This window comes from Pseudomonas sp. m6p (genome assembly GCF_055760375.1).
In genome coordinates, this window is record NZ_CM147084.1 from 4,083,874 (window position 1) to 4,545,246 (window position 461,373).

At 59.1% G+C, this 461,373-nt stretch carries 393 protein-coding genes, 7 tRNA genes, 10 pseudogenes and 1 riboswitch (1 of these 411 only partly in view); of the genes and pseudogenes, 190 read left to right on the forward strand and 220 right to left on the reverse strand.

The window, feature by feature from the left end; translation table 11 throughout:
* Window positions 1–63 precede the first annotated feature (63 nt).
* A tRNA-Arg gene (locus tag ACYZUM_RS18550) sits at window positions 64–140 on the reverse strand.
* Between the two features lie 294 nt (window positions 141–434).
* Here ACYZUM_RS18550 and ACYZUM_RS18555 point away from each other — a divergent pair.
* Both ACYZUM_RS18555 and ACYZUM_RS18560 read left to right on the forward strand, forming a co-directional pair.
* A complete protein-coding gene (locus tag ACYZUM_RS18555; protein ID WP_145594389.1) occupies window positions 435–665 on the forward strand; it encodes a hypothetical protein in 231 nt (76 codons plus the stop codon).
* Between the two features lie 20 nt (window positions 666–685).
* On the forward strand, window positions 686–865 hold the full coding sequence (locus ACYZUM_RS18560) for a PA3371 family protein (RefSeq protein WP_222018608.1): 180 nt from the start codon (window positions 686–688) through the stop codon (window positions 863–865).
* Here the strand turns inward: ACYZUM_RS18560 and phnN are convergent.
* Entirely contained in the window at window positions 840–1,409 is a 570-nt protein-coding gene (gene phnN / locus ACYZUM_RS18565; protein ID WP_473060984.1) for a phosphonate metabolism protein/1,5-bisphosphokinase (PRPP-forming) PhnN, read from the reverse strand. The two genes, ACYZUM_RS18560 and phnN, sit on opposite strands and share 26 nt — an antisense overlap.
* A 120-nt stretch (window positions 1,410–1,529) precedes the next feature.
* On the reverse strand, window positions 1,530–1,685 hold the full coding sequence (locus ACYZUM_RS18570; RefSeq protein ID WP_174377054.1) for a hypothetical protein: 156 nt from the start codon (window positions 1,683–1,685) through the stop codon (window positions 1,530–1,532).
* A gap of 112 nt (window positions 1,686–1,797) precedes the next feature.
* Here ACYZUM_RS18570 and ACYZUM_RS18575 point away from each other — a divergent pair, with 112 nt between their 5' ends.
* Entirely contained in the window at window positions 1,798–2,124 is a 327-nt protein-coding gene (locus tag ACYZUM_RS18575) for an Arc family DNA-binding protein (protein ID WP_003178899.1), read from the forward strand.
* A 241-nt stretch (window positions 2,125–2,365) separates the two neighbouring features.
* Here the strand turns inward: ACYZUM_RS18575 and mgtE are convergent, their stop codons facing one another.
* Window positions 2,366–3,808: a magnesium transporter gene (mgtE, locus tag ACYZUM_RS18580; RefSeq protein ID WP_007963078.1), complete on the reverse strand. Its 1,443-nt coding sequence runs from the start codon at window positions 3,806–3,808 to the stop codon at window positions 2,366–2,368.
* A gap of 321 nt (window positions 3,809–4,129) precedes the next feature.
* Between mgtE and ACYZUM_RS18585 the strand changes: the two genes are divergently transcribed.
* On the forward strand, window positions 4,130–4,648 hold the full coding sequence (locus ACYZUM_RS18585) for a cell envelope protein SmpA (protein WP_473060985.1): 519 nt from the start codon (window positions 4,130–4,132) through the stop codon (window positions 4,646–4,648).
* An 18-nt stretch (window positions 4,649–4,666) separates the two neighbouring features.
* Here ACYZUM_RS18585 and ACYZUM_RS18590 read toward each other — a convergent pair.
* From ACYZUM_RS18590 to ltaE, 8 genes are all read right to left on the reverse strand, one after another.
* Window positions 4,667–4,743, reverse strand: a tRNA-Arg gene (locus ACYZUM_RS18590).
* 72 nt (window positions 4,744–4,815) lie between these two features.
* Window positions 4,816–4,892: transfer RNA gene (locus tag ACYZUM_RS18595), tRNA-Arg, on the reverse strand.
* Between the two features lie 71 nt (window positions 4,893–4,963).
* Window positions 4,964–5,040 (reverse strand) — tRNA-Arg (locus tag ACYZUM_RS18600).
* Window positions 5,041–5,147: 107 nt separating this feature from the next.
* A tRNA-Ser gene (locus ACYZUM_RS18605) sits at window positions 5,148–5,238 on the reverse strand.
* Between the two features lie 62 nt (window positions 5,239–5,300).
* The gene (gene csrA, locus ACYZUM_RS18610) at window positions 5,301–5,489 is read right to left on the reverse strand and encodes a carbon storage regulator CsrA (RefSeq protein ID WP_002554426.1); all 189 of its coding nucleotides are present in this window, start codon (window positions 5,487–5,489) and stop codon (window positions 5,301–5,303) included.
* A 188-nt stretch (window positions 5,490–5,677) separates the two neighbouring features.
* Window positions 5,678–6,919: an aspartate kinase gene (locus ACYZUM_RS18615; protein ID WP_025112914.1), complete on the reverse strand. Its 1,242-nt coding sequence runs from the start codon at window positions 6,917–6,919 to the stop codon at window positions 5,678–5,680.
* Between the two features lie 90 nt (window positions 6,920–7,009).
* Window positions 7,010–9,628, reverse strand: coding sequence for an alanine--tRNA ligase (gene alaS, locus ACYZUM_RS18620; protein ID WP_473060986.1), 2,619 nt, complete (start codon window positions 9,626–9,628; stop codon window positions 7,010–7,012).
* Between the two features lie 146 nt (window positions 9,629–9,774).
* Window positions 9,775–10,779: a low-specificity L-threonine aldolase gene (gene ltaE / locus ACYZUM_RS18625; RefSeq protein ID WP_473060987.1), complete on the reverse strand. Its 1,005-nt coding sequence runs from the start codon at window positions 10,777–10,779 to the stop codon at window positions 9,775–9,777.
* Between the two features lie 188 nt (window positions 10,780–10,967).
* Window positions 10,968–11,139, forward strand: a riboswitch (FMN riboswitch).
* A gap of 101 nt (window positions 11,140–11,240) precedes the next feature.
* Here ltaE and ACYZUM_RS18630 point away from each other — a divergent pair.
* Complete coding sequence (locus tag ACYZUM_RS18630; RefSeq protein WP_041066540.1) at window positions 11,241–11,750, forward strand: 6,7-dimethyl-8-ribityllumazine synthase; 510 nt, start codon at window positions 11,241–11,243, stop codon at window positions 11,748–11,750.
* A gap of 129 nt (window positions 11,751–11,879) precedes the next feature.
* Here the strand turns inward: ACYZUM_RS18630 and astE are convergent, their stop codons facing one another.
* The 14 genes from astE to acs all read right to left on the reverse strand — a co-directional run bounded on the left by astE (window position 11,880) and on the right by acs (window position 28,206).
* Window positions 11,880–12,890, reverse strand: coding sequence for a succinylglutamate desuccinylase (astE, locus tag ACYZUM_RS18635; RefSeq protein ID WP_473060988.1), 1,011 nt, complete (start codon window positions 12,888–12,890; stop codon window positions 11,880–11,882).
* A gap of 12 nt (window positions 12,891–12,902) precedes the next feature.
* Entirely contained in the window at window positions 12,903–13,190 is a 288-nt protein-coding gene (locus tag ACYZUM_RS18640) for a hypothetical protein (protein ID WP_041066534.1), read from the reverse strand.
* A 57-nt stretch (window positions 13,191–13,247) separates the two neighbouring features.
* Window positions 13,248–14,594: an N-succinylarginine dihydrolase gene (gene astB / locus ACYZUM_RS18645; RefSeq protein ID WP_473060989.1), complete on the reverse strand. Its 1,347-nt coding sequence runs from the start codon at window positions 14,592–14,594 to the stop codon at window positions 13,248–13,250.
* Between the two features lie 142 nt (window positions 14,595–14,736).
* A complete protein-coding gene (gene astD / locus ACYZUM_RS18650; protein ID WP_222019370.1) occupies window positions 14,737–16,206 on the reverse strand; it encodes a succinylglutamate-semialdehyde dehydrogenase in 1,470 nt (489 codons plus the stop codon).
* The gene (gene astA / locus ACYZUM_RS18655; protein ID WP_027612638.1) at window positions 16,203–17,228 is read right to left on the reverse strand and encodes an arginine N-succinyltransferase; all 1,026 of its coding nucleotides are present in this window, start codon (window positions 17,226–17,228) and stop codon (window positions 16,203–16,205) included. Before astA ends, astD begins: the two co-directional genes overlap by 4 nt.
* A gap of 51 nt (window positions 17,229–17,279) precedes the next feature.
* Window positions 17,280–18,299 carry an arginine/ornithine succinyltransferase subunit alpha gene (gene aruF, locus ACYZUM_RS18660; RefSeq protein ID WP_025112905.1) on the reverse strand — a complete coding sequence of 340 codons (1,020 nt, stop codon included), beginning with the start codon at window positions 18,297–18,299 and terminating at the stop codon, window positions 17,280–17,282.
* 203 nt (window positions 18,300–18,502) lie between these two features.
* Window positions 18,503–19,723: an aspartate aminotransferase family protein gene (locus ACYZUM_RS18665; RefSeq protein WP_047295848.1), complete on the reverse strand. Its 1,221-nt coding sequence runs from the start codon at window positions 19,721–19,723 to the stop codon at window positions 18,503–18,505.
* A 409-nt stretch (window positions 19,724–20,132) separates the two neighbouring features.
* A complete protein-coding gene (argR, locus tag ACYZUM_RS18670; RefSeq protein ID WP_047295850.1) occupies window positions 20,133–21,125 on the reverse strand; it encodes a transcriptional regulator ArgR in 993 nt (330 codons plus the stop codon).
* Between the two features lie 246 nt (window positions 21,126–21,371).
* Window positions 21,372–22,136 carry an ABC transporter ATP-binding protein gene (locus ACYZUM_RS18675; protein ID WP_003227281.1) on the reverse strand — a complete coding sequence of 255 codons (765 nt, stop codon included), beginning with the start codon at window positions 22,134–22,136 and terminating at the stop codon, window positions 21,372–21,374.
* Window positions 22,137–22,159: 23 nt separating this feature from the next.
* The gene (locus ACYZUM_RS18680) at window positions 22,160–23,272 is read right to left on the reverse strand and encodes a M14 family metallopeptidase (RefSeq protein WP_473060990.1); all 1,113 of its coding nucleotides are present in this window, start codon (window positions 23,270–23,272) and stop codon (window positions 22,160–22,162) included.
* Between the two features lies 1 nt (window position 23,273).
* Window positions 23,274–23,972, reverse strand: coding sequence for an ABC transporter permease (locus ACYZUM_RS18685; RefSeq protein WP_041066510.1), 699 nt, complete (start codon window positions 23,970–23,972; stop codon window positions 23,274–23,276).
* Complete coding sequence (locus ACYZUM_RS18690) at window positions 23,969–24,658, reverse strand: ABC transporter permease (RefSeq protein ID WP_003227287.1); 690 nt, start codon at window positions 24,656–24,658, stop codon at window positions 23,969–23,971. Before ACYZUM_RS18690 ends, ACYZUM_RS18685 begins: the two co-directional genes overlap by 4 nt.
* A gap of 91 nt (window positions 24,659–24,749) precedes the next feature.
* Complete coding sequence (locus ACYZUM_RS18695; protein WP_027612633.1) at window positions 24,750–25,523, reverse strand: ABC transporter substrate-binding protein; 774 nt, start codon at window positions 25,521–25,523, stop codon at window positions 24,750–24,752.
* Between the two features lie 727 nt (window positions 25,524–26,250).
* Window positions 26,251–28,206 carry an acetate--CoA ligase gene (gene acs / locus ACYZUM_RS18700; protein ID WP_047295856.1) on the reverse strand — a complete coding sequence of 652 codons (1,956 nt, stop codon included), beginning with the start codon at window positions 28,204–28,206 and terminating at the stop codon, window positions 26,251–26,253.
* A gap of 417 nt (window positions 28,207–28,623) precedes the next feature.
* On the opposite strand from acs, the gene ACYZUM_RS18705 reads away from it, so the two are divergent.
* From ACYZUM_RS18705 to ACYZUM_RS18725, 5 genes are all read left to right on the forward strand, one after another.
* Entirely contained in the window at window positions 28,624–28,884 is a 261-nt protein-coding gene (locus tag ACYZUM_RS18705; protein ID WP_003227290.1) for a DUF2790 domain-containing protein, read from the forward strand.
* A 553-nt stretch (window positions 28,885–29,437) separates the two neighbouring features.
* On the forward strand, window positions 29,438–30,688 hold the full coding sequence (locus ACYZUM_RS18710) for a ribonucleotide-diphosphate reductase subunit beta (RefSeq protein WP_003227292.1): 1,251 nt from the start codon (window positions 29,438–29,440) through the stop codon (window positions 30,686–30,688).
* A 349-nt stretch (window positions 30,689–31,037) separates the two neighbouring features.
* Complete coding sequence (locus ACYZUM_RS18715) at window positions 31,038–31,571, forward strand: BRO-N domain-containing protein (protein WP_473060991.1); 534 nt, start codon at window positions 31,038–31,040, stop codon at window positions 31,569–31,571.
* A 113-nt stretch (window positions 31,572–31,684) separates the two neighbouring features.
* Window positions 31,685–32,398 (forward strand): HNH endonuclease, encoded by a 714-nt coding sequence (locus tag ACYZUM_RS18720; protein WP_473060992.1) that lies wholly within the window; start codon window positions 31,685–31,687, stop codon window positions 32,396–32,398.
* A gap of 318 nt (window positions 32,399–32,716) precedes the next feature.
* The gene (locus tag ACYZUM_RS18725) at window positions 32,717–33,700 is read left to right on the forward strand and encodes a hypothetical protein (protein WP_473060993.1); all 984 of its coding nucleotides are present in this window, start codon (window positions 32,717–32,719) and stop codon (window positions 33,698–33,700) included.
* A 4-nt stretch (window positions 33,701–33,704) separates the two neighbouring features.
* On the opposite strand, the gene ACYZUM_RS18730 is transcribed toward ACYZUM_RS18725, so the two are convergent.
* Window positions 33,705–34,520, reverse strand: a complete 816-nt coding sequence (locus tag ACYZUM_RS18730; RefSeq protein WP_473060994.1) for a sulfite exporter TauE/SafE family protein — start codon at window positions 34,518–34,520, stop codon at window positions 33,705–33,707.
* Window positions 34,521–34,632: 112 nt separating this feature from the next.
* On the opposite strand from ACYZUM_RS18730, the gene ACYZUM_RS18735 reads away from it, so the two are divergent.
* The 4 genes from ACYZUM_RS18735 to ACYZUM_RS18750 all read left to right on the forward strand — a co-directional run bounded on the left by ACYZUM_RS18735 (window position 34,633) and on the right by ACYZUM_RS18750 (window position 36,526).
* Window positions 34,633–35,400, forward strand: a complete 768-nt coding sequence (locus tag ACYZUM_RS18735) for an AraC family transcriptional regulator (RefSeq protein WP_473060995.1) — start codon at window positions 34,633–34,635, stop codon at window positions 35,398–35,400.
* A gap of 93 nt (window positions 35,401–35,493) precedes the next feature.
* Window positions 35,494–35,808, forward strand: a complete 315-nt coding sequence (locus ACYZUM_RS18740; protein WP_473060996.1) for a helix-turn-helix domain-containing protein — start codon at window positions 35,494–35,496, stop codon at window positions 35,806–35,808.
* Between the two features lie 42 nt (window positions 35,809–35,850).
* The gene (locus ACYZUM_RS18745) at window positions 35,851–36,219 is read left to right on the forward strand and encodes a type II toxin-antitoxin system RelE/ParE family toxin (protein ID WP_473060997.1); all 369 of its coding nucleotides are present in this window, start codon (window positions 35,851–35,853) and stop codon (window positions 36,217–36,219) included.
* The gene (locus tag ACYZUM_RS18750) at window positions 36,206–36,526 is read left to right on the forward strand and encodes a helix-turn-helix domain-containing protein (protein WP_047295878.1); all 321 of its coding nucleotides are present in this window, start codon (window positions 36,206–36,208) and stop codon (window positions 36,524–36,526) included. The genes ACYZUM_RS18745 and ACYZUM_RS18750 overlap by 14 nt, the downstream gene beginning before the upstream one ends.
* A gap of 11 nt (window positions 36,527–36,537) precedes the next feature.
* On the opposite strand, the gene ACYZUM_RS18755 is transcribed toward ACYZUM_RS18750, so the two are convergent.
* Window positions 36,538–37,593 (reverse strand): MBL fold metallo-hydrolase, encoded by a 1,056-nt coding sequence (locus tag ACYZUM_RS18755; RefSeq protein ID WP_086794664.1) that lies wholly within the window; start codon window positions 37,591–37,593, stop codon window positions 36,538–36,540.
* Window positions 37,594–37,809: 216 nt separating this feature from the next.
* On the opposite strand from ACYZUM_RS18755, the gene ACYZUM_RS18760 reads away from it, so the two are divergent.
* The 5 genes and pseudogenes from ACYZUM_RS18760 to ACYZUM_RS18780 all read left to right on the forward strand — a co-directional run bounded on the left by ACYZUM_RS18760 (window position 37,810) and on the right by ACYZUM_RS18780 (window position 41,846).
* A complete protein-coding gene (locus ACYZUM_RS18760; protein WP_027612615.1) occupies window positions 37,810–38,418 on the forward strand; it encodes a TetR/AcrR family transcriptional regulator in 609 nt (202 codons plus the stop codon).
* 156 nt (window positions 38,419–38,574) lie between these two features.
* Window positions 38,575–39,624 carry a diguanylate cyclase gene (locus tag ACYZUM_RS18765; RefSeq protein ID WP_473060998.1) on the forward strand — a complete coding sequence of 350 codons (1,050 nt, stop codon included), beginning with the start codon at window positions 38,575–38,577 and terminating at the stop codon, window positions 39,622–39,624.
* A 289-nt stretch (window positions 39,625–39,913) separates the two neighbouring features.
* A pseudogene (locus tag ACYZUM_RS18770) lies at window positions 39,914–40,597 on the forward strand (PAS domain-containing protein); the annotation flags it as partial.
* A gap of 108 nt (window positions 40,598–40,705) precedes the next feature.
* Window positions 40,706–41,143, forward strand: a pseudogene (locus ACYZUM_RS18775) (methyl-accepting chemotaxis protein); the annotation flags it as partial.
* Window positions 41,144–41,312: 169 nt separating this feature from the next.
* Window positions 41,313–41,846 (forward strand): DUF1003 domain-containing protein, encoded by a 534-nt coding sequence (locus tag ACYZUM_RS18780; RefSeq protein ID WP_041066470.1) that lies wholly within the window; start codon window positions 41,313–41,315, stop codon window positions 41,844–41,846.
* On the opposite strand, the gene ACYZUM_RS18785 is transcribed toward ACYZUM_RS18780, so the two are convergent.
* Complete coding sequence (locus tag ACYZUM_RS18785; protein WP_041066609.1) at window positions 41,847–42,788, reverse strand: LysR family transcriptional regulator; 942 nt, start codon at window positions 42,786–42,788, stop codon at window positions 41,847–41,849. It lies immediately after the preceding gene.
* Window positions 42,789–42,837: 49 nt separating this feature from the next.
* Here ACYZUM_RS18785 and ACYZUM_RS18790 point away from each other — a divergent pair, with 49 nt between their 5' ends.
* Both ACYZUM_RS18790 and ACYZUM_RS18795 read left to right on the forward strand, forming a co-directional pair.
* Complete coding sequence (locus ACYZUM_RS18790) at window positions 42,838–43,539, forward strand: CTP synthase C-terminal region-related (seleno)protein (RefSeq protein ID WP_473060999.1); 702 nt, start codon at window positions 42,838–42,840, stop codon at window positions 43,537–43,539.
* The gene (locus ACYZUM_RS18795) at window positions 43,536–43,847 is read left to right on the forward strand and encodes an antibiotic biosynthesis monooxygenase family protein (protein WP_473061000.1); all 312 of its coding nucleotides are present in this window, start codon (window positions 43,536–43,538) and stop codon (window positions 43,845–43,847) included. Before ACYZUM_RS18790 ends, ACYZUM_RS18795 begins: the two co-directional genes overlap by 4 nt.
* A gap of 137 nt (window positions 43,848–43,984) precedes the next feature.
* Here ACYZUM_RS18795 and ACYZUM_RS18800 read toward each other — a convergent pair whose 3' ends face one another.
* Window positions 43,985–44,311: a DUF2025 family protein gene (locus tag ACYZUM_RS18800; protein ID WP_473061001.1), complete on the reverse strand. Its 327-nt coding sequence runs from the start codon at window positions 44,309–44,311 to the stop codon at window positions 43,985–43,987.
* A gap of 222 nt (window positions 44,312–44,533) precedes the next feature.
* Here ACYZUM_RS18800 and ACYZUM_RS18805 point away from each other — a divergent pair, with 222 nt between their 5' ends.
* The 3 genes from ACYZUM_RS18805 (at window position 44,534) to ACYZUM_RS18815 (ending at window position 47,459) form a co-directional block, all read left to right on the forward strand.
* Complete coding sequence (locus tag ACYZUM_RS18805; protein WP_473061002.1) at window positions 44,534–45,658, forward strand: glycerophosphodiester phosphodiesterase; 1,125 nt, start codon at window positions 44,534–44,536, stop codon at window positions 45,656–45,658.
* A 159-nt stretch (window positions 45,659–45,817) separates the two neighbouring features.
* Window positions 45,818–46,123: a PepSY domain-containing protein gene (locus ACYZUM_RS18810; protein ID WP_041066459.1), complete on the forward strand. Its 306-nt coding sequence runs from the start codon at window positions 45,818–45,820 to the stop codon at window positions 46,121–46,123.
* A gap of 160 nt (window positions 46,124–46,283) precedes the next feature.
* On the forward strand, window positions 46,284–47,459 hold the full coding sequence (locus ACYZUM_RS18815) for a GAF domain-containing sensor histidine kinase (RefSeq protein WP_473061003.1): 1,176 nt from the start codon (window positions 46,284–46,286) through the stop codon (window positions 47,457–47,459).
* 133 nt (window positions 47,460–47,592) lie between these two features.
* Here the strand turns inward: ACYZUM_RS18815 and ACYZUM_RS18820 are convergent, their stop codons facing one another.
* Window positions 47,593–48,039, reverse strand: coding sequence for a hypothetical protein (locus tag ACYZUM_RS18820; RefSeq protein ID WP_108183559.1), 447 nt, complete (start codon window positions 48,037–48,039; stop codon window positions 47,593–47,595).
* A gap of 110 nt (window positions 48,040–48,149) precedes the next feature.
* The gene (locus ACYZUM_RS18825) at window positions 48,150–49,772 is read right to left on the reverse strand and encodes a methyl-accepting chemotaxis protein (protein ID WP_473061004.1); all 1,623 of its coding nucleotides are present in this window, start codon (window positions 49,770–49,772) and stop codon (window positions 48,150–48,152) included.
* Window positions 49,773–50,048: 276 nt separating this feature from the next.
* Here ACYZUM_RS18825 and ACYZUM_RS18830 point away from each other — a divergent pair, with 276 nt between their 5' ends.
* Window positions 50,049–51,071 (forward strand): transporter, encoded by a 1,023-nt coding sequence (locus ACYZUM_RS18830; protein WP_473061005.1) that lies wholly within the window; start codon window positions 50,049–50,051, stop codon window positions 51,069–51,071.
* Window positions 51,072–51,320: 249 nt separating this feature from the next.
* Window positions 51,321–52,937 (forward strand): inorganic phosphate transporter, encoded by a 1,617-nt coding sequence (locus ACYZUM_RS18835; RefSeq protein WP_047295902.1) that lies wholly within the window; start codon window positions 51,321–51,323, stop codon window positions 52,935–52,937.
* A gap of 143 nt (window positions 52,938–53,080) precedes the next feature.
* On the opposite strand, the gene ACYZUM_RS18840 is transcribed toward ACYZUM_RS18835, so the two are convergent.
* Window positions 53,081–53,983 (reverse strand): LysR family transcriptional regulator, encoded by a 903-nt coding sequence (locus tag ACYZUM_RS18840; RefSeq protein ID WP_473061006.1) that lies wholly within the window; start codon window positions 53,981–53,983, stop codon window positions 53,081–53,083.
* 120 nt (window positions 53,984–54,103) lie between these two features.
* Here ACYZUM_RS18840 and ACYZUM_RS18845 point away from each other — a divergent pair, with 120 nt between their 5' ends.
* Entirely contained in the window at window positions 54,104–54,859 is a 756-nt protein-coding gene (locus ACYZUM_RS18845; RefSeq protein ID WP_473061007.1) for an SDR family NAD(P)-dependent oxidoreductase, read from the forward strand.
* A gap of 109 nt (window positions 54,860–54,968) precedes the next feature.
* Here ACYZUM_RS18845 and ACYZUM_RS18850 read toward each other — a convergent pair whose 3' ends face one another.
* Entirely contained in the window at window positions 54,969–55,406 is a 438-nt protein-coding gene (locus tag ACYZUM_RS18850) for a multidrug/biocide efflux PACE transporter (RefSeq protein ID WP_473061008.1), read from the reverse strand.
* 89 nt (window positions 55,407–55,495) lie between these two features.
* Here ACYZUM_RS18850 and ACYZUM_RS18855 point away from each other — a divergent pair, with 89 nt between their 5' ends.
* The gene (locus tag ACYZUM_RS18855) at window positions 55,496–56,350 is read left to right on the forward strand and encodes a LysR family transcriptional regulator (RefSeq protein WP_473061009.1); all 855 of its coding nucleotides are present in this window, start codon (window positions 55,496–55,498) and stop codon (window positions 56,348–56,350) included.
* Window positions 56,351–56,518: 168 nt separating this feature from the next.
* Here the strand turns inward: ACYZUM_RS18855 and ACYZUM_RS18860 are convergent, their stop codons facing one another.
* Genes ACYZUM_RS18860 through ACYZUM_RS18870 form a run of 3 tightly spaced genes read right to left on the reverse strand, consistent with a single transcriptional unit; the run spans window position 56,519 to window position 58,551 of the window.
* Window positions 56,519–57,748, reverse strand: a complete 1,230-nt coding sequence (locus ACYZUM_RS18860) for an RNA polymerase sigma factor (RefSeq protein ID WP_473061010.1) — start codon at window positions 57,746–57,748, stop codon at window positions 56,519–56,521.
* On the reverse strand, window positions 57,741–58,085 hold the full coding sequence (locus ACYZUM_RS18865; RefSeq protein WP_003227360.1) for a YciI family protein: 345 nt from the start codon (window positions 58,083–58,085) through the stop codon (window positions 57,741–57,743). The genes ACYZUM_RS18860 and ACYZUM_RS18865 overlap by 8 nt, the downstream gene beginning before the upstream one ends.
* 40 nt (window positions 58,086–58,125) lie before the next feature.
* Window positions 58,126–58,551 carry a YybH family protein gene (locus ACYZUM_RS18870; RefSeq protein WP_041066426.1) on the reverse strand — a complete coding sequence of 142 codons (426 nt, stop codon included), beginning with the start codon at window positions 58,549–58,551 and terminating at the stop codon, window positions 58,126–58,128.
* 141 nt (window positions 58,552–58,692) lie between these two features.
* Between ACYZUM_RS18870 and ACYZUM_RS18875 the strand changes: the two genes are divergently transcribed.
* The 8 genes from ACYZUM_RS18875 to ACYZUM_RS18910 all read left to right on the forward strand — a co-directional run bounded on the left by ACYZUM_RS18875 (window position 58,693) and on the right by ACYZUM_RS18910 (window position 66,276).
* A complete protein-coding gene (locus tag ACYZUM_RS18875; RefSeq protein ID WP_473061011.1) occupies window positions 58,693–59,178 on the forward strand; it encodes a GNAT family N-acetyltransferase in 486 nt (161 codons plus the stop codon).
* 18 nt (window positions 59,179–59,196) lie between these two features.
* The gene (locus ACYZUM_RS18880) at window positions 59,197–59,802 is read left to right on the forward strand and encodes a pyridoxamine 5'-phosphate oxidase family protein (protein ID WP_473061012.1); all 606 of its coding nucleotides are present in this window, start codon (window positions 59,197–59,199) and stop codon (window positions 59,800–59,802) included.
* A 271-nt stretch (window positions 59,803–60,073) separates the two neighbouring features.
* Complete coding sequence (locus ACYZUM_RS18885) at window positions 60,074–61,135, forward strand: hypothetical protein (RefSeq protein WP_473061013.1); 1,062 nt, start codon at window positions 60,074–60,076, stop codon at window positions 61,133–61,135.
* A 96-nt stretch (window positions 61,136–61,231) separates the two neighbouring features.
* Window positions 61,232–62,509, forward strand: a complete 1,278-nt coding sequence (locus ACYZUM_RS18890; protein ID WP_473061014.1) for an MATE family efflux transporter — start codon at window positions 61,232–61,234, stop codon at window positions 62,507–62,509.
* A gap of 33 nt (window positions 62,510–62,542) precedes the next feature.
* The gene (locus tag ACYZUM_RS18895; RefSeq protein ID WP_473061015.1) at window positions 62,543–63,601 is read left to right on the forward strand and encodes a hypothetical protein; all 1,059 of its coding nucleotides are present in this window, start codon (window positions 62,543–62,545) and stop codon (window positions 63,599–63,601) included.
* Window positions 63,598–64,434 carry an inositol monophosphatase family protein gene (locus ACYZUM_RS18900; RefSeq protein ID WP_473061016.1) on the forward strand — a complete coding sequence of 279 codons (837 nt, stop codon included), beginning with the start codon at window positions 63,598–63,600 and terminating at the stop codon, window positions 64,432–64,434. The genes ACYZUM_RS18895 and ACYZUM_RS18900 overlap by 4 nt, the downstream gene beginning before the upstream one ends.
* Before the next feature lie 22 nt (window positions 64,435–64,456).
* On the forward strand, window positions 64,457–65,593 hold the full coding sequence (locus ACYZUM_RS18905; RefSeq protein WP_473061017.1) for a radical SAM protein: 1,137 nt from the start codon (window positions 64,457–64,459) through the stop codon (window positions 65,591–65,593).
* Window positions 65,590–66,276, forward strand: coding sequence for a dTMP kinase (locus ACYZUM_RS18910; RefSeq protein WP_473061018.1), 687 nt, complete (start codon window positions 65,590–65,592; stop codon window positions 66,274–66,276). The genes ACYZUM_RS18905 and ACYZUM_RS18910 overlap by 4 nt, the downstream gene beginning before the upstream one ends.
* A 168-nt stretch (window positions 66,277–66,444) precedes the next feature.
* Here ACYZUM_RS18910 and ACYZUM_RS18915 read toward each other — a convergent pair whose 3' ends face one another.
* From ACYZUM_RS18915 to ACYZUM_RS18925, 3 genes are all read right to left on the reverse strand, one after another.
* Window positions 66,445–66,933, reverse strand: coding sequence for a GNAT family N-acetyltransferase (locus ACYZUM_RS18915; protein WP_414904941.1), 489 nt, complete (start codon window positions 66,931–66,933; stop codon window positions 66,445–66,447).
* Between the two features lie 323 nt (window positions 66,934–67,256).
* Window positions 67,257–67,751: a GyrI-like domain-containing protein gene (locus tag ACYZUM_RS18920; RefSeq protein WP_041066414.1), complete on the reverse strand. Its 495-nt coding sequence runs from the start codon at window positions 67,749–67,751 to the stop codon at window positions 67,257–67,259.
* Window positions 67,752–67,819: 68 nt separating this feature from the next.
* On the reverse strand, window positions 67,820–68,482 hold the full coding sequence (locus ACYZUM_RS18925) for a LysE family translocator (RefSeq protein WP_095137081.1): 663 nt from the start codon (window positions 68,480–68,482) through the stop codon (window positions 67,820–67,822).
* A gap of 139 nt (window positions 68,483–68,621) precedes the next feature.
* Between ACYZUM_RS18925 and alaC the strand changes: the two genes are divergently transcribed.
* A complete protein-coding gene (alaC, locus tag ACYZUM_RS18930) occupies window positions 68,622–69,839 on the forward strand; it encodes an alanine transaminase (RefSeq protein WP_202368817.1) in 1,218 nt (405 codons plus the stop codon).
* 159 nt (window positions 69,840–69,998) lie between these two features.
* Here the strand turns inward: alaC and ACYZUM_RS18935 are convergent, their stop codons facing one another.
* Window positions 69,999–71,351 carry a GntP family permease gene (locus tag ACYZUM_RS18935; protein WP_047295923.1) on the reverse strand — a complete coding sequence of 451 codons (1,353 nt, stop codon included), beginning with the start codon at window positions 71,349–71,351 and terminating at the stop codon, window positions 69,999–70,001.
* Window positions 71,352–71,433: 82 nt separating this feature from the next.
* Window positions 71,434–71,967 carry a gluconokinase gene (locus ACYZUM_RS18940; protein WP_041066400.1) on the reverse strand — a complete coding sequence of 178 codons (534 nt, stop codon included), beginning with the start codon at window positions 71,965–71,967 and terminating at the stop codon, window positions 71,434–71,436.
* 216 nt (window positions 71,968–72,183) lie between these two features.
* Between ACYZUM_RS18940 and gntR the strand changes: the two genes are divergently transcribed.
* Window positions 72,184–73,215: an HTH-type transcriptional regulator GntR gene (gntR, locus tag ACYZUM_RS18945; RefSeq protein WP_473061019.1), complete on the forward strand. Its 1,032-nt coding sequence runs from the start codon at window positions 72,184–72,186 to the stop codon at window positions 73,213–73,215.
* 114 nt (window positions 73,216–73,329) lie between these two features.
* Here the strand turns inward: gntR and ACYZUM_RS18950 are convergent, their stop codons facing one another.
* Window positions 73,330–74,202 (reverse strand): LysR family transcriptional regulator, encoded by an 873-nt coding sequence (locus ACYZUM_RS18950; protein WP_086791911.1) that lies wholly within the window; start codon window positions 74,200–74,202, stop codon window positions 73,330–73,332.
* A 121-nt stretch (window positions 74,203–74,323) separates the two neighbouring features.
* Between ACYZUM_RS18950 and ACYZUM_RS18955 the strand changes: the two genes are divergently transcribed.
* The 3 genes from ACYZUM_RS18955 (at window position 74,324) to ACYZUM_RS18965 (ending at window position 77,032) form a co-directional block, all read left to right on the forward strand.
* On the forward strand, window positions 74,324–74,764 hold the full coding sequence (locus ACYZUM_RS18955; protein ID WP_182402131.1) for a PACE efflux transporter: 441 nt from the start codon (window positions 74,324–74,326) through the stop codon (window positions 74,762–74,764).
* A gap of 126 nt (window positions 74,765–74,890) precedes the next feature.
* The gene (locus tag ACYZUM_RS18960) at window positions 74,891–76,315 is read left to right on the forward strand and encodes an MFS transporter (protein WP_047295934.1); all 1,425 of its coding nucleotides are present in this window, start codon (window positions 74,891–74,893) and stop codon (window positions 76,313–76,315) included.
* Window positions 76,316–76,471: 156 nt separating this feature from the next.
* Window positions 76,472–77,032, forward strand: coding sequence for a hypothetical protein (locus tag ACYZUM_RS18965; protein WP_473061363.1), 561 nt, complete (start codon window positions 76,472–76,474; stop codon window positions 77,030–77,032).
* 107 nt (window positions 77,033–77,139) lie between these two features.
* Here ACYZUM_RS18965 and ACYZUM_RS18970 read toward each other — a convergent pair whose 3' ends face one another.
* The 3 genes and pseudogenes from ACYZUM_RS18970 to ACYZUM_RS18980 all read right to left on the reverse strand — a co-directional run bounded on the left by ACYZUM_RS18970 (window position 77,140) and on the right by ACYZUM_RS18980 (window position 79,757).
* Window positions 77,140–77,679: a methyl-accepting chemotaxis protein gene (locus tag ACYZUM_RS18970; RefSeq protein WP_236170321.1), complete on the reverse strand. Its 540-nt coding sequence runs from the start codon at window positions 77,677–77,679 to the stop codon at window positions 77,140–77,142.
* A 3-nt stretch (window positions 77,680–77,682) separates the two neighbouring features.
* Window positions 77,683–78,459: pseudogene (locus ACYZUM_RS18975) on the reverse strand (PAS domain-containing protein); the annotation flags it as partial.
* Between the two features lie 407 nt (window positions 78,460–78,866).
* Window positions 78,867–79,757 (reverse strand): LysR family transcriptional regulator, encoded by an 891-nt coding sequence (locus ACYZUM_RS18980; protein ID WP_473061020.1) that lies wholly within the window; start codon window positions 79,755–79,757, stop codon window positions 78,867–78,869.
* 99 nt (window positions 79,758–79,856) lie between these two features.
* Here ACYZUM_RS18980 and gstA point away from each other — a divergent pair, with 99 nt between their 5' ends.
* Window positions 79,857–80,450 (forward strand): glutathione transferase GstA, encoded by a 594-nt coding sequence (gene gstA / locus ACYZUM_RS18985; protein WP_473061021.1) that lies wholly within the window; start codon window positions 79,857–79,859, stop codon window positions 80,448–80,450.
* A gap of 125 nt (window positions 80,451–80,575) precedes the next feature.
* Here gstA and ACYZUM_RS18990 read toward each other — a convergent pair whose 3' ends face one another.
* The 4 genes from ACYZUM_RS18990 to ACYZUM_RS19005 form a co-directional block, all read right to left on the reverse strand.
* Entirely contained in the window at window positions 80,576–81,589 is a 1,014-nt protein-coding gene (locus ACYZUM_RS18990) for an ABC transporter substrate-binding protein (RefSeq protein ID WP_041066375.1), read from the reverse strand.
* Window positions 81,586–82,113: a sigma-70 family RNA polymerase sigma factor gene (locus ACYZUM_RS18995; protein ID WP_430292479.1), complete on the reverse strand. Its 528-nt coding sequence runs from the start codon at window positions 82,111–82,113 to the stop codon at window positions 81,586–81,588. Before ACYZUM_RS18995 ends, ACYZUM_RS18990 begins: the two co-directional genes overlap by 4 nt.
* A gap of 199 nt (window positions 82,114–82,312) precedes the next feature.
* A complete protein-coding gene (locus ACYZUM_RS19000; protein WP_473061022.1) occupies window positions 82,313–83,104 on the reverse strand; it encodes a phosphate/phosphite/phosphonate ABC transporter substrate-binding protein in 792 nt (263 codons plus the stop codon).
* 44 nt (window positions 83,105–83,148) lie between these two features.
* On the reverse strand, window positions 83,149–84,090 hold the full coding sequence (locus ACYZUM_RS19005) for a fatty acid desaturase (protein WP_473061023.1): 942 nt from the start codon (window positions 84,088–84,090) through the stop codon (window positions 83,149–83,151).
* A gap of 324 nt (window positions 84,091–84,414) precedes the next feature.
* Here ACYZUM_RS19005 and ACYZUM_RS19010 point away from each other — a divergent pair, with 324 nt between their 5' ends.
* Window positions 84,415–84,822, forward strand: coding sequence for a GNAT family N-acetyltransferase (locus tag ACYZUM_RS19010; RefSeq protein ID WP_473061024.1), 408 nt, complete (start codon window positions 84,415–84,417; stop codon window positions 84,820–84,822).
* 82 nt (window positions 84,823–84,904) lie between these two features.
* Here the strand turns inward: ACYZUM_RS19010 and def are convergent, their stop codons facing one another.
* The 3 genes from def to ACYZUM_RS19025 form a co-directional block, all read right to left on the reverse strand.
* Window positions 84,905–85,444, reverse strand: a complete 540-nt coding sequence (gene def, locus ACYZUM_RS19015; RefSeq protein ID WP_047295954.1) for a peptide deformylase — start codon at window positions 85,442–85,444, stop codon at window positions 84,905–84,907.
* 2 nt (window positions 85,445–85,446) lie between these two features.
* Window positions 85,447–86,397, reverse strand: coding sequence for a YihY/virulence factor BrkB family protein (locus ACYZUM_RS19020; protein WP_041068694.1), 951 nt, complete (start codon window positions 86,395–86,397; stop codon window positions 85,447–85,449).
* Window positions 86,398–86,561: 164 nt separating this feature from the next.
* On the reverse strand, window positions 86,562–86,753 hold the full coding sequence (locus ACYZUM_RS19025; protein WP_027612573.1) for a CsbD family protein: 192 nt from the start codon (window positions 86,751–86,753) through the stop codon (window positions 86,562–86,564).
* A gap of 196 nt (window positions 86,754–86,949) precedes the next feature.
* Between ACYZUM_RS19025 and ACYZUM_RS19030 the strand changes: the two genes are divergently transcribed.
* Window positions 86,950–87,327: a hypothetical protein gene (locus tag ACYZUM_RS19030; protein ID WP_007969330.1), complete on the forward strand. Its 378-nt coding sequence runs from the start codon at window positions 86,950–86,952 to the stop codon at window positions 87,325–87,327.
* A 210-nt stretch (window positions 87,328–87,537) separates the two neighbouring features.
* On the opposite strand, the gene fadD1 is transcribed toward ACYZUM_RS19030, so the two are convergent.
* Window positions 87,538–89,235: a long-chain-fatty-acid--CoA ligase FadD1 gene (fadD1, locus tag ACYZUM_RS19035; protein WP_047295961.1), complete on the reverse strand. Its 1,698-nt coding sequence runs from the start codon at window positions 89,233–89,235 to the stop codon at window positions 87,538–87,540.
* 349 nt (window positions 89,236–89,584) lie between these two features.
* Window positions 89,585–91,273: a long-chain-fatty-acid--CoA ligase FadD2 gene (gene fadD2 / locus ACYZUM_RS19040; protein WP_473061025.1), complete on the reverse strand. Its 1,689-nt coding sequence runs from the start codon at window positions 91,271–91,273 to the stop codon at window positions 89,585–89,587.
* A 242-nt stretch (window positions 91,274–91,515) separates the two neighbouring features.
* On the opposite strand from fadD2, the gene ACYZUM_RS19045 reads away from it, so the two are divergent.
* Together ACYZUM_RS19045 and ACYZUM_RS19050 are read left to right on the forward strand one after the other, a co-directional pair.
* Window positions 91,516–92,460 carry a lysophospholipase gene (locus ACYZUM_RS19045; protein ID WP_473061026.1) on the forward strand — a complete coding sequence of 315 codons (945 nt, stop codon included), beginning with the start codon at window positions 91,516–91,518 and terminating at the stop codon, window positions 92,458–92,460.
* A gap of 43 nt (window positions 92,461–92,503) precedes the next feature.
* The gene (locus tag ACYZUM_RS19050) at window positions 92,504–92,974 is read left to right on the forward strand and encodes a MaoC family dehydratase (RefSeq protein ID WP_003227420.1); all 471 of its coding nucleotides are present in this window, start codon (window positions 92,504–92,506) and stop codon (window positions 92,972–92,974) included.
* A 141-nt stretch (window positions 92,975–93,115) separates the two neighbouring features.
* On the opposite strand, the gene ACYZUM_RS19055 is transcribed toward ACYZUM_RS19050, so the two are convergent.
* Window positions 93,116–93,583 carry a ferritin-like domain-containing protein gene (locus tag ACYZUM_RS19055; protein ID WP_473061027.1) on the reverse strand — a complete coding sequence of 156 codons (468 nt, stop codon included), beginning with the start codon at window positions 93,581–93,583 and terminating at the stop codon, window positions 93,116–93,118.
* 206 nt (window positions 93,584–93,789) lie between these two features.
* Between ACYZUM_RS19055 and ACYZUM_RS19060 the strand changes: the two genes are divergently transcribed.
* The gene (locus ACYZUM_RS19060; RefSeq protein WP_003213031.1) at window positions 93,790–94,026 is read left to right on the forward strand and encodes a DUF3820 family protein; all 237 of its coding nucleotides are present in this window, start codon (window positions 93,790–93,792) and stop codon (window positions 94,024–94,026) included.
* Window positions 94,027–94,057: 31 nt separating this feature from the next.
* A complete protein-coding gene (locus ACYZUM_RS19065; protein ID WP_473061028.1) occupies window positions 94,058–95,239 on the forward strand; it encodes an aminotransferase class V-fold PLP-dependent enzyme in 1,182 nt (393 codons plus the stop codon).
* A 5-nt stretch (window positions 95,240–95,244) separates the two neighbouring features.
* Here ACYZUM_RS19065 and ACYZUM_RS19070 read toward each other — a convergent pair whose 3' ends face one another.
* From ACYZUM_RS19070 to zwf, 4 genes are all read right to left on the reverse strand, one after another.
* Window positions 95,245–95,970 carry an intradiol ring-cleavage dioxygenase gene (locus tag ACYZUM_RS19070; protein ID WP_473061029.1) on the reverse strand — a complete coding sequence of 242 codons (726 nt, stop codon included), beginning with the start codon at window positions 95,968–95,970 and terminating at the stop codon, window positions 95,245–95,247.
* 280 nt (window positions 95,971–96,250) lie between these two features.
* Window positions 96,251–96,916 carry a bifunctional 4-hydroxy-2-oxoglutarate aldolase/2-dehydro-3-deoxy-phosphogluconate aldolase gene (locus ACYZUM_RS19075; RefSeq protein WP_007969324.1) on the reverse strand — a complete coding sequence of 222 codons (666 nt, stop codon included), beginning with the start codon at window positions 96,914–96,916 and terminating at the stop codon, window positions 96,251–96,253.
* A 17-nt stretch (window positions 96,917–96,933) separates the two neighbouring features.
* Entirely contained in the window at window positions 96,934–97,647 is a 714-nt protein-coding gene (pgl, locus tag ACYZUM_RS19080) for a 6-phosphogluconolactonase (RefSeq protein ID WP_473061030.1), read from the reverse strand.
* A complete protein-coding gene (gene zwf, locus ACYZUM_RS19085) occupies window positions 97,634–99,100 on the reverse strand; it encodes a glucose-6-phosphate dehydrogenase (protein WP_047295976.1) in 1,467 nt (488 codons plus the stop codon). The genes pgl and zwf overlap by 14 nt, the downstream gene beginning before the upstream one ends.
* 226 nt (window positions 99,101–99,326) lie before the next feature.
* Here zwf and ACYZUM_RS19090 point away from each other — a divergent pair, with 226 nt between their 5' ends.
* Window positions 99,327–100,187, forward strand: coding sequence for a MurR/RpiR family transcriptional regulator (locus ACYZUM_RS19090; protein ID WP_169842436.1), 861 nt, complete (start codon window positions 99,327–99,329; stop codon window positions 100,185–100,187).
* Window positions 100,188–100,283: 96 nt separating this feature from the next.
* On the opposite strand, the gene ACYZUM_RS19095 is transcribed toward ACYZUM_RS19090, so the two are convergent.
* The 11 genes from ACYZUM_RS19095 to edd form a co-directional block, all read right to left on the reverse strand.
* Entirely contained in the window at window positions 100,284–101,138 is an 855-nt protein-coding gene (locus ACYZUM_RS19095; protein ID WP_473061031.1) for a D-hexose-6-phosphate mutarotase, read from the reverse strand.
* A 287-nt stretch (window positions 101,139–101,425) separates the two neighbouring features.
* The gene (locus tag ACYZUM_RS19100) at window positions 101,426–102,775 is read right to left on the reverse strand and encodes a carbohydrate porin (RefSeq protein WP_086791890.1); all 1,350 of its coding nucleotides are present in this window, start codon (window positions 102,773–102,775) and stop codon (window positions 101,426–101,428) included.
* Between the two features lie 225 nt (window positions 102,776–103,000).
* Window positions 103,001–104,161 carry an ABC transporter ATP-binding protein gene (locus tag ACYZUM_RS19105; protein WP_027612564.1) on the reverse strand — a complete coding sequence of 387 codons (1,161 nt, stop codon included), beginning with the start codon at window positions 104,159–104,161 and terminating at the stop codon, window positions 103,001–103,003.
* 2 nt (window positions 104,162–104,163) lie between these two features.
* On the reverse strand, window positions 104,164–105,009 hold the full coding sequence (locus ACYZUM_RS19110; RefSeq protein ID WP_007969317.1) for a carbohydrate ABC transporter permease: 846 nt from the start codon (window positions 105,007–105,009) through the stop codon (window positions 104,164–104,166).
* Window positions 105,002–105,910, reverse strand: coding sequence for a carbohydrate ABC transporter permease (locus ACYZUM_RS19115; RefSeq protein WP_003227452.1), 909 nt, complete (start codon window positions 105,908–105,910; stop codon window positions 105,002–105,004). The genes ACYZUM_RS19110 and ACYZUM_RS19115 overlap by 8 nt, the downstream gene beginning before the upstream one ends.
* Before the next feature lie 153 nt (window positions 105,911–106,063).
* Window positions 106,064–107,365, reverse strand: coding sequence for an ABC transporter substrate-binding protein (locus tag ACYZUM_RS19120; protein ID WP_007969316.1), 1,302 nt, complete (start codon window positions 107,363–107,365; stop codon window positions 106,064–106,066).
* A gap of 118 nt (window positions 107,366–107,483) precedes the next feature.
* Window positions 107,484–108,743: a D-mannose isomerase gene (locus ACYZUM_RS19125; protein WP_473061032.1), complete on the reverse strand. Its 1,260-nt coding sequence runs from the start codon at window positions 108,741–108,743 to the stop codon at window positions 107,484–107,486.
* Window positions 108,744–108,931: 188 nt separating this feature from the next.
* Complete coding sequence (locus ACYZUM_RS19130) at window positions 108,932–110,401, reverse strand: ATP-binding protein (RefSeq protein WP_473061033.1); 1,470 nt, start codon at window positions 110,399–110,401, stop codon at window positions 108,932–108,934.
* Window positions 110,391–111,122, reverse strand: coding sequence for a response regulator (locus tag ACYZUM_RS19135; RefSeq protein WP_003227460.1), 732 nt, complete (start codon window positions 111,120–111,122; stop codon window positions 110,391–110,393). Before ACYZUM_RS19135 ends, ACYZUM_RS19130 begins: the two co-directional genes overlap by 11 nt.
* Before the next feature lie 177 nt (window positions 111,123–111,299).
* Window positions 111,300–112,250: a glucokinase gene (locus tag ACYZUM_RS19140; RefSeq protein ID WP_473061034.1), complete on the reverse strand. Its 951-nt coding sequence runs from the start codon at window positions 112,248–112,250 to the stop codon at window positions 111,300–111,302.
* Entirely contained in the window at window positions 112,247–114,073 is a 1,827-nt protein-coding gene (edd, locus tag ACYZUM_RS19145) for a phosphogluconate dehydratase (protein WP_041068637.1), read from the reverse strand. The genes ACYZUM_RS19140 and edd overlap by 4 nt, the downstream gene beginning before the upstream one ends.
* A gap of 220 nt (window positions 114,074–114,293) precedes the next feature.
* Here edd and gap point away from each other — a divergent pair, with 220 nt between their 5' ends.
* From gap to ACYZUM_RS19190, 9 genes and pseudogenes are all read left to right on the forward strand, one after another.
* The gene (gap, locus tag ACYZUM_RS19150; protein WP_145594494.1) at window positions 114,294–115,295 is read left to right on the forward strand and encodes a type I glyceraldehyde-3-phosphate dehydrogenase; all 1,002 of its coding nucleotides are present in this window, start codon (window positions 114,294–114,296) and stop codon (window positions 115,293–115,295) included.
* A gap of 181 nt (window positions 115,296–115,476) precedes the next feature.
* Complete coding sequence (locus ACYZUM_RS19155) at window positions 115,477–115,995, forward strand: RNA polymerase sigma factor (protein ID WP_041068631.1); 519 nt, start codon at window positions 115,477–115,479, stop codon at window positions 115,993–115,995.
* A gap of 124 nt (window positions 115,996–116,119) precedes the next feature.
* Entirely contained in the window at window positions 116,120–117,085 is a 966-nt protein-coding gene (locus ACYZUM_RS19160; RefSeq protein ID WP_473061035.1) for a FecR family protein, read from the forward strand.
* Between the two features lie 122 nt (window positions 117,086–117,207).
* Window positions 117,208–119,793 (forward strand): TonB-dependent receptor, encoded by a 2,586-nt coding sequence (locus tag ACYZUM_RS19165; protein ID WP_473061036.1) that lies wholly within the window; start codon window positions 117,208–117,210, stop codon window positions 119,791–119,793.
* A 109-nt stretch (window positions 119,794–119,902) separates the two neighbouring features.
* Window positions 119,903–120,499 (forward strand): biliverdin-producing heme oxygenase, encoded by a 597-nt coding sequence (locus tag ACYZUM_RS19170; protein WP_473061037.1) that lies wholly within the window; start codon window positions 119,903–119,905, stop codon window positions 120,497–120,499.
* A 168-nt stretch (window positions 120,500–120,667) separates the two neighbouring features.
* Window positions 120,668–121,060 (forward strand): YbaN family protein, encoded by a 393-nt coding sequence (locus tag ACYZUM_RS19175; RefSeq protein ID WP_041068620.1) that lies wholly within the window; start codon window positions 120,668–120,670, stop codon window positions 121,058–121,060.
* Between the two features lie 629 nt (window positions 121,061–121,689).
* Window positions 121,690–122,706: pseudogene (locus tag ACYZUM_RS19180) on the forward strand (methyl-accepting chemotaxis protein); the annotation flags it as partial.
* Window positions 122,707–123,039: 333 nt separating this feature from the next.
* Window positions 123,040–123,564, forward strand: a pseudogene (locus ACYZUM_RS19185) (methyl-accepting chemotaxis protein); the annotation flags it as partial.
* Between the two features lie 188 nt (window positions 123,565–123,752).
* The gene (locus ACYZUM_RS19190; protein WP_473061038.1) at window positions 123,753–125,099 is read left to right on the forward strand and encodes a CoA transferase; all 1,347 of its coding nucleotides are present in this window, start codon (window positions 123,753–123,755) and stop codon (window positions 125,097–125,099) included.
* 102 nt (window positions 125,100–125,201) lie between these two features.
* Here the strand turns inward: ACYZUM_RS19190 and arcD (ACYZUM_RS19195) are convergent, their stop codons facing one another.
* A complete protein-coding gene (gene arcD, locus ACYZUM_RS19195; protein ID WP_473061039.1) occupies window positions 125,202–126,629 on the reverse strand; it encodes an arginine-ornithine antiporter in 1,428 nt (475 codons plus the stop codon).
* Between the two features lie 425 nt (window positions 126,630–127,054).
* Between arcD (ACYZUM_RS19195) and arcD (ACYZUM_RS19200) the strand changes: the two genes are divergently transcribed.
* The 12 genes from arcD (ACYZUM_RS19200) (at window position 127,055) to ACYZUM_RS19255 (ending at window position 141,721) form a co-directional block, all read left to right on the forward strand.
* Window positions 127,055–128,482, forward strand: a complete 1,428-nt coding sequence (arcD, locus tag ACYZUM_RS19200) for an arginine-ornithine antiporter (protein ID WP_041068609.1) — start codon at window positions 127,055–127,057, stop codon at window positions 128,480–128,482.
* A 34-nt stretch (window positions 128,483–128,516) separates the two neighbouring features.
* Entirely contained in the window at window positions 128,517–129,773 is a 1,257-nt protein-coding gene (gene arcA, locus ACYZUM_RS19205) for an arginine deiminase (protein ID WP_047296012.1), read from the forward strand.
* Between the two features lie 69 nt (window positions 129,774–129,842).
* The gene (locus ACYZUM_RS19210; RefSeq protein ID WP_003227481.1) at window positions 129,843–130,853 is read left to right on the forward strand and encodes an ornithine carbamoyltransferase; all 1,011 of its coding nucleotides are present in this window, start codon (window positions 129,843–129,845) and stop codon (window positions 130,851–130,853) included.
* Window positions 130,854–131,030: 177 nt separating this feature from the next.
* The gene (gene arcC / locus ACYZUM_RS19215) at window positions 131,031–131,960 is read left to right on the forward strand and encodes a carbamate kinase (RefSeq protein ID WP_115984261.1); all 930 of its coding nucleotides are present in this window, start codon (window positions 131,031–131,033) and stop codon (window positions 131,958–131,960) included.
* 63 nt (window positions 131,961–132,023) lie between these two features.
* Window positions 132,024–132,386, forward strand: coding sequence for a DUF5064 family protein (locus ACYZUM_RS19220; RefSeq protein WP_041068604.1), 363 nt, complete (start codon window positions 132,024–132,026; stop codon window positions 132,384–132,386).
* 197 nt (window positions 132,387–132,583) lie between these two features.
* A complete protein-coding gene (locus tag ACYZUM_RS19225; protein ID WP_041068602.1) occupies window positions 132,584–134,092 on the forward strand; it encodes a sigma-54-dependent transcriptional regulator in 1,509 nt (502 codons plus the stop codon).
* A gap of 436 nt (window positions 134,093–134,528) precedes the next feature.
* Window positions 134,529–134,912, forward strand: coding sequence for a glycine cleavage system protein GcvH (gene gcvH, locus ACYZUM_RS19230; RefSeq protein ID WP_430292444.1), 384 nt, complete (start codon window positions 134,529–134,531; stop codon window positions 134,910–134,912).
* Window positions 134,913–134,923: 11 nt separating this feature from the next.
* Complete coding sequence (gene gcvP / locus ACYZUM_RS19235) at window positions 134,924–137,776, forward strand: aminomethyl-transferring glycine dehydrogenase (RefSeq protein ID WP_222018558.1); 2,853 nt, start codon at window positions 134,924–134,926, stop codon at window positions 137,774–137,776.
* A 189-nt stretch (window positions 137,777–137,965) separates the two neighbouring features.
* On the forward strand, window positions 137,966–139,342 hold the full coding sequence (locus ACYZUM_RS19240; protein WP_473061040.1) for an L-serine ammonia-lyase: 1,377 nt from the start codon (window positions 137,966–137,968) through the stop codon (window positions 139,340–139,342).
* A gap of 51 nt (window positions 139,343–139,393) precedes the next feature.
* A complete protein-coding gene (gene gcvT, locus ACYZUM_RS19245) occupies window positions 139,394–140,518 on the forward strand; it encodes a glycine cleavage system aminomethyltransferase GcvT (protein ID WP_473061041.1) in 1,125 nt (374 codons plus the stop codon).
* Between the two features lie 404 nt (window positions 140,519–140,922).
* Window positions 140,923–141,135: a cold-shock protein gene (locus tag ACYZUM_RS19250; protein ID WP_007951194.1), complete on the forward strand. Its 213-nt coding sequence runs from the start codon at window positions 140,923–140,925 to the stop codon at window positions 141,133–141,135.
* Between the two features lie 97 nt (window positions 141,136–141,232).
* Window positions 141,233–141,721: an RDD family protein gene (locus ACYZUM_RS19255; protein WP_041068583.1), complete on the forward strand. Its 489-nt coding sequence runs from the start codon at window positions 141,233–141,235 to the stop codon at window positions 141,719–141,721.
* A 136-nt stretch (window positions 141,722–141,857) separates the two neighbouring features.
* Here ACYZUM_RS19255 and nadA read toward each other — a convergent pair whose 3' ends face one another.
* The 19 genes from nadA to ACYZUM_RS19350 form a co-directional block, all read right to left on the reverse strand.
* A complete protein-coding gene (gene nadA, locus ACYZUM_RS19260) occupies window positions 141,858–142,916 on the reverse strand; it encodes a quinolinate synthase NadA (protein ID WP_108183609.1) in 1,059 nt (352 codons plus the stop codon).
* Between the two features lie 271 nt (window positions 142,917–143,187).
* Window positions 143,188–143,263: transfer RNA gene (locus ACYZUM_RS19265), tRNA-Lys, on the reverse strand.
* 62 nt (window positions 143,264–143,325) lie between these two features.
* Window positions 143,326–144,018 carry a 7-cyano-7-deazaguanine synthase QueC gene (gene queC, locus ACYZUM_RS19270; protein ID WP_222018557.1) on the reverse strand — a complete coding sequence of 231 codons (693 nt, stop codon included), beginning with the start codon at window positions 144,016–144,018 and terminating at the stop codon, window positions 143,326–143,328.
* Window position 144,019: 1 nt separating this feature from the next.
* Complete coding sequence (gene queE / locus ACYZUM_RS19275; RefSeq protein ID WP_198759685.1) at window positions 144,020–144,667, reverse strand: 7-carboxy-7-deazaguanine synthase QueE; 648 nt, start codon at window positions 144,665–144,667, stop codon at window positions 144,020–144,022.
* A gap of 166 nt (window positions 144,668–144,833) precedes the next feature.
* Window positions 144,834–145,670: a tol-pal system protein YbgF gene (gene ybgF / locus ACYZUM_RS19280; protein WP_145594531.1), complete on the reverse strand. Its 837-nt coding sequence runs from the start codon at window positions 145,668–145,670 to the stop codon at window positions 144,834–144,836.
* A 6-nt stretch (window positions 145,671–145,676) separates the two neighbouring features.
* Window positions 145,677–146,174 carry a peptidoglycan-associated lipoprotein Pal gene (gene pal / locus ACYZUM_RS19285; protein WP_003178634.1) on the reverse strand — a complete coding sequence of 166 codons (498 nt, stop codon included), beginning with the start codon at window positions 146,172–146,174 and terminating at the stop codon, window positions 145,677–145,679.
* Between the two features lie 52 nt (window positions 146,175–146,226).
* Window positions 146,227–147,507 (reverse strand): Tol-Pal system beta propeller repeat protein TolB, encoded by a 1,281-nt coding sequence (gene tolB / locus ACYZUM_RS19290; protein WP_164747834.1) that lies wholly within the window; start codon window positions 147,505–147,507, stop codon window positions 146,227–146,229.
* A gap of 17 nt (window positions 147,508–147,524) precedes the next feature.
* On the reverse strand, window positions 147,525–148,601 hold the full coding sequence (gene tolA / locus ACYZUM_RS19295; RefSeq protein ID WP_041068568.1) for a cell envelope integrity protein TolA: 1,077 nt from the start codon (window positions 148,599–148,601) through the stop codon (window positions 147,525–147,527).
* Complete coding sequence (gene tolR, locus ACYZUM_RS19300) at window positions 148,601–149,053, reverse strand: protein TolR (protein WP_161794900.1); 453 nt, start codon at window positions 149,051–149,053, stop codon at window positions 148,601–148,603. The genes tolA and tolR overlap by 1 nt, the downstream gene beginning before the upstream one ends.
* Window positions 149,054–149,076: 23 nt before the next feature.
* Window positions 149,077–149,772 carry a protein TolQ gene (gene tolQ / locus ACYZUM_RS19305; RefSeq protein WP_007912733.1) on the reverse strand — a complete coding sequence of 232 codons (696 nt, stop codon included), beginning with the start codon at window positions 149,770–149,772 and terminating at the stop codon, window positions 149,077–149,079.
* Window positions 149,762–150,229 carry a tol-pal system-associated acyl-CoA thioesterase gene (ybgC, locus tag ACYZUM_RS19310; RefSeq protein ID WP_027612533.1) on the reverse strand — a complete coding sequence of 156 codons (468 nt, stop codon included), beginning with the start codon at window positions 150,227–150,229 and terminating at the stop codon, window positions 149,762–149,764. Before ybgC ends, tolQ begins: the two co-directional genes overlap by 11 nt.
* 126 nt (window positions 150,230–150,355) lie before the next feature.
* Complete coding sequence (gene ruvB, locus ACYZUM_RS19315; protein ID WP_041068559.1) at window positions 150,356–151,417, reverse strand: Holliday junction branch migration DNA helicase RuvB; 1,062 nt, start codon at window positions 151,415–151,417, stop codon at window positions 150,356–150,358.
* Window positions 151,418–152,026 carry a Holliday junction branch migration protein RuvA gene (gene ruvA / locus ACYZUM_RS19320; RefSeq protein ID WP_003227522.1) on the reverse strand — a complete coding sequence of 203 codons (609 nt, stop codon included), beginning with the start codon at window positions 152,024–152,026 and terminating at the stop codon, window positions 151,418–151,420.
* 114 nt (window positions 152,027–152,140) lie between these two features.
* Entirely contained in the window at window positions 152,141–152,668 is a 528-nt protein-coding gene (ruvC, locus tag ACYZUM_RS19325; protein WP_007951206.1) for a crossover junction endodeoxyribonuclease RuvC, read from the reverse strand.
* Window positions 152,669–152,825: 157 nt separating this feature from the next.
* Window positions 152,826–153,572, reverse strand: a complete 747-nt coding sequence (locus tag ACYZUM_RS19330; protein ID WP_003227527.1) for a YebC/PmpR family DNA-binding transcriptional regulator — start codon at window positions 153,570–153,572, stop codon at window positions 152,826–152,828.
* A 127-nt stretch (window positions 153,573–153,699) separates the two neighbouring features.
* The gene (gene aspS / locus ACYZUM_RS19335; RefSeq protein ID WP_473061042.1) at window positions 153,700–155,475 is read right to left on the reverse strand and encodes an aspartate--tRNA ligase; all 1,776 of its coding nucleotides are present in this window, start codon (window positions 155,473–155,475) and stop codon (window positions 153,700–153,702) included.
* Between the two features lie 100 nt (window positions 155,476–155,575).
* A complete protein-coding gene (locus ACYZUM_RS19340) occupies window positions 155,576–155,797 on the reverse strand; it encodes an FmdB family zinc ribbon protein (RefSeq protein WP_003227532.1) in 222 nt (73 codons plus the stop codon).
* 118 nt (window positions 155,798–155,915) lie between these two features.
* Window positions 155,916–156,266 carry a ribbon-helix-helix domain-containing protein gene (locus tag ACYZUM_RS19345; protein ID WP_041068547.1) on the reverse strand — a complete coding sequence of 117 codons (351 nt, stop codon included), beginning with the start codon at window positions 156,264–156,266 and terminating at the stop codon, window positions 155,916–155,918.
* A gap of 183 nt (window positions 156,267–156,449) precedes the next feature.
* Window positions 156,450–156,920 carry a Dps family protein gene (locus ACYZUM_RS19350; RefSeq protein ID WP_003227537.1) on the reverse strand — a complete coding sequence of 157 codons (471 nt, stop codon included), beginning with the start codon at window positions 156,918–156,920 and terminating at the stop codon, window positions 156,450–156,452.
* 310 nt (window positions 156,921–157,230) lie between these two features.
* On the opposite strand from ACYZUM_RS19350, the gene ACYZUM_RS19355 reads away from it, so the two are divergent.
* Window positions 157,231–157,833, forward strand: a complete 603-nt coding sequence (locus ACYZUM_RS19355; RefSeq protein WP_041068544.1) for a cold-shock protein — start codon at window positions 157,231–157,233, stop codon at window positions 157,831–157,833.
* A gap of 73 nt (window positions 157,834–157,906) precedes the next feature.
* On the opposite strand, the gene ACYZUM_RS19360 is transcribed toward ACYZUM_RS19355, so the two are convergent.
* The gene (locus ACYZUM_RS19360) at window positions 157,907–158,113 is read right to left on the reverse strand and encodes a SlyX family protein (protein WP_007962092.1); all 207 of its coding nucleotides are present in this window, start codon (window positions 158,111–158,113) and stop codon (window positions 157,907–157,909) included.
* Window positions 158,114–158,116: 3 nt separating this feature from the next.
* Window positions 158,117–158,542, reverse strand: a complete 426-nt coding sequence (locus ACYZUM_RS19365; RefSeq protein WP_041068712.1) for an HIT family protein — start codon at window positions 158,540–158,542, stop codon at window positions 158,117–158,119.
* Between the two features lie 894 nt (window positions 158,543–159,436).
* Here ACYZUM_RS19365 and ACYZUM_RS19370 point away from each other — a divergent pair.
* A complete protein-coding gene (locus ACYZUM_RS19370; protein WP_041068541.1) occupies window positions 159,437–160,786 on the forward strand; it encodes an OprD family porin in 1,350 nt (449 codons plus the stop codon).
* 118 nt (window positions 160,787–160,904) lie between these two features.
* Here the strand turns inward: ACYZUM_RS19370 and ACYZUM_RS19375 are convergent, their stop codons facing one another.
* A complete protein-coding gene (locus ACYZUM_RS19375) occupies window positions 160,905–161,747 on the reverse strand; it encodes a mechanosensitive ion channel family protein (protein ID WP_473061043.1) in 843 nt (280 codons plus the stop codon).
* Between the two features lie 180 nt (window positions 161,748–161,927).
* The gene (locus tag ACYZUM_RS19380) at window positions 161,928–162,413 is read right to left on the reverse strand and encodes a YajQ family cyclic di-GMP-binding protein (RefSeq protein WP_003227548.1); all 486 of its coding nucleotides are present in this window, start codon (window positions 162,411–162,413) and stop codon (window positions 161,928–161,930) included.
* A gap of 140 nt (window positions 162,414–162,553) precedes the next feature.
* On the opposite strand from ACYZUM_RS19380, the gene ACYZUM_RS19385 reads away from it, so the two are divergent.
* The 3 genes from ACYZUM_RS19385 to ACYZUM_RS19395 are packed head-to-tail and all read left to right on the forward strand — an operon-like array spanning window position 162,554 to window position 166,141.
* On the forward strand, window positions 162,554–163,471 hold the full coding sequence (locus tag ACYZUM_RS19385; protein ID WP_473061044.1) for a putative 2-dehydropantoate 2-reductase: 918 nt from the start codon (window positions 162,554–162,556) through the stop codon (window positions 163,469–163,471).
* A gap of 45 nt (window positions 163,472–163,516) precedes the next feature.
* Window positions 163,517–165,553: a sensor histidine kinase gene (locus tag ACYZUM_RS19390; protein WP_473061045.1), complete on the forward strand. Its 2,037-nt coding sequence runs from the start codon at window positions 163,517–163,519 to the stop codon at window positions 165,551–165,553.
* Between the two features lie 3 nt (window positions 165,554–165,556).
* Window positions 165,557–166,141 carry a cob(I)yrinic acid a,c-diamide adenosyltransferase gene (locus tag ACYZUM_RS19395; protein ID WP_473061046.1) on the forward strand — a complete coding sequence of 195 codons (585 nt, stop codon included), beginning with the start codon at window positions 165,557–165,559 and terminating at the stop codon, window positions 166,139–166,141.
* 100 nt (window positions 166,142–166,241) lie between these two features.
* Here ACYZUM_RS19395 and ACYZUM_RS19400 read toward each other — a convergent pair whose 3' ends face one another.
* The 4 genes from ACYZUM_RS19400 to secA form a co-directional block, all read right to left on the reverse strand.
* The gene (locus ACYZUM_RS19400) at window positions 166,242–167,189 is read right to left on the reverse strand and encodes a Nudix family hydrolase (RefSeq protein WP_473061047.1); all 948 of its coding nucleotides are present in this window, start codon (window positions 167,187–167,189) and stop codon (window positions 166,242–166,244) included.
* Complete coding sequence (locus ACYZUM_RS19405) at window positions 167,186–167,818, reverse strand: glutathione S-transferase family protein (protein WP_414904910.1); 633 nt, start codon at window positions 167,816–167,818, stop codon at window positions 167,186–167,188. The genes ACYZUM_RS19400 and ACYZUM_RS19405 overlap by 4 nt, the downstream gene beginning before the upstream one ends.
* Window positions 167,819–167,970: 152 nt before the next feature.
* Window positions 167,971–169,188, reverse strand: a complete 1,218-nt coding sequence (gene argJ, locus ACYZUM_RS19410) for a bifunctional glutamate N-acetyltransferase/amino-acid acetyltransferase ArgJ (RefSeq protein WP_108183615.1) — start codon at window positions 169,186–169,188, stop codon at window positions 167,971–167,973.
* A 122-nt stretch (window positions 169,189–169,310) separates the two neighbouring features.
* Entirely contained in the window at window positions 169,311–172,046 is a 2,736-nt protein-coding gene (gene secA / locus ACYZUM_RS19415) for a preprotein translocase subunit SecA (RefSeq protein ID WP_041068523.1), read from the reverse strand.
* Window positions 172,047–172,353: 307 nt separating this feature from the next.
* On the opposite strand from secA, the gene ACYZUM_RS19420 reads away from it, so the two are divergent.
* A complete protein-coding gene (locus tag ACYZUM_RS19420) occupies window positions 172,354–172,809 on the forward strand; it encodes a DUF721 domain-containing protein (RefSeq protein WP_473061048.1) in 456 nt (151 codons plus the stop codon).
* Window positions 172,810–172,899: 90 nt separating this feature from the next.
* Here the strand turns inward: ACYZUM_RS19420 and ACYZUM_RS19425 are convergent, their stop codons facing one another.
* Entirely contained in the window at window positions 172,900–174,387 is a 1,488-nt protein-coding gene (locus ACYZUM_RS19425) for a helicase HerA-like domain-containing protein (protein WP_473061049.1), read from the reverse strand.
* Window positions 174,388–174,573: 186 nt separating this feature from the next.
* On the opposite strand from ACYZUM_RS19425, the pseudogene ACYZUM_RS19430 reads away from it, so the two are divergent.
* The 5 genes and pseudogenes from ACYZUM_RS19430 to ACYZUM_RS19450 all read left to right on the forward strand — a co-directional run.
* Window positions 174,574–175,605: pseudogene (locus ACYZUM_RS19430) on the forward strand (HAMP domain-containing protein); the annotation flags it as partial.
* A gap of 93 nt (window positions 175,606–175,698) precedes the next feature.
* Window positions 175,699–176,463 (forward strand): methyl-accepting chemotaxis protein, encoded by a 765-nt coding sequence (locus ACYZUM_RS19435; RefSeq protein ID WP_371260380.1) that lies wholly within the window; start codon window positions 175,699–175,701, stop codon window positions 176,461–176,463.
* A 195-nt stretch (window positions 176,464–176,658) separates the two neighbouring features.
* Complete coding sequence (locus tag ACYZUM_RS19440) at window positions 176,659–177,750, forward strand: glycosyltransferase family 4 protein (RefSeq protein ID WP_473061364.1); 1,092 nt, start codon at window positions 176,659–176,661, stop codon at window positions 177,748–177,750.
* Complete coding sequence (locus ACYZUM_RS19445; RefSeq protein WP_473061050.1) at window positions 177,743–178,519, forward strand: DUF2334 domain-containing protein; 777 nt, start codon at window positions 177,743–177,745, stop codon at window positions 178,517–178,519. Before ACYZUM_RS19440 ends, ACYZUM_RS19445 begins: the two co-directional genes overlap by 8 nt.
* Complete coding sequence (locus ACYZUM_RS19450) at window positions 178,516–179,514, forward strand: lysylphosphatidylglycerol synthase transmembrane domain-containing protein (protein WP_473061051.1); 999 nt, start codon at window positions 178,516–178,518, stop codon at window positions 179,512–179,514. The genes ACYZUM_RS19445 and ACYZUM_RS19450 overlap by 4 nt, the downstream gene beginning before the upstream one ends.
* Here the strand turns inward: ACYZUM_RS19450 and ACYZUM_RS19455 are convergent.
* Complete coding sequence (locus ACYZUM_RS19455) at window positions 179,498–179,671, reverse strand: hypothetical protein (RefSeq protein WP_430292418.1); 174 nt, start codon at window positions 179,669–179,671, stop codon at window positions 179,498–179,500. The two genes, ACYZUM_RS19450 and ACYZUM_RS19455, sit on opposite strands and share 17 nt — an antisense overlap.
* Window positions 179,672–179,759: 88 nt before the next feature.
* Window positions 179,760–180,608, reverse strand: coding sequence for a formyltetrahydrofolate deformylase (gene purU, locus ACYZUM_RS19460; protein WP_003227580.1), 849 nt, complete (start codon window positions 180,606–180,608; stop codon window positions 179,760–179,762).
* Between the two features lie 338 nt (window positions 180,609–180,946).
* On the opposite strand from purU, the gene mvaT reads away from it, so the two are divergent.
* Window positions 180,947–181,324 carry a histone-like nucleoid-structuring protein MvaT gene (mvaT, locus tag ACYZUM_RS19465; protein WP_041068510.1) on the forward strand — a complete coding sequence of 126 codons (378 nt, stop codon included), beginning with the start codon at window positions 180,947–180,949 and terminating at the stop codon, window positions 181,322–181,324.
* Between the two features lie 103 nt (window positions 181,325–181,427).
* Here the strand turns inward: mvaT and sbcB are convergent, their stop codons facing one another.
* Complete coding sequence (gene sbcB, locus ACYZUM_RS19470; protein ID WP_473061052.1) at window positions 181,428–182,858, reverse strand: exodeoxyribonuclease I; 1,431 nt, start codon at window positions 182,856–182,858, stop codon at window positions 181,428–181,430.
* A 181-nt stretch (window positions 182,859–183,039) separates the two neighbouring features.
* Between sbcB and ACYZUM_RS19475 the strand changes: the two genes are divergently transcribed.
* From ACYZUM_RS19475 to ACYZUM_RS19500, 6 genes are all read left to right on the forward strand, one after another.
* Window positions 183,040–183,765 carry an RDD family protein gene (locus tag ACYZUM_RS19475; RefSeq protein ID WP_473061053.1) on the forward strand — a complete coding sequence of 242 codons (726 nt, stop codon included), beginning with the start codon at window positions 183,040–183,042 and terminating at the stop codon, window positions 183,763–183,765.
* A complete protein-coding gene (locus ACYZUM_RS19480) occupies window positions 183,762–184,739 on the forward strand; it encodes a stage II sporulation protein M (RefSeq protein ID WP_473061054.1) in 978 nt (325 codons plus the stop codon). Before ACYZUM_RS19475 ends, ACYZUM_RS19480 begins: the two co-directional genes overlap by 4 nt.
* Window positions 184,726–186,270, forward strand: a complete 1,545-nt coding sequence (locus ACYZUM_RS19485; protein ID WP_473061055.1) for a DUF4129 domain-containing protein — start codon at window positions 184,726–184,728, stop codon at window positions 186,268–186,270. Before ACYZUM_RS19480 ends, ACYZUM_RS19485 begins: the two co-directional genes overlap by 14 nt.
* The gene (locus ACYZUM_RS19490; protein ID WP_473061056.1) at window positions 186,267–187,430 is read left to right on the forward strand and encodes a DUF4350 domain-containing protein; all 1,164 of its coding nucleotides are present in this window, start codon (window positions 186,267–186,269) and stop codon (window positions 187,428–187,430) included. Before ACYZUM_RS19485 ends, ACYZUM_RS19490 begins: the two co-directional genes overlap by 4 nt.
* Window positions 187,427–188,428, forward strand: coding sequence for an AAA family ATPase (locus tag ACYZUM_RS19495; protein WP_095668456.1), 1,002 nt, complete (start codon window positions 187,427–187,429; stop codon window positions 188,426–188,428). Before ACYZUM_RS19490 ends, ACYZUM_RS19495 begins: the two co-directional genes overlap by 4 nt.
* Before the next feature lie 65 nt (window positions 188,429–188,493).
* On the forward strand, window positions 188,494–189,825 hold the full coding sequence (locus tag ACYZUM_RS19500) for a DUF58 domain-containing protein (protein ID WP_473061057.1): 1,332 nt from the start codon (window positions 188,494–188,496) through the stop codon (window positions 189,823–189,825).
* Between the two features lie 26 nt (window positions 189,826–189,851).
* On the opposite strand, the gene ACYZUM_RS19505 is transcribed toward ACYZUM_RS19500, so the two are convergent.
* The 6 genes from ACYZUM_RS19505 to ACYZUM_RS19530 form a co-directional block, all read right to left on the reverse strand.
* Window positions 189,852–194,138 (reverse strand): MSCRAMM family protein, encoded by a 4,287-nt coding sequence (locus ACYZUM_RS19505; RefSeq protein ID WP_473061058.1) that lies wholly within the window; start codon window positions 194,136–194,138, stop codon window positions 189,852–189,854.
* Entirely contained in the window at window positions 194,131–198,189 is a 4,059-nt protein-coding gene (locus ACYZUM_RS19510) for a Tc toxin subunit A-related protein (RefSeq protein ID WP_473061059.1), read from the reverse strand. The genes ACYZUM_RS19505 and ACYZUM_RS19510 overlap by 8 nt, the downstream gene beginning before the upstream one ends.
* Before the next feature lie 46 nt (window positions 198,190–198,235).
* Window positions 198,236–201,859: a Tc toxin subunit A gene (locus ACYZUM_RS19515; protein WP_473061060.1), complete on the reverse strand. Its 3,624-nt coding sequence runs from the start codon at window positions 201,857–201,859 to the stop codon at window positions 198,236–198,238.
* Window positions 201,856–204,660: an Ig-like domain-containing protein gene (locus tag ACYZUM_RS19520; RefSeq protein ID WP_473061061.1), complete on the reverse strand. Its 2,805-nt coding sequence runs from the start codon at window positions 204,658–204,660 to the stop codon at window positions 201,856–201,858. Before ACYZUM_RS19520 ends, ACYZUM_RS19515 begins: the two co-directional genes overlap by 4 nt.
* Window positions 204,661–205,304: 644 nt before the next feature.
* The gene (locus ACYZUM_RS19525) at window positions 205,305–205,664 is read right to left on the reverse strand and encodes a PilZ domain-containing protein (RefSeq protein ID WP_430292399.1); all 360 of its coding nucleotides are present in this window, start codon (window positions 205,662–205,664) and stop codon (window positions 205,305–205,307) included.
* Window positions 205,665–205,893: 229 nt separating this feature from the next.
* Window positions 205,894–206,280, reverse strand: coding sequence for a tetratricopeptide repeat protein (locus ACYZUM_RS19530; RefSeq protein ID WP_414904890.1), 387 nt, complete (start codon window positions 206,278–206,280; stop codon window positions 205,894–205,896).
* 172 nt (window positions 206,281–206,452) lie between these two features.
* On the opposite strand from ACYZUM_RS19530, the gene pyk reads away from it, so the two are divergent.
* Window positions 206,453–207,904 (forward strand): pyruvate kinase, encoded by a 1,452-nt coding sequence (gene pyk, locus ACYZUM_RS19535; protein WP_041068487.1) that lies wholly within the window; start codon window positions 206,453–206,455, stop codon window positions 207,902–207,904.
* Between the two features lie 203 nt (window positions 207,905–208,107).
* Here the strand turns inward: pyk and ACYZUM_RS19540 are convergent, their stop codons facing one another.
* The 3 genes from ACYZUM_RS19540 to ACYZUM_RS19550 all read right to left on the reverse strand — a co-directional run bounded on the left by ACYZUM_RS19540 (window position 208,108) and on the right by ACYZUM_RS19550 (window position 211,074).
* On the reverse strand, window positions 208,108–208,857 hold the full coding sequence (locus ACYZUM_RS19540) for an enoyl-CoA hydratase-related protein (RefSeq protein WP_198758904.1): 750 nt from the start codon (window positions 208,855–208,857) through the stop codon (window positions 208,108–208,110).
* Window positions 208,858–209,039: 182 nt separating this feature from the next.
* Window positions 209,040–209,975 (reverse strand): iron-sulfur-binding ferredoxin reductase, encoded by a 936-nt coding sequence (locus tag ACYZUM_RS19545; protein ID WP_473061062.1) that lies wholly within the window; start codon window positions 209,973–209,975, stop codon window positions 209,040–209,042.
* Window positions 209,968–211,074, reverse strand: coding sequence for a GGDEF domain-containing protein (locus tag ACYZUM_RS19550; RefSeq protein WP_473061063.1), 1,107 nt, complete (start codon window positions 211,072–211,074; stop codon window positions 209,968–209,970). The genes ACYZUM_RS19545 and ACYZUM_RS19550 overlap by 8 nt, the downstream gene beginning before the upstream one ends.
* A 484-nt stretch (window positions 211,075–211,558) precedes the next feature.
* Here ACYZUM_RS19550 and ACYZUM_RS19555 point away from each other — a divergent pair, with 484 nt between their 5' ends.
* From ACYZUM_RS19555 to ACYZUM_RS19585, 7 genes are all read left to right on the forward strand, one after another.
* Window positions 211,559–213,082, forward strand: coding sequence for a fumarate hydratase (locus ACYZUM_RS19555; protein ID WP_027612504.1), 1,524 nt, complete (start codon window positions 211,559–211,561; stop codon window positions 213,080–213,082).
* A 170-nt stretch (window positions 213,083–213,252) separates the two neighbouring features.
* Window positions 213,253–217,791: a SpvB/TcaC N-terminal domain-containing protein gene (locus ACYZUM_RS19560; protein WP_473061064.1), complete on the forward strand. Its 4,539-nt coding sequence runs from the start codon at window positions 213,253–213,255 to the stop codon at window positions 217,789–217,791.
* On the forward strand, window positions 217,791–220,568 hold the full coding sequence (locus ACYZUM_RS19565; RefSeq protein WP_473061065.1) for an RHS repeat domain-containing protein: 2,778 nt from the start codon (window positions 217,791–217,793) through the stop codon (window positions 220,566–220,568). Before ACYZUM_RS19560 ends, ACYZUM_RS19565 begins: the two co-directional genes overlap by 1 nt.
* 1,699 nt (window positions 220,569–222,267) lie before the next feature.
* The gene (locus ACYZUM_RS19570; protein WP_473061365.1) at window positions 222,268–223,410 is read left to right on the forward strand and encodes an RHS repeat-associated core domain-containing protein; all 1,143 of its coding nucleotides are present in this window, start codon (window positions 222,268–222,270) and stop codon (window positions 223,408–223,410) included.
* A gap of 78 nt (window positions 223,411–223,488) precedes the next feature.
* Window positions 223,489–225,249: an ATP-binding protein gene (locus ACYZUM_RS19575; protein WP_473061066.1), complete on the forward strand. Its 1,761-nt coding sequence runs from the start codon at window positions 223,489–223,491 to the stop codon at window positions 225,247–225,249.
* A complete protein-coding gene (locus tag ACYZUM_RS19580; RefSeq protein ID WP_473061067.1) occupies window positions 225,249–226,580 on the forward strand; it encodes a sigma-54-dependent transcriptional regulator in 1,332 nt (443 codons plus the stop codon). The genes ACYZUM_RS19575 and ACYZUM_RS19580 overlap by 1 nt, the downstream gene beginning before the upstream one ends.
* Window positions 226,581–226,876: 296 nt before the next feature.
* Window positions 226,877–228,196, forward strand: a complete 1,320-nt coding sequence (locus tag ACYZUM_RS19585) for an MFS transporter (RefSeq protein ID WP_473061068.1) — start codon at window positions 226,877–226,879, stop codon at window positions 228,194–228,196.
* 148 nt (window positions 228,197–228,344) lie between these two features.
* On the opposite strand, the gene ACYZUM_RS19590 is transcribed toward ACYZUM_RS19585, so the two are convergent.
* Window positions 228,345–229,100: a COG4705 family protein gene (locus tag ACYZUM_RS19590; RefSeq protein ID WP_041068467.1), complete on the reverse strand. Its 756-nt coding sequence runs from the start codon at window positions 229,098–229,100 to the stop codon at window positions 228,345–228,347.
* A 342-nt stretch (window positions 229,101–229,442) separates the two neighbouring features.
* On the opposite strand from ACYZUM_RS19590, the gene ACYZUM_RS19595 reads away from it, so the two are divergent.
* A complete protein-coding gene (locus ACYZUM_RS19595; protein WP_086791830.1) occupies window positions 229,443–229,718 on the forward strand; it encodes a hypothetical protein in 276 nt (91 codons plus the stop codon).
* Between the two features lie 252 nt (window positions 229,719–229,970).
* Window positions 229,971–230,600 (forward strand): flavin reductase family protein, encoded by a 630-nt coding sequence (locus ACYZUM_RS19600; RefSeq protein WP_041068463.1) that lies wholly within the window; start codon window positions 229,971–229,973, stop codon window positions 230,598–230,600.
* Here the strand turns inward: ACYZUM_RS19600 and ACYZUM_RS19605 are convergent, their stop codons facing one another.
* Window positions 230,601–230,843 carry a hypothetical protein gene (locus tag ACYZUM_RS19605; protein ID WP_007965872.1) on the reverse strand — a complete coding sequence of 81 codons (243 nt, stop codon included), beginning with the start codon at window positions 230,841–230,843 and terminating at the stop codon, window positions 230,601–230,603. It lies immediately after the preceding gene.
* 43 nt (window positions 230,844–230,886) lie between these two features.
* Complete coding sequence (locus tag ACYZUM_RS19610) at window positions 230,887–231,240, reverse strand: antibiotic biosynthesis monooxygenase family protein (RefSeq protein WP_473061069.1); 354 nt, start codon at window positions 231,238–231,240, stop codon at window positions 230,887–230,889.
* 430 nt (window positions 231,241–231,670) lie between these two features.
* Here ACYZUM_RS19610 and ACYZUM_RS19615 point away from each other — a divergent pair, with 430 nt between their 5' ends.
* The gene (locus ACYZUM_RS19615; RefSeq protein ID WP_007965868.1) at window positions 231,671–232,600 is read left to right on the forward strand and encodes an AraC family transcriptional regulator; all 930 of its coding nucleotides are present in this window, start codon (window positions 231,671–231,673) and stop codon (window positions 232,598–232,600) included.
* A 151-nt stretch (window positions 232,601–232,751) separates the two neighbouring features.
* On the opposite strand, the gene ACYZUM_RS19620 is transcribed toward ACYZUM_RS19615, so the two are convergent.
* From ACYZUM_RS19620 to ACYZUM_RS19645, 6 genes are all read right to left on the reverse strand, one after another.
* Window positions 232,752–233,807: an ABC transporter ATP-binding protein gene (locus ACYZUM_RS19620; RefSeq protein WP_473061070.1), complete on the reverse strand. Its 1,056-nt coding sequence runs from the start codon at window positions 233,805–233,807 to the stop codon at window positions 232,752–232,754.
* Window positions 233,808–233,820: 13 nt separating this feature from the next.
* Window positions 233,821–234,669, reverse strand: coding sequence for an ABC transporter permease (locus tag ACYZUM_RS19625; RefSeq protein ID WP_473061071.1), 849 nt, complete (start codon window positions 234,667–234,669; stop codon window positions 233,821–233,823).
* Entirely contained in the window at window positions 234,666–235,574 is a 909-nt protein-coding gene (locus ACYZUM_RS19630) for an ABC transporter permease (protein WP_473061072.1), read from the reverse strand. Before ACYZUM_RS19630 ends, ACYZUM_RS19625 begins: the two co-directional genes overlap by 4 nt.
* 156 nt (window positions 235,575–235,730) lie before the next feature.
* Entirely contained in the window at window positions 235,731–236,834 is a 1,104-nt protein-coding gene (locus tag ACYZUM_RS19635) for an ABC transporter substrate-binding protein (protein ID WP_027612490.1), read from the reverse strand.
* 217 nt (window positions 236,835–237,051) lie between these two features.
* Window positions 237,052–238,503, reverse strand: a complete 1,452-nt coding sequence (locus tag ACYZUM_RS19640; RefSeq protein WP_473061073.1) for an aldehyde dehydrogenase family protein — start codon at window positions 238,501–238,503, stop codon at window positions 237,052–237,054.
* The gene (locus ACYZUM_RS19645) at window positions 238,500–240,137 is read right to left on the reverse strand and encodes a 5-guanidino-2-oxopentanoate decarboxylase (protein ID WP_473061074.1); all 1,638 of its coding nucleotides are present in this window, start codon (window positions 240,135–240,137) and stop codon (window positions 238,500–238,502) included. The genes ACYZUM_RS19640 and ACYZUM_RS19645 overlap by 4 nt, the downstream gene beginning before the upstream one ends.
* A 228-nt stretch (window positions 240,138–240,365) precedes the next feature.
* Between ACYZUM_RS19645 and ACYZUM_RS19650 the strand changes: the two genes are divergently transcribed.
* Complete coding sequence (locus ACYZUM_RS19650; protein WP_473061075.1) at window positions 240,366–241,247, forward strand: LysR substrate-binding domain-containing protein; 882 nt, start codon at window positions 240,366–240,368, stop codon at window positions 241,245–241,247.
* Between the two features lie 113 nt (window positions 241,248–241,360).
* Here the strand turns inward: ACYZUM_RS19650 and ACYZUM_RS19655 are convergent, their stop codons facing one another.
* Both ACYZUM_RS19655 and ACYZUM_RS19660 read right to left on the reverse strand, forming a co-directional pair.
* Window positions 241,361–241,975 carry an NAD(P)-dependent oxidoreductase gene (locus ACYZUM_RS19655; RefSeq protein WP_473061076.1) on the reverse strand — a complete coding sequence of 205 codons (615 nt, stop codon included), beginning with the start codon at window positions 241,973–241,975 and terminating at the stop codon, window positions 241,361–241,363.
* A 45-nt stretch (window positions 241,976–242,020) separates the two neighbouring features.
* On the reverse strand, window positions 242,021–242,899 hold the full coding sequence (locus ACYZUM_RS19660; RefSeq protein ID WP_473061077.1) for an MBL fold metallo-hydrolase: 879 nt from the start codon (window positions 242,897–242,899) through the stop codon (window positions 242,021–242,023).
* 114 nt (window positions 242,900–243,013) lie between these two features.
* Here ACYZUM_RS19660 and ACYZUM_RS19665 point away from each other — a divergent pair, with 114 nt between their 5' ends.
* Both ACYZUM_RS19665 and ACYZUM_RS19670 read left to right on the forward strand, forming a co-directional pair.
* Window positions 243,014–243,919, forward strand: coding sequence for a LysR family transcriptional regulator (locus ACYZUM_RS19665; protein ID WP_473061078.1), 906 nt, complete (start codon window positions 243,014–243,016; stop codon window positions 243,917–243,919).
* Between the two features lie 140 nt (window positions 243,920–244,059).
* The gene (locus ACYZUM_RS19670) at window positions 244,060–244,236 is read left to right on the forward strand and encodes a hypothetical protein (protein WP_174376820.1); all 177 of its coding nucleotides are present in this window, start codon (window positions 244,060–244,062) and stop codon (window positions 244,234–244,236) included.
* A gap of 136 nt (window positions 244,237–244,372) precedes the next feature.
* Here the strand turns inward: ACYZUM_RS19670 and ACYZUM_RS19675 are convergent, their stop codons facing one another.
* Window positions 244,373–245,257: a helix-turn-helix domain-containing protein gene (locus ACYZUM_RS19675; protein WP_095668431.1), complete on the reverse strand. Its 885-nt coding sequence runs from the start codon at window positions 245,255–245,257 to the stop codon at window positions 244,373–244,375.
* A gap of 178 nt (window positions 245,258–245,435) precedes the next feature.
* On the opposite strand from ACYZUM_RS19675, the gene pobA reads away from it, so the two are divergent.
* A complete protein-coding gene (pobA, locus tag ACYZUM_RS19680; RefSeq protein ID WP_473061079.1) occupies window positions 245,436–246,629 on the forward strand; it encodes a 4-hydroxybenzoate 3-monooxygenase in 1,194 nt (397 codons plus the stop codon).
* Window positions 246,630–246,708: 79 nt separating this feature from the next.
* Window positions 246,709–248,226: an MDR family MFS transporter gene (locus ACYZUM_RS19685; protein ID WP_473061080.1), complete on the forward strand. Its 1,518-nt coding sequence runs from the start codon at window positions 246,709–246,711 to the stop codon at window positions 248,224–248,226.
* 83 nt (window positions 248,227–248,309) lie between these two features.
* Here the strand turns inward: ACYZUM_RS19685 and ACYZUM_RS19690 are convergent, their stop codons facing one another.
* From ACYZUM_RS19690 to ACYZUM_RS19705, 4 genes are all read right to left on the reverse strand, one after another.
* Window positions 248,310–249,158, reverse strand: a complete 849-nt coding sequence (locus ACYZUM_RS19690) for a cache domain-containing protein (protein ID WP_041068432.1) — start codon at window positions 249,156–249,158, stop codon at window positions 248,310–248,312.
* 233 nt (window positions 249,159–249,391) lie between these two features.
* Window positions 249,392–250,246 carry an ATPase gene (locus ACYZUM_RS19695; protein WP_473061081.1) on the reverse strand — a complete coding sequence of 285 codons (855 nt, stop codon included), beginning with the start codon at window positions 250,244–250,246 and terminating at the stop codon, window positions 249,392–249,394.
* 116 nt (window positions 250,247–250,362) lie between these two features.
* Window positions 250,363–251,355 (reverse strand): NAD-dependent epimerase/dehydratase family protein, encoded by a 993-nt coding sequence (locus ACYZUM_RS19700; RefSeq protein WP_473061082.1) that lies wholly within the window; start codon window positions 251,353–251,355, stop codon window positions 250,363–250,365.
* Window positions 251,356–251,408: 53 nt separating this feature from the next.
* On the reverse strand, window positions 251,409–252,302 hold the full coding sequence (locus ACYZUM_RS19705; protein WP_473061083.1) for a LysR family transcriptional regulator ArgP: 894 nt from the start codon (window positions 252,300–252,302) through the stop codon (window positions 251,409–251,411).
* Between the two features lie 96 nt (window positions 252,303–252,398).
* Here ACYZUM_RS19705 and ACYZUM_RS19710 point away from each other — a divergent pair, with 96 nt between their 5' ends.
* From ACYZUM_RS19710 to ACYZUM_RS19755, 10 genes are all read left to right on the forward strand, one after another.
* Window positions 252,399–252,800: an ACT domain-containing protein gene (locus ACYZUM_RS19710; RefSeq protein ID WP_473061084.1), complete on the forward strand. Its 402-nt coding sequence runs from the start codon at window positions 252,399–252,401 to the stop codon at window positions 252,798–252,800.
* A gap of 6 nt (window positions 252,801–252,806) precedes the next feature.
* Window positions 252,807–253,409 carry a LysE/ArgO family amino acid transporter gene (locus ACYZUM_RS19715; RefSeq protein WP_086791803.1) on the forward strand — a complete coding sequence of 201 codons (603 nt, stop codon included), beginning with the start codon at window positions 252,807–252,809 and terminating at the stop codon, window positions 253,407–253,409.
* A gap of 176 nt (window positions 253,410–253,585) precedes the next feature.
* Window positions 253,586–254,182, forward strand: a complete 597-nt coding sequence (locus tag ACYZUM_RS19720; RefSeq protein WP_003227660.1) for a superoxide dismutase — start codon at window positions 253,586–253,588, stop codon at window positions 254,180–254,182.
* Window positions 254,183–254,651: 469 nt separating this feature from the next.
* Entirely contained in the window at window positions 254,652–256,703 is a 2,052-nt protein-coding gene (locus ACYZUM_RS19725; RefSeq protein WP_041068421.1) for a putative bifunctional diguanylate cyclase/phosphodiesterase, read from the forward strand.
* Window positions 256,704–256,931: 228 nt separating this feature from the next.
* The gene (locus tag ACYZUM_RS19730) at window positions 256,932–258,275 is read left to right on the forward strand and encodes an imelysin family protein (protein WP_473061085.1); all 1,344 of its coding nucleotides are present in this window, start codon (window positions 256,932–256,934) and stop codon (window positions 258,273–258,275) included.
* A 290-nt stretch (window positions 258,276–258,565) separates the two neighbouring features.
* On the forward strand, window positions 258,566–259,993 hold the full coding sequence (locus ACYZUM_RS19735) for a di-heme oxidoreductase family protein (RefSeq protein ID WP_473061086.1): 1,428 nt from the start codon (window positions 258,566–258,568) through the stop codon (window positions 259,991–259,993).
* Between the two features lie 26 nt (window positions 259,994–260,019).
* A complete protein-coding gene (locus tag ACYZUM_RS19740; protein WP_108183658.1) occupies window positions 260,020–261,084 on the forward strand; it encodes an imelysin family protein in 1,065 nt (354 codons plus the stop codon).
* Between the two features lie 14 nt (window positions 261,085–261,098).
* Window positions 261,099–262,199, forward strand: a complete 1,101-nt coding sequence (locus tag ACYZUM_RS19745; RefSeq protein WP_473061087.1) for a DUF1513 domain-containing protein — start codon at window positions 261,099–261,101, stop codon at window positions 262,197–262,199.
* A gap of 227 nt (window positions 262,200–262,426) precedes the next feature.
* The gene (locus tag ACYZUM_RS19750; protein WP_145594662.1) at window positions 262,427–263,575 is read left to right on the forward strand and encodes an efflux RND transporter periplasmic adaptor subunit; all 1,149 of its coding nucleotides are present in this window, start codon (window positions 262,427–262,429) and stop codon (window positions 263,573–263,575) included.
* Window positions 263,576–263,588: 13 nt separating this feature from the next.
* Window positions 263,589–266,618, forward strand: a complete 3,030-nt coding sequence (locus tag ACYZUM_RS19755; protein ID WP_473061088.1) for a multidrug efflux RND transporter permease subunit — start codon at window positions 263,589–263,591, stop codon at window positions 266,616–266,618.
* 184 nt (window positions 266,619–266,802) lie between these two features.
* Here the strand turns inward: ACYZUM_RS19755 and ACYZUM_RS19760 are convergent, their stop codons facing one another.
* The 5 genes from ACYZUM_RS19760 to colR form a co-directional block, all read right to left on the reverse strand.
* The gene (locus tag ACYZUM_RS19760; RefSeq protein WP_041068407.1) at window positions 266,803–267,030 is read right to left on the reverse strand and encodes a hypothetical protein; all 228 of its coding nucleotides are present in this window, start codon (window positions 267,028–267,030) and stop codon (window positions 266,803–266,805) included.
* 2 nt (window positions 267,031–267,032) lie between these two features.
* A complete protein-coding gene (locus tag ACYZUM_RS19765) occupies window positions 267,033–267,746 on the reverse strand; it encodes a lipopolysaccharide kinase InaA family protein (protein ID WP_041068405.1) in 714 nt (237 codons plus the stop codon).
* 4 nt (window positions 267,747–267,750) lie between these two features.
* Window positions 267,751–268,419 (reverse strand): class I SAM-dependent methyltransferase, encoded by a 669-nt coding sequence (locus ACYZUM_RS19770; RefSeq protein WP_041068703.1) that lies wholly within the window; start codon window positions 268,417–268,419, stop codon window positions 267,751–267,753.
* Between the two features lie 151 nt (window positions 268,420–268,570).
* Window positions 268,571–269,845, reverse strand: a complete 1,275-nt coding sequence (locus ACYZUM_RS19775; protein ID WP_041068403.1) for a sensor histidine kinase — start codon at window positions 269,843–269,845, stop codon at window positions 268,571–268,573.
* Entirely contained in the window at window positions 269,835–270,518 is a 684-nt protein-coding gene (gene colR / locus ACYZUM_RS19780; protein WP_041068401.1) for a two-component system response regulator ColR, read from the reverse strand. Before colR ends, ACYZUM_RS19775 begins: the two co-directional genes overlap by 11 nt.
* 201 nt (window positions 270,519–270,719) lie before the next feature.
* On the opposite strand from colR, the gene ACYZUM_RS19785 reads away from it, so the two are divergent.
* The gene (locus ACYZUM_RS19785) at window positions 270,720–272,669 is read left to right on the forward strand and encodes an LTA synthase family protein (RefSeq protein ID WP_473061089.1); all 1,950 of its coding nucleotides are present in this window, start codon (window positions 270,720–270,722) and stop codon (window positions 272,667–272,669) included.
* Between the two features lie 258 nt (window positions 272,670–272,927).
* Here the strand turns inward: ACYZUM_RS19785 and groL are convergent, their stop codons facing one another.
* From groL to ACYZUM_RS19805, 4 genes are all read right to left on the reverse strand, one after another.
* A complete protein-coding gene (gene groL / locus ACYZUM_RS19790; protein WP_041068396.1) occupies window positions 272,928–274,574 on the reverse strand; it encodes a chaperonin GroEL in 1,647 nt (548 codons plus the stop codon).
* Window positions 274,575–274,624: 50 nt separating this feature from the next.
* Window positions 274,625–274,918 carry a co-chaperone GroES gene (locus ACYZUM_RS19795; RefSeq protein ID WP_003227685.1) on the reverse strand — a complete coding sequence of 98 codons (294 nt, stop codon included), beginning with the start codon at window positions 274,916–274,918 and terminating at the stop codon, window positions 274,625–274,627.
* Window positions 274,919–275,176: 258 nt separating this feature from the next.
* The gene (locus ACYZUM_RS19800) at window positions 275,177–275,653 is read right to left on the reverse strand and encodes an FxsA family protein (protein WP_086791786.1); all 477 of its coding nucleotides are present in this window, start codon (window positions 275,651–275,653) and stop codon (window positions 275,177–275,179) included.
* Between the two features lie 65 nt (window positions 275,654–275,718).
* Window positions 275,719–276,450 carry a HugZ family pyridoxamine 5'-phosphate oxidase gene (locus ACYZUM_RS19805; RefSeq protein WP_473061090.1) on the reverse strand — a complete coding sequence of 244 codons (732 nt, stop codon included), beginning with the start codon at window positions 276,448–276,450 and terminating at the stop codon, window positions 275,719–275,721.
* 163 nt (window positions 276,451–276,613) lie between these two features.
* On the opposite strand from ACYZUM_RS19805, the gene ACYZUM_RS19810 reads away from it, so the two are divergent.
* The gene (locus ACYZUM_RS19810) at window positions 276,614–277,372 is read left to right on the forward strand and encodes an SDR family oxidoreductase (RefSeq protein WP_473061091.1); all 759 of its coding nucleotides are present in this window, start codon (window positions 276,614–276,616) and stop codon (window positions 277,370–277,372) included.
* Window positions 277,369–277,479 (forward strand): annotated as a pseudogene (locus ACYZUM_RS19815) (metal ABC transporter ATP-binding protein); the annotation flags it as partial. The gene ACYZUM_RS19810 and the pseudogene ACYZUM_RS19815, both read left to right, overlap by 4 nt.
* A gap of 22 nt (window positions 277,480–277,501) precedes the next feature.
* Here the strand turns inward: ACYZUM_RS19815 and apbC are convergent.
* Window positions 277,502–278,596, reverse strand: coding sequence for an iron-sulfur cluster carrier protein ApbC (apbC, locus tag ACYZUM_RS19820; protein ID WP_086791782.1), 1,095 nt, complete (start codon window positions 278,594–278,596; stop codon window positions 277,502–277,504).
* Window positions 278,597–278,938: 342 nt separating this feature from the next.
* On the opposite strand from apbC, the gene metG reads away from it, so the two are divergent.
* The 8 genes from metG (at window position 278,939) to ACYZUM_RS19860 (ending at window position 285,972) form a co-directional block, all read left to right on the forward strand.
* Window positions 278,939–280,990 carry a methionine--tRNA ligase gene (gene metG, locus ACYZUM_RS19825; protein WP_473061092.1) on the forward strand — a complete coding sequence of 684 codons (2,052 nt, stop codon included), beginning with the start codon at window positions 278,939–278,941 and terminating at the stop codon, window positions 280,988–280,990.
* Window positions 280,991–281,122: 132 nt separating this feature from the next.
* The gene (locus tag ACYZUM_RS19830; RefSeq protein WP_473061093.1) at window positions 281,123–281,692 is read left to right on the forward strand and encodes an electron transport complex protein RnfA; all 570 of its coding nucleotides are present in this window, start codon (window positions 281,123–281,125) and stop codon (window positions 281,690–281,692) included.
* Window positions 281,689–282,900 (forward strand): electron transport complex subunit RsxB, encoded by a 1,212-nt coding sequence (gene rsxB, locus ACYZUM_RS19835; RefSeq protein WP_473061094.1) that lies wholly within the window; start codon window positions 281,689–281,691, stop codon window positions 282,898–282,900. The genes ACYZUM_RS19830 and rsxB overlap by 4 nt, the downstream gene beginning before the upstream one ends.
* Window positions 282,887–283,870 (forward strand): RnfABCDGE type electron transport complex subunit D, encoded by a 984-nt coding sequence (locus ACYZUM_RS19840; RefSeq protein WP_473061095.1) that lies wholly within the window; start codon window positions 282,887–282,889, stop codon window positions 283,868–283,870. The genes rsxB and ACYZUM_RS19840 overlap by 14 nt, the downstream gene beginning before the upstream one ends.
* Window positions 283,867–284,472: an RnfABCDGE type electron transport complex subunit G gene (locus ACYZUM_RS19845; RefSeq protein ID WP_473061096.1), complete on the forward strand. Its 606-nt coding sequence runs from the start codon at window positions 283,867–283,869 to the stop codon at window positions 284,470–284,472. Before ACYZUM_RS19840 ends, ACYZUM_RS19845 begins: the two co-directional genes overlap by 4 nt.
* The gene (locus ACYZUM_RS19850; protein ID WP_473061097.1) at window positions 284,469–285,050 is read left to right on the forward strand and encodes an Rnf-Nqr domain containing protein; all 582 of its coding nucleotides are present in this window, start codon (window positions 284,469–284,471) and stop codon (window positions 285,048–285,050) included. Before ACYZUM_RS19845 ends, ACYZUM_RS19850 begins: the two co-directional genes overlap by 4 nt.
* Window positions 285,047–285,685, forward strand: coding sequence for an endonuclease III (gene nth, locus ACYZUM_RS19855; RefSeq protein ID WP_003227707.1), 639 nt, complete (start codon window positions 285,047–285,049; stop codon window positions 285,683–285,685). Before ACYZUM_RS19850 ends, nth begins: the two co-directional genes overlap by 4 nt.
* 107 nt (window positions 285,686–285,792) lie before the next feature.
* Window positions 285,793–285,972: a PA3496 family putative envelope integrity protein gene (locus ACYZUM_RS19860; protein WP_041068377.1), complete on the forward strand. Its 180-nt coding sequence runs from the start codon at window positions 285,793–285,795 to the stop codon at window positions 285,970–285,972.
* 87 nt (window positions 285,973–286,059) lie between these two features.
* Here the strand turns inward: ACYZUM_RS19860 and ACYZUM_RS19865 are convergent, their stop codons facing one another.
* On the reverse strand, window positions 286,060–286,686 hold the full coding sequence (locus ACYZUM_RS19865) for a response regulator transcription factor (protein ID WP_003227711.1): 627 nt from the start codon (window positions 286,684–286,686) through the stop codon (window positions 286,060–286,062).
* Window positions 286,687–287,182: 496 nt separating this feature from the next.
* On the opposite strand from ACYZUM_RS19865, the pseudogene ACYZUM_RS19870 reads away from it, so the two are divergent.
* Window positions 287,183–287,886 (forward strand): annotated as a pseudogene (locus tag ACYZUM_RS19870) (hypothetical protein).
* Between the two features lie 149 nt (window positions 287,887–288,035).
* Here the strand turns inward: ACYZUM_RS19870 and ACYZUM_RS19875 are convergent.
* Both ACYZUM_RS19875 and ACYZUM_RS19880 read right to left on the reverse strand, forming a co-directional pair.
* Entirely contained in the window at window positions 288,036–289,253 is a 1,218-nt protein-coding gene (locus ACYZUM_RS19875) for an argininosuccinate synthase (RefSeq protein WP_027612065.1), read from the reverse strand.
* A 129-nt stretch (window positions 289,254–289,382) separates the two neighbouring features.
* Window positions 289,383–290,291, reverse strand: a complete 909-nt coding sequence (locus ACYZUM_RS19880; RefSeq protein ID WP_086791774.1) for a flagellar protein MotY — start codon at window positions 290,289–290,291, stop codon at window positions 289,383–289,385.
* A 160-nt stretch (window positions 290,292–290,451) separates the two neighbouring features.
* On the opposite strand from ACYZUM_RS19880, the gene pyrC reads away from it, so the two are divergent.
* On the forward strand, window positions 290,452–291,498 hold the full coding sequence (pyrC, locus tag ACYZUM_RS19885) for a dihydroorotase (protein WP_047296199.1): 1,047 nt from the start codon (window positions 290,452–290,454) through the stop codon (window positions 291,496–291,498).
* Window positions 291,495–292,172 (forward strand): ribonuclease T, encoded by a 678-nt coding sequence (gene rnt, locus ACYZUM_RS19890; RefSeq protein ID WP_003227721.1) that lies wholly within the window; start codon window positions 291,495–291,497, stop codon window positions 292,170–292,172. The genes pyrC and rnt overlap by 4 nt, the downstream gene beginning before the upstream one ends.
* A gap of 74 nt (window positions 292,173–292,246) precedes the next feature.
* Here the strand turns inward: rnt and ACYZUM_RS19895 are convergent, their stop codons facing one another.
* On the reverse strand, window positions 292,247–292,849 hold the full coding sequence (locus ACYZUM_RS19895) for a peroxiredoxin (protein ID WP_007963972.1): 603 nt from the start codon (window positions 292,847–292,849) through the stop codon (window positions 292,247–292,249).
* Window positions 292,850–293,163: 314 nt separating this feature from the next.
* Between ACYZUM_RS19895 and ACYZUM_RS19900 the strand changes: the two genes are divergently transcribed.
* Both ACYZUM_RS19900 and bfr read left to right on the forward strand, forming a co-directional pair.
* Window positions 293,164–293,382, forward strand: coding sequence for a bacterioferritin-associated ferredoxin (locus tag ACYZUM_RS19900; protein WP_003227725.1), 219 nt, complete (start codon window positions 293,164–293,166; stop codon window positions 293,380–293,382).
* Window positions 293,383–293,582: 200 nt separating this feature from the next.
* Window positions 293,583–294,056, forward strand: a complete 474-nt coding sequence (gene bfr / locus ACYZUM_RS19905; RefSeq protein WP_007963971.1) for a bacterioferritin — start codon at window positions 293,583–293,585, stop codon at window positions 294,054–294,056.
* A 184-nt stretch (window positions 294,057–294,240) separates the two neighbouring features.
* On the opposite strand, the gene grxD is transcribed toward bfr, so the two are convergent.
* From grxD to ACYZUM_RS19920, 3 genes are all read right to left on the reverse strand, one after another.
* Window positions 294,241–294,582, reverse strand: coding sequence for a Grx4 family monothiol glutaredoxin (gene grxD, locus ACYZUM_RS19910; RefSeq protein WP_003227729.1), 342 nt, complete (start codon window positions 294,580–294,582; stop codon window positions 294,241–294,243).
* Between the two features lie 97 nt (window positions 294,583–294,679).
* Window positions 294,680–296,785, reverse strand: a complete 2,106-nt coding sequence (locus tag ACYZUM_RS19915) for a molybdopterin oxidoreductase family protein (protein WP_473061098.1) — start codon at window positions 296,783–296,785, stop codon at window positions 294,680–294,682.
* A 137-nt stretch (window positions 296,786–296,922) separates the two neighbouring features.
* Window positions 296,923–297,213 (reverse strand): hypothetical protein, encoded by a 291-nt coding sequence (locus ACYZUM_RS19920; protein ID WP_473061099.1) that lies wholly within the window; start codon window positions 297,211–297,213, stop codon window positions 296,923–296,925.
* Between the two features lie 404 nt (window positions 297,214–297,617).
* On the opposite strand from ACYZUM_RS19920, the gene argF reads away from it, so the two are divergent.
* Both argF and ACYZUM_RS19930 read left to right on the forward strand, forming a co-directional pair.
* Complete coding sequence (gene argF / locus ACYZUM_RS19925; protein ID WP_047296204.1) at window positions 297,618–298,538, forward strand: ornithine carbamoyltransferase; 921 nt, start codon at window positions 297,618–297,620, stop codon at window positions 298,536–298,538.
* Window positions 298,535–299,644: an ABC transporter ATP-binding protein gene (locus ACYZUM_RS19930; protein WP_473061100.1), complete on the forward strand. Its 1,110-nt coding sequence runs from the start codon at window positions 298,535–298,537 to the stop codon at window positions 299,642–299,644. The genes argF and ACYZUM_RS19930 overlap by 4 nt, the downstream gene beginning before the upstream one ends.
* Window positions 299,645–299,832: 188 nt before the next feature.
* On the opposite strand, the gene ACYZUM_RS19935 is transcribed toward ACYZUM_RS19930, so the two are convergent.
* Window positions 299,833–300,615: a PhzF family phenazine biosynthesis protein gene (locus ACYZUM_RS19935; RefSeq protein WP_473061101.1), complete on the reverse strand. Its 783-nt coding sequence runs from the start codon at window positions 300,613–300,615 to the stop codon at window positions 299,833–299,835.
* A gap of 95 nt (window positions 300,616–300,710) precedes the next feature.
* Complete coding sequence (ybaK, locus tag ACYZUM_RS19940; RefSeq protein ID WP_041068352.1) at window positions 300,711–301,181, reverse strand: Cys-tRNA(Pro) deacylase; 471 nt, start codon at window positions 301,179–301,181, stop codon at window positions 300,711–300,713.
* Window positions 301,182–301,543: 362 nt separating this feature from the next.
* Here ybaK and ACYZUM_RS19945 point away from each other — a divergent pair, with 362 nt between their 5' ends.
* The 11 genes from ACYZUM_RS19945 (at window position 301,544) to ACYZUM_RS19995 (ending at window position 314,266) form a co-directional block, all read left to right on the forward strand.
* The gene (locus ACYZUM_RS19945; protein ID WP_027612073.1) at window positions 301,544–302,395 is read left to right on the forward strand and encodes an MIP/aquaporin family protein; all 852 of its coding nucleotides are present in this window, start codon (window positions 301,544–301,546) and stop codon (window positions 302,393–302,395) included.
* A gap of 78 nt (window positions 302,396–302,473) precedes the next feature.
* On the forward strand, window positions 302,474–303,976 hold the full coding sequence (gene glpK, locus ACYZUM_RS19950) for a glycerol kinase GlpK (protein WP_041068348.1): 1,503 nt from the start codon (window positions 302,474–302,476) through the stop codon (window positions 303,974–303,976).
* 238 nt (window positions 303,977–304,214) lie between these two features.
* Entirely contained in the window at window positions 304,215–304,970 is a 756-nt protein-coding gene (locus ACYZUM_RS19955) for a DeoR/GlpR family transcriptional regulator (RefSeq protein ID WP_007916700.1), read from the forward strand.
* A 246-nt stretch (window positions 304,971–305,216) separates the two neighbouring features.
* The gene (gene glpD, locus ACYZUM_RS19960) at window positions 305,217–306,752 is read left to right on the forward strand and encodes a glycerol-3-phosphate dehydrogenase (RefSeq protein ID WP_473061102.1); all 1,536 of its coding nucleotides are present in this window, start codon (window positions 305,217–305,219) and stop codon (window positions 306,750–306,752) included.
* Window positions 306,753–307,216: 464 nt separating this feature from the next.
* On the forward strand, window positions 307,217–308,143 hold the full coding sequence (locus ACYZUM_RS19965; RefSeq protein ID WP_108183679.1) for a glutamate/aspartate ABC transporter substrate-binding protein: 927 nt from the start codon (window positions 307,217–307,219) through the stop codon (window positions 308,141–308,143).
* 191 nt (window positions 308,144–308,334) lie between these two features.
* Window positions 308,335–309,081, forward strand: coding sequence for an amino acid ABC transporter permease (locus ACYZUM_RS19970; protein ID WP_041068336.1), 747 nt, complete (start codon window positions 308,335–308,337; stop codon window positions 309,079–309,081).
* The gene (locus ACYZUM_RS19975; protein ID WP_003227756.1) at window positions 309,081–309,752 is read left to right on the forward strand and encodes an amino acid ABC transporter permease; all 672 of its coding nucleotides are present in this window, start codon (window positions 309,081–309,083) and stop codon (window positions 309,750–309,752) included. The genes ACYZUM_RS19970 and ACYZUM_RS19975 overlap by 1 nt, the downstream gene beginning before the upstream one ends.
* Window positions 309,749–310,483: an amino acid ABC transporter ATP-binding protein gene (locus tag ACYZUM_RS19980; protein ID WP_041068333.1), complete on the forward strand. Its 735-nt coding sequence runs from the start codon at window positions 309,749–309,751 to the stop codon at window positions 310,481–310,483. The genes ACYZUM_RS19975 and ACYZUM_RS19980 overlap by 4 nt, the downstream gene beginning before the upstream one ends.
* A 218-nt stretch (window positions 310,484–310,701) precedes the next feature.
* Window positions 310,702–312,603, forward strand: a complete 1,902-nt coding sequence (aauS, locus tag ACYZUM_RS19985; RefSeq protein WP_047296219.1) for a two-component sensor histidine kinase AauS — start codon at window positions 310,702–310,704, stop codon at window positions 312,601–312,603.
* Window positions 312,600–313,928: a two-component response regulator AauR gene (gene aauR / locus ACYZUM_RS19990; protein ID WP_473061103.1), complete on the forward strand. Its 1,329-nt coding sequence runs from the start codon at window positions 312,600–312,602 to the stop codon at window positions 313,926–313,928. Before aauS ends, aauR begins: the two co-directional genes overlap by 4 nt.
* An 8-nt stretch (window positions 313,929–313,936) precedes the next feature.
* On the forward strand, window positions 313,937–314,266 hold the full coding sequence (locus ACYZUM_RS19995; RefSeq protein WP_198758263.1) for a GlpM family protein: 330 nt from the start codon (window positions 313,937–313,939) through the stop codon (window positions 314,264–314,266).
* A gap of 91 nt (window positions 314,267–314,357) precedes the next feature.
* On the opposite strand, the gene ACYZUM_RS20000 is transcribed toward ACYZUM_RS19995, so the two are convergent.
* Complete coding sequence (locus ACYZUM_RS20000) at window positions 314,358–315,377, reverse strand: alpha/beta fold hydrolase (protein ID WP_222018498.1); 1,020 nt, start codon at window positions 315,375–315,377, stop codon at window positions 314,358–314,360.
* Between the two features lie 268 nt (window positions 315,378–315,645).
* Here ACYZUM_RS20000 and ACYZUM_RS20005 point away from each other — a divergent pair, with 268 nt between their 5' ends.
* Together ACYZUM_RS20005 and metR are read left to right on the forward strand one after the other, a co-directional pair.
* Complete coding sequence (locus ACYZUM_RS20005; protein ID WP_473061104.1) at window positions 315,646–320,811, forward strand: dermonecrotic toxin domain-containing protein; 5,166 nt, start codon at window positions 315,646–315,648, stop codon at window positions 320,809–320,811.
* A 119-nt stretch (window positions 320,812–320,930) separates the two neighbouring features.
* On the forward strand, window positions 320,931–321,848 hold the full coding sequence (gene metR / locus ACYZUM_RS20010; protein ID WP_047296309.1) for a transcriptional regulator MetR: 918 nt from the start codon (window positions 320,931–320,933) through the stop codon (window positions 321,846–321,848).
* Window positions 321,849–321,893: 45 nt separating this feature from the next.
* On the opposite strand, the gene ACYZUM_RS20015 is transcribed toward metR, so the two are convergent.
* The 6 genes from ACYZUM_RS20015 to nosR all read right to left on the reverse strand — a co-directional run bounded on the left by ACYZUM_RS20015 (window position 321,894) and on the right by nosR (window position 327,465).
* Window positions 321,894–322,688, reverse strand: coding sequence for a hypothetical protein (locus ACYZUM_RS20015; protein ID WP_473061105.1), 795 nt, complete (start codon window positions 322,686–322,688; stop codon window positions 321,894–321,896).
* A 109-nt stretch (window positions 322,689–322,797) separates the two neighbouring features.
* Window positions 322,798–324,129 carry a hypothetical protein gene (locus ACYZUM_RS20020; RefSeq protein ID WP_473061106.1) on the reverse strand — a complete coding sequence of 444 codons (1,332 nt, stop codon included), beginning with the start codon at window positions 324,127–324,129 and terminating at the stop codon, window positions 322,798–322,800.
* Window positions 324,130–324,438: 309 nt separating this feature from the next.
* On the reverse strand, window positions 324,439–324,936 hold the full coding sequence (locus ACYZUM_RS20025; protein ID WP_473061107.1) for a GNAT family N-acetyltransferase: 498 nt from the start codon (window positions 324,934–324,936) through the stop codon (window positions 324,439–324,441).
* Window positions 324,937–324,938: 2 nt separating this feature from the next.
* Window positions 324,939–325,577 carry a LysE family translocator gene (locus tag ACYZUM_RS20030; RefSeq protein WP_041068320.1) on the reverse strand — a complete coding sequence of 213 codons (639 nt, stop codon included), beginning with the start codon at window positions 325,575–325,577 and terminating at the stop codon, window positions 324,939–324,941.
* A gap of 24 nt (window positions 325,578–325,601) precedes the next feature.
* The gene (locus ACYZUM_RS20035; protein ID WP_473061108.1) at window positions 325,602–326,036 is read right to left on the reverse strand and encodes an NUDIX hydrolase; all 435 of its coding nucleotides are present in this window, start codon (window positions 326,034–326,036) and stop codon (window positions 325,602–325,604) included.
* 67 nt (window positions 326,037–326,103) lie between these two features.
* Window positions 326,104–327,465, reverse strand: coding sequence for a response regulator c-di-GMP phosphodiesterase, NosR family (nosR, locus tag ACYZUM_RS20040; protein WP_473061109.1), 1,362 nt, complete (start codon window positions 327,463–327,465; stop codon window positions 326,104–326,106).
* Window positions 327,466–327,714: 249 nt separating this feature from the next.
* On the opposite strand from nosR, the gene ACYZUM_RS20045 reads away from it, so the two are divergent.
* The 5 genes from ACYZUM_RS20045 to ACYZUM_RS20065 are packed head-to-tail and all read left to right on the forward strand — an operon-like array spanning window position 327,715 to window position 336,049.
* Window positions 327,715–329,970, forward strand: coding sequence for an EAL domain-containing protein (locus ACYZUM_RS20045; RefSeq protein ID WP_473061110.1), 2,256 nt, complete (start codon window positions 327,715–327,717; stop codon window positions 329,968–329,970).
* On the forward strand, window positions 329,970–331,841 hold the full coding sequence (locus ACYZUM_RS20050) for a putative bifunctional diguanylate cyclase/phosphodiesterase (RefSeq protein ID WP_473061111.1): 1,872 nt from the start codon (window positions 329,970–329,972) through the stop codon (window positions 331,839–331,841). The genes ACYZUM_RS20045 and ACYZUM_RS20050 overlap by 1 nt, the downstream gene beginning before the upstream one ends.
* A gap of 43 nt (window positions 331,842–331,884) precedes the next feature.
* Entirely contained in the window at window positions 331,885–332,838 is a 954-nt protein-coding gene (locus ACYZUM_RS20055; RefSeq protein ID WP_041068310.1) for a cytochrome-c peroxidase, read from the forward strand.
* Entirely contained in the window at window positions 332,835–334,649 is a 1,815-nt protein-coding gene (locus ACYZUM_RS20060; protein ID WP_473061112.1) for a DAHL domain-containing protein, read from the forward strand. Before ACYZUM_RS20055 ends, ACYZUM_RS20060 begins: the two co-directional genes overlap by 4 nt.
* Window positions 334,646–336,049, forward strand: coding sequence for an ATP-binding protein (locus tag ACYZUM_RS20065; RefSeq protein WP_108183688.1), 1,404 nt, complete (start codon window positions 334,646–334,648; stop codon window positions 336,047–336,049). Before ACYZUM_RS20060 ends, ACYZUM_RS20065 begins: the two co-directional genes overlap by 4 nt.
* 6 nt (window positions 336,050–336,055) lie before the next feature.
* Here ACYZUM_RS20065 and ACYZUM_RS20070 read toward each other — a convergent pair whose 3' ends face one another.
* Together ACYZUM_RS20070 and ACYZUM_RS20075 are read right to left on the reverse strand one after the other, a co-directional pair.
* Window positions 336,056–337,381 (reverse strand): APC family permease, encoded by a 1,326-nt coding sequence (locus tag ACYZUM_RS20070; RefSeq protein ID WP_473061113.1) that lies wholly within the window; start codon window positions 337,379–337,381, stop codon window positions 336,056–336,058.
* A 184-nt stretch (window positions 337,382–337,565) separates the two neighbouring features.
* Window positions 337,566–338,387 carry a carbon-nitrogen hydrolase family protein gene (locus ACYZUM_RS20075; RefSeq protein ID WP_473061114.1) on the reverse strand — a complete coding sequence of 274 codons (822 nt, stop codon included), beginning with the start codon at window positions 338,385–338,387 and terminating at the stop codon, window positions 337,566–337,568.
* 124 nt (window positions 338,388–338,511) lie between these two features.
* On the opposite strand from ACYZUM_RS20075, the gene ACYZUM_RS20080 reads away from it, so the two are divergent.
* Together ACYZUM_RS20080 and ACYZUM_RS20085 are read left to right on the forward strand one after the other, a co-directional pair.
* Entirely contained in the window at window positions 338,512–339,312 is an 801-nt protein-coding gene (locus ACYZUM_RS20080; protein WP_473061115.1) for a helix-turn-helix transcriptional regulator, read from the forward strand.
* A 232-nt stretch (window positions 339,313–339,544) separates the two neighbouring features.
* The gene (locus ACYZUM_RS20085; RefSeq protein ID WP_473061116.1) at window positions 339,545–341,164 is read left to right on the forward strand and encodes an FMN-binding glutamate synthase family protein; all 1,620 of its coding nucleotides are present in this window, start codon (window positions 339,545–339,547) and stop codon (window positions 341,162–341,164) included.
* On the opposite strand, the gene ACYZUM_RS20090 is transcribed toward ACYZUM_RS20085, so the two are convergent.
* The 4 genes from ACYZUM_RS20090 to ACYZUM_RS20105 form a co-directional block, all read right to left on the reverse strand.
* On the reverse strand, window positions 341,085–342,722 hold the full coding sequence (locus tag ACYZUM_RS20090; protein WP_473061117.1) for a glycosyltransferase family 39 protein: 1,638 nt from the start codon (window positions 342,720–342,722) through the stop codon (window positions 341,085–341,087). The two genes, ACYZUM_RS20085 and ACYZUM_RS20090, sit on opposite strands and share 80 nt — an antisense overlap.
* Window positions 342,719–343,081 (reverse strand): GtrA family protein, encoded by a 363-nt coding sequence (locus tag ACYZUM_RS20095; RefSeq protein ID WP_145594729.1) that lies wholly within the window; start codon window positions 343,079–343,081, stop codon window positions 342,719–342,721. Before ACYZUM_RS20095 ends, ACYZUM_RS20090 begins: the two co-directional genes overlap by 4 nt.
* 114 nt (window positions 343,082–343,195) lie before the next feature.
* The gene (locus tag ACYZUM_RS20100; RefSeq protein WP_473061118.1) at window positions 343,196–344,683 is read right to left on the reverse strand and encodes a glucosyltransferase domain-containing protein; all 1,488 of its coding nucleotides are present in this window, start codon (window positions 344,681–344,683) and stop codon (window positions 343,196–343,198) included.
* A gap of 197 nt (window positions 344,684–344,880) precedes the next feature.
* Entirely contained in the window at window positions 344,881–346,299 is a 1,419-nt protein-coding gene (locus ACYZUM_RS20105; RefSeq protein WP_095668395.1) for an amino acid permease, read from the reverse strand.
* 626 nt (window positions 346,300–346,925) lie between these two features.
* Here ACYZUM_RS20105 and ACYZUM_RS20110 point away from each other — a divergent pair.
* The 3 genes from ACYZUM_RS20110 to ACYZUM_RS20120 all read left to right on the forward strand — a co-directional run bounded on the left by ACYZUM_RS20110 (window position 346,926) and on the right by ACYZUM_RS20120 (window position 355,609).
* Window positions 346,926–347,384, forward strand: a complete 459-nt coding sequence (locus tag ACYZUM_RS20110) for an REP-associated tyrosine transposase (protein ID WP_473061119.1) — start codon at window positions 346,926–346,928, stop codon at window positions 347,382–347,384.
* A 266-nt stretch (window positions 347,385–347,650) separates the two neighbouring features.
* Window positions 347,651–350,764 carry a transglycosylase domain-containing protein gene (locus ACYZUM_RS20115; RefSeq protein WP_473061120.1) on the forward strand — a complete coding sequence of 1,038 codons (3,114 nt, stop codon included), beginning with the start codon at window positions 347,651–347,653 and terminating at the stop codon, window positions 350,762–350,764.
* 156 nt (window positions 350,765–350,920) lie between these two features.
* Window positions 350,921–355,609, forward strand: coding sequence for a dermonecrotic toxin domain-containing protein (locus ACYZUM_RS20120; protein WP_473061121.1), 4,689 nt, complete (start codon window positions 350,921–350,923; stop codon window positions 355,607–355,609).
* Window positions 355,610–355,727: 118 nt separating this feature from the next.
* On the opposite strand, the gene ACYZUM_RS20125 is transcribed toward ACYZUM_RS20120, so the two are convergent.
* From ACYZUM_RS20125 to ACYZUM_RS20145, 5 genes are all read right to left on the reverse strand, one after another.
* Window positions 355,728–356,222, reverse strand: a complete 495-nt coding sequence (locus ACYZUM_RS20125) for a CS1 type fimbrial major subunit (protein WP_198758254.1) — start codon at window positions 356,220–356,222, stop codon at window positions 355,728–355,730.
* Window positions 356,223–356,281: 59 nt separating this feature from the next.
* Window positions 356,282–357,025, reverse strand: coding sequence for a pilus assembly protein (locus tag ACYZUM_RS20130; RefSeq protein ID WP_108183699.1), 744 nt, complete (start codon window positions 357,023–357,025; stop codon window positions 356,282–356,284).
* A 59-nt stretch (window positions 357,026–357,084) separates the two neighbouring features.
* Entirely contained in the window at window positions 357,085–358,350 is a 1,266-nt protein-coding gene (locus ACYZUM_RS20135; RefSeq protein ID WP_473061122.1) for a hypothetical protein, read from the reverse strand.
* Complete coding sequence (locus ACYZUM_RS20140) at window positions 358,351–360,873, reverse strand: CS1-pili formation C-terminal domain-containing protein (protein WP_473061123.1); 2,523 nt, start codon at window positions 360,871–360,873, stop codon at window positions 358,351–358,353.
* 113 nt (window positions 360,874–360,986) lie between these two features.
* Window positions 360,987–361,463, reverse strand: a complete 477-nt coding sequence (locus tag ACYZUM_RS20145; RefSeq protein ID WP_174376817.1) for a CS1 type fimbrial major subunit — start codon at window positions 361,461–361,463, stop codon at window positions 360,987–360,989.
* Between the two features lie 516 nt (window positions 361,464–361,979).
* Here ACYZUM_RS20145 and ACYZUM_RS20150 point away from each other — a divergent pair.
* Both ACYZUM_RS20150 and ACYZUM_RS20155 read left to right on the forward strand, forming a co-directional pair.
* Window positions 361,980–362,561 (forward strand): PadR family transcriptional regulator, encoded by a 582-nt coding sequence (locus tag ACYZUM_RS20150; protein WP_041068268.1) that lies wholly within the window; start codon window positions 361,980–361,982, stop codon window positions 362,559–362,561.
* Window positions 362,558–363,346, forward strand: coding sequence for a siderophore-interacting protein (locus tag ACYZUM_RS20155; RefSeq protein ID WP_473061124.1), 789 nt, complete (start codon window positions 362,558–362,560; stop codon window positions 363,344–363,346). Before ACYZUM_RS20150 ends, ACYZUM_RS20155 begins: the two co-directional genes overlap by 4 nt.
* 173 nt (window positions 363,347–363,519) lie before the next feature.
* Here ACYZUM_RS20155 and ACYZUM_RS20160 read toward each other — a convergent pair whose 3' ends face one another.
* Together ACYZUM_RS20160 and ACYZUM_RS20165 are read right to left on the reverse strand one after the other, a co-directional pair.
* Window positions 363,520–364,158 (reverse strand): Pr6Pr family membrane protein, encoded by a 639-nt coding sequence (locus tag ACYZUM_RS20160; RefSeq protein ID WP_145594750.1) that lies wholly within the window; start codon window positions 364,156–364,158, stop codon window positions 363,520–363,522.
* A gap of 1 nt (window position 364,159) precedes the next feature.
* Window positions 364,160–364,390, reverse strand: coding sequence for a VF530 family protein (locus ACYZUM_RS20165; RefSeq protein WP_041068262.1), 231 nt, complete (start codon window positions 364,388–364,390; stop codon window positions 364,160–364,162).
* Window positions 364,391–364,690: 300 nt separating this feature from the next.
* On the opposite strand from ACYZUM_RS20165, the gene ACYZUM_RS20170 reads away from it, so the two are divergent.
* From ACYZUM_RS20170 to cmoB, 8 genes are all read left to right on the forward strand, one after another.
* Complete coding sequence (locus ACYZUM_RS20170) at window positions 364,691–366,052, forward strand: carbohydrate porin (protein ID WP_473061125.1); 1,362 nt, start codon at window positions 364,691–364,693, stop codon at window positions 366,050–366,052.
* A gap of 216 nt (window positions 366,053–366,268) precedes the next feature.
* Window positions 366,269–368,680 (forward strand): glucose/quinate/shikimate family membrane-bound PQQ-dependent dehydrogenase, encoded by a 2,412-nt coding sequence (locus ACYZUM_RS20175; RefSeq protein ID WP_473061126.1) that lies wholly within the window; start codon window positions 366,269–366,271, stop codon window positions 368,678–368,680.
* Between the two features lie 506 nt (window positions 368,681–369,186).
* On the forward strand, window positions 369,187–369,552 hold the full coding sequence (locus tag ACYZUM_RS20180) for a DUF6124 family protein (RefSeq protein ID WP_047296289.1): 366 nt from the start codon (window positions 369,187–369,189) through the stop codon (window positions 369,550–369,552).
* 832 nt (window positions 369,553–370,384) lie between these two features.
* Window positions 370,385–372,802: an endopeptidase La gene (gene lon / locus ACYZUM_RS20185; protein WP_041071865.1), complete on the forward strand. Its 2,418-nt coding sequence runs from the start codon at window positions 370,385–370,387 to the stop codon at window positions 372,800–372,802.
* A gap of 215 nt (window positions 372,803–373,017) precedes the next feature.
* Window positions 373,018–373,410, forward strand: coding sequence for a protease inhibitor I42 family protein (locus ACYZUM_RS20190; protein ID WP_041071863.1), 393 nt, complete (start codon window positions 373,018–373,020; stop codon window positions 373,408–373,410).
* 2 nt (window positions 373,411–373,412) lie between these two features.
* Window positions 373,413–374,048: a lysoplasmalogenase gene (locus ACYZUM_RS20195; protein ID WP_473061127.1), complete on the forward strand. Its 636-nt coding sequence runs from the start codon at window positions 373,413–373,415 to the stop codon at window positions 374,046–374,048.
* Window positions 374,049–374,256: 208 nt separating this feature from the next.
* Entirely contained in the window at window positions 374,257–375,036 is a 780-nt protein-coding gene (cmoA, locus tag ACYZUM_RS20200) for a carboxy-S-adenosyl-L-methionine synthase CmoA (RefSeq protein WP_473061128.1), read from the forward strand.
* Window positions 375,033–375,989 carry a tRNA 5-methoxyuridine(34)/uridine 5-oxyacetic acid(34) synthase CmoB gene (cmoB, locus tag ACYZUM_RS20205; protein ID WP_473061129.1) on the forward strand — a complete coding sequence of 319 codons (957 nt, stop codon included), beginning with the start codon at window positions 375,033–375,035 and terminating at the stop codon, window positions 375,987–375,989. The genes cmoA and cmoB overlap by 4 nt, the downstream gene beginning before the upstream one ends.
* A gap of 81 nt (window positions 375,990–376,070) precedes the next feature.
* Here the strand turns inward: cmoB and tadA are convergent, their stop codons facing one another.
* Both tadA and ACYZUM_RS20215 read right to left on the reverse strand, forming a co-directional pair.
* On the reverse strand, window positions 376,071–376,565 hold the full coding sequence (tadA, locus tag ACYZUM_RS20210) for a tRNA adenosine(34) deaminase TadA (protein ID WP_473061130.1): 495 nt from the start codon (window positions 376,563–376,565) through the stop codon (window positions 376,071–376,073).
* The gene (locus ACYZUM_RS20215; protein WP_473061131.1) at window positions 376,565–377,941 is read right to left on the reverse strand and encodes a multicopper oxidase family protein; all 1,377 of its coding nucleotides are present in this window, start codon (window positions 377,939–377,941) and stop codon (window positions 376,565–376,567) included. The genes tadA and ACYZUM_RS20215 overlap by 1 nt, the downstream gene beginning before the upstream one ends.
* A gap of 287 nt (window positions 377,942–378,228) precedes the next feature.
* Here ACYZUM_RS20215 and ACYZUM_RS20220 point away from each other — a divergent pair, with 287 nt between their 5' ends.
* Entirely contained in the window at window positions 378,229–379,617 is a 1,389-nt protein-coding gene (locus ACYZUM_RS20220; protein ID WP_473061132.1) for a hypothetical protein, read from the forward strand.
* A gap of 398 nt (window positions 379,618–380,015) precedes the next feature.
* Here the strand turns inward: ACYZUM_RS20220 and ACYZUM_RS20225 are convergent, their stop codons facing one another.
* Entirely contained in the window at window positions 380,016–384,872 is a 4,857-nt protein-coding gene (locus tag ACYZUM_RS20225) for a DEAD/DEAH box helicase (RefSeq protein ID WP_169922022.1), read from the reverse strand.
* A 103-nt stretch (window positions 384,873–384,975) separates the two neighbouring features.
* Entirely contained in the window at window positions 384,976–385,350 is a 375-nt protein-coding gene (locus ACYZUM_RS20230) for a plasmid mobilization protein (protein ID WP_169922023.1), read from the reverse strand.
* Window positions 385,351–385,635: 285 nt separating this feature from the next.
* Between ACYZUM_RS20230 and ACYZUM_RS20235 the strand changes: the two genes are divergently transcribed.
* From ACYZUM_RS20235 to ACYZUM_RS20255, 5 genes are all read left to right on the forward strand, one after another.
* Window positions 385,636–386,001 carry a TraK family protein gene (locus ACYZUM_RS20235; RefSeq protein ID WP_169922024.1) on the forward strand — a complete coding sequence of 122 codons (366 nt, stop codon included), beginning with the start codon at window positions 385,636–385,638 and terminating at the stop codon, window positions 385,999–386,001.
* A gap of 375 nt (window positions 386,002–386,376) precedes the next feature.
* Window positions 386,377–387,114: a P-type conjugative transfer protein TrbJ gene (gene trbJ, locus ACYZUM_RS20240; RefSeq protein ID WP_473061366.1), complete on the forward strand. Its 738-nt coding sequence runs from the start codon at window positions 386,377–386,379 to the stop codon at window positions 387,112–387,114.
* A gap of 2 nt (window positions 387,115–387,116) precedes the next feature.
* Window positions 387,117–387,302: a hypothetical protein gene (locus ACYZUM_RS20245; protein ID WP_053932020.1), complete on the forward strand. Its 186-nt coding sequence runs from the start codon at window positions 387,117–387,119 to the stop codon at window positions 387,300–387,302.
* A gap of 2 nt (window positions 387,303–387,304) precedes the next feature.
* Complete coding sequence (gene trbL, locus ACYZUM_RS20250) at window positions 387,305–388,921, forward strand: P-type conjugative transfer protein TrbL (RefSeq protein ID WP_169922025.1); 1,617 nt, start codon at window positions 387,305–387,307, stop codon at window positions 388,919–388,921.
* A gap of 2 nt (window positions 388,922–388,923) precedes the next feature.
* A complete protein-coding gene (locus tag ACYZUM_RS20255) occupies window positions 388,924–389,244 on the forward strand; it encodes a hypothetical protein (RefSeq protein WP_169922026.1) in 321 nt (106 codons plus the stop codon).
* A 283-nt stretch (window positions 389,245–389,527) separates the two neighbouring features.
* Here the strand turns inward: ACYZUM_RS20255 and ACYZUM_RS20260 are convergent, their stop codons facing one another.
* Together ACYZUM_RS20260 and ACYZUM_RS20265 are read right to left on the reverse strand one after the other, a co-directional pair.
* Window positions 389,528–390,883 carry a replication protein gene (locus tag ACYZUM_RS20260; RefSeq protein WP_169922027.1) on the reverse strand — a complete coding sequence of 452 codons (1,356 nt, stop codon included), beginning with the start codon at window positions 390,881–390,883 and terminating at the stop codon, window positions 389,528–389,530.
* Window positions 390,884–391,009: 126 nt separating this feature from the next.
* Window positions 391,010–391,228, reverse strand: a complete 219-nt coding sequence (locus tag ACYZUM_RS20265) for a helix-turn-helix transcriptional regulator (RefSeq protein WP_169922028.1) — start codon at window positions 391,226–391,228, stop codon at window positions 391,010–391,012.
* Window positions 391,229–391,310: 82 nt separating this feature from the next.
* Here ACYZUM_RS20265 and ACYZUM_RS20270 point away from each other — a divergent pair, with 82 nt between their 5' ends.
* Window positions 391,311–392,261 carry a LuxR family transcriptional regulator gene (locus tag ACYZUM_RS20270; protein WP_169922029.1) on the forward strand — a complete coding sequence of 317 codons (951 nt, stop codon included), beginning with the start codon at window positions 391,311–391,313 and terminating at the stop codon, window positions 392,259–392,261.
* Window positions 392,262–392,382: 121 nt separating this feature from the next.
* Here the strand turns inward: ACYZUM_RS20270 and ACYZUM_RS20275 are convergent, their stop codons facing one another.
* From ACYZUM_RS20275 to ACYZUM_RS20300, 6 genes are all read right to left on the reverse strand, one after another.
* A complete protein-coding gene (locus ACYZUM_RS20275) occupies window positions 392,383–394,521 on the reverse strand; it encodes a hypothetical protein (RefSeq protein WP_473061133.1) in 2,139 nt (712 codons plus the stop codon).
* Window positions 394,522–394,839: 318 nt separating this feature from the next.
* Window positions 394,840–396,051, reverse strand: coding sequence for a tyrosine-type recombinase/integrase (locus ACYZUM_RS20280; protein WP_169922031.1), 1,212 nt, complete (start codon window positions 396,049–396,051; stop codon window positions 394,840–394,842).
* 307 nt (window positions 396,052–396,358) lie between these two features.
* The gene (gene guaA / locus ACYZUM_RS20285; RefSeq protein WP_041071851.1) at window positions 396,359–397,936 is read right to left on the reverse strand and encodes a glutamine-hydrolyzing GMP synthase; all 1,578 of its coding nucleotides are present in this window, start codon (window positions 397,934–397,936) and stop codon (window positions 396,359–396,361) included.
* Between the two features lie 100 nt (window positions 397,937–398,036).
* Window positions 398,037–399,506, reverse strand: a complete 1,470-nt coding sequence (gene guaB, locus ACYZUM_RS20290) for an IMP dehydrogenase (RefSeq protein WP_041071849.1) — start codon at window positions 399,504–399,506, stop codon at window positions 398,037–398,039.
* A 195-nt stretch (window positions 399,507–399,701) separates the two neighbouring features.
* Complete coding sequence (locus ACYZUM_RS20295; RefSeq protein ID WP_041071848.1) at window positions 399,702–400,250, reverse strand: hypothetical protein; 549 nt, start codon at window positions 400,248–400,250, stop codon at window positions 399,702–399,704.
* A 144-nt stretch (window positions 400,251–400,394) separates the two neighbouring features.
* Window positions 400,395–401,168, reverse strand: coding sequence for a sulfite exporter TauE/SafE family protein (locus tag ACYZUM_RS20300; RefSeq protein ID WP_473061134.1), 774 nt, complete (start codon window positions 401,166–401,168; stop codon window positions 400,395–400,397).
* Between the two features lie 100 nt (window positions 401,169–401,268).
* Here ACYZUM_RS20300 and ACYZUM_RS20305 point away from each other — a divergent pair, with 100 nt between their 5' ends.
* From ACYZUM_RS20305 to leuA, 4 genes are all read left to right on the forward strand, one after another.
* Entirely contained in the window at window positions 401,269–402,156 is an 888-nt protein-coding gene (locus ACYZUM_RS20305; RefSeq protein WP_041071844.1) for a LysR family transcriptional regulator, read from the forward strand.
* Window positions 402,157–402,287: 131 nt separating this feature from the next.
* A complete protein-coding gene (gene xseA, locus ACYZUM_RS20310; RefSeq protein WP_108183714.1) occupies window positions 402,288–403,667 on the forward strand; it encodes an exodeoxyribonuclease VII large subunit in 1,380 nt (459 codons plus the stop codon).
* Between the two features lie 3 nt (window positions 403,668–403,670).
* Entirely contained in the window at window positions 403,671–404,495 is an 825-nt protein-coding gene (locus ACYZUM_RS20315) for a peptidoglycan DD-metalloendopeptidase family protein (RefSeq protein WP_007964447.1), read from the forward strand.
* 478 nt (window positions 404,496–404,973) lie between these two features.
* Window positions 404,974–406,653, forward strand: a complete 1,680-nt coding sequence (gene leuA / locus ACYZUM_RS20320) for a 2-isopropylmalate synthase (protein ID WP_027612129.1) — start codon at window positions 404,974–404,976, stop codon at window positions 406,651–406,653.
* A 144-nt stretch (window positions 406,654–406,797) separates the two neighbouring features.
* Here the strand turns inward: leuA and ACYZUM_RS20325 are convergent, their stop codons facing one another.
* The 21 genes from ACYZUM_RS20325 to trmJ form a co-directional block, all read right to left on the reverse strand.
* Window positions 406,798–407,589 (reverse strand): amidohydrolase, encoded by a 792-nt coding sequence (locus tag ACYZUM_RS20325; protein ID WP_041071873.1) that lies wholly within the window; start codon window positions 407,587–407,589, stop codon window positions 406,798–406,800.
* Window positions 407,577–408,725 carry a pyridoxal phosphate-dependent aminotransferase gene (locus tag ACYZUM_RS20330; RefSeq protein ID WP_473061135.1) on the reverse strand — a complete coding sequence of 383 codons (1,149 nt, stop codon included), beginning with the start codon at window positions 408,723–408,725 and terminating at the stop codon, window positions 407,577–407,579. Before ACYZUM_RS20330 ends, ACYZUM_RS20325 begins: the two co-directional genes overlap by 13 nt.
* A 248-nt stretch (window positions 408,726–408,973) precedes the next feature.
* A complete protein-coding gene (gene der, locus ACYZUM_RS20335) occupies window positions 408,974–410,446 on the reverse strand; it encodes a ribosome biogenesis GTPase Der (RefSeq protein ID WP_041071834.1) in 1,473 nt (490 codons plus the stop codon).
* A 135-nt stretch (window positions 410,447–410,581) separates the two neighbouring features.
* Entirely contained in the window at window positions 410,582–411,733 is a 1,152-nt protein-coding gene (gene bamB, locus ACYZUM_RS20340) for an outer membrane protein assembly factor BamB (RefSeq protein ID WP_247842103.1), read from the reverse strand.
* Window positions 411,726–412,367, reverse strand: a complete 642-nt coding sequence (locus tag ACYZUM_RS20345) for a tetratricopeptide repeat protein (RefSeq protein ID WP_007964436.1) — start codon at window positions 412,365–412,367, stop codon at window positions 411,726–411,728. Before ACYZUM_RS20345 ends, bamB begins: the two co-directional genes overlap by 8 nt.
* A gap of 41 nt (window positions 412,368–412,408) precedes the next feature.
* Entirely contained in the window at window positions 412,409–413,698 is a 1,290-nt protein-coding gene (gene hisS / locus ACYZUM_RS20350; RefSeq protein WP_027612134.1) for a histidine--tRNA ligase, read from the reverse strand.
* A gap of 36 nt (window positions 413,699–413,734) precedes the next feature.
* A complete protein-coding gene (gene ispG, locus ACYZUM_RS20355; protein WP_473061136.1) occupies window positions 413,735–414,844 on the reverse strand; it encodes a flavodoxin-dependent (E)-4-hydroxy-3-methylbut-2-enyl-diphosphate synthase in 1,110 nt (369 codons plus the stop codon).
* Between the two features lie 3 nt (window positions 414,845–414,847).
* Window positions 414,848–415,882, reverse strand: a complete 1,035-nt coding sequence (locus ACYZUM_RS20360; protein WP_473061137.1) for a RodZ domain-containing protein — start codon at window positions 415,880–415,882, stop codon at window positions 414,848–414,850.
* On the reverse strand, window positions 415,882–416,640 hold the full coding sequence (gene pilW / locus ACYZUM_RS20365; RefSeq protein WP_086791709.1) for a type IV pilus biogenesis/stability protein PilW: 759 nt from the start codon (window positions 416,638–416,640) through the stop codon (window positions 415,882–415,884). Before pilW ends, ACYZUM_RS20360 begins: the two co-directional genes overlap by 1 nt.
* 12 nt (window positions 416,641–416,652) lie before the next feature.
* Window positions 416,653–417,801, reverse strand: a complete 1,149-nt coding sequence (rlmN, locus tag ACYZUM_RS20370; RefSeq protein ID WP_007964428.1) for a dual-specificity RNA methyltransferase RlmN — start codon at window positions 417,799–417,801, stop codon at window positions 416,653–416,655.
* Between the two features lie 28 nt (window positions 417,802–417,829).
* Complete coding sequence (ndk, locus tag ACYZUM_RS20375; RefSeq protein ID WP_473061138.1) at window positions 417,830–418,255, reverse strand: nucleoside-diphosphate kinase; 426 nt, start codon at window positions 418,253–418,255, stop codon at window positions 417,830–417,832.
* 88 nt (window positions 418,256–418,343) lie between these two features.
* The gene (gene iscX / locus ACYZUM_RS20380; RefSeq protein ID WP_008084655.1) at window positions 418,344–418,544 is read right to left on the reverse strand and encodes a Fe-S cluster assembly protein IscX; all 201 of its coding nucleotides are present in this window, start codon (window positions 418,542–418,544) and stop codon (window positions 418,344–418,346) included.
* 14 nt (window positions 418,545–418,558) lie between these two features.
* On the reverse strand, window positions 418,559–418,900 hold the full coding sequence (gene fdx, locus ACYZUM_RS20385) for an ISC system 2Fe-2S type ferredoxin (protein ID WP_041071821.1): 342 nt from the start codon (window positions 418,898–418,900) through the stop codon (window positions 418,559–418,561).
* Window positions 418,900–420,765, reverse strand: a complete 1,866-nt coding sequence (gene hscA / locus ACYZUM_RS20390) for a Fe-S protein assembly chaperone HscA (protein WP_041071819.1) — start codon at window positions 420,763–420,765, stop codon at window positions 418,900–418,902. Before hscA ends, fdx begins: the two co-directional genes overlap by 1 nt.
* A gap of 51 nt (window positions 420,766–420,816) precedes the next feature.
* Window positions 420,817–421,338 carry a co-chaperone HscB gene (gene hscB / locus ACYZUM_RS20395; protein WP_003227901.1) on the reverse strand — a complete coding sequence of 174 codons (522 nt, stop codon included), beginning with the start codon at window positions 421,336–421,338 and terminating at the stop codon, window positions 420,817–420,819.
* Window positions 421,339–421,346: 8 nt separating this feature from the next.
* A complete protein-coding gene (gene iscA / locus ACYZUM_RS20400) occupies window positions 421,347–421,670 on the reverse strand; it encodes an iron-sulfur cluster assembly protein IscA (RefSeq protein ID WP_003227904.1) in 324 nt (107 codons plus the stop codon).
* A 28-nt stretch (window positions 421,671–421,698) separates the two neighbouring features.
* A complete protein-coding gene (iscU, locus tag ACYZUM_RS20405; RefSeq protein ID WP_003227907.1) occupies window positions 421,699–422,085 on the reverse strand; it encodes a Fe-S cluster assembly scaffold IscU in 387 nt (128 codons plus the stop codon).
* An 83-nt stretch (window positions 422,086–422,168) separates the two neighbouring features.
* Window positions 422,169–423,383 (reverse strand): IscS subfamily cysteine desulfurase, encoded by a 1,215-nt coding sequence (locus ACYZUM_RS20410; protein WP_041071812.1) that lies wholly within the window; start codon window positions 423,381–423,383, stop codon window positions 422,169–422,171.
* Window positions 423,384–423,430: 47 nt separating this feature from the next.
* Window positions 423,431–423,922, reverse strand: a complete 492-nt coding sequence (gene iscR / locus ACYZUM_RS20415) for a Fe-S cluster assembly transcriptional regulator IscR (protein ID WP_003227911.1) — start codon at window positions 423,920–423,922, stop codon at window positions 423,431–423,433.
* A gap of 250 nt (window positions 423,923–424,172) precedes the next feature.
* On the reverse strand, window positions 424,173–424,949 hold the full coding sequence (cysE, locus tag ACYZUM_RS20420) for a serine O-acetyltransferase (RefSeq protein WP_041071871.1): 777 nt from the start codon (window positions 424,947–424,949) through the stop codon (window positions 424,173–424,175).
* A gap of 3 nt (window positions 424,950–424,952) precedes the next feature.
* Window positions 424,953–425,723: a tRNA (cytosine(32)/uridine(32)-2'-O)-methyltransferase TrmJ gene (gene trmJ / locus ACYZUM_RS20425; protein WP_041071810.1), complete on the reverse strand. Its 771-nt coding sequence runs from the start codon at window positions 425,721–425,723 to the stop codon at window positions 424,953–424,955.
* Between the two features lie 145 nt (window positions 425,724–425,868).
* On the opposite strand from trmJ, the gene suhB reads away from it, so the two are divergent.
* Window positions 425,869–426,687, forward strand: a complete 819-nt coding sequence (gene suhB / locus ACYZUM_RS20430) for a type III secretion system regulator SuhB (RefSeq protein WP_007964419.1) — start codon at window positions 425,869–425,871, stop codon at window positions 426,685–426,687.
* A gap of 243 nt (window positions 426,688–426,930) precedes the next feature.
* Here the strand turns inward: suhB and ACYZUM_RS20435 are convergent, their stop codons facing one another.
* From ACYZUM_RS20435 to queA, 6 genes are all read right to left on the reverse strand, one after another.
* Window positions 426,931–427,479, reverse strand: a complete 549-nt coding sequence (locus ACYZUM_RS20435) for a glycine zipper 2TM domain-containing protein (protein ID WP_041071808.1) — start codon at window positions 427,477–427,479, stop codon at window positions 426,931–426,933.
* Window positions 427,480–427,600: 121 nt separating this feature from the next.
* Window positions 427,601–428,515 carry a protein translocase subunit SecF gene (secF, locus tag ACYZUM_RS20440; protein WP_108183718.1) on the reverse strand — a complete coding sequence of 305 codons (915 nt, stop codon included), beginning with the start codon at window positions 428,513–428,515 and terminating at the stop codon, window positions 427,601–427,603.
* Window positions 428,516–428,524: 9 nt separating this feature from the next.
* Entirely contained in the window at window positions 428,525–430,393 is a 1,869-nt protein-coding gene (gene secD, locus ACYZUM_RS20445; RefSeq protein WP_041071804.1) for a protein translocase subunit SecD, read from the reverse strand.
* A 64-nt stretch (window positions 430,394–430,457) separates the two neighbouring features.
* Window positions 430,458–430,793 (reverse strand): preprotein translocase subunit YajC, encoded by a 336-nt coding sequence (gene yajC / locus ACYZUM_RS20450; RefSeq protein ID WP_041071802.1) that lies wholly within the window; start codon window positions 430,791–430,793, stop codon window positions 430,458–430,460.
* Window positions 430,794–430,836: 43 nt separating this feature from the next.
* Window positions 430,837–431,952, reverse strand: a complete 1,116-nt coding sequence (gene tgt, locus ACYZUM_RS20455; RefSeq protein WP_473061367.1) for a tRNA guanosine(34) transglycosylase Tgt — start codon at window positions 431,950–431,952, stop codon at window positions 430,837–430,839.
* Between the two features lie 14 nt (window positions 431,953–431,966).
* Window positions 431,967–433,031, reverse strand: a complete 1,065-nt coding sequence (gene queA, locus ACYZUM_RS20460) for a tRNA preQ1(34) S-adenosylmethionine ribosyltransferase-isomerase QueA (RefSeq protein ID WP_007964414.1) — start codon at window positions 433,029–433,031, stop codon at window positions 431,967–431,969.
* A gap of 108 nt (window positions 433,032–433,139) precedes the next feature.
* Between queA and ACYZUM_RS20465 the strand changes: the two genes are divergently transcribed.
* The 4 genes from ACYZUM_RS20465 (at window position 433,140) to ACYZUM_RS20480 (ending at window position 436,899) form a co-directional block, all read left to right on the forward strand.
* A tRNA-Leu gene (locus ACYZUM_RS20465) sits at window positions 433,140–433,224 on the forward strand.
* Between the two features lie 424 nt (window positions 433,225–433,648).
* Window positions 433,649–434,005, forward strand: a complete 357-nt coding sequence (locus ACYZUM_RS20470; protein ID WP_473061139.1) for a hypothetical protein — start codon at window positions 433,649–433,651, stop codon at window positions 434,003–434,005.
* Between the two features lie 685 nt (window positions 434,006–434,690).
* Window positions 434,691–436,274 carry a replication endonuclease gene (locus ACYZUM_RS20475; protein ID WP_473061140.1) on the forward strand — a complete coding sequence of 528 codons (1,584 nt, stop codon included), beginning with the start codon at window positions 434,691–434,693 and terminating at the stop codon, window positions 436,272–436,274.
* A 400-nt stretch (window positions 436,275–436,674) separates the two neighbouring features.
* Entirely contained in the window at window positions 436,675–436,899 is a 225-nt protein-coding gene (locus tag ACYZUM_RS20480; RefSeq protein ID WP_143129380.1) for a hypothetical protein, read from the forward strand.
* Window positions 436,900–436,914: 15 nt separating this feature from the next.
* On the opposite strand, the gene ACYZUM_RS20485 is transcribed toward ACYZUM_RS20480, so the two are convergent.
* The 3 genes from ACYZUM_RS20485 to ACYZUM_RS20495 all read right to left on the reverse strand — a co-directional run bounded on the left by ACYZUM_RS20485 (window position 436,915) and on the right by ACYZUM_RS20495 (window position 440,858).
* Entirely contained in the window at window positions 436,915–438,861 is a 1,947-nt protein-coding gene (locus ACYZUM_RS20485) for a relaxase/mobilization nuclease domain-containing protein (RefSeq protein WP_161781308.1), read from the reverse strand.
* An 11-nt stretch (window positions 438,862–438,872) separates the two neighbouring features.
* Complete coding sequence (gene mobC / locus ACYZUM_RS20490; RefSeq protein ID WP_033050921.1) at window positions 438,873–439,247, reverse strand: plasmid mobilization relaxosome protein MobC; 375 nt, start codon at window positions 439,245–439,247, stop codon at window positions 438,873–438,875.
* Window positions 439,248–439,538: 291 nt separating this feature from the next.
* Window positions 439,539–440,858 carry a DUF6538 domain-containing protein gene (locus tag ACYZUM_RS20495; protein ID WP_473061141.1) on the reverse strand — a complete coding sequence of 440 codons (1,320 nt, stop codon included), beginning with the start codon at window positions 440,856–440,858 and terminating at the stop codon, window positions 439,539–439,541.
* A 302-nt stretch (window positions 440,859–441,160) separates the two neighbouring features.
* On the opposite strand from ACYZUM_RS20495, the gene ACYZUM_RS20500 reads away from it, so the two are divergent.
* The 3 genes from ACYZUM_RS20500 to ACYZUM_RS20510 all read left to right on the forward strand — a co-directional run bounded on the left by ACYZUM_RS20500 (window position 441,161) and on the right by ACYZUM_RS20510 (window position 444,823).
* Window positions 441,161–442,489: a tyrosine-type recombinase/integrase gene (locus ACYZUM_RS20500; protein WP_142580087.1), complete on the forward strand. Its 1,329-nt coding sequence runs from the start codon at window positions 441,161–441,163 to the stop codon at window positions 442,487–442,489.
* A 988-nt stretch (window positions 442,490–443,477) separates the two neighbouring features.
* On the forward strand, window positions 443,478–444,458 hold the full coding sequence (locus tag ACYZUM_RS20505) for an integrase domain-containing protein (protein ID WP_142580089.1): 981 nt from the start codon (window positions 443,478–443,480) through the stop codon (window positions 444,456–444,458).
* Window positions 444,455–444,823: a hypothetical protein gene (locus ACYZUM_RS20510; RefSeq protein ID WP_473061142.1), complete on the forward strand. Its 369-nt coding sequence runs from the start codon at window positions 444,455–444,457 to the stop codon at window positions 444,821–444,823. The genes ACYZUM_RS20505 and ACYZUM_RS20510 overlap by 4 nt, the downstream gene beginning before the upstream one ends.
* A 92-nt stretch (window positions 444,824–444,915) precedes the next feature.
* On the opposite strand, the gene ACYZUM_RS20515 is transcribed toward ACYZUM_RS20510, so the two are convergent.
* From ACYZUM_RS20515 to ACYZUM_RS20530, 4 genes are all read right to left on the reverse strand, one after another.
* Window positions 444,916–446,337 (reverse strand): IS1182 family transposase, encoded by a 1,422-nt coding sequence (locus tag ACYZUM_RS20515; RefSeq protein ID WP_142580091.1) that lies wholly within the window; start codon window positions 446,335–446,337, stop codon window positions 444,916–444,918.
* 577 nt (window positions 446,338–446,914) lie between these two features.
* The gene (locus ACYZUM_RS20520; RefSeq protein ID WP_448672657.1) at window positions 446,915–447,067 is read right to left on the reverse strand and encodes a YHYH domain-containing protein; all 153 of its coding nucleotides are present in this window, start codon (window positions 447,065–447,067) and stop codon (window positions 446,915–446,917) included.
* A 715-nt stretch (window positions 447,068–447,782) separates the two neighbouring features.
* Window positions 447,783–448,376 (reverse strand): NADPH-dependent FMN reductase, encoded by a 594-nt coding sequence (locus tag ACYZUM_RS20525; protein WP_142580006.1) that lies wholly within the window; start codon window positions 448,374–448,376, stop codon window positions 447,783–447,785.
* Window positions 448,373–449,230, reverse strand: coding sequence for a sterol desaturase family protein (locus ACYZUM_RS20530; RefSeq protein ID WP_142580007.1), 858 nt, complete (start codon window positions 449,228–449,230; stop codon window positions 448,373–448,375). The genes ACYZUM_RS20525 and ACYZUM_RS20530 overlap by 4 nt, the downstream gene beginning before the upstream one ends.
* A gap of 67 nt (window positions 449,231–449,297) precedes the next feature.
* On the opposite strand from ACYZUM_RS20530, the gene ACYZUM_RS20535 reads away from it, so the two are divergent.
* Entirely contained in the window at window positions 449,298–450,260 is a 963-nt protein-coding gene (locus ACYZUM_RS20535; protein ID WP_142580008.1) for an AraC family transcriptional regulator ligand-binding domain-containing protein, read from the forward strand.
* Window positions 450,261–450,841: 581 nt separating this feature from the next.
* Here ACYZUM_RS20535 and ACYZUM_RS20540 read toward each other — a convergent pair.
* Window positions 450,842–451,747 (reverse strand): annotated as a pseudogene (locus ACYZUM_RS20540) (tyrosine/phenylalanine carboxypeptidase domain-containing protein); the annotation flags it as partial.
* A 194-nt stretch (window positions 451,748–451,941) separates the two neighbouring features.
* On the opposite strand from ACYZUM_RS20540, the gene ACYZUM_RS20545 reads away from it, so the two are divergent.
* The 4 genes and pseudogenes from ACYZUM_RS20545 to ACYZUM_RS20560 all read left to right on the forward strand — a co-directional run bounded on the left by ACYZUM_RS20545 (window position 451,942) and on the right by ACYZUM_RS20560 (window position 456,982).
* Window positions 451,942–453,504: an MltF family protein gene (locus tag ACYZUM_RS20545; RefSeq protein WP_142580010.1), complete on the forward strand. Its 1,563-nt coding sequence runs from the start codon at window positions 451,942–451,944 to the stop codon at window positions 453,502–453,504.
* A 144-nt stretch (window positions 453,505–453,648) separates the two neighbouring features.
* Window positions 453,649–454,309 (forward strand): annotated as a pseudogene (locus ACYZUM_RS20550) (hypothetical protein).
* A gap of 41 nt (window positions 454,310–454,350) precedes the next feature.
* Window positions 454,351–455,172, forward strand: a complete 822-nt coding sequence (gene ppk2, locus ACYZUM_RS20555) for a polyphosphate kinase 2 (RefSeq protein WP_142580016.1) — start codon at window positions 454,351–454,353, stop codon at window positions 455,170–455,172.
* 49 nt (window positions 455,173–455,221) lie between these two features.
* Entirely contained in the window at window positions 455,222–456,982 is a 1,761-nt protein-coding gene (locus ACYZUM_RS20560) for a SulP family inorganic anion transporter (RefSeq protein ID WP_142580011.1), read from the forward strand.
* A gap of 43 nt (window positions 456,983–457,025) precedes the next feature.
* Here the strand turns inward: ACYZUM_RS20560 and ACYZUM_RS20565 are convergent, their stop codons facing one another.
* From ACYZUM_RS20565 to ACYZUM_RS20575, 3 genes are all read right to left on the reverse strand, one after another.
* On the reverse strand, window positions 457,026–457,394 hold the full coding sequence (locus tag ACYZUM_RS20565) for a DUF5064 family protein (protein ID WP_142580012.1): 369 nt from the start codon (window positions 457,392–457,394) through the stop codon (window positions 457,026–457,028).
* 111 nt (window positions 457,395–457,505) lie between these two features.
* Window positions 457,506–457,691 carry a hypothetical protein gene (locus ACYZUM_RS20570; protein ID WP_142580013.1) on the reverse strand — a complete coding sequence of 62 codons (186 nt, stop codon included), beginning with the start codon at window positions 457,689–457,691 and terminating at the stop codon, window positions 457,506–457,508.
* 1,260 nt (window positions 457,692–458,951) lie between these two features.
* Window positions 458,952–459,617, reverse strand: coding sequence for a DUF2076 domain-containing protein (locus ACYZUM_RS20575; RefSeq protein ID WP_142580015.1), 666 nt, complete (start codon window positions 459,615–459,617; stop codon window positions 458,952–458,954).
* Window positions 459,618–459,921: 304 nt separating this feature from the next.
* Here ACYZUM_RS20575 and ACYZUM_RS20580 point away from each other — a divergent pair, with 304 nt between their 5' ends.
* The gene (locus tag ACYZUM_RS20580) at window positions 459,922–460,452 is read left to right on the forward strand and encodes a hypothetical protein (protein WP_473061143.1); all 531 of its coding nucleotides are present in this window, start codon (window positions 459,922–459,924) and stop codon (window positions 460,450–460,452) included.
* 171 nt (window positions 460,453–460,623) lie between these two features.
* On the opposite strand, the gene ACYZUM_RS20585 is transcribed toward ACYZUM_RS20580, so the two are convergent.
* From ACYZUM_RS20585 to ACYZUM_RS20595, 3 genes are all read right to left on the reverse strand, one after another.
* Window positions 460,624–460,911: a hypothetical protein gene (locus tag ACYZUM_RS20585; RefSeq protein WP_222018450.1), complete on the reverse strand. Its 288-nt coding sequence runs from the start codon at window positions 460,909–460,911 to the stop codon at window positions 460,624–460,626.
* 28 nt (window positions 460,912–460,939) lie between these two features.
* The gene (locus tag ACYZUM_RS20590; RefSeq protein WP_108183719.1) at window positions 460,940–461,296 is read right to left on the reverse strand and encodes a DUF7079 family protein; all 357 of its coding nucleotides are present in this window, start codon (window positions 461,294–461,296) and stop codon (window positions 460,940–460,942) included.
* 67 nt (window positions 461,297–461,363) lie between these two features.
* Window positions 461,364–461,373, reverse strand: the 3' end of a protein-coding gene (locus tag ACYZUM_RS20595) for a DUF6429 family protein (protein WP_222018449.1). Its footprint extends 251 nt past the window's final position; the window shows 10 of its 261 coding nt (coding positions 252–261); its start codon lies off the right edge, out of view; the stop codon is at window positions 461,364–461,366.

Below are 461,373 nucleotides of genomic sequence, written 5' to 3' on the forward strand. Positions count from 1 at the left end.
GGGACCAATCAGAAACAAAAATCAGGGAGCCAGAAAAAAAATGCGCCAACCCTTTGATTATAGTGGTGTCCCAGGGCAGGTTCGAACTGCCAACCTTCCCCTTAGGAGGGGGATGCTCTATCCAATTGAGCTACTGAGACACTGAGTTGTCGCGGCCGGACACGGCGCGACGGACGGCGAGCATGTTAACGGCCAGCCCTTGGTTTGTCATGTCGTCCATGGGTTTTTTAAGTGTAGGCAGGCGCCTTGCAATGCTGCGGGAACATTTACCGTGCAATTTGCACTACCGCAAAAAGCCATCATTGCAGATTGCAACCCGACACTTGCTAAAAACCCTTCCAAATGCTTGTTTTTAAAGGACTTCACAGCGGTTAGACTGTTGGCACGCCGGGTGCTTTGTCTGTTCGTATAACAGAACAAACGGAGTCCGCCCCATGAACAGCACTCTCCTGCTCGCAAATGCAATCGCCCTCGCGGTTTTGGTGGGTTTTCATTTTGTTCCAGAGCGTGCTGAGCCGGTGGCTCAGCGTATGCCGCATTACTTGCAGGTGCAGAGAGCGCCGCAGTTGGCGGTGCTGAGCGATCAGGGGGACTTCGCGGCGCAGGCAGTCAATGAGCCTGAGCAAGCACTGCCGGCGCGCGACACCGAACGTCTGGTTTTTTGAAATATCTTCAGGAGTACAGCATGTCCAAATCAGCCGCAGGATTTCTGATCCTCGCCTTATTGAGTGGCGTTGTGCATTTTTCGCTGTTCGAGGAAACCGAAGTCACCCTGCCGCTGATTGGCTGCGGCGTGTTTGTAGTGTTGTTTGTGCTGGCCCTGGTGGCTGGGCGCAAGATCAAGTTTGATCCGGTGCTGCGTTAAGCCGCATCAAGTCCAGCAGTTGCTTGACGGCGGCTGTCAGGTCGCCCGAGTTGTCGATCAGATGCACGGGCAAGTCAGTGGCCCTTCTATCCTTGAACTGCGCATTGCGCGCCAGCCTCGCATCAATCTGCTCAGGTGTTTCCCGGCCGCGCCTGAGCAGGCGTTCACGCAAAACCTCATCCTTGACCGTCAGCAGCACCGGCAGCAATGTCGGATACCGCTCATGCGCCTGACGCAAATTCGCCCGTGAGCCATTTACCAGCACGGATCGCCCTGCACGCAACCGTTCATCCATTTCTGCCGGGATGCCATAAGCCAGCCCATTGGCGTGCCAGAAAAGCGAGAAATCCCCGACCTGCTGGCGTCGTTCGAATTCTTCGGGCGTTACGCCGATGGCATCCTCACCCACCGATTCCGCTGATCGGGTAATCACCCTGCGGATGATTTCGCAGTTCAACTGGCGCAATGGCTCACGCGCGGCCTCGATCAGGCTGTCCTTGCCTGAACCGGAAGGTCCCATCAAATAAATAAGCCTGCCATCCATCCTGAAAACGCCCTCCAATGGGGGTTTGCCCTAGTAAATCGGCAAATTGCCACTATCCTGTACAAGTAGGGATCAAGGAGTGAAAGCCGCATAGCATGCACGTTCTGACGTCTTCGGACATCAATAGATGTGCAACAGGAAGCGGCCAGTGATGCGGGCCAAGGCAAAGTTTTCAAACCAGTCCGCATTTCTGATAATTGGTGCTGGCATTACGCCTTTACCCAGCTCAATATTTGTCACAGAATTGACGCCAATGATCTGGCAATTTTGAGGCATGATGCGGGCCTCTTAACAATTCAGGTTGAACCATTTGGCGCGGATGCTTGTCCTATCACACATCCTGCGGCCAATCCCGAGAACCGCTCCCCTGAACTAACCGGTTAAATATATGCGCCCATTGAAACAGGCAATTTATTCCAGCCGTACGGCTGACAAGTTTGTCGTACGTCTGCCAGACGGAATGCGTGAACGCATTGCCGAGGTGGCTCGCAATCATCATCGCAGCATGAACTCCGAAATCATTGCGCGCCTTGAGCAGAGTCTTATTCAGGAAGGCGCACTGGGCGAAGAACTGAGCATGCGCCTGGACAGTCCGGAGCTGTCGCTGCACGAGCGTGAGCTGCTGCAACGCTTCCGTCAGCTGTCGCACCGTCAACAGAACGCTCTGGTGTCGCTGATTGCTCACGACGCCGAGATGGCCGCAGACGCGTCCTGAGTAACACCGAACATCTCAAGCCAGCTTAAGTGCTGGCTTTTTTTTGCCTGAAATCTGCCCCCGAGTAAACCTTGTGGCGAGGGGATTTATCCCCGATGGACTGCGCAGCAGGCCCTCTTCCGGGGTCGCTGCGCAACCCATCGGGGATAAATCCCCTCGCCACAGATCAATACACAAGCACAGATAACTACACAGGCACAAAAAAGCCCGCCATTTCGGCGGGCTTTTGCATGGTGGCGAATCAGAGCAGAAAGATCGTCGCCAACCCCAGGAAGATGAAGAAGCCACCGCTGTCGGTCATGGCCGTGATCATCACGCTGGCGCCCATCGCCGGGTCGCGGCCCATCTTGGCCAGTGTCATTGGGATCAACACCCCCATCAGCGCCGCGAGCAGCAGGTTGAGGGTCATCGCTGCCGTCATCACCACGCCCAGCGACCAACTGCCATAAAGCAGGTAGGCGACCACACCGATCACCCCGCCCCAGACCAGACCGTTGATCAACGCGACCGCCAGCTCCTTGCGCATCAGACGCGAGGTGTTGCCGGTGCTGACCTGGTCCAGCGCCATGGCGCGCACGATCATGGTAATCGTCTGGTTACCGGAGTTACCCCCGATACCCGCCACGATCGGCATCAGCGCCGCCAGCGCCACCAGCTTCTCGATCGAGCCTTCGAAAAGACCAATCACCCGCGACGCAACAAAGGCGGTGATCAGGTTGATCGCCAGCCACGCCCAACGGTTGCGCAGGGATTTCCAGACGGAGGCGAAGATGTCTTCCTCTTCGCGCAGACCCGCCATGTTGAGGACTTCGCTTTCGCTCTCCTCACGAATCAGGTCGACCATTTCGTCGATGGTCAGACGGCCGATCAGCTTGCCGTTCTTGTCGACCACCGGGGCCGAGATCAAGTCGTAACGCTCAAACGCCTGAGCAGCGTCATAGGCGTCCTCGTCCGGGTGAAAACTCACCGGATCGCTGGCCATGACTTCAGCCACCTGCTTCTCGGGGTCGTTGACCAGCAGACGCTTGATCGGCAGTACGCCCTTGAGCACGCCGTCGTAATCGACCACGAACAATTTGTCGGTGTGGCCCGGCAGCTCCTTGAGACGACGCAGGTAACGCAAAACCACTTCGAGGCTGACGTCCTCACGGATGGTCACCATCTCGAAGTCCATCAGCGCACCGACCTGCTCCTCGTCATAGGACAAGGCCGAACGCACACGCTCGCGTTGCTGCTGGTCGAGCGTTTCCATCAGCTCATGGACGACGTCTCGCGGCAGCTCGGAGGCCAGGTCAGCAAGTTCGTCGGCGTCCATGTCCTTGGCCGCAGCCAGGAGCTCGTGATCGTCCATGTCGGCGATCAGCGTTTCACGAACGGAATCGGATACTTCGAGAAGAATGTCGCCGTCGCGATCAGCCTTGACCAGTTGCCAGAGCGTCAGACGGTCGTCCAGCGGCAGGGCTTCAAGGATGTAGGCAACGTCAGCGGAGTGCAGATCATCGAGTTTGCGTTGCAGTTCGACGAGGTTCTGCCGGTGAACCAGGTTCTCGACCCGGTCGTGGTGCGCGCCTTCCTGGCGATGAGTCAGGTCTTCGACGACCTTTTGGCGCTGCAACAGCTCAACCACCTGAGCCAGGCGATCCTGCAGGCTTTCCTGTGTTTTCTTTACTTCGATTTCGGACATAGGCGAACTCCACTCCCAGCAGCGGGGCACGCCGGAAGGATCAATCAGTCAATTCATGATTGGTGAAACGGGCTACTGAGTAACTACTGGGTAAGTCCATGGAGGTTTTCCATAAGCCCCGGCGGGGCTGACGGGCGCAATGATACACCGCCTGACGGTTTTAAACGTTAAAAAATCGCGGTCGAAACAAGCGCTTGCGCAACAAAGCTGAGTGCTGTCCTGACCCGTGCAGATGCGACGACTCATCTTGAAAAGAAAACACACCGGCGTTGAAAAATGTAGCGACTACCCTTGAGCGTAGACCGTCATGGAGGACGTCGAATGCTATCCAGAACATCCCGTTTTGTAGTCGCCAGCCTGCTCTGCCTGCCACCCGCCGGGGCCGCTACCACCCTTCACCGATGCGAAGCGCCCGACGGCGGCATCACCTTCACCAGCCTGAGTTGTGCCAACGATGAGCAGCTCTCGGTGCAGCAGGTTCACCCTTACATGCCCGGCTCCGTCGTGCCGATCATGCCGGAACACAATCACGAAGAAATATCCGGTATGACAATCAAGGGACGTGAACCGGGCATCGTTGGCCGTCTGGAGGACAAATGCGGCAACCTGATCAATGCCAGGCAGCGCCGCGAAGCGATCATCAATCGTCGCGTTATCGCCGGAATGAGCCAGCGGGATGTCGAGAGCGCCCTCGGCAAACCGGACAAGGTGAGTATTCGAACGTCGACAACGAGCTATCGCTATGACCTGAAACGAGGCCGTAGTGCTCAAGTCGATTTTGATGAGAGGGGATGCGTGAAAGGAAAAACCAAATCGCAGACAACAAAAAGCCCGCGTTAAACGCGGGCTTCTTGAATATGGTGCACTCGACAGGATTCGAACCTGTGACCGCTCGGTTCGTAGCCGAGTACTCTATCCAGCTGAGCTACGAGTGCATTTTGTGTTTTTAAACCAGACCACAACTGGCTGAAGCCAAGTTACCTGCATCACTGCAACTAACTCTTAAATGGTGCACTCGACAGGATTCGAACCTGTGACCGCTCGGTTCGTAGCCGAGTACTCTATCCAGCTGAGCTACGAGTGCATTTGTGTTTTTTGACCAGACCACAACTGGCTGAAGCCGAGTTCTTTATATCGCTATAAACAACTCTTAAATGGTGCACTCGACAGGATTCGAACCTGTGACCGCTCGGTTCGTAGCCGAGTACTCTATCCAGCTGAGCTACGAGTGCATTTGTTGCGCCGCATTATAGCCCGTCTAATCTCTATTCCAACCACTTTTTCTAATAAATTCAACAACTTACAGAAAAAGCCAGATTACAACGTACTAAGCAAATAATGGCGGAGAACGGGGGATTCGAACCCCCGACACCCTTTTGAGGTGTACTCCCTTAGCAGGGGAGCGCCTTCGGCCACTCGGCCAGCTCTCCGCAACACGGGGCGTATATTAACCACCTTCTTCCCCGTTTGCAAACATAAAAATCGATAAAAATTAATGGCTTGGTTCTTCGTCCTTCTCTTTCTTTATACGCAGGTAAATTTCCTCACGGTGCACGGCAACCTCTTTCGGGGCGTTGACGCCGATGCGCACTTGATTTCCTTTGACGCCGAGCACGGTCACGGTGATTTCGCCATCACCGATAATCAGGCTTTCTGCGCACCGACGAGTCAGAATCAGCATACCTTTCTCCTCACGCATTTCATTTCAGGGACAACAGTCTGCAAAAAAAAGGCACCCGACCTACAACCGGAGCGATCGTAGCCCTATATGCCTGAGTATTGACCAGCGCGAGCAAAAGAACAGTTCAGGGGCTCGCGCCATTCAAAAAATAAAGGGCGCGGTCAGACCGCGCCCTTCAGGTGACCGGATTACTCGCCCTGACGGGCCGGAGCGTCCAGTTCGAAAGCCGTGTGCAGGGCGCGCACAGCCAGTTCCAGGTATTTCTCTTCGATCACCACGGAAACCTTGATTTCCGACGTCGAGATCATCTGGATGTTGATGCTTTCCTTGGCCAGGGATTCGAACATGCGGCTGGCCACGCCTGCGTGGGAACGCATGCCGACGCCGACGATCGATACCTTGGCAATCTTGGTATCGCCTACGACTTCACGGGCACCGATCTCGCGAGCGGTGTTTTCCAGCACGGTCTGTGCGGCCTGGTAGTCGTTGCGGTGCACGGTGAAGGTGAAGTCGGTGGTGTTATCGTGCGCGACGTTCTGCACGATCATGTCGACTTCGATGTTCGCGGCACTGATCGGGCCGAGAATCTTGAACGCCACGCCCGGGGTGTCTGGCACGCCACGGATGGTCAGCTTGGCTTCATCGCGGTTGAAAGCGATGCCGGAAATGATCGGCTGTTCCATGGTTTCCTCTTCATCAATAGTAATGAGGGTGCCCGGACCCTCCTTGAAGCTGTGCAGTACGCGCAGCGGAACGTTGTACTTGCCGGCGAATTCCACCGCACGGATCTGCAGCACCTTGGAACCGAGGCTGGCCATTTCCAGCATCTCTTCGAAGGTGATCTTGTCCAGACGCTGAGCGACTGGCACCACGCGCGGGTCAGTGGTGTAGACACCATCGACGTCGGTGTAGATCTGGCACTCGTCAGCCTTCAATGCAGCCGCGAGTGCCACGCCCGTGGTGTCGGAACCGCCACGACCGAGGGTGGTGATGTTGCCGTGCTCGTCGACGCCCTGGAAACCGGCGACAACCACCACGCGACCTGCTTTCAGATCACCGCGAATCTTCTGGTCATCAATCTGCAAGATACGCGCTTTATTGTGCGCACTGTCCGTCAGGATCCGCACCTGATTACCGGTGTACGACACCGCCGGCACACCGCGCTTGATCAGCGCCATGGCCAACAGGGCAATCGTCACCTGCTCACCGGTGGAAACGATCACGTCCAGCTCACGTGGAACCGGTTGCACGTCGCCACTGATTTGCTTGGCCAGATCGATCAGACGGTTGGTTTCGCCGCTCATTGCAGACAGCACAACCACCAGGTCATCGCCGGCATCGCGGAATTTCTTAACCTTGTCGGCGACCTGCTCGATTCTCTCGACAGTGCCGACCGAGGTGCCTCCAAATTTCTGTACGATCAAAGCCATTTCAAAGCCGCCTCTGCCCATGAAGGGCGCCCAATAATCACTCGAACAGCCGCTGGGCCCGCCACTAGACTGCGGGCCCGACGGGCCGTCTTATAAACCCTGCTCGACGAATGGAACGGTCAGCGCCAGTGCGCCATCCAGTGCGCCGGCGTCAACACCGCCGCCCTGCGCCATGTCCGGACGACCACCGCCCTTCCCGCCCACTGCCGCAGCAGCCTGTTTCATCAAATCACCGGCTTTGAGTTGGCCAGTCAGGTCCTTGGTTACGCCTGCAACCAGTACGACCTTTTCCTCATGGACACTGCCGAGCAGGATCACTGCGCGGCCGAGTTTGTTTTTCAGCTGATCGACCAGCGCCAGCAGCGCCTTGCCGTCCTGACCATCCAGACGTGCGGCCAGCACCTTCACGCCTTTGACGTCGACTGCCGAGTTCGACAGATCGTCGCCTGCAGCGCTGGCGGCCTTGGCCTGCAACTGCTCGAGTTGCTTTTCCAGCGCGCGGTTACGCTCCAGCACGGCCGACAGCTTGTCGATCAGATTGTCGCGGCTGCCCTTGACCAGGTTGGCCGCTTCCTTGAGTTGTTCTTCTGCAGCGTTCAAGTAGGCCAGTGCCGCAGCACCGGTGACTGCCTCGATACGACGCACACCCGATGCCACACCGCCTTCGCTGATGATCTTCAGCAGGCCGATGTCGCCGGTACGGTTGGCGTGGATACCGCCACACAGCTCGACGGAGAAATCGCCGCCCATGCTCAGCACGCGCACGTTGTCGCCGTACTTCTCGCCGAACAGCGCCATCGCGCCCTTCTGCTTGGCGGTTTCGATGTCGGTTTCTTCAGTTTCAACTGCGGAGTTCTTGCGGATCTCGGCGTTGACGATGTCTTCCAGCGCTTTGATCTGCTCCGGCTTGATCGCTTCAAAGTGGCTGAAGTCGAAGCGCAGACGCTGGCTATCCACCAACGAACCCTTTTGCTGAACGTGCTCGCCCAACACCTGACGCAGCGCAGCGTGCAGCAAGTGAGTCGCGGAGTGGTTCAGCGAGGTCGCGTGACGCACTTCGGCATCGACGTGGGTTTCCACTGGCGCGCCGATGGTCAGGCTGCCGGAATCCAGCACGCCGTGGTGCAGGAACGCGCCGCCGGTCTTGGTGGTGTCACGGACGTCGAAACGTGCGTTACCGGCCTGCAGGAAACCGCAGTCGCCGATCTGGCCGCCGGATTCAGCGTAGAACGGCGTCTGGTTCAGGACGATCACCGCCTCTTCGCCTTCACTCAAAACGTCGACCGACTGGCCATCTTTATAGATAGCGACGATTTTTGCCGAGCCGCTGGTGTCGGTGTAGCCGGTGAACTCGGTAGCCACATCAACCTTGACCAGGGTGTTGTAATCCAGACCGAACGAGCTGGCCGAACGCGCACGCACGCGCTGGGCTTCCATTTCACGCTCGAAGCCGACTTCGTCGACGGTCAGGCCACGCTCGCGAGCGATGTCAGCGGTCAGGTCCATCGGGAAACCGTAGGTGTCGTAGAGTTTGAACACCACGTCGCCCGGCACTACGGTGCCTTTGAGTTCCAGCAGATCCTGTTCGAGGATCTTCAGACCGTGCTCAAGCGTCTTGGAGAACTGCTCTTCTTCGGCCTTGAGTACGCGCTCGATGTTGCTCTGCTGCGACTTCAGTTCCGGGAAGGCTTCGCCCATCTCGGCGACCAGCGCCGCGACGATCTTGTAGAAGAAGCTGCCAGTGGCGCCCAGCTTGTTGCCGTGACGGCAGGCGCGACGAATGATCCGGCGCAGCACGTAACCGCGACCCTCGTTGGACGGCAGTACGCCGTCGGCGATCAGGAAACCGCACGAGCGGATGTGGTCGGACACCACTTTCAGCGACGACTGATCGCCGTTTTCGCAGCCGATCGCTTCAGCCGAGGCTTTGAGCAGGTTCTTGAACAGGTCGATGTCGTAGTTGGAATTGACGTGCTGCATCACCGCACTGATCCGCTCCAGGCCCATGCCGGTGTCGACCGACGGCGCTGGCAACGGATGCAACACGCCATCGGCGGTGCGGTTGAACTGCATGAACACGTTGTTCCAGATCTCGATGTAACGGTCGCCGTCTTCTTCCGGCGAACCCGGTGGGCCGCCCCAGATGTGGTCGCCGTGATCGTAGAAAATCTCGGTGCACGGGCCGCACGGGCCGGTATCGCCCATGGTCCAGAAGTTGTCGGACGCGTACGGCGCACCTTTGTTGTCGCCAATGCGGATCATGCGCTCGACCGGCACACCGATTTCTTTGGTCCAGATGTCATACGCTTCGTCGTCGGAGGCGTAGACGGTGACCCAGAGTTTTTCCTTCGGCAGTTTCAGAACGCCGGTCAGGAAGGTCCAGGCAAAGGTAATCGCGTCGTGCTTGAAATAGTCACCGAAGCTGAAGTTACCGAGCATTTCGAAGAAGGTGTGGTGCCGAGCGGTATAACCGACGTTTTCCAGGTCGCTGTTCTTGCCACCGGCACGCACGCACTTCTGGCTGCTGGTTGCGCGGGTGTACGCGCGCTTTTCCTGGCCCAGGAAGCAGTCCTTGAACTGGTTCATCCCCGCGTTGGTGAACAGCAGGGTTGGGTCGTTGCCCGGAATCAAAGAGCTGGAGGCTACACGGGTGTGGCCTTGCTCTTCGAAGAAGCGAAGGAAGGCTTCACGGATTTCTGCGCTTTTCATTAGGTTCTTCCACGGAGGCTGCGGCCAAAGGCCTGTACGAAACGTCAACAGACGAAACGACGGCAAAGGGCCGCATTATATCGGCCCTTCGCGCGGGGTACAGCGTGTTTATACGATAGTAACGGTCAATTGGACGGCTAACGCTGTCACTTGCGCGAAAACTCGACGAATGTCGCGATCACTTGCTCGATTTGCGAGCGATTGACGTCCATGTGCGTGACCATGCGCAAGCGCGCAGCGGCGCTCAACTTGATCCCGCGCTCGGCGGCAAACGCCTTGAGCGCTTCGGCACGGTCGCCCATTTGCACGTAGACCATGTTGGTCTGCACCGGCTCGACGCTGAACCCGGCCTCGCGCAGGCCTTCGGCCAGATAGTGCGCGTTGGCATGGTCATCCGCCAGACGCTCGACGTGGTGATCCAGCGCATACAGCCCCGCCGCCGCGAGCAAACCGGCCTGACGCATGCCGCCGCCGACCATTTTGCGCAGGCGGCGGGCCTTGCCGATCAACTCGGCTGAACCACACAGCACCGAACCCACCGGCGCGCCAAGGCCTTTGGACAGGCACACCGACACCGAATCAAAGTACTGAGTGATTTCCCGTGCATCGACGCCCAGCTTGACCGCCGCGTTGTAAAGGCGCGCGCCGTCGAGGTGCAGTTGCAAGCCTTTATCCTGAGTGAAGCGCCGGGCGCGGGCCAGATACTCCAGCGGCAGCACTTTGCCTTGCATGGTGTTTTCCAGCGCCAGCAAACGGGTCCGGGCGAAATGGAAGTCGTCCGGCTTGATCGCTGCCGCGACCTGTTCCAGATCCAGCGAACCGTCGGCCTGCACTTCCAGCGGCTGCGGCTGGATCGAGCCGAGTACCGCCGCGCCGCCACCCTCGTACTTATAAGTGTGCGCCTGCTGGCCGACGATGTATTCGTCGCCACGTTCGCAGTGCGCCATCAGGCCCAGCAGATTGCTCATGGTGCCGGTCGGCACGAACAGCGCAGCGGCGAACCCCAGGCGCTTCGCCAGCTCCGCCTCCAGACGATTGACCGTCGGATCTTCGCCGTACACATCGTCACCGGTGGCCGCCGCCGTCATCGCGTCGAGCATGGCAGGAGTCGGTTGGGTAACGGTGTCGCTGCGAAGATCGATAATGCTCATGAACCTGGCCTCAGAGTCAGCAGGGGAAATCCCTTTTCGAAGGTGAATTACTGCCGTCATGGCGCCGTTTTATCAACCCTTGAATGAGAAAAGGTCAGATTACTTCTTGAGAACACACTCCCACAGGTTCTGTGCAAGGCCGGAAAATATGTGATAAAAACGCTGCGCCGCCCGAGAACGGGCGGCAAAAACGTTCTCAGGGCGGGGTGTAATTCCCCACCGGCGGTAATTGCGCGCAACGCGCATAGCCCGCGAGCGCTTGACGACGGACACTGCATTGGCGGCGCACGACGACAAGGTCAGCAGACCCGGTGTGATTCCGGGGCCGACGGTCATAGTCCGGATGAAGAGAGAACGGGATTGACGCCAAAGGGCCGCCCGCGCGCTTGTCTGCTCGTGCGTACCCTTGAATCCCTTTCGATTCATAACGCCCTGTTTTTCACACAAACAGGAGTCAGAACATGCAACCCACCGCTATCGACAGCAAAAGCAAACACCCCCACGGCGAACGCGTTGCGTTCATCCAGGCCTGCTGGCACAAGGAAATCGTCGACCAGAGCCGTAAGGGCTTCGTCGCCGAAATGCTGGTTCAGGGTTATCAGGAATCGGACATCGATTTCTTTGAAGTCGGCGGCGCCTTTGAAATGCCTCTGCACGCCAAGTTGCTGGCCAAGACCGGCCGTTATGCCGGCATCGTCGCGGCTGCTCTGGTCGTGGACGGCGGCATCTACCGTCACGAGTTTGTTGCCCAGTCAGTGGTCAGCGGCCTGATGCAGGTGCAGCTGGAAACCGAAGTGCCGGTGTTCTCGGTATCGCTGACCCCGCATCACTTCCATGCCGGTGAAGAGCACCAGAAATTCTTCTTCGAGCACTTCGTGCACAAGGGTCAGGAAGCGGCGCGGACTTGCGCGGATACGCTGCAGAAGGTTCGCGCACTGCGTCGCAGTGAGCCGCGCGCAGTCGCCGTCTGACCACAACGCTCCCCTGTAGGAGCTGTCGAGTGAAACGAGGCTGCGATCTTTTGATCGTCTAAAAACAAGATCTAAAGATCGCAGCCTTCGGCAGCTCCTACAGGACTTTCTGTCAGCTCAGAGACGGCATCAGGCGAGATGTTCGTCAGTGGCCGGCACGATCAGGATGCCCGCGCGCAAGCCGTTCTTGACCTTGGGATTAGGGAAGATGATCCGCGCGCCCTCTTCCTCGATGATCCAGCGGGTATTGGCCAGATCTTCGGCCAGCACATAACCCACATCCAGTTCGGAAAAGTTTTCGATGTCCACCGGCAGGTTCAGGCGGAATGCATCGCTGTGCTTGATGATTTCCCGGGCGACGCTGAACAGCTGCAAACCCTCCAGTCCCTGTGCAGCCAGGTCCGGCTCATTGCCTTCGATGATCTGCTTCAGGCGGGTTTCCAGGCGTGAGACATCCACCCCTTGGTTCTGCCCGAATGGCCGTGCCTTGCCCAGCTCAAGAGTGAAAGCCTCGGCGCCGAGCTTGTCGTAGGTGTAGGAACTGAACACGATCGACGGTTTGTTCTGCAGCAGCACCGCCTCCATCCCGGCGGCGCGCAGACGCGCCAGTTCGCGACGCGAATGCTGACGTCCTTCTTTCCACGGGTACAGGGCGAACTGCTCGATCTTCGAACCACGAATCGCAGTGTGCAGGTCGTAGTGCAGACGCTGACGGTCCGGCAGGCTGAAGAAACTCGCCGCCAGGCGTTCCAGCTCGCAGGCGCGGATGGCTTCGGAACCGCTGGTTTGTTCATGCCGGCCGTTGAACAGCCGATTGACGTCCTGCTCGACGAAGCGCTCGCCCTTGCGAATCGCTTCCGGGTTGCCGAACAGGAACAGAATGCGTGCGCGCGGTTTCAGATCGCCGCGAGCGATGTCATGCAGCAGCCGGTCGAGCAATTCGATCGGCGCTGTTTCATTGCCGTGGATACCTGCCGACAGCAGCAGGTCCAGGCCATTGTCGCGCGCTTCGGGTGGCCGGACTTCCAGCGCACCCTCGCTCAGCCAGCGCATGCGCACGCCTTCGACAGTCAGTTGAGTCTTCTCCGCCGGTTCGCGGCCGGCGAGGGTCAGTTCAAGCAGTTTGCCGAGGGCGAGCATAGAGCGGTTTCCTTAGTGATCGTGGTTGCAATCCGGGCCGTGCACGTGGTCTTCGTCGCCGACGTCAGCCGGTTCCATCTCCAGTTGCAGACTGACCAGATTAGTTGCCAGTGGGCGCAGCAGCAGGTTGGCGTACTCTTCGTCACCTTCCTCGACGTCCACGCCGATCAGCAGCTGGCCACGGCCGTCCTGCTGGATCCACAGCTCTTTGCCTTGCCACATGACCGCGACGCGGGTGCACGAGGTTTGCAGTTGCGTGCCGTCGGTGTCTTCAAGGATCAGCTGCAGGGAATCGCTCATGTTTTTACTCTCTTGGGGAGACAAGCCGCGCGTCGCGTTCAGACGACGCGCCGGCCATCAATTGATCTGGAATGGATAAACCGCGCCCAGTTTAAGGATTTGCGTCAGTTCATCCAGTGCCGTCCGGCATTCAAGCAGCAATTGCGGGTCCGCCAGATCGGTTTCGCTCAGGCGGTCGCGGTAGTGCTTTTCAACCCATGCGGTCAACGAACCGTACAACGGTGCGGTCATGATAACCCCTGGGTTGACTGCTGCCAGCTCGGTTTCGTTGAGCGCGACGCGCAGTCGCAGGCACGCCGGGCCACCGCCGTTCTGCATGCTTTGCTTGAGGTCGAAGACTTTGACTTCGCGGATCAGGCCGCCGGAGCTGGTCAGACCTTGCAGGTAGTTCCACACGCGCTCGTTGCCACGGCATTCCTCCGGCACGATCAGCAGCATCGAGCCATCCGGACGCGACAGCAGCTGGCTGTTGAACAGATAGGAACGCACCGCATCATCCACGGTGACCGCCGAACGCGGCACGCAGATCGACTGGAACTGGCCGCCGACCTTGGCCAGTTTGCCCTGCAACTCGGCCAGCATCTGTTCGGTGTCGAGGAACGCGTCCTCGTGATAGAACAGCACCTCGCCGTTACCCACCGCGATCACGTCGTTGTGGAATACGCCCTGGTCGATCACCGCCGGGTTCTGCTGGGCGTAAACCACGCCTTCGTCACGCAGACCGTGCAGACGCGCCACCGCTTGCGACGCTTCCAGAGTCTGGCGCGCCGGGTACTTTTGCGGCGCCGGGTAGCGAGTGTCGAACGCACTGCGACCGAACACGAAGAACTCGACACCGGCCTCGCCGTACTCACGGCAGAAGCGCGTGTGGTTGGCCGCGCCTTCGTCACCGAATTGCGCCACCGCCGGCAACGCGGCGTGATGGGCGAAGTGCTGCTGATCGGCGAACATCGCGCCGAGCACGCGGCTGGTGGTCGGGTGTTCGATACTGCGGTGGTATTTGCAGTTGAGGTTGGCGGCGGTGAAGTGCACGCGACCGTCAGCGGTGTCGGCACTCGGGCTGACGGTGGCGGCATTCGCCACCCACATGCTCGACGCCGAGCAACTGGCAACCAGCAACGGCATGGCTTCTTTTGCGGCGCGCTCGATCACTTGCGCGTCGCTGCCGCTGAAACCCAGGCGGCGCAATGCGGCCACGTCCGGACGCTCCTGCGGCGCCAGCACGCCTTGCTGAAAGCCCATTTCCATCAGCGCTTTCATTTTCGCCAGGCCTTGCAGCGCCGCTTCCTTCGGGTTCGAGGACTGCTGGCTGTTGCTCTGGGACGCGACGTTGCCGTAGGACAGACCGCCGTAGTTATGGGTCGGCCCCACTAGACCGTCAAAATTGACTTCATAGGATTTCATCAGCGAGGCTCCACGAGAATCTGTTGTTATAGGCTTCAGTAACTAACTGTTCAGTGCGACCGCGTCGCGGCTTTCGCGAGCAGGCTCGCTCCCACAGGGAAATGCATTCCAATGTGGGAGCGAGCCTGCTCGCGAATAGGCATCACACCATTTTCACGCCAGGCGTCAGGGCCGCAGGCAACACCAGGCTCGGGGTTTCCAGCGAGGCCACCGGGTACGCGCAATAATCCGCCGCGTAATAGGCACTGGCGCGATGGTTGCCCGAAGCGCCGACACCACCGAACGGCGCGCTGCTCGCGGCACCGGTCAGTTGTTTGTTCCAGTTGACGATACCGGCGCGGCTTTCCAGCCAGAACTGCTGATAACGATCTTCGGAATCCGACAGCAAGCCAGCCGCCAGGCCATAAGCGGTATCGTTGGCCTCAGCGATCGCCGCAGCGAAATCGGCGTAGCGGATCACTTGCAGCAACGGGCCGAACAATTCTTCGTCCGGACGCTCGGCCACGGCGGTCACATCAAGAATGCCCGGGGTCAGCAAGGCCGATTGCGCTTGCGGCTGAGTCATCGCCAGCAGCGATACCGCGCCATTGGCCAGCAGATGTTGCTGGGCATCCATCAGCGCTTTCGCCGCGCCAAGGGAAATCACCGAGCCCATGAACGGCGCCGGCTGTTGATCGAACGCACCGACTTCGAGGGTCGCGCTGACGTCCACCAGACGCTTGAGCAGGCTGTCGCCCCACGCGCCTTGCGGCACCAGCAGACGACGCGCGCACGTGCAGCGCTGGCCGGCAGAGATGAAGGCCGACTGAATGATCGTGTAAACGGCTGCGTCCAGATCAGCGACCTGATCGACCACCAGCGGATTGTTGCCGCCCATTTCCAGCGCGAGGATCTTGTCCGGACGCCCGGCGAACTGCTGGTGCAGGTGATTGCCGGTGCGGCTCGAGCCGGTGAAGAACAGACCGTCGATGCCCGGGTTCGCCGCCAGGGCGATACCGGTTTCGCGAGCGCCTTGCAGCAGGTTCAACACGCCGGCCGGCAAACCGGCTTCGATCCAGCACTTGACCGTCAGCTCGGCGACTTTCGGCGTCAGCTCGCTTGGCTTGAACAGCACGCTGTTACCGGCCAGCAGCGCCGGCACGATGTGGCCGTTCGGCAAGTGGCCCGGGAAGTTGTAAGGGCCGAATACCGCCACCACACCGTGCGGCTTGTGGCGCAACACGGCGGTGGCGTCGCCCAGCGGGCCGCTCTTCTCGCCGGTACGTTCGCGGTAGCTCTGCACCGAGATCGCAATCTTGTTGACCATGCTGGTGACTTCGGTCGCGGCTTCCCACAGGGGCTTGCCGGTTTCCTCACCGATGGTGCGGGCCAGTTCGTCGCTGTGGTTTTTCAGGGCGGCGGCAAAGGCTTCGAGGACGCTGATGCGCTCATCCAGCGAACGCCGTGCCCAACCCGGAAAGGCCTGACGCGCCGCCTGCACGGCGGACTCGACCTGAGCGGCGGTGGCGCCCTCCCCCGACCACAGCACTTGCTGGGTCACCGGATTCAGCGACTGGAACGCTTCGCCCTGACCGGCCAGCCATTCACCTGCGATGTATAGCGAATTCATTATTTCGACTCCCGAGCAGCAGACAACGCCACGGCGCGCACTTGATCGCCGGCGTTGAGTTGAAGACGTTTGGCGGTCAGCGGATCGACCACCAGCGTGCCGGCGGCCAGGCGGGCCGGGGCAGCCGTAATGCGGCAGTCTTCGCGCTTGCGGTTATGGATGATGAACGGCGTGGCGTCATCGCCCGGTGTACCGATCGCCAGCACCAGCGCTTCGCTGTCGCGCACCGCGCGGATCTTGCTGGTTTCGCACTCGATGGCCGGGCCGGCATCGAAGATGTCGACGTAGCCCTGATAGCTGAAACCTTCGCTCTTGAGCATCGCCAGCGCCGGCTCGGTGTCCGGGTGCACCTGACCGATGACGTTGCGCGCATCCGGCGACAGGAAGCAGGTGTACAGCGGGAATTTCGGCATCAGTTCGGCGATGAACGCCTTGTTGCCGACGCCGGTCAGGTAGTCGGCCTGGCTGAATTCCATCTTGAAAAAGTGCCGACCGAGGCTTTCCCAGAACGGCGAACGACCGGCCTCATCGGAGACGCCGCGCATCTCGGCGATGATCTTGTTGCCGAACAGTTCCGGAAACTCGGCGATGAACAGCATGCGTGCCTTGGACAGCATGCGGCCGTTCAGGCCGGTGCGGTAATCGGCGTGCAGGAACAGCGAGCACAGCTCGGAGTTGCCGGTCAGGTCGTTGGCGAGGAACAGCGTCGGAATCTCGCGATAAATGTTCAGTTCTTGCGAGGCGCTGACGGTCAGGCCGACGCGGAAGTTGTACCACGGCTCACGCAGACCGACCGCGCCGGCAATGGCGGAAATCCCCACCACGCGACCGTTGTCGTCTTCGAGCACGAACAGGTAGTCCGCATCGCCACGGCCGGCTTCGCCGCGAAAGGTCTTCTCGGCCCAGCCGACCCGGTGAGTCAGGCGTTCTTCGTTGGCCGGCAACGTGGTCAGGCCGGTGCCGGTGCTGCGGGCCAGGTCGATCAGCGCGGATAAATCGCTGCTGCGTACGGGACGAACAATCATGCTATCTCCTCAAACGGGCCGCCTTCGCCACCCGTGAAACTCGCTAAGGCGTTAAACCGCCACCAGGCGCACGCTGGCACCTTCACCGACGCCCAGGGCTTCGGCTGCTTCCAGATCCAGGGTCACCGGTTTGCCCGGCGCGTAATCGAGTTCCAGCAGCACCGCGCGGTAATCCTGCAACTGCGCGTTGGCCACCAGATACTGGCGCCCGGCACCTTTGACCGGTTCGCCGATCTTCACCGGCACCACACGGCTCTGGGCGATCGAACGGATCCCCGAAACACGCGCATGCAGGGTCGGGCCACCGTCGAAAATGTCGATGTAGTGATCGGTCTCGAAGCCTTCGCGCATCAGGATGTCGAAGGTGATCTGCGCACGCGGGTGCACTTGGCCCATCGCTTCCTGAGCGGAATCCGGCAACAGCGGCACGTAGATCGGGTAATGCGGCATCAGCTCGGCGAGGAACGTGCGGCTCTTCAGGCCACACAGGCGCTCGGCTTCGGCGTAGTTGAGGTCGAAGAAGTTGCGGCCGATTGCATCCCAGAATGGCGAGTCGCCGTTCTCGTCGCTGTAGCCGACAATCTCGGTCACCACCGAATCGGCGAAACGCTCCGGGTGACTGGCAACGAACAGCAGGCGACCACGGGAGTTGAGCTCGGCCCACGGCGACCCCACCAGTTCACGCTGCACGTAGAAACTGGTCAGCAAGCTGTTGCCGGTCAGGTCGTGGCATTGCGAAAGCACGTGGATCTTGTTGTGGATCTTCAGCTCACGGGAGGCGTGAACGAAGGTCTCGTTGCGGAAGCTGTAGAACGGCTCCGAGTAGCCGGCCGAGGCGACAATGGCCGAGCAGCCGACCAGTTTGCCGGTGGCGGTGTCTTCAAGAACGAAGAAGTAACTCTCCTCGCCGTTGAAACTCACTTCGGCAGCGAACGAGGCTTCGCTCGCGGCGATCTTGTCGCTCAGACGTTCCACGTCATCCGGCAAGGAAGTGACACCAATCGGACTGTCCGCAGCCAGACGCTGTACCTCGCCCAGATCAGCCATTTGCGCAGGGCGCATCACCAGCATGGTGTCACTCCTTTCTCTTATAAAAATCACAGAAAAAAACACCGGATACTGTGGGAGCGAGCCTGCTCGCGAAAGCGGTCTATCTGTCAGCAAAAATGTTGACTGACACGCCCTCTTCGCGAGCAGGCTCGCTCCCACAATGGAACTCGCCCGGTATCAAAATTGGGTTCGACGCCCGATATCCCCGGGCGCCGAAGGGTCTATCAGGCTTGCGTCAGTGCGGCGGCGGCGCGTTCGAAGCGGTCGAGACCGGCGTCGATATCGGCGTCTTCCACCACCAGGCTCGGGGCAAAACGAATCACGTCCGGCCCGGCCTGCAGAATCATCAGGCCTTCTTTTTCAGCGGCGTTGAAGATGTCCTTGGCTTTGCCTTTCCAGGCATCGCTCAGCACGCAACCGATCAACAGACCGAGGCCACGCACCTGAGTGAACAGGCCGTATTTCTCGCCAATCTGCTGCAGGCGGGTCTTGAATTTGTCGTGCTTGGCGTTGACGCCGTTCAGCACCTCGGGGGTGTTGATCACGTCGATCACCGCTTCGGCTACCGAACACGCCAGCGGGTTGCCGCCGTAAGTGGTGCCGTGGGTACCGACCACCAGATGCTTGGCCAGCGCTTCGGTGGTCAGCATCGCGGCGATCGGGAAACCACCGCCCAGGCTCTTGGCGCTGGTCAGAATGTCCGGGGTCACGCCGTAGTGCTGGTAAGCGAACAGATGGCCGGTACGGCCCATGCCGGTCTGCACTTCGTCGAACACCAGCAGCGCGTTGTGCGCGTCGCACAGTTCACGGGCACCTTGCAGGTAAGCCAGTTCGGCCGGCAGTACACCGCCCTCGCCCTGGATCGGTTCGAGCACGACCGCACAGGTCTTGTCGGACACCGCCGCTTTCAGCGCGGCCAGGTCATTGTAAGGAACGTGGGTGATGCCGGTGATTTTCGGACCGAAACCGTCGGAGTACTTCGACTGGCCACCGACGTTGACGGTGAACAGGGTACGGCCGTGGAAGCTGTTGAGCGCAGCGATGATCTCGTACTTCTCGCTGCCGAAACGGTCGAACGCCACGCGACGGGCCAGCTTGAAGGCAGCCTCGTTGGCTTCGGCGCCGGAGTTGCAGAAGAACACGCGCTCGGCGAACGTGGCGTCGATCAGCTTGTGCGCCAGGCGCAGGGCCGGCTCGTTGGTGAACACGTTGGACACGTGCCACAGCTTGTTCGCCTGTTCGGTCAGCGCACCGACCAGCGCCGGATGCGCATGGCCCAATACGTTAACGGCAATCCCGCCGGCGAAGTCGATCAGCTCGCGGCCGCTCTGGTCCCAGACGCGGGAACCGGCGCCACGCACCGGAATAAAAGCGGCAGGCGCGTAGTTGGGAACCATTACCTGGTCGAAATCAGCGCGTTCTACCGCAGCGTGCTCAACGGACATCGGAGTCTCCTGAAGAGGAACACCCGCCTGAAACTGGCGAGCGATGGGGGGATTGTAAGGACAGTTTTCAGCCCGGCCTTGTCGCCAAGCGACAACTTCTTATAGCGCAAACCCCGGATTTTCCCGGGTTTACGGCAATGCGACATATAGCGTCGCAAAGGCGCAGTTTAACTGGCCGCAGCCGTTTGCGGCAGCTTGCTGATTTGTACCCGAGAACGAATTGGCGAGTGCGGTATATATGTACCGCACATCACCCTGAAGAGCCGTTTTTACCGGGCGGACTTTTCCAGCGCAGGCAACCGCCCACGCGCCGAAACAACCGGGCAACCCGATACACCCACGAAGAGAGATGAAAGAGGCCGGGGTCGACGCAGCGAAACACTCGGCCCACCCCTGAAATGGACGCGGATCAACCGCGCTCTGGCGGCACCGACGACAGTTCGAAAGGACTGCTGCTGCGTCGCTGATTGCGATCTTCCCGCGGCGTCGCGCCGAAGAAGTTGCGGTAGGCACTGGAGAAATGCGGCCCGGAAGAGAAACCGCAGGACAGGCCGATCTGGATGATCGACTTGCTGGTCTGCATCAACATCTGCCGGGCCTTGTTCAGGCGCAATTCCAGGTAGTACTGGCTCGGCACGCGGTTGAGGTATTGCTTGAAGATCCGCTCCAACTGGCGACGGGACACGCACACGTGCTGGGCGATTTCGTCAGTGGTCAGCGGTTCTTCGATGTTGGCTTCCATCAGCAACACCGCTTGCGTGAGCTTCGGATGGCTGGAACCGAGGCGGTTCTGCAGCGGAATGCGCTGGCGTTCGCCGCCCTCGCGGATGCGCTCGACCACCAGTTCTTCGGACACCGCACCGGCCAGCTCGGCCCCATGATCACGGGCCAGCACCGCCAGCAGCAGATCCAGCACCGACATGCCGCCACACGCGGTCAGGCGATCGCGGTCCCAGTCGAACAGGTGACTGGTGGCGATGACTTTCGGGAAGCGTTCAGCGAAATCGTCCTGCCAGCGCCAGTGTACGGCTGCACGATAACCGTCGAGCAGACCGAGTTGCGCCAGCGGATACACACCCGCCGACAGACCACCGATCACGCAGCCGGCACGCACCAGTTGCTTGAGCGCGCTGCTGAGGGCCGGGGCCAGGGTGGTCGGCGGCTCGTCGGCGAGCAGGAACAGTTTCTGGAAGTTTTCCAGCTTGCCGGTCCAGGCTTCGCCGGGCAGTTGCCAGGCTCCGTCGGCCGCCGCTTCAGGATTGGCTTCGGCCTGCAGGAACGACAGTTCGTAAACCACCTCCGGATGCACCCGCTGAGCAACACGCAAGGCCTCCTCCGCCAGCGCCAGCGTCAGAGCTTTAGTGCTGGGCCAAATCAGGAAACCAATTCGATGGGCAGTCATGGGCGGGCAATCCGAAACGAAGAACGGTGATGAAGGCATGGGCCAATGCTAGCCCGTAAATGAACGCAAATCTCGAAACCTGCACAGCGCCCACTGTAGGAGCTGTCGAGTGAAACGAGGCTGCGATCTTTTGAATTTCAAAAGCAAGGGCAAAAGATCGCAGCCTTCGGCAGCTCCTACAGGGGATTGGAGCCAGCCTTCAGGCTGCGAAGCATGCACTATTCCGGTGCATATCGGCAGCTCTGATTACTTCAAGCTGCCCGACAGGAACTGCTGCAGACGCTCCGATTGCGGATTGACCAGCACTTCGCGCGGGTTGCCGCTCTCTTCCACCACACCTTTGTGCAGGAACACCAACTGGTTCGACACTTCACGGGCGAAGCCCATCTCGTGCGTGACCACGACCATGGTGCGACCTTCCTGAGCCAGCGCTTGCATCACCTTCAGAACGTCGCCCACCAGTTCCGGATCGAGCGCCGACGTCGGTTCGTCGAACAGCATCACTTCCGGCTCCATCGCCAGCGCACGGGCAATCGCCACACGCTGCTGCTCGCCACCGGACATGTGCCCCGGGAACGCGTCTTTACGATGGGCCACGCCAACCTTGTTCAGGTAGTGCTCGGCCTTCTCGCGCGCTTCAGCCTTGGACACGCCCAGCACGTGGACCGGCGCTTCCATGATGTTTTCCAGCGCGGTCATATGCGACCACAGATTGAAGTGCTGGAACACCATCGACAGGCGCGAACGCATGCGCTGCAGCTGTTTCGGGTCAGCGGCTTTCAGCGCGCCGTCTTTGTTGGCCACCAGCTTCAGCTCTTCGTTGTTGAGCAGGATCTTGCCCGCGTGCGGCTGCTCAAGCAGGTTGATGCAGCGCAGGAAAGTACTTTTGCCGGAGCCACTGGAGCCGATGATGCTGATCACATCGCCGGCTGCCGCTTTCAGGGACACGCCCTTGAGCACTTCGTGACTGCCATAGCGTTTATGCAGGTCTTGGACTTCAAGTTTGTACATGCGGTCGGTTCTCACAAAAACAGTCAGTCGTTGAGCAAGCGCCCGTGACGCAGCGCTTCGCGCCCCGCCACCTTGGCCAGCCAGAAACCGGGTTGGGCATAGCGCAGCCGTTCAATGGCAAACAGCACCCCGGAGGTACCAGCACACACCGTGCTGACCCGATCGGACACAGGATCGATCACTTCGAAAATCTCATCCCCGGCTTCAACCCACTCGCCGGGTTTACGCAGAAAACTCACCACACCGGGGTGCGGCGCCAACAGTAATTCAGTGCCTTCGAACGGCATGCCTTCACACGGTTCATTGGCCGGTTTTGGCCACTCGCCAGTGATCAGGCCTTGCTCGGCGAGGAACGCCAGAATGCCTTCGGCCCAGGCCAGCGCATCGACGCGGTCGGTATTGGCCTGACCGCCCAGCTCGACAGTCGTCGCCAGGCACGCCAGCGGAATCTGCGCGTCCGGGAACTGCCGCGACAGGCGCAGCCACGGCAACGAGCACGCTTCATCGAAGGAGCTGCCGCCGGAATCTTCCGCCAGCAGACCGACCTTCACATTCAGGTGCGCAGCCAGCGAACGCCACTGCGGCCAATGTTGCGGCAGTGCATACATGTGCAGCGCGGCTTCGGCATCGCAGTGCAAGTCCAGCACCACGTCAGCGGTGCAGGCATGGCTGAGCAACACGCGCTGCATGCCTTGCAACTGGCTGCTCGCCTCGGGCAATGCCGCCAGATGATCAGCCATGGCCTGACGGATCAGGCGAATGTTGGCGTGCGGATCGTCACCGAGACGCTCGGCCAGCGCCGCTGCAACCGGCGCGCTCAGCTCGACGAAATCGCGGTTGAAATTCTTGCCGCTGCCCGCCTCGAAACGCCCCTGATGATTGCCTTGCAGCAATTGGCCGAGGCCCAGAGGGTTGGCGACCGGCACCAGCTCGATCACGCCGTTGAGCAGGCCTTGGGCTTCGAGTTCGCCAAGGCGCTTTTTCAGCTCCCAGGCGGTGCGCATGCCCGGCAGTTCATCAGCGTGCAGGCTGGCCTGAATGTAGGCCTTGCGCTCGCCCTGACCGAAACGGAAGACCGAAATCTTGCGCTCGCTGCCCAGATGGCTCCACGGCAATACGTGGTCGATGCGTTCCATATCAGTGCTTCCGCGGGGCCAGGTAGCTCAGCCAGCGACGCTCGGCCAGCTTGAACAGCTTCACCAGAATGAAGGTCAGGCACAGGTAGAACAGGCCAGCGGTGATGTACGCCTCGAACGGCAGGTAGTACTGCGCGTTGACGGTACGGGCCGCGCCGGTGATGTCGATCAGGGTCACGATGGACGCCAGACTGGTGGTCTGCAGCATCATGATCACTTCGTTGCTGTATTGCGGCAGCGCCCGACGCAAGGCCGATGGCAACAGGATGCGCTTGTACATCTTGAAGCGCGACATGCCCATCGCCTTGGCGGCTTCGATCTCGCCGTTCGGCGTGGCCTTGAGGCTGCCGGCGATGATTTCGGCGGTGTAGGCGCTGGTGTTGATCGCGAAGGCCAGGCACGCACAGAACGTCGCGCTGGACAGCCACGGCCACATGAAGCTTTCACGTACCGCTTCGAATTGCGCCAGACCGTAGTAGATCAAGAACAGCTGCACCAGCATCGGTGTGCCGCGGATCACGTAGGTGTAGAGCCACGCGGCGCCGTTGACGATCGGGTTCTTGGAGACGCGCATCAGGCCCAGCGGCAGTGCCGCCAACAGACCGAACAACAGCGACAACGCGAGCAGTTTGAGGGTGGTCAGCAGGCCGCCGAGGTACAGCGGCATGGCCTCCCAAATGACGTTGTAGTCGAAGATCATAGATCAGCCGCCCTTACGCCTACCGAGTAGCGCTTCTCAAGGTGACGCAGCGCCAGCAACGAGACGCTGGTGATCACCAGGTACATCGCCGCCACTGCGAGGAAGAAGGTGAAAGGCTCGCGGGTGGCGTCTGCCGCCTGCTTGGCCTTGAACATCATGTCTTGCAGACCGACCACCGAAATCAGCGCGGTGGCCTTGGTCAGCACCAGCCAGTTGTTGGTGAAGCCAGGAATCGCCAGGCGAATCATCTGCGGCACCATCACCCGGAAGAACACCTGAAAACTGCTCATGCCGTACGCCATGCCCGCTTCGGCCTGGCCCTTGGGGATCGCCATGAACGCGCCACGGAAGGTTTCCGACAGGTAGGCGCCGAAGATGAAACCGAGCGTGCCGATACCGGCGGCCAGCGGGTTCAGGTCGATGTAGTCGTCATAGCCAAGCATCGGCGCGACGCGGTTGAGCAAGTCCTGACCGCCATAGAAGATCAGCAGGATCAGCACCAGGTCGGGAATCCCGCGGATCACCGTGGAATACAGATCGCCCAGCCACGCCAGCCAGCGAATCGGCGACAGGCGCAACGCGACTCCGATCAGCCCGAGAACGATGGCCAGGGCCATGGACGACAAGGCGAGCTGAAGCGTCAGCCATGCGCCATCGAGGATGACAGCCCCGTAGCCTTTCAACATGATTCAGGTCCTCGAAAGTTGGGATGAAAAAATGGCGCAAACCGCAGAGATCCTGTTGCTTGCGCCATTTCTGACTTGTCGCAGAGACGTGTTACTTGCCGTAGATATCGAAGGCGAAGTACTTGTCCTGGATAGCTTTGTATTTACCGTTTTCACGGATAGCCGCGATCGCAGCGTTGATCTTGTCTTTCAGCGCGTCGCCCTTGCGTACCGCGATACCTACGCCGTCGCCGAAGTATTTGACGTCGGTGAACTGCGGACCCACGAAGGCGAAGCCTTTGCCGGAGTCAGTGTTCAGGAAGCCGTCCTGCAGCAGGGTGGCGTCCGCCACGGTACCGTCGAGGCGACCGGCGGCCACGTCGAGGTAGATTTCGTTCTGCGAACCGTATGGCTTGATCTCAGCACCCAGCGGAGCCAGGACTTCACGGGCGAAACGCTCATGGATCGAACCACGTTGCACGCCGATGTTCTTGCCCTTGAGCTCAGACAGGTTGTCGCTGACAACGGTGCCTTGCTTCATGACCAGACGGGCCGGGGTGTTGTAGTACTTGTTGGTGAAGTCCACGGATTTCTTGCGGTCTTCGGTGATCGACATCGACGACAGGATCGCGTCGATCTTGCGCACTTTGAGTGCCGGAATCAGACCGTCGAACTCTTGCTCGACCCACTGGCACTTGACCTTCATTTCTTCACACAGGGCGTTGCCGATGTCGTAGTCGAAACCGACGATGCTGCCATCCGGCGCTTTGGAAGCGAACGGAGGGTAAGCCGCTTCGATACCGATCTTCAGAGGTTTTTCATCAGCGAAGGAATTCAGCGACAGCACGGACAGTGCCAGGGCGCCAAGCAGCACAAGTTTCTTCATCTTGGGACTCCATCGGTAAAGGGCAAAAACGGCAGAGTGAGCGACAGCCCAATATGCGAATGGGTGAATCGGGAAAGCGGTGCAGCATCGGTGGGAAATTTCCCGGTGAAACCACCAGGGGTTTCAACGTCAGCCACGATGAGCGAGTGATCGGCATTCTAACGACAGGCCCGAAGCCGATATTTCTTCAATGCGACAACTAATTACAGATGCACAGAGAAACCCGCTTGAGCGCATTGACAGCTTTGCAAATTCATGCAAGAGCGAAAGACAGTGAACCGATCTATGCTGCAAATTGCGGGCCTATTATTCGCAAACCCTTCTAATCCGGCAAGCGCAGCGTTGGGTCTTATTTTTCACCGGGGATTTTGAGGCTCTAAAACGGGGCGATGCGTTTCCCTTTGCCCCGGTTTGACGCGGGCGGTTACACATTCGGTTACGTGGAAGGCAGGCGGTAACAGCGGGAAATGTCTTACGGGGGAGATCGATAATTATTGGTGGGTGGGACCTGCGTTCCGACAGCGGGCTACACGGGCGTCAGCCAAGTTGCCTTCGCGAGCAGGCTCGCTCCCACAGGGTTCTGCATTTTGTCTGAAGGTACTCAGTCAAACTGTGGGAGCGAGCCTGCTCGCGAAGAGGCCAGCCCAGCCCCCACAAAAACTCCAGATACAAAAAAGCCCCACCCGGCATACACCGGACGGGGCTTTGTTCTTTTCAGACGTTCTACTTAAGCCACATTCATCGTCTTGTGCGTATCAATCAAATGCTGCACCACACTCGGATCCGCCAGGGTCGAGATATCGCCCAGCCCTTCGTACTCCGCCGTGGCGATCTTGCGCAGAATCCGCCGCATGATCTTGCCCGAACGGGTCTTCGGCAGCCCCGGCGCCCACTGGATCACATCCGGCGAAGCAATCGGGCCGATCTCTTTGCGCACCCAGTTCTTCAGTTCCAGGCGCAGTTGCTCGCTCGGCTCTTCGCCATTCTTCAGGGTGACGTAGACATAAATACCCTGCCCCTTGATGTCGTGCGGCACACCGACCACCGCCGCCTCGGCGACTTTCGGGTGGGCGACCATTGCGCTTTCGATCTCGGCGGTACCCATGCGGTGGCCGGAGACGTTGAGCACGTCGTCCACGCGCCCGGTGATCCAGTAGTAACCATCGGCGTCACGCCGCGCACCGTCACCGGTGAAGTACATGCCGCGGAACGTCTTGAAGTAGGTGTCGACGAAGCGGTCATGGTCGCCATACAGCGTGCGCGCCTGACCCGGCCACGAATCGAGAATCACCAGATTGCCCTCGGCCTCGCCCTCGATAATGTTGCCGAGGTTGTCGACCAGCGCCGGCACCACACCGAAGAACGGACGTGCCGCCGACCCCGGCTTCAGTGCATGCGCCCCCGGCAGCGGGCTCATCATGTTGCCGCCGGTCTCGGTCTGCCACCAGGTATCAACGATCGGGCAACGCGACTTGCCGACATTCTTGTAGTACCAGTCCCAGGCTTCCGGGTTGATCGGCTCGCCCACCGAACCGAGCAGACGCAGGCTGCTGCCATCCGCGCCCTCAACAGCAGCGGTACCCGAAGCCATCATTGCGCGGATCGCGGTCGGTGCGGTGTAGAGGATGTTGACCTTGTGCTTGTCGACGATCTTCGCCACCCGGGTGATGTCCGGGTAGTTCGGCACGCCTTCGAACAGCACGGTGGTCGCGCCATTGGCCAGCGGGCCGTAGACGATGTAACTGTGACCGGTGACCCAGCCGACGTCGGCGGTGCACCAGTAGATTTCGCCCGGACGGTAGTCGAACACGCGCTCGTGGGTCATTGCCGCGTATAGCAGATAACCGCCAGTGGTGTGCTGCACGCCCTTCGGCTTGCCGGTCGAACCCGAGGTGTAAAGGATGAACAGCGCTTCTTCAGCGCCCATCTCTTTCGGCGCGCAGACGGTGCCCGCCACTTTCATCAGATCTTCGTACCAGATGTCGCGATGCTGGTTCCACTTGATGTCGCCACCGGTGCGCTTGCACACGATGACTTTCTGGATGCTGCTGGTTTCCGGGTTGGTCAGCGCGTCGTCGACATTGGCCTTCAGCGAGATCTTCTTGCCGGCACGAATGCCTTCGTCAGCGGTGATCACCACTTTCGATTTGCAGTCGATGATCCGCCCCGCCAGCGCTTCCGGCGAGAAGCCACCGAACACCACCGAGTGAATCGCACCGATCCGGGTACAGGCCAGCATGGCGACCACGGCTTCGGGGATCATCGGCATATAAATAGTCACCACGTCGCCACGGTGCACGTCCTGACCACGCAGGGCGTTGGCCAGTTTGCACACTTGCTCGTGCAATTCGCGGTAGGTGATGTTGCGGCTTTCGGAAGGATCGTCGCCTTCCCAGATGATTGCGACTTGGTCGCCGCGCTCGGCCAGATGACGGTCGAGGCAGTTGTAGGAAACGTTCAGGGTGCCGTCGGCGAACCATTTGATGTCGACATGGTGATCGTCGAAGGAAGTCTGCTTCACCGTGGTGAAAGGCTTGATCCAGTCGAGGCGCTTGGCTTGCTCGCGCCAGAAACCGTCAGGGTTGACGACCGACTGCTGGTACATGGCTTTGTAGGTCGCCTCGTCAGTCAGCGTATTGGCCAGAACCTCGGGACGAACGGGATACAGAGAAGCCGCACTCATCTTTCTTACCTCGGTGGAATAGTTGTTTTTGTATGACCCCGTTGTAGCCGGGCCGGCCCCATAGAACCATTCGACGATGGTTGTAGGAGCTGCCGCAGCTGCGATCTTTTGATCTTGCTTTGCAAAAATCAAAGGCGAAAGATCGCAGCCTTCGGCAGCGCCTACAAGGGTTGGGCGGTGTTTTGTCGGGATTGTTACCAAAACCACCAAAAGTGTTTATCAAAACCCCACCTGTTTACCCCCACCCCACCTGCCTAAAATCCACTCCGCCGACAAGGCAAACGCGATTAACAACGTTACAGCCCCCACGAAGGCCGTTAATCCAGCTCTCAAGTAATAACTGCAAATGATGAAGTTCCACACGCAACCCTAAAAAGGTTGCGTGACCCCACTCGACCTCAAAAAGGTAAATCTGAAATGAAAGCTTTATTGGTTCTGGCCCTCAGCAGTCTGTGCGCAACCGCCATGGCAGACGAGGTCCCGACTGATGTCGCACAGCAACAACCGGCTATCGAGGAATACACTTACTCGACCCACCTGGACATCGCCAACGTAGTGTCCATGAGCGAAGTTCCAAACGTCTGCGAAGTTGTTCCGATGAAAATGGAGTACGACGACTCCAAGGGTCAGCGTCACATCCTGCGCTACAGCGTGATGGGTAACGGCTGCACCAATTGATGATCGAGACTGCACCGAATCGGACCGCTCAGCGCCTCATTTGAGGGTCGATTCCAGCCCGGCTTCGGTCGGGCTCAGTTGTGTCTGGAGTCGTCAAAAATGCTTGCAAAACACTAGATGTAGTGAAAACCCGGTTTTTTTGTTCGTTTTTTGAGCAATTCCACAGTCGCGAGATTTTTACGAAAAAAAATCTATCCCCGGCAAAGCCCTGTAAACCCGCACTCTCATCGAAAAACCAGCCTCCTCGACCGCGCCATGCGCGGATTCGCCTCAGCACAGCCGTGTTTTTTTCCCTATAATGCCGCCCTAATCGGGTCAGCAATATTCCCTTACAGGGAGCAAAAGCCATTCTGAAGCCCCGCAGCAGCGTCAACGCTGATCTGCGCCCGTCAGAGGCTCTCGGAAACCCGTACAAAATTCTGTTTTATTGCCTGCCTTGGCTGCCGCAAAAAACGATTCCTTAAGATCCAACGCGGTCTGTACGACCGTGTGAAAAACCCACCAATCAGGTTTCACACGGGGCGACAGGCCCTCACGCAGGAGACGACACGTCATGCTGAGCTGGGACGAATTCGACAAAGAAGACAGTGAAGTAGCAACCGTGAAAGGCGCCAACGCCGGCCACGCTACTGAAGCCAACATGGACCGCCTCGACAGCGCCGGCGGTGCCGCAGCGCTGGAAGCTCGCGCCGTGACCGCCGACGACTCGGCCGCCGTGGCCCGCGCCAAGGCTGCACTGGATTCCCTCGACGTCGCCGAAGGCCTCGCCGAACTCGAAGGCGCCTCCGCCCGCGTCGCCGTTGACGAAAAGCGCATGATCAACTGCCGCGCCGACCTCAACCAACTCGTGCCATTCAAGTACGACTGGGCCTGGCAGAAGTACCTGGACGGCTGCGCAAACCACTGGATGCCGCAAGAAGTCAACATGACCGCCGACATCGCCCTCTGGAAAAACCCGGAAGGCCTGACCGACGACGAGCGCCGCATCGTGATGCGCAACCTCGGCTTCTTCTCCACCGCCGACTCCCTGGTTGCCAACAACCTGGTGCTGGCCGTGTACCGCCTGATCACCAACCCGGAATGCCGCCAGTACATCCTGCGCCAGGCCTTCGAAGAGGCGATCCACACCCACGCCTACCAGTACTGCATCGAATCACTGGCCATGGATGAAGGCGAGATCTTCAACATGTACCACGAGATCCCGTCGGTCGCGAAAAAGGCAGCTTGGGGCCTGAAATACACCCGTTCGATCTCCGATCCGAAGTTCGAAACCGGCACCCCGGACACCGACAAAGAACTGCTGCGCAACCTGATCGCCTACTACTGCGTACTGGAAGGCATCTTCTTCTACTGCGGCTTCACCCAGATCCTCTCCATGGGCCGCCGCAACAAAATGACCGGCGTCGCCGAGCAGTTCCAGTACATCCTGCGCGACGAATCCATGCACCTGAACTTCGGCATCGACGTGATCAACCAGATCAAAATCGAAAACCCACACCTGTGGGATGCCGAAATGAAGGAAGAAGCGACCCAGATGATCCTGCAGGGTACGCAGCTGGAAATCGAATACGCCCGCGACACCATGCCTCGCGGCGTACTGGGCATGAACGCGGCGATGATGGAGGACTACCTGAAGTTCATCGCTAACCGTCGTTTGTCGCAGATTGGTTTGAAAGAGGAATATCCAGGGACCACCAACCCGTTCCCTTGGATGAGCGAGATTATGGACTTGAAGAAAGAGAAGAATTTCTTTGAGACTCGTGTGATCGAATACCAAACTGGTGGTGCGTTGAGCTGGGACTAATGGTCTCGCTTGGCACGATTTGACGATTGCTGCTTGAGTCGCCAAGTCGAGAATGCGAAAAGCCCCGATCTGATCGGGGCTTTTTTATGGACGGTTGGTAATCGTTTTTTACGCCTACGTCACAGCGCTCAATCTCCTACAGCACTTACAGCCGCGTCCCATTGAAGCCCGCTACAAGCACTACTAAGCTCTATCGCAGGTGCCGAAGAAACGCCCAACGTAGAAAGCTTGGTCAGTGACACAGACGTGTGATTCGTCGGTGACAACTGCTCTGCTCGTTGGGATTTCTTAAGTCCGCTCTACGTTGGGGTCAGGTCCTCCCAAAATCCAAAACGTAGAGGTCATAGATATGTCTGATCCATGCTCGGTAACAGTATTCTCTCGCCACAACCTTTCTCTGCATGCCCTTCTACTCGAAAACCAGCCATGGTTCTCCGCCCGGGATGTTGGCCGTTTGATGGGCTTCCACCTGAATGATCGGGTGGTCAACAAGCTAGATAGCGATCAACGCCGCGTCATGTGGATTGAGTACTTTCGAGAACCTGAACAGCATCTGATGCCCAGTGAATCTGGGGTGTACGCGCTGTTGGTTTATCACTACGTTCCGGGGAATCGGTTGTTTCGCGAGTGGCTGACCAACGAGGTAGTGCCGACATTGCGGGATGCTGCGGATTCAGGAGATTCAAATCGGCCAATGTTGAGTTTGTTGGATTGGCCGGAGATGTCTTTGAGTTTGCTGCATTGGCAGGATGAGGGCTGGATTCGGCTTCGGGATATGCCTTCTCTGTTGAACGATGAAAATCCACGACGAGCTTCTCTAGAGAAACCCTGGTGGCGGAGGATTACGCAGGTGTTTCAGTCCTCGAAGCACTCGATGGGCTAAGCATGGGTTTGTAGGATCACACGGGATCCGTCGCTGTTTTCTGTAGGAATTTTCGTAGACAGCTGTGATGGCCACTCAGTATCGTCCGAGGGTTTTCAACCCTCGGCGATTTTATGAGCGACAAGAAAAAAGATACTGATTGGACTGCTGTTGAGATTGAGGCGGCGGTTGATGCTTATCTGAAAATGTTTGAGCTTGAGCGAACCGGCCAAAAACTCAACAAAGCACATGAGAATCGCCTACTGCGTGCAACTGCCTTGCACAACCGCACCGAAGGCTCAGTTGAATTCCGTATGCAGAACATCTCTGCTGTTCTCTTGAGGATGCATAGGGAATACATCAAAGGGTACAAGCCAGCCAGAAATGTTGGGGCGAACGTCGAGCCAGCCATCCGAGCAGTATTGATTGCAAAGGGGGTCACGCTTGGGGATCCAACTGGTCCGACTGCGGATGAAGAAGCACTAGAGCAGAGAGCTCTGGCGCTAGAGAAACTGCCTCTTGAAGACGAACCTGAGGGGATTGTGAAGCCGAAGCGCGCTCCCGCTCAAAGCACTGCATTTATACGTGATCCAAAGGTTAGAGCCTGGGTTCGTAAGAAAGCCAAAGGGATGTGTGAAGGGTGCGGTGAACCGGCGCCGTTCACTAAAAATGACTCGCCCTACCTTGAAGTTCATCACGTGAAGCATTTGGCGAATAAGGGCTCTGATCGAATCAGCAACGCTGTGGCGCTTTGCCCGAACTGTCATCGACGCTGCCATCACTCGAATGACAGCAAAGAGTTCACCGAGTCGCTGTATGCGAGGGTTAAACGATTGAAGCGTGAATAACTGAGCCAAAACTCTGTGGCGAGGGAGCTTGCTCCCGCTCGACTGCGGAGCAGTCGCCAGGCTCATGATTCTATCTGTCTAACCCATTGCATTTGCCAGTTTTAGGGCTGCTTCGCAGCCCAGCGGGAGCAAGCTCCCTCGCCACAGGGGTGATGTGCTGCCCGCAGTGGCGGGGTGAGGATTGAAATCTAGTTGATGCCTGGAATTGTCAGCAGGCTGGCTCCCACAGGTTTTGCATCATCCTGAAAACAATCAGTGCAACCCGCCGCGCCTCCCGCTATTAATACCTCTCCCCCACTCAAGGATCCGAGCCCTGCCATGAAATTCGATCTCGCCTACTGCCTCAGCCTCGACGACAAGTTGTCGATCTATGACGTTCGCGATCTCAATTTCGATGAGACGGTGGCCTTCGACTCTGCGAAGGAACAATTCCAGTGCCCCAACGATGCCTGTCGTTTGGCGTTTGATGCCTCCAACGAGTTGGGCACGTTCAACGCCAAGAATGTGAATTACGTTCGCACGCCGCACTTCAAGAACCTGCCCGGTACGCAGCATGTAGCGGGTTGTCCGTATGTGAGTTTGAAGGCGTCGGCGTCCGGGGTTGAGGCGGCGGACGGCGAAGTGGATGACGGGCGGGAGGAGCATTTTCCGTCGGAGTTGTTGCTGACGCGGCGTGAGTATTTGCGCAAGCCGGCTGCGCCTGCGGGGGCGGCGGATGTGTTGCGGGATGATCCGGTGCGGGTGGCGCAGGTGAGTTCCAGGGAGTCGCCGGGGCGTGAGACGGCGCCGGACAAGACCAGTGTGTTTGCGCATCCGGTGGAGTGTTTTGTGTCGAACTTCGCCGACAAGGAGTTGCTCAAGCGCATGTCGTTGAAGATTGGCGAGCACACGGCGCCTTATGGCTCGTTCTTCAAGAAGATCGAGTATCTGACGGACAACAAGGGGCTGATTTACTGGGGCAAGATCAAGGAGATCAAGGATTACACCCAGAGTTTTCGCATCGATTTCGAGCAGAAGGTCTGGTTCAAGCCGGCGGGTGAGGCGAAGAAGAAGCCGTATTCGGTGAACGTTTACTTGAGCAAGAAGTTGATCGACAACTACCGCAAGCGCAAGGCGTTTCTGGAGGAGATCAAGCACGCGATCGACAGTGATAAGGAGTTGTTCTGTTTCTTCTATGGCGTGACGCCGGAGTTGAAGCAGGTGCCGAGCAAGAAGAACCCCGAACAGACGTTCGGGGTGTTCAGTGCCAACATCGAGAACCTGGATCACTTTATCGTGCGGGAGGCGCCGGGGTTGGTGTGATGGATCAACTCACACACATGCTGATCATCACCATCATGAGCAAAGCGATGTACACCCAAGCATGCACCCGATCCGGTATCCGCCCGATCCACGGCGTGGCCAGCCGAATCCCGACCAACGACCCGAGCGTCAGCACCGTAAACGCCAGCAAATCCACGTACCCGATAAACCACGCGCCCAGATCCGTCTCGCTGTAACCGGCCAGCGCCATGTACGTCAGCGTTCCGGCCACGGCTACCGGCACGCTTAACGGATTCGCCATGGACGTTGATTGAGACATGCTCAACCCGCAGCGGCGCAGAAGCGGCACGGTCATGACGCTTCCTCCTACGCCGAGGAACGTGGCAATGGCGCCGATGCCTACACCGCCGGCGGATATTTCCTTGCGATTCAATCGGCGTGGGATGACGCCTTCGCTGCGGGTGAGAAAGCCGCGTCTGAGCAGGCAGTCGATGATGGTCACGCCGAGGTAGGCGATGAAGGCGTAGCGGATGACCTCGCCGCTGACCCACACCGCCGCGATCGCGCCGATGATCGCGCCCAGGGCGATGAAGCCGCCGAGCGGCCACAGGTAATGGCGGATCAGGTTGCCGGCGCGGCGGTGTTTGTCGGTGGCGATCAGGGCGTTGACGATCATCACGCAGGTCGAGGTGGCGACGGCGATGTGCATGGCCGATTGGCCGATGGGGTCGTCAGCGCCGTGGCTGGCGCTGAGCATGCGGTACAGCAACGGGACGACGACGAAGCCGCCGCCGAACCCGAAGAGCACAGCGGTGATGCCGCTCATACAGCCGAAGAGGGTCAGCAGGAGGTAGAACACGGCGCGTCTTCCGGTGATGGGGAGCGGTCGACGATAGAGCGACGCGGCTTGGCCTGCTTCAGCAACTCAGCCAATAATGTTTGCGTTTACGCCAACTGCCTGGAAACGCTCGATGCGCAATGTTTCGATCAATCTACTGGATGACACGCCGCGCCCGGTGGTGGCGATCGGTACGGATTATTCCCACGGCCATCTGTTGCCGTTTCATACGCATCGACGGGCGCAATTGTTGTACGGCGCGACCGGGGTGATGCAGGTTCGTACTCATGACGGCAACTGGGTGGTGCCGCCACAACGGGCGGTGTGGATTCCGCCGGGAGTGGCACATGAGGTGCTGATGCTGGGCGTGAGCACGCGCAGTCTGTACATCGAGCCGGGGTCGGTGGAGTTGGGGCAGCGCTGCCAGGTGATCAGCGTTTCGCCGTTGATGCGGCACTTGTTGATGGAGGCGGTGGAAGTGCCGCTGGTCTATGACCTCGAAGGACGCGATGGTGTACTGATCGACTTGCTGCTGCATGAACTGGCGCGCAGTGCCCCTCTGCCCTTGCACATTCCGCTGCCGACCGACGGAAAGCTCTTGGCTTTGTGTCAGAACTTTCTGCATCAGCCGAACGCCCATCAGTCGCCACAACACTGGGCCGAGCAGTTGCACATAAGCTTGCGCACCTTCAACAGACTGTTTCGGCAGCAGACCGGGTTGAGCTTCAGTCAATGGCGGCAACAGGCCTGCGTGGTGCTGGCGCTGGCGCGGTTGTCCGCCGGTGAAGCGGTGACGCGGATCGCCCTGGATTTCGGTTATGAGAGCCCGGCGGCGTTCTCGACGATGTTCCGGCGCATCCTCGGCCAGGCACCGTCCGTCTGGTTGGAGGCGGCGAACTAGGGCAAATCAAAAAATGCGTTTGATCCCGGCCAAAAACAACTGTACAAAAACCCAGTACATTTTCAATCAGCACTCTTGAGCCCGGAGCACACCATGGCCTCTCTTGCGATGAACCACATCCTCGAACGCATTGCCCTTTTCCAGTTCACCCCGACGCACTGCGTCCAGGCCCGAGCGATGCTGGGCTGGAGCGTGGAACAACTGTCGCGCGAGGCGGAGGTTGCGGTGGACGACATTCAGCGGTTTGAAGCGCAGCAGGACGTGGCGGAAGCAGCGCGGCTGGCGTTGGCTTATCGATTTGAGGCGCAGGGGTTGGTGTTTTTTCCGGGGTTTGCGCCGGGGCGCAGTGCGAGTATGGGCGCACCTTCGGAAGCCGTGGGGCGTGGGGATTATGCGATAGCTGAATGAACAGGCAAGTTGATATTTATCCCTAAATAGGTATATTTTCGCATGAGTGCAAGGAAGCCGCTCTTGTGGGTCTGCAGTAGTAAGAAAGATCTCAAGCAGATGCCCACAGACGTACAGGATGTTTTTGGTTACGCATTGGATTTGGCCCAGAGTGGCTTGAAGCATCCGGATGCAAAACCCCTGAAAGGTTTCGGAGGCGCGGGTGTGTTGGAGTTGATCGAAGACTTCGACACCAACACCTACCGGGCCATTTATACGGTTCGTTTCGGCAGTGCCATTTATGTATTGCACTGCTTTCAGAAGAAGTCGAATAGCGGAATCAAAACCGCCCAGTCCGACATTGATCTGATCCGAAACCGACTTCGAGCCGCTCAGAATCACGCGAAAGGATCAGAAAATGATAGAAATTGAAGAAGGTAGCGGGAACGTCTACCAAGACCTCGAATTACCCAATGCCAGTGAAATGCAGGTTAAGTCTCAGCTCGCGGCGAAGATCGGCGAGATCATCAAGGCACGCCATCTCACTCAAATTCAGGCATCTGAAATTCTTGGATTATCTCAGCCCAAGCTATCCGAAATGCTGCGGGGGAAATTTCGCGGCATCAGTGAAGCCAAGATGATGGAGTGCCTCTCGCATCTTGGACGAGACGTTCAGATCGTAGTGAAATCGGCCCCCCGGTCACGGAAAGAGGGCCGAATTGAAGTGGTATTTGCTTAACCTGAAACTCATCAGGCGTTCTGCACCACCCCTTCACTCTCCCCTTCAACCGCCAACCACCACGCACTCCCGCGCTGTGGTTGCATCAGGTTGAACGCCTCGCCCATTTGCGGCGTGGTGATCGCCACACTGCGCTCCCAGGCCAGTGACAGGATGCGATCAAACGGTTCGTGCCAGGCGTGCATGGCCAGGTCGAAGGTGCCGTTGTGGATCGGAAACAGCCAGCGGCCCTTGAGGTCGATGTGCGCTTGCAGGGTTTCTTCGGGTTGCATGTGCACGTGCGGCCATTCGACGTTGTAGGCGCCGGTTTCCATCAGGGTCAGGTCGAATGGGCCGTATTGTTCACCAATACGTTTGAAGCCGTCGAAGTAGCCGCTGTCTCCGCTGAAGAAGATGCGGGTGTCGCCATTGATCATCACCCACGAGGCCCACAGCGTGCTGTTGCTGTCGAACAGGCCGCGGCCGGAAAAGTGCTGCGACGGCGTGGCGACGAAGCGGATGCCGGCGATTTCGGTGCCCTGCCACCAGTCGTACTGGCGGACTTTGCTGGCATCGATGCCCCATTTGACCAAGGTATCGCCGACGCCCAGCGGGGTCAGGAAGTAGTTGGTCTTGGCCGCCAGTTTCAGCACTGCCTGGTAATCGAGGTGGTCGTAGTGGTTGTGCGAGAGGATCACCGCTTCGATCGGCGGCAACTGGTCGATACTGATAGGCGGCTGGTGAAAGCGTTTCGGGCCGGCCCATTGCACGGGCGAAGCGCGCTCGGCGAAGACCGGGTCGGTGATCCAGAATTTGCCGCGCATTTTCAGCAGCAGGGTCGAGTGGCCGAGGCGATAGACGCTGTGGTCAGGCGCGGCCAGCAGGTCTTCAGTTGTCAGCGACTGCACCGGGATCGCAGCGGCGGGACGGGTATTGCGCGGCTTGTTGAAAATCATGTTCCACATGATCCGCAGCATCTTGCGCCCACCTTCACGTTGCACCGGCGCATGGTTACGGAATAGCCCTTGATCCTGGCGAGAGGCTTCAGGCGTGGAAATTTGATCCGCAGAAATATCTGAATTGGCCATGACTGAGAGACTCCAGAAAAACCGCGCAATTCACGGTTTTTCACGGTGGGACGATAAATGGCCAAGGCACGCACGCATCAGCCGAACTGTCTGTTTTTAGGTTGCGCGGATTAACGCAACATTACACTGGGCGGTGTAGTTTCTAGGTTGCATGAAACGTGATGACAAGTAAACTGCCAAGTGTAATTCCACCCCCTTCTCTGCCGAAGCGTACTTATGACAGCTCCACAACGCCTCACCGACCGCAAACGCGAAGCCATCATCCAGGCGGCAATTGCCGAATTCCGTGCCAACGGGTTCGAGGTCACCAGCATGGACAAAATCGCGGCCACCGCCGGGGTGTCGAAGCGCACGGTGTACAACCACTTTCCCAGCAAGGAAGAGCTGTTCGCCGAAATTCTCAACCAACTCTGGGCACGGATTACCGACGAGCAAGCCGTGACCTATCGCGCGGATCAGCCGCTGCGCGAGCAACTGCTGCCCATGTTGCTGGCTAAACTGCAGATGATGGCCGATGACAACTTTCTCGGGCTGGCACGGGTGGCGATTGCCGCCACCATCCATTCCCCGGAGCGCGCGCAGGACATGGTGGCGCGCATGGGCGAGCGCGAAGAAGGCCTGACGGTGTGGATTCGCGCTGCACTGGCGGATGGTCGGCTGAAAACCGTGAACGCAGAATTCGCCGCGCAGCAGGTGCAAGGGCTGTTGAAGTCGTTCGGTTTCTGGCCGCAGATTTCCATGGGCCTGCCGCCGCTGGATGCAGACACGCAAAAAGCCGTGGCCGAGTCGGCCATGGAGATGTTTCTGGCCAGATACCAGCTCTAAACCGGCCCTCTCCTGCGCCCCGCCACGATTAAATGGCTCGGAAGGACACTGATTATTCCCGTTGGAATAAATGACAATGTCCGACAATTGACCGACGAACGGTCAACCTGAAAAAACACTTCAAAGTATTTCAGGATGAATCTGGCGCAGGACATCATGGAAAATCAACGCGGCAAAGGCTTGTCATTCGCCAGACGCATTTATCTGCCCAGGATCATCGGTCTGGGTGTCGGCTTTTTCAGCGTCGCGGCCGCGCTGTATCCGTTGCACATGCCGAACTGGCTCTGGGCGCTGCTGGTGTTTAACGGTTTTATCTGGCCGCATCTGGCCTACCAGATTTCGACCCGCTCGACCTTCCCCTACCATGCCGAACGCCGCAACCTGTTGTACGACTCGTTGTGCGGGGGCTTCTGGACCGCGTGCTTTCAGTTCAATCCGCTGACCACCGTGACCATCCTGTCGATGATGACCATGAACAATGTCGCCGCCGGTGGACGACGTCTGTTCCTGCTGGGCGCTCTCGCCCAAATCGCCGGCGTGACGCTGGGCTGGTTAATGTTCGGCTTCAAGTTCAGCCTGACGATGACGCAAGTCGAGGTTTGGGCCTGCCTGCCGATGCTCACCTTGTACCCTTTGGCCCTGGGCATGGTCTGTTACCAACTGGCGATCAAACTCGCGCAGCACAAGCGTGCCCTCCGAGACCTGAGCCGCACCGACAGCCTCACCGGGCTGCTCAATCACGGCGCCTGGAAGGATCTGCTGCACACGCATTTCACGCTATGTCAGCAAAACCACACCCAGGATATTCTGGCGCTGATCGACATTGATCACTTCAAGAGCATCAACGACAACTATGGGCACATCGTTGGCGACGCCGTGCTGCGTGAGCTGAGCCAGGCACTCAAAGGATTGCTGGCCGAAGGTGAACGGGCCGGCCGTTATGGCGGCGACGAGTTTTGCCTGATCCTGCCCGACCAGCCACTCAATAAAGCCGAGGCGCAAATGGAACGATTGCGTCAGGCGCTGGACCAATATCGGCACCCGGATGTGCCAGAGCTGCGCGTCAGCCTGAGTATTGGTCTGGCCCGGTTTCAGCCGTCGTACAGCGACGCGGTTGCCTGGCTGGATGACGCCGACAAAGCGCTGTACACCGCCAAACACACGGGACGCAACACCATCAGCGTGGCGCTGAGCAGTCCGGGCTAAGAAGACGCCCCCGCCCTCAGCCTTGAAAAAACTGATTCGCAATTTCTTGTACAACTTAATGCAGTTTGTATAAGATCTGCTCGTCAGCCTGGATGCTGGCACTTTGCAGTCAATGACAAATGCTGACCCGGCATTTGCTCTGCCAGCGCGGAAACAGGGACACAAACCTCGTCTTTCCCTACTTCCAGGTACTGCCTCTATGTTTTTCAAACGCCACCAGGCCGAACTCAACGATCTTCAACACACCATCACCGAACAAAACGGCCTGCTTGAAGCGATCAATCGCTCCATGGCGGTGATCGAGTTCGACCTTGACGGTGTGGTGTTAAAGGCCAATGACAACTTCCTCAAAACCATGGGCTACCGCGCCGAACAGGTGATCGGCCAGCCTCATCGCTTGTTCTGCACTCCGGAGTTTGGCCGCAGCGCGCAATACACCGAACTGTGGTCGCGCCTGAAAAACGGCCAGTTCCAGTCCGGCACCTTCGAGCGGATCAACAGCCAGGGCCAGCCGATCTGGCTGGAAGCCAATTACAACCCGATCAAGGATGCGTCGGGACGCGTGGTCAAAGTGGTCAAGTTCGCCATGAACGTGACGACCAAGGTGCAGCAGGAAAGCGAGGCCAACGCCAAACTGCAGGCAATCGACCGGGCGATGGCAGTGATTGAATTCGACCTCAACGGCGGCATTCTCACCGCCAACCAGAATTTTCTGACGCGCATGGGTTACACGCTCGCTGAACTGAAGGGTAAACATCACCGCTTGTTCTGCCGCGCGGAGCTGGTCAACAGCAGCGCCTACGAGGATTTCTGGCGGCGGTTGAATCAGGGTGAGCTGTTTCAGGGTCAGTTCGAACGCGTCGACAAGCGCGGCCAGAGTATTTGGCTGGAGGCCAACTACAACCCGGTGTACGACGCCGCCGGGCGTTTGTGCAAAGTGGTGAAATTCGCCACGGACGTCACCGCCCGCGTCGAGCAGCACGAGCACGATGCCCGTAGCGCCAGCGCCGCTTATCACATCTCCGTGGAAACCCGGAAAGTCGCCGAGCAAGGGACTCAGGTGATCCAGCAGGCGGCCAGCGAAATGCGTGAAATTGCTGACGACATCGCGCAGTCATCAACGCTGATTGCGCAACTTGGCGAGCGCTCGGAGCAGATCACCGCGATCGTCAATACCATCCGCGCGATTGCCGACCAGACCAATCTGCTAGCGCTCAACGCGGCGATTGAAGCGGCGCGCGCCGGGGATCAGGGTCGCGGTTTTGCCGTGGTGGCGGACGAAGTGCGGCAACTGGCGGCGCGCACCAGCGGCTCGACGGCGGAGATTTCCAGCATGATCGGCCTGATCCAGAGCGAGACACGGCAGGCGATCAAGAGCATGGAAGGCACCCGCGGGCGGGCGGCGCAAGGCGTTGAACTGGCGGATCAGGCCGGCAGTGTGATTCTGCAGATACGCGATGGCGCCAGTGAAGCGGTGCAGGCGGTGAGCATGTTTGCCAATGAGCGGGCGCCGGGCTAAGAGACCGCGTCGCGGCTTTCGCGAGCAGGCTCGCTCCCACTGGGATTGAGTCGATCACTTGACTTGTGATCAACCCGGAACCTGTGGGAGCGAGCCTGCTCGCGAAAAGGCCATCAGCCTCGATGCAGGGCTATAGTGACCTCCAGTCCCAAGTCCTGCCGAGCCCACCATGACCACAGAAAAACCCGATGTCCCCGCGCCCGCCCCGGTCGATCACCTGCGCTTCCACCGCCCCCACGCCCACCTCAACACCACCTTCGGCAACGACGCGTTCGCCCTGCGTGCCGAGGCCTTCGCGCGGTTCTTTGGCACGCCGCTGTTTCTCGGCGCGCAAACGCTGATCGTCGCAGTGTGGATCGGCCTCAACGTCTCGGGCGTGACGCAGTTCGACGTCTACCCGTTCATCCTGCTCAACCTCGCGTTCAGCCTGCAAGCCGCCTACGCCGCGCCGTTGATTCTGCTGGCACAGACCCGACAGGCCGCGCGGGACAAGGCGCAGTCGGACGCCGACGCGCAACACCGTGAAGCGCTGGCGGTGGCCAACAGCGAGCGCCAGGCGCAGGCCGCACAGACCACCGCGCAACTGCTCGAATTGCTGGAACAGAACACCCGACTCACCGAGATGACCAAGAGCCTGACTGAACGCATCGAAGGCCTGACCCGCGAACTGCATGCGCACATCTGCCAGGATCCGCAACGCTGATCATGGCAAACGCAGCGCCCGCCCCAATTCATCGAACAGCGTGACCACCGCGCGCAATGCGCGGCAGTCCGCGCGGGTCAGCAGCCACAGCGCGGTGTCATAGCCGTGCAGCGGTGCGCTGAGGGGCTGCAAACCTTCCGTGATCAGAAAGTCCGGCAACGCCGCCACGCCGAGACCGCCGCGCACCAGTTCCGTCACCGAGAGCATGCTGTTGCAGCGATAACTCGGGATCACGCCGGGCAACTGTTGGCGGCGCCAGGCGACGGTCGGGTGATCCGGCAGAAACTCGTCCGGGGCGATCCAGGTCAGCGCTGCCAGATCCGTCGCATCCACATTCTGCAGATAACGCGCACTGGCGCAGACCCGGTAGGAAACCTTCGCCAGTTGCCGTCCGACCAGATGCTCCGGCGGTGTACGCGTCAGGCGCAGGGCGATGTCGGCATCACGCCGGCTGAGGTTGGCGAAATCGTTGGAGGTGCTCAGCTCGAGAGTCAACGCCGGGTAGTTCGGCATGAACTGCGCCAGCGCCGGCAACAGCAGGCCTTGCAGCACCGAATCAGTACAGGTCAGGCGCACCGTACCGCTGACCACTTCCCCGCCCTGCTCGACACCGATTCGCGCCGCTTCCAGCGCCTGCTCGGCGCGCTCGGCCTGCTCGGCCAGCGTCTGCGCGAGGGTGGTGGGCAAATAACCGGCGCGGCTCTTTTCGAACAACTGCTGGCCCAGCGCCGACTCCAGACGACGCACTGCGCGAAACACCGTCGACACGTCGACCCTGAGCAACTGCGACGCCCGGGCCAGAGAGCCGCCGCGCACCAACGCAAGGATCAGCGCCAGATCCGGGTAGTCGAGTCGATAGTGCGTCGCTGCATTGATCACTTGGGAAAACGCCAATATTGAGTGCGTGAACGCCAATCTATAGTGAGCCCCGGTGATCGACAACTGCACACCCTCACCACAGAGGTTTACTCACTCAAATCAAGGAAATCCCATGGACGCCATTTCCATCGCCCTGATCGGCGATCACGACCCGCAAGTCACCGCCCACCAGGCGATCCCCGTTGCCCTCGGCATGATCGCCGAGCAGTCCGGCCACAATGTGCAATTCGACTGGCTGGCCACGGATCAAATCCACGTCGATACACCATTGGCACACTACGACGGCTTCTGGTGCGTCCCGGCCAGCCCCTACAAAAGTGAGGCCGGTGCACTCAGGGCGATTCGTTTTGCCCGCGAACAACAGCGCCCGTTCCTTGGTACCTGCGGCGGTTTTCAGCATGCGCTGCTGGAATTTTCCCGCAATGTGCTGGGCTGGGTCGATGCCGAGCATGGCGAAACGTCACCGGATTCGCCGCGAGCGGTACTGACGCCGCTGACCTGTTCGTTGGTGGAGGCGGTAGACAGCATTCATCTGGTCGCCGGTTCGTTGATCGCCAAGGCGTACGAAACGTCTGAAATTCATGAAGGTTATCGCTGCCGATTCGGTGTGAATCCGCAGTTCGAACAAGAATTGCTGACCCATCAGCTACGCGCCGTAGGGCACGATTCGGCGGGCGATTTGCGCGCGATCGAATTGACTGACCATGTGTTTTTTGTCGCCACGCTGTTCCAGCCGGAACGCGCAGCGCTCAAGGGCCAGATCCCGCCACTGGTGCGGGCGTTCGTCGAAGCGTGCGTGGAGCAACGGCAATGAAACCGGCCCCAACCTGCTTCGCGGTGATTTTCACCTCGACCCGCACCGAGGGTGACAACGGTTACGCGGCGGCCTCCGAGCGCATGATGGAGCTGGTCAGCCAGCAACCGGGGTTTCTCGGGATTGATTCGATTCGCGGGGAAGATGGCGTCGGGATCACCATTTCCTACTGGGAGAGCGAGGCGGCGATTCTGGCCTGGCGCGAGCATCCCGAGCACCGGGAGATTCAGGCGCGCGGGCGGGCGCAGTGGTATTCGAAGTTTCAGACGCGGGTGTGTCGGGTGGAGCGCGAGTATCGGTTTGGGTAGGGAGTTGGGTGGTGTTCTCACTGGCCTCATCGCTGGCAAGCCAGCTCCCACAGGTACTGCGTGATCTTCAGAACAACGAATAACCTGTGGGAGCGTGGCTTGCCCGCGATGCGGCCAGTAGCGTCAATACAAAAACCTCAGCCCTGCACCAGACTGCGCACCGCCACAATCTCCGGCACCTCAACCTTGCTCATGTACACCCGCAACGGCTCGGTGATGTTGATCCGCTCATCGATGTTCTGGTCCAGCAGCAACTGAATCAGCTCGCGTTTAAGCGTCATGGTCTGCGGCGTCACTGGCGCCCAGACAAATTCATTCACAGGAATAATGCCGTCATCGGCCACGTCCATGCCGAACGAATCCTCGCTGAAACGCACGATGTACTTACCGGTCTTGCGGTTGAGGCCGACAAAACCCTTGAGGTCATCGGCGGCCTGACAGATGAGTTGGGAAGTGATGCGCATGGTAAACCTCACGAAAAATCATCGATGGTTTACACGCAGGGCAACAGACTCGGCGCGCCCTCTGCCGGAGCGTCTGCCGAGGCCAAGCGTACTGCAAACCGCGCCACAAAAGTGCAGGAAAAATCGCTTTTAATACGTTTATGTCGGTCTGGCGATAGCACGCAACCGATTCAGTTGTTAAAAGGTACGTCTTTGAAAATGCCCTGCGAAAGGAACTCGAACATGCCCGCCACTTTCACCAAAAGCGCCCTCATGCTGAGCCTGATGCTCGGTCTCGGCCAGGCCCACGCCGCCGCGACTGACGTCAACGCGCTGGCCGCCGCCCATGGCATCCCGCATCCAGCCGTGATCGCACACCGTGGCGCGTCCTTCGATGCGCCGGAGTCCACCGCCGCCTCCTACAAACTGGCCCGCGACCTCGGCGCCGACTACCTGGAAATGGACTTGCAGCGCAGCAAGGACGGCGTGCTGTTCGCCCTGCACGACAACAACCTGCAACGCACCACCGACGTCGCCACCAAGTTCCCCGAACGCAAGGACAGCCCGGCCACCGCCTTCACCATGGCCGAACTGAAAACCCTCGACGCCGGCAGCTGGTACAACAAGGCTTACCCGGATCGCGCGCGTCCGACCTATGCCGGGCTGAAAATCCTCACCCTCGACGAAATCATCGACATCGCTCAGGCCAACCCGAAACACAAGCCGGGCCTGTATATCGAAACCAAGGAACCGCAACTGTTTCCGGGGATCGAGCATGACCTCAAAGAGAAGCTGCAGGATCGCGGCTGGCTGAGCCCGGCCGGTTCGAAACTGGCCAAGAGCGAACTGGGCGTCGGCCAGGGCAAAGGCAAAGTGATCCTGCAGACTTTCGAGAAGAACAGCCTCGAACTGCTGCAAAAGGAAATGCCGCAAGTACCGAAGATCCTGCTTCTGTGGGTCGGCGAAGGCAGCATCGAGCCAAAATCCAAGGTGACCTTTGCCGAGTCCGGCGAGAAGGACAAGAACGTGTTCTACGGCAAACAGGAGCCGAAGTCCGAAGCCGAATTCAAGCAATGGGTGGATTTCGCCAAGGCTCACGGCGCCATCGGCACCGGTCCCTCTGCCAAACTGACCAAGAGTGGCGATCAGAGCTACTCGGATCTGGTGCAACCGTGGATGAACCAGTACACCCACGATCAGGGCATGCTGGTGCACGTGTACACCGTCGATGAGCCGGTGGACTTCGAGAAAGTCATGGCGGCCGGGGTTGATGGCATCTTCACCAACCGCGCCAGCGAACTGTTGAAGTTCTACAAGCGTCCAGCCAGCGCCAGTGTCGATCAGGTGTTGAAGAACAACGGGTTCTGATCTGAAAAAACCGAGGCGCCTTGATCGCGGGCAAGCCACGCTCCCACAGGTTTTGTGTCGGGCATGGCTTGCCCGTTTTGTATTCGGGGTTTTAAGGGTGAATTAAGTTGTGGTGGTTAACCTGAGCCCACTTCAACGAACAACCCAAGGAATGACCCGATGAAAACTTTGACTGCCCTGTTTACCGCCGCTGCCCTGACCCTCACCGCTGGTCTGGCCCAGGCCGACGTACGCGTCGACCAGATCCCTGAGCTGGTCAAATCCGGCAAGATCAAGTCGCTGGAATCGATGAATGCCGAGGCGCTGAAACTGCATCCGGGTGCGACCATCACCGACACCGATCTGGATAACCACTTCAACGGTTACGAGTACGAAGTCGAGCTGAAAACCGCCGACGGCAAAGAGTATGACGTCGACTTCGATGCCACCACCGGCAAGGTGCTGAGCAACAAGCAAGACACCTGATACACCGCCAACGCAAAGCCGCACGATCAGCGATCGTGCGGCTTTTTTGCGTCCGTTGCCCGGCGAATCACGCGGATGCCGCCTGAAGGGATGCCAAAACCGCCATCAGACCGCTAGTATGGCGACCATCAGATAACGATTGCAGCCGAGAACGATGGGCATGAGGCAGACAGCGGCAGCAGACATCGCGACAATCGGACGGATCAGCGCGGTTCCGGCGATCCTTCAGGTGATCCGCGAACTGACCGGCCTGCGCTTTGCCGCCGTAGCGCGGGTTACCGAAGATTCGTGGACAGCCTGCGCCGTCCTCGATCAGCTGGATTTTGGCCTGCAGGTCGGTGGCGAACTGGATGTGGTCACCACGCTGTGCCACGAAATCCGCGCTGCGCACACGTCGGTGGTGATCGACAAGGCCAGCGAAGACCCGCTCTACCGCGATCATCACACCCCGCGTCTGTACAAATTCGAGAGCTATATCTCGGTGCCGGTGTTCCGCACCGACGGGCGCTTTTTCGGCACGATCTGCGCCCTCGATCCGAACCCGGCACAGCTCAAGTCCAGCAGCATCCAGAGCACCATGGAGTCGTTCGCGCGGATGCTTGCGTTGCAGATCGAAGCCGAGGAAAACGCGCAGCTCACCGAAACCGCGTTGTTGCAGGAGCGCGAAACCGCCGAGTTGCGCGAACAGTTCATTGCCGTGCTCGGCCACGACTTGCGTAACCCGTTGTTCGCGATCAGCGCCGGCGCCGAAATGCTCCTGCGCAAGCATCCGGATCCGGCCATCGACGTTCGGGTACGCAATATCCTCGGCAGTGCGCAACGGGCAACCCGGCTGGTGGATGACGTACTCGACTTTGCTCGCGGACGCTTGGGCAAGGGCATTCCGGTGGATATCCAGCCCTGCGCCGATTTGACCGAAGCCGTGCAGCAAGTGGTGACGGAGATTCGCAACGTGCATCCGCAACGCACCATTCACGCGTCCATCGGCGACTTGCAGGGCTTGCCCTGTGACCGCGCGCGGATCGCTCAACTGCTGTCGAACCTGCTGGCCAATGCGGTGGCCCATGGCGACCCGGCGGGTGACATTGAGGTCATTGCGCAAGTCGAGCACGACGTGTTGATGCTGGCGGTGAAGAATCAGGGGCATATTCCCGAGGCGGTTTTGCCGCATCTGTTCCAGCCTTACTCGCGCCCAAGCGCCAGCACGCCACAGGCCGGGCTCGGTCTGGGGCTGTATATCGCCAGCCAGATCGCCCAGTCCCATGGCGGGCATTTGCATGTGGCATCCACCGCACAGAGCGGCACGCTGTTCACCTTCAGCCTGCCCACTGCCTGAAAAGCACACCTTGGATCCCTGTGGGAGCGAGCCTGCTCGCGAAAGCGGTCTGTCTGCCACATCTGAGGCGACTGGCACTGCGCCTTCGCGAGCAGGCTCGCTCCCACATTGGACCTTCAGTGCTCTTGAGAAATCAGGCCGACGTGCTGACCAGCGAGCCCGAGCTGCTCGACCCGGAATCCTGCAACGCCTGCAACAACGCCGCCGTCGCCGTCTGCAACGAAGCCGAGGTGCTGGAGATTTGCGACTCGGCGGAGGCCACGTCAGCCGCTTTGGCATCAGCGTCTTCCTGCTTGGCCTGAGCCGCTTGCAGCGCTTGCTGTTGCTCCTGCAATTGCTTTTGCAGCTCGGCGATCTGCTTGCGCAGTGCTTTCACCGAATCCGATTCACCGCTGCTGTCGGAACTGCTGTCGCCTGCCGGAGCCGCGCCCCCGCCGGCCGCCACTTTGCTGGTATCGGCGCTGACGCTTGCGCTGCTGGTTGCAGTGGCCGAGGTGTCTTCACTGGCGTCGCTGATTTTGGTTTTGCTGGTGGCGGTGGTGACGGTCTGATTGATTGAAACAGAGGTGATGCTGACCATGGGCTGGCTCCAATGCCGGTTATAGATAACCGGCCATCGGCGGTAGTCGCACGGATTTGAGATCGACTGTGTACCGACTCGGTAACCGAACCGGTACACGTCGGCGGACGTCAGGCGCTCAGGCGCGCGGTGACCTCATTGAGTTGCCCGGACAGGCCATGCAGATTCTGGCTGGCACTTTCGGTGCGCTGCACGCTGTTGAGGTTGGTGCTGGCGATGGACGTGATCTCGGTCAGGTTGCGCGAGATGTCTTCGGCCACCGAGGTTTGCTCTTCGGCGGCGGTGGCGATCTGGCGGTTCATGTCGCGGATCGCTTCCACCGCATGGGTGATGCGCTCCAGCATCGCACCGGCCTGAGTCACTTGTTCGACGCTTTCGTCGCTGCGCGCCTGACCGCTTTCGATCGCTTGCGCGGCATCCACGGCACCGGTCTGCACGTTCTGAATGATCTGGTTGATCTCGATGATCGACTCGGCGGTACGCTGCGCAAGGTTGCGCACCTCATCGGCGACCACCGCGAAACCACGCCCGGCTTCACCGGCCCGTGCCGCTTCAATCGCTGCGTTGAGCGCCAGCAGGTTGGTCTGTTCGGCGATGCCGCGAATCACTTCCAGCACCTTGCCGATGCGCCCGCTGTCGCTTTCCAGGCGACGAATCACTTCAGCGGTGTTGGCGATTTCGCCACGCATCCGGGTGATGGTGTGGATGGTGCCCTGCATGACCTTTTCACCCTGCTGGGCGGATTGATCGGCATCGTCCGCAGCGCGCGCCGCATCCGCCGCATGCCGAGCGACTTCCTGGGCGGTGGCAGACATTTCGTTCATCGCCGTGGCCACCTGATCAGTGCGGTTGAACTGCTCGTTGGTACCGCCGGCCATGGTCGTGGCGATCGCATTCAACTCGCCGCTGGCGCTGTCCAGATCACTGGCACTGCGTTGCAGGTGAGTGAAGGTTTCAGCGAGGAAATCGCGCAGGGTATTGGCGGCGGCCGCAAGGTTGCCCAACTCGTCCTGGCGGGCGTTGGCAACGCGTTCGGCGAGGCGCCCACGGCTCAACTGGGTGACGTAATCGATCAGTTTGCGGATCGGTTCGATCAGGTTGCGGTTGACCAGCCACAGGCTGAGCATGCCGATCAGCAGGCCAGAACCGAGCATCACCACAATCCCCAGCAGCACGGTGCTGTCGGCACTGGCGCTGATTTGCGCCGACTGTTCGGTGCCCTGCTTGCGCAGCTCGGCGACCAGTTCGCTCATCTGATCGCTGGTGGCGCGGTCCACGCCTTTGACCGCACTGTCGCCAGCCGTTGGATCGGCACCGGCCGCGACGTAGGCATCGCGACCTTTCTGGTAGGCGCTGCCGAGTTGGCGGTGCTCTTCACGCAGGCGTTCGATGCGGGTTATCAGCGCCGGCTCAAGGCCTTTCTGGCCGGCCAGTTCACCGAGAATGTTCTGCACATCGCGCTGACGATCTTCGAACTGGCTCCAGTATTTGGCCAGGTCCGCCGGTTGCTTGCCGCGCAGCAAGACGTTTTTCCACTCCTGCACCTGCACCTTGAATTGAAGGTTGGCCTCGTCGATCAATTGTGAGGTGTGCAAGGGGCCGGCGATCAACTGGCTGTAGTTCTGCACGCCATTGGACAGGAAATGAAAGCAGGCCAGTGCGATCAACAGCATCGCCAGCAGGCTGCCGCTCAGCAGGGCGAGAATTTGTGCTCTCAGGGATTTTTGCAGCATCGCGAGATACTCAGGACAGGGATGAGGCACGCCCGATAAGGCGTGGAATTTTGCCGGACATCCGTGTCGGCGAGCCTTGGCTCATGGCCAAGCGCGCGCAACGTAACCCAAGCGTGATCGGCGCACCAGAGCGCTTCTTGAAGAGAATCCGACCGCCGGTAAGACATTGATCTGGCGTCATTTTTTCGTCACACAAGTGTCATATCCGGTTGCGATGATGCGGCTCAGGTGAATCTGAAAATTCCACGCCAGACGCCCTCCTCGCAGCGAGCCTCCATGAACCACAGCCTCGACCTCAGTCATCGCGATCCTGATTTGTTCGGTCTGCTTTACGGCTTCCGTTTTCGTCCCGGTGAGCGTGGCCGCGAAGTCGATTCGGCGACCGCCCTGCGTTGCTTGCAAGACGACAGCGACCGTGATGAATTCCTCTGGCTGCACCTGAACCTGGCGCACGCCGCGTGTGAGCGCTGGATGAAAAGCCATCTGCAATTGCCCGAAGAGTTTTTCGAGGCGCTGCACGAAGGTTCGCGCTCGACGCGCATCGAACACGTGGACTCGGCCTTGCTGGCGGTAGTCAACGACGTGGTGTTCAACCTCAGCAGCATGGTGTCCTCGGACGTGTCGACGCTGTGGGTCTGTGTGCGCAGCAAACTGATCGTCAGCGCACGCCTGCAACCGCTGCACTCGGTGGACAAACTGCGTTCGTCGGTGAAGGCCGGCGAATGCTTTCGCTCACCGTCGGAACTGCTGGTGCACCTGCTGCGCGATCAGGGCGAAGTGCTGACGCAGATCGTGCGCAAGACCAGCATGAGCGTCGATCTGGTCGAGGACGAATTGCTCTCCTCACGGCTGTCGACCAACCGCGCCGAACTCGGTGCCAACCGTCGGGTGCTGGTGCGCCTGCAACGCCTGTTGGCGCTGGAGCCGGGCTCCTTGCTGCGCCTGCTCAACCGGCCGCCGCCGTGGCTGCAGAAGGAGGACGTCAAGGAGCTGCGCAAGTCCACCGAGGAATTTGCGCTGATCATCAACGACCTCACCGCCCTCGGCGAGCGGATCAAACTGCTCCAGGAAGAAATCGCCGCCAACCTCAACGAACAGAGCAACCGCACGCTGTTCACCCTGACCGTGGTCACGGTGCTGGCGCTGCCGATCAACATCATCGCCGGCTTCTTCGGCATGAATGTCGGCGGCGTGCCGCTGGCGACGGATCCCGAGGGGTTCTGGATTCTGGTGGCGCTGGTCGCGACGTTTACCGTGATTGCCGGGCGCTGGGCGTTTCGCAAGCGTGGGGATTACTGACCACCGCACCTGATGTTCAGCACAGATCCCCTGTGGGAGCGAGCCTGCTCGCGAAAGCGATCTGTCATTCAACAATGATGGTGACTGACACGCCGTCTTCGCGAGCAGGCTCGCTCCCACAGGGGACCTCATTGAACTTCAGATCGGTGATCTGGTTATTCAGCCAAACACTGATCTATCGCAGTCTCTCTGTAATATTTAGCAACGATCATGACGAACAAACCTTCCCTCGCTCAGGATTGTCCGCTCATGGCTACTCCCTCCCTGACCGCCGCCCGCCCCACGTCCGCCCACGGCGGCCGGCCGGCACTTGATAAGAAACCCGGTCCGTTCACTTACGTGGTGTTCTTCGCGGTTCTGGCCATGGGCATGTTGTTCACCGCTTACAGCCTGATGCACGACATGCATGAGCTGGGCACCACCGTCACCACCTGGACCCCGTTCCTGCTGCTCGGCGTGGCGTTGCTGATTGCGCTGGGCTTCGAGTTCGTCAACGGCTTCCACGACACCGCCAACGCCGTCGCGACGGTGATCTACACCCACTCGCTGCCGCCGAATGTGGCGGTGGTCTGGTCAGGCTTCTTCAATTTCCTCGGGGTGCTGCTGTCCAGCGGCGCGGTGGCGTTCGGCATCATCGCCCTGCTGCCGGTGGAGCTGATTCTGCAGGTCGGTTCGTCCGCCGGTTTCGCGATGATCTTTGCCCTGCTGATCGCGGCAATTCTGTGGAACCTCGGCACCTGGTGGCTGGGCCTGCCGGCCTCCTCTTCCCACACGCTGATTGGCTCAATCATCGGCGTCGGCGTCGCCAATGCCCTGATGCACGGACGCGACGGCACCAGCGGCGTGGACTGGGCGCAGGCAACCAAAATTGGTTACGCGCTGTTGCTGTCGCCGCTGGTGGGCTTCGGCTGCGCGGCGCTGTTGCTGCTGGCCATGCGCGCCTTCATCAAGAACCGCGCGCTGTACAAGGCGCCGCAAGGCAACAACCCGCCACCGTGGTGGATTCGCGGTTTGCTCATCGCCACCTGCACCGGTGTGTCTTTCGCCCACGGCTCCAACGACGGGCAAAAAGGCATGGGCCTGATCATGCTGATTCTGGTCGGCACCCTGCCCATGGCTTACGCGTTGAACCGCACCATGCCCGCCGATCAGGCGCTGCAGTTTGCCGCTGTCGCCGAAGTCACCCAGCAAGCGCTGGTGAAAAACACCCCGCTGCCAGCCCCGGTCGATCCGCGTCCGGTGCTGTCGGATTACGTGCGCAGCAAGCAAGCCACGCCGCAACTGATCCCCGCCCTCGCCGCCCTGACCGGGCACATTGGCGAAGAGGTCAAAGGCTATGGTTCGCTGTCGAAAGTCCCGGCCGAAGCCATGGGCAACGTGCGCAACGACATGTACCTGGCCAGCGAAAGCATTCGCTTGATGGAGAAGAACAAGGTCGGCAACTTCGACGCCGACACCACGGACAAACTGCAGCTGTTCAAGCAGCAGATCGACAACGCCACACGCTTCATTCCACTGTGGGTGAAGATCGCCGTGGCCATCGCCCTGGGCCTCGGCACCATGGTTGGCTGGAAACGGATTGTGGTGACGGTCGGCGAAAAGATCGGCAAGACTCACCTGACCTACGCCCAGGGCGCCTCGGCGGAAACCGTGGCGATGCTGACCATTGGCGCGGCGGACATGTTCGGTTTACCGGTCTCGACCACCCATGTGCTGTCATCGGGCGTGGCCGGGACCATGGTCGCCAATGGCGGTGGCTTGCAGATGAAGACCATCCGCAATCTGCTGATGGCGTGGGTGCTGACCTTGCCGGCGGCGATTCTGCTGTCGGGCAGCCTGTACTGGCTGTTCACCCAGATCTTCTGATCCCCACAAATCCTCTGTAGGAGCTGGGGGGGGGGGGGGGGGGGGGGGGGGGGGGGGGGGGCACGCTGCGATCTTTTGATCTTGTTTTTTACAAGCAAAATCAAAAGATCGCAGCGTGCCGCAGCTCCTACAGGTGAAGTCGGTCAGAGCGTCGAGCGGATGACCTCCCCCAACCACTCCATGAACACCCGCACCCGCACCCGCAGCGGCAAATGCCGTTGCCGTGCGTACAGGATCGAAATGCCCATCGCCGGTGCCGTGAACTGCGGCAGCACCGTCACCAGCTCTCCGGTGTCCAGGTGCGGCTGCATGCCGGTGCGCGGTACCTGAATCAGGCCGAACCCGCCCAGACAGGCCGACTCATAGGCATCGGTGCTGTTGACCGTGACACTGCCGGCCATCGGCAGGCGCCGCACCTGACCGTCCTGTTCATACACAAACCCTTCCGAGCGCGAACCGAGCACGCCGACGTAATGCACCAGTCGATGCTGCGCCAGATCTTCCAGGGTCTGCGGCACACCATAGCGTTCAAGGTACGCGGGGCTGGCGCAGTTGATCATCGGGAAGTCGCCCAAGTGCCGCGCCACCACCGACTGATCCGGCTGCGCACCGATGCGCACCACGCAATCGAAGCCCTCGCTGAGCAGATCGACACGGCGGTCGGTGCTGCTGATCTCCAGCTCCAGATTCGGATGGCGCGCCATGAACTCCGGCAGCAGCGGCATGATCAGGCGCCGCGCGAGGATGTTCGGCATGTCGACACGAATCCGCCCGCTCAGCGACGCTGGATCCTGGCGAAACAGCCCCTCGATCTCGTCCATGTGCGACAGCAGATCCTTGCTGCGTTCGTACAACACAAGACCGTCCTGCGTCGCCTGCACTTTGCGCGTGGTGCGTTGCAACAGGCGCGTGCCAAGCAGGCTTTCCAGAGCCTGCACATGCTCGGACACCGTCGAGCGCGGCAGCCCGAGACTCTCGCCGGCCAGGGTAAAACTCGACAGTTCGCTGACTCGGACGAAGGTGCGCAGCAATTCCAGTTTGTTCATGAGGACACCCGTTGATTGTTCGGCCAAGCCGATCAGTGATTCCGGTTTCAGCCTGTTTATCACCCCACGGCGGATAAATAAACTTTGCTCATCACCACTCACCGCAATCGAGGATTTCACATGAGCCGCAAAATCGCATTGATCACCGGCGCCAGTCGTGGCCTGGGAAAGAACGCCGCCCTGCACCTCGCCGCCGAAGGCGTGGACATCATTGGCACCTACAACAGCCGCGCCGATGAAGCCCAGGCGCTGGTGGCTGAACTGGAACAACGCGGCGCCAAAGCCGTGATGCTGCAACTGGATGTGGGCCGCAGCGACAGCTTTGCCGATTTCGCCACGCGGGTTGAGCAGGCGTTGCAGCACTTTGATCGTCCGCGCTTCGACTTCCTGATCAACAACGCCGGGATTGGCGTGCATGCGGCGTTCGCCGAAACCACTCCGGAACAGTTCGACCTGCTGATGAACATCCAGCTCAAAGGGCCGTTCTTCCTGACTCAGCAACTGCTGCCGCTGATCAATGACGGCGGGCGTATCATCAACATTTCCAGTGGGCTGACCCGCTTCAGCCTGCCGGGCTACGCTGCCTACGCGGCGATGAAAGGCGCGATGGAAGTGCTGACCCGCTATCAGGCCAAGGAGCTGGGGGCGCGGCAGATCGGCGTGAATATTCTGGCGCCGGGTGCTATCGAGACTGATTTTGGTGGCGGCGCGGTGCGCGACAACGCAGCGTTGAACGCGATGGTCGCCAGCAACACCGCACTGGGACGCGCCGGGCAACCGGATGACATCGGTGGCGCACTGTCGATGCTACTGGCGCCGGGTGCGCAGTGGATCAACGGGCAGCGGGTCGAAGCATCGGGCGGCATGTTCCTTTAAACCCAACACGCCCCTGTAGGAGCTGCCGCAGGCTGCGATCTTTTGATCTTGTTTTTAAAAAATCAAAGTCAAAAGATCGCAGCCTGCGGCAGCTCCTACAGGGTTCGGGTTAGCTGTGACAGGCGCTGCGCTGCACAAACCGCTCGCGCAGCACGTCATAACCCCAGTGATACACATAGGTGTACGGCAGGAAAAACAGCAGAACGCCGATGTCGAGCAAGAACGCCTGCCACAGGCTGACCGACAACCACCAGGCAATCAGCGGCACGCCCATCACGATCAATCCGCCCTCAAACAGCAGCGCATGGACCACCCGCGTCCAGGCGTCGTGCGCGATGTTCAGGCGCTTGAGCATGCGGTCGAAAAAGCCGTTGAACAGCACGTTCCACGCCAGCGCCAGCAGGGCAATCAGCACGGTCACCGCGCCCATGTCGAGCAGTGGTTTGTCCATGATCCACGCCAGCAACGGCGTGCAGATCAGGATCGCCAGACACTCGAAACCGATGGCCTGGAAGATACGTTCAGTGATGGATTTGTTGGCAGTCATGGCCTGACTCCTTGAGTGAAGAGGGTTGCCATGATCCGCCCTCACGCCGATACTTCATAACCAATAACCATCGATCAAGGCGATAGTTCATGGCTTCGCAGGAAGTGCTGTTGGCCTTTGTGCAAGCGGCCACTCAGGGTTCGTTTTCGGCGGCGGCGCGCAAACTGGGGCGCAGTCAGTCGACCATCAGCGCCGCTGTGGCCAGCCTGGAAATCGATCTGGATCTGCTGCTGTTCGACCGCAGCAGCCGCAAACCGACCCTGACCCCGGCCGGCCATGTGATGCTGCAACGGGCCGAGGCGATTCTGGCGGCCACCCATCGTATGGCAATGAGCGCCAGGCAACTGGCCCAAGGTGTCGAGCCGAAGCTGACCGTGGCGATTTCCGACACCTATCAATCGGCGCGCTTCGAAGCGGCGCTGGTCGACTTCGAGCAGCGTTATCCGGACCTGGAACTGGAATGCCTGATCGCCGAGTGCGACGACCTGATCGAACTGGTCCAGCGTGGCCGCGCGCACTTGGCATTTGCCGAAATGCGCGACAGCTACCCGCCGGACCTGGTGACCTCGACCGTGGCCGAGCACACCGACATCGCACTGTTCGTGAAACGTGATCATGTGCTGACCGGCATCCAAGCTGTCGATCAGCAGGTGCTGGAGCAGCATCGCGAGTTGCGCCTGGCGACCATCGTCAATCCCTACGACAGCCGGGCCAAAGGTCGGGTGTGGTCGGCGCCCAGTTACCTGATGCTGATGGAGATGGCGGAAATGGGCTTCGGCTGGGCGGCGTTGCCACGCTGGCTGGTGGCGCGTTTCGGCAATGGCTCGCTGATGGAGCTGACGGTGCGTGGCTGGCCACGGCCGGTGTATGTCGATGCGTTGTGGTCGCGGGTCTATCCGCCGGGGCCGGCGGGGAGCTGGTTGCTGAGCAAGATGCTGGAATAGCGGCGCCGCCAATCGCTGGCAAGCCAGCTCCCACAGGTACCGAGGTGTTCATTAACTTTGTGCACGGCGCACAAATACTGATGTGTTCATTAACTTTGTGTACGGCGCAGACACTGTGGGAGCTGGCTTGCCAGCGATGAGGCCGGCACTGCCAATAAATTCCCCGGATCAATCCAGTTCGCTCAGCCGCCCCTCGATAAACCGCCGCTCCGGCTCTTGCCGGGTCAGTTCCAGTGCTCGCCGATACGCCGCCCGCGCCTGCTCCACCCGACCCAACTGCCGACAAAATTCCGCCCGCGCCGAATGCGCCAGGTGGTAATCCTGCAACTCGCCGCGATCCAGAATCCCCTCGATCAACGTCAGCCCCGCCAACGCACCATCACGCTTGGCCACCGCCACGGCGCGGTTCAATTCGATCACCGGCGACGGCACTGCGCGCAACAGCACGTCGTAGAGGCCAACGATCTGCTGCCAATCCGTTTCAGCCGCTGACGGCGCTTCGGCATGCACCGCGGCAATCGCCGCTTGCAGGCAATACGGCCCAAATCGCCGCGTAGTCAGCGCCCGCTCCACCAGCGCACAACCTTCGGCGATCAACCCGGCATCCCAGCGCGAGCGGTCCTGGTCGTCCAGCAGAATCAGCTCCCCGCTCGGCGAGCTGCGTGCAGACCGTCGCGACTCGTGCAGCAGCATCAATGCCAACAACCCCATAACCTCCGGTTCCGGCAGCAATTCCATCAGCAACCGTCCCAGCCGGATCGCCTCACGGGTCAGATCCTCGCGGGTCAATTCCGCGCCCATCGATGCCGAATAGCCTTCGTTGAACACCAGATAAATCACCCGCAACACACTGTCGAGGCGCTCCGGCAACTCGTTCAGGCTCGGCACTTGATAAGGGATTCTGGCGTCGCGAATCTTCGCCTTCGCGCGCACGATGCGCTGAGCAATCGCCGCCGGGGCCGAAAGAAACGCGCGGGCGATTTCCTCGGTGGTCAGGTCGCAGACTTCACGCAAGGTCAGCGGCACTTGCGCATCCGCCGCCAAGGCCGGGTGACAGCAGGTGAAGATCAGCCGCAAGCGGTCGTCTTCCACGTCTTCGCCACTCCAGTCGGCCTGTTCCAGTTCTTCGAGCTGCGCCAGCAACAGCGGCTGCGAGGCCTTGAAGCGGGCGCGGCGGCGCAACACATCGATGGCCTTGAAACGCCCGGTGGACACCAGCCAGGTGCGCGGATTGTCCGGCACACCGTCGCGCTGCCAGCGCTCGACCGCGACGAAGAACGCCTCGTGCAAGGCTTCTTCGGCGAGGTCGAAATCGCCGAGCAGGCGAATCAGGGTCGCCAGAATCCGCCGCGAGTCTTCGCGATAGACCTGCTCGACCCGCGCCCGGACTTCAGACATTCAACTGCCGCACCGGACGCACTTCAACGCTACCGACCCGGGCCGCCGGAATGTGGCCGGCGACCTGAATCGCTTCGTTCAGATCCTTGGCATCGATCAGGTAAAACCCGGCCAGTTGCTCCTTGGTTTCAGCGAACGGGCCATCGGTAATCGACAGCTTGCCGTTGCGCATGCGCACCGTGGTCGCGGTCTGCACCGACTCCAGCGCTTCGGCGGCAACCATCCGCCCGCTGCCCTGAATCGACTCGGCATAGGCCCAGCACTCGGCGTCTTCCGGGCTGTCGGGCGAGGTGTGCAGCAGGCGCTCATCGCTGTAGACCAGGCATAGATACTTCATGGCTTTCTCCTGAATCGAACGGATCAACTATGGCTGAAGATCAGGGCTGCACATCGAACAGCGTGCTGCCGCTCATCGGATCGAACGGCGCCGACCAGTGCTCGTGGACAATCTTCCACGTTCCGCCCACTGGCCGATAACACGCGGTAGCGCGCATCCAGCAGCTCTGGGTTTCGCCCTTGTCGTTGGTACCCCCGCAATGCGTGACCCAATGGGCGAAAGCGAGGTTGTCGGCAGTCTCGATGGCGATCTCGTGAAACTCGAAAACGTGCGGGCCGGAACACATTTCCATGCAGGCTTCCCAGTGCGCGCGGTAGGCCGCCTTGCCTTTGAATTGCAGGGCCTTGATCGCATCGAACGAGACGATGTCGTCGGCGTACAACGCCATGACTTTGTCAACGTTCTTGGTCATCACCGCTTCGCGGTAAGTGTTGATCAGGGCCTGGATTTCAGTGTGTGCGCTCATGGTGTTCTCCGTGTTTTTTGTAGTGAAGACACCCTTAGTCGTTCGGCCATCGGGCAGATCGACAGTCGAAACAAAAAATTTCCGCCAAAGACAAAATCGCTAGAATCCAAGGCTTACCTTTGTAGGAAAAAGGAAATTCCCGTGTCAGCCCAACTCGTGCCGTACGACAGCCTGAACGCCTTGCAGCGTCAGCAGCTCGAGGCGATTGAAATCCATCCCGAGCAGATCAAGTTTTCCGGCGACATTCACGGTGCGCTGCATGCGCTGCTGTCCAAACCCGGCCCCGGCGTGAAAGGCTTTGCCCTGCTGGCCGATCAAGTGCCGGTGGCGTTCCTGCTGCTCAAGCGCCCGCCGGTGTTGCCAGCCTGGGCCGATGAACACAGCGCCACCCTGCACGCCTTGCAGGTCGATCACCGCGTGCAAGGCAAGGGGTATGGCAAGGCCTGCCTGCAAGCGTTAGCCGACGTCGCGCGTGAAGCATGGCCGGAGATCAAAGGGCTGGAACTGTCGGTGGATGCCGATAACGACGCGGCGATCGCGCTGTACGCCAAACACGGTTTCGTCGACAGCGGCGAAGCGTACAAGGGCCGGATCGGTTACGAGCGGCGCATGGGGCTGTTTTTCTAAATCATCGAGGGATGCACGATGATCGATTCAATCGAAGCACTGGAAGCTGTTTACGGCCTGCCCCACGAGCGTGCGGTGCGCAAGCAGATCGGTTTTCTCAACGAAGATTATCAGGCGATGGTGCGGGTTTCGCCGCTGGTGATCGTCAGCTCGGTGGGCGCCGACGGCCTCGATAATTCGCCGCGGGGTGATGCGCCGGGATTTGTCCGGATCATCGACCAGAACACCCTGGCCCTGCCGGATCGCCCGGGCAACAACCGCATCGATACCTTGCGCAATGTGCTGCAGGATCCACGGGTGTCGCTGCTGTTCATCATTCCGGGGATCGGCGAGACCTTGCGGGTCAACGGCACCGCGACCATCAGCGCCGATCCCGAACTGCTGGAAAGCTTTGCGGTGAACGGCAAACCGGCAAAAACGGTGCTGCTGGTGACGGTGGAGGCGGCGTTTTTCCATTGTTCGAAAGCGTTTGTGCGTTCAGATGCGTGGAACCCCGAGACTCACCTGCCGCGCTCGGCACTGCCCTCGGCGGGCGCGTTTCACAAGCGTTTGAATGATGGGCAGTTCGATGCCGAGACGTACGATCGCGAAGCACCGAAGCGGGTAATCGACACCCTTTACTGAAAAAATATCTCATATTCTCTTACAGGACTAAATAATCATCCTGTAAGAGTTATCCCACGAGCAATCCCAAATCATTTAAAACCAATAAAACCCTGTAAGTAAATTCTGATTTTCACCTTGGATATTGACGTCTTACTGTCAAACACTCTAGGTTCTAGCCATGAGTCAATTTATTAATTACTCAATAGATTTGCCATTGTTGAAAACGGACTCTGACATGAAGGCTGACACTTAAAGCACAGCAGCACTCGACACCCCCGGGGAGCATCGCGTGACAAACATTCTAATTAAGACGTCAAAATCAAAAATCACCAGCAATGAAATAATTATATTGGATGGAAGAATTTCCATACCAAAAAATTATCTTTTAGAGAAAGCTTTTTTAGAACCAACAAGCATTCTGATTATTTCTGGCTCTCTAATAGATGGCATAGGAACAATTCACTCCGACATCGACTGCATCATTCTATGCGAACAACGCCCTACAGCAAAAAGCATTAAGGATATCGAACACGCGTTTGTCACAAATGAAAATTATCGCCACATCACGAAAAACGAAGAAGTCCACAACACAACCGACTTCTATGGAGACTCCAGCATCCACATTGACGCTGACTACATCACCTTCTCGGAAATTCAAGACATATATAAAAAAATCGACAAAGCGTTTACTGAGGTAATTTCTGACCAGCGCTTCCTATATGAACCAATACTAACAAACACAGAAAACAACATCATTCATCGTTCTATTATCGGACATGCCATTACAAACGAAGAAAGATTCAAATCTATAAAATCAAGAATTCCTTTGGACAAGCACATCTACATTGCACATCGTGAGAAACTTCCCGTCTTTTATGCGTTTCAGGATATTCAAGGGTGTTGGCAGTCAGGAAATCTCTGGATGGGCTGTGAGATAGCCAGAGACATGATGCTAAAAACATCCATGAGTTTCACATACCTCACTGGCACTTCGAACAAGCACTATAAGTGGGTATACTCAAACATGTATCGAGTTGAAGGATACGAAACCATCAAAAACAAATTCTTTGCTTTGGCTAGGCAAGGAGCAACTACAGAAACGGAATGCAGATCTTATATTCAAGAGATACTGGACTACATAGACTTGGTATTCCTAGCAATTGAGGACCTGCTAAAAACAAAAGACATCTACCCAACGACAAAAACTTCTCTTGCCGCACTAAATAATGAGTTCAAAGAGCGCAAACAAACCAAACATAAAATTTCAATGTGCGAGTACTATTTCAGAAAAAAATACTTTGCTGCTTCCCAAACCCCACGCCTAACAACCTTACTTAAAGAATGGGATTGAACCTTTACAGTTAGCCCTCTTGGAATGACACAAACGGTCCATTGTATGGAAATCCTAAGACTATCTGTACCGCTAATATTTTCCAGATTGGGAGATATGATTGGATCACTGATTTTCTTCTCCTTTATCGGCCATTACATTGTCGACTCGCTGAGTGCCGCATCATTCGCCTTAGCGTCATTATCTTTTATGACAGTTGTCGGCATCGGATTTTTTTCCAACATGCTAATAACCATAGCAGGAGCGACCGATTTAAACACAGACAAAATCAAGTCAGAAATAGCCGCATCCTTCAATCTCGCAATTTTTCTTGGATTGATAATTTTATGCATAATATTTCTAATAGGTAAACTCTCATCAAAAATAGAAACAAAACCCGGCAGCCCTGACGACTTTAAAGCCCTTTTAACACTTTCAATCTCAATACCTGCCGTATACCTCCAGATTACCATTTTCAACTTCTATAACGGCATTAGAAAAACGCAATACGAACTCACTTTCACATGGCTACTGAACAGTGCTCTCGCATTAACATGTATCGCATACACAAATATAGACACAGATATAAATTTATCCGATTTCATTATCACGTACGTTTGCCTGCGTTATTTATTCTCATTCGCGGCGCTAGCATTTTTCAGAATCACAATACAAAAACACTTAAATAATTTTTCAGCACGCAAAAAATTATCAAAAGATGACTATATAAAGTACATGATTTGTGGACTTCCTATGGCACTGTGCTTTGGTAGTGAAAGCCTCCTATTCCTTTTGCTCTCCCTGTTATCAAAACATATAAATGACATTAGCCTTTCTGCATACCAAGCTTCTATTCATGCAGCCAGTATCATCTATATGATTTCTATCGGAATAGGAAATGCGGCAGGAATAATGACAGCGCGCCACTACAAAACAAAGGACTTCGAAGCAATTTCAAAAACTCACAGCCAGGCAATCCGGCTTGGACTATTCATACTAACTCCAATCCTAACCGCGTGTTTTTTGTTAAATGAAAATATTTCTCTAATCTACACATCCGATACAGCAACAAGGATACTTATAGAAAAAAACATTATCATCTCAATACCTTTCTTGATATTTGAGTTCATTTATGTTGTCACAAGATTGACTTTGAGAGGCATGAATGATCTTTGGACCCCCACTGTAATGACAATACTGACACTAAACGTTTTTGGTGTGCTTTCTTCAGCAACCCTATTATCGCTGTACGAACATACCGTTCACTCCGTATTTATAGCTTTAGTAGCATGTTCATTTACTCTGATGTTGCTTCTATCCTGGAGATTAAGGCATACCCTACATCATGCAAAAACCAGCACTAAAGAAAACCTATGTCGCCCAAAATTGCCATGACCTTTACTAACTTAGTTTTTCGAGGTTCCAACAATGATACAGACCTCCTTACTAACCGATACGAAAAATCAAAACTTAACATTAACGACGATAATTAGCGAATATCATGCCTGGCGAACATTGAGCGGATTACAAACGAACGACTATTACGTTTACCGTAATGCGATACACAGTGGCTGCCATCTTCAACGAACCTTGTTCGAACTACGCCACCCTGAAGTGATGATTTGCGACCTAAGCAATCTTGAACCTGCCTTTAATTGCATGTCTGATTTACAGATAGTTAAAACCTGGCACCAAATAAACTCTGCCATTGATCAATCAAAACTTAAAGGCATACGAAAAATACTAGGCGATGGCCTGACGCCGGAAATAGCCATTTCTGGCCCATGCAAGCAGAAGCTGTTTGAGTTTAAAACTCAGTTAATTAATAAAATCCTGCCTACATCAGCCAAACAAAAACAACCAGCAACCACACACCCAACAATACGTGGCATCTCGAAAAACAGATTACTCATAAACACTAACGACAACACCATTAACTTTCACAACCGATTCTGCGCATTCTACAGCGCTTACATATCGCATGAGCACTGGGACAATTGCCTTACCTTGAATACCAGATACATTTACGAAGACCACCCAATTTGGCATAAAATAAAAACACTATCAAAGAACAAACTTTTTTTGTTATCAGCCGGCCTACCTCTTGCTCTTGGCTATCTCGCGGCAACTGGAGACAAAAAAATATTCTTTTCTGAAATTCATCGACAAAACGATGCAAGCCTATTGACTCGCGATAGTGAGTTTCTGGATATATTCCCTCATAGTGAAATTACGAATGAGCCATGGTTGATTATAGATAAGTCATATACAGGAGGAAGCCTTAGACAAGCGGCTAACATGATTAGAAAAAAACTAGGTTATGACGCTGACATTAAAACCCTCGCGCTTTTCCCAAAAACCTTTAGCGCATTCATGAGCGCGGACTATGCAGTTTATGGAGGAAAATTATTTGAAGTAAGACTCTACGCATCACGTCTCAATAGAGAAACCTGGCATACACAACTTATAGCTGAGAATTCGATATGAGACCTTTATTCAAGGACGAACACGTTTCCGAACTGGAAGAATGCCTCTACGAAGCCAGAAAGCAACTACGTCGCTATTGGGCCGGGACGCTCGCATGCTTACCTGACTACGATACATCACAAAATCAATGGAACAACGCTCAAACACAATCAGATTTAGATTGCCAAAACATATTATCTAAGTGCCTATCAACTATCAGTTTTAAAATCGCAATATACTCGGAGGAAAGCGCCAGCTTTAACGCCCTCGAAAAAATAGAGGAATACTCACTTCTTATAGACCCATTAGACGGTACGCACAATGCAACTCTAGGCTTCCTTGGCTACACATCGAGTGTGGCGCTTTATTACAATGGTGCATATATATTTGGCTGGGTGTATGACATATCAAGAGACCTGGTGTACACGGCAGCATTAAACGAGGGAGCGTATCTGCAATCCTCAATAATCGTGAAAAGGCTTAGGACACGCACCACCCACTCTTTAGAAGAAATGAGGGTTTCTTTCCATCGCCCCCGAGACGTTCAGGAAAGATCCAGAATTGAAAACATCATATGGTCAGCGGCAAAAGTCCGAATTTATTCCTGTTCTTCATTGGAAATCTGTCTTATTGCTGCCGGGGTTCTTGATGCTTTTATTGATGTAGGCCCACCTGGACACGAACGAAGTTGTGATATTGCCGCAGCAGAGTTGGTACTCAGAGAAGCGGGTGGTGCGTTATTCGACGACAAAGGCGGTATCAGAACTAGCTCCCCACCTTCAGCAACATCCGTATCAGACAATGGAACATTAATAGCCTTATCCACAAAAGAACTTATACGATTACTCCTATAACTCATGGAACTGGAGGCAAATCATGTTATTCGAAACAGTCAACCTAAAACTTAAACTATTATCCAATGGCATTAATTTCTCCAAAGAATTCCTGGAGTATTTTCAGAACCAAACGAAGCATATTGAGAAAAGACGAGCATATGGCACAGGTGACAGTGCAATACTTGAATCAAGCATCCACACGCCTCAGGAAATGATTCTCGACGGACAAATTATCACGGCCGCTAATTACAACCCTAGCTCACCATATCAAATCGTTTTAGCACAAGGACATCCAGCATTAAAGCATGGAAGCAAAACCATAAAAATTACATTTCCTTCCAGACCGATATCCTATGGAACCCAATTAAGCAACGGTGAATTATTCGAAACGCATTTAACCGTATATGGAAACTCCACCCTTGGGATATTTTCACCAGGTCATTGCTATTACTTCAACAATGGTCGCGAATGTAAATTTTGCTCTCTTGGTGCAGCCAGAGAAAATTTTTCCGACCACAAAATGCGTATCAAAGGTGATTTAGCAGGAGAAGCCGTAGAGATAGCTACCAAGGTGGAGAGTGGACGTTACAAGAGAGTTTTGTTTAACGGCGGCACGATCCCAAACTATGATAAAGGTTACTTAATGCATTTAGACCTAATGAAACGAGTAAAAGAAAGAAACACTGCGAGCAATCTGGATTACCACTTAATTTCGATGCCACCCAAGGATTTCCGGCTTTTTGAGCGCTTCAAAGGACTGGGCCACAAACTATCCATGAGCTTGGAAGTATTCAACGCAGATCTGTTTTCTGAAGTTTGCCCTGGAAAGTCACAGGATTATACAAGACCACGCTTCCTTTCTGCGTTTGAAGCTGCTGTCGAGGTTTTAGGTCATGGAAACGTCTACGCGGGCTTTGTTGCTGGCATGGAACCTTTAGAGTCAATCATTGAAGGCATCGAGTATTTCGGAAATATGGGAGTGGTGCCTGCGGTTGCAGTATTCCACCCCGACGCCGGCTCACACTACTCGACGAAAGCGCGTCCTTCCGTCGACTTTCTAAATACACTCGGAAAAAAAATGTCAGAAATTTATCAACGAGAGGGCTTTAGACCGTTAATAGAAGGAAGTGGAAGAAACTCTTTGGATACTGAAGCTTACCTAGGAGGTTTTGCATGAATTATTCTTTGGATAAAGGAGCATTTATCGCATTCGAAGGTACCGATGGCGCAGGAAAATCAACGGTTGCGCGAGCAACATATGACAGAATTCTTGAGTCCCATTCTGCATTACACTTTATAGACAAAAATCGTCCTCCAGTGCCTACAGGCTATACAGAGTTTCATATGTCTCGGCTACGTGAAGTTTTATGGGATTATCCGGACAACGCTCCACTTGAACAATTAGGTGACAAACACTGGATGAGTTTGATAACTGCATGGTTTCAAGCCACGGATCATGCAGCTGTAACACCCTTGACTAACTCTGGCATAAGTTGTATCGCTGACGGTTGGCACCACAAATATTTAGCGCGCTTCTTGCTTAAAAATGATGATTTGGCGGACCAGGCATTGGCGCTATTCTCAACGATTAGAAAGCCCGATCACGTGATTTTTTTAGATGTTGATCCGATTCTGGCAGCAAAGAGAAAGGTAACGTTTCGGCTGAGTGAAAGCGGTGCCTATGACGGCGCTAATGAAGATCGCCGGAAGGGCTTTATTGAGTACCAGAATCGAGTTCGATCCAGTTATGAGCGATGTGGTCTGGTGAACTGGACAAGGATCGATACAACCGACCTGAGTGAGGAGGCCGTACTCGATAAGGCAGTCACTGCAGTCCAGAGAATTCTTTGTAAGAAATAGAAATTAACGAATCTAAGATGACCAGTTTTATACCGACACGACTGACCCACCCCCGAACCCTTTGTAGGAGCTGCCGCAGGCTGCGATCTTTTGATCTTGCCGTTGAGAAGATCAAGATCAAAAGATCGCAGCCTGCGGCAGCTCCTACAGGTTTTGATTGGTGATGACTTAGAGCGTAAGGATCATCTCGTGCCACGCCATCCCGCCATGTTCGGACTCCGACGGCTTGATGTAGGCAAAGCCGAACCCGGCATACAGCGCAATATGCTTCTCCTTGCACATCAGATGAATCGTCGCCTTGTCCATACCGCGCATGCGCTCGATGAATTCGGCCATCAATCGCTTGGCCAGGCCCTGCCCTTGATAGTCCGGGTGTACCACCACCGACATGATCACCACGTTCGGCCCTTTCGGGTCGTGGCCGATCAGTTCCTTGAACGCCTCGTCGGACATCTGCACGTCAAACGCCGCGCCCGAATTGATGAACCCGGCGACCACGCCCTCCACTTCGGCGACGATAAAACCCTCCGGCCAGGTGGCGATGCGCGTGGCGATCTTTTCGCGCGTGGCGGCTTCATCGCCTTCGTAGGCAACGGTTTCGATGGCGTAGCAGCGGTCCAGGTCGGCGGCGGTGACGTTGCGGATGACGGTGTTCATGGCAGCTCGAAAATCAGCGGAGAAAAGTGCGCAAAGCATAAAGGAATAAGGTGTGCATATCGATCCGCGCGGGGGCCGTAAAGCTTGCGTATAAGCGCTTTTCTTCGTGCGGGCGGCGGGCTATTTCTGCGGTGTGTCTCTGATCACCCTTGGGGGTAACCGCTTATGAGCAGCGTTGAAATCGGCCTGTTGATGGTGTTGGGCATCAGTACGTTCGGCTTTATCACCTTGGGCATCGACCTGTTGCGGGCGCGACGGCTGGGCAAAGGCAAGCGCGGTTGAACAACATGAGGCGGATCAGTGATCCGCCTCATCGTTATGGTTCAGGCTTTGGTATCGACCGGCACGCAGATTTCCAGTTTGCCGGTGTGCAGTCGCGGATTGAAATCGGCGCTGTAGCGTTCCAGCTCCGGGGCGTTGAGCTCCACATAGTGGGAAGTCGGCAGCCAGGTTTTGTAGATGTATTGCAGAGTCTGAGGTAACTGATCGAGCGGTCCCTTGTGCTCGAATACGGCGTACTGACGAGGCAGCACTTCGACCCACTGATAGACCTTCTGGTCGAGGTCGTCGAGCTTGCTGATTTCCACCCCGGCGATGTAATCGAAGCCACCCTGGCCGTCGAAATTGCTGCAGACGCCGTAGGTCACTTCGTTTTTTTGTCCCTGTATCTTTCCCAAGTGCGGCAAGAACCTTTCCCACAGCGCGGGGATGTCCTTGGCGGTGTCCTGGGTAAATCGACCACGAAATCCTGCGATCAGCAGGAAGTGTCCATGTTCGAAGCGAGGTTCAGCCACTTCGACGCGTTTTTGCTCATCCATGACTCGACTCCTGGAACAAAAGAAGGGGTTCGGCTGCTGAGTATAGAAGCCAAACCCGATTCGCAATGCTACAGGGCGTGCAACTGGTCGGCGGCCCCGGAACCGACGAACTCGTTATAACCGGATACGATCACGTACACCGCGAAATAGCAGAAGATCGCTGCCGATGCCATATACGAGTAGCGCAACAGCTTGTCGCCGAGCAACTTGCCGCCGTGGCTCGCGGCGAAGCACAGCCCGGCCGACCACAGCAGCCCGGCGCACAGGAAGCCGCCGAGGAACAGCGCCGAACTTACAGGGCCACCGCCACCGGAGCGGGCGATCAGGGTGCCGCCCACCGCGGCGAACCAGAGAATCGCGCTCGGTGAAGACATGGCGAGGAAAATCCCGCGAAAGAACTCCTTGCGATGCGAGTTCTGCCCCACCTCGGCGGTCGCCGCCAACTGCGCTTCGTGGTGAATCGCCGAATAGATCATCTTCGCCGCAAAGTAGATCAGCAGCGCCGACCCGCCGATCCACAGCACCCAGCGCACGCTTTCGTACTGCAGCAGCACGGTCATGCCGGCCAGCGCCAGCACCGCGTAGATCAGGTCACCGACGCAGGTGCCGAGGCCCAGCGCGAAGCCCTGAAAGTACCCGCGCTGCATCGCCAGGGTGATCATTGCGATGTTGGCTACGCCGATGTCCAGGCACAGCGAGAGGCTCAGCAAGAAGCCGCTGGTGAATTCCATCTACCGATTTCCTTGGGAAAAATTTGTTTACACGCAGGCTGGACAGCCTGCCATCACAGCCCTTATCTTCCGCCACAGGTCACCGCAGTGACCAGCGTCGCTCGGACGGTTCCGGGCGCTTACGTTATCCGAGGCAACAATGGCTGAACAAGGTTCGCCGCGCCGCTTTGCGCGCATAGATCGACTCCCCCCTTACGTTTTCAACATCACCGCCGAGCTGAAGATGGCCGCGCGGCGCCGTGGTGAAGACATCATCGACTTGAGCATGGGCAACCCCGACGGGGCCACGCCGCCGCACATCGTCGAAAAACTGGTACAAGTTGCCCAACGTGAAGACACCCACGGTTACTCCACGTCCAAGGGCATTCCACGTCTGCGCCGGGCGATTTCCAACTGGTACAAGGAGCGTTACGCGGTCGATATCGACCCGGAAAGCGAAGCCATCGTCACCATCGGTTCCAAGGAAGGCCTGGCGCATTTGATGCTGGCGACCCTGGATCAGGGCGACACGGTGCTGGTGCCGAACCCGAGTTACCCGATTCACATCTACGGCGCGGTGATTGCCGGTGCCCAGGTGCGTTCGGTGCCACTGGTGCCGGGCGTGGACTTCTTCGCCGAGCTGGAACGGGCCATTCGCGGTTCGATCCCGAAGCCGAAGATGATGATCCTCGGTTTCCCGTCCAACCCCACCGCGCAGTGCGTGGAGCTGGACTTCTTCGAACGGGTAATCGCCCTCGCCAAACAATACGACGTACTGGTGGTGCACGACCTGGCCTACGCCGACATCGTCTATGACGGCTGGAAAGCCCCGTCGATCATGCAGGTGCCCGGGGCCAAGGACATTGCGGTGGAGTTTTTTACCCTGTCCAAGAGCTACAACATGGCCGGCTGGCGCATCGGTTTCATGGTCGGCAACCCGGAACTGGTTAACGCCCTGGCGCGGATCAAGAGCTACCACGACTACGGCACCTTCACTCCGCTGCAAGTGGCGGCGATTGCTGCGCTGGAAGGCGATCAGCAATGTGTGCGTGACATCGCCGAACAGTATCGCCAGCGCCGTAACGTGCTGGTCAAAGGCCTGCACGAGCTGGGCTGGATGGTCGAGAATCCGAAGGCGTCGATGTACGTCTGGGCGAAGATTCCCGAGGCTTACGCGCATCTGGGCTCGCTGGAGTTTGCCAAGAAACTGCTGGCCGAGGCCAAGGTCTGTGTCTCGCCGGGGGTGGGTTTTGGTGAGTATGGCGATGATCATGTGCGCTTCGCGCTGATCGAAAACCAGGACCGGATTCGGCAGGCGGTGCGCGGGATTCGCGGGATGTTCCGGGCGGATGGCCTGGCCCCGAAAACCGCCGGCTAACACATCCCCCTGTAGGAGCTGCCGCAGGCTGCGATCTTTTGATCTTGATCTTTAAAATCAAAAGATCGCAGCCTTCGGCAGCTCCTACAGGGTTAGCCCTTTCGCCTCATCCACAAAAAAACCGCATCGCTGCGGTTTTTTTGTGTCTTGCGTTCGAGGTTAAACGAACAGCGACAGCAACAGAATGAAGCCCAGGCCCACCACCGACAGGATGGTTTCCATCGCCGTCCAGGTCTTGAACGTCTCGGCCACGGTCATGTTGAAGTACTGCTTCACCAGCCAGAAACCGGCGTCGTTCACATGGGACAGGATCAACGACCCGGCACCGGTGGCCAGCACCAGCAGTTCACGGTTGACGCCCGGAATCATCCCCACCACCGGCACCACGATGCCGGCGCCCGTGATGGTCGCCACGGTGGCCGAACCGGTGGCGATACGAATCACCGCCGCCACCAGCCATGCCAGCAGGATCGGCGAGATCTGCGCGCTGACCGCCATGTGGCCGATCACGTCGCCCACGCCGCTGGTCACCAGCATCTGCTTGAAGCCACCACCGGCACCGATGATCAGGATGATCGCGGCGGTCGGCGCCAGGCTTGCGTCGAGCCACTTGAGCATCTGCTGTGAACCGATGCCCTGCTTGTGACCGAAGGTGTACAGCGACAGCAGCAAGGCCAGCAGCAGTGCCGAGATCGGATGGCCGATCATGTCCATCCAGGTGCGGAAGAAATGACCGTCCGGCAGCGCGACGTCAGCGAAGGTTTTCAGCAGCATCAGGAACACCGGCAGCAGCACAGTGACCAGGGTGATGCTGAAGCTCGGCAGGTTCTGCGAATCGGTTTCGCGGGCCAGTTGATCGACCAGTTCCTGATTCGGCGTGCCGGGAATGTGCTTGGCAATGAACGTACCGAAGATCGGGCCGGCGATGATGGCGGTCGGCAGCGCAACGATCAGACCGTAGAGGATGGTCTTGCCGATGTCGGCACCAAACACGCCGATTGCCAGCAGCGGGCCCGGGTGCGGCGGCACCAGACCGTGTACCGCAGACAGACCGGCGAGCAGCGGAATACCGATCTTGATGATCGACACCCCGGTGCGTCGGGCAACGATGAACACCAGCGGAATCAGCAGCACGAAGCCGATTTCGAAGAACAGCGGAATACCGACCAGGAACGCGGCGAACATCATGGCCCACTGCACTTTGTCCTTGCCGAACGCGCGGATCAGGGTCTGCGCGATCTGATCGGCGCCACCGGATTCGGCCATCATTTTGCCGAGCATGGTGCCCAGCGCGAGGATGATGCCGACGAAACCGAGTACACCACCGAAGCCGTCCTGGAACGCCTTGATGATGGTGCCGATCGGCATGCCGGACGTCAGGCCGAGGAACGCGGCCGCGATGGTCAGGGCGATGAAGGGGTGAATCTTGAATTTGGTGATCAGGATAATCAGACCGATTACCGTGACCACTGCATCGAGCAGCAGGTAGGCGTCGTGGGACATGCCAAACATTGGGGGTGTCTCCTGGCTTGTTGTTGTTATTAAAGCGGGTTAAACAGAATTCGTGAGGACAGCGCTAGCTCTTTCAACACACTCATACCGCCTGTTTCAGACCATGAGCCTGCCACCAGACGTGCGCCTGGGCCGCCAGCTCTTCAACGCTGTGGATCGAAGCATTCAGCGCCAGGGTCAACGGCTCGCCGACCGGCGATTCGAGGGTGGCGAACTGGCTTTCGATCAACGTCGCCGGCATGAAATGGCCCGGGCGATGGGACACGCGGTCGGCAGCCACTTCAGGGGTCAGTTCGAGAAACACGAAGCCCAGGCCCGGCAAGGCACTGCGCAGCACTTCGCGGTAACTGTGTTTAAGCGCCGAGCAGGTCAGCACCGGACGCTCGCCGAGTGCATCGACACGACGCAACTCAACGCACAGGCTGTCGAGCCAGCCGGCACGGTCGTCGTCGTTCAAGGGGATCCCCGCGCTCATCTTTTCGATGTTGGCGGCCGGATGAAAAGTATCGCCTTCAATGGCAGTGGCGCCGCTCAATTGGCACAGGGCCTCGCTGACGCACGTCTTGCCGCAACCGGCAACGCCCATGATGACCAGGGCGGTGATGGGATGACTCATATAACACCTCAGCGCGCAGACAGCGCTACCTTTGCTAGCTATGACTCTAGTGCACAGGCAGAAGTTGCCGACGCCTTCTTGTCGTTTTTTTGGGTTGCAGCAGGTTGTCGCCCAACGCCAAAAAGCGAGGATCAGGCAGGACCTCGCTTACGCATTTGCAGCTGCATCAGGACAGCGCTACCTTAGTGCCTTGATTTTTGTTTGGCAAGCCGCCCGATGACCACCCCTAAAAACGATAAAAACACTCGCACCACCGGCCGTCCCACCCTTAATGAAGTTGCCCGCCTTGCCGGCGTGAGCCCGATTACCGCGTCCCGCGCCTTGCGCGGGGTCAGCACCGTGGCCACCGAACTGGTGGAAAAAGTGCAGAAAGCCGCGCTCGAACTCAATTACGTGGTCAACCCTGCCGCCCGCGCCTTGGCCTCGGCGCAGAGCCATTCGGTGGTGGTGCTGGTGCCGTCGCTGTCCAACCTGCTGTTCATCGACACGCTGGAAGCCATTCATCGGGTGCTGACGCCCAAGGGCTTCGAAGTGCTGATCGGCAACTTCCACTATTCACGCGATGAAGAAGAAAACCTGCTGCGCAACTACATGGCTGATCAGCCGCGTGGTTTGCTGTTGACCGGGTTTGATCGCACGGAAAGTTCGCGCCGGATGATCGAGGCCAGCAACATTCCCTGCGTGTACATGATGGAACTGGACAGCGCGGCCGGCGTGAATTGCGTGGGTTTCTCGCAGCTCAGCGCCGGCGAAACCGCGGCCGAGCATTTGCTCTCGCGCGGTCGCAAGCGTCTGGCCTACATCGGCGCACAGCTCGATCAACGCACCTTGTTGCGCGGCGAGGGTTTTCGCAAAGCCCTGCAGAAGGCCGGGCGCTATGACCCGGACCTGGAAGTGCTGACCCCGCGCTCCTCGTCGGTGGGATTAGGCGGAGAGCTGTTCCTGCAACTGCTGGCGGCTCATCCGGACGTCGATGCGATCTTCTTTGGTAACGACGACCTGGCGCAGGGTGCCCTGCTCGAAGCGCTGCGCAACGGGATCAAGATCCCCGAGCAGGTGGCGATCCTCGGCTTCAACGACTTGCCGATGTCCGAGCACATGGTGCCGCGCCTGAGCAGCATCAACACCCCGCGCGAGGCGATTGGCCGGCGTGCGGCGGAGCAGATGCTGACGCTGATGGCCGGCAACAGCGTGGCGCGGCCGGTGGAAGACATGGGTTTTGAACTGAAGATTCGCGAGAGTACCTGAAGCCCCTTCCCATGTAGGAGCTGCCGAAGGCTGCGATCTTTTGATTTTGCTTTTCAAGATCAAGATCAAAAGATCGCAGCCTTCGGCAGCTCCTACAGGGGGAATGTGTTGCGGTCAGTGGCTGAGCAGTTCGACGAGGGCCGACGCGCCCTTCTGCAGCGGCTGGCTCTTGAGCCACACCGCGTGCACCGGCAGTACCAGGCCGTTTTCGATGTTGCGAAAATTCAGGCGCTTCAAACGCCCACTGTCCAGCCACGGCTGCACCACCGACAACGGGAAATTGCCCCAGCCCAGTCCCGCCTCGACCATCTCCAGCGCCGCCTCCAGGGTGTCGGTGCGCCAGTGCGATTCGGCCACCAGCGGCCGGGTTTCGCTGATTGGCAAATCACGGCTGGCGACGAAGATCTGCCGCACATGCACCAGGTCTTCGAGAAACAGATCCTGCCCCTGCAACAACGGACTGTCTGCCGCCAGCGTGGCGATCATCCGTTCGCTGCCGACAAACTGAAAACGCTCCAGCACGTTCATGCTCAACCCGGCGAACGCCAGACAGACGCTGACGCGGCCACGGTGCAGCATCGCCAGCACATCGTCCTGCGGTGCGGTCAGCACTTCGATGTCGAGCAGCGGATGACGCTCGGCAATCACCTTGATCGCGGCGAGCAAGCGGCGGCGATCGATGTCGGCGACCACACCAATCGACAGCTTGCTCTCCAGCCCCAACGACAACTCCACCGCGTGCACCTGCAGCTGCTTGAGCTGCTCGGCAATCAACCGCGCATGGGGCACCAGTGACAGCGCCATCGCGGTTGGCTGCGGTTCGCGATGGCTGCGGTCGAACAAGGCATAGCCAAGCTCCGCCTCAAGATTGCCGATGCCCATGCTGACCGCCGAAGGCACCCTGCCCAAAGCGCGGGCGGCGGCGGAGAACGAGCCACGATCAATCACCGCAAGAAACAGCTCGATGCTGTCGCTGTTGAAATTCAAAACACCACCTATCACCAAAACTGAAAGCTACTGACTTTTTCTGTCACCACTATTGAAGCTATCTTTCGCCGCCTCCGCCAGCCCCGCTGGCCAACACATTGCAAGAAAGAGGCAAATCCCCATGCAAGGCGTCAAACGCAAACTGGTCTATGTGTCGCTTTACGAAGTGATCGGCATGACCTTCTCCGCCCTCGGCCTGGCGCTGTTGTCCGGCACTTCACCGGGCAGCACCGGCCCGCTGGCGGTGATCATCACCACCATCGCCGTGACCTGGAATTTCATCTACACCACACTGTTCGAGCATTGGGAAAGCCGCCAGAAATCACGCACCCGCACAGTCAAGCGGCGCATCGCCCACGCCGTGGGTTTTCAGCTGACACTGATCGTGTTCCTGATCCCGCTGATCGCCTGGTGGATGAACATCAGTCTGGTGCAGGCGTTCCTGCTGGATCTGGCGCTGATTATCTTCATCCCGTGCTACACGTTCACCTTCAACTGGCTGTTCGATCGCATTTTCGGCCTGCCGGCCTCAGCGCTGCCCGACTCGGCCGCAGCGGCATAAATCGTTAATTCGTAAGCAGTTATTGCGAAAAATCGGCGGTATCTGCGGGAGAACCGCCGATATTCACAATCCATCCACTCCGATAGCAGGCTAAGCTTTTCCATCAATAAAAAATGGACCAGCCCCATGACTGCTCACGCCCCCGCCGCCGCGCAATGCGACGGCATCGATCCGATACGCGCCGCCGAGATTTCCGCTCGCATCGACCGCCTGCCCGCCGTCGCCACCATCTGGCGACTGGTGGCTCTGTTGTCGATTGGTGGTTTCTTCGAACTCTACGATTTGTTCCAGACCGCCTACATCAGTCCGGGGCTGATCCGTGACGGGATCTTCGCCACCGGCAATCAGGGTGTGTTCGGTTTCTCCGATCAGGCGGCGTTCGCGTCGGCGACCTTCCTGGGTCTGTTTCTCGGCGCCAGCCTGCTCAGTCCGTTGGCCGATCGTTTCGGCCGCCGCGCGATCTTCACCTTTGCGCTGGTCTGGTACACGGTGGCCACGGTGCTGATGGGCATTCAAAGCTCGGCGCTGGGTATCATCTGCATGCGTTTTCTGGTGGGGATTGGCCTCGGTATCGAGCTGGTGACCATCGACGCCTACCTCTCGGAACTGGTGCCCAAGCGCATGCGCAGTTCGGCGTTTGCCTTCGCCTTTTTCGTGCAGTTTCTCTCGGTGCCAGCGGTGGCGTTGATGTCGTGGTGGCTGGTGCCGCAGGCGCCGTTCGGTGTGTCGGGCTGGCGTTGGGTGGTGCTGGCGAGCGCGGTGTTTGCGCTGTTCATCTGGTGGCTGCGCAAGCGCCTGCCGGAGTCGCCGCGCTGGCTGGCGCAGCATGGGCGTTTCGATGAAGCGAACAGGATTCTCGACGCCATCGAAGCCCGCTGCGAGAAGGATCACCGGCAACCGCTGGATGCGCCTGAAGCCGTTCCGGTGGATGTCGAGGGCAAGGGCCGCTTCGCCGATATCTGGCAACCACCGTATCGGCGTCGGGCATTGATGCTGATCGTGTTTCACGTGTTCCAGGCGATCGGTTTCTTCGGTTTCGGCAACTGGCTGCCGGCGCTGCTTTCCGGCCAGGGCGTGAGCGTCACTCACAGCCTGATGTACGCCTTCATCATCACCCTGGCCTACCCGCTCGGGCCATTGCTGTTCGTGAAGTTCGCCAACCGTTTCGAGAACAAATGGCAGATCGTCGGTTCGGCCCTCGGCGCCATGACCTTCGGCACCCTGTTCGCGTTGCAGACCAGCGCCTTCGGCCTGATCTTCTGCGGGGTGATGATCACCTTCTGCAATGCCTGGCTGAGCTTCAGTTATCACTCGTACCAGAGCGAACTGTTCCCGACCAACATCCGTGCCCGAGCGGTGGGTTTCTGTTATTCGTTCAGTCGTTTGTCGACGGTGTTCAGCAGCCTGTTGATCGGGCTGTTCCTCGATCACTTCGGCACGCCCGGGGTGCTCGCGTTCATCGTCAGCAGCATGCTGATCGTGATGCTGACCATCGGCGGGTTCGGCCCGCGCACGCGCAATCTGGCGCTGGAAAACATTGCCCATCGCTGACGGCCACACGGTCATCCTCTGCCGCCCGGCGGCAACGGATGACCGCCTGATTGCGCATGCACCAACAGTAAAGCCTTGAAATAGCGGGATTTGCTGCAGAGGCACGCTAATTGCTCGGATATGCCCGTCAGCAATTATCCAAAGGTCTCCATCATGATGTTGGTCAGTGCCAAACAGCAGCAACTCATCCACCTGCCCAAGCGGTTGGCGGATGACGCGACCACGACCGCCGCTGCCGGTCTGCAAAGCGGCCTGCACGGCGCCATGTTGCAATCGCTGCAGAACCAGACTCAGTCGCAAGCCACCGATGCGACCTCCAAGGTCCAGGATTCGGCCACGCAGATCGCCACCCAGCAAGTGGCCGCCGCCACGCGCATCAGCGATAACGTCGACGAAGCCTTCGCCAAGACCCGTGTCGGCCTGCAAACCACCGACGCCACGACTGCCGACAGCACCAGCGGCACCTCGGCCACCGACGCGTTCAAGGACTACATGAGCAAGTCGCCGGAACAGCGTCTGCGCGACAGTATCCTTCAAAGCATGGGCATCACCGAAGACGACATCAAAGCCATGCCGCCGGAGAAACAACTGGCCATCGGCAAAGAGATCGCCGAGCGTCTGCAGGACAAGATGAAACTGGCGCAGGCGGAAAAAGACAACGCCAATGACGTCAAGGACAGCGACAAACTGGCGGACAAGTTTCTCGCGGCGCTTTGACTGCAAACCCATGTAGGAGCTGCGGCACGCTGCGATCTTTTGATCTAAAAAAACAAAATCAAAAGATCGCAGCGTGCCGCAGCTCCTACAGGTTTTTGGCGTAGATGCTAGTTCAGTTGCAACGTCGCATTGAACTGTCCGATCGCATCCACCACATGCCGCGAACCCTGCTGAATCTCCAGAATCACCTCTCCCGCCTCGTTCGCCAATTCCACACCCAGCCCGGTGCGGCTCAGGCTCGACTGCATGCTCGACACCGCGCTCAGCGACAGGTCATGGTTTTTGCGCACCACTTCGACAATCTCCAGGGTCGCCTGACTGGTGCGCGCCGCGAGACTGCGCACCTCGTCCGCGACCACGGCAAACCCGCGTCCGTGCTCACCGGCCCGGGCCGCTTCGATGGCGGCGTTGAGCGCCAGCAGGTTGGTCTGGTCGGCGATCCCGCGAATGGTCTGGACGATGGTGCCGATGATGTCCGACTGCTTGTTCACCGCATCGATGCTCCGCGCCGCTTCGTTGAGGTCGCGGGAAATGTCCTGGATGATCTGCACCGTCTGCTGCACGACCTGTGAGCCTTTTTGCGCGCAGGCGTCGTTCTGTACCGAGGTGCTGTGGGCCGATTCTGCGGCGTTCTGCAGCGTGGTCATCTGCTGGGTGATGTCGCTGGCGAACTTCACCACCTTGTACAAGCGACCCTTGGTGTCGAACAGCGGGTTGTACGAGGCTTCGAGATAAACCATCTGTCCGGACTTGTTCTTGCGCTCGAAACGGTGCGAGTGATATTCGCCGCGATTGAGCGATGCCCAGAACGCTTTGTACTGCGCCGATTCGGATTCGGAACGGTGACAGAACATACTGTGGTGATGGCCGACGATTTCCGGCAGCGTGTATTGCATGGTGCGCAGAAAGTTGTCGTTGGCGGTAATCACATTGCCTTCCGGGGTGAACTCGATCACCGCCATCGAACGGCTGATTGCCGCCAGCATGCTTTCTTCTTCGTGCTCTTTGTTGACCCGGGCGGTGATGTCGGCGGCAACTTTTATGACGCTTTTGACTTGTTTGTCCGGGCCATACACCGGCATGTAACTGGCTTCAAGCCAGATCTCCCTGCCGGACTTGTTCAAGCGCAGAAACGTGCCGCTGATCGGCTCGCCCCGGGCCAGGTCGCGCCACAATCTGGCGTATTCCTCGCTGCGGTAAAACGCTTCTTCGCAGAACACCCGGTGATGTTTGCCACGCACTTCCTCGGCGCTGTAACCCATGGTCTTGCAGAAGTTTTCGTTGGCATCCAGAACAATGCCTTCGGGGGTAAATTCGATCATCGCCATCGAGCGGCTGATCGCTTCGAGCTTGGCGTTGGCTTCGGTCAAGGCGCAGCTGAAACGCTCGATTTCCTGCAGGTCAGCCTTGTGATGTAGGTTGAACATGGTTGTATCACCTTCCGCGCGGTCTTTTGATTTGATGAAAGTTCAGGTCTTTCAGAATCCACCACTACGTTCCACAGAACAGGCACACGCATTCCTCCACGGGAGGAAGTTGTCAGGTGATAAATGATGTTTAATCCGAGCGCGCATGCCGCGACGCTCTCATCAAGACATCCTTCTCTTGATAGCCCGCGAGCGGGCCAGCCCTAACGTGCAGAAGAACTTCCATGTACAACTGGCTCCTTGTTGGTTCAGTGTCCGGTGCCTTTGATTGCGCACTCTGGCAGCGTTGAAATCACGGCTAACCGATGACGGTCGACATAGTTAGTTACAGCTAGCATAGCCAGCGCCCTGCCACGCGCAAGGCCACTAGTCGGCCAGTATCTGGCACTTTTTGCACAAGAAACGGTTCAGCGAACGGAGGCAAGCGAAGTCTCCGCCAGCAAATCCAGCAGCGCCTGCACCGCTGCCGACGCCGTCTGCCCCGCAGGCAACACCAGCGAAAACACCCGCTCGACAGGTGGTTGCAGAGCAATCACGCGCAAGCCCTGACGGTCGACCGGCAAGGTCATTTCCGGCACCAGCGTCACGCCGAGGTTTTCCCGCACCAGCGTGAAGGCGCTGCTCCACTCGCGCACCTCGACCCGCACATCCTGCAACTGCAAACAGGCTTCGGCGGCGAGGCTGCGGGCGTTGGTCGAGCAACCGCCGGTAGCCAGCACAAAGGGCAGCGCGGTCAGTTCTTGCAGGGTGACGCCCTGCTCGGTTCCTCGCAGCGCCAGCGGATGGCCCGTCGGCACGACCGCCACCCATTCATCACGGCCCAATGGTCCGGCATTGCGCTCGGGGGCCGGGTTGAGCACCACACCGACATCCACCAGACCGGCCGCGAGCAAGGTTTCCACCTCGTTATCGCTGACCTCCAACGCCACCACTTCGATCCCGGGGTACAGGCGATTGAATTGACGCAGCAGCGGCGGCAGAAAACTCGCCAAGACCATGGGAAAACTTGCCAGGCGAATCGTCCCGCGCAGCATCGGGCGCACGCTGTCGACGGTCTGGCGAATGGTTTGCAGCGCACCGAGCATTACGCGCGCCTGCTCAATCACCGGCAACCCAATGGCGGTGGGCAAGGTTTGCCGGCTTTCGCGACTGAACAGTTGCACACCGAGGGTTTGTTCCATCAGCGCCAGGGCCTGGCTCGCGCCAGACTGCGTCATGCCGACCCGTTCGGCCGCGCGGGTGATGTTGCCGTGATCGGCCACAGCGACCACCAGCCGCCAATGCATCAGGTTCATCATGGCAGTAGCTGTCCTTATGGCTGCTTTCTGAAAGATTAATTTTACCGAAGGTGCGGCGCACTATGACACTGGCGCCAAATCCTCACCAGAGAGCTGCCGATGAAGCTGTATTACGCCCCGCAAGCCTGTTCGCTGGCGCCGCACATTGTGTTGCGCGAACTGAAGCTGCCCTTCGTGCTGATTCGCGTCGACAACCGCAGCAAGCGCACCGCCAGCGGCGAAGACTTCCTGGCGATCAATCCCAAAGGCTATGTCGCCGCCCTGCAACTGGACAACGGCGCGGTGCTGACCGAAGGCCCGGTGATCCTGCAATATCTGGCGGATCTGCAACCACAGTCAGGGCTGGCGCCGGCGCCCGGCAGTTTCGAACGGCTGCGTTTGCAGGAGTGGCTGAATTTCATTTCGAGCGAGATCCACGGCGGCCTCGGCGCGCTGTTTGATGAGCGGCTGCCGGCCGAGGTGATCAAGGAGAAGTTGTTCAAGCGTTTTGCGGTGTTGGTGGCGACGCTGGAGCAGCAGGATTATTTGCTGCCGAGTGGTTTCAGCGTGGCGGATGCGTTGTTGTTTGTGGTGCTGCGCTGGGCCGGGTCGTTCGGGATCGAACTGGCAAAGTGGCCGGCGCTGGCGCGGTTTCAGGCGCGGATTGAGCAACGGCCGACCGTGATGGCGGCGTTGGCGGCGGAGGCGGTGTAAGGCTGCAGATCATTCGCGAGCAGGCTCGCTCCCACAGGGGTTTTGTGCACGTCAAAAATCCAGTGTGGGAGCGAGTCTGCTCGCGAAGGCGTCCGTTCAAACAACGCAGATCAACCGGCAGAAACTCAAAGCCCCGCCGTCACCTTGCTCGCCACCTCCCCCGGCACCCACGCCTGCCACACCTGCGGCTGATCACGCAAAAACGCTTCGGCGACCTGCCGCGGTGGCTGGCGCTTTTCGCTCATTCCGGCCAGCGTCTGGTTCAGCAGATCAATCGGCAAGTCGACTTTCTCGAAGAACGCCACCAGTTCCGGGTATTGCGCCTTGAACGGCGCCGACACGCCAATCGCCAGGCTGGCCGGCATCGAGCGGGTGCCCTTGGGATTCGGATTATTGGCATCGGCCAGGGTTTTCCAGGCCTCGGCATCGAACGGCGGTTCTTCGAGTTTTACCAGTTTGAAGCGACCGAGCAGCGGCGTCGGCGACCAGTAGTAGAACAGCACCGGTTTGCCGCGTTTGATCGACGACGCCACTTCGGCATCCAGCGCCGCGCCGGAGCCGGTGCGGAAGTTGACGTAGCTGTCGGTCAGCGCATAGGCCTTGAGCTTCTGGCTGTTGACGATCTCCGAGGTCCAGCCGGTCGGGCTGTTGAGAAAGCGTCCACGGCGCGGGTCTTCCGGGTCGCGGAACACGTCCTTGTAGCGCGGCAGGTCAGCCACCGATTTCAGCTCCGGGGCCAACGCTTTGATGCCGCGTTCCGGATCGCCCTTGATCACGTATTCCGGCACCCACCAGCCCTCGGTCGCGCCCTTCACCGTATCGCCCAGGCCAAACACCTTGCCTTCATTGGCAGCCTTGACCCACGCCGGACTGCGCCCGGCCCATTCCTCGCCGATCACTTGAATGTCGTTTTTCGCCAGCGCCGCTTCCAGGCTGACGGTGCTCCCAGGCAGCGTATCGGTCGGGTAGCCGTAGCCTTTCTCGACGATCAGCCGCAGCACTTCGGTGATGAAACTGCCGCTTTCCCAAGTGATGTCACCGAAGTGGATCGGCGCGGATTTTTCGCTGGCGGCAACGGCGCCAATGCTCAGGCTCAGTGCCAGCAACGAACGGCCGAGCAGGGTTTTGATCGATCTCATGCGGACCTCTTGTCTGTCAGGATTTGGTTGGCGCTGTGGCGGTCGCACAGGGCCTGGGAACGGCTCATGTAAACGCTGACCGAACGCTGCGAGATGCCCAGTTCAGCGGCGATTTGCGGATAGGTCAGGCCATCGATGCGCGCCAGCAGGAAGGTCGAGCGGACCTTGCCGGGCAGGCGTTGCAAGCTATGGTCGAGGCGCTTGAGGGTCTGGCTCAGGTGTGCGAGTTCTTCAGGCGAAGTGGCGACCTCGACCTCGAACTGCTGCACATGCCGGCGCTCCAGATCCGCGCGGCGCCAACGCTGATAAAGCAGGCGCTGGGCAATCGTGGTGAGCATGGCGCGGGGTTCACGTATCGCCGTGACACTGGGTGACTGAAGCAATTGCGCGAAGGTTTCGGCAGCGATGTCTTTCGCGCTTTCGGCGTCGTGCAGCTGCCGGTGCAGGTAAGTGCATAGCCAGCGATAGTGGGCGCGGAACAGCACGTCGAGATGATTGCGGTGGACGGTATCGGCGCCGGACATAAGGGCTCCTGGGCAAGGGGTCGCTGGATGTCCGGTGATCCGGTGGCGCGATCCTATCAAGGCGCCTTATGCATTAATAATATTTATATTTCATCTTTATATTCTTTTTGGCGATATAAGAGCAAAAGATCGCAGCCTTCGGCAGCTCCTACATTTGAAATGCGTTCAACCTGTAGGAGCTGCCGAAGGCTGCGATCTTTCAACGCAAGCGGCCATAGCCCAACTCTTCAGCCTCACGCTGATAGTCGAGCACAACCTGATAATCGCTTTCACTGGCTGCCAGAACCTCAGGCAATCCAAGGATCTGCGCCACATCCGGCAACTCAAGCAGCGTCTGATTCATCACCTCGCGCAAGCGCTCGATCTGTTTATCCGTAGTCGATACGGCGGTGATAAACGGCAACGTCGGACTGAACGCACTACGCGCCACAATCCGCAATCCGTTGACCTCCTCGGGTGCGTATTGCGCAAGGCAGGCATAGGTCACGCTGTCGATGGCCGCCAGATCGGCGCGTTCTTCACGCAGCCAGCGCAGACTCTCGCGGTGCGCCCCACTGATGCCGACCGTGACGAAGAACTGCCCGTCACGGTGTAGCGGCGCCAAGCGCTGGCGCAACAGATTCATGCCACTGTTGGAGTCTTCACTGTTGATCACCCCGCGACTGCCACGAAAATCCGCCAGGGTTTTGCGCACATCATCGGCACGGCTGAGGATCAGGCTGCAGTGATTGCCGGCGCTGGCGTCGGGCAATTCGTAGCGCGGGCGACCGACGATGCGCACCTGATCGCGCAGCAAGGTCATCAAGGGGTAGCCGCAGGTTTGCGTCAGTAGCAGATCGGGCGACAACCACAGTTCGGGCAGCGACAGGCTGGCGGCGTTCAGGCGGGAATGCCCGAGGTGTTCGAGGATGCGTGAAACCCAGCGCTCGTTGGCCGCGCGAATGGGCTCGGGGGCGGTGTACATCAGCAGTTCGACGTGGTGTTGGGTCATACACATTATTTCCCTGCAAAGACTTACCTGTGGTGTTCCTGGGGTCAGTGGAAGGGATGCTCGGGACTGTCAACCGGCTTGAGCCCGTGGCGCCACCACAACTGCCCATAACCCTGCACCAGAAATCCGCCGCTACGCGCGACCCATTGCGCGCGGCGCATACGGTAAGCCTGGGGCAAGTCGTACCACGCCAGCCCCGGCAGGTCGTGATGCACCAGATGAAAATTCAGATTCAGAAACAGCCAGCGCCATGGCCAGCCGGCCTCGTTGAGCACGGTGCGTTGCTCCGGCTGTGCGTGCGGGCGGTGTTCATAGTAGGAGCGGATCATCGCAATCGACAGCGCCGGTACGCTGATCAGCAACAGATAATGCCAGACCGGCAACACGCTGAAGCGCGCGACAAAGCACAGCATCAGCACGGTGAACGCACCGTGGGTCAGCCACATTAGCCAGGCTTGCCGCTCGCGGTTTTTCAAGCGTTGCAGTTCTTCCGCGGCCAATGCCAGCAATGCCAGCGGCGCGCCAATCGCGAACCGCCCGAGCACGGTTTTGTTCAGCCAGTGCAGGCCGCGTTCGAACAAGGAACTGCCCTGCCAACGCACGGCCGTCAGATAACGGCTTTCCGGATCGACACCGGGCACTGTCAGGTCTTCATCGCGGTGATGCAACAGATGGCTGTCACGGTACAAGGTGTACGGGTACCACACCGCAAAGGGTGCATAACCGAGGATTTTATTGAAAAGCACCGAGCGGGTCGGATGCCCATGCAGCAACTCATGCTGTACTGACAGCCACAGCACCAGCAGCGGAATCAGCAGCAATGTGCTCAGGCCGCGCCCCAGCCATGCGCTGTTGAGGATGATCGCAAACCAGCCGCCATACACGCCGATCAGCAACAGCCATGTCGGCCATTCGGTGCGGGCGGTGAAGCGCTGGCGCAGGGTTTCGATTTGCTGGCGATGGTCGGCGTCGAAGTAATTCGGCATGGCGTGGCTCGGAACGGGAATCTTCCCCTTCTGTGCAACGAAGCCGGGCAATCTTGCAGATTATTTTTGCGCTGAGGTGGGAGCCCGGAGGACGGGCTCCCGAGGGACGTGATCAATGACCGAAAATATCGACCTTCTTGGCTTTTTTCTCTGCACGCTTTTCAATCGCCGTCTTGGCCGGTTTCTTCTTCGCGGCTTTCTTTGAATCCATACCTTTGGACATGATGCGTACTCCACTCACAGGAATGTAGGCTCAGGTATACACCTATCGCGCGTCGCGCGTTCTTTTATAATCGGCGCTTTGCCCGCCGTCAGTCCGATCCCATGTCCGATACCCAGTACAGCCTGCTCGATGAGCCTTTTTGGCCGTTGATGAACAAGTTTTACCGCCGCCACCAATCGTCGATGAAAGCGGTGCGCGATGCGCAACTGTGGGTGGCCCGACGCGAGGACATCGTTGCCGCGCTGTGCTTGCGACCGGTGGCGGGCGGGTATTGGTTGACCGGGCTGTTTGTCGACCCGGGTTGCCGTGAGCAAGGGATTGCCGGGCAGTTGATCGCGGCGGCGGTGAAGGATGTGCAGGAACCGGTGTGGCTGTTCTGCCATCCGGATTTGCGCGGGTTTTATGAGCGGCGTGGCTTCAGCTTCGACCCTGCCCTGCCCTATGCGTTGGCCGAACGGTTGAGCCGGTATGCGCGAAGCAAGCCGATGATTGCGATGGGGCTTGTTTGAAGATCAAAAGATCGCAGCCTGCGGCAGCTCCTACAAGGATCGGTGTAGGAGCTGCCGAAGGCTGCGATCTTTTGATTTTTGCTTAATCGTCTGCGCTCGGATCAAGATCCGGGAACATCACTTCGGTAAAACCGAATTTGCTGAAATCGGTAATCCGCGAAGGATACAAGCGGCCGATCAGGTGATCGCATTCGTGCTGCACCACCCGCGCATGAAAACCTGAGGCCACGCGCACGATCGGTTCGCCCTTGGGATCGAAACCTTCGTAGCGAATCTGCTGATAACGATCCACCGCGCCACGCAGGCCTGGCACCGACAGGCAGCCTTCGAAACCCTCCTCGGTCAGCGGACTCAACGGCGTGATCAGCGGATTGATCAGGATCGTCTGCGGCACCGCTTCGGCGTCCGGGTAGCGTTCGCTGTGCTCGAAACCGAAGATCACCAATTGCAGATCGACGCCGATCTGCGGCGCGGCCAGGCCAACTCCGCCGACGCTTTCCATGGTCTGGAACATGTCATCGATCAGTTGCCACAGCTCGGGGCTGTCGAACATCTCCGGCGGCACTGGCGGGGCGATGCGCAGCAGACGTTCGTCGCCCATTTTGAGGATTTCACGGATCATGGTCAGGCTTCGTCAGTGTCCGGCTTGAGCGAATGATCGCGCCCCAGGCCCGAGACGTGTTGTTTGGGATGTACATCGAGTTCGCCGGGGACTTTCTCGCCCGCGTCCTTGCCCTCGCTGGACATGTGTTCGATCACCGCATTCATCTCGGCGCCGAGCAGCAGCACCGCCGAGGAAATGTAGAAATACAGCAACAGCACGATGATCGCCCCGATGCTGCCATACATCGCGTTGTAGTTGGCGAAGGTTTTGACGTAGAACGCAAAGCCCAGCGAGGCGATGATCCACACCACCACGGCCAATACCGAACCGGGGGTGATGAAACGGAACTCCTGTTTGACGTCGGGCATCACGTAGTAGATCAGCGCCACCGCGACCATCATCAGAATCACGATCACCGGCCAGCGCGCGATCGTCCACACGGTGACGATGAAGTCTTCCAGCCCAACCTGCGCGGCAATCCAGCCCATCACTTGCGGCCCGAGCACCATCAGCGCGGCGGCTACCAGCAGCATGCCGGCAATGCCTACGGTGTAGAAAATCGACAGCGGAAAGCGTTTCCAGATCGGCCGTCCCTCGACCACGTCATACGCGGCATTCATCGCGCTCATCATCAGGCGCACACCGGCAGACGCGGTGTACAGGGCGATGACGATACCCACCGAGAGCAAGCCGCCCTTGGACTGCTGCAACTGATCGATCACCGGGTTGACCTGCTCCAGAGCCTGCGGCGGCAATACCAGTTCCGACTGCAGACGCAGCCAGGTGAAGAAGTCCGGCAGGTGCAGGAAACCGATCAGGGCAATCAGGAACAGAATGAACGGGAACAGCGAGAACAGCATCTGGTAGGCCAGTGCCGAGGCGTAGGTCGACATCTCGTCGTCGACGAATTCAGTGACCGTGCGCACCATCACTCGATGCAGGGGCAGACCTTTCATGTCCGGAAAAATCATTCGCGTCTCCTTTCGCCGCATTACAGGTTGAAGTCGTGGCGACTCAGGGGCCGTTTTTTACATCACGGTAGCCTACTTGGCGACCTTCGTTGATGACCGTCGGGTTTTGACACAAAAACGGCCATCCTTGGATGGCCGTTCGTGTGTTTCGTTCAAGGCGGGAATTACGCCTTGTCGACACCTTTCTTGATGGCGTCTTTGGCTTTGCCGACAGCTTGCTGGGCTTCGCCTTTTTTCTCTTGCAGCTTGCCTTCGGCTTGCAGCTTGGTGTTGTCGGTGGCTTTACCGACACCTTGCTTGACGTTGCCGACGGCTTCGTTGGCCATGCCTTTTACTTTATCGCCAGTGCTACTCATGGTGTTTCTCCTTGGTGCATTGAAGGGGAAAAGTCAGTACGTAATGATTGACTGGCCGGGTTTGCCACGAGTTTCATTTATTTTTGCCCTTCATTTCGTCGTGCAATGCAGGTTGGGCTTTATGTTTGCCCCCCAAGCCCCGAGAATGCGCAGCTATGGGCGCACTGCGCCAACGATCAGACCCCGCAGGAATGTTATGAAACTCGATAAAAAGCAGGCCATTGCCCGTCGCAACCAGGAACTGGGCGGCGCTGTGCTCGGCACCAACAACTGCCACTTCGCCGAACTCAACCGCAACCGCAACATCTGGTGGTTCGACCTGCCGGTGACGCGCCTGGCCGTCGGCCAGTACGAGTGGATTCACCTGCTGATGCACACCCCGGCCACCGACGAACTGCTGCACCTGAAAGTGCCAACCGTGTTCCTGCGGGAAAAGCTCGAAGGCCTGGTGATTCGCAACGAAGGCAAGCGCAAGGCGGCGTTGAGCCTGGAATTGAGTGCAGACAAGGATTCGTACCTGCAGGACATGCGTCCGGCGGGCACCAACGTGAATTTCGCGCCGTTCCGGCAGTAACCGTTCCTCGTGGCAACTGGACTCCGTGGCGAGGGAGCTTGCTCCCGCTGGGCTGCGAAGCAGCCCCATAACCCCGTGTCAGTTGAGTCCTGACACACCACATTCACCGTACTTACGACTGCTGCGCAGCCGAGCGGGAGCAAGCTCCCTCGCCACAGGGTCGAAGAACGCCGCCCAACAAAAAGCCCCGCACTTGCGGGGCTTTCTGTTTTACGCGGCGTTCTTCGCCTTGATCTTCTTCAGCTCTTCGTCACGCAGCTCGCGGCGCAGGATCTTGCCGACGTTGGTGGTCGGCAGTGCATCGCGGAATTCCACCGAACGCGGCACCTTGTAACCGGTGACGTTGGCGCGCATGTGTTCCATCACGGTTTCCTTGGTCAGGGTCACGCCCGGTTTGGCCACGATGAAGATCTTGATCGCTTCGCCCGACTTCTCGTCCGGCACGCCGATGGCCGCGCACTGCAACACGCCCGGCAAGGTTGCCAGCACGTCTTCCAGTTCGTTCGGGTAAACGTTGAAACCGGACACCAGGATCATGTCTTTCTTGCGATCGACAATGCGCATGTAGCCATCGGGCTGGATCAGCGCGATGTCACCGGTCTTCAGCCAGCCTTCGCTGTCGAGGATCTCGTCGGTGGCTTCCTGACGCTGCCAGTAGCCCTTCATCACTTGCGGGCCCTTGACGCACAGCTCGCCGATTTCGCCCATGGGCTGCTCGACACCGGCATCGTCGATGACTTTGCACAGGGTCGACGGCACCGGAATACCGATGGTGCCGATCTGGATGTTCTGGATCGGGTTGACCGTGGCCACCGGGCTGGTTTCGGTCATGCCGTAACCTTCGCAGATCGAGCAGCCGGTCACGGCTTTCCAACGCTCGGCCGCGGCCAGTTGCAGGGCCATACCGCCGGACAGGGTGACTTTCAGGTTGGAGAAATCCAGCTTGCGGAAACCTTCGTTGTTGCACAGCGCCACGAAGAGTGTGTTCAGGCCAACGAAACCGCTGAACTTCCACTTCGACAGTTCCTTGACCATCGCCGGCAGGTCGCGCGGGTTGCTGATCAGGATGTTGTGGTTGCCGATCAGCATCATCGCCATGCAATGAAAGGTGAACGCATAGATGTGGTACAGCGGCAACGGGGTGATCAGGATCTCGCAGCCTTCGTTGAGGTTGGAGCCCATCAGCGCCTTGCACTGCAGCATGTTGGCGACGAGGTTGCGATGGGTGAGCATCGCGCCCTTGGCCACGCCGGTGGTGCCGCCGGTGTATTGCAGTACCGCGACGTCGCTGCTGTGCGGGTTGGCTTCGGTCACTGGCTGGCCCTGGCCCTTGCTCAGCACGTCATTGAACTTGACGGCTTTAGGCAGGTGATAGGCCGGCACCATCTTCTTCACGTACTTGATCACGCTGTTGATCAGCAGGCGCTTGACCGGCGGCAGCAGGTCGGCGACTTCGGTGACGATGACGTGTTTGACGCCGGTTTTCGGCACCACGGCTTCCGCCAGGTGCGCCATATTGGCCAGACACACCAGGGCTTTGGCGCCGGAGTCGTTGAATTGGTGTTCCATTTCCCGCGCGGTGTACAGCGGGTTGGTGTTGACCACGATCAGCCCGGCGCGGATCGCACCGAAGACGGCGACCGGGTACTGCAGAACGTTGGGCAGTTGCACGGCGATTCGATCACCGGGCTGCAAGTCGGTATGCTGTTGCAGATACGCGGCAAACGCACCGGACAATTCGTACAGTTCACCGTAGGTGATTGTCTTGCCCAGGTTGCTGAAAGCCGGTTTGTTGGCGAAGCGTTGGCAGGACTGCTTCAACACTGCCTGAATATTCGGGTACTCGTCTGGATTGATGTCGGCAGCAATTCCAGCCGGGTATTTATCCTTCCAAAAGTCTTCGATCATGGAAGCCCACTCCTCAGCAACGCGAATTCTTCACCGCATTTGATGCGATTATTATTGGTGTGTGTTTTGTATTGGTGAATCTGGCTTTTCTACAGGCCGAGAAGTCACAAAGCGCGCCGAGAGTAGCAGCTTTGCCAAGGGCCGACTAGAGCCAAAAGCGGCCTCCATGGTCACTTTAATGACTCAAGACTTTCTAACAGTCATTTTAGAGCAAAAATCCTATATCACCCTGAAAGCCCCGGTTTTCCGGGCCTTGAAAGCAAAAGATCGCAGCCTGCGGCAGCTCCAACAGGGAATACATTTCCCATGTAGGAGCTGCCGCAGGCTGCGATCTTTTCGCTTCTGCTCTTTAAGCGATATCGCGCAACTCCCGCCGCAGAATCTTGCCGACCGGCGTCATCGGCAACGACTCACGCAGCACGATGTGTTTCGGCACCTTGTAGGCCGTGAAATTCTCTTTGCAGAACGCCTTGAGCTCTTCGAGGCTGACCCCGGTTTCCCGCGCCACCACAAACAGCTTCACCGCCTCGCCCGAACGCTCGTCCGGAACACCGATCACCGCGCAGTTGGCGACTTTCGGGTGAGCCATCACCACGTCCTCGATCTCGTTGGGGTACACGTTGAAACCCGAGACGATGATCATGTCCTTCTTGCGGTCGACGATGCGCACGAAGCCGTCCGGGTCGATCACCGCAATATCACCGGACTTGAACCAGCCCTCGGCGTCCAGCACTTCGGCGGTGGCCTCGGGTTTGTGCCAGTAGCCTTTCATGATCTGCGGGCCTTTGATACACAGCTCGCCACGCTCGCCCATCGGCTGCTCGACGCCCTCGTCATCGATGACTTTCAGCAGCGTACCCGGCACCGGCAGGCCGACCGTGCCCAGGCGCGACTTTTCGCCATAAGGGTTGGTGCAGGCCACCGGCGAGGTTTCGGTCAGACCGTAACCTTCGGTAATGCGGCAACCGGTGATCTGCTCCCAGCGCTCGGCGGTGGCCTTGACCAGTGCGGTACCGCCGGAGTTGGTCAGCTTGAGGCTGGAGAAATCCAGGGTCTTGAAGTCCGGGTGATCCATCAGCGCGACGAACAACGTATTCAGCCCGAGCAACGCCGAGAAGCGCCAGTTCTTCAGCTCCTTGATGAAGCCTGCGATGTCGCGCGGATTGGTGATCAGCACGTTGTGGTTGCCGGAAACCATCATGCACATGCAGTTCGCGGTGAAGGCATAGATGTGATACAGCGGCAGCGGCGCCACCATCACCTCCTGCCCTTCGCGCAGCAGTGGCTGACCGTCAGGCCCCAGTTGGGCGAGACAGGCGCGCACTTGTTGCATGTTCGCCACGAGGTTGCCGTGGGTCAGCATCGCGCCCTTGGCCAGCCCGGTGGTGCCACCGGTGTATTGCAACACGGCGATGTCGTCGAGGCTGACTTTCAGCGGTTTGATTCCCAAACCACGGCCCAGGCGCAGCGCACTCTTGAACGAGATGGCCTGCGGCAGCGAATAGTCCGGGACCATTTTCTTCACTTTGCTGACCACAGTGTTGATCAGCCAGCCCTTGGCGGTGGGCATCAGATCGCCCATTTTCGCTTCGATCAGGTATTGCAGGTCGGTGTCCGGCAGCACTTCCTGGACCTTCTGCCCGAACATGTTCAGGTACACCAGCGCCCGGGCACCGGAGTCCTTGAACTGGTGGCGCATCTCGCGCGCGGTGTACAGCGGGTTGGTGTTGACCACGATCAGCCCGGCGCGCAAGGCACCGAACACGGCAATCGGATATTGCAGCACGTTGGGCATCTGCACCGCGATGCGATCCCCCGGCACCAGATCGGTGTGGGCCTGCAGGTAACCGGCGAACGCCGCGCTGTAGCGCTCGAGTTCCGCGTAGGTCAGGGTCACGCCCATATTGCTGAAGGCCGGACGGTCCGCGAATTTCTTGCAGGAACGCTCAAACACCTCGATCACCGACTTGAACTCGCCCATGTCGATGTCCAGGGGTACGCCGGCGGGGCGTTTGTCATTCCAGAAATCAGGTTGCATTGTTCTTGTCCTCTTTACCTGAATCGATCCGGGAGCCGCTTTTCTGTGGTTTCGCGCTTACCCCTGAGGGCACAAAGCAAAAAGCGGAGCTTCACGGACACTAGCAGTTATGGCCATTGAGGCAAATAAGGGCAATGGCGACATTGATCGTATGAATCTTCCTGCCGTGGCGTGAGCTGATCGGACGCGCTATACAATGCAACGACTGCGGGCCGTAACCGCTCGATCAAAAAGGAATTGCCATGATCCACCGTGCCTTCTGGCTGGACGCGAGTGACCGCAGCCGCCTGTTCGTCAACCAGTGGCTGCCCGCCGCGCCATTGAAAGCAGTGATCCTGCTGGCCCACGGCATGGCCGAACACAGCGCTCGCTATGAAAGGCTGGCGAATGCGTTCTGCGAACAAGGCTATGGTGTGTATGCCCCGGATTTGCGTGGACATGGCAAAACCGCCGAACACGGGACGCTCGGGCATTTCGCCGATGACGACGGCTGGTGCAAAGTGATCGGCGATCTGGCCAGCCTCAATCAGCACATCGGCCAGCAGCATCCCGAGGTACCGATCATCCTGTTCGGGCACAGCATGGGCAGCTACCTCGCCCAGGGTTACCTGCTGCATCACAGCGCCAGCCTGCACGGGGCGATTCTCAGCGGTTCGAATTTTCAGCCTGTCGCGCTTTACGGCGCGGCGCGGCAAATCGCCCGTTTCGAAAAACTGCGTCAGGGTGGCAAGGGCCGCAGCGCGTTGATCGAGTGGTTGTCGTTCGGCTCGTTCAACAAAAAATTCAAACCGGCGCGTACCCCGTTCGACTGGCTGAGCCGCGATCCGGTGGAGGTCGATCGCTATGCCAGCGACCCGCTTTGCGGCTTTCGCTGCACCAACCAACTGTGGATCGACTTGCTCGGCGGCTTGCAGCAGATCAGCAAAGCGTCCAATCTCGCCCAGATCGACCCGGGCCTGCCGCTGCTGGTGATCGGCGGTGAATGTGATCCGGTGAGCGAAGGCAAACGTCTGACAGATCTGGCCGAAGCGTTGCGCTCGGCCGGCAGCCAGAACCTGCAACTGAAGATCTACCCGCAGGCGCGGCACGAATTGTTCAATGAAACCAATCGCGACGAAGTGATCGCCGATGTGCTGGCCTGGATCGACCAGGCGCTGAGCCATCGCCGCCCTCATCGCAGCGAATAATTTTTTGTGGATTCACTTTAATCCGTCACAGGAATCAAGACCGATGACCCAGGTTACCAACATCCCTTACGAAGCCCTCGAAGTCGGCCAGACCGCCAGCTACAGCAAGACGGTGGAAGAGCGCGACATTCAGCTGTTCGCCGCGATGTCCGGCGACCACAACCCGGTGCACCTGGACGCCGAGTTCGCCGCCGCCAGCATGTTCAAGGAACGCATCGCCCACGGCATGTTCAGTGGTGCGTTGATCAGCGCGGCCGTGGCGTGCGAGCTGCCTGGGCCGGGCACCATCTACATCGGTCAGCAAATGAGCTTTCAGAAGCCGGTGAAGATTGGCGACACCCTGACCGTGCGTCTGGAAATTCTCGAGAAATTGCCGAAGTTTCGCGTGCGCATCGCCACGCGCGTGTTCAATCAGCGTGATGAATTGGTGGTGGATGGCGAGGCCGAGATTCTCGCGCCGCGCAAGCAACAGACCGTGACCCTGCCGACGTTGCCGGCGATCAGCATCGGCTGATGGAAAAGATCGCAGCCTTCGGCAGCTCCTGCCCTGGAATGCGATCCCCTGTAGGAGCTGCCGCAGGCTGCGATCTTTGGCTTTTCCCTCACGCATAAAAAAACGCCAGACTAGCTGGCGTTTTTTATAACCTGCAAACGCTTACGAACGCGCGCGAGCCTGGTTACGCAGGGCTTTCACCTGGTCGTGATTGCGTTGCACGCCGTGGTACTGACGCTCAACCAGGTCACGGATGCCGACCAGGTTGTGCTTGTTGATTTTCTCGATGGCTTCACGATAAGCCTTGAGTGCATGATCTTCACCGCGCTCGGCTTCGTTCAGTACAGCCTCTTCGTCCTTGCCGGTGAACATGGCTTTGACGTCGACCCAGCGACGGTGCAGGTCACCGCTGACGCTGGTAGAGGTTTCCGGATCACCGCCCATCGAGCGCACGGTAGCCTGCAGTTCGGCAGCGGCAGTGGCGCAATCGGCAGAACGCTTGGCGAACAGCGCTTTGAGTTCTGGATGCTTGATGTCTTCGGCGCAAGTCTTGAACCCTTCCTGACCGTCCTTGCTGGTTTCGATCAGGTCGTTGAGTACAGAGATGGCTTCTTTGTTCATGTTAGTCATTTTTCAATTCCTTGCGGTTGGTTGAAGATGCAAGGGTTATTGCAGTGTGCGTGCCAGCTTTTTGATAAAAAATAAATCCTTATTTTTCAACAACTTAAAGATATTTGAACTATCTGTATCACGGTTATTTGCATGATCTGTCATTTGGCCTGCATGCAGAATGCCTGTATTTTCCAGAGTGTTCCGAAGCCAGATGATTGCCCCTGATGAATCCTGAAAAACTCGAACTGCTGATCACCCGTGAAATGCCCTTTGGCAAGTACAAGGGCCGGATCATTGCCGACCTGCCGGGCCCTTATTTGAACTGGTTCGCTCGCGAAGGCTTCCCTCACGGCGAGCTCGGCGGACTGTTGGCGCTGATGCAGGAAATCGACCATAACGGTCTGTCGGAGCTGCTTGAACCGCTACGCGCCAAACACGGCAAACCCGCCCCGCGCCACTGAAGCGCCCTCCCCTTCCTGAGCCGAGTCGACCATGCCTGACAACACCCGCCGCGCCCGTGACGAAGCATTCTGGCAAACCTTCGCCGATCGTTACGAAGCGCAAACCGGCCCGCTGAACCTGGAGAACGGTTACTTCGGGCGCATGTCGCGCACAGTGATCGAGGACTATCAGCGCAATATCGAGATGATCAACACCAGCAACTCGGTGTACGTGCGCCAGCGTTTCGAACAACACGACAGCCTGGAGATCCGCGCGCAACTGGCCGAGACCATCGGTGTGCGCGCGCAGAGCATCGCCTTCACCCGCAACGCCAGCGATGCGCTGCAGTCGCTGATCCGCAATTACAATCGCCTGCAGCCGGGCGATCAGGTGCTGATCTGCGACCTGGAATACGACACGGTCAAAGGCGCCATGCGCTGGCTGGCGCGCCATCGCGGTGTGGAGGTGATCGAGATCAGCCACACCCATCCGGCCACTTTCGACAGCCTGCTGGATACCTATCGCGAAGCCTTCGTCCGCTATCCAAAACTCAAGCTGATGGCCCTGACCCACGTGACTCATCGCACGGGGCTGGTGATGCCGGTACAGGCCATCGCTGCGCTGGCGAAACAACATGACATAGACATTATCCTCGACGGCGCCCACGCCCTCGGCCAGATAGAGTTCAACCTTGAAGCCTTGGGCATCTCGTTCGCTGGCTTCAATCTGCACAAATGGATTGGCGCACCGTTGACTCTGGGTTTTCTGTACATCGCCCCACAGCGCCTGGCCGACATTGATCCGGACATGGGCGAAATGCATTTTCCGGCCAGCGACATCCGCGCGCGCACGCCGTACAGCACACCAAACATTCCGGCGTTGATGTCCCTGCCGCTGGCGCTCGAGGAGCATCGTTCGCTCGGCGGCGCAGCAGCCAAGGGCGCGCGACTGAATTACCTGCGCAACCTGTGGGTCAGCGCCGTGCGCCACTTGCCGGGGATCGAAGTGATGACCCCGGACGATCCGCGCTTGTATGGCGGCATCACCTCGATGCGCTTCACTCGCCACACCGATCAACAGGCGATGGTCGAACGCCTGCTCGATGAGTACCACTTGTTCACCGTGGTGCGTAACGGTGCGGCGAGCGGGCCGAGCATCCGTATCACTCCGGGATTGACCACCACGGCGGCTGACATGCAGTTGCTGACCCGTGCACTCAACGAGCTGCGCTGATCCGTTCACACAGTGTACTTGTCGAAGTCCTCGGGCTTGATCTGCGACGAGGCGGCAAAGGTGTCGATGCCGATGGTCAGGTGGCCGAAATAACCGTCCTCGTGCGATTCACGCCCGATCGGCCACACCGTCAAGGTTGAGCCCTCGCCACCCATGTTGGCGTAGTAGCTGTCCTCGGCGTTGTTCAACGGTGCAGAGGCCCGCCCGCGATAGTCCCGGGCATTGAGCACGGCGCGGGACACCACCTCGGGAAAATACAGCTGACCGACCCAGGCCACGTTGCGCTCATCCAGATATTCACGGCCGGTAACCATGCGCACGGCCACATGAATGTGCAGCGCCCGACCGGCATAGAACCCCGGATAGATGGTGGTGAAGCGCGCCCGTCCCTGCTGATCACAGAACTGGCTGCCGCGCAGGTAGGTGTCATCATCGGTACGCGGGATCGAGCCGATGGCATCGGTGTCGACCTCCCGATCCGGATTGATCCGGCTCCACCCCGAATAGGCGCCCCGCGCATTGCAGTGCCAGATATCCACCAGCGCGCCGCTCACCGGCTCGCCGGTCATCGCGTCGACGATCGTCAGGCGCAGCAGCAGTGGCAGGCCCTCGGCGCCCTCGCTGATATTGCGTCGCAGTAATTTGGGATTGCGGAAATACGGCCCGGCGATCTGCTCGGGCGCCAGTTGATACACCGGTTGGGGTGTTGCGGCTGAAATATCTCGTTCCATGACACGTTCTCTCTTCCATAAGATGAACGCAGATTAACGGCGCACGCCGCTCTCGGTGCGGTAACTATGTATCGCAGCGTAACGGTGACACCGCGCGCCCCCACTGTAGGAGCTGCCGCAGGCTGCGATCTTTTGATGTTGTTTTTTAAATCAAGATCAAAAGATCGCAGCCTGCGGCAGCTCCTACAGGGGTTGGATTTTCTTCGGGCAAAAAAAACGGTGCACCGACCAAGCGCACCGTAAAGCCGTAGAACACACAACGAAGTGTCAGGTAAAACGTTTAGTCCAGCAGTGCCAGGGCCTCGGCAGTGCATTCCTGAATGCGCGCCCAGTCGCCGTTCTTGATCCACTCCGGATCGAGCATCCAGCTGCCGCCCACGCACATGACGTTTTTCAGCGCCATGTAGCTCTTGATATTGGCCGGGCCGACGCCACCGGTCGGGCAGAATTTCACTTCACCGAACGGGCCGCCGAGGGCCTTGATCGCCGCCACGCCACCGCTGACTTCCGCCGGGAACAGCTTGAAGCGGCGATAGCCCAGGCCATAGCCCTCCATGATGCCGGAGGCATTGCTGATGCCTGGCAGCAGCGGAATCGGGCTGTCGACGCTGGCTTCGAGCAGGTCACGGGTGATACCCGGGGTGACGATGAACTGCGAACCCGCCGCTTCAGCCGCCGCAAGCATGTTGCGATCAAGCACGGTGCCTGCGCCGGTCACCAGTTCCGGACGCTGCTCACGCAGGATCTGGATCGCCTTGAGGCCGAACTGCGATCGCAGGGTCACTTCCAGCGCCGTCAGACCACCCGCGGCCAGGGCGTCGGCCAGCGGTAGCACGTCCTGTTCACGGGCGATGGTGATCACCGGCAGGATCCGCGCCTTGGCGCAGAGGCTGTCGATCAGGGCAACTTTGTCCGCCATGGAAACGGTCGGGGATGGGGTTGTCATAGCGGCTGTTCCTTGGCTCATGGGCACCAGTAGATCTCTAACGTAGGTTGCAGAAACGCGCGCACCGGCATGGCCGCGACGTCGTCGGATGCCAGTGCGGCATTCAGTGTGGTCAGTTTCGATTGACCGGAAATCGACAGAATCTTGCACTTCGCCGAAGCCAGCAGCGCTAGGCTCATGGTCAGGCGTTGACGCGGTACGCTCGGCGCCAGCATCGGCCAGCAGCGACGGCTGCCGTCAGCCTGCAACGCTTGCGTCAGGTTCGGGCTGTCGGGGAACAGCGACGCGGTGTGACCGTCATCGCCCATGCCCAGCACCAGCACGTCGATCGGCGGCAATTCTGCAAGCAAGCGGTCGGCCTGCTCCGCAGCCTGCTCGACGTTGGCCGCCGCGCTGTAGAGGCTGAGGAACTGCGCCTTGGCGGCCGGGCCCTTGAGCAGGTACTGCTTGAGCAGACCAGCGTTGCTGTCGGCGTGTTCAACCGGTACCCAGCGCTCGTCGGCGAGGGTCACGACGACCTTCGACCAATCCAGCTCCTGCTTGGCCAGGTGCTGAAAAAACGCCACCGGGCTGCGACCGCCTGAGACCACCAGCACCGCGTTGCCGCGTGCAGCGATGGCATCGCTCAACTGCTTGGCAACGTTCAGCGCCAGACCTTCGGCCAACAGCACCGGGCTCTTGAATTCGTGGGCATTCACGCCCGCGGGCAGTTTCACATCAGATATCGCCATACCACGACCTCCCGTCCCGCGTGATCAGTGCAATCGAGCTCATCGGCCCCCACGACCCGGCCGCATACGGCTTGGGCGCGTCACCGGATTTTTTCCAGCCGGCGATCAACTGATCACACCATTTCCACGCGGCTTCGATTTCATCTTTACGGACAAACAGGTTCTGATTGCCGTTCATCACTTCCAGCAACAACCGCTCGTAGGCGTCGGGGATCCGCGCACTGCGCCAGGTGTCGGAGAAATTCAGTTGCAGCGGGCCGCTGCGCAGTTGCATGCCCTTGTCCAGGCCTTGCTCCTTGGTCATCACACGCAAGGAAATGCCTTCGTCCGGTTGTAGACGGATGATCAGTTTGTTGCTGATCTGCAGGCGCTGTTCCGGCGCAAAGATGTAGTGCGACGGTTCCTTGAAGTGAATGACGATCTGCGACAGCTTCTGCGGCATGCGCTTGCCGGTCCGCAGGTAGAACGGCACGCCGGCCCAGCGCCAGTTGCGGATGTCGGCACGCAGGGCGACGAAGGTTTCGGTGTCGCTCTGGGTGTTGGAATTCGGCTCTTCGAGGTAGCCCGGCACGGACTTGCCTTCGCTGTGCCCGGCGATGTACTGACCGCGCACCACTTGCGTGGTCAGGCCTTCCGGGCTGATCGGCGCCAGGGCCTTGAGCACCTTTACCTTTTCATCACGAATGCTGTCGGCGGACAGGTCGGCCGGCGGGTCCATGGCGATCAGGCACAGCAGCTGCAACAGGTGATTCTGGATCATGTCGCGCAGCTGGCCGGCCTTGTCGAAGTAGCCCCAACGGCCTTCGATACCGACCTTCTCGGCCACGGTGATTTCCACGTGGGAGATGTAATTCTGGTTCCACTGGGTTTCGAACAGGCTGTTGGCGAAACGCAGGGCGATCAGGTTCTGGACGGTCTCTTTGCCCAGGTAGTGGTCGATGCGATAGGTGCGGTTCTCCGGGAAGAACTGCGCCACGGCGTCGTTCACCTTGCGCGAGGATTCCAGATCGGAGCCGATCGGCTTTTCCAGGACCACGCGGGTGTTTTCTGCCAGACCGACTTTCGCCAGGTTCTCGCAGATCGCGCCGTACACCGCTGCCGGTGTGGCGAAGTAGGCGATCATGCGTTGCGCGCTGCCGGCCGCTTCGGCCAGCGCCACATAGTCTTCAGCCTTGAGGAAGTCGACGTGCAGATAGCTCAGGCGCGCGAGAAAGCGCTCGGCCACCGCCTCGTCCAGCTCTTTGCCGACGTAACGGCGCAATTCGGCGGCGATAAATGCCAGGTGCTGCTGCTCGGAACCGGGTTCACGGGCCAGCGCAATAATGCGCGTGTTCTCGTGCAACAGGTCGGCGCCATCGAGGTGATAAAGGGCAGGAAACAGCTTGCGCAGGGCCAGATCGCCCAGAGCGCCGAACAAGGCAAAGGTGCACGGTTCAACCGTAATCGAAGGCATGATGTTTGTTCTTTTATCAAGTTAAGCTACAAATACCTTTTTTCAAGGCATCACTCAAGGGAAAATGTAGTAATAACCACAACATTTTCGCAAAATACAGATTCCGAGTGGTGGTCGGTCGGAGCCATCAGTAGGATAGGCCACCGTCACGGGCCACATCAAAGGCCCAATTTGCATAGCCCGGCGCACCTTTGCGCAGGTGAATTAGGAATTCCATATGGACCGCGTGCGAAATTTACTGGAACAGATCCAGAGTCGCCTTGAAGAGCTGAACAAGGCCGAACGCAAAGTCGCCGAGGTGATCCTGCTCAACCCGCAGCAGGCCACCCGCTTCAGCATCGCCGCCCTCGCCCAGGCCGCGTCGGTGAGCGAGCCGACGGTCAACCGTTTCTGCCGTTCGTTCGGTGTCAGCGGCTACCCTGAACTCAAGCTGCAACTGGCGCAGAGCCTGGCCAGTGGCGCGGCGTATGTCAGCCGCGCGGTGGAGGCCGATGACAATCCCGAGGCGTACACGCAGAAGATTTTCGGCAGTGCCATCGCTTCGCTGGACAGCGCTTGCCAGGCGCTCGATCCGAACCTGATCAGCCGCGCCGTCGACCTGTTGATCCAGGCGCGGCAGATCCACTTTTTCGGCCTGGGTGCTTCGGCTCCGGTGGCGCTGGATGCGCAGCACAAATTCTTCCGTTTCAATCTCGCCGTCACCGCGCATGCCGATGTGCTGATGCAGCGGATGATTGCGTCAGTGGCACACACCGGCGAGCTGTTCGTGATCATTTCCTACACCGGGCGTACCCGCGAACTGGTGGAAGTGGCGCGCATCGCCCGGGAGAACGGCGCTTCGGTGTTGGGCCTGACGGCGGAAAATTCGCCGCTGGCCAAGGCCAGTACCCTGAGCCTGAATATTCCGCTGCCGGAAGACACTGACATCTATATGCCGATGACCTCACGGATCATTCAGTTGACGGTGCTGGATGTGCTGGCGACCGGCATGACCCTGCGTCGCGGGGTGGATTTCCAGCCGCATCTGCGCAAGATCAAGGAGAGCTTGAATGCCAGCCGGTATCCGGTGGGTGACGAGTTCAATTAGGACGCTTCGCGTAAAAGATCGCAGCCTTCGGCAGCTCCTACAGATGTATACGCCACCTAAATGTAGGAGCTGCCGGAGGCTGCGATCTTTTGATTTTCAGGCAGCTGCCCACGCCTGCAAACTCAAATGCGCCTTCTCCCCCGGCGCCAGATGCAGGCTGTCGGTACCGCCCGCCGCCGCTTCGACACAGACAAACTCCGTTACTTCATCCCAGCTCACCCCCAGCAATGGTCGCGAGCCAGGATGCCAGACCACGGTGTCGCCGCTGCCACCGGTATCGATGCACAATTCGCGCTGCCAGGCATGATCCTTGAGCTGCAATTCGCCGTCGTGCTGGAACACCCGCTGACAACCGCCCTCCACGCGCAACTCACCTTCCTGCTGGCAGGACTGGCGACTCAACTGGTCATAACCCTGCGCCCCTTCGAGCCCAGACAGCGCTATCTCACCGACATCGCCAATACGCCAGTAAGCATGCAAAGCCTGGCTCAACTGGCACGGCATGTCGTCCTGATGCTCGGTGCTCAGGCGTAATTCCATGCGTTCGCCCAGATGCGCATGCAGGTCGACCTGCCAGTCGCACAGCTGCAATTGCCAGTGCAGGCGCACGCCATCCTCGGCGCTGCTGCTGTCGAGCAATTTCCAGTCGAGCAGTCGCGCCCAGCCATGGGACGGCCACGCGTTTTCGCTCGGATGGCGGCCATACCACGGCCAGCACACCGGCACGCCACCACGGATGGCGCCCACGTGCGGCCACTTCGCCGCGCACCACAACCACGGTTTCTGCCCGCGCGGCTGAAAGTGCAGCAACTGCGCGCCCTGCCGACTGAACACCGCCTGACACAGCGGATGGTCGATCACCAGCACATCGCGCATCTGATAGCGCTCCCAGGCAAACACCGGTCGTTCGCGCAGGGATTTGAAGAAGCGTTGCAGCGGATGCTCATGCATTGGCCACGGTCCTGAAAATCATGGGGGTACTCAACAATCCACATTGCTCTTGTGGCAAGGGAGCTTGCTCCCGCTGGGCTGCGAAGCGGCCCCAAAACCATTCACTGCGGTGTGTCATTTAAACCTCATCATCAGGATTTACGACTGCTGCGCAGCCGAGCGGGAGCGAGCTCCCTCGCCACAAATGGGTACGACACAAACCTTGTATACGAGTGTCGCAAAAAAAAGCGGACAGCCTGGGCTGTCCGCAAATATGCGCACATGGAGAGGAGCTTATCGCAGACGCGTCAGAACGTAGACTGAATTTTCAGGCCAGCGACCAAAGCGTTGTCCACGGCATCAACACCGCCCGGGTGAGTGATGTACTGCAGGTTAGGACGCACGGTCAGCCAGTTGGTGACGTGGAAGCCGTAGTTGATCTCGTAGTTGTATTCGGTTTCACGAATCGGCGAGAACACCGGATTGTCGTAATCCGAGACACCGTTGGAGGCATTCAGCAGTTCGGCGTTTTTCTTCACGTCATCGTTGACGTGAATACGCGCCGCGCCAATGCCGACGTCATCCTTCGGACGGGCGTCGAACGGGCCTTTGTAGACAAACATCACCGACTGGTAGTTATCGATGAAGTTGGTGTCCTTGTCGTGGAAGGTCGCGTTGGCGGCAATGTTCAGACCGCGGCTGGCATCACCGTTGTGGCTGGTGAGTTGCTGCTGCGCGACGAACCAGTAGCCGTGTTTGCTGCTGTGGGTCTTGTAGGCGTCGCCAGTGGTCGCCGCGTCGAAACCGTTGACGTCTTCACGCACGTCGCTGGCGTCAGCGGTGCTCTTGTAGTAACCGACGCGGTATTCGCCCGGCAGGCTGTTGACCTTCGGCGACCAGACCAGTTCGACTGGCAGAACAGTCCCTTTGGTGCCACTGCCGCTAAGCTTGAAGCCGTTGCCGTGTTCCAGTTGCGACGGGTTCTGGTTGTACGCACCGATCTGCGCGTAGAGCTCGTCGTTGATGTTGTACTTCACGCGGATCGCGGCCTGGCTGACCGGCCAGTTGTACCAGATGTTGGTCGCCCAGTTACCCACTTGCGAGCCGCAGAACGCCAGGTTCTGGAAGTCGCACGGGAAGGTGTTGAAGTCTTCGCCCTCACCGAAGTAACCGGCCTTGACGTCGAGTTTGTTGTCGAAGAACTGGTGCTGAATCCACAACTGGGTCAGACGCACCATGTGGCCACGGCCGTAGACTTCCTGCGAAGACGACAGAGTGCCGGCACGCGGATCGCCAATACGATCGTTGGAGATGTTCTGACCGTTACGGTTGGTCAACTGGATCTTGGCCTGAGTGTTGTCCCAGCCCCAGAGTTTTTGCAGGTCCAGCGCCACGCCCAGACCGAACTGATCGCTGTAGCGACCGGTCTTGTCGTCGTTGTAGCCGCCATGCAGGTTGGCACCCATTTCCCCAACGTAGTCGGCCTTGATGTCGATACCCTGCTCGATCAGCTTGGTCCGCTCGCCACCCCAGTCGCCGGTCATCCATTTCGAATCGGAGCTGAATGCATCGGCAGCCATTGCGTTGCCGGCCAGCACCAATGCCGCCGCAGCTGACACTTGGCAGATCAACCGGGCATTGACGTGTTTCTTTTTCATCCCTACATCCTCGTCTTTATTGTTATTAACTGTTTTTTTTCCAACGCGGTTTACATAAATTGCGATGGATTACAGGCAATCCAGCGCGTGCTCCTGTTTGGAATCCGATCCCTGTGGGAGCTGGCTTGCCAGCGATGGCGGTGATTCAGGCGACATCCATGTTGGATGTGCCGGCCCCATCGCTGGCAAGCCAGCTCCCACATGACCGCATTCCAGCATTGATCTTCAGCGACCTTTGAACTGGGCGACATTTGCCGACCGCGCTTCGGTCTGCGCCTGGCCCGCAACGCCCAGACGCTCGCCAGTCTTGGCATCGAACAACAACACTTTCGACGGATCGAATTGCAGGGTCAGGGTTTCGCCCACCTGCGGCGCCACGTCCGGTGCCAGGCGGCAGCAGACCTTGGTTTCGTTCAGGTTGACGAACACCAGGGTGTCCGGACCGGTCGGCTCGGTAACCTGCACTTCGGCCTTGATGCTCGGCAGGCCATTGCCCTCGCCGTTCGCCAGGACAATCTGTTCCGGGCGCAGGCCGAGGATCACTTCGCGATCTTCCAGCCCAGCGTCCTGCATGCTCATCGGCAGTTCGCAACGGGCCTGGCCGCTGTCGAGCAGCGCCAGCAGGCGACCGTCCTTGCGTTGCAGACGCAGCGGGATGAAGTTCATCGGCGGCGAACCGATGAAGCTCGCCACAAACAGGTTGGCCGGGTCGTTGTAGATCTCTTTCGGCGTGCCGAACTGCTGAATGATGCCGTCCTTCATCACCGCCACCTTGTCGCCCAGGGTCATCGCTTCGATCTGGTCGTGGGTCACGTAAACGGTGGTGGTTTTCAGACGCTGGTGCATCAGTTTCATTTCGGTGCGCATCTCGACGCGCAGCTTGGCGTCGAGGTTCGACAACGGTTCGTCGAACAGATAGATCTTCGGCCGCCGCGCCAACGCACGACCCATTGCCACGCGCTGTTGCTGGCCACCGGAGAGCTGACCCGGCTTGCGGTTGAGCAGGTGTTCGATCTGCAGCAGCTTGGCCACGCGCGCGACTTCTTCGTCGATCGCCGACTGGCTCATCTTGCGAATTTTCAGACCGAACTCGATGTTCTCGCGCACGCTCATGGTCGGGTACAGCGCGTAGGACTGGAACACCATGGCGATGTCGCGATCCTTCGGGCTCATGCCACTGACGTCCTGGTCGCCGATCATGATCGCGCCACCGGTGATGGTCTCCAGGCCCGCGATGCAGTTCATCAGGGTCGACTTGCCACAGCCCGACGGGCCGACCAGGATCAGGAACTCACCGTCCTTGATCGACAGTTCGATGTTCTTCAGGGTGTCCGGCAGGCCGGCACCGTAGGTCTTGTTGACGTTGCGAAGTTCGAGCGTTGCCATGATTACCCCTTGACTGCGCCGGCCGTCAGCCCGCGCACGAAATACTTGCCTGCGACCACATAGACCAGCAGGGTCGGCAGCCCGGCGATCATCGCCGCTGCCATATCAACGTTGTATTCCTTGGCCCCGGTGCTGGTGTTGACCAGGTTGTTCAGCGCCACCGTGATCGGTTGCGAATCACCGCTGGAGAACACCACACCGAACAGGAAGTCGTTCCAGATCTGGGTGAACTGCCAGATCAGGCAAACCATGATGATCGGGGTCGACATCGGCAGAATGATCTGCCGGAAAATCGTGAAGAACCCCGCGCCATCCAGCCGTGCAGCCTTGATAAGCGCATCGGGAATGCTCACGTAGTAGTTACGGAAAAACAGCGTGGTAAACGCCAGACCATAGACCACGTGCACGAAGACCAGGCCGGTGGTGGTGCTCGCCAGGCCCATCTTGCCGAGGGTGAACGAGGCCGGCAGCAGCACGGTCTGGAACGGCAGGAAGCAGCCGAACAGCAGCAGACCGAAGAACAGCTGCGAACCACGGAAGCGCCAGAACGACAGCACGTAACCGTTCAACGCGCCAATGGCAGTGGAGATGACCACGGCCGGCACGGTGATCTTGATCGAGTTCCAGAAGTAACCGTCAACCGTGGCCCAGGCCTTGACCCAGCCGATGCCGCTGACCACGGTCGGCCAGCTCAGCAGGTTGCCGGTGCTGATGTCTTCCGGCGTCTTGAAGCTGGTCAGCAACATCACCACCAGCGGAATCAGATACAGCAATACCGCGAGGATCAGCACCGCGTAGATCGCGACGCGACTGAGGCTGAACGCGGGTTTGGCAGCGAGACTAGTCATGACGCTTGGTCCTCAGCTCGGAGTACAGGTAAGGCACGATGATCGCGAGAATCGCACCGAGCATCAGAATCGCACTGGCCGAGCCCATGCCCATCTGGCCGCGACTGAAAGTGAAGGAGTACATGAACATCGCCGGCAGGTCGGAGGAATAACCCGGGCCACCCGCCGTCATCGCCGCGACCAGGTCGAAGCTCTTGATGGCGATGTGGGCGAGGATCATTACCGCACTGAAGAACACCGGACGCAGGCTTGGCAGCACGACTTTCCAGTAGATGGTCGGCATGCTCGCACCGTCGATCTGTGCGGCACGGATGATCGACTGATCAACTCCGCGCAGGCCGGCGAGGAACATCGCCATGATGAAGCCCGAGGCTTGCCACACAGCGGCGATCACCAGGCAATACACCACACGATCCGGGTCGATCAGCCAGTCCAGACGGAAGCCTTCCCAGCCCCAGTCACGCAACAATTTGTCCAGGCCCATGCCCGGGTTGAGCAGCCATTTCCACGCGGTACCGGTGACGATCATCGAGAGCGCCATCGGGTACAGGTAAATGGTGCGGATAAAGCCTTCGCGACGGATGCGCTGGTCGAGGAACACCGCCAGCAGCACACCGATCACCAGCGTGATGCCGATGAACATGCCACCGAACACCGCGAGGTTCTTGCTCGCCACCCACCAGCGATCGTTGTCGAACAGCCGGGCGTATTGCGCCAGACCGGCCCACTTGTAGTTGGGCAGGAACGTCGAGGTGGTGAACGACAGCACGAACGTCCACAGGATGTAGCCATAGAAGCCTACCAGCACGATGAACATGCTCGGCGCCAGCACCAGTTTCGGTAGCCAGCGCTGCAGTGCATCGAACGGCGAGGCTTTGCTGAACACAGCAACAGAACTCATGGGGAAATCCAGTACAGGGAATAAAAACTACAGTGAGGTCCCTTGTGGGAGCGAGCCTGCTCGCGAAAGCGGTGTATCAGTCGACGGATGTAGCAACTGACATGACGCCTTCGCGAGCAAGCTCGCTCCCACAGGGTTCGAGCCTGCTTTTAGTTATTTGGCCGACTGAACCGCCGCGCCCAGTTTCTTGGCCGCATCGGCCGGGTCGGCTTTCGGGTCGTTGATGTAGTTGGTCACGACATCAAAGAACGCGCCCTGCACCGCCAGCGTGGTCGCCATGTTGTGCGCCATGCTCGGTTGCAGGCCGCCGGACTTGGCGTCAGCCAGGAAGTCCTTGGCAGCGGTCTGCGCGCAGGAGTCGAAACCGAGCTTGTCCATGTTGTTCAACATGTCGTTACGTACCGGGATCGAGCCTTTGTTGATGCTGAAGACTTTCTGGAAGTTTTCCCCCAGCACGACTTTGGCGATGTCCTGCTGACCGGCCGCAGTGCCTTTGTCTTTCTGCTTGAACACCGCCAGGGAGTCGATGTTGTAGGTGAACGCCTTGTCGGTGCCCGGGAAGGCTACGCACTCGTAGTCCTTGCCGGCGACTTTCTTGGCAGCGGTCCATTCGGACTTGGCCCAGTCACCCATGATCTGCATGCCGGCCTTGCCGTTGATGACCTTGGCCGCTTCCAGGTTCCAGTCCTGACCCTTGCCGTCGGCGTCCATGTAGGTCGCGACTTTTTTCAGCTCGGTCAGCGCCTTGACCATTTCCGGGCCGGTCAGCGCTTTGTTGTCCAGGTCGACCAGGGCTTTCTTGTAACCATCAACGCCCATGACCGAGAGCACCACGGCTTCGAACACGGTGCTGTCCTGCCAAGGCTGACCGCCGTGAGCCAGCGGGATGAAGCCCGCAGCCTTGAGCTTGTCGCCAGCGGCGTAGAATTCTTCGAGGGTGGTCGGGTTCTTGGTGATGCCGGCTTTCTTGAACACTTCCGGGTTGATCCACAGCCAGTTCACGCGGTGAATGTTCACCGGTACGGCCACGTAATCACCGTCGTACTTCACGGTATCGGAGACTTTCTTGTCGAGCAGGCTGTCCCACTTCTCTTCTTTGGCCACGTCCTTCAGGACGTCGGTGTCGAGCAGACCGGTGGAGGCCCATTCCTGAATATCCGGGCCTTTGATCTGGGCCACGCCCGGCGGGTTGCCGGCCACGGCGCGGCTCTTCAGCACGGTCATGGCCGTGGCACCGCCACCGCCGGCGACAGCGCCGTCTTTCCAGGTGAAACCGTCTTTTTCAACTTGCGCCTTGAGCACATCGACAGCGGCTTTTTCGCCACCGGACGTCCACCAGTGCACGACTTCGACCGAACCTTTGGATTCGGCAGCGGACACACTGAGAGGCAGAATTGCGAGCGGGAACAGGGAGGCGACAGAAATGACAGTAGCGAGGCGAGAAATCGCATTCATCTGAGATGTACCTTTCTTGTTGTTATGCATGCAAGTCTGGTGCTTGCGCTGCACAGGAGTTTAAACAGGACGATTCCCTTCGCAGGTAACGAAGGGACGCGCGAATGTCACCACATGGTTACACAGGAACAGCCTGGGATATTTGCGCCAGAGCGGTTGCCATACTCGGTGACAAGGGTAGACGAGGGATCAACACCGCTTGCCACGCGTGGTAGAGATCGGGTTTGCCCGGCCAGATATCGGCGCTCGGACGGTTTTGCGGATCGAGTTCGTGGTGCCAGCTGCCATCGCAGCGATCGATGAAATGGCCTTCACAGAACTCCCAGAACAGCCGGTACCAGGTCTCGTATTGCGCGTCACCGGTGCGTTTGAGCAAAGCGCTGGCCGCCGCGCTGGCTTCGGCATGGGTCCAGTGCAAGCGATGACGCACCACGGCTTTGTTGTCCCAGTCGAGGGTGTAGACGATACCCGGCGCGCCATCGACGTCCCAGCCGTTTCGGCAATTCTGCTCGAAGAGTTTTTGCGCATCGGTCGCCAGCCAACCGGGCGTGAGCATCCCGGCCTGGACCCGCGCCGCTTCGAGGTGCAGCAGCAGCCGCGCCCACTCGAAACCGTGGCCCGGGGTGGTGCCGTAAGGGCGGAAGCCGTCAGCGGGATTGTCGCGGTTGTACTCGCGCAGCGGTTGCCAGTCGCGGTCGAAGTGCTCGATGACCATGTAGCCGTTGGCGGCGGCGTGACCGTGAATCACCCGCTCGACGATGCGCTGCGCACGTACCAGCCAGCGCGGGTCTTCAGTGACATCGGCCAGCGCGAGGAACGCTTCAGTGGCGTGCATGTTGCTGTTGGCGCCGCGGTACGCCTCTTCTTCGCGCCAGTCGCGATTGAAGAATTCGCGCATGGCGCCCTCTTCTTCGCTCCAGAAATACGTGTCGATGATGTCGATCGCGTCATCCAGCAATGCCTGGGCGCCGGGACGTTGCGCGACCACCGCCGAGCTGGCCGCGAGCGCGACAAAGGCATGCAGATAGGCATTCTTGCCGGTGTTGCCATCGCGATGTTCGGCGACCGCAAACCAGCCGCCGTGCAGCGCATCCCGCAACGGGCCGCGCAGGGCTGCAATGCCGTGATCGACCAGTCCGGCAAACCCCGGCAAGCCCTGAATGTGGGCCATGGCGAAGCTGTGGGTCATGCGCGCGGTGTTCATGGTTTCGGCTTGCGCGTGCGCCGGCAGATGGCCGCGCTCGTCGAGATTGCCGAAACCCTCGGGCAGTCTGGAAGCCTTGGCGAATGCCAGCAGGCGCAGACCTTCGTCGGCGAGCCATTGCTGGTGGGCAGGGGCATTCAGCCAACTGCTGAAGTCTGGGTGAAAGGTGTCCATGAGTGGCCCTTTTTTGTTGTTATGACTGCGGGCAGTCTAAACAACGGGCCGGGGTGGTCTTGTAACGAAGGGGGCGGGTTTTGTCACCAAGCAGTGACATTAGAAAAGCAAAGTCAAAAGATCGCAGCCTTCGGCAGCTCCTACAGAGTACGGTGTAGGAGCTGCCGAAGGCTGCGATCTTTTGATCTTCAGTCTACTGAACGCGGCAATTGCAACGTCACCCGCAACCCGCCCTCACGCAGGTTCTGCAACGTCACCTCACCACCATGGCTGTGGGCAATGTTGCGCGCGATGCCCAGCCCCAAGCCATAACCCTGCTGCTGCCCGGCCAGTCGGAAGTGCGGCTCGAACACCTGCTCCAGCCGCTGCTCCGGTACGCCCGGGCCTTCGTCGTCGACGTGCAGGACAAACGCGCGCTCATCGTCATCGATGTGCAGGTGCGCGTTCTGCCCGTACTTCAGCGCATTGTCGATGAGGTTGCCGATGCAGCGTTTCAACGCCAGAGGCTTGCCCGGATACGCCGCCAGCGCCTTGCCTTGCAGGGTCACGCGACCATTACCGTTGGGCGCCAGGTACGGTTCTACGAGGCAGTCGAGTACATGATTGAGATCCACCGGCTCGATGTTCTCGTGGATGTCGGTGTCTTTCACGCATTGCAGCGCGCCTTTGACCAGCAGCTCCAACTCATCCAGATCGCGACCGAACTTGGCTTGCAGCTTCTCGTCTTCGAGCAGTTCGACGCGCAAACGCAGGCGAGTGATCGGCGTGCGCAGGTCATGGGAAATCGCGCTGAACAATTGGCTGCGCTCGGTCAGGTAACGGCTGATGCGTTCGCGCATGGTGTTGAACGCACGGCCCACTTCCACCACTTCACTGCCGCCGCCCTCGGCCACCGGCTCGACATCGGCGCCCAGCGACAGATCCCGCGCCGCCCGCGCCAGACGCTTGAGCGGCCGGCTCTGCCAGTGCACCAGCAAGCCGATAAACAGCAGCAAAAAGCCGCTGGTGAGGACGATGAACCACACCTGCTGCGCCGGCAGGCCTTGCTCTTCAAGACTGGTGTAGGGCTCCGGCAGCAACGAGGCGATGTACAGCCACTCGCCCGGGGCCATTTGAATCTGCGTCACCAGCACGGGCGGATTCACCGGTTCCAGGGTCAACGCGTAATGCGCCCACGAGCGCGGTAGCTCATCGAGTTTCAGCCCGGCATTGAAGATCCGCAGATCCTCGGGGCTGACGAAGGTCACCGAAATATCCGTGTCATGGCCCAGCGACTGACGCAGCACTTCATCCACCGCTTGAATCACCGCAGCCTTGCGCGGGGTGATCGGCAGCACGTCCATGCCCAGCGGCTTGTCGTTGAGCGTCACCACGAAACGGGTGCCGCCCATGCTGCGCAACTGGTCGAGCACCAATGGCCGATACGCCACCGGTAACGAGCGGAAATAACTGACGCTGGCGGTCATCGAATGGGCGAGGCTGCGGGCGCTGGTGACCAAGCCTTCGAGCTGGGTGGCGCGCAGTTGCGAGACCCAGATCACGCTCGACAACGTCTGCGCAAACAACACCGCGAGCAACGTCAGCAGCAGCATCCGCCCGAGCAGCGAACGCGGCACCGGTACTGTGTTGGCGAGCCTGCGCAGCGACTCAGTGACCATTGCCGGCAACCACATTGGCTGCCAGTTGGTAGCCGCTGCCGCGCACGGTGCGGATCAGCCGTGGCGGTTTTTCCGTGTCACGCAGGCGCTGGCGCAAGCGGCTGACGGCCATGTCGACAATCCGGTCGAGCGGCATCAGGTCACGGCCACGGGTGGCGTTGCCGATGGTGTCGCGGTCGAGAATTTCCTGCGGATGATCGAGAAACAACTTCAGCAACGCGAAGTCGGCGCCGGAGAGAATCACTTCTTCGCCGTCGGTGTGGAACAGTCGATGGCTGACCATGTCCAGCCGCCACTCGTCGAAGGCCAGCACGTCGCTGCCGCTGCGTTCCTGACCGAACTGCGCTCGTCGCAGCAGCGCCTTGATCCGCGCTTGCAGCTCGCGGGGGCTGAAAGGTTTGCCGAGGTAGTCGTCAGCGCCAAGCTCCAGACCGATCACGCGGTCGGCTTCGTCGGAACTGGCGGTGAGCATGATGATTGGCACCTGCGCCTGACGCGGATGCTGACGCACCCAGCGGCAGAGGCTGAAACCGTCCTCGTCGGGCAGCATCACATCGAGGATCACCAGATCGCTCGGCGCCTCGTTGAGTGCCTGGCGGAAACTGGCGCCATCGGCGGTGGCCCGCACCTGAAACCCGGCGCGGGTCAGGTAGGTTTCCAGCAACTCGCGTATTTCCTGGTCGTCATCGACCAACAATATCGACTTGTTGACTGAGCTCACTTCGAAGGCATCCTTGTTGTTGGAATTGGGGCGGATTATGCCTGATGAACCTTGGAAATTTGTTGTCTGTTCTGGCCCCATCGCTGGCAAGCCAGCTCCCACAAGGTCTTGTACACATCCTGAGGATGTCTTCGATCCTGTGGGAGCTGGCTTGCCAGCGATGCAGGCGACTCAGTCTCAAAACTGTTCGAGTGCCACACCAGCGCCAACAAGACCGGAATACGGCGCCGTCACCAGCCACACTGGAATGCCCTTGAAGTAGTCGCTCATGCAGCCCTTGTCGGCGAAGCTGCGGGCGAAACCGCTTTCGACGAAGAAATCGGCAAAGCGCGGAATCACCCCGCCAACGATGTACACGCCGCCACGCCCACCGGTGGTCAGCACGTTGTTGCCGGCCACACGGCCGAGCCAGCAGCAGAACTGTTCCAGCACTTCCAGGGCGATCGGATCGCCAGCCAGACCGGCCGCGGTAATCGCTTCCGGCGTATCAAGCTTTGGTTCATGCCCATCCACCGCACAGATCGCCCGGTAGACGCGCGGCAAGCCACCACCGCTCAGCGCCGTTTCTGCGCTGACGTGTCCGATTTCGTCGTGGATGTGCTGCCAGAGCTGGGTTTCACGCGGACTGCTCAGCGGCAGATCGACGTGCCCGCCCTCCCCCGGCAACGCGGCAAACCGCCCTTCGCCGAGATCAAGCAAGGTGCCGACACCCAGCCCCGTGCCCGGACCGATCACCACCGCCGGGCGCAACGGCTCCGGCGTGCCTTCGCAGACCACACGGAATTCCCCGGGCTGCAAACGGGTCATGCCCAGCGCCATCGCCGAGAAATCGTTGATCAACAGCAGTTGTTCGACCTGCAAGGTCTTGCAGAACGCCGTGCGACTCAAGCGCCAGTGATTGTTGGTGAATTTGAATTCATCCCCACTCACCGGCCCCGCCACCGACAGGCACACCGAACCGATCGAACCCGGCGCCAGACCGAGGCCACTCAGGTACAGGCTGATCGCCTCTTCCGGACTGGCGTGGTCGGCTGTGGCCAGCACCTGAACCGATTCCAGTTGCTGGTTTTTCCACAACGCGAATCGCGCGTTGGTGCCTCCGATATCACCGACCAAAGCCAGTTTCAATTAAGCGTCTCCAGGGCAGAAGTGAAGGCGCTGGCGCCCTGCTCCGCCGAGCTGAAGGCCAAACGCATGAAGCCAAACAGTTCGCGACCGCTGCCGATGTTGTTGCCCAACAGGCCTTTGGCGGGTTCGCGCGCTGCAAATTCGGCGGCGTCGACCTTGAGTTCCAAAGTGCCTTTGACGCCATCGACGCGGATGATATCGCCCTCTTGCACCCGCGCCAAAGCACCACCTACATAAGCTTCAGGGCTGACGTGAATCGCCGCCGGGATTTTCCCCGACGCGCCGGACATGCGCCCGTCGGTGACCAGCGCGACTTTGAAGCCACGATCCTGCAGCACGCCGAGGAACGGCGTCATCTTGTGCAGCTCGGGCATGCCGTTGGAGCGCGGGCCCTGGAAGCGCATCACCGCGACAAAATCCTTCTCCAGCAAACCGGCCTTGAACGCATCGGCCAGATCCTGCTGATCCTGGAACACCATGGCTGGCGCTTCGACGATCTGGTTTTCCAGCGCCACGGCGGAGACTTTCATCACGCCGCGACCGAGGTTGCCTTCCATCACCCGCAGACCGCCCTCGGCGGAAAATGCACGGGCGACCGGACGCAGGATGTTTTCGTCGAGGCTTTCGGTCGGGCCTTCGCGCCACACCAACTCTCCGTTATCGAGGAATGGCTCCTTGGTGTACTGGCTCAAGCCGTGGCCGAGCACGGTGTTGACGTCTTCGTGCAGCAGGCCGGCCTCGAGCAGTTCGCGGATCAGGAAAGACATGCCGCCAGCGGCCTGGAAGTGGTTGATGTCGGCTTTGCCGTTCGGGTAAACGTGGCTCAGGGTCGGCACGACTTCGGAAAGGTCGGCCATGTCCTGCCAGGTCAGCTGGATGCCCGCAGCCATCGCGATGGCCGGCATGTGCAGGGTGTGGTTGGTCGAGCCGCCGGTGGCGTGTAGCGCGACGATCGAGTTGACCAGCGCCTTCTCGTCGACGATTTCGCCGATCGGCATGAAGTTGCCGTTCTGCTTGGTCAGACGCGTGACCTGATGCGCGGCTTCGCGGGTCAGGGCATCACGCAGCGGCGTGTTCGGGTTGACGAAAGACGCGCCCGGCAAGTGCAGGCCCATGACTTCCATCAGCAACTGGTTGGTGTTGGCGGTGCCGTAGAAGGTGCAGGTGCCCGGGCTGTGGTAGGACTTCATCTCCGATTCCAGCAGTTCTTCGCGGGTCGCCTTGCCTTCGGCGTACTTCTGCCGCACGTCGGCTTTTTCCTTGTTGGAAATCCCCGAGACCATCGGCCCGCCCGGGACGAAGATCGTCGGCAGATGGCCGAAGCGCAGCGAACCCATCATCAGGCCCGGGACGATCTTGTCGCAGATGCCGAGCATCAGCGCGCCGTCGAACATGTTGTGCGACAGCGCCACCGCCGTGGACATCGCGATCACTTCGCGGCTCGGCAGGCTCAGCTCCATGCCCGGCTCGCCCTGGGTCACGCCATCGCACATCGCCGGCGTACCACCGGCGAACTGGCCGACCGAGCCGATTTCGCGCAAGGCGTTTTTGATCTGCTGGGGAAAGACTTCGTACGGCTGGTGCGCCGAGAGCATGTCGTTATACGAAGAAACAATGGCGATGTTCGCCGAGTTCATCATCCGCAGGCTGTGCTTGTCTTCGCTGCCACATCCGGCCACGCCGTGGGCGAAGTTGGCGCATTGCAGCTTGCCGCGCATCGGCCCGTCAGTGGCGGCGCCGCGAATCAGTGCAAGGTAAGCCTGACGCGTGGCGCGGCTGCGGGCGATAAGCCGTTCGGTGACCTCAAGAACGCGGGGATGCATGTGTAGAACTCCAGGCTAACGGATGTGGCGACCTGATTGTCTATGCTGATCAAACGCCGTTGTTGTTGGAATGACAGACGGCTTTTTTGACCATTCGGACCAGTTGATTCAGGTCACTCGTTGTAGATAAAACAAAATATTGCCACTAAAAAGGCTTGTTTTCTATTTTTATGCGAATAATCTTGTAATTCCAACAACAAAACGACGGCGGCGCTGTTCAATGACTCTTCGAATCGCAATCAATGGTTTTGGCCGCATCGGCCGTAATGTCCTGCGCGCACTGTATACTCAAGGCTATCGACAGGATTTGCAGATCGTCGCCATCAACGATCTGGGCGACAGCGCCATCAATGCCCATCTGCTCAAATACGACACCGTTCACGGCACATTCGACGCCGAAGTGGCCCATGACAATGAGAGCCTGACGGTCAATGGCGACCGCATTGCGGTCAGCGCCATTCGCAACCCGGCCGAGCTGCCATGGGCCGCGGAAAAGATCGATGTGGTGTTCGAATGCACCGGTCTGTTCACCGACCGCGCCAAAGCGGCCGCGCATCTTACTGCCGGCGCGCGCAAAGTCATCATCTCGGCCCCGGCCAAAGGCGCCGACGCTACCGTCGTTTACGGCGTGAACCACGACATTTTGCGCCAGTCGCACCAGATCATCTCCAACGCTTCGTGCACCACCAACTGCCTGGCGCCCGTGGCGCAGGTGCTGCACCGCGAGCTGGGCATTGAAAGCGGTCTGATGACCACGATTCATGCCTACACCAACGACCAGAACCTCACCGACGTCTATCACACCGACCCGTACCGCGCGCGTTCGGCCACGCAGAACATGATCCCGAGCAAGACCGGCGCCGCCGAAGCGGTAGGCCTGGTGTTGCCGGAACTGGCGGGCAAACTGACCGGCATGGCCGTGCGGGTGCCGGTGATCAATGTGTCGCTGGTGGACCTGACTGTGCAGTTGAAGAAGGAAGCCACGGCCGACGAGGTCAACGCGCTGATGAAAGCCGCCAGCCAACACTCGAAAATTTTGGGTTACAACACGTTGCCGCTGGTTTCCAGCGACTTCAACCACAACCCGCTGTCGTCGATCTTCGACGCCAATCACACCAAATCCAGCGGCAAACTGCTGAAGGTGCTGGCCTGGTACGACAACGAATGGGGCTTCTCCAACCGCATGCTGGATAACTGCCTGGCGCTCTGCAACGCGGAGTAACCGACAACTCCTTGTAGGAGCTGCCGAAGGCTGCGATCTTTTGATCTTGTTTTAAAAGCAACATCAAAAGATCGCAGCCTTCGGCAGCTCCTACATTTGTCTGCTTCGTTCAAAAACAACACTTGACCACTCGACTAGATGATAAGCATTATCATTCGCTCGAAATGGATCAGGTTCCCCCGTGAGTCAATCGCGCTTCAATCACGTCTTCCTCTCTCAGCGCACATCCCTGCTGCGTACGATCGAGCGGATGGTCAACAATCACAGCACCGCCGAAGACCTGTTGCAGGAAACCTACCTGCGCGTCACGCGGGCGCTGAGCGAGCGCGCCATCGATCACCTTGAACCCTTCGTGTTCCAGACCGCGCGCAACCTGGCGCTGGATCACCTGCGTGCGCGCAAGATCCATTCGCGAACCATGGTCGATGACGTGCCGCAGGACGTGGTGCACAGCGTCGCCGCCCCCGCCAGCAGCGCCGAAGACGCCGCCCACGCCGAACAACTGCTGGAGCGCCTGAACGTGAGCCTCAGTCAACTCAGCCCGCGTCAGCAGCAGATTTTCATCCTCAGCCGCCTGCACGGGCACAGCTATCAGGAAATCGCCGACGAATTGAACGTGTCGCTCAGCACCGTGCAGAAGGAACTCAAGCTGATCATGTCGATCTGCATCGGTGTCGCCGAGCGCTTGAATGGCGCCTGAGGTCACAGGCGATTTCTGTCAGCATCAGCATCGACTGCACTGATCAGCGGGCTTTGCTACCCTTGCCCGACTTTTACGCTTCACTAAAAAAACAGCCGTGCACAGACACTGCCGAGGACACACCGTGACGGACACCCACCGCCCGCCTTCGCCCGACACGGCGCAGGACGCTGCCCGTGCAATGGACCAGGCTCTGGACTGGCTCATCGTGCTCGGCAGTGCGGAAGAAGAGCAGACCCGGCAATTTCACGCGTGGTTGGCGGCCGATCCGTTGAATGCCGCGGCGTTCGCCAGGGCCCAGGCGATCTGGGACGGGCCGCAAGTGGTGCAATGCGCACAGAGTCTCGCTGCGAAACCCGCGAAAGTGACGCTCATCAAACGTCTGCGTCCGCACTGGAAACCGTTGGCCACCGCTGCGGTGCTGATTCTGGGCCTGTTCAGTTTCAGCAATCTGCCGATGCGCCTGCAGGCCGATCACCTGACCGTGGTCGGCGAGCGCCAGCGCCTGCAACTGGAGGATGGCTCCAAGGTGCTGCTCAACACCAATTCGGCCTTCTCCAGCAGCATCAATGACCGGCAGCGCGTGGCGCGGCTGTATCAGGGCGAAGCGTTTTTCGAGGTGGCCGCCAACCGTGGCCAACCGCTGGAAATCAATGCGGGCCCGGTACAGGCCAGCGTGCGCGACACCGATTTCGCCGTGCGTTATCTGGACGGTGTGGCACAGGTCAACGTACAGCGCGGCGATGTCGATCTGCGTGCCACCCACAATGACGCGCGCGTGCGTTTGAGCGCCGGCGAAAGCATCCGTATCGGCCCCAACGGTTTCGATCGTCCGGCCAAACTCGATGCCGCCACCGACCTGGCCTGGGTCCAGGGCCGGTTGATCTTTGAAAACTGTCCGCTCGACAAGGTGCTGGCCGAACTGCGCCGCTACTACCCGGGCTGGATCATCAACACCAACGAGCAGTTGGCCGACGTCAACGTCACCGGCAATTACCGTCTCGACCAACCGCTGGACGTCGTGCGTTCCCTCGCCCACATCACCTCGGCGCGCCTGCAGGAATTCCCGGCGCTGGTGATCCTGAACTAAATGAGAATTATTTTTACTCGATAGCGAAACCCCGTTCGTCTCGTTATAGCCAATGCAATTGATTCGCATCTTCGGAGGCGGATCAGCACCTATAAAGATTCGTGCGACACGGAGCGCTATCGATGTCCTCTCGCCTTACCCGCCAGACTGCTTCCCCTTCCCGCGTATTGTCGCTGCTGACAGCTGCCATCCTCATGGCCGGCACCGCACCGCTGATGGCTGCCACCGAGCAACCGGCACGCAACATGGGTGATTACTCGTTCTCGATCGGCCAGCAACCGCTGGTGTCGGCGCTCAATGCCTTCACCAGCGTCACCGGTTGGCAGGTCGGCTTGCCGGCGGAACTGGGTCAGGGCGTGTCGTCGCCGGGCGTGCGCGGTTCGCTGCCGCCGGAGAAAGCCCTGGAACGCCTGTTGGTGGGGACCAACCTGAGCTTCCGCAAGCTGAGCAACAACAACGTGGTGCTGGAAAAACGCAGCACCAGCGGCACCTTGAATCTGGATCAGGTGACCATCAGCGCCACCCGCCAGGAACAGTCGGTCAACAGCGTGCCGGCCACTGTCACCGTGCAGACCCGGCAGGATCTGGACCGCAACAACGTCAACACCCTCAAGGATCTGGTGCGCTACGAGCCGGGCGTGTCCGTCGGCGGCGCCGGTCAGCGCGGCGGTATCAGTGGCTACAACATTCGCGGCATCGACGGCGACCGCATCCTCACTCAGGTTGACGGCGTCGAAGTGCCGGATGGTTTCTTCAACGGCCCGTACGCCAAGACCCAGCGCAATTACGTCGACCCGGAAATCATCAAACGCGTGGAAATCCTCCGGGGCCCGGCCTCGGTGCTGTACGGCAGCAACGCCATCGGCGGCGCCGTCAGCTACTACACCCTCGCCCCGGACGACATCATCAAGCCCGGCAACGATATCGGTGCCCGGTTGAAGACCGGCTACAGCTCCGCCGATGAGAGCTGGCTGAAATCCGCCACCGTCGCCGGGCGTGCCGAGCAGTTCGACGGCTTGCTGCACTTCAGCCAGCGCGACGGTCACGAAACCGATTCCTACGGCAGCAACAACGGCACCGGCCTCGCCCGCACCGCCGCCAACCCGGAAGACGTCAAAGCCACCAACGTGCTGGCGAAGATCGGCTGGAACTACAACGACGATTCGCGTCTGGGCCTGACCTACGAAAAGTACAAGGACGACCGCGACACCGATCAGAAAAGTGCCTACGGCGGCCCGTACTTCAACGGTGCCCCGACCATCCCCAACAGCGTGCTGCCCGGCGGCATGTATCAGTGGCGCACCGGCAACGACACCATCACCCGCGAGCGTTTCGGCCTCGAGCACAGCTTCGCCCTCGACAGCCTGCTGGCCGATAACGTGAAGTGGAGCCTCAACCACCAGATCGCCAAGACCGACCAGAGCACCGAAGAGTTCTACTACCCGATGACCCGTAAAGTGCTGCGCACCCGCGACACGGTCTACGAGGAAAAACAGTGGGTATTCGACGCGCAACTGGACAAGGCCTTCGCCATCGGTGACACCGATCACGTGTTGACCTACGGCACCACGATCAAACAGCAGAAGGTCACCGGTTCGCGCAGTGGCGACGGCAAATGCCTCGCGGTCGGCCGTGGCTGCACCGCCATCGGCGCCACCAGCGCGGCGGATGTGCTGAAAAAATCCAGCGACTTCCCGGACCCGACCATCAACACCTACAGCTTGTTCGCTCAGGATCAGATCAGTTGGAACAAGTGGACCTTCCTGCCTGGCCTGCGCTACGACTACACCCAGCTCAAGCCGCACATCACTGAAGAATTCCTCAACACCGTGGCCGCCGACGGCAACGGCACCGTCAGCGACGAGAACAAGACCTGGCACAAAGTCTCGCCCAAATTCGGCCTGACCTACGCCCTGACCGACAACTACACCTGGTACGGCCAGTACGCCGAAGGCTTCCGCACGCCGACCGCGAAAGCGCTGTACGGGCGCTTTGAAAACAGCACCACCGGCTACAACGTGGCGCCGAACCCGAACCTGGAACCGGAAAAAAGCAAAAGCTATGAAACCGGTCTGCGCGGCAACTTCGAGCAAGGCTCGTTCGACGTGGCGGTGTTCTATAACAAGTACCGCGACTTCATCAACGAAGACGCGGTCACGCCTGGCTACGACGAGCTGACCTTCCAGTCGAGCAACATCAAGCACGCGACCATCAAGGGCGCCGAAGTCAAAGGTCGCCTGAACCTCGATGCGTTCGGCGCGCCGCAGGGCCTCTACACCCAAGGCTCGATCGCTTATGCCTATGGTCGTAACAACGACAACGGCGAGCCGCTCAACAGCGTCAATCCGCTGACCGGCGTATTCGGTCTGGGTTACGACCAGGACCACTACGGCGGCCTGCTGAGCTGGACCGTGGTGAAGAAAAAGGACCGAGTCGACGACAGCAACTTCAAATCGCCGGATGGCGTCAGCAGCCAGTTCAAGACCCCGGGCTTCGGCATTCTCGATCTGGCGGGCTATTACAAAGTCACCGACGACGTCACCGTCAGCGGCGGCATCTACAACCTGACCGACAAGAAGTACTGGCTGTGGGATGACGTGCGCGGCTACGACAGCGTTGGCGAAGCCTCTGTAACGCAGCCGGCCAACCTCGATCGCCTGACCCAGCCGGGCCGCAACTTCGCGATTAATCTGGTCTGGGACATCTGATCCGGCCGACCTCACTGCGCGTGTTTATCGCCGCGCAGTGAGCTTTTTTACGCTCAGGCGCCTTCTTGTTCGTCTCGTTATCAAGCGCCTCTTTTATCAAGGACACCCCATGACCACTTCGGAAAAAGCCCTGCGTTCACAACGCCTGAACCAGATCACCCACGAGCCGCACAGCAAGCTCGACGCCCTGGTCAAGGCCCACGCGCCGTTCGAAACCCGCGCCAACTTCGCGCGTTTCGTGATCGCGCAGTACCTGTTCCAGTCGGAACTGGTCGATCTCTATAACAACGCCGAACTGGCTGCCATCGTCCCGGATCTGCCGGCCCGTTGCCGGGCCGAAGCGGCCAAGGCTGACCTGGCGGATCTCGATACCGATATCCCGGCACCGGTGGCCGGCGCGCTGAAAAAACCGAGCAAGGCCCGCGCCCTCGGCTGGATCTTCGTCTCCGAAGGCTCGAAGCTAGGCGCTGCGTTCCTGATCAAACGCGCGGTGGCGCTGGAGCTGAGCGAAACCTTCGGCGCCCGCCACCTCGGTGAACCGGAAGGTGGCCGCGCCGAGGGTTGGAAAAGCTTCGTGCGTACTCTCGACTCCCTGCCGTTCACCGCCGAAGAGGAAGCCGAAGTCGAGCAAGGCGCAATCGACGCGTTCAACCGCTTCACCGTGCTGCTGGAACAGGCTTACGCCACCGAAGCCGAACCGGCCTGATTTACCGGCACAACACAAAACCCTGTGGGAGCTGGCTTGCCAGCGATGGCGGCGGGTCAGACAGGATCTATTTCGACTGATACATCGCTATCGCTGGCAAGCCAGCTCCCACAGGGGTCTCCACAAGTCTGTAAGATTCCCGTTTCGCCTCACTGCAACCCCGAGCCCATGCCGCAACCCGCCACCTCAAAACTCGCCCGCCTGTTGTTCGGCCTGTTGGCCTATGTCAGTCTCGGCATTGGCCTGATCGCCATTGTCGTGCCCGGCCTGCCGACCACCGAGTTCATCCTGCTCGCCGCCTGGGCGGCGACCCGCAGCTCGCCGCGCCTGAGTGCCTGGCTGGAAAACCATCGGCTGTTCGGGCCGATCCTGAGCAACTGGCGCAACGGCAAGATCATCGCGCGCAAGGCCAAGGTCAGCGCCACCGTCAGCATGCTGCTGTGCGCGACACTGATGCTGGTGATGCTCGACCACGGCTGGCCGGTGTATCTGGCGATTGCCGGGATGAGCCTGGGCAATCTGTGGATTTGGTCGCGCCCGGAAACCATCGCCTCCTCCTGACTCACAGATTCCCTGTGGCGAGGGAGCTTGCTCCCGCTCGGCGGCGAAGCCGTCGCACAACCTCCGCATGCGGTGAATCGGCAAGCATGCTGGGGAGCGCTGCGCACTCCAGCGGGAGCAAGCTCCCTCGCCACAACAGCCTCATCACCAACAGCTCCTCAGTGTTCACCCGGCTGAAACTTCCCTGTAATTAATCGCCTTTTCAGCACAATCCCCTGCGCAAACGTTTAGCGCTGACCGTTCGTCGGCAAGCGGCTCATGCCCTCTCGCTGCGCGCCGATGAGCAATGCATGGCGCTGAATGGATTTGGCGAACCGGGTAGTTCATCCCGTGGCCACCTGCTCATTCATTCACGAGATCGCCCCATGTTCGACTCTCTCTCCATTCGCCTGAAAATCGTCCTGCTCTCCGGCCTGTGCCTGCTGGGTGTGGTTGCGCTGATCGTCGGCATGAACATCTACCAGACCAACCAGAACGACGAACTGGTCAGCAACTCCAGCAACCAGTTGCTCACTGCCAGTGTGCAGAACCTGTTGCAGGCCAAAGCCGCCGAGCAAGCAGTGCGGGTGCAGAAGACCTTTGGCGAAAGCCTGACGGTGATCACCGCGCTGGCCGATCAGATCAAGGACATGCGCGCACTGGCCGCCAAGCGTTCGCTGGACGCCGGGGCCCTGCGTGAAGAATTGAACCAGAGCCTGAAAACCGCGTTCGAGCGCAACGACAAGGTGCTCGGCATCTGGCTCGCCTTCGAACCCAACGGCCTCGACGGCAAGGACAGCGAGTTCGTCAACGACGCCGCGCGCCAGTCCAACGAAGCCGGGCGTTTTGCGAGCTACTGGAGCCGCGCTGCCGGCTCGGCGCTGAACACGATCATGGTCGAAGAAGACATGACCAAGACCACCCTCAGCGTCAGCGGCACGCCGTACAACAGCTGGTACACCTGCCCTCGTGACAACAAGCGTACTTGCCTGCTCGACCCGTATGCCGACACCGTGGGCGGGAAGGAAATGTTGATGACCACCATTTCCGTGCCGTTGATCGTCGACGGCAAGGCCATCGGCGTGGTCGGTGTCGACATCGCCCTCGATGCCCTGCAAGCAGCGGCGGTGGATTCCCAGCGCAACCTGTTCAACAACGCCGGGCACATGCTGATCGTCTCCGGCAGCGGCGTGCTCGCTGCCGACAGTTCCGATGCGACCAAGGTCGGTAAAAAGATCAGCGATACCCTCGGCGCCGACGGTAAGGACCTGCTGCAACTGGTCAGCAGCGGCACGCCGAAGATTCTTGAACAGGGCGAGCTGATTCGCGCGGTGTACCCGGTGGATCCGATTGGCAACTCGCGGGCCTGGGGCGTGGTCATCGACCTGCCGAAACAGGTGCTGCTGGCCGACTCGGTGAAGCTGCAAGCGGTCCTCGACGACGCGCAGGAAACCGGCGTGATCACGGCGCTGGCGGTGGCTGTCGTCGCCGGGCTGATTGGCTTGTTGCTGATCTGGCTGACGGCTTCCGGCGTCACACGCCCGATCAACAGCGTCGCCGAGATGCTGAAGAACATCGCCAGCGGTGAAGGCGATCTGACCCAGCGCCTGAACTACAGCAAGAAAGATGAACTGGGCGAACTGGTGAACTGGTTCAACCGCTTCCTCGACAAGCTGCAACCGACCATCGCCCAGATCAAACAGAGCATCACTGAAGCGCGTGGCACTGCTGATCAGTCATCGGAAATCGCCCGCCAGACCAGCGAAGGCATGCAGGTGCAGTTCCGCGAAATCGATCAGGTCGCCACCGCGTCCAACGAAATGAGCGCCACCGCCCACGACGTCGCCAACAGCGCGTCGAACGCGGCCAACGCCGCCAAGGGCGCCGATCAGTCGGCCAGGGACGGCCTGTCGATCATCGAGCGCAGCACCCGCGACATCAATCAACTGGCCGATGAAGTCAGCAAAGCGGTGACCGAAGTCGAAGCGCTGGCGGTCAACAGCGAGCAGATCGGTTCGGTGCTGGAAGTGATCCGCAGCATCGCCGAACAGACCAACCTGCTGGCGCTCAACGCCGCCATCGAAGCGGCCCGCGCCGGGGAAAGCGGTCGTGGTTTCGCGGTGGTGGCCGACGAGGTGCGCAACCTCGCCAAGCGCACTCAGGATTCGGTGGAAGAAATCCGCATCGTCATCGAACGCATCCAGACCGGCACCCGTGGCGTGGTCGCGACCATGCATTCGAGCCAGACCCAGGCGCACAACAACGCCGGGCAGATCCGTCAGGCGGTGGATGCGCTGGGCAAGATCAGCGATGCGGTGACGGTGATCAGCGACATGAACCTGCAGATCGCCAGCGCCGCCGAACAACAGAGCGCCGTGGCCGAAGAGGTCAACCGCAACGTCTCGGCGATTCGCACCGTGACTGAAACGCTGACCGAGCAGGCGACTGAATCAGCGGCGATCAGCAGTCAGTTGAATGCCCTGGCGAGCCAGCAGATGAAGCTGATGGACCAGTTCCGCGTCTGATAATCACCACCGTCCCTGTGGGAGCTGGCTTGCCAGCGATTGCGGTGTGTCAGTCACTCATGTACTGACTGATCCACCGTCATCGCTGGCAAGCCAGCTCCCACAGGGGGCAGCGTGGGTTGTCCGGAATTTCATCTGGCCCGAGATTTTTTTGCACTATCATCGCCCTCTCTCCCGGAGGGCCTTCGATGACTGATTTACTCACGTCCATTCAAGCCGCACTCGGCTTGCCCCACACGCCGATTCCGTTCACGGGCCATGGCGCCCTGCCCTCGGCATTCGCCGTGACCGACCTGGCCTGCGCCAGCATCGGCGCTGCCGGGCAGGCCGTCAGCGAACTGCTCCGGCAACAGACCGGGCACTTGCCCGCGGTGGAAGTCGATCGACGTCTGGCCTCGTTCTGGTTCGCCACTTCGCTGCGTCCGATGGGCTGGAACGTTCCGCCGCTGTGGGATCCGGTGGCCGGTGACTACGCAACCGAGGACGGCTGGATCCGCCTGCACACCAACGCCCCGCATCACCGCGCCGCCGCCGAACGCGTACTGGGCACCTGCGCCGACCGTGCCGCCATGGCAGCGAACGTCGCGCAATGGCGCAGTGCCGATCTGGAACAAGCAGTCGTCGACGCCAACGGCTGCGCCGCCGAAATGCGCAGTTGGGCGCAGTGGCAGCAGCATCCGCAGGGGCTGGCAGTGAATGCCGAACCGCTGGTGCATTTCCTCGATGCGCAGGATGAACACACCAACGCCTGGCAAGGCTCGGCAGCGCAGCCGCTGGCCGGCCTCAAGGTGCTGGACCTGACCCGCGTGCTTGCCGGCCCCACCGCCAGCCGTTTCCTTGCCGGTCTCGGCGCCAATGTGCTGCGCATCGATCCGCCGACCTGGAACGAACCGGGCGTTATCCCGGACATGACCCTTGGCAAACGCTGCGCGCGGCTGGATCTGCAGCAACCGGCAGATCGCGTGGTGTTTGAACACTTGTTGCAGGACACCGACATCCTCGTGCACGGCTACCGTGCCGACGCGCTGGAACATCTCGGCTTCGGCTCCGAGCGCCGGCGGCTACTGGCGCCGGGGCTGATCGACGTCTGCCTCAACGCCTACGGCTGGAGCGGCCCGTGGCAGAACCGCCGTGGCTTCGACAGCCTGGTGCAGATGAGCAGCGGCATCGCCGAGGCCGGGCAACGCTGGAAGCACGCGGACCAACCGACGCCGTTGCCGGTGCAGGCGCTGGACCATGCAACAGGGTATTTGATGGCGGCGAGTGCGATCCGGCTGTTGACGCAACGTTTGAAGACGGGTCGAGGTGGCTCGGCACGCTTGTCGCTGGCGCGCACCGCCAAGCTGTTGATCGAACAGGGGCCGGGGTCGAGCGAAGCGTTGCGGGCTGAAGATGCGCAGGATCAAAACCCGCTTCTGGAACAAACACCTTGGGGGCCGGCGCATCGCTTGCTGGTACCGCTGAAGATCAGCGGGACGCCGCTGCAATGGCAGTTGCCGGCCACAGAATTGGGTTCACATCGCCCGCTGTGGTGATGACCATTCGGGCCCCTTCGCGAGCAAGCTCGCTCCCACAGGGGGAACGCATTTCAAATGTGGGAGCGAGCCTGCTCGCGAAGAGGCCCGCACTGACATCACCTACAACGACAACACCCCGCTGTACAACCCATATGCCGCCAACCCCGCACCAATGACCACGCCGGTGAAAATCACCTTCTCGACATGAGTGAACAACGGCTCGCCCTGCTCATGCTTGGCCTTGGCGAACAGCACCACACCTGGCGCATACAGCAGCGCCGACAGCAGCAGGTATTTCACCCCGCCGGCATACAACAGCCACACCGCGTAGCACAGCGCTATGCCGCCGATCAGCAGGTCCTTGGTGCGCTCGGCCGAGGCATGTTCATAGGTTTCGCCACGCCCGCTGAGCAACACCGCGTACGCCGCCGACCACAGGTACGGCACCAGAATCATCGACGAGGCGAGGTAGATCAGGCTGGTGTAGGTGCCGGCGGAAAACAGCGTGATCAGCAGGAAAATCTGAATCATCACGTTGGTCAGCCACAGCGCATTGACCGGCACGTGGTTGGCGTTTTCCTTTTTCAGAAACGCGGGCATGGTCTTGTCCCGCGCCGTGGCAAACAGGATTTCGGCGCACAACAACGCCCACGATAGCAACGCGCCGAGCAGCGACACCGCCAGCCCAAGGCTGATCAACAACGCGCCCCATGGCCCGACGATGTGTTCCAGCACCGCCGCCAGCGACGGGTTTTGCAGGGTCGCCAATTCTGGCTGGCTCATGATCCCCAGCGACAGCACGTTGACCAGCACCAGCAGCGCCAGCACGCCGAGAAAACCGATTACCGTGGCGCGGCCGACATCGGTGCGTTTCTCCGCCCGTGCCGAGTACACGCTGGCGCCCTCGATGCCGATGAACACGAACACCGTCACCAGCATCATGTTGCGCACCTGATCCATCACCCCGCCGAAGCTTGGGTTGCTGCGGCCCCAGATGTCGCGGGTAAAGATATCGGCCTTGAACGCCACCGCCGCAATCACGATGAACAGGATCAGCGGCACGATCTTGGCGACCGTGGTCACCTGATTGATGAAGGCCGCCTCCTTGATCCCGCGCATCACCAGAAAATGCACGGCCCACAACAGCACCGACGCACAGCCGATGGCGACCGGCGTGTTGCCCTGGCCAAACACCGGGAAGAAGTAACCGAGCGTGCTGAACAGCAACACGAAATAACCGACGTTGCCCAGCCAGGCGCTGATCCAGTAACCCCAGGCGGACGAGAAACCCATGTAGTCGCCAAACCCGGCCTTGGCGTAGGCGTAGACGCCAGAGTCCAGCTCAGGCTTGCGGTTGGCGAGGGTCTGGAACACGAACGCCAGGGTCAGCATGCCGATGGCGGTGATTCCCCAGCCAATCAGGATCGCCCCGGCATCGGCGCGCGCCGCCATGTTCTGCGGCAGGGAAAAAATCCCCCCGCCAATCATCGAACCTACAACCAGGGCGATCAACGCACCAAGGCGCAGCTTTTGCGTCGGTTGCGACATTCTTGTCTCCCTTAATTCATTTTGTAACAACTATTAACTAAATGTCTGATACCGAATGACGCTTATCAGGTAATGCCGAGCAATACCCACTTATATATAGCGACTGACGCTAACGCATAGCACGTCGAGACAGTTTTGTGCGCTGATCCTGATAAATCAATTCTGTACTGAAAACAGATGTGAAAAATTTGCCAAAAGCTGAAAACCAACTAGCGTGATAATTCCAAAGTAATAGGAGAAATTCCCAACCACATCTGCCGCAAGCCTCTGGAATGGGCCTCTTCGGGCAGCAGCTTTATGCCATCAGCCTTTTCATAAGTCATTCATTAACAATGGAATGTGGCCATGAACTGATCTAAGTCAGCTGTTTGAACAGACAACGGCACTACGCTGTGAACTCTTCTCTCCTGCAATGGAGTCATGCAATGTCTGAAGCTCCCGGAAAACTACGACTCGGTGCACTGGTTGCATTGGTAGTCGGTTCAATGATCGGTGGCGGGATATTCTCTTTGCCACAAAACATGGCCGCCAGCGCCGACGTCGGTGCAGTGCTGATCGGTTGGGCCATCACCGCTGTCGGCATGCTCACCCTCGCTTTTGTCTTTCAAACCCTCGCCAATCGCAAGCCCGACCTGGACGGCGGCGTCTACGCCTACGCCAAGGCCGGATTCGGCGATTACATGGGTTTCTCGTCCGCCTGGGGCTACTGGATCAGCGCCTGGCTGGGTAACGTCGGTTACTTTGTTCTGTTGTTCAGCACCCTCGGGTATTTCTTTCCGGTTTTCGGCGAAGGCAACACGGTGGCCGCCGTGATCGGCGCCTCGGTGCTGCTGTGGGCCGTGCATTTCCTGGTGCTGCGCGGAATCAAGGAAGCGGCGTTCATCAACCTCGTGACCACCGTCGCCAAGGTCGTACCGCTGCTGCTGTTCGTCCTGATCGCGGTCTTCGCCTTCAAACTGGACATCTTCACCGCTGACATCTGGGGCGTGAAAAACCCGGATCTGGGCAGCGTGATGAACCAGGTGCGCAACATGATGCTGGTCACCGTGTGGGTGTTCATCGGCATTGAAGGCGCGAGCATCTTCTCGGCCCGGGCGGAAAAACGCTCCGACGTCGGCAAGGCCACCGTCATCGGTTTCATCACCGTGCTGCTGTTCCTGGTGCTGGTCAACGTGCTGTCGCTGGGCATCATGACTCAGCCGGAACTGGCCAAACTGCAGAACCCGTCGATGGCCGCCGTGCTTGAGCACGTGGTCGGTCATTGGGGCGCGGTGCTGATCAGCGTCGGCCTGATCATCTCGCTGCTGGGCGCGCTGCTGTCGTGGGTGCTGCTGTGTGCGGAGATCATGTTCGCCGCCGCCAAAGACCACACCATGCCCGAGTTTCTGCGCAAGGAAAACGCCAATCACGTACCGGTCAACGCGTTGTGGCTGACCAACGCGATGGTTCAGTTGTTCCTGATCATCACCCTGTTTTCGGCCAGCACTTACCTGTCGCTGATCTACCTCGCCACTTCGATGATTCTGGTGCCGTACCTGTGGTCGGCGGCCTACGCCCTGCTGCTCGCCGTACGCGGCGAAACCTACGAAGGCTTCGCCGCCGAGCGCCGCAAGGACCTGATCATCGGTGGTATCGCCCTGATCTACGCGGTCTGGCTGCTGTATGCCGGTGGGGTGAAGTACCTGCTGCTCTCGGCTCTGCTGTATGCCCCCGGCGCGATCCTGTTCGCCAAGGCCAAGCTCGAACTCAAACAAGCGGTTTTCACCAACGTCGAGAAGCTGATTTTCGCCGCGGTGGTCGTCGGTGCACTGGTGGCAGCCTACGGTCTCTACGACGGCTTCCTGACCCTGTAATTGCCCAAGTTTTTACCTCTGGAGGATCACTGCAATGACCACGGAAAAAGTTAAGTACGGCGTCCATTCCGAAGCCGGCAAACTGCGCAAAGTCATGGTTTGCTCCCCAGGTCTGGCCCACCAGCGGCTGACCCCGAACAACTGCGACGAACTGCTGTTTGACGACGTGCTGTGGGTCGCCCAGGCCAAGCGCGACCACTTCGACTTCGTGACCAAAATGCGTGAACGCGGGATCGACGTGCTGGAAATGCACAACCTGCTGACCGACATCGTCGCCATCCCGGAAGCACTGGACTGGATCCTCGAGCGCAAGGTCACTGCCGATTCGGTGGGCCTGGGCCTGATCAGCGAAGTCAAATCCTGGCTGAAAAGCCTTGAGCCACGGCACATCGCCGAATTCCTGATCGGTGGCGTGTCCGCCGACGATCTGCCGGACAGCTTTGGTGGCAAGACCATCCAGATGTTCCGCGACTTCCTCGGCCACTCCAGCTTCATCCTGCCGCCGCTGCCCAACACCCAGTTCACCCGCGACACCACTTGCTGGATCTACGGTGGCGTGACACTGAACCCGATGTACTGGCCGGCGCGCCGTCAGGAAACCCTGCTGACCACCGCCATCTACAAATTCCACCCGCAGTTCACCAATGCCGATTTCGAGATCTGGTACGGCGATCCGGACAAGGATCACGGCAGCTCGACGCTGGAAGGCGGCGACGTGATGCCGATCGGTAACGGCGTGGTGTTGATCGGCATGGGCGAACGCTCATCCCGACAGGCCATCGGCCAACTGGCGCTGAACCTGTTCAAGAACAAAGCGGTGGAGAAAGTCATCGTCGCCGGCCTGCCGAAGTCCCGCGCCGCGATGCATCTGGACACCGTCTTCAGCTTCTGCGACCGAGACCTGGTGACGATTTTCCCGGAAGTGGTGAACCAGATCGTCGCGTTCACCCTGCGCCCTGACGAAAGCAAACAGGGCGGCATCGACATCCGCCGCGAAGAAGGCAGCTTCCTCGACACCGTGGCCAAAGCCCTCAACCTGCCGAAGCTGCGCGTGGTGGAAACCGGCGGCAACAGCTTCGCTGCCGAACGCGAGCAATGGGACGACGGCAACAACGTGGTCGCGGTAGAACCGGGCGTGGTCATCGGCTACGACCGCAACACCTACACCAACACCCTGCTGCGCAAGGCAGGCGTCGAAGTCATCACCATCAGCGCCGGCGAACTCGGCCGTGGTCGCGGCGGCGGCCACTGCATGACCTGCCCGATCATCCGCGACCCAATCGATTACTAAACGACCATCTCCCCGGCCGCACTCACCCTGTAGCGGCCGGGCCGATTACCGAATCCAAGGAGAATCATCATGGCGTTCAACATCCACAACCGTAACCTGCTCAGCCTGGAACACCACACCCCGCGCGAGCTGCGTTATCTGCTCGACCTGTCCCGCGATCTGAAACGCGCGAAATACACCGGCACCGAGCAGCAACACCTCAAGGGCAACAACATCGCCCTGATCTTCGAAAAAACCTCGACCCGCACCCGTTGCGCGTTCGAAGTGGCGGCCTATGACCAAGGCGCCAATGTCACCTACATTGACCCGAACTCATCGCAGATCGGCCACAAGGAAAGCATGAAAGACACGGCCCGCGTGCTGGGTCGCATGTACGACGCCATCGAGTACCGTGGCTTCAAACAGGAAATTGTCGAAGAGCTGGCGAAGTTCGCCGGGGTGCCGGTGTTCAACGGCCTGACCGACGAATATCACCCAACGCAGATGATCGCCGACGTGTTGACCATGCGTGAACACGCCGACAAGCCGATCCACGAAATCAGCTACGCCTACCTCGGCGATGCGCGCAACAACATGGGCAATTCGCTGCTGCTGGTCGGTGCCAAACTCGGCATGGACGTGCGCATCTGCGCGCCAAAAGCCCTGTGGCCGCATGACGATCTGGTGGATCGCTGCAAGAAATACGCGGAAGAATCCGGTGCACGCATCACCCTCACCGAAGACCCGAAAGCCGCGGTCAAAGGCGTCGATTTCATCCACACCGATGTCTGGGTGTCGATGGGCGAGCCGGTGGAAGCCTGGGCCGAGCGTATCCAGCAACTGCTGCCGTACCAGGTCAATAAAGAGCTGATGAAAGCCACCGGCAATCCACGCACCAAGTTCATGCACTGCCTGCCGGCGTTCCACAACAGCGATACCAAAGTCGGCAAACAGATCGCCGAACAGTACCCGCACCTGGCCAACGGCATCGAAGTGACCGACGACGTGTTCGAGTCGCCCGCCTGCATCGCCTTCGAGCAAGCGGAAAACCGCATGCACACGATCAAGGCGATTCTGGTCTCGACCCTGGCTGATCTGTAAACCAATACAGCTCTCACTGACACGACACGGTCACTGTGGGAGCTGGCTTGCCAGCGATAGCGGTGTGTCAGCCAGCGACAATGTTGCCTGATCCACCGCCATCGCGGGCAAGCCCGGCTCCCACAGGGACCGCATTCGTCCTGCGAGCTTTCACTGTTTTCCAGAAGGACATGCACCATGCGTATCGTCGTAGCTCTGGGCGGTAACGCCCTGCTCCGCCGTGGCGAGCCGATGACCGCTGACAACCAGCGCGCCAACATCCGCATCGCCACCGAGCAAATCGCCAAGATCCATCCCGGCAACCAACTGGTCATCGCCCATGGCAATGGCCCGCAAGTCGGCCTGCTGTCGCTGCAAGCGGCGGCGTACACCTCCGTCACCCCTTACCCGCTGGACGTGCTCGGTGCCGAAACCGAAGGCATGATCGGCTACATCATCGAACAGGAACTAGGCAACCTGCTGGACTTCGAGGTGCCGTTCGCCACCCTGTTGACCCAGGTCGAGGTCGACGCCAAGGACCCGGCCTTCCAGAACCCGAGCAAACCGATCGGCCCGGTCTACGAGAAAGCCGAAGCAGAAAAGCTCGCCGCTGAAAAAGGCTGGGCCATCGCCCCGGACGGTGACAAATTCCGCCGCGTGGTGGCCAGCCCTCGGCCAAAACGCATCTTCGAAATCCGTCCAATCAAGTGGCTGCTGGACAAGGGCAGCATCGTGATTTGCGCCGGTGGCGGCGGCATTCCGACGATGTACGACGAGCACCGTAACCTCAAGGGCATCGAGGCGGTGATCGACAAGGATCTGTGCTCGTCACTGCTGGCCGAGCAACTGGAGGCCGATTTGCTGGTGATCGCCACGGACGTCAACGCGGCATTCATCGATTACGGCAAGCCAACCCAGAAAGCCATCGCCGAAGCGCACCCGGACGAACTGGAACGCCTGGGTTTTGCCGCCGGTTCCATGGGGCCGAAGGTACAGGCAGCTTGCGAGTTCGCGCGCCATACTGGCAAGGTCGCGGTGATCGGTTCGCTGGCGGACATCGAAGCCATCGTTCAAGGCACCGCCGGAACCCGTGTCAGCACCGCGAAGCCGGGCATCAGCTATCGATAATCAGAAACTCCGGGGGCAGGCCCAGGGTCTGCCCTTCTCCCATGCCTTGAGAAGGAGAAACCCATGGCCATATTCAACCCCGGTCATTTGCACATCGAGCGACATGCGTTGACGCCAGATGACGTCAGTTACGACTTGTGCCTCGACTATGAAGTGTTCACCGATCCGCAAAAAGGCAAAGGGATACAGTTCACCCTGCACGGCAATATGCAGGGCAAGGACATGAAGGAGGCGTTTTTCCTGCCCAAGGAAGAGGCTTACAACTTCGCCCGCGACGTGACCCGGATTGCCGAGAAGTACGGGATTCCAAAGGCTCACAGCCAGATCGGCTCGGTGCACAAGCACTACGACCTGATGTTTGAGGACATTCGGCAGAAGTTGAATATGCAATCCGGAGATCCGGTCAATCCCGAGCACTTCGAATAACCATTCCCCTGTGGGAGCGAGCCTGCTCGCGAATGCCATCTGTCAGTCAATATTTTCACTTCTGACACACCGCTTTCGCGAGCAGGCTCGCTCCCACCGGGGATTTGAGTTGCCCGGAAAATCGTTGTCCATTTCACCAATCCCCCGCCCCAAGGCATACTTGCCCCCCTCCGCATTCCAGAACACTGAACCGCCCCATGCGTATCCACGTCAGCTTCATCGACCGCGTCGGCATCACCCAGGAAGTCCTGGCGATCCTCGGTGGGCGCAATCTCAATCTGGATGCGGTGGAGATGATTCCGCCCAATGTCTACATCGACGCCCCGACCTTGAGCCCGCAAGTGCTCGAAGAACTCAAAGATGCGCTGTTTCGGGTGCGCGGTGTCGAAGCGGTCACGGTGGTCGACATCCTCCCCGGCCAGCGTCGGCACCTGCAACTCGATGCATTGCTCGCAGCGATGACCGATCCGGTGCTCGCCCTCGACAGCGCCGGGAAAGTGCTGCTGGCCAACCCGGCACTGATCGCGCTGTACGGACGCGAACCGGCGGGTGAAAGCGTCTCTGAACTGTTCAACGATCCCGGCCTGCTGGAAACCCTGCTCGAACAAGGCTTCCGTCTGCCGCTGCGCGAGATCACCGTCAACGGCCAGACCCTGTTGCTCGACGCCACGCCGATCACCGACGCCGGCGCGCTACTGACCCTGTATCAACCGAACCGTATCGGCGAACAACTCTCGGCGCTGCACCACGACCATGCCGAAGGTTTCGATGCGCTGCTCGGCGAATCCCCGGCAATCCGCACCCTCAAGGCCCGCGCGCAACGCGTCGCCGCACTCGATGCGCCACTGCTGATTCAAGGCGAAACCGGCACCGGCAAAGAGCTGGTGGCCCGCGCCTGCCATGCGATCAGTGCGCGACACAGTGCGCCGTTCCTCGCCCTGAACTGCGCGGCCCTGCCGGAGAACCTCGCCGAGAGCGAGCTGTTCGGCTATGCCCCCGGCGCCTTCACCGGCGCGCAACGTGGCGGCAAACCGGGGCTGATGGAACTGGCGAACCAGGGCACAGTGTTTCTCGACGAAATCGGCGAGATGTCGCCGTACTTGCAGGCCAAACTGCTGCGCTTTCTCAACGACGGCAGCTTCCGCCGGGTGGGTGGCGATCGCGAGGTGAAGGTCAACGTGCGGATCCTCAGCGCGACCCACCGCGACCTGGAAAAAATGGTCAGCGAAGGCCTGTTCCGCGAAGACCTGTTCTACCGCCTCAACGTGCTCAATGTCGAAGTACCGCCGCTGCGCGAGCGCGGTCAGGACATCCTGTTGCTGGCGCGCTATTTCATGCAGCAGGCCTGTGCGCAGATTCAGCGTCCAGTCTGTCGCCTTGCGCCCGGTACCTATCCGGCACTGCTCGGTAATCGTTGGCCGGGTAACGTGCGGCAGTTGCAGAACGTGATCTTCCGCGCCGCGGCGATCTGCGAAAGCAGCCTGGTCGACATCGGCGACCTCGACATCGCCGGCACCTCGGTGGCGCGGCAGACCGACAGCGACGTCGAGAGCCTTGAACAAGCCGTCGAGTCCTTCGAAAAATCGCTGCTGGAAAAACTCTACGCCAGCTACCCCTCGACCCGCCAACTGGCCAGCCGCCTGCAGACCTCGCACACGGCGATTGCCCATCGCCTGCGCAAGTACGGCATTCCGGGCAAGTCTTAAATTCACCCTAACCCCCTGTAGGAGCTGCCGAAGGCTGCGATCTTTTGATCTTGATCTTAAAAAACAAAATCAAAAGATCGCAGCCTTCGGCAGCTCCTACAGTCCGGGTTTCCAGTTCAAAATTTGTATTTTTCTACTTGAAAACGACCTCCATCTGTACTGAAAGCGCTACAGCGGAACGATATCGCTACACCCTTCGCCAGCGACCGCTGTGCAAGGCTTTGATCCGCTTCAGCTTTTCTCCCCGCCCTGAACTGTAGCGATTTCGCTACAGTCATCCCTTCATCAGGCTTGCCGACAATCAATAAGCCATTGTTTTATATAGATAAATCCAAGATGGCCGCGTTCTTGCTAAGTAACCGCTCATAAAATCAGGGCTTTCATGCCCCGCCTTCCACCGCGTCCACCAGACGAGTCTGGCCCCTTAGGAGTTTCCATGAGCGAGTTGCGTTTTACTGAAGATCACGAATGGCTGCGCACCGAAGCTGACGGCAGCGTCACTGTCGGCATCACCGCTTTCGCGCAGCACGCCTTGGGCGACGTGGTGTTCGTGCAACTGCCTGAGCTGCAGGCTTACGAAAAAGGCGCCGAAGCCGCCACCGTGGAATCGGTGAAAGCCGCCAGCGGTGTGTACATGCCCCTCGATGGCGACGTCCTGGAAGTTAATCCGGCGCTGGAAGACGCTCCGGAACTGGTCAACGAAGATCCGCTGGGCGAAGGCTGGTTCTTCCGCTTCCAGCCAAGCGACACCTCGGCGGTGGCGAAATTGCTGGATCAGGACGCCTACGACCGTTTGATCAAAGCCCAAGACGAAGCCTGAGGAGTAGCGAAATGACTCAAGTAAACCTCGGCACTGCCAACGAATTCATCGCCCGTCACATCGGCCCGCGCGCCGGTGACGAGCAAGCCATGCTCAACAGCCTCGGTTTCGACTCGCTCGAAGCGCTGAGCGCCAGCGTCATTCCTGAAAGCATCAAGGGCACCAGCGTGCTCGGCATGGACGACGGCCTGAGCGAAGCCGACGCCCTGGCGATGATCAAATCCATCGCCGGCAAGAACCAGCTGTTCAAGACCTACATCGGCCAGGGCTACTACAACTGCCACACGCCGTCGCCGATCCTGCGCAACCTGCTGGAAAACCCGGCCTGGTACACCGCTTACACCCCGTACCAGCCGGAAATTTCCCAGGGCCGTCTCGAAGCGCTGCTGAACTTCCAGACCCTGATCAGCGACCTCACCGGCCTGCCGATCGCCAACGCCTCGTTGCTCGACGAAGCCACCGCCGCTGCCGAAGCCATGACCTTCTGCAAACGCCTGAGCAAGAACAAGGGCAGCCACCAATTCTTCGCCTCGATCCACAGCCACCCGCAAACCCTCGACGTGCTGCGCACCCGTGCCGAGCCGCTGGGCATCGACGTGGTGGTTGGCGATGAGCGTGAACTGACGGACGTCACGCCGTTCTTCGGCGCGCTGCTGCAATACCCGGCAAGCAACGGTGACCTGTTCGACTACCGCGAACTGACCGAGCGTTTCCACGCCGCCAACGCGCTGGTTGCGGTGGCTGCCGATCTGCTGGCCCTGACTTTGCTGACCGCTCCGGGCGAGTTCGGCGCGGACGTCGCCATCGGTTCGGCGCAACGCTTCGGTGTACCGCTGGGCTTCGGTGGGCCGCACGCCGCCTACTTCTCCACCAAGGATGCATTCAAGCGTGACATGCCGGGCCGTCTGGTCGGTGTGTCGGTTGACCGTTTCGGCAAGCCGGCCCTGCGCCTGGCGATGCAGACTCGCGAGCAACACATCCGCCGTGAGAAAGCCACCTCGAACATCTGCACCGCGCAAGTGCTGCTGGCCAACATCGCCAGCATGTACGCGGTCTACCACGGCCCGAAAGGCCTGACCCAGATCGCCAACCGCGTGCATCACCTGACCGCGATTCTCGCCAAGGGCCTGAGCGCACTGGGCCAGACCGTCGAACAGGCAAGCTTCTTCGATACCCTGACCCTCGCCACCGGCGCGCACACTGCCGCGCTGCACGACAAGGCGCACGCTGCACAGATCAACCTGCGCGTAATCGACACTCAGCGTCTGGGCCTGTCGGTCGACGAAACCACCACTCAGGCTGACATCGAAACCCTGTGGGGCCTGTTCGCCGACGGCAAAACCCTGCCGGACTTCGCTGCGCTGGCCGCTTCGGTGCATAGCACCATCCCGGCGGCGCTGGTACGTCAGTCGCCAATCCTCAGCCACCCGGTGTTCAACCGTTATCACTCGGAAACCGAGCTGATGCGCTACCTGCGCAAACTGGCGGACAAGGATCTGGCACTGGATCGCACCATGATCCCGCTGGGCTCGTGCACCATGAAACTCAACGCCGCCAGCGAAATGATTCCGGTGACCTGGGCCGAGTTCGGCGCGCTGCACCCGTTCGCTCCGGCCGAGCAAAGCGCCGGCTACCAGCAACTGACCGATGAACTGGAAGCGATGCTCTGCGCCGCCACCGGTTACGACGCGATCTCGCTGCAACCGAACGCCGGTTCGCAAGGCGAATACGCAGGCCTGCTGGCGATTCGCGCTTACCACCAGAGCCGTGGCGATGAGCGCCGCGACATCTGCCTGATCCCGTCGTCGGCCCACGGCACCAACCCTGCCACCGCCAACATGGCCGGCATGCGCGTGGTCGTGACCGCGTGCGATGCCCGTGGCAACGTCGACATCGAAGACCTGCGCGCCAAAGCCATCGAGCACCGCGAACACCTCGCAGCGCTGATGATCACCTACCCGTCGACCCACGGCGTGTTCGAAGAAGGCATCCGCGAAATCTGCGGGATCATTCACGACAACGGCGGCCAGGTGTACATCGACGGCGCCAACATGAACGCGATGGTCGGCCTCTGCGCACCGGGCAAGTTCGGCGGCGACGTCTCGCACCTGAACCTGCACAAAACCTTCTGCATTCCGCACGGCGGTGGCGGCCCGGGCGTCGGCCCGATCGGCGTCAAGTCGCACCTGACCCCGTTCCTGCCGGGTCACGGTCAGATGCAACGCAAGGAAGGCGCGGTCTGCGCAGCGCCGTTCGGCAGCGCGAGCATTCTGCCGATCACCTGGATGTACATTCGCATGATGGGTGGCGCCGGTCTGAAGCGGGCTTCGCAACTGGCAATCCTCAACGCCAACTACATTTCCCGTCGTCTGGAAGAGCACTATCCAGTGCTGTACACCGGCAGCAACGGTCTGGTGGCGCACGAATGCATCCTCGATCTGCGCCCGCTGAAAGACAGCAGCGGCATCAGCGTCGATGACGTCGCCAAGCGCCTGATCGACTTCGGCTTCCACGCCCCGACCATGTCGTTCCCGGTGGCCGGCACGCTGATGATCGAGCCGACCGAAAGCGAATCCAAGGAAGAACTGGACCGCTTCTGCGACGCCATGATCCGCATCCGCGAAGAAATCCGCGCAGTGGAAAACGGCACGCTGGACAAGGACGACAACCCGCTGAAGAACGCCCCGCACACGGCGGCGGAGCTGGTCGGCGAGTGGACCCACCCGTACAGCCGCGAGCAAGCGGTATATCCAGTGGCGTCGTTGATCGAAGGCAAGTACTGGCCGCCGGTCGGTCGCGTCGACAACGTGTTCGGCGACCGCAACCTGGTCTGCGCCTGCCCGTCGATCGAAAGCTACGCTTAAACGAAGGAGGGGCGGGTCACCTGCCCCACCGCTTTATCGCTTTATCTGTAGGAGCTGCCGAAGGCTGCGATCTTTTGATCTTGATCTTAAAACAGGATCAAAAGATCGCAGCCTTCGGCAGCTCCTACAGGGGATGTACTCAGCCTGATATTCCGCCAATTCCTATAACAAGAAACCGGAGAACCACTCATGTCGTTAAGCGTGTTCGACCTGTTCAAGATTGGCATCGGCCCTTCCAGCTCCCACACCGTCGGCCCGATGCGTGCCGCTGCGCGCTTCGCCGAAGGCCTGCGCCGGGAAAACCTGTTGGCCGCCACCGCCAGTGTCCGGGTCGAGTTGTACGGCTCGCTCGGCGCCACCGGCAAGGGTCACGGCAGCGACAAAGCCGTGCTGCTCGGCCTTGAGGGTGAACACCCGGACACCGTCGACACCGAAACTGTCGCCGCGCGCCTCCAGGACATTCGCGGCAATGGCCGGCTGAATCTGCTCGGCGAACACGGCATTGCCTTCAATGAGAAAGAACACCTGGCGATGATCCGCAAACCGTTGGCCTATCATCCCAACGGCATGATCTTTCGCGCATTCGATGCAGCCGGTATTCAGATCCGCAGCCGCGAGTACTACTCGGTCGGCGGCGGTTTCGTCGTCGATGAGGATGCCGCCGGTGCCGACCGCATTGTCGAAGACGCCACACCGCTGACCTTCCCGTTCAAAAGCGCCAAGGACTTGCTCGGCCATTGCGCCACCTACGGCCTATCGATCAGCCAGGTGATGCTGACCAACGAAAGCGCCTGGCGCCCGGAGGCCGAGACCCGCGCCGGTCTGCTGAAAATCTGGCAAGTGATGCAGGACTGCGTCGCCGCTGGCTGTCGTAACGAAGGCATTCTGCCGGGCGGGCTGAAGGTCAAGCGCCGGGCGGCGGCGCTGCATCGACAGCTGTGCAAGAACCCGGAATCGGCGCTACGCGATCCGCTGTCGGTGCTCGACTGGGTCAACCTCTACGCCCTCGCCGTCAACGAAGAAAACGCCAACGGCGGGCGCGTGGTTACCGCGCCGACCAACGGTGCGGCCGGGATTATTCCGGCGGTGCTGCATTACTACATGCGGTTTATCCCGGGTGCGAACGATGACGGCGTGGTGCGTTTTCTGCTGACCGCCGCCGCGATCGGCATTCTGTACAAGGAAAACGCCTCGATCTCCGGCGCTGAAGTCGGCTGTCAGGGCGAAGTCGGCGTGGCCTGCTCAATGGCCGCCGGCGCGTTGTGCGAAGTGCTCGGCGGCAGCGTGCAGCAAGTGGAGAACGCCGCGGAAATCGGCATGGAACACAACCTCGGCCTGACCTGCGACCCGATTGGCGGGCTGGTGCAGGTGCCGTGCATCGAGCGCAATGCCATGGGCTCGGTGAAAGCGATCAACGCAGTGCGCATGGCAATGCGCGGCGACGGGCAACACTTCGTCTCGCTCGACAAGGTCATCCGCACCATGCGCCAGACCGGCGCCGACATGAAAAGCAAATACAAGGAGACCGCCCGTGGCGGTCTGGCAGTCAACATTATCGAATGCTAATTAGCCCCCTCTTCCTCCGGGAGAGAGCTGGTATGAATCAAGGAGTCACGCATGTCCACCGAACAACTGTCGAAAACCCCGCTGCACGCTCTGCACCTCGAACTCGGCGCCCGCATGGTGCCGTTCGCCGGCTACGACATGCCGGTGCAATACCCGCTCGGCGTGATGAAAGAGCACCAACACACCCGTGAGCAGGCCGGGCTGTTCGATGTCTCGCACATGGGCCAGATTCGCCTGACCGGCGCCAATGCCGCCAAGGCCCTGGAAACCCTGGTGCCGGTGGACATCATCGACCTGCCGGTGGGCATGCAGCGCTACGCGATGTTCACCAACGACAACGGCGGCATCCTCGACGACCTGATGGTCGCCAACCTCGGTAACGACGAGCTGTTCCTGGTAGTCAACGCCGCGTGCAAGGATCAGGACCTGGCGCATCTGCAAAAACACATCGGTGATCAGTGCACCATTACGGAGCTGTTCGAAGCGCGCGCGTTGCTGGCGTTGCAAGGTCCGGCTGCAGTCACCGTACTGGCGCGTCTTGCACCAGAGGTGGCGAAGATGACGTTCATGCAGTTCAAGCGCGTGCAGCTGCTGGGCATCGATTGCTTCGTCAGCCGTTCGGGTTACACCGGTGAAGACGGTTTTGAGATTTCCGTACCGGCAGCCGATGCAGAAAAACTCGCCCGTGCCCTGTTGGCCGAACCGGAAGTCCAGGCCATTGGCCTCGGCGCCCGCGACTCGCTGCGTCTGGAAGCTGGCCTGTGCCTGTACGGCCACGACATGAACACCGACACCACCCCCATCGAAGCCAGCCTGCTGTGGGCGATCTCCAAGCCACGCCGCGCCGAAGGCGCGCGGGCCGGTGGTTTCCCGGGTGCAGAGCAAGTATTTGCTCAGCAGCAGAACGGCGTCGCGCGCAAACGCGTCGGTCTGCTGCCACAGGAACGTACGCCGGTGCGTGAAGGCGCTGAAATCGTCAACGAAGCGGGCGAAATCATCGGCAGCGTGTGCAGCGGTGGCTTTGGTCCGACCCTGGGCGGGCCGTTGGCGATGGGTTATCTCGACAGCGCTCATGTGGCACTGGACACGCCAGTCTGGGCCATCGTTCGTGGGAAAAAGGTGCAAATGCTTGTAAGCAAAATGCCATTTGTTCCACAACGCTACTATCGTGGTTGATTGACTGTTTCTATAAGTAACGCGATTGCGTTATGCGTGCACTAATGTGTAACGCAATCGCCACAAAAAAGTGCATTTTCTAACATCTGATTCGAATATGAACTTTGCTTATAACGATCGAAAACAATTGAACCCGTTCATCGTCTAAGCCGACACTAGTGGATTGACTAACTGCCAGCAAGTGCAGGAAAACCGGGCCTTCGCGGGGCTTGTTTTTTCTCCCGTAGTTGGCGTAGAGTTTGTCCACTGTGTTTGCATGGGTCAGCTTGGAATCGTGACCTGGGCAGTAGCCTACAAAGTTAGCTACATCCCGCTCGACGTCTTCTTACTCTCCTGCAACCAGCCCCAGTACTCTTTCATGAGAAAGAGACTGTCATCAATTTATGCGTCAAAGGAAATAAGAAATGTCGACACGTCAGAGCGGTACCGTCAAGTGGTTTAACGACGAGAAAGGTTTTGGTTTTATCACTCCAGAAAGCGGTCCGGATCTGTTCGTGCATTTCCGCGCCATTCAGGGCAACGGCTTCAAGAGCCTGAAAGAAGGCCAGAAAGTGACCTTCGTTGCTGTGCAAGGTCAGAAAGGCATGCAGGCTGACGAAGTCATCGCCGAAGCCTGATTTTCTGTCACAAAAAAGCCCCTGATTTTGATATCAGGGGCTTTTTTGTGCGCGCGAATCCGTAAAATGGCGCTTCATTTTGCGCCCAGAGGCTGCCATGTCGAAAAACCTGCTCACTCCCCAGGGCGACTTTCCTGCTGTTGGCCTTGGCCGGCGTCTGGCAGCAATGTTCTATGACTTCCTGCTGTGCACCGCCCTGCTGATCGTCACCGGCTTCGTCTACAAGTTGATCCAGGCAGCGATCATCGGTGAAGAACGCCTGCGCGCACTGACCGATGCCGGCAAGATGGATGGCGATCCGCTGTATTCCACGGTGCTGTTGCTGGTGCTGTTTGCGTTCTTCGCCAAGTTCTGGACTCACGGCGGGCAGACACTGGGCATGCAGGTGTGGGGGATTCGAGTGCAGAACGCCGATGGCAGCGCGATCAGCCTGTGGCAGGCGCTGCTGCGATTCATGGTGTCGATCGCGTCGTGGCTGTGCGCAGGGCTTGGATTTCTCTGGTCGCTGTACGACAAGCAGAAGCGCACCTGGCATGACATCTATTCCGATACCCGCGTGGTGCGGATTCCGAAGAAGAGCAAATAATTTCCTGACACCGAATACCACTGTGGCAGCGAGCCTGCTCGCAAAAGCGTAGCATCAGCCGACATTTATGTTTGCTGATTCACCGCCTTCGCGAGCAAGCTCGCTCCCACAGGTTTTGGGGTGTTTCTGAAGGACCTCAGGCGTTACCCGCCAGCTTCATCCGCGCTGCCTGGGTGAAATCCAGCATGCGCTTCAACGGGCGGATCGCCTGCGGAACCAACGCCGGATCGACAAAGATCTCGTTCGTCCCTTCCTTCAGGCTCTTGAGCGTGCGCTCAAGGGTGTTCATGGCCATCCACGGGCAATGTGCGCAACTGCGGCACGCGGCGCCGTTACCGGCGGTTGGCGCCTCGATGAAGACCTTGTCCGGGCACAACTGCTGCATCTTGTAGAAAATGCCGCGGTCGGTGGCGACGATCAGGGTCTTGTTCGGCAGGCTTTGCGCGGCAGCGATCAACTGACTGGTGGAACCGACGGCGTCGGCCAGCTCGATCACCGAGGTCGGCGACTCCGGGTGCACCAGAATCGCGGCGTCCGGGTACAACGCCTTCATGTCTTCAAGCTGCTTGGACTTGAACTCTTCGTGGACGATGCAGGCACCGTCCCACAGCAGCATGTCGGCGCCGGTCTTGCGCTGAATGTAAGTGCCCAGATGCTTGTCCGGGCCCCAGATGATGGTCTCGCCGTTGTCCATCAGGCTTTCGACGATCTCCAGTGCGCAGCTCGACGTCACCACCCAGTCAGCACGGGCTTTGACTGCGGCCGAAGTGTTGGCGTACACCACCACCGTGCGCTCCGGGTGCTGATCGCAGAACGCCGAGAACTCGTCCACCGGGCAACCCAGGTCCAGCGAGCAGGTCGCGTCCAGGGTCGGCATCAGCACACGTTTTTCCGGGTTGAGGATCTTCGCGGTCTCGCCCATGAACTTCACACCGGCGACCACCACGGTCTTGGCCGGGTGAGCGTTGCCGAAGCGCGCCATTTCGAGGGAGTCGGACACACAGCCGCCGGTTTCTTCGGCCAGGGCCTGAATCACCGGATCGCAATAGAAGTGGGCCACCAGCACCGCGTCCTGAGCCTTGAGCTCGGCGGCGATGGCAGAACGGTAGTAGGCCTCTTCCTCGGCAGTCAGCGGTTTGGGCTGTTTGGCATCGAGGTGGGCTTGAACCAGAAGGCGTTCGGAAATCTGCGTCATGTTCGCAAGACCTGCAGGCGCTTTCGCGCGAAAGTCGAGTATACACCCGGCTCCGGACCACTTGAGGGTACCGCCGGGAGAGTGAGTATTATCAGGCACGGACAGCATTGAAGCTGCGCAAGGCTACAGAATATCCCGTTGATACAAAAGATGATTCTGACCTGTGTCAGCGCAGGCAATGATGAAAGGAGCGGTGCCTGATTCGCAGGCAAAAAAAAACCCGGAAATCCTCACTTTCGTGGGCCTTCCGGATTTTCTAAACCGCCAAATATGGTGGGTCGTGTGGGATTCGAACCTACGACCAATTGGTTAAAAGCCAACTGCTCTACCAACTGAGCTAACGACCCGCTGTGTGGTGGCGCGTATAATACTGATTTTTAAGGACTATTCAACACCTTTTTGAAAAAAATCAAAAATAAGGTGTTGGATCGCTTACACCGGCCGCCGCAAAGCCCTCTGCACGCAGGCGGCAGCTGTCGCATTTACCGCACGCACGGCCTTCATCGTCCGCCTGATAGCAGGAAACGGTCAGGCCATAATCGACGCCCAGCTTCACGCCCGCCTGGACGATCTGCGCCTTGCTCAGGTTCTGCAGCGGCGCCTGGATACGGAAACCGTTGCCTTCCACGCCCGCCTTGGTTGCCAGGTTGGCCATGCGCTCGAACGATTCAATGAACTCGGGACGGCAATCCGGGTAACCGGAATAGTCCACGGCGTTGACGCCGATAAAGATGTCACGCGCGCCGATTACTTCGGCCCAGCCCAGTGCCAGTGATAGAAACACCGTGTTGCGCGCCGGCACGTAGGTCACCGGGATGCCCTCGCCCAGCTCTTCCGGGATGTCGATGCTGGTGTCGGTCAGCGCCGAGCCGCCCATGCCGTTGAGGTTCAGGCCAATCACTTTGTGCTCGACCACACCCAGATCGCGGGCGACGCGCGCTGCAGCATGCAGCTCCGCATGAGAGCGCTGGCCGTAATCGAAACTCATGGTGTAGCAGGCGTAGCCTTCAGCCCGGGCCATCGCGACCACAGTGGCCGAATCGAGGCCACCCGATAGCAGGATTACCGCACGTTTTTCGTGAGTGTTCAGTTGTTCAGTCATATCAGCGCCCCGGCTCGTCATTCCATAGATATTTATGCAGCTGCAACTGCAACCGCACCGGCAGGTTGTCTGCCACCACCCAGTCCGCCAGATCCCTGGCATTGAGGTCATGATGACTTGGGGAAAACAGCACTTCACCCGCACGTCGATCAAGACCGTACTGGATCAGCTTCGAGACCGCCCAGTCATAGTCGTCCCGCGAACAGATGACAAACTTCACCTGATCGTTGGGCGTCAACAGTTCGATGTTTTCGTAGCGGTTGCGGTGCGCCTCTTTGGAGTCCGGCGTCTTCAAGTCGACCACGCGACTGACGCGCGAATCTACCGCCGAGATATCGAGCGCACCACTGGTTTCCAGTGACACTTCGTAACCGGCATCGCATAACTGCTTGAGTAAAGGGATGGCATTGGGCTGCGCCAGCGGTTCACCGCCGGTCACACAGACGTAGCGCGGGCGAAACCCGGCCACTTGCTCGAGGATGTCGTCGAGGGTGCGGACCGTACCGCCGCTGAACGCATAGGCACTGTCGCAGTATTGGCAACGCAATGGGCAACCGGTCAGGCGCACAAAAACCGTGGGCAGCCCGGCAGTCCGCGTTTCCCCCTGCAACGAGTAGAAAACTTCGGTGATTCTCAATGTGTCTTGCATAGTCGCCACGGGCGTAACAGCTAAACAGGCTGTCCGCCTCCGTCAGGCACTTCAGGCAACCCCGCCAACGAGTAGATCACCAGAAGCGTGTTTCAGAAAAAGGGCGTGAATTCTAACGAAAAAACCCGCGACAAGCGCGGGTTTCTTCCAAACGGGTCAAACACACTTACATGCGTTGCAGATCGCGTTGGGCCAACTGAGCAGCGGAGGTCCCCGGGTATTGGGAAACCACCTGTTGCAGAATGCCTTTGACCTTGTCGGTATGACCGAGGCGGCGCTCTACATCAGCCAGCTTGTACAGCGAATCCGGCACTTTGGCGTGCTTGGGATAGAGCTGTGAAACCTTGGCAAAAGCCTGACCCGCACCTTGCAGGTCGCCCTTGGCCAGGTTCACTTCGCCCAACCAGTACTGGGCATTGCCCGCGTATTGGCTGTTCGGGTATTTGCGCAGGAATGCCGAGAAAGCCTGGCTGGCCTTGTCGAAATCCTTGGCTTTGATCAGGTCGAAAGCCGCATCGTAATACAGCTTTTCCTTGGCCGGATCACCCGGTTCGCTACTGGCAGCAGGTGCCTGGGCGGCAGCAGCCCCGGCGCCAGCGGCAGCACCGGCAGCAGCACTTGCATCGCCGCCGGTAGAAGAATTCTCAGGAGTCGCGGCAGGTGCAACACCGGATCCTATGCGCCGATCAAGATCCTGGTATCGCTCCAGGGATTCCTGTTTCATGCGCGCAACCTGATTCTGCAGTTCTTCGATCACACCTTGCTGGCGCGATATCTGATCCTGCATCTGTTGCAGTTGGTTGAACAGCATGCCCTGTGCCGAGGCAGGGGCCGAAGCCGCTCCCCCGGCATAGGCGCCGTTCGTACCGTAACCCGCAGGCGGATAACTGCTCCCGCTATTGTTATAACCGGAGTTGTCATCGACCACAGGAACCGCAGCCCACGCCGCAAGCGGCGCGAGGCTGAGAGCCAGAACAGTTACAGCACGACGGCACGTTCGCATATCGAATTACTTACGCAGTTCGACGCGACGGTTTTGAGCCCAGGACTGCTCGTCGTTGCCGGTAGCAACTGGACGCTCTTCGCCGTAGGAAACCAGTTCCAGCTGAGCTGGGGAAACACCTTGCAGTACCAGGTAGCGCTGAACGGCTTTCGCACGACGCTCGCCCAGTGCCATGTTGTACTCACGAGTACCACGTTCGTCGGTGTTGCCTTCCAGAACAACGCGAGCGCCGTTTGCTTTCAGGTCTTTGGCGTGAACGTCCAGAGCGCGCATGGCTTCTGGCTTCAGGTCCGAGCTGTCGTATTCGAAGTAGAAGGTGGTGATTGCGCGCAGAGCAGCTTCTTCGCTCAGGGAACCGTCAACGGCACCAGTGTTAGCGCCGTAACCAGCGTTTGGATCAACAGCGCCTTCACCGGCGTTGTCGCCGCCTTTGGACGAGCAACCTACAGCTACAGCCATGGCCAGAGCCAGCGCAGCAAATTTACCAAACTTCAGCATTTCCATCGTGAAACTCCTAATGAACCCCAGTGTGTTAAGTAAAACGTAAAGCGCCGCGTCAGTTCAGGTAAGGGGACCAGGACGGTTCTCTGACTTCGCCTTGTGCGGTAGGAAGCGGGAGCCTCACGCGTCCATTAATGGACACGAGCATCAAGACTCCCCGGCCCTGCTGGCGGGTGGCGTAGATTACCATGGTGCCGTTGGGCGCAACAGTGGGTGACTCGTCCAGAGTGCTATCAGTGAGGATCTTTACACTGCCTCGCTGCAAATCCTGGGCCGCCACCTTGAAATTGGTGAAACCGTCCTGGCGATGGATCATCACCAGGGTCTTTTCATCAGCCGAAAGCTTCGGGTTGGCGTTGTAGTTGCCAATGAAGGTCACACGCTCGGCACCACCGCCGCTGGCGCTGGTCTTGTAGATCTGCGGCTTGCCGCCACGGTCCGAGGTGAAGTAGATGGTCGAACCATCCTTGCCCCAGTACGGTTCGGTGTTGATGCCAGGGCCTGCCGTCACACGAGTGATCTGACGCGAACCCAGGTTCATCACATAGATGTCCGGGTTGCCGTCTTTCGACAGTACGAACGCCAGGCGATTGCCATCTGGCGACCAGGCTGGCGCGCCGTTCAGGCCTTCGAAGTTGGTGATCTGCTCACGGCGACCGGTGTCGATGTTCTGCATGAAGATCCGAGGACGCTTCTGCTCGAACGACACGTAGGCGATGCGCTTGCCATCCGGTGCGAAACGCGGCGACAGGATCGGCTCGCGCGATTGCAGCAGAGTCACGGCACGGGCACCGTCGTAGTCCGAACGCTGCAGGGTGTAGCGAGTGTTCTTCTCGGAGAAACGCTCGGCTGTCACGTACAGCAGACGGGTCGAAAACGCACCTTTGATACCGGTGAGTTTTTCGAACGACTGGTCCGAGATGAAGTGCGCCATGTCACGCAGTTGCTCGGTGGTACCGGAAACACTGCCGTCAGCCACTTTCTGCTCGGTAGCCACGTTGAACAGTGCCCACTGCACCTGCAGACGACCGCCGGCTGGCGCAATGCTGCCGACCATCATGTATTGAGCACCCACCGCCTTCCAGTCACGGAAGATGATTTCGCTTGGCTGGCTTGGCTGGCTGATCATGTTCTGCTTTGGAATCGGCGAGTAATAGCCCGAGTTCCGCAAATCGTTACCAATGATTTCAGCCATGTCGTCCGGCAACACGGCACCGCCCTGCATACCGAACGGTACGACAGCAATCGGAGTCGCCCGATCGCTGCCGCTGGTGACCAGAATGTTCTTTTCATCAGCCATCGCGATCCCTGCCATGCAGCAGATCACGACCAGCATTCCTCGAAGAAGGTTTCTCACAAGGCTAGATCCTCAGGTGTGAATGTCATCTTGAATGAACGATACGGAGCGAAATCGCTCGGCTTCATTCCCTGCATTTCCGTCAAACGTCCAATATTTTTGACCGCCGCGACCGCCGAAGCATCGAACGGACCGTCGCCACTGGATTTGGCCACGCTGACCGAAGTCACCGTACCGTCCGGCAACATGCCGATTTGCAGCACGACCGTCATGCCTTTGCGTGCCGAAGGAGGACGAGCCCAGCCCTCCGCTGCCCGCGCACGAATCAGGTCATCGAAACTGCCCGCGACTTCGTCACCCTGCTCATCGGCCAAGGCCTGCTGACGCTGTGGCGTATCGGAAAGCAAATCTGCCAGGGCCTGAGCCTTTTTCTCTTCGGCGGACTTACGTGCCGCTTCCTGCGATTTTTTCTTCGCAGCATCGGCAGCAGCTTTCTTCTTCGCTTCGTCGGCGACTTTCTTCTTCGCCTCTTCAGCTTCAGCTTTTTTCTTGGCGTCTTCGGCGGCTTTCTTCTTCGCGTCTTCGACGATCTTCTTCTTGGCTTCTTCAGCGGCCGCTTTCTTGGCCTCTTCTTCAGCCGCCTTCTTGGCTTCTTCTTCGGCTTTCTTCTTGGCTATATCAGCCAATTGTTTCTCTTCTGCCTTCTTGGCCTCGGCTTTTTTCGCATCGTCGGCTTTCTTGGCTTCATCAGCCTTTTTCGCCTCGTCCGCTTTCTTCGCCTCGTCGGCCTTCTTGGCTTCCTCGGCCTTTTGAGCCGCTTCTTCTTTCTTTTGTTCCGCAGCCTTCACCGCTTCCTGCTCGACCTTTTTCTGCTCCATCTGCTCGACTTCGGTCTGGCGCGCGGCGGATTTCTTCGCCTCACCCGCAATCTTCTGATTGGTCTGAGTGGTTGCCTGACTTTTCGATTTCAGCTGGTACAGGGTCGCCTGGACAATCGGCTTGGCCGGCGGCAACTCGGGTGTGAAGGCGAAACTGACGAACAGCATGCCGAACACCAGCACGTGCAGGACAATCGCCAGAACACTGGGCCAGAAGTAGCTTTCCGAGGCGGACGGCTCTCGCTGTTGCTGCATCAGGGGGCCTCGGTAATCAAACCAACATTACCGACCCCGGCTTTCTGCAACCCGCCCATGGCACCCATGACGGCGCCGTAGTCGACCGACTTGTCGCCACGGATAAAGACCTGGGTACGCTTGCCGCCTTCGGTGCCGGCGCGAATGATCTTGGTCACTGCGTCAGTCATCTGTGGCAACGTCATTGCCCTGTCCTGCTGCTTTTCAGTATCGACTTCGCTGCCAAGGTTCCAGTAGTAGGTCTTGTCAGCCTTGATCGAAATGGTCAGCACCTGAGTGTTGTTGTCCTGCGGCAAGGCTTCGCTGGAAACCTTGGGCAGATCCACTTTCACGCCCTGATTGAGCATCGGCGCGGTCACCATGAAGATAACCAGCAGCACCAGCATCACGTCGATGTATGGCACCACGTTCATCTCGGCGACCGGCTTGCGCTTGTTTCGGGCTCGAGCGATTAAAGCCATCGGGAAATACCTGCTTATTCTTCGCTGGTGTGCACTTTGCGGTGCAGGATCGCCTGGAACTCATCGGCGAAGGTGTAGTAGCGGCTCAGCAAGGTTTCGCTGCGGGCAGAGAAACGGTTGTAAGCGATAACGGCCGGGATCGCGGCAAACAGGCCGATCGCAGTGGCGATCAGGGCTTCGGCGATGCCCGGGGCCACGGTGGCCAGGGTCGCCTGCTGGGCGCTGGCCAGACCGCGGAAGGAGTTCATGATGCCCCACACGGTACCGAACAGACCGATGTACGGGCTGACCGAACCCACGGTGGCGAGAAACGGCAGGCTCTGCTCCAGCTTTTCTTCTTCGCGGGAGATGGCAACGCGCATGGCCCGCGCCACACCTTCCATCACCGCTTCCGGGTCAACACCTGGCTGCTGACGCAGACGGGAGAATTCCTTGAAGCCGGCACGGAAGATCTGCTCCACGCCGGAATCCGGATCCGGGTTGCTGCCGGCCTGACGGTACAGCTTGGACAGGTCGATACCCGACCAGAAGCGCTCTTCAAAGCTCTCCAGGGCGCGTCGACCGGCGCGCAGCAGATTGCTGCGCTGAAAGATCATGATCCATGAGGTCACCGATGCGGCCACCAGGGTCAACATTACCAACTGCACCACGATGCTGGCATTGCTGACCAGGCTCCACATGGAGGAATGGTCGACGACGTTAGCTTCCACGCTTTATCTCCTGCTTTGAGTGTGTACCCGTGCCGCCCGCGTCGGCAAAGGCCGCACGCAAGGATTCGGGCATGGCCCGGGGTTTCAAACTGTCGGTGCGCACGCAGGCCACCAGAAACTGCCCTTCACAGAGCAGCACATTATCCGTGGCCCGCCTGACCTGCTGTTTGAAGCGCAGGCTGGCACGGTTCAATTCGATTACATCAGCGCTTACCAGCAGTTCGTCGTCCAGTCGCGCCGGCGCGTGGTAGCGCGCTTCGCTGGAATGCACGACAAACAACAGGTCCTCTCCGGCCAGTTCCGACTGGGCAAAGCCCAGCGTCCGGAGCCGCTCGGTTCGAGCCCGTTCCATAAACTTGAGGTAATTAACGTAATACACGATGCCGCCCGCATCGGTGTCCTCGTAATAAACGCGACAACGATGTGCGAACGGCTCAAGCCCGTTTTGCGCGCGCATACTCTAGTGCTTACTCCTCGGGTTGCCAATCCGGCCAGGCAACTGTTTTTTCAGTGTTTAAGGCTTTACCGCAAAAGTACCGTCCTGTGACAGTACAAACGCTGAATAAATCGCCAAAAATGTGTATCAATCGTCCACGGCATCGAGAAACTCGTCTGCCACGGGCATCTCGCCCATTCGTGACGGAATGTTTAAACCGAAATGCAGGTACGCATGCCGCGTCACCACCCTGCCCCGCGGTGTACGCATGATGTAGCCCTGTTGAATCAGGTACGGCTCCAGCACGTCTTCGATGGTGTGGCGCTCCTCGCTGATCGCCGCCGCCAGACTGTCGATGCCCACCGGGCCGCCATCGAACTTCTCGATCATGGTCAGCAGCAAGCGCCGGTCCTGGTGATCGAAGCCGTGTTCGTCGACGTCCAGCAGGTTCAACGCCAGATCGGCCACCGACTTGGTGATGTGGCCCTTGGCCCGCACTTCGGCAAAATCGCGTACCCGCCGCAGCAGACGGTTGGCGATCCGCGGCGTACCGCGGGCACGACGAGCAATTTCAAAAGAGCCCTCCGGGTCCAGCGGCAGTCCGAGAATTGACGCCGAACGACTGACAATCGTCGCCAGATCCGCCGTGCTGTAGAACTCAAGACGCTGGACGATACCGAAGCGGTCACGCAACGGATTGGTCAGCATGCCGGCACGGGTTGTGGCGCCCACGAGAGTGAACGGTGGCAGATCCAGCTTGATCGAGCGTGCCGCCGGCCCTTCACCGATCATGATGTCGAGTTGAAAGTCCTCCATCGCCGGGTACAGCACTTCTTCAACGATGGGTGACAGACGATGGATTTCGTCGATGAACAACACGTCGTGCGGCTCAAGGTTGGTCAGCAGAGCCGCCAGATCGCCCGGACGTTCAAGTACCGGACCGGACGTGCTCTTGATCGACACGCCCATTTCCTCGGCGATGATGTTGGCCAGCGTGGTTTTGCCCAGACCCGGCGGGCCGAAGATCAGCGTGTGGTCGAGGGATTCACTACGGCCACGCGCCGCCTGGATGAACAGTTCCATCTGCTCGCGCACGGTCGGCTGGCCAATATAGTCGGCCAGACTGACCGGGCGAATGGCCCGATCCTGGACTTCTTCGCGCTCGCGCGGACTGTGCGCGGCGGCGATCAGACGATCAGCTTCAATCACTTAAATCATTCCCTTCAGGGCGCGGCGGATCAGGTCTTCACTGCTCAAATTCTTGTCCTTGATGGCGGTAATCGCCTTGCTCGCTTCCTGCGGCTTGTAGCCCAGGGAAATCAGCGCACTGACGGCATCGTTCTCGGCAGTGTTGACCGGCGCCGGGCCGTCCGGCTGGTTCGGCACCAGAGCGAACATGGCTGGCGAGGTTTCCCAGGCCTTGAAACGATCCTTGAGTTCGACCAACAGGCGCTCAGCGGTTTTCTTGCCGACACCCGGGACCTTGGTCAACGCCGAGGTGTCCTGCGATTGCACGCAGCGGATCAGCTCATCGACTTCCAGACTCGACATCAGCGCCAAGGCCAGTTTCGGCCCGACACCATTGAGACGGATCAACTCACGAAAAAAGTCTCGCTCACGCTTGCCAGCGAAACCATAGAGTAACTGCGCGTCTTCGCGTACGACCAAATGGGTGTGCAGCGTCAGCGGTTCACCGACCGACGGCAGACGATAAAGGGTGGTCATGGGCACTTCCAACTCATACCCGAGGCCGTTTACATCCAGAATCAGGTGCGGCGGCTGTTTCTCAGCCAGGGTGCCGCGCAAGCGTCCAATCACGTTTCAGATCCTTGAGCGTTGGCCAGCCGTGGGCTGGCGACAGATGGAAGGCGGGAATCGGGCCGACGACCCAGGCGCAAAATCCGCATTCCGCAAAAATGATTGCTGATGCTATCAGAGACGCAGGCGCCCGCCACGACTGCGTGCGGTTCCCAAACCATGCGGCAGCAGGCTGGAACGGGTATGCGCGTGACAAATGGCAATGGCCAGAGCATCCGAGGCATCGATCTGCGGCTTGCTGGTCAGCTTGAGCATGTGCATGACCATCATCTGCACCTGTTCTTTATTGGCCGCGCCGGTGCCGACCACGGCTTGCTTGACCTGAGTCGCGGTGTACTCGGCAATCTCCAGGCTCTCCTCGGCGCCAGCCACAATGGCGGCGCCGCGAGCCTGCCCGAGTTTGAGGGCGGAATCGGCGTTTTTCGCCATGAACACTTTTTCGATGCCCATGGTCACCGGGCCATAGGTCTGAATGATTTCACGCACGCCGCGATAAACGATTTGCAGCCGCTCATGCAGCTCGCCGGCGCCGGTACGGATGCAGCCCGAGGCCACATAGATGCAGCCGCCACGTCCGGTATCGCGAACAATCCCGTAACCGGTGATGCGCGAGCCGGGGTCGATACCCAGAATTAATGTCATAACGCCTGCAGAAATTAATGCGAAAGCTGAGGGTACATGTAGGAGCTGCCGAAGGCTGCGATCTTTTGATCTTTTAAAAGCAGAAAGATCACAGCCTTCGGCAGCTCCTACAGGTGAATTGTAGAGCCATCAAAAACTGCGACCTTTCTATTTTGCGTTAACCGAGCTGAGCGGCCACGTCTTCCGGAATGTCGGCGTTGGAATAGACGTTCTGCACGTCATCCAGATCCTCAAGCATGTCGATCAGCTTGAGCACCTTCTCCGCACCTTCCAGATCCAGTTCGGCGCTGGTGGTCGGCTGCATGACGATTTCCGCGTCGTCGCCCTTGAACCCCGCCGCTTCCAGCGCGTTACGCACCGCGTAGAAGCTGGTGAACGAGGTGAACACGTCGATCGAGCCGTCTTCATGGCTGACCACGTCGTCGGCATCGGCTTCCAGCGCCGCTTCGGTCAGGGCGTCTTCATCGACGCCCGGGGCGAAGCTGATCTGCCCTTTGCGCTCGAACAGGTACGCGACCGAACCGTCGGTGCCGAGGTTGCCGCCGCATTTGCTGAATGCATGGCGGACGGCTGCAGCGGTACGGTTGCGGTTGTCGGTCATGCATTCGACCATCACCGCCACGCCGCCCGGGCCGTAACCTTCATAGGTCAGCTCTTCAACGTTGTCCGCTTCGGTCGCACCGGCGCCACGCGCCACGGCGCGGTCGATGATGTCGCGGCTCATGTTCGCACCAAGGGCCTTGTCCAGGGCCAGGCGCAAGCGCGGGTTGGAACCCGGATCGCCGCCGCCCTGACGGGCCGCAACGGTCAGTTCACGGATCCACTTGGTGAAGATCTTGCCTCTCTTGGCATCCTGACGTTCTTTGCGGTGCTTGATGTTCGCCCACTTGGAATGACCTGCCATAACTCGCTCCGAATTCTCTTGAAACGTTGCCCGCCCTGCTCACGCAGCGGCCGGCCAACAAAAAATCTCGACCTGCTATCTATAGAAAGAAAAAAGGCGCATCCGAAGATGCGCCTTCAGGCCCGTCTTACTCAGACTTTGGCGTTTCGCGCAAACGAATGTGCAGCTCGCGCAGTGCCTTGGCATCCACAACACCCGGCGCTTGCGTCATGACGTCCGCAGCACTCTGGGTTTTCGGGAAGGCGATCACTTCACGGATCGACTGGGCGCCGGTCATCAGCATCACCAGACGGTCCAGACCGAAGGCCAGACCACCGTGCGGCGGTGCACCGTACTTCAGCGCGTCGAGCAGGAAGCCGAACTTCTCTTCCTGTTCCGCTTCGTTGATGCCCAGCAGGCGGAACACCGCTTGCTGCATTTCCTTGCGGTGGATACGGATCGAACCGCCGCCCAGCTCGGTGCCGTTCAGTACCATGTCGTAGGCACGGGACAGAGCGCCGGCCGGGTTGGCTTCCAGCTCTTCAGGCGAGCACTTCGGTGCGGTGAACGGGTGGTGCAACGCGGAGAAGCTGCCGTCGTCGTTTTCTTCGAACATCGGGAAGTCGACGACCCACATTGGCGCCCATTTGCAGGTCAGCAGGTCGAGGTCGTGGCCGAGTTTGATACGCAGCGCGCCGAGGGCTTCGCTGACGATCTTGGCCTTGTCGGCGCCGAAGAACACGATGTCGCCGTCAACTGCACCAACGCGATCAAGGATCACGTTGAGGTTGGCTTCAGGGATGTTTTTCACGATCGGCGATTGCAGACCGTCAACACCGGCAGCGCGCTCGTTGACCTTGATGTACGCCAGGCCCTTGGCACCGTAGATGCCGACGAACTTGGTGTAGTCGTCGATCTGCTTGCGCGGCATGCTCGCTCCGCCTGGAACGCGCAGTGCAGCGATACGGCATTTCGGATCGTTGGCCGGGCCGCTGAAGACCTTGAATTCGACTTCTTTGAGTTGATCGGCAACGTCGACCAGTTCCAGCGGGTTACGCAGGTCTGGCTTGTCGGAGCCGTAACGACGCATGGCTTCTTCGAAGGTCATGTGCGGGAATTCGCCGAACTCCAGATCCAGCACTTCCTTGAACAGGTTGCGGATCATGCCTTCGGTCAGGCCCATGATGTCTTTTTCGTCGAGGAAGCTGGTCTCGATGTCGATCTGAGTGAACTCAGGCTGACGGTCGGCACGCAGGTCTTCGTCACGGAAGCACTTGGCGATCTGGTAGTAGCGGTCGAAACCGGCAACCATCAGCAGTTGCTTGAACAGCTGAGGCGATTGCGGCAAGGCGAAGAAAGAACCGGCGTGAGTACGGCTCGGCACCAGGTAGTCGCGAGCACCTTCCGGGGTCGCGCGGGTCAGGATCGGCGTTTCCACGTCAAGGAAGCCGTTCTCGTCGAGGAAGCGACGGATACTGGTGGTCATGCGCGAACGCAGACGCAGCTTCTCGGCCATTTCCGGACGACGCAGATCGAGGAAGCGGTAGCGCAGACGGGTTTCTTCGCCGACGTCGGAGTATTCGTTGAGCGGGAACGGCGGGGTTTCCGCTTCGTTCAGCACTTCCAGCTCGTAGCCCAGCACTTCGATCATGCCCGACGCCATGTTGGCGTTGGTTGCACCGGCCGGACGCAAACGCACCTTGCCGGTGATTTTCACCACGTACTCGCTGCGCACGCGATCGGCGGCGGCGAAGCTTTCGGCGCGATCCGGATCGAACACCACCTGCGCCAGACCATCACGATCACGGATATCGAGGAAAATCACCCCGCCGTGGTCGCGACGACGGTGAACCCATCCGCAAAGGGTAATTTCCTGGCCTTCCAGGCTTTCGTTCAGTTGGCCGCAATAATGGCTGCGCATCATGGTAGTGGTTTCGCTTCTCGTAATTCGAAATTCGGTGGAGATACCGTCGCACTCAAGCACTGCGGAATCTCACGCGTGTCGTTCGACCTGGGCCTGAACCCTAGTCAGATTTGTCGCCACCGGCCAGATTCTTCTTGGCTCCGGTCTTGAAATCGGTTTCGTACCAACCGCTGCCGCTGAGGCGAAAACCCGGCATGGACAGCTGTTTTTTGAGCTCTGGCGCCTGACAGGCAGGGCAGTCGACCAGCGGTGCCTCGCTGATCTTTTGAATGGCTTCCAACTGATGACCACAGGAAGCACATTGGTAATCGTACATCGGCATGGGGGTGTCTCGGCGATCAGATTGCCACCGCGCGCAGGGCTTTGCGGCGAAAGAGCGGGATTATATCCATTAAATGCGGGCTGTGCAGCCGTAAGACTGCACAGCCCGCCACGTCATTTCAAGTATTGGTCGTTCCGGGCATGACGGTCGCCGGGGTATCCCGCAGACCATTCATCACACACACCACCCGCACCAGACCGCTGAAGTTTTTCACCCCGCCGTGGCGCAGGTGCACTTCACGGTCCACATGTGACAGCAGCGTGCTGACCGAACAGCCGTTGTGCCCGGCCATGTCACCAAGAATGTTCCAGTAAACCTGCTCGAGCCTCAAGCAAGTGGCAAACCCGTTCAAACGCACCGACCTTGCCAGCGGCCGGATCAGCTCAAAATCAAAATCGCTGACAAACGGATCGACCTTCATTTCCCGTTGCGAACCGACATGCTCGCATCGCCTGTCTCCACCTACCATATCGCTGACACTCCTTTGCCATCGCTGCTTGTAATAAAGACAACATCCTGTGCCTTCATAAAAACGCAGACGCAAAGTCAGCGCCAGATGACTAGTTGCCCAGCGACGTAGGATAAGCCGACATGTTCAGTAAGATTTGAAACAGTACGCGGACATCCCCCCGGACATCCGCGCAAACGCTTGTCAGGTCTCGAGCAACGCGCGCAGCATCCACGCAGTCTTCTCATGCACCTGCATGCGCTGGGTCAGCAGGTCGGCTGTCGGCTCGTCACTGACCTTGTCCAACAGCGGGAAGATCCCGCGAGCGGTACGAGTTACAGCCTCTTGGCCCTCGACCAACTGCTTGATCATGTCCTCGGCGCTTGGCACGCCGACTTCCTCTTTAATGGAGGAGAGTCGCGCGTAAGTCGCGTAGGCACCCGGCGCCGGAAAGCCCAGGGCGCGGATACGCTCGGCGATCAGATCCACCGCCAGCGCCAGCTCGTTGTATTGCTCTTCGAACATCAGATGCAGGGTCCTGAACATGGGACCTGTGACGTTCCAGTGGAAGTTATGAGTTTTCAGATACAGCACGTAGGTGTCCGACAACAACCGCGACAGCCCCTCGACGATGGACTTGCGGTCTTCTTCACTGATACCGATATCGATTGCCATGCTTACCCCCTAAGGCGATTGAATTCATCCAACAGGTGCAGACCCACTCTAGCAAGGCAGCCGCGACCTCGCAGCCGGCAATTTTCGCTCGCCGTGCGACAAATCGACCGGGCAGGTGCCGCTGGCCGGGGTGATTTGAGTCGTTGCAGGCTTTGCTGTTAAATAGGCAGTGTGTCGCTATGCCCCATTTTTCGGGGCCTCGCGCATAGGCTGATGCCGGGCACGTGTCCAACGCCTCTTTATTGTTTCCGAAGCGAACCGTGCGCCTTCAGCTCTTCCTTGTGAGCCGTCATAACGTGAGCCAATCAAAATGTTGAAAATCGTCCACCTGCTAATGGGCGCAGCGGCCTTGCTGCTGTCGTTCATACCCAGCTTGAAAGCCGAAGCTGTTCCTTACCTGCAACAACCCGATGCACTTTACCTGGCCTTTTTCGGCCTGCTGAACCTGGTCATCGCTCCAGTGATTCCTTACTGGAACAAAGGCCCGCGCCAGCATCTGCAAAATCTGGTCAGCGCTCTTCTCGTGCTGACTGTCGTCCTGCAAACCCTGACCCTGATCGCACCGATGCCTGTCATCGCCGGTCAACCGGCGGTGTTGTTCAGCCTGGTGATCGCCCTGGTTGCCGTGGTCCTGCATCTGGCCATCAGCTTCTACAAGTCTTCACCGGCCGCCGCACCGACTACCTATGACATGAGCAACCGCGATACCGGTACCGTCAAGTGGTTCAACACGTCCAAAGGCTTCGGCTTTATCTCCCGGGATTCCGGCGATGATATTTTCGTGCACTTTCGTGCAATCCGTGGCGAAGGTCACCGCGTCCTGGTCGAAGGCCAACGCGTGGAGTTCTCGGTGATGAACCGGGACAAAGGCCTGCAAGCCGAGGACGTGATCGCCGCCCTGCCGCGTCGCTGATTCGAGGCAACAAAAAACCGCGAGCAGCCAGGCTGCTCGCGGTTTTTTTTACGCCTGCACAAACGTGTTGGCATCAGTAATGCGGCGGTGGTGCTTCTTCCTCGAAAGAATCGAACTGCCCGACCATCTCCTCCTGACGCTTGAGCAACGCCGCCATTTGCAACTGCAGGCGCTCGATCACGCGCTGCTGCGCCACCAGCTCATCGTTCAACGCCTGAATGGTGTCATCCTGAAACGCCAGGCGGCTTTCCAGATCGGTAACGCGCTCTTCAAGGTTCATGGTTCAACCCTCCAGAAACGTGAAGTGTTCGGTCAGCACCAGACTCAGCCGCTCACGAATGCCCGCCACCTCCTCGGCACTGTAGGGTCTGGCCGGGTGTTTACCCCAGACCGGCGCCGGCCAGGCCGCGTCATCACGCTTGCGCACGATCACATGCATGTGCAACTGGCTGACAACGTTGCCCAGCGTCGCAACGTTCAACTTGTCGGCGTCGAACAGATCCTTCAGCAGCTCTGCCAGCGCCGTGGTTTCCTGCCACAACTGCTGCTGGTCGGCGACATCCAACTGAAACAACTCGCTGATATCGTCGCGACGAGGCACCAGGATGAACCACGGGTAATTGGCATCGTTGGACAGCAGCAGCCGGCAGAGCGGGAAATCGCCGATGGTCAGGGTGTCCTGTTGAAGTCGTGAATCTAAAGCAAACACTGCATGCACTCCCGGCTGATCGACATAATTCAGCTTAGCGGCCGTGAACGACAGGCGACACACCAAGCGACAGGCAGGCAGCATACCTGCGAATCCATCAGGCTTCACGAGCGCCGTGCCCGCCCAGGCCATCACAGCCCAGGCAAGGGACATTTGCAGAGACCGCGCACCATTACAGCGCCAGGACGGTGCCCGGACACGGGCAAACACCCGAAATGGGCAGGTTCATTGACAGCAGGCTCGTCACAAGCTGTATGAATCCGGTACAGCCTGTAAATTTTTTGCACCAAAACCGCACAGTGCGTCTACGCTCAGTGCGTCGGGCATCCGCCAAATACTCACTGACGGGGTGAACCGGTAACGTTTTTGGTTGTCATGGCCCCACTCGAACCTGACAACACGATGCAAAGGTATGCGTCAAGCCCCTGATACAAAAGGGCTTGAACCCCCGTTTTTATGCGGTTTTTACAGCGAAAGGCGGGTGTGCAGAAAAATAAACGTGGCAACCCTGCACTTTGTGCACGCTTGTTGCATTGAGACACACATGGTCTATAGCGCACCACGGGAAGTGGCAGCTTGAGACCAAACAAATACGGTGGCAGGGTTGCCCCAATGGAGATTCAAGTGTTTTGCCAGGGACTCTTTTTTACCGATGCAAAAAGGCCCAGAAACAGCGATAAAGTTGTCAGCCCGGCTGCATGGGTAACGTGAATTTGCGACATCAACCCAGCTGTTTGCGACGTCGTCGTAAAGATCATGAAAGGTTGTATGAGCAAGTATCGCCAACATTGTCGGCGTGATATAAGTTTGCGCCGACACAAAAAGAAAGAGCCGCCCAGATAATAAAACAGGTGGGACGGCAGTACTCTTCTAAAACCAAAGGAGCAAATCACGATGCGCGTGATGAAGTGGAGCACAATCGCACTGGCAGTTGCAGCAGCAGCCAGCACTCAGTTGGCTACGGCCGCCCCGTTTGTTAGTGACCAGGCAGAAGCCAAAGGTTTCGTTGAAGATGCAAAACTCACCGAAACGTTGAAGAACTACTACTTCAACCGCGACAACAAGAACGGCGGTCACGACCAGAAAGACTGGACTCAGGGCTTTCTCGGTAACTTCACTTCCGGTTACACCCAAGGCACCGTAGGCGTCGGTATCGATGCATTCGGTTACCTGGCGGTCAAACTGGATGGCGGTGATGGTACTTCCGGCACCGGTAACATGAGCCGTAGCGACACCGTCAAAGCCAACGGTTATGCACACGACGTTAACGACAGCCAAGGCAAAGCCGGCGCAGCCGTTAAATTCCGCATCTCCAAAACCGAGCTGAAATTTGGCGACATGCAGCCAAGCACCGCTCCGGTATTCGCTGTTGGCGGCTCCCGTATCCTTCCGCAAACGGCCACTGGCTTCCAGTTGCAGAGCAGCGAAGTCAAAGACCTTGACCTCGAAGCCGGTCACTTCTACTCGGCCACCAGCCAGGACAAAAACGCTCGTGAAGGCGGCCTTTACGCCACTTACGCGGGTGTTGAAGCCAAAAACATCGACTACTTCGGTGGCAAATACGGCATCACTGACAACCTGACTGCCTCGCTGTACGGCGCCAAGCTGGAAGACATCTGGAACCAGTACTACGCCAACGTGAACCTCACCACCCCATTCGGTGGCGACACTTCGCTGAACACTGACTTCAACATCTACCGCACCACCGACACCGGCAGCGCCAAAGCGGGCGACATCAGCAACACCGCCTTCTCGCTGGCAACCGCCCTGTCGTTCCTGAAGGCACACACCTTCACCCTGGCCTTCCAGAAGGTCAACGGCGACACTCCGTTCGACTACATCGGCGTAGGCAAGAACAACCGTGGTGGCGACTCGATCTTCCTCGCCAACTCCATCCAGTACTCCGACTTCAACGGTGCAGGCGAGAAATCCCTGCAAGCCCGTTACGACCTGAAAATGGCCGAGTACGGCGTTCCTGGCCTGAGCTTCATGGTTCGTTACGTTAAAGGTTGGGATATCGACGGTACCCACACTCCAGCGGGTAGCGCTTACGCCGGCCTGTACGGTGAAGACGGTAAACACCACGAAACCAACTTCGAAGCCAAGTACGTTGTTCAGTCTGGCCCAGCAAAAGACCTGTCCTTCCGCATCCGTCAAGCCTGGCACGTTGCTAACGCTGACGAAGGCGAAGGCGACGTTAAAGAGTTCCGCCTGATCACCGAATACCCACTGAACATCCTGTAATTATCAGTGGTTAGTTTGGAAGCATAAAAAAAGGCCCATCTTCGGATGGGCCTTTTTTATTGCCTGTCACTTGTCATAAATGCCTGACCAACAAGTCAGGCATTTAATTAGCAACCTATCATTGTGTAGCTGTTTCCTGAACCACACGAATCACCCGCTGTGGAAACGGAATATCAATACCGGCCGTCTTCAAACGATCACGCGACTGTTCGTTAAACATGAACATCACGTCCCAGTAGTCTGCAGTTTTAACCCATACACGCAGGGAAACAGTGATCGAACTGTCACCCAGCGTCGAAATGACCGCTTGTGGCGCAGGGTCCTGCAATACGCGCTCATCCTTGGCCAGATCCAGCAGTACCTGACGGGCTTTCTGCAGATCCGCTTCGTAATCCACACCCACGTCGAACACCACTTTGCGGGTTGGCTGACGGTTGGTGTTGGTGATGATGCCGTTCGACAGATTGCCGTTCGGGACGATGATGGTCTTATTGTCACCGGTACGCAGCACGGTGTGGAAAATCTGGATGCTGTCGACAGTACCCGCCACGCCTTGCGCTTCGATCCAGTCGCCGATACGGAACGGACGGAACAGCAGAATCAGCACGCCGCCAGCGAAATTCGCCAGGCTGCCCTGCAACGCCAGACCGATGGCCAGGCCAGCAGCACCGATCGCGGCCACGAACGAGGTGGTTTCCACGCCGATCATCGAGGCCACGCTGACGATCAGCAACACCTTGAGGATGATGTTCGCCAGGCTGCTGATAAAGCCTTGCAGCGCCAGGTCGGCAATGCGCAGGGCAAGCAGACCGCCAAGCTTTTGCGTGACCTTGTTGATCAGCCACCAGCCGATCGCCAGGGTAATCACCGCCAGCAGCACACGGCTGCCGTATTCCATGATCATCGGAATCCACGCCTGGGACGCCTTGACCAGGTTGTCTACCTCAGCATTCAAATCCATCTTCCATCTCCTGATTTCCGGCTACCCGGGCTGTAAAAAATCAGCGGCAGAAACCGCCAGGTATACATAAAACAATGTGGGAGCGAGCTTGCTCGCGAAGGCGATGTGTCAGTCAACTCATGGCTGAATGACATACAGCTTTCGCGAGCAAGCTCGCTCCCACAGATCATCTGACCGAGCTTAGTCGCGGAAGTTGTTGAACTGCAGCGGCATGCCGAATTCCTTGGCACGCAGGGCCGCGATGGCTTCCTGCAGGTCATCGCGCTTCTTGCCGGTCACACGCACCTGTTCGCCCTGAATGGCGGCCTGCACCTTGAGCTTGGCGTCCTTGATGTGAGCGACGATTTTCTTCGCCAGCTCCTTGTCGATGCCTTCCTTGAGAATCGCGTCCTGCTTCATCAGTTTGCCCGAGGCATAAGCGTCTTTGACTTCAAGGCACTGCACATCGATCTTGCGCTTGGTCAGGGCCAGCTTCAGGATCTCGATCATCGCTTCCAGCTGGAACCCGGCTTCAGCGGTGAGGTTGACGGTCAGGTCCTTTTCCTTGAACTCGAAGCTGCCTTTGCCTTTCAGGTCATAACGACGATCGAGTTCCTTCACGGCGTTCTCGACCGCGTTGGTCAGCTCGTGTTTGTCCAGTTCGGATACCACGTCGAACGACGGCATGTAGTCTCTCCAATAAAAAGGCGCGCTCGATCAGGAGGGAGCGCGCTTGGCTTGCGGTTAAAATCCGGCTCATTATAACGGGTCTTTTCCCACCAACACGGCGAGCCTTGCATGCCAGTACCTTACCGAGTGAAAAACTGATGTCCACCCCCTGGCACGTTCTCGGCGCCGGGAGCCTCGGCACCCTCTGGGCCACGCGTCTGGCCCGCGCGGGTCTGCCGGTACGGCTGATCGTGCGTGATGCCGAGCGTTTGCGCAGCTATCAGGCGGCCGGCGGGCTGACCCTGGTCGAGCACGGCGCAGCCACCACCTACGCCGTCCCCGCGCAAACGGCGGATGACCCGGAGCCGATCCGCCGCCTGCTCGTCGCCTGCAAAGCCTATGATGCCGAAAGCGCGGTCGCCCGCCTCGCCCCGCGCCTGAGCGCAGATGCCGAGCTGATCCTGCTGCAGAACGGCCTCGGCAGTCAGGACGCGGTCGCAGCGGTGGTTCCGCAGGCACGCTGCATCAGCGCCTCCAGCACCGAAGGCGCGTTCCGCGACGGCGACTGGCGCGTGGTGTTTGCCGGGCACGGTTTCACCTGGCTGGGCGATGCCGGTCATCCGGTGGCGCCGATCTGGCTGGACGACTTGCAAGCGGCGAACATCCCCCACGAATGGAGCACCGACATCCTCACCCGGCTGTGGCGCAAACTGGCGCTCAATTGCGCGATCAATCCTTTGACCGTGCTCCACAATTGCCGTAACGGCGGACTGGAGCAGCATCAATGCGAAGTCGCCACGCTGTGCGCGGAACTGGCCGAGTTGCTGGAGCGTTGCGGTCAACCGGATGCGGCGCTCAATCTGCAACAGGAAGTCGAACGAGTGATCCACGCCACTGCGGCCAACTACTCGTCGATGTATCAGGACGTGGCGAACCAGCGCCGCACCGAAATCAGCTACCTGCTGGGCCACGCCTGCAAAGTCGCCACCCGTCATCAACTGAACCTGCCGCACCTCAAGCAATTGCAGCAGCGTCTGGTCGAGCATCTGCGCAGCCTTGGATTGCCCAGCGACTGAGCAGCGGCTACGCTGGCCACTTGTTCCTTTGCTGCGATAAACCTGATGCCATTGCGCCAGCGCCTCGAAAACCTGCCGGTCGGCCAGAAACTGCTGGCCGCCCTGCTGGTGTTGTTGACCACCGTTCTTCTGGTCGCCAACCTGACCTTTATCAGCGCCGCCTATTACATCTCCCAGGAAAGCATGGCGCCACAGGCGTTGCAGACCATCGGCCGGTTGATCTCCAACCCGAGCCTGGTCGCGCAAGCCCTGGAATCGCCACAAAGCGCCGAACGCCTGCTCAAGGAACTCGACAGTTACTCGCCGCTGCGCGCGGCAGCGCTGTATGACGGCAAAGGTGACCGTCTCGCTCAGGTGCAGCGTGGCGACAAGCTCAATCTGCCGGAACGCTATCGACACATCGAAGCCTGGCAACTCACCGAGTTTCGCAGCAACCAATTGATCACCCTGCCTCGCCCGGGCACTGCACCGGGTCATCTGCTGCTGGTGGCCAGCAGTGAACTGCCGATGGCGTTTTACACCGGCACCCTGACGGCCAGCCTCGGCATTCTGATTTTCAGTGTGCTGCTGTGGTTGGTGATTGCGCGGCAGATCAAACGCCTGATCACCCGCCCGATCCATGAGCTGGAGGAGCTCTCGCGCCAAGTCACTCGCGAAGAGAACTACGCCCTGCGCGCCTCGCGCGGCAATCACGACGAAATCGGCAGCCTCGCCGAGGCGTTCAACACCATGCTCTCGCGCATCGAAGCCCGCGAGCAGCAGCTCAAGCGCGCCCGCGATGACTCGCAGGCCGCCTACGATCAAGCTCAGGGGCTGGCCGAAGAAACCCGTCACACCAACCGCAAGCTGGAACTGGAAGTCCAGGTTCGCAGCAAGATCGAGAAGAAGCTCACCGGCTTCCAGAACTACCTCAACAGCATCATCGACTCCATGCCCTCGGCGCTGATCGCCCTCGACGAGCAGCTCTACGTGACCCAGTGGAACCAGGAGGCCAGCGCCCTCTCCGGCACGCGCCTGGATGAAGCGCTGAACCAGCCGATCTTCCTCGCCTTCGAACCGCTCAAGCCGTTTCTGCCGCAACTCAAGCAGACCGTGGAAGAACACACGGTGGCGAAGATCGAGCGGGTGACCTGGTTCAAGGACGACGAGCCCAAGCATTACGCCCTGACCTTCTACCCACTGATGGGCGGTGCCGGGCGCGGCGTGGTGATCCGCATCGACGACATCACCCAACGCCTGTCGCTGGAAGAAATGATGGTGCAGTCGGAAAAAATGCTCTCGGTCGGTGGCCTCGCCGCCGGCATGGCCCATGAGATCAACAATCCGCTCGGTGCAATCCTGCACAACGTGCAGAACATTCGCCGGCGGCTGTCGGCGGATCTGCCGAAGAACCTCGAAACCGCTGAACAGCTCGGCATCGAACTGGACACGGTCAACCGCTACCTGCAAAGCCGTGAAGTGCCGAAACTGCTCGACGGCATCCAGCAGGCCGGCGCCCGCGCGGCAAAAATCGTCACCCACATGCTCAGCTTCAGCCGGCGCAGCACCCGGCAAATGGCCCCGTGCGATCTGCCCGCGTTGATCGATCAAGCGGTGGAAATTGCCGGCAACGACTTCGATCTGGCGATCGGTTTCGACTTCAAGGGTCAGGCGATTATCCGCCAGTTCGACCCGGCGCTCGGCCCGGTGCCTGGCACCGCCAACGAACTGGAGCAGGTGCTGCTCAACCTGCTGAAAAACGCTGCGCAAGCCATTCATCAGCGCGACGATGACAGCGAGCCGGGACGGATCATTCTGCGCACCCGACTCAATCCGCCATGGGCCGAGATTCAGGTCGAAGACAACGGCATCGGCATGAGCGAGAGCGTGCGCAAACGCACCTTCGAGCCCTTTTTCACCACCAAGGAAATCGGCCAGGGCACGGGGCTGGGGCTGTCGGTGTCGTACTTCATCATCACCAACAACCACAAAGGCCAGATGGAAGTGCAATCGGCGCCGGGTCAGGGCACCTGTTTCACCCTGCGTCTGCCGCTGACACAACCGGCAGCCATCCCCGCCGAAACCAATCAACTAACGAGGTAACCCATGGGCTTTCGTTTGTCGAAGATCTACACCCGCACCGGCGACAAAGGCGAAACCGGCCTGGGCGATGGCCGCCGCGTGCCCAAGGATCACCCGCGCATCGAAGCCATTGGCGAAGTCGACACACTGAACAGTCAGGTCAGTGTGCTGCTGGCCGGGCTGCTCGCCGAGCGCGAGGCGTTCCCCGATCTGAATGAACTGATCGAGGTGCTCGCGCCTTGCCAGCATCGTTTGTTCGATCTGGGCGGTGAGCTGGCGATGCCGGCCTATCAGGCGTTGAACACGGCGGAAATCGAACGCCTGGAAGCAGCGATTGATGCATGGAATGAAGAATTGGGGCCGCTGGAGAATTTCATTCTGCCCGGCGGTTCGATGCTGATCGCCCAGGCTCATGTATGCCGCAGCCTGGCGCGCAGTGCCGAGCGGCGCTGTCAGCATTTGAATGCGATCGAGCCGTTGGCCGGGGTGGGGTTGGCGTACATCAATCGGTTGTCGGATTTGCTGTTTGTGGCCGCAAGGCTGATTGCGCGGCGGCAGGGAATTGCGGAGATTCTGTGGCAGCCGGCGGCCAAACCTTCAGATATCTAGCGCCTGTAAGGACGCCTTCGCGAGCAAGCTCGCTCCCACAGGTATGTGAACAACATAGAACCTGTGGGAGCGAGCCTGCTCGCGAAGAGGCCAGCTGCCTCTACAGAGAATCCGGCCAGAATGCGCGAATCCCCGCCACACCCTGAGCCCCGACACCCCAAGCCTTCTCGCGCTCCACCGGACCAACACCGCCGAGCAAGAACACCGGTTTACTGAAGCCCTCGATCAACGTCGACGCCTGCTCCCAACCCAACGGCTGCGCATTCGGATGGGTCAAGGTCGGCTGAACCGGCGACAGGGTGACGAAATCCACGCCCATCTGCTCGGCCAGCGCCAGCTCTTCAGCGTTATGGCACGAAGCCGCGAGCCAGCGCTCCGCCGGCAACGGGCGCCCCGCTTCGGCGTATTTGCGCAGTTGCGCGGCGGTGATGTGCCAGCCGGCAGCCGGGAAATCGCCAAGCCATTCGAACGGCCCCTTGATCATCAACTGCGCCTTGCCAGCACACAGGCCGACTGCATCCACCGCCAGGTCTCGATACTTGGGGTCATAGCCGTTCGGTGCGCGCAGCTGGATCAGTTTGATCCCGCCGGCAATCGCCTTCTGAATGCCGCGCAGCAGGGCCGGGGCTTCCAGATCTTCCGGGGTGATCAAGTATTCGCCGGGCAAACGCGCGGCGGCGACAATCGGCTGGTTGGCGGCTGGGAACTCGTAGTTCAGCAGGTCCTTGGCGTTGACCCAGGCCAGTGGCTGACCTTCAGCACCGTGCGGTTCGCCGCTGAACTGCGACACTTCCCAGACATCCAGCAACACCTGCTTGTCCGGGTAATCGTGGCGAACCTTGATCAGCGGACGAGCGGCGCCAACGACAATGCCCAGCTCTTCGTGCAGCTCCCGCGCCAAGGCGCTTTCGACGGATTCATCAGCCTCGACCTTGCCACCGGGAAATTCCCACAGACCTCCCTGATGCTGGGTATCGGCACGGCGGGCGATCAGGATTTTGCCACGGTCGTCACGAATGACGGCAGCGGCGACGTGTACGCGTTTCACGGATTCAACTCCTCCAGTCCAGCCTTTTGCCACGCCTTGAAGGCGGGCCATTGGTAGACGGTTTCAACATAGGCTTGATCAACCGCCGGTAACGGCACCTGGTAAGTTCGCAGACGCACGGCGATCGGCGCGAAGAACGCGTCAGCCAGGCTCACTCGGCCAAACAGATACGGCCCGGGCTCCGTGGCGGCAGCACGGCATTCAGCCCACAACGCGAGCATGCGTTCGATATCGACTTTCACCTCCGGCGGTACCGGGTTGAGCGGAGCATCGTGGCTCAGGTTGAACGGCATGTGATTGCGCATGGCGAAAAAGCCACTGTGCATCTGCGCGCACGCAGAACGGGCCTGAGCGCGAGCGTAAACATCGCTCGGCCAGAGCTGTTCGGCCGGGAACTGTTCGGCCAGGTATTCGGCAATCGCCAGGGAGTCGGCGATGGTGCCGCGAGAGGTTTGCAGCAACGGCACCTTGGCGGTCGGCGAATGCTTGAGCAGGCGCTCGCGGGTGTCGGGCTTGCCGAGCTTGATCAGCTCTTCGCTGTAAGGGGCGCCGGTCAGTTCCAATGCCAGGGCGGCGCGCAAGGACCAGGAAGAAAGCAGTTTGTCGCCGATGATCAGGTGCAGGGACATGGTGTGGCGCCTTTTCGTCAGTGGATAAACCTGGAAACTTGTACTCTTGAGCTGCCGTCTTCGCGAGCAGGCTCGCTCCCACATTGGATCGTGTTGTCACAAATCCCCTGTGGGAGCGAGCCTGCTCGCGAAACAAGCGACCCGGTCCTGGATCAGGTGCGGTATTCGGCGTTGATCTTCACGTACTCATGCGACAGGTCGGTGGTCCAGATGGTTTCGCTGCAATCGCCGCGACCCAGCTCGATACGGATGGTGATCTCTTCCTGCTGCATCACCGCCGAACCCTGTGCCTCAGTGTAGGTCGCTGCGCGTGCGCCACGGCTGGCGATGCACACGTCGCCGAGGAACACGTCGATCTTGCTCACATCCAGGTTCGGCACGCCGGCACGGCCGACAGCCGCCAGAATACGGCCCCAGTTCGGATCGGAAGCAAACAGTGCGGTCTTGATCAGCGGCGAGTGGGCCACGGTGTAGCCGACGTCCAGGCATTCCTGATGATTGCCGCCACCGTTGACTTCAACGGTGACGAACTTGGTCGCGCCTTCGCCGTCACGCACGATGGCCTGGGCCACGTCCATGCACACTTCGAATACCGCTTGCTTGAGCTTGGCGAACAGCTCGCCTTCGGCACGGGTGATTTCCGGCAGGGCAGCCTTGCCGGTGGCAATCAGCATGCAGCAGTCGTTGGTCGAGGTGTCGCCGTCGATGGTGATGCGGTTGAACGACTTGTTCGCACCGTCGAGCATCAGGTTGTGCAGCACATCGCGGGAAACTTTGGCGTCGGTGGCGATGTAGCCGAGCATGGTCGCCATGTTCGGGCGAATCATGCCGGCGCCTTTGCTGATGCCGGTAACGGTGATGGTCACGCCGTCATGCTGGAACTGGCGGCTGGCGCCCTTGGGCAGGGTATCGGTGGTCATGATGCCGGTGGCGGCGGCTTCCCAGTTGTTTTCCGACAGATCATCCAGCGCCGCTTGCAGCGCGCCTTCGATCTTCTCGACCGGCAGCGGTTCACCGATCACACCGGTGGAATACGGCAGGATCTGGCTGGCATCGACACCGGTCAGTTCGGCCAGTTTCGCCGTGGTGCGCTCGGCAGCCGCCAGGCCCGGCTCACCGGTGCCGGCGTTGGCGTTGCCGGTGTTGGTCAGCAGATAACGCACGTCGTTCTGCACGCGCTTTTTCGCCAGGATCACCGGCGCGGCGCAAAAGGCGTTCAAGGTGAACACACCGGCCACGGTCGAACCTTCGGCGCAGCGCATCACTACCACATCCTTGCGCCCGGGGCGCTTGATGCCGGCCGAGGCAATACCGAGTTCAAAACCGGCAACCGGGTGCAACGTTGGCAAAGGACCAAGACCAACAGCCATGAATGCGCTCCTTACTCAATGATGTCAGCACCGCTCAGAGTGATGGCGGTGGTGTAAATGGCAAAACGCCGCGACGGCAGGAGCCGGTCGCGGCGCGGGTATTTCAGCGATTGAAACGGGAGTTACTGGATCTGCCCGTGGCAATGCTTGAATTTCTTGCCCGAACCGCAGTAGCACAGTTCGTTGCGACCCAGCTTCTGCTCGTTGCGCACCGGCGCGGTGGCGAGGGCTACATCGACCTCTTCACCCAATACTTCCGGCTGCTCCAGACCAGGGGCCTCGGCGTGTTCGAACTGCATGCGCGCGGCCAGTGCTTCGGCTTCCTCACGCAGGCGTTGTTCTTCGGCTTCCGGATCTTCGCGGCGCACCTGAACGTGCGACAGCACACGGATCGAGTCGCGCTTGATCGAATCCAGCAGCTCGGAGAACAGCGTGAACGACTCGCGCTTGTATTCCTGCTTCGGATTTTTCTGGGCGTAGCCACGCAGGTGGATGCCGTGACGCAGGTGATCCATGGTCGACAGATGGTCTTTCCACAGGTCGTCCAGCACGCGCAGAACGATCTGCTTCTCGAACGAGCGCAGTGCTTCGGCACCGGCCTGATCTTCTTTCTCGTTGTACGCCGCCATCAGCTCGACCATCAGCTTCTCGCGCAGGGTCTCTTCGTACAGGTGATCGTCTTCGTCGAGCCATTGCTGGATCGGCAGTTTCACCCCGAAGTCGCTGGCAATCGACGCTTCCAGACCGGCCACGTCCCACTGCTCTGGCAGCGATTGCGGCGGAATGTGCGCGCTGACGGTGGCGTTGAGCACGTCCTGACGGAAGTCGGCGATGGTTTCACCGATGTTGTCGGCGGCCAGCAACGTGTTACGCATGTGATAGATCACTTTACGCTGTTCGTTGTTGACGTCGTCGAACTCGAGCAGTTGCTTGCGGATGTCGAAGTTGCGGCCCTCAACCTTGCGCTGCGCCTTCTCGATCGCGTTGGTCACCATGCGGTGCTCAATCGCTTCGCCCGGCTGCATGCCCAGGGCTTTCATGAAGTTCTTCACCCGGTCAGAGGCGAAAATGCGCATCAGGCTGTCTTCCAGCGACAGGTAGAAGCGGCTGGAACCGGCATCACCCTGACGGCCGGCACGGCCACGCAACTGGTTGTCGATACGACGGGATTCGTGACGCTCGGAGGCGATCACCTGCAGACCGCCGGACTCCAGCACTTGCTGGTGACGTTTCTGCCAGTCGGCCTTGATCTGGGCGATCTGCTCGGGGCTCGGGTTTTCCAGCGCCGCGACTTCCACTTCCCAGTTGCCGCCCAACAGGATGTCGGTACCACGACCGGCCATGTTGGTGGCGATGGTCAGGGCGCCCGGACGACCGGCTTGCGCGATGATCTCGGCTTCTTTTTCGTGGAACTTGGCGTTCAGTACCTTGTGCTCGATACCTTCCTTGTTGAGCAGGCTGGACACGTGCTCGGAGGTTTCGATGGTCGCGGTACCCACCAGGATCGGACGGCCCTGGGCCATGCCTTCCTTGATGTCGTTGATGATCGCCGCGTATTTCTCTTCGGCGGTCAGGAACACCAGGTCGTTGTAGTCTTTACGCGCCAACGGCTTGTTCGGCGGAATGACCATGACCTGCAGGCCGTAGATCTGGTGGAATTCGAACGCTTCGGTGTCAGCGGTACCGGTCATGCCGGACAGCTTGGTGTACAGACGGAAGTAGTTCTGGAACGTAGTCGAGGCCAGGGTCTGGCTCTCGGCCTGGATGTTCAGACCTTCCTTGGCTTCGATGGCCTGGTGCAGGCCTTCGGACAGACGACGACCCGGCATGGTACGACCGGTGTGTTCATCGACCAGTACGACCTGACCGTCCTGCACGATGTATTCGACGTTGCGGTGGAACAGCTTGTGCGCACGCAGACCCGAATAAACGTGGGTCAGCAGGCCCAGGTTATGCGCCGAATACAGGCTCTCGCCTTCGGCCAGCAGGCCGACGCCGGTGAGCATTTCTTCGATGTACTGGTGACCGGCTTCGTTGAGTTCGACCTGACGGGTCTTCTCGTCGATGGTGTAGTGACCGGCCTTGGTGACCTGGCCTTCGACTTCTTCGACATGCAGTTCAAGCTGCGGGATCAGTTTGTTGATCTCCATGTACAGCTTGGAACTGTCCTCGGCCTGACCGGAAATGATCAGCGGGGTACGGGCTTCGTCGATGAGGATGGAGTCGACTTCGTCGATCACGGCAAAATTGAGTTCGCGCTGGAATTTCTCTTCCATGCTGAACGCCATGTTGTCGCGCAGGTAGTCGAAACCGAATTCGTTATTGGTGCCGTAGGTGATGTCGGCAGCGTAGGCGGCGCGCTTCTCTTCCGGCGGCTGGAACGGCGTTACGACGCCGACGGTCAGGCCGAGGAACTCATACAGCGGACGCATCCAGTTGGCGTCGCGGCGGGCCAGGTAGTCGTTCACGGTCACAACGTGCACGCCCTTGCCGGACAGCGCGTTGAGGTAAACGCCCAGGGTGGCCACGAGGGTTTTACCCTCGCCGGTACGCATCTCGGCAATCATGCCTTCATGCAAGGTCATGCCGCCGATCAACTGGACGTCGAAGTGGCGCATGCCCATGACGCGCTTGCCGGCTTCACGGGCGACCGCGAAGGCTTCAGGCAATAGCTTGTCGAGGGATTCCCCTTTGGCGATACGGGCCTTGAACTCGTTGGTCTTGGCACGCAATTGATCGTCCGAAAGGGCCACCATTTGCTCTTCGAAGGCATTGACGAGCTGCACCGTCTTGAGCATGCGTTTGACTTCACGCTCGTTCTTGCTTCCAAAAAGTTTCTTTAACAAAGGCGCAAACATATCGGCAGGATCTTCCACACTAAAGGGATGGAGGGCGGCCCCGTGAGTCGCCCGTGCAGCCCTCATGGCCGCATGCGAACGAGCATTCTACCCGGAAACGGTGGTGAGGAAAGTGGCGATATTCCACGATGCTGGCACTGCGCTTTGACGGGGCTCACTTAAAATAAGGGCGTTTTGCTCAACTTCAACCCATCAAGGCAAGAAGTTAGTTGTTGATTTAATGGGTAAAGCAGGGACAAAAGCAATGGGCGAGTGGTTCCGTTGCTTTCTGCTACCATGGCGCTTCTGTTACTTCAGGTGTTCGATCATGGCATTTCGCCCCCTCACAGCCAGAGCGCCCGCCGTTCTGCTACGCGAAGCCAAGCCGCTCAAAGCCATTCTCGGCCATGCCCAACGCCTCGCTCATCTGCAACGCCTGCTTGAAAGCCAGCTGCAACCGGCCGCCCGCACGCATTGCCATGTGGCCAAGTGGCGTGAAGGCCAATTGACGCTGGTGGTGACCGACGGGCACTGGGCGACGCGTCTGCGTTACCAGCAAAAACGCCTGCAACGCCAACTGCAGCTGTTCGAAGAATTCGCCAACCTGACGCGCATCCTGTTCCGCGTGCAACCGCCACTGGTCCAGCATCGGCCAGGCGGACACTCGATGGATTTGTCACCGGATGCAGCGCAGACGATTCAGTCAACGGCCGACGGGATCAGCGATCCTGGCCTGCGTGCAGCGCTTGAGCGTCTGGCGGCGCACGCCAAAGACAAAAGCTGAAGGCAAGATCAAAGGATCGCAGCCTGCGGCAGCTCCTACATTGGGAATGCGTTCCCCTGCAGGATCTGCCGCAGGCTGCGATCTTTGCTTTTAGCGGCGTTTGCTGCCGCCGAGCAACGATCCCATCAGCCCGCGCACCAGTTGTTTGCCGAGATTGTTCGCCGCCTGACGCATCGCTGACTTCAGCGCCTGCCCCGCCGCAGTCCCCAGGAATTCCCCGGCCCGATCGGCCAGGCTCGGTTCTTCGGCTGCCGGCTTACCCGCTGGCGCATCCGCCTCCGGCGCCAGATCCTTGCGGCCCATCAGGATTTCATACGCCGATTCACGATCGATCGGTTTGTCATAACGGCCCTTGAACGGCGACCCGGCGATCAGTACGGTGCGTTCGGTTTCGCTCAGCGGCCCGATCCGCGACTGCGGCGGCGCCACCAGCACCCGCTGGACCATTTCCGGCGTGCCTTTTTCCTGCAGCGTCCCGACCAGCGCTTCGCCGATGCCCAGCTCCGTCAATACCGATAACGTATCGAACGCCGGATTCGGCCGGAAGCCATCGGCCACCGCGCGCAGGGATTTCTGTTCCTTGGCGGTAAACGCGCGCAAACCGTGCTGGATGCGCAGGCCAAGTTGCGCCAGCACGTCATCCGGCAAATCCCCCGGCGACTGGGTGACGAAATAAACACCCACGCCTTTCGAGCGGATCAGCCGCACCACCTGCTCCAGACGCTCCTGCAACGCCTTGGGCGTATCACCGAACAACAAATGCGCTTCATCGAAGAACAGCGCCAGCAGCGGTTTGTCGGCATCGCCGCGCTCCGGCAACTGTTCGAACAGCTCGGCCAGCAGCCACAGCAGGAACGTCGCGTAGACCTTTGGCGCCTCATGTACCAGACGACTGGCATCGAGCAAGTGAATCCGCCCACGACCATCGGCGGCCGGTTGCAGAATGTCTTCGAGTTGCAGCGCCGGTTCGCCGAACAACGCCTCAGCGCCCTGCTGCTCCAGGGTCGCCAGCCGGCGCAACAGCGCCTGGCTGGAACCGGTGGTCATCAGCGCCGCGTCTTCGCCCAACAGTTGCGGGTTGTCCTTGAGGTGATTGAGCAGCGCCTTGAGGTCTTTCAGATCCAGCAGCAACAGGCCCTCGCGGTCTGCCACTTTAAACGCCGCGTACAGCGCCGACTGCTGGCTGTCGGTCAGTTCCAGCAGGCTGCCGATCAGCAGCGGGCCCATTTCACTCAAGGTAGTGCGCAACGGATGACCGGATTCGCCGTGAATGTCCCACAGCGTTACCGGATAGGCCTGCGGCTTGTGGTCGAGCCACGGCATCCCGGCGATGCGCTCGGCGACCTTGCCCTGCGGATTGCCGGCAGCGCCCAGGCCGCACAGGTCGCCCTTGATGTCGGCGGCGAACACCGCGACCCCGGCGTCACTGAACGCTTCGGCAAGACGTTGCAAAGTCACGGTCTTGCCGGTCCCGGTCGCACCGGCGATCAGCCCGTGGCGGTTGGCCAGGCGCATGGCCTGAGCAATCGGTTGCCCCGCCAGATCGGCGCCGATAACGAGTTGCGATGTGTCAGGCATTTTGTCACCTATGGTTAATCTTTAATCCGCTGTGGCCGATAGCTAAGGGCGAGAACCTGACTGAAAAGTCGGTCGGACATTTCCCTAAGGAGAGCCGGAAATATCAGTTTTTTTCACCCTTGCCCATATTGCGCGTCTTTATAAAAGCACGCCCAGGACATTAAGACCTTAGCGGAACCCCAAGCCATGAACAAAAACCTGCGCTTCAGCCATAAAATTTTGCTTGCCGCCGCCCTCATCGTCATCGCCGCTTTCGCCTCGTTCACGCTGTACAACGACTGGCTGCAACGCAACGCGATCCGCGATGACCTGAACAACTATCTCAACGAGATGGGCGAAGTCACCGCCGACAACATTCAGACCTGGCTCAACGGGCGCATTCTGCTGGTCGAGAACGCCGCGCAGAACATCGCCATCAACCCGGAACCGGCCAACGTCGCCAGCCTGCTGGAGCAGAAATCCCTGACCTCGACGTTCATGGCCACGTACCTGGGCGATGCCACCGGTCACTTCACCATCCGCCCGGACGTAAAGATGCCGGACGGCTTCGATCCACGGGTGCGCCCTTGGTATAAAGGTGCCGAGAGCAGCAGCGCCTCGACCCTGACCGAACCGTACATCGACGCCGCCACCGGACAGTTGATCATCTCCATCGCCACCGCCTCGAAAAAAGCCGGTCAAAGCGTCGGCGTGGTGGGCGGCGACCTGAGCCTGCAAACCCTGGTCGACACCCTCACCGCCCGCGACTTCTCCGGCATGGGCTACGCGTTCCTGGTCAGCGCCGACGGCAAGATCCTCGTGCACCCGGACAAGGCGCTGGTGATGAAGTCACTGAAAGAAGCCTATCCGCAGGACACCCCGCGCATCAGCAGCGACTTCAGTGAAATCACCGTCGACGGCAAGACGCGCATCGTCAGCTTCACCCCGATCAAAGGCCTGCCGTCGGTGAACTGGTACATCGGTCTGTCGGTGGACAAGGACAAAGCCTTCTCGATGCTCAGCGAGTTCCGCACCTCGGCGGTGATTGCCACCGTGATTGCGGTGGTGATCATCATTGCGCTGCTGGGCATGCTGATTCGCCTGCTGATTCAGCCGCTGCACGTCATGACCCGCGCCATGGAAGGCATCGCCGATGGCGAGGGCGACCTGACCAAGCGCCTGACTATCGTCAACAACGATGAATTCGGCGTGCTGGGTACCGCATTCAACCGCTTCGTCGAGCGTATCCACGGCTCGATCCGCGAAGTGTCGTCGGCCACCGGCCAGGTCAACGAGGTCGCGCTGCGCGTGGTCGCCGCGTCCAACTCGTCGATGTACAACTCCGACCAGCAAGCCTCGCGCACCAGCAGCGTCGCCGCCGCGATCAATCAACTGGGCGCTGCCGCCCAGGAAATCGCGCGCAACGCCGCACAAGCCTCGAACCAGGCCAGCGACGCCCGCGGCCTCGCCGAAGACGGCCAGCAAGTGGTGGATCGCAGCATCAAGGCGATGAACCAACTGTCGAGCATGCTCAGCGCCTCCAGCACCAATATCGAGTCGCTGAACAGCAAAACCGTGAACATCGGGCAGATTCTGGAAGTGATCACCAGCATCTCCCAGCAGACCAATCTGCTGGCGCTCAATGCCGCGATCGAAGCGGCACGTGCCGGTGAAGCCGGACGCGGTTTTGCCGTGGTCGCCGACGAAGTCCGCAACCTGGCGCACCGCACTCAGGAATCGGCGCAGCAGGTGCAAACCATGATCGAGGAGCTGCAAGTCGGCGCCCGTGAATCGGTGAGTACCATGAGCGACAGCCAGCGCCACAGCCAGGACAGCGTGGAAATCGCCAATCTTGCCGGCGAACGCCTGAACAGCGTGACCCAGCGCATCGGCGAGATCGACGGGATGAACCAGTCGGTGGCCACCGCGACCGAGGAGCAGACAGCGGTGGTCGAGTCGATCAACGTCGACATCACCGAAATCAACACATTGAACCAGGAAGGCGTCGAAAACCTGCAGGCGACCTTGCGCGCCTGTTCGGATCTGGAGCAGCAGGCTTCGCGGCTGCAGCAGTTGGTCGGAAGTTTCCGCATCTAAGATCAAAAGATCGCAGCCTGCGGCAGCTCCTACAGGGTGAACACACATCCTGTGTAGGAGCTGCCGCAGGCTGCGATCTTATTACCCTTGAGACCCACCGCCAATTCCCGACCGAACATCTATTCTGGATAAAGGTCAACCAAGGGAGAGCAGCACAGCGGAGGGCTCGTCATTGTGCACATCGCCGATATCACCATGTTCTACGCCCCGGCCAGCGGCGGCGTACGCACGTACCTGGACGCCAAGCATCGACGATTGGGCGTCAAACCGGGCATTCGCCACAGCCTGTTGATCCCCGGTGCGCACTTCGGTGAACACGACGGCGTCTACACAGTGCCCGCACCTGCCCTGCCCTTCGGCAAAGGTTATCGCTTCCCCGTGCGTCTTGCGCCGTGGCGCAATGTCCTGCAGGACTTGCAACCGGATCTGATCGAAGTCGGCGACCCGTACCTGACTGCCTGGGCGGCGCTCGACGCGCGGCGTCAACTGGATGTACCGGTGATCGGCTTTTATCACTCGGACCTGCCGTTGCTGGTGAGTAACCGAATGGGCCATTGGGTCACGCCGAATGTCGAGGCTTACGTCAGCAAACTGTACGGCAACTTCGACCGGGTGCTGGCGCCGAGTCAGGTGATGGCCGACAAGCTCCAGGGCCTGGGGGTGCGCAACGTGTTCGTGCAGCCGCTGGGGGTGGATCTGCAAACCTTCCATCCAGGCGCCCGCGACGGGGGCTTGCGCGCCGAACTGGGAATTGCCGAAGACACCCGTCTGCTGATTTTTGCCGGACGCGGCTCCAAAGAAAAGAACCTGCCGGTGCTGCTCAAATGCATGCAACGCCTCGGCCCGCGCTATCACCTGTTGCTGGTCGGTTCATCGATGCCCGCCGTGGTGCCGGACAATGTCAGCGTGATCGACGGGTTCTGTCCTGCCGCCACCGTGGCCCGGTTGATGGCCAGCGCCGATGCCCTGATCCATGCCGGTGACCAGGAAACCTTCGGTCTGGTGATCCTTGAAGCCATGGCCTGCGGGATTCCGGTAGTCGCCGTGGCGGCCGGGGCGTTTGAAGAAATCGTCGCCGAAGACTGCGGCTTGCTTTGTGCACCGAACAACCCGCAAGCCATGGCCAATGCCGTGCGCGAGCTGTTCAGTCGCGGCTGCGTGAAACTCGGCCAACAGGCGCGGCAACACGTCGAACGGCGTTATTCCTGGGACAGCGTGGTCGACAGCCTGCTCGGCCATTACCACGCGGTGCTCGGTCACTCTCTGCCCAGGGTGGCCAATGGCTGATTCCTTGAATGACCGCGCAGTGCTGCTGGTGCTGCACGACGTGGCACCGTCGACGTGGGCGGATTATCGGCCATTTGTCGAGGCGGTCGACGCAATGGGCGGCGTGCCGATGACCTGGCTGGTCGTTCCGGATTTCCATGGCCACGATGCGCTTGAGGATCATCCCGCGTTTTGCCGAATGCTCGGCGAGCGCGTGGCCCGTGGCGATGAACTGGCCTTGCACGGTTTTTTCCATGACGACCGCGAGCCGGCTCCGACCACGCCGCGCGACTGGTTCATGCGCCGAATCTACACCCACGAAGGGGAGTTTTATCGCCTGTCCCGCGAAGCCGCCCTGGCGCGACTGCGCGACGGCATCGAACTGTTCCGGCGCAATGGCTGGCCGTTGCACGGTTTCGTCGCCCCGGCCTGGCTGATGAGCGAGGGCACCCGCCAGGCCCTTCGTGAAACGTCATTGAGCTACACCAGCGACCCGCAACATCTTTATCAATTGCCGGATTTCACCGCCATCAACGCCCCGGGTCTGGTCTGGAGCGCGCGCAGTGCCTGGCGCCGGGGTTTGTCAAAAATCGTCAGCGAACAGCGCCAACAGCACTGGCGCGACGCCGCGGTGATTCGTCTAGGCTTGCACCCGGTAGACATGCGCCACCCATTCGCGCGGTCTTACTGGCTGCAAACCCTTGAACGGCTGCTGGCAGAAGGACGCACGCCCATGAGCAAAATCGACTGGCTCACCGAGCACCGCGAGCGAATGGAGCGCGCTGCATGAGTCGCGGCATCGTGTTGTTGATCGGCCTGCTCGCCGCTGTACTGATCCCGGTGCTGCTCGGCGGCGGCGAGATCGGCGCGCGGTTGCAGAACTTTCCGCTGCACTGGCTGCTGATCATGTTCGGCATGATTCTGCTTTGCTGGGGCATCAACACCCTGCGCCTGCGCCTGCTGCTGGGCGATCAGCGCGATCGGGTCACGCCGCTGAAAAGCCTCGGTGTGGTGATGGCCGCGGAGTTCGCCTACTGCGCCACGCCCGGCGGCAGTGGCGGGCCGCTGACGATCATGGCCTTGCTGGCGCGCAGCGGCGTGCGCCCGGCCCGAGGCAGTGCGGTGTTTGCCATGGATCAGTTGAGCGATCTGCTGTTCTTTCTCTGCGCCCTGAGCGGGATTCTGATTTACGCGTTGTTCCAGCACCTCAGTGATCGTCTGGAGTGGCTGCTGATGGTCAGCGCCGTGTCACTGTTCGGTGGTCTGTTCAGTTGCGTGCTGCTGGCGCGCTACCACCGTCGCCTGATTCTTCTGAGCGGACGCCTGCTCGCCCGCCTCAACGTGCAACCGGCCACGCGCCGGCGCTGGGCACGCAAGCTGCTGCATTTTCTCGATGCGTTTATCGACACACTCAAGTTGCCGTGGCAGACGCTGACCAAGGTTTTCGCCCTGACCTGCATGCACTGGCTGCTGCGTTACAGCGTGCTGTATCTGGCCCTGCGCGGACTCGGCGCGGACCTGCAGTGGGCCTGGAGTTTTCTGGTGCAGATGCTGTCGCTGGGGGCTGGTCAAATGAGCCTGTTGCCCGGTGGCGCGGGGGCGGCGGAACTGACTTCGGCGGCGCTGCTGGCACCGATGATCGGCAAATCCACCGCGGCGGCAGCGATCCTGATCTGGCGGGTGGTGACGTTCTATTTCTATCTGGTGGTGGGCGGCCCGGTGTTTCTGTTGATGCTGGGGCGGCCATTGCTCAAGAAGCTGCTGAAGATCAGGCAGGCTTCTTAGGTTCGTCCGCCTCCTTCATCTGCTCCCACAACTCGGCGGCGCCGGGAAACTCGGTGCCGTCTTCCGGGCTCAGGTCATCCGGGTCATAACGGCTCAGACAACCTTCGCCCAATGTGGCCGGCGCTTTCGAAGTGGCTTTGTCCAGTGGATCGCTCACGGGCAGTTCCTCAAGGGCTGAAACGAAAAAAGGGCCTGGGACGATTGAACGCCCAGGCCCTTCTTTATTCAAGCACGCGTGGGGTAGATCAGAACACCACGGTCTTGTTGCCATGCACCAGCACGCGGTCTTCGAGGTGATAACGCAGGCCACGGGCCAACACCATCTTCTCGACGTCACGGCCGAAACGCACCATGTCTTCAATGCTGTCGCTGTGGCTGACGCGCACCACGTCCTGCTCGATGATCGGACCGGCGTCCAGCTCTTCGGTCACATAGTGGCAAGTCGCGCCGATCAGCTTCACGCCGCGCAGCGACGCCTGATGGTACGGCTTGGCACCGACGAACGACGGCAGGAAACTGTGGTGAATGTTGATCACCTTGTGCGCGTATTCGCGGCACAGCGCCGGCGGCAGGATCTGCATGTAGCGCGCCAGCACCACCACTTCGGCGTCGTGCTGTTTGACCAGACGCGAGACTTCGGCGAACGCTGGCTCCTTGTCCTGCGGATTGACCGGGACATGGTAATAAGGAATGCCGTGCCACTCGACCATGCTGCGCAGGTCATTGTGGTTGGAAATCACGCAGGAGATTTCGCAATCGAGTTCGTCGCTGTGCCAGCGGTGCAGCAAGTCGGCCAGGCAGTGGGATTCGCGGCTGGCCATCAGTACCACGCGTTTCTTCTGCTCGGTGTCAGTGATGCGCCAGTCCATCGAGAACTCTTCGGCGATTGGCGCAAACTTCTCGCGCAGCACTTCAATACCGAACGGCAGCGAATCGGCGCGGATCTCGTGACGCATGAAGAACCAGCCGTTCTGATTATCCGAATGGTGGCTCGCTTCGGTGATCCAGCCGTTGTGGGATGCCAGAAAGTTACTGACTTTGGCAACGATGCCAACGCGGTCAGGGCAGGAAATCACCAACCGAAAGGTGCGCATGAGGGGGAAACTCCAGAACTTCGCAAAGGCGGCCATTCTAGCGACTGTGCGCGGAAACTGCAGTATTGATCAGCACTCGCCCCGAGAAGGCGCGGCTCATGGCGCCTGAGCGCACTGTACGACAAAGCGATGATGTGCTCGTGAAGCTGTTCGGCCAGATAATTGTGAATATTCGTGATGACTGCATCACATTATTTAGATGACCATTCAATTTACCGGTTATTTCACGTAACTAATTCAAATAAAAAAACCGCTTAAATGTTTACTTGATGAAACAGCCTGACTATTATTGCGGCACTGTCCCCTGCCATTCAACACATCCGCATAAGGTAGTTACCATGTCCTTGATCAACGAATATCGCGCCACCGAAGAAGCTATCAAAGAGCTGCAAGCCCGTTTGAAGAATCTGTCGCAAGACGACAAATTGCAAGCCGAGCTGGAATTCGAAGGCAAACTGCGCACCCTGATGGGCGAATACTCCAAGTCCCTGCGCGACATCATCGCCCTGCTGGATCCGGAATCGAAAACCAAAGGCACCCGTGGCGTCGCAGTCAAAACTACTGGCACCAAGCGCGCACGCAAAGTTAAACAATACAAAAACCCGCACAACGGCGAAGTCATCGAAACCAAAGGTGGCAACCACAAGACCCTGAAAGAGTGGAAAGCCAAGTGGGGCGGTGACGTGGTTGAAGGCTGGGCTACCCTGCTGGGCTAAGCCGCAACGCCGGTCGCCGATAGCCTCTGCGACCCATGAAAAACGCCAGCATACGCTGGCGTTTTTTTATGCGTGATGTTTCATCGACGCACTATGTTCGATTTCAAAGATTCAAACGTTTGCGCAATGCCTGGACATAATTCTGCCACTCATTGAGCACTTGATTCTGCATCGGCGTAGCACTAAGCGCCCATTGCTGCACGGCTTCGGCAAAAGATTGCAGGGTATTAGGTGCGCCCATGTGCGGCTCGGACAAACGCTGCCGGCAGAATATTCTCCAGCGCTCTTGCTCGGCAAAACTCAACGTATCGGGAAAGTTGCGTGCGCGATATCGAAAGAGTAATTCCGGCAGACGTTCATCATCGAACGGCCAGTGCTCTTGCGCTAATTGCGCCGGATCCGCTGTCCTCACTTGCTCGCACAGGCGCCGATCGCGATCACCGATAAATCCATCGTACAACTGCTGCTCCGGATCTTCATTCGGGGTGAAATCTTCGCTGGCATAAATTGCCGTTACTTTATCTTTCCAAACTTGTTGTGCGTCACTTAGCCGCAGCGCACGCGTCTGGTAGAGCGCCATGTCCAGATCCAGGCGCTGCTGATCTGCGGCACGCAATACCGACAACGGCGCCACCACCGGACAACGGTTGATGTGAATCAGTTTGAGCGGCACCGGCAGTTCCCCCTCGGCGAGGTCGTCGCGACGGGTGTACAGGCGCTGACGCAGCGTTTCGGCGTCCAGATCGAGCAGACCTTGCGGGTCAAGGTGCAAGTCACAGACGATCAGGGCATTGCGATTGCGCGGATGCCAGGCCAATGGCAATACCACACCAACATAGTGGCGCGCCGCCGAAAAGCGCCCGGAGATGTGCACCAGCGGCTGCAACAGGCGAATCTGATCCATGACTTTCTGTTTGCTGCGCAGTTGGAACAGCCACTCATACAACTTCGGCTGTTTCTCGCGGATCAACCGCGCCAGGGCGATGGTGGCACGTACGTCCGAGAGCGCTTCGTGAGCATGCCCATGGTCGATGTTGTTGGCGACCGTCAGGCGTTCGAGCTTGAGGGTGACCTTGCCTTCGTCATCGGTCGGCCAGACCAGACCGTCGGGGCGCAACGCATACGCGGCGCGCACCACATCGATCAGGTCCCAACGACTGTTGCCGCCCTGCCATTCACGGGCATACGGGTCGAAGAAATTGCGATAGAGGCTGTAGCGGGTCATCTCGTCGTCGAAACGCAGGGTGTTGTAACCCGCACCGCAAGTTCCGGGTGCCGCCAGTTGCGCATGCACCCGAGTCATGAAGTCGGCTTCGCTCAAACCCTGTTCGGCGAGACGGCTCGGGGTGATACCGGTAATGGCGCACGCCGCCGGGTGCGGCAGGATGTCTTCGCTGGGCTGGCAGTAGAGGTTGACCGGTTCGTCGATTTCATTGAGATCGTGGTCGGTGCGAATCCCGGCGACCTGCAGCGGACGGTCATTGCGCGGATTGATGCCGGTGGTTTCGTAGTCGTACCAGAAGATTGAAGTCACGGGCGGTTCCTGAACTTGAGATCAGCAAAGTCTAGGCGTTCAACCGCCATTGCGGCCAGCGCCGTGTCATTCGGCCAGCCTGCGCCACACGCGGTGCAATACATAGTTATGTCGTTTTCCCCCAAGAGGCTGCTAGCATCGGACAAATCTCGTATCCCGATCCGGCCCCATCAGGTAGCCCATGCTCGAGAACACAGCACTGCCACGGAAAGCACCGCTGAACCCGCCACTCGATACCCGCTATCCGGTGGAAACCCCGGAGGGCATTGACCTGCCGTTGCGCCCGGCCGGTCTGTTGGTGCGCAGCCTCGCCTTCGGCATCGACCTGGGCATTCGCGGCGCCATCCTCGGCGTGCTGTTCCTGGTGCTGGCGTTTCTTGGCCAGCTCGGCATGGGCCTGGGTTCGTTGCTGCTGTTTGCCGTCAGCTGGTGGTACATGGTGCTGTTCGAAGTGCTGCGTCAGGGCCGTTCGCCAGGCAAGCAATGGATGGGCCTGCGAGTGATCCACGACAACGGCACACCGGTTGGCTGGTCGGCGTCGCTGCTGCGCAACCTGCTGCGTTTTGTCGATCTGCTGCCCTTCGGTTACGCCTTTGGCGCCATCAGTTGCCTGCAACATCCCACCTTCAAACGCCTGGGCGACATCGCCGCCGGCACTCTGGTGGTCTACAGCGAACCCGCCCTGCTTCGCCCGCAATTACCCGACGTCCAGCCGCGCCGCTCGCCCGTGCCGCTCAACCTCAGCGAACAACGGGCCCTGCTCGCCTTCGCCGAACGCCAGGCCGAACTGTCGCCGGCGCGGGTCAATGAGCTGGCCGCCCTGCTCGCCCAGCCGCTGCACATCCCGGCACCCAAAGCGCTCAGCGAGCTCAATGGCATCGCACGCGGCTTGCTGGGTCCGACATGAAGCAAAGTCTTTTCGAAGCTCGCCACAAGGCCGAATGGGAGCGTTTCACGCTGGCTCTGGAACGCCTCGAACGTGGCAAGGACACTTCGCAGGTGGCCGGATTCCCCAAGGCTTATCGACGCCTCTGCCAGCATCTGGCATTGGCGCAGGAGCGCGGCTACAGCAGTTTTCTGATCGACTCGCTGCAACAACTGGTGTTGCGCGGCCACCAGCAGCTGTATCGGCACCGCAGTCGCTTCGCCGCCAACCTGCTCGGTTTCATCCTCGCTGACTTCCCCCGGCTGGTGCGCGCCGAATGGCCATTCGTGCTGGCCGCTGGCCTGGTGTTTTTCGGCAGCCTGATCGGCTTCGCCTTGCTGGTGTATGCCTTTCCCGAACTGATCTACCACCTGATCCCCGCCGAACAGGTGCGCGAGATGCAGAGCATGTACGACCCGGTGGCCGGGCACCTCGGGCGCTCGGCCGAACGGGCGGCCAGTGAGGACTGGGTGATGTTCGGTTATTACGTGATGAACAACATCGGCATCGCCTTCCAGACCTTCGCCAGCGGTTTGCTGCTGGGCGTGGGCAGCGCATTTTTCCTGTTCTACAACGGGCTGGTCATCGGTGCGGTGGCCGGGCACCTGACCGAAATCGGTTTTGGCCAGACGTTCTGGTCATTCGTGATTGGCCACGGCGCCTTCGAGCTGACGGCCATTGCCCTGGCGGGGGCGGCGGGGCTGAAACTGGGCTGGAGCGTGATTGCGCCCGGGCGGCTGACGCGCGGCGAAGCGCTGGTGGAGGCCGCGCGCAAAAGCGTGCTGCTGGTGTGCGGGGTCATGCTGTTCCTGTTGATCGCGGCGTTCATCGAAGCGTACTGGTCGTCGAAGACCGGGGTCACGCCGCAGATCAAATACGCGGTCGGTGCTGCGTTGTGGATCGCCGTCGCGGCTTATCTGCTGCTCGCCGGAAGGACACGCCATGCGCCTGAGTGATGCCACCGTGGCGATCCGCCCGCGCAGCAGCTGGGAAGCCATGGACCTGGGCGTGCTCATGAGCCAACAGCATCGACGCCTGTTGATGACCAGTTGGGCCATCGTCACCCTGCCGCTGTTCGCCGTGCTGACCTTGTTGCTGTGGGATTCGCCGTCGCTGGCGGTATTGATTTTCTGGTGGCTGAAACCGGCGTACGAGCGCCTGCCGCTGTACATCCTGTCCAAGGCCCTGTTCGGCGAAACGCCCACGCTGAAACAGGCCCTGCACGAATTTCCGCGGCTGTTGAAACCACAGCTGCTGGCCAGCCTGACCTGGCGCCGCCTGAGCCTGAGTCGCAGCTTCCTGCTGCCGGTGGTGCAACTCGAAGGCCTCGACGGCACGGCGCGTCAGCAGCGCTTGCAGGTGTTGCTGCAACGCAATGCCGGCGCCGCGCAATGGCTGACGATCATCGGCATGCACCTGGAGACCGCGCTGTGGATCGGCCTGATGGTGCTGTTCTACATGCTCCTGCCGCAGCAGATCGAAACCGACTGGGACTGGCAATCGCTGATCCTCGACAGCGATCACCACTGGCGTTGGCTGGAGCACCTGACCAACGCTTTCTACGCGCTGGTACTGGTGGTCTGGGAACCTGTGTATGTCGCCTGCGGTTTCAGTCTGTATCTGAACCGACGCACTGTACTGGAGGCGTGGGACATCGAACTGGTATTCCGCCGTTTGCGCCAGCGCCTGAGCGGCAGCGCTCTGGGCCTGCTGCTGGCCGTCTGTCTATGGTTGCCGACAGTGCCGCCGGCGTGGGCGGATGCGCCGACCAACGCTCCGGAGGCACCCCGCCTGCTGAATCAACCGCTGACCAGTCAGGCTGCGCACGACAGCATCAAGGCAATGCTCGAACAACCACCGTTCAAGAACAAGGAAAGCGTGACGCGCTATCGCTTGGGTGACGACCCGGCAGCCCCGGCCGAGGGCAAACCCGGCGAGGCCCCGCAATGGCTGAAAACCCTGCTCGGCTGGCTCGACGGTCAACGCTTCAATGCTGTGGCGGTTTTGATCGAGGTGCTGCTGTGGGGCGCGTTGCTCGCGGCTATCGGCTGGCTGATCTGGCGCTACCGCGAATTCCTGCGCACCTTCGTCAGCCTTCGGCCGAAGCCGCCCGCCCGCGTCCGGCCTCCTGCCCCACAGCAAGCATTCGGCCTTGACCTGAACCCGCAATCCCTGCCCGACGACATCGCCGCCAGCGCCGAACAACTCTGGCAAACCCAGCCGCGCGCCGCGCTGGGCCTGCTCTATCGCGGATTGCTCAGCCGTCTGCTGCACGATTTTGCCCTGACCTTGAAACCCGCCGACACCGAGCATCAGGTACTGCTGCGGGTTGAGCAACTGCAGCGCCCTGAACTGCTGGCGTTCAGTCGCAGCCTGACGCTGCACTGGCAGAACATGGCCTATGGGCACCGCGAGCCAGCGGCCCATCTGCGACAAGAACTGTGTGACGGCTGGCGCGCCTTGTTCGACCATGGAGCGCACGCTTGAGCCGGCGCGGCGCGTGGTTGCTCGGTGGGCTGATCGTCGCCCTGCTCGCCGCGTTGAGCGTTTATCTGTACCTCAAGGCCCGGCCCTATCAGGAAGTGATCGATCACGGCCCCTCGCCCCAGGCGCAAGCCAATCCTTATCTGGCGGCAGAAATGTTTTTGCGCGAGCACGGCCTCAACGTCAGCCATGCCGAAACGCTGGCGGTGCTGCCCGATATTGATCCGCGCCGGCACACCCTGCTGTTGTTTGGCGAGCGTTCGCGCATGACCCCGCGTCAGGTTGATCAAGTGTTGAACTGGGCTCGCGCCGGCGGGCGAATCGTGTTCGTGGCCGAAGCGTTGTGGGACAAGCAGGCCAAACAGAGCGATGACCTGTTGCTGGACCGGGTGCAGTTGCACCAGTCGCTGAGCAAGGATCTCAAGGAACCGCCGGCGGACCTGGCCGATGACCCGTACCCGAACCTGACCAAACTCTACCTCGAAGACGAGGACGCGCCGGCCTACGCCGGTTTCGACACCGCGTTCCATCTGGACGACCCGAAGAATCTCGCCCAGGCCTGGGCCAACAGCGCCAAGGCCACGCACATGATGCAATTACCCTACGGCGTCGGCTCGATCACGGTGGTCACCGATGCCGAACTGTGGAAAACCCCGGCTATCGGCAAGCACGACAACGCCTGGCTGCTCTGGTACCTGAGCGCCGACACCGACGTCACGCTGATTTACAGCACGACGCACGATGGTCTGCTGACCTTGCTCTGGCGTTACTTCCCGCAAGCCATCGTCGCCCTGCTGGCGCTGATCGTCCTCGGCCTGTGGCACGTTGCTGTGCGCCACGGGCCATTGCAGGCGCCCGCCCCGAGCGGCCGGCGCCAGTTGCAGGAGCACTTGCGCGCCAGTGCCGATTTCATCCTTCGCCACAACGGTCAGCACACGCTGTTGCAAGCCCTGCAGCAGGACGTACTGCGCCGTGCCCGCCGCCGTCATCCCGGCTTCGACCAATTGAACGTGGCCGAGCAATGGCTGGTGCTGTCGCGCCTGACCCGACAGCCGACCCGCGCCATCAGCCAAGCCCTGAGCCCGGTGCCGAAACAGCGCATGAGCAGCGCTGATTTCAGTCGCCAGGTGGCCCACCTGCAAACCTTGAGGAACACGCTATGAGTGAACAGATCGAGCCCGGCAGCGCCACTCACGCCGCCCAGCAACGCCAGCGTGCCAGCCAGTTGGCGCAAGCGGTGCGCGGCGAATTGCAGAAGGCCTTGATCGGCCAGAACAGCGTGATTGACGACGTGCTGACCGCGTTGATCGCCGGCGGCCACGTGCTGCTCGAAGGCGTCCCCGGACTTGGCAAGACGCTGCTGGTTCGCGCCCTGGCGAAATGCTTCGGCGGCGAGTTCGCGCGCATCCAGTTCACCCCGGACTTGATGCCCAGCGACGTCACCGGCCACGCGGTCTACGACCTGCAGAGCGAACAATTCAAGCTGCGCAAAGGGCCGTTGTTCACCCACCTGCTGCTGGCCGACGAGATCAACCGCGCCCCGGCCAAGACTCAAGCCGCATTGCTCGAAGCGATGCAGGAACGCCAGGTCACCCTCGAAGGCCGGGCGCTGCCGATCGCCCAGCCGTTCATGGTGCTCGCCACGCAAAACCCGATCGAACAGGAAGGCACTTATCCGCTGCCGGAAGCCGAGCTCGACCGTTTCATGCTCAAGGTGCGCATGGATTACCCGGAGGCCGAGCAGGAGTTGAACATGGTGCGTCAGGTCAGCCGCTCGACCCGCGCCGACATGCTTGATGTACAGCCGTTGCGCACGGTCTTGCAGGCCAAGGACGTGCAGGCCTTGCAACGCATCGCCAGCGACCTGCCGATTGACGACCAAGTGCTGGATTACGCGGTGCGACTGGCACGCAGCACCCGCTCCTGGCCCGGCCTGACCCTCGGCGCCGGCCCGCGAGCCTCGATTGCACTGGTGCGATGCGCCCGCGCCCGTGCGTTGCTGCGCGGCGGCGAGTTTGTGCTTCCCGATGACATCAAGGGCTGCGCGCTCTCGGTGCTGCGCCATCGGGTGCGAGTAGCGCCAGAGCTGGACATCGAAGGTCTGCAGGTCGATCAGGTGCTGCAGCAGTTGCTCGACCAAGTGCCGGCACCGCGCTTGTGAGAGTTCAGGAAAGATCAAAAGATCGCAGCCTGCGATCTTTTCAGCAGACAACCCGGTACAGCGCCATGAAACCTTCGCGCCTGTTATTGATCTGGCTCGCCGCCCTGTGCCTCATCGGTATCCTCACGGGCACCCTGCAAGCCCTCGACATCGACGTGCCCGCCCCGCTGTCGGCGATCAACTGGGGCTTGCTCCTGGCGCTGCTGGTACTGGCGATCATCGATGCGCTGCGCCTCAGCCACCGGCCCTCGCCACGCATTCAGCGCCAGACCCCAGGCAGCCTGGCGCTCGGACGCTGGAGCGAGGTACGGCTACAGCTCAGCCATGACTTCAACGAGCCGGTCGCGGTGGAGATTTTCGACCACGTGCCACAGGGCCTGAGCTTCGAAAACCTGCCGCTGGCGGTCGAACTGCAACCCGGGCAATACAGCGAGGTCGGCTATCGCCTGCGCCCGCTCAAACGTGGTCACTTCAGCTTCGAGCATTGCGAAATCAATCTGCCCAGCCCGTTGGGTCTGTGGACAGGCAAACGTCTGCTCGACGTGCGCGGCGAGATCCGCGTCTATCCGGACTTCGCCCGGCTGTACGGCGGCGAACTGCTCGCAGTGGACAATTGGCTCAGTCAGCTCGGCGTACGTCAGCGCCAGCGTCGTGGCCAGGGGATGGAATTTCATCAACTGCGCGAATTTCGCGAGGGCGACAGCCTGCGCCAGATCGACTGGAAAGCCACCGCCCGTCAGCGCACGCCGATTGCCCGCGAGTATCAGGACGAGCGTGATCAACAGCTCATGTTCATGCTTGATTGCGGCCGGCAAATGCGCAGCCAGGATGGTGAGCTGTCGCATTTCGACCATGCGCTGAATGCGTGTCTGCTGCTGAGCCACGTGGCCCTGCGTCAGGGTGATGCCGTGGGGCTGAGCACCTTCGCCGTCGCGCAACCGCGTTTTCTCGCGCCGATCAAGGGTGCCAGTCAGCTCAAGGTCCTGCTCAACGCCGTTTATGATCTGGACAGCAGTCAGCGTCCTGCCGACTATTCAACCGCGACCCATCAGCTGTTGGCGCGGCAGAAGCGCCGGGCGCTGATCGTGCTGCTGACCAACCTGCGTGACGAGGACACCGAAGACCTGCTCGCCAGCGTCAAACGTCTGAGCCAGCAGCATCAAGTGCTGGTGGTCAGCCTGCGCGAGGAAACCCTCGATCGCGTGCGCAATGCCCCGGTACAAACGCTGCCCGAAGCACTGGCTTATTGCGGCACGGTGGATTACCTCAATGCCCGGGCCGAGTTGCATGAGCAGTTGAATGCTCATGCCGTTCAGGTGCTGGATGTGCGCCCCAGCGGGCTAAGCACGGAGCTGCTGAGCCGTTACATGAGCTGGAAGCGATCCGGTGTATTTTGATAACACCTATGACAACGGGAGCACGTTTACAGACGCAAACTCCAACTTGAACCTCCCCTGACAGTCGCCGAGACGCTATCCCAAGCGGGCAAAATGAATCTGACCTCTGCAAAGCCGTCGTCATCTGTTCGTGACGCCGCAAGTTCCAAATTCGGGAAACTCCAGAAAACCTGCTCACCCTTGATCGGCACCAAGGCTGTGTTCGCAACGCGAACCTGTATATGAGCTTCCTTACCAATAATCGACTGTCCATGAAGCTTTTGTATCATTACGATCTGCGGTCTGCTCGCAGGATCAAATACCTCAAACTCCAGTGACTGCGAGCCGCCCAAGGCAACCGTTGCCCGCAACTCATACACTCCTGTTTCAATCGGTCTGAAATCAACGCGCGATTTTCCATCCGGCCCCGTGTAAGTAGCCGGCAACGTCAACTCCGGATAATCCCAGATGACCCTGACGCCTGCCAGGGCCCGGCCATCGTGACGCGACACCACCCGGACCTCGGCCGTTGCCTCTTTGCCCAGATCGATATTTGTATCGGGACTGGTCAACGACTCAATCTCCGGCACAATGCCGAAATATCCCAGTCGCGCCATATCCCAACCACCCAACCCGCCTCGGACAATGGCCGATAAGACTTCATCTACGTCAGCCGGATAATTAAAGGTCAACCGCGCAAGACCCTCCTCATCCGTCACCGACGGCGTCAAGGTACTGCCTGCAAAATCCCAGCGCACCTGCACACCCGCCAGCGGTAAACCGGTACGTGCCGACACCACTTTGGCTATGGCATGCGCCTGTTGCTCATTGGGTGGCAAACGAGAGTCTTCCGGTTCGTACAATTCGCTGATGACGCGCGGTTCTTCAAGCGTATACCGCAGCTCAACCGACTCCGCATGCGTTGTCTCTCCCACCTTCGCCGTCACTACCGCCGGGCCCGGCGTCTGCGGTTTGAAGCGCACAGTGGCAACACCATAAAAGTCGGTCAGACTGGTGGTCGTTCCCAGATCTTCGTTGCGCCAGGTCACCAATACGCCGGCGATACCTTGACCAGAAACGGACGACACCACTTTCACCTGCTCGACCAGTTCCTGCTCCCATTCCACCACTTGCTGAACGCTAGTACTGGTGAGCAGTTTCCACACCTGCGCGCCCTCCCCCAGCGACATCGCGTTGGCCGGCGACAGGCTGGCGAGGCGCTCGGCTCCAAGGCGCAGCGCGAAGCTGCCGTCCTTCAGGTCGGCGCAACGCAAGGAATAGCGCAGAAAACCGAAGGCTGAAGGCTGGCGTGGCGCGCCGAGCGCGGGTTCGAAACTCAGCCCCAATTCCACTGGCCCGGTGCCGGTCAAACCCAGGGTCAGCTCCTGGTCGAGCAATGGGCTGCCCTCCGGGAACAGTACCTCGATGGCATGTGAACCGTTGCGTCGCGGAAAGTAGGTGTGACTGCCCCATGGATGTTCATCATGCCCATCGAACCGCACCCGCACATCCTCCCAAGGGTCACCGGCAATTGCCGTAAAGGACAGGGCACGCTGCTCCACATAGCCATCGAACAGGCTATGCACATGGGCCACCACCTCCTGCTGACCCGCAGTAACCGGCAGCAGGCCAAAACCCGACCAGCCGAGGTCATCGCTGGCGACGGTGTCGGAGCCGATCGCGCTCGTCCACTGCACCGCCACCTGCGCGACTGCCTGGCGGGTGAAAGCCGAGACCACCCGGATCCAACTCCAGGCTTTATCCTTGCCAAGGACGGCATGGACCGCGGACTCACGCCAGCCTTCGATTCGCAACTTGTTGTGGCCGAGCTGCATCGGGTTGGCGGTCATGGACAGGCTTAATGCCGGCAAATAAAGACCCAGCATAAAGTTGCCAGAGACCTTGCTCGCGCTGAAGTCCAGTACCCATCCGACACCACCGTCTTCGAGTGGCCGGGCAGTATCGAGCGGAGGCTCGACGCTCGCGTCCAGCTCGTCAGCCGGGGTTCCCAGCCACATCAACGTCCCCTGCAATCCCACCAGAGGACTCAAGGCATTGGGCAGGTAACGCAAGCTGTGCGTGGCCCCGATGCAGGGAAACATTCTCTGACTGGCGATTGTTGCAGTCACCTGATCCAGCATCACCGTCAGTTCATCCACAAGCGCTGTAGAGATCAGCCGACCGAACAACTCCCGTGGCGCGGCAAGCACCGGACTGCTCAAGGTCAGGCTGAACAGACTGCTGGTACTCGAGGCGGCCTGCGAACTGAACGTCCACTCCAGCCCTTTTGCCTCAAGCTTGCGCGGCTCGCCGATAGACGTGACGGTCAACCCGATTCCCGGCGACTCCCCCCGCCATTGCAACGTCACCATCTGGTCAAGCAGTACACTGCCGGCCGTGGGTTCGACTTTCAGTGTGTGGGGGGCTCCGCGCCAGCACAGCAACCCCAGCTCGGCCAGATCGACTGCTACATCGTCGAACAAAATCCTGACCTGATTCTTCCACGGACTGCTGGCCAGCGCCGTCACTGCAAACGGTCGCTCTATCGGCACCGCGTCATCGTGTGCCCGCACGCGAGCGGTCACCACCAGCTCACCGGCGCGGCTCGGTTGATACAGCACACTGGCCCAGCCGCCGAGCCCCGATCGGGTGACAATCGTGCCTTCGGGCGTCTGCCAGTCCACCCGTGCATTGTTGACCGGCTCGCCGTCGCCGCTGGTGACTACATGCACCACCTGCACCCGCAACAGAACACTTTCGCCTTCGTCCACCACGGGAAACTTGTTGGCCTCCTGAACGTCGCCAATGCGCACCAGATTGCGTGCCAGTGACATGTGTTTCCTGTCAGAACGCAGTAGCAACTTCGAGCACGACAGCAGCAGCTGGAAATGCCCGTCAAGCTCGTCCCGGCAGTCCAGTTCCCAGGTCAGGTCGGCGGCGTCGGAGGGCACCCATTCTTCCAGCTCGGGACGTACCCCCACACCCAACTGTGCCGCGCTATCGCCTTCCCAGTGCATGGCCAGCTCAGTGCCACGTAACGCCTCAGGCAGCCGCACACTCAGCTGATAAGTCGAACCCCGATTGGGATAACCGGTCTTTTGCGCCCAGGGCGAGGCATCGCCTTCTACCACGGCCAGTACGTCTTTCCATGGATCGGTCGCCAGCACACGAACGTCCAGCTTCGTGGTCTCGACCCCGCTGGCGTAGTAAGGGCTCGCCACCGAGGCCAGAATGGCGATGTCGCCTGCGGCAACAGGCAGATAATCGAAATACGCCCAGCCTTCCGGGTCGGTGGGTGTCGTGCTCAGAACCCCCCGCTCTTCTGTGGCCCAGGTCACCATGCGCCCAGCCAGAAACTGACCGGTGTACCAGGACGCCACTCGCACCCCCAGACGCACTGATTGCTCCAACTCCAGCACCGGGAAATACGAGGCTTCCAGCACCTCACCGAACATCAGCCGGTGATGCCCCAGCGAGACCTGCATCGAATAAGGCTCGGCGGTGAACTGGTTCACCAGTTGCACCGTAAACAGGTAAGGTTCCTGATCACCGATCAACGGGCATTGAAGGAACCACGGTGAATCCAGTGGTTGATCCACGCCCCAGTCAGGGGTCGCAATAATGGCACCTTGTGGATTGTCATCGCACACCAACGCAGCTTTGGTGTGCAGCCAGGGACTGTCGGGGGCGAGTATGAACTCAAGTCGGTGCTGCAAGTCCTCCGTCGCGCCCAGCCCCAGAAAAACCGACTCGTCAGGCAACAAGTGCTCTGCGTCTACCTTCACCGTGCGCACCTGCGGCAACGCAAGGTGCAAGTCCAGGCGAATGCGGGTGATCACAACCTGCAGGTGATAGTCCTCGGGATCAGCATTGGCCGGAGCGACGATTGTGAGGCGAATCTTGTCCTGGCGCTGCACCGGCAGATCGAACGGAGCGTTGTAGAACGTCGGTTTGAATTCCCGCGTCTGCCCACTGGCAATCCGGACCCGATCCTCTGCAAAGTTGCGAGGGCTGCCCGGCGGCAACAGTATTTCTCTCAACAGGGTGCCATTTTCAGCCGTGATGAGTATTTTTCCCGGTTCGGTGTGCCGCGTTTCATACAAAAAACTCAGCACATACCTGGCGCTGGCACCCGGTTCCACAGGTAAAGTGAACTGTTGAGAGATAGAGGCACGGTTTCCCACAGTAAGCACTTTAATCTGCACATGTTCATACTCCTCGCCTGTGACTGAAATCTCACGTTCATTGTTGCCCTTTTCCCAGAAGTCCAGACTCTCACGGAAATCCCCGTTCAGCACCAGACTGTCATTAGCCTGAATCACCGGTTCAAACATGATGGTCTGCTCCTTGGTTTTTACGTGACTGGCGGGAAGTCAGCGCCCGGGTGACCAGGTCTTTGACAGCGAGGGTAAACGTCGGCTCACCGGCCTTGGCCGTGTACCGGACGCGCACAATGATGTCGGTAAGCGATTCGAGCATCGACGCTTGCCCCGCGCTTTTGGGCCAGGGAAAGTGCAACTGCCAGCGCGAGACCGCACCGGTGTTCTCGAACGGGTTGAGCAAGCCCTCGTCCGGTTTACCGGCGTTCATGCCGGTGTCGGCGAGCCCTGCCGATAAACCGATCTGCTGACCACTGCGCAAATTGAACAGCACCTCGGCAGGCGCCACCTTGCCCGCCGGCTGATGCAGGTACTCGACCGAGCGTGCCGAGGCCTGGGTAGCGGTCATGCTGCCAATCTGCAGCAGCGTCGCCAGTACATCCTGATAAGGTCCGAGCAGTCCGGGCAGATCGACCTCGACCAGGTTGATCTGCCGGCAATACTCACCCGGGTGATCACGATCGAATGACAACTGCGTCAGCTGGAACTCCAGCATGCCCTTGTCGATCAATTCGTCCCGTGCCTGGGTCCAGTCGGAGAATCCCGTCTGCGGATCAACCTTGTCATCGAACAGCCGTCGCAGCGAAATGGTCTTCACTCGCTCCAGACGACGCTCATGGCTTTGCAGGTACAGCCGATCCATGCGCAGCAGGTATTCGCGCAAGTGTTCACCGGCGGTCAGCCCGTGACGGTTGTCCAGCCAGACCTGCGGCAACGCCTCAGCGGTTTCGTAATTGCCGGTTTCAGCACTCAACGACGCACGGGCACTCAGGCACAGACTGACCACCGCATCGTAAGCCTGATAGTGCAAGGCCTTGAGCTGGCCCAGCAGCCAGCCGAACAATTCTGCATTGGTCGCGCGTTTCTTCAGGTAGTTGTAGAGCACCAGTGCCTGACCGTTGGCCCGCAGGGTTTGCTCCAGACTTGTCCTGGCCGCCTCGAGGGCGAATGTCTGCGCGGTGATCTGCTCTGCGATTGCACCGACTTCGGCCAATGCCTGATCGCGTTGCAATTCCCACTCTCTGCGGCGCAGGCGGTAGCTTTCGGTGATGGCCTGTTTATCCGCGTCGACCTGCAACAGCATCGCGCCGATTTCCAGACCAAAAACCACGGCATCGGCGATTTTTTCTGGACGATGGCCACCGTTGGCCATGCCGAAAATGCTCGGCAGGGCCCCCACGACCGCGCCTCCGGTCTTGATCGCGTGCGTCCCGGCATTCATCCATTTGACGGCCTGCAGCTTTTCCATGACCTGGTATTCGGCATCGCTGATGTGTTCGTCGTACCAGACGTTGTATCGATCGGCCCGCTGCCTGGCCATGGTCTGACTCTGGCGCAGGCCCGTGAGCCCCGCTTCAAGCTGAGCAATGGATTGTTCTTGAACCGTGCGGGCGTAGTCGCCCAGTTCCTTGAGATGCTCTTGTTGCAGTTCTTCCTGCTCGGCCCGATCGCGCTGTTCCAGCAGGCGCAAAACCTGGCTGCCGTACTCCTGCAAGGTCTGCACGGCGCGCAAGGCCGCCTCGTAGGTGACCCGCCAGCGGAAGGCGCCCACCACCAGACGTCCGCCCATCGGCCGCGGCATGCCAATCCCGCCAGCGGCCAGATCGAGCAACAATTGGTTGGGATCGGTGGGCGGGCTGAACAGCGGAACGTCCAGTAGTTTGCCATCCAGGGTCAGGTTGTTGCGCAAGTTGTTCAGTCGCTGGCCCGGCCAGTCGAACAGATCAAGCAACTGTTCGTTGATCGGCAGTTTGAACGGCTCGTTCGCCAGCAGGCCCAGCAACGGTGACGCTTCGGCAGCCGGAGGAATGTCTGCCGGAGCAAACTGCAGTTCCTGCTCGAACTGTTCGAGCGTCGGGCGGTTCGTGCTCTGCTTCAACAAGTCATCTACCGTCCGCGCTTGCCAGCGAGTCACCGTCCGGGCAAAGGGCGGCTTGCCCATCAGAAACTCGGCTTGTACGTAACACAGTTTTGCCGCCACCAGCGCATCGCGGGTGAGCTGGCGGTAGTACCAGTCGCCCCACGCGACCAGGTTTCTCACGTACTCGGTGAACACCAGAATCCGATAGTGTCGTGGTGCGGCATAGGCAATCGCATCAGGATCGGTGGGCATCTGTGTTTCGTACCCGACGTTCCCCTCGCTCGCCAGGGGGCGGCAGCGCCAATAACGAGGTTTCTTCGGTTCGACCGACGTTTCAACGGCTTGCGGATCGAACACATAATGCAGCCAGTTCTGCGCCTCCAGATAGCGATCCTCAGCCCGCAAACGGGTCGCCACCAAATGCGGCAGATGAAAAAACAGCTCCCAGAAATACAGACCATTGGCCCCGTCGAACGCCCCGTTCGGCTCAGCGATCGGACCCGCAGCTGGAGGGGGTTCCGTCAGGAACTGGGTGTCCCAGTCCAGTACGGCCTCCACGGAAATATTGCTCCGCTGCACCAGCTCCGGGCCGAACAGCGAGTTCAAGCGTGTGCGGGGCAACATACCGGGCTGTCTGAATCCGATGAACTGCGCGGCATCCAGCGTATTTTTTTCCAGCGTCGGCGGCACGAAACGGGTGATCCTGGTCAGCGAGACTGTAAATTTCCTGCTGCCTTGTTCGGCGTTGCTCAAGGAGAACTCGAGCAGCTCGGTGAATCCGCCTTTCAAGCGCTTGAGGTGCATCCAGTCGGTGGCCCACCCCCCTACGACCGGTTTTGATGCCTTGACAGGTGCAGGGTCGCCTTCTGCACCATTGCTCAGTGCCAGCTCAAAATCGGCAAGCTCGCTGATGATTCCGCCCCTCGCCCGACACAGCCCCCTGACCCAGAGAAAATCCTCTGCACCCTCCTCCGAAAACACCGCCTGCAGCCCGTAATAATCCGTCAGCGCCCCCGAGCTCTCACTCTTGATCGCGACCACTGGCTGATTCTTCGGTGTCAGCGGATGCTGCAAGGTCAGAATATCGGTGAAGCGATGAGTGGCCAGATGATCGAGCCAAGTGCCGTCGTCTTCGGCCAGCGGACGAAAAAGCACATCACGGGTGGCGCGTATGTTCAGACCCGCCGGGCTGGTGAGCAATACACCCAGCCGTCCCTTGTGGTGAATGAGGTCATCGGCCAACGTCATCGCCAGCAACCGGGCACCCGCGCTGATATCGCTGTCCTGATCAGCGCTGCACAAGCTCAGGGGTGCGGACCATTCCGCGTTCTGGCTCATGAACGCCAGGTTGATATCCAGCTTGGGGGGCAGATAGCCGTCCTCCCCTTTTTGACCCACCTGGTCGCGCCATTCGGCCCACACCAGACACAGGCGTCCCGCCCAGAACAACGGCCGTATATCCAGAACCCGGCCCCCCACCGGAATGTCGATAGGTTGCCATTCACTCCATGTCGCCGGGTTGACCGGATTACCGGCAGCAGTGAGTTCGATGTCGGCCTTGCGCCAGTAATACTGCAACGGCTGCACCCGCTGACGAGCGACGAAATAGTAAGTTGCACGGCTTGGCGAATCGCCATCCAGACAGGCGCTGATAACGTCCAGATTGCAGGTCTGTTCGAATGCCTTGAGGTATCCCTGCAACGCACGCCGCACCGAATCGTCGGTCAGACGCGTCTGATTCAAATCATTTTCCAGCGCCTTGAACAGACGCGTCTTGCGTTGCCGCACAAAGGGATTGATGAAGTTTTCCGGATAGACCGCGATCAACGTCAGCGCCGCCCAGTCGGGGTAATTGCTGTACAGCTCCCAGAGCTTCACTTCCGCCGCCGGGAATGCGCTGTCTTGGTAGCCTGGCTCAAGCTTGCGATAAGCCGCATGAATGAATTGCTGCGCGCAACTGGTCGCCTCGGCAACCCATGAACTTTGCACCGGGTAGTTGTCCAGCGGATCCATGCGCAATAACTCGAACAGGTCCTGCGGCGTTTTCACGAAAGAGTAATTCTTCCTGGCAGCCTGACCGATGCAGTAATCGACCAATGCTGCGCGGCGCTTTTCCAACAAGGGAGACAATTTGCGTTGAGTCATGGTCTTGTCCTGAGTCGTGGGGTTGACGCTGCGTCAACCAACGCTGTCATTGGAGAATCGGTGCTTCGGTGAAAGTGACCGGGTCAAAATCTATTTGGCTGTTATTGGCTTCGCAGCGCACGCTGAAAATGAACGTGCCACCGGACGAACTCGACACGTACACCCGTGTAACCCCCTCGGCATCGGCATAATTCTGTTCGGGACGGATCACCGCCGAGCCGCTACTGCCACTGGCGGGTCGGGCAAACCAGCGCACCAGACGGTTGCGTCCGGGGTTTCGATAGTTGTCGCGCAGCGTGGCGTACAACGCGACTTCCTGCCCCGCAGGAACCGGCTCCAGCGGCTCCAGAGACTTTAATGGTCCCGGGAAGAAGAGCGTCTCAGGGTCATCGGAGATGTTGATGGCCGGGGCCTGTTGCGCATCGATCAAGTCAAGCCAGAACAGCGGCGTTTCCTGCCCCATGACCTTGCCCGGCAGATACTCGACCGATACCGTTCCATCGACTTCAGTGGCCTTGGCCACAATCGTGCCGAGGCTCACTTGCCAGTACACATTGACGCCACTCAGTGGCCGCTTGTCGGCATCGCGCAGCGTCACGGTAAACATCACTTTCTCGCCGGGTTTGCCGGCCACCACCTCAGTCTTGTCTACAACACAGGTCATGGTGACCAGCGGTTGCACTACCTCATCGGCGAAGGCGCCCACCGACTCACGGTTGTCTGAAAGGCTGAACAGCGAGCGCTCGGCAGCGACTCGATAAGCCTCCCGGTCTACGGTCTGCGGCAGGTTTCCCACGAGGAAAATCGTCAGGGCGTCCATGCCGCTGTCCCGGGCCAATACGCGGATGCGCATCAGCAAATCGAGCTGGGGCAGTGTCTTGAGAATCTTCAACGTCGGGTCGATGCGGCTGACACACTCACGCACCTCCTGCACGCTCCAGTCGAAAAACGTCGCCAGCCGCAACGCGGCCGCTGCCTGTGCCAGGCGCAACGCATCGCCTGTCAGAGGGCTGGGCAATGCATTGACCTGACGCAGGTAGTCGAGCAGTTTGCCGGCCGGCTGCTCGCTCAGCTCGAAGGCCCGACCCAATATGCTCAGGTAATACAGGGTACGGATCGACAGCTGATGTCGATCGTTCTGAGCCATCCAGGCCTTGTGGCCGTATTGCAGAAAGTCTTCGAGCAACACCGCAGACAGATCCAGCTTGTTCGTCACGGCGCTGCGACGTCGCACTTCAGCCAACAAGCTCAGCAGCGGGTCGGGTTGTTCAGAAGCACGCGCAGCGTGGCTGAGCGCATCAGCGGCATCATGATCGGCACGTGCGCTGACCTGAGACAACAATTGATAAACCGTGGACTGTGCCCAGGTCAGCATCAGCAATCCGCGTTCGATATCGAGGCCGGTATACGCCACCAGACACTCCCTGGCGACCGAGACCTGCGCTTCCCGCGCCTGCAACAGCACGCCGAGCATTCGCTCGACAAGCGCGCCCCGAACACTGGCATCGTTCTCGCCCAGCCCTTCTCTGATGGCCTGGTCGAAAATTTCCCGGGCCAGGCTCAAGTATTGGGCCTCGGGTAATTGCAGATCGATGATCAACCCCCTGTGGTCGACCAGTTTGGTCAGCAATTGCAGCCAGTCCAGCCCTTCCAGCGAGGGTACGCCAGCCATCGACAACCCGGCATTGTTGAACAGCGTCGCCGGCAGCAGGTTGAGAATCTGCTCAAACAACCGACGCTCAGCCTGCGTGGCCACCGCCAGCGCCTGCAACGGTGCCACCTGATTCAACATCCACAGCACAGGGATTTCGCGCTCCCTGCTCCAGGACACACAGGCGTGCAGGGCATCAATCAGATTGAGCACATCCGGTGGGGTTTCGCTTTCGAGCCGTGTGTACACGCGCGGTACGCCTGCGAGCCCGTCGACCCAGCGTTCGCCACCCAACAGGGTCAGCATCAGCACCCCTTCGACCGGGGTGATGCCCAGTAACCGTGGCAACTTCACCAATCGGTAGAAACTCGAAATGACTGCCGGGGTGCGCCAGAGCGTGCCGTTAAACCCGTGTGCCCGTTCGATCGCGACCGCAAGGTAGGCATAAGTCTGCAGATCGATAGCCAATCCGCTGCACAACTGGCTGATCGTCAGCTCCGCCCCAGACTGCGCCGGCAGCGTCGCAAATGTTTCGCCGTCCAGCACCAGCGGCTGACGATAATTGCCCTGGCTGTTGAAGGTACGATCGAACAATGACAGGGCGTCGGCACGGCCGTAAATCGGGATTTCATCGATAAATACCGCGAAGTCCTCTGCCGAACAGCCAAAACGTTCACGCAGCGACTGAAACAAGCCGAGGGCCTGCACCTGATGGGTGGAAATCCACCACGGGGTTGCCAGTTTCGCCTGACGTGCCTCTGCCCTGATCGCTGCCGTCAACAGCGCGTCCACTTGCTCGCTGGGCAGTTCCAGCCATCGATCCAGGCGCAACTTGCGATTCATTCGCTCGTAGCGGTCAATGGTGTCCGGGGTTTGTGTAAAACGATGCAGAAAAGTTGCGCTGTCTTCACTGTAAGCAATGCCGAGTGCCGGACTGGTCGCGGCATTGAGATACACCGAGCCGGATCGTTGGCTCTCGTCAGCGCCCGGTTGCTCGCTTTCATACACAGTGACGTTGGCCGAACGCGTCGGGGCGAATTCGCGAATCGACAGCAACGACTCGATATCCCGGGTGTCCAGCCCTGTGTGCTGGCCAAAGAACTTTACCTGATTGAGATCCTGCCAATCTTCTTCGGTCGTACCAAAGTTGCGTTGGTAATATTCGAGTTTGTTTGCCTCGTCAGTGGGCGCTTCCGTCAACAGTTCACGCTGGTGAGGCCCCAACCGCGACGCATGGGTAAAGGCGCGCCCGGCATTGTTCTCCCACAGCTCGGGCTGCAGGAAGTAGGGATAGGCCAAATCCACCATCTGGACGATATTTCCCACCGACAAGCCATGTTCACGGGCGACAAAATCAAGCGTGTCCCAGTGCTGGTAGTACGGCAGACCGTTGGGATAACGGGTCTGGATCAACGCCTCTTCGAGGTCAGTAGCGCTATCGTTTTCCTTGATGAACGTTTCGAGCACCGGAACGATGATGTCCAGCGCCGACACCGCCTGATGCACGGCATTGAAGTCAACCAGCAGCCTCTTCAGATCCTGACGACGCCTATGCAAATCGAGTTTTTCGGCGCTGCCAACGGCGTATATTTTCTCCTCGATCCAGCGCAACAGCTCAATCAGGTAGGCCACCGGGGAGACGATTGACTCCAGTGCCTGCGGCGGACACAGGCCATCGAAATCCGGCGAGAACAGCTGCTCGTAGCTTGGCCCTTCGACCATCGACAAGAGACCGCTGGCGGGACGCGTGGCCCGGGCGTTCGAACCGCTCAACGAATGCTCGATGAACCGGCGCCGAACAAAAACAGCCAGGCTGTTGGCTCTGCGTAAAAAGGTCTGCGCATCATCGGGGTTCAACTGATGATGCTTGACGAGCCCCTGAACGCCTTGCTCGACCAGCGGAAAAATCGAACCACCGTTTTCGAGGTGTTCACAAAAATCGGCGTAGCTTTCGCGCTGTTCGTCACTGAAGACTTGTTTCAGCCACTGCTGCACAGGGCGGATGGAAGGCTCGGTCATGGTCGGGCTCCCGGAGCAATCGACGCTATCTCGAAACGCTCGCTTTCAACCCAGTCGGATACGGTCGAGCCATCCGCTGCGTCGGTGATGGTTTGTTGGAATCGACACCACTGACCGCCCGGGAGCAGGGGTTGCGTTGCTTCGCCGTACCAGCCTTGAGCAGTGACGGCAATGCCTGCGCTCAGCGCGGTTTCAGGGTTGAACCAGGGCACTACGCGCCCGACGCCCGTGCGCCCCTTGCCGACGAAGCGCAGCGGATTTTCTACCCAGAACCCCGGCGCCGGTTCATCGATCGCTGGCAAATATGTGCCCAGTACCACTGGAAGTGCAGCCGAGGCGGCAGATTCGAACTCATCACGCGAAGCCACCGCCACCAGATCCGCAGGGCCGAGGGACTGCCCCGTTTCAAGCATCAATGACCAGGTACGGTCGTCAAGCACTGGAGCGCTCGCTCGCACCGTGCCGCCATTGCCTGTCAGCGTCACAAGAACGGTGTCACCCGGATAGCCGAAGCCGGACACAACGACCTGACGACCGACGTGCACGCCTCGTCCGGGACTTTCGATCACCGGAGCGGCAGGCACCACTTTGTAAGTGCGCGGAGCGCTTTCCTTTGACTCGTGGGTCTCGATAAATTGCCGGCCTTTTACGGTGTAATTGCCGACCGGCGACGTTACCTCGGCACGCCATTTCCCCAAAGAGTCGACCGGGACTTTATCGAGCAGGATTTCACTCGGATTTTCACGCCGGATCGTCACTTGACCAAAGGGTTCGGCGGTGCCCGAAAGCGTCGAGGTACGGGCCAGCGATTGATTCGGCGCCGGCACCTCGATGACCGGCGGCACCAGCACGACAAAATAGCTGCGCACGGCACTGGGCAAAGAGGGTCTGCCAGCAATGGTTTGCACGGCATCGATCTGGTATTTGCGAAACTCGAGTTTTTTCAGTTCGATGAACCAGGCGCCATGAGCGGTCAGCAATTTCGGCTCACCCAGGTCCCGCCCGAATTGCGCGTCCCGCAGTTGCAACGTCGCACCGCTATAGCCGTTGATACCGCGCACGGTCATGTCGTAGTGGGTGTCTGCGTTTTCATCCGGCTCGGTGATGACCGGTTTTTCCGGGCTGACCGAGAACATTTGCGAGGCCGGCGGTGACGGGCGTCCGGCAACCGTCTGGATCACCGTCACGGTGTGCTGCTTGTCCGGGGCGAATCCCGCGTCGCGCTTGAAGGTCCATGTGCCGCTGGTGCCTACCGGCCGGTGCTCGGTCGCACTGTCGCTGTACTTCAGGCTCAGCGTCGCGCCGGGCCAGCAGGTGCCGGAGATTTTCGGTGACAGTCCATCGTCCTCGATGGCAGTGATGATGGGGGCCAGCAGCGGCACAGTAATCGTCATTTCCACCGGGTCGGAAGCCAGCGCACCGTCCTTCTGCACCAACAGCACCACTTTGATGGTATTCGGTTCCCAGCGTGCAGAGGCCTGTGCCGACCAACCCTGCGCCGTGACCGGTGCAGGCGGTGCAATCGGCGCGCCGGTTGCCTTGTCCGTCACGTGCACGGTCGCGCCACTGACCCCCTTGCCAGACAGGATCGGCGTGTAATCGACCACGGTATAAGACAGGTCAGTCGGTGCTGGAAAACGGTCGATATTGATGATCCGCTCCACCGCATCCGACACCGCATTACCCAGTTTTTGCACGACTCGCACCGTGCGCGTCGAACCCGGCGCCCAAGCTTGAAAAGCCCGGGTCGACCAGCCTTGCGCCGTGACGGTGGTTGCCGGCGCAACCGCACTGCCATTGGCCTTGTCGGTAACCTCGATCGATGCGTTGGTAACGCCCTTTCCCGTGAAGGTGGGGGTGTAATTGGAAACGGTGTGAGTCACTTCCGTGGGCGGAGGCAATTTCGATGAAGTTTTGAACAGGTACTCATGCGAGGGAATCCAGCCCCCGGCGTTATCGGAAACCTTCTGCACGATCTTCAGATCGTAGTCGCCGATGGGCCAGTTCTGTGACGTTGTTCTCCAACGGCCTGCGGTCACGACTACGGCAGGTGGCAGCGTCGCACCTGCCGGGCCTTTGACAATCGTGATCTCGACTGTGGCGTTGGTAAGCCCTGCACCGGAAAACTCGATGGTGGTGAGAGTTGGATAGGTGACGCTGACGGAGGTCAGTGCTGCAGGACGGACTTTGATCAAAACCACCGATCGCAACGAGGTTTTTCCGAGCAAAGTCTGCGCCGCCGTGAGCGACCAAGTACCAGGCGCCAAGTTGAGCCTCATGCGCCAGACGTCCGGTTCTGGGCCGACCTCATCACCGATGAAGCCTACTACCGAATATCCCAGCGATTGATCACCGAAGTCTGGATAGACCCGTAACCCGGCCAGATAAACTCCCTTGCCGCTGAGTGTGACCTGCTGCTCGACCATCTCGCCCGATGCTGGACTTTCAATGGTGGGAACCGGAACTGCGCCTGGATCGGGTAGTTCGAAAACAAAATGGAACTGCACCGCGATACTGTCGATTTTGTTCGATCGATATTGGGCAACGATGGTTTTCAGACCTGAGCTTAAAAACGTACAGGATGCAATCCATACCATGCCGGGAAATGCTGTACCGCAGAGTCGTCGTGAACCATCGGGGTATATTTCAAAGACATCAATGTACAGAGACAGATCTAACGATAAACCTGATACCAAGGCCAGCACGCCCCTGACTTCTCCACCGATAGGCGTAAAGATTGCCGGTCTTTCGCCAATGCCACCCTGCGACGTCTGTGTATCGCCCTGCACATTATGAGTCATGAATGAGCGCTCCTCATTAGCAGCCGTTGCAAGTTCTAACAGCGACCCACGGAAGCCCACACCTGTAAAATCTGACAGTGCCGACGAACGGTAGTGTTTCGGCGACGTGTATTTCGTGGTGTGTCTCCTGTGCGCCGGGAGGCTACATCGCCTTGTGCCTTTGCCTACAGATCCGCCAGAATCCGCCGGCTTGTGCGCCTTGCCGATGCCCCGTAACGTGATCCGTGCCGCTGCCAATCAGTGGTCGGGTTCAGTCGCCCGGGGGTTTCACCAATGTGCATAAGCGTCATCAAGTCGGGTATTCCCTATCCCCGCACTCGATGGTGGCTGTCGCAGGTCGCCTTCGGGCGCACCGGTTTTGGGTGATGGTTTCCCCCGGTCGACTAACCTGCATTCAGCCGCCACCCTCGCGCAATTCCGTGGATCGCGGCATGCAGATGTTTCCCGTTGCGGCGCAGAAGACGCTGGACAGTGAGCGGGCGATTGCTGTGGGTTAGCCTGTAGATAGGTGTTGTCTGGGCTGACGCCATCGCGGGCAAGCCCGCTCCCACAGGGATTTGTGGTGTGCACAAACGCTTTGATCAACCGAGGACACTGTGGGAGCGGGCTTGCCCGCGATGGCAATCGTGCGAGCGCCGCCGAAGTCAGGCCGAAGCCGGCAAAGGCTGGAAGCTGAAGTACTGGCGCAGCGCCTCGACCAGTTGCCCGTATTCCGGAGGCGGGCGTTGCAGGCTGAAGCCGGCATCGTAATGCAACGGTGTTGCGTCTTCCTGGCACCACAGGCAACACGCGTTGAGGTCGATCACCTGCTGGCAACCATCGCTGGCAGGGATTTTCAGGCGTAGACGGAATTCGGCGCCGATCATCATCGGCAACTGACTGATGAGCATCAGCCCGTCTTCGGACACGTTGCCCAGAAAACCGATGGGTTTGTCGGTGACGCTGTTGTACACCCGGAGGAAGTACGGCAGTTGATGCCGTTCGATTCGGCGGTCGGTAAACATGCGCAGTACGCCATGCAAGGCTCCATCACAGAGCCGCACCTTTGCTTCGGAACGTGCCCGTCTCGCAGACACGCTCTCCCCGCTCCCGGTGTGACGGTCGCCAATACGCCATCACCTCAACCTCTACCAGTCGCAGGTGTTGCCCCGGATCAGGCGCCAGGCGCAGAACCGGATCACTGGACTATAGCTCAGCTTGTACAGTCGGCCAGCGTTTGTACGACACCCGTCATCAGAAGCGTTGCGAACCTGGCACGGCCGCTGCGCTGCGCGTCGGGTAATGACCCAGGCTCTGCAGGGTTTCCAGGCGCGCGCGAGCGCGGAAGGCATATTCGCTGTTGGGGTACGAGGCGATGATGAACTGGTAGGTCTGCGCCGCGTCGATGTACATTTTTTGCCGTTCCAGGCACTGGCCGCGCATCATCGACACTTCCGGCCACACATACGGGCGGGCCCGGCTGGCGCGTTCGACCTTGGACAGTTCGAGCATCACCTGCTCGCAATTGCCCCGGTCATAGGCGCTGTAGGCGTTGTTCAGATGATGGTTCATCGACCAACGGGTGCAGCCCGTGACGGCGAGGACGCTGAGGGCAAGGGCGGCAATGGGCACGAATCGCATGGGGTATTCTCCTGTCTTGTGATCATTATCGACCTCGGGCGAGAAATCTTCAGAGTCCTTTGTTCCGATTGTCGCGTTCAATAAAGAAAACAATAAGTAGTGCAAACGAACAATGACTACACCCAAAGAGCGTAGTAGCCTCTGCGAGCGCTTGAACCTGAGGAGTCTTTGCATGTCCGTCCGTCGTACCAAAATCGTCGCTACCCTTGGCCCGGCCAGTAACTCGCCGGAAGTTCTCGAACAGCTGATTCTGGCTGGTCTGGACGTCGCCCGTCTGAACTTCTCCCACGGCACCCCCGACGAGCACAAGGCTCGCGCGAAGCTGGTGCGTGACCTCGCGGCCAAGCACGGTCGCTTCGTCGCCCTGCTGGGCGACCTGCAAGGCCCGAAAATCCGTATCGCCAAATTCGCCAACAAGCGCATCGAGCTGAAGATCGGTGACAAGTTCACCTTCTCCACCAGCCATCCGCTGACCGAAGGCAACCAGCAAGTGGTCGGCATCGACTACCCGGATCTGGTCAAGGACTGCGGCGTGGGCGACGAGCTGCTGCTCGACGACGGCCGCGTAGTGATGCGCGTCGAAACCGCCACCGCGACCGAACTGCACTGCATCGTGACCATCGGCGGCCCGCTGTCCGACCACAAAGGCATCAACCGTCGCGGCGGCGGCCTGACCGCGCCAGCCCTGACTGAAAAAGACAAGGCCGACATCAAGCTCGCCGCCGAAATGGAAGTCGACTACCTCGCCGTTTCGTTCCCGCGTGACGCGGCCGACATGAACTACGCCCGTCAACTGCGCGACGAAGCCGGCGGCACTGCCTGGCTGGTGGCGAAGATCGAACGTGCCGAAGCCGTGGCCGATGACGAAACCCTCGACGGTCTGATCAAGGCCTCCGACGCCGTCATGGTTGCCCGTGGCGACCTCGGTGTGGAAATCGGCGACGCCGAGCTGGTGGGCATTCAGAAGAAGATCATTCTGCACGCACGCCGCCACAACAAAGCGGTGATCGTGGCGACCCAGATGATGGAGTCGATGATCCAGAACCCGATGCCGACCCGCGCCGAAGTGTCCGACGTGGCCAACGCCGTGCTCGACTACACCGACGCCGTGATGCTGTCTGCCGAATCCGCTGCCGGCGCTTATCCGCTGGAAGCCGTGCAGGCCATGGCGCGCATCTGCGTCGGCGCTGAAAAGCACCCGACCAGCAAGACCTCCAGCCACCGCATCGGCAAGGAATTCGAGCGCTGCGACGAGAGCATTGCGCTGGCGACCATGTACACCGCCAACCACTTCCCGGGCGTCAAGGCGATCATCGCGCTGACCGAGAGCGGCTACACCCCGCTGATCATGTCGCGTATCCGTTCGTCGGTGCCGATCTACTGCTTCACCCCGCACCGCGAAGCCCAGGCCCGCGCGGCGATGTTCCGTGGCGTGTACACCGTTCCGTTCGATCCGGCTTCGCTGGCCCCGAACGAAGTCAGCCAGAAAGCCATCGACGAGCTGGTCAAGCGCGGCGTGGTGGAGAAAGGCGACTGGGTCATCCTGACCAAGGGCGACAGCTACCACACCACCGGTGGCACCAACGGCATGAAGATCCTGCACGTGGGCGACCCGCAGGTCTGAGTGAATCGCTGAAAACCAAAAGCCCCGGCATGTGAGTGCCGGGGCTTTTTGCATTCTGATCCAACAGATTTTGTATCGGCTCTGGCCTCATCGCTGGCCAGCCAGCTCCCACAGGGCTAGGCGGTGATCACAGATCTTGCATCCACCACAAAAACTGTGGGAGCCGGCTTGCCAGCGATGAGGCCAGCCCGGCCAGCGAAATCTCAATGCCGCTTGATAAACCCGGTCAACGCCGCCAACGCCTCCGGCGAGCGTAAGCGCTGGGTGAACAGCGCGCCCTCCTCCTCGATCACCTTACGGATCAAGTCGCGATCCGGCGCCTTCATCAATTGCTTGCTGATGCGCACCGCGTCCGGCGGCAATTCGTCGAAACGCAGAGCCATTTCCCGGGCCTTGTTCAGCGCCGCTTCGCCGCTGCCCAGCGCCTCGCTGGCGATGCCCCACTGCGCCGCTTGCTCCCCGCTGAAGCCTTCGCCGAGCAACAACAACTCGGCCGCTTTGGCCTGCCCGAGCAAACGCGGCAGGATAAGGCTGGAACCGAACTCCGGGCACAGCCCCAGGTTGACGAACGGCATGCGCAACCGCGCATCGCGGCTGACGTAGACCAAATCGCAATGCAGCAGCAACGTGGTGCCGATGCCCACCGCCGCGCCGGCCACGGCGGCGATCACCGGTTTGCGGCATTCGAGCAGATTGAGCATGAAGTGGAACACCGGGCTGTCGAGGTCGCTCGGCGGTTGCTGGATGAAGTCGGCGATGTCGTTGCCGGCGGTGAAGCATTCGGCGCTGCCAGTGATCAGCACGGCATTGATTTCAGGATCGCTGTCGGCCTGCTTCAGGGCCTCGGCAAGGCGACTGTACATCGCGCGGGTCAGGGCGTTTTTCTTGTCCGGGCGGTTGAGGCGCAGGGTAAGCAAACCGCGTTCGCGTTCCAGCAGGATGGCTTCGGTCATCAGCGTTACTCAACATTAAAAAGGGCTGACAAAGTTCTTTTGTGGTGAGGCTGGATTGCTGTGGTTAGGGGATTTATCCCCGATTGAGTGCGCAGCGCTCAGAAAAACTGGGGGCCGCTGCGCAGCCCATCGGGGATAAATCCCCTCACCACAGGAGTTCACCTTCACACGAGATTCAGCGCTTAACGGCGGGACAAAAACACATCGGCCAGCAGTTGATTGCGCGGGAGTCCGGCCAGGTACAGACGCTTGGCAAACGCATCGACGCTGGCCGTTGAGCCGCAGACTAAGGCCAGGGTCTGCCGGGAAACAAGGCGCAGTTGCGCCAAAGCGGCGGCTGACTCGGCCGCCGTCCATAGCTCGACGCTGAGGTTTTCGCGCTGCGCGGCGAGCGCCGCCAGGGGTTTGGCCAGATAGTGCTCGCGCGCGTCATGAGCCAGGTGAATGACACGGATGGCGCCTTGGTGATCCTGACGCAAGGCTTCGCGCAGCACGCCGAACAGTGGCCCCAGCCCGGTGCCGGCGGCCAGCAGCCACAGCGGGCGCGCGTGCCAGTCCGTGTCGTAATGCAGGGCGCCGCCGCGCAGCTCGCCGAGGCGGATCAGGTCGCCGATCTGCAGGCGCCGCGCCGCATCGCTGAATTCGCCGGGCTGGCGACAGTCGAGGTGGAATTCGAGAAAGCGGTCTTCCTGCGGCAGGCTCGCCAGCGAATACGGCCGGGCGATGTGGTTGATCCACAACACCAGATGCTGCCCGGCGCTGTAGCGCAGCGGTCGTTGTGGGGTGAGGCGCAAACGCAGGACGTTGTCACTGAGCCAGTCCAGCGCCTCGACCACCGCCGGGCGACCGTCAGTGAGCGGGTCGAAGGTGTGTACCTGCAAATCTTCCGTGACCTGACACTGACAAGCCAGCCGCCAGCCTTCCTGGCGCTGTTCGGCGCTCAAGGCATCCGGGCGACTGTCGGCGGGCGAACCCTGAACACACTGCACCAGACAGGCATGGCAACTGCCGGCGCGGCAGCTGTAAGGCACCGCGACGCCGTGCTGATTCAGCGCGTCGAGCAAATTGCTGCCCGCCGTCACCGACCATTGCCGGTCACCGACCCGAAGTTCAGGCATCCACATTCTCCCACGCCGCTGCACAACGATTGCGCCCGTCGCGCTTGGCCCGGTACAGCGCCTGATCGGCGCGCTGCAAGGCGTCGTCCAGATCATCGCCCAGTTCCAGCAGGGTCATGCCCGCCGAGAGACTGAGGTTACGCACGTTCAGGCCTACCAGCTCGACGTCGGTAAAAGCAATGCGCAGGCGTTCACAGCAAGCAGTCAAACGCTCGGCATCGCAGTCGGGCAGCAACACCACGAATTCCTCGCCACCGTAACGCGCCAACACGTCGCCGTCACGCAGGCAGGCACCCGCCACGCCAGCGAAGGCCTGCAACACCTGATCGCCGGCGGCATGGCCGTGCAGATCGTTGATGCGTTTGAAATGGTCGAGATCGATCAGCGCCAGACCGTGAACCACACCCGGCTCCATGTCGTCGAGTTCGCGGGAAGCCAGACGCAGAAAATGCCGGCGGTTGAACAGCCCGGTCAACTCATCGGTGGCCACCAGATCTTCGAGCTGGCGCATCATGCCGCGCAAGGTGTCCTGATGCGCCTGCAGGGCAAACCGGCGCTGGCGCATGCGTTGTCGTGAGACCTGGACAAAGCGTGCGTAAATCACCAGCCACGCCAGCACCATCGCCAGAATGCACACCTGCAACGCCGCCAGCGCCGGATCCGGCAGACGGAAGTGGTAGCCGTCCCAGAGGGTGATCGCACAGAAACTGAAAAACACCAGCAGCGCGCAACGAATGAACGCGCGCCGGGTTAAATGAAACAGGCCGAACAGCAGGATCAGCACATAGAACACCAGAAACGCGCCGCGTGCTTCGTCCAGATGAGCGATCAGCCAGGTCTGCCAGCCGAGACCGAGCAGCACTTGCGCCTCGGTCAGGCTAGGGTCGGCGAAGTGCTGATTGCGCCCGGACCAGAACAGCGCAAACAACGTCGCCTGGCAGATCACCACCAGCGCGCTGCCGATGGCCACGCTGTTCAGTGATTGCGGATAATGCCCGGTGAAAAACGCCAGCCACAGCAGCAGCAAAGCCAATCCATAGGTGGCCGCAGCGAGGGCGAAGCGTTTGAGCAAAAGACGTTGAATGGCGTTATGGGTCAATCGTTGACTCACCGTGCGATAGGAGGCTGACCGAGTGTCCTACTCTACAGACCGGATGCCACTTTAGAGGCGTAGTCGATAAATGACCATCGATTTTCGGCGCCAAAAATTGACGTCAAATGCATGACCCGATTGTCGGATTGATGCCGCCCTCTGTGGCGAGGGAGCTTGCTCCCGCTGGCCTGCGCAGCAGGCCCAATCCAGCCAACTCGAGATTTCAGTTCCACTGTGTATACCGATTTACGGCTGCTGCGCAGCCGAGCGGGAGCAAGCTCCCTCGCCACAGGGGCCAGCAGTGTTCGGTATGCGACCAACGAATGACTGCCGGCGCGTGTATGCCCTGAAGAGGCGCGGTATACTGCCGCGCCTTTTTAGCGTCGCGCCAGCAGCCCCGGCGTGCCTTGAAAGGTGCTTGCAACCGACCGATGCACCCAAGCTGCAAGCACCTTATTGAATGTTCCCGTCTTTTAGAGGAGCGCGACTCATGACCGTGATCAAGCAAGATGACCTGATTCAGAGCGTTGCCGACGCCCTGCAATTCATTTCCTACTACCACCCCGTGGATTTCATCCAGGCGATGCACGAAGCCTACCTGCGCGAAGAATCGCCAGCGGCCCGTGATTCGATCGCGCAGATCCTGATCAACTCGCGCATGTGCGCCACCGGCCACCGTCCGATCTGCCAGGACACCGGCATCGTCACCGTGTTCGTGCGTGTGGGCATGGACGTACGTTGGGATGGCGCGACCATGAGCCTGGACGACATGATCAACGAAGGCGTGCGCCGCGCCTACAACCTGCCGGAAAACGTCCTGCGTGCCTCGATCCTCGCCGACCCGGCGGGTGCTCGTAAAAACACCAAGGACAACACCCCGGCGGTCATCCACTACTCCATCGTCCCGGGCAACACCGTGGAAGTGGACGTGGCGGCCAAGGGCGGCGGTTCCGAGAACAAGTCGAAAATGGCCATGCTCAACCCGTCCGACTCGATCGTTGACTGGGTGCTGAAGACCGTTCCGACCATGGGCGCCGGCTGGTGCCCACCGGGCATGCTGGGCATCGGCATCGGCGGCACCGCCGAGAAAGCCGCGGTCATGGCCAAGGAAGTGTTGATGGAGTCCATCGACATTCACGAACTCAAAGCCCGTGGCCCGCAGAACCGTATCGAAGAGATCCGTCTGGAGCTGTTCGAGAAGGTCAACCAGTTGGGCATCGGCGCCCAGGGCCTCGGTGGCCTGACCACCGTGCTCGACGTGAAGATCATGGACTACCCGACTCACGCCGCCTCCCTGCCGGTGTGCATGATCCCGAACTGCGCTGCCACCCGTCACGCGCACTTCGTGCTCGACGGCAGCGGCCCGGCCTCGCTGGAAGCGCCATCGCTGGATGCTTACCCGGAAATCGTCTGGGAAGCCGGCCCGTCGGCCCGTCGCGTCAACCTCGACACCCTGACCCCGGAAGAAGTGCAGAGCTGGAAGCCGGGCGAAACCGTCCTGCTCAACGGCAAGATGCTCACCGGCCGCGACGCGGCGCACAAGCGTATGGTCGAGATGCTGAACAAGGGTGAAACCCTGCCAGTGGATCTAAAAGGTCGCTTCATCTACTACGTCGGCCCGGTAGATCCGGTCGGTGACGAAGTGGTGGGCCCGGCTGGCCCGACCACCGCGACGCGGATGGACAAATTCACCCGTCAGATCCTTGAGCAGACCGGTCTGCTGGGCATGATCGGCAAGTCCGAGCGTGGCCCGACCGCGATCGAAGCGATCAAGGACAACAAGGCTGTGTACCTGATGGCCGTGGGCGGCGCCGCTTATCTGGTGGCCCAGGCCATCAAGAAATCCAAGGTGCTGGCCTTCGCCGAACTGGGCATGGAAGCGATCTACGAGTTCGAGGTCAAGGACATGCCGGTCACCGTCGCAGTGGACAGCAACGGTGAGTCGGTACACATCACCGGCCCGGCGATCTGGCAGCAGAAGATCGCCGAAAGCCTGGCGGTAGAAGTGCAGTAAGCGTTTCACAGCCATGAACAAGGCCGGCCCGTCCTGTGACGAGCCGGCCTTTTTTGTACCCAGCACATCAATAGCCCTTTGGCACCTGTCAGATCTGACAGGTTACGTACTCCCTACTTGTTGGTAGCGTCTGTGCACTCACGTGTGTCACGTGTGCAATGGATCCGACCATGGCCGATCAAGAGCTGAGCATCATCACCCCGTCCATCGCCAGCAGTGCATCGATCACAACGATCGGCAAAAGCTGGGGGGCAGTGGGTGCCACTGGCGCGGCTTCATTTGAACTGCCGCTGCCTTTGTCCGCCGGACGCGGTTGGGATCCACAACTCACGCTGACTTACAGCAGCCAGGCCGGCAACGGGCCGTTCGGCATCGGCTGGAGCCTGGGCATTGGACAGATCAGCCGCAGTACTCAAAAAGGTGTACCGCGTTATAGCGATCTCGATGAAATCATCGGTGACGACGGTGAAGTCTGGCACCCCGAACTGAACAGTGATGGCACACCAAAGTCACGTGTAGAAGACAGCTACAATGCCATTCCCGTCGGCGCTCATAACGTGGTGCGCTTCTGGCCACGGGTAGAGAGCGACTTTACCCTGCGCGAACGCTGGCAGCCCGTTACTGCGCAGGGTGAGCCAGAGGAACCGCCCTTCTGGCTGATCCACGGCGCGGACGGTTCACTGCAGGTATACGGCAAGACCCGCACCTCGCGCCGGGCCGATCCGGACGATGCACTTCGCGTCGGTAGTTGGTTGCTGTGCGAGAGCATGAATCCGCTTGGCGAGCACATCTGCTTCGCCTATCTGGCCGATGATCAGGACCTCGACCCGATTCACGATTACCGCGCCCAGCGTTACTTGCACGCGGTGTTCTATGGCAATGTCAGCGCCAGCCAGCATTTGTACAGCTGGACCGTGGACGATCCGGCCGAACTGGATTGGCATTTCCATCTGTTGCTCGACTACGGCGAGCGCACCCGTTCACTGACGGAGGCTCCGGTGTACGCTGGCGACAGCCTGACTGTCTGGGATAAACGCCGGGATCCGTTCTCCACCTTCGGTCAGGGTTTCGAGCTGAGCACGCGGCGCCTGTGCCGACAAATCCTGATGTTCCACAACTTCTCGCGACCTGCCGATGAGGATCCACTGCTGGTGCGGCGGCTGCTGCTCGAATACCCGTCGCCCTCTGATCCGTGGACTTACAACCGGATCAACGCCGCTCACTATCAGGCCTTCGATGCCAGCGGCGCGCTGGAGACGACACCGCCGGTGGAGTTTGACTATTCGCCCTTCGAGATCAATAAAATCCCCACACAGATGTTCGCCGAAGACACTGTGCCAGGCATCGAGGATGGGCAGTTTTACCAGTGCGTCGATCTGTACGGCGAAGGTGTACCGGGATTTCTCTGCCGCTACGAGCAGTGCTGGTATTACCGCGAACCGCTTCGTGCAATCGCGGGACCTGACGCCATCACCTATGCGCCCTGGACTGAACTGGAACAGATCCCGGTGGCCAGACGCGACGGCGCCGCCCGGCAAATCTTGCTCGACCTGACCGGCAACGGACGACTGGACTGGAGCGTTGCCCAACCGGGCATCAGCGGATATCGCACGTTGAATGCCGACCGCAGTTGGGCGCCATTCATCGCGTTTAACGGCATGCCGCTGGAATTTTTCAACACGCTTTCGCAGCTCGGCGACCTGGTCGGTGATGGCCTCAACTCACTGGCACTGATCGGTCCGCGCGCGGTGCGCTTGTATGCCAACCGCCGGGAGCAGGGATTTTCCAGCGCCGAAGACGTGCCTCGCGAAGACGATGAGGACAGTCTGCCGCTGTTCGGCAACGCCCCCACAGAACTGGTGTTTCTGGGCAACATGCTCGGCAGTGACATGAGCGAGCTGTGCCGGATCCGGCACAACGAAATCAAATCCTGGCCCAATCTGGGGCATGGCAAATTCGGCCAAGGCCGGGTGATCAGTGCCCTGCCCTTCCTGTATGGCGAATTCAACGTCGAACAACTGCGGATCGCCGACATCGACGGCTCCGGCGCACCGGCCTTGTTTTATCTGAAAACCGCCGGCTTCGAGATCTACCTCAATCGCGGCGGCAAAGGTCTGGAACAGACGCCCGTCTTCGTGCCGTGGCCGCAAGGCGTGAGTTACGACCGCCTGTGTCAGGTCAGTTTCGCCGACCTGCAAGGCCTGGGTTGTGCCAGCCTGATTCTGACGGTGCCGCACATGACCCCGCAGCACTGGCGCTACGACTTCGTCGCGGCCAAGCCTTACTTGCTGACCGCTAGCAACAACAACATGGGCTGCGCCACGCAAGTGGTCTATCGCAGCTCTGCCCAGGAATGGCTGGATGAAAAACAGCAGTGGCTCACCGATCATCCCGGAGAAATACCGGTCTGCCATTTACCGTTCGCGGTTCAAGTCGTCAGCCGGCAACGCCAACTGGATGAAATCACCGGCAATTGCCTGACGCAATCGTGCCTCTATCGCGAAGGCGTCTACGACAGTATCGAGCGTGAGTTTCGAGGTTTCGGTCACCTGCAGCAGAGCGACAGTGAACGTTCGGCGGGCGATGACGAGGTTGGCTTCACAGCACCGGTGCGGGTCTGTACCTGGTTCTTGACCGGGCAGGCGATGGATCGGTCAAGGTACGGCTACTTCGACGGTGACCGTGACGCAGTTGATTTGCGACCCACCGTCTTCAGTCGCTATCACCCCGGCGATGAATACGATGAACCCGTAACGCCAGAGGACGAAGGCGTACGCCATACAATCGCGCGCGCGCTGGTCGGCGCCATCGCCCGCATCGAAACCTGGACCGGCACTGACGAGCCGGCCAATACACGGCTCTGTGCGGTAGAGGAGTTTCGCTATCGGGTACGAGATGTCCAGCCCACAGGTCGGCAGGGATTGGCAGCCGTGCTGCTGGTGCAGACCCTGGAAAAACTCAGCTATCAGTACGATGGTTTCATTGACGACCCGTTGTGCCGTCATGAAGTGTTGCTTGCCAGCAGCGAATACGGCCACGCCACGCACAGCCTGACCATCAGTTATGCACGACGGCGCCTGCCCGGTGATCCGCCGCCTTTCAGCGACCCCGACGAGCAACAGTGGTGGCGGGACGCGCATGACCCGGCGCAGCAGTCGTTTTATATCAACGAAACGCGCGCGCGCGCGATTGATCTGGACGACAAGCTCTATCAATGGCGGCTGGGCCTGCCCTGGCAGCAACGCAGCAATGCGCTGGCGCTGCCCAAAAGTGATCTGCCGTCGGGCCTCAATCCGCAACAGGTGACATGGGAATTACTCAAAGAGCATGTCCGCTCGCCCGAGTGGAATGCCCTGCGGGTGCTGAGCGGACAAACCGTGCAGCGCTATATCGAGACAGAAGACGGCAGTCCGCTGCCCGACGGTACAGCCGGGTTCGAAGCGCTGAAAGCGCCGCTGGAAATGGCCAGCTTTGACAAGACGGCCCTCGCCGCCTACGACGTTGTGCCGCCACCGTTCGATATCCTGCAGGAGCTGGCGAACATCGGTTACACACCGATGGCGTTGCTGTTCGAAGACTCGGCGATCAATGCGGACGCAGAAAGCCTCTGGTCCGCGCATTACAACTACGCGAAGTACGCCGAGGCCAAGGATTTCTTCCGGGTCCTTGAGTACCGCGAAACCCTGAGCCACGGCTGGACCGAGGCGCAATATGACGAGTATCGCCTGTTGGTCATCAGCGTCGAACTGCCGGATGGCTGCATCACCCGCTGCGAATACGATCGCCATGCCCTGCAGCCCGTGCGCATCATCGATGCCAACGAGAACATCCAGGAAGCGCTTTATGCACCTTCCGGCCAACCTTTTGCGACCAGTTTCCATGGCACAGAAAACGCTGTCGCTGCCGGTTTTCGACCGCTCGACGAATACGTCCGCCCAGTAGATCCAGGCCCGGACGCCGCCATCGCCAACCCGCAAGCGACCGTACAAAAAGCGGCCAGCACCTTGCACAGGGATTTGTTCAGCTGGATGGGACGGTTGCCTGCGACGATCAACGCAACGCCGCAGCTGCTTGACCAATGGCTGGCCAGCGGCGATGTGTTGCCGAGCCTGCACATTCGCGCCAGCGCGCGCCGACGGCTCGCGCAATTGACGGCGCCGACACCCGCCGAACAGGCACTGCATGAGCTCATCGACGCGGTTGCGCGCACACCGGTGCACAGCGTGACGCTGAGTGCCGACCGTTACCCCGATGATCCGGTGGCGGCACAAGTGCAGATCATCATCAGCTACGTGGACGGCTTTGGCCGCGCGCTGCAAACCCAGCAACGGGTCGAACCCGGAATCGCCTGTGCGGTGGCCGCTGATGGGTCGCTGATCGTCGATCGCGGACAGCTGCGCGAGGAACACGCCGAGTCACGCTGGCGGGTCAGCGCCCGGGTCGAATACAACAACAAGGGCCTGGCGGTGCGGCAGTTCCGGCCGTTTTTTGCCGACACTCACGGCTACGTCAATGATCAATCGCTGCGACGGTACGGCTACTTCGATCAACTGTTCTATGACCCGCTCGGGCGTCCGATCAAGTTGATCAACGCCAAGGGCTATTTTTCTCGCGAGGCCTATCATCCGTGGTATCAGACCAGTGAAGACTTCAACGACACCGACGAATCCGTCGAGTCGAAGCCGGCATCCCCCTGGACCCTGCACTGATGAACGCCAATCTCCATCGGCGCACGCCGTCGCTCCTCGTGATCGACAGTCGCGGCTTGCCGCTGCGTCAGGTTGCCTACCTGCGCGCACTGGCCGATGAACCGGCCGTGGCCTTGGTGACGCGGCAACAGCACGATATGGCCGGGCATCTGGTGGCGCAGTTCGATCCACGCCTGAACGGTCCGACTATCACCCACCTCAACGACCTCAACGGCCAGCCACTCAAGGTCAGCAACGTCGATGCCGGCTGGCGCCTGAGTCTGCCCGGGTTGGCCGGGCAAATCTTGCAGCGCTGGGACGCACGCGGCGTGCACTGGCGCAACCGCTACGATGAGTTGCTGCGCCTGGTGTCGATCAGCAACAGCGCCGACCCGCTCAGCGACACCTTCACCTATGCCGGTGCCAGTGCCCCGGCCGATCACAACCAGCGTGGCCGACTACTGGAACAGTTCGACCCTTCCGGCACCCTGCACCTGGACAGCTACAGCCTGACCGGTCAGTTGCGGTGTGAACGCCGCACCTTTACCGATGCCCGGGAATTTGTCACCCAGCGCATCTTCAGCCCGCTGGACGCGGTGCTGGAACAGACCGACGCCGGCGGGCACCGCCAGCAATCGCGCTATGACCTCGCAGGTCAGCTCAAGCATCTGCAACTGCTGTTGGCCGGACACAACACGTGGCAAGCGGTATTGCTCGACGCGCACTTCAACGCCGCCGGACAGATCATCGCGCAGCATGCCGGCAATGGTGTCAGCCGCTACTGGCGTTATGAGCCGGACACCGGGCTTGTGCAACGGCAATGGGCGCAGAAAGGTGCGCAGCAGCCCCTGCAGGACTTCGAGCATGAATACGACCCGGTCGGCAATCCGACCCGGATCCTCGACCACGCTTTCACGCCCCGCCATTTCGCCAATCAGCGGGTCGACGGCGAACGCACCTTCAGCTACGACTCGCTGTATCGGCTGATCAGCGCCAGCGGTTACGACGACGCTGCCCCCGGCGACATTCCCGGCCGACCGCAACCGAGCGACCCCAACGACCGACGCAATTACCTGCAGACCTATACCTACGATCACGGCGGCAACCTGACGCAACTGTGTCATGTGCGCGACGGCGCCTGCCAGACCCGGTTGATGCGTATCGATGCTGCGAGCAATCGCGGTGTGCGCTGGAAAGAAGGTGACCCCGCTCCGGATTTCGCTCAGCTATTCGACCGCCACGGCAACCTGATGGCCCTGCAACCGGGACAGACATTACGCTGGGACGCCCGCGATCAACTGGCCTCGGTGACCCTGGTCCAACGCGAAAACGGCGCGGATGACGCCGAGTTTTATCACTACAGCCAAGGCGTGCGCGTGTACAAACGCCACGACACCTACAGCGGTTCTACCCGGCATTTCCACGAAGTGCGCTACCTGCCCGGACTGGAGATCCGCAGCAAGGACAACGCAGAGCAATTGCACGTCATCAGCCTCGCCAGCGGCGGCAGCCATGCCGTTTGCCTGCATTGGCTCAGCGGTAAACCGCCGGGCGTTGCCGACAACCAGTTGCGTTACACCCTCAATGATCACTTGGGCTCCTGCGTGATGGAACTGGACCAGCAGGCGCGCTTGATCAGCCACGAAGGCTATTACCCGTTCGGTGCGACCGCGTGGATGAGCGCGAACTCGGCTGTTGAGGTTGACTACAAGACGCTGCGCTATTCAGGCAAGGAAATGGATGTCAGCGGTTTGTATTACTACGGTGCGCGGTATTACGCGCCGTGGTTGCAACGATGGGTCAGTGCGGATCCGGCGGGAGATGTCGATGGGCCGAACCGGTTTGCGTTCGTCGGCAACAATCCGCTGCGCTATGTGGATCCTGACGGAAACAACAGGGCGGAAAGTGTGATCATGCTGTATTCAGCCTTTCTTTCAAGCGTCCAGGGACACTCCACGCAGGTGGCGGGGCAAATCCACAACATTCTCCATGAGGAAGGTGTGGCGATGAATCTGGCACTGAACATGGCGGGTGAAGTCGTGAGAGGGGTCGTCGGCTATGAGGGTGGTGTCGCAGGCGGCAAGCAGGTTGACCTGATCATGCCCAATGTACCTGGCACCACACCCTACACCACCACCGGAGGGGTGATCGGCGGCAATATTGGCGGCGACTCCGCCACGGCCATGATCGATCCGATAGCCAACAGCGCTGGTCTCAGAACGGGCCCACTGATTCCGCAAACCTCGCAGATCTCGGTCAAGGCCATTGATCACGGGCTGGGCATCAGAGCGGGCGCCAAGGAAATCAGCTCCTGGCGAAACGTGAAGGACGAGTTGATTCATCCGGGCCTTGATGCGGTACTCAACCCCTCCTTCATCATGGGCCGGCTCATGGCTTCGTGGATATCGATCATCCCCGCAGCACTGAACATGTTTGCCCGGGCAATAGAAGCAGAAGACATCAAAAACCGCCTTGATCCGGTAAAGATCAAGAAAATAGACACAATGCTCGATGACTGGAAATCGGCGGTAGAACAACGCGCCGGCTGGGCTGAAAATGCATTCGATGCGCTGGGCACCGATATCGTTTACCCGGCCAACTCCCTGCCGAACATCAACCATATGACATCGGCAGAAACCCTGACTCCCATCTCTCGCTCAGACCTGCGTCGTTTGACCCGTTTTACGCTGTCCAATATCAAGCGCTCTCAAGACATGATGACGGCGTACAAAGCGATGGGCACTACTGACAATCAGTTCTTGCTGGCGCAGCGCCGAACCCGGAAAAAGGCAGCCTGAATGATCCGTTTCACGGAGGGGCGGGCATGAGTCCTTCAGTGCACTGGCGAACGCCCACCCTGTCGGCTCACGATCCCAGGGGGCTGCCGGTCAGAACCGTTGCTTATCTGCGGGCGGTGGTGGACGCCGAAGTCCAATGCCGGATCACCCGCCAATGTTACGACCCCAACGGCCGTCTGATCGAACAATATGACCCACGGCTCCCAGTGCCCTGCCTGACCACCGCCTACCGTCTGGACGGCGAACGACTGAAAGTCGACAGCATCGATTCCGGCTGGCGCGTCAATCTGCCCGGTCTGGCCAATGAAGTGTTGCAACGCCACGACCAGCGCGGCAAGCAATGGCGCTATCGATACGACCCGATGATGCGGTTGATCGCCGTCACGGAAAATGCGCAAGACGATGTCGAGCGCTACAGCTATGCCGACCACAATGCCGACCCCGGGCATAACCTGCGCGGTGAGCTGAGCGAAAGCGCCGACCCGGGCGCCACGGTGGTGGTCGACGGATACAGCCTGCATGGCAAGGCCTTGGGTGAAACCCGTACGCTGTCTGGCGAGACGGCAGCGTTCATCACGCGTATGGATTTCGACGCGCACGGCAATGTGGTGCAAGTCACCGATGCCGGTGGTCACCGACAACGCTCGAGCTACGATGTCGCCGGCCAGTTAAGTCGGGTATCGCTGTGGATAGCCGGGGCTGACGCGGCACAACCGGTGCTCGACGCTGCCACGTACAACGCCTCCGGCCAACCGCTGGAACAACTGGCCGGCAATGGTGTTCGCAGCCGCCGCGCATACGATCCCGCTGACGGTCGGCTGCTGAATCTGCTGGCCGGCAAGGATCAGGAAAAACCGCTGCAGGACTTGCGCTACACCTACGACCCGGTCGGCAATGTCCTGCGTATCGAGGACCGCACCCTGGCCACGGTGTATTTTGCCAATCAGCGCGTCGATGGCGTCCGTCTCTTTGTCTACGACTCGCTTTATCGTTTGGTCGAAAGTCTTGGCTTCGAAGGCGAGATCCCGCAGCAGTCGCCCGGTTTGCCGCAACCGATCCAGCCTGTCGATCCAGGACGACGCTACAACTACACCGAACATTATGCATATGACGCGGGAAACAACCTCGTCGAACTTGTGCATGTGCGCGAAGGCCACAATTTCACTCAACTGATGAAGATTGACCCGAACAGTAATCGTGGGGTGCGCTGGAAACCCGGTGATCCCGACCCGGTGTTCAGCGATCACTTCGACGAGCACGGTAACCAGTTGAGACTGCAACCCGGCGCTCAGCCTCTGGCGTGGGACAGTCGTGATCAACTGATCCGCGTTACCTTGCTGCAACACAGCAACGGCTTGCCCGACGACGTTGAAACCTACCGTTACAGCCAAGGTGAGCGCATCTACAAGTGCGCGCTGAGCCACACCCCGTCCGTCACCCACCGTCACGAGGTGCGCTACCTGCCAGGCCTGGAAATCCACAGCCGCAGCGACGGCCAGCAACTGCATGTCATCATTCTTCCAGGGGCGCGTTGCCTGCACTGGCTCAGTGGCCGACCGCCCGGCATCGAGGCCGATCAACTGCGCTACAACCTTGATGACCATCTTGGTTCTTGCGCACTGGAGCTTGATCGGCAGGCTGACGCCTGGAGCATTACTACGCATTTGGTGGAACCGCCTGGCTGGCAACTCGCTCGACACTGGAAGTCGGCTATAAAACCATTCGCTATTCAGGCCGGGAAATGGACAGCAGTGGCCTTTACTACTACGGCGCACGCTATTACGCACCGTGGTTGCAACGCTGGGTCAGCGCTGATCCGGCCTTGGATATCGACGGGCTGAACCTGTATGCCTTTGTCGCCAACAATCCGATTGGCCACATTGACACCGACGGCCAGACCCTGGACGGGTTTCTCGAAACACCCGCTCAGCGCGATCAGCGAAAGGCACTGAGCAAAGAGGAAAAACAGAGTTACCGGGCTCGGGCCAACCTGTCGCATCAAGTCGAACGTCACCTGAACATTCTGGCGCTGTCGCTGCGTCGCGGTCTGGATGCCCAGCAACAGGTACTCAACCAGCGCTCGACGGAGCAATTTGCGGGAGCCGCCCTGCGCCGCACCGGTGTACACCTGGCCGGACAAGTCGTGGCCTACGGTGGCGGCATTCTGGTCGGTATTCTCGCCCAGGCGCTGGGCGCCGTCGCTCCCGGCGCAGGTAACGTCGTAGGGGTTGCAATGGGCATTGGCGCGAAGAAACTGATCAGCGGATTGTGGGATTACGCCGCAGAACGCACTGGCGCCAGCGCTTCTGTCAAATTCAAGGCCAGCCGTCTGTCCAAGGAAAAAATCGTCGAGAAAGCCGAATATAAAACCATGGCACCGGTCCATTACCTGCAGCAAAAGTACGCGAAAATGATCCCCGATACGCAGAAGGGCGTGCTCAAGGGCTCCAAGGAAGTGGCGTCGACTCTGATCAGTGTTGGCGCCAAGGAAATGCTGCCGCAAGCTGCCGCTGAAATCAGCGCCACGGCGGGTGCAGTGTTGGGTGCAATTGAAATAGGCCATGAAATCGCCGGAGCCAGTCATGAACTCAGCGCTCAAAAAATGGCCAAGGGCATCGCCAATGCGAGCGGCCTGATCGATTATTTGTCTGCCAACATGCTCGATATCGAAAAAGCCTTCGAGAGCGCAGGTTTGACGGCAATCAATACCTATGGGCTATTGGGCCGAAACGAAGGCGATACACCGCACAATCTATGGCATGCCACGGCGGCCGTGATCAACGAGCTGGAATACACGCGCACTATATTGCGCTCCAGATCCCGTCAGTTCACTGCGGTCTGATCCGCTGACACATGAAGCGAACAGGATCGCCGGCCCCATGCTATCGTGCCCGCCCGTCCCCTTATCCATCAGTCCAGCATGCTGCCGACTTCTCGTACCCTGCGTTTGTCGTTGTACACCCTGCTGATCATTGCCGGTGCGGCCATCGCCGCGACCTTTGCCATCCGCCACGCCGAGCGTCAAGCGCTGGAGGAAGACGCCACCCGCGCCAGCCAGCAATTGGCGCTGTATGCCAACTCACTGCATACCCTGATCGACCGCTACCGCGCTCTGCCCGCCGTGCTGGCGCTGGATCCGCAATTGCGCGGCGCACTGGCCGGGCCGGTAGGTGCGGAGCAACAGAACGCGCTGAATCTGAAGCTGGAGCAAATCAACGGCGCCGCGCAGTCCTCGACCCTTGAACTGCTCGATCACACTGGCCTCGCGGTGGCCGCCAGCAACTGGCGCCTGCCGAGCAGTTACGTCGGCCACAACTACGGTTTTCGTCCGTACTTCAGCCAGACCCGCACTCAGGGCAGCGGGCGCTTTTATGCAGTGGGCGTAACCAGCGGCATCCCCGGATATTTTCTGTCCAGCGCCGTGCTCGGCGACAACGCCGAGTTCCTCGGGGCGATGGTGGTCAAGCTGGAGTTCCCCGAGCTTGAGCGGGAATGGAGCCAGGGCAGTGACACGCTGCTGGTCAGCGATGCGCGCGGGATCATCTTCATCGCCAACCAGCCCGGCTGGCGCTATCGCTCGTTACGGCCGCTGGATAGCCGCGACATGGCCGAGATCAAGCGTACGCGGCAGTACGACAAACAGTCGCTGGTCCCGCTGACGCATCTGTCGCTGCGTCACTTCGACGACAACAGCGACTTGCGCCGGGTCGAAGGCCCGGACGGAACAGCGGATTACTTGTGGGAATCGCTGCCGCTGACCACCGAAGGCTGGACCCTGCACCTGCTGCGCCGCCCGCAGGTGGCGTTCGAAGACTTGCGCAACGCCGGGCTGGCGGCTGCGGGTGTGTGGCTGGCGCTGGTGTTTTTGCTGTTGTTCCTCAATCAGCGCTGGCGCCTGTCGAAAGTCCGCCAGCGCAACCGCGAAGAACTCGAACAATTGGTAGAGGAACGCACCCGCGACCTGCGCACCGCGCAAGACGGTCTGGTGCAATCGGCCAAACTGGCGGCGCTGGGGCAGATGTCCGCCGCCCTGGCCCACGAAATCAATCAACCGCTGACCGCGCAACGCATGCAACTGGCGACCCTGCGCCTGCTGCTTGAGCACCGCCGTGTCGATGACGCCTACAAGGCGCTCAAACCGGTGGACGACATGCTCACGCGCATGGCGTCGCTCACCGGCCATCTGAAAACCTTCGCCCGCAAAAGCCCCAGCGGCCTGCGCGAACGCCTGGATCTGGCGACGGTGGTCGATCAATCGCTGCAATTGCTCGACGCCCGTCTGCGCGATGAACAGGTCAGCCTGGTGCTGCACCTGACGCGCCCGGCGTGGGTACGCGGCGATGCGATCCGCCTCGAACAGGTGCTGATCAACCTGCTGCGCAACGCCCTCGATGCGATGCAAGGCAAACTGTGCAAGCGTCTGGAAATCCGCCTGGAAGCCGACGAGCAGCTGTGGCGCCTGAGTGTGATCGACAATGGCGGCGGGATTGCCGAAGAACACCTGAATCAGGTGTTCGACCCGTTCTTCACCACCAAACCGGTCGGCGACGGTCTGGGGTTGGGGCTGGCGGTATCCTTCGCTATCGTGCACGAATCCGGTGGGCGTCTGAGCGCGGAAAATGGCGAAGCCGGCGCGATGTTTGCCCTGACCCTGCCGATCGATCTGGAGGCACACCTCTGATGCTCAATTCAGTGATGGTGGTCGATGACGAAAGCAGCATTCGCAACGCCGTGGAGCAATGGCTGAGTCTTTCGGGGTTCGAGGTGCAGCTGTTCAGCCGCGCCGAAGATTGCCTCGCGGCCCTGCCGGCGCACTTTCCCGGGGTGATCCTCAGCGATGTGCGCATGCCCGGTCTCAGTGGTCTGCAGTTGCTGGCCGAAGTGCAGAAACGTGATGCCGATCTGCCGCTGATTCTGCTGACCGGCCACGGCGATGTGCCGATGGCGGTCGAAGCCATGCGTGACGGCGCCTACGACTTCCTCGAAAAGCCGTTCAGCCCGGACACCCTGCTTGGCAGCCTGCGCCGCGCGCTCGACAAGCGTCGGCTGGTCCTGGAAAACCGCGCCCTGCACGCGCAGGCCGACCACCGCGCCCGCCTCGACGCGACGCTGCTCGGCGTGTCCCGTGGCATGCAGACCTTGCGCCGCCAGGTGCTGGATCTGGCGGCGCTGCCGGTCAACGTGCTGATCCGTGGCGAAACCGGCAGCGGCAAGGAACTGATCGCCCGCTGCCTGCATGACTTCGGCCCGCGCGCTGACAAGCCCTTCGTGGCGCTGAACTGCGCGGCGATTCCCGAGCAGTTGTTCGAAGCCGAGTTGTTCGGTCACGAAAGTGGTGCGTTCACCGGAGCGTCCGGCAAGCGCATCGGCAAGCTGGAGTACGCCGACGGCGGCACGCTGTTTCTCGATGAAATCGAAAGCATGCCGCTGGCCCAGCAAGTGAAATTGCTGCGGGTGCTGCAGGAACAGAAGCTGGAGCGCCTCGGGTCGAACCAGAGCATTCGTGTCGATCTGCGGATTGTCGCCGCGACCAAACCGGATCTGCTGGATGAGGCCCGGGCCGGACGTTTTCGCGAAGACCTGGCGTATCGCCTGAACGTCGCCGAGCTGCGTCTGCCGCCGCTGCGTGATCGGCGCGAAGACATCCCGCTGCTGTTCGAATCTTTCGCCTTCAGCGCCGCCCAGCGTCTGGGCCGCACCTTTGCGCCTCTTTCCGGAGCGCAATTGAGTCACCTGCTCAGCCACGACTGGCCGGGCAACGTGCGGGAACTGGCGAACGTTGCCGAGCGGCAGGTGCTGGGGCTGGATGAGCCGGTGCAGGGCATCGACCCCGGCCAATCCCTCGCTGCGCAGCAGGAAGCGTTTGAAGCGCAGTGCCTGCGTGCGGCGTTGACCCGGCACAAGGGCGATGTGAAAGCGGTGCTGGAAGAATTGCAGCTGCCGCGCCGCACCTTCAATGAAAAGCTGCAGCGGCATGGGCTGAGTCGGGAGATGTTTGTGCCGGGCAGCTGATTTATTGATTGTCGCTAGTGGCCCCTTCGCGAGCAGGCTCGCTCCCACAATTGAAATGCGTTTCCCCTGTGGGAGCGAGCCTGCTCGCGAAGGGGCCGGCACAGCCAACGATGATCCTCCGGCCTGAATGAGCAATTTTCCGCTCACCACAATTCAGCCATAAGCGGATTTCCGCTCATCAAATCCCGCCACCCCGTCTAAACCGCCCCTCTCGCCGTTGGCACAGCTCCTGCTATAGCCCCGGCAGGCTGCGTTTTAACGCGCTCCACAAAAACAATTAAACGAAGGATCCTTCAATGGATAACTCCAACGCCCTGCCCCTTGGGTCGGCTGCCGCGCCCGCCAAAGAAAAAACCACCGCCAGCCGGATCAAATCGATCTTCAGCGGCTCGGTCGGCAACATGGTCGAGTGGTACGACTGGTACGTCTACGCCGCTTTCTCGCTGTACTTCGCCAAGACCTTCTTCCCCGCCGGTTCCACCACCGCGCAACTGATGAACACCGCCGCGATCTTCGCCGTGGGCTTCCTGATGCGTCCGATCGGTGGCTGGCTGATGGGCCTCTACGCCGACAAGGTCGGTCGCAAGAAAGCCTTGATGGCCTCGGTCTACCTGATGTGCTTCGGCTCCTTGCTGATCGCCCTCAGCCCGAACTACGAAACCATCGGCATCGGCGCGCCGATCCTGCTGGTGTTTGCCCGTTTGCTGCAGGGCCTGTCGGTGGGCGGCGAATACGGCACCTCGGCCACCTACCTGTCGGAGATGGCGACCAAGGAACGTCGCGGTTTCTTCTCCAGCTTCCAGTACGTGACCCTGATCTCTGGCCAGCTCATCGCGCTGGGTGTGTTGATCGTGCTGCAGAACCTGCTGACCACCGAACAGCTGTACGCGTGGGGCTGGCGTATTCCGTTCGCCATCGGCGCGTTGTGCGCGATCGTTGCGCTGTACCTGCGTCGCGGCATGGAAGAGACCGAGTCGTTCACCAAGAAAGAGAAGTCCAAGGAAAGCGCCATGCGCACCTTGCTGCGCCATCCGAAAGAGCTGCTCACCGTGGTCGGCCTGACCATGGGCGGTACGCTGGCGTTCTACACCTACACCACTTACATGCAGAAATACCTGGTGAATACCGTCGGCATGAGCATCTCCGACTCCACCACCATTTCCGCGGCCACGCTGTTCCTGTTCATGTGCCTGCAACCGATCATCGGTGGCCTGTCCGATAAAATCGGCCGGCGTCCGATCCTGATCGCTTTCGGTGTGCTCGGGACGATCTTCACCGTGCCGATCCTGATGACCCTGCACACCATCCAGACCTGGTGGGGCGCGTTCTTCCTGATCATGGCCGCACTGATCATCGTCAGCGGCTACACCTCGATCAACGCCGTGGTGAAGGCCGAGCTGTTCCCGACCGAAATCCGCGCGCTGGGCGTCGGCCTGCCGTACGCACTGACCGTGTCGATCTTCGGCGGTACCGCCGAATACATCGCACTGTGGTTCAAGAGCATCGGCATGGAAACCGGTTACTACTGGTACGTGACCGCGTGCATCGCGGTGTCGCTGCTGGTGTACATCACCATGAAAGACACGCAGAAACATTCGCGGATCGTGACGGACTGATCGGGTTTTCACAGCCACTGCAATGGTGGCTGTGGTGGCCTCATCGCTGGCAAGCCAGCTCCCACAGGTTCAGGTGGTGCACACAGATTTGGTGAACATCACCGATCATTGTGGGAGCTGGCTTGCCAGCGATTGGGGCGACTCGGTATCAAGTCAACTCGGCAACCGGCGGCTTGCCATAACGCTTCTGCGCATACGACGCGCCGACAATCATCACCAGCAGAATCCCTGCCAGCACCGCCGACGAGCCGATGGTGCCGAAGTCCAGGCCACCCTTTTCATGGGATTTGGTCATCAGGTCGCCCAAGGTCGCACCGAACGGCCGGGTCAGCACGAACGCCACCCAGAACAAGACCACGGTCGAAATCCTGGTGAAGTATTTGAGCGCAACCACCACGGCAATGGTCGAGCCGATCAGCAGCGCGCCACCGGCAAAACCCAGGCCCGAATCATCGGCCAGGTAGTCGCCGAGCGCGGTCCCCAGGGTGTTGGAAAACAGAATCGCCATCCAATAGAACATCTCGCCGCGGAAGGTTTGCACCTTGCTGACGTTCAGCGAATCGCCGCTCAGGCGCCAGGCCGCGAAGATCGCCAGCAGAATCGCAATCAGGATCATCGATCCGGTGGCGTAGCCCAGTTCAAGGGTGCGGTCCATGAAGTCGGACATGGTGGTGCCGGCGGTGCTGGTCGACAGAATCACGATCCAGTACAGCAGCGGCTTGTAGGTCTTGGCCATCAACTGGGTGATCAGGGTCAGCACGAACACGCTGATCAGGATCAGCGAGCTGAGGGCGTAACCGACGTTGAGGGTCATCGACAGCAAATCCCCCGCGGTTTCCCCCAGGGTCGTCGCGCAGATTTTCATAACCCAGAACGCCAGGGTGATTTGAGGCAGTTTATTCATCGCAAGCAAAGCTCCAGAGTGAGACGGCCGGTTCTTGGTTTTCTGGCCGTGGGCAGACTGGCGTTGCACCGGTGAAAAACCGGTCGGGAATGTATGAAAAATCTGTCACACAGCCCGAAGGAGGCCATTAATTAGCGGTTAATGCATCTCCCGCATCCTGCACCTACCTGATCGATGACCTGCGCGGCGCTCGCTCTAACGACGAAAGCGAATTGAATGCGTCGCCATTAATATCAAGTTAATCGATTGTTTTTAGCATTTATTTGCGCTTTTTAATCAATTTAGTTGGCGTAGCATTAGATCCAAGCAAGACACATCGCCAACGCATCTGGAGTAACTGACATGAAAACCAAACTGATCCTCGCCCTGACCCTGTCCGTATTGGCCGCCAACACTTTCGCTGCCGATGGTTCGGACAAAACCAAATCGGCCGACTTCATTTCCGGCGCCAGCGCCGCCATCGAAACCAGCCACTCGGGCACCTACGCCGCTGACGGTTTCGATAAAACCAACATCGGCAAAACCGTGGCCGCCGATGGTTTCGACAAGACCGGTACTGCCAACGCCATCGCGGCTGACGGCTTCGATAAAACCGGGACCGCTGCAGCCATCAGCTAAGTTTCAGCAGTCCATTCACAGCCCGGCTTAGGCCGGGCTTAGTCATTTCTGGGGCAGCACAATTTCTGAAATCCATACAAATCTCCTGTAGGAGCTGCCGAAGGCTGCGATCTTTTGATTTTGTTTTTAAGATCAAGATCAAAAGATCGCAGCCTTCCAGCTCCTACAGTGGGATCAGCGTTCGACTGGAAATACGCGGTGCGCTCTTACACTATGGCGTCTTTCAGATTGCCCTTTTGAGGAACCCCGTCCATGTCCGATGACATCCACTTCTACGAACCCGCTCACGGCCACGGCCTGCCCCACGATCCGTTCAACGCCATCGTCGGCCCGCGCCCCATCGGCTGGATTTCTTCGCAGGATGCCAATGGGCAGTTGAACCTGGCGCCTTACAGCTTCTTCAACGCGTTCAACTACATTCCGCCGATCATTGGTTTTTCCAGCGTCGGGCGCAAAGACAGCCTGAATAACATCGAGCAGACCGGCGAGTTCGCCTGGAACCTCGCCACCCGGCCGCTGGCGGAGCAGATGAACCAGAGCTGCGCGATGGTCGCGCCGCAGGTCAACGAGTTTGAACTGGCCGGACTGACGCCCGTAGCGTCGAAGGTGATTGCCGTGCCACGGGTCGCCGAAAGTCCGGTGTCCTTCGAGTGCAAGGTCACGCAGATCATTCAGCTGCAGCGCGCCGATGGCGAAACCGTGCCGAGCTGGCTGATTCTCGGCGAAGTGGTTGCCGTGCATATCGCCAAGTGGCTGTTGAAGGACGGGATCTACGACACCGCCGCGGCAGAACCGATTCTGCGCGGCGGCGGGCCGGCGGATTATTTCCAATTGGGGCCTGAAGCCCTGTTCAAGATGTGGCGCCCGGGGGCGGTCAAATAACTACCAGATCAACTCGGCGTCATCAGTGACACCCTTGAGGCGATCCAGCTCATTGATGGCAGCCTCATCGGCAGCGATGGCGCCGGGGAACACCTGGTCACCCAGCAGTTTGTGAAAGCGTGGCGCACCGCCATCGACCAGGGCCTTGACCGCGATTGCCGCGTGATAACCCTTGTTGCCGCCCAACTCGACGGGGACGACTGCGGAGACTGCTTCGAAGTGTTCAAACTCTTTACGTGCCATGGCACACATCCTGGCTCAGACCAATAAGCCGGACATTAAACCCTCAACCGGCGAGTTTGTGTATCGGTGCCGGGCATTGTCCGAGCGCCTGCGCCGCCGACACCTCTTTGAAGGTGTGGAAATCCAGGCTGTTGACCACCAGGTCCTGGACCAGCTCGGCAAAAATCTGCATCGACGGGCTGTTGAAATACGCAGTCATTGCCTGTTGATGGCTCCAGAAACCGGAGACCAGCCACAGCTCCGGATCGCATTGCGACTGCTGCAAGGCGAAGTTCAGGCAACCGGGGGCGTTGCGTGACGGTTCGATCAAGGCACTGAGGCGCACACCCAGTTCGGCGGAGCGGCCGGCGCGCGCTCGAACGAAGGCCATATGACTGACGGGAATCTGCTTGGACATGTTCAACCCTCCCAGGGAGTCGCGTGGCAGCCGGGGGACGGGCTGCGACAGGATCCAAGGTTAAGGGCCGCGCGCAAGGCGCCGTTAGTCGATTCCTGCCGCTGCGTTGCACAATCCTGCGAGACTGCACAAACGCCCGATGTCGACGGGTAGAAACCTGTCACACCGCTGTCACAACGCTTTTGTGTAGGAGCTGCCGAAGGCTGCGATCTTTTGACCTTTGTTTTTAAAATCAAAAGATCGCAGCCTTCGGCAGCTCCTACAGGGGTCTTTGCTCCAAGCAATAAGGAGGCGATGACCGGGCGATGGCCGGCACGCAAAAGCAGCCGATGCAGAATCAGGCAAGCATTTGACAGGATGTGTCTACCGCTGGCGCTTGCACAAATATAGGCTCTGCCCCATTCCACCGTCTTAGCAGAGGATGCCGCGCATGACGTCATTCGATCGTTTCCAGTCTCCGCCCGATGCCGACATGGAAAAACAGCGCGCAGAACTCGCGGCGATCATCCGCCGCAACACCACCGACGACGGCAGTTACCAGACCGCCATCGGCTCACTGTTCATGTCGCGCCACACAAAATCCCATGACTTCGCCCCGGTGCTCGCGCAACCAGCGCTGTGCATCATGGCCCAGGGTCGCAAAGAGGTACGGCTGGCCGATGAGTTCTTCAATTACGACCCGCTGAATTACCTGGTGGTCTCGGTCTCGATGCCGCTGAGCGGGCGGGTGGTGAATGTCTCGCCGGAGGATCCGATCCTCGCCGTGCGCCTGGACATCGACCCGGCGGAAATCACCGCACTGATCGCCGACGCCGGCCCCATGGGCGTGCCGACCCGGCCGACCGGGCGCGGCCTGTATGTGGAGAAGATCGACAGCGCGATGCTCGACGCGGTGTTGCGTCTGGCGCGACTGCTGGATGCGCCGAAAGACATCGCCATGCTCGCGCCACTGATTCGCCGGGAGATCCTCTATCGCCTGCTGCGCAGTCCGCAGGGCCACCGTTTGTATGAAATCGCGATTGCCAACAGTCAGAGCCATCGCATCAGCCAGGCGATCAAATGGCTCAACGGCAACTTCGAACAACCGCTGCGCATTGATGATCTGGCGAAAGAAGTGAACCTCAGCGTCTCGACCTTGCATCACCGTTTCAAAGCGATGACGGCGATGAGTCCGCTGCAGTATCAGAAGCAATTGCGCCTGCAAGAGGCGCGACGCCTGATGCTGGCCGAAGGGCTGGAAGCGTCGGCGGCGGGCTATCGCGTGGGCTATGAAAGCCCGTCGCAATTCAGCCGTGAGTACAGCCGCTTGTTTGGTGCGCCGCCGTTAAGGGATCTGGCGCGGTTGCGGCAGTCGGTCTGATCAAGGTGTTGTGTTGTATCGACTGACGCCATCGCTGGCAAGCCAGCTCCCACAGAGTTTTGTGCTGAACACAGAATGTGTGCACAGCCGAAAAACCTGTGGGAGCTGGCTTGCCAGCGATGGGGCCAGTCAAGACAACCTCAATCCAGAATCAGGCACCGAGTACCCGACACGCCTCGCTCGGCAACGTCACCGACACCGGATGCCCGATCCCCAATCCGATCCCCTGACACGGCGTACTCAACGCGGTGAACGTCACCCCGGAACACTCCACCGTGGTCTCGATGGTCGCGCCAATATCACGCACAAACGTCACCTTGCCGAGCAAGCGATTGCCCGCCGTGGCTTGTGGCGCGGACAGTTGCAGATCCTCCGGACGAATCAGCATCTTCACCTTCTGCCCCGCCTCGATGCTGCTGCAGATCGGCACTTGCAGCGCATCACCGCCCGGCAAACTGACCTTGCCGTCACCCAGCGCCGTGGCCGGAAAAATGTTGCCCGAACCGATGAAGTCGGCAACGAACTCGTTGGCCGGATGCCGATAGATTTCGATCGGCGTGCCCACCTGCTGCACCTTGTGCTCGCCGAGCACCACGACGATGTCGGCCATGGTCATGGCTTCGCGCTGGTCGTGGGTGACCATGATCGTGGTGATGTTCAAGCGCTGCTGCAACTGGCGGATTTCCACCTGCATCGACTCGCGCAACTTGGCGTCCAGCGCCGACAGCGGTTCGTCGAGCAGGAGGATTTTCGGCCGCGAGGCGATGGCCCGGGCAATCGCCACCCGCTGTCGTTGCCCGCCGGAGAGTTTCGCCACCGGCCGGTCGATCATCGCTTGCAACTGGATCAGCTCCAGCAACTCCACCACCCGCGTCTGCTGCTCGACCTTGCTCACGCCGCGCAGTTTCAGCGGATAGGCGATGTTCTCGCCAACGGTCATGTGCGGGAACAGCGCCAGCGACTGGAACACCATGCCGAAGTTGCGCAGGTGCGCCGGGGTGTGACCGATGTCCTCGCCGTCGAGGCGAATCTCACCGCCGGTGAGGGTTTCCAGCCCGGCGATCATCCGCAGCAAGGTGGTTTTGCCGCAGCCCGACGGGCCGAGAAAACACACCAGTTGGCCTTCCGGCAAATTCAGATTGACGTCCTGTACCGCGCAAGCCGAGCCGTAGAATTTCTCGACGTTTTCCAGAATCAGACCAGTCATGTTGCACCTCAAATCAAAAGGAAACGCCGCCCTCGCCCACCAGCTTCTCCAGCGCCCAGATCAGGACGAAGTCGATCAGCACGATCAGCACGGCAAACGAGAACACGGTAGGGTCGAGCGATGACACGGTGCGGCTGTACATCCAGATCGGCACGGTCATGACGTCGATGGTGTAGAGGAAATAGGTCACGGTGAATTCGTTGAACGAGACGATGAACGCCAGCAGCATCCCCGCCAGAATCCCCGACTTCATCAACGGCACCACCACATCGACAATCGCCCGCAGCGGTGAGGCGCCGAGCATACGTGCCGCCTCTTCGACTTCGCTGCCGATCGAGAGCATCGCGGCGGTGCAGTTTTTCACCACGAACGGCAGCGCCAGAATCACGTGGGCAATCACCAGCCGCGAGGTGGTCAGGTGGAACGGCAGGCTGTCGAACACCAGCAGCAACGCCAGTCCCAACACCACCATCGGAAACACCAGCGGCAACGACATCAGTTGCAGCGCCACGGCCTTGCCACGGAACTCGCAACGGGTCAGCGCATAGGCGGCAGGCACCGCGATCAGCGTGGCGAAAACCATGGTCAGGCACGACACCAGCAAGCTGGTGGCCATGGCCTGGCCGAGGCTCAGCACGTCGCTGGCGTCCGGCGAAACGAGGGTGTGCCAGGCCGCCTTGTACCATTGCAGGCTGTAGCTGCTCGGCGGGAAGTCGAGGTTCGACGCACCGCTGAACGACATGACGATCATGGTCAGGATCGGCAACACCGCCAGCAGCAGAATGACCCCGGAGAGGATCCCGGCGAACTTGCCGGTGTCGCCGTGCAGCAGCGCCATGCGCTTGTTGGTCAGGGTACTCATTGCGAAGCCTCCAGCAGGCGCCGACGACGGCCGGTGATGTATTCAGACAAAGTCATGATCGCCAGCGTGGTGACGATCAGCACCACCCCGGCCGCCGATGCGGCGGGCCAGTTCATCAGCGGCGCGATCTGGTCATGCACCATCACCGCGAGCATCGGCACACGGCGACCACCGAGCAGCAACGGCACGACAAAACTGCTGGCGTTGTAGGCGAACACCAGCGTCGCCCCGGTGATGATCCCCGGCAGACTCATCGGCAACACCACCTGACGGAACACCTGAAAACGACTGGCTCCCAAGGTAGCGGCGGCCTCTTCGTAGGTGCGCGCAACACCGCGCATGGCGCTGGCAATCGGCAGCACGGCCAATGGAAACGCGGTCTGCACCAAGCCCATGAGCACACCGTTCTGGTTGTACAGCAACATGATCGGGCGCTTGATCAGGCCCAGGCCCATCAGCGTCTGGTTGAGCATGCCGCCCGGGCCGAGAATCACCAGCCAGCCGTAGCTTTGCAACAGCAGGTTGACCAGCAGCGGCAACAGCACCGCCGCGAGAAAAATCCGCCGCACGAACGGCGAGGTCAGCCGCGACATGGTGTACGCCACCGGGATCGCCAGCAGCACCGCGATCACCGCGCTGATCAGCGCCAGACGCAGGGTCAGCAGCAGGGATTTCAAATAATAGGGTTCAAGCAATTGCGCGTAGCTGGCGAGGCTGAACCCGCTCCATTCCGCGCCTTTAGTGCCGACGCTCATGCGCAGCACCAGCAGACTGGCGGCGATCAGCACACCGAGAAACAGCATCGACGGCGTGAGGAAAAACCACGCCCGGGCGGTCGGCGAAATACTGCGCGCCGGGCGCACGTCACCTGCGTCGACCGGTTGGGTCAGGGATTGATGTTCCATAGCAATGATCTCGTCAATGGAAAGCCGAACAACACATCCCTGTAGGAGCTGCCGAAGGCTGCGATCTTTTGATCTTGCTGTTGATCCTCATCTGCGCAAAGAAGATCAAAGGCAAAAGATCGCAGCCTTCGGCAGCTCCTACAGGAGGTGTTAGGGTCAGGAAGAAAAGATTTCCGTATAACGACGAATCCATTGGTCATGCACGGTCGCCAGGAAGGCGTTGTCGTGCATGATCGCCTTCTCGGCAATCTGCTCCGGGGTGAGGATGTACGGGCTCTTGCGCGCTTCGGCGGAGATGATCGCCTTGGCGTTGACCGGGCCGTTGAAGATGTCTTCGGCCATCTTGCCCTGCACCAGCGGATCGAGAGAGTGGTCGATGAAGGCGTAGGCCAGGTCGGTGTCGCCCGGACGGTTCTTCGGCATCACCGAGAGCATCAGGTCAGTGTAGAAACCTTCCTTCATGCCAAACGTGGCACCGAGGCCGTAGTTCGGATCGCGGATCTGCTTGGGGAAGAATGCCGGGGCGTACAGCCCACCCATGTCCAACGACCCGGTGCGGAACAGCTCGGCGATCTGGTTCGGGTTCTCGCCGAGGGTGACCACGCGATCCTTGAGCTCGGCGAGTTTCTTGAAGCCCGGCTCGATGTTGTGTTCATCACCACCGGCGAGTTTCGCGGCGATGATGATCAGGTCCATGGCCTCGGTCCAGTTCGGCGGCGGCAGGAAAATGTTCGGCGCCAGATCGGCATCCCACAGCGCGGCGTAACTGTCCGGAGCCTGCTTGAGGGTGCGGGTGCTGTAGACCAGACTGTTGCACCACAGCAGGTAACCGATGCCGTGCCCGTTGGCGCCAGTGCGGTATTTTTCCGGTACGTCGATCAGGTTGGGAATGCGGTTGAGGTCGGGTTTTTCCAGCAGTCCGGCGGCGGCCAGACCTTCGGCGCCGACCCCGGCCAGGGTGATGATGTCGTACTGCGGACGATCACCGCCGGCCTTGAGTTTGGCGACCATTTCCGAGGTGCTGCCGGTGCGGTCGGCAATGACCTTGGCGCCGGTCTTGGCCTCGAACGTGGCGGCGATGTTGCGCAGTGCGGCGAGGCCGGTGTCATCCGACCAGGTCAGCAAACGCAAGGTCTTGCCGGCAAACCGTGTGTCGCTGGCGCTGGCCCGGATGAAGGGCATGCTCAGGGCCGCCGCTGCTACCGAGGCGACGCCGACGGTTTTAATGAATTGACGCCTGTTCAGATCATGCTCGCCCATGAAGGACTCCCTTTGTTCTTTTAAGTATGAGGTTGGTCGCAACCGTTGCATCCGCGCGGCCGGATCCGCTGCAGGCCTTGTATTCAAAGGCCTGCAGCGCAGCCGACGGGTTCATCCTGAGGTCGTGCAATACACCTGACTATCGATAAAAACTCATCGAAGCCATGACACCGACGCATGCCTCGTTGCGAGGCATGCGCTCACCTTTTTCGGGCGCTCAGAGCGCCCGGATCACGTGTTTGATTTCCTGAAACGCAGCCAGGCCCCACGGCCCCAATTCACGGCCGATGCTGCTCTGCTTGTAGCCGCCCCACGCCGTCTGCGGGAAGATCACTTGCGGCGCGTTGAGCCATACAAGCCCCGCCTGCAGGGCGTTGGCGACGCGGTCGGCAGTCTCGGCGTTACGCGTCACCACACTGGCGACCAGCCCGAACTGGCTGTCGTTGGCCAAGGCAATCGCCTCGGCTTCGCTGCTGAAACTGCGCACACAGAGCACCGGGCCGAAAATCTCTTCACACCACAACGCACTGTCGAGGGGCACGTCGGTGAACACTGTCGGCTGCAAAAAATAGCCGCGCGGCAGATGCGCCGGACGATTGCCGCCGCACACCAGCTTCGCCCCGGCGCTCAAACCACGGTCGATGTGGCCGAGCACACGCTGGTATTGCGCCTGATTGACCAGTGCGCCCATCTCCACGTCCGGGTCGAACGGGTCGGCCACGCGAATCGCTTGCGCGCGTTTTTGCAGACGCTCAAGAAACTCATCGGCCAGCTCATCGGCGACCAGCACACGACTGGTGGCCGAGCACATCTGCCCGGCATTGAAGAAACCGCCGCCGCAAGCCAGTTCCACGGCCAGTTCCAGATCGGCATCTTCGAGCACCAGCAGCGAAGATTTGCCCCCCAGTTCCAGGCTCACGCCCTTCACCGTTTCGGCGGCGCGCTGCATCACCTGCACGCCGACAGCGTTGCTGCCGGTGAAGGAAATCTTGGCGATGCGCGGATCCGCCGACAGCGGCGCCCCCACCGCCAGACCGGTGCCGCAGACCAGGTTGAACACGCCGTCGGGCAGACCGGATTCAGCGATGATCGCCGCCAGTTCCAGCTCCGGCAGCGGCGTGACTTCCGACGGTTTGAGCACCACACAGCAACCGGCGGCCAAGGCCGGTGCGAGCTTCCACGCAGTGGTGACCATCGGAAAATTCCACGGCACGATCAGCCCGACCACACCGCACGGTTCACGGCGCAGACGCGCACTGAAATCGTCGCTGGGCAGCGCCACGTTGCTGTCGAGTTGTGCGTCGAGGCCTTCGGCCAAACCGGCGTAATACTCGAAGGTGGCGATCACATCATCGACGTCGATGGCCGCTTCGAACTGTGGCTTGCCGTTGTTGCTCGACTGCAACTTCATCAAGTGGTCACGCCCGTTGCGCACACCGTTGGCAATGTTGCGCAGGATCGCGCCGCGTTCGGCACCGCTGGTTTTCGACCAGTGCTTGAACGCTGCAGTGGCGGCGCTGACGGCCAGATCAACCGCGCGTTCATCGCCGCCATTGACCGTGGTCAGCAGTGCTTCGGTGGCCGGGTTGATCACCCGCAGGTGCTCACGCCCGGCCGACCATTGACCATTGATGTACAGACCATCGAGGGTGGTTGGGAAGTTGATCATTGGGCCACCGCCTGCATCCATTGGGTCTGGTCGATTTCGATCACGGTCGGGCCTTGGCGGTCAGTCGCCGCACGCAGCGCGCCACGCAATTGCTCAACCGAGCTGATCGCTTCAGCGGCGCAGCCCAGGGCCTTGGCGACGCCGATGAAATCCGGGGTGTAGATATCGACGCCGACCGGCTCGATGGCGCGGTTGACCATGTATTTCTTGATCTCTTCGTAACCCTGGTTATTCCACAGCAGCACGATAACTGGCGTGCGCGCTTCAACCGCGCTGGCCAGTTCCGGCAGGGTGAACTGCAAGCCGCCATCGCCGATCAGGCAGACCACCGGCGGACGAGCGCCGCCCTCGACGCTGCCGCCAAGCCACGCGCCAATCGCCGCCGGCAGGGCGTAACCGAGGGTGCCGTAACCGGTGGACGAGTTGAACCAGCGCCGTGGTCGCTCCGGGTTGAAGGTGAGGTTGCCGGTGTACACCGGTTGCGTGGAGTCGCCGACGAACACCGCGTCCGGCAACTCGTGCAGGACGGTTTCGAGGAAGCGCGTCTGAGCCAGTATTGGTGCATCCCAGGTCGCGGCCAGCTCATCGCGCAGACGCGCTGCCCGCACCTGGCCCCAATCGTTGCGCCGCTCGGCCAGCGCCTGCTGCGACAGCGCACCGAGCAGCGCTTGCGCAGCGTTGCGCGAGTCGGCGACCAAGGCCACGTGCGGCGGATAGTTGCGCACGGTCTGATCGGCGTCGATGTCGATGCGCAGCAACTTGCCGGGAATCTCGAAGCCGCCGGCGAAGGTCACGTCGTAATCGGTTTCGGCCAGTTCGGTGCCGATTGCCAGCACCACGTCGGCATCGGCCACCAGCGCGCGCGTCGCGACCAGGCTTTGCGTCGAGCCGATCAGCAGCGGATGGCTGGTCGGCAGCATGCCTTTGCCATTAATGGTCAGCGCCACCGGGGCGTCGAGCAACTCGGCCAGTTCGGTGAGTTCGGCGGCGGCATCGATGGCCCCGCCACCGGCGAGAATCAGCGGACGCCGAGCGCCGGCCAGCAACTCGCTCATGCGCCGTACGGCAGCCGGTGCAGCCCCGGCGCGGTCAATATTCACCGGAACGCTGGCGAGCAGTTCATCAGCCTCTTCCACCAGCACGTCCAGCGGAATCTCGATGTGCACCGGACGCGGACGCCCGGCCTGAAACAGTGCGAAAGCACGGGCCAGCACGGCCGGCAATTCTGCCGCCGACATCAAAGTGTGGGAGAACGCCGCGACGCCGCCGACCAGCGCGCTCTGGTTCGGCAACTCGTGGAGCTTGCCGCGACCGCCGCCCAACTGGCTGCGGGTCTGCACGCTGGAGATCACCAGCATCGGGATCGAGTCGGCGTAAGCCTGGCCCATCGCGGTGGTGATGTTGGTCATGCCCGGGCCGGTGATGATGAAGCACACCCCCGGTTTGCCGCTGGTGCGCGCGTAGCCGTCGGCCATGAAACCGGCGCCCTGTTCATGCCGTGGGGTGACATGGTTGATGCTCGAACGGGCCAGCCCGCGATACAGCTCCACGGTGTGCACCCCGGGAATGCCGAACACCTGCTCGACCCCGTAATCCTCGAGTAACTTGACCAGTACTTCGCCACACGTCGCCATGTCGATTGCCCTTCTTGTTGTTCAATACGCCGTGCCAGTGTGGGAGCGAGCTTGCTCGCGAAAGCGGTGTATCAGCCACATTGATGCTGAATGGAAAACCGTATTCGCGAGCAAGCTCGCTCCCACATCGATCCGGGTGGAATGAGCTCATTGAACGGGCGGCAGGTAGCGGCAACAATCGATTAAAAGTCATACTAGCCATGTCCTCACGTCATACCTTGGATCCACATGAAACGACTGCCTCCCCTGCCCGCCCTGCACACGTTTCTGATCACTGCGCAGTGCTGCAACTTCACCCGGGCGGCCGAGCAGTTGCACATCACTCAGGGCGCGGTGAGCCGGCAGATTGCCGGGCTGGAAGCTCATCTGGGGTATGAGTTGTTCATCCGTCTGGCCCGAGGCCTGGAACTGACCGCCGAAGGACGCGAATGGCTGCCACGGGTGGAAAAGATCTTCGGTTTGATCAGCCAGGCCACCGAGCAGATCGGGCGCAAGCGGCAAACCCTGCAACTCAAGGCGCCCAGCTGCGTGATGCGCTGGCTGGTGCCGCGCCTGCTGCAATGGCAAAAGGAACGCCCGGACGTGCCGGTCAAACTGACCACCACACTGGCCCATGGCGTCGACTTTCAGCGTGAGCAATTCGATGCGGCGGTGATCTACGGCACGCCGCCGGACAACTCCTCGACCGCGCTGCATCTGTTTGATGAACAGCTGACACCGGTCTGCTCGCCAGCATTATTGAAAGGCCCACCGGCGCTGAGCGAACCGGCCGACCTGCAACAGCATCTGCTGCTGCATCCGACCCGCGACACGCAGGACTGGACGGTGTGGCTGACCGCTGCCGAATTGCAGTTGAGCAACGTCAACATGGGGCAGCATTTCGAGACGCTGGATCAGGCGATGTCGATGGCGTCCCACGGGACGGGGGTGGCGATTGGCGACTGGTCGCTGATCGGCGATGACCTGCACGCCGGGCGGCTGGTGATGCCGTTTGAGCTGAAGGTGAAAACGGGGCTGGGTTACTACGTGGTGATGCCGCAGGGTGCAGGGGCGTCGCCGCAGCTGGAAGAACTGATGATCTGGCTGGTGGAACAAGCCCATACCCGCTGAAACACCATTCCCCTGTAGGAGCTGCCGCAGGCTGCGATCTTTTGACTTTGATTTTAAAAAACAAGATCAAAAGATCGCAGCCTGCGGCAGCTCCTACAGGGGGCGTTTGCAGGTCAGTAGCCGACGGTGAACCGCTGACGCGAATGCTTCGGCGTTTCCACTTCGTCAATCAACGCAATCGCGTAGTCGGCGAAGGTGATCCAGCTGCGACCTTCGGCACTCACCAGCAAGTGATCCTTGCCGACGCGGAAGCTGCCGGTGCGCTCACCTTCGACAAACTCGGCCGATGGCGAGAGGAAGGTCCAGTCCAGTTCCTTCTCCTGACGCAAGGCATCAAGAAACGCCGCGCCAGCGCTGGCCTCGGTTTTGTACTCAGCGGGGAAACCGGCGCTGTCGATCACTCGGGTGTCGTCCGGCAGCAGCAGCGAACCGGCACCACCGACCACCAGCAGACGTTTCACGCCCGCCTGCTTCACCGGGCCAACCACTGCACTGGCCGGTACCGTGGCGAAATGCGCAGCGCTGATCACCACGTCGTGACCGGCGACGGCGGCTTGCAGCGCTGCCGAATCCAGCACATCGACATTCTTGCTGACCACACCGGCACGTGTGCCGATCTTCGAGGTGTCGCGGGCGATGGCGGTGACACTATGGCCACGACGCAGGGCTTCTTCCAGCAGTTGGCTACCGGCACGACCGGTGGCACCAATGATTGCGATCTTGCTCATGACATTCTCCAGTTGGCTTGAGAGTGCTGCGTTTTCAGAATCGGCTTACCACTGCATTTCGCCCTTGGCGACTTTGGCGCTCAGCTCCAGCGAGCTTTCTTCGCCGAGTGTCGGGTAGCGCTTTTGCATGGCCTTGATCAGTGCGGCGGAATCCTTGGCCTTGGCGGTTTCTTCGTCGAAAGCCTTAATGTAGTCGGCGGTGAATTTCACGCTGGCCAGCGAGCGGCTGCTCTCGCCCAGGTAGTGACCGGGCACCACGGTTTTCGGCTTCAGGGTTTCAATCGAATGCAGGGTTTGCAGCCAGTCGGCATGGGATTGCGCAGTCTGGGTATCAGCCATCCACACATGAATGTTCTCGGCGACTACCACGCCACCGACCACAGCCTTGAGCGACGGAATCCACACGAAGCTGCGATCCGGTTGTTTGCCTTCAAGGCCGACCACCTGCAACTTCTGCCCTTCGAGCATCAGGCTATCGCCCTTGAGCACGCCCGGCACGATGGTTTTGGCCGGTACGTCGTTACCCATTTTCGGGCCCCAGAAGGCGAGTTTGCCGGCGACGGTTTTGTTGATGTGATCTACGGTCGGCTGCGAGGCCAGTACCTTCGCGTCGGGGAAGGCCTGGGTCAGGGTGTCGAGGCCGAAGTAGTAATCCGGGTCACCGTGGCTGATGTAAATGGTGGTCAGGTGCTTGCCGCTGGCGCGGATCTTTTCCACCACCTGCTCGGCCTGGGCCTTGCCGAATTGCGCGTCAACCAGGATCGCGTCTTTCTCGCCGCTGACCAGCACCGAGGTCACCGGGAAGATCGCGTTGGTGCCCGGGTTGTAAACGTCCAGAGTCAGGTTGGCGGCAGCGGCGTGGGCCGCGAAACCGAGGGTGGCGGTGGCCAGCAAAACGCGCTTGAGGGTAGTGAAGCCGATCATCTGTTGCTCCGTGGTCCGAATGCCGTATTTGGCGATGGGACAGAGCTTAGTTGCCTGACTCGGTACAAAAAATGCGATGCTTGAACATAGTTTGTTTCTGAAAGCGGGCAAATCATGGATCGTCTTCAAGCAATGCGCGTGTTTGTCACGGTGGTTGATCTGGGCAGCCAGTCGGCAGCCGCCGATCATCTGGACCTGTCACGGCCGGTGGTGTCGCGCTATCTGGCGGAGCTGGAAGACTGGGTCGGCGCGCGTCTGATGCACCGCACCACGCGCAAATTGAGCCTGACCGCCGCCGGCAGCGAAATCCTGCCGCGCTGCCGACAGATGCTCGAACTCTCAATCGATATGCAGGCCGCTGTCAGCGAACCCCACGATGCGCCGCGCGGACTGCTGCGCATCAGTGTCAGCACCTCGTTTGGCCAGGCACAACTGGCCGATGCGATGGCGGCGTACGTCAAGCGCTACCCCGGGGTCAGCATCGATCTGCAAATGCTCGACCGCACGGTGAACCTGGTGGATCAACGCATTGATCTGGCGATCCGCACCAGCAATGACCTGGACCCGAACCTGATCGCCCGCCGCCTGACGGTGTGCCGTTCGGTGGTCTGCGCCGCGCCCGCCTACTTGCGCGACAACCCGCCGCCGCAGCGGGTCGAGGACCTGAGCCGGCACAACTGTCTGACGCATTCGTATTTCGGCAAGAGCCTGTGGCATTTCGAAGAGGACGGCGAACCGGTGTCGGTGCCGGTGCAAGGCAACATCAGCGCCAACGAGGCCAGCACGTTGCTGCGCGCGACCCTGGCCGGTGCGGGCGTGGCGATGCTGCCGACCTATCAGGCCGGGGTGCATGTGCATGCCGGAGAACTGGTGCGCCTGCTGCCGAATGCCGAGCCACGGCAGATGAACATCTACGCGGTGTACGCCTCGCGCAAGCACATGCCGGCGGCGCTGCGCAGCATGCTGGATTTTCTGGTGCAACGGTTTCCCGAGCATCCAGAGTGGGATGTGGGGTTGTAGAAAAGCAAAAGATCGCAGCCTGCGGCAGCTCCTACAGAGGAAATGCATTCCAAATGTAGGAGCTGCCGCAGGCTGCGATCTTTTGATCTTGTTCTATGCTGAAAGTAATACCGCAGGGTATGCGTTCAGAGGTCTACGCCATGAACATCAGAACAAGAAGGTACTTCGCGATCTTCATCACCTGCGCCGCCACGCTGGCGCTATACGGCACGGCGGCCTGGCGGGTCGAGCAACTGCGACAACTGCCCCGCGATTATGCGAGCTGCAATTTCGAGCGCTGCATTCCGCACAATGCGACGCTGAACGCATTGCGCTGATTGGCCGGAGCTGGAATGCGATCCTGTGGGAGCGAGCCTGCTCGCGAAAGCGGTGTGTCAGCCAACAACGATGCTGAATGAAGAACCGTCTTCGCGAGCAGGCTCGCTCCCACAGGGATTTGTGGTGGCAACAGATTTACTGCTCGGCCTTCAGCCGGTCGCGAAACGCCTTTGGCGAAATCCCCACCCTGCGCCGGAACAGGCGCGTGAAGTTGGTCGGATCGGAAAATCCCAACAATTCCGACATCTCGTAAATGGTCATGCTGGTGTACGTCAGCAAACGTTTGGCTTCCAGTAACTGGCGTTCGTGCATGATCTGCAGGGCTGGCTGCCCTGCCAGTTCCCGACACGTGCCGTTGAGGTGCGACACCGAAATCCCCAGGCGATGCGCCAGGTCTTCGACCTTCACATGCTGGCGGTATGTCTCCTCGACCAATTGAATGAAACCGTTGAGGTATTCGCGCTGGCGTTGTGGCCGCTGACTGGCGTTATGGCGCACGATCGCCTGACGGCTGACCCAGACCATGATCACGCTGACCAGCGAATGCATGAGCATTTCCCGCGCGGGTTGATGGCCGTTGTATTCGGCCTGCAATGCTGAAAACAGACTGTGCAGGTACTGCGCATCCTTGCCCGCCGGATAGTGCTCGGCCTGCGCCAGGGCATGCACCGAATTGCCCAGTTGCGCCTGCAGGTGGTTGATCAACGGATTGGCGAGGGTAACGACGAAACCTTCGACGTCCTCGGAAAAACGAAAGCCATGCACCGACAACGGGGGCAGGACTTGAATGGCGGGTTCGTTGAGCTGCGTGCGTTGACCTTCGATTTCAAGCTCTGCCTGACCTTTGAAAACGAAGAGTAACTGGCACAAATCGGCATGGCGGTGGGGTTTGATTTCCCATTGATGTTCGCGGCTGCGTTTGGAAATGGTTTCACAGTGCAGCAAGTCAGGGGTCGGCCAGTCCAGGCTTTCACCGTAGAGCTTGAACACCGGAATCGAAGGCAGGTCAGGCTTGTTCATCACTTCAATCCAGGCCTCGAGGTTTGCGGGCGATAATCGCACCGATTGGCAGAATGTACAGGTATCGGCTCAGTTTTCACCTTCAATTGACAGACCCGCAAGGGAAAAATGCAAGCACTCGATCCATAAAAATCATTCACCGACTCACGTCGCGTGAAGCTTGCGAGTCATAAAAACAATGAAAACGCTGAAAACCCAAGTCGCCATCATTGGCGCCGGTCCCTCCGGATTGCTCCTCGGTCAGTTGCTGCACAACGCCGGCATCGACACCCTGACTCTTGAACGCCAGACGCCCGATTACGTACTCGGGCGGATTCGCGCCGGCGTGCTCGAACAAGGCATGGTAGAGCTGTTGCGCCAGGCCGGCGTAGGCGCGCGCATGGATGCCGAAGGGCTGGTGCACTCCGGCTTCGATCTGGCCCTGGATGGGCGTCTGGCACACATCGATCTGCAGGCTTTGACCGGCGGCAAAACCGTCATGGTTTACGGTCAGACCGAAGTCACGCGCGACCTGATGGCCGCTCGTCGGGAGGCTGGCGCACTGTCGTTTTATGAAGTGAGCCATGTCGTTCCTCACGGCATGAAAAGCGACGAGGCCTTTGTCACCTTCGAAAAGGACGGCGAAACCTGGCGCGTCGATTGCGATTACATCGCCGGTTGCGATGGCTTTCATGGCGTGGCCCGGCAGTCGATTCCCGAAGACTGCCTGAAGATTTTCGAACGGGTCTACCCGTTCGGCTGGCTGGGAATTCTCGCCGACACTCCGCCGGTGCACGAAGAACTGGTCTACGCCCGTCACGAACGCGGCTTCGCCCTGTGCAGCATGCGTTCGGCCACCCGTACCCGTTATTACCTGCAAGTGCCGGCCGAGGAGAACGTTGCCGACTGGTCCGATGAGCGCTTTTGGGCTGAGCTGAAAACCCGTCTGCCCGCCGCGCTTGCCGAAAAACTGGTCACCGGCCCGTCGATTGAAAAAAGCATCGCGCCGCTGCGCAGCTTTGTCGTTGAGCCGATGCAGTATGGGCGGATGTTTCTGCTCGGCGATGCCGCGCACATTGTGCCGCCCACCGGGGCCAAGGGTCTGAATCTGGCAGCAAGTGACGTGAGCACGCTGTTCAATATTCTGCTGAAGGTTTATCGCGAAGGCCGCACAGATCTGTTGGAGAAATACTCGGAAATCTGCCTGCGCCGGGTCTGGAAAGCCGAACGGTTTTCCTGGTGGATGACCTCGATGCTGCACCGCTTCGACGAGCATGATGCTTTCAGCCAACGGATCAGCGCCGCGGAACTGGACTATTTCGTCAGTTCAGAAGCGGGTCGGAAAACCATTGCAGAAAATTACGTCGGGCTTCCTTATGAGGCTATCGAATAGCTTCCTACCGACTTACACTGGCGAGCATCCCCGCTCGCCCGATGGCCTGCGGGATTCTCACTGCCCGCAGGTTCCGCCCGTGACCAATCTTCACCAGCCTGAAACACCCAAACCGGCCATTCGCAGCGTGCTGGTCGCGCTGATGCTGGCGATCTTTCTCGGGGCATTGGACCAGACCATCGTCGCCGTCTCGATGCCCGCCATCTCCGCACAGTTCAAGGACGTCAGCCTGCTGGCCTGGGTGATTTCCGGGTACATGGTGGCGATGACCGTGGCCGTGCCGATCTACGGCAAGCTCGGCGATTTGTACGGACGGCGCAAACTGATGCTGTTCGGCATGGGCCTGTTCACCCTCGCCTCGCTGTTTTGCGGCATGGCGCAAAGCATGGAACAACTGGTGCTGGCGCGGATTCTCCAGGGCATCGGCGCCGGCGGAATGATCTCGGTCAGTCAGGCGATCATCGGCGACATCGTCCCGCCCCGCGAACGCGGGCGCTATCAGGGTTACTTCAGCAGCATGTATGCGGTGGCCAGCGTCGCCGGGCCGGTGCTCGGCGGCTACATGACTGAATACTTGTCGTGGCGCTGGGTATTTCTGATCAACCTGCCACTGGGGCTGGGCGCCTGGTGGGTGGCCAATCGCAATCTGCGCGGGCTGCCGATTCCGCAGCGCAAACCGATCATCGACTACCTCGGCACGCTGCTGATGATCATCGGTTTGACCGCGTTGCTGCTGGCCATCACTCAGGTCGGTCAAGGCCATTCGTGGCGCAGCAGCGAAGTGCTTGGCTTGTTCGCCTGTGCGGTGCTGGTGCTGGCGGTGTTCGTCTGGCATGAACGCCGGGCTCGTGAACCGCTGCTGCCGATGCATCTGTTCGCCAACCGCAACGCGTTGCTGTGCTGGTGCACGATTTTCTTCACCAGTTTTCAGGCGATCTCGCTGATCGTGCTGATGCCGCTGCGCTTTCAGAGCGTCACTGGCGCCGGTGCCGATGCGGCGGCGTTGCACTTGCTGCCGCTGGCGATGGGCCTGCCGATAGGCGCCTATTTCGCCGGACGCCGCACCTCGGTGACCGGTCGTTACAAACCTCAGATTCTGACGGGTGCGATCCTGATGCCGATTTCAATTCTCGGCATGGCCTTCAGCCCACCGGATGCGACGCTGATCAGCAGCCTGTTCATGCTGCTCAGCGGGATTGCCGGCGGCATGCAGTTCCCGACTTCATTGGTGGGTACACAGAACTCGGTGGAACAGCGCGACATCGGCGTCGCCACCAGCACCACCAACCTGTTCCGCTCGCTGGGCGGTGCGGTGGGGGTGGCCTTGATGTCGGCGCTGTTGCTGGCGTTGTTGCAGGATTCGAGTTTTGCCCATCTGGCGAGCAACTCGCTGCTCAGCGAAGGGCATTCGGGCAACGTGCTGCTCGACGGTTTGAACGCCGCACCGGGCGATGCGCAGAACGCCTTGCGTGCCGAGCTTTCGGTGACGTTCCGCCATTTGCTGTGGGTGAGTACGGCGGTGTCGCTGCTGGGGCTGGCGGCGGCGATTGCGATGCCGAACAACCTGCTGCGCGGGCGCGAGCACGGCGCCAAATAACAGCAAAAGATCGCAGCCTGCGGCAGCTCCTACAGAGATGCATTCCCATGTAGGAGCTGCCGAAGGCTGCGATCTTTTGATTTTCAGGGGCTGTAGTAACCCACCGCCACCAGAAAATGCCCGACCTTCTTCAGGTACGCATGCTTGTCCTCGACCTTGCCGGTCACCGGGTTTTTCCAGCGGTATTCGTATTCACCGTCATCCTGCTTGGCGATCAGCGCCAGCATCGGCTCGCCCACCGGTTTGCCTTCCGGGTCCTTGATCTTGCTGAAGTCGGTGTTGATCAGGCGCAGGTTGGTGCCGTGGGCAACGTAGCGTTGGGTCTGCAGATCGACCACGAACACATACAAATCATCCTGCAGATAACCACCCTTGAGCGAGTTGATGGCAGTCAGCGTACCCTTCTCGTTTTTCCCCAGATCGGTTGCAGCCTTGTCGAGAAGTGCCTTGGCCTGCTCGGCTGATGCACGCGGCAGGTAATAACCGACTGCCAGAATCCGCTGACCGATGCGCTGGTAGTAGACATGTTTGCGCTCGACCTTGCCGTCGGCCCAGTTCTGCCAGCGGTACTCGGCCTGTTGAATGCCGTTGCCTTCCGGCACCAGCAGGGCGTCCTTGAAGGCTTTCTGCAAATCCGGCGCGAGCACCTCGCTGACGTCACGGCCGATCAAGGCTGAAGAGGGCCCGCCGCTGGCGAGCATCACACCCTTGGTGTCGACCACGAACACGTAGCGATCCTTGTCGACGAACTCGCCCTGACGGCTGAACGCGGCGAAGGCCTTGTCGCCGTTGTCGTGGTAATAGGCCAGGGCCTTTTCCAGCAAAGCGATGGCGGCCTTGCTGTCGTCCTTTTGCGTGGCGGCAGCGTTGACTTGCCCTGCCCCCACAAAAAGCATCACCCCGAGCCACGCCACTTTATGCAGAAACCCCATAACGCATCCCTCGTTCTTGTTGGTGTTTCAAGAGCGTAGACGGCTTGGGCTCGGACGGAGGTCGAAGATGAATCCAGAAGTTGCCGCATTCCCTGTGGCGAGGGAGCTTGCTCCCGCTCGGCTGCGAAGCAGTCGCAAAACCTGCAAATGCGCTCTACCTGAACGAAAGCAGGGGAGCGCTTCGCACTCCAGCGGGAGCAAGCTCCCTCGCCACAGATATCCTGACTTCGGCCCTACGGCCGGGCATTGATCTGCTGCTGCAGGTTCTGGATCTGCGCCTGCAGGGTGTTGAGGTTGCGGGTCATCTGACCACGGAATGCGTCGAACTCGGCGGTATTGCCACCGCCCTGTGGCGTTGCCGGGCGATTGTCCTGTTCGCTTTTGAGGACGACGATTTCCTGCTCCAGACGCTCGATCGCCGCGTTCGAAGTGCCCTGCTTCTTCAGTGCCGTGATATCAGCGCCGAGGCTTTTCAGCTGAGCGTCATAACTCTTGAGCTGGGCATCGACCTTGCTGGTATCCGCCGATGCGCCTTTCAGGGCCGCCAGTTCCGCGCTCAAGGCTTTGACCTGCGCCTGCAACTGGCTATTGGCGTTCTGTTGTTCAGTGGTCTGCGCGGTCATTTGCGCCAGACGCTTGTCCAGATCGCTGGCTTGGCCGACCACGCCTTGCTGCTGTTTACCCTGATCCAGCAACTGGGTTTCCAGCTGTTTGATCTGCAGCTTCAACGCTTCGCTGTCGCTGTTGACGTTGCTCTGGCTGGCCACCACCTTGCCGGAAATGTCCTGCAACCGCCCCGCCGCTTCCTCGCTGATGCGCGCAAAGCTTTCCTGGGTCGCGACCAACTGCTGCTCCATCAGCGAAATCTGCTGGAAACTCCACCAGGCCAGACCGATGAAGGCGAAGAACAACGCGCCGACCAGTGCCCACAGCGGCCCGGTGCTCGCAGCCTTGACCTTGACCACCGGCGGCGTGCGCGAGTGCACCGAGGTGCGGGCGCTGGGCGGAATGTCATCGTCGTCAAAGGTGTCGGCCCGCAGGCTCGGTACATCGTCGAAATCGTCGTTGGCATCGTTACGCATGGACATTGAGGCAACCTTTGTGGAACGCGGTGATGGCTAAATGCTGCGAAGTATAACCGCCGCAGCCGCAGGGATTGACCCTCAAGCGGCAGTGCGGTTCATTGCTGGCCGGGCGACTTGTATCAACGGATGTCCTGGGCTTTCCACCAGCCACAGAACTCGTCGAGGGCCGACCACAGGCTGACTTTCGGATCGTAGTCCAGATAATGCCGGGCGCGGCTGATGTCGAGGGTGAAATTTTTCTTCATGACCTGCATGCCCAGCCGCGACAGGGTCGGCTCCGGGCGGCCCGGCCAGAGTTTGCACACGCCTTCGTTGAGCGCTGCAACGCTGTAGGCCAGACCGTACGAGCGATACTTGGTGACCTGCGGCACGTCCATTTTGCGCATCACGTAATTGACCACATCCCACAACGGCACGGGCGCGCCATTGCTGATGTTGTAGGCCTTGCCCAGCGCGGAGCCGGCCGCCAGCAAGCTGCTGAGCAGCGCTTCGTTGAGGTTCTGCACACTGGTGAAGTCGACTTTGTTCAGACCGTCGCCAATGATCGCCAGACGCCCCTTGCGCTGCATGTTCAACAGCCGCGGGAAGATGCTCATGTCGCCGGCACCCGTGACAAAGCGCGGACGCAGAGCAATGGTTTCCAGACCGAATTCCTGCGCACCGAAGACCTTTTGTTCGGCCAGGTATTTGGTCGCCGCGTAGTGATGTTTGAAGCGCTTGGGCACTTGCTCTTCGGTCAGGCCGAGGTGATCGCGGCCATCGAAATAGATCGACGGCGACGACAGATGCACCAGCCGCCGCACGCGCTGCTTGAGGCAGGCTTCGACGACGTTTTCGGTGACCTGCACGTTGCCCTGATGAAAGTCCTGATAGCGCCCCCACAAGCCGACGGCGCCGGCGCAGTGCACCACGGCTTCGACGTCGGCGCAGAGTTCGCGCACCAGATCCGCATCGGTGAGATCGCCCGGGACGAACTCGGCGCCACGGCGCACCAGATGCTCGACGCTTTCGGCCCGGCGACCGTTGACCCGCACGTCCAGGCCCTGCTCCAGGGCGAAACGCGCAAAGCGTCCGCCGATGAAGCCGCTTGCGCCGGTGACCAGAATTTTCATGTAACGCTCCGATGACTTTCGTTTACCTGATACGTCTGTCTTGACGCTGATCATCAGCCCAAGGGCACCAGCCAGCGCGATGAAGAACGTCGCAATTGCTCGGTCAGCAAGGCCAGCAGCTGACCGCCATTGCGCCAATGATGCCAGTACAACGGCACATCGATCGGTTTATCTGGCAACAGTTCGCGCAATACACCGCGTTGCAGCTGCTCGCGCACTTGCAGTTCCGGCACCAGGCCCCAGCCGAACCCGGCTTCGGTCAGGCGCACAAATCCTTCGGAGGACGGACACAAATGGTGCTCGAATCCGCCATCGACACCCAGCGATGCGAGATAGCGATGCTGGAGGAAATCGTCCGGGCCGAACACCAGCGCCGGGGTGCGCGGCAACTGTTCGGCGCGCACCCCGTCGGGGAAATGCCGCTCGATGAATGCCGGACTGGCCAGCGCTCGATAGCGCATCGCCCCGAGCAACACGCTGCGCGCACCGGCCACCGGGCGTTCGCTGGCGCAGACACACGCCGCCACTTCCCCGGCCCGCATGCGCTTGAGGCCGACGGTCTGATCCTCCACCACCAGATCCAGCAATAAATGCTGCTCGGCGCAGAAATCTCCCACCGCTTCGGCCCACCAGGTGGCGAGGCTGTCGGCGTTGAGGGCGATGCGCAGACGCTCCGGCAGGCCCTCCTCGTCGAGTGCGGGGACCAGGGTCTGCAAGTCCCGCTCAAGCAGGCGCACCTGCTGCACATGGTTGAGCAGGCGTCGGCCAATCTCGGTCGGCGACGGCGGCGTACCGCGCACCAGCACCGGTTGGCCGACCCGCGCTTCCAGCAGTTTGATCCGCTGGGAGATCGCCGATTGCGACAGGCCCAGCACCTGCGCGGCACGTTCGAATCCGGCCTGCTCGACCACGGCGGCCAGCGCGGAAAGCAATTTGTAGTCGAACATCAGTCTTCCTAATGAGCGATCAGCACTATTGGTTTTTCTTATACCGCTTTCGACCGGAGAATAGCCAGCAAGCACGCTTTATCAAGGAACACGGCAATGGCTGGCGAAACCTCTCTCACGACGCTGCTGCGCAGCATGAGCCCGCAGCTCAATGCCGGCGAATACGTGTTCTGCACCCTGCGCGACGCGCAGTTGCCCAATGGTCTGGAAATTGTCGGCAGCTTCCGCGAGCAGGAAGGCCTGACCGTGATTCTCGAGCGCTCCCAAGCTGAACACGCCGGGTTCAGTTTCGATTATGTCGCGGCGTGGATCACCCTCAACGTGCATTCGGCACTGGAAGCCGTTGGCCTGACCGCTGCGTTCGCCAGCGCACTGGGCAAGGCCGGGATCAGTTGCAACGTAATCGCCGGTTATTACCACGACCATTTGTTTGTCGGTCAGGCCGACGCCGAACGCGCCATGCACGTGCTGCGCGATCTCGCAGCCAATGCGGAGTAATTATTGATGTGGCAAAGCTATGTGAACGGGCTATTGGTGGCCTTGGGGCTGATCATGGCGATCGGCACCCAGAACGCTTTTGTGCTGGCGCAGAGTCTGCGACGCGAACACCACCTGCCGGTGGCGGCGTTGTGTGTGGCGTGCGATGCGCTGCTGGTGGCGGCCGGGGTGTTTGGCTTGGCCACCGTGTTGGCGCAGAACCCGACATTGCTCGCGGTGGCACGCTGGGGCGGCGCGGTCTTTCTGATCTGGTATGGCAGCCAGGCGCTGCGCCGGGCGTTCTCGAAACAGAGTCTGGATCAGGGAGAAAACCACACCGTACGCTCGTTGCGCGCGGTGATGCTCAGCGCGCTGGCAGTGACACTGCTCAACCCGCACGTTTATCTGGACACGGTGTTGCTGATCGGCTCGCTAGGGGCGCAGCAATCGGTGCCGGGCGCTTATGTCGTGGGTGCGGCAAGTGCTTCGCTGCTGTGGTTTTTCACCCTCGCCCTCGGTGCCGCATGGCTCGCGCCGTGGCTGGCAAGGCCGAGTACCTGGCGGATTCTCGATCTGGTGGTGGCGTTGATGATGTTCACGGTCGCCGGGCAATTGATATTGGCCCAGTGATTTATTCCAAACAGCTCTGGAACCTCTATCCCACACAGTTGTTGCGTGGTTAAGCCTTGACCCCGGTGCTATGATCCGAACCCTGCGCCGCAAAGAGTAAAAACTCGTCGGTGCATTTCTGGCCGCCCGTGATCGGCCTTGCGCTCACCGCAACAGACCTGATTAGGAGAATCATCATGGCTTTCGAATTGCCGCCGCTGCCTTACGCACACGATGCCCTGCAGCCGCACATTTCCAAGGAAACCCTGGAATTTCACCACGACAAGCACCACAACACCTATGTCGTGAACCTGAACAACCTGGTGCCAGGCACCGAGTTCGAAGGCAAGACCCTGGAAGAGATCGTCAAGACTTCCTCGGGCGGCATCTTCAACAACGCCGCTCAGGTCTGGAACCACACGTTCTACTGGAACTGCCTGGCGCCAAACGCCGGCGGTCAACCAACCGGCGCACTGGCTGAAGCCATCAACGCAGCGTTCGGTTCGTTCGACAAGTTCAAGGAAGAGTTCAGCAAGACCTCCATCGGTACCTTCGGTTCCGGCTGGGGCTGGCTGGTGAAAAAGGCTGACGGTTCCCTGGCCCTGGCCAGCACCATCGGCGCCGGCAACCCGCTGACCAGCGGCGACACCCCGCTGCTGACCTGCGACGTCTGGGAACACGCTTACTACATCGACTACCGCAACCTGCGTCCGAAGTACGTTGAAGCGTTCTGGAACCTGGTCAACTGGAAGTTCGTTGCCGAGCAGTTCGAAGGCAAAACCTTCACCGCTTAAGCTGCGCGCCAGTCAAAAAACCCGGCTATTGCCGGGTTTTTTTATGCCTTTACTTTGTGTAGGAGCTGCCGCACCGTGCCACGATTTCTGGCGCCTCTGTTTTTCTGTAGGAGCTGCCGCAGGCTGCGATCTTTTGACTTTGATTTTTTAAAGCAAGATCAAAAGATCGCAGCCTTCGGCAGCTCCTACAGGAAATAGCGTTTTTCTCACGATGAACGTTGTCTGCGGCGGCTTGCCGGGGCAGCACATCGGACTAACATCAAACAGAGGAAAAATTGTCCCGCACCGCTCAAGTTGAGGGCCGAAACTACCGACACAGTACAAATAGAGCTGAGACTCCAGACAGCAGTATTTCGGCCAAGGCCACGGGCAAATGTTCCGAGGCTTGATTGTCCCTTTGACTGCCAACACGGGATTGCCAATACTCATGGCAACTTGACGCTACCCGCACGGAACAAGGAATAACCCTTTGAAGCTGGAACTCAAGAACAGCTTGTCGGTGAAGTTGCTCCGGGTCGTGCTCCTTTCGGCATTGATCGTCGGCGTGGTCTTGAGCTGCGCCCAGATTGTTTTCGATGCCTATAAAACCCGCCAGGCGGTGGCCGGCGACGCGCAGCGCATCCTCGACATGTTCCGTGATCCCTCGACGCAGGCCGTCTACAGCCTGGACCGGGAAATGGGCATGCAGGTGATTGAAGGCCTGTTCCAGGACGATGCCGTGCGCCAGGCCTCCATCGGCCACCCCAATGAAGCGATGCTCGCGCAAAAGTCCCGTGAGTTGCAGCACTCCAACAGCCGTTGGCTGACCGATCTGATCCTCGGTCAGGAACGCACCTTCACCACCCAATTGGTCGGTCGCGGCCCGTACAGCGAGTATTACGGCGACCTGAGCATCACCCTCGACACCGCCACCTATGGCGAGAGCTTCATTGTCAGTTCGGTGATCATTTTCATTTCCGGCGTATTGCGCGCCCTGGCCATGGGCCTGGTGCTGTATCTGGTCTATCACTGGCTGCTGACCAAGCCGCTGTCGCGGATCATCGAGCACCTCACCGAAATCAATCCCGATCGCCCCAGCGAGCACAAGATTCCGCAGCTCAAGGGCCACGAGAAAAACGAACTGGGGATCTGGATCAACACCGCCAACCAGTTGCTCGAATCCATCGAACGCAACACCCACCTGCGCCACGAAGCGGAAAACAGCCTGCTGCGCATGGCCCAGTACGACTTCCTCACCGGCCTGCCGAACCGCCAGCAATTGCAGCAGCAACTGGACAAGATTCTGGTGGACGCCGGCAAGCTGCAACGCCGGGTCGCGGTGCTGTGCGTGGGGCTGGATGATTTCAAAGGGATCAACGAGCAGTTCAGCTATCAGACCGGTGACCAGTTGCTGCTGGCACTGGCCGACCGACTGCGCGCCCACAGCGGTCGCCTTGGCGCCCTCGCCCGACTGGGTGGCGACCAGTTTGCGCTGGTGCAGGCCGATATCGAGCAGCCTTACGAGGCGGCAGAACTGGCGCAAAGCATCCTTGATGATCTGGAAGCGGCGTTTGACCTCGATCATCAACAAATCCGCCTGCGCGCGACCATCGGCATCACCCTGTTCCCCGAAGACGGCGACAGCACCGAGAAACTGTTGCAGAAAGCCGAGCAGACCATGACGCTGGCGAAGACCCGCTCGCGCAATCGCTATCAGTTCTACATTGCCAGCGTCGACAGCGAGATGCGCCGCCGTCGCGAACTGGAAAAAGACCTGCGCGACGCACTGATTCGCGACCAGTTCTACCTCGTTTATCAGCCGCAGATCAGCTACCGCGATCACCGCGTGGTCGGGGTCGAAGCACTGATTCGCTGGCAGCATCCGGAGCACGGTCTGGTACCGCCGGACCTGTTCATCCCGCTGGCCGAACAGAACGGCACGATCATCGCCATCGGCGAGTGGGTGCTGGATCAGGCCTGCAAGCAATTGCGCGAATGGCACGATCAGGGCTTCGTCGATCTGCGCATGGCGGTCAACCTGTCCACCGTGCAACTGCACCACGCCGAGTTGCCGCGGGTGGTCAACAACCTACTGCAGATCTACCGCCTGCCGCCGCGCAGCCTGGAGCTGGAAGTCACCGAAACCGGCCTGATGGAAGACATCAGCACCGCCGCCCAACACCTGCTGAGCCTGCGCCGCTCCGGTGCGCTGATTGCCATCGACGACTTCGGTACCGGCTATTCATCGCTGAGTTACCTGAAAAGCCTGCCGCTGGACAAGATCAAGATCGACAAGAGCTTCGTTCAGGACCTGCTGGATGACGACGACGATGCGACCATCGTTCGCGCCATCATCCAGCTGGGCAAGAGCCTGGGCATGCAGGTGATCGCCGAAGGCGTGGAAACCGCCGAGCAAGAGTCCTACATCATCTCCGAAGGCTGCCACGAAGGTCAGGGCTACCACTACAGCAAGCCGCTGCCTGCCCGGGAGCTGACGGCCTACCTCAAGCAAGCCCAACGCAGCAACGCGGCTATTTTATAAAGTCAAAAGATCGCAGCCTGCGGCAGCTCCTACAGGGATCGCATTCCCCTGTAGGAGCTGTCGAGTGAAACGAGGCTGCGATCTTTTGATCTGCGCCATCACACCGGCGTAAACAAGAAATATTTCCAGCCACAACCCTTTACACATAATGCGAAAGATTTGCATTATGTCGCAGCTTTGCGCACCCCCGCGCCCTGTCCATTCCATTACCGAAGCAGGATGTTCGCCATGATTCGTATGCCTCTGGCTACCGCCAGTCTGCTGGCCATCGCTATTTCCCTCGCCGGTTGCGGCGAAGGCAAAGACAAGGCTGCCGCCCCGGCCGCGCCGACGCCGGCCGCCAGCACCGCCGCTGCACCGGCCCCCGCCGCTGCCGGTAAAGTCGATGAAGCCGCCGCCAAGGCTGTGGTTGCGCACTACGCGGACATGGTCTTCGCCGTCTACAGCGATGCCGAATCCACTGCGAAAACCCTGCAAACCGCGGTCGACGCGTTCCTCGCCAAGCCGAACGCCGACACTCTGAAAGCCGCTCGTGCAGCCTGGGTCGCCGCGCGCGTGCCTTACCTGCAGAGCGAAGTGTTCCGCTTCGGCAACACCATCATCGACGACTGGGAAGGTCAGGTGAACGCCTGGCCGCTGGACGAAGGCCTGATCGACTACGTCGACAAGTCCTACGAACACGCACTGGGCAACCCGGGGGCCACCGCCAACATCATCGCCAACACTGAAGTGCAGGTTGGCGAAGACAAGGTCGATGTGAAAGACATCACCCCGGAAAAACTCGCCAGCCTCAACGAGCTGGGCGGTTCCGAAGCCAACGTCGCCACCGGCTACCACGCGATCGAATTCCTGCTCTGGGGCCAGGACCTGAACGGCACCGGCCCGGGCGCCGGCAACCGTCCGGCGTCGGACTACCTGGAAGGCGCAGGCGCCACCGGCGGTCACAACGATCGTCGCCGTGCCTACCTCAAAGCCGTGACCCAACTGCTGGTCAGCGACCTGGAAGAAATGGTCGGCAACTGGAAGCCGAACGTGGCTGACAACTACCGCGCCACCCTGGAAGCCGAGCCGGCTGAAAGCGGCCTGCGCAAAATGCTGTTCGGCATGGGCAGCCTGTCCCTGGGTGAACTGGCGGGCGAGCGCATGAAAGTTTCGCTGGAAGCCAACTCGCCGGAAGACGAACAGGATTGCTTCAGCGACAACACCCACAACTCGCACTTCTACGATGCCAAAGGCATTCGTAACGTGTACCTGGGCGAGTACAGCCGGGTTGACGGGACCAAGATGACCGGCGCCAGCCTGTCGTCGCTGGTGGCCAAGGCTGACCCGGCTGCCGACACCGCGCTGAAAGCCGATCTGGCCGCTACCGAAGCCAAGATCCAGGTCATGGTCGATCACGCCAACAAGGGTGAGCACTACGACCAGTTGATCGCTGCGGGCAACACCGCCGGCAATCAGATCGTGCGTGACGCCATCGCCGCGCTGGTCAAGCAGACCGGTTCGATCGAAGCCGCTGCCGGCAAGCTGGGCATCAGCGACCTGAACCCGGACAACGCTGATCACGAGTTCTGATCAACGCTTGCTGCACAAGAAGGCGACCTCCGGGTCGCCTTTTTCGTGCCTGCTTTTTGCGGTGATGCTGATGGCCTCATCGCTGGCAAGCCAGCTCCCACAGGTTTCGCGGCGTTCACACACTCCGAGTACAACACAAATACTGTGGGAGCTGGCTTGCCAGCGATGGCTGCGCCTCGGTCTCGAGTGAAACCCTGCCGCAAATCAAGCAAACGATAATTCCTCTTATTCAAACTCCCTCGCCCTGTTAGACTTTGCGCCTTTGTTTTCGCCCGCCCGCAGGATGTCTGATGCCCTCGCTGCTGCTTCGCTTGTCCGCACTGTTTCTGGCCCTGGGCCTGAGTGCCTGCGATGACGCCCCGCGCTTTACCAAGGCTGAGCCCGGTGAAGCGCGTTCGGGCGGGGCGACGACTGTGCGCAAGACCGATCAGAATGCGTTCTCGCTGCCTTCGGCCAATCTGCCGCCGTCGCGTCGGGTCGACTTCAGTGTCGGCAACAGTTTCTTCCGCAGTCCGTGGGTGATCGCCCCGTCGACCACCACCGCGCGCGATGGCCTCGGCCCGTTGTTCAACACCAACGCCTGCCAGAACTGCCACATCAAGGACGGCCGCGGACACCCGCCGGCACCGGATGCGGCGAACGCGGTGTCGATGCTGGTGCGCCTGTCGATTCCCGATTCGCCGGCCTATGCCAACGTCATCGAGCAACTCGGCGTGGTGCCGGAGCCGGTCTACGGCGGCCAGTTCCAGGACATGGCCGTGCCCGGTGTCACGCCCGAAGGCAAGGTGCGCGTCGAATACACCCCGGTGCCGATTCGTTTCAAGGACGGCACCGAAGTCGAGCTGCGCAAACCGGTGCTGCAATTCACTCAGTTGGGCTACGGCCCGATGCACCCGGACACGCGTTTCTCGGCCCGGGTTGCGCCGCCGATGATCGGCCTCGGCCTGCTCGAAGCCATTCCCGAAGAAGCGATCCTCGCCAACGCCGCCGCGCAGGCCAAAGAGAACAACGGCATCAATGGCCGAGCGAATCGAGTATGGGATGACGCATTGCAGAAGACCGTCATGGGTCGATTCGGCTGGAAAGCCGGGCAACCCAATCTCAATCAGCAGAATGTCCACGCGTTTTCCGGAGACATGGGCCTCACGACCAGCCTGCGCCCCTTCGATGACTGCACCGACGCACAAACTGCGTGCAAACAGGCGCCGAACGGCAATGGCCCGGACGGCGAGCCGGAAGTCAGCGACAACATCCTGCGTCTGGTGCTGTTCTACACACGCAACCTCGCAGTGCCGGCACGTCGTGGCGTCAATGACGAACAAGTGCTGGCCGGCAAGAACCTGTTCTTCCAGGCCGGCTGCCAGTCCTGTCACACCCCTCAATACACCACCGCCGCCAACGCCGCCGAACCTGAATTGGCCAATCAAGTGATTCGCCCGTACAGCGATCTGCTGCTGCACGACATGGGCGACGGCCTGGCCGACCACCGCAGCGAATTCCAGGCCTCCGGCCGCGACTGGCGCACCCCGCCGTTGTGGGGGATCGGCCTGACGCAGGCAGTCAGCGGCCACACTCAGTTTTTGCATGACGGCCGCGCCCGCAACCTGCTCGAAGCCGTGCTCTGGCATGGCGGCGAAGCGCAGCAGGCGCAGCAACAGGTTTTGTCTTTCAACGCCGAGCAGCGAGCCGCGCTGCTGGCGTTCTTGAACTCACTTTAAACACTTAAAAGAATCGGGAGCCCGACATGTTCCGTCCCAAGTTGTTGTTCACCAGCCTTGCCGCACTTGCTCTTGGCGCCTGCTCGCCGCAGGACCCGCAAGCAGTCACGTCGGCGGCCATCGCCAAATCGGTGATCCTGCCGACTTACACCCGCTGGGTCGAAGCCGACAAGCAACTGGCGGTCAGCGCCCTCGCCTACTGCCAGGGCAAGGAAACCCTGGAAACCGCCCGCGCCGACTTCCTGCACGCGCAGAAAGCCTGGGCCGAGCTGCAACCGTTGCTGATCGGGCCACTGGCCGAGGGCAACCGTTCGTGGCAGGTGCAATTCTGGCCGGACAAGAAAAACCTCGTTGGTCGTCAGGTCGAGCAACTGGTCACCGCCCAGCCGCAGATCGACGCCGCTGCACTGGCCAAATCCAGCGTGGTGGTACAGGGCCTGTCGGCGTACGAGTACATCCTGTTCGATGAAAAGCCGGACGTCGCCAACGCCGAGCAGAAAGCCAAGTACTGCCCGTTGCTGATCGCCATCGGCGAGCGCCAGAAGCAACTGGCCGAAGAGATTCTGCAGAGCTGGAACAACACCGACGGCATGCTCGCGCAGATGAGCAAGTTCCCCAACCAGCGCTACGCCGACTCGCACGAAGCGATCGCCGATCTGCTGCGTGTGCAGGTCACCGCCCTCGACACCCTGAAGAAAAAACTCGGCACGCCAATGGGCCGTCAGAGCAAAGGCGTGCCGCAGCCGTTCCAGGCTGATGCATGGCGCAGCCAGTCGTCGCTGACCGCGCTGGAAGCCAGTCTGGCAGCGGCCAAAACCGTCTGGGAAGGCGTCGACAACAAGGGCCTGCGCGGTCTGTTGCCGGCCGAGCAGAAACCGTTGGCAGACAAAATCGACGCCGCTTACGCCGCGTCGCTGGAGCTGTTCGGCAGCACGCAGCGCTCGCTGACCGAAATGCTCCAGGACGACGCCGGTCGTCAACAACTCAACGATCTCTACGACAGCCTCAACGTCGTCCATCGCCTGCACGAAGGCGAACTGGCCAAGGCGCTGGGCATCCAACTGGGCTTCAACGCCAACGACGGTGACTGATGAGGGCAAGTGCCATGCTGCGACGCCAGGCTCTGACTTTAGGTAGTTTGCTGCTGGGAGCAGTGACACTGGGCGGCTGGACGCTGTTCAAGCGCAAGGATCAGAGCCCGCTGTTGCTCTCGGCGCGCGATGACACCGACGGCAAGCATTACGCCGTCGGTTATCGGCTGGACGGTACTCGGGTGTTCGCCACCGAAGTCGGCCAGCGTTGTCACGACATCATCAACCACCCGACGCTGCCGATCGCGCTGTTCGTCGCCCGCCGCCCGGGCACCGAGAGCTACCTGATCGATCTGCGCGACGGGACGTTGCTGCAAACCGTGACTTCTCAGCCGAATCGGCATTTCTACGGCCACGCCGTGGTGCACAAGGATGGCGAATACCTGTACGCCACCGAGAACGACACCACGGATCCGGGGCGTGGCCTGCTCGGGGTGTACAGGTTCGAAGGCGAGCGGCTGGTGCACAGCGGCGAGATTTCCACCCATGGCCTCGGACCACATCAAGTGTCGTGGATGCCCGATGGCGAAACCCTGGTGGTGGCCAACGGCGGGATCCGCACCGAGGCCGAAAGCCGCGTCGACATGAACCTCAACGCCATGGAACCCAGCCTGGTGCTGATGCAGCGCGACGGTACGCTGTTGAGCAAGGAAACCCTTGCGCAGCAGATGAACAGCGTGCGTCACCTGGGCATCGCCAGCGACGGCACCATCGTCGCCGGCCAGCAGTTCATGGGCGCCTCGCATGAGCGTTCCGAACTGTTGGCGATCAAGCGTCCGGGCCAGCCCTTCGTGGCGTTCCCGGTGCCGGAGCATCAGTTGCAGTCGATGGGGCATTACACCGCCAGCGTTGCGGTGCACAGTGAACTGCGTCTGGTGGCGTTGACCGCACCGCGCGGCAACCGCTTCTTCATCTGGGACCTGGACAGCGGCGAAGTGCGCCTCGACGCGCCGCTGCCCGATTGCGCCGGCGTCGGTGCGGTGCAGGACGGCTTCGTCGTGACCTCGGGTCAGGGCCGTTGCCGTTACTACGATTGCCGCCAGGATCAACTGCTGGCCAAACCGCTGGAATTGCCGGCGGGGCTCTGGGACAACCATCTTCATCTGATGGCCTGAATCAACGCTGTAACTGTGGCGAGGGAGCTTGCTCCCGCTGGGGCGCGAAGCGGCCCCGCTTTTTTTAACTCAAAAGCATGGGACTGCTGCGCAGTCCAGCGGGAGCAAGCTCCCTCGCCACAGGGGTTTTATTCGTCCTCACTGTAATAACTGGCAGTTGGAATCCCCACCTGACTCGGGGTAATGTGCCCGCCTGTCTCACCTGATTTATCCAAGGAACTGGAAAAATGCTGCGTCGCCGCATGCTGATCATGTTGGGTGTTGTCTTGCTGGTCGTCCTGGTATTGGGCGGGTACAAAGCCTTTTCGATCTACACCATGATCCAGGGCTTTGCCAAACCGAAACCGCCGATCAGCGTCGCCGTGGCCCGCGCTACCGAACAGCCGTGGCAGATGCGTTTGCCCACCGTCGGCTCGCTCAAGGCCTTGCAAGGCGTCGAGCTGAGTCTGGAAGTCGCCGGCACCGTCACTGAACTCAAATTCGAATCCGGACAGAAGGTCAAAGCCGGGCAGCCACTGCTGCAGCTCGACAGTGCCGTCGAAGCCGCCCTGCTGGAAACCGCCAAGGCTGACCTGGGCCTGGCGCAACTGGATTTCGGCCGAGGCAGCCAGTTGATCGACAGCCGGGCCATCTCCAAAGGTGAATACGACCGGCTTTCGGCGGTGCTGCAAAAGGAGCGGGCCACGGTCAATCAGCTCAATGCAGCACTGGCGAAAAAGCGCATCGTCGCGCCGTTCAGCGGCACCATCGGGATTCGTCAGGTCGACATCGGCGACTACCTCGCCAGCGGCACTAAAATCGCCACCCTGCAGGATTTGAGCAGCCTCTACGCCGACTTCTATGTGCCGGAGCAATCGGTGCCAAAACTGGCCATCGGCCAACCGGTGCAGATCGCAGTTGCGGCCTATCCCGGACAGACCTTTCCCGGCGCCATCAGCGCGATCAACCCGATTGTCGAGAGCACCACGCGCAATATTCTGGTGCGCGCGACCCTGGCCAACCCCGACGGCAAGTTGCTGCCGGGCATGTTTGCCAGCCTCGACGTGCTGCTGCCCGATCCACAGCAACACATCGTGGTGCCGGAAAGCGCGATCACCTACACCCTCTACGGCAACTCGCTGTACGTGGTCGGGCAACAGAAGGCCGAGGATGGCAGCGTGGTCAAGGACGACCAGGGCCAGCCGGTGCTGATCGCCGAACGCCGCTTCATCGAGACCGGTGAACGCCGCGATGGCCTGGTGATGATCAACAAGGGCGTGCAGAGCGGCGAACAAGTGGTGACCGCCGGCCAGATCAAACTGGACAACGGCGCACACATTGCCATCAGCGACGACAAGACCCTCGGCGAGCAGAACAGTCCGCCCCGCGCCGACTGATCAAGGAATCCCCATGGCTTTTACCGATCCGTTCATCCGCCGCCCGGTGCTCGCCACCGTGGTCAGCCTGCTGATTGTGCTGCTGGGTTTCCAGGCCTGGAGCAAACTGCCGCTGCGCCAATACCCGCAAATGGAAAACGCCCTGATCACGGTGACCACCGCCTACCCCGGGGCCAACGCCGAGACCATCCAGGGCTACATCACCCAGCCAATGCAACAGAGCCTGGCGAGCGCCGAAGGCATCGACTACATGACCTCGGTCAGTCGCCAGAACTTCTCGGTGATCTCGATCTACGCACGCATCGGTTCCAACACCGACCGTTTGTTCACCGAACTGCTGGCCAAAGCCAACGAGGTGAAGAACAAACTGCCGCAGGACGCCGAAGACCCGGTACTGAGCAAGGAATCGGCCGACGCCTCGGCGCTGATGTACATCAGTTTCTTCAGCAAGGACTTGAGCAACCCGCAGATCACCGACTACCTGTCGCGGGTGATCCAGCCGAAACTGGCGACCCTGCCGGGCATGGCTGAAGCGGAGATTCTCGGCAATCAGGTGTTCGCCATGCGCCTGTGGCTCGACCCGGTGAAGCTCGCCGGTTTCGGCCTCAGCGCCAGCGATGTGACCAACGCCGTGCGCCAGTACAACTTCCTCTCCGCCGCCGGCGAGGTGAAGGGCGAATACGTGGTCACCAGCATCAACGCCAACACCGAACTGAAATCCGCCGAAGCCTTCGCGGCGATTCCGCTCAAGGTCAATGGCGACAGCCGCGTGCTGCTCAGCGATGTCGCGCGGGTCGAGATGGGCGCGGAAAACTACGACTCGATCAGCTCGTTCGGCGGCACGCCGTCGGTGTACATCGGCATCAAGGCCACGCCCGGGGCCAACCCGCTGGATGTGATCAAGGAAGTGCGCAAGCTGATGCCGGAGCTGGAAGCGCAGCTGCCGCCCAACCTCAAAAGCGAGATTGCCTACGACGCCACGCTGTTTATTCAGGCCTCGATCGATGAAGTGGTGAAAACCCTGTTCGAAGCGGTGCTGATCGTCATCGTGGTGGTGTTCCTGTTCCTCGGCGCGTTGCGCTCGGTGGTGATCCCGGTGGTGACCATCCCGCTGTCGATGATCGGCGTGATGTTCTTCATGCAGATGATGGGCTATTCGATCAACCTGCTGACCTTGCTGGCGATGGTGCTGGCCATCGGTCTGGTGGTGGACGACGCGATCGTGGTGGTGGAGAACATCCACCGGCATATCGAGGAAGGCAAGACGCCGCTGGAGGCCGCACTGGAAGGCGCACGGGAAATCGCCATGCCGGTGGTGTCGATGACCATCACCCTGGCGGCGGTGTATGCGCCGATCGGCTTCCTCACCGGACTGACCGGGGCCTTGTTCAAGGAGTTCGCCCTGACCCTGGCCGGTGCCGTGGTGATTTCCGGGATTGTCGCCCTGACCCTGTCGCCGATGATGTGCGCCCTGCTGTTGCGCCACGAAGAAAACCCCAGTGGCCTGGCTCACCGCCTCGACCGTATTTTCGACAGTCTCAAACGCCGCTACCAGAGCATGCTCCACGGCACCTTGAACACGCGGCCGGTGGTGCTGGTGTTCGCAGTGATCGTGCTGTGCCTGATCCCGGTGTTTCTCAAGTTCACCAAGTCGGAACTGGCACCGGATGAGGATCAGGGCATCATCTTCATGATGGCCACGGCCCCCCAGCCGACCAACCTCGACTACCTGAGCACTTACACCGACGAGTTCATCAAGATCTTCAAGGAGTTTCCGGAGTACTACTCCTCGTTCCAGATCAATGGCTACAACGGTGTACAGGCGGGCATCGGTGGCTTCCTGCTCAAGCCATGGAACGAGCGCAGCCGCACCCAGATGCAGATCCTGCCCGAGGTGCAAGGCAAACTGGCGAGCATCCCCGGCCTGCAGATTTTCGGTTTCAACCTGCCCTCCCTGCCTGGCACCGGCGAAGGCCTGCCGTTCGAGTTTGTGGTCAACACGGCCAACGACTACGAGTTGCTGTTGCAAGTCGCTGACCGGATCAAGAAACGCGCCATGGAGTCCGGCAAGTTCGCCTTCGTCGACCTCGATCTGGCGTTCGACAAGCCGGAAGTGGTGGTCGACATCGACCGCGCCAAAGCCGCGCAGATGGGCGTGTCGATGCAGGACCTCGGTGGAACACTGGCGACGCTGCTGGGCGAGGCGGAAATCAACCGTTTCACCATCGAAGGCCGCAGTTACAAGGTGATTGCCCAGGTCGAGCGACCGTACCGCGAGAACCCCGGCTGGCTGAACAATTACTACGTGAAGAACACCCAGGGCGAGCTGCTGCCGCTGTCGACCCTGATCAAGGTCAGCGACCGGGCACGACCGCGCCAGCTCAACCAGTTCCAGCAACTCAACGCGGCGAAGATCTCCGGGTTCCCGCTGGTCAGCATGGGCGAAGCCATCGACACCGTGCTGCAGATCGCCCGGGAAGAAGCGCCGGCCGGGTTCGCCTTCGACTATGGCGGCGCCTCGCGCCAGTACGTGCAGGAAGGCAGCGCCCTGTGGGTCACCTTCGCCCTCGCGTTGGCAATTATTTTCCTGGTGCTGGCGGCGCAGTTCGAAAGCTTCCGCGACCCGTTGGTGATTCTGGTGACCGTGCCGCTGTCGATCTGTGGTGCATTGATTCCGCTGTTCCTTGGCTGGTCGAGCATGAACATCTACACCCAGGTCGGTCTGGTGACATTGATCGGGTTGATCAGCAAGCACGGGATCCTGATCGTTGAATTCGCCAACCAGTTACGCAAGGACAAAGGCCTGACCGCGCGCGAAGCGGTCGAGGAAGCGGCGGCAATCCGCTTGCGTCCGGTGTTGATGACCACGGCGGCGATGGTGTTCGGCATGGTGCCGTTGATTCTGGCGACCGGTGCCGGTGCGGTGAGCCGGTTTGATATCGGCATGGTGATTGCCACGGGGATGTCGATCGGCACCTTGTTTACCCTGTTTGTGCTGCCGTGCATCTACACCCTGTTGGCCAAACCTGATCCAAAGCCATGACCTGGCCCCTGTAGGAGCTGCCGAAGGTTCGGGCCGCGTTCGGACGATCTTTTGATTTTGTTTTTAAAAGCCAATATCAAGATCAAAAGATCGCAGCCTGCGGCAGCTCCTACACAGAGGGTTTTCATTCATGCATAAAAAAGGCCTCGCATCTGCGAGGCCTTTCATTTTGGCTTCAATCGGTTCAACTCTGTGGCCTCATCCCTTGAGAAAGTCCGAACATGAACAACAACAGATCATGGTCGGGTTTAGTCGCCACGGTGGCTTTCGCCACCCGTGGTACTGCGCAGTGAGCATCGCCGGTAGTGGCACCGATCACCTGCATGCGGGGCTGCTCCCAGGCCGCCACCGCCAATGAAGCAACTGCCAAGGCTCCAACCAAAAACAAACCTCGTGCAATTTCGAGTTTCATCGCTATAAACCTTTGATAGCGCTGCCAAACGCCGTCTCATAAAAGTAGACGAGTTTTTTCCAGTCCGTGTCGCTGAACGACGAATGGCGACGCAATTGCTTCATGTCATGGGAGGCCGCGCGATAAGCGGTCAGACGCTGGCGGCATTTTTCCAGATCGATCAATGCCACTTCGACCTGCGCCGCGTCGCCCTCACCGGTCACCCGTACAAATACGTGTTTGATGTAGATACAGCTGTGCTGCCAGCGGCCCTTGTGCATGCGCGCCAGGTTTTCTGCCAGGTCTTTGAGCACGCGCTCGTATACGGCTTCGCCGTATTGCGCACGACCACCGGCGGCTTCCCACTTTTCAAGTTCGTCGAAGCCGTCCAGTGACTTGGTCACCAACAGCGCACGCCACTTGTATTGCGGATCGGGCTGCGCGCCGCAGAACACGATTTGCGGTACGCGGACGCCGAGACGGCTGACGCCGGTCAGCGCATCCAGCTCGCGCAAGACCGTCGGACGGCCGAAAGGATGCAACCAGCTGCGATAGATATGTCCGGTCTGGCGCTTGGCATACAGTAACTGGCCGTCACGGCCCACGACCCGTTGCACACCACTTTCCCCGCCACGGCGTACGTTGGGCTCTTCCACCCATTCACCGCGCTGGTTCCAGTAGTAATCGAAGCGATCCTGGGGAGCGACTTCCGTTTCTGCTGCTATTTGCACCACCATCCTGTTACCTCTTGCGTAATACGTAAACCCGCCACATGGCATAGAGCGGGATAAAATCGAGTTGTTCCTGAATGCGAAAACCTGCTTCTTCGAATTCTTTTTCAACTGTCACAGCCGGTAACACAAACCGGTTCTGGTAACCTTCCTGCCCGCGACGCCGCTCGGCGCGCTTGCGTTTCCAGGCCTTGAAATTACCGTCCACCCACAACGAAATGATGACGCTATCACGGGTGACGCGCTCGAACTCGCGCAGAATCGCCCGCCGGTGCTCGGCTTCACCGATGTGATGCAGCAACCGCATGCAGAAAATGCTGTCGACGGCGTTATCGGGCAAAGCGATGTCGAACGCTGACGTGTGCAAAGGTTGTACCCGTTTCACGACGTCAGCCGGTTGCGATTGCATCGCGGTCTTGATCATCGACTCGGAATTGTCCGCACCAATGATCACCCGGTTGGGTTTTTCCGCCAGCAACGGCCAGAAACGCCCTGCACCGCACGGCAGATCCAGAACCAGCCCCGGCTCGCCGGCCAGCGTCAACGCCTTGCGGGCCAACTGCTCGTCCCGCCAGTGAGACAACCGACGACCTAGACCGTCCTGATGCTTGCGCAAATATTTTTGTGCATGCTGGTCATCATACTTTTCGGAAAAATCGAGCTTGATCGGTCTGCTCATCATGGGGGCTCCTGATTGACTGATACCCTTACCATAGGTAGTGGCATGTCAGCGTCAGGTCGTCCCTATGTGAAAATTACGTCAGGTAAACCGACAAATTATTACAGGGTTTTACACGCGAAAAGCAATAGCGCGGGGCCATCAACGATCTTCAGCGCTTGCCCAGCGTGACCTCGAAGCGGCAACCATTAGGCTCCATGGTGCTCAACGTCACCTCCCAGCCCTGGTTTTCACAGATTCGCTGCACCAGTGACAAGCCCAGCCCCAAGCCTTCACCGCGCTTTTCATTGCCACGCACGAAGGGCTGGAACATGGCTTCGCGTTTTTCCTCGGGAATGCCCACGCCCGAGTCTTCGACGACGAAACCGTTGTCGTTGAGTGTCAGGCGAATGAATCCATGTTCGGTGTAGTGACAGGCATTGCGCAGCAGATTGCCCATGACTGCGCTGAGCAGGGTGGCATTGAAGCAGGTGTCCGGCGGGTTGCCCGACTCGTACATCAGTCGCAGCCCTTTCGACTCGATCGGTTCACGCCAGATACCCAGCAGACCGTCGGCCACCTGGGCAAGGGTCTGCTGCGGCGCGGAACCGGCGTCTTCCCGCTGAGCGCGGGCGAGCATCAAGAAGGTCTGCACCAGTTCGCGCATTTCCTCGCTGGCTCGGGCAATTCGCTCGACCTGGGCCCGACCGCGCTGATCCAGCCCCGGATTTTCCAGAAGCAGCTCGCAGGAACTGGCCAGCACCATCAACGGCGTACGCAGTTCGTGGCTGACATCACTGGTGAACAGCCGCTCGCGGGTCAGCGCCTGCCGCAGACGCCCGAGCGTGGCATCGAACGCCACCGCGAGTTCGCCGACTTCGTCAGCCGCATAATCCGGCGCCAGAGGCGGCGCCAGCCCCAGCAATTGATCGCGGTGGCGCACTTGCCGCGCCAGGCGCACCACTGGCGCCATGACCTTGCGCGCCAGCACCCAGCCGAGAAACACCGCCAGCGCCAGACTGAGCACAAAACCCACCAGCACCACGGCGAACAGCACGCGTTCACGCTCTTCGAAATCGCTTTGATCCTGCAGCAGGACATAACGACGGCCGTCGACGATCTCGACCATCGCGTGATAAGACAACTGCTCGCGGAACACTTCGTGGAAGCCCGCATCAAGGTGACGCAGATCCTTGGGCAGCTCGAAATCGCCTGGCCCACCGCTGAAATAGAACAACTGATCCGGTTCCGGGCGATGGCTCCAGTCCGAGACGTTGTCCATCAGCAACAGACGTTGCAGGTCGCCGCCCAGCCCCGCCGAAATCAGTTTTTCCTCCACCAGGTGCACGGTCGCCACAATACCCATGGCGAAGGCCCCGGCCACCAGCGCACTCATCAGCGCAAAGGCGATGATGATCCGCTGGGAAAGGCTTTGCTTAAACTCCATCACGCCCCTCGGCCAGGCGGTAACCCACGCCGTGCACGGTTTGCAGCAACGGTTTGGCGAAGGGCTTGTCGATCACCTGACGCAATTGATGGACATGGCTGCGCAGGCTGTCGCTGTCCGGGCAGTCATCGCCCCACAGCGCTTCTTCGAGAATTTCCCGCCGCAGGACGTGAGGGCTCTTCTGCATCAACACCGCCAGCAGTTTGAGGCCGACCGGGTTGAGCTTGAGCAACTTGCCCTCGCGGGTCACTTCCAGGGTATCGAGGTCGTAGCTCAAGTCGCCGACCTGCAACGCACGGCGTCCGCCCCCCTGAGTCCGGCGCATGACGGCCTCGACGCGCGCCGCCAGTTCGGACAGGGCAAACGGCTTGACCAGGTAATCGTCGGCCCCGGACTTGAAGCCCTGCAGACGATCGTCCAGTTGATCGCGGGCGGTGAGCATGATCACCGGCGTGTCGCGCCGCGCGTCTTCACGCAGGCGCTTGCACAGGGTGTAGCCATCGATCCCGGGCAACATGATGTCGAGCACAATCAGGTCGTAATGCTCGGTGGCCGCCAGATGCAAGCCCGACAAACCGTCCTGGGCGCAATCGACGGTATAGCCTTTGAGCCCCAGGTAATCGGCCAGATTGGCCAGGATATCGCGGTTGTCTTCGACCAATAGAATTCGCATTGGCATTTCCTCCGTACAGTAACGGCCGTCTTGGCCCGCGCAGCTTAAGGCCTACGCCGGTTCAGGGCTAGGGCCGGCATACGCGCAAGTCCATTTGCCCGGACAAATTAAATAATTAACAAAGTTTTCACTATCGATTCACAACCTGATTACAGTGACGCCGCGACACTCGCGCGCCATTGATATAAGGAAAACGAGACAATGGACTCTTTCAAGACAGCGCCCATGCGCTTTCTGCTGCTGATCACCGGCGCCTGGCTGGTCATTTTTCTCCTGACGCGAGCAGTCCTGCTGCTGACTCACCTGGATGAGGCCGGTGGTCTCGCCCTTTCCGTGTTCGGCATCGGTGCGCTGTATGACCTGGGGTTCCTTGCCTACGCGGCACTGCCAATGGGCCTGTACCTGCTGCTCTGCCCGCCGGGCCTGTGGCGTCGTCGCGGACATCGCGGATTCCTGCGCGTCCTGCTGACGATCAGCCTGTTCGCCATGTTGTTCGTGGCGGTGGCCGAATGGCTGTTCTGGGACGAGTTCGGCGTGCGCTTCAACTTCATCGCCGTCGATTACCTGGTGTACTCCGACGAAGTGCTGAACAACGTCCTTGAATCCTACCCGATCGGTAAACTGCTAAGCCTCCTCGCCGTATTGGCCGTGGTCATCAGTTTCGCTTTGCGCAAGCCGTTCAATGCCGCCATGAATGCTCCGCTGCCAGCGCTGCGCGGACGTCTGCTCAGTGCCTTGGGCCTGTTGATCGTCGCGGGTCTGAGCCTGCAACTGCTCAGCCAGGACGCCCCTCGTGCCCAGGGCGGCAACGCCTACCAGAACGAACTGGCCGGCAACGGACCGTATCAGTTCTTCGCCGCGTTCCGTAACAATGAACTGGACTACACCCAGTTCTACAAGAGCCTGCCGGCAGCAAAAGTCGCCACTGAGATTCGCGCCGAGCTGAGCGAAAGCAACGCCCGCTTCATCGGTAACGATCCACAGGACATTCGCCGGGTGATCGACAACCCGGGCACCCCGCGCAAGCCGAACATCGTGCTGGTGACCATCGAAAGCCTGAGCGCCAAGTACCTGGGCAGCAACGGCGACGGTCGCAACCTGACGCCGAACCTCGACGCCCTGCGCAAGCAGAGTCTGTACTTCAATAACTTCTACGCCACCGGCACCCGCACCGACCGCGGTCTGGAAGCCATCACCCTGGCCATCCCGCCAACGCCGGGCCGCTCGATCGTCAAGCGCATCGGTCGTGAGAGCGGTTTCGCCAGCCTTGGCCAACAGCTCAGCGCTGTAGGTTACGACAGTGTGTTCGTCTACGGCGGACGCGGTTACTTCGACAACATGAACGCGTTCTTCAGCGGCAACGGCTATCGCGTTGTCGACCAGAGCAGCGTCGATGAAGCCGAGATCCACTTCAAGAACGCCTGGGGCATGGCCGACGAAGATCTGTATCGCCAGACCCTGAAACTGGCGGACGCCGACTACGCCAAACAGCAGCCGTTTCTGCTGCAGTTGATGACCACCTCCAATCACCGTCCTTACACCTACCCGGACAACCGCATCGACATCAAGTCCGGAAACGGCCGCGATGGCGCGGTGAAGTACACCGACTATGCGATTGGCCAGTTCCTCGAGCAGGCGCGGCAGAAACCGTGGTTCGACAATACGATCTTCATTTTCGTCGCTGACCACACTGCAGGCAGTGCCGGTAAAGAAGACTTGCCGATCACCAACTATCAGATCCCGCTGTTCATCTATGCGCCGAAAATGATCGAGGCTCGCGAAAGCGCGCAACTGGCCAGCCAGATCGATCTGGCCCCGACGCTGCTGGGCCTGTTGAACCTGGATTACACCTCGACGTTCTTCGGCCGCAACCTGTTGCAGGACAACCCGCTGCCACCGCGCGTGGTGGTCGGCAACTATCAGCATCTGGGCCTGTTCGATGGCAAGGATCTGGCGATCCTCAGTCCGCGCCAGGGCTTGCGCCGGCATGACGATGCGTTGACCGAGAGCCGTGAATCGCGGGTCAGCAGTGACGATCCGCTGGTCAGCCGGGCGATTGCGTATTACCAGGCGGCCAGTTATGGCTTCAAACAGCAGTTGTTGAGCTGGAAGCCTGTGAAAGAAGAGGCTCCGCAGGTCAGCGAAAAGTAACCGTCAATAAAAACGCCCCGGGCTGATGCACCGGGGCTTTTTTTTGCGCAACCGGTTATCACAGGAAATCCAGATCCCAATGTGGGAGCGAGCCTGCTCGCGAATGCGCTGTATCAGTCACAGATGTAGTGACGGTGTGATTGCTTTCGCGAGCAGGCTCGCTCCCACAGGTGACGGTGTGAAGCTTGAAATCCCGGCAATAAAAAACCCCGCCTGCTCATCGCAGGCGGGGTTTTTCGTTACAGGGGTGAGGCTGGCTTACATCATGCCGCCCATGCCACCCATGCCGCCCATGTCTGGCATACCGCCGCCAGCCGAGCCTTCTTTCTTCGGTGCATCAGCAACAGCTGCTTCGGTGGTCAGGATCAGACCGCCGATCGAGGCTGCAGCTTGCAGAGCGGAACGGGTGACCTTGGTTGGGTCCAGGATGCCCATTTCGATCATGTCGCCGTATTCGCCGGAAGCAGCGTTGTAACCGAAGTTACCTTTGCCGTTCTTCACTTCGTTGACCACTACGCTTGGCTCGTCACCGGAGTTGGCAGCGATCTGACGCAGCGGCGCTTCAACAGCGCGACGCAGCACAGCGATACCGACGTTCTGGTCAGCGTTGTCGCCGGTCAGTTCAGTCAGGGCTTCCAGAGCACGGATCAGCGCAACGCCACCGCCAGGTACCACGCCTTCTTCAACGGCTGCACGGGTTGCGTGCAGGGCGTCTTCAACGCGGGCCTTCTTCTCTTTCATTTCAACTTCGGAACCAGCGCCAACCTTGATCACTGCAACGCCGCCGGACAGTTTGGCCAGACGCTCTTGCAGTTTTTCACGGTCGTAGTCCGAGGAAGTTTCGGCAACCTGAGCACGGATCTGAGCGATACGCGCCTGGATGTCGGCTTCAACGCCAGCACCGTCAACGATGATGGTGTTTTCCTTGGACAGGGTCACACGCTTGGCGTTACCCAGGTGCTCCAGGGTGGTGCTTTCCAGGCTCAGGCCGATCTCTTCGGAGATTACGGTACCGCCGGTCAGAACGGCGATGTCCTGCAGCATGGCCTTGCGACGGTCGCCGAAGCCTGGAGCCTTGACGGCTGCAACCTTGACGATGCCACGCATGTTGTTCACAACCAGAGTCGCCAGGGCTTCGCCTTCAACGTCTTCGGCAACGATCAGCAGTGGACGGCCGGCTTTGGCAACGGCTTCCAGCACTGGCAGCATTTCGCGGATGTTCGAGATCTTCTTGTCGACCAGCAGGATCAGCGGGCCGTCGAGCTCGGCCACCATGGTGTCCGGCTTGTTGACGAAGTACGGGGACAGGTAGCCACGGTCGAACTGCATGCCTTCTACAACCGACAGTTCGTTTTCCAGGCCCGAGCCTTCTTCAACGGTGATCACGCCTTCTTTACCGACCTTTTCCATGGCTTCGGCAATGATGTCGCCGATGGAGTTGTCGGAGTTGGCGGAGATAGTGCCGACCTGAGCGATTGCCTTGGTGTCAGCGCATGGCTTGGACAGGGCTTTCAGCTCTTTGACGATGGCGATGGTGGCTTTATCGATACCGCGCTTCAGGTCCATCGGGTTCATGCCGGCAGCGACGGCTTTCAGGCCTTCGTTGACGATCGACTGAGCCAGAACGGTCGCGGTGGTAGTACCGTCACCAGCGTCATCGTTGGCACGGGAGGCAACGTCTTTGACCAGCTGCGCGCCCATGTTTTCGAAGCGATCTTCGAGTTCGATTTCCTTGGCGACGGATACGCCGTCCTTGGTGATGGTCGGAGCGCCGAAGCTCTTCTCGAGGATCACGTTACGGCCTTTCGGGCCCAGGGTCGCTTTTACCGCGTCAGCCAGAACGTTGACGCCTTTGAGCATCTTGGAGCGGGCGGCATCGCCGAACTTAACTTCTTTAGCAGCCATGATCGATATTCCTTAAATACTTTGTAGTAACGGGAAAATGAGCGGGGAAATCAGCCTTCCAGTACAGCGAGAATCTCGTTCTCAGCCATTACCAGCAGGTCTTCGCCGTCGACTTTCACAGTGTTGCTGCCGGAGTAAGGACCGAACACAACCTTGTCGCCGACTTTAACGGCCAGCGCACGCACTTCACCGTTTTCCAGAGTCTTGCCTGGGCCTGCAGCGACGATCACACCGTGGTTGGCTTTTTCAGCAGCCGAACCTGGCAGGACGATACCGCCAGCGGTTTTCTTTTCTTCTTCGCTGCGACGGATGACGACGCGGTCATGCAGAGGACGAAGCTTCATTGTCGATCTCTCCTAATTGTGGTTTTCATCGGCCGGTGTAGTCCCGGCGGGTTTAACAAATCCGGCCTGCGCCGGTTGCGGTTCGTCGAGCAAACCGCGGAAGTCTGTCCGGCTTGAATGCCGGAAACCTTTCGGTGACCGATACATAAGGGCGCATAAGCTTATTACAAGGGCGGGGGCAGAAAATTTTTCATCAATTGCCCCTTGAATGCCGCGCATAAACAAACGGCACCCGAAGGTGCCGTGTCGATGCAGGGGTTACTGGCTGTCGCGATGTTCGAACTCGCCTTCGATCACATCACCCTCGCGACCCAGAGGCTGACGCGGTGCAGGACCACCACGGGGTTGCAGGTCATCGGCGAAAGCACGCTGACGGATCGCCTGTTCTTCGGCGCGCTGGCGCATCTTGTTCGCCAGCAGGCGACGGGTGAACGGCAACAACATCACCAGACCGACCACGTCACTGACGAAACCCGGCAGGATCAGCAGGCCACCGGCCAAGGCGAGCATCAAGCCTTCAAGCATGGTCTGTGCGGGCAACTCACCGCGATTCAGGCTTTCACGGGCACGCAGTGCCGTGGCCAGACCGGCGATGCGCAGCACGAACACGCCGAACATCGAGCCGAGAATGATCAGCAGCAGGGCCGGGAAAAACCCGATCGCCCCTGCCACTTTGACGAATACGAACAGCTCCAGCACCGGAAACAGCAGAAAGAGCAACAAAAAAGGGCGCATCAAAGATTCCTCAACGCAAGAAATGCCTTGCAGTAAGCCTTAGATGACGTCGCCCTTTCGTGAATTCAAGCGTCGGCCACTGCATTTTTTGGCCAGACCTCGGCGTGAGCCAGAGAAACCAAGGCCTCGCGCACTTGTATCGGCGTATGACAAGGCGCTGGAAACGGCAGCCAGTACAGCGCCTGACCGATGCGCAGGTGCATGCCTTCGCTGTCGATCCCGGCCAGTTGCGCCGGCACGGTTTTCGGTAGGCCGCTGAGTTCCACGTAATGCGCGATGGCTTTGGCGTGATCGCTGTTCATGTGCTCGACCATGCTGATTTCCGCCTTGCCCGCAAACGGGTTGGCCAGGATCAGTTGATCGACCCAGTGAATCGCGCCGAAACCGCCGATGTAGCGGTGACGTACCGGGTTGAGCACCCAGAAATCAAAATCGTGGGCCTTGTGGTAATTCTGCGAATCGGGGAAATAACGGTAGTAACGCTCGGCAGCGGCTTCGATAGCCGCCGGATCTTCGAGCTTTTGCGCCTCGGCCAGATAGGTCAGGCGACCAACGGCCTGCACGTCGTCGGCCTCGCGTTCGCCCACCAGCAGCGAACACTTCGGGTCTTTCTGCAGGTTGTGAGTGTGCTGGGCGATGCGGCTGATCAGGATCAGCGGCCGGCCCTGCTCATCCAGGCAATACGGCACCACTGAGCCGAACGGGAAACCGGGCATCGATTTGGAGTGGGTCGACAATACGCCACGGTATTCCTTGAGAAGCAATTCTCGGGCATTCTTGGCCGCTTCAACGCTCAATTTATGACTCCTTAAATAGAATCCGTCGAAAAAACGGACAGGCGCCGGGGGATAAGTCCCTGTAGCGCCATCGGGCAATGCTCATGTGCAATCTGGCCATACCGGTACAGATCGAGCGTCGCCAATAACAAAAACCACTCAGACCGGCTATCGGGGCATGCGCATGCAACTCAACGACAAAGTAATCATTATCACCGGCGGTTGCCAGGGTTTGGGCCGCTCCATGGCCGAGTATTTCGCCGGCAAAGGCGCCAGGCTCGCACTGGTCGACCTCAATCAGGAAAAACTCGATGACGCGGTGGCAGCCTGCAAAGCCAAGGGCGTCGAGGCGCGCAGCTATCTGTGCAACGTGGCCAATGAAGAACAGGTTGAGTACATGGTCGCGCAGGTTGCCGAAGATTTCGGCGCGATCCACGGCCTGATCAACAACGCCGGGATCCTGCGCGATGGCCTGCTGCTCAAGGTCAAAGATGGCGAAATGAGCAAAATGAGCCTGGCCCAGTGGCAGGCGGTGATCGACGTCAACTTGACCGGCGTGTTCCTGTGCACCCGTGAAGTGGCGGCGAAAATGGTCGAGCTGAAGACCAGCGGCGCGATCATCAACATCTCCTCGATCTCCCGCGCCGGTAACGTCGGCCAGACCAACTATTCCGCCGCCAAGGCTGGCGTGGCCGCAGCCACTGTGACCTGGGCCAAGGAACTGGCGCGTTACGGCATTCGTGTGGCGGGCATTGCGCCGGGCTTCATCGAAACCGAGATGACCCTGGGCATGAAGCCCGAAGCGCTGGAGAAGATGACCTCGGGCATCCCGCTCAAGCGCATGGGCAAGCCGGAAGAGATTGCCCATTCGGCAGCGTACATCTTCGAGAACGACTACTACACCGGGCGGATTCTGGAGATGGATGGCGGGTTGCGCATCTGACTGGCAACACAGAAACCAATGTGGGAGCGAGCCTGCTCGCGAAAGCGGTGGATCAGACAACTCATCGGTTGAATGACACGCCGAATTCGCGAGCAGGCTCGCTCCCACATTAGATTGTGTTTCTGCTTATCAATCGTCACTGATGCTGATATTCGGCATCGCCGGCGTCGCCGCTTCCTGCAACACAATGCGCGCGCCGACGTGGCGGGCCAGTTCCTGATAGACCATCGCGATCTGACTGTCCGGCTCGGCGATCACCGTTGGCTTGCCGCCATCGGCCTGCTCGCGGATCAGCATTGACAGCGGCAGCGAGGCCAGCAGTTCAACGCCATATTGGGTGGCCAGTTTCTCGCCGCCGCCCTCACCGAACAGATGCTCGGCATGTCCGCAGTTCGAGCAGATGTGCACCGCCATGTTTTCCACCACGCCCAGCACCGGGATGTTGACCTTGCGGAACATTTCCACGCCTTTGCGTGCGTCCAGCAGCGCCAGATCCTGCGGGGTGGTGACGATCACCGCACCGGCCACCGGGACTTTCTGCGCCAGGGTCAGTTGGATATCACCAGTGCCTGGCGGCATGTCGATGACCAGATAATCCAGATCGCCCCACGCGGTTTGCGTCACCAGTTGCAGCAACGCGCCGGAGACCATTGGCCCGCGCCAGACCATCGGCGTGTTGTCGTCGGTCAGGAACGCCATCGACATGACTTCGACACCGTGGGCCTTGAGCGGCACGAACCACTTCTGATCCTTGACCTCGGGGCGAGTGCGCTCGGGGATGCCGAACATGATGCCCTGGCTCGGGCCATAGATGTCGGCGTCGAGAATCCCCACCTTGGCGCCTTCACGGGCCAGCGCCAGCGCGAGGTTGGCCGCGGTGGTCGACTTGCCCACACCGCCCTTGCCCGAAGCCACGGCGACCACGTTCTTGACGTTGGCCAGCCCCGGGATCTGGGCCTGAGCCTTGTGCGCGGCGATCACGCTGTTGACCTCGACCCTGGCGCTCGTCACCCCATCGAGGTTTTCGATGGCCAGTTGCAGCAACTGCGCCCAGCCGCTCTTGAACAGGCCGGCGGCGTAGCCGATTTCCAGCTGAACCTTGACGCGGTCGCCATCGATCTCGATGTGCTTCACGCAACCGGCGCTGACCGGGTCCTGGTTCAGGTAGGGGTCGGTGTATTGGCTGAGGACGGCTTCCACCGCTGCGCGAGTGACGGCACTCATGGGCAACTCCGATAACAAGACTGGGAAAAGATGGCGGGTATCGTACCCCGCAGATTGATTTGTGGTCAGGCGATTTATGCGTTGACTCGACTTTGTGGCGAGGGAGCTTGCTCCCGCTCGACTGCGCAGCAGGCGCAATCAGGCTTATCCGGTCTATTCGACATTGCCGGGATGGGGCGGCTTCGCCACCCAGCGGGAGCAAGCTCCCTCGCCACAATTTATTGCGGTCGGCCCATCCGGTTATTGCAGTGGCCGCATCCGGAAACAGGTGCACAGGGTGAAAAATATGCGCCAGCGCTTTATAGTGGCCGACCTCCGTTTCATCAAGTAGCGAAGCCCCACATGTCCGAACCACGCAAGATCCTCGTCACCAGCGCCCTGCCCTACGCCAACGGTTCGATCCACCTTGGCCATATGCTGGAATACATCCAGACCGATATGTGGGTGCGCTTCCAGAAGCATCGCGGCAATCAATGCATTTATGTCTGCGCCGACGACGCACACGGTTCGGCGATCATGCTGCGCGCGGAAAAGGAAGGCATCACCCCGGAACAACTGATCGCCAATGTGCAGGCTGAACACAGCGCCGACTTTGCCGAGTTCCTGGTCGACTTCGACAACTTCCACTCCACTCACGCCGAAGAAAACCGTGAGCTGTCGAGCCAGATCTACCTGAAACTGCGCGATGCCGGGCACATTGCCCAGCGCTCGATTACCCAGTATTTCGACCCGGAAAAGAAAATGTTCCTGGCCGACCGCTTCATCAAGGGCACCTGCCCGAAATGCGGCACTGAAGACCAGTACGGCGACAACTGCGAAAAATGCGGTGCGACCTACGCCCCGACCGACCTGAAGGATCCGAAGTCGGCCATCTCCGGCGCGACTCCGGTGCTCAAGGATTCCCAGCACTTCTTCTTCAAGCTGCCAGACTTCCAGCAGATGCTGCAGACCTGGACCCGCAGCGGCACCCTGCAGGACGCCGTGGCCAACAAGATCGCCGAGTGGCTGGACGCCGGCCTGCAGCAGTGGGACATCTCCCGCGATGCGCCGTACTTCGGTTTCGAGATCCCGGGCGAGCCGGGCAAGTATTTCTATGTGTGGCTGGACGCGCCGATCGGCTACATGGCGAGCTTCAAGAACCTCTGCGACCGCACGCCGGAGCTGGACTTCGACGCGTTCTGGGGCAAGGACTCCACCGCCGAGCTGTACCACTTCATCGGCAAGGACATCGTCAACTTCCACGCCCTGTTCTGGCCTGCCATGCTCGAAGGCGCCGGCTTCCGCAAGCCGACCGGGATCAACGTGCACGGCTACCTGACCGTCAACGGCCAGAAGATGTCCAAGTCCCGTGGCACGTTCATCAAGGCCCGTACCTACCTTGATCACCTGTCGCCGGAATACCTGCGTTACTACTACGCGGCCAAACTGGGCCGTGGTGTCGACGACCTCGACCTGAACCTCGAAGACTTCGTGCAGAAGGTCAACTCCGACCTGGTCGGCAAAGTGGTCAACATCGCCAGCCGCTGCGCCGGTTTCATCCACAAGGGCAACGGCGGCCTGCTGGTCGACAACAATGCTGCGCCAGAACTGACCGAAGCGTTCCTTGCCGCGGCGCCAAGCATTGCCGACGCCTATGAAGCCCGCGACTTTGCCCGCGCCATGCGTGAAACCATGGCCCTGGCCGACCGCGCCAACGCCTGGATCGCCGACAAGGCGCCATGGTCGTTGAACAAGCAGGAAGGCAAGCAGGACGAAGTCCAGGCGATCTGCGCCACCGGCATCAACCTGTTCCGCCAACTGGTGATCTTCCTCAAACCGGTGCTGCCGCTGCTGGCCGCCGACGCCGAGGCGTTCCTCAACGTCGCCCCGCTGACCTGGAACGACCACACCACGCTGCTGGCCAACCATCAGCTCAATGAATTCAAGCCGTTGATGACCCGCATCGACCCGGTAAAAGTGCAAGCCATGACCGACGCCTCGAAAGAAGACCTGACCGCCAGCCAGACCGACACCGGCGCCGCCACATCTGCGGGCAATGGCGAACTGGCCAAGGATCCGCTGTCGCCGGAAATCGACTTCGACACCTTTGCCGCCGTCGACCTGCGCGTCGCGCTGATCGTCAAGGCTGAACATGTGGAAGGTGCCGACAAGCTGCTGCGCCTGACGCTGGACATCGGTGACGAGCAGCGCAACGTGTTCTCCGGAATCAAGAGCGCCTACCCGGACCCGTCGAAACTCGACGGTCGCCTGACCATGATGATCGCCAACCTCAAGCCGCGGAAAATGAAGTTCGGTATTTCCGAAGGCATGGTGATGGCCGCCGGCCCTGGCGGTGAAGAAATCTACCTGCTGAGCCCGGACAGCGGCGCCAAGCCGGGTCAACGCATCAAGTAAGACCCAGCGCTGAAACGATCCCACAGGCATGTTCTGCAGGCCTGTGGGATTTTTCATATCTGGCCCACCCTTCGCGGGTGCCGGATAATGCCTAACCTTAAGTGACACCCGCCCGTTGCTGCCGGCAGAACCATGACCGAACTTGCGCTTACGCTGATCAGTGCCGCCCTGCTCAACAACTTCGTGTTGCATTGGCCGCTGGGCGTCGATCCGTTGCTGGCCGGTAGTCGGCGCCAGGTGCATGCGCTGGGGCTGGCGACGGCGTGCCTGATGCTGAGCGTCGGCATCTTCGGTTACGCAATCTGGCACTGGCTGCTGGTACCGCTGCAACTGCAGGCCCTGCACCTGTTCGTGTTCTTGCCGCTCAACGTGCTGCTGATCGCGCCGGTATTGAAGCTGCTGACCCGTGCGCTGCCTGACTGGCCCTTCGATGGGCTATGGCCGTTGTTGCTGGGCAATGCCGGCGTGCTGGGGCTGGCCTTGATCAATGCACAAAATGATCGTGGCCTGCTGCAGGCAACAGCGTTGAGCCTGGGCGCCGGGCTGGGTTTCTGGCTGGTGCTGAGCCTGTTCAGCGACTTGCGTGAACGCACGGCGGACAACGACATTCCCCTGCCCTTTCGCGGCTTGTCGATCGACCTGATCGGCGCCGGACTGATCGCAGTGATTTTTCTCGGATTCAGTGGACTGATCAAAACATGAGTCTGATTCAACTCATCGACGCCCTCCTGCCGCAGACCCAGTGCGGCAAATGCGGCCACCCCGGGTGCAAGCCCTATGCGCAAGGCATCGTCGACGGCGAACCGATCAACAAGTGCCCGCCCGGCGGCGACGAAACCATCGCCGCCCTGGCTGAACTGTTGAAAGTACCGGTGCTGGAACTGGACGTCAGCCGTGGCGCGGCACCGCCGCAAGTGGCCTACATCCGCGAAGCCGAGTGCATCGGCTGCACCAAGTGCATCCAGGCCTGCCCGATCGACGCCATCGTCGGCGCAGCGAAACTGATGCACACCGTGCTGATCGACGAATGCACCGGTTGCGACCTGTGCGTGGCACCGTGTCCGGTGGATTGCATCGAGATGCACCCGCTGCCGCTCGGCACCTTGCCGGTGGTCGGTGGTTTGGCGACCAGCCTTGAAGAGCTGCGCGCACGCACGGCCAAACGCGATCATGCGCGCCAGCGTTTCGAACGCCGCAACGCCCGCCTGCAACGTGAAGAACAGCACAAACAGGCTGAGCGCGAAGCCCGCGCGCAACGGGCGGCGCAACCGGCGGCGGCCGCTCTCGATCCGGTGCAGGCAGCTCTGGAACGGGTGCGCGCGCAGAAAGCCGCAACCGCCGATGCGGCGCTGAAGAAAGCCAAGATCGATGTCGCCATGAGCCGCGCACAATTGCACAAATCGTTGAAAGCCTTCGGCCATCCACCGACCTTCGAACAGCAATCGCAACTGATCGTGCTGCAACAGCAGTTCGAAGCGGCAGAACAGGCGCTGGCGAAACTCGAAAGCAGCACCGCCGTTCCAGCCGCTGCGGCTCCGGCTCCAGCGAAAGACGCGGATCTGAAACGGGCAAAAATCCAGTTGGCCATGCGTCGCGCCGAACTGAAAAAGGCTCAGACCGCCGAAGCACCCGCGCAGCAGATTGCCGCGTTGGAACAGGCACTGCGTGATGCCGAGCAAGCCCTGCATGTGGCAGAGGCGGCCAGTGAGCAGCCTGTGCCTGATCTGGTCCGGGTGGAAAAGCGCCCGATCGACAACCAGCTCCGCCAGTTGAAAACCGAATTGGCCTACGCCCGCGCCGACCTGAGCAAACTCGAACGCCGTGCCGACACACCGAATGACATCCTCGACAAGGCCCGCGCTCGCCTGCTGGCCGCCGAGCGTCAAGTGAAAGACCATGTTGCCCCGTGAGGCACCGGATGATCGCCTGCAACAGGCGATGAAGCAGGTGCTGCTGGCCACGCTGCCGGGATTGTTGGCACTGTTCTGGTGTTACGGCTGGGGCGTGCTGATCAATTTGATTCTGGCGGCGAGCACGGCACTGCTGATCGAAGCTGGCGTCACCCGCCTGCGGCGCCAACCTTTGCAACCGACGCTCAGCGATGGCAGCGCGCTGGTCAGCGCGACACTGCTGGCCGCTGCCCTGCCGCCTTACTGCCCGTGGTGGCTGACCGTGACCGCGGTGGCTTCGGGTCTGCTGTTCGGCAAGCATTTGTACGGTGGAGTCGGCAAAAATCCGTTCAACCCGGCCATGCTCGGTTTCGCCTTGGCGATGGTGCTGTTCCCACAACCGATGACCCACTGGCCGGCGCACGGCATGAATCTGCAGGCCGCTTTTGCCCAAGTCCTGAATCTGGGCCAGGCCCCGGACGCCTGGGTGCAGGCCACTGCGCTGGACAGTCTGCGCATTAACAAGAGCCTGACCATGGATGAGTTGTTCGCCGCCAACCCGGCGTTCGGCCGCTTTGGTGGACGCGGCGTGGAGTGGATCAATCTGGCGTTTCTCGCCGGCGGGCTGTGGCTGTTGCAGCGCCGGGTAATCGCCTGGCAAGCGCCGGTCGGCATGCTGGCCAGCCTGTTTCTCGTCAGCCTGCTCTGCTGGAACGGTTCGGGTTCCGATTCCCACGGCTCACCGCTGTTTCACCTGCTGAGCGGGGCAACCATGCTCGGTGCCTTTTTCATCATTACCGAACCGGTATCCGGCGCCAAAAGCCCGTTGGCCCGGCTGCTGTTCGGCGTTGGCGTCGGCTTGCTCACCTACCTGATCCGCACCTGGGGCGGCTACCCGGACGGCGTTGCATTTGCCGTGTTGCTGATGAATCTCTGCGTGCCAGCGCTGGAACGTTTTGCCGCCGCCCGCCAGACGCAGGTGCAATCATGAGCCGCACGGTTTCTGTCGTGATGCTCGTGCTGCTGGCCGGCGCGGGGCTCAGCCTGACTTACGTGGTGCAGCGCGCCAGTGCGCCGCAGATTGCCAGCGAGCAGGCCCTGCTCGACAGCCGCAAGCTGCTCGATGTACTCGCGGCCGATGCATACGACAATCAGCCGCTGGAGCAGCCACTGGCGTTGACTGATGCGACGTTGAGCCACAGCAAACTGCTGGCAGGTTACCGCGCCAGCAAAGCCGGGCAGCCGGTGGCGGTGCTGTTGCGCACGCAGACTGAGGGCTATGCCGGCGTTATCGAACTGCTGATCGCCATCGATGCCAACGGCAGACTGCTGGGGGTCAAAACCCTGCGGCACAACGAAACGCCCGCACTCGGCGGACTGATTGGCGACTGGCCGAACCACTGGCTGGCGACATTTGCCGGGCAATCGCGTCACGCGCCTGACGACGCAGGCTGGGCGCTGAAAAAGGATCAGGGACAGTTCGATCAACTGGCGGGCGCGACCATCACCTCCCGGGCCACCGTCAATGCCATCCACGACGCCCTGCGCTACTTTGATGAGCACCGGACAACCTTGCTGGGGAGCGGATCATGAACCGGCCGACGAACCTGACGAATGCTTCGATGCTGGTTGTGCTACTTGGCACCAGTACAACACTGGCTAGCGCACTGGGCATGCTGCTGATGTCGGGCGTCGTCGTGGCGGTTTACGGTGTCTGTTTCGGCGCATTGCGCTCGCGACTGTCTGACCGCGACCGGATGCTGGCCAGTCTGCTGCTGGCCGCCACCCTGACCAGTTGCACCAATATCCTCGCGCAACGCTGGGCGTTGCAGTGGCAACAGTCACTCGGAATCTATACCGGGCTGATCGCCTTGCAATGCGTGGTGCTGGAATACAATGGATTCTTTGCTCAGGCATTTGGCCTGCGCCTGAAATTTTTTGGCTTGTCGAGCGGGTTGCTGATCGCGCTGGCTGGACTGCGTGAACTGTTCGGTCAGGGCCATATCGGCCGTGGCCTGCCTGAGCACTGGCAAGGCCTGGTGCTGTTCAACGAAGGGCTGCACCTGTTCACCCTGGTTCCCGGCGCCTTTATCGTGCTTGGGCTTCTGCTCGCCGCCCGCCAGGCCTGGACCCGCTCGAACGCTCTCTCCAAGGAAACACATCATCCATGAATGCCGCAAAACGTCTGGAAATCTTCCGCAGACTTCACGAAGACAATCCCGAGCCGAAGACCGAACTGGCCTATTCCTCGCCGTTCGAGTTGTTGATCGCGGTCATTCTTTCGGCGCAATCAACCGACGTCGGCGTCAACAAGGCCACGGCCAAACTGTTCCCGGTAGCTAACACCCCGGCTGCGATCCACGCACTGGGCGTCGAAGGGCTGTCCGAATACATCAAAACCATCGGTCTCTATAACAGCAAAGCGAAAAACGTGATCGAGACCTGCCGCATGCTGGTCGAACTGCACAATGGCGAAGTCCCGCAGACGCGCGAAGAACTGGAAGCGCTGCCCGGCGTCGGCCGCAAGACGGCCAACGTGGTCCTGAATACCGCTTTCCGTCAGTTGACCATGGCGGTCGACACGCACATTTTTCGCGTGAGCAACCGCACCGGTATTGCCCCGGGTAAAAATGTCGTTGAAGTTGAAAAGAAGCTGATGAAATTTGTGCCAAAAGACTACCTGCTGGATTCTCACCACTGGCTGATTCTGCACGGTCGCTATGTGTGTCTGGCGCGCAAGCCACGCTGTGGCAGCTGCCGAATCGAAGATTTGTGCGAGTACAAACACAAAACCTCTGACGATTGATTGGCTATTGGAATAATTGATTTATCGATTGAAAAAATCTTTTTTACCCGCAGCAGGAATATCGATATAAGGAGCGCCAAAGGCAGTCTTAGCCTGGAGTTCACCTTATGACTGACAGCAAAGAACAACTGGATGTAGATGACGATTTCACCGCTGTAGAAACCGACGACGCCGAACCGGTGGTCGAAGTCGCCAAGACCAATCTGAGCAAACGCCGCACCATCGACAACCTGCTTGAGGAGCGCCGACTGCAAAAGCAATTGGCCGATTACGATTTTGATCTTTGACACTTGAAAGCCTCCCTGACCGGAGGCTTTTTACTTTCTGCAGCATCTGACATGGCGCAGCCCACGTTGCCTCGGGCTTCAGGAGCATCAGACAAGCCCGTTGCGTTGTGCCAGTTCAATCAGATCCACCAACGACCGGGCATTGAGTTTCAATAGCAGGCGGGTCTTGTAAGTGCTGACCGTCTTGTTGCTGAGGAACATGCCATCGGCAATTTCCTTGTTCGTTTTACCTCGCGCCAATTGCTGCAATACCATCATTTCCCGCCCGGACAGGCGGTCTACCATATCGGCTTCGCTGGCATTACCGAGGCTGGTACGTACGGTATGCAGGGCCTGATTGGGAAAATAACTGTATCCGGACAGTACGGCTTTGATCGCACTGAGCAGCTCCGTCAGATCCTGCTGTTTACAGACATACCCTGCCGCCCCCGATTGCATGCAGCGCATTGAAAAATGCCCTGGGGCCTGGGAAGTCAACACCAACACTTTCAAGGGCATCGGTGTCGAGTTCAGACGCGCAATAACTTCAAGACCATCGAGTTTCGGTATTCCAATATCCAGGATAACGATGTCCGGCATCTGTTCACGCGCAAGTTGCAAAGCATCTACACCGTTATCCGTTTCTGCAATGACTTCGTAGCCATGACGCTCCATCAGCATACGCACAGCAAGACGAATGACGGGATGATCATCCACGATCAGCACTTTATTCATGGGCAAGTCCAGTTTCGCTGTTCGAATTTTTAGAGCACGCACAATAGCCCAGTCACTTCCGACATGGCACAAGAGAGTTCCATCGCACTCCCAGCGAAAGACATTCCCTACAACAAATAAAGACTATTCCTACAAAAAAACCCACTTACGCACTATTTCCATGACCCGACTGTTTTTTCGCCCCCTGCACCGACGTGAAAAATACTACGCCCTGAAGCCCTTGCGCACTCGCTTTCAGAGCAAGTTGCTCATCGAATGCAGACAGAATATTGCTGTTCAATGAATACCTGTGACTCATCCGCCATCGGCACTTGGCAGATGACCAATTGTAAAAAACAACATACAAACCATTCAAAGCACTTTAACAATCAATGTCTGAAACAAGATACTTCTACCCAACTGATTTTCTTTAATATAAAAATAGCCTCAAGTATAAACTTCAACCCACACCCAACCAATCCACCTATTGGAAACACACACTTAATGAGCACGCCCCATGATAAAAGTCAGAAAAAAGATAACCAACCCCATGACTATAATTGCGATATTTGCATTTATTTCCGAATCATCAGCCGCCATTTCCTTGCCTTTTTTAGATAACAACGAAAGGGAGGTCTATGTCTGGTTTCTGATCAGCTTCCCGTTTTACTTGTTGCTGCTGTTTTTTTAACACTGAACTTCAACTACCGTTCTCTGTACGCCCCCTCGGATTTCGAGAAAGACGACAGCTTTCTAAAAACCTTTGAGGAACTCAAGACCACCGAGAGCAACCCGGATTTGTCTCCGACAGACACTTCAATTGCAACCGGCAAGAAATCAAATTCGAATAAACCAGAACCAACGCTACCAACACACGGTACTGACCAGACGCAATCCCATCGGTCTGCTGAAATAGCCTGCCCCGAGGAACCGTGGATTGAACACAACATTCAGTTACCCAAACCCATGGGCACGTTGCGTGCCATAGATGTTCGTCCGATGAACAACTCACAGGCGTTCAATACGCTGGTCGCACACTTTCCGCGTCTGGGCAAACAATCGGCCAAGGCAGTGCTTTTTTTGACTGATCCCGCATCCGAGGTTTTGCTCAAGCAAATGACGCTCAGCCTTATCAGACAGTCGAAGAAAAGCGGCGGCGCGAAACTCTTGGTCGCCTATAACGTGAGTACGCAAAGCACTACGGTTCTGAGCGAACTATGAAACGCAAGGCAGATGCCTGAAATGGGTATTCAAGAAAACCCCGGAATGGGCCGTAGCGACAGACAATCCAGGAGAGCGCCAGACGTGCATAAAAAAATGGCGGCATTGTCCAGGGACAAGCCGCCATTTTTCATACAGACCTGCGTGACTTAAAACAGCTTGCGGCCCTTGTTGGCTGCAATGCGCATGCGCAGCGCGTTAAGCTTGATGAAGCCCGCCGCGTCAGCCTGGTTGTAAGCGCCGCCGTCTTCTTCGAAGGTCGCAATATTAGCGTCGAACAACGAATCGTCGGACTTGCGGCCGGTAACGATCACGTTGCCTTTGTACAGCTTCAGACGAACCACACCGTTCACGTTGACCTGCGAAGCGTCGATCATCTGTTGCAGCATCAGACGCTCCGGGCTCCACCAGTAACCGGTGTAGATCAGGCTGGCGTATTTCGGCATCAACTCGTCTTTGAGGTGAGCGACTTCGCGGTCCAGAGTGATCGATTCGATGGCGCGGTGTGCACGCAGCATAATGGTGCCGCCCGGGGTTTCGTAGCAACCACGGGACTTCATGCCGACATAGCGGTTTTCCACGATGTCGAGACGGCCGATGCCGTGAGCACCACCGATCTTGTTCAGCGTCGCCAGTACGGTGGCCGGAGTCATTTCGACGCCGTCCAGGGCAACGATGTCGCCGTTGCGGTAGGTCAGTTCCAGGTATTGCGGGGTGTCGGGAGCCTTCTCCGGAGAGACGGTCCAGCGCCACATGTCTTCTTCGTGCTCGGTCCAGGTGTCTTCCAGCACGCCGCCTTCATAGGAGATGTGCAGCAGGTTGGCGTCCATCGAGTACGGGGACTTCTTCTTGCCGTGACGCTCGATCGGGATCGCGTGCTTCTCGGCGTAGTCCATCAGCTTCTCGCGCGACAACAGGTCCCACTCACGCCATGGCGCGATCACTTTCACGCCTGGCTTGAGCGCGTAGGCACCCAGTTCGAAACGCACCTGGTCGTTGCCCTTGCCGGTGGCGCCATGGGAGATGGCGTCGGCGCCGGTTTCGTTGGCGATTTCGATCAGGCGCTTGGCAATCAGCGGACGTGCGATGGAAGTACCCAGCAGGTACTCGCCTTCGTAAACGGTGTTGGCGCGGAACATCGGGAACACGAAGTCACGCACGAATTCTTCGCGCAGGTCGTCAATGTAGATTTCTTTGACGCCCATGGCCTGAGCCTTGGCGCGAGCCGGCTCGACCTCTTCGCCCTGACCCAGGTCAGCGGTGAAAGTCACCACTTCACAGTTATAAGTATCCTGCAGCCACTTGAGGATCACCGAAGTGTCCAGGCCGCCGGAATACGCCAGAACGACCTTGTTTACGTCCGCCATGCCATCACTCCACGGGGTTCTACGGAAAGCCGAGGAGTCTACCGCTCAAATCCGATAATTTACAGAGGCGCGACAGCTTAAGACGACAAAGCGACAGAATCTGTCGACAGCGCGACGATGACCGGCGGGTCAGGAAGTCGCTGCAGCATTGGCAGGCGTACTGGCTTGCGGGGCTGGTGCGGTGGTCGGCGCCACTCGCGCCAGCTTCACGCTGACCCGGCGATTCTTCGCCCGGTTAGCTGCATTGTTGTTCGGCACCAGCGGGTATTGCTCGCCGTGGAAACGCACGGTGATCTGCGATTCGGCGATGCCGTTGGCCTTGAAGAAGTCGACCACCGCCAGCGCGCGCCGGCGCGACAGTTCACGATTGGTCAGACGATTACCGCTGTTGTCGGAATAGCCATCCAGTTCGATGTGATTGACCGTCGGGTCGGCCTTCATGAACTCGAGCATCACCTGCAGCCTGGCCTTGGCGTCGGCATCCAGATCGGTGCCTTCGCCAGGAAAGCCTATCTGCGAGTGTTTGACCTGATCGAAATTCTGCGGCAGCAGCTTCGCCACGCATGTCTGGTATTCGTTGAACGCCTTGCTGAACTTGACCGGCAACAGACGCACTTCCGAAACCCGGCCATCGCCGGACGCACGGCGCACCACCGGACTGCGGCCGTCCAGCAAGCCACTGATCAGTCCGCCGGCCTGGGATTGCGAACTGTTGAACAGCACGTTACCGGTGCCGATCCTCACGCTGCCCAAATTGATGTCGTTGCGCCCCGGCTGCCAGGGCGCGGCCGCCGCGAGCAACGTCGCCGAACCGCCGCCGAGCATGGCGTTGTAGGCATTGAGGCGGAATATCGCCTGCTCGCCGGCCTTGCGCACGAACTGGCCCGAGCCGAAATCGGTGATCGGCTGGGTCAGACGGCACTCGAACTTGTCGCCCTCGACCGTCCACTCAATGTTCTCCAGACGCGTCTGGTAGGTGAGCGCCATCGCGGGGAGGCTGGCAAACACACTGAGCAAGGCTAAATATCGCTGGCGCACGGGAGGCTCCATTGGCTTCTGTAACACAAAGACCGATTCACACTATGTTTACGGCATACCTACGGGCTATCGGAAGGTTCCAGCAAAACTTGATAGCGAGTGCCTGCAAGAGTCTTTTCCGGTAGCATTCCCCTCAGTTTGACCCGCCTGGAATCCCCTCATGTCCGACCGCCTGACCCTGCTGCGTCCCGACGACTGGCACATTCATCTTCGCGATGGTGCCGTGTTGACCAATACCGTTGCCGATGTGGCGCGCACCTTTGGCCGCGCCATCATCATGCCCAACCTGGTACCACCGGTGCGCAACGCCGCTGAAGCCGATGGCTATCGCCAGCGGATTCTCGCTGCCCGCCCGGCCGGCAGTCGTTTCGAACCGCTGATGGTGCTGTACCTCACCGACCGCACCCAGCCCGAAGAAATTCGTGAGGCCAAGGCCAGCGGTTTCGTGCACGCCGCCAAGCTGTACCCGGCTGGCGCCACCACCAACTCCGATTCCGGAGTCACCAGCATCGACAAGATCTTCCCGGCGCTGGAAGCCATGGCCGAAGTCGGCATGCCGCTGCTGATCCACGGCGAAGTCACCCGTGGCGATGTCGATGTCTTCGACCGCGAAAAGATTTTCATCGATGAGCACATGCGCCGGGTGGTCGAGCGTTTCCCGACGCTCAAAGTGGTGTTCGAACACATCACCACCGGCGACGCCGTGCAGTTTGTCAACGAAGCCTCGGCCAACGTTGGCGCGACCATCACCGCGCATCACCTGCTGTACAACCGCAACCACATGCTGGTGGGCGGGATCCGGCCGCACTTCTACTGCCTGCCGATCCTCAAGCGCAATACCCATCAGGAAGCCCTGCTCGACGCGGCCACCAGCGGCAGCGCGAAGTTCTTCCTCGGCACCGACTCGGCGCCGCACGCCCAGCACGCCAAGGAAGCCGCCTGCGGCTGCGCCGGCTGCTACACCGCGTACGCCGCCATCGAGCTGTATGCCGAAGCGTTCGAGCAGCGTAACGCGCTGGACAAGCTCGAAGCGTTTGCCAGCCTGAACGGCCCGCGCTTCTACGGTCTGCCGGCCAACACCGATCGCATCACCCTGGTTCGCGAAGAATGGACCGCCCCAACCAGCCTGCCATTCGGCGAGCTGAACGTTATCCCGCTGCGCGCCGGTGAAAAACTGCGCTGGCGCCTGCTGGAGGAACACGCGTGAGTGAAGACCATTTCGACGACGAACTGGACGGTCAAGGTGGCGGCGGCGGTTCCCGTCATCCAATGGCAGCGCGTTTTCGCGGCTACCTGCCGGTTGTCGTCGACGTAGAGACCGGTGGCTTCAACTCGGCCACCGACGCTCTGCTGGAGATTGCCGCGACCACCATCGCCATGGATGAAAAGGGTTTCGTTTACCCGGACCACACCTACTTCTTCCGCGTTGAGCCGTTCGAAGGCGCGAACATTGAAGCGGCAGCGCTGGAATTCACCGGGATCAAGCTCGATCACCCGCTGCGCATGGCGGTCAGCGAAGAAACCGCGCTGACCGACATCTTCCGTGGCGTGCGCAAGGCGCTGAAGGCCAATGGCTGCAAGCGCGCGATCCTGGTCGGGCACAACAGCAGTTTCGACCTTGGCTTCCTGAATGCCGCCGTGGCGCGTCTGGACATGAAGCGCAACCCGTTCCATCCGTTCTCCAGCTTCGACACCGCGACGCTGGCCGGCCTGGCTTACGGTCAAACCGTGCTGGCGAAAGCCTGTCAGGCCGCCGACATCGACTTCGATGGCCGTGAAGCGCATTCGGCGCGTTACGACACCGAGAAGACCGCCGAGCTGTTCTGCGGCATCGTCAACCGCTGGAAACAGATGGGCGGCTGGGAAGACTTCGACGACTGATCCTCGTCGGGTATTTCCTACGCATGAAAAAACCGGCCACTTGGGCCGGTTTTTTTGTACCTCGACGTTGCGCCTTACAGGGCAGCAGCGTTCTCGGTCAGATAAGCCGCGACGCCTTCTGGCGAAGCGTTCATGCCTTTGTCGCCTTTCTTCCAGTTGGCAGGGCAAACTTCGCCGTGCTCTTCGTGGAATTGCAGAGCGTCGACCAGACGGATCAGCTCTTCCATGTTACGACCCAGCGGCAGGTCGTTGATGATCTGCGAACGGACGACGCCCTTGTCGTCGATCAGGAACGCGCCACGGAAAGCCACGCCGCCTTCGGACTCAACGTCGTAGGCCTTGGCGATTTCGTGCTTCATGTCGGCAGCCATGGTGTATTTCACCTGGCCGATGCCGCCGTTGTTGACCGGGGTGTTGCGCCAGGCGTTGTGGGTGAAGTGCGAGTCGATCGACACGGCGACCACTTCCACATTGCGCGCCTTGAAGTCAGCCATGCGGTTGTCCAGAGCGATCAGCTCGGACGGGCAGACGAAGGTGAAGTCCAGCGGGTAGAAGAACACCAGGCCGTATTTGCCTTTGATGGCCGAGGACAGAGTGAAGCTGTCAACGATCTCGCCATTGCCGAGTACGGCCGGGACGGTGAAGTCAGGGGCTTGTTTGCCTACGAGTACGCTCATGGATATCTCCTGGTGAATAACTTTGAAGTTCAGGGTCCGGGCCAGCCTGCCACCCTCAGGCGACAGCCCTGTGACACGAACCCTCTTCGCAAGGGCCGACCATCATACACTGCGTTTTTCGCCTGTCCTTAACGGTTTTTTGCCCAAGGCCGATAACGGACCCGCATTTTCGGGGCCAGGCCATTCGCCATTAATCACCGTTCGTCAGTGCCCCGCCTTTCGATCGAAAACCATTCAGAAAGCACTTTGACAATCATTCTCGTTAACATTAAGATCCATCGCAATTGAGTCACAACCAGCGACGGTTCTCACTTATGTATGTTTGCCTCTGCACTGGCGTCACCGACGGACAGATCCGCGAAGCGATCTATGAAGGTTGCTGCAGCTACAAAGAAGTCCGCCAGGCCACTGGCGTCGCCAGCCAGTGCGGCAAATGTGCCTGCCTGGCCAAGGAAGTGGTTCGCGAAACCCTGACCAAGCTGCAAACCGCTCAGGCCGCGATCCCCTATCCGGTAGAATTTACGGCTGCGTAATTACCCAGATTTCGAAGAACCGGACTTATGTCCGGTTTTTTTATGTCCGCAAATCAAGTGCTTAGGTGCCAGACGCGGAACACAAACATTCTTATTCAGATTTAATTTCATTTATTATTCAATAACTTAGGTTTGACACTTATAAGTACCAAGCTCAAACTCCGCCTTATATACGGCTATTACAGGGCAGGACTCCCATCATGAAAGGCGACATTACAGTCATCCAGCATCTCAACAAGATCCTTGCCAATGAGCTGGTCGCGATCAATCAGTACTTCCTGCATGCGCGCATGTATGAAGATTGGGGCCTGAACAAGCTGGGCAAGCACGAGTACCACGAATCCATCGACGAGATGAAACACGCGGACAAGCTGATCAAGCGCATCCTGTTCCTCGAAGGCCTGCCGAACGTGCAGGATCTGGGCAAGCTGCACATCGGCGAGCACACCCGGGAAATGCTGGAGTGTGACCTGCGCATCGAGAAGACCGGCCACGCCGACCTGAAAGCCGCCATCGCCCATTGCGAATCGGTTGGCGACTTCGGCAGCCGTGAACTGCTTGAAGACATTCTCGAATCCGAAGAAGAGCATATCGACTGGCTGGAAACCCAACTGGGTCTGATCGATAAAGTCGGTCTCGAGAACTATCTGCAATCGCAGATGGGCGAGGAGTAGGAGCTGCCGCAGGCTGCGATCTTTTCAGATTGCACCGGCAACTCGCGTTAACTTTTCCAGCGCACTAAAAAGCCCCGCCCTCTTTCGAGGTGCGGGGCTTTTTATTGGCTGAAGATCAAAAGATCGCAGCCTCGTTTCACTCGACAGCTCCTACAGCAGAAGCATGTGCCGAGTGAAAGCCGGATCAGGCTTCGGACTTGGCCGCAGCCGCCTTGGCCGATGCTTCCTTGACCAGAGTCTGCAGCTCACCGTTGGCGAACATTTCAGCCATGATGTCGCTGCCGCCGACCAGTTCACCACCAACCCACAGTTGCGGGAAAGTCGGCCAGTTGGCGTACTTTGGCAGGTTGGCGCGGATTTCCGGGTTCTGCAGGATGTCGACGTAGGCGAACTTCTCGCCACAGCCCATCACAGCCTGCGCAGCTTTCGCGGAAAAGCCACACTGTGGGGCATTCGGCGAGCCTTTCATGTAAAGCAGAATGGTGTTGTTGGCAATCTGCTCTTTAATCGTTTCGATGATATCCATGGAGCACCTCGGCTGAACTTTCCGACTCATGGGTCGGCACGGTGACGCATTGTAACGGAATCCCGAGCGCGCTGCTCGGTCTCCCCGACAGGCATATTCAAGCCGCCACCACCGTCACCGGCACGCCATTGAGCGCCGCGTTGCCCGACAGCTCGTCGAGCTGGCATTCATCGGTCAGGTCGTTGGCGCTCGACCCCGGTTGACCGCTGGCGATCGCCATCTGCACGCCCGGGCGCGCGTGCCCCCAGCCATGGGGCAGGCTGACCACGCCTTTCATCATGTCCAGGCTGCCGAGCACCTCCACTTCGATCTGTCCGACCCGCGAACTGACGCGCACCAATTGCCCGTCGTCGAGCCCTCGACTGGCCAGATCGTCCGGGTGCATCAGCAGTTGATGACGCGGTTTGCCCTTCACTAGCCGATGGTAATTGTGCATCCACGAATTATTGCTGCGCACATGGCGCCGACCGATCATCAACAACTCATCGGCTGCCGGCGCCTGCAAGGCCGCAAAGCGTGCGAGATCAGCGAGGATCTCAGGCGGCGCAGCCTGCACCCGTTGATCTGGCGTCTTGAGGCGAGCGGCAAGATTCGGTTTCAACGCCCCAAGATCAATCCCGTGCGGATGATCGAACAATGTCGCCAATGACAGCTTCCGATCGGACGTATCGCCATACAGCCCCATGCGCAGGCCCATATCGATCATCTGCGCCGGCGGCAAGGTCGGTTTCAGTTCCTTGCCGGTCTTTTCGGCAAAGGCTTTGGCCAGGCCGACGAAGATCTCCCAATCGTGCAACGCACCCTTTGGTTTGGCGAGAATCGCCCGGTTGAAGCGAGTGACATTGCGCACCGCGAACAGGTTGAACGTAGTGTCGTAGTGATCGTTCTCCAGCGCCGAGGTCGACGGCAGGATCAAATCGGCGTAACGCGTGGTTTCGTTGATGTACAGGTCGATGCTGAGCATGAACTCCAGACCGTCCAGCGCCTGCTCCAGTTGCCGGCCGTTGGGCGTCGACAACACCGGATTGCCGGCCACTGTGATCAGCGCGCGAATCTGCCCTTCGCCTTCAGTGAGCATCTCTTCGGCCAGCGCCGAGACCGGCAGCTCGCCGCCGTACTCGGGCCGTCCGGACACCCGGCTCTGCCATTTGTTGAAATGCCCGCCCGAGGTCGACGCCACCAGATCCACCGCCGGCTCGGTGCACAACGCGCCGCCCACCCGGTCAAGGTTGCCGGTGACCAGATTGATCAACTGCACCACCCAGTGACACAAGGTGCCGAACGCCTGAGTTGAAACGCCCATGCGCCCGTAGCACACCGCACTCGGTGCCGCAGCGAAATCCCGCGCCAGTTGGCGGATCTGTTCGGCCGGCACCGCACACAGCGGACTCATGGCTTCGGCAGTGAAGGTTGCGACGGCTGCGCGCACTTCATCAAGGCCATCAACCGGCAAGTGGCTGTCACGGGTCAGGCCTTCGCTGAACAAGGTGTTGAGCACCCCGAACAAAAGCGCCGCGTCGCCACCAGGCCGCACGAACAGGTGCTGATCGGCGATGGCCGCCGTTTCGCTGCGCCGTGGATCGACCACCACCACTTTGCCGCCGCGCGCCTGAATCGCCTTCAGGCGCTTCTCGACATCCGGCACGGTCATGATGCTGCCGTTGGACGCCAGCGGGTTGCCGCCGAGGATCAGCATGAAATCGGTGTGATCGATGTCCGGGATCGGCAGCAGCAAGCCATGGCCGTACATCAGGTAACTGCTCAGGTGATGCGGCAACTGATCGACCGAAGTCGCCGAGAAGCGATTGCGCGTCTTCAGCAGGCCGAGAAAGTAGTTGCTGTGAGTCATCAGCCCATAGTTGTGCACGCTGGGGTTGCCCTGATAGACCGCCACCGCATTCTGCCCGTGACGCTCTTGAATCGCCGCCAGACGCTCGGCCACCAGTGCAAAGGCCTCGTCCCACTCGATCGGCAGCCATTCGCTGCCGACCCGGCGCATCGGCTGACGCAGGCGATCGGGGTCATTCTGGATGTCTTGCAAGGCCACGGCCTTGGGGCAGATATGCCCGCGACTGAAGGTGTCGAGGGCATCGCCCTTGATCGAGGTGATCGCAACGTTGCCATCGGATTCGGTGGTCTCGATGGTCAGGCCGCAGATGGCTTCGCATAGGTGGCAGGCGCGGTGATGGAGAGTCTTGGTCATGGCCAGTCTCTGTCTTGTTCTGGGCAGGCAACGGGCATGCCTGCGGGAACAAAACTATGGCCCGTGCAAGGGAGCGATGCCAGCGATGTTCGTCTTGTGAATCGACGGCTATCAGGCGAGCCGATAGCCTGTCAGGTTCAGTTGGACGGCAGCTGCGGCGGCGCCTGCAACTGGATTTCCTGAATGGTCTCGATCTGCTCGTGAGCGATGTGCACGCCGGTGAGTTCGCCGATCAGCCGCCAGTGCTCGTCGAGCCCGGCACTGATGGTCGCCATGCGATCGATCATGTGACGGCCGGCGGTCTTGACCACTTCGTCTTCGCTGCGCAGCAGTTCGAAGGACATTGAGGTCACCGACGCGGTGAGATGGGTCAATGAGCGAGCCGTGTGACCCAGCAGTTCCATTAACAGTTTTTCTTTCGATTCCATGCGGAGGCTTCCTGCGTCGCTCGAAACTTATTTATAACCCAGCACTTTGCTTTAGCAAATGTTTCAGCCCGAGCATCCGACCAAGTGATGGCATGGAGCCACGGTCGCAAACCGACCCAGGCGACTCGATCCCCGCCACGCTGAATTGCCAAGCCCTGCAAGGCCGGTGTACAAAGAGGCTCGTGGCGGCCTTGAACTGGGCTTCATGTGTCCGACAGCAAGATCCGATACACCCTCCGAATCCCGCAAAATCCGTAGCCTATTGGCGTAACGCGACATTTAGTGTCAATATCGCGCCTTCCCCTATTTCGTCGCCCCGTGCGGCTTACGCCGCAGGTCTCGCCCGTTGTTCCGTTAAACAAGGCTTTGAGCATCTGCGGTTTGTAACAAAAAGGTAGTCAATGATGAGCGCAAGGCACTTTCTCTCCCTGATGGATTGCACGCCCGAAGAGCTGGTCAGCGTGATCCGTCGAGGCGTTGAGCTCAAGGACCTGCGTAACCGCGGCGTACTGTTCGAGCCGCTGAAAAACCGCGTCCTGGGGATGATCTTCGAGAAATCCTCGACCCGTACCCGGATCTCCTTCGAGGCCGGCATGATCCAGCTCGGTGGCCAGGCGATCTTCCTGTCGCCGCGTGACACCCAGCTGGGCCGTGGCGAGCCGATTGGCGACTGCGCCATCGTCATGTCGAGCATGCTCGATGCGGTGATGATCCGTACCTTTGCCCACAGCACCCTGACCGAATTCGCCGCCAACTCGCGCGTGCCGGTGATCAATGGCCTGTCCGATGACCTGCACCCGTGCCAGTTGCTGGCCGACATGCAGACCTTCCTCGAACACCGTGGCTCGATTCAGGGCAAGACCGTGGCGTGGATCGGCGACGGCAATAACATGTGCAACAGCTATATAGAAGCGGCGATCCAGTTCGACTTCCAGTTGCGCGTTGCCTGCCCGCAAGGCTACGAGCCCAATCCTGAGTTCGTCGCCCGCGCCGGCGATCGCGTGACCATCGTCCGTGATCCGCAAGACGCCGTGCGCGGTGCGCACCTGGTGAGCACTGACGTCTGGACTTCGATGGGTCAGGAAGAGGAAACTGCCAAGCGCCTGAAGCTGTTTGCACCGTTCCAGGTGACCCGCGCCCTGCTCGATCTGGCGGCTGAAGATGTGCTGTTCATGCACTGCCTGCCGGCGCACCGCGGTGAAGAAATCAGCCTCGACCTGCTCGATGACCCGCGCTCCGTTGCCTGGGATCAGGCAGAAAACCGTCTCCACGCACAGAAGGCCCTGCTTGAGTTCCTCGTCGAACCGGCATATCACCACGCATGAGTCATGAATTACTGCTGAACCTGCGCAACCTCGCTTGCGGCTACCAAGATCAACGCGTGGTGCAGAACCTCAATCTGCACCTCAACGCCGGCGACATCGGCTGCCTGCTCGGCTCGTCCGGCTGCGGCAAGACCACCACCCTGCGCGCGATTGCCGGTTTCGAACCGGTGCACGAAGGCGAAATCACTCTCGGTGGCGAAACCATTTCCAGCGCCGGTTTCACTCTGGCCCCGGAGAAACGCCGGATCGGCATGGTGTTCCAGGACTACGCACTGTTCCCGCACCTCAGCGTCGCGGACAACATCGCCTTCGGGATCCGCAAGCACCCGAACAAGGCGCGCATCACCGAAGAGCTGCTGGAACTGGTCAACCTGAAGAACCTCGGCAAACGCTTCCCGCACGAGCTCTCCGGCGGCCAGCAACAACGCGTCGCCCTCGCCCGCGCCCTGGCGCCAGAACCGCAACTGTTGCTGCTCGACGAACCGTTCTCCAACCTCGATGGCGAACTGCGCCGCAAGCTCAGCCACGAAGTGCGCGACATTCTCAAGGCCCGTGGCACCAGTGCGATTCTGGTGACCCACGACCAGGAAGAAGCCTTCGCCGTGAGCGATCACGTTGGCGTATTCAAGGAAGGCCGGCTGGAACAGTGGGACACACCCTACAATCTCTACCACGAGCCGGCGACGCCGTTTGTTGCCAGTTTCATCGGCCAGGGTTACTTCATTCGCGGCCAGCTCGGCAGCCCGGAATCGGTGCAGACCGAACTCGGCGAACTGCGCGGCAACCGGGCCTATACCTGGCCGGTGGGCGGCGCGGTGGATGTGTTGCTGCGTCCGGATGACATCGTTTATGCGCCGGACAGCGCGTTGAAAGCACGCATCGTCGGCAAGACCTTCCTCGGTGCCTCGACCCTGTATCGCCTGCAACTGCCGACCGGCGCGCAGCTGGAATCGATCTTCCCCAGCCATGCGGACCATCAGGTGGGTACGGATGTCGGGATTCGGGTTGCTGCAGAACACCTGGTCCTGTTCCAGGCATCGGGCAGCACCGCCGCACAAATCCCGGCAGTGGAAAACGGCGTCCGCCGCTACAGCACCGCCCTCTGATCAAACAGAACATCGGAGTGTGGAGGTTTTTTGTGGTGAGGGGATTTATCCCCGATGGGGCGCGAAGCGGCCCTTTAACCTGCACCGCGGAGTGCCTGGCACTGTGCAAGTAATGGTTTGGGGCTGCTGCTCAGCCCATCGGGGATAAATCCCCTCACTACAAAGGCTCACTCCAACAAAGTCTTGCGTTAACCGAGGATCAGTGTACCGCTGGCCACCAGCGTCGCATTCCCGCCGATCTTCACCCGCTCCCCCTCCAGCCGACAGAACAACTCCCCGCCCCGCGCCGAACGCTGGCACGCGGTCAGGCTCGACTTGCCCAGACGTTTCGACCAGTACGGAATCAAGCTGCAATGCGTCGAACCAGTGACCGGGTCTTCGTTGATACCAATGGCCGGCGCGAAATAACGCGAGACAAAATCATGCTGATTGCCGCGCGCCGTCACGATGGCGCCGAGCCACGGCAGTTTCGCCAGCGCGACCATGTCCGGTGTGCAGTCGAGCACTGCCTGCTCCGACTCCAGCACCACGAACAACTCGTTGGAACCGAGCACATCCACCGCCTCGACACCCAGCGCACGCTCGACATCCAGCGTCACGCCAATCGCTGATGGCACGATTGACGGAAAGTCCAGCCACAGGCGATCGCCTTCGCGGCTGACGCTCAACGGCCCGGACTTGCAGGTGAAGTCCAGACGCTCGACGTTTTCCTTGTAGACCTCGAACAACACGTGGGCACTGGCCAGCGTCGCATGCCCGCACAATGGCACTTCGGTGGTCGGAGTGAACCAGCGGACGTGCCACGCGGCGCCTTCGCGCACCACGAACGCGGTTTCCGCCAGATTGTGTTCGGCGGCGATCTTCTGCATCAACTCATCCGCAAGCCATGCGTCGAGCCGATACACCATCGCCGGATTGCCACTGAACGGCCGGTCGCTGAACGCGTCGACCTGATGAAACTCAAGCTGCATAACCTTCTCCCTAAGTCCGTGGGCAGAGCATGCGGCGCGGGCCGGTTCAGCGCCAGTGACAGAACCGGCCAATTTTCTTCATACAGAATTCAGCGTTATACCCGACCGATGTCGGCAAATTTGGCCTGGGTGTGCTCGGCGAGCACGGCGGGCGCCAACTCGACCTCCAGGCCGCGTCGGCCAGCACTGACATAAATAGTCGCAAAACCCTGAGCCGAGTTATCGATGAAGGTGCGCAGACGCTTCTTCTGCCCCAGCGGACTGATCCCGCCCAGCAGGTAACCGGTGGAACGCTGCGCCGCCGCCGGGTCAGCCATTTCGACTTTCTTCACGCCCGCCGCGTGTGCCAGCCCCTTGAGATCAAGGCTTCCGACGACCGGTACCACCGCGACCAGCAATTCACCTTTTTCGCTGGCAGCGAGCAACGTCTTGAACACCTGCGCCGGCTCCAGCGCCAGTTTCTCTGCGGCCTCCAGCCCGTAGGACGCGGCCTTCGGGTCATGTTCGTAACTGTGCACGCGATGTTCGGCACGAACTTTTTTCAACAAGTCCAACGCAGGGGTCATGGCAGCTCCAGGCTCGGCATCAACAGAAAAATCCTGCGCCGGATTCTAGGTCATCACAACGCAAAAGGCTCTAGCGCAAGCCCCGTTTTCCGGGCTTTGCGCATGAGCCGCCAGGCTATCGCCGCCGCCATCGGCAGGACCATTCAGCAGGTTGATAGTTGAATTGTGACCGATGGTTCACTTTCGACCTTTGACAGGTTTGTTTCTTGTCTATATTTTTTCGAATCTGAATAATGTAAGAATTATCGGCACCGCAGCACCCAGCAGTAAACCGGGAACAGGATGGGGATCCTGCCCCGGGGAAAATCGCGCCTTGCCCTGACGGCAAACGCGCCAGACAACAACAAAAACCGAGGTTTTCAATGACAACTGCTTTACAGCAACCATCGCTTTCCGGCCAATGCCTGGCCGAGTTTCTGGGGACTGCACTTCTGATCTTTTTCGGCACTGGCTGTGTCGCCGCGCTCAAAGTCGCGGGCGCCAGCTTCGGTCTGTGGGAAATCAGTATCATCTGGGGCGTCGGCGTGAGCATGGCGATCTACCTGACCGCCGGCGTTTCCGGCGCGCACCTGAACCCTGCCGTGAGTATCGCCCTGAGCATTTTCGCCGACTTCGAAAAGCGCAAACTGCCGTTCTATATCCTGTCGCAGATCGCTGGCGCCTTCTGCGGCGCGCTGTTGGTTTACACGCTGTACAGCAATCTGTTCTTCGATTACGAACAAACTCACCACATGGTGCGTGGCACCGCCGCCAGCCTCGAATTGGCCTCGGTGTTCTCGACGTTCCCCAATCCTGTGCTGTCTACCGCCCAGGCGTTCCTGGTCGAGATGATCATCACCGCGATCCTGATGGGCGTGATCATGGCCCTGACCGACGACAACAACGGTCTGCCGAAAGGCCCGATGGCCCCGCTGCTGATCGGCTTGCTGATTGCCGTGATCGGCAGTTCGATGGGCCCGCTGACCGGTTTTGCGATGAACCCGGCACGGGACTTCGGTCCGAAACTGATGACTTTCTTCGCCGGCTGGGGTGAAATTTCCTTCACTGGCGGCCGCGATATTCCGTACTTCCTGATACCGATTTTTGCACCGATTGTCGGTGCCTGCCTCGGCGCCGCCGGGTATCGCGGGCTCATTGCCCGTCACCTGACCGGCGCCACACCTGCTACAAAGGATGCAGAACCGGCCATTGACGGCAAACCAAGAACTTCTTGAAACAGTCGGCGCGGGCTCCTGCCCATTTAGAACCCGCGCCACGGCCCACTCTCCCTTATTTCGTCCAAGGCAATCGACATGACCGACATTCAGAATAAGAACTACATCATTGCCCTCGATCAGGGTACGACCAGCTCCCGCGCGATCATCTTCGACCGCGACGCGAACGTGGTCTGCACCGCCCAGCGCGAATTCGCCCAGCATTACCCGCAAGCCGGTTGGGTCGAGCACGATCCAATGGAAATCTTTGCCACCCAGAGCGCGGTGATGGTCGAAGCGCTGGCCCAAGCCGGTCTGCATCACGATCAGGTCGCCGCCATCGGTATCACCAACCAGCGTGAAACCACGGTGGTCTGGGACAAGACCACCGGCCGTCCGGTGTACAACGCCATCGTCTGGCAGTGCCGCCGCAGCACCGAGATCTGCCAGCAGCTCAAGCGCGATGGCCATGAAGAGTACATCCGCGACAACACCGGTCTGGTCACCGACCCGTACTTCTCCGGCACCAAGCTGAAGTGGATCCTCGACAACGTCGAAGGCAGCCGCGAACGTGCGCGCAACGGCGAACTGCTGTTCGGCACCGTCGACAGCTGGCTGATCTGGAAATTCACCGGCGGCAAAGTGCACGTCACCGACTACACCAACGCCTCGCGCACCATGCTCTTCAACATCCACTCGCTGGAGTGGGACTCGAAGATGCTGGAAATCCTCGACATCCCGCGCGAGATGCTCCCGGAAGTGAAAGCGTCTTCGGAAATCTACGGTCGCACCAAGAGCGGCATCGCCATCGGCGGTATCGCCGGTGACCAGCAAGCGGCACTGTTCGGCCAGATGTGCGTCGAGCCGGGCCAGGCAAAAAACACCTACGGCACTGGCTGCTTCCTGCTGATGAACACCGGCGACAAAGCGGTGAAGTCGCAGCACGGCATGCTCACCACCATCGCTTGCGGCCCGCGTGGCGAAGTGGCTTACGCTCTGGAAGGCGCAGTTTTCAACGGTGGCTCGACCGTGCAGTGGCTGCGCGATGAACTGAAGATCGTCAACGACGCTCACGACACCGAATACTTCGCCAACAAAGTGAAGGACAGCAACGGCGTGTACCTGGTACCGGCGTTCACCGGTCTGGGCGCTCCGTACTGGGACCCGTATGCCCGTGGCGCACTGTTCGGCCTGACGCGCGGCGTGCGCGTGGATCACATCATCCGTGCCGCGCTGGAATCGATCGCCTACCAGACCCGCGACGTGCTCGACGCCATGCAACAGGACTCCGGCGAACGCCTCAAGGCCCTGCGCGTGGACGGCGGCGCGGTCGCCAACAACTTCCTCATGCAGTTCCAGGCCGACATCCTCGGCACCCAGGTCGAGCGCCCGCAAATGCGCGAAACCACGGCACTGGGCGCGGCGTATCTGGCCGGTCTGGCGTGCGGTTTCTGGGGCAGCCTGGAAGAACTGCGCGGCAAAGCGGTAATCGAGCGGGAGTTCGAACCGAGCCTGGACGAAGTCGAGAAAGAGAAACTGTACAAAGGCTGGAAAAAAGCCGTCAGCCGCACCCGTGACTGGGCGCGTGAAGACGCTGAATAAGCCAGTCTGAAGACTGACTTAAGCTGTCCAAACAGCGTGAAAGCGTAGCGAGCGAAGGCAAGACAAGGCAAAAACAGGCGAGGACGCGGAGTTTACGGGTTTGTAAATGAGCAGTCCGAGCCTGTTTTTAACGCAGGATTGCCGAGCGCAGTAGCTTTCACGTTGTTTGGAAACTGGTCGGGAGGAGATTCCTGCGTCATCATGGGCAAATTTTGCACGGCAGCCCAAAGGAAGCCCCATGAATCTGCCTCCCCGTCAGCAGCAAATCCTCGAGCTGGTCCGCGAACGCGGCTATGTGAGCATCGAGGAAATGGCCACGCTGTTCGTTGTGACCCCGCAAACCATCCGCCGCGACATCAATCAGCTCGCGGAAGCCAATCTGTTGCGTCGCTACCATGGCGGCGCGGCCTACGATTCCAGCGTCGAAAACACCGCCTATGCGATGCGCGCCGATCAGATGCGCGACGAAAAACAACGCATCGGTGAAGCCATCGCGGCGCAGATCCCCGATCACGCCTCGCTGTTCATCAACATCGGCACCACCACCGAATCGATTGCCCGCGCCCTGCTCAATCACAACCATCTGAAGATCATCACCAACAACCTGCACGTCGCCTCAATGCTCAGTGCCAAGGATGATTTCGATGTGCTGCTGACTGGCGGCAACGTGCGCCGTGACGGCGGCGTGGTCGGTCAGGCGAGTGTGGATTTCATCAATCAGTTCAAGGTCGATTTTGCGCTGGTGGGCATCAGCGGCATCGACGAAGACGGCAGCCTGCTCGACTTCGATTATCAGGAAGTACGCGTGTCGCAGGCGATCATCGCCAACGCGCGGCAGGTGATTCTGGCGGCGGACTCCAGCAAGTTCGGGCGTAACGCGATGATCCGCCTCGGTCCGATCAGCCTGATCGACTGCCTGGTGACCGATCAGCAGCCGGTGCCGGCACTGGCGCAATTGCTGAGCCAGCACAAGATTCGCCTGGAAGTCGTTTAATCCCCCAAGATCAAAAGATCGCAGCCTTCGGCAGCTCCTACATGGATCCATTTGACCTGTAGGAGCTGCCGAAGGCTGCGATCTTTTTGCTTTTAATGTTCGAATATTTTCTTTTAGCCGCCCTTCGATGAGTTTTTTCAATCGAAGGCGACTGGCTGCGCGCGTCTTTATGGGCTACCATTTTCGCAAATGAACATTTATGTTCGATTTCCAAGACAGAAAATCAAAAGAGCCCGAGGCCAGCCGATGTCCACCTCTACCTTGCGTACGCCCCCGATTGCCGAGATCTATGATGTTGCCGTGATTGGCGGCGGGATCAATGGCGTGGGGATTGCAGCGGATGCCGCCGGTCGCGGTCTTTCGGTGTTCCTTTGCGAAAAGGATGACCTGGCCAGCCACACTTCGTCGGCCAGCAGCAAGCTGATCCACGGTGGCCTGCGCTACCTCGAACATTACGAATTTCGTCTGGTACGTGAAGCGCTGGCCGAGCGCGAAGTGCTGCTGGCCAAGGCGCCGCACATCGTCAAGCCGATGCGATTTGTGCTGCCGCATCGCCCGCACCTGCGTCCGGCGTGGATGATCCGCGCGGGCCTGTTCCTTTATGACAACCTCGGCAAGCGCGAAAAGCTGCCAGGTTCGAAAAGCCTGAAGTTCGGCGCCGACAGCGCACTGAAAAGCGAAATCAAGAAAGGCTTCGAATACTCCGACTGCTGGGTCGATGACGCCCGCCTCGTTGTGTTGAATGCGATGGCTGCTCGTGAACACGGCGCGCACATTCACACCCAGACCCGTTGCGTCAGCGCCCGCCGCGCCAAGGGCCTGTGGTACCTGAACCTGGAACGCGCCGATGGCAGCCTGTTTTCGATCACCGCCAAAGCGCTGGTGAACGCCGCCGGTCCATGGGTCGCCAAGTTCATCCGTGACGACCTGAAGATGGAATCGCCGTACGGCATTCGTCTGATTCAGGGCAGCCACATCATTGTGCCGAAGCTGTACGAAGGCGATCACGCGCATATCCTGCAAAACGAAGATCAGCGCATCGTTTTCACTATTCCGTACCTGAACCACTTCACTCTGATCGGCACCACCGACCGTGAGTACACCGGCGATCCGGCGAAAGTGGCAATCACCGACGGCGAAACCGATTACCTGCTGAAAGTGGTCAACGCGCACTTCAAGAAGCAGATCAGTCGCGACGATATCCAGCACAGCTACTCGGGCGTGCGCCCGCTGTGCAATGACGAATCCGACAACCCGTCGGCCGTGACCCGCGACTACACCCTGGCCCTGTCTGGCGGCGGCGAAGAGGCACCGCTGCTGTCGGTGTTCGGCGGCAAGCTGACCACCTACCGCAAGCTCGCAGAGTCGGCGATGGCCCAGTTGATGCCGTACTTCACCCAGATGCGCCCGAGCTGGACCGCTACCGCGACCCTGCCCGGCGGTGAAGACATGACCACCCCACAAGCCTTGAGCGCACAGATCCGCGACAAGTTCGACTTCGTCCCGAGCGAAATCGCTCGCCGCTGGGCCACCACCTACGGCAGCCGCACCTGGCGCATGCTCGAAGGCGTGGAAACGCTGGCCGACATGGGCGAACACCTCGGCGGCGGGCTCTATACCCGTGAGGTTGACTACCTGTGCAGCGAAGAATGGGCGACCACGGCGCACGACATTCTGTGGCGTCGCAGCAAACTGGGCCTGTTCACCACCCCGGCCGAGCAGGAGAAACTGGCGGCCTACCTGGGCAAGGTCGAGCAGAACCGCAAGACTGAAGCGGCCTGACGTTTACAGCGCTTGAAACGAAGCCCCTGAATCTCACGATTCAGGGGCTTTTTTGTTATCCGGGCCGGCCACTTTACCTGTGGCGAGGGAGCTTGCTCCCGCTGGGTCGCGTAGCGGCCCCATTCATAAAAGCGGGCCTGCTGCGCAGTCCAGCGGGAGCAAGCTCCCTCGCCACAAAGGTCGCGCTGCCGAAAACAACCGACGATAGATCGTTCGGTTTTCCGAACGCGACCTCACGGTCGATTCGGATAACCGGATCAATTTCAGTCAAAAACATTAACTAAAAACTTTAATTTCCTTATTAATCAATCAGTTGATCCACCGCAACTGGTCTGGCACGACTCATGCTCTACACTCTCTCGACGAATGCCTGCCGTGCCAACACTTCAGGAGCCGTCAGGCATTCGAAGCACAAAAGGGCCGACGAACTGGCTCCATAAAAAAAACAATTCGAGGAAAATTTGATGCGCATCGTTCCCCCTATCCTGGGCGCAGCCATTGCGGCCGCTCTGATCAGCACACCAGTTTTCGCCGCCGAACTCACCGGCACCCTGAAGAAGATCAACGATTCCGGCACCATCACCCTCGCTCACCGCGACAGCTCCATCCCGTTTTCCTACATCGCGGATGCTTCCGGCAAGCCAGTGGGCTACTCCCACGACATTCAAGTGGCCATCGTTGAAGCCCTGAAAAAAGACCTGAACAAGCCAGACCTGCAGGTCAAGTACAACCTGGTGACCTCGCAAACCCGTATCCCGCTGATCCAGAACGGCACCGCTGATATCGAGTGCGGCTCGACCACCAACAACGCCGAACGCGCCCAACAGGTCGACTTCACCGTCAACATCTTCGAAATCGGCACCCGTCTGCTGGTCAAGAAAGACAAGGATGGCAACCCGTCCTACAAAGACTTCGCCGACCTCAAGGGCAAAAACGTCGTGACCACCGCCGGCACCACGTCCGAGCGCATCATCAAAGCGATGAACGCCGACAAGCAGATGGGCATGAACATCATCTCCGCCAAGGACCACGGCGAATCCTTCAACATGCTGGAAAGCGGCCGCGCCGTTGCCTTCATGATGGACGACGCCCTGCTGGCCGGTGAAGAAGCCAAGGCCAAGAAGCCGACTGACTGGGTCATCACCGGTACGCCACAGTCCTTCGAAGCCTACGCGTGCATGGTGCGTAAAGACGACCCGGCGTTCAAGAAAGCGGTGGATGACGCCATCGTCGGCCTGTACAAGTCCGGTGAAATCAACAAGATCTACAAGAAGTGGTTCGAAAGCGCGATTCCACCGAAAGGCCTGAACCTCAACTTCCCGATGAGCGACAAGGTGAAAGAGCTGATCGCCAATCCGAGCGACAAGCCTGCGCCTGACGTAAAAATCTGATTCCTGACTAACCTGTCGTCTGAGGGAGCAACCTCCCTCAGACGTCTGTTACTACCTGCTGGCTTTACTGTGGAACACTCGACCAGGCGGTTTCCGAGCCGATCGCGTGTGCCCGACGTTCAACGTCGGACGGGAAAGGATCTTCCCCAAGCGGGTGCTTGTACATCGATCGATTTCGAGGGGAGACCCTAATGAATTACAACTGGGACTGGGGCGTGTTCTTCAAGTCCACCGGCGTGGGCAGCGAGACGTATCTCGACTGGTTCATTTCCGGTCTGGGCTGGACCATTGCCATCGCCGTCGTGGCCTGGATCATCGCTTTGCTGCTGGGCTCCATTCTGGGGGTCATGCGCACCGTGCCGAGCCGCCTCGTGTCGGGCATCGCGACGTGCTATGTCGAGCTGTTTCGCAACGTGCCGCTGCTGGTTCAGCTGTTCATCTGGTACTTCCTGGTGCCCGACCTGCTGCCGCAAAACCTGCAGGACTGGTACAAACAGGATCTGAACCCGACCACCTCGGCCTACCTGAGCGTCGTCGTGTGCCTGGGCCTGTTCACCGCCGCCCGGGTCTGCGAGCAAGTGCGCACCGGCATCCAGGCGTTGCCACGCGGCCAGGAATCCGCCGCCCGCGCCATGGGTTTCAAGCTGCCGCAGATCTACTGGAACGTGCTGCTGCCCCAGGCCTACCGCATCATCATTCCACCGCTGACCTCGGAATTCCTCAACGTGTTCAAGAACTCCTCCGTGGCGTCCTTGATCGGCCTGATGGAACTGCTGGCGCAAACCAAACAGACCGCCGAGTTCTCGGCCAACCTGTTTGAAGCCTTCACCCTGGCCACGCTGATCTACTTCACCCTGAACATGAGCCTGATGTTGCTGATGCGCATGGTCGAGAAGAAAGTCGCAGTGCCTGGCCTGATCTCCGTGGGGGGTAAATAATGGACTTCGATTTCAGCGGCATCATCCCCGCGATCCCGGGCCTGTGGAACGGCATGGTTATGACCTTGCAACTGATGGTCATGGGCGTGGTCGGCGGCATCGTGCTGGGGACGATCCTCGCGCTGATGCGCCTGTCGTCCAGCAAACTGCTGTCCCGCGTGGCCGGCGCCTATGTGAACTATTTCCGCTCGATCCCGCTGCTGCTGGTGATCACCTGGTTCTACCTGGCGGTACCGTTCGTGCTGCGCTGGATCACCGGCGAAGACACCCCGATCGGCGCGTTCACGTCTTGCGTCGTAGCCTTCATGATGTTCGAAGCCGCGTACTTCTGTGAAATCGTCCGTGCCGGCGTGCAGTCGATCCCCAAAGGCCAGATGGCCGCCGCACAAGCGATGGGCATGACCTATGGCCAGACCATGCGTCTGATCATCCTGCCCCAGGCGTTCCGCAAGATGACCCCGTTGCTGCTGCAACAGTCGATCATCCTGTTCCAGGACACCTCTCTGGTCTACACCGTGGGCCTGGTGGATTTCCTCAACTCCGCCCGCTCCAGCGGCGACATCATCGGTCGTTCCAACGAGTTCCTGATCTTTGCCGGTGTCGTTTACTTCATCATCAGCTTTTCCGCCTCGCTGCTGGTCAAGCGTCTGCAAAAAAGGTTTGCCGTATGATCTCCATCAAGAACATCAACAAGTGGTATGGCGACTTCCAGGTGCTGACTGATTGCAGCACCGAGGTCAAGAAAGGCGAAGTGATCGTGGTCTGCGGCCCGTCGGGCTCGGGCAAGTCGACCCTGATCAAATGCGTCAACGCGCTGGAGCCGTTCCAGAAAGGCGACATCGTCGTCGATGGCACCTCGATTGCCGACCCGAAGACCAACCTGCCGAAACTGCGCTCGCGCGTCGGCATGGTGTTCCAGCATTTCGAGCTGTTCCCGCACCTGACCATCACCGAAAACCTGACCATTGCGCAGATCAAGGTATTGGGCCGCAGCAAGGAAGAAGCGACCAAAAAAGGTCTGCAACTGCTGGAACGCGTTGGCCTGTCGGCGCATGCCCACAAGCACCCGGGGCAACTGTCCGGCGGTCAGCAGCAGCGTGTGGCGATTGCCCGTGCGCTGGCGATGGACCCGATCGTCATGCTGTTCGACGAACCGACCTCGGCGCTCGATCCGGAAATGGTCAACGAAGTGCTCGACGTGATGGTGCAACTGGCCCAGGAAGGCATGACCATGATGTGCGTAACCCACGAAATGGGCTTCGCCCGCAAAGTGGCTGACCGCGTGATTTTCATGGATGCCGGCAAGATCATCGAAGACTGCAAGAAAGAAGAGTTCTTTGGCGACATCAGCCAACGCTCCGAACGCGCGCAGCATTTCCTCGAGAAAATCCTGCAGCACTAAAAGCAACACCGATTTGCCCTTGTGGCGAGGGAGCTTGCTCCCGCTGGGTCGCGCAGCGACCCCAAAACCTGCCAATGCGATCTATCTGAAACACCGCATTGAATGGATTTACGACTGCTTCGCAGCCGAGCGGGAGCAAGCTCCCTCGCCACAGGTTCCAGGCTCGACCAAACCAGTGCGTCGTCCGCGGCAGCGCTGGTTGACCCAAGGCAACTGTGATGAAATGCGACCCCAATCTCTATCGCGCAGCGCCGCCATCACTTGCCGTGAAGCCTCGTCTGATTCGCCATCTGTTTCTGCCGCCACTGATCATCGTGCTGATGATCGGACTGGGTTACGCCGGTTTCTGGACCAGTGAACATTTCGGCATCCGCAGCCTCAGCGAAAACGGCCAGCGTCAGCTTGAACTGCACGCGCGCACCGTCGAAAGCGAGATCAGCAAATACACCTACCTGCCCAGCCTGCTGGAACTGGAAACCAGCGTCCCGCAATTGCTGGCCGACCCGACCCCGGAGCACCGGCAAACGGTCAATGCTTACCTTGAAGGCCTGAACCGGCGCAGCCGCAGTCGGGCCATCTATGTCATGGACACCACCGGCCGCGTGATGGCCACCAGCAACTGGCGCGACGTCGACAGCTACCTCGGTGAAGACCTGTCGTTCCGCGCCTATTTCCAGAAAGCCGTGCGCGGCGAGCCCGGACGTTTCTACGGCATCGGCAGCACCAGCGGCGAACCCGGTTATTACCTGGCCCACGGCCTGGAAGAGCACGGCAAGATCATTGGCGTCGCCGTGGTCAAAGTGCGTCTCGAAGCCTTGGAAGAACGCTGGCAGCGCGCCCGTCTGGAAGCCTTCGTCAGCGACGAGAACGGCATCATCATTCTTTCCAGCGATCCGGCGCGGCGCCTGAAATCGGTGGTTCCGCTGAGCGATGAAACCAAAGAGAAGCTCGCCCGCAGCCTGCAGTATTACTGGTTCCCGCTCAACGAACTGCAACCACTGGCCCGCGAAACCCTGGCCGAAGGCGTGGAGAAACTGACCTTCCCCGCCAACAGCGAAGTGAGCGCCGATGACGACAGCATCAGCTATCTGGCCCAGACCCGGCCACTGAGCGACACACCGTGGAATTTCACCTTGCTCACGCCGTTGCAGGACCTGCGCCGCGAAGCGATCAACCAAGGCATTCTGGTGGCGGTGGCGTTCGCTCTGGTGGCGTTTTTGCTGATTGCCTGGAACGAGCGGCGCAAGGTCATCGCCACCCGCCTCGCCGCTCGCGAAGCCTTGCAGGAGGCCAACAGTCAACTCGAACGACGGATCACCGAACGCACCGGCGACCTGCGCGCCAGCAACGAACGCCTCAAGAGCCAGATCCGCGAACGACGGCAGGCCGAAGAAACCCTGCGCCGCGCTCAGGACGAACTGGTGCAGGCCGGCAAACTCGCAGCCATCGGCCAGATGTCGACCAGCATCGCCCACGAATTGAACCAGCCGCTGGCGGCGATGCGCACCCTCTCTGGCAACACCATTCGGTTCCTCGAACGCGGCCAGCTCGACGTCGCCAGCACCAACCTCAAGACCATCAATGACCTGATCGACCGCATGGGCCGAATCACGGCCAGCCTGCGCTCGTTCGCCCGACGCGGTGACGACAAGGGCCAGGCCAGTCTCGGCAAAGCGGTGGACGCCGCGCTGCAGGTGCTGGGTGCCAGGGTCGAGAGCGCGTCACTGCAACTGCATCGGCAATTCATCGACGTGCAAGTGCAGATCGACCAGACCCGCCTCGAACAGATTCTGGTCAACCTGATCGGCAATGCCCTCGACGCCATGCAGGCGCAGCCGCAGCCGGAACTGTGGCTGGAGGGCGAAGAGTTCAACGGCAAATATCGTCTGCGGGTGCGCGACAACGGCCACGGCGTCGATGCCGAGGCGCGCAAGCATCTGTTCGAGCCGTTCTTCACCACCAAACCCGGCGAACAGGGCCTGGGCCTCGGCCTGACCCTCTCCGCCAGCCTCGCCGCCGCCACCGGCGGGCACCTGGGTGTCGAACATCCGGCCAGCGGCGGCACCACCTTCGTCCTCAGTTTACCGTTGGTAAGCCCTACTCCTGCCGAGCCAATATGAACCACGACCTTAGTGTGCTGATCGTCGAAGACGACCCCCATGTGCTGCTCGGCTGCCAGCAGGCACTGACCCTGGAAGACATTCCCTGCATCGGTGTCGGCAGCGCCGAAGAAGCGCTGGAGCAGGTTGGCGACAACTTCGCCGGCATTGTCATCAGCGACATCCGCCTGCCGGGCATCGATGGCCTCGAACTGCTGACCCGCCTCAAGCAACGCGACCGCAGTCTGCCGGTGGTGCTGATCACCGGTCATGGTGACATCTCAATGGCGGTCGGTGCGATGCAGAAAGGCGCCTACGATTTCATGGAGAAACCGTTCTCGCCGGAGCGTCTGGTCGACGTCGCCCGCCGCGCACTGGAGCAACGCAGCCTCGCCCGCGAAGTCTCGTCGCTGCGTCGGCAACTGGCTGAACGCGACTCCCTCGAAGGCCGGATCATCGGTCGTTCCCCAGCGATGCAGAACCTGCGCGAGCTGATCGCCAACGTCGCCGACACCTCGGCCAACGTATTGATCGAAGGCGAGACCGGCACCGGCAAGGAACTGGTCGCCCGTTGTCTGCACGACTTCAGTCGTCGGCATGCCAAGCAGTTCGTCGCGCTAAACTGCGGCGGCCTGCCGGAGAACCTGTTCGAAAGCGAGATTTTCGGCCACGAAGCCAACGCCTTCACCGGCGCCGGCAAACGGCGTATCGGCAAGATCGAACACGCCGACGGCGGCACGCTCTTCCTCGATGAAGTGGAAAGCATGCCGCTGCCGTTGCAGATCAAACTGCTGCGGGTGTTGCAGGAACGCACCCTCGAACGCCTCGGCTCGAACCAGAGCGTGGCGGTGGATTGCCGGGTGATTGCGGCGACCAAATCCGACCTCGACGAAGCGAGCAAGGCCGGCGAGTTTCGCAGCGACTTGTACTACCGCCTCAACGTGGTGACGCTGGAACTGCCGCCGCTGCGCGAGCGCCGCGAGGACATCCTGCAACTGTTCGAACACTTCACCCAGCAGTCGGCGCTGCGTTTCGACCGCGCGTTGCCCGAGCTGGACAACCAGACCCTGTCAAACCTGATGAGCCACGACTGGCCGGGCAACGTGCGCGAACTGCGTAACGTCGCCGAGCGCTTTGCCCTCGGCCTGCCGGCGTTCAAGAAGTCCGGCGCCAGCAGCGGCGGTCAGGGGCTGGCGTTCGCCGAAGCGGTGGAAGCCTTCGAGCGCAATCTGCTCAATGACGCCTTGCAACGCAGTGGCGGCAACCTGACCCAGGCCAGCCTAGAGCTGGGCATGGCCAAGACCACGCTGTTCGACAAAGTGAAAAAATACGGGTTGAGCCACTGATGGATCTGATACTCAAAGCGGCACTCGGCGCAGCAGTGGTGGTGATCCTCGCCGCGCTGTCGAAGACCAAAAACTATTACATCGCCGGACTGGTGCCGCTGTTTCCGACCTTCGCGCTGATTGCCCACTACATCGTCGGCAAGGGCCGTTCGGTCGATGATCTGAAGGCGACCATCGTGTTCGGCATGTGGTCGATCATTCCCTACTTCATCTATCTGGCGACGCTGTACGTGATGGTCGACCGCATGCGCCTGGAAGCGTCACTGGCGGTGGCGGTGGTCGCGTGGTTGATCGCGGCGACCGTGCTGGTCTCGGTGTGGGTACGCCTGCACAGCTGATCACAGTCCGCGCCCACGAGGGAACCGCATTGCAAATGTGGGAGCGGGCTTGCTCGCGAAGAGGCCCGAATCAACACCGTCAAAACCTCAGCTACAGCAGGTTGCCGCTTGCCACCGGCTCGATCTGCGCCCAGTGCGACGTGTCTTCACGATGCGCTTGCAAATACGGCAACACCGCCGCCAGCAACGGCGCCTTGAACGCCTCCTGAAAACGATGGGCCAGCCCCGGAATCAGCTTCAACTGACTGCCACGAATATGCGCCGCCAGATGCACGCCGTGCATCACCGGCAACAGCGGATCCGCCGTGCCGTGCACCACCAGGGTCGGCACCCGCAGTTGATTGAGCAACGTCACCCGGCTCGGCTCGGCAAGGATCGCCATGATCTGGCGCTTCACGCCTTCCGGGTTGAACGCCCGGTCGTAGGCCACCGCCGCCTGATGCAGCAACGCTTGCCGGTCATCCGTGACAGCCGGGCTGCCGAGCGCTGCCAGCAGATCGGCCTGCTGCTCCAGCGCCACTTCGCGATTCGGCGCGCCACGCCGCGCCAGCAGTTGCACCAGCGCCGCACTCGGTGCCGGCAAGCCTTCGGCGCCGGAACTGGTCATGATCAGTGTCAGGCTTTCCACCCGTTGTGGCGCCATCGCCGCCAAGTGCTGGGCGATCATCCCGCCCATACTGGCACCCAGCACGTGAAACTGCTCGATGTGCAGCGCGTCCATCAACCCCAGCGCGTCGTCGGCCATGTCGCTCAGCGAGTACGGTGCCGACACCGGCAATCCGAGCTTGTAGCGCAGCACTTCAAAGGTCAGGTTGGCGTCGGCTGGAGCCTGACGCCAGGTCGACAGACCGACATCGCGGTTGTCATAGCGGATCACCCGAAAACCCTGCTGACAGAGCGCAACCACCACCTCGTCCGGCCAGTGAATCAACTGACCGCCCAAACCCATGACCAGCAACAACGCCGGATCCGAAGCACGGCCGATGCTCTGGTACGCCAGGCTCACCTGGGCCAGATCGACCCGTTCAGTCGGTACATTGACGTCACAACGCGAAGCCGCCATCGACGGCAGGCCGAACAACAGCGCGGCCAACAGAAAAAATAAACGCATGAAGAAACACCGAAACGCAGAACCCCAGTAGAGCGCGAGTCTGATGAAGTTTGTTCAAGCGCGCTGCCACAGTTGCGTGACAGTTTGATGAAGTTTGCCGAGCGGTCATTCTCCGACAACGAATCAGGCCGGAACGGTCTGTACATCCTCTGCAACAAAACCACTCCCCCAGCGATAACCATGTACCGCATGGGCTTGTGACAGCGCGCCTCTAATAGGCATGAAAACCGGAATCACCCGGTCTGCATACCCTCTGGAGCCCTGTCGCATGACCCATTCGCCTCCCCTTGTAACAGCCGACTTCGGCCTTGATCAGCGGCTACAGCCCGACGTGGATCAACATCTGCACCTGTTGGCCACGGCTCGTCTGAACGACTGTCACCAGCAATGGCTGGACCTCATGGCCCGGCATCCCGGGCAACCCGAAAGCGCCTGGTGGGATGCCCGCGCGCCCGGCACTGCGCTGTCACGGCGCGAGCATGCCTTGAGTCTCTATCAGCAGCACTTTGAGGCCGCGCTTCAATGGGCGGCTGCCGAAGGCAAGCTCGACACCTCACAACGCCACAGGCTTGAGCAGCTTCTCACCCCGTCGAGCCAGGTCGCGGCGGATCTGCGGGTCGCGCAACCGGTACTCAATCGTCTCGATAACCGTCGGCTGCGCCTGTACGGCACGTTGCTGCTCCAGCTGGAGGAAACGCTGCTGCTTTACCTGCCCGCACACCCACAACCGTTGCTCCGCTTCGAAAAACAGGCCGACCTTGAGCGCTGGCTGATGGATCAGCAACCGGAGCGACTGCAAGTCTCCTCGCTGGACTTCATCGAATTCGGCAGTGATCCGCTCAAGCGCGGCGTTGAACCGCTGCTGTCGAGTTCGCCCGTCACTGGCGACAACGGGATCGCACTCGACAAGTTTTTCCCGATCACGTCCGCTCTGCCGCAAAGTGCCGGGCCAAGTGTCGATGAGGTTGCGCCCTTCGGTTTGCTGATGGCCGACATTCCCCTGGATCTGCGCCGGCAGACGCTGGTGCTTGAACAGCGTGCGCTTGACCGCTTGTTTGGCGACGCCGAGCCGAACAGTCCGCAACGTCAACAACTGGCACAACGACTCGTCGCCTTGAGCGAGGCTCAGCAGGCCAGCCATGACGCCGCATCGGCCCTGCTCGACAGCCACAATCCGCTGACCCTGCTCGAATTACACCGCCGCTCAAACGAGCATTACCAGGCCTTGCTGCAGGCGCGTATCGCAGGGCTGCGCGCGGAGGTCGAACTGCAACGGACGCTGGAGCAACTGTCCGTCGCGGAACATCGGCGAGTCATCGCAATGCTGGACGCACCGGGACACCACCTGCCGCCAACGGACGGGGTCATCGCCCGCATATCGTTGGCTACGGCAGACGACAACATCAGCGCCGTCGAGGAGTTGCCAGGTGTACTGATCATCGCCCCTCCTGCAGCGCTGGCCCCCGGTTCCACCGACAGCCTGCTGCTTTACTGGCCCGGCGAGTTTGGCGGCCTGCAACGTTTTGCTTCGCGTGCGGCACTGGAGCAGAACGTGTTCAAACGCTCGCCCCAGGACGGCGGGCTGACCCTGCACCTGACACCACTGACCGATGACCCGCTCGCCTGGTCACTCGATCAGCAGCTCTATCAATGCGAACAACAGGCCGCACAGATCCTGCGCGACAACCCGCTGCCCGGCCGAGCCGGCGAGCGCCAGGCCGAGATGGAAAAGTTGCGCGAACAACACTTGCCACGCCTGACCGTGCCGATCGCGCAGGCCCGCGAACGGGCATTTGCCGAACGTCAGGCGCAAGACCGCAGCGCCGCGCTGGCCGGCAGCCTGCCCGAGTGGTTCGACAACCTCGACGCGGCGCACCGGAACACGCTCAAAGCGCTGATCAGCCACTACCTCGGCGCCATGCATCGCGCCCATGCCCTGCTCGAACGGGAGCTGCCGTCGCGTCAGGCCTTCGCCGAAAAACGCATCGACGCCCGCTTGCGCGCGGACTTCGCACTCAAACACAGCGTGAGCGTGAGCCTCGATCTGCCCGATTCGACGGTCTGGCAAAAAACCGTGATGGAAGGGGCTGCGCCTGGCACGCCGCAACGCAATGTCCTGACCGCGAGCGACAAGCGCAGCGATCTCGCCCTCGAACAACTGGCACAGCACAACATCGATCAGGCCATGTGGTGGCGCCTGTCGTTCATGCAGGCCAGGATCCGTGCCGAGGACGAAACCGATCGGCAGCGCGTCGAAGCCGGACTCAACCCGGTCTACTTGCGCAAACTGGTGACCGAGCTGGACCTGCCCGGACGTTACGAAGAACAGATTCGCCAGGTGTTTTTCGGCGCGCCGGCAGAGCCTGCGTTTCAGCAGGCCTGGCGCCGCGAATGCCTGAGCGAGCCGTGGCGGCTGATGCTCAGGTTGCAAGGTGAATTCGCCCTGCTGCAACGGCACATCGACAGTGCCGGCCATGCCGTACTGAAGGTCGCCATCGACGCGACTTCACCCCAGGCGTATGCCGTTGATGGACAGCGCATCGCGCTGCTGCCGGTGCACCTGACGGTTGGTGGAGAGGACACCGCGCATCAGGGACCGAGCACGCTCGCCGGGCTGACGTTCATTGTCGAACAGAACAGTGGCCTGACCCTGCTCTACCTGCCCGACAGCACCGACGCCCTCTTCCTGCGGCAGTACCCGACGCTGGAACAGGCCCGAATGGATCTGTTCAGGCGTTGTATGGACAGCAAAATGGTCAATTACCTGGCCGGACGCGCCGTGAGCGGCGATTTTGCCAGCCATGTCAGCCGTATCAATCAGGCGCAATTGCGCAATTTCGATGCCCTGATCGGCGTCGGAATGGCTTGGCCGGCGACCACATCGCTGGCCATTCATCTATTGAACGTGCACATGGGCCGGTTGCTGGAAGCCCATCGCAGCAGTTCGCGTTCCAACGATGCGTTGTATCTGGAGCGCTGTGCACTGAAATCCGGGGCGTTGTTCAACTATCTGAAAATGGCCATCGGCATGGTGCCGTTCGTGGGGGCGGCAGTGGCCCTGTATGACGCCTGGAACAGCGCCAATCTGGCCGTCGCGGCGTTCTTGCGCGGCGAGCTCGGGCATGGTCTGGCCGAGGTGGAAGCGGTGCTGCTGTCACTGATCGACGCGGCAATGGATGTGCTGCCCGGAACCGTCTCGGCCCCCGCAGCAGCACGTCTGGCCACACGTCAGCGGCAAGGCGCGGCCTTGGGCGGATTCGCCACCATGTCGTCGTCCTGGCAACGGGCCCGGCAGTCGCTCGACCGCTTCAAGGGTTACGAGTACGAATTCGACATTTCCCTGGCCGGCCTGCACCCGGCCACCCACGGTGTCTATCGCAACGTCTACCGTCACGCCGATGGCGATTTCATCGTTCGTCAGGGCCGCATTTATCGGGTTCAGCTAAGCGATGCACCGCGTGGCTGGAGGCTTTACGGCACATGGATGCGCGGCTACAAACAACCGATCGCCCTCGACGACAGCGGTCAGTGGAACACCCACTATGCGGTGCACGGCACGGTAATGGACGGTGGCGGTCCTGGCGGCGGCGCAGTGCTCGGACATCTGGTCGACGGCCTGGATCCGCTTTGGCCTGCGCCGATCCGCCAGTGGCTACCGCGCTGGTGGACCGATCGGCAACTGCGCCGGCAAATGACCCTGACCAACACCGCCGACAACTACACCCGGCGCCTCGATGCTCAGACCCGCGCCACCAACCAGTTGCTGGAGAACTATCAGAACCTCGATATTGCCCAGCGCAAGCCCCTGCAGACAGCCGTTGACACAGCCTGCCTGAATGACATCGACGTCGCGATCGCCCAATACGACAACCTTGTCGAATTGCTGCCCCTGAGCCACGGCCGCAAACGTCTGCAGATTGAAGCCATCCAGAGCCGCTGCGCCTGGATCGTGGTCGACCGCGCCGTGCAGCGCGTCACCGTCGCCCGCGACCGCTTGCTGGAACACCTGAACCGGATCGACGCACTGGTCGCCGAGTCCGATGCCGTGCCCTTCGACCACACCAGCGTCCATATCACACTCATGGCCCGGCGCAAGCGGGCGCGCGAGGATTTCCTCAAGGAGTTCGATCAACTGCATGCGATCACCGAGCAGGCCAGACTGTGGAACAACCGCATCAGCAACCGCGCGCAGAAAGCCCGGATGGCGAAAGACATGGCCGCTATCAACCGCAACCTGGGAGACCACACGCATCACTACCTGAGAACTGCGCATCTGCTGGAAATCATTACCCGCTACGATGCGGTCACTGACCTGTCCTGGGCGTATTTCCATACCCAGCTCAAAGACGCCCGAACCAAGGTCGGGCGCGCATTGCTGACCCAGCATCACCTGCCAGAGGTCAGCGCCAGCCTGGTTCAGCGCAATCGGGTCCTTGAGGACTGCCTGCAGATCTATGCCGATTTCCGTCGTCAGCTGAACGCCTGGACACTGGGTTATGCACAGCATCTGGATCTGGAACAGGTCGGGCTGTTCCTCGAGGGGCTGACTCAGGTCGAAGCGCAGGCGCGGCATGCGATCAGACAACGTGCGCCAATCAAGCCGAAAGAGCCTGGCGGCAAGCAACTGTTCGAAACCGAGGACAACCAGTTGCTGATCGGCACGGAAAGCATCGACGCCGGCACCCGGGAAAAACGCATCACCATTGAAGGCATCGACGGATTCCGCGAAACCTGGCTGCCGCGCTCCGGTGGCAAATACCATCTGCAAGTGCGCACCGCCCCGACGCCAGCAACGTTGCCAACTGACGTTCAGCCACTGCTGGTCGAAGCGCGCAAACGTCTGGCAGCGGTTCCGGTTTACAGCAACAAAGTGCAGGGCTATGCCCGCCAGGACATGCTGCCGGTGGATCTGGAACACATGTTCAGCAGCGAAGCGACCGAACTGAGCACCCGTGCCCAGGCCATCGAGCGACTGTCGCCGACCGAACCGGTGGTGCTGCAACTGCACGACAAGGCCCGCGAACTGCGCCGTACCGGTCGTACGCTGCGCATTGATCAGTCACTGCGCAGCAAGACGCCCACTGAAGGCTATCTGGATTATCTGCTGCAACAGCAAGTGGTGGATATCCGCCGCGAAGGTCCGCTGCGGGCATTGGGCAAAAGGGCTGACGGGCGCAAGGATTTCCTTCAGGAATACGCCGTGCGCGACCTCACCTCCACGCCGCCGCGCACGCTGTGGTACGCGCATTTTCACTACACCTCGGACAAGGTGCCGTTTGCTGACTTCGTCAAGGCGCACCTGAAATTGCCGGAGCAACGCAACCTCGGCCTGCAATGGCAGCAGGTTCAGGCCGCCAGCGGGGCACAGGTCGAGGCGATCTGGCGCGGCGATATCGGTAAACCGCTGGGTATCCGGCATTTCGCAAACCTCTAGGGCAAAAGCAGCGGGGCACGGCGATGCCCCGCTTCTGCTCGAGTGGTCGACAGCACTGTCAACATGAGACAAACTCACCGCCCTCGAATTTTTCACAAGTTTTCCTCATGGGGCCAGCCGTGCTTGAAATCCGTCATTTGAAAACCCTGCATGCCCTGCGCGAGGCCGACAGTCTGGTCGATGCCGCCGACCGTCTGCACCTGACCCAATCGGCGCTGTCGCACCAGTTCAAGGAACTGGAGGAGCGCATGGGTATGCCGTTGTTCGTGCGTAAAACCAAACCGGTGCGTTTCACCAGCGCCGGCCTGCGCCTGTTGCAACTGGCCGACGCGACCCTGCCGCTGTTGCGCGCCGCCGAGCGCGACATCAGTCGTCTGGCCGGCGGTACCGCTGGACGCCTGCACATGGCGATCGAATGCCACAGCTGTTTCCAGTGGCTGATGCCGACCATCGACCAGTTCCGTGACGCCTGGCCGGAAGTCGAACTCGACCTCGCCTCGGGTTTCGCCTTCGCCCCGCTGCCGGCGCTGGCCCGTGGTGACCTGGATCTGGTGGTGACTTCCGATCCGCTGGACATCGCCGGCATCACCTACGTGCCGCTGTTCACTTACGAAGCGATGCTCGCAGTGGCGAACCAGCATCCACTGGCGAGCAAACCGTACATCGTCCCCGAGGACCTGCTGACTGAAACGCTGATCACCTACCCGGTGGAGCGCGACCGGCTGGACATCTTCACCCGCTTCCTCGAACCGGCCGACATCGAACCGGCGCAGGTTCGCACCTCTGAGCTGTCGGTGATGATGATGCAACTGGTCGCCAGCGGCCGTGGCGTGTGCGGCATGCCGCACTGGGCACTGCACGAATACAGCTCGCGCGGCTATGTAAAAGCCAAGCGCCTGGGCGAAAAAGGCCTGTTTGCCACACTGTACGCCGCGATCCGTGCGGACATGCTGGATGCACCGTACATGCGCGATTTCCTGCTGACCGCCAAGGACACCTCGTTCTCGACGCTGGATGGGGTTAGCGCGGTGCGTTGATTCACCCAACACCAAAAGGAAACCAGTCGGTACTACTTGCTGGTTTCAAGCAAATAAACCAAAAGCTTTTCCACCGAGATAGATTGCGCAATAACCCAGAAATGAGTAGGCAAGTATTCGCGTAGGGATAATGACCAAGCATCGTAGATGGGACGGGAACCTGGCTATTTCAGCCATTGCATAGGGATCACTTTTCGACAAGAAATCATCGTCCAGCAAAAGCATGAATGAAATGTGAGCCAAACGGCAGTAGCGACCATAGGCACCGTTTCCCAATACTCGCTGATTGCGGGCGACGAAGTACGATTCCTTAAGAAGTGATTCGATCTGAGCCAATTTGAAAAAGCTGATATATACCTTTGCAAATACAGCCATCAAGCCCAAAGCAAGACAGCCGATCATCCCAGCAATAAAGAGCAACTTCAGGTCGTTCACCGGTGTGGTAAGGGTTGTGCATACCCACTCAACACCCAGCCAAACCATAAGTAAACCGGCGCCAGTCAACGCCAATCTAAAAAGTCGCCCTGAAGCTCTCAGCCATTTCCTCAGATGCTCCGGAAGTATTTCCGCCTCCATGACTGCACACGGTTCGAGCATTTGCAGGTGCGTAAAACGGCCAGTTAATGCGCCTATTTTTCTGACTCTTCTCATTCTCCCCAATGGCCCATTTCCCAACGTTCTCTTGTTAATGCTTACAAGATGAGAGGCGATGAAGTGGTCTTCCATCTCATCAAGCAGGAAATAGGCGACAAACAACAAAACTGCCTCACTCAGAAGAAGAAGCAGAAGAACGAATGCCCAAGAGCAGAGGTAGATAAATTCGAGGTGAAAGGCGATCACAGGAAGTCCTTAAAATTGATCTCGGCGTTCCAAAACCAATTAACGCAAGAAACGTAACCAATGTAGTAAGTACTGCACCGGCGAGTTCTAATATTTTTCTCAACGGTCATTAGTTACTAATCTCGTACAGCTTTTCGCCGACAAGCTCCCCAACCTGGCTTGCCCCATCCCCCATTTGCGCCGCAAGGATGCCACTAACTACCAACATGCAAGCGATTCCTCCGGCTCCAACGGTCCCCAAGCCAATTGCGGCACACGTCATAGGAGCAATAGTTGGTGCCAGTTTGCCCGCTATAACGCCTCCCAATACATTTCCAGATAGCTTCGATCCCTCCATGAATCTTGCTTGGCGGCATTCTTCCTCGCGTCCGGTACGGCATGTTTCATAAATCTTCGTTGCCGCGGAACCCGCTGCCAGGCCAATAGCTAAATATCCCCCGGCCTTCATGTATTTTGAAGCTCGCGCCACACCGTCAATATTTGTCGCATATCCCGGAAATTGGCTCGGCGCACCTGCCTTGTTCCAGTTATGCACCATCCTTCGTGTGGACAAGCCTAGTGCCCGTTTGAGTCTGGGGTGATCCGGTATACCCGTCGTTTTGCGAACCAAGGGGCCCAAACTTGCATCAAGTTTCTTCATTAACCTTTTCCGTTGCGCAAAAAACTCGGGGGAGTAGAGGTTGCCATGCTGTCGGTATTGCTCAATGTGCAAGCGCTCCAGTTCTGTAAGCGTGTTCTTAAGTGATTCCATGTGCTGGCCCACCATGAACGACGCGACGCCCAACGCTCCGGAAGAAACACCCAAAAACGGCTCAATTGCCTCATGGTGTTCCACCATGAACGAAGCCTCTTCATCCGTCAGATCCTTCAGCGCTTCATTCACTTTCTCTGCCGCCGCCATCATCTGCGCTTCCTCACGATGGCACATGTAGTTGCGCGAGTCGCTGAAGAGCACCATTTGGCCGGGTTTGAGCTGTTCGCCCAAGTGGCGATTGAGCGAGCGGAACTGACCAAGCAATGCATCGCTGGGCATGTTTTCGTATAGCGCACGCTCCAGCGCTTCGCGGCTTATGGGCTTCTGGACGATGTGAAAACCCGACTCTGCCGGTTGCGGCAGCGTGTAGGCATGCTCTTCCACTAAATGCTGCGCCGGTGGTGTTTCGGGTTTGGGTTTGAAGGCGTTCCAGGACGCGCCGCCGTTATCCGCAATAGCCCGTGGTTTGACCACGACCCACTCGCCGTTGCTGATGGCTTCGACCAGTTTTCGCTGGTTGGCGCCTTGCATGTAGTTGGATTGATTGAGGCCCATTGCCTTGAGCAGTTCATCGAAGCCAGGCAGTTCATCAGGGCGGTTGAGTGCCTGTTGAAAGGCATCCATCGCTTGGTGGGTGTCGAGTACCTGTTGACCGTGGAGTTCGCGTTGGGGGATGAGTCTGGTCACGTCCGTGTCCCGTTCTGCAAAACGGGGGACTTTGGCGAGCGATCTCAAGCTTTGATGTCGGGTAATTCTCTTTTGCGTGTAGGGAGCTTCCGATTTGGCTATCGCAATTGGCGCGCACTTTTACCCACATCACCTGCAAACCCAATAGCCTGTTCCACGTCGATCCGCACGCCGACAATGAAATCTTGCAAGTTCACGCCTGTGAATCGCTGGCTTTGGGAAACGTGATACTCAGTGATTGCGGGATAAAAAGATTCATTGTGAGGGGATTTATCCCCTCACCACAAAAGCCCCTCACTTAGGGAGCGATCAGAGTTCGCGCCACATGTGAATCTTGTCGAAGTAGTCTTCACCCACCCGCACCGCCAATGGCTCAAGGCCGAACTGGATGAAGCCGCAACGCTGGTACAGGTTGAACGCGGCGTCGTTGCCGGCGGTGACGGTGAGCTGGATGACTTTCAGTTCGGGATGGGTTTGGGCTTCAGCGATGGCAGCCTCGACCAGTTGATGGCCCAGGCCGTGCTGGCGAAAATCGGCTGAGACGTACAGGCCGAACAAGGTCGACTTGTGGCGGGCCTTCTCTCGCGGTTCGAACGCCAGGCCGACGATGCCGGCCAGTGTGCCTGCCTCGAACGCACCGAGCACCACATCCAGCTTGCTGGTCAGCCGCGCCTCCCACCAGCTCAACGGCATCACCGCGCGCTCGCGCACGCTGGAGGTGAACGCCTGCGGATGGCGGTCGTAGGCTTCGAGCATCAGCTCGCGGTAAGCCAGCGCATGGCTGGCGTCGAGGCGTTCGATCCACATGCTCAGGCGGTCCTGCGTTGTTCAAGCATCAGGCGCACCGCCAGACCGGCGAGTACAAAACCCATGAAGTAACGCTGCAGCGCCAGCCATGTCGGGTTGCGCACGAACCAGGAAGCAATGCCTGCCGCGAACAGCGCGATCAGCAGATTGACGCTGAAACTGACGCTGATCTGGGTCAGGCCGAGGAGGATGCTCTGGGTGAATACCGAGCCGTGTTCGGGGCTGATGAATTGTGGAAACACCGAGAGGTAGAACACCGCAATCTTCGGGTTCAACGCACTGGTGAGAAAGCCCATGGTGATCAGTTTGCGCGACGAGTCCGGGGGCAATTGCTGCGCCTCGAACGGTGAACGCGCACCGGGTTTGAGCGCTTGCCAGGCCAACCACAACAAATACAGCGCACCGGCCCACTTCAGCACCTCGTAGGCCATCGGCACCGCCAGAAACACCGCGCTCAAACCGGCAGCCGCGGCAAACATGTGCACGAAGAAACCACCCACCACACCGAGCAACGAGGTGACCCCGGCCTTGCGTCCCTGACAGATCGAACGCGAGATCAGGTAAATCATGTTCGGCCCCGGCGTCAGTACCATCAACAACGCGGCGGCGGCGAAGATCAACAGGTCTTGAAGCGGGATCATGGTGGACATCCTGTGCGTGGGGGATCAGGCGATCGCGGTCAGCGAGTGGCGATAAAACGGCAGGATCAGGTCGCGTGTCAATGGCGCCAGAACGACAGCAGGATCACTGACCGGATCGATCCAGAGCACTTCCTCGATTTCGGCAGCGGGCTTCACATCGGCATCGATGGTCAGTTGAAAAATCTCCGCCTGCACCACAAACCCCGGCTCGTTGGCGGCCGGCGCCGAGAACTGGCCGAGAAAAGACGCCTGCGCCGGATCGATCGTCAGCCCGAGCTCTTCTTCCAGCTCGCGGGCCAGCGCGTGCACCGGCCACTCATGCGCCTCGATCTTGCCGCCCGGTTGCATGAACGCCGTGGTGCCACGCTTGCGCACCAGCAGGGTCTGGCCTTGGGGGTTGAGCAACAGCGCAGCGGCAATACGAATGAGGTTTGGAGCGACAACGGATGCAGAGGTCATGGGTCAGCCACCGGCCTGGAAAAAGCGCAAGGATCCCATGCCCGGGCTGATCACGTCACCTCACAGGTCATTCCCCCAAGGCCTTGAGCGCGGTTTCCTCCGCCTCCGGCAGCTTGACGAAAATCTGGTACTTGCCGCCCTCCATGGCTTCAAAGGCAATCAGCTTTTCCACCAACAGCGCGCTGAGCACTTTGCCGGCGTTGAGCAGCAACATGCCGTTATCGGCATTGAGATTGCGCGCCAGAATCATCCCCGCCGCCAGGTCCCGGGTGGTCAGGACCTTGACCGACGGGTCGGCCAGGGTGATGTCGCCCAGAAATGCCGCGCACACCTGAATGAAATCCTCGACCAGATCAGGATCGTACAAGCGCCCGGCGTACTGGCGCAGGTACAGCAGCGCTTCATCGCTGTTCAAATGCCGTTCGAGGATCAGGCCGCGCTGCAACTCGACGAAATCCACCGCCAGTTTCAGCAGGCGCGAACCGAACGGAATGGCCTCGCCCTTGAGCCGGTCGGGAAAGCCGCTGCCGTCCCAGCGTTCCTGGTGATGCAAGATCAGACGGGCCGCGTCCTTCATCGGGTCCAGCGTCATCAGCAGCGATTCGCTCTGCTTCGGATAGCTGCGATAACGCTCGCGATCGGTATGACGCAGCAGATCCGAAGGCGTGGTCATCATGCCGTCGGTCCAGCTCAGTTTGCCGATGTTGTACAGCGCGGCGGCCATGGTCAGATCGCGGCTGGTGGCCTCGTCCAGAGCATGCTGTTTGCAGTAGCTGCGCACCAGTTCGATGATCTGCCGATTGGTCTGCTTGGCAGGCGGCAGACGCAGATTGGCCAGCAGCGAAAACACTTCGGTGCCGGTGACATAGCTGTGTTTGAGTTCTTCGTAGGCCAGATCGAGCATGTCGGCGGTCTGTTGCAGTTCGGCGGTACGCGCCGCGACATGCTTTTCCAGGGTGCTGTTGAGCAGTTTGAGCTGGTCGTTCTGCACTTGGGTCAGGCGCTCCAGACGCTGACGCTCCTGCTCGGAATGCTGATGGTCGAGCGCTTGGCGCAGGATCAGCAGCAACTCCTCGTCATTCCACGGTTTGCTGATGTAGCGATGAATCTGCCCGTCGTTGATCGCCTTGATGATGGCCGATGGGTCGGCATAGCCGGTCAGCATGATGCGCACGGTCGCCGGATAGCGTTGACGGACATGCGCCAGTAACGAGGCGCCATCCATGTTCGGCATGCGCGCATCGCTCATCACCAGATCCACGGGCTGCTGCTCCAGCATCTCCAGCGCCTGGGCACCGCTGGTCGCCAACAGGACGTCATAAGGTTGCCCCCGCAACAGGCGGCGCAGGCTGTTGAGGATCGATTCCTCATCATCGACCAACAGCACCGTGGGGCGATGCGACGGCATCGGCGCGGATTGCTCTTGCATGGCATGGCCTCACGCGAAACAGAGTTAACGACACACCGACCGACCGCCCCACTGGCCCGCGCCTGAGTCCAAGGCTAGATGATTTTTCAGTGCATTCACGTAAATCTTCGTCCGGCGCGGCCAGCGCAGTACCGAGGGGCCGACTATGCTGTACACGGCAAAGAACTCCATCGGCTTACAAAACAGGCAATGGCGAGGGAAAAGGATGCCCCGGATGATCACAGCACGCCTTCCCGAGGAGGGCGCGACATGAACCCGCCCACCGCGCCGGTCAATCGCCGCGTGCTCATTGTCGACGACAGTCCGGCGATCCATGACGACTTTGCCAAGATTCTCAGCCCCGTCGTTCCCGGCGACGATGGCCTGGGCGAAACCGAGAACCTGTTGTTCGGCACCTCGTCTGTCCGGCACACCCCACACTTCGAGCTGGATTCGGCCTTTCAGGGCCAGGAAGCCCTGGAAAAACTCGAAGCCGCGCTGGCTGAAAACCGCCCCTACGCCATGGCCTTCATCGACATGCGCATGCCGCCAGGCTGGGATGGCCTGGAGACCATCGAACGGCTATGGCAAGTCGACCCCAAACTGCAAGTCGCACTGTGCACGGCCTATTCCGACTACTCCTGGGAAGACATCGACCAACGCCTGGCACTGAACGACCGGCTCCTGATTCTGAAAAAGCCTTTCGACGCGATCGAGATTCGGCAGATGGCCAGCGCCCTCACGGTCAAATGGCAAATGACCGAAGACGCCGAGCTGAAAATGAGCCTGCTGGAGCACGCAGTGCAGGAGCGGACCCGGGAGCTGTCGGACGCCAACGTGATCGTGCAGAACAGTCCGACCATCCTTTACCGCTTGCGTGGCGAGCCCTCATTCGCGCTGATGTATATCTCCCACAACATCACCCGCTACGGCCATGTCGCCGCCGACCTGGTGGGTTCGCCCGACTGGGCGAAGGTCCTGATTCACCCGGACGATCAGGCCAGCGTCGACGCGGCAATGGCCCGGGTACTGGATCGGCATGCGTCGGGCGCGTCCATCGAATTCCGCATGCGCACCGGCCAGGGCACCTGGCGCTGGGTGGAGAACCGCTACATCCCGGTACGCGATCAGGACGGCCGTCTGCTGGAAGTCGAAGGCATCATCCTCGACATCACTGAACGTCGTCAGGCCGAGGACAAACTGGCCTTGCTCGCCCGCTCCGATGGCCTGACGGGCCTGGCCAATCGCGCCACACTGATCGAACGCCTGCACCAGGCGTTTGCCGCTGCGCGACGCGGCGCGATGCCGTTTGCGGTGTTTTACCTGGATCTGGACCACTTCAAGCGGATCAATGACACCCTCGGTCACCCGGTTGGCGATCTGCTGCTGCAGGAGGTCGCCCGGCGCATCAAGTCCGGTGTCCGCGAAAGCGACGTGGTGGCGCGTCTGGGTGGCGATGAATTCGCGATCCTGCAACTGGACGTCAGTGACCCGACCCAGTCGGCGGCGATGGCCGCCAACATCCGCGACGCGTTGCTGGCACCCTATAACCTGGCCGGCAATGCACTGCACATTTCGGTGAGCATTGGCATCAGCAGTTACAGCGAGCTCAGTCTCGATGCCGACAGCCTGCTCGGGCAGGCCGACATGGCGCTGTACCGCGCCAAGGAAATGGGCCGCAATCAGTATCACTTCCACTCCGAGGAGATTTCTCGGGAAGTGGCCGAGCGCATGACCCTGGTCAGCGAATTGATGACCGCCCTTGAAGGCAATCAACTGCGGCTGCATTACGCACCGGAAGTTGATCTGCACAGCGGCAGGATTCTGGGCATGGAGGCACAAGTCCTCTGGCAGCATCCCCGGCGCGGCCTGCTGCCGGCAGCGGACTTTGTGCCGATCGCGGAGAAAACCGGCGCAATCATTCCGCTCGGACGCTGGGTGCTGGATCACGCCTGCCATCAGATGCATCTGTGGCGTAATCAAGGGGTGGCGCCGCCCGTGATGGCGATCAAGATTTCCCTGGCGCAACTCAAAAGCGGCCCGGAACTGATCTATACCGTGCTGCGCACCACCGCCCGCTGGGAGCTCGCCCCCTGGGACCTGCGCTTCGATGTCACCGAGGCCACGCTGGCCCAGACCAAGTGGACGCACAACGACGCGTTGCCGCGCCTGCGTGAACTGGGCGTGACCATCGCCATCGATGATTTCGGCACCGAATATTCCTCGTTCGATTACCTGAAAACCTACCGGGTCAATCAGCTCAAACTGGCCCAGAGCGTCATCGACAATGCCGCTCACGATGTGGCCGGTGCCAACGCCTTGCGCGCCATCGTCAACTTCGCCCGGGACTTGGACATCGGCATCATCGCTGAAGGCCAGCCGTCGCCGGATCAACCGTGCGCGCCACCTGCCGCAGCCCCGCTGCCCAGCGCGCGCGGGCTGTATTTCAGCGCGGCGGTCAACGCCGAACAGGCCGGGCAATTGCTCAAGGACAGTGCTCACCCGGCACCGAAGGAGGACGAGTGATGAAAACGCCGTTCCCCCAGACCAACCGGCGCATCCTGATCATCGACGACACGCCGGCGATTCACGACGACTTTCGCAAGATCCTTGCCCCACAGGTTCAGGACGCCGTCGATCTGAATCAACTGGAACAGACGCTGTTCGGCACCCAGCAGACGCCGCACCTGAGCTTCCAGCTCGACTCCGCTTATCAGGGCCAGGAAGCTCTGGCTCTGGTCAAACAATCGCTGGTCAGCGGCAACCCGTATGCCCTCGCCTTCATCGACATGCGCATGCCGCCCGGCTGGGATGGCCTGGAAACCATCGAACAATTGTGGCGGGTCGATCCGAACCTGCAGATTGCCTTGTGCACCGCGTACAGCGACTACAGTTGGGAGGCGATGGCCGAACGGCTGGAGTTCGGCGACCAGTTGCTGATCCTGAAAAAGCCGTTCGACAGTCTGGAAATCCGCCAGATGGCCAACGCGCTGACCTGGAAGTGGCAGCTGGCGCAGGACGCGGCGCTGAAGATGCTCAGCCTCGAGCAGACCATCGAGGCGCGGGTGCACGAATTGCTCAAAGTCTCGCATCTGCTGCAATACGACAGCCTCACGGAGCTGCCCAACAGCACCCTGCTGGGCGATCGTCTGAGCCAGGCCATCGCCGTATGCCGGCGCCATGACAAGCAACTGGTGGTGATGTTCCTCGGTCTGGATCGCTTCAAGCGCATCAACAATGCACTGGGCCATCCGGCGGGCGACGAGATGCTCAAACGGGTCGCCCGGCAACTGCTGTCCTGCGTACGTGATTCCGACTCGGTGTTTCGTTATGGCTCGGACGAGTTCGTGGTGATCCTTGGCGACATCAACCATCCCCAGCAAACCCACGGCCTCGCGGAAAAACTGCTGGCCGCCATTCGCCTGCCGCAAGCGATTGCCGGCCACGACGTCAGCGTCACCGCCAGCGTTGGCATCAGCGTCTATCCCGAAGATGGCCTCGAAGCCATCGAGCTGATCAAGAAAGCCGAGACGGCGATGCGCAACGTCAAGGAGCACGGCCCTGACAACATTGGCTTCTTCATCGAAGCCATGAACCAGCACGCCCGGGAACAGCACAGCATCGAGTCGGGCATCCGCCGCGCGCTGCATGAGCACGAATTCGTCTTGCACTACCAACCGAAAATCGACCTGCGCACGGCCACAGTGGTCGGTGCCGAAGCCCTGATACGCTGGCAGAAACCGGGACACGGCTGGGTCTATCCGTCGGACTTCATCCCGGTGGCCGAGGACAGCGGTCTGATCGTGCCGCTGAGCAAATGGGTGCTGGCTGAGGCCTGTCGTCAGACCCGCGACTGGCAAGTCGCCGGACTGCCGCCGATCCGCATGTCGGTCAACACTTCGCCGATCGATTTTCGCCAGCGTGACTTCGTCGCCGGCATCGAGCGCGTGCTTGAGCAGACGGGCCTGGCCCCGGACTGCCTGGAGCTGGAAATCACCGAAGGCGTGCTGATGCAAAACGTCGAGGCGACGATGACCGCGCTCAAGCGCCTGACAACGCTGGGCACGCGCCTGGCCATCGATGACTTCGGCACCGGCTATTCCAGCCTGAGTTACCTGCGGCGGTTTCCCATCGATGTGCTGAAGATCGACCAGTCGTTCATTCGCAACCTGTGCAACGACCCCAACGATGCCGCACTGGTGAGCGCCATCATCCATCTGGGCAAGAGTCTGGGGCTGAACGTCATTGCCGAGGGTATTGAAACCGCCGAACAACTGGCCTTTCTCAAGGCGCATCACTGCGAGGAAGGTCAGGGCTACTTTTTCAGCAAGGCCCTGCCGGCAGACGCGTTTGCGCGCTTGCTGGCCGGCAGCGAAGCCATGCCGTGGACGATTTGATCAACACGCTGAAAACGGCCCTGAGTCAGGGAGACGATTGCCGATGAGTCTTTTCCACCACGCCATCGTGTTGCTGCTCTGCGGGCTCTGCGCCGGGGCCAGTGCCGAGCCGCTGGACGAGCCGCTCAAACCGTTGCCCGCGGTGCCGCAGCAGGACGTCCGCCGCGTGGAACTGGGTCGGCGCCTGTTCCATGAACCACGGTTATCGATCAACAACACGCTGTCCTGTGCCAGCTGCCACCAACTGGACAAGAACGGTGCCGACAGCCGCGCCCTGTCGCTGGGCTTCGACGGTAAACCGGTGGCGGTCAACACGCCGACCGTGTTCAACGCCGCCCTCAATTTCCGCCAGTTCTGGGACGGCCGTGTCGAAACGCTGGAGGAACAAAGCAACGTCGTCATCACCAGTCCCCATGAAATGGGCAGCGACTGGCGCACTGTTATCGAGCGGATCTCGAACGACCCCGACTACCGTCGCGACTTTGCCGCCACCTACCCGGACGGCGTGACCCAGGCCAATGTCCAGCAGGCGCTGGCCAGTTTCGAACGTACTTTGCTGACGCCCGGTTCGCGCTTCGATCAATACCTGTTGGGCAACACCGACATCCTCACCCTCGAGGAAAAGTACGGCTACCAGCGCTTCAAGGAATACGGCTGCATCGCCTGCCATCAAGGGGTGAACATCGGCGGCAACATGTTCCAGAAGTTTGGCGTGTTCGGCGATTACATTGCCGATCGCGGCAACCCGACCGTGGCTGATCAAGGCCGCTTCAACGTCACCCGGGACGAAGCGGATCGTGAATTTTTCAAAGTGCCGAGCCTGCGCAACGTCGCGCTGACCGCGCCCTACTTTCACGACGGCTCGGCGGACACCCTCGAAAAGGCGGTGGATGTGATGTTCCAGTATCAGTTGGGACGCACGCCGACCGAAGAGGACAAACGGCTGATCATTCTATTTCTCGAGACCCTGACCGGCCAAAGGGAAGGCAAGCCATGATCAACATCTCCCGTCGGCGCAGTCTGCTGTTGCTCACGCTGGTCGCTCTGGTGCTGGCTTCGATTCTGCTGTTTCTGTACTTCAAGTCCAGCTCCGACCAGACCATGACCTATACCGAGTCGCGGGATCTGATCCGGCAGATCAAACAGCAGAATTCGCTGTGGGAAAACGAGATCCTCAAGGCGCGAGTGGCGCTCACCCACAATTACGATCCGCTGGTGTCACCCATGACCGAGATGAACCGGCTCTGGGCGCGCTTCGACGCGATCGAGGCCGGGCATGGCCGCAACGACTCGGCGCAATGGAACGACGCCCACGAGGGTTTTCTGCAGGCGATGCAGGAGAAGATCCGCCTGGTCGAACAGTTCAAATCGCACAACGCACTGTTGCGCAATTCCCTGGCCTTTTTACCCACCGCCGAAGACGACATTCAGGAGCAACTCGCCAACCTGTCGGACCTGGATAAATTACAGCTGCAAAACATCACCACCGACACTTACGACCTGCTGCTCAGTGCCCTGGAGTTCGCCCAGGTCACTTCCGACGACAGGGCCGCCGACATCGAGGTCGGCCTGAACAAACTGAAGGTCAATGCGCAACGGCTGCCGCCGGCGTTTGAAACCCCGATCAAAATCATGAGCAACCACATCAGCCTGATCGCGCGCGAGCAGCCGCTGGTCAATCAGTTGCTCGAAAGCATCGAAAACATTCCCGTGGCCGAGCGCCTGGATACCCTCACCACTCTGCTCGATCGCGATCAACAGCGCGCCGACCGGGTCGACCGCCAATACCACTTCTACCTGCTGCTGTTTTCGGTGTTGCTGATGCTCTCGCTGGTGTGGCTGGCGATCCGCCTGATCGGCAGTTTCGCCGAGATCAATCGGGTCAACACGGCCCTGCAAACGGCCAACGATGCCCTGGAGCAACGGGTCGAGGAACGTACCCGCGAACTCAGGGACGCCCAGAGCGAACTGCTCGACGCGGCGCGTCAGGCCGGCATGGCGGAAATCGCCACCAACGTGCTGCACAACGTCGGCAACGTGCTCAACAGCGTGAATATCTCCAGCGACCTGATCACGCGCAAGCTGCGCAACAGCAAGACCCAGGGCCTGGGCAAGGCCATGCAGTTGATCAACGAACACCCGCATGACCTCGGCGCCTTTCTGTGCGAAGACCCCAAGGGCAAATTGCTCCCCGGTTACCTCAATCAGCTGGTGGGTGCGATTGCCCAGGAACAGCAGGAAATGGTCGACGAACTGAACCAGATGAACAAAAGCGTCGATCACATCAAGGACATCGTCGCCACCCAGCAGTCCTACGCCGGCGCCAACAGCATGACTGAACCGCTGTTCATCAATGAATTGCTCGAAGACGCCTTGCGCATGAACGCCGGAGCGCTGACCCGACACCACGTCACGGTGGTCAGGGAGTACGCCGAGGTGCCGCAGGTGATGGGCGATAAACACCGTTTGCTGCTGATCCTGATCAACCTCATCAGCAACGCCAAATACGCCATGTCCGACCTCAGCAACCGCCCTCGCACCATCACGCTGGCGGTAAAAATCGTCGATGACAGCTTCCTCGAAATCAGCGTCAAGGACGATGGCGAAGGCATTGCTCCGGAAAACATGACGCGGATCTTTGCCCACGGCTTCACCACCCGCAAGGAAGGCCACGGCTTCGGTCTGCACAGCTGCGCACTGGCGGCCATCGAGATGAACGGGCACCTCACCGCGCACAGCGACGGACCGGGCAAGGGGGCGCTGTTCACCTTGCAGATTCCCCTGATCAGCGTCACGGAGAACGCATGAGCGAGCTGTCGAACCGCCGTATTCTGCTGATCGACGACATGCCGTCGATTCATGAAGACTTCCGCAAGATTCTCGCGCCACCGGCGGCGCAGTCAGTGGAACTGGACGAGATGGAGGCGGCGTTGTTTGGTGCACAGGTGCGCGCCGAACGTCCGCCGTTCGAGCTGGACTCGGCCTACGGCGGCGAGGAAGGCCTGGGCAAACTGATGCAGGCCTTGCACGAACAACGCCCCTACGCACTGGCTTTCGTCGACATGCGCATGCCCGACGGCTGGGACGGCGCGAAAACCATCGAACACCTTTGGCAACAGGATCCGCTGTTGCAGGTGGTGGTCTGCACGGCCTACTCGGATTACTCCTGGGATGAACTGCTCGAACGGCTGCAGGCGCATGACCGATTACTGATTCTGAAAAAGCCGTTCGACAACATTGAAGTGCAACAAATGGCCAACACCCTGCTGACCAAATGGCAGATGACCGAACGCGCTTCCTTGCAGATGCATCACCTGGAACATCTGGTCGATCAGCGCACCGCCCAGTTCAAGCAGGCCAGCGAAGCTCTGCAGCGCGAAATCGATGAACGCAAGCAACTGGAAAGTCAGCTGGTGCAGTCGGAAAAGCTCGCTTCACTGGGGCAAATGGCGGCTGGCGTGGCCCATGAAATCAACAACCCGATCGGCTTCATCTCCTCCAACCTCGGCACCCTTGACGGCTACTTCAATCAGTTGCTCAGCGTACTCGATGCCTGGCAGACGCTGGGCGCCACGCCAGACAGCGAATCCGTGGCCCGGCTTGAGCAGCTGCGCAAAGACGCCGATCTGGATTTTCTGCTCGAAGACATCCCGGTACTGATCCGCGAGTCCAAGGAAGGCATTGGCCGGGTCGGACAGATCGTCAAGGATCTGAAGGATTTCTCCCGGGTCGATACCCATCAGCAATGGCAGTGGGCGAATCTGCAGCAAGGCATCGAGTCGACCCTGAACATTGTCGCCAGCGAACTCAAGTACAAGGCTGACCTGATCAAGGAATATCAGCCGCTGCCGGATATCGAGTGCCTGCCGTCACAAATCAATCAGGTGATCATGAACCTGGTGGTCAACGCGGCTCAGGCCATGGGCCCCGAGCGCGGCACCATCACCTTGCGCACCGGGCAGCAGCAGGACACGGCCTGGGTGGAAGTCGCGGACACCGGCGCCGGGATTGCGCCGGACATCCTGCAGAAAATCTTCGATCCGTTTTTCACCACCAAACCGGTTGGCCAGGGCACCGGGCTGGGCCTGTCGCTGTCCTACGGCATTGTCAAAAAACACGGTGGCGACATTTCGGTCCGCAGCGAACCGGGGGTGGGCACGACCTTCCGCGTCGAGTTGCCGATGCGTCAGAGCCGGCCCGCGGCCTGAGGCGCCTCAGGTCGCTTCCTGAAAATCCATCTCCGGCGGCTGCCGCCGAAAGCCGCCAGTGAGCACCGCCAGATACACCACGCCAATCGTCAGCCAGCTCAAGCCCAGATACACCGCCAGGTGATCGAGGCTGACCATCAGCCACACGTCCGCCAGCAGCCCGATGAACGGGAAGATCAGAAACAGCACCAGCTCACGCGGGCCTTTTTTCTCGCCACCGATCCAGTAATGAAAAATCACCGACAGGTTGACCAGGCTGAATGCCAGGAACGCACCGAAGTTGATGAACGAGGTTGAGGTGGTCACATCGAGTTTCAGCGCCAGCAATGCCACGACCGCACACAGCAGGATGCTGTTGACCGGCGTGCCGAAGCGCGCATGCAAGGTGCCGAAAAACGACTTGGGCAACACGCCATCGCGCCCCATGGCAAACAGCAAGCGCGAACCGCTGGCCTGGGCCGACAGCCCCGAAGCGAACTGGCCGACGATCAGGCCGATGAGGAAGATCGAGACGAACAGGTCGCCGCCGATGTTGCGTGCGATTTCATAGGCCGCCGAGTCGACGCTGTCGAACTGGAACGACGGGTGGGCGATCTGCACGAAGTACGACACGCCGACGAAGATCAGCCCGCCGATCAGGGTGATCAACATGATCGCCCGTGGAATGGTGCGGCGTGGGTCGCGGGTTTCTTCGGTCAGCGTACTGACCGCGTCGAAGCCGAGGAACGAATAACAGGCAATCGCCGCGCCGCTCATGATCAGCGGCATTTGCATGTCACCGTTGAAGAACGGTTTGATCGACCACAACGGCGTGCGCGCATCACCGCCGACGTAGTGCACACACAGCGCGACGAAGGCGATCAGCACCAGAAATTGCACCAGCATCAGCAAGGCGTTGATGCCGTTGGCCAGTTTCAGGCCAACGATGTTGATCGCACTGGTGATGCCAATGAACGCCAGCACCCAGATCCACTGCGGGATCGACGGGAATGCCGAAGCAAGGTACGCCGCGCCGATCAGCCAGATCGCCATCGGCAGAAACAGGTAATCGAGCAACACTGCCCAACCGGCGATGAAGCCGAGCCTGGGGCTGATCGCCTTGCGCACGTAGCTGTAGGCGGAACCGGCAACCGGGAACGCGGCGGCCATGCGCCCGTAACTCATGGCGGTGAAGAACATCGCCACCAGTGCTGCCAGGTACGCTGCCGGGACCATGCCGGCGGTGGATTGCGCGAGGATGCCAAAGGTGCCGAGGACAATGATCGGCGTCATGTAGGCGATGCCGAACAGCACCACCGACCCTAATGACAGGGTGCGTTGCAAACGAGCCATGGGCGACTTACTCCGAATGTTATTGGATTTATGGCAGAGCCGAGTTCGGCGAATGTTTCGGGTGTGGCTTTGTTTTTTTGGGTGAGTCAGATGAATCGATAAAAGATCGCAGCCTTCGGCAGCTCCTACAGGAGTACGCAGTGCAATGGTGTAGGAGCTGCCGAAGGCTGCGATCTTTTGATCTTCAGCGCGCAGGAATCAGCAACTCACGCAATCCGCACGCGTGCTCTACCACCTCCCCCGGCAGCTTCAACCGCTGATCATCCAGATAGCGGTAATCCTGGCGCGCGACCTGCAACCGGTCGAAATCCAGCTCGACGCTGAACGTCCCTTCTTCGCGCCCCGCCTCGAACAGCAACGTCCCCAGCGGATCGACCAGCGCACTGCCGCCGGCAAACATCAAGCCGTCATCCCCGGCCTCAACGCGATTGACCATCAGCGCAAACGCCTGATTCTCCTGAGCACGGGCCATGATCGCGGTGCGGTGAGTCGGGGCGTACGGGTCCATGTTGCCGTTGGTCACGATCAGCAACTCGGCGCCCAGTTGCGCCAACGCGCGGGCGGACTCCGGGAACTCGATGTCGTAGCAGATCAGCAGGCCGACGCGCACACCGTTCCAATCGCAGGTGGCGTAGCGGTCGCCGGCCTCGAACACGCCGCGATCCGACGCCCAAAGGTGGGTCTTGCGGTATTTGAGGGCGATGCCTTCGGGGGTGATCAGCAGCGTGGTGTTGTAGAAGCGACCGTTGTCGTTCTCAGCCATGCCGATCACCACGGCGAGGTTGCGCTCGCGGGCAGCGGCCTGCACCGCGCGGACGGTCGGGCCATCCAGCGGCTCGGCGATCTGCGCCACGGTGTCGGCCGTCGGGAAGCCCATCAAGTGGGTTTCCGGGAATACGATCAGTTGCGTGTCGGCACCGCACGCGGCAATCGCGGCGAGGGCGCGTTCGAGGTTGTATGCGGTGCCATTGTCACGGCCCGCCAGTTGGGCGAGTTCGACTTTCATTGCGAGTCCTTGTGGTCAGGGCCGGGCGCTGAAAGATTGCCCGGTGGCTGTCTGTGGGCCAGTATGCGCAGCAAGCAACCGGCAGGGAATCACGCGGCCGGGGTAACCCGATAGGGGTAGATTCATGACCGTTTCGTTTGATGACATCACTTGGCACCGCGCCGTCGGGCAGTTGATCGATGCGCTGGACAAGCCGAATTTCTGGGCACAACTGGTGCGTCTGCTCGACCAGTACGTGGCGTTCGATAGCTGGGTGGTGTTGCTGTTCAGCGCCGATCAGCACCCGCAAGTGTTCGCCGAATGCCCCGGCGAAGACGGCAGTCCCGACCCGTTGTTTCAGGATTATCTGCGCGGGTTGTACCTGCTCGACCCGTTCTACATCGCCTGTCGCGAGCAGTCGCGCACCGGGTTGTACCGCCTGTCGGAGGTGGCACCGGAGCATTTCGAGCTGACCGAGTATTACCAGCGATACTTTCGTCTGAATGTGGTCGCCGACGAAATCCAGTTCAATTGCCAGCTCGAAGGCGAACGCACGTTGTGCCTGTCGCTGGGCAGTGAACAACGTTTCACTGGCGAACAGATTGCATTGCTGTCATTGATCCAGCCTTGGGTGCTGGGTCTGTTGCGCCAGCGCCTGCCGTACGAAATCAACGAAACCGTGGCCCTCGCTGCCGCGCCTGCACCGGCCGACTGGCGGGTGCAACTGGAAGCGTCGGTGCAGCAACTCAAGGGTGCGCAACTGACTGCCCGGGAACTGGATGTCGGGCGTCTGATGCTCAGCGGTTGCTCCAGTAAAGAAATCGCCCGTAAGCTGGAAATCTCCGTAGAAACCGTGAAAGTCCATAAGAAACACATGTACAGCAAGCTGGGGATCAAATCCCAGTCGGAGCTGTTTTCGATTTTTCTCCAGGCGCAGAACGCCTGAAAAGCCTTGGCATGCAGGAGATATCTGAAGCTTGGAATTCCCTGTGGCGAGGGAGCTTGCTCCCGCTCGACTGCGCAGCAGTCGCAAAACCTGGACACGCGATGCATCAGACAGACCGTGATGGCCAGGTTTGGGGCTGCTGCGCAACCCAGCGGGAGCAAGCTCCCTCGCCACAAGAACAAGCCAGTCTGCGCGCCATGGGTAATCATTGAGTCCGAACCAAGGAAACCGTATGAGCCTGTCACTCCTGAGCCGCTACGCCTTCTTTGCCGTCTGCGTGATCTTCACCCTCGCCAGCCTGCCCTTTCTCGAACACGACTGGCTGTGGCCGATCACCGCCGTCACCGGCGTACTGAGCCTGCTTGGTCTGTTCGACCTGCTGCAGAGCCCGCACGCGGTGCGCCGCAACTACCCGATCCTGGGCAACATCCGCTATCTGGTCGAAGGCATCCGCCCGGAGATCCGCCAGTACCTGCTGGAATCCGACAGCGACGCCCTGCCCTTCTCCCGCGCCCAGCGCTCGCTGGTCTATTCGCGGGCGAAGAACGAAACCGCCGACAAACCCTTCGGCACGCTGATCGACGTCTATCAATCGGGCTTCGAATTCATCGGCCACTCGATGCGCCCGGCGCCATTGAGCGACCCGAGCAGTTTCCGCGTCACCGTCGGCGGCCCGCAATGCACGCAGCCGTATTCGGCGTCGGTGTTCAACATTTCGGCCATGAGCTTCGGTTCGCTCAGCGCCAACGCCATCCGCGCGTTGAACCAGGGCGCCAAACTCGGCAACTTCGCCCACGACACCGGCGAAGGCAGCATCAGCCCGTATCACCGCGAACACGGCGGCGACCTGACCTGGGAACTGGGCAGCGGCTACTTCGGCTGCCGCACCAGCGACGGCCGTTTCGACCCGGAGCGCTTCGCCACTCAGGCACAGAATCCGCAGGTGCGGATGATCGAAATCAAGATGAGCCAAGGCGCCAAACCCGGCCACGGCGGGATCCTGCCCAAGCACAAAGTTACCCAGGAAATCGCCGACACCCGTGGTATCCAGATGGGCGAAGACTGCATCTCGCCGTCACGCCACAGCGCGTTTTCCACGCCGATCGAAATGATGCAGTTCATCCAGCAACTGCGTGAGCTGTCCGGCGGCAAACCGGTGGGTTTCAAGTTCTGCCTCGGGCATCCGTGGGAGTTCATGGGCATCGCCAAGGCCATGCTGGAAACCGGCATCCTGCCGGACTTCATCGTGGTCGACGGCAAGGAAGGCGGCACCGGCGCCGCACCGGTGGAGTTCACCGACCACATCGGCGTGCCGATGCGCGAAGGCCTGCTGTTTGTGCACAACACGCTGGTCGGCCTGAACCTGCGTGACAAGATCAAGCTCGGCGCCAGCGGCAAGATCGTCAGCGCGTTCGACATCGCCAGCGTGCTGGCCATCGGCGCCGACTGGGCCAACTCCGCGCGCGGCTTCATGTTCGCCATCGGCTGCATCCAGTCGCAAAGCTGCCACACCAACAAATGCCCGACCGGCGTTGCCACCCAGGATGCCCTGCGCCAGCGCGCCCTCGTGGTCCCGGACAAGGCCCAGCGCGTCTACAACTTCCACCGCAACACGCTCAAGGCACTGGCAGAAATGTTGGCGGCGGCCGGTCTTGAGCATCCGTCGCAACTGTCGGCCAAGCACCTGGTGCGACGCATGTCGGCGACCGAGATCAAGCTGTTCTCGCAGCTGCATGTGTTCCTCAAGCCAGGTGAGTTGCTCACGGGCGAGGTCAATGGCGAGTTCTACTCGCGGATGTGGCAGATGGCCCGGGCTGACAGTTTCGAGCCGCAGGAGGTGGCCGCGGCTTAAGGCCACCGGTCGCGACTGACGCGGTGTTGACGCTGAACAGGTAGGCCACCGCCGAGCCGCTCCACAACGTCTGCCGCGTTTGCCAATCGCCGCTGAACAGGGTGCGGAAGTGATCGGGCGATTCCAGCGGTATCCACCAGACTCGGTGCTGGCGGCATTGCACCAGCGCCGGGTCATGGAAATAGATCCAGCGCCTGGCGAGCGGGATCAGCGCGTAGCCACCGCGAACCGAGGAGGCGAGGAACGCCGGGAATGCCGTGCGCACATGAAACCGCGGCTCAATGGCGCTGGTGTTGTAGTAGAGAAACGGCAAGTACGAAATCAGCGAGTCGAGGACGATGTCATCGCCGGGCTGGGCCTCGCGTTCGATCTGGCTGGCCAGCCCATCCAACCGGTAGTCCCGGCGCATCTCGGTGCCATTCATGCCATCGGTCTGGCGATAGACCATCGCCAGGCCGTAGCATTGTCCGACGACCACCAGCACGAACAGCGCCATGGCCGGGCGCGGGTATCGGCGTGCCAACGAGTCCAGTGCCACGGCGATAAGCAGGGGGATGCCGGGGGCCGCGAACACCAGATAGCGCGTAAGAAACAGCGGCATGAACAGCGCCAGGACAAACAGCGAGATCGTCGGAACAAAAAAATAGCCGAGCAGCAACGGCCGGTAACGCCGCTCGCCGGTGCCTTGCGCCACGATCAGCACTGCGCAGAGCACGATCAGCAGCAAAGGCGCCAGCCGCCACCACGACGCGGGTGCCACGCGCGGCTCCATCAACATGAATTGCCAGGGCAGCCCCAGTGCAGCCTGCACGGTCACAGGCTCGATCCACGCCGCGACACCGGCGGACAATTGTTCAAGCAGATTCGGCAGCCACGGCACAAACAACAGCACAATCGCCGCGTTGGCCAGGCACCACGCGCGGGGTGAAAGGCTCGCGGCGTGATCCGCTCGCGCCCGCCACCAGAACAGCCAGTGCACCAGCACGCAGCCCGCGGCGAAATAATGCGTGTAAAACGCCGCGCTCATCAGCAACACGTACAGGCACGGCCAGCGTTTTTGCCCGGGTGTCCGCGCCCAGCAGACCAGCGCCACGGTCGCGGCCATCAGCCAGAATCCGAGCAGGGTGTACATCCGCACTTCCTGGCTGTAGCGCACCGAAACGGGCAGCAGCGCCAGCAACAGTGCCGCCATCCAGGTCGCCCGCCGCGTGGCCACCAGACGCATCAACTGGATGCCGAGTAACACGCTGCCAACGTCCGCCAACACGCTCAAGCCCCGTGCCGCCCCGGCAGAATCGCCCCAGGCCATGCCCCAGTAATGCAGCAACACGTAATACAGCGGCGGATGCACATCCAGTTCGGTCAACGCCCAGATGCGCGCCGGCGTTTCTCGAGCCAGCAGCAGGCTGTAGGCCTCGTCATACCAGATTACGGGGACTGTAATGGAGTAGAACCGCACGAACAGCGCAATAATCAGAACTGCCGCCAGAGCCAGCTGATCGGCCCGCACTGAAACATTCGCGTCCTTGAAAAAAGGTGCGGCTACCCAAGGTTTCATGTCCGTTGTCCACGAAACAGCACATACCGGAAAAAGCAGTACCCCAACGTCAGGTTCAGCACGCTAAACACCGTCACCGTCAGCAATCCATGCCAGCCATGCGTATCGGCAATCGCGCCTATACCGAAGCTCGCTCCCGCCATCAGCCCCATAAACAGCAAATAGCCCAATACCGAGGTTTTGCTGTCAAAGGTGTAAAGCAGGTTCACGTAAAACGAGAACGCCGCCGCCACGCAGAATGCGGCGAAGTTACTGGCCGCCTGGGTCAACCCGATGGCGCTGCACAGGACGAAAAAAATCTGCCAGTGGATAAGTGCATCGGCGATGCCAATCACTGTCAGCGCAGGAAATCCTTTCATTACGGTTCCTTGCCATGGCTTGGTCCGGCTGACTTTCGAAGCTAGGGCAAGGCGCTTGAGTGGTCTACTGTCAGAAATTACAGGTGCGGGGTGGATTGCGACGGACGGTCAGGGTTACCACTGCAGCAACCTGCCGTGAGGCGGTTCCTTCATGACGATGAAACCGTAATCGCCAATCAGGTAAATCCGGTAATACAGGCTGTCCACCAACGCAGGAAAACCCTGATAACCAACGTGGGTGGCGTTGCGCCTTTCGCGTTCGGCGACCACGTTGGTGATGCCCGCCGACGGCAGATTTTCCGCGAGGATGAAGTAGTCGACGTTGAGCAGATAGTGCAACACCGGCAGCTGTTCGAATGAACCGGCCGCACTGGCCAGCCAGCGATCGGAGTAGCTGACCGAGAGGTAAATCCGTTTCGCTTCACGCAGCTCACGATGGGCGGCGATGTCGTGGCTCAGGCTGTTCAGCGCGCTGTTGGCAAAGGTTTTCTGCAGGCTCAGCACCCGGCCATAGGCGAAGGACAGCGAGAGTGTCGCCAGCAGCGCAATGATCAGCAGCAAGGGCAATCGGCGGTGCCCGGACGCCAGCGCAACGTGCGCCAGATAGAACAGCCCCAGCAGTAACACGCCGAAGCCCATCAGGGTCCGCGCGCCTTCATTGAAATCCCGAAACAGCAGGGTGATTCCGGGCACCAGCAAGACCAGAACGAGCAGCGTGAGCAAACACAGCAGCAGGCTTGGCCAACGGCGTTGGCGGCCCCGAACCAGACGCAGACAGCCCGCGAATGCACACAACACCAGTGCAGCGAAAACCCACGAGTAGCCGCCGTGAAACAGCAGCGCAACATTCTGCAGCACCCGAGAGAAATTGATACCGATCTGCAACAGCGGGTGGGTGTCCGGGTTCAGCAGATCCGTTCTTCGCAACGTCTCCATGAACGGATAAGCCGTGACGCTATAGATCAGGATGCCGAGGCCCGCTTGTGCGAGCTTCCAGCCCAGCATCCGCAAGATCTGCGGCCACTGCGTTTGCTGCTGAACAGCCCTGATCAACTCGACACCACACAGACCGAGAAACACATTGAGGCTGATCTGATACAGCCCGACCGCCAGCGCCAGCAACGCCGCCGGTACCAGCCAGCGCTGTACCCGCGATGAAGCGTCGAACGTGATGGCGTAAATCACCGCGACCATGCTCAAGGCCATGATCGGGCCGTCGTATTGATAGGACAGGTTCTGCAGCAGAAACGGGTTGTACCAGAGCGGCAACGCGACCAGGCAACAGGCCAGCGTCGGTTCGACAAAGTAGTGAACGGTCAGCCGAGTCAGCGCCAGACTCATCGCCACGACCGCGAGCAACAGGGGTAACGGATAGATGTTCGGTGCCGCCCCGGTGAACGTCAGCGCCTGATAAAACCAGTCGGCAAACAATCGGCCCTGCCCGGCCCAGGCATTCGCGGCGGCCAGCGTACGCCAGTTGTCGTCAATGTAGGGGAAGTCGGCGAGGAGCAGCGGCAGGGCGTACAACGCAGTGGCAAGCAGGAAGAACAGCACGACTTGCCGCTGACTGAGCTCTCGCTCGAGAAATGCGCTCGCCCTCATGTCTGCGCCTCGGTTACTGCCGCGCGGGAATGCAAAGAGATACAGGTTTGAGCCTGATCGGCCGCTTTGTATCGCTCTTTCAGACCGGCGGTAACACGGCAAAAGATCGCAGCCTGCGGCAGCGCTTACATGGGAAATGTATTAACCCTGTAGGAGCTGCCGAAGGCTGCGATCTTTTGCTTTTGCTATCGACTACATCAAGTGGCCGAACGCACCGCGCCCTGCGTTTCACCGCTCGGCTGCAACTTGAACACGTAGAACAACACCGTCAGCAGCACCAGGAATGCCGGCCCGACATACAGCGCCACACGGGTGTCCGGGAAGTACGCCATCAGGCCGACCACCAGCACCAGGAACGCCAGCGCGAAATAAGAGCTGACCGGGTACAGCCACATTTTGTATTTCAGGCCGGCACGTTCGCTGGCGCTCAAACCTTTGCGGAATTTCAGTTGCGCCAGCAGGATCATGACCCAGGTCCAGATCGCGCCGAAGGTGGCAATCGACGTCACCCAGACGAAGACTTTCTCCGGCACCAGGTAGTTGAGCAGCACACCGATCAGCAGCGCGAAAATCGACAGCAGCAGTGCCCGGCGGGGCACGCCGTTGGAAGTCTTGGCGAAACCGGCCGGGGCCTGACCGTTCTGCGCCAGGCTGTAGAGCATGCGCCCGGTGCTGAAGATGCCGCCGTTGCACGACGACAGTGCCGCCGTGATCACCACGAAGTTGATGATGCCGGCAGCGGTCTTGATGCCCAGACGCTCGAAGGTCATCACGAAAGGGCTACCTTGAGTGCCGATTTCGTTCCACGGGTAGATCGACAGGATCACGAACAACGCGCCCACGTAGAACAGCAGAATGCGCCAGAACACCGAGCCGATTGCATCGGGAATGGTCTTCTGCGGGTTCTTCGCTTCACCGGCGGTCAGGCCGATCATCTCGACACCGAGGTAGGCGAACATGACCATTTGCAGAGACATCAGTACACCGGTCACGCCGTTGGGCATGAAGCCGCCATGGGCCCACAGGTTGGAAATCCCCAGCGCCACGCCGTCGTTGCCGAACCCGAAGGCAATGATGCCGACGCCGCCGATGACCATGGCGATGATGGTGACGATCTTGATCAGGGCGAACCAGAACTCGAATTCACCGAAGGCCTTTACCGCGATCAGGTTGATCGAACCCATGCTGACCAGCGCCGCCAGGGCCCAGATCCAGCGCGGCACATCGGGGAACCAGATGCCCATGTACACGGCGACCGCCGTGATTTCCGCGACGCAGGTCACCAGCCACAGGAACCAGTAGTTCCAGCCGGTGAGAAAGCCCGCGAGCGGACCGAGGTAGTCCTGGGCATAGCGGCTGAACGAACCGGCCACCGGGTTGTGCACGGCCATCTCGCCGAGGGCGCGCATGATCACCAGGATCGCCAGGCCGCCGAGAATGTAGGAGAGCATGATCGCCGGACCGGCCATTTCAATGGCCTTGGCCGAACCCAGGAACAGGCCGACACCGATACAGGCGCCGAGCGCCATCAGGCGGATATGCCGTTCACCGAGTTCGCGTTTGAGCGGGCCGCCGTGAGCGGTCTCGCCATGGGGCAGGTGATTGCCGACTGGCATAGGGATACAACCTCGTCTTGTTATTGGATATGACCACCGAGTGGCGAAGCGTCGACCGATAGGCCTGAACTTCCCGAAACCGCGCCGGCCTCGTGGGCAAACGCGTCTCGCAGGTCCCGACCTGCAAGATCAGCGGGGCGTGCAGTATAAAAAGCTTGTGACAGGGCTTTTCACTCTATAAACCGCAACATTCAGCGGGAAATCTCGGCATTCCGCCGGTTTACGGAGAGGCATTACCTGGACTCCGTAGGATTTTTCCCCACTAAAAAGGCCAGCGAGTATTGCACAGCATTGGTGCACCGTCATGCCCCTGCGTTGGTGGTATTGCGTAGGTGATAGCTCTAGCACAGCTGTTTCGATGTGCTTGGCTGTCTATTCCCCTGTGGCGAGGGAGCTTGCTCCCGCTCGGCGGCGAAGCCGTCGTAATACCCGCGCACGCGGTGCTTCAGACAAATTGCGACTACAGGGATTGGGACTGCTACGCAGTCCAGCGGGAGCAAGCTCCCTCGCCACAGAGAAGGCGACATCTGGAAATTTTCGGAAATTTCGTACAGTCATCGCAGACCCAATTCTTGAATGCTGCGACTAGCGTGAATAAGGATTGAACTCGCAAAGGACGCAACGGAATGCGTAAACCCCCAAATTCACATCGGCTCCGCCGAGGGCGTCGTTCGGAGTTAGGACGTGCTTATCTCATAACTACTGTGGTGCATCAGCGCCGCAGAATATTCAGCAATTGGCAGGTCGGTCGTTTATTGGTAGCGGAATTACGGCGAGCTCATGACCAGCGATGGGTCGATTCGATAGCCTGGGTGGTGATGCCTGACCACTTACATTGGTTGGTCCAGCTGGAAGAAATGCATATTGAACGTCTGATGCAAGCGGTGAAATCCCGCAGCACATTGTCGATTAATCGCGCCCTGAACCGAAAAGGCGCGTTTTGGCAAACCGGCTATCACGACCATGCCATCCGTGATGGTAAAGACTTGAAACCCTTCGCCCGATACATCATCGCCAATCCGCTACGAGCAGGATTGGTGGAGCGGATTGGCGATTACCCGCTTTGGGACGCCTGCTGGCTCTAAAGCTCCCACTTCCCCTGTGGCGAGGGAGCTTGCTCCCGCTCGGCGGCGAAGCCGTCGTATTACCGCGCACGCGGTGTTTCAGACAAATTGCGACTACAGGGATTGGGACTGCTGCGCAGTCCAGCGGGAGCAAGCTCCCTCGCCACAGGTACAGTTTTCTTCAGAAACCACCCCCACTCAAACCCCGCACATTTTTTTCCCCATCACCAACCACCGTCTAAGCTTCAGTCAAGTCCGATCAATCTGCGTGAATGGATCAATCGACTATGGGCGCTTTGTGGCAAACCGATTCGAGTAAAGCCGTGGTTCCGACTGAACGTGTGGATGAAGCGCCTGTCCCCCCCAAAAAACGCCGCAACCGGCATGGCTGGAAGGCGTTCTGGTTATTGCTGCTGATTATTGCCATCGTCGTGGGTCTGGCCGCGAGCAAGGAGATGCGCACCTCGCGTTTTCAGGCCCGGGAGCTGAGCCAGTACGCCGCCTCGCTCAAATATCAGCTGGAACCGGGCCCCAGCGAAGCGATCCGCTACCCGGGCAATGGGCCGTTCGATCTGCGTCTGGGTTACAGCTCTCTCGATGAATTCTTGCCGCGCCTGCTCAAGCGCGACTACGTGATCACCGAGCAGACGCGGTTTTCTCCGGCGCTGCTGAGCTACACCGACAAAGGCCTGTTCGTGCCCTATTCGGAAAAGATCCAGGCCGGATTGTCGATCACCGATTGCCGCGCCGCGCCGTTGTATCAGTACAAGTATCCGCAGCAGCTGTATTCGAGTTTTGCGGCCATTCCGCCGGTGGTGGTCAGCAGTTTGCTGTTCATCGAAAACCGCTTTCTGCTCGACCCCAAACAACCGCTGGCCAACCCGGCGGTGGACTGGCCGCGCTTCGGCATGGCCGCCTGGTCGCAGGTGGCGAAGTTGCTGCACCTGCCGGGGCAATCGGCGGGCGGCAGCACTTTGGCGACGCAGCTGGAGAAGTACCGGCACTCGCCCGATGGCCTGACGGTGTCCGGTGCGGAGAAGATCCGCCAGATGATTTCCGCCAGCGTGCGCGCCTATCAGCCCGGGCCGCAAACCCTCGGCGCGCGGCAGAACATCATCCGCGACTACCTCAACAGCGTGCCCCTCTCCGCCGTGCCGGGGCATGGTGAAGTCCATGGAATGGCCGAAGGTTTGCGGGTCTGGTACGGCAGCGACTTCAACCAGGCCAATGCACAGCTGAACAGCCCGGCCACCGACCCGAAAACCATGGCCGACAAAGGCCTGGCCCTGCGCGAAATGCTCTCGCTGATGATCGCCCAGCGCCGTCCTTCGCATTACCTGACCAAGGGCCGTGAAGAACTCGCCGACCTCACCGACAGCCACTTGCGCCTGCTCAAGCAGAACGGCGTGATCGACAGCGCCCTGGCCGATGCCGCGCTCGCGAGCAAGGTCACTTACCGCGACTGGCAGACCCAGCCGACCCTCCAGCCGATCGAAACCAACAAGGGCATCAGCGTTGCCCGCAGCCGTCTGGCGACGATGCTCAATCGCCCGCTGTACGACCTCGATCGGCTCGACCTGTCAGCCACCAGCACCTTGCAGGGCGATCTGCAAACCCAGGCCACCGACTACCTGAAAAAACTTGCCGATCCCGCGTTCGCCGGGCAGATCGGTCTGATTGGCGAACGCCTGCTCACCCCCACCAGCACCACCCAGGTGCGCTACAGCTTCACCCTGTTCGAACTGACCCCGGACGGCTCGCGGGTACGCGTGCAGACTGACAGCACCGATCAGCCGTTCGACATTAACGAGGGCAGCAAGCTGGAGCTCGGCTCGACGGCGAAAATGCGCGTGCTCACCACTTACTTGCAGATCATCTCCGAACTGCACGACAAGTACGGCGCCATGAGCGTGCCGGAACTGAAGAAAGTCGAGGTGCCGGATCAGGATCGTCTCAGTCAGTGGGTGATCGATTATCTGATCCAGAACAAGGATCACGACCTGTCGAAAATGCTCGGTGCCGCGCTCGACCGCAAATACTCCGCCAGCCCCGGCGAGGCGTTTTTCACCGGTGGCGGCCTGCATGTGTTCCATAACTTTCGCAAGGAAGACAACGGCCGCATGCCGACCTTGCGCGACGCCCTGCGCGAATCGATCAACCTGCCGTTCATTCGCCTGATGCGCGATGTGGTGCGCTACGTCACCTACTCCGGCCCCAACAGCAGCGCCGAATTGCTCAAGGACGACCGCGACCCGCGACGTCAGGAATACCTGGCCAGTTTCGCTGACCGCGAGGGGACCTCCTTCCTGCTCAAGTTCTGGAAGAAGTACAAGAACAAGGACACCCAGGCGCGCCTCGACACCTTCCTCGACAGCATGCGCCCGACGCCGATCCGCATGGCCGCCGTGCATCGTTACCTGCTGCCCAACGCCAGTCAGGAAGACTTCAACAGCTTCGTGCGCGCGCACCTCAAAGGCGCCAAGCTCACCGAAAAACTCACCGACGATCGCCTGATCCGGCTGTACGACGCCTACGGCCCGGGCACCTACGATCTGCCGGATCAGGGCTTCATCGCCAAGGTGCACCCGCTGGACCTGTGGTTGATGGGCTACCTGCTGCACAACCCGGATGCCACCTTCAGCCAGGTCGTCAAGGCCAGCCAGTTCGAGCGCCAGGAAGTCTACAGCTGGCTGTTCAAGAGCAAGCACAAAGGCGCCCGTGACAGCCGCATCCGTACCATGCTCGAAATCGAAGCGTTCCTCGAGATTCACCAGCGCTGGCAGAAAGTCGGCTATCCGTTCGACCATCTGGTGCCGTCGCTGGCCACCGCCATTGGCAGCTCCGGCGATCGTCCTGCCGCGCTGGCCGAACTGATCGGCACCATCCTCAACGACGGCGTGCGCATGCCGACCCTGCGCATCGACAGCCTGCACTTTGCCGCTGGTACACCCTATGAAACGCGCCTGACCAACGACCCGCATGTCGGCAAACGGGTGATGCCGTCGGAGGTCGCGACGGCAATGCGCGAAGCCCTTTCGCAAGTGGTGGACTCGGGCACGGCGAAACGCGTTTCCGGCAGTTTCAAAACCGCCGACGGCACGCCATTGGTGATGGGTGGCAAGACCGGCACCGGCGACAACCGCATCGAAGCCATCGGCTCCGGCGGGCGGATCCTCAGTTCCAAGTCGATCAACCGCACCGCGACCTTCGTGTTCTACATCGGCAACAACCACTTCGGCACGCTTACCGCGTTCGTCCCCGGGCGTTCGGCGGAGAACTTCAAGTTCACCTCGGCGCTGCCGGTGCAGGTGCTCAAGGGCATGGCGCCGATCCTTTCGCCGTATCTGCAGCCGGGTACGCATACCCTGTGCCAGCCCGACCCGATGACCGCAGCACGTTAGGCTGGCGCCTGGGTGGTAACGGAGTATTTTTTGCCGTTGAATTTCCGCTGTTTCGCGGCGTAAACACGCCGCGCTTCCAACCTGTTTTTGCGCTTTTTTCGCGCCGGGTCATTTCTTAGTCTGATCGCTCCATTTTGATCAACGGACGATCAGGCCATGCCCAACCCTTCCCTGACACTGTATCGATCGCAGCAGACGCCTTCTGCCCAAGGTCATAAAAGTGTCCATCACGATCTGGTTAAAGATGCCCTTCCCGACTGGCTGTACAAGGCTTCGGCAGCACGGGTCGAATCATTGAAAAACGTCACCTTGACCATGCCTGCATGGCATCGCAGCGCTGCGGCCAGCGAGCATCAACGACTCAAGGATGAAATGCGCCAGGCATGGACCGCGCAGAACAACATCGATCGCGCACTGAGCAAGCTGCAGGATGCGCGCACCTTCGCCAGACCCTTGCTGCAACAGGCCTTGAAGAAGCGCTTCGGTGTCGAGGACGATGTCGAGGACACCTGGGTGCGGCTGTACATGCCAGTCAAAACGTCCTGGTGGGCGCATGACTTTGCCAACGGCACGCAGAGTCGCACGGTGTCGCTGCTGGACGCGGCATTGCATAACTTTTCCAGCGACGAAACGTTCACTGCCGACTCCTGCTTTATCACCCGTCCCGATGCGCTCGGGCAGTTTTCGGTCAAGGCACTCAAGCACAAGATCAGCATCGAGCAGTTCAAGGCATTGTGTCGCGAGCTGGATATCGGCGCGCGCTACCAGACCCACTTGCACGAATTCGTGCTTTCGAAAAACCAGGTGGCCCGTCAATACCTGCAGCTCAAGGTGACGCACAGCCAGAAACAGACACTGCGAGTCGCCGCGCGCATGGCCCTGCTCAAGGGCGACATCGACCGTCAGGCATTTGAAGTGGTGCAAGGCATGCTCGAAGACCGTGCACAAGTACTGTGGCACGGCAAGGCTGTGCGCTATCACACGTTGACGATGATGGACACACCGCTGACAGGCATTGTACTGATCAGCGCCGACCCGCTTGCCGCCACGCGGCCCCTGCCGGTTCTGGCCTATGTGCCCCACGACCCGGAGCACCCACTCAAGCAATATCCCGATTCACTGGCGTTCATGGCCGAGCTGACCCGCCAGTTGCGCGACACCTCTCCGTCCTCGTCTTACCAGCGGTTTTTCAGTCAGTTTGTCCCGCAGCGCCAGCGAGGCTATTTCTTCGCCCGACTGAATGAGCGCCTCAGCCATGTGACATGGCAGGCGACGCCCTCCGGGTCGAACTTGCCCAACTGGCGCGATACGCCTGTGAATCATCCCAACTTGCAATTTCGCGTGGCGCCGGTTCAACAGGATCGCGAAACACGCTTTACCGGCGACCTGTGGCAGTACCTCTACCAACAGAAACTCAACAAGATTCTCAACGATGCCCGGGAGATTGCGATAGCCACCGAATACGCCGACCGCATGGCCCGCTGGGCATGGTGGGACAACCTGGAAAAAATCCTGACGGACATGCTCAATCTGGCGATGCTGGTGGCCGTGCCCTTCGTTCCCGAGCTGGGCGTATTGATGCTGGCCTATACCGCGTACCAGGTCACCGATCAGATTGTCGAGGGAATCGTCGACCTGGCCGAAGGTCACTTGGCCCAAGCCGGCGCTCAAGCCATCGGTGTGCTGGAAAGTATCGTGCAACTGGGGATTTTCGCTGCGGGTGCCAAGCTGGGCAGCGCGGCACTGGTCAGGCTCTCGCCGTTTTTTGAAAGCCTGAAGCCGGTAAAACTCAGCGACGGCCAGACGCGCCTCTGGAACCCCGACCTCACTCCGTATCGTTTGACCGACCAGATACTGCCCGCCACCACCCGTCCCGATGCGCAAGGCTTGCACCCGCTGGGCAGCAAGCACGTGGTGAAGCTGGATCAGCAGGTGTTCGAGGTGACCCGGGATCCGCTGAGCGGTGAACACCGGATTCGTCATCCACGCCGCCCCGACGCCTACGCGCCGACACTCAGGCACAACAGCCATGGCGCATGGGTCTGTGAATCGGAAAACCCGCGCCAGTGGCAAGGCCCGCAGTTGATGCGCCGAATCGGCCACGCCACCGATGGATTCAGCGATGCGCAACTGGAACAGATTCGCCAGTTGACCGGCACCGATGAGAACATCCTGCGGCGCATGCATGTGGAAAACGCGCCGCCCCCGCCTCTGCTGGCCGATACCCTGCTGCGCCTGGCAAGCCACCCGGCACCGGAGGACGCGGCGCCGGCTCTTTCTGCCCCGGCCGCCCGGGTACTGCGCGACTGCCCGCAACTGACGCCGGTGCTGGCCGAACGTGTTATTAGCCAGGCCCGTCCTCTGGAAATGCAGCGGATCACCCAGCGGCGGCAGGTGCCGCTGCGTCTGAAAACCCTGGCCCGCGAGCTGGAGTTTGAGGTGCAGTCGGTTCGAGCGGCGCAAGGGCTGCAACACGAAGCGCTGATCACGGTCGAGAGCGAACGCCTGGCCTTGGGCGCGTTACGCCATCACAGCGATGCCTTTGGCGCGTTGCGCATCGACATCCGTGACGGAACATTCGACGGCCCCCTGCGCAGCAGGGCCGGCGCCGAGTCGGCCGAGCGGGTCCGGGTGCTGGTGCGCACTGGCGAGAACCTTTATCAGGTGCGCGATGGCTCGAATCTACTGCTGCGCCGGGCTTGCGGTCTGTATGAAGCGATTCTCTACGCGAGCGAACATCAGGGCCGAAGCGTATTGGGTTACAGCACCCGCGACGCCGAGCAGCTCAAGCAATGGATCATTGCCAAAACCACCGCCCCGAGCGAACGGCGCACGGTGCTGGCCGAACCGCCGATCCGCCCCGTTGTTCAATTCGACACCCAGCTGTTGGTGCGCGGAGGCGGTTTGAGCCGAGACGGCGCGAGCCTGCATGAACGCATCGAGGATCTGCATCCGCACTTCACTGCGCGCGAGGTCGATGCCTTCGCCCAGGCCTTGACCGAACAGGGCGAACCGCTCAAAGCCATCGAGGCGATGGAGAACGATCTGGATGAACTGCGTGAAACGGTCAATCGCTGGCGCTATCAACAACCGGACACTTGGGGACCGGGCAGCCATGGCTTTCGCGATGGCGGCGGATTACACATTCACGAACGTCTGCTGGCTTGTTTTGAACGCAAGACCGAACACTTGGGACAACGCAGCGATCCATCCTCTTACGCGCTGGATCTGTCGCGCGAAATGCTTTCACTGAACCTGGAAACCTGGTGGGCCAAACGTCCGGAACTGAAAAAATTCCTCGACAAGGTCACCGTGCTCAAACTCGATAACACACGCTTTGCCACTGATTCCAGCGGCTTGCTCAAGGACTTCCCGCACCTGATCGAACTGAGCGCCAGAGGCTGCGACCTGCCCCGTTTGCCAGAGCGCATCGGCACGTCCTTGCGCCGGCTCGAGCGCTTGCGTCTGAGCGATAACAAGATTGTGCTGGATACCGCCGCCGTCGAGCGTTTACGCAGCCTGACGTACCTGGAAGTGCTGAAACTCGATGACAACCCGCTGGGGCTGTCGCCGAACCTGTCACGCATGCCCAGGCTCAAGGTGGTGGGCCTGAAGAACACCGGGCTGACCGCCTGGCCTGAAGGCATTCTGGCCAGACCTCGTCCCCGTGGCTTTTTGCTCGACCTGCGCGGCAATCCGCTGACGACAATTGCGGAGGTGATCAGCGGCTCCGAGGCACAGTGGCTGGTGGCACGTACACGCCTGGACGTGGTCAACCTGTCTGAGGTCAATCAGGTGATCTATCAGACTCACCGACGCGCGGTGGGCCTGCCCGAGGAAACGCTTCTGCCGGCCGATCCCACGCGCAACTTCTCGATCATTTCCGCGTTTGGCGCCGATTACTGGAGCGACGTGCCCGGTTGGGGCGTCAACCGCGAGACGCCTTGGTCGGAGCTGGTGGAGGAACCGGCCGCGCAACCGTTCATGGCGACGCTGCTCGGTGTACGCGAATTCGCCGACTACCGCGCCGGCGGTGAACTGCGCCAGCAACTGATGCAGCGTGTGTGGCGCATGCTCGATGCCGTGCACCACGACAGTCGGCTGCGGGAAAAACTCTTCACCATGGTGGTCGCTCCGGTGGACTGCGCGGACGCCGGCGCTCAGTTGTTCAACCACATGGGCATCAACGTGCTGGCTTCCGAGGCCTATGCCTACGCGATCGGCCCCCGGGAACTGGAAAACAGACTGGTCACCCTGGCCCAGGGCGCGGCGCGCCTGGAACAGGTGAACGACATTGCCCGTGCGGACGTCGACAGCCGCGGCGGCAATCCTGATGATGTCGAAGTCTATCTGGCATATCAGACCGGCCTGGCCAGACGCCTGGGCCTGCCCTGGCAGACCGAATCCATGTTGTTCCGACCGGTGTCGGGCGTGACTGACGCGATGATTGATACGGCGTACGACACGGTGCTGGCACTGGGTGAAGGCGATGGTCTGGTGGACAAGATGCTCGAACAGGACTTCTGGCAGAACTACCTGCAAGAACAGTTTCCAGCGCGCCTGGCCTCGAACAAGCATCGCTACCTGAAGCTGTTCGAACAATTGGAAACCTTGCGCGAAGTGCAGCAGGAATGGCTGGATTCGACCACGGATCAACAGCGCACCGAGCGGCGCAACCGGCTGCGCGATCTCGCTGCCGATCTGCCGATCCCCGACACCGTGCTGTTCGCTGATACACCGATCAGCGAAGCGACCTATAACCGCGTGCTGATCGATTTGGTGGATGAGGAAAAGGGTCTGGCCAGACGCTTGACTCGTGATGCCATGAGACGCGCCGGTCTGTAACGGTAAACCGCGCTGGCACAATCGCAGGCGTGCGCCGCCGACCAATTGTGCCAGCGCAGTCCGGTGGCAGAACGGCTTTCAGCCAGTCTGCCACCCACAAAAGAGCGCCATGGCGGTGCTAGACACCCGAGGGAGGCGTGGCACTGAAAATCAGTTGTACGGTGCCATGATAGGTCCCGGGTTTGTAGCCATCGGCAGGCACTTTCGGCTGGATCTCCAGAGCAAAGCGCCCACCTTTTCTGGCCTGCTCCGCCGAAACCACTTCCCGGGGGATGGGGTCATGGCTCAACGGCTGACCATTGAAACTGACCTGCAAAAAGATGGCGTCCCGCCCGTTGAACAGATAGGGCTCGGCGTCCAGCCGCGCTTCGATTGCGCTGGTGCTGTGTTTGACATCGAAATTCTTGCGCAGCCCCTGCAAGGTCGAGGTATGAATATTCCACGGCAACGTCTGTTGCAGGTGAATCCAGTTGGCTTCGGCGGGAAGCACATAGAAGTCCAGAGTCGGTATATCCACCGACACCTCGAACGTGTGCGCTTCCCTGGCCGCGAACGCTTGCGCACTTGCCAGCGCCATCACGCTGCACAAAGCGATGGTCGATTGCTTGATCATGTCAGCTACCTGTTGCGTCGAAAAAGCGGCAGGGCGAATCCCTCTTTTGCCGCCGCGGGTTACTGGCTGGCGACGCGCAGCGTTTTTCTGGCTGCACCTTCGACCAGGTTGAAACGGTATTCCCGGCCCGGTTTCTTCTCGAATTCGAACGATTTGCCGGCCAGAAGGTGGTGCTTGGTGGTCGGCTCGCATTCGGTCTCTTTCTTTTGCGAGCAGTTGCGAAATTCATCGATCACCACCACCGTATTGCCGTTGTTACGCAGCCGATAAACCCCGGCACTGTCATCGATGACCGTGTCGAACCGAGCATTTTTCGGCCGGACAAAGAACACCGTGCCAAACCCGGTCATGACATTGACGCCGGCCGAGAGGTTTTCCTTGTAAGCCTCGCGCTCTTCGCTGGAAACGGCGAACTGGTCTTCCTTTTCCGGCACCACCGGCACGAAGCGCACCCGGAAATAGCGCTCGGTATCGCGCTTGCCCATCAGCACCAGACGGGTGGCCTGCATGCCGTTGGCCGGCACAATCAACCGTGCCGGACTGGCCATCAGTCCATCACGGCTGCTGCCATCGGCTTGCTGCCTGACCGGGACTTCGCGGTGGCTGCCATCAGCGTCGTAAATGATCTCCAGAATGTTGACCTTGACGAATGCTGTGCCGTCGCCACTGTTGAAAACGCGCTTGAGATAGGTGCTCTTGTCGCTGTCGAGGTAGTCGTAGACCGTTCCGACATTGATTTGCGGTCCGGCCTGAACACCTGAGCAAAACAGGCTCAATCCCAGTAAAACCCATAGACCTTTCATACCTGTGAACCTCATGAAGTTGAACACGGCGCTGACACGCCTCATCGATCTACGGCCCATCAAATGTCCGAATCCCAGATCACCGTGACATTGCCGACATAGGTGCCACCCTGCCCGGGCATCAATATGATCGGCAGAACATATTCCGGGATCGCAAAGTGCAGGACACCGGCGCCTCTATCCACATAAAAACCGGGCTGGAACTGTTGCGCGCTGGCCTGACCGACACGCAGACGACGACGGTTGACCGGCTGTCCGGAAAGGTCGGTCAAGCCATTGGGCAACGTGACGCTGACCTGTACTTCGATGTAATTGTTTGCCGAAGCCGGGTTGTGAATCACACATTCGAAAATGCCGCGGGAGTCGCATTCCAGGTGCATCTTGAAACGCGATGAGGCCGAAATATGAAAAGGCTGATCGCGAAACAGTCGCACCGGTTTGCGTCCGGCCTGCAACCAGCTTTGCCAGCCACCGGCAGGCACCAGGCGAATTTTTTCGCCGCCCGGCGGAATGTCGACTTTCAAGGTGTGCTGAACTTCCAGATTGAAATCCAGCGTCAGGTCGGTGTCGTCCGGAATCATCACGTCACCAAAATCGAAATCGCCTCCAGGTCCCATGCTGTATTTCAACGTACCGGTGTAATTGCCGGACGACATTTTCAACGGGTCGGGGGTGCGTAATTCGTAGGCAAAATCGAGGTAGCCATACGTCATCCCGGGGATGTTGAATTGAGCGATTTTGACGCAGGAACGTTCATCGGGAACCTTCCAGAAAAAAGCGTATGTCTCTGCCCCGAAAAAGCCCATTCCCGAGGTACCACAGGGCGGAGTCGGATTGACCCAGCTATACCCGTGCCACAGGCGGTTGTGACCTTCACTTGGGGTCGAGGATCCCGTCAGGCTGGCCGCTGAATGACTCAGCACATAATTGGAACCCACACCTGAGATACGCACTTGAAGATTGCTGGTTTCACCGGTTTCGGTATTGTTGACGGTCAAGGTGCGCCATGCCCCCGGCACCTTGAACATTGCACTGTTGCGCTGGCTGGCATTGGCTTGTATGGGTTTATTGGAGTTGACCCGGGTCATCAGCCGCAGGCTGAAGGTATCGATGTCGCGGCAGATTTGCGGGTAGTACTCGCAGTACCCGGTTGAAGGTGTCTGGTTGATGAACTCGTTTTTCTGCGGGTTGGCCGGATCGGGTTTGAACAACGCTCTGATTTCCAGTGACGCCGCCTCAACGGGCGGTGCCGCCAACAGCCCCAGCAGACACAACCACTGGCCACGGCGCAGCCAGCCCGACGCGCGTTTTTTGAAGCTGACCATTCAACTGGCCTCCTGTCGAGTGAACGAGACATCCGCCAACGTATCCGGCGAGCAGCGCAGATCGCCGATCATCAGCACGTTGCTTTCACTGCGGTGTTTGTCGGTATCGAGCCGGAACTGGCACAACAACTGGTCGGCGTAGCGCACTTCCAGGGTCGGTGAGCCAACATGCATTTCCATCGAGAAGAACCCGTCGACCTCGCTCACCCCACGGCTGGCGTGGTTGATCACGTGGTGGCCCTTGAGCGGCCGCCCCTGCGGATCGAGCAAGCGTCCAAGCACGGTCACGGTTTTCATCACGCGCACCTTGCGGTACTCCACGCCGCCCTTGTTCAGGTGGTAGCGGGTGCGTGCCGGTTCGATATTCGCGGCGGGGGCGTGATTGCCTTCGAAGTCAAAGCTCACCGAGCTGTTCTTGTAGGCGGTCAACGGGATGAAATTGCGCCCCACCCGCAACGCCGCGCTGCCTGCGCCGAGATCGTCGGCACGCAAGGCAATGTCGTCGATGTCTGACTCGACATCGACGATCATCCCTGCGCCGCGCCCCAGATGCTGGCTGGTCATGACCAATTGCCGGCCTCCCATGACAATCGTGCTGTCGAGATTGAGGCCGCCAGTGAAGTTGCCGTTGTAGGACGAGCGCTGAAGAAAGCCGTCGCCATTGACCTGATCGGTGCGAAAGTTGGCCAGACTCGCCAGACCGACACCGTACGTGTCGGTCAGTGCAGTGACCGACACGCTTTGCAGTACATGGTTCTGCAGGTCTTTGCGATAGCCGAACGAGCCGTTGTTGTCGCGGCTGCCATCACGGGCGGTACGGCTGCCGATACTGGCGGACAATTGCTGGCTCGGCCCGCCCAGCGCCATGTTGATACTCAGGTCGATCCCGCGATTGCGTGCATCGCCGCTGCTGTAACTGCCCGGCCGATCGAACAGCGACAGGCGCCAGTTGGCGTCGCTGCCAAACAGTTCGGTGCGTTGCGTCCAGCCCAGGTCCATGCCCACGCCTTCGACGTTGCCTTCGCTGTGCGAGACCCGCGCACTCAGAGAGTTCTTGCGACTGATGCGGTGGTTGAGCGCCAGCGACGAATTGCTGGTTTCGCCGGTGAACACGTTGCGCTGGCGTACGCGGGTGCCATCGGGCAGCGTGTCGTAGGTGTTGCGGGTGTCGAGCCAGCTGCGATTGTGGCTGACCACCAGGCTGCCGGCGCCATAGTTGTACAAACCCTGCACATCGGCGCCGGTGCCGTGCTCTTCGGTCTGGTAAAGGTTGGCGTAGAGGCTGATGCTGTCCGCCAGGCTCCAGTCGATCGAGCTGCCGTACTGCAACGTATCGCGGACCTGGCGCGCCGACAGGCCGAGGATCACTCGCGGGTGCAACAAATAGTTGAGCGCGGCGCCGGCGGTGAGATCGCCGCTTTGCTGTTGCTCCCAATTGCTCAGCAGTTTGCTTTCCTGCCCGGCGAATACGTTGTAGCGCCAGCGCTCGTCGAGGTTTTGCCAGTTGACCGGTTTGTAGACCAGCTCCTGAGTGGTCGAGGTGGTCTGGCCATCCTCGATCAGACGCACCTCCACCTCATAAATGCCACCGGGCAGCGGCCGGGTGTCGAGGGTCTGCAGACCGGCAGTGACTGACTGGGTGTTGATCAACAGTCCATCGCGATAGATCTCCACCGATGCCTGGCGATTGGCGGTGACGAAAATCGGGTAGACGCTGGGCCGCGGGCTATCGACCGCCAGACTGTCGGAGCTGCCATACATCACGCCGACCGCCGTGTCCGGGCTGGTGCCGAACGAACGGGGCTGGCGGGTCAGGCCTTCGGAATTGGGGGTGAAATAGCCCAGACGGAAAAAACTGCCCTGCAGTTCGCGCTGGGTGTAGAGCTCGTGCACCGCGTGATAGGTCTTGGTGTCCGGCCCGCCGAGGCGCGCCAGCTGCATATTGAAGGACTGGCTCCAGTTGCCGAGACTGGCACTGGCTTCCAGGCCGAAGCGTCCGCCCAGATCCTGATCCTGGCCGCCGTTGAGGTTCAGCTGATTGCGCAACATCAAGCCGTGGCTGCCACCTTCCGGCTGTTCATGAAAACGCTGGACCTGCAGATCGCGCTCGGCGTTTGCAGTGGCGATCGACAGCAGCGAGTTTTGCAGGTTGTAATGCAACTCCAGCAATTGCTCGGGGCACTGTCCGCTGCATTTGCCGAGGGCCACACCGGGTTTGAGAATGCTGGCCCACGTTTGCTGTTCGATCGCGCTGAAACGGCTGTCACTGGTGTCGGTGAAGTCGAGCAAGGTAATGCGATCATCGCGTGACAACACAATCATTGCCTCGCCCAGCGGTTGTTGATCAAGTTCGACACGAACCGCCAAAGGCACATCAAAGAAATGCTCTTCGAAGTCCGCCGGCAGACCTTTCGCCTGAGCCAGCAAACTTCGCGGGGTATTATCGACTGGAGGCGGCGCCGCCAGTACGCTGCTGCTCAAAAGCAACGCAAGCGCAGCCGCGATGGGCGTCATCGGATACATGAATTAATACTCTGATTACCGAAAGTAAAAGCCCGGCCGGGCAACTTGCAAGTTGCAAATCGCCGACCGGTTACGCCACTTGAACAAGTAACGTCAGGTATTGCCGTTATTACTTACACCGAAGGTTCGACGACCAGCATGACCACACCGGTGTAGTCGCCTGCGGCCGGTTTGGCACCGGTGGCGCTGATCTTGAACGGTGCGCGATAACGGGTATTGGACTCGGTATCACCCACCACTTCCTGCGAAGTGGTGGTCAGTGTCTTGCCGTTGAGTTCAACCTTCAGATCGATGGTCTGGTTGCCGGCGATCAGCTTCGGCACGCCTTCCAGACGCGCATGAACCTTGCCTGCGGTATGCAGCACATCGAAGTGGCCGTTGACTTCGCGCATCGAAGCGGTCGCCGGGTTGTAGCTCATGTCCTGATCCTTGTTGACCAGATCGGCATCCACCGGCACCGCATAGAAGTCGTCAGCCGGAACGTGCGCCACGATGCTGATCGAGTGCTTGGCTTCGGTCGCGGCAAACGCCATCGAGGCGCTCATGGCCAATACAGTCAGAGGGGCGGCAAAGGCGAGTTTCTTGAACATCATTGAATACCTGTCTTATATAAATTAGTTGAGTCGTCGACCCGTCAAGGCGAACGGAACAGTCACGAGCAGTCCGTATTCACCGTTAACTTTCAACGCCGAAGCATGTTCAACCAATTTATCTTCAAAGTAAGCAGGCAACGTCCTGCGACCTTGTAGCCTGGACGCCATTAGATGAGAAAGAAAAAACCACGAAATTCAGGAAAGTTCCTGTCCGACTGTAAGATACAGGCTACAGCGCGCCACCCGAGTGACTGTACGCGCCACAACTTTGCAGCAACTTCCGTCAGACATGTACGACACTTTGCCGGAAATAAAGGGCGAAACAGAACATTAGAGACTCAGCACTAATCTGCGCCTTTGTCGGGGGTTTTAATACTGCGTTTTCTTGATCATTTTCCGGTTTTTTTTGGCCGCAGATTCGATCGATCAGGTGTGCGCCGTTGGTCAGGCCCCCTTGCATGAGCGATAAGATATATCTTAAGTTGTATCTAAACACGACGAGAGAGAAGGAAAATGAGAGACCATCATGCCCCCCATCACCACCGCGAACACGGCGACGGCCGTGACGGCTTCGAAAAACGCCCCGGCCGTGAACGCGGCGGACGCGGCCCACGGGTGTTCGCCCCGGGCGACCTGAAATTGTTACTGCTGGCGCTGATCGCCGAACAGCCCTGCCACGGCTATGACCTGATCCGCCAGATCGAAGGCATGTTCGACGGCGCGTACAGCCCAAGCCCCGGGGTGATCTACCCGACCCTGACTTTCCTCGAAGAAAGCGACCTGATCAGTGGCGACGCCGAGGCCGGCAAAAAACGCTACAGCGTGACCGACACCGGTCGTCTGTCGTTAAGCGAGCAAGCCGTCGCACTGGACGGTGTGCGCATGCGCATCGACGTCAGCAAACGTTCGTTGCGCGGCCATGACCGGCCGCCGGAAATCCACGAGGCCGTGCACAACCTGCGCCATGCCCTGCAAATGCACCACGGGCGCTGGAGCGCCGAAGAAATCCTGCGTGTGCGTGACCTGCTCAACGACACCGCCAAAGCCATCGTCGACGGCCCCGCCGTTCAATCTGCCCCGGAGAAAGCCGAATGACTGCAGTCGATACCCAAACCATTCACCGCGTGATGCATGACATCAAACGCCGCAAGCTCGAAGTGCTGCGCGTAGTCGACCTGACCCCGCGCATGCGCCGCATCACCCTCGGCGGCCCGGAGCTGGCCGGGTTCATCAGCCTGGGCACCGACGATCACGTCAAACTGCTGTTCCCGCAGAGCGCCGAACAGGCTGCAGCGCTGGAGACCATGGTGCTCGGCGCGGGCAAGGACAATGGCCCGATGCCCGAGATGCGCGACTACACCCCGCGTCGCTATGACCTGGAAAAACTCGAGCTGGACATCGACTTCGTCCTGCACGGCGACGGCCCTGCCTCGACTTGGGCCGAACAGGCCCAGCCTGGGCAATTCCTGCACATCGGCGGCCCGCGCGGCTCGATGATCGTGCCAGACATCTTCGACAGCTACCTGCTGATCGGCGACGAAACCGCCCTGCCCGCCATCGCCCGGCGCCTCGAAGGTCTGGCGGCCAATCGCAAGGCGCTGGTGGTGATCGAAGTGGAGAACGGTGCCGAGCAACAGGTGCTGGAGAGCGCGGCGCAGGTCAACGTGATCTGGGTGCTGCGTGAAGGTGGCAAGGACAACCTGCTGACCACCGTCAAACAGTTGCAGGTGCCCAAGGGCAATCTGTATGCATGGGTAGCGACCGAGACCAAAGTCTCGCGGCAGATCCGTCGGGTGCTGCTGGATGAGCATGGACTCAATGAGCAGTTCGTCAAAGCCGTGGGCTACTGGCGGGCCGAGGGCACACCCGAAGAAGAGTGACGTTCACTTCACTGTGAAGATGAACACCTTTGTGGCGAGGGAGCTTGCTCCCGCTCGGCTGCGAAGCAGTCGCAAAACTTGTGATCGCGATGTGCCTGACGCAACTTGTTGTCCGGGTTCAGGGTTGCTTCGCAACCCAGCGGGAGCAAGCTCCCTCGCCACAGGTTTACACGCTATTTTTCAGCCTCACGCCAGCGATCCAGGCCGAGCACCAGCAAGCCAATCAGCACAAACCCCACCAATATCCCTCCGGCATTGATGAACACCTGTGCATAACCCAGCAGCGCCACATCAATGAACGGATACGCATACGCACCGAGCAGATGCCCGCGCAGCATCGCGTAAACGAAATACACCAGCGGGTAAATCAGCCACAGCGGCAAGTGCCACAGGCGCAACGTGCCTTTGGGTACGCAAAACCACCAGTAGCCGAGAAACAGCAGCGGCATCACGTCGTGCAGCAGTTCGTCAGCGATAAACTGCCAGCCCTGCGGATGCCACAAATGCCGCAGCAGAATGCTGTAGGCGAGACCGACCACGGCGATGCTCACGGCAATCCCGCTGCTGACCCACGGCTGCAGAAACCAGCGTTGCGCAGCGGATTCACGCCGGGTAACCGCACAGGTCAGCACGCTCGCCACCAGGGTATTGGTCAATACGGTGAAGTAACTGAAGAAGCTCACCAGCCCGCCCAGCAGACTGGCGTCGACACTCAGCCGTGCGAGGAAAATCAGGTACAGCTGAATGCTCAGCCCGGCCCAACCGAGGCTGGCGATGACCGTGATCAGGCGTCGCCGCATAACGGCGTCCATCTCAGAGCGGTCGCTTGGTGCGCATCAGTTTCACGTACAAGCGCTCGACCTTCTCCCGCGCCCACGGGGTTTTGCGCAGGAACGTCAGGCTCGACTTGATGCTCGGATCGCTCTTGAAGCAGCGGATATCGATACGCTCGGCCAACCCCGACCACTCGTAATGCGCCACCAGCGCATTGAGGATCTGTTCGAGGGTGACGCCATGCAGCGGATCAGGAGAGTGGTCGTTCATGCCAAGCCTTTGGACGGAGTGAAAATGCACAAGCCGCGCACCTTAGCCGAGGGGCCGGTCAGGTGGAAGGCCTTGCATCAAATGTAGGCCAACCGGAGAAGATCGCAGCCTGTGATCCGCGCCACAATGCGCCCGTTTGACGCACTGTTACCGAATCCGAAACGCTGCATGTCTGCAAAAGCCCTTTGTCTTTTTGTTGCAGATCATTATCCTGCCGCCCTTCAGCTGAATCGCTTCACTGCCTGCGTCAAATTGAAGCGCTCGGTTCACCCCCAGAAAACATCAAAAAAAGACTGATCCATGCCTGATTTTTCCTTCTCCCGAGACAGCGCTATCTCAGCCCTGCGCCTGCTCGGTGGCTGCACCGCGCTCGGCTTCGCCACCTACGCCCAGGCAGCCCCCGCCTTCGACAGCGACTCACCGTGGATGCTCGGTGACTGGAACGGCACCCGTAGCGAACTCGCGGAAAAAGGCTACGACTTCAAACTCGATTACACCGGCGAAATGGGCAGCAACCTGCACGGCGGCTACGACCACGATCGCACCGCACGCTACAGCGATCAGTTCGGTCTGGGCACGCACCTGGACCTGCAAAAAATCCTCGGCTGGGACGATGCCGAATTTCAGTTGACCCTCACCAAACGCAGCGGCAACAACATCAGCAACGACCGGATCAACGATCCGCGCGTAGGCGGCTTCACCTCGGCCCAGGAAGTCTGGGGCCGTGGCCAGACCACGCGCCTGACGCAGATGTGGTACCAGCAGAAATTCTTCGATCAGAAGCTCGACATCAAGGTCGGCCGTTTCGGTGAAGGCGAAGACTTCAACAGCTTCCCGTGCGACTTCCAGAATCTGGCGTTCTGCGGCTCGCAGGTCGGCAACTGGGTCGGCGGCATCTGGTACAACTGGCCAGTCAGCCAGTGGGCGCTGCGGGTCAAATATCACCTGACCCCAGAGTTGTACGCGCAGGTCGGCGCTTACGAGCAGAACCCGTCGAACCTCGATCGCGGCAACGGTTTCAAACTCAGCGGCAGCGGCACCCAGGGCGCCGTGCTGCCGGTGGAGCTGGTGTGGACCCCTAAGCTCAATGGCCTGCCGGGCGAATACCGCGCCGGTTACTACTACAGCAGCGCCAAGGCCTCTGACGTCTATAAAGACCAGAACGGCCAGCCTGCCGCCCTCAGTGGCGAAGCCTACCGTAGCGCGTCGAGCAAACACGGCGTGTGGTTCGGTGCGCAGCAGCAAGTCACCAGCATTGCCAGCGATCATTCGCGCGGCTTGAGCGTGTTCGCCAACGCGACGATGCACGACAAGAAAACCAACGCGATCGACAACTACGTGCAGGCCGGTGTGGTCTACAAAGGCCCGTTCGATGCCCGCGCCAAGGACGACATCGGTTTCGCCCTGGCCCGCGTGCACGTCAACCCGGCCTTGCGCAAAAACGCCGAAGCGAGCAATCAGGCGCAGGCGGTCTACGACTACGACGACCCGTCCTTTCTGCCACCGCAGGACACCGAATACAGCGCCGAACTGTATTACGGCGTGCACCTCGCCAACTGGCTGACCGTGCGCCCGAACCTGCAATACATCCGCCATCCGGGCGGTGTGGACCAGGTCGATGACGCACTGATCGCGGGGATCAAGATCCAGTCGTCGTTCTAAAGCACACCGAAATACTCAATGTGGGAGCGAGCCTGCTCGCGAAGGCGTCGTATCAGTCAGCACAGCAGCCTTCGGACACACCGCTTTCGCGAGCAGGCTCGCTCCCACATGAAATTCGTTAGCTAGACAAGTTTTTATCTGAACCATACCCGCGCCCAATCGTCATCTAAAGTGACTACAGCGCGGGACTACATAAACGTCACGGAGAATCACACTATGAGCACCGAAAGTGCTTCGAGTCGGGGCCGTCTGCTACCGAGCCTGCTCGGCATTCTGCTTCTACTGATGGGCCTGGCCATGCTGGCCGGAGGGGTCAAGCTGAGCATGCTCGGCGGCTCGCTGTACTACCTGCTGGCCGGTATCGGCATCGCCCTGTCCGGCATTCTGTTGCTGCTGCGCCGTCGTGCAGCGCTGGGCCTGTACGCCATCGTGCTGTTCGCCAGCACGGTCTGGGCCCTGTGGGAAGTCGGTCTGGACTGGTGGCAACTGGTGCCGCGCCTGGCCCTGTGGTTCGTCCTCGGCATCGTGATGTTGCTGCCGTGGTTCCGTCGTCCGCTGCTGCTCAATGGCCCGGCGCCGATGGGCACGGGTGGCTTGACCGTGGCCGTGGTTCTTGCCGGTGTCACCGCTCTGGCCAGCCTGTTCACTCACCCGGGTGAAACCTTTGGTGAACTGGGCCGCGACACCGCGGACATGACCAGCACCGCGCCGCAAATGCCTGAAGGCGACTGGCAGGCCTACGGCCGTACCGAATTCGGTGACCGCTACTCGCCGCTGAAGCAGATCACCCCGGCCAACGTCGGCAAGCTGCAAGAAGCCTGGCGCATCCAGACCGGCGACCTGCCGACGGCCGATGACCCGGTCGAGCTGACCAACGAAAACACCCCGCTCAAAGCCAACGGCATGCTCTATGCCTGCACCGCGCACAGCAAAGTGCTGGCGCTGGACCCGGACACCGGCAAGGAAATCTGGCGCTTCGACCCGCAGATCAAAAGCCCGGTGGGCTTCAAGGGCTTCGCCCACATGACCTGCCGTGGCGTGTCGTACTACGACGAAGCCGCTTACGCCAAGTCGGAAAACGCCGCTTCCGCCGTCATCTCCGAAGCTGGTAAAGCTGTCGCTCAGGCCTGCCCGCGTCGCCTGTACCTGCCAACCGCCGATGCCCGTCTGATCGCTCTAAACGCCGACACCGGCAAGATCTGCGAAGGCTTCGGCAAAAACGGCGTGGTCGACCTGACACAAGGCATCGGCCCATTCACCGCCGGTGGCTACTACTCCACCTCGCCAGCGGCGATTACCCGTGATCTGGTGATCATGGGCGGTCACGTCACCGACAACGAGTCGACCAACGAGCCATCGGGCGTGATCCGCGCCTTCGACGTGCGCGACGGCCACCTCGTGTGGAACTGGGACAGCGACAAGCCGGATGCCACCGAGCCGTTGGCGCCGGGCGAAACCTACAGCCGCAACTCGGCCAACATGTGGTCGCTGGCCAGCGTCGATGAAAAACTCGGCATGGTTTACCTGCCACTGGGCAACCAGACTCCAGACCAGTGGGGCGCAGACCGCACTCCAGGCGCCGAGAAATTCAGCGCCGGCATCGTTGCCCTCGACCTGGCCACCGGTAAAGTGCGCTGGAACTACCAGTTCACCCACCACGACCTGTGGGACATGGACGTTGGCAGCCAGCCAACCCTGCTCGACATGAAAACCGCCGACGGCGTGAAACCGGCGCTGATCGCCCCGACCAAACAGGGCAGCCTGTACGTCCTCGACCGTCGTGACGGCACGCCGATCATCCCGATCAAGGAAATCCCGGTACCGCAAGGCGCCGTGAAAGGCGACCACACCGCACCAACCCAGGCCCGTTCGGACCTCAACCTGCTGGCCCCGGAACTGACCGAAAAAGCCATGTGGGGCGCCAGCCCGTTCGACCAGATGCTGTGCCGCATCCAGTTCAAGGAACTGCGCTACGAAGGCCAATACACGCCTCCGTCGGAACAGGGCAGCCTGATCTACCCGGGTAACGTCGGCGTGTTCAACTGGGGCGGCGTCTCGGTCGACCCGGTTCGCCAGATGCTGTTCACCAGCCCGAACTACATGGCCTTCGTCTCGAAAATGGTGCCACGCGAGAAGGTCGCCGCCGGCAGCAAACGCGAGAGCGAAACCGCTGGCGTGCAACCGAACACCGGCGCGCCCTACGCGGTGATCATGCACCCGTTCATGTCGCCACTGGGCGTACCGTGCCAGGCCCCGGCCTGGGGCTACGTTGCCGGCATCGACCTGACCACCGGCAAAGTCGTGTGGAAACGCAAGAACGGCACCAGCCGCGACAGCTCGCCAATCCCGATCGGCTTCACCCTGGGCGTGCCAAGCATGGGCGGCTCGATGGTCACTGCAGGCGGCGTCGGCTTCCTCAGCGGCACCCTCGACCAGTACCTGCGCGCCTACGACGTGAACACCGGTAAAGAACTGTGGAAATCGCGTCTGCCGGCTGGCGGCCAAGCGACCCCGATGACCTATACCGGCAAGGACGGCAAGCAATACGTGCTGCTCGTTGTCGGCGGCCACGGCTCGCTGGGCACCAAGATGGGTGACTATGTGATTGCGTACAAACTGCCGGAATAAGTTTCAGCGGCGGTAAAGGAAAGGCGATGCTCCGTGAGGGGCATCGCCTTTTTTGTGCCCACCCAATATCCCTGTAGGAGCTGCCGAAGGCTGCGATCTTTTGACTTTGATTTTTAAAAGCCAGATCAAAAGATCGCAGCCTTCGGCAGCTCCTACAGGAAAATGTGCTGGTCTATGGGAAATGTGTTCGTCCTACAAATGCTGGTGATTGCGCGGAGTTTTCCGACAGGTCGCGTCGGTTGTGCCTCGGAAGTTGGCTGGATAGGCTCTGAGGGTCGCTGCAAATTCAGCGAACGGGCGTCGCGGCCTGATAACTGATGCATAATCGCCAACCTGACAGCACCTCGGATGCCTGTTGGTTGTGTCATGGCGGCTGTGCGCGGGATACCTTCTTTGAGGGTATGCCGATTCCTCAGTTATCGGTCCGCGAACCCGCGTACAGCTGCCACCTCAGATTGCGTCGCGGCAATTGAAGGTAGCTCCACTTCACCAACTGAGAATTCACCATGATCAAACCCACACCGAATCCCCCCGAAACCTCCCCCTACGAATCCCTCGATTCAAAAAAACTCCACGACGCCGCCGAGCGTGCGCTGGATCACTACCTGAAACCCTCCGCCGCCGCGGTGAGATTCCACAAACCCAGCAGCATGTTCCAGGTCGCCCCGGACATGGACAACGAAAGCCTGCTGGTTCACGCCTGCGAATCACTGGCCCAAGCCAGCCTCATGACCAGCGACATCGCCGCGTACATCGACATCCCGCAGCGCCGGACGATACTGGCCATTCAGCAAATCATCATGCTCGCCGAACTGGCGGTGAACCGAGTGCTGGATAACCACGAAATCTCGCAATCTCCAACACACAACTAATCCCCTGCTCGCGAAGGCGCCAGCACATTCAATATTCAAGGTACCTGACCCACCGCTTTCGCGAGCAGGCTCGCTCCCACAGGTAAATTGAGTGCATTCAGCCAGAACATGGTCGGCTGTCAGGCCGCCATCGCTGGCAAGCCAGCTCCCACAGTTTTGATTATGTATGCCCATGCAGCGCAGCCACCCCACTCAAAACAATGAGCGCAAGCTCGAGTACCGCTCTTGATCTCCCACAGGTAAATTGAGTGCATTCAGCCATAACATGGTCGGCTGTCAGGCCGCCATCGCTGGCAAGCCAGCTCCCACAGTTTTGATTTGTGCATGCCCCATGCGGCGTAGCCGCCCCACTCAAAACAATGAGCGCAAGCTCGAGTACCGCTCTTGATCTTGATCCACGGGCGACGTCGGAAGGCTGAGTGGAGGGATTGATCCGGGGGTGGGAGCGCAGCGACCGTTTGGCGCAGCCAAACACAGCGAGAGGAGGTGCAGCGAAGCAAACCGTAGGCGCTGCGCCCGGATCAATCCCGCAGCGAAGGGACCCCGAGCCCCAGCGAGCGGGCCGAACGCAGGAGCAAGCCTTTTTTTGCTTACTTTTTTGAGGCGTTTGTCAAAAAAGTGAGTCGCCGTAAGGGCGAAACCCTAAGTCGCCGTTACCAAAAAAACGGATATACCCCCAAAACCCCAAGAACCTGGTCGGCCCAAAGGCCGCCAAGTCCAAAGCGTGACGCCTGTCAAAACCCTGAACACACAAGCAGAAACACCGCCCCCCATTGAAACCACCCCAAGCCTGCCCCATCTAAGACCCATACCCCATTGCGCAGGTGCCCCAATGAGCGACCAGCAAGAATTCCCGGACAACCCCGACGACTACACCGAAGCCGAACACATCGAACACCATTCCACCGGCAAAGGCCTCGCCCTGCCCGGCCAGAACCTGCCGGACAAGGTCTACGTCATCCCGATCCACAACCGCCCGTTCTTCCCGGCCCAAGTGCTGCCGGTCATCGTCAACGAAGAACCCTGGGCCGAAACCCTCGATCTGGTCAGTAAATCCGAACACCACTCCCTGGCCCTGTTCTTCATGGACACGCCCCAGGAAGACCCGCGCCACTTCAACACCAAAGCCCTGCCGGAATACGGCACGCTGGTGAAGGTGCACCACGCCAGCCGCGAAAACGGCAAACTGCAGTTCGTCGCCCAGGGCCTGAGCCGCGTGCGCATCAAGACCTGGCTCAAGCACCACCGCCCGCCGTATCTCGTTGAAGTCGAATACCCGCACCAGCCCACCGAGCCGACTGACGAAGTCAAGGCCTACGGCATGGCGCTGATCAACGCGATCAAGGAGCTGCTGCCGCTCAACCCGCTGTACAGCGAAGAGCTGAAGAACTACCTCAATCGCTTCAGCCCCAACGATCCGTCGCCGCTGACCGACTTCGCCGCCGCCCTCACGTCGGCGACAGGCAATGAGCTGCAGGAAGTGCTCGACTGCGTGCCGATGCTCAAGCGCATGGAAAAAGTCCTGCCGATGCTGCGCAAGGAAGTCGAAGTCGCGCGCCTGCAAAAAGAAATCTCCGCCGAGGTCAACCGCAAGATCGGCGAGCACCAGCGCGAGTTCTTCCTCAAAGAGCAACTCAAGGTGATCCAGCAGGAACTCGGCCTGACCAAGGACGACCGCAGCGCCGACCTTGAACAGTTCGAACAACGCCTGGAAGGCAAAGTCCTGCCGGCGCAGGTGCAAAAGCGCCTTGAAGAAGAAATGAACAAACTGTCGATCCTCGAAACCGGTTCGCCAGAGTACGCGGTCACCCGCAACTACCTCGATTGGGCGACCTCGGTGCCGTGGGGCGTGTACGGCGAGGACAAACTCGACCTCAAACACGCGCGCAAGGTGCTCGACAAACACCACGCCGGCCTCGACGACATCAAGGACCGCATCCTCGAATTCCTTGCGGTCGGTGCCTATAAAGGCGAAATCAGCGGCTCCATCGTCTTGCTGGTCGGCCCGCCGGGCGTGGGTAAAACCAGCGTCGGCAAATCCATCGCCGAATCCCTCGGCCGACCGTTCTACCGCTTCAGCCTCGGCGGCATGCGCGACGAAGCCGAGATCAAGGGCCACCGCCGCACCTACATCGGCGCGCAGCCGGGCAAACTGGTGCAGGCGCTGAAAGACGTCGAAGTGATGAACCCGGTGATCATGCTCGACGAGATCGACAAGATGGGCCAGAGCTACCAGGGCGACCCGGCCTCGGCGCTGCTGGAAACCCTCGACCCGGAACAGAACGTCGAATTCCTCGATCACTACCTCGACCTGCGCATGGACCTGTCGAAAGTCCTGTTCGTGTGCACCGCCAACACCCTGGATTCGATTCCCGGGCCGTTGCTGGACCGTATGGAAGTGATTCGCCTGTCGGGCTACATCACCGAAGAAAAAGTCGCCATCGCCAAGCGCCACCTGTGGCCGAAGCTGCTGGAAAAGGCCGGCGTGTCCAAGGGCAGCCTGAGCATCAGCGACAGCGCGCTCAAAGCCTTGATCGACGGCTACGCCCGTGAAGCCGGGGTGCGCCAGCTGGAAAAACAGATGGGCAAACTGGTGCGCAAAGCGGTGATGAAGCTGATTGAGGACCCGAAAGCGGTGATCAAGCTCGGGCCGAAAGACCTCGAAGCCTCGCTGGGTCATCCCGTGTTCCGCAACGAACAAGTGCTGTCCGGCACCGGTGTGATCACCGGTCTGGCCTGGACCAGCATGGGCGGCGCCACCCTGCCGATCGAAGCCACACGCATTCACACGCTCAATCGCGGTTTCAAACTCACCGGGCAACTGGGCGATGTAATGAAAGAGTCGGCGGAAATCGCCTACAGCTACGTCAGCTCGCACCTCAAGTCGTTCGGCGGCGATCCGAAATTCTTCGACGAAGCCTTCGTCCACCTGCACGTACCGGAAGGTGCCACACCAAAGGACGGCCCGAGCGCCGGCGTGACCATGGCCAGCGCCCTGCTCTCGCTCGCCCGCAATCAGCCGCCGAAAAAAGGCGTGGCGATGACCGGTGAACTGACCCTGACCGGGCACGTGCTGCCGATTGGCGGGGTGCGTGAAAAGGTCATCGCGGCGCGGCGGCAGAAGATCTTCGAACTGATCCTGCCGGAGCCGAACCGGGGCAACTTCGAGGAATTGCCGGATTATCTGAAGGAAGGGCTTACCGTGCACTTCGCCAAGCGTTTTGCGGATGTGGCGAAAGTGCTGTTCTGACAGAGCTTTAGCGCCTGACCTGGCGCTATCGCTGGCAAGCCAGCTCCCACAGTGTTCGAGGTGTTCACAAATCCTGTGTTCACCACAATCCCTGTGGGAGCTGGCTTGCCAGCGATGGCGTCAGTTCTGATAACACTGGACTGCCCGACTGTCACACTTTGTCTCATCTTCAGTTATGCTCGCCGTTCGTCGTCAACGTCGGAGCCACTGAGCCTATGTCCCCCACTCGCCTGTTTATCCCCCTCGCCCTTTCTCTGCTGGCAGCCTGCGCCACGCAACCGAAACAGAACGTGACCGTGGAAAAACAGAGCGAATGCCCCGTGCGTCTCACCAACGGACAACACCTGATTGTGATGCTGCCGAGCAATCCCACCACCGGTTACCGTTGGGCGATTCAAGACTCGGCCGGTGGCGTACTGCGCGCGCTCAGCCCCGAGGTCTACAGCAGTCCGAAAGACTCGGGGATGGTCGGTGCGGGCGGATTCTCCACCTGGCGTTTTCAGGCCTTCGCCACCGGCACCGGGCGCCTGCGCCTGACCTCGCAGCAACCTTGGGAACCGGAAGTTGAACCGGCAGAAACCTTCGACTGCGCGATTTCGGTGAACTGATCGTGGGCTGGCTGATTCTGGCGCTGATGGGCGCGGCGACATTTCTCTACGGCGTCAGCACCCATGCGGCGCTGCTGTGCCTGTTGGTCAAACCGTTGCCGGTGCTGGCGCTGCTCGGCTGGCTGCACGATGCGCCGCCCAGCGACTATCGGCGCTGGATCAGCCTCGGTCTGATTTTTTCTCTGCTCGGTGACGTGTTGCTGGCGTGGCCGGGGGATCTGTTTGTGTTTGGCCTGGGGGCGTTTCTGGTGGCGCATCTGGCGTACCTCAAGGCTTACCTCAGCGATTGCAAACGTCTGGCGCTGTTACCGCTGCTGCTGGCGCTCGGCGTTGGCGCAGTGCTGCTGGGGATGCTGATTTCCAGTGGCCTGGGGCCGTTGCTGGTGCCGGTGGTCGTCTATGGCACCGCGATCAGCGCCATGCTCTGGCGCGCCCTTGCCCGCCTCGGCACCGACGTGCCCAAGCGCTCGGCGCTGCTGGCGGCGGCGGGTGCGCTGGCGTTCGTGTTTTCGGACAGTGTGATTGGTATTGATCGTTTCGTATCGCCATTCCACGCGGCGCCGTACGTGATCATCCTCAGTTACTGGCTGGGGCAGTGGGGGATCACGGCCTCCGCTTTCTCCCAAAAAACCCACTAACCCCTGTGGCGAGGGAGCTTGCTCCCGCTGGGTTGCGAAGCGACCCCAAACTCGGTGCACGCGACTGCAGCTATATCTCTTAATCAGGTTTTGCGACTGCTGCGCAGCCGAGCGGGAGCAAGCTCCCTCGCCACAGGTGTGTGTGCTTAAGGCTTGCGTGCGGCGCTTTATCAGACAACCCAAGCATCCCTGCGCCACTTTGGCTAAAATGCCGGCCTTTTCCATCGACACCGCCGGAACCGCCGTGAGCAAAGAACCCGATCGCATTTTCGCCCAGCCGATGGCCCAGGTGCCTGACTTCGCCTTCAACGAGGACGTGGTGCGGGTGTTCCCGGACATGATCAAGCGCTCGGTGCCGGGTTACCCGACCATCGTCGAGAACCTCGGCGTGCTCGCGGCACAATTCGCCCAACCGAACAGCGTGCTGTACGACCTCGGTGCTTCGCTCGGTGCCGTGACCCAAGCCTTGCGCCGTCACGTGCGCACCGACGGTTGCCGGGTGATCGCGGTGGATAACTCGGCGGCGATGGTCGAACGCTGCCGCGAGTACCTCAACGGTCAGGATTCGATGTTCCAGGAGCTGCTCCCGGTCGAAGTGATCGAAGGCGACATTCTCGCGCTCGAGTTCAAACCGGCCTCGGTGGTGGCGCTGAACTTCACCCTGCAATTCATTGCGCCCGAGCAGCGTACCGCGTTGCTGTCGCGCATCCGTCGATCGCTGCTGCCCGGTGGCGCGTTGATTCTGTCGGAAAAGCTGCGCTTCAACGATCCCGAAGAACACGCGCTGCTGACCGATCTGCACGTCGCGTTCAAACGCGCCAACGGCTACAGCGAACTGGAAATCGCCCAGAAGCGCAGCGCCATCGAAAACGTCATGAAGCCCGACAGCCTCGAAGAACACCGCGAACGCCTGCTGGCCGCCGGGTTCTCGAAAGTCGTGCCGTGGTTCCAGTGTCTTAACTTTGCCTCGTTGATTGCCTTGCCATGATTGATCTGTCCCCTCTCGCCCGCCGTTTGGCCGGCACACCGCTGGCCGACTGGGCCAACACCCTGCAAGTGCAACTCGACAAGAAAATGGAGAAAGGTCACGGCGATCTGGAGCGCTGGCAGAGCGCGCTGGACGCGTTGCCGAAACTTGAGCCGACTGAAGTCGATCTGCTCAACGGCCTGAAACTCGACACCGATTGCGACGCCGAAACCCGCGCGCAAATGCGCACCGCGCTGATGGGCCTGTCGCCGTGGCGCAAGGGGCCGTTCGACCTGTTCGGCGTACACGTCGACACCGAGTGGCGCTCGGACTGGAAGTGGTCGCGGGTCGCCCCGCACCTGGAGCTGAGGGGCAAACGCATCCTCGACGTCGGTTGCGGCAACGGCTACTACATGTGGCGCATGCTCGGCGCCGGTGCCGACAGCGTGATCGGCGTCGACCCGAACTGGTTGTTCTTCTGCCAGTTCCAAGCGGTGCAGCGTTATCTGTCAGAGCCGAATGCCTGGCACCTGCCGTTCCCGTTCGAAGACCTGCCGCCGAACCTGGAAGGCTTCGACACGGTGTTCTCCATGGGCGTGTTCTACCACCGACGCTCGCCGATCGAGCATTTGCTGGCGCTCAAGGATTGCCTGGTCAAGGGCGGTGAACTGGTGCTGGAAACGCTGGTGGTTGAAGGCGACAAACATCAGGTGCTGGTGCCGGAAGACCGCTACGCACAGATGCGCAACGTGTGGTTCCTGCCGTCGGTGCCAGCGCTGGAATTGTGGTTGCGCCGGGCAGGCTTCACCGACATCCGCTGCGTGGACGTCAGCACCACGACGGTTGAAGAACAGCGCGGTACCGAGTGGATGAAGTATCAGTCGCTGAGCGACTTCCTCGATCCCGAGGATCACAGCAAGACCATCGAAGGGCTGCCGGCGCCGATGCGGGCGGTGATTGTCGCTCGCAAATAAAGCAGAATCTAAAGATCGCAGCCTTCGGCAGCTCCTACATCGATCCCTGTAGGAGCTGCCGAAGGCTGCGATCTTTTGATCTTAATCCCGGTTTGCCCGCCGCGCCCGGAAAAACTCGGTCAACACCGCCCCACACTCCTCCGCCAACACCCCGCCTTCATACAGCACCCGGTGATTCAAAAAGCCCTGGGTAAAGAACTGCCCCTGACTCTGCACAATCCCGGCCTTGGGCTCCAGCGCGCCATACACCACGCGAGCAACCCGCGAATGCACAATCAGCCCGGCGCACATGCTGCACGGTTCCAGCGTCACGTACAGCGTGCTGCCCGGCAGACGATAGTTATCCACTGCTTGCGCGGCGGCGCGGATCGCAACCATTTCTGCGTGCGCGCTGGGATCACTGGTACTGATCGGGCAGTTGAATCCACGACCGATGATCTCGCCGTCCTGAACCAGCACCGCGCCCACCGGCACTTCGCCGAGGGCCGCACCTTGTGCCGCCAGCGCCAGGGCTTCGCGCATGAAATCGCGGTCACGGCTGCGGTCGATGATCGCGGCGGGGCGAATCTGGCGCATCACTTCACCTCGATAGCGGCCATCAGGCCGGTTTCCATGTGGTCGATCACGTGGCAATGGAACATCCACACCCCCGGGTTATCCGCCACCAGCGCCACTTGCGCACGCTCGTTCTTGCCCAGCAGATAAGTGTCGGTGAAGTACGGCGTGATCTTGTGCCGGTTCGACGCAATCACCTTGAAGCTCATGCCGTGCAAGTGGATCGGGTGCTGATACTGGGTCATGTTCTTCAGTTCGAAGATGTAGCTCTGGCCCAGCTTCAGGCTGGCAATCGGCCGATCGGCGCAGGTCTTGTCCGTGATGTCCCAGGCCTTGCCGTTGATCTGCCACAGGCTCGGCGGCTTGCCGTTGTCGACATTCACCGACACCGAACCGACCCATTCGAAATTGAAGTTGAGTTTCTCGGCATTCGCCAGATCCGGTTCGGCCACCGGGTTGGCGGGCAAGGCTTTCGGCCACGCGGTCGGCGCATCGTTATTGGCCACCGAGCGCAAGGTCGCCAGACGCACCGGGCCGTTGCGCAGCGATAATTCTTCACCGGCCGGCGGCGCCTTGATCGCCAGGCAGATACGCATGCCCGGCCCCAGCCAGTATTCCTTGCCCAACGGCCGCGGCTCGATCGGGTTGCCGTCCAGCGCATAAATCTGCGCTTCGACGCCGGGGATGTTGATGCGATACGTCAGGGTGTTGTCGAGGTTGAGCAAACGCACCCGGGTGATCTGCCCTGCCGGCAACTCGATCACCGGCGACGGCACGCCATTGATGGTCGACAAGCGTCCCGCCGTACCACCACGCGCCGCTTCCCGGGGGATGCTGAACTCGACGAAATTGCCTTGCTCGTCGATGTGCCAGTTCTTCAGGCTCAAGGTCTTTTCGTACTTGAAACCGGTCGGCTCGCGCTCTTCGACGATCAACGGCCCGACCAGCCCGCGCCCCAGCTCTTCGCTGCTGCTGACATGCGGGTGATACCAGTAGCTGCCAGCATCCGGCACGCGGAATTTGTAATCGAAGTATTCACCGGGCAGCACCGGCAATTGCGAGACGTACGGCACACCGTCCATCTCCAGCGGCAGGCGGATGCCGTGCCAGTGAATGGTGGTCGCCACCGGCAGGTGGTTGATGAACCGTACCCGCAGCCACTCGCCCTGACGCACGCGCAACTCGGTGCCCGGCGCCGACGGGCCGAACGCCCACGCCTCGGTCTTGTGCCCCGGCACCAGCTCAACGTCCAGCGGCGCCGCGATCAGCTCATAGTCATGCCCCGCGTCGGCGTCGGCCATCTTGCCCAGCCAGTAACGCGACGCGCCTCCCGCTCCGACACCAACGACAACAAGACCGGCCAGGCCACCGAGGATTTGGCGACGGGTAAAGGACATGAACTCAACTACCTCACGTATCTGCGGCGGGCACCGGGCCCGCAAAAGGCAAATACGATACACCTGCAATTGAGAAAGATTAAGTGAAGTGTTGTCGCACGGCCGGCATTGCACCAAAGCGCGCTCAAGGTGCCACTATGGTGCCACTTCCTTCATGAAAATCGTATGCAACAAGGTTAGACTGCGCGACCTGCGTGCCAAGATGCTTAACCGTGCCAGTCACCGTGGGTTAATGGATATTGATCGCGTGAATCGCGCGTTCTGACGAATGAAAAGAGAGGGACGTCTTGAAAGTCAGTCAATTGATAGTGATCGCCACACTGGCGATCCTTGGTAGCCCATTGCTGTTCGACGCCGCTGCGACGGCTGATGAGTTTAGTTTCGAACTGAGCACAAGTGCACCGGTGACGCCTCAAGACTATTCAAATACTGACTCGTTTGGCGGCGATGGCACATTCGTCAATTCCGACATGATCGGGTCGCCCGATAAAAAAAACACATGCCCTGTTCCACCTCAGAAAAAGAAGCCAACCTCCAAGCCCGCGCCAAAACGAGAATCTGCCGCCGAGCCTGAGATGCAAATCATTACGCATGTGTGTTCCCCGGTTATCACCATTAATATGCCTCAAGGTACCTACGTTCATCCCTCACAAAGTTTCCATCCGGGATCATCTACGACTGTGTCTCCTCAGTCCCTTTCTACAGAGGCACCGCTTCCCGAGACAACTTCAGCAAATGCACCTGAAAGTTTTAGTTTAAGTTTCAAAGACTTATTCAAAACAAAATTAACCACTCATCATCCTGTACTGCTGGCCATATTCATGTTGGTATCGATATTGACAGCCGCAGGAGGAGCGTATTTTATTTACGTTGCTGCTAAACGCTCGACGACCTACAAAAGCTCTTGGTTTGCGGTCGGTGTATTCCTCCTCCTAGTCGCTTCTTGTTTAGCGATTTGGATGCTAAAGCAACCTGAGTCACAAAAAGAAGGCACGACTACCGATAAAGTGCATTCAGCAATATCCGCCCTCCAATCTGAACCAATACAACAGCCCAACGCCAATACAAGCGCTCCTGGACAAGAGTTGGTTAAACCACACAAACAAAGCGCGCCAGCACAAGCAAGGAATCCCGCAAGCCTTTTTGAAAACAAAGAAAACAACATGATAGAAACCGAGTGGCTGGTCTTATATTTTTTATTTTTTACAGCTTTAACAGCATACTTAATTATAGCTTGCTATCACATGATAATAGGCAGATCACTGTTCACCCGCCGACCATTCAATCGCGACCTTCCTCTCGACGACCTCTACAAATTGGAAACAGAAATATCGAAGATGGTAGCAGCCACGAACAATTGGCCTGGTCCAATGGAGCTTCGCCTCAACTCGCTACTAAACTCAATCAATTACGCACGAAAGTTTCTGGAATCGAGCGGAACTTCGAAAAACGCCACAACAATACAAACTGCAACATTTTTTGTGCGCGCAGATAAAGACAACTATGAGTACTTGAACCAAACATTAAGAAAGTTAGATATCACACTCTCTATGCGCTCTAACAACTCGAGTTATAAAAGGCGAGCAAATGCGTTTAAAGACCTCACAGACGCACGGAAAAACATCCTAAAAATTTGCAGCGTGCATCAATACGACGAAAATTTGGATTTCCAATAAACGCGCTAGTCACTCACCCAACAAAAAAGGCGCCTAAGCGCCTTTTTTGTTCACCACGAAACGACCCGCAGGATCATTCCCACTCTATTATCAATGGACCTATCCAGGCCTTATAAATCAACACATTCAAACCACAGCGAAAAATAAGGCCATGAAAAATGCCATGCAGAGCCAGAAATCGGTCAAGACGCGGACTCAGAGCTGCTCGCTGCAAAGGCAGCCGATAGCTGCCGCTCCAAGATCGCCAACTCATCAGCATCCCCGTCACGAATAACCTCGGCCAACAGCTCAGCCGCGTACGCCGGTTCAGCCTGGAAAAGCTCTGACATTGCCTCATCGTGACTACGGTCTTTCATCGCTACCTCTGCACTCAATCCAGCGCATCACACGCTCAATGGTCAGATATCAAGAGCCGGTAAACCGTTCACGATGTCTTGGGTTTTGAGGCTCACGGTCACCACTCGCTGGAACAGCTCCAGCGGATACTTGGGATTACCCATGGTCTGGACAGCCCAATCATTCGCATCATTAACGATGCCGCTGGCCTTGTCGGGGCGTACCGCTTGGCGCTCCATAACCCAGTCCAAGGCGGACTTGCCATTAACCACATAGTCCCAGGCAGCCTCGGGGATGCCTTTCAGGGTGATACGTTGGTTGTATATGACGGTAGTCTTATCGCCCTTCTTGGCAAACTTCATCTTCTCTACATGGTAATCGGCGTCGGTGAGCGTGCTCTTGGTCTCGATGGTAAGCGGGTAGGGCTCGACGGTTTCGTAGTTTAGGTGAAGGCCGGCCAGAGCGCGACCAGCCTTGCTGAAGGCCCAGAAATCGGTGCCTTTCTTCACTGCCGGGATACGTGGCAGCTCCTTGCTCAGGTTGTCCGCATAGAGCTCGCGATAATCACGCGAGTGAAGGATGCCGTAAACGTAGTAAAACAGGTCTTCTTTGCTGATTTGCTCACCGGGATAGGCTGCCTGAAAGTGAGCTAGGCCAACATCGGTGATGGCATCGCGGCGGCGCATGTCACCTTCAATTGGCTCGTCAAAAAGATCGTTTTTTGAGGCGCGAGCAGCTCCATCATAGAGATACAAGGGGAAACCTTGATAGCCACCCATTCCAGGAGCGAGATTTAAGTCATGTGGCAAATTGGAAATCAAAGCAGAGAACCCTTTATCCCCTCCTTTCCCCGGGATACATATGGTTAAATTTTCAACAGAAGAAGCCGGATAAATAACAGGTATCTTATAGATACTGTTATTTAGTTTTTTATCAAAATAAAGCCAGCATTTTGAGAAGGGACGATACAACGCCGGAACAATTGCACGCTCATTGAATTCAAGCTTTCTACCCTTGACCAACTCACTAACCAAGTCATCAGACCAGCTTATGCTTTCAGGATTCCGATCAATCGCCAGGGTAGCATTTTTCTTGTCACCAGAGAAACGATCCACCTCACAATTGTAATTTTCAATCATTCTTTTTATATTTTCAGCTAACGAAATATCTGAATAATTGTAACACCACGCATCGCGATTGGTCTTTACCCCGCTTGAATACTCGGAAAATATAGATGCTTCACTCTTGCCCTTGTCGCCCAATACAATATGGTCTGAAAAACTGTTATCACGCTGATTCAGCCAATCCCCGTGCTCATCCGGAACAATTTTCTGCCATTGTTCAATACCTTGCACACTTGCATAATCAGCAATTTTTTCAAGCTTCTGCTCGCGGCTGAGGTAGTCCCCAATGTCATGGAAGTAGATTTGACCGCAAGCCTGCGCGTCCGGATTTTTGACCAATATTGATATGGCGATAGGGGCACGGCTGCCACTACCGAAAATCTTGCCCCCTTCCTTGCGAGAAGTTTCACCTGAAGTGCGCTGATTACCTCGCAGATGGAAGATATACAGGCTAGAAAATTCATCCGCTAAACATTTGCGAAGCCCATCTGCCGAATTTGACTCAAGGAAGCCCGCATTGGTAACAAACCCAATAATCCCCGCATCACCAACACGATCTGTCGCCCAGCGAATAGCTCGAATATAACTGTCGTACAGAGATTTTGTTAGTCTTGCAGACGAACGCACGGCATAAGTAGATTCAATATTTTTATCCAGCACAGTGTAAGATACATTCTTATTTCCGTCGTTTGCATCTCCCTGCCCGACCGAATATGGTGGATTGCCCACAATCACCCGAATATTCAGCTCTTTCTGTCGCTTGCGGCGAGCACTGTTATCAACCAATAAGGTATCAACCAGATCTTCCTTTTCATACATCTGGAAGGTATCGGTTAGACAGATGCCTTCGAACGGGGTGTATTCGTCAAGAACCTCGTCATGGTAGGCCGCTTCGATATTAATGGCCGCAATATAGTAGGCCAGCAGCACTAATTCGTTGCAGTGGATTTCATTCTGGTACTTGTGCGCAAGCTCGTCCGGCTTAATCAACCCAGATTGGATTAGGCGGGTAATAAAGGTACCGGTGCCGGTGAAGGGGTCAATGATGTGAACGCCCTTGCTGCCAAGGGTCTGGCCGAACTCCTGCTTCAGCAGGTGATTCACGCTGTGGAGGATGAAGTCCACTACTTCAACCGGGGTGTATACGATACCGAGGCGCTCTGTCATTTTGGGAAAGGCGTTGCGGAAGAACTTGTCGTACAGCTCGACGATGATCTTCTGCTTGCCTTGGGCGTTGTCGATGCCCGCTGCGCGTTGGCGCACGCTGGAGTAGAACCTCTCCAGAGTATCTGCTTCTTTGGTCAGGTGGTGCTCATGAAGCGCGTCCAGCACGCCTTGCATCGCCTTGGAAATGGGGTTGTGGCTGGCAAAGCTATACTGATCAAACAGCGCATCAAACACTGGCTTGGTTACCAGATGCTGAGCGAGCATTTCGACAATCTCGCCATCGGTGATGCTGTCGTTGAGGTCGTCGCGTAGCTCGGCGGCAAAGGCCTCGAAAGTGGCTTTTTCGTTGGTGTATTCCGGGTTCTCCAGAATGCCCTGGATACGGTCGATGTGGGTACGGGCGATCTTGGCAATGTCGTTGGCCCAATCCTCCCAGTGGTGGCGGTTGCCGCACTTATCGACGATCTTGGCGTAGATGGCCTTTTCGATTTCGCCGACTTCATAGACCAGATCACCCTGCTGGGTCATTTGGCCGGGAGCATCATGGTTCTTGGTACCAATCCCGTACTGACCTTTACCGGCCTTGCTGTTGCTGGTTCCAGAGGCTTTCTTGGCCTTCTTCTCGGCTTTGTCGGTGATGGCGATAACTTCCATCTTGCGTGGGTCAGAGCCAATCAGATCGAGCTTGTTGACCATGGCGTCGAAGCTGTCGTCATGCGAACGCAGCGCCTGAAGTACCTGCCAGACTACCTTGTAGGTCTGGTTGTCGTTGAGCGCTTCGTGCGGCTCCATGCCCGCCGGGATAACTACCGGCAACACGACATAACCACGTTTCTTGCCCGGTGCGTTACGCATCACGCGGCCTACGGACTGCACCACATCTACCTGGGAGTTACGCGGAGTTAGGAATAGCACCGCGTCCAATGCCGGCACATCCACGCCCTCAGACAGGCAGCGCACGTTGCTGAGAATCCGGCAAGTATTGGCAGGTGCTTCAGCCTTCAGCCACTTCAGCTTGGCTTCCTTCTGGCTGGCATTCATACCACCATCTACGTGCTCGGCCTCGCAGGTCAGCCGCGCAGCCTCGTCAATTTCCTCGGACTCCTGATAAGCCTCCACGACCGACTGGAACATGTCTGCAATGTTGACGGAACTGACCTTATGCTTGGTGCCCTTGTAATTAGGCGAAATGACCTGGCAGAACGCGACAGCACGCTTCATCGGTTCATCATCACCGACTAGCTGCTCATGTAGGCCCTGCTTTGCCAGCGCCTTCCAGCAACCGACGATCTTGGCCGCGTCATCTACTTTGAGCTGGTTGTTCTCGTCCTTCAGCATGTCTTGAAGGCGGCGACTGATGGTGCTCTCCTCGACGGTGAGTACCAGTACCTTGTAATCCGTGAGCAGGCCACGCTGGACAGCCTCGGAGAAGTTGATGACGAACAACTCCTTGCCGTAAAGGGCTTCGTCATCCATCGAGCAAAGCGTGACCTCACCGGACTCTGCCTTGACCTTGGCGCTGTCACCGTAGATACGTGGCGTGGCTGTCATATACAAGCGCTTGGCAGCGCGAATATCGGCACCATCGTGAATCCGTACGAAATTGCTTTCGTCGTCATCACCGAAGGTCGCACCTGTGGTGCGGTGAGCTTCGTCGCAGATGACTAGATCGAAGTCAGCCAAGCCATGCTCATGCTGGGCACGGCTGATCACATCGATAGAGTGATAGGTGGAGAACACCACGCTCATGTGCTCAGCGTCATGACGCTTGAGCATTTCTGCTGCCAGACGGTCCGCTTTGGTTGTGGCCGGGTAGCGCAGCTCGTGGGTGAACACCTGAACCGCGTCATCCTCGGCCTTGCGCTTCTTGCCTACGTCACTGTCGGAACAGACTGCGAAGCTGTGCAGCGGGATTACAGTTTCCTGCGTCCACTCTGTGAGTGTCTGCGACAGGAGGGACAAGCTAGGCACCAAAAACAGCACACGCTTGCCCTTACCAGCCAGGTGCTCAGCAATCTTCAAACTGGTAAAGGTTTTGCCAGTGCCGCAAGCCATGATCAGCTTGCCGCGCTCAGCATCCTTGAGGCCTGCGGCGACAGCATTCAATGCCGTCTGCTGGTGTTCACGCAGTTGCTTCTTGGATTTGAGCGCAACCGCTTTGCTGGACTGGTATTTGGCCCAGTCAATCTGGCTGTCTTCCAAGGCTTGCAGATCGATCTTGTTGATCGAAAGATGTTGGCCCTGCAAAGCATCCTCAGCGTGCTCGCTCCAGTTGTTGGTGGTCGTAACGATGATGCGGTGCGAGAACGGAGCTTTACCCGAAGCGGTGAAGAAACTGTCGATGTCCTTCTTCTGGACTTTGTAGTCTTCGGCGTACAGCTTGCACTGGATGGCGTGGTACTCGCCTGTGCCCTGAGTGCGCGCTACCAGATCAATGCCTGCATCCTTACCGCTCAAGCCCTGCTCTTTGGCCCAATCAGCGTACGTCCACACCTGGTCGTACAGATCACGGTAGGTCGCTTCGTTGCGTAGGTAGACGCAGATCAGCTCCTCAAAGTAGGTGCCCTTCTCGCGCTCAGTGACTGAGGTCGAACGATACAAATCCAGAAGCGCGGCAAGGGCCGACATATGCAATTCCTTTCAAAGCGGCTGACAGAATAAAAAATCGCCATTCTAGCAACTGCTGATACTGAATTGGATTGCACAATCCAGAGATTTCAGCCATGAGCCCTTACGATTTTCGAGGAAAAACGACAGCGCTCATTTTTTCTCGAATAGCCGCTTGCAACTCACGAAACTCAATCATCATCTGCTCGACCTCGACTGCGCTTGCTCCCTGGCCGTTTTTCTCCGCAAGCCAGAGCTTCAACAACCCAGCGACCCGTCCCAAGTCGCCATTGATCCTGCCTAGATCAGCCACCGCCTTGAGATCGACGACCGAACGGATCGGATGGTGGAGAGCTCCCGCCCGCAGTAAAGCAGATAGGGAAAGCCCAGCGTTGCGGGCGCGGCTTTCTATTTCTGCTTCTTCAACAGCAGTCACGCGAAACCGAAGCGTGCGGTCGCGGTTCAATCCCTCCTTTTTGGTGTCGCTTTGTTTTGGCATGGCTCCTCCTTTCTTGGATCGCGGCAGCGATTGATGGCCTCGCAGAGCAAGATGCCGTCGAACCGCAGGTGAGTAAGGTGGCGGTGTTTGTAGAGGAAGGGCGAAGCCGTGTAGCTACAAACACACATCTTGCCGTCCAGCTAGGCGCAAACATATGCGTATCTATGCGAACAGCTCAGAAGGAGCGATCATAAGCATACTTACGCATGTCTACGCTAGATTACGCATGTAAAATATGCAACTTTATGCGCATACTTGCGCAACCATGCTTAGGCGGACTCTGCGATGACAAAAACACCAAAAAAAGGGCTTACAGGTGCTGGCCGGGTCGCATTTTTAGCGCGTCTTGAGGAATTCCGTAGCCTGATCCAGGCGGGGTGGCCGGTGACGGTCGTGTACGAGAACCACGGTGGGGATAAAACTGGTCTGAGCTACAGCCAGTTCGCCCGATATGTCGGAAAATACATCCGCACGCCGACCAAGCGCGGAGATCAGCGCCCAAAGGTTGCAGAAGAGACACTACTTTCTACGACGCCACTGGTAGAACAAACGCAGTCTGGCGTGACGGTGCAGCCAAGCACCATGTCAAAGCGTCAACCTGGGTTCAGGCATGATCCTAACAGTGGCAACAATCGTGACGACCTGATCTAACATTGGTGGATGTCCGAGAGCTTCAGCGACCTCGCCTCTCTCAAGCGTACACGGCCATTAACGACGCAAAGATTTGCCCCCCCCCAGCATGCGACGCCGACTGATTGAAAATCACATTCCGTCGGTTCTTTGAGAGTTTTCTAGGAAACCTCATCGGCATTCGCCGCCAAATCGGCATCCTCCATGTCAACCTAATTAGCCAATCATTCCATCGATGCAACCGGCATATCGGGGCACGATCAAGCACGAATAATAGTGACTGATTGAGGTCGGCATATGCACCAAATAATCTCAAAGCCCATCAAAGACAGAACGCTGTCAGCTAATACCCCGCATAGAACGACCGCTTATGCGCTCGGGAAGCTTATTCGCCAAATGGCCAACAGCGCCAAGATTCTCGGAGCCGTTTTTGTAGGGATGGTATGCATCTCCCCTGCCCGTGCTTACGCAATCTATTGCTCGAACTGCTCGACGTTCTATCAGCAGATGTTCGAGTACGTCGAGGCCGTTAATACCGCCTTGAACACCGCCGAGACGTTACAGACGCAAATTCAGCAGTATCAGAACATGGTCACTCAAGGCACCGGCTTGCCTAGCTCAATGTTCGGCAGCGTCGCGGCCGATCTCAAAAAAGTGGCCCACATCTACACCCGCTCGCAGTCTCTAGGCCGCCAGATCCAGAACATGGACTCGCAGTTCAATACGGCTTTTCCCGGCTTTCAATCCTACCTGAATCAAGCTGCAAACTCGGCAGAAGTACCGTCGGGTGAGCGCTATCAGAAGTGGTCAGAGCAAAACCGCGACAGCGTGAAAATGGCGCTTGAGGCGGCGAACCTCAACACCAGCACTTTCGAGTCTGAGGATACCCAGCTCGATCACATGGTGGCTCGCTCACAGTCGGCCGTGGGCCGGATGCAGGCCATTCAGGCAGGCAACGAGATAGCCTCTCAGAACGTTCAGCAGTTGCAAAAGCTGCGCGATCTACTGGCCACGCAAATAACCATGCAAGGTAACTATATGGCTCAGCAGGGCGACCGGAAGGCTGCTAGCGAAGCCGCCGAGCAAAAGTTTGAGGCCCGTAAAAATAACTGGGGGCCTTCCGAGGATTTCTAACCATGTTCATATCCAAAAATCTGATCGTTGGGTTATGCATCGCCTCTGCTCTTGGAGGCTCTGCTCTATCTGGATTCATTGTTTCTATCCGCACCGATTGCGTGGCTGTTGAGCGGTCGATGCAATCAGACACGGATAAGAACTTTGAAGCACGGAAAAACAACTGGGGCCCGTCTGAGGATTTCTAACTATGCAACGCTCAGCATTTGTAGCACTGGTTATTGCAATACTCTTGCTTTCGACCGGTAGCGCGATGGCAGCAGGAGATGTAACTCAAAGCAATGAAATGAACGGGCTTTTGCGGATGCTCTATCAAGCCGCAAGTGAATGGTCGCCACGGCTACAGGGCTATGCACTCAAATTACTGGCATCTCTCGCTCTCATCCAATTGGTTTGGACGTTCATGCCATTAGTGATGAGACAAGCTGACTTAGGCGAAGTTGTCGGCGAGCTGATCCGCTTCTTCATGGTCATTGGCTTTTTCTACGCAGTCATTGAGCATTCCGTGCCATGGGCGACAGCCGTAGTGGACAGTTTTCGAGAAGCTGCGGGCACGGCTAGCGGTTTGGGCCGTGCGCTTCAGCCCGGTGATATGTTCGCGGTGGCGGTCAACTTCTCACGCACCATCGTGGAAGGCATTTCACTTTTTTCTCCGGGTAAAGCAATTCTTATCGCGCTTGTTGGCTGCTTGGTTTTACTGTGCTTCGCCTTTATCGCGGCATTTATGTTTGTGACGCTTGTAGAGTCGTACGTCATCATTAATGCCTCCGTACTGTTCTTCGGTTTCGGTGGTTCACAATGGACACGCGATTTTGCAATTGCACCACTCCGCTTCGTTGTCGCAGTAGGTGCCAAGCTGTTCGTCTTAACCTTGATCGTAGGAATTATTGTCACGTCGGCTAAGTCCTGGTTAGCGGCTTATACCAATGACGAAGCATCTCTGATGACATTGGCAGGTTTGGCTTTGGTATGCGCCTACCTGACCAAAACTATTCCCGAACTGATTGGCGGGATGATCAGCGGCACGTCAATGGGTGGAGGTTCGGCCATCGGCGCAATGGCAGCGGCTGGCGCTGCCGGTGCTGCTGCCGCAGTCGCCACCATGGCCACGGCCGGTGCCGCTGCGCCCGCCGCAGCTGGTGCGCTTGGCGCTGCCGGTGGTGGTGCAAGTGCCGCAGGGGCGGCTGGTAGCGGAGGATTGGCTAACTCTATCAACTCCAGCTTTGCCGGTGCGGCAAACTCCGGCATCGGTGCAGCGGCTTCAATGGGCAACGCCGCGTCCTCTGGAGTGGGTGCCAGTACTGGTGGCGCTGCAACCATCAAAGTCTCTACACCAGCAGGTTCGAGCGTAGGTGGCGGTACCACTAAAGCGACGCCCAGCCCTGCCCAGCCACCTAACAGCGGCGTGCAGCAGGCCGCCAAGCAGGCTGGAAAGGTAGTGCAAGACAACGACGACAAAGACAAAGACAAACAACAAGAGACACCCAAAAGGGGTACTGAAGTGTCGGGAAATTCCCTTTCTCAAGCGGCGAATGGAGGTGCGAAGGTGCTCGGGGTGATGGCTTCAATGGCTGTACCGGGCATGGAGAATGCGCACGGCCTATCCCTTGGTGCTGGATCAACCCCACCTTCAAATAGCGAGGCCAATTCGGCCGCTCCAAAGAGCGGCGGAGAGTTAGCCGCTGATTCCGAGCAGGGGGATTCCAACGTGATCCGTCCAGCCTCAGACGCAAGCCCTACTACTGGTCGCCTAGCCTCGCTGAGTGTGCCGGGTACGGCCTCCAACAACGAAAAAACGGAGAAATAATCATGATGGGCTTTCTGATGTTCGCTGGATTCGTAGTATTCGCCTTTACATTCGCCGTTGGCATGTGGGCACTCGGCCGGTGGCTGCGAAGCAAAGGTTACGGGCCGCAGCTAGACAAGTTGGATCGGCAGTACACGGCGTTGCAACTTTGCGTTAGGCCGCTCGCAATGTCCGCTTCATATCGCATGTTTGTCGGGGCACAGGCTCTGAATCGTATGCCTTTGCTGGGTAGCAAGACTAACGCTAACTTGAACCAGCAGGTTCTGACGGCGATCCGAGCGGCGCAGGAAGCCCAAAGGCTCGACTCCTCCGTCAACCGCTGACCCTACAATCCCCCGCCAGAGTGCGGGGGTTTGTTTCCTGGGGCCACCAAATCCAAGTAGTACGCACGGACTTGTCTCAACTCACCCCTTCAGCCCCCGCACGTAAGCGCAATCTCCCCCGGAGTTCGAAATCCATGCCGCCTATTACTTCGGACCTGCACCCTACTGGCACTCCTTCAGAACGACGACCCCAGACAGCCTTGATTCAACGCGCGGAAGGCTCTGCCATTAGTAATACGCACGGACTTTGAACACTTGGACCATCGGCCTGGACGGGCCGCCGTCAAAGCGCGGGGGCTTCGCCATTAGTAATACGGACGGACTCTGAACACTCTACGTCCGGAGCTTTGAGATAGCCCGAGACGGCCCCCACGGACACCGCCATTCGCTTAGCGATGGCTCGCACGCTCAGGCCTTCGCGTCTGAGGGCCTGCGCCTGCGCCTGCTTAGCGTTGGCAGCCTCAAGGTAGGTTTCTCGGTCTACAGAACCGGCAGCTCGCCTCCGAAGCTCATGGCGCCTCCTATCGCGCTCAGCAGCCTCGACCCGACTGACTATAGTCTTGAGCTGGCGTTGTTCGTCGGCAGTGATCCCGAACAAGTTGATAAGGGTATCATTCTTCGGCGTGTACAGCGGCGCGTAGTCCTTGCCACCAAAGCTAACCTTCTCCCCGGCCTCATAGGCTTTGGCCTTGCTGAACAGGGTCATAAGCTCTTTCGAGCGGCTATTCCACTGCGGATCAAGTTCGCGGGCCAGCGCGGCCGCTTCGTGGTACATCTGCTTGCTGTTGGTCGCCCCGGACAGCAGCAGGAAATTCAATCGCCAAAACAGGTGCTGCATGCGGCTGCCTTCACCGACACCACCGCGCAGCTCGGCCAGCTTGCGCAGGTCTTCCAGCCGATCCCACGCGAGCTGTCGGCCGGAAAACCCGCGCAGATTGTCAGCTTTGCTGCCGGGCACCAAAAGGAAAGGCTTTCTCGTTGCGCGCTGTTCGGCCTGTTTCTGTTGCTCCTGCCGTTGCTGCTCGATAGTCCATCGGGCTGCCGGTAGCAGGGCCTCGGCCAGATACTCGAAGTTGTAGCGGATCGGTTGGCCATCGTGGCCGCTCTGGACATGAACCACGCGGCAGACTTCGCCGCTCTTGCTGTTGACCGTCTCGACGGTGCGCAGCACGCGGCTGGCATCCTTGGCCATCGGGTCGGCCCCGACGTGCGCGAGGCGATCCACAAGGTAGCGTTGGCAGGCGTTCCAGCGGGGCAGGGCCTGTCGTGGAATCGTGCCATCCAGCAGCCACTTGGCCTGAATGCCCCGGCCGCTGTAGATCAGCACCGACGGCGGCGGCAAGCCCTCTTCGGCGCAGAAGTATAGGACCGACGCGGCCAGTTGATCAGGCGTACGCCCCGTTAGTCCGGGCACGCGATAGGTGTCGAGGTCGGTGAACAGCAGACCAAGTCGCAGGAGATTAACGACTCGTCTATTGGGTCGGATGAACTCTGCTTGGGACATCCACGTGTCACGTTCTTTGTCCAACAAACTGAGCACTTTTGGCATATCAGTCAAACGATGAGAAGACTGGCGCTTTTCACCTCGGGAGTCGACGAGCAACGAAAAAAAACCGGCTCTGGCCCTATCGTGGTACATCTGCGCTTCGTCCTGAGAACTTAAAAGCGCAAGCTGTGAACTTACGCTATTCAGCTGTACCAGAGCGCTTGCAGTGTCTGAGTAAGGACACGATATCGACCTTGTCTCAGGCCTGACCCTCACCGCTCAGACTGCCATTCCTGGCCTAGGAGCGGGGCCAGACTCCCTGCACGTATCAATCCACTCCTCTACCTCGGCCAAATCCCACACGACCTTGCGGCTACTCACCGTAATGCGACGTGGGAATTTGCCCTTCATTTCAAAGTTATAGATCGTGCGCTCACATAGCGGGATCATCGCCAGTAGCGTCTTTTTGTCGATGAGTTTTTTGCTCGAAGAATTCATAGCTAGGCCCTACCAGTCACAAAGAATGTGTGCCTGATCGTGCCTTTAGGTGCCTATTGCTTCGACAGAATGATTGGCTATAATGGTTGACATGAAAAAAAAGACGGAAATAGCTATTTGGGAGGGTTGTGACACAACCGTTTCAGAGGCAATAGAACGGTTCAGCGATCATTGGAGCCCCTACTCAACAGCATCGAAGCGCTTTCCAATAGCCCGACTGATCGAAGAGCAAATCGACCAGGCTGTAGCGGTTTACGCCGAAGGACTTCCTGCGCGTTACTTAGGACACATACCGGGAGCCGGGACAGGTGTGTCGTTCAGCGGAATCATGACGCTGGTGGGACTTCCCGCCATGGCCCGTCTACAGCGCCAACTGCTACGAACCTTTGTTATGACCCATGACCAACAGTCCGAGAATGATCGCTGCTTTATTGCGACGCTCGAGACACTGATAGAACTGGTGATGGCATGTGACCGTAAAAAACCTGCAAGCAAAGATGTGCGCGGTTTGAATGGTCAGCGTTTGAAGGGATTTTGTAGATTTTGTGGCGCAACAGCAGAACTAACGTCCGTCACCGATGAAGGCCACCAGCGCGATAGCAATGACAAGCTTCGCCTTAGCAACCTTTACTGCACAACCCATCGTCCGAAGACTCATGATGGAAGCTGGAACCCGGCTTACAGACAAGCAAAAAGATCCGTGGTGCAGTTCGACCTCGAACTAGCGAGACTGAGTAGACAATGCGCTATGCGTGCTGAACCGCAGGCGAAATCAGGTGACGAACTCGTCGACGCGTATATCTTTCGATACATGCTTAGCCAAACGCTGCACCTTGCGGACGAAGCAGAGTTAAGAAACCTCGCTCGGCTAATGGTAGACATGAAGCTGACAGACAGGAGAAAGCAAATCCTTGTACTGAAAAAACTCGGCTTCAATCAGTCAGATATCGCTCGCCGACTGGAGATCGAGCGTCAAGCAGTATCGAAAGCTCTTCGTTCAGTTCCTGATTTTTTTCTATTTTCGCCAGAGTGAGCGCACCAGCTCAGTAATGTCACGCACTTAAGCATACACTTGCATTCGAGGCGAGCCGTCACCTGCGCTCGGCCTAATAAATCCTTTGCATAACTTTCCCAAACTACCTTGCCGCAGATTTTTACTCATCTTCTTGAAAATCTAACTTGAGGTTGAGCTTGCTTTGGTAGACACCAATTCTTTTCTTAGCTCGCTCAATTACGTCGCTGAAATGCAATATCTCAAAGTAGGTCTCACCCAACTTTACCCCACTTTCGGGGTCATTAAGAGAGCTCGATTGAAACCATCCGTTACCCATTGGGAATTTAGTCCAGCTACCAATTACTCGAAGCGGATTTACACTATCACCTATGAGGTATCCATAAAACTTCTTCAGCTTTCCGCCTGACTTTGCATTGAGGAGGTAAGCATACTCTTGAAGATCACCGATATGCTCATCCATCTTGACGCCAGGTGCTTTAAACTCCACTATGATAGCCGACCCTTCCTTGCTGAATATTGCAATGTCAGGCCGCTTTCCACTGTTTTCGCCTGAACGTCTCTCAAGTATCTCCTGAATTCCCTTGTCAACATCTGCTGAAAATATTTTGCTTCCATCATCCCAAGTTAGCTTCGAGAGCGGAAGATCTGAAGCGATATAGTCGTAATAATGATACTCTTCGTTCAAAAGCCAGATGTCGTGGTCGGAGACCTCTGAGCTGTCTTTCCGCATTGGGAAGAAGATACTATGAATTATTCGCTCGTCCTTGCGACGTGCATCACTATCAATATTTTGCATCGCCAACCCTTTCTTGCATGCCAGCTCGAGTGTCTGGACGATAGCGGCACGTCGAACGATGACTTGGGATAAATTCGCCATATCGATATTTTTTAATGAGGCAGTATATTTCCACGAAAGCTCATTAATCTTCTCCCTAAAGCCTTCGGAGTCAGGCGCTGACTGAGTAATTTCGTCCTTAAGAGTCATGATCTCGGCGGTTTCATTAATGACTCGCTCTTGGTATTTCTTTAAGACTCGCTCGGCAACAGCCAGAGGTGTATCTCCATAGACGATGCGTGTTGATGTATCTCTCAGCATGTCTTCGCTAATCCCAAACTGATTTGAAGTCAGTTTAATTACCGACTCTTTTTTCCAATCTGCAGGGGTTGCCATTCTTTGAATGACAGGATCTATCGCTTCGTAAATGGCGGCGTATGAAATCCCTTCAGGTGAAAACATACCGCCTGGCGTATACTCGGAGGCGATATACTCAAAATCATCCCGCTGCTCATTGACGCGCAGGTCAAGATATTCGCTTTCGATGAGGATGATGTGATGGTAATCGCCAACTGGGTTGTTTTGCTCGCTTTTAGTGCGCAGGTATCTTGACGTAATATCTTTGACTGGGGAGGACTTGGCACATAGTGCGATAGAGTTTTTAGGAAGATCGTATTGCCTTGCGTCGAGTTTATAGTGAGAAATTTTAAAATTTTGAGGATCAGCCACGCACTCGCCAGTTTCTGGATCGTACTCTTTGGCTGTTACTGTTTCTACAATTGTGACGCTCGGTAGATCGGACCGCTTCAGAGTAGAGTTTTGAGCTTCTTCCTTCCAATGCTGGCTGCTGAACTTAATTTCAAAATCACCTAAACTGCTGTCAAGGCTGATTAACCGTTGAAGGAATGTTACAAGGAAATTTTTCTTCAAAGCTGACGCTGAGAAGAGAGAGCTTAATTCATCACCACGCATGATCTTGGCATGCACAAACGGCTTGAGTTTCTTCAGAGTGATACGCGTCCCGGCCCGAGCCTTGGTACTTGGAGCCGAACTGAAGTTATCGGCATCAATCTGCTTTTGAGGTTCCAGGTAGTGAAGTTTTCTCTCGGTGAACGCGTTCCCATCCGGGTAGTCGCTCTCAAGTAAAAGCTCTGAGAAATGATGAAAAAACTGGATCCGACCCGCACCCTTACACTGACCAATCCCTGAAATTGACAGGTCATCTTTATAGGATGTGTCCTTAGTTAGAAAGGCCTTAAGCTGTTCGTCTCCCAAGCCGCAGCCATTATCTTGGCAGGAGACACTCATATCTTCCTGGTTCTCATCCAGCCCGGCGGGGACGAATTTCACCTCAAGCTCAACCTGCATATCGGGAGCGTGTGGATCCATAGATTTACGGATTAGATAAGAGTCTATTGCGTTAGAGATGAGCTCTTCAAACACGACATACGGATTGGTGCTAAGCTTGGTATTTTTTATGCTTCCCCGGATGTCAAGTGTCATGGTTATCCCTACAATAAATTTTTAAGTATCAGGCTAACCTTCAAGGCTGCCGCATATTTATATCAATTTCTTTGCAATATGGCATTTTTTGAAGAGTCATACCGGCTAGCACCGCGCCTCATACGAGCCTCCGATGAGCTCAACGGCATGCCTGCTTCTGGCCGTTGGCTGCCGGATATGGATGGCTGCTTTCGCCCCTTAACCATGCGTGCGACTGCTCATGGCGATGTAAGCGGTTGTCCAGCACCGACGAAAACCATGTCTAATGCTGGGCAGTTCCCCATCAAGCGATTAGCTAAAACGAGTGACAGCCATGAGCTACCCATTTATTTTCCGAGGTTTCTTGAGCGTCCACTCATCAATCATATCGGCCCAATCCTGCAACATCGCACGACGCTGATCCCGGTATTCGGCCTTGTTGTAAACGGCGCGCACGCCTTTCTGCTCGTGCGCAAGACACTTCTCGATCCAATCGGAATTGTAGCCCGCCTCGTGCAACAGCGTGCTGGCCGTGCGTCGCAGGTCGTGGGGACCGAACTTGCCTAGTGGCACCCCTTCCTTTTGGGCAAGGCGATAGGTGAGTGTCAGTACCTGGTTGATCGTGGCGGCACTCATTGGCAAATCGGAGTCGTAGCGTGACGGCAGGATGTACTCAGAACCTCCGGCCAAGGTCTTCAACGCAATGAAGAAATCTAATGCCTGCCGGGACAGAAACACCAAATGAGGGTTTCGGCGCTTCATCCGCTCTTTGGGGATTGTCCACAGCGCCTCACTGAAGTTGATCTCGCTCCATGTCGCGTTGGTTAATTCGCTTTTACGCACCATCGTGAGCAGCAGGAGTTTAGCTGCGGCACGAACCGATGTCGCTGTCCCGATCCGGTCCATGTACTGGTACATCAGCGCAATTTCATCAGGCGTCAATGCTCGGTCGCGTGGCTCGAATTTAGCAATGCTGGCAGACCTTACTAGATCCGCTGGGTTTTCAACCTTCTGACCACGCTCAATGGCCCAACGGAAAACCTGCAGCACGATCTCACGCGAGTGGACGGCGGTTGCAGGCGCACCCCGCTCTACTATCGCGTCAGTCAACGCTCGCAGGTCCTCATGGTTTATTTCTACCAGCTTCTGATTGCCAAACTTCAGCTTCAACTCGCGCTCATAGACTGATCGGCGCATGTCTCGTGTCGAGTCCGCCATCTGGTAGCCGCGTAGCCATTTTTCAGCCCAAGCATCAAAAGTCTCAGCGCCCTTCGTGCGGGCCTTCGCACGTGCTTTTTCCTTAGCTGGAGACTTGCCAGCGGCGACCATCTTCTTCGCCTCCCCTAGCCGTTCGCGAGCCTCTGCCAGAGTGATCCCGCCTGAGCCATAACGACCGAAGGTGATGGTCTCCTGCCGGCCATTGATGGAGTAGTTGTAGCGAAAGGAGATCGAGCCAGCTTTAGTGACGGCTACGTACAAGCCGTCACGGTCAATAACCTTGTAAAGCTTGTCCTGGGGCTTGAGATTTCGAAGCTTGGTATCGGTGAGCATGGCGTCCACTATTTCTACGAAAAAATACCATGCCCTGAAAAGCGCGGAAAAATTGGGGCCATCCCCAGTAAAACCGGGCCTTTAGGCTAGCTCGATACCATGCCAACCCTGAGGCAAAGGGCATGGTATTGAGCGTCATGCATGGCATTGGATACAGTCAGTACCCCGTACCATGCCACATAAACACCGTGCTTGGCGATGCAAAACGCTACCTGTATTTGCCAGACCCAAAAACTCAAAAGCCCGCAATTACGCGGGCTCTAGGGCATTTTTTGCTAGATCGTGCAGGACAATGCCTGACGTGGGATCATTCCCACTCAATCGTCGCCGGCGGCTTGCTCGACACGTCGTAGGTAACGCGCGAAATGCCTTCGATTTCATTGATGATGCGGCCGGAGACGGTTTCCAGCAGTTCGTAAGGCAGGTGCGCCCAACGTGCGGTCATGAAGTCGATGGTTTCCACGGCACGCAGGGCCACGACCCAGGCGTAACGACGGCCATCGCCGACCACGCCAACCGATTTCACTGGCTGGAACACCACGAAAGCCTGGCTGACCTTGTGGTACCAGTCGGCCTTGCGCAGTTCTTCGATGAAGATGTGGTCGGCACGACGCAGCAGATCGGCGTATTCCTTCTTCACTTCTCCGAGGATGCGTACGCCCAGGCCCGGGCCCGGGAACGGGTGACGGTAGACCATGTCGTACGGCAGGCCCAGTTCCAGACCCAGACGACGGACTTCGTCCTTGAACAGTTCGCGCAGGGGCTCGACCAGTTTCAGGTTCATCTCTTCCGGCAGGCCGCCCACGTTGTGGTGCGACTTGATCACGTGCGCCTTGCCGCTTTTCGCGCCAGCCGACTCGATCACGTCCGGGTAGATGGTGCCCTGCGCCAGGTACTTGATGTTGTCCAGCTTGCAGGATTCGGCATCGAACACGTCGATGAAGGTACGGCCGATGATCTTGCGCTTCTTCTCTGGATCGGCTTCGCCGGCCAGATTGTTGAGGAACTGCTCTTCGGCGTTGGCGCGGATCACCTTGACGCCCATGTTCTCGGCGAACATGGCCATCACTTGCTCGCCTTCGTGCAGACGCAGCAGGCCGTTGTCGACGAAGACGCAGGTCAGTTGATCGCCGATGGCTTTGTGCAGCAGCGCCGCAACCACCGAGGAGTCAACGCCGCCGGACAGACCCAGCAGCACGTTGTCGGTGCCGACTTGCGCGCGGATGTTGGCGATGGCGTCTTCAGCGATCTTCGACGGCGTCCACAGGGCTTCACAGCCGCAGATGTCCAGTACGAAGCGCGACAGGATGCGGCCGCCCTGCTTGGTGTGGGTCACTTCCGGGTGGAACTGCACGCCGTAGTAAGCGCGCTCGTCGTTGAACATGCCAGCGATCGGGCAGCTCGGGGTGCTGGCCAGGATGTGGAAGTCTTCCGGCATCTTGGTGACCTTGTCACCGTGGCTCATCCATACGTCGAGGCCGAACAGGCCGTCGGCGTCGATGTGGTCTTCGATGCCGTCGAGCAGGCGGCTCTTGCCGACCACGTCAACGCGGGCGTAACCGAACTCACGCAGTTCGGAACCTTCAACCTTGCCGCCCAGTTGCTCGGCCATGGTCTGCATGCCGTAGCAGATACCGAAGACCGGCACGCCCAGGTCAAATACTGCCTGCGGGCAGCGCGGGCTGTTGGCTTCGTGTACGGACTCGGGGCCGCCGGCGAGGATGACGCCTTTAGGCGCGAATTCGCGGATCGCATCTTCGTCCATGTCGAACGGGTGCAGCTCGCAGTACACGCCGATCTCGCGCACGCGGCGGGCGATCAGCTGGGTGTATTGCGAACCGAAGTCGAGGATCAGGATGCGGTGAGCGTGAATGTCGAGGGCCATGATTCAGTCTCGTCTTAAGTAATTCAGAAACAGTCGTGATTCAGAAACAACTCGGGGCTGAATAAAACAGCCCCGGTTGCTTGATGATTTGCTTGAAGCCTCAACCTACGCGGTAGTTTGGCGCTTCTTTGGTGATCTGCACGTCGTGAACGTGGGATTCGGCCATACCGGCACCGGTGATCCGCACAAACTCAGGCTTGGTGCGCATTTCTTCGATGTTGGCGCTGCCGGTGTAACCCATCGAGGAACGCAGACCGCCCATCAACTGGTGGATGATCGCCGTCAGGGTGCCTTTGTACGGCACGCGGCCTTCGATCCCTTCCGGAACCAGTTTCTCGGCGCCTGCCGAGGAGTCCTGGAAGTAACGGTCGGAAGAACCTTGCGCCTGGGACATGGCGCCCAGCGAACCCATGCCGCGATAAGCCTTGTACGAACGGCCCTGGAACAGTTCGATCTCGCCCGGGGCTTCTTCAGTACCGGCGAACATCGAACCCATCATCACGCAGGAAGCACCAGCGACGATGGCCTTGGACAGGTCACCAGAGAAGCGGATGCCGCCGTCGGCGATCAACGGCACGCCTGTGCCTTCAAGGGCAGCGGCGACGTTGGCGATGGCACTGATTTGCGGTACGCCGACACCGGCGACGATACGGGTGGTGCAGATCGAGCCAGGGCCGATACCGACCTTGACCGCATCGGCGCCCGCTTCGGCCAGGGCCTTGGCGGCTGCGCCGGTGGCGATGTTGCCGCCGATCACCTGCACTTCAGGGAAATTCTCTTTGACCCAGCGAACGCGGTCGATCACGCCCTTGGAGTGACCGTGCGCGGTGTCGACCACCACCACGTCCACACCGGCGTTGACCAGCGCAGCAACGCGGTCACCGGTATCTTTACCGGTACCGACGGCAGCGCCCACGCGCAGACGACCTTGATCGTCCTTGCTGGCCAGCGGGTAAGCCTTGGCTTTTTCGATGTCTTTGACGGTCATCATGCCTTTGAGGGCAAACTTGTCGTCGACGATCAGGACTTTTTCCAGGCGGTGCTTGTGCAGCAACTCGCGGACTTCGTTCTTGTCGGCGCCTTCACGCACGGTGACCAGACGCTCTTTAGGCGTCATCACTTCACGTACGGTGGCTTCCAGACGGGTTTCGAAGCGGACGTCACGGGAGGTGACGATGCCGACCAGGTCGCCATCGTGCAGCACCGGAACGCCGGAAATGTTGTGCAGGCGGGTCAGTTCGAACAGGTCACGCACCGTGGCATCAGCCTCGATGGTGATCGGATCTTTCACGACGCCGGCTTCGAACTTCTTGACCTTGCGCACTTCGGCAGCTTGCTGCTCGATGGTCATGTTCTTGTGGATGATACCGATACCACCTTCCTGAGCCATGGCGATTGCCAGACGGGCTTCAGTGACGGTGTCCATGGCGGCAGAAACCAGAGGAATATTCAGCTCGATGCCACGGGTAAGGCGGGTCTTGAGACTGACTTCGTTAGGAAGCACCTCGGAATAACCGGGCACTAGGAGAATGTCGTCGAATGTCAGAGCTTCTTGGCTGATACGCAGCATCGCGGGGGCTCCCGAGCGGGAAAATGGAAGCGCGCCATTATAGTCAGACACCCCCTGCTGTTCAATGTAAAACTCAGCTTAATTGATGTACGGGGCCTGCTGTTTTCTGTAGGAGCTGCCGCAGGCTGCGATCTTTTGATCTTGGCTATAAAAAACAACGTCAAAAGATCGCAGCCTGCGGCAGCTCCTACACGTTCAAAGTTCGACTTTTACCCAACTGACAGGTTGATCGAGCCAATCGGCGAACTCATCGATAAAGCTCTGCTTGAACCCCGCTTCCAACCAGTTGTTGAAGATAAATCCCAGGTTGGAAAACGCGCATTCCTGCAAGTACAGAAAGCCGTTGATGTCGTCTTCATGCCCGCACTCCGGGCAGGTGAAGTTGTCGGTGCGGCCTGGAAACCAGTCTTCGAGGCTTTCGAACAGCGCTTCGCCGACTTCGCGGCGGCATTCGGCGCACCCGGCCTCCTCGAGAAAGCCTTTGGCCGGCGTGTAGATGCAGCGTTTGACGATGATCTCCAGACCATTGATCGGCTCGCCAAAAGGCAATGCCTCGGGGTGCAGCACCACCGCACGTGCGCCGTCGGCAATCGCGTACGCCATGCGATTGCCGGTGCGACCGCAGGTGCTCAGCTCTTCCTTGACAATATTCTTGCGTACCAGCCAGCGCAGAATCGCCCGGGCCCGGGGTTCGTGAACCGGCAGGGTGGAGATTTTCGGGACGATGATGCTTTGCGAATTCATGGAAAGTCCTGCGGTATGGCTTCTGACGCCTTCGCGGGCAAGCCCGCTCCCACAGGGATATGCATTCCAATGTGGGAGCGGGCTTGCCCGCGAAGGGGCCCTAAAGGCCGGCAGCTTAATCCCTGAAGAAATCCGGTCAAGTACTCACGCCATACTAATAATGTAGCGCCCGATCAACGCAATCCCGCTCGCCAGCACCAGCCACGTCACTAACCGCACAAACGCCTCGCGCGACAAGCGCATCGTCAACCGCCGCCCGATCCACAGGCCCAGCGCCATGGCCGGCAACAGACAAACCGCCAGCATCAACAAGGGTAGCTCGGCATACACCCCGGCGAGGGCAAACAGGCTCAAACGCACCACGGTGCTGCAACTGATCAGCGCACTTTGCGTGGCCCGCGCCGCGTCTTTCGGCAGGCGACTGTTGAGATAGATCGCATATAAAAAGCCACCACTGCCAAACAGCGCCCCAAACAATCCGCCGACCGTGCCCATCGGCAGTGCCCATGCGGCGGACAACTGCGTCGGCCGGGTTTTCACCCACAGGCTGTAAACCGCATAAGTGCTGATGAACAGCCCCATCAACAGCAGCAACAGGTCGGATTTGAGGTTGAGCAGGAAAATCACCCCCAACGTGCACCCCACCGCCATGCACGGCAGCAGCCGCAACAACTCGGGTTTCGCCACATCCCGGCGCGAGGGCAGCAGATTGCCGAACGCCGCGACAAAATCCAGCAGCACCAGCAGCGGCACGATTTTCGATAACGGCATGAACAGAATCAGAATCGGCCCCGCGACCAGTGCGGTACCGAACCCGGCAATCCCGAACACGATATAGGCCAGCGCGATCCCCAAACCGATCACCACCCAGCCGCCTGCGCCCCATGTCCATTCGCTCAACAACCCAACCACACTCATTGATCCACTTCCTTTATAAGCCTGAGATGACTTTAGCCAGCGCCAAGCCTTGCGACTAATATGATCAAAGTCGCTCACCCATCTCGAAAAGGCATACCTGGTGCTTTCAACCCGTCAACTGCGCTACTTCGTGGAAATCGCCGACTGTGGCAGCTTCAGTGCAGCGGCTGAACGCTTGTTCGTTGCGCAATCGGCGCTGAGCCGGCAAATCAAGGACATGGAAAGCCGCCTGCAAACGCCGCTGTTCGAACGCACCGCGCGTCAGCCAAGACTCACCGCGGCGGGCGAGGCGTTTCTGCCACGGGCGAGAAATCTGCTCAATGAGCTGAGCAAAGCCAGCGCAATGGCGACCGAAGTCGGCAACGGGCAAGTGGGCTCTGTGCGCCTGAGTCATTCCAGCACCGTGTCGATCAGCGGACATTTATTACGTCGGATCAGCACTTATCTCGATCAGCAGAACGGCGTGTCGCTGGACATCGGCAAACTGTCCTCCGAGGCGCAGCTTGAGGAACTTGCCGAAGGACGTCTGGACATTGGTTTGTTGCGCTTGCCGGTGTTGCGTCAGCGTGAGGGCATTCACATGGAGCCTTTATTCACCGAACGCCTGCTATTGGCGGTACCGAATGAACATCGATTGGCTGACTCACCCGCTGTCGAACTGGCGCAACTCAAAGACGAGCCGTTTATCTCGATCCCGCATCCGCAACGTGGCGGACTCAGTTATCTATGTGCCGACCTGTGCATGCGTCAGGGCTTTTTTCCCAAAGCGGCGCGGGTGATGTCACGCAAGACGACGCAGTTGCAGTTGATTCAGGCCGGATTCGGCATCGCCCTGCTGCCCGAATCGATGCAGGACATTGCTCCAGTCGGCGTACGATTTCTGCCGCTGAGCGATCCCGATTGCCAAAGCACCGTCGCCCTCGCCTATCGCCAGAACCCTGCGCCGCTGGTCCAACACTTCATCCAGACCTTCACAAATCCCCTGTAGGAGCTGACGAGTGAAACGAGGCTGCGATCTTTCGATCTTGCCCTCCAAAAAAAGATCAAAAGATCGCAGCCTTCGGCAGCTCCTACAGGGATTCGTGTATTGCGTCGGAAATTAGCTTTAAACTGCGGCCCATGATTAAAGATCCCTTTGCAAGGCTCGGCCTTGACCGAGAAGTCCTGACCGTCAGCCAGCTCAACGGCCGCGCGCGGGTGTTGCTCGAAGACGTGTTCAGCAACATCTGGGTCGAAGGCGAAATCTCCAACCTCGCCCGCCCGGCGTCCGGCCACGTGTACTTCACCCTCAAGGACAGCGGTGCGCAGGTGCGTTGCGCGCTGTTTCGCAATAACGCGGCGCGGGTGCGTCAGGCGCTGAAGGACGGTTTGGCCGTGAAGGTGCGCGGCAAGGTCTCGCTGTTCGAAGGCCGTGGCGACTATCAGCTGATTCTCGACACCGTGGAGCCGGCCGGTGACGGCGCGCTACGCCTGGCCTTCGATGCGCTGAAGGAAAAACTCAGCGCCGAAGGCCTGTTCAGTGCTGAACGCAAAGTGCCGCTGCCGGCACATCCGCAACGCATCGGCATCATCAGTTCGCCGACCGGCGCGGTGATTCGCGACATCATCAGCGTATTCCGCCGCCGGGCGCCGCAGGTGCAACTGACGCTGATCCCGACCGCCGTGCAGGGCCGCGAAGCCACCGCGCAAATCGTCCGCGCGCTGAAAATGGCCGATGCCCGTGGTTTCGACGCGCTGATCCTCGCCCGTGGCGGCGGTTCGCTGGAAGACCTCTGGTGCTTCAACGAAGAAGCCGTGGCCCGCGCGGTCGATGCCTGCGTGACGCCGATTGTCAGCGCCGTCGGGCATGAAACCGACGTGTCGATCAGTGACTTCGTGGCTGACGTGCGCGCCCCAACGCCCTCCGCCGCCGCCGAATTGCTGGCACCGGATTCGAGTCACCTGATCCGTCAGGTGGAAAGCCTGCACCGGCGTCTGGTGATGCGCATGCGCGACCGCTTGATGCGCGATCGCCTGCGCCTTGAAGGCATGGCCCGTCGCTTGCGTCATCCCGGCGAACGTCTGCGTCAGCAAGCGCAACGTCTGGATGACCTGGACATGCGCATGCGCCGCGCCTTCGAGCGCCAGCTCAATACCCGCCGCGAACGCCTGATCCGTCTGGAAACCCGCCTCGCCGGGCAACACCCGGGACGCCAACTGGCGATGCTGCGCCAGCGCCTCGACAGCCTCGCCGAACGCCTGCCGCGAGCCATGCGCGAAGGCCTGAAAAGCCGTCGCCTGCAACTGCACAGTCAGATGCAGACGCTGCACGTGGTCAGTCCGCTGGCGACTCTGGGCCGTGGCTACAGCATTCTGCTGGATGAACGCGGCCACGCGATTCGCAACGCCGCGCAAACCCACACCGGCCAGCGTCTGAAAGCCAGACTGGGCGAAGGCGAACTGCAAGTGCGCGTCGAGGACAATCACCTGACGCCTGTCACCCTCTCTTTACTGGACTGATCCATGCCGCGCTTTTTCGCTCCGTTATTGCTGCTGTGCCTGACCACCTTCAACGCCCACGCTGACAGCTACATCACCCGCCTGCTGAACAAACCGGTGCCGGGCGGCGTGGCGGTGGTTGATCTGGGCAGCGCCGCGCAGGCACCGAAAGCCACCTATCAAGGCAAACCGGTGCTGGTGGTGAAAGAACAGAACAACTGGCTGGCGATTGTCGGCGTGCCGCTGACGGTCAAACCCGGCAGCCAGCAGATCAGCAGTGGCGGGCGCAATCTGCCGTTCACCGTCGGCAACAAGAAATACCCGGAACAGCACATCACCCTGAAGAACACTCAGCAGGTCAATCCGAATCCGGCCAACCTCAAGCGCATCGAGGGTGAACTGGCCGAGCAGATCAAGGCTTACCGCAGTTTCAGCCCGAACACCCCGAGCAACCTGTTGCTGGACAAACCGGTCAACGGGCCGCTGTCGAGCAAGTTCGGCGTGCGCCGCTTCTTCAATGGCGAAGAACGCAACCCGCATGCAGGCCTCGACTTCGCGGTGCCGGCAGGCACGCCGATCAAGACCCCGGCGGCGGGTAAAGTGATCCTCACCGGCAACTACTTCTTCAACGGCAACACGGTGTTTGTCGATCACGGGCAGGGCTTTATCAGCATGTTCTGCCACATGTCGAAAATCGATGTGAAGGTCGGCGATCAACTGGCCCGTGGTGCAGTGGTTGGCAAGGTCGGCTCGACCGGGCGGGCGACCGGGCCGCACATGCACTGGAACATCAGCCTGAACGATGCGCGGGTGGATCCGGCGATTTTCATTGGTGCATTCCAGCCCTGAATTATGTATTGAGGCCAATGGCCTCTTCGCGGGCAAGCCCGCTCCCACAGGTTTCTCGGGTGTACATAATATTCGTGTACGACACGGAAACTGTGGGAGCGGGCTTGCCCGCGAATGCGGTCTATCCAATCCGAAAATACTACTGACACCCGCCCAACATCAATTGCGCCCCAATCTGACCTTACGCAAACATCAACAAGAACCACCGAATTACACGCAATAAAATTCTGCAAAATCCAGTATTTCGAGTATTCCTCTCAATTTTTTTCGACTGCTTGCCATCCTCTCCCCTCGCGGTTAGGGTTGAAGGCATGAAAACCTCTCACACCCTTATTCAGCTTCGCCAGCACCGCAGTCTGTGCCTCGTCAGCGCACGACTGCCGGGCTGAATCGCTGCGCCTCGTCCCAAGCGTTTTCCCGAACATTCGTTCCACCGGCAGGCCGCCTCTTTTCGGCCCAGACAATAAGGAATTTCCCGATGAGCATGCTCAAAGACCCGTCTTCGAAATACCGCGCGTTTCCCGTCATCAACTTGCCGGATCGCACCTGGCCGTCGAAAACCATCGACGCCGCGCCGATCTGGTGCAGCTCCGACCTGCGTGACGGCAACCAGTCGCTGATCGAGCCAATGGACGCGGTGAAAAAGCTGCGCTTCTGGAAAACCCTCGTGCAAGTCGGCGTGAAGGAAATCGAAGCCTCGTTCCCGGCCGCTTCGCAGACCGACTTCGACTTCGTGCGTACCTTGATCGAAGAAGGCCACATCCCGGACGACACCACCATTCAGGTGCTGACCCAGGGCCGTGAAGACTTGATCGAGCGCACCTTCGAATCCCTGCGCGGGGCGAAGAAAGCCATCGTTCACCTGTACAACGCCACCTCGCCGTCTTTCCGTCGCATCGTCTTCAACCAGGACAAGGACGGCATCAAGGCCATCGCAGTGAACGCCGCCAAGCTGTTCGTCAAATACGCGGCGATGCAGCCGGACACCGAGTGGACGTTCGAATACTCGCCGGAAACCTTCAGCGCCACCGAGCTGGAGTTTGCCAAGGAAGTCTGTGACGCGGTGATCGAGGTCTGGAACCCGACGCCTGAGCACAAGATGATCCTCAACCTGCCAGCCACCGTTGAATGCGCGACGCCGAACGTCTATGCCGACCAGATCGAATGGTTCGGCCGCAACATCAACCGTCGTGACAGCGTGATCATCAGCCTGCACACCCACAACGACCGTGGCACCGGCGTCGCCGCCACCGAGCTGGGTCTGATGGCCGGCGCGGATCGTGTCGAAGGCTGCCTGTTCGGCAACGGCGAGCGTACCGGTAACGTCGACCTCGTTACTGTCGCACTGAACATGTACACCCAGGGCGTCGACCCTGAGCTGGACTTCTCCGATATCGACGGCGTGCGCAAAGTCGTCGAAGAGTGCAACCAGATTCAGGTGCACCCGCGTCACCCGTACGTCGGCGACCTGGTTCACACCGCCTTCTCCGGCTCGCACCAGGACGCGATCCGCAAGGGCTTCGCCCAGCAGAAACCGGACACCCTGTGGGAAGTGCCGTACCTGCCGATCGACCCGGCCGACATCGGTCGCAGCTACGAGGCGGTGATCCGCGTCAACAGCCAGTCGGGCAAGGGCGGTATCGCCTACTTGCTGGAGCAGGAATACGGCATCAGCCTGCCGCGTCGCATGCAGATCGAGTTCAGCCAGGTGGTGCAGCGTGAAACCGACCGCCTCGGCCTGGAGATGACCGCCAAGCAGATCCACTCGCTGTTGATCAGCGAATACCTGCAAGCCAATACCCCGTACGCGCTGGTCAGCCATCGCCTGCAGGAAGAAAACGGCAACAGTGCCGTTGAAGTGGAAGTGGCGAGCAAGGGTCAGGGCGAAACCAACCTGCATTGGCGCGGCAAGGGCAACGGTGCGCTGGAAGCCCTGGTGGCCGGCCTGCCGATCCCGGTGGAGATCATGGACTACAACGAACACGCGATCGGCGCTGGCACCAACGCCAAGGCAGCGGCTTACATCGAGCTGCGCGTGAACGGTGAACGTGCGGTGCACGGTGTGGGCATTGATGAAAACATCACCACCGCCAGCTTCAAGGCGCTGTTCAGTGCCCTGAACCGCTCGTTGAGCCAGCCGGAAGCGAAAGCGGCCTAAGCCTTCGCTGAAATGCAAAAGGCCCCGGAGTGCAAACGCCGGGGCCTTTTTGTTGAGGATCAAAAGATCGCAGCCTTCGGCAGCTCCTACATCGGGACAGCGTACATCCTGTAGGAGCTGCCGCAGGCTGCGATCTTTGGCTTTTCAGGTGAACTCGAAGGTATCCGCATCCAGATTCGCCGGAAAGCGCTCGCGATACGCCGCCAGTGGTGCCGCTTCCAGCACTGCTTTGAACACGCCGTCGGCCTCCCCCGCCGCCAGCAAGGTCTCGCCCTGGAAATCCAGCACCTGACTGTCGCCGGTATAGGCGAAGCCCTTGCCGTCGGTGCCGATCCGGTTCACCGCCGCCACGTAACACAGGTTTTCGATCGCCCGCGCCGGCAGCAAGCGGTTCCAGTGCAGACGCCGTGCGCCCGGCCAATTGGCGGTGTACAGCAGCAGATCGGTGTCCTGCGCATCGCGACTCCACACCGGGAAACGCAGGTCGTAGCAAATCAGCGGCCGAATCCGCCAACCCTTGAGTTCGAACTGCACCTGACGCTCGCCGGGCGTGTAGTGATTGTGCTCACCCGCCATACGGAACAGGTGGCGCTTGTCGTAATGCCAGACTTCTCCGTCCGGGCGCGCCCACAGCAGGCGATTGCGATGGCTGCCATCCGCCGCCTGAATGATCACGCTGCCAGTGATCACTGCATTGAGCTTCGCGGCCTGCGCCTTCATCCATTTGCGGGTCGGGCCATGCTCGGCTTCGGCGAGGGTCTCCGATTCCATGGAGAAACCGGTGGTGAACATCTCCGGCAGGATGATCAGGTCGGCGCCTCGGGCCTGCTCCAGCAGCACGTCGAAGTGCTCAAGGTTGGCCTGACGGTCATGCCAGGCGAGGCTGGTCTGGATCAGCGCCAGATTGAGATCGGGCAATGCACTCAGATCACGCATAGTTTTGCCGCCGCTTCGCGCAGCGTCTCCTCGCGTTTGGCGAAGCACAGGCGCACCAGGCGCTGGCCTTGCGGTGGATTCTGATAGAACACCGACACCGGAATGCTCGCCACGCCGTGTTCGCGGGTCATCCAGATCGCCATGTCGACATCGTTCAAATCAGGGCGGATCTGCGAGTAGTCGACCAACTGGAAATACGTGCCGGTGACGCGGGTGAAGGTAAAGCGCGACGGCGCCAGCAAATCGCAGAACAGGTCGCGTTTGGCCTGATAGAAACCCGGCAGCTCTTCGACGTGTTCCGGGTGCTCGGCCATGTAATCGGCCAGGGCGTATTGCAGCGGCGTCACGCCGCAGAAACTGACGTACTGGTGCACCTTGCGCAGCTCGGCGGTCAGCGCCGGGGGCGCAACCACGTAGCCGGTTTTCCAGCCGGTGACGTGGTAGGTCTTGCCGAACGAACTGACCACAAACGCACGCTGATACAGCTCTTCGTGGGCCAACACGCTGACATGCGGCACGCCGTCAAACACCAGGTGTTCGTAGACTTCATCGCTGATCAGGTAGATGTCGCGCCCACGGATCAACTCTGCCAGTTGATCCAGTTCGGCACGGCTGATCAGCGCTCCGCTCGGGTTATGCGGGGTATTGATGACGATCATTTTCGTGCGCGGGCTGAGGGCCGCGGCGAGCTTGTCGAAATCGATGGAGAAATCATCCGGGTTCAGTTGCACATGCACGCAGCGCCCCCCCGCCAACTGCGTCGCCGGTTCATAGCTGTCGTAGCACGGGTCGAACACGATGACTTCGTCGCCGCTGTGGATAACCGCCTGAATCGCACAGAATATCGCTTGGGTCGCACCCGGCGTGACGGTCACTTCGCTGTCGGCATCGACTTTCACGCCATAGCTGCGCGCGATCTTCGCCGCGATCTGCTCGCGCAGCGCCGGCAGGCCGGTCATCGGTGAATACTGGTTGTGGCCGCTGGCGATATGTCGACCGACCGCGTCACGCAGGGATTGCGGGCCGTCGAAGTCAGGAAAACCCTGGGACAAGTTGATCGCTCCGGTCTGCGCCGCGAGCTGAGACATCTGCGTGAAAATAGTGATGCCGACGTTCGGCAACTTACTGGTGATCATCGAGGGGTTCCCTGCTCTACACCCGGCTCTGACGGCGGCGCGGGAGAGCCCGAGAATAGCCCATCCGGCGCCCATAAAAAAAGGGCGCTCAACTGAGCACCCTTCTTATCGCCGAACCCTGTAGGAGCTGCCGCAGGCTGCGATCTTTTGATCTTGCCTTCAAAGCAAAGTCAAAAGATCGCAGGCTTCGCCAGCTCCTACAGAAGCGGTTGAGCATTCCCACACAATTGTGGGAACAATCTACTGGATCACTTCTTGTCGCGACGTTTCTTGCTGGCTTTCTTGTTGTGCGACATCAAGCGACGCTTCTTGTTGACCTGGCGGTCGGTCAGCGTGTTCTTGTTGCCTTCGTACGGGTTCTCGCCGCCCTTGAACTCGATGCGGATCGGCGTACCGACCAGCTTCAGCACTCGGCGGTAAGTGTTCTCCAGATAGCGCACATACGACTTCGGCACTTTCTCGATCTGGTTACCGTGGATCACGATGATCGGCGGGTTCGCACCACCCAGGTGAGCGTAACGCAGCTTGATCCGGCGGCTGTTGACCATCGGCGGCTGGTGCTCGCTGACCGCGTCTTCGAGAATCTGCGTGAGGCGGCTGGTCGGCCAGCGGGTAACCGCAGACTTGAACGAGTTCTGCACCGAGGCGTAGAGGTTGCCCACGCCTGTACCGTGCAATGCCGAGATGAAGTGGATGTCGGCAAAGTCGACGAAGAACAGACGACGTTGCAGCTCGACCTTGACGAAGTCGCGCTCGCTCGGGGTCATGCCGTCCCATTTGTTGATCGCGATCACCAGCGCACGGCCGGCTTCGAGGGCAAAGCCCAGCAGGTTGAGGTCGTGATCGACCACACCTTCGCGGGCGTCCATCACGAAGATCACCACGTTGGCGTCTTTGATCGCCTGCAGGGTTTTGACCACGGAGAACTTTTCGACTTCTTCGTGGATCTTGCCGCGCTTGCGCACACCGGCGGTGTCGATCAGCGTGTACTTCTCGTCGTTACGCTCGAACGGGATGTAGATACTGTCGCGGGTGGTGCCGGGCTGGTCATAGACGATGACCCGATCTTCACCGAGCATGCGGTTGACCAGAGTCGACTTGCCAACGTTCGGACGGCCAATGATGGCGATCTTGATCCCGTCTTTTTCGCTCGGGCCAGGAATGCGCTTGGCTTCCTCACCTTCGGCGACGATCTCTTCTTCTTCGCCTTCCTGCGGCTCGTCTTCGTCACGCGGGAAATCGCTCAGTGCCGCTTCCAGCAGTTGAGTGATACCACGGCCGTGAGCACCGGCGATCGGGATCGCGTGGCCCATGCCCAGCGGGGCGAATTCAGCGCGGGCCATTTCCGGGTCGATGTTGTCGACCTTGTTGGCGACCACGTGGGAACGCTTGTTACGCTTGCGCAAGTGTTCGGCGATCATCTGGTCGGCGGCGGTAAAACCGGCCTTGGCATCTACCAGGAACAGCACAACATCCGCTTCTTCAATGGCCAGCAGCGACTGCTCGGCCATTTTTTCGTCCATACCGTGTTCGTCACCGGAGATACCGCCGGTGTCGATCAGAATGTAGGAACGCCCTTGCCACTTGGCCTCACCGTACTGGCGATCACGGGTCAGACCGGACAAGTCGCCGACGATGGCGTCGCGAGTCCTGGTCAGGCGGTTGAACAAGGTGGATTTGCCGACGTTCGGTCGGCCCACCAGGGCGATTACGGGAACCATGCGGCTCTCCACTTCGTTATTTCAGAAAATACAAAAGCCGCTGCGAGGCAGCGGCTGGTGCTCGGGGCAACGCCGGTTAGCGCTGCAAGCCCCGGAAATCCGGGGCCGCTTGGGGGTTAACCCCAAGCATAGTTGTTACTTGATGGTCAGGGCTTCCAGTTTGCCGCTGTTGCCATACACATAGATCGTGTTGCCCACCACCAGCGGACGGGCACGCAGGCCGTCACTGTCGATGCGCTCACGACCCACAAAACGACCGTCCACCTGGCTCAACAGGTGCAGGTAACCTTCCAGGTCACCGACGGCTACGTAACTGGAGAACACTTCCGGCGCCGACAGCTGGCGGCGAGCCAGCGAGTCGTTGCTCCACAGCGCAGTGGTCGAACGCTCGTCAACGCCTTCAACGGTGCCCGAAGAAAGGCTCACGTAAACGTTGCCGAAACCCTGGGCAACACCGGCATAGCTCGATGCATCGCGCTGCCAGAGTTGACGGCCGCTTTGCAGATCGAGTGCCGCGACGCGGCCCTGATAGCTGGCAACGTAAAGGGTTTCACCGGACAGCAGCAGACCGCCGTCGATGTCGACCACGCGCTCCAGTTCGGAACGACCGGTTGGAATCGCAACGCGCTGCTCCCAGACCGGCACGCCGTTGGAAATGTCCAGGGCAACCACTTTACCAGTCGACAGGCCAGCCACCGCGAGGCGGTTGGTCACGACGGGTGCGCTGGTGCCGCGCAGGGTCAGGACCGCAGGGGTACTGTCGTAAGTCCAGCGACGGTTGCCAGTTGCAGCGTCCAGGCCGATCAGACGATCGTCCTGAGTCTGCACCACGACAACGTCACCGTTGTTGGCCGGCGGCGCGAGGACTTCGCTGGAAACCCGGGCGCGCCACTTCTCTTCGCCGTTGATGGCGTCGAGGGCAACGATTTCACCCTTGAGGGTACCGATCGTGACCAGACCGTAACCCACGCCAACGGCGCCGGAGACAGGCAGTTCAAGATCCTTTTTCCACTTCACGTCGCCATTGCTGCGATCCATGGCCATCAACACGCCGGTCACATCTGCCGCGTAGATGGTGTCACCATCGATCGCCGGCACCAGCATGTTGTAGGTTTCACCCTGACCGTCACCGATCGAACGGCTCCACTGCTTTTGCAGCACCACTTCTTCTTTGAAGTCGGTCAGCTCGGCCGGTGGCAGTTCTTTTTTGCTGTTGCTGCTGCAACCCGCGGCCAGAATGGCCAGAGCCAGCAATGCTGCATGCTTCCAACGGATCACGTCACGCATCCCCTTTGGCCAGGTCGTCAAGCTTGATTTGAAGGCCACCGACTGCCGCTTCATCCGACAGTGCCGCCTTGGCTTTTTGATACGCGGTGTTCGCCTCGTCGGTACGACCCAGCTGAACCAGCAGATCACCCTTGAGTTCTTCGCGAGTGGCCAGGAACGCCTTGTCGGCATCGCCGTCGAGCAGCTTCAGGGCTTCATCGGCCTTGTTCTGCGCACCCAGCACCTGCGCCAGACGCTGACGGGCGATTTCGCCCAGCGCCGGGTTGGCCGGTTTGGCAACGATGGCTTTGAGTTCAGTCGCAGCGTCGTCCAGCTTGCCGCTGTCGACCGCTACTTTGGCCACGAACAGGCTGCCGTACTGCGCGTACGCGGTGCCGCCGAATTCGCTGTTGAGCTTGCCGGCCAGATCCGCAACGCGGGCAGCGTCAGGCTTGCCGTCCGGGGTCAGCGTGGTTTCCAGCAGTTGCTGATAGAGCACCGAGGCGCCTTGCGACTGGTTGCTCTGATACTTGTGAAAAGCCTGCCAGCCGAACACGATGACCAGCGCCAACAGGCCGCCAGTGACCAGAGGTTTGCCGTTGCGTGTCCACCAGTCCTTCAAATCCGCCAACTGTTCGTCTTCGGTACTCGACACCCCAATACTCCTTAATCGCTAAATCGGCTGTTTGGACAGCTTCAACCCTGCACGACGCAGGTGGCCAGGTGAGCGGCAAGCGCATCCCAGGCAATGCTTTGTTGTTCGCCCTGGCCACGCAGGGGTTTGAAACCTACCACTTGCTGGGCCATTTCGTCGTCACCCAGGATCAGTGCGTACAGCGCACCGCTCTTGTCGGCTTTCTTGAACTGGCTTTTGAAGCTGCCGGCGCCGGCATTGACTTGCAGACGCAGGTTTGGAAGCTGGTCACGCACACGCTCGGCCAAGGCCAGACCGGCCAGTTCGGCCTCCTCGCCAAAGGCGCAGAGGTAGACGTCGACCTGACGGGAGATTTCTTCCGGGATCTGCTCCAGGGTTTCGAGCATCAACACCAGACGCTCGATGCCCATGGCGAAACCCACGCCTGTAGTCGGCTTGCCGCCCATCTGCTCGACCAGACCGTCGTAACGACCGCCCGCGCAGACAGTGCCCTGGGCGCCGAGCTTGTCGGTGACCCATTCGAATACGGTTTTGCTGTAGTAATCGAGGCCGCGCACCAGTTTCGGGTTGAGCACGTACGGGATGCCAACCGCGTCCAGACGCGCCTTCAGACCTTCGAAGTGCGCACGGGATTCGTCGTCCAGGTAGTCGGCCATTTTCGGCGCATCGACCAGTACGGCTTGAGTGTCGGCATTTTTGGTGTCGAGCACGCGCAGCGGGTTGGTTTTCAGGCGACGCTGGCTGTCTTCGTCGAGCTTGTCGTGGTGCGCCGAGAGGTACTCGACCAGCGCTTCACGATAGCGACCACGGGACTCGCTGGTGCCCAGGCTGTTGAGTTCGAGCTTGACCGCATCACGGATACCCAGCTCGCCCCACAGGCGCCAGGTCATGATGATCAGCTCGGCATCGATGTCCGGACCGTCGAGGTTGAACACCTCCAGACCGATCTGGTGGAACTGGCGATAACGGCCTTTCTGCGGACGCTCGTGGCGGAACATCGGGCCGATGTACCAAAGCTTCTGCACCTGGCCACCACCGGTGATGCCGTGCTCGAGCACCGCACGCACACACGCTGCGGTGCCTTCCGGACGCAGGGTCAGGGAGTCACCGTTGCGATCTTCGAAGGTGTACATCTCTTTTTCGACGATGTCGGTCACTTCACCGATCGAGCGCTTGAACAGCTCGGTGAATTCGACGATCGGCATGCGGATCTGCTTGTAACCGTAGTTATCCAGCAGACGCGCGACTGTACCCTCGAAATAACGCCACAGCGGGGTCTGTTCGGGCAGGATGTCGTTCATGCCACGAATGGCTTGCAGAGACTTGCTCACTTTAAATCCTTAAATTCGTTCGGCGCTTCAGTCAGGTCAGCCGCGCGCGATGACCGCTGCGTCAGCTTCGACCTTCTCGGCCGCTTTCTCGCGGATCAGCTTTTCCAGCTCGTCCACCAGATTGTCATTCGTCAGTTTCTGCGACGGCTTGCCGTCGATGTAAATCAGGTTTGGCGTGCCGCCGGTCAAGCCGATATGGACTTCCTTGGCTTCGCCGGGGCCGTTGACCACGCAACCGATCACCGCGACATCCAGCGGCACCAGCAGGTCTTCAAGGCGCCCTTCCAGCTCGTTCATGGTCTTGACCACATCGAAGTTCTGCCGCGAGCAGCTCGGGCAGGCGATGAAGTTGATGCCACGGGAACGCAGATGCAAAGACTTGAGAATGTCGTACCCGACCTTCACTTCCTCGACCGGATCGGCCGCCAGCGAGATGCGGATAGTATCGCCAATCCCCTCGGCGAGCAGCATACCTAGGCCCACGGCGGATTTCACTGTGCCCGAACGCAAACCACCGGCTTCGGTGATGCCCAGGTGCAGCGGCTGGACGATTTCCTTGGCCAGCAGACGGTAGGCTTCAACGGCCATGAACACGTCGGAGGCTTTCACGCTGACCTTGAAGTCCTGGAAATTCAGGCGTTCGAGGTGCTCGACGTGACGCAGCGCGGACTCGACCAGTGCAGCAGGAGTCGGTTCGCCGTATTTCTTCTGCAGGTCTTTTTCCAGGGAACCGGCGTTGACGCCGATGCGGATTGGAATCCCGCGGTCACGGGCGGCATCGACCACCGCGCGCACCCGGTCTTCACGACCGATGTTGCCCGGGTTGATGCGCAGGCAGTCAACACCCAGTTCGGCGACGCGCAGCGCGATCTTGTAGTCGAAGTGGATGTCGGCAACCAGCGGCACCTTGACCAGTTGCTTGATCTTGCCAAACGCCTCCGCGGCGTCCATGTCCGGCACCGAAACGCGGACGATGTCGACGCCAGCCGCTTCCAGACGATTGATCTGGGCAACGGTGGCCGCCACATCATTAGTGTCGCTGTTGGTCATGCTCTGCACAGCGATGGGCGCATCGCCGCCGACAGGCACATTACCGACCCAGATCTTGCGCGAAACGCGACGTTTGATTGGAGATTCGCCGTGCATGACTTATTGACCCAACTTCAGGCGAGCAGTCTCGCCACTGGTGAACGGAGCGATATCGACCGGTTGGCCGTTGTAGCTGACCTGTGCGGCACGAGCCACACCCAGGCGTACCGCCAGTGGCGGCTTGCCGGAAACCGAGACGCTGTCGCCTTTGTGTTTCAGACCGCTGAACAGCACCTTGCCGCGACCGTCGGTGACCTGTGCCCAGCAATCGGCGGTGAACTGCAATTGTACCTGGCCATCGCCGGCCGCCGGAGCAGCCGCTTCTGCGGTTGGCGCTGGAGTGGCCGCAACCACTGGCGCAGTCACGGTCGGTGCCGGAGCAGCCGGAACGTTCGGTGCAGGTGTAGCCGGAGTGGCAACCACCGGAGCCGGAGTATGAGTCGGGGCGGCTGGCGTTACGGCCGGTGCTGCTGGAGCCGCGGCCGGAGCGGCAGGCTCGGCACCGGTCGATTCCGCGGTGGCTTCCGACTGTGGCAGCGCCAGAGCAGTCGCGCCCTCGGCCTGACCTTCGGCCACGGCCTGATCTTCCGGCTCGTCGATCGGGTGAATCTGCGTGGTGCCGTCAGCGCCTTCGACTTCAACGTGCTCCGGGGCGAGGCTGGTCAAGTCTTTGGTGCGCAGCGAGGTCTGATCCTGCCACCAGACGAAACCGCCGCCGATGACCGCAATCAGCAACAGCAGGCTGACGATCCGCAAAATGGTGTGGGATACCCGCACCGGCTCTTCAATACGACCCAGTGCATGCACATTGCTGCCCTGTGAGTCGGTGCCGGTGGACTGGTCGAACTGCTGGACCAGAACGGTCTGGTCCATGCCGAGCAATTTGGCATAAGCGCGAATGTAGCCACGAGCGAAAGTATGCCCCGGCAGCTTGTCGAAAGCGCCAGCCTCAAGATTGCTCAGGGAAGTCACGGTGAGGTTGAGCTTGAGGGCCACTTCGGCCAGCGACCAGCCATTGCTTTCGCGTGCCTGGCGCAAGGTCTCACCGGGATTAACGCGAGTCGCTGCTACAACTTCGGGATGCGCCGCTTTCATCATTGCTCCGACAGGTATTGCTGATATTCCGGCGTACCGGGATAGAGTCGTTTTAATTGCAGGCCGTAACTGGCGGCCTTGTCGCGATCTTCAAACACTTTTGCCAGCCGAACGCCGAGCAATAGACTACGTGCATTTTGCTCGGTTAGCAGGCTGAAACGGTCGTAATAGTCACGCGCGGGCACATAATGCCTGTCTTCGAAGGACAACTCAGCCATTTCCAGCAAAGCGCGCGGTTGTTGACGGTTCAGCCGCAGGGCTTTTTCCAGTTGCTGCTGCGCCAGATCCCGCTGCCCGAGCTTCGAGGCGGTCATGCCGAGGTTCTCGAACACCCGCGAACGCTCAGGATACAGGGTATCGGCGGCTGCCTGCTCAAAACGCTCGTAGGCTTCCTTGTAACGCTGTTCTTCGTAGAGAAAACTGCCGTAGTTATTGAGGATTCGTGCATCGGCGGGACGCGAGGACAGGGCTTTGCGGAAATGCTCATCGGCCAGTTTCGGCTCCATTTCGGCCTGGAACACCAGCCCGAGGGCAGCATTGGCATCAGGATCGGAGCCGTCCAGCTCCAGCGCCTTCTTCAGCGGCACCTTGGCGCGCTCGGTCATCCCTTGCTGCAAGTATCCCAGTCCCAGCTGCACGTAGGCGGCACGCGCTTCGTCGCGGCCCTTGCTGGTCTTCATCGGGTTGTAGTCACCCGACAGGACACAACCAGCACACAGGCTGGCCATCAGCAACAGCAGCGCAAAGCGCAGGGACATAGAGATCCTCTCTTAGTTAGTGTTCGCGGCGTTCTGTGCCAGATCGCTGTCGGCGCTCAACTCGCGCACGGCGATGTAACGTTCACTGCGACGGGTGCGATCCAGCACCTGCCCTACCAATTGACCACATGCGGCGTCGATGTCTTCACCACGGGTGGTGCGGACAGTGACGTTAAAGCCGGCCTGATGCAACTGATCCTGGAACCGACGAATGGCATTGTTGCTCGGCCGCTCGTAACCGGAATGCGGGAACGGGTTGAACGGAATCAGGTTGATCTTGCACGGAATGTCTTTGAGCAACTCGATCATTTCCACCGCGTGCTCAAGCTTGTCGTTGACGTCCTTGAGCAAGGTGTACTCGATGGTCAGCACACGTTTCTCGCCCAGTGCGGACATGTAGCGCTGGCACGACTCGAGCAGCATCTTAAGCGGATATTTCTTGTTGATCGGCACCAATTGGTTACGCAATGCGTCATTCGGTGCGTGCAGGGACAACGCCAGGGAGACGTCGATGTGCTTGGCCAGCTCATCGATCATCGGCACCACGCCCGAAGTGGACAGGGTCACGCGGCGCTTGGAGATCCCGTAGCCCAGGTCATCCATCATCAGATGCATGGCGGCCACGACGTTGTCGAAGTTCAGCAGCGGTTCGCCCATGCCCATCATCACCACGTTGGTGATGGCGCGGTCGATGGTAGCCGGAACACTGCCGAAGGATTTGTTGGCAATCCACACCTGACCGATGACTTCGGCGGCGGTGAGGTTGCTGTTGAAGCCTTGCTTGCCGGTGGAGCAGAAACTGCAGTCCAGGGCACAGCCTGCCTGGGACGAAACGCACAGAGTGCCGCGTTTGCCCTGGGGAATGTACACGGTCTCGACACAGCTGCCGGACGCCACGCGCACCACCCACTTGCGGGTGCCGTCGCTGGAAATGTCCTCGCTGACCACTTCGGGACCACGGACCTCAGCAACAGCCTTGAGCTTTTCGCGCAAGGCCTTGCTGACGTTCGTCATGGCGTCGAAATCATCGACGCCAAAGTGGTGAATCCATTTCATTACCTGACCGGCACGGAAACGCTTCTCCCCGATTGAGTCGAAGAATTTTTCCATTTCCGGCTGGGTCAGACCCAGCAGGTTTGTTTTAACAGTCGATGTCGTCATGGATTCACCTTCACTCTTTAAGCAATGCTTAGCGAGTGGTTACTTCAGTAGCTGCGAAGAAGTACGAGATTTCGCGAGCAGCAGCGGCTTCGGAGTCCGAACCGTGAACGGCGTTGGCGTCGATCGACTCGGCGAAGTCAGCACGGATGGTGCCGGCAGCAGCTTCTTTAGGGTTGGTAGCGCCCATCAGCTCACGGTTGCGAGCGATAGCGTTTTCGCCTTCCAGAACCTGAACAACCACTGGACCGGAGATCATGAAAGCAACCAGGTCACCGAAGAAACCGCGCTCTTTGTGCTCAGCGTAGAAGCCTTCAGCTTCGGCTTTGGACAGCTGCTTCATTTTCGAAGCAACCACTTTCAGACCAGCCTTTTCGAAACGGCTAACGATTTCGCCGGCAGCGCCTTTAGCAACGGCGTCAGGCTTGATGATGGAGAAAGTACGTTGAACAGCCATGGTGTAACTCCAGAAACAGTAATTTGCGAAAAATTAAACCCGCGAATTATACGCGGGTTCTTGGGTATTGCCTAACCTGCGAGGACGATCAGTCCAATTCTTCAGCCCAGAGCGTCTGAACCGCTTCCAACACTTTCTCGCCGACCCGGCCAGAGGTGTTGTCAAAATCCGGCAGCTCTTTGATCCATTGCTGCAGATCGACGAAATTGACAGAAAACGGGTCTACGCCCGGCTTGGCTTCGGCCAATTCTTCTGCAATGCGTTGAACATCATTCCAACCGTAGCTCATGACAGTCTTACCAGTCAGTGCGGCGCTTCGGCCGCATGGTTAAGCGAATATTTCGGGATCTCGACGGTGAGGTCTTCTTCACCAACGATAGCCTGACAGGCCAGGCGCGATTGCGCTTCCAGACCCCAGGCGCGATCGAGGAAGTCTTCTTCCAGTTCGTCGGCCTCTTCCAGCGAGTCGAAACCCTCGCGGATGATGCAGTGGCAAGTGGTGCAGGCGCAGACGCCGCCGCAGGCACTTTCCATCTCGATATGGTGTTCATGGGCCAGCTCGAGAATCGAAGTGCCAGGCTCAGCCTCGACGACCATCCCTTCAGGGCAGAACTTCTCGTGGGGCAGAAAAATGACCTGCGGCATCAGATATCCTCGATTTCATTCAGATTGCGCCCCGACAGAGCGGCTTTCACCGTCAGATCCATGCGGCGGGCAGCAAAAGCATCGGTCACTTGCGACAGACGCTTGGTCTGTTGCTCGATGGCGTAACCATCGGTGCCTTTCATCAGTTCGGCCAGTTCCTGCATCTGCAACTCGATGACCATGCGCTCTTCGGCGTCGAGCAAGCGCTCGCCATCAGCCTCCAGAGCGCCCTGCACCGCCTCGATCAGACGCTGGGCATCGACTTGCTGCTCGCGCAGGACGCGGGCAACCTTGTCGTCGTTGGCGTGCTGGAACGAGTCCTTGAGCATCTTGGCGATTTCACCGTCGGTCAGACCGTAGGACGGCTTGACCTGAATGCTCGCCTCAACGCCCGAACCCAGTTCACGGGCAGACACGCTGAGCAGACCGTCGGCATCGACCTGGAAGGTCACGCGAATCTTCGCCGCGCCGGCCACCATCGCCGGAATGCCGCGCAGTTCGAAGCGTGCCAGGGAGCGACAGTCGCTGATCAGCTCGCGCTCACCCTGCAGCACATGGATCGCCATGGCCGACTGACCGTCTTTATACGTGGTGAAATCCTGCGCGCGGGCCACCGGAATGGTGGTGTTGCGCGGAATCACCTTCTCCATCAGCCCGCCCATGGTTTCCAGCCCCAGGGACAGCGGAATCACGTCGAGCAGCAGCAGTTCGCCACCATCGCGCTTATTGCCAGCCAGCGTATCCGCCTGGATCGCGGCCCCGATGGCCACCACTTGATCCGGGTCGATTTCGGTCAATGGCTGACGACCGAAGGCTTCGGCAACCGCTTCACGCACACGTGGAACGCGGGTCGAACCGCCGACCATGACCACGGCATGCACGTCTTCCAGTTCGACACCGGAATCACGCACGGCGCGGCGGCAGGCTTTCAGACTGCGGGCAATCATTGGCTCGATCAGCGCATCGAAGGCTTCGCGGGTCAGCTGCGCTTTCCAGTCACCGTAGGCGACTTCGACGCTGGGCGCATCGGTCAGGGCCTCTTTGGCCGCGCAGGCGGTTTGCAGCAGATTGCGTTGCGCACCCGGGTCGAGATCGGCGGACAAGCCGGCGCTCTCGATGATCCAGCCAGCAATCGCGTGATCGAAGTCATCGCCGCCCAGCGCGCTGTCGCCGCCGGTGGCCAGCACTTCGAATACGCCGCCAGTCAGACGCAGAATCGAAATATCGAAGGTGCCGCCGCCCAGGTCATAGATTGCGACCAGACCTTCGGCGTGTTGATCCAGACCATACGCCACCGCGGCAGCAGTCGGCTCGTTGAGCAAGCGCAGCACGTTCAGACCGGCGAGTTTCGCCGCATCCTTGGTGGCCTGGCGCTGAGCATCGTCGAAATACGCCGGCACGGTGATCACCGCACCGACCAGTTCGCCACCCAAGGTCGCTTCAGCACGCTGACGCAGCACCTTGAGGATGTCGGCGGAGACTTCGACCGGGCTTTTCGGGCCCTGCACGGTGTCGATGAACGGCATGTGCGATTCGCCACCGACAAAGCGGTACGGCAGTTGCTCGCCCAACTGCTTGACGTCGGACAGACCACGGCCCATCAGGCGCTTGACCGACAGCACAGTATTCAAGGGATCGGAGGACGCGGCCAGCTTGGCCGACTCGCCAACCTCGACGCGGTCGGCGTGATAACGCACGGCGGACGGCAGGATGACCTGCCCGTCTGCGTCGGCCAGTGGCTCGGAAAGACCACTGCGCAACGCAGCGACCAGCGAATTGGTAGTGCCCAAGTCGATCCCCACAGCCAGACGACGCTGGTGTGGTTGAGGACTTTGGCCGGGTTCGGCGATCTGCAGTAGGGCCATCGTGATCAGGACTTATCTGTATATCAGGCGTGCGACCGGAGCGGCACTGGGTTAATCGTCGAGGCGCTCTTCTAACTGGCGCACTTCGTAGGTGAGCTTGTCGAGGAACTGCATGCGCCGCATCAGGCGTTCGGCCTGCTCGCGTTGCGCTGCATCATCCCAACAGGCTGCGAAGCTTTCGTTCAACTGTTCCTGAGCGACTTTCAAGCGACGCTTGAATACCGCGACACCGTCAAGGTCGGCGCTGTCCTGGAGGTCTTCGAGCTCTTCGCGCCACTGCATCTGCTGCAAGAGAAACTCGGGATCATGCACCGTGACTTCCATCGGCACTTCATGCCCGCTGATGGTCAGCAGGTAGCGCGCGCGCTGGGCCGGACTCTTGAGCGTCTGGTAGGCATCATTGAGCCGCGCAGACTGCTCGAGCGCCGACCGCTGCTCGCGCTCGGAAGCGTCGGCAAAGCGGTCAGGATGAACACCGCGCGCCAACTCACGATAGCGCGTGGCCAGCTGCTCGAGATCCAGGCGGAAGCTCGGTTGCAGCTCGAATAAAGCGAAATGACAAGGAATACCCACGACAAGCCTCAGATGTTGAAGCTTTCGCCGCAGCCACATTCACCGCGTACGTTGGGGTTGTTGAACTTGAAGCCTTCGTTCAACCCTTCCTTGACGAAATCGAGCTCGGTGCCGTCCAGGTAGGCCAGGCTTTTCGGGTCGATGATCACTTTCTCGCCGTGACTTTCGAACACCTGATCCTCGGCAACCACCTCGTCGACAAACTCCAGCACGTAGGCAAGGCCGGAACAGCCTGTGGTGCGAACACCCAGACGAATCCCTTCACCTTTGCCGCGCCCGTCGAGGGAGCGTCGCACGTGTCGAGCAGCCGCTTCTGTCATGCTGATAGCCATCGTTGACTCCTTACTCGTCGCGCAATGCTTAGATCAAGCCTTTCTTCTGCTTGTAGTCGCGAACAGCCGCTTTGATAGCGTCTTCAGCGAGTACCGAGCAGTGGATTTTCACTGGCGGCAGAGCCAGTTCTTCGGCCAGCTGAGTGTTCTTGATGGTCTCGGCTTCGTCCAGGGTCTTGCCCTTCATCCACTCGGTGGCCAGGGAGCTGGAAGCGATTGCCGAACCGCAGCCGTAGGTCTTGAACTTGGCGTCTTCAATAACGCCCTGATCGTTGACCTTGATCTGCAGACGCATCACGTCGCCGCACGCCGGAGCGCCAACCATGCCGGTGCCGACATCCGGGTCTTCCGCGTTCATCTTGCCGACGTTGCGCGGGTTTTCGTAGTGGTCGATGACCTTTTCACTGTAAGCCATGGTGCTTAATCCTCACTCATCAGAGAGTCGCTCTTTAAACCCTGCAACCTTGGGTAGCAGGGTCGGTTCGCGGCGACTTGAAATCAGTGTGCCGCCCACTCGATTTTCGAAATGTCGACACCGTCTTTGTACATGTCCCACAGCGGCGACAAAGCGCGCAGCTTGGTAACGGCCTCGCAGACCTTCTGCGCGGCGTAGTCGATTTCTTCTTCGGTGGTGAAACGGCCGAAGGTGAAACGGATCGAGCTGTGTGCCAGTTCGTCGTTGCGGCCCAGGGCGCGCAGAACGTACGAAGGCTCCAGGGACGCCGAGGTGCAGGCCGAACCGGACGATACCGCCAGATCCTTGAGCGCCATGATCAGCGACTCGCCTTCAACGTAGTTGAAGCTCAGGTTCAGGTTGTGCGGAACGCGGGCGGTCAGGCTGCCGTTGACGTACAGCTCTTCCAGATGTTCGACCTGCTTGTAGAAGCGGTCGCTCAGGGCTTTGATGCGCACGTTTTCGGCAGCCATGTCTTCCTTGGCTACACGGAACGCTTCGCCCATGCCGACGATCTGGTGCGTCGCCAGGGTGCCGGAACGCATGCCACGCTCGTGACCACCGCCGTGCATGGTCGCTTCGATGCGCACACGCGGCTTGCGGCTGACGTACAACGCGCCGATGCCTTTAGGGCCGTAGGTTTTGTGAGCGGAGAACGACATCATGTCGACTTTCAGCTTCTGCAGATCGATCTCGACCTTGCCGGTGGACTGAGCAGCGTCGACGTGGAACAGGACGCCCTTCGAACGAAGCAGTTCGCCAATGGCAGCGATGTCGTTGATGGTGCCGATTTCGTTGTTCACGTGCATCACCGACACCAGAATGGTGTCTTCGCGCAGTGCCGCTTCGATCATCGCCGGAGTGATCAGGCCGTCTTCGGTCGGTTCGAGGTAGGTCACTTCGAAACCTTCACGCTCCAGTTGGCGCATGGTGTCGAGGACAGCCTTGTGCTCGATCTTGGAGGTGATCAGGTGCTTGCCTTTGGAAGCGTAGAAATGTGCCGCACCCTTGATAGCCAGGTTGTCGGACTCGGTAGCGCCCGAGGTCCAGACGATTTCACGCGGGTCGGCGTTGACCAGATCGGCCACCTGACGACGGGCGTTTTCGACGGACTCTTCAGCCTTCCAGCCGAACACGTGGGAACGGGACGCCGGGTTACCGAAGTTTCCGTCGACCAGCAGGCATTCACTCATCTTTTGCGCAACGCGCGGGTCGACCGGGGTGGTCGCAGAGTAATCAAGGTAAATCGGCAATTTCATGGACTATCTCCTAAATCAGGGCTGGCGTTCCGCTAGCTCTTCGGCTGTCATTCGACGGCGGACGCTTCAATCTTGTCCAGGCGTGGCGCCTTGCTGTTGCAACGGCGCTGGTCCTGACGCTGGGCTACTTCTTGCACCTCACGGCGAGTTACAAGATCAGCCAAGCTGATACCACTTAGAAATTCGTGAATCTGCAGGCTCAGGTCGCACCACAGGTGATGGGTCAGGCAGGTGTCGCCGGAATGGCAATCGCCCTGGCCTTGGCACTTGGTAGCATCAACCGATTCGTTGACCGCATCGATCACCTGAGCCACCTGGATGCCCTGCATGTCGCGCGACAGCTGATAACCACCGCCAGGACCGCGAACACTGGAAACCAGGTTACTGCGGCGCAGCTTGGCGAAAAGCTGTTCGAGATAGGACAGGGAGATGCCTTGGCGCTCGGAGATATCGGCCAGGGACACCGGCCCGTGCTGCGCGTGCAACGCCAGGTCAAGCATGGCGGTCACGGCGTATCGGCCTTTTGTAGTCAGTCGCATGGACAATTACCACGGAGTTCGGAATGGGCGGGAGTATGCAATTCCCGAGCATTTAAGTCAACTATAAGACCTAGTGCTTTAGTCGGGTTTACCCGCAAAAGAGCGCGCGCATCATAGCAGGGTCTGCGGCCTAATGGCACACCACCCTGCCGATGGAACCTGTAGGAGCTGCCGAAGGCTGCGATCTTTTGCTTTTGCTGCCAATCAAGATCAAAAGATCGCAGCCTTCGGCAGCTCCTACATAGAAGAGTCAGCCGGCTTTGGATTCGTCTTTGCCTTTGACGCAGGCGAAGTCTTCTTCGCGCAGCTCCGGTAGATCTTTCGCACAGTAATTACTGCCCAGATCCTTCAGCGCGCCGCACATCCCCTCCAGCCGCCCGTCCACCGCCTGCAGGTGATCGAGCAACTGACCGATGGCACGCGCCACCGGGTCAGGCATGTCTTCGCTGACGCCATAGGCATCGAAACCGATCTTCTCGGCCATGGCTTTGCGCTTGGCGTCCTGTTCTTCATCAGACTTGACGATGATCCGACCCGGAATCCCCACCACCGTGGCACCGGGTGGCACCTCTTTGGTCACGACGGCGTTGGAGCCGACTTTGGCACCCGCCCCCACCGTGAACGGCCCGAGCACTTTGGCGCCGGCGCCCACGACAACGCCGTCACCCAGCGTCGGGTGGCGCTTGCCCTTGTTCCAGCTGGTGCCACCGAGGGTCACGCCCTGATAAATGGTCACGTCATCGCCGATCTCGGCGGTTTCACCGATGACGATGCCCATGCCGTGATCAATAAAGAAGCGCCGACCGACCTTGGCCCCCGGATGAATTTCGATCCCGGTCAACCAGCGCCCGAAGTTCGACACCAGTCGCGCCAGCCATTTCAGCTCGTGGCGCCACAGCATGCCGGCCAGCCGATGAATCCAGATCGCATGCATGCCGGGGTAGCAAGTCAGGACTTCAAAAGCGTTACGCGCCGCCGGGTCTCGATGGAATACGCTCTGGATATCTTCACGCAAACGCTCAAACATCATTCAGTCCTTCCGTTTAAGAAGCTCACCACGGGCCGCTTTTTGGGTTTCCGTGAGGATGCCACGCAAAATATTCATTTCCGCCCGGCTGACCGAGCTGCGTCCGTACAATCGGCGCAGACGCGCCATCAAGTGCCGCGGCTTTTCCGGATCAAGAAATTCGATGGCGACCAGCGTCTGCTCCAGATGCTCGTAAAAGCGCTCCAGCTCATCCATGGTCGCGAGCTCGGCGCTTTTCACCGAGGCCACTTCTTCTTTCTCGATCTTGGTCGGCTGCCCTTGAGCGGCCAGCCAGGCCATGCGCACTTCGTAGCTCAACACCTGCACCGCCGCCCCGAGGTTCAACGAACTGAACTCAGGATCGGAGGGGATGTGCACATGAAAGTGACATCGCTGCAACTCCTCATTGGTCAGGCCGGAGTCCTCACGACCGAACACCAGCGCGATCTCCGCGCCCTGCCCGGCCTCCTCGACCACTTTGCTCCCGCATTCGCGGGGATCGAGCAGCGGCCAGGGAATGCGCCGGTCACGGGCGCTGGTACCGAGCACCAGATTGCAGCCGACCAAAGCGTCTTCCAAGGTGGCGACGACTTGTGCGTTTTCAAGAATATCCCCGGCACCAGAAGCACGGGCATCGGCTTCGTGGTGCGGAAACAGACGCGGCTCGACCAGCACCAGCCGCGACAGCCCCATGTTTTTCATGGCGCGCGCGGCCCCGCCGATGTTGCCGGGGTGGCTGGTATTGACCAGGACGACACGAATGTTCTGCAACAAGGGAGGCGCTCTCGGACACAGGAAAGGGGTGCAAATCTTACAGAACAGCCTACCGTTAAGCTATGAAAGCGAACAGCGACCTTCACCTGAAGAAAAGTTCTGATAGAATGCGCGGCTTTCTTTAACAACCTTAGGTGACACATCCATGCAGCCCATGCTGAATATCGCGCTGCGCGCCGCCCGCAGCGCCAGTGAACTGATCTTCCGCTCCATCGAGCGCCTGGATACCATCAAGGTCGACGAAAAAGACGCCAAGGATTATGTATCCGAGGTCGATCGCGCCGCCGAACAGAAAATCATCGATGCGCTGCGCAAGGCTTACCCGAATCACTCGATCCAGGGTGAAGAGACCGGCATGCACGTCGGTAACGGCATCGAAGGCGAAGAGTACCTGTGGATCATCGATCCGCTGGATGGCACCACCAACTTCCTGCGTGGCATTCCTCACTTCGCGGTCAGCATTGCCTGCAAATACCGTGGCCGCCTGGAACACGCAGTGGTTCTGGATCCGGTTCGCCAGGAAGAATTCACCGCCAGCCGTGGTCGGGGCGCTCAGCTGAATGGTCGCCGCCTGCGCGTGAGCGGTCGCACCAGCCTCGAAGGCGCCCTGCTGGGCACCGGCTTCCCGTTCCGTGACGACCAGATGGACAACCTCGACAACTACCTGGGCATGTTCCGCGCCCTGGTTGGCCAGACTGCCGGCATCCGCCGCGCCGGTTCCGCCAGCCTGGACCTGGCCTATGTGGCCGCCGGTCGTTTCGACGCGTTCTGGGAGTCGGGCCTGTCCGAGTGGGACATGGCGGCTGGCGCCCTGTTGATCCAGGAAGCAGGCGGCCTGGTGAGCGACTTCACCGGCGGTCACGATTTCCTTGAAAAAGGCCACATCGTTGCCGGTAACACCAAATGCTTCAAGGCAGTACTGACGGCGATCCAGCCGCACCTGCCGGCCTCGCTGAAGCGCTAAGCTTCCCGCGAAACGCAAAAAGCACCCTTCGGGGTGCTTTTTTTATGCCTGCGACTTCAGCCTCCACTCGAATCCACTGTGGGAGCGAGCTTGCTCGCGAAGGCGGCGGGTCAGCCAATATCAATTCTGGATGGCAGATCGCATTCGCGAGCAGGCTCGCTCCCACAAGGGGTCATAGCGCCGCCAAAAATTGCGAGCACAAAAAAGCACCCCGCAGGGTGCTTCTTGTTAAACAGTCAGCGCTTACTGACCCGGCTGATTCTGCGACAGAATCAACTTGCCTTCCTTGTCGACCGGAATCTGGTTGCCCGGATCGCGATCCATCCGCACTTTGCCTTCCTTGCCATCCAGCGAATAACGCACGTCGTAACCGACGACCTTGTCGCTGATGTCATTCACGGTGTTACAGCGAGTCTGGGTGGTGGTGTAGGTGTCGCGGTTCTGCATGCCTTCCTGCACCTTGTTACCGGCATAACCGCCACCGACCGCGCCAGCGACCGTGGCAATCTTCTTGCCGGTACCGCCGCCAATCTGGTTACCCAGCAAACCACCCGCTACCGCACCAATCGCGGTACCGAGAATCTGGTGTTGATCCTTGACCGGCGCCTGGCGGGTTACAGCAACATCCTTGCACACTTCACGTGGAGTCTTGATCTGTGTTTTGACCGGTTCTACGGCCAGTACTTGCGCATACTCAGGGCCGCTTTTAACCAGGCTGTAGGTGGCAACAGCACCCCCGGCAGTCACACCGACAGCACCCAATACCGCACCAACCAGCAACGACTTGTTCACATGAACCTCCTGACCATCACATGCGGGACGCGCCCGCGCTTCTCCCAGCCTTGGAGCATAAAAAAAGGCGCGAGTTCAACTCGCGCCTTTTCTGGGCTGACAACCGGTGAAGCGATGGCCGTTATGGACGGTCGTCGACTTCCTTCTCGGTGTTGGCCGGAGGAATCAGATCCTCGGTGCTCAGGTTCAGCCAGATCAGCACCACGTTCGCGATGTAGATCGACGAGTAGGTACCCGCCAGCACACCGATGAACAGGGCGATGGAGAAGCCGAACAGGTTGTCGCCACCGAAGAACAGCAGCGCAGCAATCGCCAGCAAGGTGGAGATCGACGTTGCCATGGTCCGCAGCAGGGTCTGGGTGGTCGAGATATTGATGTTCTCGATCAGCGAAGCCTTGCGCAGCACACGGAAGTTCTCGCGAACTCGGTCGAATACCACAATGGTGTCGTTCAGCGAGTAACCGATGATCGCCAGTACCGCCGCCAGCACCGTCAGGTCGAAGGTGATCTGGAAAAACGACAGGATACCGACGGTCACGATCACGTCGTGAATCAGCGAAACGATGGCGCCGACCGCGAATTTCCACTGAAAGCGAAAAGCCAGGTAGATCAGGATGCCGCCGAGCGCCAGCAGCATGCCGAGGCCGCCCTGGTCGCGCAGTTCTTCACCGACCTGCGGGCCGACGAACTCGACGCGCTTGACCGTCGCCGGGTTGTCGCCGCCGACTTTCTGCAGCGCGTCTGCTACCTGATGGCCCAGTTGCGGGTCCTCACCCGGCATGCGCACCAGCAGGTCGGTGGTCGCACCGAAGTTCTGCACGATGGCTTCGTGGTAACCCGAAGTCGCCAACTGCTCGCGCACTTTGGTGACGTCAGCCGGACGCTCGTAGGTCAGCTCGATGAGCGTACCGCCGGTGAAGTCCAGGCCCCAGTTCATGCCCTTGTGGACGACGCTGAAAATAGCCAGCAACGTGAGAAACACTGTGACGCCGAACGCGAAGTTGCGAACGCCCATGAAGTTGATTGTACGTAACATGGCAGCCCCTTAAATCCACAACTTCTTGAAGTCACGTCCGCCAAAGATCAGGTTGACCATTGCGCGGGTCACCATGATGGCCGTGAACATCGAGGTAAAGATCCCGAGGGACATGGTCACTGCGAAACCCTTCACCGGGCCGGTGCCCATGGCGAAGAGGATGCCGCCGACCAGCAGAGTGGTCAGGTTGGCGTCGAGAATCGCAGTGAATGCCCGGCCGAAGCCTTCGTTGATTGCACGCTGCACGGTCATGCCGGCGGCGATCTCTTCACGGATCCGCGAGAAGATCAGCACGTTGGCGTCGACCGCCATACCCATGGTCAAGACGATACCGGCGATACCCGGCAGGGTCAGCGTTGCCCCCAGCAGCGACATCAGCGCCAGCAGCAGCACCATGTTCACCGCCAGCGCAACCGTGGCGATCAGGCCGAAGAAGCGGTAGATGGCGATGATGAACAGCGAGACGAACAGCATGCCCCACAGCGACGCATCAATACCTTTGGTGATGTTGTCAGCACCCAGGCTCGGGCCGATTGTGCGCTCTTCCGCGAAGTACATCGGAGCGGCCAGACCACCGGCACGCAGCAGCAGTGCCAGTTCGGACGATTCGCCCTGGCCGTTCAGGCCAGTGATACGGAACTGCGCACCCAGCGGCGACTGAATGGTCGCCAGGCTGATGATCTTCTTCTCTTCCTTGAAGGTCTGTACCGGCACGTCTTTCTCGACGCCGTCGACCACCTGCTTGGTGTAAGTGGTCACCGGACGCTGTTCGATGAAGATCACCGCCATGCTGCGACCGACGTTCGAACGGGTCGCGCGGCTCATCAGCTCGCCACCGTGACCGTCCAGACGGATGTTCACTTCAGGCGTGCCGTGCTCGCCGAAACCGGCCTTGGCGTCGGTCACCTGGTCACCGGTGATGATCAGGCCACGCTCGATCTGCGCAGGAGGACGCTTGCCTTCACGGAACTCGAAGGTTTCGGAAGTGGCTTTCGAAGCCCCCGGCTCTGCAGCCAGACGGAACTCAAGGTTGGCCGTCTTGCCGAGAATACGCTTGGCTTCGGCAGTGTCCTGCACGCCCGGCAGCTCAACCACGATGCGGTTGGCGCCCTGACGCTGAACGATCGGTTCGGCAACACCCAGCTCGTTGACGCGGTTACGTACCGTGGTCAAGTTCTGCTTGATGGAGTATTCACGGATTTCCGCCAGCTTGGCCGGGGTCATCGCCAGACGCAGCACCGGTTGACCGTTGAGGTCGGCCGGAACAATGTCGAAATCGTTGAAGTTCTTGCGGATCAGCGCACGGGCCTGTTCGCGGGAGTCAGCATCGCTGAAGCCCAACTGAATGGCGCCGCCCAGTTGCGGCAGGCTGCGATAGCGCAGTTTTTCTTTGCGCAGCAGGCTCTTGACGTCGCCTTCGTAGACTTTCAGGCGGGCGTCGAGGGCTTTGTCCATGTCCACTTCCAGCAGGAAGTGCACACCACCGGACAGGTCCAGACCCAGCTTCATCGGGTGCGCGCCGAGGTTGCGCAGCCATTGCGGGGTGGTTTGTGCCAGGTTCAATGCGACGACGTAGTCATCACCCAATGCCTTGCGCACAACGTCCTTGGCCGGCAGCTGGTCTTCAGCCTTGGTCAGACGGATCAGGCCGCCCTTGCCGTTGGCCGCCAGAGAAGCTGCCTTGACGTTGATCCCGGATTCACGCAGCGCGGTGCTGACGCGATCCAGATCGGCCTGATTGACCTGCAGAGCCGTGCTGGCGCCGCTGATCTGAATGGCCGGGTCATCGGGGTATAGATTGGGAGCGGAATAAATCAGACCGATCGCCAGCACCGCCAGGATCAGAATGTATTTCCACAGAGGATATTTGTTCAGCATCACGCCGCCCGTTATGAACGCGGGGCGCCTTGCGCGCCCCGTCGATTGAGTAGAAGTTGGAACCTTAGATCGCTTTCAGCGTGCCTTTTGGCAGCGTGGCGGCGATGGCGCCCTTCTGGAACTTCATTTCCACGGTGTCGGAAACTTCCAGAACCACGAAGTCATCGGCCACTTTGGTGATCTTGCCGGCGATGCCGCCGGTGGTGACCACTTCGTCGCCCTTCGCAAGGCTGCTCAGCAGGTTCTTCTGCTCTTTGGCGCGCTTGGCCTGTGGACGCCAGATCATCAGGTAGAAGATGACCAGGAAACCGACCAGGAAAATCCACTCGAAGCCGCCGCCCATAGGCGCAGCAGCCGGTGCAGCCGCGTCAGCCATGGCATTAGAGATAAAAAAGCTCATTTAGCACTCCAGTTGCAAATGTTGAATCTTGGGGTCAGAAAACTCAGTCCAAAGGCGGAACGGGGAGCCCGCGTTTGGCGTAGAAGGCATCGACAAAGGCGGCCAATGTACCCTGTTGAATAGCCTCGCGCAAACCAGCCATCAGCACCTGATAATGGCGCAAGTTATGGATGGTATTGAGCATGCTGCCGAGCATTTCGCCGCACTTGTCCAGGTGATGCAGATAAGCGCGGGAGAAGTTCTGGCAGGTATAGCAATCGCAGGTCGGATCCAGCGGCGAATCATCATGGCGATGGAACGCGTTACGGATCTTCAGCACGCCTGTATCAATGAACAGATGCCCATTGCGGGCATTACGGGTTGGCATCACGCAATCGAACATGTCCACACCGCGGCGCACACCCTCAACCAGATCTTCCGGTTTGCCAACGCCCATAAGGTAACGAGGTTTGTCAGCAGGCATCATGCCCGGCAGATAATCCAGCACCTTGATCATCTCGTGCTTGGGCTCGCCCACCGACAGACCGCCGATGGCCAGGCCATCGAAGCCGATCTTGTCCAGACCTTCCAGCGAGCGCATGCGCAGATCCTGATGCATGCCGCCCTGAACGATACCGAACAGCGCCGCGGTGTTGTCGCCATGCGCGTTTTTCGAGCGCTGGGCCCAACGCAGCGACAGCTCCATCGAAACGCGAGCGACATCTTCGTCAGCCGGGTACGGCGTGCATTCGTCGAAGATCATCACGATGTCGGAACCGAGATCGCGCTGCACTTGCATCGATTCTTCCGGGCCCATGAACACTTTCGAGCCGTCGACCGGGGAAGCGAAGGTCACGCCCTCCTCCTTGATCTTGCGCATTGCACCCAGGCTGAACACCTGGAAGCCGCCGGAGTCGGTGAGGATCGGGCCTTTCCACTGCATGAAATCGTGCAGGTCGCCGTGCTCCTTGATCACCTCGGTGCCCGGACGCAGCCACAGGTGGAAGGTGTTGCCCAGAATGATTTTCGCGCCAGTGGCCACGATGTCACGCGGCAACATGCCCTTGACCGTGCCGTAGGTGCCCACCGGCATGAAGGCCGGGGTTTCGACGGTGCCACGCGGGAAGGTCAGCCGACCACGACGAGCCTTGCCATCGGTGGCAAGCAGTTCAAAGGACATGCGACATTCGCGACTCATTCTGTTTCCTCTGGGCCTGTGTGTTCAGGGGCAGTCGGGGCGGGATTACGGGTGATGAACATCGCATCACCGTAGCTGAAAAAGCGGTACCCGTTGTCGACGGCGGCTTTATAGGCGGCCATGGTTTCGGGATAACCGGCGAACGCCGAAACCAGCATCAACAGCGTCGATTCCGGCAAATGGAAGTTGGTGACCAAGGCGTCGACCACATGGAACGGCCGGCCCGGGTAGATAAAGATGTCGGTGTCACCGCTGAACGGCTTGAGCACACCATCGCGCGCGGCACTTTCCAGCGAACGCACGCTGGTGGTACCCACGGCAATCACTCGCCCGCCACGCTCACGGCACGCGGCAACGGCGTCGACCACGTCCTGGCCGACTTCCAGCCACTCGCTGTGCATGTGGTGATCTTCGATCTTGTCGACGCGTACCGGCTGGAACGTCCCCGCACCGACGTGCAGCGTGACGAACGCGGTCTCGACGCCCTTGGCGGCAATCGCCTCCATCAGCGGCTGATCGAAATGCAGCCCCGCCGTCGGCGCCGCCACCGCACCCAGACGCTGGGCGTACACGGTCTGATAGCGCTCGCGATCCGAACCTTCGTCCGGGCGGTCTATATAAGGAGGCAACGGCATGTGCCCGACGCGATCGAGCAGCGGTAGCACTTCTTCAGCGAAGCCCAGCTCGAACAACGCATCATGACGCGCGAGCATCTCGGCTTCACCACCGCCATCGATAAGGATCTTCGAACCCGGCTTCGGCGACTTGCTGGAGCGCACATGGGCCAGCACGCGGTGCGAATCGAGCACGCGTTCAATGAGGATTTCCAGCTTGCCGCCCGAGGCTTTCTGCCCAAACAGCCGCGCCGGAATCACCCGGGTATTGTTGAATACCATCAAATCGCCCGGGCGCAAATGCTCAAGCAAATCAGTGAATTGACGGTGTGCAAGGGCGCCGCTCGGCCCATCAAGGGTCAGCAGGCGACTACCGCGACGCTCGGCCAGAGGGTGGCGGGCGATCAGCGAATCAGGAAGCTCGAAGGTAAAGTCAGCAACGCGCATGATGGGGTTCGTCTAGCAGGGCCGGAAAGTCTAGCGGAATTATCAAAAATTGACCATGAAACGTGATTGACCAACGGTAATCACCTCTCTATACTTCGCCGCCATTGAGCCCTGATGGCGGAATTGGTAGACGCGGCGGATTCAAAATCCGTTTTCGAAAGGAGTGGGAGTTCGAGTCTCCCTCGGGGCACCATAATTTTCCTTGTAAATCAAGGACTTAGAAAAGGGGTAGAAAGAAATTTCTACCCCTTTTTCTATCCAAAAAATCTACCCTTCTCATACCCTTTTCTTGGGAAAAACCGCCTCCCGGTGGCGTCCGCTTCGGCTTCGCTCTGCACACCTGAAACGGTGTATTGAAGCTATCCTTCTTATCCAGACCGTTTGACGTGCTGCGGCTCTGCAGCAGTGCGGGAAAGGGTCAACCATGGATCGAATGTGTCTCATACTCAGGTGAGGATTAGCCTAAGAATGATTATCAGACCATTTACTATTTAGATTGCCACTAAGCTCTGCAAAAACCTCTACATAAAAAGCGACAAAAAGCATGATGGCAAAATGACATGCCATGGGTTAGTGTTTGTGTTATTTCGCTGGGTTCATCGGTGTAGGTAACTAATATGTTTGGGCACTATAAAAATAGACAGAAGCATTACGAAATAGTCAAACAGATATTATGGCAAGACTATAAAGTTGATAACGAGTTGAATCCAAATTTTATTTCGCTATCCGATTATAAAAGCATAGTTGATGAAGCTGTTCGTGATGAGATAAATGATGAAGAGGTCGCATTAAAAGTTGTGACCAGATATTGTGTTAACTTGGCAGCCAATGGCCATATACAAGATGCAAAACAATTAGCTCCAAGAGCTCTATTTGCTGCTGAGTATTTTTTAGATCGCGGCTTAATATCAAAAAAAATCTGGAATTACGTGAATACAGGGCTATCAAGTTATGTTCTGCCTACCAAAGACTGAATACAACATATTGGCCTGCTAGGTCGTTTTTAGCGGTTGAAGTTGTTCAAGCTTGAAAAATTACCAGATGAACGCGGTGGATGGTCATTTCATATTCTGTGAAATTTAAAGAATATGGTTGACCTCTATTTGATAATTAAGGTCCCACCTTAAATATATTTTCGGTTTTCTATTGACAACGTTTTTCATTGATTTTAAGCCAAAAAACGACTATCCAAGAAAATTGAAACTCAAAAAACCGACAAAAAACGTAGAAAAAACTCAATGCACTTTTCTAGTGCGTCAACAGAAACAAGCTAAAAACGGCGTGTTTTAATTCCCGGTATTACCATACGCACAAGATGGTAAATCGTCTAAAAACGGCAATTTCAAAGGTTTTGATTTTTGAAAGTTTTGCTACTCAAAATTTATTGAATATAAAAATTTGAGTTCTACGCTTTTGATTTTGATATGCGAACTTTGTTCGCAATACCCAGATGCTTTTCGCCTGTTAGGGCGGGCTTTTGCTTTTGCTCTTCTTGGATAACTCTTAAATAAGTGTCGCAAGTTGATTTTATAGGTTTTTTTGGACGCTTTTGATTTTTAAAAAATTCAGTTTTTTCAGGGTAGAAAGTAAAAATATTTATTTATTTGACAATCATGCACGGCATGGTATTTGTATTAGTAACAAACAATAATAATTTGCATGATATTTATTCCACAACGCATAATCCTTAAAAATCTTACTCCCGAATTTTTCTTTGCAGAATGTGAAAGACAGTATATTTTTGAGCAAGCTATCGAAAAAAAGATGGCTGCAAAGGAATATCTTGAAAATAAGTTAAATAACTCATCAAAAAGAAAGCGTGCAAGCTTGGCCAAAGAAATAATGAATATTAAGGATAACTTCAATTGGGTTACCACTTGCAGTGAATATAGATGCTGGAAGATACAGCATAAATATGCTCTTGCTGGCGACTTGAACGATATTGTCAAAAATATCGAGTTTGTTTTCGGGAGAATTCAAGAACAACTAATAATAAAGCAAAGAAATCTTAAAAACGATGAATCCGGCGAGAGTATTTTTTCACGCATAAAGAATGATTGGGATATCGGTTATGGTATCAAAATAAAGGACATTAAAGGGTCAACTATAAAAGACAAGCTCATCAACATTGCTGATGAGAAAAGACTTAAATCACAAATAAAAAGAATACAAAAACAAAGAAGCGAACTTTTAAAGCTGCACTCAGGTTTGATTGGTTCCGGTCGAGCATTTGAGATTTGTAGTGATGAAGTTGTTCGCAATAGAGAAGCTGACGAAGCCAGCCAGCTTGATTACATAATGAAGAAATCTCTTGTTAATGAAAACAACAAGAAAATCCCACTATGGAAAGTAGCAAGCACTGAAAAGCAAAGATTTGCTGAGATATTTATCCAAGTCTCATCGTTGGACGCCTATGCCAAACAACTTGACTATAAGCCTCTTTTCATAACTTTTACCGCTCCGGCAAGATTTCATCCAAAGCCGTCGAAAGGCGTTAGTTCTTGGGACGGTTCAACCCCAAAGGATAGCAATGATTACTTGAAAGGCTTATGGAATGCTTTTAGAAAAGACATCCATAGACATAAGATTGAGATGAATGGTTTCTGGGCAGTCGAACCTCACAAAGACCAGTGCTTTCATAAGCACGCTTTAATGTATGTTAATAAGAAACATTATGACGAATTAGTAATCTTGATTAACAAGCATTTTAGACACTCGGAAAACGCCGTAAGAATTGAAGAAATTGACGCAAAGAAAAGCAAGGCAACATCATACGTGATGAAGTATCTAACTAAGTCATTCAATTTGGAATTCGAGTTAAAAGGCGGCGTCCTAAATGTAGATAAGTTGGAAATCTCAAATCACAAAAAAGTTAGAGCAGTTCAAGCACTGTGGTCTGTGCGTAGATATGCAATGTTCGGCGTTAAGAATACGCTTTCATTGTGGAGAGAGCTGAAAAGAAAATCATTCTTGAAAGGCAAGAATGACGTTATTGATAAGGCGTTCGCATTTGTGGACAAGAACGATTTCATTGGGTTCTCTATATTTGTAAATGGAAACCTAAAAATAATGAGGCTATACAGCAAAATACAAGTATTTAAGAATGACCTGCTCGGTGATGTTTTCGGAAAAAGACTAATAGGTAAATACATAATTGATTTGAGCACAAAAGAAATGATTGATATAAAAGCAAATTACAAAATTGTTGATACTGCATTGCTTGATGCTGCCGAGTTGCAATAAATAAATACTTATCTATTGATTATTTATAATCGCATGTTATATTGTTATCAAGAACAGGAGATTATGAGCATGCAACTAATAAGGGTAACTAGCAAAAGAAAAGAAATCTTAAAATATACAAAAAAACTAGGTCTTTATGGTTTATATAAAGATGTTAAGAATGCACATGACAAAAGTGTTTGTCATTTGATTTTTGACCCATTAGATTACACATTCAAGGTGCTGGTAGACCAAAGTAGAGTTCCTTACGAATATCAAGACGAATGTATAAGGGACTTATAACAAAGCCAGCTAATGCTGGTTTTTTTGTGCCTGAATTTTGTCAAGAAAAATATGTATTTATTTGACTTTGCTTTTATTTGTGCTCTAATAAATATATATAAATAAGAAAGGGACACTAATGAAAAAACCAAAAGCAAAAGCAAATCTTAAAGTTTGCACCATCACACTCGACGCTGAAACACATAATCAATTTAGAGAAATTGCCAATACTCACAAATTTCCGTTGTCACGCTTTATAAATGATTGTATGAAAGAGTACTTAAATGTAAGCAAAGTTAACGGGTTCAACAAAGATGTAACGCTACAAGTTGGAATTAGAAACTTTCAAATCCAAGACAAATAAAAAGCCCTGATAGGGCTATTTTGTTAACTGTGGTTTTAAGTCAAACGTAACCGCTCTTTTGTTTGCCATCTGTGCTTTAAAAGCTTGTTCAAGCTGTTTTGCGGCTGACGGGTCTCTTTCTTTAATTTCATCAAATAGATTATATAATTTCTGTCTTAATTCATATTGACGCTTAACCTCTCCAGTTTTTATGCCATTACGATTGTCTGGAATGTTGTCCATTTCTCTATGCCCCGCGATGTCTCGTGTGCTGTTGCCCGGAAATAAACTTTTCGTTAGTCTCGGTTGCAACCATTCAAATTCTTCAACAATTTCATCATTCGAATATGTTGAATAGTCGCCATCAATCTTATGGTTTTCAGGCTCTGGAATCGGCTCCGGTGTCATCGGTGCGTAAATGTCATCTACGGCAGGCTCTACTGGTGTAGGTGTCTCTAAGGCCTTTGTAGGAGCTTCTGCGACAGGTGTAGGGTTGGATGGCTCAAACTCTTTCATCAAGTCATCAATCAAGTCATCGTTGGTAGGTGCTACCTGTTCTTGTTCAACCTGCTTTGTAGGCTCTGGTGGCTTCTCAGGAGCTTTTTGAAGAGGTATAGGCATGACAGGCTCAACTGGTTTAGGTGCTTCTACGGCCACCGTAGGGGCTTCTGGTGCTGGTTGCGGTTTAGGATCGGCCTTCTTATTCATCGAAGCATATTGCTCCTGAATTTTCTTCAATTCGTCTAAATCTGCTGGGGTAGGTTTGTAGCCTTCAAGCTTGAAGCCTTTGGCTTCCAATCCCATTAGCTGAAATTCGAGCCATACATTCTTCTTGAAGTAATCAGGGCCATTCACTGTAAATGATTGTGGTGGTTTGGCGTCGGCAACAAGTCTTTGAATGCCAGCCTTTGCTGACTGTCTTGATAAATCATGGAATGAAACTTTTGATGGGTCTTTGTAATACTCGAATGATTTCTTGCTACTGGCTGAATTATAGAAATATTCAACCTTGTCACTATGCTGAATAAACTTGAACTTAGTAGCAAGCACTGAGTTTGGTTTAATCTTTTTCATGTAGTCGGGTTCTGCTTCGGTTGAAGCGATTGAACAATTTTCGTATTCCTTTACGTTGTGCTTATTTTTTAAAGTCTGCTCAAAGCCAGTGTCATCACCTAGTTTCGCTTTAAGTGTTTTGTAAGATAGGCCAAGCTCGGATGCTTTGAATATCTGGTCTTCATGTTGAATGGAGAAAGATGATTTGCCATTGTGAATGACATTGAAACCATTCTCGGTTATCTGGTTGATGAAGTCGGATGGGCTGGAAGCATTGTTAAGGAAATCACTCAAAGCGTCTTTCATTTGTTTCTTGTTAGAAATAACGCCACGAACGTCAAGCATTCTTTCTTTTGTTGATGGATGCTTGTCTTTGTATTTCTTGTTGATAATGTCTTTCTTATCTTGCAGTGTCAGCTCTTTTATTTTGTCGAGTTCATCCATGTCTCTTGAAATTCGATTTTCGGGAACTATTAGATTGTATTTTTGTTCAAGCTTTTCACATTCTCTTTCAATAACACGGTAGTCATTGCTGACGTTGTAACACTTGCCATTAAAATCTTTTAAAGCCCACACAATATGAACATGAACCTCATCTGTATCAATGTGAACACCCAACGCATACTTTCTATTTGAAAGGTTGTGCGTTTGTTCATAGAGTTCTTTTACTATCTGCTTCGCTTGTTCAGGGGTAACGTTATCATTGGTATGAAAGCTGACCATATCGTGCTGACTTCTAACTGATTGCTTTCTGCCCTTTGTTCTAACAGCAACATCATTTTCGATGGATGTTGCAATAGCATTCGCAATTTGTCTTTTGGATGAGTTCATAGGTGTGTAGATGTTGCTTTCGAACAATACACATCCCTCATCTTTGTGAAAGTATTTAGAAGCCTTATATACTCCTGACCTGCTTTTCTGGGTGCTCAATCTTTTCCTTATCATATATCGCCTTTGATTGTTATTTTCTCCTTTTTCAAACTTTCAAGTCTATTTGTCAATACGCCCATGTTCTTATCTAATTTGCTCAGAACATCTAAAATGTCTTGGTTTGGTTGCTTCCCTGAATTCAACGCTGCTGCTATTTGATTAAGGTTATTGCCAATCTGACTGAATATTTTTTCAATGGTGACTATATCCTCTCTTAACTTTGGACTACATACTTCTATGACTTCATTTATTCCATTATTTATAATATGGGAAATAAATTTTACCTGTGTCATCTTTAATGCTGCTCTTTGTGTTTCGAGTAGCTGAATATCATCTTTTGGAAGTCTAAAATTTAACTGATTACTTTTTCTTTCTTTATCACTCATACAATCCTCCATATTGATTGCTATACATTTTTCAAACGTAGTGCGAAAAATCGAGCGTAAATGTTAGTAAGTGAACGAAGTGAACTTGCTATACATTTACATTGCTCGCCTGTAATGTTTTCGAACTACTAATATCAAGTTAACATATATTAAAATGTTTTCAAGTTGTATAGCTTTCAATAAGCCAGATAACAAAGAATGAAAGTGTATAGCAACGTATAGCAACGTATAGCAGGCATTAAAAAGGCCACCTAATTAGGTAGCCTCATGAATGATGACAACAATAAAAAATTATACTGAGAATTTATATTGTAGGTGTTTAACAGCATCCATTTTAGATGCTGGGGTTGGGCCTTCCGAATATCTATCGAAAGTCATTCTTAGCAGTCCATCAGCTTTGTGGCCAACCAACGAAATGATGACAAGGTTCTTAACATCAGCACGCTCTAATGTAGTGATTACAGTTTTGCGAATGCTATGGAAAACACATTTTTTATCAAAACCTAAATCTGTCTTGAAGATTGAAAATTGATTACCTAAACCTTTCGATTTGGTTTCATACTTCCCACCTTTGCTTGTCTTCAACAAATACCCATCGTCCGATGAACTAACAAGCCGTTTGACCGTTTCCATGAGAACCGGATGAATTGGCACAAAACGAACGGATGCTTGTGTTTTACCTTCTGTAATATGAAAACAATCCACACCATCCTCTTTAACAACTGACGATGTTTTTAAACGGCATATTTCTTCAATGCGTGCTCCCGTATAGGCCGCTATCTTAATCAAATCGGCTAATTGACGCTTTCCTTTTTCAATTGCTTTACTATGCAAGGTTTCAACCTCTTCCGCCGTAAAAGCACGTCTTTCATCTTTTTTGAGTGTTCCACGTCTAACTTGGCTCAATTCATGACTTTTGAAAGGATTGATTGGATAACGTTCTTTGAATGGTGGTTCTTTTTTAATCAAGAAATTATAGAAGGCATTAAACGAAAACAAATATTGTTTCTTTGTCTTCGATTCCAGATTTTTTGAAATCAAGAATGAAGCAACTGCCTCATAATCCAGCAATAAGTCCTCAGCTTTCAAAAAGGCATCAAGTGCTTTAATTCTCTTTATATGTCTATCAACTGTATTCAAGTCTACTTTTCGTTGATTTAATTCATAGTTATAGAAACCATCAAGGCGACTTTTGAAAAATGGGGTTTTTGGTGAGTAGTCCGAACGACCTGCTGCAATATCAATTGCTTCATTAACAAGGTCGATGCTTAACTTCTTATCTTGTGTATATTGGATTACTTCAAAACCCATTTTTGTTTCATTGTTTGCGGGTTTCCCCTTAATTTTATCTTGGTTTATGGCCCTTTGATGCTTTTCAACTATTTGAAGAACATCATCACGGAAATTGCCGATTTCACCCCTACGGGCTTTTTCGATTTCGGTTTTCCACTGCTGCAACCATCGTAGTTTGAAAATATGGGCTTCCGAACGATTGCCAGTTTTGAGGCTTTTAGTCAAAACCTTACGCCCGGAAAAGGCTTCCCGTGCGTCTTCTGGAACGTCCAGACGGACGTAGTAGGTGCCGGATTTCAGGACTAAAAAATCGGTCATAGCAAAAGCCTTCGCTAGTCATTTCTACCCAAAATTCTACCCAAAATTTCTACCCAAAGCCACTGAAAGCCTTTAAACTCGCGGCATTGCTGGGTCTTATGATGTTTTTGAGGGAGTTCGAGTCTCCCTCGGGGCACCATTTGCAGTACATAGACGACTACCAGCGTCTACGTAACACCCCTAGAGCCCGCTAACTGCGGGCTTTTTGGTCTCTGGGGTTCCACCCCCATCTCTTGCAAGCCAACCTCTTTTTGGTACATTTTCTGTACATATTCCAGTTCGAGAACCGGAGGTGTACAGCGATGCCATTGACCGTCTTGCAAATCAAAGCATCCAAGCCTGCCGACAGACCGTTCACGTTGAGTGATAGTTCGGGTCTTGCCTTGCTGGTGAAACCCAACGGCAGCAAGTATTGGCACTTCCGGTACACCTATCAGGGGCGGGCGGCGCGCATGTCACTGGGCGTGTATCCGTATATCTCCTTGCAGGAAGCCCGTGAACGAGCTGCAGAATGCCGCAACCTACTCAAGCAAGGCACCAACCCCGGCGCCAAACGCCGCGATGACAAACTGCGACAGCAGGAGGCCGGGCTCAACACCTTCAGGCGAGCCGCGGAGTACTGGTACCAATTCAAATCGGACTCCGGCCGCAGCAGCGCGACGCTGAAGAAGATCCGCGACTATCTCGATAAGGATCTACTGCCCGCTCTCGGCGAGAAGCAACTGGAGCTCATCACGCGAAGCGACTGCGCAAAACTGCAGGCCTGCATCGAAAAACGAGGCGCCTTCAATGTTGCGGACAAGACCCGGACCTGGCTGAAACAGATTTTCAGTCAAGCCATTGCACGCGGCCTGTGCGAACACAATCCAGCCTCCGAACTCCATGCCATTGCGATAGCGCCACCGCCCACTCAACACTACCCACATCTGCACGAACACGAACTACCTGAGTTTCTCCGGGCCTTAAGCAAGACCACCAGCCGGCTACCAGCGAGGATTGCATCATGGATGACAATTCTGACGGCGAGCCGCCCCGGCATGGTTCGCTACGCAAAATGGGAGGAAATCGATTTTGAGGAAGGGATATGGACCATCCCGGCCGCCCGCATGAAGATGCGCAGAGACTACGTCAGCCCTCTACCTCATCAATTGATCGCCATGCTTACCAAACTGAACCAAAGCACTGGCCGCAGTCGGTATCTATTCCCAGGCAATGGTGAAAAGCAGCCAGTCATCAGTGAAAACACGATCAACCTAGTGTTCGCCAAGATCGGCTATAAAGGACGACTCGTCAGCCATGGCACTCGTCATACCGCAAGCACGCTGCTGCGCGAACATGGCTGGCTGAAGGACCATGTCGAAAGCCAGCTGGCTCACGTCGAGGGCGGCATCTCTGGCGAGTACAATCAAGCCCTATACCTGCCGCAACGTCGGATCATGATGCAGTGGTATGCAGACTATCTCGACGCCCTCAAAGAAGGCATTACAGCCAACCTTCGCGATCAATTTGATACTCGCGTTAATCAGTTCCTCGCACGCCCTTCTGCACCGCCTCTAACAGCATCTCATGCACACAAAGATGATCACCTCCAAAAGTTGCCTATCGAGACAGACTCAACGGAGACTCAGTGATCACGTGACGCCTCACCAATTCGACCCGGTCGACGACAACATCATCGCCTTGCAAAACTACCGTGGCGTATTCCAGCACTGGTAAGTCGGTGAGATCTCCACAGCCCAGCCTTCCACGCGGGTCCATCCAAACAGGGCTGCAAAGCCGCCCTGCTTGGATGGACCTCACTTAAAAAATCTAAAGCCCATGCAACTGTCTGTGGAAAACCACAGATTTCCACCGGTGGATAATTTCATCCACCGCCGCAGAACTCCGGAAAATTCGAGCCTTGACCCGAATTATCCACAGGCGTAGAAAAGATCGGGCAAAGCGCTGTCGTTGACAGCAACCCAGGTAGCCAGAACCTTTAAGGCTACGCCACACCGTGGTGGTTCTCCCAAAGTGCGATTAGCGTCCGGCGGTTCGCACGGTCACAGCGATGTGATGGATGCCTACTTTTACCAGTGTGCCCACTGCGGCAACTCATCCTCTTTCATAGCTGCTTTGCAGCAACCTATTCGCTTGGCCATTTCACTGCGCCAACCTGCGCCCGTCTCTTTCCCCCGGAAAGAGACGGGCGCTCCTACCGCTGCTGCAGCCCGCCTAGTACAAGGCTTTGCGGCATTCCCCCTCGTGACAATCGGCGTGACAAACACCGAAGTCACCAGCAACAGCGATGCAGATGATGGTACCGCAGCCCACGGGATGGACTGCACCTGACTGACAGTCAGGCATGCCCCGGTCATCGCTTCACTGCCTTCACCTGACTCAGGATCTCGCGGCACTGGTCTCGTCAGCCAGTGCAGCCTCCACCCGCCCACCGGTAACGGTGTTCAGGAGACCAGATCATGAGATGCCCAAGCTCCCGGTCGTAAAGAGCCGCCAGTCCCGCGCTAGTGGACAACCCTCACAGGTCGCAGGGGCCTTGATCCCTGATAACACTCAACATTCTTGGCGGGATGACGTGGGGAAAAGCTTCAACGTTTTGACTTCGAGAGGAGTTTGATCATGGCGTTGGTCGGTAAACGGGACGAGCGCAATTTTGGCTATGGCCGGCAATTGAGCTACGCCGGGCCGCAGGCGTTGAAAGACATGTTCGGCGGCGGGCATTACGGCACGGTCAAAGCTCACAGTGATCGATGGCAGGCGTTTGTACGCTGGTGTCGGTCGGAGGATGGACCAGGGCTTAACGATGCGCGGCGGATTGATCGGCAGACTTTGCTGGACTACGCCGGGCACTTGCGTCAAAAAGTTGATTTGGGTGAGCTAGCCATCGCCACAGCGCAAAACCGGTTGTCCAGCGTCAACCGGACCATGGCCGCGCTTCGCGGTGATCAATATGTGAAAGTGCCGAGCCCGAGCAAGGCGTTAGGAATGCGGCGGACCACCGTTCGCACAACCGCTCCCCAAGGCCAAGATCGTGAGCAAGTTATGCGCATCGTCGAAGCACTTCGCGAACACCAAATGCCGCGCGCGGCGGCTATCGCTCAGTTGGCGCGAGCCACCGGCATGCGCTTACGCGAGGCGATTTTGGCCGACCTACCGCGTTTAAAACGTGAGGCCGAACGCTACGGCAAGATCAACATCCAGGATGGCACCAAAGGTGGCCGTTCAGGCGCGTTGGCACCTCGCTGGATCACTGTGGATGATCACATCCGTGACGCGCTGAGGTTTGCCCAAAAGGTCTCGCCCGACCATAGCCGCAACCTGCTTGCACCGAACGAACGCTACCTCGATTTCTTGCAGGGAATCGTCGGCCCCGCACGGGACATCCTCCATAAGAACAACCTCAAAGGCTTCCATGAATTGCGGGCAGCCTATGCATGCGAACGTTACGAGCAAATCACCCATCATCCCGCGCCTATCAACGGTGGCCATTGCTATCAGCTCAACCGACACCTCGATCAGGAGGCCCGAGTACAAATCAGCTATGAGCTGGGGCACGGCCGTATCGGCGTGGTATCGGCTTATATTGGTGGTCGAGCATGAACACGGCATTCGATATGGAGCTGTTCCTGGCGGGCGTCTTGACCGGGTCACACACCACACGCCAACGCCACCTGCGTCAGGCGAAGACTATCCAAACAGCGATCGCTGAGCGCTGGCAATGCGACAATCCATGGAATTGGCAGAGAAAACACCTTGCATGGTTTTTGAATCACCATCTAAACCAGCGCACTGAATCGACGCGCTATTACTATTTGCTGACCATGCAATTACTCACTCATCGTCTAGGAAAATCCTGGCAGTTCACCCCTAAGCGAAGGTCAGAAAACGGCCCAGAGTGTGTAAAAACGCCAGATTGGGTTTTCTATATCGACGCTAGGAGACCATGCTTACGTTTCGAAAACTGATCAAGTCTGTGACGTTTCCAGGAACAGTTAAGACCGCTCAGCAACCTCTTAAAGCCCTTTGGATGGGGCAAAAAAGACCCGTTTTTACGCCGTTAACGCTTCATCAAGCCAGTGGTGCCGATGATTTTTATGACCCGTTTCAGGTTGTAGGCAAGCACATTCAAGCTCATCTCGGCGCTTACCCCGTTAAGCTTTCGGGTCAGAAAGTGCGTCGCACCCATCCATTGCTTGAGCGTCCCGAAGGGATGCTCAACAGTCCGTTTTCGGATTCGCATCATCTCCGGCATGTTGCTCAGCCGATTCTGCATTTGCTCCAGTACGGCTTCATGTCCCCATCGCCGAACTCGCCGTTGCTTGCTCGGTGTGCACTTCGATTTCAGCACGCATCCCTGGCAATTAGAACTCCAGTAACGGTGCAACTTCAGGCCTTTTTCAACGCTGGAAAAGCGCCAGATCAACGCCTCTCCAGCGGGACAAATGTATTCGTTTTTTGCCGCATCATAGATGAAGGCATCGTTATTGAAACGCCCGTCAGCCTTGGCTCCAGAGGTCATCGGCTTGGGCACATAGGCGGTGATGCCTGCATCGTGACAAGCTAGGATTTGTTCGCTTTTGAAGTAACCTCGGTCAGCCACTACCGACAACGTATCTGACGCCATCGCCTCGCGGGCCTGCTTGGCCATCGAGCTGAGTAGATCGCGGTCGGAACCGACGTTGGTCACCTCATGCGCAACGATCAAATGGTGCTGGGTATCGACTGCTGTCTGCACGTTGTAACCGACGATTCCAGTGCCGCGCGTCATCATGGAACGGGCGTCTGGATCGGTCAGTGAAACCTGTTTGTCCGGCGAGTCGTTGAGCTGGATTTCGATCGCTTGAAGCTCCTTCATTTGCGTCTTCAGCTTGGCGATTTTCTCTTCCAGCCGCACGGCCTTGGGCTCCGAGGATGTGGGTTCTTGTCGATCGGCAGCATCGAGCGCGGTCAGGTAACGGCTGATGCTCGATTCAATTTCTTCCATTCGCCGCTTCAGTTTGGCGCTGGTGAAATTGCGGTCGCGGTTGTTGACCGCCTTGAACTTGCTGCCGTCGATGGCGACCAGATTCTCTCCGAACAGTCCCAACTGCTGACACAGCACAATGAACTGGCGGCAGACACCTCGAATGGCCTTGCTGTTGTCTCTTCGGAAGTTGGCAATGGTTTTGAAATCGGGCATCAAGCGACCGGTCAGCCACATCAACTCGACATTGCGCCGGGCTTCTCGCTCCAGCCGTCGACTCGACTGAATGCGGTTGAGATAGCCGTAAATGTAGATCTTCAGCAGGATCGCGGGGTGGTAAGCAGGCCGGCCAGTGTCAGCTGGAATGACGCCTTCAAAACCCAGCTTGACCAGGTCAAGTTCGTCGACAAAGACTTCGACTACGCGCACCGGATTGGTATCCGTGACGTAATCGTCGAGGCTTTCGGGCAGTAAGGTGCTTTGGCCTCGATGCTCACCCTGAATGAAACGTTTCATGGGCAATCCTGCGTTAACACTTTGGGCAATCATAGCAACGATAGCCGCGTCTTCACGTACTCTGATGTAAGCACGATATGCTACTGAATTTGGAATTGAAGGGCTTACGCATGGATGTAATTTCAGCACACCAATTTTGTAAAAGTCACCGCAAACAAATTGAAGCAAGTAATCGTTGTGGCTGTTTTTACTGCTTAAGTGTGTTTTTCCCCGTAGAAATCACAGAGTGGGTCGACTTGGATACCACCGCCTTGTGTCCGAAGTGTGGGATTGACTCAGTCATCGGTTCAGCATCCAACGTGCCGGTTAACCCAGAGTTTCTTTCGAAAATGAACGAGCACTGGTTCTAAACGCCCCCTCTTTTTGATGGCTTCCGTTTAGTCTGGCATCTACATGCAACTGGGTTTGCCTCAGAGGCATACGTTGCTGCTGATCGACTACGTTTTTACACACTCTGGGCCAAAAGCGGCCCTTCACTTTAAAGTCTGAAGCGCATGGAAGAAGCCTTTCTTTAACTGGCCTCCACAAATGTGAGAATGCCAGCTTGCGGCCCAGCCACAAGGTGTGCTCTTGCTGTTTAGTGGCAGTGGTAGTCGTTCGTTTTATGGTTGCGATGGCAACCTTTTGAATCAGTACCGCCACTGTGCGCGAAGACAGCAACGGACGTAATCGAAAGTAAAGCGGCGATCAAAATGGCGGACAGTTTCATCAGGGCTTGCTCCATGATCATGTTTTTTTATCCGTGAGATATCTCACGCTTCGCAGCGTATGGCTAATTGCCTTCATTGGGCAAGCGACTTCCTAACTGTCTTCCCAACATTAGATGAACGGCTGAGCGCCTACTTCTAGCTACCACTGGCTCTGGTTTAGGATGGCCCCACATCTCCCTAGGGGGGATATAAAATCCCCTACAAACGGGAAACTCGTCGCTTTCATGCAGCAGTGGCGAAAAAGGCACAACCTCCGAGAGTGCCTAGCGCGGCCATTCGCACGAGTAACACTCCGAAATAAACAAGGCTGCGATTGCGGCCTTGTATTTCTACGTGACGACACTGTCCTCTGAGCCAGCGATTGAGCGACTCAAACTGAATGTAGGCTTTGGGTCGATTGTGTTGAAAAAGTCGGTCCTTCCAGACTGCCCGCGCACTGACTGCTGAAAATGCCTTTTTTGCGCGCAGCTACGCGAAATCTGAGCACGGAATCCTCTGCTCAAAGTAAAGAATTCAATCTCAAGCGCGTACTTTTCTGCCGTGGAAACCATGGCCGACTTTTTCCACAGAATCGGTCGATGACTGCCCTTCGCGACGAGCAGAAAACGACTGTGGATTCAACCCGTCGATGCAATACTCTGCTGGCTCAATATTGAATGTTTTTTACATCGACTTGGTTGAAATGCACACATTAGCGCAAGGTTTATTTATTCAATTCGTTGAGGTGCTACAGTTTTACATCCCCGTAGAGAACTCAGGTGGGTGTTTGATTGCAGTTCGTATCGTGCGCAAGGCATCATCGTATTGACAAAGTAAATGCAAAGCCCAGTCGATACGTGTGCGGATGCGAACATCATTTTCGTCTGAGGGAATTTCGCTATTCAACATCGATTCAACATTTCTTATGATGAGTTGTTCAGGCAAATACATGATCCGGCTGTTTTTGTAGCTCGAAGCACGCAATTCAGTAATTGGATAGGCTCCCCCGAGCCCAGCCGAAACCCCCACCAGGAGCGCTGGCTTGTGTCCAAGTTCACCGAGTCCTGCGTACAAAAAGAAATTTTTCAGCGCCGGGCAAGCCATGCCATTCCACTCCGGACTGATCACGATCAGTGCGGTAGCTTTTTTAAGGATGGATTGCTGGACATTCCAGATTCCATCAATGTCTTCTTCTGGCCACAGCGGTAGCCGACTGGAAGCCAAGTTCAGCAGTTCGCCTGAATCACAAAGACCAAGTTGCTCTAATCGGTCGCGCAAATATTTGGCGACTTTGAGTGATTGGCTGTTTGATCTATTCGATCCAGACAGCAGAACGATATGACGGCTCATTGCGCCACCTTCTGTTTAGCGTTGCGTGCTTTCGGGGCGACACGGCGTGAACGCACGATGGGCCAGAACAACTCTTCTTTCCAACTGATCGGTGACAAGTGTTCGATACCGTATAAGGGCGGACGCCGGCGGGTAATTTTGGCCGTACCGAACAGGATGTCCCAGAAGAACAACAGGTTGCCGAAGTTGCCCTTGTAATGCGTGACACCATCCTCGGCAGTCAAGCCGTGATGGGCTGAATGAGTGGAGGGGGTGGAGATCGTTCGCTCCAGAACCCAGACAATAGGACGCAACACACGGATGCCATACAGTTTGTCATCCCACGCAACGCTGCTGTGCGCTGCGAAGATGACGATCATCTTTAGGATCAGATAAACATAGTAAATATGCGCAAGTCCTAGATAGATCAGTATGCCGGACAGCCAGATGCCGGGCATCAGCATGTAGTAGAAGCTGTTGTTTCGATAAACGATGCGGACACTCATGTAGGGCGCGGAGTGATGAGCGCGGTGCAGCGCATAAAGTGCCGGGACCCGATGTGTCAGTCGATGCCACCAGTATTGAGTCATGTCATCCAGTACTAGAAACAACACGAACCCTGCGATCCAAGGAATGCTGGCCAGGGCGCCTTTCATTTCCGGAACAGCCAGGCTCAGGATTTTTCCACTGAGCCACATGACACTGGGGAACGTGATTGCAACTAAAATCCCGGAGCCTATGACTTCGATCAGTACGTCACGCTTCCCGCTCGACGGGTGTCGGAGCGAAGAACACGCAAGTTCCAGCAAGATGAAGGCGAGGAATATCCCGGCCACTATTACGGAAGGATTGTTGGCGAGCATTATTGTATTCATGGCACTCTCGATTCAGGCCCCTGCGGGCAATGCCCTTTCATTAGAAGCCAACGAGTAAGCCATCCCTATGCGCGAAACGGACAAAATTGAGCGAGAACAGGTCAATCGTTCCCCCCTGCGCTTTCATCGCGGCAAATTGGGCCAGGTGCTGGAGCGTTTCCTGGATAGCCAGGCCTTGAGAGAAAACAGGGATTACAGCCTGATCGAGCTGGATCAGCTTTGGCGCGAGGCGGCGCGCATCGATCCGGCGATCGGGTTGAAACTGTTCACGCTATTCACGCCTCAGGACTGGCACGTCCTGGCCTATCTGTGCTTGTACAGCCCCGACGTTTTATCATCCATGAAGCTTTGGGCCCGGTACGCGCGGCTTGCGGCGGACACGGACACGGTGAGACTGCTCAATGATGAAAACGGCGTCGGCATCGAGCTGTGCGTCGATGCGCCCAGTGAGTTGGCGCGCTATGTCATTGAGCACTACGGTGCAATGTCCATCGCGCAGTTACGGCGGGGAACAGGGCAGCAGGTGCAGCCGGTCCTGGCAAGATTTACTCACTCTCGTCCGTCGTATTACAAGCAATACACCCAATGGTTTGGGGGCCGTGTCGAGTTTGACTGTCCGATTAACTGCTTCTATTTCGACGCTCGAAGCTTGAGCCTGCCGATGCAGACACATCATCACGGGATGCTTGAGTTATTGACCCAGGAACTGGATCGACGGATCGCCGCGCATCGGAATTTCAGCGGTTGGTCAGCCAAGGTTGCTGAAGGAGCGCGACGATCTCTAGCGAGAGGTGAAACTCCCAATCTGGACAATCTGGCGAAGGCGCTGCACCAGACGCCAAGGACCTTACGGAGACGACTGGAAGAGGAAGGTACAACCTTCAGACAATTGCTCGATCAGATTCGCGCAGAATTGGAACTGCATCTTGAATTGCAAGGAGAGTCATTAACGGAGATTGCAGCTCAACTAGGCTACAGCGATTTGACGGCGTATCTCCACGCCCGAAGTCGATGGCGTGACAGGAAGTAATGTGGCGGGCCCGAACTTTTCGGAACGACAGCGTTACCTCACAAATCACCTGGTTTGGCTCTGCCTGGACGCACACCGGTGTCAAACTCTTCCTTCACTCTGACTGACGATTCGGCATTTCCAAGGTCAGCCTCAATTAGCCCAATGCAACCCCAGCAATCACCGCCACAATCGACTGAAAGTGGATCGTCTTCGAGGCCCAGTTTTCGACCGCATATACCGCACACATCTGACATGCCTAGATCCTTCCTTAGTTAAAAATTTTCTTACGCCGAAAAAGTAAAAACCTGCGATTGAAATCCTGCATTTTCGCTCGGGCTCGGGCTTTACGTAGAAGCGTACTAAAACGCAGCTTTCATCGTTCAATTTCTCACCGATTCGAAAATCCGACTTTTTCAACAGAATCGGCCGATTTCAGCCCTTCACGACGGGCAGCTATCGGCAATGCGCAGCTTTTGTGAACTGGCGAGTGGTCGTTGCTGGCGGCACCCCACTCCTGGCGCCTGCTTTCAATGTTTAAGTGCTCGCCCACATCAATCGACAGGGGTGTTATCACCGACTGCGACAAGGTGAAAGTTGACCGTCCTGACCGGTTGCTTCTGTGACTGACCGGCGACGAGAAAACCTTCGAATACCTGAATGAAGTCGGCACCATCCAGCGCCTGCTGGACCGCGAGCACGCGCAGGGCGAGGCGGCGCAGGCGGTTGATGTCCATGCTGCCGGTGAACAGCTCGGCCAGGGTGGCGATGCCCTCCTGAGTCTGGGTCGTGCGTGGCGCCCCCAACCCCAGGCTTTTCAGGTTGCGTTGCAGCGCGCCGTTTTGTGCCGTGGCGACATGCAAGAAGGCCTCATGTTGCAACAGTTGGTTCTTGTCCGGTTCCGAGAACAGGGCACTGGCACGCAGGCGGATGCGACTGGCCCCGGCGATGGCCTTGGCGGCCAGGGTCGGATCGAGCACGACGGTGATCCGGGCGGGTCCGAAGAAGCGGTCGAGTTCCGGTTGCATCCAGGCGGCGAAGACCTCGGCCGGAATTTCCGCCGGGCTCGGTGGAATCCGGGTTCCGCCCAGAAGGGCATCGGTGGTCTTGAGGAAGAATTGGGCCGCGTCCAGCATGCTTAGTTTCAGGCGCGAGTAGTAGAAGTCCGGGTGCCGGTACAGCGCTGACGAATACTGAGTAAAGGCGGGTGTGCCGATGGCACCGAGCATATGCCCCGCCGTGGCATAGCTGCGCGCCGTCATGGCGAGGTGGCGCCCGGCCGGATGGTCCTCATCGCAGCGGCCGATAAAGGCTTCGAGGGCGGCGATGTCGGCGCTGTGGTCGCGCGGGCGCAGCTCGATCTTGGGCAGTTTCGCCTGCCCGGCGCGCCAGCGTGTCAGGAATACTTCCTCGACCCCATCCGGCCAGGACAAGGCATCCAACACGCGGATCTTGCGGGCCAGACCGGGTAGAGCGGCATCCAGTTCGGACAGGGGAGCGACGCTCACAGAAATCTCCTTGGGAGACAAGGTTCAATCGTAAAAGCGTAGTCGCTGGCGATGCATCGCGTGCTGATAGGCAAGTCTGAACTAAGCTTTTCTGTGTGCTTGCGGATGTATGGTCTTGGCCATCCGGGCAGGGCTGAACTCAGGATGGAGCAGTTGGAACACGTCAGACCCAAACAACGTGTGGAGCACTGATCATGTTGGGAATCCGCGGTTGGGTAACACATTTTACGGCTCATCCCTCTGCACGCTCAGTGCCGATCACTCACATCCTTGCGGTCCTAGCGTTCACACTTTTCGCTGGCGCGATTGATGCTGCAGCCGAGGCAAAGGCGCCCCCCGAGGCGCCGCTGCGTGAGCAACTCACCCTCCCGACCGAGAGCGCAATGAAGCCGTGGACCGGTGATCTCGACGGGATGATCGATCGACAGATCATTCGAGTCCTGACGGTTTACAGCAAGACGTTTTATTTTGTCGACAGAGGTGTCCAGCGCGGAACGACTTACGATTTTTTTCGTGTATTCGAGGAGGATCTGAACAAGAAGCTGGCCAAGGATAAAAAGCTCAAGCACAAGGCGCTGAAAGTGCGGGTGGTGCTCATTCCTGTGGCACGGGATGAACTGCTGCCGGCGCTGGCTGCCGGCAAAGGCGATATTGCGGCGTCCAACCTGACCGTGACCGAGGAACGCAAGCAACTGGTTGATTTTACTTCACCTGTCTATCGCAACGTCAGCGAGGTGGTGGTCTCCGGTCCCGACTCGCCCGCGGTGTCCAGCGTGGACGAATTGGCGGGGCAGGTGGTCTTCGTTCGCAAATCCTCCAGTTACTACGAGAGCCTGATGGCCCTCAACCAGCGTTTCGCCGGCGAGAACAAACCTGCGGTCATCCTCAAGGAAGCACCAGAGGCCCTGGAAGACGAGGATCTGATCGAGATGCTGAACGCCGGGATGATTCCTCTCATCGTCGTGGACAAGCATAAAGCGGACTTCTGGAAGAAGGTCTTCCCGGCTATCACGGTGCATGACGACGTCACGTTACGCACCGGAGGGGAGATTGCCTGGGCGATTCGCAAGGGCAGTCCGCAGTTGCAGGCCTTCACCAATGATTTCATCACTCGTCACGGTCAGGGGACCGCCATCGGAAACATGATCCTGACGCGTTTTTTTAGAAGCGAAAAATATGTAAAGGCCTCTGTCTCCGAGTCCGAACGCAAGAAATTTATCGCATTGGTTCAGTACTTTCAGCAGTACGGGGACAAATATGATGTGGACTGGTTGCTGATGGCCGCCCAGGGATACCAGGAATCTCAACTGAATCAGGCAGCCAAGAGCAAGGTGGGGGCCATCGGTGTCATGCAGGTCATGCCCGCCACCGGCAAGGAACTCGGCGTCGGCAACATTGCTGAAGTCGAGCCAAACATTAACGCCGGGATCAAGTACATGCGTTGGATGATCGACCAGTATTATGGCAAGGAGCCCATGACCAATCTGGACAAGGCCTTGTTCGCCTTCGCTTCTTACAATGCAGGGGCGGGCAGGATTTCCAAACTTCGCAAAGAAGCCACCCTCCGTGGGCTGGACCCGAACGTCTGGTTTCACAATGTTGAGTACGTTGCCGCCGAGAAGATCGGTGCGGAGACGGTTACCTACGTCAGTAATATCTACAAATACTACATTGCCTACCAATTGATCATGCAAGCCAATGCGGCGAAAGCCGAGGCTGCGCAGACGTTGAAAGACCAGAGCAAAGAGTTGCCTTGATTGACCAATGTGACCACAGGAGCGAAAAAATCTTTTCAACCTACACTGAATTGGGTTGAGAACGCCCTGGAAAAAAGCCCCGTGCTTTGGTCTGCGAACCTTACGAGGGCATCACGCTGACGCAGGTGTGGCGAGGATGAGCGGATGCAAAGCACTGGAGAGCCAAAGCGGGCCCGTGTACTTGATCCGGTCGATCGTGTCACGGAGGTCATTTTCGGCCTGCTCATGGCAATGACCTTCACTGGAACCATCAGCGTGGCCACGTCTGGCCGGGAGTCGGAACGCACGATGATGATCACCGCGCTGGGTTGCAACCTCGCCTGGGGATTCGCGGACGCCGTGATGTATTTACTGCGAACCCTGATCGAGCGTGTGCGCAACCGCACGCTACGCGCAAGTCTATGCGGCGCGACTGATGCAGTCACCGGAAAAGCGCTCATTGCTGAGGCATTACCCCCTCGTCTCGCGGCAGTGGTCGGCACGGATGATCTGGAATCGTTGCGTCGCCGTGTGCTCGAGTTTTCATCTATGCCCTTACCGCCGGCCTCGGCTGGGGATGATTTCAAGGGGGGCGTGGGTTTTTCCTGCTGGTGGCGCTCTCGACATTGCGCTTGTGGTGCCGTTTCTGGTGCTGGATCGGACGGCGCTCGCCGTACGCGTTTCTAACCTGGTCGGACTCGCAGTGCTGTTCATCGCCGGTTGGGTACTCGCGAAATACGCTGGCGCAAAACCGTGGCAAGGCGCAATTACGTTGGCAGTAACCGGTGCTGTTCTGATCACCGCGATCATCGCGCTCGGTGGATGAACAGATTGCAATCCTACGCTGTTGTTGGTGAGGTCTCGATCATGGCAAAAGACAAGAAAAAAGCCCCCAAGAGCCACTCTGCTGAAAGCCTGAAACTGAAGAACAAGGATTATCTTGAGCAACTGCGCAGCCTGCACGTCGAACTTGTCAAATTGCAGGAGTGGGTAAAAGCCAAGGGCATCAAGATCTGTATCGTCTTCGAAGGGCGCGATGGCGCTGGCAAGGGAGGGACGATAAAAGCGCTCACCGAACGCGTGAGCCCCCGTATCTTTCGGGTGGTGGCGCTGACGGCGCCGAGTGAACGAGAGAAAAGCCAGATGTATGTCCAGCGCTACCTGCCGTACCTTCCCGCGGCTGGCGAAGTGGTGATCTTCGATCGCAGTTGGTACAACCGGGCGGGCGTCGAGCGGGTGATGGGATTCTGCACCAAAGAGCAGGTTGCCCGTTTCATGACGACAACGCCGCTGGTGGAGCGTGCAATCGTCGACTCAGGCGTGATCCTGCTCAAGTACTGGCTGGAAGTCAGCGAAGACGAGCAGACCCGCCGGCTTCAGGCACGTATCAAGGACGGACGCAAAATCTGGAAACTGACCCCGATGGATCTCAAGTCATACAGCCGCTGGTATGACTATTCACGCGCGCGTGACGACATGTCCAAGGCCACTGACACCGAACATGCCCCATGGGTGGTGGCCAACTCGAACGACAAGCGCCGGGCGCGCCTTAACATCATCACCGATTTGCTCAGCCGCATCCCGTACAAGGATGTCGCACGCGAGGAGGTGATATTGCCCAAGCGGCAGAAGCCTGGTGGCTATCGCGACCCGGATTATCCGCACCGACGAGTTCCCGAAAAATTCTGACGGACACGTATAAGCGAATCTGCGCTGTACACCAACGGGCCACAGTCCTATGAGCCATTCGGATTCTTCGCCTCCCGCCCCGGAACCGGGCCGAGTTGCACGTCGCGATGCCGGCGACGAGACCGGCTGGGGCCGCTGGCTTCCTGGACTCCGCACGCTGCGCGGGTATCAGGTTGCCTGGTTGCGTCACGACATCATGGCCGGACTGGTGCTCACCACGATGTTGGTGCCCGTGGGCATAGCCTACGCCGTGGCATCGGGCGTACCCGGCATCTATGGCCTCTACGCGACCATCGTTCCGCTACTCGCATATGCATTGTTCGGGCCTAGCCGGATTCTGGTGCTGGGCCCGGACTCGTCATTGGCCGCCGTTATCCTTGCTGTCGTCCTTCCTCTGTCGGGCGGCGACCCGCATCGCGCCGTAGCCCTTGCGGGCATGATGGCGATCGTTTCAGGAACTGTGTGCATCCTGGCGGGCATCATGCGTTTGGGCTTCATTACGGAGTTGCTGTCTAAACCCATCCGTTACGGGTACATGAACGGCATCGCGCTGACCGTATTGATCAGCCAATTACCCAAGATTTTCGGTTTTTCGATAGAGTCCGACGGGCCGGGGAGAAACCTGTGGGCCATCGCCACCGCGGTAATGGAAGGAAAGACCAACTGGTCCGCGTTCATGATCGGCGCAGCCACCTTGGTCGTGATCCTTCTGCTCAAACCCCACAAACGGGTGCCGGGCATCTTGATCGCAGTGGTCGGTGCGACTGTCGCCGTCGGTGTGCTGGACCTTGGCGCCCGCGCCGGGGTGTCGGTGCTCGGTGTTCTTCCACAAGGTTTACCTGCCTTCGCCATCCCCTGGATCACCCGAGCTGATATTGTCCCCGTGCTCATCGGCGGTTGTGCCGTCGCCCTGGTGTCGTTCGCCGACACCAGTGTGCTTTCTCGTGTGTATGCAGCGCGGACCCGTACCTGCGTGGACCCGAACCAGGAGATGGCGGGGCTCGGTTTTGCCAATCTGGCGGCTGGATTTTTCCAGGGCTTTCCAATCAGTAGCAGTTCTTCACGTACCCCCGTGGCTGAAGCCGCAGGCGCCAAAACCCAGTTGACCGGCGTTGTCGGCGCGTTGGCAGTTGCCCTGCTGCTGATGGTGGCGCCGAACTTGTTGCAGAGTTTGCCCAACAGCGCATTGGCAGCGGTGGTGATCGCATCAGCCATTGGCTTGATTGAAGTCGCCGACCTGCGGCGAATTTATCGCATCCAGCGCTGGGAGTTCTGGCTGTCGATCATGTGCACCCTCGGCGTGGCTGTATTTGGCGCGATTGAGGGCATCGGCCTGGCCATCGTAATAGCCGTCATCGAATTTCTATGGGATGGCTGGCGACCGTATTCCGCAGTGCTGGGTCAAGCCAAGGGCGTCAAGGGCTACCACGACATCCAGCGCTATCCGGACGCGCACCTTATACCTGGCCTGGTGCTGTTTCGCTGGGATGCGCCGTTGTTCTTCGCCAACGCCGAACTGTTCAACGACCGAGTGCTCGACGCCGTGGCGGCATCACCTACGCCGGTACGCTGGCTGGTCGTTGCGGCGGAACCCGTCACCAGTGTGGACGTGACCTCGGCTGACATGCTGGCTGAACTGGACGACACCTTGCACGCGGCGGGCATCAAGTTGTGCGTGGCCGAGATGAAGGACCCGGTCAAGGACAAGCTGAAGCGATTCGGGCTTTTCGCACGGTTTGGCGAAACGGCGTTCTTTCCAACCATAGATGATGCAGTCAGCGGCTATCTCTTGATTCATCCAGTGGATTAGCCGGTTCGGCAGGACGAGGCTTACTGAGTAGTACAGGAGTCACTCAGCGACGGTCGTTCTCAGCGTTATCAAGATTGACCGGCTCGCCCGGTTGGACGCCGAGTTTGTCGCGAATATCCTCGAACATTGCGTCGTATTCTTTGTGCCCGCGCATGATGAGACTGGCATTGGCGGGTACTCCATGCTTGACCGCAGTCTTGGCTACTCGGCTGGCAAAGTTGAAGGCAGTGTCGCGGTGCATATCGAATTCTTCAGTAAAGCTGCGACCTGATACTTCTCCAACCATCTTGAAGTGCATCAGCATGCCTTCCTTTGGGTCGCGACGAACTTCATAGATGACATCAATGCTGTATTCCGGGACTCCCGCGATGCCAGAAGTGCTGGAACGATGAAGACGACCTGGGGTAAACATAGGATGCTCCTTTTTTTGGGGGGATAGCCCTATAAAAAAATTAGGTTAGGGCGTCTCATCAGCGAACTCCCTCGACACGCTCGCAGCGCTCAAGTCTTGCATCCGGGATGACTATCTTCTGTTCATTCGGGGTTGAATTTGTTGTCGGGGGATAATTCCCATTCCCGTGCGAGCTGGGCTGCCATCCATCGTTTGCTTGTTTTGCAAATTATCCTCTTCTTTTTGGTCGTGACAGGACGCACCACCGAGACAGATGGTAGCGGCAATCAAAAAAATAGGACTCAAATGCTTGATCATCGGAATCTCCACGCTTTGAAAGGTCAAGTGGCTTAGATTCTCTCCATGTAATCGCATTAGGTAAGAGCTTAGGTGAAAGCTAGGGGTTACCTATTGCTGCCCGATAGTCGGACCAAGCTGATTGTGTCTAGATTGCCTTAATGGCTGGCGAACTGCTTTTGGCCGACTTCTGCCTGTCGCGACTGGCCGAAGTCGACCCAGAGCGGTAGGTGAGCCAGTGGGCCAGCGGTCAGACGGTATGAATTATCTGCCGTCTCCGCACTCCACCGCCCGAGGAGCAGTTGTTTCTTAATAGCGGTGAACTCCGCTCCGAGGCAAAGCTAATGGCATCTATCGATGACTTCAGAATCGAGTCACATAAACTCTTAATGGAACTGGACGCTGCCACGATGGGAATGATGATGCTGGTCTCAGCCAGATGTGTTTCAGGCCCCGACTGGGACGCTGCTAGCAAGAGGCAGCACGATGCCTACGAAAGCTGGGACACGTTTATAAATTTCCCATCAGGGCCGGCCTCTGGCAATGCTACGTTTGTCAGCTGAATTGTTGCCGCCTCCTCATACTTACCTTCTTGTTCTGGAGATTTTTATTGCACCGGCGAGAAGCGTTTTTAAAGGAAGCCATCGAGGTCCATCGTGCTTACGAGCAGGCCACGGAAACTTTGCGTCGGCTATTGAGGGAGAACAAAGGATGTAGCCCTGAGTGGGATGAGGTCGTTGAGCATCAGCAGCAGCTCTTAGCGGCGTGGGCGGCACTTCCTGTCAAATACGGCGACTTCGATTCTGAGGACGATCCAGGTTGAGCGCTGTGTCGGCTCGCACCATTAAACTGGTCGTAGCCGCGGGTGGGAAATACATCGTGTTGTCCATAAAAAAGATGTCAGCGAACGAGAGACCGCTTTTGACCGAGGCTGTGTAAAAACGTTTTTGAGCGCGACAGGTACTCAAAACCGGACTGAAAATCGCGCTTCTACGCGAAACCCACATCTGCTGACGTGCCGATAAATTTCAGATTTAACGTAGACGCGCACACTTAAAATCTGGCGAAGCGTTTTTACACACTCTGGACCCAAAGCTGCCGGTGGCAAAAGGCAGAGCCACAACCCAAAGCGGACCTCCAGATGGCAGTTCCAACCATGTCCTCATGGGTCACATCTTTAATAGGCGTTCCCAGCTTCAATTTGACGAACATTGGAAACGTTTGGACGAGTAAAAAACATGCCGGTCATTAAGACCGGCATCTTTAGCTCATTTTGCGAAATCAAACAAACTCGTCGTCCTCCCCGCCACCGAAGAAGCCCTCGTCAGCATAGTAGTCATCTGCTGCGGGTTCCTCCTGTGCCACTGGTGGCTCTTCTACAGGTGCTTGGCTAGCAAGTTGATCAGCACCATCGTCTTGGAACATACCCATCAACATGTTACCAAGCACCATCCCTCCAGCAACACCGGCGGCCGTTTGCAAGGCGCCCGAAAGGAAGCCGCCACCTTGCGCCGGCGCTCCGCGTTGGACGAACCCTGGCTGCTGTCCTGCACCTGATTGTTGTCCGAAACGCCCGCTGGCAAGTGAGCTTTGTGCACCGGTATTGCCAGCCAGGGAACTGGCCGGCCGGTTCTCAACTGGGTGAGCCTGGCTACGACCGCCAAACAGGCCTGCCAAGAAACCGCCACTGTTCTGCTGTGAAGCATTCTGAGCACCCTTGAGAGCTTCAATCTCCGCTGCCTGTTCTTTAATGCGAGCGTCCAACTGCTCGATAGCATTTTCCTGCACGATGATGGCCTGCGCCATGAAATAGGGGGCTGCGGGCTGACGAGCAACGTGCTCCCTTATCAATGCGTCTGCCTGGGGCTCTCGCGGTGCGGATTGCCCCTCAACAGCATGCAGGCGGGCAAAAAGTCCATCAATCAGGTTCTTCTCTTCAGGTTGCATAATGTCTACTCAATGCCTTATGGCAGGTGCACGCATCATCAGAAGCGGCTTCAGCGATGTCAAAAAACAGCTATTTCAAGAGGTTTCAACACGCGATCAAGCGCTGGATAAATATTTCCAGTGACATTATTTTTTCAGAACATGACGGCCTCAAAAGAGTGCAGGAGCACTTCTGACCACAGGGGAAATGACTTCCCAGCCAAGCTACCGCCGCCCTCAAGAGTCTATTGAAGGCGGCGGTAGTTCAAAGCAAGTTCGAAACCACGCGGAGTCAGCGACTCACTGCTGGATGGTTTCGTCACTTATGACCGATTTCTGCCGGTCGTCATTCCCACGTGCGCTGGTCAAGTCGGCTGCAAATGACTGGTCAGTTGTGATGCAGATGGGGGGGCAAGTCCGTGCAACTCCAAAAGCCCAGCCGCCCGCTGGACTTTTTACTGCCCGCTCATCTGCTCAGTCGCACACTTTTCACCTGCCAAATTCAAACTATTACGGCCCAGAAAAGCTGGACCTCATTGGTGAGGTGGGTATGTCTACCGATTCGAGTTTTCAAAACCAAACACAAGGTTCTGTTCCATCCAAGCCTGAGCCAGGTTCAGATGAGCCGACGCTCGATCCAGACGATCTTGTAGATATTATTCACAGCTCGTCGGAAATTGGATGGAGAAGTCCGATCAAGCTTCCATCCACACCAGTCCTTATTGGAGGCAGGCAGGGTGTACACTTCACGGTACAACGTGGAAGTGTACACATGCAAAAAACTATGTTAATTATACAGTTATGCTATTATTCGAGTCTCCCTCGGGGCACCAAAATTAAGAAAGGTCTTGCTTAGCAAGGCCTTTTTTTTCGTCTGCTGGAAAGTGGGGCAATTATTTTTTCACACCCATGAGACGAGAAAGCTGCCGCGTAGAGGTTCAAGCCGACGATGTCGAAAGCTGGGAACGTCAAATAATGCGTAATGACAAAAGGCCTCCACCGAGGCCTTTTTCTTTGTTTCACCCAGCTATTTTTTCCTGCAAACCTCAACGTCGTTTTGGGTTTTCAGATCCGTGTCGATGCCGAGGCGATACCTGCAGTAATCAATGATCCACTTACGCTCCTGCTCCGTGAGTCGTTCGACTTGACGAATCTCCCCGTCATTGGCGTGGATATTGTAAAACTTCATCTGAAACGTCGGATGCTTCTTGATGAACAGGATCGTTTCGATGTCCCCATCCTCAAGCGCTTCGTAATACCCAACGTAAAGCACTGTCACCAGAACCAAAATAAACAGGGCAGTCAGTTTCTTCATGGTCGCTTATACCATTGAACGCTTGGGTTCAAAGCCTACTGGCGATTTCCTTCCAGATGTAGGCGTAGTTGTATTTCAGCCAACGAACCAGCACTTTATCGAACTGCCTACGAAACCAGTTGCGCTCTCTGGCTGCCAGCCTTTCTTCTATCGACTTTCTGAGCTTGTCGGGGTCGAACCCAGTCCAAATCGGAGGCACAGCTGCAACGAGATTGGTAAAGCACACCGGCGCAACCTCTGAATAGAGAATTTCGTAAAGGGTTTCAGGGGTGACGCCTCTTACCTGATTCGCCACATAGTCATATTCGACGGGAAAATCGTTGAATGGCTCAGAAAGAGCAGCTCTCACTATTGTCAGTTGTGGCTCAGTTAGAAAATGCTCCAACGGAGAAACTCCTCCAGTTGCGTTGCGCTGGCGCGGCCCGAATAAAGTGATTAGCCAAACCAGGACCTCAGATATCC

What these genes read in the sequence shown, in the direction of transcription:
- ACYZUM_RS18555 (WP_145594389.1), top strand. Translation starts at nt 435, where the DNA reads ATGAACAGCACTCTCCTGCTCGCAAATGCAATCGCCCTCGCGGTTTTG.
- ACYZUM_RS18560 (WP_222018608.1), top strand. Translation starts at nt 686, where the DNA reads ATGTCCAAATCAGCCGCAGGATTTCTGATCCTCGCCTTATTGAGTGGC.
- phnN (WP_473060984.1), bottom strand. Translation starts at nt 1,409, where the DNA reads ATGGATGGCAGGCTTATTTATTTGATGGGACCTTCCGGTTCAGGCAAG.
- ACYZUM_RS18570 (WP_174377054.1), bottom strand. Translation starts at nt 1,685, where the DNA reads ATGCCTCAAAATTGCCAGATCATTGGCGTCAATTCTGTGACAAATATT.
- ACYZUM_RS18575 (WP_003178899.1), top strand. Translation starts at nt 1,798, where the DNA reads ATGCGCCCATTGAAACAGGCAATTTATTCCAGCCGTACGGCTGACAAG.
- mgtE (WP_007963078.1), bottom strand. Translation starts at nt 3,808, where the DNA reads ATGTCCGAAATCGAAGTAAAGAAAACACAGGAAAGCCTGCAGGATCGC.
- ACYZUM_RS18585 (WP_473060985.1), top strand. Translation starts at nt 4,130, where the DNA reads ATGCTATCCAGAACATCCCGTTTTGTAGTCGCCAGCCTGCTCTGCCTG.
- csrA (WP_002554426.1), bottom strand. Translation starts at nt 5,489, where the DNA reads ATGCTGATTCTGACTCGTCGGTGCGCAGAAAGCCTGATTATCGGTGAT.
- ACYZUM_RS18615 (WP_025112914.1), bottom strand. Translation starts at nt 6,919, where the DNA reads ATGGCTTTGATCGTACAGAAATTTGGAGGCACCTCGGTCGGCACTGTC.
- alaS (WP_473060986.1), bottom strand. Translation starts at nt 9,628, where the DNA reads ATGAAAAGCGCAGAAATCCGTGAAGCCTTCCTTCGCTTCTTCGAAGAG.
- ltaE (WP_473060987.1), bottom strand. Translation starts at nt 10,779, where the DNA reads ATGAGCATTATCGATCTTCGCAGCGACACCGTTACCCAACCGACTCCT.
- ACYZUM_RS18630 (WP_041066540.1), top strand. Translation starts at nt 11,241, where the DNA reads ATGCAACCCACCGCTATCGACAGCAAAAGCAAACACCCCCACGGCGAA.
- astE (WP_473060988.1), bottom strand. Translation starts at nt 12,890, where the DNA reads ATGCTCGCCCTCGGCAAACTGCTTGAACTGACCCTCGCCGGCCGCGAA.
- ACYZUM_RS18640 (WP_041066534.1), bottom strand. Translation starts at nt 13,190, where the DNA reads ATGAGCGATTCCCTGCAGCTGATCCTTGAAGACACCGACGGCACGCAA.
- astB (WP_473060989.1), bottom strand. Translation starts at nt 14,594, where the DNA reads ATGAAATCCTATGAAGTCAATTTTGACGGTCTAGTGGGGCCGACCCAT.
- astA (WP_027612638.1), bottom strand. Translation starts at nt 17,228, where the DNA reads ATGATTGTTCGTCCCGTACGCAGCAGCGATTTATCCGCGCTGATCGAC.
- aruF (WP_025112905.1), bottom strand. Translation starts at nt 18,299, where the DNA reads ATGCTGGTGATGCGCCCTGCGCAAATGGCTGATCTGGGCGAGGTACAG.
- ACYZUM_RS18665 (WP_047295848.1), bottom strand. Translation starts at nt 19,723, where the DNA reads ATGTCCGTTGAGCACGCTGCGGTAGAACGCGCTGATTTCGACCAGGTA.
- argR (WP_047295850.1), bottom strand. Translation starts at nt 21,125, where the DNA reads ATGACTGCCCATCGAATTGGTTTCCTGATTTGGCCCAGCACTAAAGCT.
- ACYZUM_RS18675 (WP_003227281.1), bottom strand. Translation starts at nt 22,136, where the DNA reads ATGTACAAACTTGAAGTCCAAGACCTGCATAAACGCTATGGCAGTCAC.
- ACYZUM_RS18680 (WP_473060990.1), bottom strand. Translation starts at nt 23,272, where the DNA reads ATGGAACGCATCGACCACGTATTGCCGTGGAGCCATCTGGGCAGCGAG.
- ACYZUM_RS18685 (WP_041066510.1), bottom strand. Translation starts at nt 23,972, where the DNA reads ATGATCTTCGACTACAACGTCATTTGGGAGGCCATGCCGCTGTACCTC.
- ACYZUM_RS18690 (WP_003227287.1), bottom strand. Translation starts at nt 24,658, where the DNA reads ATGTTGAAAGGCTACGGGGCTGTCATCCTCGATGGCGCATGGCTGACG.
- ACYZUM_RS18695 (WP_027612633.1), bottom strand. Translation starts at nt 25,523, where the DNA reads ATGAAGAAACTTGTGCTGCTTGGCGCCCTGGCACTGTCCGTGCTGTCG.
- acs (WP_047295856.1), bottom strand. Translation starts at nt 28,206, where the DNA reads ATGAGTGCGGCTTCTCTGTATCCCGTTCGTCCCGAGGTTCTGGCCAAT.
- ACYZUM_RS18705 (WP_003227290.1), top strand. Translation starts at nt 28,624, where the DNA reads ATGAAAGCTTTATTGGTTCTGGCCCTCAGCAGTCTGTGCGCAACCGCC.
- ACYZUM_RS18710 (WP_003227292.1), top strand. Translation starts at nt 29,438, where the DNA reads ATGCTGAGCTGGGACGAATTCGACAAAGAAGACAGTGAAGTAGCAACC.
- ACYZUM_RS18715 (WP_473060991.1), top strand. Translation starts at nt 31,038, where the DNA reads ATGTCTGATCCATGCTCGGTAACAGTATTCTCTCGCCACAACCTTTCT.
- ACYZUM_RS18720 (WP_473060992.1), top strand. Translation starts at nt 31,685, where the DNA reads ATGAGCGACAAGAAAAAAGATACTGATTGGACTGCTGTTGAGATTGAG.
- ACYZUM_RS18725 (WP_473060993.1), top strand. Translation starts at nt 32,717, where the DNA reads ATGAAATTCGATCTCGCCTACTGCCTCAGCCTCGACGACAAGTTGTCG.
- ACYZUM_RS18735 (WP_473060995.1), top strand. Translation starts at nt 34,633, where the DNA reads ATGCGCAATGTTTCGATCAATCTACTGGATGACACGCCGCGCCCGGTG.
- ACYZUM_RS18740 (WP_473060996.1), top strand. Translation starts at nt 35,494, where the DNA reads ATGGCCTCTCTTGCGATGAACCACATCCTCGAACGCATTGCCCTTTTC.
- ACYZUM_RS18745 (WP_473060997.1), top strand. Translation starts at nt 35,851, where the DNA reads ATGAGTGCAAGGAAGCCGCTCTTGTGGGTCTGCAGTAGTAAGAAAGAT.
- ACYZUM_RS18750 (WP_047295878.1), top strand. Translation starts at nt 36,206, where the DNA reads ATGATAGAAATTGAAGAAGGTAGCGGGAACGTCTACCAAGACCTCGAA.
- ACYZUM_RS18755 (WP_086794664.1), bottom strand. Translation starts at nt 37,593, where the DNA reads ATGGCCAATTCAGATATTTCTGCGGATCAAATTTCCACGCCTGAAGCC.
- ACYZUM_RS18760 (WP_027612615.1), top strand. Translation starts at nt 37,810, where the DNA reads ATGACAGCTCCACAACGCCTCACCGACCGCAAACGCGAAGCCATCATC.
- ACYZUM_RS18765 (WP_473060998.1), top strand. Translation starts at nt 38,575, where the DNA reads ATGGAAAATCAACGCGGCAAAGGCTTGTCATTCGCCAGACGCATTTAT.
- ACYZUM_RS18780 (WP_041066470.1), top strand. Translation starts at nt 41,313, where the DNA reads ATGACCACAGAAAAACCCGATGTCCCCGCGCCCGCCCCGGTCGATCAC.
- ACYZUM_RS18790 (WP_473060999.1), top strand. Translation starts at nt 42,838, where the DNA reads ATGGACGCCATTTCCATCGCCCTGATCGGCGATCACGACCCGCAAGTC.
- ACYZUM_RS18795 (WP_473061000.1), top strand. Translation starts at nt 43,536, where the DNA reads ATGAAACCGGCCCCAACCTGCTTCGCGGTGATTTTCACCTCGACCCGC.
- ACYZUM_RS18800 (WP_473061001.1), bottom strand. Translation starts at nt 44,311, where the DNA reads ATGCGCATCACTTCCCAACTCATCTGTCAGGCCGCCGATGACCTCAAG.
- ACYZUM_RS18805 (WP_473061002.1), top strand. Translation starts at nt 44,534, where the DNA reads ATGCCCGCCACTTTCACCAAAAGCGCCCTCATGCTGAGCCTGATGCTC.
- ACYZUM_RS18810 (WP_041066459.1), top strand. Translation starts at nt 45,818, where the DNA reads ATGAAAACTTTGACTGCCCTGTTTACCGCCGCTGCCCTGACCCTCACC.
- ACYZUM_RS18815 (WP_473061003.1), top strand. Translation starts at nt 46,284, where the DNA reads ATGAGGCAGACAGCGGCAGCAGACATCGCGACAATCGGACGGATCAGC.
- ACYZUM_RS18820 (WP_108183559.1), bottom strand. Translation starts at nt 48,039, where the DNA reads ATGGTCAGCATCACCTCTGTTTCAATCAATCAGACCGTCACCACCGCC.
- ACYZUM_RS18825 (WP_473061004.1), bottom strand. Translation starts at nt 49,772, where the DNA reads ATGCTGCAAAAATCCCTGAGAGCACAAATTCTCGCCCTGCTGAGCGGC.
- ACYZUM_RS18830 (WP_473061005.1), top strand. Translation starts at nt 50,049, where the DNA reads ATGAACCACAGCCTCGACCTCAGTCATCGCGATCCTGATTTGTTCGGT.
- ACYZUM_RS18835 (WP_047295902.1), top strand. Translation starts at nt 51,321, where the DNA reads ATGGCTACTCCCTCCCTGACCGCCGCCCGCCCCACGTCCGCCCACGGC.
- ACYZUM_RS18840 (WP_473061006.1), bottom strand. Translation starts at nt 53,983, where the DNA reads ATGAACAAACTGGAATTGCTGCGCACCTTCGTCCGAGTCAGCGAACTG.
- ACYZUM_RS18845 (WP_473061007.1), top strand. Translation starts at nt 54,104, where the DNA reads ATGAGCCGCAAAATCGCATTGATCACCGGCGCCAGTCGTGGCCTGGGA.
- ACYZUM_RS18850 (WP_473061008.1), bottom strand. Translation starts at nt 55,406, where the DNA reads ATGACTGCCAACAAATCCATCACTGAACGTATCTTCCAGGCCATCGGT.
- ACYZUM_RS18855 (WP_473061009.1), top strand. Translation starts at nt 55,496, where the DNA reads ATGGCTTCGCAGGAAGTGCTGTTGGCCTTTGTGCAAGCGGCCACTCAG.
- ACYZUM_RS18860 (WP_473061010.1), bottom strand. Translation starts at nt 57,748, where the DNA reads ATGTCTGAAGTCCGGGCGCGGGTCGAGCAGGTCTATCGCGAAGACTCG.
- ACYZUM_RS18865 (WP_003227360.1), bottom strand. Translation starts at nt 58,085, where the DNA reads ATGAAGTATCTATGCCTGGTCTACAGCGATGAGCGCCTGCTGCACACC.
- ACYZUM_RS18870 (WP_041066426.1), bottom strand. Translation starts at nt 58,551, where the DNA reads ATGAGCGCACACACTGAAATCCAGGCCCTGATCAACACTTACCGCGAA.
- ACYZUM_RS18880 (WP_473061012.1), top strand. Translation starts at nt 59,197, where the DNA reads ATGATCGATTCAATCGAAGCACTGGAAGCTGTTTACGGCCTGCCCCAC.
- ACYZUM_RS18890 (WP_473061014.1), top strand. Translation starts at nt 61,232, where the DNA reads ATGATTGGATCACTGATTTTCTTCTCCTTTATCGGCCATTACATTGTC.
- ACYZUM_RS18895 (WP_473061015.1), top strand. Translation starts at nt 62,543, where the DNA reads ATGATACAGACCTCCTTACTAACCGATACGAAAAATCAAAACTTAACA.
- ACYZUM_RS18900 (WP_473061016.1), top strand. Translation starts at nt 63,598, where the DNA reads ATGAGACCTTTATTCAAGGACGAACACGTTTCCGAACTGGAAGAATGC.
- ACYZUM_RS18905 (WP_473061017.1), top strand. Translation starts at nt 64,457, where the DNA reads ATGTTATTCGAAACAGTCAACCTAAAACTTAAACTATTATCCAATGGC.
- ACYZUM_RS18910 (WP_473061018.1), top strand. Translation starts at nt 65,590, where the DNA reads ATGAATTATTCTTTGGATAAAGGAGCATTTATCGCATTCGAAGGTACC.
- ACYZUM_RS18915 (WP_414904941.1), bottom strand. Translation starts at nt 66,933, where the DNA reads ATGAACACCGTCATCCGCAACGTCACCGCCGCCGACCTGGACCGCTGC.
- ACYZUM_RS18920 (WP_041066414.1), bottom strand. Translation starts at nt 67,751, where the DNA reads ATGGATGAGCAAAAACGCGTCGAAGTGGCTGAACCTCGCTTCGAACAT.
- ACYZUM_RS18925 (WP_095137081.1), bottom strand. Translation starts at nt 68,482, where the DNA reads ATGGAATTCACCAGCGGCTTCTTGCTGAGCCTCTCGCTGTGCCTGGAC.
- alaC (WP_202368817.1), top strand. Translation starts at nt 68,622, where the DNA reads ATGGCTGAACAAGGTTCGCCGCGCCGCTTTGCGCGCATAGATCGACTC.
- ACYZUM_RS18935 (WP_047295923.1), bottom strand. Translation starts at nt 71,351, where the DNA reads ATGTTTGGCATGTCCCACGACGCCTACCTGCTGCTCGATGCAGTGGTC.
- ACYZUM_RS18940 (WP_041066400.1), bottom strand. Translation starts at nt 71,967, where the DNA reads ATGAGTCATCCCATCACCGCCCTGGTCATCATGGGCGTTGCCGGTTGC.
- gntR (WP_473061019.1), top strand. Translation starts at nt 72,184, where the DNA reads ATGACCACCCCTAAAAACGATAAAAACACTCGCACCACCGGCCGTCCC.
- ACYZUM_RS18955 (WP_182402131.1), top strand. Translation starts at nt 74,324, where the DNA reads ATGCAAGGCGTCAAACGCAAACTGGTCTATGTGTCGCTTTACGAAGTG.
- ACYZUM_RS18960 (WP_047295934.1), top strand. Translation starts at nt 74,891, where the DNA reads ATGACTGCTCACGCCCCCGCCGCCGCGCAATGCGACGGCATCGATCCG.
- ACYZUM_RS18965 (WP_473061363.1), top strand. Translation starts at nt 76,472, where the DNA reads ATGTTGGTCAGTGCCAAACAGCAGCAACTCATCCACCTGCCCAAGCGG.
- ACYZUM_RS18970 (WP_236170321.1), bottom strand. Translation starts at nt 77,679, where the DNA reads ATGACCACGCTGCAGAACGCCGCAGAATCGGCCCACAGCACCTCGGTA.
- ACYZUM_RS18980 (WP_473061020.1), bottom strand. Translation starts at nt 79,757, where the DNA reads ATGATGAACCTGATGCATTGGCGGCTGGTGGTCGCTGTGGCCGATCAC.
- gstA (WP_473061021.1), top strand. Translation starts at nt 79,857, where the DNA reads ATGAAGCTGTATTACGCCCCGCAAGCCTGTTCGCTGGCGCCGCACATT.
- ACYZUM_RS18990 (WP_041066375.1), bottom strand. Translation starts at nt 81,589, where the DNA reads ATGAGATCGATCAAAACCCTGCTCGGCCGTTCGTTGCTGGCACTGAGC.
- ACYZUM_RS18995 (WP_430292479.1), bottom strand. Translation starts at nt 82,113, where the DNA reads ATGTCCGGCGCCGATACCGTCCACCGCAATCATCTCGACGTGCTGTTC.
- ACYZUM_RS19000 (WP_473061022.1), bottom strand. Translation starts at nt 83,104, where the DNA reads ATGACCCAACACCACGTCGAACTGCTGATGTACACCGCCCCCGAGCCC.
- ACYZUM_RS19005 (WP_473061023.1), bottom strand. Translation starts at nt 84,090, where the DNA reads ATGCCGAATTACTTCGACGCCGACCATCGCCAGCAAATCGAAACCCTG.
- ACYZUM_RS19010 (WP_473061024.1), top strand. Translation starts at nt 84,415, where the DNA reads ATGTCCGATACCCAGTACAGCCTGCTCGATGAGCCTTTTTGGCCGTTG.
- def (WP_047295954.1), bottom strand. Translation starts at nt 85,444, where the DNA reads ATGATCCGTGAAATCCTCAAAATGGGCGACGAACGTCTGCTGCGCATC.
- ACYZUM_RS19020 (WP_041068694.1), bottom strand. Translation starts at nt 86,397, where the DNA reads ATGATTTTTCCGGACATGAAAGGTCTGCCCCTGCATCGAGTGATGGTG.
- ACYZUM_RS19025 (WP_027612573.1), bottom strand. Translation starts at nt 86,753, where the DNA reads ATGAGTAGCACTGGCGATAAAGTAAAAGGCATGGCCAACGAAGCCGTC.
- ACYZUM_RS19030 (WP_007969330.1), top strand. Translation starts at nt 86,950, where the DNA reads ATGAAACTCGATAAAAAGCAGGCCATTGCCCGTCGCAACCAGGAACTG.
- fadD1 (WP_047295961.1), bottom strand. Translation starts at nt 89,235, where the DNA reads ATGATCGAAGACTTTTGGAAGGATAAATACCCGGCTGGAATTGCTGCC.
- fadD2 (WP_473061025.1), bottom strand. Translation starts at nt 91,273, where the DNA reads ATGCAACCTGATTTCTGGAATGACAAACGCCCCGCCGGCGTACCCCTG.
- ACYZUM_RS19045 (WP_473061026.1), top strand. Translation starts at nt 91,516, where the DNA reads ATGATCCACCGTGCCTTCTGGCTGGACGCGAGTGACCGCAGCCGCCTG.
- ACYZUM_RS19050 (WP_003227420.1), top strand. Translation starts at nt 92,504, where the DNA reads ATGACCCAGGTTACCAACATCCCTTACGAAGCCCTCGAAGTCGGCCAG.
- ACYZUM_RS19055 (WP_473061027.1), bottom strand. Translation starts at nt 93,583, where the DNA reads ATGACTAACATGAACAAAGAAGCCATCTCTGTACTCAACGACCTGATC.
- ACYZUM_RS19060 (WP_003213031.1), top strand. Translation starts at nt 93,790, where the DNA reads ATGAATCCTGAAAAACTCGAACTGCTGATCACCCGTGAAATGCCCTTT.
- ACYZUM_RS19065 (WP_473061028.1), top strand. Translation starts at nt 94,058, where the DNA reads ATGCCTGACAACACCCGCCGCGCCCGTGACGAAGCATTCTGGCAAACC.
- ACYZUM_RS19070 (WP_473061029.1), bottom strand. Translation starts at nt 95,970, where the DNA reads ATGGAACGAGATATTTCAGCCGCAACACCCCAACCGGTGTATCAACTG.
- ACYZUM_RS19075 (WP_007969324.1), bottom strand. Translation starts at nt 96,916, where the DNA reads ATGACAACCCCATCCCCGACCGTTTCCATGGCGGACAAAGTTGCCCTG.
- pgl (WP_473061030.1), bottom strand. Translation starts at nt 97,647, where the DNA reads ATGGCGATATCTGATGTGAAACTGCCCGCGGGCGTGAATGCCCACGAA.
- zwf (WP_047295976.1), bottom strand. Translation starts at nt 99,100, where the DNA reads ATGCCTTCGATTACGGTTGAACCGTGCACCTTTGCCTTGTTCGGCGCT.
- ACYZUM_RS19095 (WP_473061031.1), bottom strand. Translation starts at nt 101,138, where the DNA reads ATGCATGAGCATCCGCTGCAACGCTTCTTCAAATCCCTGCGCGAACGA.
- ACYZUM_RS19100 (WP_086791890.1), bottom strand. Translation starts at nt 102,775, where the DNA reads ATGAAAAAGAAACACGTCAATGCCCGGTTGATCTGCCAAGTGTCAGCT.
- ACYZUM_RS19105 (WP_027612564.1), bottom strand. Translation starts at nt 104,161, where the DNA reads ATGGCAACGCTCGAACTTCGCAACGTCAACAAGACCTACGGTGCCGGC.
- ACYZUM_RS19110 (WP_007969317.1), bottom strand. Translation starts at nt 105,009, where the DNA reads ATGACTAGTCTCGCTGCCAAACCCGCGTTCAGCCTCAGTCGCGTCGCG.
- ACYZUM_RS19115 (WP_003227452.1), bottom strand. Translation starts at nt 105,910, where the DNA reads ATGAGTTCTGTTGCTGTGTTCAGCAAAGCCTCGCCGTTCGATGCACTG.
- ACYZUM_RS19120 (WP_007969316.1), bottom strand. Translation starts at nt 107,365, where the DNA reads ATGAATGCGATTTCTCGCCTCGCTACTGTCATTTCTGTCGCCTCCCTG.
- ACYZUM_RS19125 (WP_473061032.1), bottom strand. Translation starts at nt 108,743, where the DNA reads ATGGACACCTTTCACCCAGACTTCAGCAGTTGGCTGAATGCCCCTGCC.
- ACYZUM_RS19130 (WP_473061033.1), bottom strand. Translation starts at nt 110,401, where the DNA reads ATGGTCACTGAGTCGCTGCGCAGGCTCGCCAACACAGTACCGGTGCCG.
- edd (WP_041068637.1), bottom strand. Translation starts at nt 114,073, where the DNA reads ATGCATCCCCGCGTTCTTGAGGTCACCGAACGGCTTATCGCCCGCAGC.
- gap (WP_145594494.1), top strand. Translation starts at nt 114,294, where the DNA reads ATGACTCTTCGAATCGCAATCAATGGTTTTGGCCGCATCGGCCGTAAT.
- ACYZUM_RS19165 (WP_473061036.1), top strand. Translation starts at nt 117,208, where the DNA reads ATGTCCTCTCGCCTTACCCGCCAGACTGCTTCCCCTTCCCGCGTATTG.
- ACYZUM_RS19170 (WP_473061037.1), top strand. Translation starts at nt 119,903, where the DNA reads ATGACCACTTCGGAAAAAGCCCTGCGTTCACAACGCCTGAACCAGATC.
- ACYZUM_RS19175 (WP_041068620.1), top strand. Translation starts at nt 120,668, where the DNA reads ATGCCGCAACCCGCCACCTCAAAACTCGCCCGCCTGTTGTTCGGCCTG.
- ACYZUM_RS19190 (WP_473061038.1), top strand. Translation starts at nt 123,753, where the DNA reads ATGACTGATTTACTCACGTCCATTCAAGCCGCACTCGGCTTGCCCCAC.
- arcD (WP_473061039.1), bottom strand. Translation starts at nt 126,629, where the DNA reads ATGTCGCAACCGACGCAAAAGCTGCGCCTTGGTGCGTTGATCGCCCTG.
- arcD (WP_041068609.1), top strand. Translation starts at nt 127,055, where the DNA reads ATGTCTGAAGCTCCCGGAAAACTACGACTCGGTGCACTGGTTGCATTG.
- arcA (WP_047296012.1), top strand. Translation starts at nt 128,517, where the DNA reads ATGACCACGGAAAAAGTTAAGTACGGCGTCCATTCCGAAGCCGGCAAA.
- ACYZUM_RS19210 (WP_003227481.1), top strand. Translation starts at nt 129,843, where the DNA reads ATGGCGTTCAACATCCACAACCGTAACCTGCTCAGCCTGGAACACCAC.
- arcC (WP_115984261.1), top strand. Translation starts at nt 131,031, where the DNA reads ATGCGTATCGTCGTAGCTCTGGGCGGTAACGCCCTGCTCCGCCGTGGC.
- ACYZUM_RS19220 (WP_041068604.1), top strand. Translation starts at nt 132,024, where the DNA reads ATGGCCATATTCAACCCCGGTCATTTGCACATCGAGCGACATGCGTTG.
- ACYZUM_RS19225 (WP_041068602.1), top strand. Translation starts at nt 132,584, where the DNA reads ATGCGTATCCACGTCAGCTTCATCGACCGCGTCGGCATCACCCAGGAA.
- gcvH (WP_430292444.1), top strand. Translation starts at nt 134,529, where the DNA reads ATGAGCGAGTTGCGTTTTACTGAAGATCACGAATGGCTGCGCACCGAA.
- gcvP (WP_222018558.1), top strand. Translation starts at nt 134,924, where the DNA reads ATGACTCAAGTAAACCTCGGCACTGCCAACGAATTCATCGCCCGTCAC.
- ACYZUM_RS19240 (WP_473061040.1), top strand. Translation starts at nt 137,966, where the DNA reads ATGTCGTTAAGCGTGTTCGACCTGTTCAAGATTGGCATCGGCCCTTCC.
- gcvT (WP_473061041.1), top strand. Translation starts at nt 139,394, where the DNA reads ATGTCCACCGAACAACTGTCGAAAACCCCGCTGCACGCTCTGCACCTC.
- ACYZUM_RS19250 (WP_007951194.1), top strand. Translation starts at nt 140,923, where the DNA reads ATGTCGACACGTCAGAGCGGTACCGTCAAGTGGTTTAACGACGAGAAA.
- ACYZUM_RS19255 (WP_041068583.1), top strand. Translation starts at nt 141,233, where the DNA reads ATGTCGAAAAACCTGCTCACTCCCCAGGGCGACTTTCCTGCTGTTGGC.
- nadA (WP_108183609.1), bottom strand. Translation starts at nt 142,916, where the DNA reads ATGACGCAGATTTCCGAACGCCTTCTGGTTCAAGCCCACCTCGATGCC.
- queC (WP_222018557.1), bottom strand. Translation starts at nt 144,018, where the DNA reads ATGACTGAACAACTGAACACTCACGAAAAACGTGCGGTAATCCTGCTA.
- queE (WP_198759685.1), bottom strand. Translation starts at nt 144,667, where the DNA reads ATGCAAGACACATTGAGAATCACCGAAGTTTTCTACTCGTTGCAGGGG.
- ybgF (WP_145594531.1), bottom strand. Translation starts at nt 145,670, where the DNA reads ATGCGAACGTGCCGTCGTGCTGTAACTGTTCTGGCTCTCAGCCTCGCG.
- pal (WP_003178634.1), bottom strand. Translation starts at nt 146,174, where the DNA reads ATGGAAATGCTGAAGTTTGGTAAATTTGCTGCGCTGGCTCTGGCCATG.
- tolB (WP_164747834.1), bottom strand. Translation starts at nt 147,507, where the DNA reads ATGCTGGTCGTGATCTGCTGCATGGCAGGGATCGCGATGGCTGATGAA.
- tolA (WP_041068568.1), bottom strand. Translation starts at nt 148,601, where the DNA reads ATGCAGCAACAGCGAGAGCCGTCCGCCTCGGAAAGCTACTTCTGGCCC.
- ybgC (WP_027612533.1), bottom strand. Translation starts at nt 150,229, where the DNA reads ATGCGCGCGCAAAACGGGCTTGAGCCGTTCGCACATCGTTGTCGCGTT.
- ruvC (WP_007951206.1), bottom strand. Translation starts at nt 152,668, where the DNA reads ATGACATTAATTCTGGGTATCGACCCCGGCTCGCGCATCACCGGTTAC.
- ACYZUM_RS19330 (WP_003227527.1), bottom strand. Translation starts at nt 153,572, where the DNA reads ATGGCAGGTCATTCCAAGTGGGCGAACATCAAGCACCGCAAAGAACGT.
- aspS (WP_473061042.1), bottom strand. Translation starts at nt 155,475, where the DNA reads ATGATGCGCAGCCATTATTGCGGCCAACTGAACGAAAGCCTGGAAGGC.
- ACYZUM_RS19340 (WP_003227532.1), bottom strand. Translation starts at nt 155,797, where the DNA reads ATGCCGATGTACGATTACCAATGTGCTTCCTGTGGTCATCAGTTGGAA.
- ACYZUM_RS19345 (WP_041068547.1), bottom strand. Translation starts at nt 156,266, where the DNA reads ATGGTAGGTGGAGACAGGCGATGCGAGCATGTCGGTTCGCAACGGGAA.
- ACYZUM_RS19350 (WP_003227537.1), bottom strand. Translation starts at nt 156,920, where the DNA reads ATGGCAATCGATATCGGTATCAGTGAAGAAGACCGCAAGTCCATCGTC.
- ACYZUM_RS19355 (WP_041068544.1), top strand. Translation starts at nt 157,231, where the DNA reads ATGTTGAAAATCGTCCACCTGCTAATGGGCGCAGCGGCCTTGCTGCTG.
- ACYZUM_RS19360 (WP_007962092.1), bottom strand. Translation starts at nt 158,113, where the DNA reads ATGAACCTTGAAGAGCGCGTTACCGATCTGGAAAGCCGCCTGGCGTTT.
- ACYZUM_RS19370 (WP_041068541.1), top strand. Translation starts at nt 159,437, where the DNA reads ATGCGCGTGATGAAGTGGAGCACAATCGCACTGGCAGTTGCAGCAGCA.
- ACYZUM_RS19375 (WP_473061043.1), bottom strand. Translation starts at nt 161,747, where the DNA reads ATGGATTTGAATGCTGAGGTAGACAACCTGGTCAAGGCGTCCCAGGCG.
- ACYZUM_RS19380 (WP_003227548.1), bottom strand. Translation starts at nt 162,413, where the DNA reads ATGCCGTCGTTCGACGTGGTATCCGAACTGGACAAACACGAGCTGACC.
- ACYZUM_RS19385 (WP_473061044.1), top strand. Translation starts at nt 162,554, where the DNA reads ATGTCCACCCCCTGGCACGTTCTCGGCGCCGGGAGCCTCGGCACCCTC.
- ACYZUM_RS19390 (WP_473061045.1), top strand. Translation starts at nt 163,517, where the DNA reads ATGCCATTGCGCCAGCGCCTCGAAAACCTGCCGGTCGGCCAGAAACTG.
- ACYZUM_RS19395 (WP_473061046.1), top strand. Translation starts at nt 165,557, where the DNA reads ATGGGCTTTCGTTTGTCGAAGATCTACACCCGCACCGGCGACAAAGGC.
- ACYZUM_RS19405 (WP_414904910.1), bottom strand. Translation starts at nt 167,818, where the DNA reads ATGTCCCTGCACCTGATCATCGGCGACAAACTGCTTTCTTCCTGGTCC.
- argJ (WP_108183615.1), bottom strand. Translation starts at nt 169,188, where the DNA reads ATGGCTGTTGGTCTTGGTCCTTTGCCAACGTTGCACCCGGTTGCCGGT.
- secA (WP_041068523.1), bottom strand. Translation starts at nt 172,046, where the DNA reads ATGTTTGCGCCTTTGTTAAAGAAACTTTTTGGAAGCAAGAACGAGCGT.
- ACYZUM_RS19420 (WP_473061048.1), top strand. Translation starts at nt 172,354, where the DNA reads ATGGCATTTCGCCCCCTCACAGCCAGAGCGCCCGCCGTTCTGCTACGC.
- ACYZUM_RS19425 (WP_473061049.1), bottom strand. Translation starts at nt 174,387, where the DNA reads ATGCCTGACACATCGCAACTCGTTATCGGCGCCGATCTGGCGGGGCAA.
- ACYZUM_RS19435 (WP_371260380.1), top strand. Translation starts at nt 175,699, where the DNA reads ATGTACAACTCCGACCAGCAAGCCTCGCGCACCAGCAGCGTCGCCGCC.
- ACYZUM_RS19440 (WP_473061364.1), top strand. Translation starts at nt 176,659, where the DNA reads ATGTTCTACGCCCCGGCCAGCGGCGGCGTACGCACGTACCTGGACGCC.
- ACYZUM_RS19445 (WP_473061050.1), top strand. Translation starts at nt 177,743, where the DNA reads ATGGCTGATTCCTTGAATGACCGCGCAGTGCTGCTGGTGCTGCACGAC.
- ACYZUM_RS19450 (WP_473061051.1), top strand. Translation starts at nt 178,516, where the DNA reads ATGAGTCGCGGCATCGTGTTGTTGATCGGCCTGCTCGCCGCTGTACTG.
- purU (WP_003227580.1), bottom strand. Translation starts at nt 180,608, where the DNA reads ATGCGCACCTTTCGGTTGGTGATTTCCTGCCCTGACCGCGTTGGCATC.
- mvaT (WP_041068510.1), top strand. Translation starts at nt 180,947, where the DNA reads ATGTCCTTGATCAACGAATATCGCGCCACCGAAGAAGCTATCAAAGAG.
- ACYZUM_RS19475 (WP_473061053.1), top strand. Translation starts at nt 183,040, where the DNA reads ATGCTCGAGAACACAGCACTGCCACGGAAAGCACCGCTGAACCCGCCA.
- ACYZUM_RS19480 (WP_473061054.1), top strand. Translation starts at nt 183,762, where the DNA reads ATGAAGCAAAGTCTTTTCGAAGCTCGCCACAAGGCCGAATGGGAGCGT.
- ACYZUM_RS19485 (WP_473061055.1), top strand. Translation starts at nt 184,726, where the DNA reads ATGCGCCTGAGTGATGCCACCGTGGCGATCCGCCCGCGCAGCAGCTGG.
- ACYZUM_RS19495 (WP_095668456.1), top strand. Translation starts at nt 187,427, where the DNA reads ATGAGTGAACAGATCGAGCCCGGCAGCGCCACTCACGCCGCCCAGCAA.
- ACYZUM_RS19500 (WP_473061057.1), top strand. Translation starts at nt 188,494, where the DNA reads ATGAAACCTTCGCGCCTGTTATTGATCTGGCTCGCCGCCCTGTGCCTC.
- ACYZUM_RS19505 (WP_473061058.1), bottom strand. Translation starts at nt 194,138, where the DNA reads ATGTTTGAACCGGTGATTCAGGCTAATGACAGTCTGGTGCTGAACGGG.
- ACYZUM_RS19510 (WP_473061059.1), bottom strand. Translation starts at nt 198,189, where the DNA reads ATGACTCAACGCAAATTGTCTCCCTTGTTGGAAAAGCGCCGCGCAGCA.
- ACYZUM_RS19515 (WP_473061060.1), bottom strand. Translation starts at nt 201,859, where the DNA reads ATGACCGAGCCTTCCATCCGCCCTGTGCAGCAGTGGCTGAAACAAGTC.
- ACYZUM_RS19520 (WP_473061061.1), bottom strand. Translation starts at nt 204,660, where the DNA reads ATGACTCATAATGTGCAGGGCGATACACAGACGTCGCAGGGTGGCATT.
- ACYZUM_RS19525 (WP_430292399.1), bottom strand. Translation starts at nt 205,664, where the DNA reads ATGTTTACCGACCGCCGAATCGAACGGCATCAACTGCCGTACTTCCTC.
- ACYZUM_RS19530 (WP_414904890.1), bottom strand. Translation starts at nt 206,280, where the DNA reads ATGCGATTCGTGCCCATTGCCGCCCTTGCCCTCAGCGTCCTCGCCGTC.
- pyk (WP_041068487.1), top strand. Translation starts at nt 206,453, where the DNA reads ATGTCCGTCCGTCGTACCAAAATCGTCGCTACCCTTGGCCCGGCCAGT.
- ACYZUM_RS19540 (WP_198758904.1), bottom strand. Translation starts at nt 208,857, where the DNA reads ATGACCGAAGCCATCCTGCTGGAACGCGAACGCGGTTTGCTTACCCTG.
- ACYZUM_RS19545 (WP_473061062.1), bottom strand. Translation starts at nt 209,975, where the DNA reads ATGCCTGAACTTCGGGTCGGTGACCGGCAATGGTCGGTGACGGCGGGC.
- ACYZUM_RS19555 (WP_027612504.1), top strand. Translation starts at nt 211,559, where the DNA reads ATGACCGTGATCAAGCAAGATGACCTGATTCAGAGCGTTGCCGACGCC.
- ACYZUM_RS19560 (WP_473061064.1), top strand. Translation starts at nt 213,253, where the DNA reads ATGGCCGATCAAGAGCTGAGCATCATCACCCCGTCCATCGCCAGCAGT.
- ACYZUM_RS19565 (WP_473061065.1), top strand. Translation starts at nt 217,791, where the DNA reads ATGAACGCCAATCTCCATCGGCGCACGCCGTCGCTCCTCGTGATCGAC.
- ACYZUM_RS19575 (WP_473061066.1), top strand. Translation starts at nt 223,489, where the DNA reads ATGCTGCCGACTTCTCGTACCCTGCGTTTGTCGTTGTACACCCTGCTG.
- ACYZUM_RS19580 (WP_473061067.1), top strand. Translation starts at nt 225,249, where the DNA reads ATGCTCAATTCAGTGATGGTGGTCGATGACGAAAGCAGCATTCGCAAC.
- ACYZUM_RS19585 (WP_473061068.1), top strand. Translation starts at nt 226,877, where the DNA reads ATGGATAACTCCAACGCCCTGCCCCTTGGGTCGGCTGCCGCGCCCGCC.
- ACYZUM_RS19590 (WP_041068467.1), bottom strand. Translation starts at nt 229,100, where the DNA reads ATGAATAAACTGCCTCAAATCACCCTGGCGTTCTGGGTTATGAAAATC.
- ACYZUM_RS19595 (WP_086791830.1), top strand. Translation starts at nt 229,443, where the DNA reads ATGAAAACCAAACTGATCCTCGCCCTGACCCTGTCCGTATTGGCCGCC.
- ACYZUM_RS19600 (WP_041068463.1), top strand. Translation starts at nt 229,971, where the DNA reads ATGTCCGATGACATCCACTTCTACGAACCCGCTCACGGCCACGGCCTG.
- ACYZUM_RS19605 (WP_007965872.1), bottom strand. Translation starts at nt 230,843, where the DNA reads ATGGCACGTAAAGAGTTTGAACACTTCGAAGCAGTCTCCGCAGTCGTC.
- ACYZUM_RS19610 (WP_473061069.1), bottom strand. Translation starts at nt 231,240, where the DNA reads ATGTCCAAGCAGATTCCCGTCAGTCATATGGCCTTCGTTCGAGCGCGC.
- ACYZUM_RS19615 (WP_007965868.1), top strand. Translation starts at nt 231,671, where the DNA reads ATGACGTCATTCGATCGTTTCCAGTCTCCGCCCGATGCCGACATGGAA.
- ACYZUM_RS19620 (WP_473061070.1), bottom strand. Translation starts at nt 233,807, where the DNA reads ATGACTGGTCTGATTCTGGAAAACGTCGAGAAATTCTACGGCTCGGCT.
- ACYZUM_RS19625 (WP_473061071.1), bottom strand. Translation starts at nt 234,669, where the DNA reads ATGAGTACCCTGACCAACAAGCGCATGGCGCTGCTGCACGGCGACACC.
- ACYZUM_RS19630 (WP_473061072.1), bottom strand. Translation starts at nt 235,574, where the DNA reads ATGGAACATCAATCCCTGACCCAACCGGTCGACGCAGGTGACGTGCGC.
- ACYZUM_RS19635 (WP_027612490.1), bottom strand. Translation starts at nt 236,834, where the DNA reads ATGGGCGAGCATGATCTGAACAGGCGTCAATTCATTAAAACCGTCGGC.
- ACYZUM_RS19640 (WP_473061073.1), bottom strand. Translation starts at nt 238,503, where the DNA reads ATGATCAACTTCCCAACCACCCTCGATGGTCTGTACATCAATGGTCAA.
- ACYZUM_RS19645 (WP_473061074.1), bottom strand. Translation starts at nt 240,137, where the DNA reads ATGGCGACGTGTGGCGAAGTACTGGTCAAGTTACTCGAGGATTACGGG.
- ACYZUM_RS19650 (WP_473061075.1), top strand. Translation starts at nt 240,366, where the DNA reads ATGAAACGACTGCCTCCCCTGCCCGCCCTGCACACGTTTCTGATCACT.
- ACYZUM_RS19655 (WP_473061076.1), bottom strand. Translation starts at nt 241,975, where the DNA reads ATGAGCAAGATCGCAATCATTGGTGCCACCGGTCGTGCCGGTAGCCAA.
- ACYZUM_RS19660 (WP_473061077.1), bottom strand. Translation starts at nt 242,899, where the DNA reads ATGATCGGCTTCACTACCCTCAAGCGCGTTTTGCTGGCCACCGCCACC.
- ACYZUM_RS19665 (WP_473061078.1), top strand. Translation starts at nt 243,014, where the DNA reads ATGGATCGTCTTCAAGCAATGCGCGTGTTTGTCACGGTGGTTGATCTG.
- ACYZUM_RS19670 (WP_174376820.1), top strand. Translation starts at nt 244,060, where the DNA reads ATGAACATCAGAACAAGAAGGTACTTCGCGATCTTCATCACCTGCGCC.
- ACYZUM_RS19675 (WP_095668431.1), bottom strand. Translation starts at nt 245,257, where the DNA reads ATGAACAAGCCTGACCTGCCTTCGATTCCGGTGTTCAAGCTCTACGGT.
- pobA (WP_473061079.1), top strand. Translation starts at nt 245,436, where the DNA reads ATGAAAACGCTGAAAACCCAAGTCGCCATCATTGGCGCCGGTCCCTCC.
- ACYZUM_RS19690 (WP_041068432.1), bottom strand. Translation starts at nt 249,158, where the DNA reads ATGGGGTTTCTGCATAAAGTGGCGTGGCTCGGGGTGATGCTTTTTGTG.
- ACYZUM_RS19695 (WP_473061081.1), bottom strand. Translation starts at nt 250,246, where the DNA reads ATGTCCATGCGTAACGATGCCAACGACGATTTCGACGATGTACCGAGC.
- ACYZUM_RS19700 (WP_473061082.1), bottom strand. Translation starts at nt 251,355, where the DNA reads ATGAAAATTCTGGTCACCGGCGCAAGCGGCTTCATCGGCGGACGCTTT.
- ACYZUM_RS19705 (WP_473061083.1), bottom strand. Translation starts at nt 252,302, where the DNA reads ATGTTCGACTACAAATTGCTTTCCGCGCTGGCCGCCGTGGTCGAGCAG.
- ACYZUM_RS19710 (WP_473061084.1), top strand. Translation starts at nt 252,399, where the DNA reads ATGGCTGGCGAAACCTCTCTCACGACGCTGCTGCGCAGCATGAGCCCG.
- ACYZUM_RS19715 (WP_086791803.1), top strand. Translation starts at nt 252,807, where the DNA reads ATGTGGCAAAGCTATGTGAACGGGCTATTGGTGGCCTTGGGGCTGATC.
- ACYZUM_RS19720 (WP_003227660.1), top strand. Translation starts at nt 253,586, where the DNA reads ATGGCTTTCGAATTGCCGCCGCTGCCTTACGCACACGATGCCCTGCAG.
- ACYZUM_RS19730 (WP_473061085.1), top strand. Translation starts at nt 256,932, where the DNA reads ATGATTCGTATGCCTCTGGCTACCGCCAGTCTGCTGGCCATCGCTATT.
- ACYZUM_RS19735 (WP_473061086.1), top strand. Translation starts at nt 258,566, where the DNA reads ATGCCCTCGCTGCTGCTTCGCTTGTCCGCACTGTTTCTGGCCCTGGGC.
- ACYZUM_RS19740 (WP_108183658.1), top strand. Translation starts at nt 260,020, where the DNA reads ATGTTCCGTCCCAAGTTGTTGTTCACCAGCCTTGCCGCACTTGCTCTT.
- ACYZUM_RS19745 (WP_473061087.1), top strand. Translation starts at nt 261,099, where the DNA reads ATGCTGCGACGCCAGGCTCTGACTTTAGGTAGTTTGCTGCTGGGAGCA.
- ACYZUM_RS19750 (WP_145594662.1), top strand. Translation starts at nt 262,427, where the DNA reads ATGCTGCGTCGCCGCATGCTGATCATGTTGGGTGTTGTCTTGCTGGTC.
- ACYZUM_RS19755 (WP_473061088.1), top strand. Translation starts at nt 263,589, where the DNA reads ATGGCTTTTACCGATCCGTTCATCCGCCGCCCGGTGCTCGCCACCGTG.
- ACYZUM_RS19760 (WP_041068407.1), bottom strand. Translation starts at nt 267,030, where the DNA reads ATGAAACTCGAAATTGCACGAGGTTTGTTTTTGGTTGGAGCCTTGGCA.
- ACYZUM_RS19765 (WP_041068405.1), bottom strand. Translation starts at nt 267,746, where the DNA reads ATGGTGGTGCAAATAGCAGCAGAAACGGAAGTCGCTCCCCAGGATCGC.
- ACYZUM_RS19770 (WP_041068703.1), bottom strand. Translation starts at nt 268,419, where the DNA reads ATGAGCAGACCGATCAAGCTCGATTTTTCCGAAAAGTATGATGACCAG.
- ACYZUM_RS19775 (WP_041068403.1), bottom strand. Translation starts at nt 269,845, where the DNA reads ATGGAGTTTAAGCAAAGCCTTTCCCAGCGGATCATCATCGCCTTTGCG.
- colR (WP_041068401.1), bottom strand. Translation starts at nt 270,518, where the DNA reads ATGCGAATTCTATTGGTCGAAGACAACCGCGATATCCTGGCCAATCTG.
- ACYZUM_RS19785 (WP_473061089.1), top strand. Translation starts at nt 270,720, where the DNA reads ATGGACTCTTTCAAGACAGCGCCCATGCGCTTTCTGCTGCTGATCACC.
- groL (WP_041068396.1), bottom strand. Translation starts at nt 274,574, where the DNA reads ATGGCTGCTAAAGAAGTTAAGTTCGGCGATGCCGCCCGCTCCAAGATG.
- ACYZUM_RS19795 (WP_003227685.1), bottom strand. Translation starts at nt 274,918, where the DNA reads ATGAAGCTTCGTCCTCTGCATGACCGCGTCGTCATCCGTCGCAGCGAA.
- ACYZUM_RS19800 (WP_086791786.1), bottom strand. Translation starts at nt 275,653, where the DNA reads ATGCGCCCTTTTTTGTTGCTCTTTCTGCTGTTTCCGGTGCTGGAGCTG.
- ACYZUM_RS19810 (WP_473061091.1), top strand. Translation starts at nt 276,614, where the DNA reads ATGCAACTCAACGACAAAGTAATCATTATCACCGGCGGTTGCCAGGGT.
- apbC (WP_086791782.1), bottom strand. Translation starts at nt 278,596, where the DNA reads ATGAGTGCCGTCACTCGCGCAGCGGTGGAAGCCGTCCTCAGCCAATAC.
- metG (WP_473061092.1), top strand. Translation starts at nt 278,939, where the DNA reads ATGTCCGAACCACGCAAGATCCTCGTCACCAGCGCCCTGCCCTACGCC.
- ACYZUM_RS19830 (WP_473061093.1), top strand. Translation starts at nt 281,123, where the DNA reads ATGACCGAACTTGCGCTTACGCTGATCAGTGCCGCCCTGCTCAACAAC.
- rsxB (WP_473061094.1), top strand. Translation starts at nt 281,689, where the DNA reads ATGAGTCTGATTCAACTCATCGACGCCCTCCTGCCGCAGACCCAGTGC.
- ACYZUM_RS19840 (WP_473061095.1), top strand. Translation starts at nt 282,887, where the DNA reads ATGTTGCCCCGTGAGGCACCGGATGATCGCCTGCAACAGGCGATGAAG.
- ACYZUM_RS19845 (WP_473061096.1), top strand. Translation starts at nt 283,867, where the DNA reads ATGAGCCGCACGGTTTCTGTCGTGATGCTCGTGCTGCTGGCCGGCGCG.
- ACYZUM_RS19850 (WP_473061097.1), top strand. Translation starts at nt 284,469, where the DNA reads ATGAACCGGCCGACGAACCTGACGAATGCTTCGATGCTGGTTGTGCTA.
- nth (WP_003227707.1), top strand. Translation starts at nt 285,047, where the DNA reads ATGAATGCCGCAAAACGTCTGGAAATCTTCCGCAGACTTCACGAAGAC.
- ACYZUM_RS19860 (WP_041068377.1), top strand. Translation starts at nt 285,793, where the DNA reads ATGACTGACAGCAAAGAACAACTGGATGTAGATGACGATTTCACCGCT.
- ACYZUM_RS19865 (WP_003227711.1), bottom strand. Translation starts at nt 286,686, where the DNA reads ATGAATAAAGTGCTGATCGTGGATGATCATCCCGTCATTCGTCTTGCT.
- ACYZUM_RS19875 (WP_027612065.1), bottom strand. Translation starts at nt 289,253, where the DNA reads ATGGCGGACGTAAACAAGGTCGTTCTGGCGTATTCCGGCGGCCTGGAC.
- pyrC (WP_047296199.1), top strand. Translation starts at nt 290,452, where the DNA reads ATGTCCGACCGCCTGACCCTGCTGCGTCCCGACGACTGGCACATTCAT.
- ACYZUM_RS19895 (WP_007963972.1), bottom strand. Translation starts at nt 292,849, where the DNA reads ATGAGCGTACTCGTAGGCAAACAAGCCCCTGACTTCACCGTCCCGGCC.
- ACYZUM_RS19900 (WP_003227725.1), top strand. Translation starts at nt 293,164, where the DNA reads ATGTATGTTTGCCTCTGCACTGGCGTCACCGACGGACAGATCCGCGAA.
- bfr (WP_007963971.1), top strand. Translation starts at nt 293,583, where the DNA reads ATGAAAGGCGACATTACAGTCATCCAGCATCTCAACAAGATCCTTGCC.
- grxD (WP_003227729.1), bottom strand. Translation starts at nt 294,582, where the DNA reads ATGGATATCATCGAAACGATTAAAGAGCAGATTGCCAACAACACCATT.
- ACYZUM_RS19915 (WP_473061098.1), bottom strand. Translation starts at nt 296,785, where the DNA reads ATGACCAAGACTCTCCATCACCGCGCCTGCCACCTATGCGAAGCCATC.
- ACYZUM_RS19920 (WP_473061099.1), bottom strand. Translation starts at nt 297,213, where the DNA reads ATGGAATCGAAAGAAAAACTGTTAATGGAACTGCTGGGTCACACGGCT.
- argF (WP_047296204.1), top strand. Translation starts at nt 297,618, where the DNA reads ATGAGCGCAAGGCACTTTCTCTCCCTGATGGATTGCACGCCCGAAGAG.
- ACYZUM_RS19930 (WP_473061100.1), top strand. Translation starts at nt 298,535, where the DNA reads ATGAGTCATGAATTACTGCTGAACCTGCGCAACCTCGCTTGCGGCTAC.
- ACYZUM_RS19935 (WP_473061101.1), bottom strand. Translation starts at nt 300,615, where the DNA reads ATGCAGCTTGAGTTTCATCAGGTCGACGCGTTCAGCGACCGGCCGTTC.
- ybaK (WP_041068352.1), bottom strand. Translation starts at nt 301,181, where the DNA reads ATGACCCCTGCGTTGGACTTGTTGAAAAAAGTTCGTGCCGAACATCGC.
- ACYZUM_RS19945 (WP_027612073.1), top strand. Translation starts at nt 301,544, where the DNA reads ATGACAACTGCTTTACAGCAACCATCGCTTTCCGGCCAATGCCTGGCC.
- glpK (WP_041068348.1), top strand. Translation starts at nt 302,474, where the DNA reads ATGACCGACATTCAGAATAAGAACTACATCATTGCCCTCGATCAGGGT.
- ACYZUM_RS19955 (WP_007916700.1), top strand. Translation starts at nt 304,215, where the DNA reads ATGAATCTGCCTCCCCGTCAGCAGCAAATCCTCGAGCTGGTCCGCGAA.
- glpD (WP_473061102.1), top strand. Translation starts at nt 305,217, where the DNA reads ATGTCCACCTCTACCTTGCGTACGCCCCCGATTGCCGAGATCTATGAT.
- ACYZUM_RS19965 (WP_108183679.1), top strand. Translation starts at nt 307,217, where the DNA reads ATGCGCATCGTTCCCCCTATCCTGGGCGCAGCCATTGCGGCCGCTCTG.
- ACYZUM_RS19970 (WP_041068336.1), top strand. Translation starts at nt 308,335, where the DNA reads ATGAATTACAACTGGGACTGGGGCGTGTTCTTCAAGTCCACCGGCGTG.
- ACYZUM_RS19975 (WP_003227756.1), top strand. Translation starts at nt 309,081, where the DNA reads ATGGACTTCGATTTCAGCGGCATCATCCCCGCGATCCCGGGCCTGTGG.
- ACYZUM_RS19980 (WP_041068333.1), top strand. Translation starts at nt 309,749, where the DNA reads ATGATCTCCATCAAGAACATCAACAAGTGGTATGGCGACTTCCAGGTG.
- aauS (WP_047296219.1), top strand. Translation starts at nt 310,702, where the DNA reads ATGAAATGCGACCCCAATCTCTATCGCGCAGCGCCGCCATCACTTGCC.
- aauR (WP_473061103.1), top strand. Translation starts at nt 312,600, where the DNA reads ATGAACCACGACCTTAGTGTGCTGATCGTCGAAGACGACCCCCATGTG.
- ACYZUM_RS20000 (WP_222018498.1), bottom strand. Translation starts at nt 315,377, where the DNA reads ATGCGTTTATTTTTTCTGTTGGCCGCGCTGTTGTTCGGCCTGCCGTCG.
- ACYZUM_RS20005 (WP_473061104.1), top strand. Translation starts at nt 315,646, where the DNA reads ATGACCCATTCGCCTCCCCTTGTAACAGCCGACTTCGGCCTTGATCAG.
- ACYZUM_RS20025 (WP_473061107.1), bottom strand. Translation starts at nt 324,936, where the DNA reads ATGTGGATCGAACGCCTCGACGCCAGCCATGCGCTGGCTTACCGCGAG.
- ACYZUM_RS20030 (WP_041068320.1), bottom strand. Translation starts at nt 325,577, where the DNA reads ATGATCCCGCTTCAAGACCTGTTGATCTTCGCCGCCGCCGCGTTGTTG.
- ACYZUM_RS20035 (WP_473061108.1), bottom strand. Translation starts at nt 326,036, where the DNA reads ATGACCTCTGCATCCGTTGTCGCTCCAAACCTCATTCGTATTGCCGCT.
- nosR (WP_473061109.1), bottom strand. Translation starts at nt 327,465, where the DNA reads ATGCAAGAGCAATCCGCGCCGATGCCGTCGCATCGCCCCACGGTGCTG.
- ACYZUM_RS20045 (WP_473061110.1), top strand. Translation starts at nt 327,715, where the DNA reads ATGAACCCGCCCACCGCGCCGGTCAATCGCCGCGTGCTCATTGTCGAC.
- ACYZUM_RS20050 (WP_473061111.1), top strand. Translation starts at nt 329,970, where the DNA reads ATGAAAACGCCGTTCCCCCAGACCAACCGGCGCATCCTGATCATCGAC.
- ACYZUM_RS20055 (WP_041068310.1), top strand. Translation starts at nt 331,885, where the DNA reads ATGAGTCTTTTCCACCACGCCATCGTGTTGCTGCTCTGCGGGCTCTGC.
- ACYZUM_RS20060 (WP_473061112.1), top strand. Translation starts at nt 332,835, where the DNA reads ATGATCAACATCTCCCGTCGGCGCAGTCTGCTGTTGCTCACGCTGGTC.
- ACYZUM_RS20065 (WP_108183688.1), top strand. Translation starts at nt 334,646, where the DNA reads ATGAGCGAGCTGTCGAACCGCCGTATTCTGCTGATCGACGACATGCCG.
- ACYZUM_RS20070 (WP_473061113.1), bottom strand. Translation starts at nt 337,381, where the DNA reads ATGGCTCGTTTGCAACGCACCCTGTCATTAGGGTCGGTGGTGCTGTTC.
- ACYZUM_RS20075 (WP_473061114.1), bottom strand. Translation starts at nt 338,387, where the DNA reads ATGAAAGTCGAACTCGCCCAACTGGCGGGCCGTGACAATGGCACCGCA.
- ACYZUM_RS20080 (WP_473061115.1), top strand. Translation starts at nt 338,512, where the DNA reads ATGACCGTTTCGTTTGATGACATCACTTGGCACCGCGCCGTCGGGCAG.
- ACYZUM_RS20085 (WP_473061116.1), top strand. Translation starts at nt 339,545, where the DNA reads ATGAGCCTGTCACTCCTGAGCCGCTACGCCTTCTTTGCCGTCTGCGTG.
- ACYZUM_RS20090 (WP_473061117.1), bottom strand. Translation starts at nt 342,722, where the DNA reads ATGAAACCTTGGGTAGCCGCACCTTTTTTCAAGGACGCGAATGTTTCA.
- ACYZUM_RS20095 (WP_145594729.1), bottom strand. Translation starts at nt 343,081, where the DNA reads ATGAAAGGATTTCCTGCGCTGACAGTGATTGGCATCGCCGATGCACTT.
- ACYZUM_RS20100 (WP_473061118.1), bottom strand. Translation starts at nt 344,683, where the DNA reads ATGAGGGCGAGCGCATTTCTCGAGCGAGAGCTCAGTCAGCGGCAAGTC.
- ACYZUM_RS20105 (WP_095668395.1), bottom strand. Translation starts at nt 346,299, where the DNA reads ATGCCAGTCGGCAATCACCTGCCCCATGGCGAGACCGCTCACGGCGGC.
- ACYZUM_RS20110 (WP_473061119.1), top strand. Translation starts at nt 346,926, where the DNA reads ATGCGTAAACCCCCAAATTCACATCGGCTCCGCCGAGGGCGTCGTTCG.
- ACYZUM_RS20115 (WP_473061120.1), top strand. Translation starts at nt 347,651, where the DNA reads ATGGGCGCTTTGTGGCAAACCGATTCGAGTAAAGCCGTGGTTCCGACT.
- ACYZUM_RS20120 (WP_473061121.1), top strand. Translation starts at nt 350,921, where the DNA reads ATGCCCAACCCTTCCCTGACACTGTATCGATCGCAGCAGACGCCTTCT.
- ACYZUM_RS20125 (WP_198758254.1), bottom strand. Translation starts at nt 356,222, where the DNA reads ATGATCAAGCAATCGACCATCGCTTTGTGCAGCGTGATGGCGCTGGCA.
- ACYZUM_RS20130 (WP_108183699.1), bottom strand. Translation starts at nt 357,025, where the DNA reads ATGAAAGGTCTATGGGTTTTACTGGGATTGAGCCTGTTTTGCTCAGGT.
- ACYZUM_RS20135 (WP_473061122.1), bottom strand. Translation starts at nt 358,350, where the DNA reads ATGGTCAGCTTCAAAAAACGCGCGTCGGGCTGGCTGCGCCGTGGCCAG.
- ACYZUM_RS20140 (WP_473061123.1), bottom strand. Translation starts at nt 360,873, where the DNA reads ATGTATCCGATGACGCCCATCGCGGCTGCGCTTGCGTTGCTTTTGAGC.
- ACYZUM_RS20145 (WP_174376817.1), bottom strand. Translation starts at nt 361,463, where the DNA reads ATGTTCAAGAAACTCGCCTTTGCCGCCCCTCTGACTGTATTGGCCATG.
- ACYZUM_RS20150 (WP_041068268.1), top strand. Translation starts at nt 361,980, where the DNA reads ATGAGAGACCATCATGCCCCCCATCACCACCGCGAACACGGCGACGGC.
- ACYZUM_RS20155 (WP_473061124.1), top strand. Translation starts at nt 362,558, where the DNA reads ATGACTGCAGTCGATACCCAAACCATTCACCGCGTGATGCATGACATC.
- ACYZUM_RS20160 (WP_145594750.1), bottom strand. Translation starts at nt 364,158, where the DNA reads ATGGACGCCGTTATGCGGCGACGCCTGATCACGGTCATCGCCAGCCTC.
- ACYZUM_RS20165 (WP_041068262.1), bottom strand. Translation starts at nt 364,390, where the DNA reads ATGAACGACCACTCTCCTGATCCGCTGCATGGCGTCACCCTCGAACAG.
- ACYZUM_RS20170 (WP_473061125.1), top strand. Translation starts at nt 364,691, where the DNA reads ATGCCTGATTTTTCCTTCTCCCGAGACAGCGCTATCTCAGCCCTGCGC.
- ACYZUM_RS20175 (WP_473061126.1), top strand. Translation starts at nt 366,269, where the DNA reads ATGAGCACCGAAAGTGCTTCGAGTCGGGGCCGTCTGCTACCGAGCCTG.
- ACYZUM_RS20180 (WP_047296289.1), top strand. Translation starts at nt 369,187, where the DNA reads ATGATCAAACCCACACCGAATCCCCCCGAAACCTCCCCCTACGAATCC.
- lon (WP_041071865.1), top strand. Translation starts at nt 370,385, where the DNA reads ATGAGCGACCAGCAAGAATTCCCGGACAACCCCGACGACTACACCGAA.
- ACYZUM_RS20190 (WP_041071863.1), top strand. Translation starts at nt 373,018, where the DNA reads ATGTCCCCCACTCGCCTGTTTATCCCCCTCGCCCTTTCTCTGCTGGCA.
- cmoA (WP_473061128.1), top strand. Translation starts at nt 374,257, where the DNA reads ATGCCGGCCTTTTCCATCGACACCGCCGGAACCGCCGTGAGCAAAGAA.
- cmoB (WP_473061129.1), top strand. Translation starts at nt 375,033, where the DNA reads ATGATTGATCTGTCCCCTCTCGCCCGCCGTTTGGCCGGCACACCGCTG.
- tadA (WP_473061130.1), bottom strand. Translation starts at nt 376,565, where the DNA reads ATGCGCCAGATTCGCCCCGCCGCGATCATCGACCGCAGCCGTGACCGC.
- ACYZUM_RS20215 (WP_473061131.1), bottom strand. Translation starts at nt 377,941, where the DNA reads ATGTCCTTTACCCGTCGCCAAATCCTCGGTGGCCTGGCCGGTCTTGTT.
- ACYZUM_RS20225 (WP_169922022.1), bottom strand. Translation starts at nt 384,872, where the DNA reads ATGTCGGCCCTTGCCGCGCTTCTGGATTTGTATCGTTCGACCTCAGTC.
- ACYZUM_RS20230 (WP_169922023.1), bottom strand. Translation starts at nt 385,350, where the DNA reads ATGCCAAAACAAAGCGACACCAAAAAGGAGGGATTGAACCGCGACCGC.
- ACYZUM_RS20235 (WP_169922024.1), top strand. Translation starts at nt 385,636, where the DNA reads ATGACAAAAACACCAAAAAAAGGGCTTACAGGTGCTGGCCGGGTCGCA.
- trbJ (WP_473061366.1), top strand. Translation starts at nt 386,377, where the DNA reads ATGGCCAACAGCGCCAAGATTCTCGGAGCCGTTTTTGTAGGGATGGTA.
- ACYZUM_RS20245 (WP_053932020.1), top strand. Translation starts at nt 387,117, where the DNA reads ATGTTCATATCCAAAAATCTGATCGTTGGGTTATGCATCGCCTCTGCT.
- trbL (WP_169922025.1), top strand. Translation starts at nt 387,305, where the DNA reads ATGCAACGCTCAGCATTTGTAGCACTGGTTATTGCAATACTCTTGCTT.
- ACYZUM_RS20255 (WP_169922026.1), top strand. Translation starts at nt 388,924, where the DNA reads ATGATGGGCTTTCTGATGTTCGCTGGATTCGTAGTATTCGCCTTTACA.
- ACYZUM_RS20260 (WP_169922027.1), bottom strand. Translation starts at nt 390,883, where the DNA reads ATGTACCACGATAGGGCCAGAGCCGGTTTTTTTTCGTTGCTCGTCGAC.
- ACYZUM_RS20265 (WP_169922028.1), bottom strand. Translation starts at nt 391,228, where the DNA reads ATGAATTCTTCGAGCAAAAAACTCATCGACAAAAAGACGCTACTGGCG.
- ACYZUM_RS20270 (WP_169922029.1), top strand. Translation starts at nt 391,311, where the DNA reads ATGGTTGACATGAAAAAAAAGACGGAAATAGCTATTTGGGAGGGTTGT.
- ACYZUM_RS20275 (WP_473061133.1), bottom strand. Translation starts at nt 394,521, where the DNA reads ATGACACTTGACATCCGGGGAAGCATAAAAAATACCAAGCTTAGCACC.
- ACYZUM_RS20280 (WP_169922031.1), bottom strand. Translation starts at nt 396,051, where the DNA reads ATGCTCACCGATACCAAGCTTCGAAATCTCAAGCCCCAGGACAAGCTT.
- guaA (WP_041071851.1), bottom strand. Translation starts at nt 397,936, where the DNA reads ATGGCCCTCGACATTCACGCTCACCGCATCCTGATCCTCGACTTCGGT.
- guaB (WP_041071849.1), bottom strand. Translation starts at nt 399,506, where the DNA reads ATGCTGCGTATCAGCCAAGAAGCTCTGACATTCGACGACATTCTCCTA.
- ACYZUM_RS20295 (WP_041071848.1), bottom strand. Translation starts at nt 400,250, where the DNA reads ATGAATTCGCAAAGCATCATCGTCCCGAAAATCTCCACCCTGCCGGTT.
- ACYZUM_RS20300 (WP_473061134.1), bottom strand. Translation starts at nt 401,168, where the DNA reads ATGAGTGTGGTTGGGTTGTTGAGCGAATGGACATGGGGCGCAGGCGGC.
- xseA (WP_108183714.1), top strand. Translation starts at nt 402,288, where the DNA reads ATGATTAAAGATCCCTTTGCAAGGCTCGGCCTTGACCGAGAAGTCCTG.
- ACYZUM_RS20315 (WP_007964447.1), top strand. Translation starts at nt 403,671, where the DNA reads ATGCCGCGCTTTTTCGCTCCGTTATTGCTGCTGTGCCTGACCACCTTC.
- leuA (WP_027612129.1), top strand. Translation starts at nt 404,974, where the DNA reads ATGAGCATGCTCAAAGACCCGTCTTCGAAATACCGCGCGTTTCCCGTC.
- ACYZUM_RS20325 (WP_041071873.1), bottom strand. Translation starts at nt 407,589, where the DNA reads ATGCGTGATCTGAGTGCATTGCCCGATCTCAATCTGGCGCTGATCCAG.
- ACYZUM_RS20330 (WP_473061135.1), bottom strand. Translation starts at nt 408,725, where the DNA reads ATGATCACCAGTAAGTTGCCGAACGTCGGCATCACTATTTTCACGCAG.
- der (WP_041071834.1), bottom strand. Translation starts at nt 410,446, where the DNA reads ATGGTTCCCGTAATCGCCCTGGTGGGCCGACCGAACGTCGGCAAATCC.
- bamB (WP_247842103.1), bottom strand. Translation starts at nt 411,733, where the DNA reads ATGCGTGACGTGATCCGTTGGAAGCATGCAGCATTGCTGGCTCTGGCC.
- ispG (WP_473061136.1), bottom strand. Translation starts at nt 414,844, where the DNA reads ATGCACGGCGAATCTCCAATCAAACGTCGCGTTTCGCGCAAGATCTGG.
- ACYZUM_RS20360 (WP_473061137.1), bottom strand. Translation starts at nt 415,882, where the DNA reads ATGAAAGCGGCGCATCCCGAAGTTGTAGCAGCGACTCGCGTTAATCCC.
- pilW (WP_086791709.1), bottom strand. Translation starts at nt 416,640, where the DNA reads ATGTCCCTGCGCTTTGCGCTGCTGTTGCTGATGGCCAGCCTGTGTGCT.
- rlmN (WP_007964428.1), bottom strand. Translation starts at nt 417,801, where the DNA reads ATGACGACATCGACTGTTAAAACAAACCTGCTGGGTCTGACCCAGCCG.
- ndk (WP_473061138.1), bottom strand. Translation starts at nt 418,255, where the DNA reads ATGGCTGTTCAACGTACTTTCTCCATCATCAAGCCTGACGCCGTTGCT.
- iscX (WP_008084655.1), bottom strand. Translation starts at nt 418,544, where the DNA reads ATGAGCTACGGTTGGAATGATGTTCAACGCATTGCAGAAGAATTGGCC.
- fdx (WP_041071821.1), bottom strand. Translation starts at nt 418,900, where the DNA reads ATGCCGCAGGTCATTTTTCTGCCCCACGAGAAGTTCTGCCCTGAAGGG.
- hscA (WP_041071819.1), bottom strand. Translation starts at nt 420,765, where the DNA reads ATGGCCCTACTGCAGATCGCCGAACCCGGCCAAAGTCCTCAACCACAC.
- iscA (WP_003227904.1), bottom strand. Translation starts at nt 421,670, where the DNA reads ATGGCTATCAGCATGACAGAAGCGGCTGCTCGACACGTGCGACGCTCC.
- iscU (WP_003227907.1), bottom strand. Translation starts at nt 422,085, where the DNA reads ATGGCTTACAGTGAAAAGGTCATCGACCACTACGAAAACCCGCGCAAC.
- ACYZUM_RS20410 (WP_041071812.1), bottom strand. Translation starts at nt 423,383, where the DNA reads ATGAAATTGCCGATTTACCTTGATTACTCTGCGACCACCCCGGTCGAC.
- iscR (WP_003227911.1), bottom strand. Translation starts at nt 423,922, where the DNA reads ATGCGACTGACTACAAAAGGCCGATACGCCGTGACCGCCATGCTTGAC.
- cysE (WP_041071871.1), bottom strand. Translation starts at nt 424,949, where the DNA reads ATGTTTGAGCGTTTGCGTGAAGATATCCAGAGCGTATTCCATCGAGAC.
- suhB (WP_007964419.1), top strand. Translation starts at nt 425,869, where the DNA reads ATGCAGCCCATGCTGAATATCGCGCTGCGCGCCGCCCGCAGCGCCAGT.
- secF (WP_108183718.1), bottom strand. Translation starts at nt 428,515, where the DNA reads ATGTTACGTACAATCAACTTCATGGGCGTTCGCAACTTCGCGTTCGGC.
- secD (WP_041071804.1), bottom strand. Translation starts at nt 430,393, where the DNA reads ATGCTGAACAAATATCCTCTGTGGAAATACATTCTGATCCTGGCGGTG.
- yajC (WP_041071802.1), bottom strand. Translation starts at nt 430,793, where the DNA reads ATGAGCTTTTTTATCTCTAATGCCATGGCTGACGCGGCTGCACCGGCT.
- tgt (WP_473061367.1), bottom strand. Translation starts at nt 431,952, where the DNA reads ATGTCCTTTGAACTGCTTGCCACCGATGGCAAGGCTCGTCGTGGTCGG.
- queA (WP_007964414.1), bottom strand. Translation starts at nt 433,031, where the DNA reads ATGCGCGTTGCTGACTTTACCTTCGAGCTTCCTGATTCGCTGATCGCC.
- ACYZUM_RS20470 (WP_473061139.1), top strand. Translation starts at nt 433,649, where the DNA reads ATGTTTGGGCACTATAAAAATAGACAGAAGCATTACGAAATAGTCAAA.
- ACYZUM_RS20475 (WP_473061140.1), top strand. Translation starts at nt 434,691, where the DNA reads ATGATATTTATTCCACAACGCATAATCCTTAAAAATCTTACTCCCGAA.
- ACYZUM_RS20480 (WP_143129380.1), top strand. Translation starts at nt 436,675, where the DNA reads ATGAAAAAACCAAAAGCAAAAGCAAATCTTAAAGTTTGCACCATCACA.
- mobC (WP_033050921.1), bottom strand. Translation starts at nt 439,247, where the DNA reads ATGAGTGATAAAGAAAGAAAAAGTAATCAGTTAAATTTTAGACTTCCA.
- ACYZUM_RS20495 (WP_473061141.1), bottom strand. Translation starts at nt 440,858, where the DNA reads ATGACCGATTTTTTAGTCCTGAAATCCGGCACCTACTACGTCCGTCTG.
- ACYZUM_RS20500 (WP_142580087.1), top strand. Translation starts at nt 441,161, where the DNA reads ATGCCATTGACCGTCTTGCAAATCAAAGCATCCAAGCCTGCCGACAGA.
- ACYZUM_RS20505 (WP_142580089.1), top strand. Translation starts at nt 443,478, where the DNA reads ATGGCGTTGGTCGGTAAACGGGACGAGCGCAATTTTGGCTATGGCCGG.
- ACYZUM_RS20510 (WP_473061142.1), top strand. Translation starts at nt 444,455, where the DNA reads ATGAACACGGCATTCGATATGGAGCTGTTCCTGGCGGGCGTCTTGACC.
- ACYZUM_RS20515 (WP_142580091.1), bottom strand. Translation starts at nt 446,337, where the DNA reads ATGAAACGTTTCATTCAGGGTGAGCATCGAGGCCAAAGCACCTTACTG.
- ACYZUM_RS20520 (WP_448672657.1), bottom strand. Translation starts at nt 447,067, where the DNA reads ATGATCATGGAGCAAGCCCTGATGAAACTGTCCGCCATTTTGATCGCC.
- ACYZUM_RS20525 (WP_142580006.1), bottom strand. Translation starts at nt 448,376, where the DNA reads ATGAGCCGTCATATCGTTCTGCTGTCTGGATCGAATAGATCAAACAGC.
- ACYZUM_RS20530 (WP_142580007.1), bottom strand. Translation starts at nt 449,230, where the DNA reads ATGAATACAATAATGCTCGCCAACAATCCTTCCGTAATAGTGGCCGGG.
- ACYZUM_RS20535 (WP_142580008.1), top strand. Translation starts at nt 449,298, where the DNA reads ATGCGCGAAACGGACAAAATTGAGCGAGAACAGGTCAATCGTTCCCCC.
- ACYZUM_RS20545 (WP_142580010.1), top strand. Translation starts at nt 451,942, where the DNA reads ATGTTGGGAATCCGCGGTTGGGTAACACATTTTACGGCTCATCCCTCT.
- ppk2 (WP_142580016.1), top strand. Translation starts at nt 454,351, where the DNA reads ATGGCAAAAGACAAGAAAAAAGCCCCCAAGAGCCACTCTGCTGAAAGC.
- ACYZUM_RS20560 (WP_142580011.1), top strand. Translation starts at nt 455,222, where the DNA reads ATGAGCCATTCGGATTCTTCGCCTCCCGCCCCGGAACCGGGCCGAGTT.
- ACYZUM_RS20565 (WP_142580012.1), bottom strand. Translation starts at nt 457,394, where the DNA reads ATGTTTACCCCAGGTCGTCTTCATCGTTCCAGCACTTCTGGCATCGCG.
- ACYZUM_RS20570 (WP_142580013.1), bottom strand. Translation starts at nt 457,691, where the DNA reads ATGATCAAGCATTTGAGTCCTATTTTTTTGATTGCCGCTACCATCTGT.
- ACYZUM_RS20575 (WP_142580015.1), bottom strand. Translation starts at nt 459,617, where the DNA reads ATGCAACCTGAAGAGAAGAACCTGATTGATGGACTTTTTGCCCGCCTG.
- ACYZUM_RS20580 (WP_473061143.1), top strand. Translation starts at nt 459,922, where the DNA reads ATGACCGATTTCTGCCGGTCGTCATTCCCACGTGCGCTGGTCAAGTCG.
- ACYZUM_RS20585 (WP_222018450.1), bottom strand. Translation starts at nt 460,911, where the DNA reads ATGAAGAAACTGACTGCCCTGTTTATTTTGGTTCTGGTGACAGTGCTT.